The 460,176-nt window shown below is 71.5% G+C and carries 386 protein-coding genes, 5 pseudogenes and 2 riboswitches (2 of these 393 running past the window's edge); of the genes and pseudogenes, 160 read left to right on the plus strand and 231 right to left on the minus strand.

The window, feature by feature from the left end; all coding sequences use genetic code 11:
- The 5 genes from pucL to TU31_RS27110 all read right to left on the minus strand — a co-directional run.
- A protein-coding gene (gene pucL / locus TU31_RS27090; RefSeq protein WP_042159155.1) for a factor-independent urate hydroxylase crosses the window boundary here: on the minus strand, nt 1-39 show its start. 918 nt of this gene lie to the left of the window's left edge; 39 of the gene's 957 nt are visible here — the first part of the coding sequence; the start codon lies at nt 37-39; its stop codon lies off the left edge, out of view.
- Nucleotides 40-46: 7 nt separating this feature from the next.
- Nucleotides 47-460, minus strand: a complete 414-nt coding sequence (gene uraH / locus TU31_RS27095; RefSeq protein ID WP_042159156.1) for a hydroxyisourate hydrolase — start codon at nt 458-460, stop codon at nt 47-49.
- Nucleotides 457-969: a 2-oxo-4-hydroxy-4-carboxy-5-ureidoimidazoline decarboxylase gene (gene uraD / locus TU31_RS27100; RefSeq protein ID WP_042159158.1), complete on the minus strand. Its 513-nt coding sequence runs from the start codon at nt 967-969 to the stop codon at nt 457-459. The genes uraH and uraD overlap by 4 nt, the downstream gene beginning before the upstream one ends.
- Before the next feature lie 212 nt (nt 970-1,181).
- Nucleotides 1,182-1,562, minus strand: coding sequence for a helix-turn-helix domain-containing protein (locus tag TU31_RS27105; RefSeq protein WP_042159160.1), 381 nt, complete (start codon nt 1,560-1,562; stop codon nt 1,182-1,184).
- Nucleotides 1,559-1,828 carry a YkoF family thiamine-binding protein gene (locus tag TU31_RS27110; RefSeq protein ID WP_078886007.1) on the minus strand — a complete coding sequence of 90 codons (270 nt, stop codon included), beginning with the start codon at nt 1,826-1,828 and terminating at the stop codon, nt 1,559-1,561. The genes TU31_RS27105 and TU31_RS27110 overlap by 4 nt, the downstream gene beginning before the upstream one ends.
- Nucleotides 1,829-1,962: 134 nt before the next feature.
- Here TU31_RS27110 and TU31_RS27115 point away from each other — a divergent pair, with 134 nt between their 5' ends.
- From TU31_RS27115 to TU31_RS27135, 5 genes are all read left to right on the plus strand, one after another.
- Nucleotides 1,963-2,805 carry a TIM barrel protein gene (locus TU31_RS27115; protein WP_042159164.1) on the plus strand — a complete coding sequence of 281 codons (843 nt, stop codon included), beginning with the start codon at nt 1,963-1,965 and terminating at the stop codon, nt 2,803-2,805.
- 30 nt (nt 2,806-2,835) lie between these two features.
- A complete protein-coding gene (locus TU31_RS27120) occupies nt 2,836-3,732 on the plus strand; it encodes a 2-hydroxy-3-oxopropionate reductase (protein ID WP_042158237.1) in 897 nt (298 codons plus the stop codon).
- 310 nt (nt 3,733-4,042) lie between these two features.
- Nucleotides 4,043-5,500 (plus strand): catalase, encoded by a 1,458-nt coding sequence (locus TU31_RS27125; protein WP_042159978.1) that lies wholly within the window; start codon nt 4,043-4,045, stop codon nt 5,498-5,500.
- Between the two features lie 454 nt (nt 5,501-5,954).
- Nucleotides 5,955-6,710, plus strand: a complete 756-nt coding sequence (locus TU31_RS27130) for a hypothetical protein (RefSeq protein WP_042159166.1) — start codon at nt 5,955-5,957, stop codon at nt 6,708-6,710.
- Nucleotides 6,711-6,815: 105 nt separating this feature from the next.
- Nucleotides 6,816-7,343, plus strand: coding sequence for a GNAT family N-acetyltransferase (locus TU31_RS27135; protein ID WP_042159168.1), 528 nt, complete (start codon nt 6,816-6,818; stop codon nt 7,341-7,343).
- A gap of 9 nt (nt 7,344-7,352) precedes the next feature.
- Here the strand turns inward: TU31_RS27135 and TU31_RS27140 are convergent, their stop codons facing one another.
- Both TU31_RS27140 and nadC read right to left on the minus strand, forming a co-directional pair.
- Complete coding sequence (locus TU31_RS27140; RefSeq protein WP_042159170.1) at nt 7,353-7,688, minus strand: sulfurtransferase TusA family protein; 336 nt, start codon at nt 7,686-7,688, stop codon at nt 7,353-7,355.
- A complete protein-coding gene (gene nadC / locus TU31_RS27145; RefSeq protein ID WP_042159171.1) occupies nt 7,685-8,560 on the minus strand; it encodes a carboxylating nicotinate-nucleotide diphosphorylase in 876 nt (291 codons plus the stop codon). Before nadC ends, TU31_RS27140 begins: the two co-directional genes overlap by 4 nt.
- A 256-nt stretch (nt 8,561-8,816) precedes the next feature.
- On the opposite strand from nadC, the gene TU31_RS27150 reads away from it, so the two are divergent.
- Nucleotides 8,817-9,197, plus strand: coding sequence for an MmcQ/YjbR family DNA-binding protein (locus tag TU31_RS27150; RefSeq protein ID WP_042159172.1), 381 nt, complete (start codon nt 8,817-8,819; stop codon nt 9,195-9,197).
- A gap of 34 nt (nt 9,198-9,231) precedes the next feature.
- Here the strand turns inward: TU31_RS27150 and TU31_RS27155 are convergent, their stop codons facing one another.
- Both TU31_RS27155 and TU31_RS27160 read right to left on the minus strand, forming a co-directional pair.
- The gene (locus tag TU31_RS27155; RefSeq protein WP_042159175.1) at nt 9,232-10,869 is read right to left on the minus strand and encodes an AMP-binding protein; all 1,638 of its coding nucleotides are present in this window, start codon (nt 10,867-10,869) and stop codon (nt 9,232-9,234) included.
- On the minus strand, nt 10,866-12,569 hold the full coding sequence (locus TU31_RS27160) for an AMP-binding protein (protein ID WP_042159177.1): 1,704 nt from the start codon (nt 12,567-12,569) through the stop codon (nt 10,866-10,868). Before TU31_RS27160 ends, TU31_RS27155 begins: the two co-directional genes overlap by 4 nt.
- 92 nt (nt 12,570-12,661) lie before the next feature.
- On the opposite strand from TU31_RS27160, the gene TU31_RS27165 reads away from it, so the two are divergent.
- Nucleotides 12,662-13,537 (plus strand): helix-turn-helix domain-containing protein, encoded by an 876-nt coding sequence (locus TU31_RS27165; protein ID WP_042159178.1) that lies wholly within the window; start codon nt 12,662-12,664, stop codon nt 13,535-13,537.
- Nucleotides 13,538-13,604: 67 nt separating this feature from the next.
- Here TU31_RS27165 and dmpI read toward each other — a convergent pair whose 3' ends face one another.
- Together dmpI and TU31_RS27175 are read right to left on the minus strand one after the other, a co-directional pair.
- Complete coding sequence (gene dmpI / locus TU31_RS27170; RefSeq protein WP_042159180.1) at nt 13,605-13,787, minus strand: 4-oxalocrotonate tautomerase DmpI; 183 nt, start codon at nt 13,785-13,787, stop codon at nt 13,605-13,607.
- 174 nt (nt 13,788-13,961) lie between these two features.
- Complete coding sequence (locus TU31_RS27175) at nt 13,962-14,891, minus strand: LysR family transcriptional regulator (RefSeq protein WP_042159182.1); 930 nt, start codon at nt 14,889-14,891, stop codon at nt 13,962-13,964.
- A gap of 113 nt (nt 14,892-15,004) precedes the next feature.
- On the opposite strand from TU31_RS27175, the gene TU31_RS27180 reads away from it, so the two are divergent.
- Nucleotides 15,005-15,622 (plus strand): GNAT family N-acetyltransferase, encoded by a 618-nt coding sequence (locus TU31_RS27180; protein WP_042159184.1) that lies wholly within the window; start codon nt 15,005-15,007, stop codon nt 15,620-15,622.
- Nucleotides 15,623-15,729: 107 nt separating this feature from the next.
- On the opposite strand, the gene TU31_RS27185 is transcribed toward TU31_RS27180, so the two are convergent.
- The 7 genes from TU31_RS27185 to TU31_RS27215 all read right to left on the minus strand — a co-directional run bounded on the left by TU31_RS27185 (nt 15,730) and on the right by TU31_RS27215 (nt 24,645).
- The gene (locus TU31_RS27185; protein WP_042159186.1) at nt 15,730-16,299 is read right to left on the minus strand and encodes a DinB family protein; all 570 of its coding nucleotides are present in this window, start codon (nt 16,297-16,299) and stop codon (nt 15,730-15,732) included.
- A 98-nt stretch (nt 16,300-16,397) separates the two neighbouring features.
- A complete protein-coding gene (locus tag TU31_RS27190; protein WP_042159187.1) occupies nt 16,398-17,657 on the minus strand; it encodes a GNAT family N-acetyltransferase in 1,260 nt (419 codons plus the stop codon).
- Nucleotides 17,658-17,767: 110 nt separating this feature from the next.
- Nucleotides 17,768-19,009 carry an XdhC family protein gene (locus TU31_RS27195; RefSeq protein ID WP_042159189.1) on the minus strand — a complete coding sequence of 414 codons (1,242 nt, stop codon included), beginning with the start codon at nt 19,007-19,009 and terminating at the stop codon, nt 17,768-17,770.
- 38 nt (nt 19,010-19,047) lie between these two features.
- A complete protein-coding gene (locus TU31_RS27200; protein WP_042159190.1) occupies nt 19,048-20,505 on the minus strand; it encodes an NCS2 family permease in 1,458 nt (485 codons plus the stop codon).
- Nucleotides 20,506-20,753: 248 nt separating this feature from the next.
- Nucleotides 20,754-23,165, minus strand: coding sequence for a xanthine dehydrogenase family protein molybdopterin-binding subunit (locus tag TU31_RS27205; RefSeq protein ID WP_042159192.1), 2,412 nt, complete (start codon nt 23,163-23,165; stop codon nt 20,754-20,756).
- A gap of 5 nt (nt 23,166-23,170) precedes the next feature.
- On the minus strand, nt 23,171-23,767 hold the full coding sequence (locus TU31_RS27210; RefSeq protein ID WP_042159194.1) for a (2Fe-2S)-binding protein: 597 nt from the start codon (nt 23,765-23,767) through the stop codon (nt 23,171-23,173).
- Nucleotides 23,758-24,645 carry an FAD binding domain-containing protein gene (locus TU31_RS27215; RefSeq protein WP_042159196.1) on the minus strand — a complete coding sequence of 296 codons (888 nt, stop codon included), beginning with the start codon at nt 24,643-24,645 and terminating at the stop codon, nt 23,758-23,760. Before TU31_RS27215 ends, TU31_RS27210 begins: the two co-directional genes overlap by 10 nt.
- A gap of 260 nt (nt 24,646-24,905) precedes the next feature.
- Here TU31_RS27215 and TU31_RS27220 point away from each other — a divergent pair, with 260 nt between their 5' ends.
- The 3 genes from TU31_RS27220 to TU31_RS27230 all read left to right on the plus strand — a co-directional run bounded on the left by TU31_RS27220 (nt 24,906) and on the right by TU31_RS27230 (nt 29,027).
- Nucleotides 24,906-26,573, plus strand: coding sequence for a PucR family transcriptional regulator (locus TU31_RS27220; protein ID WP_042159198.1), 1,668 nt, complete (start codon nt 24,906-24,908; stop codon nt 26,571-26,573).
- A gap of 324 nt (nt 26,574-26,897) precedes the next feature.
- Complete coding sequence (locus tag TU31_RS27225) at nt 26,898-27,755, plus strand: hypothetical protein (protein WP_370682771.1); 858 nt, start codon at nt 26,898-26,900, stop codon at nt 27,753-27,755.
- 396 nt (nt 27,756-28,151) lie between these two features.
- On the plus strand, nt 28,152-29,027 hold the full coding sequence (locus TU31_RS27230) for a hypothetical protein (protein ID WP_245698774.1): 876 nt from the start codon (nt 28,152-28,154) through the stop codon (nt 29,025-29,027).
- Between the two features lie 18 nt (nt 29,028-29,045).
- On the opposite strand, the gene TU31_RS27235 is transcribed toward TU31_RS27230, so the two are convergent.
- Nucleotides 29,046-29,741 (minus strand): GntR family transcriptional regulator, encoded by a 696-nt coding sequence (locus TU31_RS27235; protein WP_042159201.1) that lies wholly within the window; start codon nt 29,739-29,741, stop codon nt 29,046-29,048.
- A 173-nt stretch (nt 29,742-29,914) separates the two neighbouring features.
- On the opposite strand from TU31_RS27235, the gene TU31_RS27240 reads away from it, so the two are divergent.
- On the plus strand, nt 29,915-30,754 hold the full coding sequence (locus TU31_RS27240) for a (2Fe-2S)-binding protein (RefSeq protein ID WP_042159203.1): 840 nt from the start codon (nt 29,915-29,917) through the stop codon (nt 30,752-30,754).
- 217 nt (nt 30,755-30,971) lie between these two features.
- On the opposite strand, the gene TU31_RS27245 is transcribed toward TU31_RS27240, so the two are convergent.
- The 13 genes from TU31_RS27245 to TU31_RS27305 all read right to left on the minus strand — a co-directional run bounded on the left by TU31_RS27245 (nt 30,972) and on the right by TU31_RS27305 (nt 52,429).
- The gene (locus TU31_RS27245) at nt 30,972-31,970 is read right to left on the minus strand and encodes a 3-oxoacyl-ACP synthase III family protein (protein WP_042159207.1); all 999 of its coding nucleotides are present in this window, start codon (nt 31,968-31,970) and stop codon (nt 30,972-30,974) included.
- A 26-nt stretch (nt 31,971-31,996) separates the two neighbouring features.
- Entirely contained in the window at nt 31,997-32,935 is a 939-nt protein-coding gene (locus TU31_RS27250; RefSeq protein WP_042159210.1) for a 3-hydroxybutyryl-CoA dehydrogenase, read from the minus strand.
- Between the two features lie 19 nt (nt 32,936-32,954).
- Nucleotides 32,955-34,280 carry a crotonyl-CoA carboxylase/reductase gene (gene ccrA, locus TU31_RS27255; protein ID WP_042159213.1) on the minus strand — a complete coding sequence of 442 codons (1,326 nt, stop codon included), beginning with the start codon at nt 34,278-34,280 and terminating at the stop codon, nt 32,955-32,957.
- 39 nt (nt 34,281-34,319) lie between these two features.
- Nucleotides 34,320-35,603 carry a homoserine dehydrogenase gene (locus TU31_RS27260; protein WP_042159216.1) on the minus strand — a complete coding sequence of 428 codons (1,284 nt, stop codon included), beginning with the start codon at nt 35,601-35,603 and terminating at the stop codon, nt 34,320-34,322.
- A 99-nt stretch (nt 35,604-35,702) separates the two neighbouring features.
- A complete protein-coding gene (locus tag TU31_RS27265; RefSeq protein WP_052719078.1) occupies nt 35,703-38,054 on the minus strand; it encodes an amino acid adenylation domain-containing protein in 2,352 nt (783 codons plus the stop codon).
- Nucleotides 38,051-38,848, minus strand: coding sequence for a hypothetical protein (locus TU31_RS27270; protein ID WP_042159217.1), 798 nt, complete (start codon nt 38,846-38,848; stop codon nt 38,051-38,053). Before TU31_RS27270 ends, TU31_RS27265 begins: the two co-directional genes overlap by 4 nt.
- A complete protein-coding gene (locus tag TU31_RS27275) occupies nt 38,845-39,858 on the minus strand; it encodes an NAD-dependent epimerase/dehydratase family protein (protein WP_042159220.1) in 1,014 nt (337 codons plus the stop codon). The genes TU31_RS27270 and TU31_RS27275 overlap by 4 nt, the downstream gene beginning before the upstream one ends.
- Nucleotides 39,859-39,861: 3 nt before the next feature.
- On the minus strand, nt 39,862-41,169 hold the full coding sequence (locus TU31_RS27280; RefSeq protein WP_042159223.1) for a cytochrome P450 family protein: 1,308 nt from the start codon (nt 41,167-41,169) through the stop codon (nt 39,862-39,864).
- Nucleotides 41,166-42,461 (minus strand): MFS transporter, encoded by a 1,296-nt coding sequence (locus tag TU31_RS27285; protein ID WP_052719079.1) that lies wholly within the window; start codon nt 42,459-42,461, stop codon nt 41,166-41,168. Before TU31_RS27285 ends, TU31_RS27280 begins: the two co-directional genes overlap by 4 nt.
- On the minus strand, nt 42,448-46,071 hold the full coding sequence (locus TU31_RS27290) for a type I polyketide synthase (RefSeq protein ID WP_042159226.1): 3,624 nt from the start codon (nt 46,069-46,071) through the stop codon (nt 42,448-42,450). The genes TU31_RS27285 and TU31_RS27290 overlap by 14 nt, the downstream gene beginning before the upstream one ends.
- A gap of 32 nt (nt 46,072-46,103) precedes the next feature.
- Nucleotides 46,104-49,523, minus strand: coding sequence for a non-ribosomal peptide synthetase (locus tag TU31_RS27295; protein WP_042159229.1), 3,420 nt, complete (start codon nt 49,521-49,523; stop codon nt 46,104-46,106).
- 56 nt (nt 49,524-49,579) lie between these two features.
- Nucleotides 49,580-51,229, minus strand: coding sequence for a condensation domain-containing protein (locus TU31_RS27300; RefSeq protein WP_045867337.1), 1,650 nt, complete (start codon nt 51,227-51,229; stop codon nt 49,580-49,582).
- A 30-nt stretch (nt 51,230-51,259) separates the two neighbouring features.
- Nucleotides 51,260-52,429, minus strand: a complete 1,170-nt coding sequence (locus tag TU31_RS27305; protein ID WP_245698777.1) for a cytochrome P450 — start codon at nt 52,427-52,429, stop codon at nt 51,260-51,262.
- A gap of 855 nt (nt 52,430-53,284) precedes the next feature.
- Between TU31_RS27305 and TU31_RS27310 the strand changes: the two genes are divergently transcribed.
- The 5 genes from TU31_RS27310 (at nt 53,285) to TU31_RS27325 (ending at nt 56,529) form a co-directional block, all read left to right on the plus strand.
- The gene (locus TU31_RS27310; protein ID WP_042159235.1) at nt 53,285-54,334 is read left to right on the plus strand and encodes an aldo/keto reductase; all 1,050 of its coding nucleotides are present in this window, start codon (nt 53,285-53,287) and stop codon (nt 54,332-54,334) included.
- A 283-nt stretch (nt 54,335-54,617) separates the two neighbouring features.
- Nucleotides 54,618-54,794 (plus strand): hypothetical protein, encoded by a 177-nt coding sequence (locus TU31_RS38820; protein ID WP_158894751.1) that lies wholly within the window; start codon nt 54,618-54,620, stop codon nt 54,792-54,794.
- A gap of 117 nt (nt 54,795-54,911) precedes the next feature.
- A complete protein-coding gene (locus TU31_RS27315; RefSeq protein WP_042159237.1) occupies nt 54,912-55,394 on the plus strand; it encodes a hypothetical protein in 483 nt (160 codons plus the stop codon).
- Between the two features lie 42 nt (nt 55,395-55,436).
- Nucleotides 55,437-55,760, plus strand: coding sequence for a ferredoxin (gene fdxA, locus TU31_RS27320; RefSeq protein WP_042159240.1), 324 nt, complete (start codon nt 55,437-55,439; stop codon nt 55,758-55,760).
- Nucleotides 55,761-55,776: 16 nt separating this feature from the next.
- Nucleotides 55,777-56,529: a thioesterase II family protein gene (locus tag TU31_RS27325; RefSeq protein WP_052719080.1), complete on the plus strand. Its 753-nt coding sequence runs from the start codon at nt 55,777-55,779 to the stop codon at nt 56,527-56,529.
- Nucleotides 56,530-56,785: 256 nt separating this feature from the next.
- On the opposite strand, the gene rsgA (TU31_RS27330) is transcribed toward TU31_RS27325, so the two are convergent.
- Nucleotides 56,786-57,946: a ribosome small subunit-dependent GTPase A gene (gene rsgA / locus TU31_RS27330; RefSeq protein WP_042159245.1), complete on the minus strand. Its 1,161-nt coding sequence runs from the start codon at nt 57,944-57,946 to the stop codon at nt 56,786-56,788.
- A 508-nt stretch (nt 57,947-58,454) separates the two neighbouring features.
- Here rsgA (TU31_RS27330) and TU31_RS27335 point away from each other — a divergent pair.
- On the plus strand, nt 58,455-59,528 hold the full coding sequence (locus TU31_RS27335; RefSeq protein ID WP_042159248.1) for a DUF2637 domain-containing protein: 1,074 nt from the start codon (nt 58,455-58,457) through the stop codon (nt 59,526-59,528).
- A gap of 40 nt (nt 59,529-59,568) precedes the next feature.
- On the opposite strand, the gene TU31_RS27340 is transcribed toward TU31_RS27335, so the two are convergent.
- A complete protein-coding gene (locus TU31_RS27340) occupies nt 59,569-59,934 on the minus strand; it encodes an ATP-binding protein (protein ID WP_370682767.1) in 366 nt (121 codons plus the stop codon).
- Between the two features lie 385 nt (nt 59,935-60,319).
- Between TU31_RS27340 and TU31_RS27345 the strand changes: the two genes are divergently transcribed.
- Nucleotides 60,320-63,454, plus strand: coding sequence for an alpha-mannosidase (locus TU31_RS27345; protein ID WP_042159250.1), 3,135 nt, complete (start codon nt 60,320-60,322; stop codon nt 63,452-63,454).
- A 401-nt stretch (nt 63,455-63,855) separates the two neighbouring features.
- On the opposite strand, the pseudogene TU31_RS40335 reads toward TU31_RS27345, so the two are convergent.
- Nucleotides 63,856-64,062 (minus strand): annotated as a pseudogene (locus tag TU31_RS40335) (chaplin); the annotation flags it as partial.
- Between the two features lie 294 nt (nt 64,063-64,356).
- Here TU31_RS40335 and TU31_RS27355 point away from each other — a divergent pair.
- Entirely contained in the window at nt 64,357-65,445 is a 1,089-nt protein-coding gene (locus TU31_RS27355; protein WP_042159992.1) for a M20 family metallopeptidase, read from the plus strand.
- A 40-nt stretch (nt 65,446-65,485) separates the two neighbouring features.
- Here the strand turns inward: TU31_RS27355 and TU31_RS27360 are convergent, their stop codons facing one another.
- Nucleotides 65,486-65,878, minus strand: a complete 393-nt coding sequence (locus tag TU31_RS27360; RefSeq protein ID WP_042159994.1) for a nuclear transport factor 2 family protein — start codon at nt 65,876-65,878, stop codon at nt 65,486-65,488.
- Nucleotides 65,879-65,974: 96 nt separating this feature from the next.
- Between TU31_RS27360 and TU31_RS27365 the strand changes: the two genes are divergently transcribed.
- Entirely contained in the window at nt 65,975-66,448 is a 474-nt protein-coding gene (locus tag TU31_RS27365) for a MarR family winged helix-turn-helix transcriptional regulator (RefSeq protein WP_042159996.1), read from the plus strand.
- Nucleotides 66,449-66,460: 12 nt separating this feature from the next.
- Here TU31_RS27365 and TU31_RS27370 read toward each other — a convergent pair whose 3' ends face one another.
- Nucleotides 66,461-68,203, minus strand: coding sequence for a pyruvate dehydrogenase (locus TU31_RS27370; protein ID WP_042159251.1), 1,743 nt, complete (start codon nt 68,201-68,203; stop codon nt 66,461-66,463).
- A gap of 164 nt (nt 68,204-68,367) precedes the next feature.
- Nucleotides 68,368-69,624 (minus strand): protein phosphatase 2C domain-containing protein, encoded by a 1,257-nt coding sequence (locus tag TU31_RS27375; RefSeq protein ID WP_042159253.1) that lies wholly within the window; start codon nt 69,622-69,624, stop codon nt 68,368-68,370.
- Nucleotides 69,625-70,049: 425 nt separating this feature from the next.
- Between TU31_RS27375 and TU31_RS27380 the strand changes: the two genes are divergently transcribed.
- The gene (locus tag TU31_RS27380) at nt 70,050-70,532 is read left to right on the plus strand and encodes a DUF456 domain-containing protein (RefSeq protein WP_042159256.1); all 483 of its coding nucleotides are present in this window, start codon (nt 70,050-70,052) and stop codon (nt 70,530-70,532) included.
- Between the two features lie 4 nt (nt 70,533-70,536).
- On the opposite strand, the gene TU31_RS27385 is transcribed toward TU31_RS27380, so the two are convergent.
- From TU31_RS27385 to TU31_RS27400, 4 genes are all read right to left on the minus strand, one after another.
- Nucleotides 70,537-72,375 carry a bifunctional transcriptional activator/DNA repair enzyme AdaA gene (locus TU31_RS27385; RefSeq protein WP_275451862.1) on the minus strand — a complete coding sequence of 613 codons (1,839 nt, stop codon included), beginning with the start codon at nt 72,373-72,375 and terminating at the stop codon, nt 70,537-70,539.
- 51 nt (nt 72,376-72,426) lie between these two features.
- A complete protein-coding gene (rsgA, locus tag TU31_RS27390; protein ID WP_181018672.1) occupies nt 72,427-73,602 on the minus strand; it encodes a ribosome small subunit-dependent GTPase A in 1,176 nt (391 codons plus the stop codon).
- 374 nt (nt 73,603-73,976) lie between these two features.
- Nucleotides 73,977-74,504 (minus strand): DinB family protein, encoded by a 528-nt coding sequence (locus TU31_RS27395; protein WP_107070764.1) that lies wholly within the window; start codon nt 74,502-74,504, stop codon nt 73,977-73,979.
- A 114-nt stretch (nt 74,505-74,618) separates the two neighbouring features.
- Nucleotides 74,619-76,142 (minus strand): long-chain-fatty-acid--CoA ligase, encoded by a 1,524-nt coding sequence (locus TU31_RS27400; RefSeq protein WP_042159258.1) that lies wholly within the window; start codon nt 76,140-76,142, stop codon nt 74,619-74,621.
- Nucleotides 76,143-76,461: 319 nt separating this feature from the next.
- Here TU31_RS27400 and TU31_RS27405 point away from each other — a divergent pair, with 319 nt between their 5' ends.
- Together TU31_RS27405 and TU31_RS27410 are read left to right on the plus strand one after the other, a co-directional pair.
- Nucleotides 76,462-78,981, plus strand: a complete 2,520-nt coding sequence (locus tag TU31_RS27405) for a SpoIIE family protein phosphatase/ATP-binding protein (RefSeq protein ID WP_370682768.1) — start codon at nt 76,462-76,464, stop codon at nt 78,979-78,981.
- 239 nt (nt 78,982-79,220) lie between these two features.
- Nucleotides 79,221-79,706 (plus strand): hypothetical protein, encoded by a 486-nt coding sequence (locus tag TU31_RS27410; protein WP_042159260.1) that lies wholly within the window; start codon nt 79,221-79,223, stop codon nt 79,704-79,706.
- A 102-nt stretch (nt 79,707-79,808) separates the two neighbouring features.
- Here the strand turns inward: TU31_RS27410 and TU31_RS27415 are convergent, their stop codons facing one another.
- Complete coding sequence (locus tag TU31_RS27415) at nt 79,809-81,080, minus strand: alpha/beta hydrolase family protein (protein ID WP_052719081.1); 1,272 nt, start codon at nt 81,078-81,080, stop codon at nt 79,809-79,811.
- A 36-nt stretch (nt 81,081-81,116) separates the two neighbouring features.
- On the opposite strand from TU31_RS27415, the gene TU31_RS27420 reads away from it, so the two are divergent.
- The gene (locus TU31_RS27420) at nt 81,117-81,701 is read left to right on the plus strand and encodes a helix-turn-helix domain-containing protein (protein ID WP_042159265.1); all 585 of its coding nucleotides are present in this window, start codon (nt 81,117-81,119) and stop codon (nt 81,699-81,701) included.
- 16 nt (nt 81,702-81,717) lie between these two features.
- On the opposite strand, the gene TU31_RS27425 is transcribed toward TU31_RS27420, so the two are convergent.
- The gene (locus tag TU31_RS27425; RefSeq protein ID WP_245698784.1) at nt 81,718-82,167 is read right to left on the minus strand and encodes a DUF4118 domain-containing protein; all 450 of its coding nucleotides are present in this window, start codon (nt 82,165-82,167) and stop codon (nt 81,718-81,720) included.
- Between the two features lie 296 nt (nt 82,168-82,463).
- Here TU31_RS27425 and TU31_RS27430 point away from each other — a divergent pair, with 296 nt between their 5' ends.
- Both TU31_RS27430 and TU31_RS27435 read left to right on the plus strand, forming a co-directional pair.
- A complete protein-coding gene (locus TU31_RS27430) occupies nt 82,464-84,434 on the plus strand; it encodes an APC family permease (protein WP_042159266.1) in 1,971 nt (656 codons plus the stop codon).
- 128 nt (nt 84,435-84,562) lie between these two features.
- Nucleotides 84,563-85,360, plus strand: a complete 798-nt coding sequence (locus tag TU31_RS27435) for a maleylpyruvate isomerase family mycothiol-dependent enzyme (RefSeq protein ID WP_042159268.1) — start codon at nt 84,563-84,565, stop codon at nt 85,358-85,360.
- An 8-nt stretch (nt 85,361-85,368) separates the two neighbouring features.
- Here the strand turns inward: TU31_RS27435 and TU31_RS27440 are convergent, their stop codons facing one another.
- On the minus strand, nt 85,369-85,590 hold the full coding sequence (locus tag TU31_RS27440) for a hypothetical protein (RefSeq protein ID WP_042159270.1): 222 nt from the start codon (nt 85,588-85,590) through the stop codon (nt 85,369-85,371).
- A gap of 181 nt (nt 85,591-85,771) precedes the next feature.
- On the opposite strand from TU31_RS27440, the gene TU31_RS27445 reads away from it, so the two are divergent.
- The gene (locus TU31_RS27445) at nt 85,772-86,500 is read left to right on the plus strand and encodes a TetR/AcrR family transcriptional regulator (RefSeq protein WP_078886015.1); all 729 of its coding nucleotides are present in this window, start codon (nt 85,772-85,774) and stop codon (nt 86,498-86,500) included.
- 34 nt (nt 86,501-86,534) lie between these two features.
- Here the strand turns inward: TU31_RS27445 and TU31_RS27450 are convergent, their stop codons facing one another.
- Nucleotides 86,535-87,725: an acyltransferase family protein gene (locus tag TU31_RS27450; RefSeq protein WP_245698786.1), complete on the minus strand. Its 1,191-nt coding sequence runs from the start codon at nt 87,723-87,725 to the stop codon at nt 86,535-86,537.
- Complete coding sequence (locus TU31_RS27455; protein ID WP_042159274.1) at nt 87,722-90,112, minus strand: glycosyltransferase; 2,391 nt, start codon at nt 90,110-90,112, stop codon at nt 87,722-87,724. Before TU31_RS27455 ends, TU31_RS27450 begins: the two co-directional genes overlap by 4 nt.
- 655 nt (nt 90,113-90,767) lie before the next feature.
- Here TU31_RS27455 and TU31_RS27460 point away from each other — a divergent pair.
- Entirely contained in the window at nt 90,768-91,493 is a 726-nt protein-coding gene (locus TU31_RS27460; protein WP_042159275.1) for a transcriptional regulator, read from the plus strand.
- 85 nt (nt 91,494-91,578) lie between these two features.
- Here TU31_RS27460 and TU31_RS27465 read toward each other — a convergent pair whose 3' ends face one another.
- The gene (locus tag TU31_RS27465) at nt 91,579-93,144 is read right to left on the minus strand and encodes a nucleobase:cation symporter-2 family protein (RefSeq protein ID WP_042159276.1); all 1,566 of its coding nucleotides are present in this window, start codon (nt 93,142-93,144) and stop codon (nt 91,579-91,581) included.
- Nucleotides 93,145-93,533: 389 nt separating this feature from the next.
- Between TU31_RS27465 and TU31_RS27470 the strand changes: the two genes are divergently transcribed.
- From TU31_RS27470 to TU31_RS27480, 3 genes are read left to right on the plus strand one after another with little or no spacing between them, the layout of a single operon-like run.
- Nucleotides 93,534-95,921 (plus strand): ABC transporter ATP-binding protein/permease, encoded by a 2,388-nt coding sequence (locus TU31_RS27470; protein ID WP_042159278.1) that lies wholly within the window; start codon nt 93,534-93,536, stop codon nt 95,919-95,921.
- 16 nt (nt 95,922-95,937) lie between these two features.
- Nucleotides 95,938-96,654 carry a hypothetical protein gene (locus TU31_RS27475; RefSeq protein WP_042159281.1) on the plus strand — a complete coding sequence of 239 codons (717 nt, stop codon included), beginning with the start codon at nt 95,938-95,940 and terminating at the stop codon, nt 96,652-96,654.
- Nucleotides 96,651-97,688, plus strand: coding sequence for a serine/threonine-protein kinase (locus TU31_RS27480; protein ID WP_042159283.1), 1,038 nt, complete (start codon nt 96,651-96,653; stop codon nt 97,686-97,688). The genes TU31_RS27475 and TU31_RS27480 overlap by 4 nt, the downstream gene beginning before the upstream one ends.
- Here the strand turns inward: TU31_RS27480 and TU31_RS27485 are convergent.
- Nucleotides 97,685-99,007, minus strand: a complete 1,323-nt coding sequence (locus TU31_RS27485) for a streptophobe family protein (protein ID WP_219819230.1) — start codon at nt 99,005-99,007, stop codon at nt 97,685-97,687. The two genes, TU31_RS27480 and TU31_RS27485, sit on opposite strands and share 4 nt — an antisense overlap.
- Before the next feature lie 375 nt (nt 99,008-99,382).
- Between TU31_RS27485 and TU31_RS27490 the strand changes: the two genes are divergently transcribed.
- A complete protein-coding gene (locus TU31_RS27490) occupies nt 99,383-100,699 on the plus strand; it encodes a DUF6777 domain-containing protein (RefSeq protein ID WP_063770833.1) in 1,317 nt (438 codons plus the stop codon).
- A gap of 231 nt (nt 100,700-100,930) precedes the next feature.
- Nucleotides 100,931-102,106: a L,D-transpeptidase family protein gene (locus TU31_RS27495; protein WP_245698789.1), complete on the plus strand. Its 1,176-nt coding sequence runs from the start codon at nt 100,931-100,933 to the stop codon at nt 102,104-102,106.
- Nucleotides 102,107-102,188: 82 nt separating this feature from the next.
- Here TU31_RS27495 and TU31_RS27500 read toward each other — a convergent pair whose 3' ends face one another.
- Nucleotides 102,189-103,247: an aldo/keto reductase gene (locus tag TU31_RS27500; protein WP_042159287.1), complete on the minus strand. Its 1,059-nt coding sequence runs from the start codon at nt 103,245-103,247 to the stop codon at nt 102,189-102,191.
- A 186-nt stretch (nt 103,248-103,433) separates the two neighbouring features.
- A riboswitch (cobalamin riboswitch) is annotated at nt 103,434-103,621 on the plus strand.
- A 172-nt stretch (nt 103,622-103,793) separates the two neighbouring features.
- On the opposite strand from TU31_RS27500, the gene metE reads away from it, so the two are divergent.
- Nucleotides 103,794-106,118, plus strand: a complete 2,325-nt coding sequence (gene metE, locus TU31_RS27505) for a 5-methyltetrahydropteroyltriglutamate--homocysteine S-methyltransferase (protein WP_042159289.1) — start codon at nt 103,794-103,796, stop codon at nt 106,116-106,118.
- A gap of 55 nt (nt 106,119-106,173) precedes the next feature.
- Here metE and TU31_RS27510 read toward each other — a convergent pair whose 3' ends face one another.
- Nucleotides 106,174-108,231 carry a phosphocholine-specific phospholipase C gene (locus TU31_RS27510; protein WP_042159293.1) on the minus strand — a complete coding sequence of 686 codons (2,058 nt, stop codon included), beginning with the start codon at nt 108,229-108,231 and terminating at the stop codon, nt 106,174-106,176.
- A 225-nt stretch (nt 108,232-108,456) separates the two neighbouring features.
- On the opposite strand from TU31_RS27510, the gene TU31_RS27515 reads away from it, so the two are divergent.
- Nucleotides 108,457-109,359 carry a class I SAM-dependent methyltransferase gene (locus TU31_RS27515; protein ID WP_181018674.1) on the plus strand — a complete coding sequence of 301 codons (903 nt, stop codon included), beginning with the start codon at nt 108,457-108,459 and terminating at the stop codon, nt 109,357-109,359.
- 82 nt (nt 109,360-109,441) lie between these two features.
- On the opposite strand, the gene TU31_RS27520 is transcribed toward TU31_RS27515, so the two are convergent.
- The 9 genes from TU31_RS27520 to TU31_RS27555 all read right to left on the minus strand — a co-directional run bounded on the left by TU31_RS27520 (nt 109,442) and on the right by TU31_RS27555 (nt 118,193).
- Nucleotides 109,442-110,722, minus strand: coding sequence for an MFS transporter (locus tag TU31_RS27520; protein ID WP_042160017.1), 1,281 nt, complete (start codon nt 110,720-110,722; stop codon nt 109,442-109,444).
- 5 nt (nt 110,723-110,727) lie between these two features.
- Nucleotides 110,728-111,879, minus strand: a complete 1,152-nt coding sequence (locus tag TU31_RS27525) for a PLP-dependent cysteine synthase family protein (RefSeq protein WP_042159296.1) — start codon at nt 111,877-111,879, stop codon at nt 110,728-110,730.
- Between the two features lie 80 nt (nt 111,880-111,959).
- Entirely contained in the window at nt 111,960-112,394 is a 435-nt protein-coding gene (locus TU31_RS38825; RefSeq protein ID WP_158894754.1) for a hypothetical protein, read from the minus strand.
- A gap of 240 nt (nt 112,395-112,634) precedes the next feature.
- Entirely contained in the window at nt 112,635-113,087 is a 453-nt protein-coding gene (locus TU31_RS27530) for a hypothetical protein (RefSeq protein WP_042159299.1), read from the minus strand.
- A 138-nt stretch (nt 113,088-113,225) separates the two neighbouring features.
- Nucleotides 113,226-113,780 carry an ATP-binding protein gene (locus TU31_RS27535; RefSeq protein ID WP_042159301.1) on the minus strand — a complete coding sequence of 185 codons (555 nt, stop codon included), beginning with the start codon at nt 113,778-113,780 and terminating at the stop codon, nt 113,226-113,228.
- Nucleotides 113,781-113,920: 140 nt separating this feature from the next.
- The gene (locus tag TU31_RS27540) at nt 113,921-116,074 is read right to left on the minus strand and encodes a xanthine dehydrogenase family protein molybdopterin-binding subunit (RefSeq protein WP_042159305.1); all 2,154 of its coding nucleotides are present in this window, start codon (nt 116,072-116,074) and stop codon (nt 113,921-113,923) included.
- A 65-nt stretch (nt 116,075-116,139) separates the two neighbouring features.
- On the minus strand, nt 116,140-117,135 hold the full coding sequence (locus TU31_RS27545) for an FAD binding domain-containing protein (RefSeq protein ID WP_042159308.1): 996 nt from the start codon (nt 117,133-117,135) through the stop codon (nt 116,140-116,142).
- Nucleotides 117,132-117,632, minus strand: coding sequence for a (2Fe-2S)-binding protein (locus tag TU31_RS27550; RefSeq protein WP_370682772.1), 501 nt, complete (start codon nt 117,630-117,632; stop codon nt 117,132-117,134). Before TU31_RS27550 ends, TU31_RS27545 begins: the two co-directional genes overlap by 4 nt.
- Before the next feature lie 174 nt (nt 117,633-117,806).
- Nucleotides 117,807-118,193 (minus strand): hypothetical protein, encoded by a 387-nt coding sequence (locus TU31_RS27555; RefSeq protein ID WP_042159316.1) that lies wholly within the window; start codon nt 118,191-118,193, stop codon nt 117,807-117,809.
- Between the two features lie 241 nt (nt 118,194-118,434).
- On the opposite strand from TU31_RS27555, the gene TU31_RS27560 reads away from it, so the two are divergent.
- A complete protein-coding gene (locus TU31_RS27560; protein WP_042159318.1) occupies nt 118,435-119,253 on the plus strand; it encodes a lipase family protein in 819 nt (272 codons plus the stop codon).
- Between the two features lie 127 nt (nt 119,254-119,380).
- Here the strand turns inward: TU31_RS27560 and TU31_RS27565 are convergent, their stop codons facing one another.
- Nucleotides 119,381-119,770 (minus strand): VOC family protein, encoded by a 390-nt coding sequence (locus TU31_RS27565; RefSeq protein ID WP_042159320.1) that lies wholly within the window; start codon nt 119,768-119,770, stop codon nt 119,381-119,383.
- Between the two features lie 847 nt (nt 119,771-120,617).
- Between TU31_RS27565 and TU31_RS27570 the strand changes: the two genes are divergently transcribed.
- Nucleotides 120,618-121,811, plus strand: a complete 1,194-nt coding sequence (locus TU31_RS27570; RefSeq protein ID WP_052719103.1) for a serine hydrolase domain-containing protein — start codon at nt 120,618-120,620, stop codon at nt 121,809-121,811.
- 83 nt (nt 121,812-121,894) lie between these two features.
- Here the strand turns inward: TU31_RS27570 and TU31_RS27575 are convergent, their stop codons facing one another.
- A complete protein-coding gene (locus tag TU31_RS27575; protein ID WP_042159324.1) occupies nt 121,895-122,695 on the minus strand; it encodes an alpha/beta fold hydrolase in 801 nt (266 codons plus the stop codon).
- A gap of 36 nt (nt 122,696-122,731) precedes the next feature.
- On the opposite strand from TU31_RS27575, the gene TU31_RS27580 reads away from it, so the two are divergent.
- Nucleotides 122,732-123,358, plus strand: coding sequence for a TetR/AcrR family transcriptional regulator (locus tag TU31_RS27580; RefSeq protein ID WP_245698792.1), 627 nt, complete (start codon nt 122,732-122,734; stop codon nt 123,356-123,358).
- 271 nt (nt 123,359-123,629) lie between these two features.
- Complete coding sequence (locus TU31_RS27585) at nt 123,630-123,881, plus strand: hypothetical protein (RefSeq protein WP_042160019.1); 252 nt, start codon at nt 123,630-123,632, stop codon at nt 123,879-123,881.
- A gap of 27 nt (nt 123,882-123,908) precedes the next feature.
- Here the strand turns inward: TU31_RS27585 and TU31_RS27590 are convergent, their stop codons facing one another.
- From TU31_RS27590 to TU31_RS27615, 6 genes are all read right to left on the minus strand, one after another.
- A complete protein-coding gene (locus tag TU31_RS27590) occupies nt 123,909-125,324 on the minus strand; it encodes a hypothetical protein (protein WP_042159328.1) in 1,416 nt (471 codons plus the stop codon).
- A gap of 111 nt (nt 125,325-125,435) precedes the next feature.
- Nucleotides 125,436-125,870, minus strand: a complete 435-nt coding sequence (locus TU31_RS27595) for a VOC family protein (protein WP_042160021.1) — start codon at nt 125,868-125,870, stop codon at nt 125,436-125,438.
- 45 nt (nt 125,871-125,915) lie between these two features.
- Nucleotides 125,916-126,665: a class I SAM-dependent methyltransferase gene (locus TU31_RS27600; RefSeq protein WP_042159330.1), complete on the minus strand. Its 750-nt coding sequence runs from the start codon at nt 126,663-126,665 to the stop codon at nt 125,916-125,918.
- Nucleotides 126,662-127,330 carry a TIGR04282 family arsenosugar biosynthesis glycosyltransferase gene (locus TU31_RS27605; RefSeq protein ID WP_042159334.1) on the minus strand — a complete coding sequence of 223 codons (669 nt, stop codon included), beginning with the start codon at nt 127,328-127,330 and terminating at the stop codon, nt 126,662-126,664. Before TU31_RS27605 ends, TU31_RS27600 begins: the two co-directional genes overlap by 4 nt.
- Complete coding sequence (locus tag TU31_RS27610) at nt 127,327-128,046, minus strand: glycosyltransferase family 2 protein (protein ID WP_042159337.1); 720 nt, start codon at nt 128,044-128,046, stop codon at nt 127,327-127,329. The genes TU31_RS27605 and TU31_RS27610 overlap by 4 nt, the downstream gene beginning before the upstream one ends.
- 80 nt (nt 128,047-128,126) lie before the next feature.
- Nucleotides 128,127-129,188: an NAD-dependent epimerase/dehydratase family protein gene (locus tag TU31_RS27615; RefSeq protein ID WP_042159339.1), complete on the minus strand. Its 1,062-nt coding sequence runs from the start codon at nt 129,186-129,188 to the stop codon at nt 128,127-128,129.
- 330 nt (nt 129,189-129,518) lie between these two features.
- Here TU31_RS27615 and TU31_RS27620 point away from each other — a divergent pair, with 330 nt between their 5' ends.
- Nucleotides 129,519-130,523, plus strand: coding sequence for a PP2C family protein-serine/threonine phosphatase (locus TU31_RS27620; protein WP_042160024.1), 1,005 nt, complete (start codon nt 129,519-129,521; stop codon nt 130,521-130,523).
- A gap of 7 nt (nt 130,524-130,530) precedes the next feature.
- Here TU31_RS27620 and TU31_RS27625 read toward each other — a convergent pair whose 3' ends face one another.
- The 7 genes and pseudogenes from TU31_RS27625 to TU31_RS27660 all read right to left on the minus strand — a co-directional run.
- Nucleotides 130,531-131,718, minus strand: coding sequence for a 4-hydroxybenzoate 3-monooxygenase (locus TU31_RS27625; RefSeq protein ID WP_042159343.1), 1,188 nt, complete (start codon nt 131,716-131,718; stop codon nt 130,531-130,533).
- Entirely contained in the window at nt 131,715-132,587 is an 873-nt protein-coding gene (gene pcaD, locus TU31_RS27630; protein WP_042159345.1) for a 3-oxoadipate enol-lactonase, read from the minus strand. The genes TU31_RS27625 and pcaD overlap by 4 nt, the downstream gene beginning before the upstream one ends.
- Entirely contained in the window at nt 132,584-134,125 is a 1,542-nt protein-coding gene (pcaB, locus tag TU31_RS27635; protein WP_370682769.1) for a 3-carboxy-cis,cis-muconate cycloisomerase, read from the minus strand. The genes pcaD and pcaB overlap by 4 nt, the downstream gene beginning before the upstream one ends.
- A complete protein-coding gene (pcaG, locus tag TU31_RS27640; RefSeq protein ID WP_042159348.1) occupies nt 134,112-134,771 on the minus strand; it encodes a protocatechuate 3,4-dioxygenase subunit alpha in 660 nt (219 codons plus the stop codon). The genes pcaB and pcaG overlap by 14 nt, the downstream gene beginning before the upstream one ends.
- The gene (gene pcaH / locus TU31_RS27645) at nt 134,771-135,649 is read right to left on the minus strand and encodes a protocatechuate 3,4-dioxygenase subunit beta (RefSeq protein ID WP_245698796.1); all 879 of its coding nucleotides are present in this window, start codon (nt 135,647-135,649) and stop codon (nt 134,771-134,773) included. Before pcaH ends, pcaG begins: the two co-directional genes overlap by 1 nt.
- Before the next feature lie 157 nt (nt 135,650-135,806).
- Entirely contained in the window at nt 135,807-136,568 is a 762-nt protein-coding gene (locus tag TU31_RS27655; RefSeq protein ID WP_078886044.1) for a CoA-transferase subunit beta, read from the minus strand.
- Between the two features lie 168 nt (nt 136,569-136,736).
- Nucleotides 136,737-137,537, minus strand: a pseudogene (locus TU31_RS27660) (CoA transferase subunit A); the annotation flags it as partial.
- A 174-nt stretch (nt 137,538-137,711) separates the two neighbouring features.
- Between TU31_RS27660 and TU31_RS27665 the strand changes: the two are divergent.
- Nucleotides 137,712-139,415 (plus strand): IclR family transcriptional regulator domain-containing protein, encoded by a 1,704-nt coding sequence (locus TU31_RS27665; protein ID WP_042159351.1) that lies wholly within the window; start codon nt 137,712-137,714, stop codon nt 139,413-139,415.
- Between the two features lie 16 nt (nt 139,416-139,431).
- Here the strand turns inward: TU31_RS27665 and TU31_RS27670 are convergent, their stop codons facing one another.
- The 3 genes from TU31_RS27670 to TU31_RS27680 all read right to left on the minus strand — a co-directional run bounded on the left by TU31_RS27670 (nt 139,432) and on the right by TU31_RS27680 (nt 143,974).
- On the minus strand, nt 139,432-141,108 hold the full coding sequence (locus TU31_RS27670; protein WP_042159353.1) for a CocE/NonD family hydrolase: 1,677 nt from the start codon (nt 141,106-141,108) through the stop codon (nt 139,432-139,434).
- Between the two features lie 167 nt (nt 141,109-141,275).
- Complete coding sequence (locus TU31_RS27675; protein ID WP_245698800.1) at nt 141,276-142,667, minus strand: MFS transporter; 1,392 nt, start codon at nt 142,665-142,667, stop codon at nt 141,276-141,278.
- Between the two features lie 164 nt (nt 142,668-142,831).
- Nucleotides 142,832-143,974, minus strand: coding sequence for a YihY/virulence factor BrkB family protein (locus TU31_RS27680; RefSeq protein ID WP_063770834.1), 1,143 nt, complete (start codon nt 143,972-143,974; stop codon nt 142,832-142,834).
- Nucleotides 143,975-143,992: 18 nt separating this feature from the next.
- On the opposite strand from TU31_RS27680, the gene TU31_RS27685 reads away from it, so the two are divergent.
- On the plus strand, nt 143,993-145,636 hold the full coding sequence (locus TU31_RS27685; protein WP_042159355.1) for an acyl-CoA dehydrogenase family protein: 1,644 nt from the start codon (nt 143,993-143,995) through the stop codon (nt 145,634-145,636).
- 151 nt (nt 145,637-145,787) lie between these two features.
- On the opposite strand, the gene TU31_RS27690 is transcribed toward TU31_RS27685, so the two are convergent.
- Entirely contained in the window at nt 145,788-146,210 is a 423-nt protein-coding gene (locus tag TU31_RS27690) for a hypothetical protein (protein WP_042159359.1), read from the minus strand.
- A gap of 270 nt (nt 146,211-146,480) precedes the next feature.
- Here TU31_RS27690 and TU31_RS27695 point away from each other — a divergent pair, with 270 nt between their 5' ends.
- The gene (locus TU31_RS27695) at nt 146,481-147,770 is read left to right on the plus strand and encodes a GAF domain-containing protein (RefSeq protein WP_042159361.1); all 1,290 of its coding nucleotides are present in this window, start codon (nt 146,481-146,483) and stop codon (nt 147,768-147,770) included.
- Nucleotides 147,771-148,031: 261 nt separating this feature from the next.
- Nucleotides 148,032-148,892 (plus strand): LLM class flavin-dependent oxidoreductase, encoded by an 861-nt coding sequence (locus tag TU31_RS27700; RefSeq protein ID WP_042159363.1) that lies wholly within the window; start codon nt 148,032-148,034, stop codon nt 148,890-148,892.
- Nucleotides 148,893-149,023: 131 nt separating this feature from the next.
- Here TU31_RS27700 and TU31_RS27705 read toward each other — a convergent pair whose 3' ends face one another.
- From TU31_RS27705 to TU31_RS27720, 4 genes are all read right to left on the minus strand, one after another.
- Entirely contained in the window at nt 149,024-149,230 is a 207-nt protein-coding gene (locus TU31_RS27705; protein WP_042159366.1) for a hypothetical protein, read from the minus strand.
- A 735-nt stretch (nt 149,231-149,965) separates the two neighbouring features.
- A complete protein-coding gene (locus TU31_RS27710) occupies nt 149,966-150,754 on the minus strand; it encodes a hypothetical protein (RefSeq protein WP_042159367.1) in 789 nt (262 codons plus the stop codon).
- On the minus strand, nt 150,751-151,662 hold the full coding sequence (locus TU31_RS27715) for a radical SAM/SPASM domain-containing protein (protein WP_219819227.1): 912 nt from the start codon (nt 151,660-151,662) through the stop codon (nt 150,751-150,753). The genes TU31_RS27710 and TU31_RS27715 overlap by 4 nt, the downstream gene beginning before the upstream one ends.
- 297 nt (nt 151,663-151,959) lie before the next feature.
- Nucleotides 151,960-152,154, minus strand: coding sequence for a hypothetical protein (locus TU31_RS27720; RefSeq protein WP_042159370.1), 195 nt, complete (start codon nt 152,152-152,154; stop codon nt 151,960-151,962).
- A 155-nt stretch (nt 152,155-152,309) separates the two neighbouring features.
- Here TU31_RS27720 and TU31_RS27725 point away from each other — a divergent pair, with 155 nt between their 5' ends.
- The 14 genes from TU31_RS27725 to TU31_RS27790 all read left to right on the plus strand — a co-directional run bounded on the left by TU31_RS27725 (nt 152,310) and on the right by TU31_RS27790 (nt 164,880).
- Nucleotides 152,310-153,416 (plus strand): helix-turn-helix domain-containing protein, encoded by a 1,107-nt coding sequence (locus TU31_RS27725; RefSeq protein WP_042159372.1) that lies wholly within the window; start codon nt 152,310-152,312, stop codon nt 153,414-153,416.
- Nucleotides 153,417-153,726: 310 nt separating this feature from the next.
- Nucleotides 153,727-154,416 (plus strand): class F sortase, encoded by a 690-nt coding sequence (locus tag TU31_RS27730; RefSeq protein ID WP_042159375.1) that lies wholly within the window; start codon nt 153,727-153,729, stop codon nt 154,414-154,416.
- Between the two features lie 159 nt (nt 154,417-154,575).
- Complete coding sequence (locus TU31_RS27735; protein WP_042159378.1) at nt 154,576-155,175, plus strand: GNAT family N-acetyltransferase; 600 nt, start codon at nt 154,576-154,578, stop codon at nt 155,173-155,175.
- Nucleotides 155,176-155,267: 92 nt separating this feature from the next.
- Nucleotides 155,268-155,351, plus strand: a complete 84-nt coding sequence (locus TU31_RS40675; protein ID WP_350257049.1) for a putative leader peptide — start codon at nt 155,268-155,270, stop codon at nt 155,349-155,351.
- Nucleotides 155,352-155,564: 213 nt separating this feature from the next.
- Nucleotides 155,565-157,262, plus strand: coding sequence for a nitrite/sulfite reductase (locus tag TU31_RS27740; RefSeq protein WP_042159380.1), 1,698 nt, complete (start codon nt 155,565-155,567; stop codon nt 157,260-157,262).
- Nucleotides 157,259-157,447 (plus strand): hypothetical protein, encoded by a 189-nt coding sequence (locus TU31_RS27745; protein WP_042159383.1) that lies wholly within the window; start codon nt 157,259-157,261, stop codon nt 157,445-157,447. Before TU31_RS27740 ends, TU31_RS27745 begins: the two co-directional genes overlap by 4 nt.
- On the plus strand, nt 157,444-158,145 hold the full coding sequence (locus tag TU31_RS27750; protein ID WP_042159384.1) for a phosphoadenylyl-sulfate reductase: 702 nt from the start codon (nt 157,444-157,446) through the stop codon (nt 158,143-158,145). The genes TU31_RS27745 and TU31_RS27750 overlap by 4 nt, the downstream gene beginning before the upstream one ends.
- Before the next feature lie 20 nt (nt 158,146-158,165).
- Nucleotides 158,166-158,699 (plus strand): adenylyl-sulfate kinase, encoded by a 534-nt coding sequence (cysC, locus tag TU31_RS27755; protein ID WP_042159386.1) that lies wholly within the window; start codon nt 158,166-158,168, stop codon nt 158,697-158,699.
- Nucleotides 158,696-159,631: a sulfate adenylyltransferase subunit CysD gene (cysD, locus tag TU31_RS27760; RefSeq protein WP_042159390.1), complete on the plus strand. Its 936-nt coding sequence runs from the start codon at nt 158,696-158,698 to the stop codon at nt 159,629-159,631. The genes cysC and cysD overlap by 4 nt, the downstream gene beginning before the upstream one ends.
- Nucleotides 159,632-159,633: 2 nt before the next feature.
- On the plus strand, nt 159,634-160,989 hold the full coding sequence (locus tag TU31_RS27765) for a sulfate adenylyltransferase subunit 1 (protein WP_042159392.1): 1,356 nt from the start codon (nt 159,634-159,636) through the stop codon (nt 160,987-160,989).
- A 212-nt stretch (nt 160,990-161,201) separates the two neighbouring features.
- Nucleotides 161,202-162,311 (plus strand): aliphatic sulfonate ABC transporter substrate-binding protein, encoded by a 1,110-nt coding sequence (locus tag TU31_RS27775; RefSeq protein ID WP_042159395.1) that lies wholly within the window; start codon nt 161,202-161,204, stop codon nt 162,309-162,311.
- Between the two features lie 39 nt (nt 162,312-162,350).
- Nucleotides 162,351-163,157 carry an ABC transporter ATP-binding protein gene (locus TU31_RS27780; RefSeq protein ID WP_181018675.1) on the plus strand — a complete coding sequence of 269 codons (807 nt, stop codon included), beginning with the start codon at nt 162,351-162,353 and terminating at the stop codon, nt 163,155-163,157.
- The gene (locus TU31_RS27785; protein WP_042159400.1) at nt 163,144-164,052 is read left to right on the plus strand and encodes an ABC transporter permease; all 909 of its coding nucleotides are present in this window, start codon (nt 163,144-163,146) and stop codon (nt 164,050-164,052) included. Before TU31_RS27780 ends, TU31_RS27785 begins: the two co-directional genes overlap by 14 nt.
- A gap of 3 nt (nt 164,053-164,055) precedes the next feature.
- Entirely contained in the window at nt 164,056-164,880 is an 825-nt protein-coding gene (locus tag TU31_RS27790; RefSeq protein WP_042159405.1) for a sirohydrochlorin chelatase, read from the plus strand.
- A gap of 86 nt (nt 164,881-164,966) precedes the next feature.
- Here TU31_RS27790 and TU31_RS27795 read toward each other — a convergent pair whose 3' ends face one another.
- From TU31_RS27795 to TU31_RS27810, 4 genes are all read right to left on the minus strand, one after another.
- Nucleotides 164,967-166,628, minus strand: coding sequence for a glycoside hydrolase family 13 protein (locus TU31_RS27795; protein WP_042159409.1), 1,662 nt, complete (start codon nt 166,626-166,628; stop codon nt 164,967-164,969).
- A gap of 96 nt (nt 166,629-166,724) precedes the next feature.
- A complete protein-coding gene (locus TU31_RS27800) occupies nt 166,725-167,573 on the minus strand; it encodes a carbohydrate ABC transporter permease (protein WP_078886019.1) in 849 nt (282 codons plus the stop codon).
- Nucleotides 167,570-168,460 carry a carbohydrate ABC transporter permease gene (locus TU31_RS27805; protein ID WP_042160042.1) on the minus strand — a complete coding sequence of 297 codons (891 nt, stop codon included), beginning with the start codon at nt 168,458-168,460 and terminating at the stop codon, nt 167,570-167,572. The genes TU31_RS27800 and TU31_RS27805 overlap by 4 nt, the downstream gene beginning before the upstream one ends.
- A 110-nt stretch (nt 168,461-168,570) precedes the next feature.
- Nucleotides 168,571-169,896 carry an extracellular solute-binding protein gene (locus TU31_RS27810; RefSeq protein ID WP_042159411.1) on the minus strand — a complete coding sequence of 442 codons (1,326 nt, stop codon included), beginning with the start codon at nt 169,894-169,896 and terminating at the stop codon, nt 168,571-168,573.
- 149 nt (nt 169,897-170,045) lie between these two features.
- Between TU31_RS27810 and TU31_RS27815 the strand changes: the two genes are divergently transcribed.
- Together TU31_RS27815 and TU31_RS27820 are read left to right on the plus strand one after the other, a co-directional pair.
- Nucleotides 170,046-171,077, plus strand: coding sequence for a LacI family DNA-binding transcriptional regulator (locus tag TU31_RS27815; protein WP_245698803.1), 1,032 nt, complete (start codon nt 170,046-170,048; stop codon nt 171,075-171,077).
- Between the two features lie 106 nt (nt 171,078-171,183).
- On the plus strand, nt 171,184-172,431 hold the full coding sequence (locus TU31_RS27820; RefSeq protein WP_042159418.1) for a DegT/DnrJ/EryC1/StrS family aminotransferase: 1,248 nt from the start codon (nt 171,184-171,186) through the stop codon (nt 172,429-172,431).
- A gap of 76 nt (nt 172,432-172,507) precedes the next feature.
- Here the strand turns inward: TU31_RS27820 and TU31_RS27825 are convergent, their stop codons facing one another.
- The 4 genes from TU31_RS27825 to TU31_RS27840 are packed head-to-tail and all read right to left on the minus strand — an operon-like array spanning nt 172,508 to nt 175,804.
- Complete coding sequence (locus TU31_RS27825) at nt 172,508-172,840, minus strand: putative quinol monooxygenase (RefSeq protein WP_042159422.1); 333 nt, start codon at nt 172,838-172,840, stop codon at nt 172,508-172,510.
- A gap of 45 nt (nt 172,841-172,885) precedes the next feature.
- On the minus strand, nt 172,886-174,184 hold the full coding sequence (locus TU31_RS27830; protein ID WP_078886020.1) for a 3-deoxy-7-phosphoheptulonate synthase: 1,299 nt from the start codon (nt 174,182-174,184) through the stop codon (nt 172,886-172,888).
- A 56-nt stretch (nt 174,185-174,240) separates the two neighbouring features.
- Entirely contained in the window at nt 174,241-174,939 is a 699-nt protein-coding gene (locus TU31_RS27835) for an O-methyltransferase (protein ID WP_245698806.1), read from the minus strand.
- Between the two features lie 55 nt (nt 174,940-174,994).
- Entirely contained in the window at nt 174,995-175,804 is an 810-nt protein-coding gene (locus tag TU31_RS27840) for a hypothetical protein (protein ID WP_042159425.1), read from the minus strand.
- Between the two features lie 573 nt (nt 175,805-176,377).
- Between TU31_RS27840 and TU31_RS27845 the strand changes: the two genes are divergently transcribed.
- The gene (locus TU31_RS27845; protein ID WP_052719084.1) at nt 176,378-178,117 is read left to right on the plus strand and encodes a class I adenylate-forming enzyme family protein; all 1,740 of its coding nucleotides are present in this window, start codon (nt 176,378-176,380) and stop codon (nt 178,115-178,117) included.
- Between the two features lie 23 nt (nt 178,118-178,140).
- On the opposite strand, the gene TU31_RS27850 is transcribed toward TU31_RS27845, so the two are convergent.
- The gene (locus TU31_RS27850) at nt 178,141-179,043 is read right to left on the minus strand and encodes a LysR family transcriptional regulator (protein ID WP_245698807.1); all 903 of its coding nucleotides are present in this window, start codon (nt 179,041-179,043) and stop codon (nt 178,141-178,143) included.
- 143 nt (nt 179,044-179,186) lie between these two features.
- Between TU31_RS27850 and TU31_RS27855 the strand changes: the two genes are divergently transcribed.
- Genes TU31_RS27855 through TU31_RS27870 form a run of 4 tightly spaced genes read left to right on the plus strand, consistent with a single transcriptional unit; the run spans nt 179,187 to nt 182,752 of the window.
- The gene (locus TU31_RS27855) at nt 179,187-180,608 is read left to right on the plus strand and encodes an MFS transporter (RefSeq protein ID WP_078886023.1); all 1,422 of its coding nucleotides are present in this window, start codon (nt 179,187-179,189) and stop codon (nt 180,606-180,608) included.
- Between the two features lie 52 nt (nt 180,609-180,660).
- On the plus strand, nt 180,661-181,269 hold the full coding sequence (locus TU31_RS27860) for a VOC family protein (RefSeq protein ID WP_219819228.1): 609 nt from the start codon (nt 180,661-180,663) through the stop codon (nt 181,267-181,269).
- Nucleotides 181,266-181,520, plus strand: coding sequence for a hypothetical protein (locus tag TU31_RS27865; RefSeq protein WP_042159427.1), 255 nt, complete (start codon nt 181,266-181,268; stop codon nt 181,518-181,520). Before TU31_RS27860 ends, TU31_RS27865 begins: the two co-directional genes overlap by 4 nt.
- Nucleotides 181,517-182,752: an FAD-dependent monooxygenase gene (locus TU31_RS27870; protein ID WP_042159429.1), complete on the plus strand. Its 1,236-nt coding sequence runs from the start codon at nt 181,517-181,519 to the stop codon at nt 182,750-182,752. The genes TU31_RS27865 and TU31_RS27870 overlap by 4 nt, the downstream gene beginning before the upstream one ends.
- Nucleotides 182,753-182,822: 70 nt before the next feature.
- Here TU31_RS27870 and TU31_RS27875 read toward each other — a convergent pair whose 3' ends face one another.
- Nucleotides 182,823-183,692: a LysR family transcriptional regulator gene (locus TU31_RS27875; protein ID WP_078886024.1), complete on the minus strand. Its 870-nt coding sequence runs from the start codon at nt 183,690-183,692 to the stop codon at nt 182,823-182,825.
- Between the two features lie 559 nt (nt 183,693-184,251).
- Here TU31_RS27875 and TU31_RS27880 point away from each other — a divergent pair.
- Nucleotides 184,252-185,088 carry an alpha/beta fold hydrolase gene (locus tag TU31_RS27880; protein WP_042159434.1) on the plus strand — a complete coding sequence of 279 codons (837 nt, stop codon included), beginning with the start codon at nt 184,252-184,254 and terminating at the stop codon, nt 185,086-185,088.
- A gap of 72 nt (nt 185,089-185,160) precedes the next feature.
- Here the strand turns inward: TU31_RS27880 and TU31_RS27885 are convergent, their stop codons facing one another.
- Nucleotides 185,161-186,033 (minus strand): dienelactone hydrolase family protein, encoded by an 873-nt coding sequence (locus TU31_RS27885; RefSeq protein WP_042159437.1) that lies wholly within the window; start codon nt 186,031-186,033, stop codon nt 185,161-185,163.
- 339 nt (nt 186,034-186,372) lie between these two features.
- Between TU31_RS27885 and TU31_RS27890 the strand changes: the two genes are divergently transcribed.
- The 5 genes from TU31_RS27890 to TU31_RS27910 all read left to right on the plus strand — a co-directional run bounded on the left by TU31_RS27890 (nt 186,373) and on the right by TU31_RS27910 (nt 191,359).
- On the plus strand, nt 186,373-187,599 hold the full coding sequence (locus TU31_RS27890) for a cytochrome P450 (protein ID WP_042159440.1): 1,227 nt from the start codon (nt 186,373-186,375) through the stop codon (nt 187,597-187,599).
- Nucleotides 187,600-187,673: 74 nt separating this feature from the next.
- Nucleotides 187,674-188,420: a MerR family transcriptional regulator gene (locus TU31_RS27895; RefSeq protein WP_042159442.1), complete on the plus strand. Its 747-nt coding sequence runs from the start codon at nt 187,674-187,676 to the stop codon at nt 188,418-188,420.
- A gap of 287 nt (nt 188,421-188,707) precedes the next feature.
- Nucleotides 188,708-190,201, plus strand: coding sequence for an AbeC-like domain-containing protein (locus TU31_RS27900; RefSeq protein WP_245698809.1), 1,494 nt, complete (start codon nt 188,708-188,710; stop codon nt 190,199-190,201).
- Between the two features lie 27 nt (nt 190,202-190,228).
- Nucleotides 190,229-190,600, plus strand: a complete 372-nt coding sequence (locus tag TU31_RS27905; RefSeq protein WP_042159444.1) for a hypothetical protein — start codon at nt 190,229-190,231, stop codon at nt 190,598-190,600.
- 51 nt (nt 190,601-190,651) lie between these two features.
- Complete coding sequence (locus tag TU31_RS27910) at nt 190,652-191,359, plus strand: zinc ribbon domain-containing protein (protein ID WP_107070766.1); 708 nt, start codon at nt 190,652-190,654, stop codon at nt 191,357-191,359.
- A gap of 88 nt (nt 191,360-191,447) precedes the next feature.
- On the opposite strand, the gene TU31_RS27915 is transcribed toward TU31_RS27910, so the two are convergent.
- Together TU31_RS27915 and TU31_RS27920 are read right to left on the minus strand one after the other, a co-directional pair.
- Entirely contained in the window at nt 191,448-193,391 is a 1,944-nt protein-coding gene (locus TU31_RS27915; RefSeq protein WP_042159448.1) for a YhgE/Pip family protein, read from the minus strand.
- Entirely contained in the window at nt 193,388-194,017 is a 630-nt protein-coding gene (locus TU31_RS27920) for an ATP-binding cassette domain-containing protein (RefSeq protein WP_052719085.1), read from the minus strand. The genes TU31_RS27915 and TU31_RS27920 overlap by 4 nt, the downstream gene beginning before the upstream one ends.
- 146 nt (nt 194,018-194,163) lie before the next feature.
- Here TU31_RS27920 and TU31_RS27925 point away from each other — a divergent pair, with 146 nt between their 5' ends.
- The 3 genes from TU31_RS27925 (at nt 194,164) to TU31_RS27930 (ending at nt 195,402) form a co-directional block, all read left to right on the plus strand.
- On the plus strand, nt 194,164-194,613 hold the full coding sequence (locus TU31_RS27925) for an OB-fold nucleic acid binding domain-containing protein (protein WP_042159451.1): 450 nt from the start codon (nt 194,164-194,166) through the stop codon (nt 194,611-194,613).
- A 123-nt stretch (nt 194,614-194,736) separates the two neighbouring features.
- Nucleotides 194,737-194,865 carry a hypothetical protein gene (locus TU31_RS40340; protein WP_275451865.1) on the plus strand — a complete coding sequence of 43 codons (129 nt, stop codon included), beginning with the start codon at nt 194,737-194,739 and terminating at the stop codon, nt 194,863-194,865.
- Nucleotides 194,866-195,096: 231 nt separating this feature from the next.
- Nucleotides 195,097-195,402, plus strand: coding sequence for a hypothetical protein (locus TU31_RS27930; protein ID WP_245698810.1), 306 nt, complete (start codon nt 195,097-195,099; stop codon nt 195,400-195,402).
- A 53-nt stretch (nt 195,403-195,455) separates the two neighbouring features.
- Here the strand turns inward: TU31_RS27930 and TU31_RS27935 are convergent, their stop codons facing one another.
- From TU31_RS27935 to TU31_RS40345, 5 genes are all read right to left on the minus strand, one after another.
- Nucleotides 195,456-196,511 (minus strand): NAD(P)-dependent alcohol dehydrogenase, encoded by a 1,056-nt coding sequence (locus TU31_RS27935; RefSeq protein WP_042159456.1) that lies wholly within the window; start codon nt 196,509-196,511, stop codon nt 195,456-195,458.
- Between the two features lie 151 nt (nt 196,512-196,662).
- Nucleotides 196,663-199,284, minus strand: coding sequence for an ABC transporter permease (locus tag TU31_RS27940; protein ID WP_042159459.1), 2,622 nt, complete (start codon nt 199,282-199,284; stop codon nt 196,663-196,665).
- A 62-nt stretch (nt 199,285-199,346) separates the two neighbouring features.
- Entirely contained in the window at nt 199,347-200,126 is a 780-nt protein-coding gene (locus TU31_RS27945) for an ABC transporter ATP-binding protein (protein ID WP_042159462.1), read from the minus strand.
- Nucleotides 200,127-200,328: 202 nt separating this feature from the next.
- On the minus strand, nt 200,329-201,015 hold the full coding sequence (locus TU31_RS27950; protein WP_042159465.1) for a response regulator: 687 nt from the start codon (nt 201,013-201,015) through the stop codon (nt 200,329-200,331).
- The gene (locus TU31_RS40345) at nt 201,008-202,711 is read right to left on the minus strand and encodes a sensor histidine kinase (protein WP_042159468.1); all 1,704 of its coding nucleotides are present in this window, start codon (nt 202,709-202,711) and stop codon (nt 201,008-201,010) included. Before TU31_RS40345 ends, TU31_RS27950 begins: the two co-directional genes overlap by 8 nt.
- A 212-nt stretch (nt 202,712-202,923) precedes the next feature.
- Here TU31_RS40345 and TU31_RS27960 point away from each other — a divergent pair, with 212 nt between their 5' ends.
- Complete coding sequence (locus tag TU31_RS27960; RefSeq protein WP_245698813.1) at nt 202,924-205,434, plus strand: SpoIIE family protein phosphatase; 2,511 nt, start codon at nt 202,924-202,926, stop codon at nt 205,432-205,434.
- On the opposite strand, the gene TU31_RS27965 is transcribed toward TU31_RS27960, so the two are convergent.
- The gene (locus tag TU31_RS27965) at nt 205,431-206,333 is read right to left on the minus strand and encodes a serine hydrolase (RefSeq protein ID WP_042159473.1); all 903 of its coding nucleotides are present in this window, start codon (nt 206,331-206,333) and stop codon (nt 205,431-205,433) included. The genes TU31_RS27960 and TU31_RS27965 overlap by 4 nt on opposite strands.
- Nucleotides 206,330-207,232 (minus strand): LysR family transcriptional regulator, encoded by a 903-nt coding sequence (locus TU31_RS27970; RefSeq protein ID WP_042159476.1) that lies wholly within the window; start codon nt 207,230-207,232, stop codon nt 206,330-206,332. Before TU31_RS27970 ends, TU31_RS27965 begins: the two co-directional genes overlap by 4 nt.
- A 166-nt stretch (nt 207,233-207,398) precedes the next feature.
- Between TU31_RS27970 and bla the strand changes: the two genes are divergently transcribed.
- Nucleotides 207,399-208,316 carry a class A beta-lactamase gene (gene bla / locus TU31_RS27975; RefSeq protein ID WP_042159478.1) on the plus strand — a complete coding sequence of 306 codons (918 nt, stop codon included), beginning with the start codon at nt 207,399-207,401 and terminating at the stop codon, nt 208,314-208,316.
- Between the two features lie 216 nt (nt 208,317-208,532).
- Here the strand turns inward: bla and TU31_RS27980 are convergent, their stop codons facing one another.
- Nucleotides 208,533-209,126 (minus strand): DinB family protein, encoded by a 594-nt coding sequence (locus TU31_RS27980; protein ID WP_042159480.1) that lies wholly within the window; start codon nt 209,124-209,126, stop codon nt 208,533-208,535.
- Nucleotides 209,127-209,438: 312 nt separating this feature from the next.
- On the opposite strand from TU31_RS27980, the gene TU31_RS27985 reads away from it, so the two are divergent.
- Nucleotides 209,439-210,560, plus strand: a complete 1,122-nt coding sequence (locus tag TU31_RS27985; protein ID WP_502693977.1) for a glycosyltransferase family 2 protein — start codon at nt 209,439-209,441, stop codon at nt 210,558-210,560.
- A gap of 319 nt (nt 210,561-210,879) precedes the next feature.
- Here the strand turns inward: TU31_RS27985 and TU31_RS37325 are convergent, their stop codons facing one another.
- The 6 genes from TU31_RS37325 to TU31_RS28015 form a co-directional block, all read right to left on the minus strand.
- Nucleotides 210,880-212,706, minus strand: coding sequence for an MFS transporter (locus TU31_RS37325; protein ID WP_042159487.1), 1,827 nt, complete (start codon nt 212,704-212,706; stop codon nt 210,880-210,882).
- Nucleotides 212,703-213,290, minus strand: coding sequence for a TetR/AcrR family transcriptional regulator (locus tag TU31_RS27995; protein WP_042159490.1), 588 nt, complete (start codon nt 213,288-213,290; stop codon nt 212,703-212,705). Before TU31_RS27995 ends, TU31_RS37325 begins: the two co-directional genes overlap by 4 nt.
- Nucleotides 213,291-213,468: 178 nt before the next feature.
- Nucleotides 213,469-214,668 (minus strand): S8 family peptidase, encoded by a 1,200-nt coding sequence (locus TU31_RS28000; protein ID WP_042159493.1) that lies wholly within the window; start codon nt 214,666-214,668, stop codon nt 213,469-213,471.
- 484 nt (nt 214,669-215,152) lie between these two features.
- A complete protein-coding gene (locus TU31_RS28005; RefSeq protein ID WP_107070767.1) occupies nt 215,153-216,472 on the minus strand; it encodes an ABC transporter substrate-binding protein in 1,320 nt (439 codons plus the stop codon).
- Nucleotides 216,472-217,242: a carbohydrate ABC transporter permease gene (locus TU31_RS28010; RefSeq protein WP_042160052.1), complete on the minus strand. Its 771-nt coding sequence runs from the start codon at nt 217,240-217,242 to the stop codon at nt 216,472-216,474. The genes TU31_RS28005 and TU31_RS28010 overlap by 1 nt, the downstream gene beginning before the upstream one ends.
- Nucleotides 217,243-217,406: 164 nt before the next feature.
- Nucleotides 217,407-218,348 carry a carbohydrate ABC transporter permease gene (locus TU31_RS28015; RefSeq protein ID WP_042159496.1) on the minus strand — a complete coding sequence of 314 codons (942 nt, stop codon included), beginning with the start codon at nt 218,346-218,348 and terminating at the stop codon, nt 217,407-217,409.
- Nucleotides 218,349-218,597: 249 nt separating this feature from the next.
- On the opposite strand from TU31_RS28015, the gene TU31_RS28020 reads away from it, so the two are divergent.
- The gene (locus TU31_RS28020) at nt 218,598-219,488 is read left to right on the plus strand and encodes an aminoglycoside phosphotransferase family protein (protein WP_042159498.1); all 891 of its coding nucleotides are present in this window, start codon (nt 218,598-218,600) and stop codon (nt 219,486-219,488) included.
- 51 nt (nt 219,489-219,539) lie between these two features.
- On the opposite strand, the gene TU31_RS28025 is transcribed toward TU31_RS28020, so the two are convergent.
- Nucleotides 219,540-220,259 carry an exonuclease domain-containing protein gene (locus tag TU31_RS28025; protein WP_042159502.1) on the minus strand — a complete coding sequence of 240 codons (720 nt, stop codon included), beginning with the start codon at nt 220,257-220,259 and terminating at the stop codon, nt 219,540-219,542.
- Between the two features lie 227 nt (nt 220,260-220,486).
- Between TU31_RS28025 and TU31_RS28030 the strand changes: the two genes are divergently transcribed.
- Nucleotides 220,487-221,290, plus strand: a complete 804-nt coding sequence (locus TU31_RS28030) for an SDR family NAD(P)-dependent oxidoreductase (RefSeq protein ID WP_042159504.1) — start codon at nt 220,487-220,489, stop codon at nt 221,288-221,290.
- Between the two features lie 63 nt (nt 221,291-221,353).
- On the opposite strand, the gene TU31_RS28035 is transcribed toward TU31_RS28030, so the two are convergent.
- The 4 genes from TU31_RS28035 to TU31_RS28050 form a co-directional block, all read right to left on the minus strand.
- Nucleotides 221,354-224,692, minus strand: a complete 3,339-nt coding sequence (locus TU31_RS28035; protein ID WP_042159506.1) for an AfsR/SARP family transcriptional regulator — start codon at nt 224,690-224,692, stop codon at nt 221,354-221,356.
- A gap of 92 nt (nt 224,693-224,784) precedes the next feature.
- A complete protein-coding gene (locus TU31_RS28040; protein ID WP_063770835.1) occupies nt 224,785-226,035 on the minus strand; it encodes a DUF5919 domain-containing protein in 1,251 nt (416 codons plus the stop codon).
- Between the two features lie 100 nt (nt 226,036-226,135).
- Nucleotides 226,136-227,464 carry a copper amine oxidase gene (locus TU31_RS28045; RefSeq protein WP_042159512.1) on the minus strand — a complete coding sequence of 443 codons (1,329 nt, stop codon included), beginning with the start codon at nt 227,462-227,464 and terminating at the stop codon, nt 226,136-226,138.
- 40 nt (nt 227,465-227,504) lie between these two features.
- Complete coding sequence (locus tag TU31_RS28050; RefSeq protein WP_042159514.1) at nt 227,505-228,308, minus strand: hypothetical protein; 804 nt, start codon at nt 228,306-228,308, stop codon at nt 227,505-227,507.
- 255 nt (nt 228,309-228,563) lie between these two features.
- On the opposite strand from TU31_RS28050, the gene glgX reads away from it, so the two are divergent.
- Nucleotides 228,564-230,768 carry a glycogen debranching protein GlgX gene (gene glgX / locus TU31_RS28055; RefSeq protein ID WP_042159518.1) on the plus strand — a complete coding sequence of 735 codons (2,205 nt, stop codon included), beginning with the start codon at nt 228,564-228,566 and terminating at the stop codon, nt 230,766-230,768.
- On the opposite strand, the gene TU31_RS28060 is transcribed toward glgX, so the two are convergent.
- Nucleotides 230,728-232,008, minus strand: a complete 1,281-nt coding sequence (locus TU31_RS28060) for an MFS transporter (protein WP_042159522.1) — start codon at nt 232,006-232,008, stop codon at nt 230,728-230,730. The genes glgX and TU31_RS28060 overlap by 41 nt on opposite strands.
- Nucleotides 232,009-232,159: 151 nt before the next feature.
- Here TU31_RS28060 and treY point away from each other — a divergent pair, with 151 nt between their 5' ends.
- Entirely contained in the window at nt 232,160-234,619 is a 2,460-nt protein-coding gene (gene treY, locus TU31_RS28065; protein ID WP_042159525.1) for a malto-oligosyltrehalose synthase, read from the plus strand.
- Nucleotides 234,620-234,671: 52 nt separating this feature from the next.
- Here treY and TU31_RS28070 read toward each other — a convergent pair whose 3' ends face one another.
- On the minus strand, nt 234,672-235,568 hold the full coding sequence (locus TU31_RS28070) for a LysR family transcriptional regulator (RefSeq protein ID WP_042159527.1): 897 nt from the start codon (nt 235,566-235,568) through the stop codon (nt 234,672-234,674).
- 130 nt (nt 235,569-235,698) lie between these two features.
- Between TU31_RS28070 and TU31_RS28075 the strand changes: the two genes are divergently transcribed.
- Nucleotides 235,699-237,174, plus strand: a complete 1,476-nt coding sequence (locus TU31_RS28075) for an FAD-dependent oxidoreductase (RefSeq protein ID WP_042159529.1) — start codon at nt 235,699-235,701, stop codon at nt 237,172-237,174.
- A gap of 52 nt (nt 237,175-237,226) precedes the next feature.
- On the opposite strand, the gene TU31_RS28080 is transcribed toward TU31_RS28075, so the two are convergent.
- Nucleotides 237,227-237,772 carry an FHA domain-containing protein gene (locus TU31_RS28080; RefSeq protein WP_042159532.1) on the minus strand — a complete coding sequence of 182 codons (546 nt, stop codon included), beginning with the start codon at nt 237,770-237,772 and terminating at the stop codon, nt 237,227-237,229.
- A gap of 193 nt (nt 237,773-237,965) precedes the next feature.
- On the opposite strand from TU31_RS28080, the gene treZ reads away from it, so the two are divergent.
- A complete protein-coding gene (treZ, locus tag TU31_RS28085; RefSeq protein WP_042159534.1) occupies nt 237,966-239,744 on the plus strand; it encodes a malto-oligosyltrehalose trehalohydrolase in 1,779 nt (592 codons plus the stop codon).
- Between the two features lie 9 nt (nt 239,745-239,753).
- Here the strand turns inward: treZ and TU31_RS28090 are convergent, their stop codons facing one another.
- A complete protein-coding gene (locus TU31_RS28090; protein ID WP_042159537.1) occupies nt 239,754-240,287 on the minus strand; it encodes a type 1 glutamine amidotransferase domain-containing protein in 534 nt (177 codons plus the stop codon).
- Nucleotides 240,288-240,540: 253 nt separating this feature from the next.
- Between TU31_RS28090 and TU31_RS28095 the strand changes: the two genes are divergently transcribed.
- From TU31_RS28095 to TU31_RS28110, 4 genes are all read left to right on the plus strand, one after another.
- Nucleotides 240,541-242,151 (plus strand): PucR family transcriptional regulator, encoded by a 1,611-nt coding sequence (locus TU31_RS28095; RefSeq protein ID WP_042159541.1) that lies wholly within the window; start codon nt 240,541-240,543, stop codon nt 242,149-242,151.
- 63 nt (nt 242,152-242,214) lie between these two features.
- Nucleotides 242,215-243,150: a metallophosphoesterase family protein gene (locus tag TU31_RS28100; protein WP_042160053.1), complete on the plus strand. Its 936-nt coding sequence runs from the start codon at nt 242,215-242,217 to the stop codon at nt 243,148-243,150.
- Nucleotides 243,147-243,806: a 4'-phosphopantetheinyl transferase family protein gene (locus TU31_RS28105; protein ID WP_042159544.1), complete on the plus strand. Its 660-nt coding sequence runs from the start codon at nt 243,147-243,149 to the stop codon at nt 243,804-243,806. Before TU31_RS28100 ends, TU31_RS28105 begins: the two co-directional genes overlap by 4 nt.
- Nucleotides 243,807-243,940: 134 nt before the next feature.
- Complete coding sequence (locus TU31_RS28110; protein WP_042159547.1) at nt 243,941-245,224, plus strand: NPCBM/NEW2 domain-containing protein; 1,284 nt, start codon at nt 243,941-243,943, stop codon at nt 245,222-245,224.
- A gap of 104 nt (nt 245,225-245,328) precedes the next feature.
- Here the strand turns inward: TU31_RS28110 and msrB are convergent, their stop codons facing one another.
- The 4 genes from msrB to TU31_RS28130 all read right to left on the minus strand — a co-directional run bounded on the left by msrB (nt 245,329) and on the right by TU31_RS28130 (nt 249,203).
- Nucleotides 245,329-245,736, minus strand: a complete 408-nt coding sequence (gene msrB / locus TU31_RS28115) for a peptide-methionine (R)-S-oxide reductase MsrB (protein WP_042159550.1) — start codon at nt 245,734-245,736, stop codon at nt 245,329-245,331.
- 16 nt (nt 245,737-245,752) lie between these two features.
- The gene (gene murC / locus TU31_RS28120; protein ID WP_042159553.1) at nt 245,753-247,150 is read right to left on the minus strand and encodes a UDP-N-acetylmuramate--L-alanine ligase; all 1,398 of its coding nucleotides are present in this window, start codon (nt 247,148-247,150) and stop codon (nt 245,753-245,755) included.
- Nucleotides 247,151-247,290: 140 nt separating this feature from the next.
- Nucleotides 247,291-247,965 carry a response regulator gene (locus TU31_RS28125; protein ID WP_275451866.1) on the minus strand — a complete coding sequence of 225 codons (675 nt, stop codon included), beginning with the start codon at nt 247,963-247,965 and terminating at the stop codon, nt 247,291-247,293.
- Nucleotides 247,962-249,203, minus strand: coding sequence for a sensor histidine kinase (locus tag TU31_RS28130; protein WP_042159556.1), 1,242 nt, complete (start codon nt 249,201-249,203; stop codon nt 247,962-247,964). The genes TU31_RS28125 and TU31_RS28130 overlap by 4 nt, the downstream gene beginning before the upstream one ends.
- Nucleotides 249,204-249,387: 184 nt before the next feature.
- On the opposite strand from TU31_RS28130, the gene TU31_RS28135 reads away from it, so the two are divergent.
- Together TU31_RS28135 and TU31_RS28140 are read left to right on the plus strand one after the other, a co-directional pair.
- Nucleotides 249,388-250,491: an ABC transporter permease gene (locus TU31_RS28135; protein WP_042159558.1), complete on the plus strand. Its 1,104-nt coding sequence runs from the start codon at nt 249,388-249,390 to the stop codon at nt 250,489-250,491.
- Nucleotides 250,488-251,174, plus strand: coding sequence for an ABC transporter ATP-binding protein (locus TU31_RS28140; protein WP_042159560.1), 687 nt, complete (start codon nt 250,488-250,490; stop codon nt 251,172-251,174). The genes TU31_RS28135 and TU31_RS28140 overlap by 4 nt, the downstream gene beginning before the upstream one ends.
- A 78-nt stretch (nt 251,175-251,252) precedes the next feature.
- Here the strand turns inward: TU31_RS28140 and TU31_RS28145 are convergent, their stop codons facing one another.
- Nucleotides 251,253-251,750 (minus strand): hypothetical protein, encoded by a 498-nt coding sequence (locus tag TU31_RS28145; protein ID WP_042159562.1) that lies wholly within the window; start codon nt 251,748-251,750, stop codon nt 251,253-251,255.
- A 139-nt stretch (nt 251,751-251,889) separates the two neighbouring features.
- Entirely contained in the window at nt 251,890-252,714 is an 825-nt protein-coding gene (locus tag TU31_RS28150; RefSeq protein ID WP_042159564.1) for a pyrimidine reductase family protein, read from the minus strand.
- A 67-nt stretch (nt 252,715-252,781) separates the two neighbouring features.
- On the opposite strand from TU31_RS28150, the gene zapE reads away from it, so the two are divergent.
- Together zapE and TU31_RS28160 are read left to right on the plus strand one after the other, a co-directional pair.
- Nucleotides 252,782-253,900: a cell division protein ZapE gene (gene zapE, locus TU31_RS28155; RefSeq protein WP_181018677.1), complete on the plus strand. Its 1,119-nt coding sequence runs from the start codon at nt 252,782-252,784 to the stop codon at nt 253,898-253,900.
- Nucleotides 253,901-254,010: 110 nt separating this feature from the next.
- Nucleotides 254,011-255,378, plus strand: a complete 1,368-nt coding sequence (locus TU31_RS28160) for an alkaline phosphatase PhoX (RefSeq protein WP_042159566.1) — start codon at nt 254,011-254,013, stop codon at nt 255,376-255,378.
- Between the two features lie 173 nt (nt 255,379-255,551).
- Here TU31_RS28160 and TU31_RS28165 read toward each other — a convergent pair whose 3' ends face one another.
- On the minus strand, nt 255,552-256,220 hold the full coding sequence (locus TU31_RS28165; protein ID WP_042159568.1) for a hypothetical protein: 669 nt from the start codon (nt 256,218-256,220) through the stop codon (nt 255,552-255,554).
- Nucleotides 256,217-257,137 carry an ATP-binding cassette domain-containing protein gene (locus TU31_RS28170; RefSeq protein WP_042159571.1) on the minus strand — a complete coding sequence of 307 codons (921 nt, stop codon included), beginning with the start codon at nt 257,135-257,137 and terminating at the stop codon, nt 256,217-256,219. Before TU31_RS28170 ends, TU31_RS28165 begins: the two co-directional genes overlap by 4 nt.
- A 226-nt stretch (nt 257,138-257,363) precedes the next feature.
- On the opposite strand from TU31_RS28170, the gene TU31_RS28175 reads away from it, so the two are divergent.
- The 5 genes and pseudogenes from TU31_RS28175 (at nt 257,364) to TU31_RS28200 (ending at nt 263,292) form a co-directional block, all read left to right on the plus strand.
- Complete coding sequence (locus TU31_RS28175) at nt 257,364-258,113, plus strand: aminoacyl-tRNA hydrolase (protein WP_042159572.1); 750 nt, start codon at nt 257,364-257,366, stop codon at nt 258,111-258,113.
- A gap of 216 nt (nt 258,114-258,329) precedes the next feature.
- Nucleotides 258,330-259,659 (plus strand): annotated as a pseudogene (locus TU31_RS37330) (MbnB/TglH/ChrH family RiPP precursor modification enzyme).
- Nucleotides 259,660-259,664: 5 nt separating this feature from the next.
- Nucleotides 259,665-260,645 carry a TIGR04222 domain-containing membrane protein gene (locus tag TU31_RS28190; protein WP_078886045.1) on the plus strand — a complete coding sequence of 327 codons (981 nt, stop codon included), beginning with the start codon at nt 259,665-259,667 and terminating at the stop codon, nt 260,643-260,645.
- Nucleotides 260,646-260,718: 73 nt separating this feature from the next.
- Nucleotides 260,719-261,519 carry a TIGR04222 domain-containing membrane protein gene (locus TU31_RS28195; RefSeq protein ID WP_042159576.1) on the plus strand — a complete coding sequence of 267 codons (801 nt, stop codon included), beginning with the start codon at nt 260,719-260,721 and terminating at the stop codon, nt 261,517-261,519.
- Between the two features lie 84 nt (nt 261,520-261,603).
- On the plus strand, nt 261,604-263,292 hold the full coding sequence (locus tag TU31_RS28200) for an alpha/beta hydrolase (protein WP_042159577.1): 1,689 nt from the start codon (nt 261,604-261,606) through the stop codon (nt 263,290-263,292).
- Nucleotides 263,293-263,376: 84 nt separating this feature from the next.
- Here the strand turns inward: TU31_RS28200 and hemQ are convergent, their stop codons facing one another.
- Both hemQ and hemG read right to left on the minus strand, forming a co-directional pair.
- The gene (gene hemQ / locus TU31_RS28205; protein ID WP_370682770.1) at nt 263,377-264,138 is read right to left on the minus strand and encodes a hydrogen peroxide-dependent heme synthase; all 762 of its coding nucleotides are present in this window, start codon (nt 264,136-264,138) and stop codon (nt 263,377-263,379) included.
- A gap of 2 nt (nt 264,139-264,140) precedes the next feature.
- On the minus strand, nt 264,141-265,601 hold the full coding sequence (gene hemG / locus TU31_RS28210; protein WP_042159578.1) for a protoporphyrinogen oxidase: 1,461 nt from the start codon (nt 265,599-265,601) through the stop codon (nt 264,141-264,143).
- Nucleotides 265,602-265,944: 343 nt separating this feature from the next.
- Here hemG and TU31_RS28215 point away from each other — a divergent pair, with 343 nt between their 5' ends.
- Together TU31_RS28215 and TU31_RS28220 are read left to right on the plus strand one after the other, a co-directional pair.
- Nucleotides 265,945-267,141: a thiolase family protein gene (locus tag TU31_RS28215; protein WP_042159579.1), complete on the plus strand. Its 1,197-nt coding sequence runs from the start codon at nt 265,945-265,947 to the stop codon at nt 267,139-267,141.
- A gap of 189 nt (nt 267,142-267,330) precedes the next feature.
- A complete protein-coding gene (locus TU31_RS28220; protein ID WP_042159581.1) occupies nt 267,331-268,713 on the plus strand; it encodes an FAD-dependent oxidoreductase in 1,383 nt (460 codons plus the stop codon).
- Nucleotides 268,714-268,761: 48 nt separating this feature from the next.
- On the opposite strand, the gene TU31_RS28225 is transcribed toward TU31_RS28220, so the two are convergent.
- Nucleotides 268,762-270,288, minus strand: a complete 1,527-nt coding sequence (locus tag TU31_RS28225) for a hypothetical protein (RefSeq protein ID WP_052719086.1) — start codon at nt 270,286-270,288, stop codon at nt 268,762-268,764.
- 37 nt (nt 270,289-270,325) lie between these two features.
- On the minus strand, nt 270,326-271,393 hold the full coding sequence (gene hemE / locus TU31_RS28230; protein ID WP_042159583.1) for a uroporphyrinogen decarboxylase: 1,068 nt from the start codon (nt 271,391-271,393) through the stop codon (nt 270,326-270,328).
- Nucleotides 271,394-271,540: 147 nt separating this feature from the next.
- Here hemE and TU31_RS28235 point away from each other — a divergent pair, with 147 nt between their 5' ends.
- From TU31_RS28235 to TU31_RS28245, 3 genes are all read left to right on the plus strand, one after another.
- The gene (locus TU31_RS28235; protein ID WP_042159585.1) at nt 271,541-272,197 is read left to right on the plus strand and encodes a DUF3000 domain-containing protein; all 657 of its coding nucleotides are present in this window, start codon (nt 271,541-271,543) and stop codon (nt 272,195-272,197) included.
- 329 nt (nt 272,198-272,526) lie between these two features.
- Nucleotides 272,527-273,189: a response regulator transcription factor gene (locus TU31_RS28240; RefSeq protein WP_018536954.1), complete on the plus strand. Its 663-nt coding sequence runs from the start codon at nt 272,527-272,529 to the stop codon at nt 273,187-273,189.
- 77 nt (nt 273,190-273,266) lie between these two features.
- Nucleotides 273,267-274,541 carry a ribonuclease D gene (locus TU31_RS28245; RefSeq protein WP_078886025.1) on the plus strand — a complete coding sequence of 425 codons (1,275 nt, stop codon included), beginning with the start codon at nt 273,267-273,269 and terminating at the stop codon, nt 274,539-274,541.
- Nucleotides 274,542-274,595: 54 nt separating this feature from the next.
- On the opposite strand, the gene TU31_RS28250 is transcribed toward TU31_RS28245, so the two are convergent.
- A complete protein-coding gene (locus TU31_RS28250) occupies nt 274,596-275,285 on the minus strand; it encodes a PepSY domain-containing protein (protein WP_245698815.1) in 690 nt (229 codons plus the stop codon).
- 250 nt (nt 275,286-275,535) lie between these two features.
- Here TU31_RS28250 and TU31_RS28255 point away from each other — a divergent pair, with 250 nt between their 5' ends.
- From TU31_RS28255 to TU31_RS28265, 3 genes are all read left to right on the plus strand, one after another.
- A complete protein-coding gene (locus TU31_RS28255) occupies nt 275,536-276,762 on the plus strand; it encodes a thiolase family protein (RefSeq protein WP_042159591.1) in 1,227 nt (408 codons plus the stop codon).
- Nucleotides 276,759-278,894: a 3-hydroxyacyl-CoA dehydrogenase NAD-binding domain-containing protein gene (locus tag TU31_RS28260; protein ID WP_042159593.1), complete on the plus strand. Its 2,136-nt coding sequence runs from the start codon at nt 276,759-276,761 to the stop codon at nt 278,892-278,894. Before TU31_RS28255 ends, TU31_RS28260 begins: the two co-directional genes overlap by 4 nt.
- A gap of 102 nt (nt 278,895-278,996) precedes the next feature.
- On the plus strand, nt 278,997-279,389 hold the full coding sequence (locus TU31_RS28265) for an NYN domain-containing protein (RefSeq protein ID WP_042159594.1): 393 nt from the start codon (nt 278,997-278,999) through the stop codon (nt 279,387-279,389).
- Between the two features lie 153 nt (nt 279,390-279,542).
- On the opposite strand, the gene TU31_RS28270 is transcribed toward TU31_RS28265, so the two are convergent.
- From TU31_RS28270 to ngcE, 9 genes are all read right to left on the minus strand, one after another.
- Complete coding sequence (locus tag TU31_RS28270) at nt 279,543-281,069, minus strand: amino acid permease (protein WP_042159597.1); 1,527 nt, start codon at nt 281,067-281,069, stop codon at nt 279,543-279,545.
- A gap of 195 nt (nt 281,070-281,264) precedes the next feature.
- Entirely contained in the window at nt 281,265-283,316 is a 2,052-nt protein-coding gene (dxs, locus tag TU31_RS28275) for a 1-deoxy-D-xylulose-5-phosphate synthase (protein WP_181018678.1), read from the minus strand.
- Between the two features lie 218 nt (nt 283,317-283,534).
- Nucleotides 283,535-284,899: a sugar ABC transporter permease gene (locus tag TU31_RS28280; protein WP_042159599.1), complete on the minus strand. Its 1,365-nt coding sequence runs from the start codon at nt 284,897-284,899 to the stop codon at nt 283,535-283,537.
- Nucleotides 284,896-285,696 carry an ATP-binding cassette domain-containing protein gene (locus tag TU31_RS28285; protein WP_078886026.1) on the minus strand — a complete coding sequence of 267 codons (801 nt, stop codon included), beginning with the start codon at nt 285,694-285,696 and terminating at the stop codon, nt 284,896-284,898. The genes TU31_RS28280 and TU31_RS28285 overlap by 4 nt, the downstream gene beginning before the upstream one ends.
- Nucleotides 285,697-286,046: 350 nt before the next feature.
- Nucleotides 286,047-287,141, minus strand: a complete 1,095-nt coding sequence (locus tag TU31_RS28290) for a substrate-binding domain-containing protein (RefSeq protein ID WP_042159603.1) — start codon at nt 287,139-287,141, stop codon at nt 286,047-286,049.
- Between the two features lie 139 nt (nt 287,142-287,280).
- Nucleotides 287,281-288,480: an ROK family transcriptional regulator gene (locus TU31_RS28295; RefSeq protein ID WP_042159605.1), complete on the minus strand. Its 1,200-nt coding sequence runs from the start codon at nt 288,478-288,480 to the stop codon at nt 287,281-287,283.
- A gap of 322 nt (nt 288,481-288,802) precedes the next feature.
- Nucleotides 288,803-289,768: a carbohydrate ABC transporter permease gene (locus TU31_RS28300; RefSeq protein ID WP_107070768.1), complete on the minus strand. Its 966-nt coding sequence runs from the start codon at nt 289,766-289,768 to the stop codon at nt 288,803-288,805.
- Nucleotides 289,768-290,691: a carbohydrate ABC transporter permease gene (locus tag TU31_RS28305; protein ID WP_042159607.1), complete on the minus strand. Its 924-nt coding sequence runs from the start codon at nt 290,689-290,691 to the stop codon at nt 289,768-289,770. Before TU31_RS28305 ends, TU31_RS28300 begins: the two co-directional genes overlap by 1 nt.
- 61 nt (nt 290,692-290,752) lie before the next feature.
- Nucleotides 290,753-292,192, minus strand: a complete 1,440-nt coding sequence (gene ngcE / locus TU31_RS28310; RefSeq protein WP_042159608.1) for an N-acetylglucosamine/diacetylchitobiose ABC transporter substrate-binding protein — start codon at nt 292,190-292,192, stop codon at nt 290,753-290,755.
- A gap of 432 nt (nt 292,193-292,624) precedes the next feature.
- On the opposite strand from ngcE, the gene TU31_RS28315 reads away from it, so the two are divergent.
- Entirely contained in the window at nt 292,625-296,032 is a 3,408-nt protein-coding gene (locus tag TU31_RS28315; protein ID WP_078886028.1) for a GH92 family glycosyl hydrolase, read from the plus strand.
- 151 nt (nt 296,033-296,183) lie between these two features.
- Here TU31_RS28315 and acnA read toward each other — a convergent pair whose 3' ends face one another.
- Nucleotides 296,184-298,898: an aconitate hydratase AcnA gene (gene acnA / locus TU31_RS28320; protein ID WP_042159610.1), complete on the minus strand. Its 2,715-nt coding sequence runs from the start codon at nt 298,896-298,898 to the stop codon at nt 296,184-296,186.
- Between the two features lie 437 nt (nt 298,899-299,335).
- On the opposite strand from acnA, the gene TU31_RS28325 reads away from it, so the two are divergent.
- Nucleotides 299,336-299,809 carry a carboxymuconolactone decarboxylase family protein gene (locus tag TU31_RS28325; protein ID WP_042159612.1) on the plus strand — a complete coding sequence of 158 codons (474 nt, stop codon included), beginning with the start codon at nt 299,336-299,338 and terminating at the stop codon, nt 299,807-299,809.
- Nucleotides 299,810-299,892: 83 nt separating this feature from the next.
- Here the strand turns inward: TU31_RS28325 and TU31_RS28330 are convergent, their stop codons facing one another.
- Complete coding sequence (locus TU31_RS28330; RefSeq protein WP_078886029.1) at nt 299,893-300,843, minus strand: SDR family NAD(P)-dependent oxidoreductase; 951 nt, start codon at nt 300,841-300,843, stop codon at nt 299,893-299,895.
- Between the two features lie 274 nt (nt 300,844-301,117).
- Here TU31_RS28330 and sigJ point away from each other — a divergent pair, with 274 nt between their 5' ends.
- Nucleotides 301,118-302,002 (plus strand): RNA polymerase sigma factor SigJ, encoded by an 885-nt coding sequence (gene sigJ, locus TU31_RS28335; protein ID WP_042159615.1) that lies wholly within the window; start codon nt 301,118-301,120, stop codon nt 302,000-302,002.
- Between the two features lie 32 nt (nt 302,003-302,034).
- Here sigJ and TU31_RS28340 read toward each other — a convergent pair whose 3' ends face one another.
- Together TU31_RS28340 and TU31_RS28345 are read right to left on the minus strand one after the other, a co-directional pair.
- Nucleotides 302,035-302,856, minus strand: coding sequence for a S16 family serine protease (locus tag TU31_RS28340; protein ID WP_042159617.1), 822 nt, complete (start codon nt 302,854-302,856; stop codon nt 302,035-302,037).
- Between the two features lie 201 nt (nt 302,857-303,057).
- Entirely contained in the window at nt 303,058-304,005 is a 948-nt protein-coding gene (locus TU31_RS28345; RefSeq protein WP_107070769.1) for a nucleotidyltransferase domain-containing protein, read from the minus strand.
- A gap of 119 nt (nt 304,006-304,124) precedes the next feature.
- On the opposite strand from TU31_RS28345, the gene TU31_RS28350 reads away from it, so the two are divergent.
- Nucleotides 304,125-305,462, plus strand: coding sequence for an MFS transporter (locus tag TU31_RS28350; protein WP_245698818.1), 1,338 nt, complete (start codon nt 304,125-304,127; stop codon nt 305,460-305,462).
- A 128-nt stretch (nt 305,463-305,590) separates the two neighbouring features.
- Here the strand turns inward: TU31_RS28350 and TU31_RS28355 are convergent, their stop codons facing one another.
- Both TU31_RS28355 and TU31_RS28360 read right to left on the minus strand, forming a co-directional pair.
- The gene (locus tag TU31_RS28355) at nt 305,591-305,950 is read right to left on the minus strand and encodes a GntR family transcriptional regulator (RefSeq protein ID WP_042159622.1); all 360 of its coding nucleotides are present in this window, start codon (nt 305,948-305,950) and stop codon (nt 305,591-305,593) included.
- A gap of 1 nt (nt 305,951) precedes the next feature.
- Nucleotides 305,952-306,893 (minus strand): DUF1648 domain-containing protein, encoded by a 942-nt coding sequence (locus TU31_RS28360; RefSeq protein WP_158894759.1) that lies wholly within the window; start codon nt 306,891-306,893, stop codon nt 305,952-305,954.
- A 165-nt stretch (nt 306,894-307,058) separates the two neighbouring features.
- Between TU31_RS28360 and TU31_RS28365 the strand changes: the two genes are divergently transcribed.
- Together TU31_RS28365 and TU31_RS28370 are read left to right on the plus strand one after the other, a co-directional pair.
- Nucleotides 307,059-308,588, plus strand: coding sequence for a helix-turn-helix domain-containing protein (locus TU31_RS28365; protein WP_042159627.1), 1,530 nt, complete (start codon nt 307,059-307,061; stop codon nt 308,586-308,588).
- Between the two features lie 193 nt (nt 308,589-308,781).
- Nucleotides 308,782-309,417: a hypothetical protein gene (locus tag TU31_RS28370; RefSeq protein WP_042159629.1), complete on the plus strand. Its 636-nt coding sequence runs from the start codon at nt 308,782-308,784 to the stop codon at nt 309,415-309,417.
- Here the strand turns inward: TU31_RS28370 and TU31_RS28375 are convergent.
- Complete coding sequence (locus TU31_RS28375) at nt 309,395-310,195, minus strand: VOC family protein (protein WP_042159631.1); 801 nt, start codon at nt 310,193-310,195, stop codon at nt 309,395-309,397. The two genes, TU31_RS28370 and TU31_RS28375, sit on opposite strands and share 23 nt — an antisense overlap.
- A 217-nt stretch (nt 310,196-310,412) precedes the next feature.
- Here TU31_RS28375 and TU31_RS28380 point away from each other — a divergent pair, with 217 nt between their 5' ends.
- On the plus strand, nt 310,413-310,940 hold the full coding sequence (locus tag TU31_RS28380) for a hypothetical protein (RefSeq protein WP_042159633.1): 528 nt from the start codon (nt 310,413-310,415) through the stop codon (nt 310,938-310,940).
- Between the two features lie 31 nt (nt 310,941-310,971).
- Here TU31_RS28380 and TU31_RS28385 read toward each other — a convergent pair whose 3' ends face one another.
- Complete coding sequence (locus tag TU31_RS28385) at nt 310,972-312,105, minus strand: acyl-CoA dehydrogenase family protein (protein WP_042159635.1); 1,134 nt, start codon at nt 312,103-312,105, stop codon at nt 310,972-310,974.
- A gap of 170 nt (nt 312,106-312,275) precedes the next feature.
- Here TU31_RS28385 and TU31_RS28390 point away from each other — a divergent pair, with 170 nt between their 5' ends.
- Both TU31_RS28390 and TU31_RS28395 read left to right on the plus strand, forming a co-directional pair.
- A complete protein-coding gene (locus TU31_RS28390) occupies nt 312,276-313,883 on the plus strand; it encodes an AMP-binding protein (protein WP_042159637.1) in 1,608 nt (535 codons plus the stop codon).
- Between the two features lie 4 nt (nt 313,884-313,887).
- On the plus strand, nt 313,888-314,739 hold the full coding sequence (locus tag TU31_RS28395; RefSeq protein WP_042159640.1) for a PaaX family transcriptional regulator: 852 nt from the start codon (nt 313,888-313,890) through the stop codon (nt 314,737-314,739).
- Nucleotides 314,740-314,758: 19 nt separating this feature from the next.
- Here the strand turns inward: TU31_RS28395 and TU31_RS28400 are convergent, their stop codons facing one another.
- Nucleotides 314,759-315,523 carry an HAD family hydrolase gene (locus TU31_RS28400; RefSeq protein WP_052719089.1) on the minus strand — a complete coding sequence of 255 codons (765 nt, stop codon included), beginning with the start codon at nt 315,521-315,523 and terminating at the stop codon, nt 314,759-314,761.
- Between the two features lie 451 nt (nt 315,524-315,974).
- On the opposite strand from TU31_RS28400, the gene TU31_RS28405 reads away from it, so the two are divergent.
- A complete protein-coding gene (locus tag TU31_RS28405) occupies nt 315,975-316,607 on the plus strand; it encodes a TetR family transcriptional regulator (protein WP_042159644.1) in 633 nt (210 codons plus the stop codon).
- Between the two features lie 32 nt (nt 316,608-316,639).
- Here TU31_RS28405 and TU31_RS28410 read toward each other — a convergent pair whose 3' ends face one another.
- Nucleotides 316,640-317,668 (minus strand): MDR family NADP-dependent oxidoreductase, encoded by a 1,029-nt coding sequence (locus TU31_RS28410; RefSeq protein WP_042159646.1) that lies wholly within the window; start codon nt 317,666-317,668, stop codon nt 316,640-316,642.
- Nucleotides 317,669-317,896: 228 nt separating this feature from the next.
- On the opposite strand from TU31_RS28410, the gene TU31_RS28415 reads away from it, so the two are divergent.
- Together TU31_RS28415 and TU31_RS28420 are read left to right on the plus strand one after the other, a co-directional pair.
- Nucleotides 317,897-318,493 (plus strand): ScbR family autoregulator-binding transcription factor, encoded by a 597-nt coding sequence (locus TU31_RS28415; RefSeq protein WP_245698820.1) that lies wholly within the window; start codon nt 317,897-317,899, stop codon nt 318,491-318,493.
- A 147-nt stretch (nt 318,494-318,640) separates the two neighbouring features.
- Nucleotides 318,641-319,621, plus strand: a complete 981-nt coding sequence (locus TU31_RS28420; RefSeq protein ID WP_052719090.1) for a ScbA/BarX family gamma-butyrolactone biosynthesis protein — start codon at nt 318,641-318,643, stop codon at nt 319,619-319,621.
- Between the two features lie 123 nt (nt 319,622-319,744).
- Here the strand turns inward: TU31_RS28420 and TU31_RS28425 are convergent, their stop codons facing one another.
- Nucleotides 319,745-322,036 carry a bifunctional salicylyl-CoA 5-hydroxylase/oxidoreductase gene (locus TU31_RS28425; RefSeq protein ID WP_042159650.1) on the minus strand — a complete coding sequence of 764 codons (2,292 nt, stop codon included), beginning with the start codon at nt 322,034-322,036 and terminating at the stop codon, nt 319,745-319,747.
- Nucleotides 322,037-322,038: 2 nt separating this feature from the next.
- Nucleotides 322,039-322,866, minus strand: a complete 828-nt coding sequence (locus tag TU31_RS28430) for an enoyl-CoA hydratase family protein (RefSeq protein WP_042159652.1) — start codon at nt 322,864-322,866, stop codon at nt 322,039-322,041.
- A 302-nt stretch (nt 322,867-323,168) separates the two neighbouring features.
- On the opposite strand from TU31_RS28430, the gene TU31_RS40680 reads away from it, so the two are divergent.
- Entirely contained in the window at nt 323,169-323,975 is an 807-nt protein-coding gene (locus TU31_RS40680; protein WP_052719091.1) for an ATP-binding protein, read from the plus strand.
- On the opposite strand, the gene TU31_RS28440 is transcribed toward TU31_RS40680, so the two are convergent.
- The 10 genes from TU31_RS28440 to TU31_RS28485 all read right to left on the minus strand — a co-directional run bounded on the left by TU31_RS28440 (nt 323,938) and on the right by TU31_RS28485 (nt 337,060).
- Entirely contained in the window at nt 323,938-325,434 is a 1,497-nt protein-coding gene (locus tag TU31_RS28440; protein ID WP_042159654.1) for an amino acid permease, read from the minus strand. The genes TU31_RS40680 and TU31_RS28440 overlap by 38 nt on opposite strands.
- Before the next feature lie 187 nt (nt 325,435-325,621).
- Nucleotides 325,622-326,626: an ornithine carbamoyltransferase gene (argF, locus tag TU31_RS28445; RefSeq protein ID WP_042159656.1), complete on the minus strand. Its 1,005-nt coding sequence runs from the start codon at nt 326,624-326,626 to the stop codon at nt 325,622-325,624.
- A 135-nt stretch (nt 326,627-326,761) separates the two neighbouring features.
- Nucleotides 326,762-327,997: an arginine deiminase gene (locus TU31_RS28450; RefSeq protein WP_042159658.1), complete on the minus strand. Its 1,236-nt coding sequence runs from the start codon at nt 327,995-327,997 to the stop codon at nt 326,762-326,764.
- 210 nt (nt 327,998-328,207) lie between these two features.
- Nucleotides 328,208-331,006 (minus strand): polynucleotide kinase-phosphatase, encoded by a 2,799-nt coding sequence (locus tag TU31_RS28455; RefSeq protein WP_245698822.1) that lies wholly within the window; start codon nt 331,004-331,006, stop codon nt 328,208-328,210.
- The gene (locus TU31_RS28460; protein WP_042159660.1) at nt 331,003-332,592 is read right to left on the minus strand and encodes a 3' terminal RNA ribose 2'-O-methyltransferase Hen1; all 1,590 of its coding nucleotides are present in this window, start codon (nt 332,590-332,592) and stop codon (nt 331,003-331,005) included. Before TU31_RS28460 ends, TU31_RS28455 begins: the two co-directional genes overlap by 4 nt.
- A gap of 70 nt (nt 332,593-332,662) precedes the next feature.
- Nucleotides 332,663-333,586 carry an LLM class F420-dependent oxidoreductase gene (locus tag TU31_RS28465; RefSeq protein ID WP_042159662.1) on the minus strand — a complete coding sequence of 308 codons (924 nt, stop codon included), beginning with the start codon at nt 333,584-333,586 and terminating at the stop codon, nt 332,663-332,665.
- Nucleotides 333,587-333,920: 334 nt separating this feature from the next.
- On the minus strand, nt 333,921-334,376 hold the full coding sequence (locus TU31_RS28470) for a DUF6099 family protein (protein ID WP_042159664.1): 456 nt from the start codon (nt 334,374-334,376) through the stop codon (nt 333,921-333,923).
- Between the two features lie 446 nt (nt 334,377-334,822).
- Complete coding sequence (locus TU31_RS28475; RefSeq protein ID WP_042159666.1) at nt 334,823-335,182, minus strand: nucleotide pyrophosphohydrolase; 360 nt, start codon at nt 335,180-335,182, stop codon at nt 334,823-334,825.
- On the minus strand, nt 335,179-336,615 hold the full coding sequence (locus tag TU31_RS28480) for an AAA family ATPase (protein ID WP_042159668.1): 1,437 nt from the start codon (nt 336,613-336,615) through the stop codon (nt 335,179-335,181). The genes TU31_RS28475 and TU31_RS28480 overlap by 4 nt, the downstream gene beginning before the upstream one ends.
- Nucleotides 336,616-336,670: 55 nt before the next feature.
- Entirely contained in the window at nt 336,671-337,060 is a 390-nt protein-coding gene (locus tag TU31_RS28485) for a cell division protein SepF (protein WP_042159670.1), read from the minus strand.
- Nucleotides 337,061-337,280: 220 nt separating this feature from the next.
- Between TU31_RS28485 and TU31_RS28490 the strand changes: the two genes are divergently transcribed.
- Nucleotides 337,281-338,438: a magnesium and cobalt transport protein CorA gene (locus TU31_RS28490; protein WP_042159672.1), complete on the plus strand. Its 1,158-nt coding sequence runs from the start codon at nt 337,281-337,283 to the stop codon at nt 338,436-338,438.
- A 143-nt stretch (nt 338,439-338,581) separates the two neighbouring features.
- On the opposite strand, the gene TU31_RS28495 is transcribed toward TU31_RS28490, so the two are convergent.
- From TU31_RS28495 to TU31_RS28505, 3 genes are all read right to left on the minus strand, one after another.
- Complete coding sequence (locus tag TU31_RS28495; RefSeq protein ID WP_245698825.1) at nt 338,582-340,000, minus strand: NAD(P)-binding protein; 1,419 nt, start codon at nt 339,998-340,000, stop codon at nt 338,582-338,584.
- 235 nt (nt 340,001-340,235) lie between these two features.
- Complete coding sequence (locus tag TU31_RS28500; RefSeq protein WP_245698828.1) at nt 340,236-341,579, minus strand: MFS transporter; 1,344 nt, start codon at nt 341,577-341,579, stop codon at nt 340,236-340,238.
- Between the two features lie 295 nt (nt 341,580-341,874).
- Nucleotides 341,875-343,023 (minus strand): ABC transporter substrate-binding protein, encoded by a 1,149-nt coding sequence (locus TU31_RS28505; RefSeq protein ID WP_042160067.1) that lies wholly within the window; start codon nt 343,021-343,023, stop codon nt 341,875-341,877.
- Between the two features lie 240 nt (nt 343,024-343,263).
- Between TU31_RS28505 and TU31_RS28510 the strand changes: the two genes are divergently transcribed.
- Nucleotides 343,264-343,629 (plus strand): winged helix-turn-helix transcriptional regulator, encoded by a 366-nt coding sequence (locus TU31_RS28510; protein ID WP_042159674.1) that lies wholly within the window; start codon nt 343,264-343,266, stop codon nt 343,627-343,629.
- Between the two features lie 111 nt (nt 343,630-343,740).
- On the opposite strand, the gene TU31_RS28515 is transcribed toward TU31_RS28510, so the two are convergent.
- The 5 genes from TU31_RS28515 to TU31_RS28535 form a co-directional block, all read right to left on the minus strand.
- Nucleotides 343,741-344,388 (minus strand): polyprenyl synthetase family protein, encoded by a 648-nt coding sequence (locus TU31_RS28515; RefSeq protein ID WP_078886030.1) that lies wholly within the window; start codon nt 344,386-344,388, stop codon nt 343,741-343,743.
- A 4-nt stretch (nt 344,389-344,392) separates the two neighbouring features.
- Nucleotides 344,393-345,256, minus strand: a complete 864-nt coding sequence (locus TU31_RS28520) for an ABC transporter permease (RefSeq protein ID WP_042159676.1) — start codon at nt 345,254-345,256, stop codon at nt 344,393-344,395.
- Nucleotides 345,216-346,373, minus strand: coding sequence for an ATP-binding cassette domain-containing protein (locus TU31_RS28525; protein ID WP_042159678.1), 1,158 nt, complete (start codon nt 346,371-346,373; stop codon nt 345,216-345,218). Before TU31_RS28525 ends, TU31_RS28520 begins: the two co-directional genes overlap by 41 nt.
- Before the next feature lie 233 nt (nt 346,374-346,606).
- On the minus strand, nt 346,607-348,169 hold the full coding sequence (ulaA, locus tag TU31_RS28530) for a PTS ascorbate transporter subunit IIC (protein ID WP_042159680.1): 1,563 nt from the start codon (nt 348,167-348,169) through the stop codon (nt 346,607-346,609).
- A gap of 59 nt (nt 348,170-348,228) precedes the next feature.
- The gene (locus TU31_RS28535) at nt 348,229-349,002 is read right to left on the minus strand and encodes a PTS sugar transporter subunit IIA (protein WP_042159681.1); all 774 of its coding nucleotides are present in this window, start codon (nt 349,000-349,002) and stop codon (nt 348,229-348,231) included.
- A 196-nt stretch (nt 349,003-349,198) separates the two neighbouring features.
- Between TU31_RS28535 and TU31_RS28540 the strand changes: the two genes are divergently transcribed.
- The 5 genes from TU31_RS28540 (at nt 349,199) to TU31_RS28560 (ending at nt 354,008) form a co-directional block, all read left to right on the plus strand.
- On the plus strand, nt 349,199-350,269 hold the full coding sequence (locus TU31_RS28540; protein ID WP_245698831.1) for a hypothetical protein: 1,071 nt from the start codon (nt 349,199-349,201) through the stop codon (nt 350,267-350,269).
- A gap of 42 nt (nt 350,270-350,311) precedes the next feature.
- Complete coding sequence (locus tag TU31_RS28545; RefSeq protein WP_042159683.1) at nt 350,312-350,845, plus strand: hypothetical protein; 534 nt, start codon at nt 350,312-350,314, stop codon at nt 350,843-350,845.
- A 204-nt stretch (nt 350,846-351,049) separates the two neighbouring features.
- On the plus strand, nt 351,050-351,640 hold the full coding sequence (locus TU31_RS28550) for a helix-turn-helix domain-containing protein (RefSeq protein WP_042159684.1): 591 nt from the start codon (nt 351,050-351,052) through the stop codon (nt 351,638-351,640).
- Nucleotides 351,641-351,835: 195 nt separating this feature from the next.
- Nucleotides 351,836-352,768 (plus strand): DMT family transporter, encoded by a 933-nt coding sequence (locus tag TU31_RS28555; protein WP_245698832.1) that lies wholly within the window; start codon nt 351,836-351,838, stop codon nt 352,766-352,768.
- A 16-nt stretch (nt 352,769-352,784) separates the two neighbouring features.
- A complete protein-coding gene (locus tag TU31_RS28560; RefSeq protein ID WP_042159686.1) occupies nt 352,785-354,008 on the plus strand; it encodes an MFS transporter in 1,224 nt (407 codons plus the stop codon).
- A gap of 96 nt (nt 354,009-354,104) precedes the next feature.
- Here TU31_RS28560 and TU31_RS28565 read toward each other — a convergent pair whose 3' ends face one another.
- The 3 genes from TU31_RS28565 to TU31_RS28575 all read right to left on the minus strand — a co-directional run bounded on the left by TU31_RS28565 (nt 354,105) and on the right by TU31_RS28575 (nt 356,837).
- A complete protein-coding gene (locus TU31_RS28565) occupies nt 354,105-355,304 on the minus strand; it encodes an MFS transporter (protein WP_042159687.1) in 1,200 nt (399 codons plus the stop codon).
- 320 nt (nt 355,305-355,624) lie between these two features.
- Nucleotides 355,625-355,858: a DUF5133 domain-containing protein gene (locus TU31_RS28570; protein ID WP_042159689.1), complete on the minus strand. Its 234-nt coding sequence runs from the start codon at nt 355,856-355,858 to the stop codon at nt 355,625-355,627.
- A gap of 118 nt (nt 355,859-355,976) precedes the next feature.
- A complete protein-coding gene (locus TU31_RS28575) occupies nt 355,977-356,837 on the minus strand; it encodes an RNA polymerase sigma factor SigF (protein WP_042159691.1) in 861 nt (286 codons plus the stop codon).
- A 318-nt stretch (nt 356,838-357,155) separates the two neighbouring features.
- On the opposite strand from TU31_RS28575, the gene TU31_RS28580 reads away from it, so the two are divergent.
- Entirely contained in the window at nt 357,156-357,326 is a 171-nt protein-coding gene (locus TU31_RS28580; protein ID WP_042159693.1) for a hypothetical protein, read from the plus strand.
- A 263-nt stretch (nt 357,327-357,589) separates the two neighbouring features.
- Nucleotides 357,590-357,763: a CsbD family protein gene (locus TU31_RS37345; RefSeq protein ID WP_078886031.1), complete on the plus strand. Its 174-nt coding sequence runs from the start codon at nt 357,590-357,592 to the stop codon at nt 357,761-357,763.
- 115 nt (nt 357,764-357,878) lie between these two features.
- Here TU31_RS37345 and TU31_RS28585 read toward each other — a convergent pair whose 3' ends face one another.
- Together TU31_RS28585 and TU31_RS28590 are read right to left on the minus strand one after the other, a co-directional pair.
- Complete coding sequence (locus tag TU31_RS28585; RefSeq protein ID WP_042159695.1) at nt 357,879-359,081, minus strand: FUSC family protein; 1,203 nt, start codon at nt 359,079-359,081, stop codon at nt 357,879-357,881.
- Between the two features lie 128 nt (nt 359,082-359,209).
- Nucleotides 359,210-360,106 carry a SigB/SigF/SigG family RNA polymerase sigma factor gene (locus TU31_RS28590; protein ID WP_078886032.1) on the minus strand — a complete coding sequence of 299 codons (897 nt, stop codon included), beginning with the start codon at nt 360,104-360,106 and terminating at the stop codon, nt 359,210-359,212.
- Nucleotides 360,107-360,442: 336 nt separating this feature from the next.
- Between TU31_RS28590 and TU31_RS28595 the strand changes: the two genes are divergently transcribed.
- On the plus strand, nt 360,443-360,769 hold the full coding sequence (locus TU31_RS28595) for an STAS domain-containing protein (RefSeq protein ID WP_245698836.1): 327 nt from the start codon (nt 360,443-360,445) through the stop codon (nt 360,767-360,769).
- Nucleotides 360,770-360,909: 140 nt separating this feature from the next.
- Here the strand turns inward: TU31_RS28595 and TU31_RS28600 are convergent, their stop codons facing one another.
- From TU31_RS28600 to TU31_RS28630, 7 genes are all read right to left on the minus strand, one after another.
- Entirely contained in the window at nt 360,910-361,458 is a 549-nt protein-coding gene (locus tag TU31_RS28600) for a ferritin-like domain-containing protein (RefSeq protein WP_042159697.1), read from the minus strand.
- 138 nt (nt 361,459-361,596) lie between these two features.
- A complete protein-coding gene (locus tag TU31_RS28605; protein WP_042159699.1) occupies nt 361,597-363,468 on the minus strand; it encodes a glycoside hydrolase family 15 protein in 1,872 nt (623 codons plus the stop codon).
- A 319-nt stretch (nt 363,469-363,787) separates the two neighbouring features.
- A complete protein-coding gene (locus TU31_RS28610) occupies nt 363,788-364,153 on the minus strand; it encodes an STAS domain-containing protein (protein WP_042159701.1) in 366 nt (121 codons plus the stop codon).
- Complete coding sequence (locus TU31_RS28615; RefSeq protein ID WP_045867340.1) at nt 364,150-365,289, minus strand: cobalamin B12-binding domain-containing protein; 1,140 nt, start codon at nt 365,287-365,289, stop codon at nt 364,150-364,152. The genes TU31_RS28610 and TU31_RS28615 overlap by 4 nt, the downstream gene beginning before the upstream one ends.
- A 126-nt stretch (nt 365,290-365,415) precedes the next feature.
- A complete protein-coding gene (locus TU31_RS28620; protein WP_078886033.1) occupies nt 365,416-367,074 on the minus strand; it encodes a PP2C family protein-serine/threonine phosphatase in 1,659 nt (552 codons plus the stop codon).
- 209 nt (nt 367,075-367,283) lie between these two features.
- On the minus strand, nt 367,284-367,655 hold the full coding sequence (locus TU31_RS28625; protein ID WP_042159703.1) for an ATP-binding protein: 372 nt from the start codon (nt 367,653-367,655) through the stop codon (nt 367,284-367,286).
- Nucleotides 367,656-367,988: 333 nt separating this feature from the next.
- Entirely contained in the window at nt 367,989-368,381 is a 393-nt protein-coding gene (locus TU31_RS28630; RefSeq protein WP_245698841.1) for an ATP-binding protein, read from the minus strand.
- A 729-nt stretch (nt 368,382-369,110) separates the two neighbouring features.
- Here TU31_RS28630 and TU31_RS28635 point away from each other — a divergent pair.
- A complete protein-coding gene (locus TU31_RS28635; protein ID WP_078886034.1) occupies nt 369,111-370,559 on the plus strand; it encodes a glyceraldehyde-3-phosphate dehydrogenase in 1,449 nt (482 codons plus the stop codon).
- Between the two features lie 274 nt (nt 370,560-370,833).
- Here the strand turns inward: TU31_RS28635 and TU31_RS28640 are convergent, their stop codons facing one another.
- On the minus strand, nt 370,834-371,130 hold the full coding sequence (locus TU31_RS28640) for a hypothetical protein (protein WP_042159705.1): 297 nt from the start codon (nt 371,128-371,130) through the stop codon (nt 370,834-370,836).
- Nucleotides 371,131-371,537: 407 nt separating this feature from the next.
- On the opposite strand from TU31_RS28640, the gene TU31_RS28645 reads away from it, so the two are divergent.
- The 4 genes from TU31_RS28645 (at nt 371,538) to TU31_RS28660 (ending at nt 375,017) form a co-directional block, all read left to right on the plus strand.
- Nucleotides 371,538-371,750: a hypothetical protein gene (locus tag TU31_RS28645; RefSeq protein ID WP_245698843.1), complete on the plus strand. Its 213-nt coding sequence runs from the start codon at nt 371,538-371,540 to the stop codon at nt 371,748-371,750.
- A 554-nt stretch (nt 371,751-372,304) separates the two neighbouring features.
- Complete coding sequence (gene folE, locus TU31_RS28650; protein WP_042159706.1) at nt 372,305-372,838, plus strand: GTP cyclohydrolase I; 534 nt, start codon at nt 372,305-372,307, stop codon at nt 372,836-372,838.
- A 119-nt stretch (nt 372,839-372,957) separates the two neighbouring features.
- A complete protein-coding gene (locus tag TU31_RS28655; RefSeq protein WP_042159708.1) occupies nt 372,958-374,262 on the plus strand; it encodes an MFS transporter in 1,305 nt (434 codons plus the stop codon).
- A 74-nt stretch (nt 374,263-374,336) separates the two neighbouring features.
- On the plus strand, nt 374,337-375,017 hold the full coding sequence (locus TU31_RS28660) for an NUDIX hydrolase (protein ID WP_052719094.1): 681 nt from the start codon (nt 374,337-374,339) through the stop codon (nt 375,015-375,017).
- 43 nt (nt 375,018-375,060) lie between these two features.
- Here the strand turns inward: TU31_RS28660 and TU31_RS28665 are convergent, their stop codons facing one another.
- Nucleotides 375,061-376,641: an alpha/beta hydrolase gene (locus TU31_RS28665; RefSeq protein WP_078886036.1), complete on the minus strand. Its 1,581-nt coding sequence runs from the start codon at nt 376,639-376,641 to the stop codon at nt 375,061-375,063.
- Between the two features lie 270 nt (nt 376,642-376,911).
- On the opposite strand from TU31_RS28665, the gene TU31_RS38830 reads away from it, so the two are divergent.
- From TU31_RS38830 to TU31_RS28680, 5 genes and pseudogenes are all read left to right on the plus strand, one after another.
- Nucleotides 376,912-377,067, plus strand: a complete 156-nt coding sequence (locus tag TU31_RS38830) for a hypothetical protein (protein ID WP_158894762.1) — start codon at nt 376,912-376,914, stop codon at nt 377,065-377,067.
- Nucleotides 377,068-377,487: 420 nt separating this feature from the next.
- Nucleotides 377,488-377,790: pseudogene (locus TU31_RS39970) on the plus strand (ATP-binding protein); the annotation flags it as partial.
- Nucleotides 377,787-378,137: a UBP-type zinc finger domain-containing protein gene (locus TU31_RS28670; protein WP_042159710.1), complete on the plus strand. Its 351-nt coding sequence runs from the start codon at nt 377,787-377,789 to the stop codon at nt 378,135-378,137. The pseudogene TU31_RS39970 and the gene TU31_RS28670, both read left to right, overlap by 4 nt.
- 173 nt (nt 378,138-378,310) lie before the next feature.
- A complete protein-coding gene (locus TU31_RS28675; protein ID WP_042159712.1) occupies nt 378,311-379,450 on the plus strand; it encodes an inorganic phosphate transporter in 1,140 nt (379 codons plus the stop codon).
- A gap of 45 nt (nt 379,451-379,495) precedes the next feature.
- Nucleotides 379,496-379,735, plus strand: coding sequence for a hypothetical protein (locus TU31_RS28680; RefSeq protein ID WP_042159714.1), 240 nt, complete (start codon nt 379,496-379,498; stop codon nt 379,733-379,735).
- A gap of 72 nt (nt 379,736-379,807) precedes the next feature.
- On the opposite strand, the gene TU31_RS28685 is transcribed toward TU31_RS28680, so the two are convergent.
- Nucleotides 379,808-380,173 (minus strand): hypothetical protein, encoded by a 366-nt coding sequence (locus TU31_RS28685; RefSeq protein ID WP_158894768.1) that lies wholly within the window; start codon nt 380,171-380,173, stop codon nt 379,808-379,810.
- Between the two features lie 176 nt (nt 380,174-380,349).
- Between TU31_RS28685 and TU31_RS28690 the strand changes: the two genes are divergently transcribed.
- The 6 genes from TU31_RS28690 (at nt 380,350) to TU31_RS28710 (ending at nt 386,424) form a co-directional block, all read left to right on the plus strand.
- Complete coding sequence (locus TU31_RS28690) at nt 380,350-381,165, plus strand: S1 family peptidase (RefSeq protein ID WP_042159718.1); 816 nt, start codon at nt 380,350-380,352, stop codon at nt 381,163-381,165.
- A gap of 577 nt (nt 381,166-381,742) precedes the next feature.
- A complete protein-coding gene (locus tag TU31_RS38195; RefSeq protein ID WP_107070770.1) occupies nt 381,743-381,853 on the plus strand; it encodes a keywimysin-related RiPP in 111 nt (36 codons plus the stop codon).
- Between the two features lie 27 nt (nt 381,854-381,880).
- Nucleotides 381,881-383,737, plus strand: a complete 1,857-nt coding sequence (locus TU31_RS28695; protein ID WP_042159720.1) for a lasso peptide isopeptide bond-forming cyclase — start codon at nt 381,881-381,883, stop codon at nt 383,735-383,737.
- 70 nt (nt 383,738-383,807) lie between these two features.
- A complete protein-coding gene (locus TU31_RS28700; RefSeq protein ID WP_042159722.1) occupies nt 383,808-384,062 on the plus strand; it encodes a lasso peptide biosynthesis PqqD family chaperone in 255 nt (84 codons plus the stop codon).
- Entirely contained in the window at nt 384,059-384,493 is a 435-nt protein-coding gene (locus TU31_RS28705) for a lasso peptide biosynthesis B2 protein (RefSeq protein ID WP_042159724.1), read from the plus strand. Before TU31_RS28700 ends, TU31_RS28705 begins: the two co-directional genes overlap by 4 nt.
- Complete coding sequence (locus TU31_RS28710; protein ID WP_042159726.1) at nt 384,490-386,424, plus strand: ABC transporter ATP-binding protein; 1,935 nt, start codon at nt 384,490-384,492, stop codon at nt 386,422-386,424. Before TU31_RS28705 ends, TU31_RS28710 begins: the two co-directional genes overlap by 4 nt.
- Nucleotides 386,425-387,213: 789 nt before the next feature.
- Here TU31_RS28710 and TU31_RS28715 read toward each other — a convergent pair.
- The 7 genes from TU31_RS28715 to TU31_RS28745 form a co-directional block, all read right to left on the minus strand.
- Nucleotides 387,214-388,839 (minus strand): ABC transporter permease, encoded by a 1,626-nt coding sequence (locus tag TU31_RS28715; RefSeq protein ID WP_042159728.1) that lies wholly within the window; start codon nt 388,837-388,839, stop codon nt 387,214-387,216.
- Between the two features lie 3 nt (nt 388,840-388,842).
- Entirely contained in the window at nt 388,843-389,754 is a 912-nt protein-coding gene (locus TU31_RS28720; protein WP_042159729.1) for an ABC transporter ATP-binding protein, read from the minus strand.
- Nucleotides 389,747-390,181, minus strand: coding sequence for a hypothetical protein (locus tag TU31_RS28725; RefSeq protein ID WP_063770838.1), 435 nt, complete (start codon nt 390,179-390,181; stop codon nt 389,747-389,749). The genes TU31_RS28720 and TU31_RS28725 overlap by 8 nt, the downstream gene beginning before the upstream one ends.
- Nucleotides 390,182-390,317: 136 nt before the next feature.
- Complete coding sequence (locus TU31_RS28730; RefSeq protein WP_042159730.1) at nt 390,318-390,512, minus strand: hypothetical protein; 195 nt, start codon at nt 390,510-390,512, stop codon at nt 390,318-390,320.
- A gap of 661 nt (nt 390,513-391,173) precedes the next feature.
- Nucleotides 391,174-392,502 (minus strand): class I SAM-dependent RNA methyltransferase, encoded by a 1,329-nt coding sequence (locus TU31_RS28735; RefSeq protein WP_042159731.1) that lies wholly within the window; start codon nt 392,500-392,502, stop codon nt 391,174-391,176.
- A 142-nt stretch (nt 392,503-392,644) separates the two neighbouring features.
- Complete coding sequence (locus TU31_RS28740) at nt 392,645-394,696, minus strand: APC family permease (RefSeq protein WP_042159732.1); 2,052 nt, start codon at nt 394,694-394,696, stop codon at nt 392,645-392,647.
- Nucleotides 394,697-395,083: 387 nt separating this feature from the next.
- Nucleotides 395,084-397,057: a potassium channel protein gene (locus TU31_RS28745; RefSeq protein WP_042160094.1), complete on the minus strand. Its 1,974-nt coding sequence runs from the start codon at nt 397,055-397,057 to the stop codon at nt 395,084-395,086.
- Nucleotides 397,058-397,384: 327 nt separating this feature from the next.
- Between TU31_RS28745 and TU31_RS28750 the strand changes: the two genes are divergently transcribed.
- Entirely contained in the window at nt 397,385-398,053 is a 669-nt protein-coding gene (locus TU31_RS28750) for a potassium channel family protein (RefSeq protein WP_018093582.1), read from the plus strand.
- A complete protein-coding gene (locus TU31_RS28755; RefSeq protein WP_042159733.1) occupies nt 398,050-398,721 on the plus strand; it encodes a potassium channel family protein in 672 nt (223 codons plus the stop codon). The genes TU31_RS28750 and TU31_RS28755 overlap by 4 nt, the downstream gene beginning before the upstream one ends.
- Before the next feature lie 73 nt (nt 398,722-398,794).
- Here TU31_RS28755 and TU31_RS28760 read toward each other — a convergent pair whose 3' ends face one another.
- The 4 genes from TU31_RS28760 to TU31_RS28775 form a co-directional block, all read right to left on the minus strand.
- The gene (locus tag TU31_RS28760) at nt 398,795-399,679 is read right to left on the minus strand and encodes a DUF3159 domain-containing protein (protein WP_078886038.1); all 885 of its coding nucleotides are present in this window, start codon (nt 399,677-399,679) and stop codon (nt 398,795-398,797) included.
- 3 nt (nt 399,680-399,682) lie between these two features.
- Complete coding sequence (locus tag TU31_RS28765; protein WP_042159737.1) at nt 399,683-400,081, minus strand: OB-fold nucleic acid binding domain-containing protein; 399 nt, start codon at nt 400,079-400,081, stop codon at nt 399,683-399,685.
- Between the two features lie 92 nt (nt 400,082-400,173).
- Entirely contained in the window at nt 400,174-400,857 is a 684-nt protein-coding gene (locus tag TU31_RS28770) for a response regulator (protein WP_042159739.1), read from the minus strand.
- A gap of 79 nt (nt 400,858-400,936) precedes the next feature.
- A complete protein-coding gene (locus TU31_RS28775) occupies nt 400,937-403,489 on the minus strand; it encodes a DUF4118 domain-containing protein (protein WP_042159741.1) in 2,553 nt (850 codons plus the stop codon).
- Nucleotides 403,490-404,238: 749 nt separating this feature from the next.
- Between TU31_RS28775 and TU31_RS28780 the strand changes: the two genes are divergently transcribed.
- On the plus strand, nt 404,239-404,802 hold the full coding sequence (locus tag TU31_RS28780) for a GNAT family N-acetyltransferase (RefSeq protein WP_042159742.1): 564 nt from the start codon (nt 404,239-404,241) through the stop codon (nt 404,800-404,802).
- A gap of 47 nt (nt 404,803-404,849) precedes the next feature.
- On the opposite strand, the gene TU31_RS28785 is transcribed toward TU31_RS28780, so the two are convergent.
- The 8 genes from TU31_RS28785 to TU31_RS28820 form a co-directional block, all read right to left on the minus strand.
- Nucleotides 404,850-405,563, minus strand: a complete 714-nt coding sequence (locus TU31_RS28785) for an ABC transporter ATP-binding protein (protein ID WP_245698868.1) — start codon at nt 405,561-405,563, stop codon at nt 404,850-404,852.
- 703 nt (nt 405,564-406,266) lie between these two features.
- Nucleotides 406,267-406,935, minus strand: a complete 669-nt coding sequence (kdpC, locus tag TU31_RS28790) for a potassium-transporting ATPase subunit KdpC (protein ID WP_042160099.1) — start codon at nt 406,933-406,935, stop codon at nt 406,267-406,269.
- Nucleotides 406,936-406,940: 5 nt separating this feature from the next.
- Nucleotides 406,941-409,052: a potassium-transporting ATPase subunit KdpB gene (kdpB, locus tag TU31_RS28795; RefSeq protein WP_107070774.1), complete on the minus strand. Its 2,112-nt coding sequence runs from the start codon at nt 409,050-409,052 to the stop codon at nt 406,941-406,943.
- A 32-nt stretch (nt 409,053-409,084) separates the two neighbouring features.
- Nucleotides 409,085-410,761, minus strand: a complete 1,677-nt coding sequence (gene kdpA, locus TU31_RS28800; RefSeq protein ID WP_042160101.1) for a potassium-transporting ATPase subunit KdpA — start codon at nt 410,759-410,761, stop codon at nt 409,085-409,087.
- Between the two features lie 31 nt (nt 410,762-410,792).
- Nucleotides 410,793-410,882 carry a K(+)-transporting ATPase subunit F gene (gene kdpF, locus TU31_RS36270; protein WP_042159745.1) on the minus strand — a complete coding sequence of 30 codons (90 nt, stop codon included), beginning with the start codon at nt 410,880-410,882 and terminating at the stop codon, nt 410,793-410,795.
- 325 nt (nt 410,883-411,207) lie between these two features.
- Complete coding sequence (locus TU31_RS28810; RefSeq protein ID WP_042160103.1) at nt 411,208-411,975, minus strand: DUF3710 domain-containing protein; 768 nt, start codon at nt 411,973-411,975, stop codon at nt 411,208-411,210.
- Between the two features lies 1 nt (nt 411,976).
- Nucleotides 411,977-412,498, minus strand: coding sequence for a dUTP diphosphatase (gene dut / locus TU31_RS28815; protein WP_042159747.1), 522 nt, complete (start codon nt 412,496-412,498; stop codon nt 411,977-411,979).
- The gene (locus tag TU31_RS28820) at nt 412,495-413,088 is read right to left on the minus strand and encodes a PaaI family thioesterase (protein WP_042159749.1); all 594 of its coding nucleotides are present in this window, start codon (nt 413,086-413,088) and stop codon (nt 412,495-412,497) included. Before TU31_RS28820 ends, dut begins: the two co-directional genes overlap by 4 nt.
- A 58-nt stretch (nt 413,089-413,146) precedes the next feature.
- Between TU31_RS28820 and TU31_RS28825 the strand changes: the two genes are divergently transcribed.
- On the plus strand, nt 413,147-413,590 hold the full coding sequence (locus tag TU31_RS28825) for a DUF3093 domain-containing protein (RefSeq protein ID WP_042159752.1): 444 nt from the start codon (nt 413,147-413,149) through the stop codon (nt 413,588-413,590).
- 19 nt (nt 413,591-413,609) lie between these two features.
- On the opposite strand, the gene TU31_RS28830 is transcribed toward TU31_RS28825, so the two are convergent.
- From TU31_RS28830 to TU31_RS28845, 4 genes are all read right to left on the minus strand, one after another.
- Entirely contained in the window at nt 413,610-414,377 is a 768-nt protein-coding gene (locus TU31_RS28830; RefSeq protein ID WP_042159753.1) for a hypothetical protein, read from the minus strand.
- A 101-nt stretch (nt 414,378-414,478) separates the two neighbouring features.
- Complete coding sequence (locus TU31_RS28835; protein WP_016575747.1) at nt 414,479-414,781, minus strand: DUF4193 domain-containing protein; 303 nt, start codon at nt 414,779-414,781, stop codon at nt 414,479-414,481.
- A 528-nt stretch (nt 414,782-415,309) separates the two neighbouring features.
- Entirely contained in the window at nt 415,310-416,572 is a 1,263-nt protein-coding gene (locus TU31_RS28840) for a sensor histidine kinase (protein ID WP_042159755.1), read from the minus strand.
- Nucleotides 416,573-416,578: 6 nt separating this feature from the next.
- Nucleotides 416,579-417,232 (minus strand): response regulator transcription factor, encoded by a 654-nt coding sequence (locus TU31_RS28845; protein WP_006602630.1) that lies wholly within the window; start codon nt 417,230-417,232, stop codon nt 416,579-416,581.
- A 322-nt stretch (nt 417,233-417,554) separates the two neighbouring features.
- Here TU31_RS28845 and TU31_RS39240 point away from each other — a divergent pair, with 322 nt between their 5' ends.
- Entirely contained in the window at nt 417,555-417,728 is a 174-nt protein-coding gene (locus TU31_RS39240; RefSeq protein ID WP_181018680.1) for a hypothetical protein, read from the plus strand.
- A gap of 81 nt (nt 417,729-417,809) precedes the next feature.
- Here TU31_RS39240 and TU31_RS28850 read toward each other — a convergent pair whose 3' ends face one another.
- Both TU31_RS28850 and TU31_RS28855 read right to left on the minus strand, forming a co-directional pair.
- Nucleotides 417,810-418,655 (minus strand): inositol monophosphatase family protein, encoded by an 846-nt coding sequence (locus tag TU31_RS28850; protein WP_042159758.1) that lies wholly within the window; start codon nt 418,653-418,655, stop codon nt 417,810-417,812.
- A 45-nt stretch (nt 418,656-418,700) separates the two neighbouring features.
- The gene (locus TU31_RS28855; RefSeq protein WP_042159760.1) at nt 418,701-419,855 is read right to left on the minus strand and encodes a ferrochelatase; all 1,155 of its coding nucleotides are present in this window, start codon (nt 419,853-419,855) and stop codon (nt 418,701-418,703) included.
- Nucleotides 419,856-420,033: 178 nt separating this feature from the next.
- Between TU31_RS28855 and TU31_RS28860 the strand changes: the two genes are divergently transcribed.
- Together TU31_RS28860 and TU31_RS28865 are read left to right on the plus strand one after the other, a co-directional pair.
- Nucleotides 420,034-421,308, plus strand: coding sequence for an MFS transporter (locus tag TU31_RS28860; protein ID WP_042159763.1), 1,275 nt, complete (start codon nt 420,034-420,036; stop codon nt 421,306-421,308).
- Nucleotides 421,309-421,602: 294 nt separating this feature from the next.
- Nucleotides 421,603-422,946 (plus strand): D-arabinono-1,4-lactone oxidase, encoded by a 1,344-nt coding sequence (locus TU31_RS28865; RefSeq protein WP_042159765.1) that lies wholly within the window; start codon nt 421,603-421,605, stop codon nt 422,944-422,946.
- Nucleotides 422,947-423,067: 121 nt separating this feature from the next.
- Here TU31_RS28865 and TU31_RS28870 read toward each other — a convergent pair whose 3' ends face one another.
- Nucleotides 423,068-424,273, minus strand: coding sequence for a hypothetical protein (locus TU31_RS28870; RefSeq protein ID WP_042159767.1), 1,206 nt, complete (start codon nt 424,271-424,273; stop codon nt 423,068-423,070).
- Nucleotides 424,274-424,768: 495 nt separating this feature from the next.
- Here TU31_RS28870 and sepH point away from each other — a divergent pair, with 495 nt between their 5' ends.
- Nucleotides 424,769-425,833, plus strand: a complete 1,065-nt coding sequence (gene sepH, locus TU31_RS28875) for a septation protein SepH (RefSeq protein WP_042159769.1) — start codon at nt 424,769-424,771, stop codon at nt 425,831-425,833.
- Nucleotides 425,834-425,912: 79 nt separating this feature from the next.
- On the opposite strand, the gene TU31_RS28880 is transcribed toward sepH, so the two are convergent.
- Nucleotides 425,913-426,752: a sulfurtransferase gene (locus TU31_RS28880; protein ID WP_042159771.1), complete on the minus strand. Its 840-nt coding sequence runs from the start codon at nt 426,750-426,752 to the stop codon at nt 425,913-425,915.
- 249 nt (nt 426,753-427,001) lie between these two features.
- On the opposite strand from TU31_RS28880, the gene TU31_RS28885 reads away from it, so the two are divergent.
- Nucleotides 427,002-427,787, plus strand: a complete 786-nt coding sequence (locus TU31_RS28885) for a VOC family protein (RefSeq protein WP_042159773.1) — start codon at nt 427,002-427,004, stop codon at nt 427,785-427,787.
- Between the two features lie 50 nt (nt 427,788-427,837).
- Here the strand turns inward: TU31_RS28885 and TU31_RS28890 are convergent, their stop codons facing one another.
- The 4 genes from TU31_RS28890 to TU31_RS28905 all read right to left on the minus strand — a co-directional run bounded on the left by TU31_RS28890 (nt 427,838) and on the right by TU31_RS28905 (nt 433,373).
- On the minus strand, nt 427,838-428,503 hold the full coding sequence (locus TU31_RS28890; RefSeq protein ID WP_042159776.1) for a thymidine kinase: 666 nt from the start codon (nt 428,501-428,503) through the stop codon (nt 427,838-427,840).
- Nucleotides 428,504-428,569: 66 nt separating this feature from the next.
- Entirely contained in the window at nt 428,570-429,760 is a 1,191-nt protein-coding gene (locus tag TU31_RS28895) for an alkaline phosphatase family protein (protein WP_042159778.1), read from the minus strand.
- Nucleotides 429,760-430,350, minus strand: a complete 591-nt coding sequence (locus TU31_RS28900; RefSeq protein WP_006602644.1) for a DUF5998 family protein — start codon at nt 430,348-430,350, stop codon at nt 429,760-429,762. Before TU31_RS28900 ends, TU31_RS28895 begins: the two co-directional genes overlap by 1 nt.
- Nucleotides 430,351-430,388: 38 nt before the next feature.
- Complete coding sequence (locus TU31_RS28905; protein WP_042159780.1) at nt 430,389-433,373, minus strand: bifunctional acetate--CoA ligase family protein/GNAT family N-acetyltransferase; 2,985 nt, start codon at nt 433,371-433,373, stop codon at nt 430,389-430,391.
- Between the two features lie 208 nt (nt 433,374-433,581).
- Between TU31_RS28905 and TU31_RS28910 the strand changes: the two genes are divergently transcribed.
- Nucleotides 433,582-433,863, plus strand: a complete 282-nt coding sequence (locus TU31_RS28910; RefSeq protein ID WP_026170334.1) for an HPr family phosphocarrier protein — start codon at nt 433,582-433,584, stop codon at nt 433,861-433,863.
- Nucleotides 433,864-434,181: 318 nt separating this feature from the next.
- Here TU31_RS28910 and TU31_RS28915 read toward each other — a convergent pair whose 3' ends face one another.
- The 4 genes from TU31_RS28915 to TU31_RS28930 form a co-directional block, all read right to left on the minus strand.
- Nucleotides 434,182-434,871 (minus strand): GntR family transcriptional regulator, encoded by a 690-nt coding sequence (locus tag TU31_RS28915; RefSeq protein ID WP_042159782.1) that lies wholly within the window; start codon nt 434,869-434,871, stop codon nt 434,182-434,184.
- A 264-nt stretch (nt 434,872-435,135) separates the two neighbouring features.
- Entirely contained in the window at nt 435,136-435,936 is an 801-nt protein-coding gene (locus TU31_RS28920) for a M23 family metallopeptidase (RefSeq protein ID WP_042159784.1), read from the minus strand.
- 12 nt (nt 435,937-435,948) lie between these two features.
- Nucleotides 435,949-436,104, minus strand: a riboswitch (cyclic di-AMP (ydaO/yuaA leader).
- 211 nt (nt 436,105-436,315) lie between these two features.
- Nucleotides 436,316-437,698, minus strand: coding sequence for a M16 family metallopeptidase (locus TU31_RS28925; protein ID WP_042160105.1), 1,383 nt, complete (start codon nt 437,696-437,698; stop codon nt 436,316-436,318).
- 38 nt (nt 437,699-437,736) lie between these two features.
- Complete coding sequence (locus TU31_RS28930; protein ID WP_042159786.1) at nt 437,737-439,077, minus strand: M16 family metallopeptidase; 1,341 nt, start codon at nt 439,075-439,077, stop codon at nt 437,737-437,739.
- Nucleotides 439,078-439,366: 289 nt separating this feature from the next.
- Between TU31_RS28930 and TU31_RS28935 the strand changes: the two genes are divergently transcribed.
- Complete coding sequence (locus TU31_RS28935) at nt 439,367-441,814, plus strand: DNA gyrase/topoisomerase IV subunit A (RefSeq protein WP_042159788.1); 2,448 nt, start codon at nt 439,367-439,369, stop codon at nt 441,812-441,814.
- A gap of 55 nt (nt 441,815-441,869) precedes the next feature.
- On the opposite strand, the gene TU31_RS28940 is transcribed toward TU31_RS28935, so the two are convergent.
- Nucleotides 441,870-442,994 carry a CobW family GTP-binding protein gene (locus tag TU31_RS28940; protein WP_042159790.1) on the minus strand — a complete coding sequence of 375 codons (1,125 nt, stop codon included), beginning with the start codon at nt 442,992-442,994 and terminating at the stop codon, nt 441,870-441,872.
- Nucleotides 442,995-443,109: 115 nt separating this feature from the next.
- A complete protein-coding gene (locus tag TU31_RS28945) occupies nt 443,110-444,279 on the minus strand; it encodes a citrate synthase/methylcitrate synthase (RefSeq protein ID WP_042159792.1) in 1,170 nt (389 codons plus the stop codon).
- Between the two features lie 112 nt (nt 444,280-444,391).
- On the opposite strand from TU31_RS28945, the gene TU31_RS28950 reads away from it, so the two are divergent.
- The 4 genes from TU31_RS28950 to TU31_RS28965 all read left to right on the plus strand — a co-directional run bounded on the left by TU31_RS28950 (nt 444,392) and on the right by TU31_RS28965 (nt 450,251).
- On the plus strand, nt 444,392-445,639 hold the full coding sequence (locus TU31_RS28950) for a citrate synthase (protein ID WP_042159794.1): 1,248 nt from the start codon (nt 444,392-444,394) through the stop codon (nt 445,637-445,639).
- A gap of 193 nt (nt 445,640-445,832) precedes the next feature.
- Entirely contained in the window at nt 445,833-446,831 is a 999-nt protein-coding gene (locus TU31_RS28955) for a ferredoxin family protein (RefSeq protein ID WP_042160107.1), read from the plus strand.
- A gap of 1,093 nt (nt 446,832-447,924) precedes the next feature.
- Nucleotides 447,925-449,580, plus strand: coding sequence for a sensor histidine kinase (locus TU31_RS28960; RefSeq protein WP_052719109.1), 1,656 nt, complete (start codon nt 447,925-447,927; stop codon nt 449,578-449,580).
- Nucleotides 449,577-450,251: a DUF7342 family protein gene (locus TU31_RS28965; protein ID WP_042159796.1), complete on the plus strand. Its 675-nt coding sequence runs from the start codon at nt 449,577-449,579 to the stop codon at nt 450,249-450,251. The genes TU31_RS28960 and TU31_RS28965 overlap by 4 nt, the downstream gene beginning before the upstream one ends.
- 115 nt (nt 450,252-450,366) lie before the next feature.
- Here TU31_RS28965 and TU31_RS28970 read toward each other — a convergent pair whose 3' ends face one another.
- The 6 genes and pseudogenes from TU31_RS28970 to TU31_RS28995 form a co-directional block, all read right to left on the minus strand.
- Nucleotides 450,367-451,971 (minus strand): monocarboxylic acid transporter, encoded by a 1,605-nt coding sequence (locus TU31_RS28970; RefSeq protein WP_042159798.1) that lies wholly within the window; start codon nt 451,969-451,971, stop codon nt 450,367-450,369.
- Nucleotides 451,968-452,462 (minus strand): DUF485 domain-containing protein, encoded by a 495-nt coding sequence (locus TU31_RS28975; protein WP_042159799.1) that lies wholly within the window; start codon nt 452,460-452,462, stop codon nt 451,968-451,970. Before TU31_RS28975 ends, TU31_RS28970 begins: the two co-directional genes overlap by 4 nt.
- 107 nt (nt 452,463-452,569) lie before the next feature.
- Nucleotides 452,570-453,244 (minus strand): response regulator transcription factor, encoded by a 675-nt coding sequence (locus TU31_RS28980; protein WP_042159801.1) that lies wholly within the window; start codon nt 453,242-453,244, stop codon nt 452,570-452,572.
- Nucleotides 453,241-454,388, minus strand: a pseudogene (locus TU31_RS28985) (sensor histidine kinase). Before TU31_RS28985 ends, TU31_RS28980 begins: the two are co-directional and overlap by 4 nt.
- Before the next feature lie 29 nt (nt 454,389-454,417).
- Nucleotides 454,418-454,906 (minus strand): hypothetical protein, encoded by a 489-nt coding sequence (locus tag TU31_RS28990; RefSeq protein ID WP_042159803.1) that lies wholly within the window; start codon nt 454,904-454,906, stop codon nt 454,418-454,420.
- 155 nt (nt 454,907-455,061) lie between these two features.
- Nucleotides 455,062-457,182, minus strand: coding sequence for a DNA gyrase/topoisomerase IV subunit B (locus tag TU31_RS28995; protein WP_042159805.1), 2,121 nt, complete (start codon nt 457,180-457,182; stop codon nt 455,062-455,064).
- A gap of 442 nt (nt 457,183-457,624) precedes the next feature.
- Here TU31_RS28995 and TU31_RS29000 point away from each other — a divergent pair, with 442 nt between their 5' ends.
- Nucleotides 457,625-457,855, plus strand: coding sequence for a DUF7455 domain-containing protein (locus TU31_RS29000; protein ID WP_003981845.1), 231 nt, complete (start codon nt 457,625-457,627; stop codon nt 457,853-457,855).
- A 111-nt stretch (nt 457,856-457,966) separates the two neighbouring features.
- Here TU31_RS29000 and TU31_RS29005 read toward each other — a convergent pair whose 3' ends face one another.
- On the minus strand, nt 457,967-458,776 hold the full coding sequence (locus TU31_RS29005) for a serine protease (protein WP_042159809.1): 810 nt from the start codon (nt 458,774-458,776) through the stop codon (nt 457,967-457,969).
- 134 nt (nt 458,777-458,910) lie between these two features.
- On the minus strand, nt 458,911-460,176 hold the 3' portion of the coding sequence (locus TU31_RS29010; RefSeq protein ID WP_275451867.1) for an RNA polymerase sigma factor. Its footprint extends 288 nt past the window's final position; only the last 1,266 of its 1,554 coding nucleotides appear in the window; the start codon falls outside the window, past its right edge; its stop codon occupies nt 458,911-458,913.

Consider the following 460,176-nt stretch of genomic DNA (forward strand, 5'->3'; position numbering starts at 1 on the left):
GAGCATCACCGGGCGGGCCGGGCGGGAATGGGCAGTCATGTCGGTGCTAGCTCCCTCGGTATACGGAGTAGCCGAACGGGTTGAGCAGCAGCGGTACGTGATAGTGCTCGCCCGGCTGGACGGCAAAGGTGATTGCCACCTCCGGGAAGAACGCTCCGCTGTCCCTTACGCGGGGGGCGTCCTGCTGTTCCTCGGCTTGCTGGTGTGCGCAGTGCTTGGGTGAAACGAAGTACTCCTCGACGGCGAAGTCGAGGCGCACATGGGTGGTGCCGGCCGGCAGCTCCGGCAGGTCCTTGCAGCGTCCGTCCGCGTCGGTGGTGGACGCGCCGTGGGCGGTCCAGGCGCCGTCGCTGCCGGAGCGCACCGAGAGCGTGAGGGCGACGCCCTCCGCGGGGCGGCCCACGCTGGTGTCCAGGATGTGGGTGGACACCGACGTCGGTGCGGCCGTCGCGCTGCTCATACTGCGTCTCCTTCTGCGTGCTCCGCGATACGGGTCAGACGAATGCGGTTGATCTTGCCGAGTTCCGTACGAACGATCTCTCGTTCCTGTTCCGGCGTGTTGTCGATCCGGTTACGGACCGCGTCCCGCATCTGCTCTCCGGTCCGGCCGGAGGCGCAGATCAGGAAGACATGCCCGAACTTCTCCTGGTAGGCCAGGTTGAGTTCGAGCAGCTCCGCCTTGAGCGCGTCGGAGGCGCCCGCCATGCCGCTCTGCTCGCGGTGCGAGGTCGGGTCGCCCGGCTTGGGCCGGCCTATGGGCGGGTGCCCGGCCATCGCCTCGGCCAGATCCGCCGCGGTCAGGTCGGCCATGGCGGCGTCGTTCGCGGCGAACAGGGCGTCGGTGGTGGCGTAGGGGCGCCGGGCGAGCATCCGCTCGCCCCATGCCCGGCTGGCGCACACCTCGTGCAGTGCGGCGCGTGCCGTGGCGTCGTCCGCGGTGTTGAACCGGGTGAGCCCCGCCGGGGGCACGGGGGTGTCCCCCGTCGAGCGCGGTGAACTCGAAGACACGGGAAGCCTCCGTGGCCTGGTGGTGCTGGACAGCTCTGCTTGGCTGGAAACAGCTAAGACCCCCGGCAACAACACGTCAACACTTTGTTGAAAACTCGGCGACACAAAAGCCGCCGTCCGGTGCTGCGGGACGGCGGCTGCGGCGGCCGGGGCGGGGCCGCGACCGACCACCCTCAGTCGGCGTCCTTCGCGGCATTCTCCCTGTTCAGGTAGTTGTACACGGTGAAGCGACTCACCCCGAGCGCACTGGCGACCGTCTCCACACCGTGCCGGACCGAGAAGGCGCCGCGGGACTCCAGAATCCGCACGACCGACTGCTTGGTCTTACGGTCCAGCTCCGCCAGCGGCACCCCGTGCCGGCGCTGAAGCTCGGCGAGGATGTGGTCGAGCGAGTCCGACAGATGCGGGAGCCGTACGGCCACCCGGTCCTGGCCCTCCCAGGTCAGGACGACGTCGTCGCCCTCGGCCAGGTCCGGCGCGACCATCTGGCCACCCATCGCGTCGACCAGCGGCTTGACCGCCTGGACGAAGGGGTGGTCGGCGGGATCCGTCATGTCGCGCCCCCCTCGCCCGGCCCGGCCTCACCGATGACATTGACCTGAAGGGAGACCCGGGTGGCACCCGCTTGCAGGGATTCCCGCAGCAGCGCGGCCACCGCGCCGAGCACCTGATCGGCGTCGCCCTCGGCCGTATTGCCGAACGGACCGACATCCACGGCGTCCAGCTCGGCGCCCGTGACGACGTCCCGCGCCACCACCGCATGCGGCGGCGCCTCGTCCAGGTCGAACGGCTCCGTTGTGAACTCCACTCTCAATCGCACGCCGCTCAACCTACGCGCGGTTCGGCCCGGCCACCAGAAATTGCCCCGGGGCCCCCTTGACAGCCTCCGAGCCCGCCAGGCACTGTTCCATTAAGCAGAAAAACAGTTCCACTATCCGGAAGGGCGCCGCCGTTATGGGTTTCCCGGACACGCGCTTCAACGTCAATCTGTCGATCCTGTTCACCGAGCTTCCGCTGCTGGAGCGGCCGGCCGCCGCGCGGGCGGCGGGCTTCACCGCCGTGGAGCTGTGGTGGCCGTGGGTGGACGCCCCGGTGCCGGAGCAGGCGGAGCTGGACGCACTGCGCGACGCGCTCAACGACGCGGGGACCCGGCTGGTGGGGCTGAACTTCTACGCCGGGCAGCTGCCGGGCCCGGACCGCGGCGCGCTGTCCGTTCCCGGTGAGGAGTCGGCGAGGTTCCGGGCGAATGTGCCGGTGGCGGTGGAGTTCGCCCGCTCGCTGGGCTGCACGGCGTTCAACGCCCTGTACGGCAACCGGGTCGAGGGGGTGGACGCGGCCGAGCAGGACCGGCTGGCGCTGGAGAACCTCACCTACGCCGCGCGGGCCGTGGCGGAGGTGAACGGGACGCTGCTGATCGAGGCGCTCAACGCACCCGAGTCGCCGAACTGCCCGATCGTCTCGGCACCCAAGGCGATCGAGGTCGTGGACGCGGTGAACGCGGCGACGGGCCTGGACAACGCCCGTTTCCTGATGGACCTCTATCACCTGTCGATGAACGGTGAGGACCTGGACGAGGTCATCGACCGCTACACCGCCCGGACCGCGCATGTGCAGATCGCCGACAACCCCGGCCGGGGAGCGCCCGGCACCGGTGACCTCGACCTCGCCGGCCTGCTCGACCGCCTCGTCAAGGCCGGTTACGACGGCTGGGTCGGCCTGGAGTACAAGCCCGGCGACGGCACCAGCGCCGAGGCCTTCGGCTGGCTCCCGGCCGACCGGCGCGCGGCGCACTCCTGACACCTCGTAAGCGCTTCGAAAGAGACACTCATGAGCAATCTTCCCAAGGTCGCGTGGATCGGTCTGGGCATCATGGGCTCGCCCATGGCCGAGAACCTGATCAAGGCCGGTTACCCGGTGACCGGCTACACCCTGGAGGCCGACAAGCTGGAGCGGCTGGCCAGGAACGGCGGAAGCGTGGCCGGCTCGATCGCCGAGGCGGTCGCCGACGCCGACGTCATCATCACCATGGTCCCCGCCTCCCCCCAGGTCGAGGCCATCGCCTACGGACCCGACGGCATCCTGGCCCACGCCCGCCGCGGGGCCCTGCTGATCGACATGTCCTCGATCACCCCGCAGACCTCCATCGACCTGGCCCACGCCGCCGCCGACAAGGGCATCCGGGTCCTGGACGCCCCCGTCTCCGGCGGCGAAGCCGGCGCCATCGAAGCGGTCCTGTCCATCATGGCCGGCGGCGACCAGGCCGACTTCGACGCCGCCCGCCCCCTGCTGGAAGCCCTCGGCAAGACCATCGTGCGCTGCGGCCCGCACGGCTCCGGCCAGACCGTCAAGGCCGCCAACCAGCTCATCGTCGCCGTCAACATCCAGGCCTGCGCCGAAGCCGTCGTCTTCCTGGAGAAGTCCGGCGTCGACCTCACCGCCGCCCTCGACGTCCTCGGCGGCGGACTGGCCGGCTCCACCGTCCTGGCCCGCAAGAAGGACAACTTCACCACCCGCGACTTCCGCCCGGGCTTCCGCATCGACCTCCACCACAAGGACATGGGCATCGTCACCGACGCCGCCCGCGCGGTCGGCGCCGCCCTCCCCGTCGGCAGCGTCGTCGCCCAACTCGTCGCCTCCCTGCGCGCCCAGGGCGACGGCGGCCTCGACCACTCCGCCCTCCTGCGCGGCGTCGAACGCCTCTCCGGACACACCACCGAAGGCTGAGTCCACGGCGGCGCAGCGGGCCCCGTCTCGGGGTCCCTGCCCGCCGGCCCATGAGGAAGCCGTCCCCACGCGGCGACCCGGCCCTTCGGAGGTCCGGGCCCCCCTGACGCTTCCCCTCCGCTTCCGGGCGGCGGCCGCGCCGACACTTGTCCTGTCGCGCCCAGGCGTGGCCGCCGTCCGGAACACCCCTGGACACCCCAGGTTTGTTTCAACAAACTGTTGACGTTTGGTCGGGGCGCTTCTTACGCTCCGACATGCGGAAGCCAACTTCCGCGCTCTCGTACGGAAGGTCACCATGTCGAAGCCCTCGCTGACGGCGCGCTTTCTCACTACGGAGGCTGGCGCCCCCGTCGCCGACAACCAGAACTCCGCCACCGCCGGCGTCGGCGGCCCGATCGTCCTCCAGGACCAGCACCTGCTGGAGAAGCTCGCGCGCTTCAACCGCGAGCGCATCCCGGAGCGTGTGGTGCACGCCCGTGGCTCCGGAGCGTACGGCTACTTCGAGGTGACCGACGACGTCACCGGCTTCACCCACGCCGCCTTCCTCGACACCGTCGGCAAGCGGACCGAGACGTTCATCCGCTTCTCGACCGTCGCCGACAGTCTCGGCGGCCCGGACGCGGCCCGTGACCCGCGCGGTTTCGCTCTGAAGTTCTACACCGAGGAGGGCAACTACGACCTCGTCGGCAACAACACCCCGGTGTTCTTCATCAAGGACCCGATCAAGTTCCCCGACTTCATCCACTCGCAGAAGCGCGACCCCTTCACGGGCAAGCAGGAGCCGGACAACGTCTGGGACTTCTGGGCCCACTCCCCCGAGGCCACCCACCAGATCACCTGGCTGATGGGCGACCGCGGCATCCCGGCCTCCTACCGCCACATGAACGGCTACGGCTCGCACACCTACCAGTGGACGAACGCCGAGGGCGAGGCCTTCTTCGTCAAGTACCACTTCAAGACCAACCAGGGCATCCGCTGCCTGGACGCCGAGCAGGGCGCCGCGCTGTCCGGCTCGGACCCGAACAGCCACCAGACCGACCTGCTCCAGTCCATCGAGCGGGGCGTGTACCCCTCCTGGACGCTGTATGTGCAGATCATGCCGGCGGCCGAGGCGGCCGACTACCGCTTCAACCCGTTCGACCTGACGAAGGTGTGGCCGCACAGCGACTACCCGCTTCAGCGCGTGGGCCGCCTGGTCCTGGACCGCAACCCCGACAATGTCTTCGCCGAGGTCGAGCAGTCCGCGTTCTCCCCGAACAACTTCGTGCCGGGCATCGGCCCGTCCCCGGACAAGATGCTCCAGGGCCGGCTGTTCGCCTACGCCGACGCGCACCGCTACCGCCTGGGCGTCAACCACACCCAGCTGCCGGTGAACGCCCCCAAGGCGACCGAGGCCGCCAACTACGGCCGGGACGGCCTCATGGCGACCAACGGCTACGACCGGTACGCCAAGAACTACGAGCCCAACTCCTACAGCGGCCCGGTGCAGACCGGCCGGCCGCTCTCCGCCCCGCTCGCCGTCTCCGGCCACGTCGGCACCCATGAGGCGCCCGCGCACACCAAGGACGACGACTTCTTCCAGGCCGGTGAGCTCTACCGGCTGATGTCGGAGGACGAGAAGAAGCGTCTGGTGAACAACATCGCCGGCGGCCTCTCCCAGGTCAGCCGCGACGATGTGATCGAGAAGAGCCTCGCCCACTTCCACGCCGCCGACCCGGACTACGGCAAGCGCGTCGAGGCCAGGGTCCGTGAGCTGCGCGAGGACTGACGGGAGGTCAGTTCCTCGTGCGTCCGTACCGGCGGCCCGTTGAGGGGTGGCTGTCGGTACGGAGAAGGAGTGCGAGCTCCGCGGCATACGGGAGCACGCAGTGCGGTGGCAGCGCTCGCCCGACAGGAAGGGCGAGCCCGCTCCCCCGCCGCGGAGCCCGCCTCCTCCACCCCCAGACTCCGTCCGGCGGTGCGATGTCCCGTCGCGCCCGATTGCCCGCGCTGCCGGACGGAAACCACCACAGGGCCCGGCCTCCGTACGGTCACGGACGCCGGGCCCTGTCGCACCACGGCGAGTCGTGCGCGCCGCGCTCCCTCCGTGCGCCGTGCCCCCCGGCGTTCTCCCCCACTCGGCACTCACCGCCGCAATTCGGCCCCCGGCACCCGACTTTGGAGAGACCATGGGGGCAGCAGCAGATCCGACTGTCTGCCGCCCGACCTGCCAGGAGCCGACCATGGCCGACAGCGTGCCGGTGCGGTGCCCCACGTGCCGCCGCGAGAACGCCTTCACCCCGCCCACCTTCCCGTGCGCCTGCGGGGCCCCGCTCACCATGCCCGTACTGCGCGGCGGGATTCCCGTCGAGATACTCCACCGCACCTGGCAGGCCTCCTGGGTGGAGGTGCGCTGTGAGGTCTGCGGCCGGCAGGACGAGTGGCCGGCCCCGGAGTCCGGCTGCGCCTGCGGCACCGTCGTCCGGGTCCCCGTCGCCCCGGCGCCCGCCCTGCCGCCCCCGAACTTCCCGTCCTCCGGCCCGCCCGCGCCGAAGCCCGCGCCGAAGCCGGCCCCACCACCGGCCGCCGACCCCGCGCGCGCCCTCCTGCGGCCCGCGTTCCGCCCGGTCACGATCCGTACGGCCCGCGACTGCGTCACGGCCGCCGAGCAGTATCTGAAGTGGCTGGGCTACGCCGATGTGGCCCGCACCCAGGAGCGCACCGCCTCCGGCGTGGACCTGCGCGGCACGGGCGTGGTCGCCCAGGTCGACCCGACCACCCGCGCCACCGAGCTGCGCGAGATCGAATGCGTCTGGCTCAACGGCCTCAACGACTCCGCCATAGCCGTCTTCTTCTCCCTCGCCGGCTACGCCCGGGACGCCCGCACCCGCGCCGACGACCTCCACCTCCCCCTCTTCGTCATGGACCTCACCGGCACCCCTCAACCGGTCAACGACCCGGCCGACGAACTGATCAGGTATGGGGCGGCGGGGCGGTGAGGGGGTGGCCGGGGCAACAGTCGCCGGCACCGGCCGGGCCGCCGTAGCCCCCACCGGTCACAAAACCCGCTCGCCCGCTTCCCCGGAACCGGCGACACTGGTCCCGTGATCATTCAGGTGCCCGCCCTCGACGAACTGCCCGCGCTGCGCGCCATCGAGCGAGCGGCCGGGGAGCCGTTCCGTGGACTCGGCATGGCGGCGGTCGCCGACGACGAGCCACCGTCGCCGGCGCTGCTGACGGAGTTCCAGCGGGCGGGGCGGGCGCTGGCCGCGTACGAGGAAGCGGGGCCGGGCGGCGGGCCCCGCCGCCCGGTCGGCTATCTGCTCTGGGAGCCGGTCGACGGCTGCACCCATATCGAGCAGGTCTCGGTCCACCCGGACCAGGCCCGCCGTGGCATCGGCCGGGCCCTCATCGACCGGGCGATGGGGGACGGCGGCCGGGTCGCGCTGACCCTGACCACCTTCACCGAGGTGCCGTGGAACGCGCCGTATTACGCCCGGATCGGATTCCGGGCGCTGCCCGAGGCCGAACTCACCCCGGGCCTACGGGCGATCCGCGCCCATGAGGCGGCGCTGGGGCTGGACCGCTGGCCGCGGGTGGCGATGCGCCGGGAGTCCGGCCGGGAGGGCTGAGACGGCTGGTCAGAGCTCCGTGTCTGCGCTCGGCCGGTCTGTGCGCCACGGTGCGTCGGGGCGGGTGCGGCGGGCGTCGGCGGAGAGGCGGAGGGCGTAGACCGTGCCGTCCGGGTCGTCGTCGACAGGTCCGAGATAGTCATGGCCGGTCATATGGCACCAGGCCGGCAGATCGAGCGGAGCCGCCGGATCGGTCGCGATGACATGCACGACCGTACCCGGCTCGGCTTCGGCGATCTCGGCCCGCAGCCGCAGGAGGAGGGCCACACAGAGCAGACCGGTGCCGTCGACGGTGATGTCCGCTGCCGGTACGAGGCCGGGGGACATCGGGTGCGTGGCTGTCATGCGCGGGGTGTCCCGGTCAGCAGCATGCTGAGGTCCAAGGCCGGGGCGCTGTGGGTCAGCGCGCCGATGGAGACCATGTCCACACCGGCCTCGGCGATCGGCCGCAGTCGTTCCGGAGTGACTCCGCCGGAGGCTTCGAGGACGACGCCGGCGCCGGGGGCGATCTCCGCCCGGGCCCGAACGACCTGCCTGATCTCGTCGAGCGTCATGTCGTCGAGCATGATCCAGGGAACCCGCGCACGCAGTGCTTCCTCCGCTTCCGCGACGGTCTCCACCTCGATGTCGATGAGCGTCTCCCGGCCCTCGGCCGCCATGCCGGCGCGGACCGCGTCGATCGCCGCGGTGACGCCGCCGGAAGCGGCGAGGTGGTTCTCCTTGAGCAGCACCATGGCCGAGAGGTCCAGCCGGTGGCTGGTGCCGCCCCCGGACGTCACGGCGTACTTGTCCAGGGCCCGCAGCCCGGGGGCCGTCTTACGGGTGTCGAGGACTCTGACGTCCAGGTCGGCGACCAGGTCCGCGTACTGCTTCGTCAGCGTGGCGATGCCGCACATGCGCTGGAGGAAATTCAGCGCGGTGCGTTCCCCGGTGATCAGGCTGCGTCCCTCGCCGGTGAGGCGGACCAGCGTCCGGCCCGGTGAAACGAGCGTCCCCTCCGCCACCAGCACCTCCACCGTCACGTCGGGGTCGAGCTGGCGGAACACCTCGGAAACGGCGGGCAGTCCGCTGATCACTCCCGGCTGCTTCGCGATGATCTCGGCCTGCGCACGCAGCCCCGCGGGCACACTCCAGCGGGTGGTGACATCGTCATGGCAGCCGTCCTCGGCAAGCGCGCGGGCGACGGCGTCGCGTGCCGCTAACGCAGGGAAATCCATGGCTCCTCATTTCTCCGTGGTGCGGAGTCGGCTGCCTGCTCCGGGAGTTGAGGCCGTAGCGCCTCTTGGGCCGTTCCGGTGCCGGCCACCGCCTCGTGCTTCGATTTCAGAAACAGTACTCCCCCTTCGGTGATTTGAGAATCGATACCCGGGAGGCGGGAGGAGGGCAGCGGAGAGCACCGGCCGACCCCGTGAATCCTGCGCCCGTGCGCGCCCGCCGCGGCCGCGGCCGGCCCCCGGCGGGGAGAATGTGCGGATGATCGACGCGAATGCCCTGCGGGCCGTCTGCCTGGATTTCCCGGGTGCGACCGAGGAATTCCCCTTCCCGCGGCACCCTGATGTGTCCACCTTCAAGGTCGGCGGCAAGATCTTCGCGCTGACGACGCTGACGGATACGCCGCTCACCGTGAGCCTCAAGTGCGAACCCGAGCTGGCGGAGCGGCTGCGGGCGGCGCACCCGGAAGTGGTGCCGGGGTATCACCTCAACAAGCGGCACTGGAACACCGTTTCCCTGGACGGGGACCTTCCCGACCGGCTCGTGCTGGACATGATCGAGGACTCGTACGACCTCGTGGTCGCCTCGCTGCCCAAGGCGCAGCGCCTGCTGCTGGACTGGCCGGGAGAGGGGCGGGCCTGAGTCACCGGCGGGGCGCCGCCCGGGCCCGCCGTCCTCACCGCACCCGCCCCACCGCCTTCGCCAGCCGCTCGCGCAGTTCGATCTTGCGGACCTTGCCGCTGACGGTCATCGGGAAGGCGTCGAGGATCTCCAGATGGCGCGGCACCTTGTAGTGGGCGAGGTGGGAGCGGCAGTAGGCGGCCAACTCGTCGTGGGTGAGCGGGTCTTCGGGGTCGCGGAGGATGACGCAGGCGGCGATCTCCTCGCCGTACTTCTCATCGGGGACACCGACGACCTGGACATCGGCGATCTTGGGGTGGGTGTAGAGGAACTCCTCGATCTCGCGCGGGTAGACGTTCTCACCACCCCTGATGATCATGTCCTTGATGCGGCCGACGATCCGGACGTAGCCGTCGTCGTTCATCACCGCGAGATCACCGGTGTGCATCCACCGGGCCGGGTCGATGGCCTCGGCGGTGCGCTCGGGCTCCGCCCAGTAGCCGAGCATCACGCTGTAGCCGCGGGTACGCAGTTCGCCGGGGGTGCCGCGGGGCACGGTCACCCCGCTCGCCGGATCGGCGACCTTCACCTCGATGTGCGGCAGCACCCGGCCGACGGTGGTGGTGCGGTGGGCGAGGTCGTCGTCACGGCGGGTCTGGGTGGAGACCGGGGAGGTCTCGGTCATGCCGTAGCAGATGGAGACCTCGGTCATATGCATCTCGGCGACCACCCGCTTCATCACCTCCTCGGGACACGGCGAGCCCGCCATGATGCCGGTGCGGAGCGAGGACAGGTCGTAGGAGGCGAAGTCGGGGTGGTTGAGCTCGGCGATGAACATGGTGGGGACGCCGTAGAGGGAGGTGCAGCGTTCGTCCTGGACGGCTCGCAGGGTGGCGGCGGCGTCGAAAGCCGGGGCCGGGATGACGATGCAGGCGCCGTGCGAGGTGGCGCCGAGGTTGCCCATGACCATGCCGAAGCAGTGGTAGAAGGGCACCGGCAGACACACCCGGTCCTGTTCGGTGTAGGCGAGCGTCTCGCCGACCCAGTAGCCGTTGTTGAGGATGTTGTGGTGGGAGAGGGTGGCGCCCTTGGGGAAGCCGGTGGTGCCCGAGGTGTACTGGATGTTGACCGGGTCGTCGGCGGTCAGCTCCTGTTCGCAGGCGGTGAGCCGCTGCGGCGGGACGGTGGCACCGGCGGCCAGCAGTGCGCCCCAGGTGTCGTCGCCGAGGTAGATCACCTCGCGCAGCGCCGGGCTCCCGTCGCGTACCTGCTCGATCATCCCGCGGTAGTCGCTGGTCCTGTGGTGGGTCGCGGACACCAGGACGCTGATGCCGGCCTGCCGCAGGACGTAGCCCAACTCGTGGACGCGGTAGGCGGGGTTGACGTTGACGAGGATCGCCCCGATCCGGGCGGTGGCGTACTGGACGAGCACCCACTCGGCGCAGTTGGGCGCCCAGATGCCGACCCGGTCGCCCTTGGCGACGCCCTTGGCGAGCAGGCCGAGCGCCACCTCGTCGACCGCGCGGCCCAGTTCGGCGTAGGTCCAGCGGCGGCCGCTCGCCACCTCGACCAGCGCCTCACGGTCGCCGAACCGGGCGATGGTGCGGGTCAGATCGGCGCCGATGGTGTGGCCGAGCAGCGGCCGGCCGGCGGTCCCGCAGGCGTACGACAGCTCCTGGTGCTGCTGGCTCATCGGTGGTTCTCCTCCCAGTACTCGGCGCCGCCGTCGCCCTGCGCGGTGCGCTCGCGCAGCTCGATACGGCGGATCTTGCCGGAGACGGTCTTCGGCAGCTCGGCGAACTCCAGCCGCCGGATGCGCTTGTAGGGGGCCAGCACCTCACGGGAGTGCGCGAAGATCACCTTCGCGGTCTCCGGGCCGGGCGACCACCCGGCCGCCAGCACCACATACGCCTTGGGGACCGCCAGCCGCAGCGGGTCGGGGGCCGGCACCACGGCGGCCTCGGCGACCGCCTCGTGCTCCAGCAGGGCGCTCTCCAGCTCGAACGGGGAGATCTTGTAGTCGGACGCCTTGAAGACGTCGTCGGCGCGTCCGATATAGGTGATCCAGCCGTCGCGGTCGCGGCTGCCGATGTCGCCGGTGCGGTAGTAGCCGTCGGCCATCGCCTCCGCGGTGCGTGCCGGGTCCCCGTGGTAGCCGGTCATCAGGCCGACCGGCCGGGTGGAGAGGTCGAGGGCGATCTCCCCCTCGTCGCCCGGTGCGCCGCTGACCGGGTCGAGGAGGACGACGTCGAAGCCGGGGGTGGGACGGCCCATGGAGCCCGGCTTGACGGTCTGACCAGGGGTGTTGGCCACCTGGACGGCGGTCTCGGTCTGTCCGAAGCCGTCCCGGATGGTGACGCCCCAGGACTGCCGCACCTGCTCGATGATCTCCGGGTTGAGCGGTTCACCGGCCGCGACGATCTCCCGCGGCGGTTGGCGGAGCGCGGACAGATCGGCCTGGATGAGCATCCGCCAGACGGTCGGCGGGGCGCAGAAGCTGGTGACGTGGGCCCGGTCCATCTCCGCCATCAGCCGGGCCGCGTCGAAGCGGGTGTAGTTGTGGATGAAGACGGTGGCCTCGGCGTTCCAGGGCGCGAAGAGATTGGACCAGGCGTGCTTGGCCCATCCGGGCGAGGAGATGTTGAGATGCACATCGCCGGGCCGCAGACCGATCCAGTACATCGTCGCGAGATGCCCGATGGGGTACGAGGCGTGGGTGTGCTCGACGAGCTTGGGGCGGGCGGTGGTGCCGGAGGTGAAGTAGAGCATCAGGGCGTCGTCCGCCCGGGTGGGCCCGCCCGGCTCGAAGGTCTCGGGGCTGTCGTACGCGTCCTCGTACGCCAGCCAGCCGTCCGGCGCGCCGCCGACCGCGATCCGGGTGTAGTCGCCCGCCACGTCGGCGAACTTGCCCGTGTCCGCGGCGCGCACGAGGACATGCCGGGCCCGGCCGCGGTCGATCCGGTCGGCGAGGTCGGCGCGGCCGAGCAGCGGGGTCGCGGGGATGACGACGGCACGCAGCTTCATGGCGGCCAGTGCGGTCTCCCACAGCTCGACCTGGTTGCCGAGCATCATCACGATGCGGTCGCCGGCCCGTACCCCGTGGGCGGACAGCCAGTTCGCGGCCTGGTCGGAGCGGCGGCGCATGGCGTCGAAGCTCAGCCGGGTCTCGCTGCCGTCCTCCTCGACGATGTGCAGCGCGGGGCGGTCATTGCCGTGGGCGATGGTGTCGAACCAGTCCAGTGCCCAGTTGAAGTGCTCCGGGCGGGGCCACTGGAACGCCGCGCGGGCCGCGGCATAGTCCTCCCGGTGCCGCAGCAGAAGATCCCGCGCCGCCCGGAACTCCTCGGTGGCGGCCGGTGCGCGACCCGTCGCACCGGATTCCGTGTCCGTCATATGTCCTCCTCATTGCCGCACCGCTGGCTGCCATCGTGTAATCAGTGGCCCAGGTCTCACCACCCCCGAATGGGGGGAAGCGGAGGTTCGGCGTGCGGCACGACCCGGATGCCCACGAGACGGCGGACGTACGGGCGGCGCTGTCGCGGCTGCGGCGGGACAGCGGGCTGCCGGTGGCGTTCGGCGGTCTGCGGGCCGGTGCGGGGTGCTGTCGCATCAATGAGCTGGCCGGTACGGAGACCGCGGTGCTGCGCGGCCTGGACATCATGCGGGGCAACGGGCTGGGCGGGAAGGCCGTGGCGCTGTCCCGCCCGCTCGCGGTGACCGACTACAGCGCCTCATCGGTGATCAGCCATGAGTACGACGCGGCGGTGGCCGCCGAGGGGCTGCGCTCGGTGCTCGCCGTACCGGTGATCGTCCGGCGCCGGGTGCGCGGCGTGCTGTACGGGGCGCTGCGCCGCCCGGTACGGCTCGGCGACCGCCCGCTCTCGGCGGCCATGGAGGTGGCACGGGAGCTGGAGCAGGCACTGCTGCTCCAGGACGAGGCGGCGCGGCTGCTGGCGGTGTCACTCCCCCAGGCTCTTGAGGAGCAGGGCGGACCCCCCTCCACCGCCGGCGACCCGGCCCGGTGGGAAGAGGTCCGCGAGGCACACGGCGAGCTGCGCGGCCTGGCCCAGCGGGTCGGCGACCCCCTGCTGCGACAGCAGCTCCTGGCGGCGTGCGGACGCCTCGCGGCGGCCTCATCCCGCCGCCCCGGCACGGACGGCGCGGCCCCCGCCCTCGCACCACGCGAACTGGACGTGCTGACCTGCGTCGCGTCCGGCGCCACCAACGCGGAGGTGGCGGAGCGCCTGGGCCTGCGCCCGGAAACCGTCAAGAGCTACCTCCGCTCCGCCATGCGGAAGCTGGGCGCCCACACCCGCCTCCAGGCAGTGCTCGCGGCCCGCCGGGCGGGGGCGCTGCCGTAGGGCGGGCGGGGGTACGTGGCGGGCGGCCCGGCCCTCCCCCGTGAAGGCCGGACCGCCCGTCCGACGGCTACTTGTCGGCGGTCAGGGTGCCCGCCGCGCCCCAGCTGTCGGTGGGGACTTCCTGGATCCAGACCGTCACGGTCTCCGCGGGGATGCGGTACGCGTCCACGAACGCGTCGGTGATCTGCTTGACCAGCTCCCGCTTCAGCTCGACGCTGCGCGGGCCCTGCTGAACGGTGACGGTGGGCATGGTGGAACTCCCTTTGAGGAGAGGGGCCGTTGGGCCACCGGGAACGCAGAGGTTCCCGGTGTCACCCGGCCTGGGGATCCCGGGTTTTCCCCGGGTTTCCGGTGGTTGACCGGCGTGCCCTCAGTCCATCGCGAACGGCCCGTGCGACCAAGAAGCGGATCGTGCACACAGCGATCACCGATCGAGATCGAGCGCCTCGCTCCCGTCCGGGGCCGCACAGGCCCGCAGCAGCGGATCCACCCCCGCGGGCGGGTCGGTCCGGCGCACCGCGAGCGAGGTGGTCAGCTCCATGCCCGGGTCGCGGAACGGGAGGAAGGCGACCCGGGGCGTGCTCAGCCGGCGGGCGTGCGAGGCGTAGACGACGGTCCACAGTCCGTCCGACGGCCCGCGGGCGCCGATCGCGGTCAGGGTGTCGTCCAACGAGCCGTAGGCGGGGCCCGGTACGGGGACGAAGCCGGCGTCGTGGCAGGCGTGGACGACCAGGTCGACCAGGGCCCGGTTGTTGCGGCGCGCGGTCAGCACCAGCGGGACGGGCCCGAGGTCGGCGAGCGCGACCGGGCCGGGTGCGGCGGCCAGGGGGTGCCGGGCCGGGACGACCGCCACCAGCGGGTCCTGCCACAGCGGGACGAAGCGCAGCCCGTCCCGGCCGGTGCCGTCCGGCTCACCACGGAGGAACGCGGCGTCCAGCTCACCGGACGCCACCCGGTCGAGCCGGTCCCGGGCCCGTACGGCCACCAGCTCCACCCGGGTCTCCGGGGCGAGACGGGCCAGTGTGTCCAGCACCCGGTCCAGGTGGGCACCCAGGCCCGTGCTCGTCCCCAGGCGCAGGGTGGCACCCGGCCCACCGGTCAGCTCGGCGACGGCGGCTCGGGCCCGCTCCTCGGCGGCGAGCAGCGCCCGCGCCTCCGGCAGGAACCGCTCGCCGACGGCCGTCAGCCGCACCTGGCGGGCCGAACGGTCGAACAGCTCGGTCTTCAACTCCCGCTCCAGCCGCCGGATCTGCTGGCTCACCGCCGACTGGACGATATGCAGCCGCTCCGCCGCCCGCCCGAAATGCAGCTCCTGCGCCACCGTGACGAAGTACCGCACCTGCCGCAGCTCCACGCCTCTCCCCTCCCGGCCGGCCCGCTCCCCCGTGCCGCACCCTCGCTCCGGGCGGCGCACCCCGACCGGGCAATTGCCTTGCCGCGATACCGCCGCCCGGACATCATCCCCCCATGATCGATGCCACCGCACTCGCCGAGAAGCCGGTGCTCACCGGCCCCCGGGTCCGTCTCGCCCCGCTGTCCATACGGCATGCGGCCGCCTTCCACACCGCCTGCCGGGACCCGGAGACGCGCCGGCTGACCGGCACCCACCATGACTTCACGCTGGAAGAGTTGCAGACGTGGTGCGCCGGCAGCGCCGACCGCGCGGACCGGCTGGACCTCGCCATCGAGGACCGCGAAACCGGTGGCTTCCTCGGCGAACTCGCCCTGAGCCAGATCGATCCGCCGAACGCCCACGGCAGCTTCCGGATCGCCCTGGTCCCGGACGCCACCGACCGCGGCATCGGCAGCGAGGCGACCCGCCTGCTGCTCGACTACGCCTTCGACCGGGTGGGCCTGCACCGGGTACAGCTGGAGGTCTACGACTACAACCCGCGCGCCCGGCGGGCGTACGAGAAGTGCGGCTTCGAGGTGGAGGGCCGGCTGCGCGAGGCCCTCTACTGGGACGGCGCATGGCACGACGTACTGGTGATGGCGGCGCTACGGTCCCGGCGGGCCGGGGGCGGGGACGCGGGCACGGGCACGGACGTGGACGTGGACGTGGACTCGGGCACGATGCGGCCCTGACGAGAGGGGGCCGCGGCCGGGTGTCAGACGTGGCCGCGGCCGGTGGCGCAGCTGAGTGTGCTGGTTGCGCCGGGGCAGCGAGGGCGGGGGCCGGCCGGTCGGGTGCGCTACTGCCCCACCCGGCCGTCGACGCATTCCCGCAGCAGGTCGGCGTGACCGCAGTGGCGGGCGTACTCCTCGATCCGGTGGACCAACAGCTCGCGGACGGCGTTGTTGTCGTGCCCCACCCGCGCGCTCAGATCCGGATACCCGGCGAACGCCGCATCGGTGGCCGCCTGTTCACGGGCGAGGTCGGCGAAGGCGCCCTCGACCAGCTCCTGTTCCGCCACGGCTCCCTCGAAGTCGCCGTCGTCCGCTCCGTACAGGCTCGGTGCCGGGTCTCCCGGCACGATCCAGTTGCGCCAGTCCCGCTCCGTCTCGGCAAGGTGGCGGACCAGCCCCAGCAGGGACATGGTCGACGGCGGCACCGAGCGGCGCGCCATTTGCTCCGGGTTCAATCCGTCGCACTTCATCAGCAGGGTCAGTCGATAGCCCGACAGAAAATCCTGCAAGGTCGCCGGCTCACCGTCCGGGCTGACGCCATCCTTCTCGCGAGGGTCCTCGTCGGGGTCTGCCCACATGTCGGGGTAGACGCTGGCTTTGCTCCACCGCTCAGGTATGTCGCTCACCATGCTCATGATTCTGAGCAGTGGTCCGGCCGGCAAGCAATTTGTTACGACGTGCCGGGCGGGACGCGGGCCGGCTTGCCGGCCCGCGCCACGGAACAACGACGGGCTCAGTAGTTCTCCCCGGTGAACGGCAGCCACTCGGTCGCCAGGGCGGCGTCCAGGTGGTGAGCCGCGCCCGGGGTGTGTTCGGTGACCAGGCCGGCGTGGACGAAGTGGCGCAGGGGGGTGCCGCCGAGGTAGCAGGATGCCAACTCCCGGACGTCCAGGGCGAGGTCGGGGGTCTCGGTGGTGGGGTGCCAGGTCGCGCCGTCGGGGCCGGCGGTCAGCCGGAAGCGGCCCGCGTTGGCCGGGAGGGCGGGGTCGCGCAGGTCGAGGACGAGGTCGACGGGGGCCGCCCAGGAGCGGGCGGTCAGCGCGGCGCGGACGTCCACGAGCCGGAGCCACAGGGAGGGTTCCTGGCCGGTGACGCGTACCTGGTCGCGGTCGGCGACGAGGTGCAGGAGCGGGTCGTCGGCGGGGCGGGCCTCGATCCGTACCGTCGAGGTGAGGTCGATCGAGGCGAGGTAGGACCACAGGGCGGCGGCGACCGGGGCGGACTCCGCTTCCAGTTCGTCGACGAGAACCGCTCCCGGGCGGTTCTCGCCCGGGCCGCGGGTGCGGTACACCGCATAGCCGGCCGGTATCCCGCCGGGGTCGCCCAGCGCCACCACACGCGCCGCACCGAAGCCGTCCCGGTCGTCGCCGCCGCGCGACCCGTCGAGGTCCAGCACATGCTCACGCCACCAGGCCGCGTCGCGCAGGAAGCGGCCGGCGCGCTGCGGCAGGGTCGCGTCGTAGCGCGGGGCGAGCACGGTGGGCGCGTCGGCCGGGTCGATCAGCCGCAGCGGGCGGCTGTCGGGGGCGATGCGCAGCGCGAGCGGGCGCGAGGAGTCGATCTCGATGCGGTACGACTCGGTGGCGGCACCGTAGCCGAAGCGGCCGTAGATGGCGCTCTCGGACGCCCAGAGGCAGGACACCGGCCGCTGCTCGGCGGCGCAGCGGCGCCAGAGTTCGTCCAGCATCGCGGTGAGGATTCCGCGGCGCCGGTGGGTGGGCGCGACGGAGACGAAGTCCAGTGCGGCGCAGGGCAGTTGACCGCCGGGCACGCTGAGGGTGACACGGTGCGCGCCGGCCACCCCGCTCAGCCGTCCGTCGTCGTAGGCACCGATACGGGTGCAGGCGCGCAGCGTCCTTCGGTGGTATGCGCGGGTCTTGTCGGCGGGCTTGAGGTGGAAGGCGAGGTGGACCAGGTCCAGGGCCTGGTCGAGGTCGGCCTCGGGGATGTCCCGGAGGTCCGTGGTCGCGCGCGCGTGGTCGTCACTGGTCACCGGGGGACGCTAACCCGGCGCCCGGGGAGCTTCACCCTGTTTTTCGGCGGGGCCGGGCCCCGCCCTCAGTCCCGCGCCGCTTGGGCCCACGCCCCCGGTCCCTACTCCCCTCAAGCCACCGAACCGATCCGCCCCAACGTCCGTCCGGTGTCGTGATGGATAGGTGTATGCGCACCGGTCAGCGGGCTGCCGGTGCCGCCACGGCGGTTGGCGACGATCTCGGCGGCGATGGAGAGGGCGGTTTCCTCCGGCGTGCGTGCACCGAGGTCCAGGCCGATGGGTGAGCGCAGCCGGTTCAGTTCGAGTTCGGTCAGGCCGACGTCCCGCAGCCGCTGCTGGCGGTCCAGGTGGGTGCGGCGCGAGCCCATCGCACCGACGTAGGCGACCGGGAGCCTGAGCGCCCGCTCCAGCAGCGGTACGTCGAACTTGGCGTCGTGGGTCAGCACGCACAGCACCGTGCGGGAGTCGAGCTGCTGGGAGTCCAGGTAGCGGTGCGGCCAGTCGACGACGATCTCGTCGGCGTCCGGGAAGCGGGCCTCGGTGGCGAAGACGGGGCGGGCGTCGCAGACCGTGACGTGGTAGTTGAGGAACTTGCCGACCCTGACCAGCGCGGCGGCGAAGTCGATGGCACCGAAGACGATCATGCGCGGCGCGGGGACGGCGGACTCGACGAGCAGGACCACGGGCTGGCCGCAGCGCGATCCGCTGCGCTGCGCGCCGTCGTCGCTCTCCGCTTCCTCACCGGGCGCGAAGCCCGTGCCGATCTCCAGGCTGGTGGTGCGCCCGGCGTCGAGCAGGGCGCGGGTCTCCTCGACCGCGGTGCGGTCGAGGGCGGGGTGGCCGCCGAGGGTGCCGGTGTGGCTGCCGTCGGCGCGCACCAGCAGGGCGCGGCCGAGGAGTCCGGCGGGGCCCTGGACGACCCGGGCGAGCGCCGCCGCCTCGCCGGACGCGGCGGCGGCCAGCCCGGCGGCGAGCGTGGTGGCGGTGCGGTCCGCCGGCTCCCCCGCGAAGCCGCCGTCGCCGGTGGCCGCGGGGGCGCTCGTCCGTATCGGCTGGACGAGGATGTCGATGATGCCGCCGCAGGTCAGGCCCACGGCGAAGGCGTCCTCGTCGCTGTAGCCGAAGCGCTCCAGGACCGGCTCACCGGTCTCCAGCGCCTGTTGGCACAGTTCGTACACCGCCCCCTCCACACATCCGCCGGAGACCGACCCGATCGCCGTGCCGTCACTGTCGACGGCCAGCGCGGCCCCGGGCTGGCGGGGCGCGCTGCCGTTGGTGGCCACCACGGTGGCCACCGCGAACTCACGGCCCTGCTCGACCCACCGGTGCAGCTCTTCGGCGATGTCCAGCATGTCGGTCTCCTAACGGACGGGGGGCAGTAGGCGGGCGGTTACTTGACGCCCAGCCACTGCTCGATCGGATGGAGCGAGAAGTAGACGACGAAGACGGCGGTCAGCACCCACATGAAGCCGCCGACCTCGCGCCACTTGCCCTGTGCCGCCTTGATGGCGGCGTAGGCGATGACACCGGCGCCGACGCCCGCGGTGATGCTGTAGGTGAACGGCATCAGGGCCACGGTCAGGAAGACCGGGATGGACACCGAGCGGTCGCGCCAGTCCACATGGCCGGCGGCGCTCATCATCATCGAGCCGATGACGACGAGGGCGGCCGAGGCCACCTGGGCCGGGACGAGCTGGGTGACCGGCGTGAAGAACAGGCAGGCCGCGAAGAACAGGCCGGTGATGACGGACGACAGACCGGTCCGCGCCCCCTCGCCGACACCGCTCGCCGACTCGATGAACACGGTCTGACCGGACGAGCCGGTGATGCCGCCGATGGCACCGCCCGCGCCGTCCACGAACAGCGCCTTGGACAGGCCCGGCATCCGGCCCTTGTCGTCGGCGAGCTTGGCCTCGGTGCCGACGCCGATGATGGTGGCCATGGCGTCGAAGAAGCCGGCCAGCACCAGGGTGAAGACGATCATGCCGACGCTGAGTGCGCCGATGGAGCCCCAGCCGCCGAACTCGACATGCCCGAAGAGGCCGAAGTCGGGCATCGCGACGGCACTGCCGGTCAGCTCCGGGGGCGTGCCGCCCCAGTCCTTGGCCGTCAGCCCGCCGATCCTGGTGGCGGCGATGGACAGCACGCTGCCGACGACGATGCCGATGAGGATGGCGCCGGGCACCTTGCGGGCCTGGAGCATGAAGATCAGCAGCAGCGTCACACAGAAGAACAGGACGGGCCAGCCGGACAGCTGCCCGGTGAGGCCGAGGGTGACCGGGCCGCCCTCACCCTTGCCCACGAAACCGGCCTTCACCAACCCCAGCAGCGCGACGAACATCCCGATGCCCATGGTGATCGCGTGCTTGAGCGCGAGCGGGATGGCGTTCATGATCATCTCGCGCAGACCGGTCACCACCAGCAGGCAGATGACCACGCCGTACACCACACACATCCCCATGGCCTGCGGCCAGGTCATGTTCGGGACGACCTGGGCGGTCAGCGCGGCGGAGACGTTCAGACCGGCCGCGAGCGCCAGCGGCACCTTGCCGATGAAGCCCATCAGCAGTGTGGAGACCGCCGCGGCGAGCGCGGTCGCGGTGACCACGCCGGCATGCGCGAGGGTGTGCTTCTCCACGTCCGGTGTCGAGAGGATCAGCGGGTTGAGCAGGAGGATGTAGCACATCGCCATGAAGGTGGTGATGCCGCCGCGCACCTCTTGCGCGACCGTCGATCCTCTGTCGGATATGTGGAAGTACCGGTCGAGCCAGGAGCGGCCGGCGGGCTGACGTGAGCCGGCGCCCGCGTCTTCCGCCGTCGTCCTCGGCTCGGTGGACTGCTGGGTCATGGTGCCTTACTCCCAAGGTTCACAGGGGCACTCGCACCAGGTGCGAGATTTGGGATGGATCTTCGGCTGCACGACCCGGGGGACGGCCCGAGACGAACGGGGGTACTGGCTCCGGCGGACCGGAGCAGCGACTGCGTACTGCGACTGCGGGGTCGGTCTCCGGGCGGTACGCGGAGGAGGACGGACAGGGACACCCCTGACACGCACCGCCCGGAGGCCGGTGTCCGGGGTCGCCCCCGGACGGCTCTCTATGTGCCGGTGAGGTGCTCCGGGCGCACCGGCGTCTTGTTGAGCTCCAGCCCGGTCGCGTTCCGGATCGCCGCGAGGACGGCCGGGGTGGACGACAGGGTGGGGGCCTCGCCGATACCGCGCAGCCCGTAGGGGGCGTGCTCGTCGGCGAGTTCGAGCACATCGACCGGGATGGTCGGCGTGTCGAGGATCGTGGGGATGAGGTAGTCCGTGAAGGAGGGGTTGCGCACCTTCGCGGTCTTGGGGTCGACGAGGATCTCCTCCATCACCGCCACGCCCAGGCCCTGGGTGGTACCGCCCTGGATCTGGCCGACGACGGACAGCGGGTTGAGCGCCTTGCCGACGTCCTGGGCGCAGGCCAGCTCGATGACCTTGACCAGGCCGAGTTCGGTGTCCACCTCGACGACCGCGCGGTGGGCGGCGAAGGAGTACTGGACATGGCCGTTGCCCTGGCCGGTCCGCAGGTCGAAGGGCTCGGTCGGGCGGTGCCGCCACTCCAGCTCCAGATCGACCGCCTCGTCCTCCAGGACGTCCGCCAGGGTGGCGAGTACCTCGCCGCCGTCGGTGACGACCTTGCCGCCCTCCAGCAGGAGTTCGGCGGTGGCCCACGCCGGGTGGTACGTGCCGAACTTCCGCCGCCCGATGTCGAGCACCTGCTCGCGGACGTGCTCACAGGTGTTCTTGACCGCGCCGCCGGTGACGTACGTCTGGCGGGAGGCGGAGGTCGAACCCGCCGAGCCGACCTGGGTGTCGGCCGGCTGGATGGTGACCTGCTGGACCCCCAGCTCCGTACGGGCGATCTGGGCGTGGACGGTGACGCCGCCCTGGCCGACCTCCGCCATGGCGGTGTGGACCGTGGCGACCGGCTCGCCGCCGACGACCTCCATCCGCACCCGGGCGGTGGAGTAGTCGTCGAAGCCTTCGGAGAAGCCGACGTTCTTGATGCCGACGGCGTAGCCGACACCGCGGACCACGCCCTCGCCGTGGGTGGTGTTGGACAGTCCGCCGGGCAGCGCCCGGACATCGGCGCCCGCACCGGCCGTCAGCCACTGCTGCTCCGGCGGGAGCGGCATCGCCTTGACGCGGCGGAGGAGTTCGGCGACCGGGGCCGGGGAGTCGACCGGCTGGCCGGTGGGCATGATGGTGCCCTGTTCCATGGCGTTGAGCTGCCGGAACTCGACCGGGTCCATGCCGAGCTTCTTGGCGACCTTGTCCATCTGCGCCTCGTAGGCGAAGCACGCCTGGACCGCGCCGAAGCCGCGCATCGCGCCGCAGGGCGGATTGTTGGAGTAGAGCGCGATGGCCTCGATGTCGACGTCATCGACGACGTACGGGCCGACGGCGAGCGAGGAGGCGTTGCCGACCACGGCCGGGGAGGCGGACGCGTAGGCGCCGCCGTCCAGCACGATCCGGCACTTGAGGTGGGTGAGCTTGCCGTCCTTGGTGGCGCCGTGCTCGTACCAGAGCTTCGCCGGGTGCCGGTGGACGTGTCCGAAGAAGGACTCGAACCGGTTGTAGACGATCTTGACGGGCTTGCCGGTGCGCAGCGCCAGGAGGCAGGCGTGGATCTGCATCGACAGGTCCTCGCGGCCGCCGAACGCGCCGCCGACGCCGGACAGCGTCATCCGCACCTTCTCCTCGGGCAGGCCGAGGACCGGGGCGATCTGGCGGAGGTCGGAGTGCAGCCACTGGGTGGCGACGTAGAGATCGACACCGCCGTCCTCGCCGGGCACCGCGAGCCCGGACTCCGGGCCGAGGAAGGCCTGGTCCTGCATGCCGAAGACATACTCGCCGGAGACGATGACATCGGCCTTCTTGGCGGCCTCGTCGGCGTTGCCGCGGATGATCGGCTGGCGGTGGACGATGTTCGGGTGCGGTACGTGCCCGATGTGGTGGTCGGTGCGGTTCTCGTGGACCAGCGGGGCGCCCTCGGCGGTGGCGGAGGCCTCGTCGGTGACGACCGGCAGCTCGGCGTACTCGATCTTGATCTTGGCGGCCGCGCGGCGCGCGGTCTCCGGGTGGTCGGCGGCGACCAGCGCCACCGGCTCCCCGTGGTGGCGCACCTTGCCGTGCGCGAGAACCGGCGTGTCCTGGATCTCCAGGCCGTAGTTCTTCACGTCGGTGGGCAGGTCGTCGTAGGTCAGGACGGAGTAGACACCCGGGGTCGCGAGGGCCTCGGCGGTGTCGATCGAGATGATCTCGGCATGCGCGACGGTGGAGCGCAGGGTGAAGCCCCACAGCATGTCCTCGTGCCACATGTCCGAGGAGTAGGCGAATTCGCCGGTCACCTTGAGGGTGCCGTCGGGCCGCAGGGTGGACTCGCCGATACCGGCCTTGGTCTTGCCGCCCTGGGTGAGGTTGGTGGGGGTACGGCCCGGAGCGGTAGCGGCTCGTGGCGGTGTGCCGGTCATGATGCTCAGGCCCCCTGTCCGGCGGTGCGGTTTTCGCCGCGGGCGGCCGCCAGCCGGACCGCGTCGAGGATCTTCTCGTAGCCCGTGCAGCGGCACAGGTTGCCCGACAGCGCCTCCCGGATGTCGGCGTCCGACGGGGAGTCGTTGCGCTCCAGCAGTTCGTCCGCGGCGACCAGCAGGCCCGGGGTGCAGAAGCCGCACTGGACCGCGCCGGCGTCGATGAACGCCTGCTGGATCGGGGCGAGTTCGGCCTGCTCGCCGGTCTGGGAGACCGTGGGGCGGGCCTGCCACTGCTGGGCCTCGTCGAGGCCGGTGCCGCATACCCCGGAGGCACAGCCGCCCTCGGCACGCTGCTTGGCGAAGTCCGCCAGGCCCTCGACCGTCACCACGTCACGGCCCTCGACCTGGCCCGCGGCGACCAGACAGGAGCACACCGGCACACCGTCGAGACGGACCGTGCAGGAACCGCACTCGCCCTGCTCACAGGCGTTCTTGGAGCCCGGCAGGCCCATCCGCTCCCGGAGGACGTACAGCAGGCTCTCGCCTTCCCAGACGTCGTCGGCCTCCTGGCGGCGGCCGTTGACGGTGAATGTCACGCGCACTGTGCGCTCCTCTCCTTGCCGCGGAAGGACTCCCAGGTCCAGCCGAGGGTGCGGCGGGCCATGATGCCGACCGCGTGCCGGCGGTACGTGGCGCTGCCGCGCACATCGTCGATCGGGTTGCAGGCGCCGGCGGCGAGCTGCGCGAACTGTTTGGCGACGGACGGCGGAATGGGGTTGCCGGACTCCCAGAGACCGCCCTCGTCCAGCGCCGCGGTGAGGAACTCCTCGGCCTCGCGGGCCCGTACGGGGGTGGGCGCGGCGGAACCGATGCCGGTGCGCACCGTACGGGTCTCCGGGTGCAGCGCGATACCGAAGGCGCAGACCGCGATCACCATGGCGTTGCGGGTGCCGACCTTGGAGAACTGCTGCGGTCCGTCGGCCTTCGGCAGATGCACCGACCGGATCAGCTCGTCGGGCTCCATGGCGTTGCGCTTGACGCCCACGTAGAAGTCGTCGACCGGGATCATCCGGCGGCCGCGTACGGACTCGACCTCGACCGCACCGCCCGAGGCGAGCAGCGCGGGGTGCGCGTCGCCGGCCGGGGAGGCGGTGCCGAGGTTGCCGCCGACGCCGCCGCGGTTGCGGATCTGCGGGGAGGCGACGGTGTGCGAGGCCAGTGCCAGGCCCGGGAGTTCGGCCCGCAGGTTCTCCATGATCTGGGTGTAGGGGACGGAGGCGCCCAGGCGCACGGTCTTCTCGCCGACCTCCCACTCGCTCAGGTCACCGATGCGGTTCAGGTCGAGCAGGTACTCGGGGCGGCGATGGTCGAAGTTGATCTCGACCATCACGTCCGTGCCGCCCGCGATGGGCACAGCGGTAGGGTGCTCGGCCTTGGCGGCGAGCGCCTCCTCCCAGCTGGCGGGGCGAAGGAAGTCCATGGTTGGCCTCTTCTACGAAATCGGTCGTTCGTTACTCATGGTGAGGACGTTGCGCTCACATCGCCATGGAGCCGTTCATGTCTCGTTAACGGTTGAGGCTTAGTGAACGCGCCCCTGCCCCGCCGGGTGCAGTCACCGAAACCATGAAGCGGTTGGCTGGCCACGGCACCTGTCTTGTAGATTCGAACGAAAGACGAGGCTCTGAAACCTCGCGGCATTCCACCGGCAACACCAGACAGCAAAGAACGGCGGGCGAGGTCATGCGGCTCCGCGCACTCCTGGACACCCCCTCCCTGGGCCTGCGGCTGCTCGGGGGCGAGGACGAGCTGGACCGCACCGTACGCGGCGTGATGACCACCGACCTGCGCGACCCCAGCCGCTACCTCTCCGGCGGCGAACTGGTGCTGACGGGCCTGGCCTGGCGCCGCGCCCCCGAGGACTCCGAGCGGTTCGTCCGCATCCTGGCCGCCGCCGGGGTGGCCGGACTCGCGGCGGGCGAGGCGGAGCTGGGCTCCGTCCCGGACGACCTGGTGGCGGCCTGCGCCCGGCACCGGCTGCCGCTGTTCTCGGTCGTCGAGGACGTCTCGTTCGCCTCCATCACCGAACATGTGGTCCGCCAGGTCTCCAGCGAACGGGCCGGTGACCTCGCGGCCGTGGTGGACCGTCACCGGCGGCTGATGACGTCGGGCCCCACCGGCGGCGGTCCGGAGGTGGTCCTGGACCTGCTCGGCTCCGACCTGGATCTGCGGGCCTGGGTGCTCTCCCCCACCGGACGGCAGATCGCCGGTTCGACGCTGGCCGGCGCCGGGCCCGAGCTGTCCACCGAACTGGCCGCCCGCCTCGCGGGTGAGCATCTGGCGGCCGCCCGCAGCGGCCGCCGCGGCCCGCACCGCGTCACCCTGGAGGGCGCGGGCGGCACCTTCTCGCTGTTCCCGATCCGCCACGACGGCCGTGACCTGCGCCAGACCCTGCTCAGCGACTGGCTGCTGGCCGTCGAGGCGGACGCCGGTGACTGGCCCGAGGAGCGCCTCGACCTGCTGCACGGCGTCACCCAGCTGATCGCCGTGGAACGCGACCGGCGCGATGCGGCCCGTACGGTCCGCCGCCGGCTCGCCCAGGAAGTGCTGGAGCTCGTCCAGACCGGCGCTCCGCCCGCCGAGATCGCGGCCCGGCTGCGGGTGGCGGCGCCGGTACTGCTGCCCGGACTGGGCACCGCGCCGCACTGGCAGATCGTGGTGGCCAGGGTCGAGTGGGAGGACGGCGACGTCCCCGGCGGCCCGGTGGCCCAGAGCCTGCTGGAGGAAGTGCTGGTCGATCCGGGCACCTTCGGTCCGGAGCCCTCCGACCGGATCGCCGTGGCGCACACCGGCGACGAGGCGGTGGCGCTGGTGCCGCTGCCGGTCCCGGACGAGCCCGGGGACTCCTCGGCGGCAGGTCTGCACGCCGCGGAGCTGCTCTCCGTCGTCCAGGCGCCGCTGGGCCGCGGTCTGGCGGACGACGGGCGGCTGACGGTCGGCGTGAGCGCCTCGGTGCACTCGGCGGAGGGGCTGCGCGGCGCGCTGGAGGAGGCCCGGCACGCCCGCCGGGTCGCCGCCGCCCGTCCGGGCCGGGTCTGCGCCGCCGGGCACGAGGAGCTGGCCTCGCATGTGCTGCTGCTGCCGTTCGTGCCGGACGACGTCCGGCGGGCCTTCACCGCCCGCCTCCTGGACCCGCTGCGCGACTACGACCGCCGGCACCGTGCCGAGCTGATCCCCACGCTGGAGGCGTTCCTGGACTGCGACGGCTCCTGGACCCGCTGCGCCGGCCGCCTCCACCTGCACGTCAACACGCTCCGCTACCGGGTGGGCCGGATCGAGCAGCTGACCGGCCGTGATCTGTCCCGCCTGGAGGACAAGCTCGACTTCTTCCTCGCACTGCGGATGAGCTGACGGCGGGACGGCGCCGAGCCCCGCCCCCGCCCGCGCGGCCGGGACCGGTCCGCGGGCCCGACCCCGTCGGCCCGGGCTGCGCCGTTCGGGGTAATCCGATCGGGCGGCATCCCGTGCACGGCGCGCGGGCGCGGGCCGGGCGCAGCGCCGCACGGCGCGCCCGATCAGCGCCGCGCCCCTTGGCGGAACCGCGCACCAGGTGATTGTGAAAACATTCACTCAGCCCCTTGGCCCCACGACGGAATCCGTGCTGAGATTCGCCCACGGTCTTGCAACTTCCAGCTCAATGGCGCGCTAGGGGAGGGCAATGTGGCGGATACCGCCATGTCAGGATCCGCGGATCCCGTGGATCCCGTTAGTTCTGCGGAGCCGGTATCGCTCGCGGTACCGGGACCCGCATCCGCACCGGAGGAACCGGCACACGGCACGGTCGAGGGGGACAGTCCCCTCGACCGTGCCGTTTGGCGACTGCGCTCCCGCGGCTGCTGGGACGACGCGGCCGCACTGCTGGAACCGCATTCCGTCCATCACGCCCCGTCGGCGCTCCGTCGCGCCGCGCTCCTGGTGGAGCGCTGCATGTTCACGGCCACCGGCTGGGCCGCCGCGGAGGACGCGCTGCGCAGCGCCGAGGCCCTGGCGAACGGCGACGACGAGCGCGGCGGCGCGGCCTGCGAGCGGGGCCATCTCGCGTACGCCGCCACGGTCCTGGGCGTCCGCGACCGGGCCGACGAGGCGCGGTCGGCGCTCGGCCGGGCCGCCGCGCTGCTGGCGCCCGCCGCGCCCGGCCGCCCGCTGCTGGACTTCCGCCGCGGGCTGATGGCCGAGCACGTCGCCGACAGCCCGGACGCGGCGCGCGCCGCCTACCGCCGCGCGCACGCCGGCGCCACCGCGCACGGCGACACCCTGCTGCTGTCCTTCACCTGGCGCCATCTGGCCGGGCTGGCACTGCGCGACGGCGACGTGGCGGAGGCCCGGCACGGTTTCGCCGAGTCGCTGCGGATCCGCGAGGAGCTGGGTTTCCTCATCGGCACGGCACCGGCCCTGGCGGCGCTGGCCGACGCCGTCCCGGACACCGACGCGCCGCGGCTGCGCGCCGAGGCCGCCCGGCTGTTCCGCCTCATGGGCGGCGTCCCCACCTGGCTCGCGGACCATCTGCCCACCGCCGCCGTCACGGCGACCTAGGGCGGTCACCGGGAAGCACGGACGACGGCCAACCACACGCCGAGGGCGTGTGGTTGGCCGTCGTCCGTTCGTCACCGCCCTAGCCTCTTCGGCGCCGCGCCGTCAACCCCCCGTCGTCGGCCATGCGCCCTCGCGCTGCGAATGGCCGGATCTGGACGGTCCCCGCGGTGGATCGGCCGGGGCGCGATGGTTGCCAGCCGCCGCCGCGGTCGACGAGCCGGGGGAACCATGAGGTGGGACCATGGGCGGAAGCCGGGGGCTGGGGTGTTCCATCACGCCCCACAGGCCCCGAGAATGGCCGCAAGTCGCACTGTGAGGCGGCGGCAGGGACTTGGATGCTGGTCCGGGACCAGCTGGGTCCTCACCCACTGGCACAGCCTTGACAGGAGGCCATAGATGACAGCAGGAGTGACGAATACGACCGCTGGAACGGACTGGGGCAAGGCAGATTTCGAGGCGATTTACAACTGCCCGGATCCCCGTCGGTACTTCACCACACTCAACCCCCTGGACTACCAGATTCCGCACCACGGCCAAGCGGTCTTCCGCGCCGTGGCCGAGACCCTCCAGCGGCACCGGAGCGACCGCCCGCCGCTGAATGTCGTCGACCTCTGCTGCTCGTACGGGGTCAACGCCGCGCTGCTCAACCACCGGCTGTCCCTCTCGGACCTCTACGACCACTACGCCGCGCCGGGTGCGGGCATGCCGACCACTCGCCAACTCCTCGAAGCGGACCGCACGTTCTTCGCCACCCGGCGGAACGCCGCGCCCTTCCGGATCACCGGCATCGACGCGGCGGACCGCGCGGTCGCCTATGCCCGGGCGGTCGGGCTGCTCGACCACGGATTCGCGGAGAACCTGGAGCTCGACGAGCCCAGCCCGGAGCTGCGGCGGGTCCTGGCCGGCACCGATCTGATCACCGTCACCGGTGGCGTCGGCTACATCACCGCGCGTACCTTCGGTCATCTCTTCGACCATGTCTCCACGCCGCCGTGGGTCGCCGCGTTCGTCCTGCGCACGGTGTCCTACCAGCCCGTCTCCGCACTGCTGGCCCGGGCCGGCCTGGTGACGGAGAAGCTCACCACCCGCACCTTCCGGCAGCGCCGGTTCGCCGACGGCGGCGAGCGCAAGGCGACGTTCGAGGCGCTGGCCGCCCGCGGCCTGTCCACCGCGGGCAAGGAGAGCGACGGCTTCTACCACGCGGAGCTCTATCTCTCCCGGCCCGCCGCCGATGTCGCGGCGCTGCCCCTGGAGGAGCTGCTCCCCGGCTGAGCCGCCGGACGGCACCAACTAGTGCGGGTGCCGGGCCACCGAGACATGTTCGCGGGCGATCCGCTCGACGACCGCGTACTCCTGGGCCACCAGGGCGTCGAGCAGCGCCGTGTGCTCGGAGGCGTCGGCCAGCAGCTCGGCCGTACGCGGCCGGCAGCCGCCGGCCGGCCACTGGGCGCGGCGCAGCAGATCGCCGGCGACCTCGGTGAGCCGGCGGTTGCCGGTGAGCGACATCAGGGCGACGTGGAAGGCGTGGTCGGCCTCGGCGTAGCCGGCCCGGTCCCCGCGGGCGGCGGCGGCCACGCCCGCCACGGCGAGCGGGCGCAGCTCCTCCCAGCGCTCCGGGGCCAGCGCCCGCGCCAGCCGGATGATCGCGGGCACCTCCAGCATCCTGCGGACCTCGGCCAGCTCGGCGAGGTCGCGGGAGCTGCACTCGGCGACCCGGAAACCGCGGTTGGGTACGACCTCGACGGCACCTTCGGACGCGAGCTGCTGCATGGCCTCCCGGACCGGGGTCGCGGAGACGCCGTAGCGCTCGGCCAGCGCGGGGGCGGAGTAGACCTCGCCCGGGGCCAGCTCCCCACCGGCCAGCGCGTGGCGCAGCGCGGCCAGCACCTGACCGCGGACGGAGTGCCGCCGGGGCGCGGCGGGACCGGGCTGCGCGGGCACCCACGCTCGCGCGAGCGGCTCCTGTTCCGCTGTGCCCTGTTCCATGACGGATCCTCCTGACGTATCCCAGCACCATAGGCGGCGCGGGCCACAGTACAAATCCGTGCGCCGGTCCCGGAACCTCGCCGGACTGCCGGGACTGACGCCGATCGGGCGCGGGTAAGTTTCGGGTAAGGTAAGCCTTACCTGCTTAACGATCGCGATTCGGTGGTCTCCCCATGACTTCTGCTCTCGCCGCCCCGGCCGCGACCCATCCCGTCGCCGCGGCCTACGCCCGGCTCTCCGAGGTATTTCCCGGGCTGCGGGTGACCACCTGGCACACGGCGCCGCCCAGCGGCGACGGTTGGGTCTGCGCGGCCGGGCTGGCGGCCGGCGGGGAGACCCTCGATGCCTTTCTCGCCTGGGACGACGCACAGATCATCCGGGACCACGGCCGCCCGGCCCGGCCGGACGTGGTCGCCAGCTTCGCGCTGCACCGCTACGCCTGGCCGGCCTGTCTGCTGATCACCGTCCCCTGGTTCCTGCACCGCCGGGTCCCGCGACTGCCCGTCCAGGACGTCTCGATGCAGCGCGAGCCGGTCCGGATGGCGGTGCGCATCAGCGCCTTCGCCTGCCTCCCGGACGATCCGGCGGCGGCGCTGCCCGGCGCCCGGGTGGTACCGGACGAGGAGGCGCTGGGCGCGGAGGTCCGGGCCGCGGTGGCCGGGCATCTCGGGCCCGTCCTGGAGGGTTTCCGCACCCGGATGCGGCGCGGGCCGCGGGCGCTGTGGGGGATGGCGTCCGACGAGATCGTCGAGGGCCTCTGGTATGTGGCACAGCTGCTGGGCGAGGAGCCGCGGGCGGTGGCCGCGTTGGAGCGAATGCTGCCCGGCGCCACCGCTCCCTACGTGGGGAGCGCGGGATTCCGTGCGCTGACCGGACCCCGGGGCGAGACCCTGACGACCCGGGACCGCGTCAGCTGCTGCATGTACTACACGCTGCGCCCCGACGACACCTGCGTCACCTGCCCGCGCACCCGCGACGAGGACCGCGTCCAGCGCCTCACCGCGACCATCTGACGGCCACTCAGGTGCCCTCGGTCCTGGGCAGCGTCGACAGGTCGTTGCCGAAGCTCGCGGTCTGAGCCGTGAAACGGTCGCCGGTCAGCTGCGTTCCGTCGCCCGAGTCGCCGGCGAACCGGATCACGGCAGGGACAGGGGAGACCGCCGGGTCTGTGACGCCTCCTCGACCAGTAGGGGGAAACGGGGAATCGAATCCAGGGGCGAGCGGCCGGTGTCAGGCGGTGCCGACCCAGCGCATCAGTCCGGCGCCGATCGACATCCCTCCACCGAAGCTCCCGATCAGCACCAGGTCACCGTCCTTGAGACAGCCGGCCTTGTTGGCCTCGTCGAGGGTGACCGCGGAGGAGGCGCTGCCGACATTGCCGTACCGCTCAAGGGTCCGGTGCGTGAACGCGTGGTCCAGACCCGCGCATTCGACCAGCTCGGTGAGCAGCACGCCGTTGGGCTGGTGCGGGACGAAGTGCTGGACGGCGTCCCGGCCGATGCCGGTCTTGGCGCAGAGCCGGTCCACGAAGGGCGGGAAGTTCTCCATGACGAAGTCCCGGACGCCCCTGCCTTCCATGCGGAAGTAGTGACGCCCCTCCGCGATGGTCTCGGGAGACGTCGGCATACGGCTGCCGCCGCCCTCCACCCGGATCAGGTCATGGGCGTCGCCCCGGCTGCCCAGCTCGAAGTCCACGAAGCCGCGTCCGTCCGGCACCTCGCCCACGACGGCCGCACCGGCGCCGTCGCCGAGCAGCACGGCCGTGCGGCGGTCGGAGAAGTCCAGGATCCGGGAGTAGACGTCGGCGGCGACCACCAGCGCGTGGCTGCCGGGGTGGGAGGCGACCAGACTGCGCGCCAGCTCCAGCCCGTAGACGAAGCCGCTGCACACCACATTGATGTCGAAGCAGGCCGCGGCATCGGCACCCAGCCCCCTCTGCACGTGATAGGCGGTGGGCGGCTGCGGGGAGTCCGGAGTCGAGGTGGCGAGGATGAGGTAGTCGATCTGCCCGGCGGCAAGGCCGGACCGCTTCAGAGCGGCGGTGCCGGCATGCAGGCCGAGATCCGATGTCGCTTCGTCGGCGGCGGCATAACGACGCCCGCCTATCTGCGTCTTGCGTGCGATCCATTCCTCGTCGACGCCGACGCGTGCGGCCACTTCGGCATTGCTGACATGCCGCTCAGGTACGTACGACCCGGTTCCGAGGATTCCGATGGACTGCTGGGACATTCCGCTTTCCTCTCGTCGGGCGTCCGTCATGCGTAGCTGTAGAAACCACGACCGGTCTTCCTGCCGAGGAGCCCGGAGTCGACCATGCGGGAGAGCACCGGCGGCACCGCGTGGACCGGCTCCTTGAACTCCTCGTACAGGGCCTGGCTGACGGCAGCGACGATGTCCAGGCCTATGAGGTCGGCCAGCGCCAGGGGTCCCATCGGGTGGGAGCAGCCGAGCGTCATGCCCCGGTCGATGTCCTCGGCCGGGGCGAACCCGGATTCGAACATTCTGATGGCGGAGATGAGATAGGGAATCAGAAGTGCATTCACCACGAATCCGCTGCGGTCCCCGGCACGCACCACCTCTTTGCCCAGGACATCGGTGACGAATGCCTCTGTGACCGCACCGGTCCGCTCGTCGGTCAGCAGCGAACTGATCACCTCGACGAGCGGCAGCACCGAGACCGGGTTGAAGAAGTGCACGCCAACCACCCGGCCGGGCCGTTCCGTTGCCCGGCCCAGTTTGGCGATCGGAATGGACGAGGTATTGGAAGCGAGAATGGCTTCCGGATCCTGGACCACCTGGTCCAGGGTCCGGAAGATCTCCAGCTTGGTGGCTTCGTCCTCGGGTGCGGCTTCCAGCACCAGCTGCCGGTCGGCGAGGTACCCGAGTTCGGTGACGAAGGAAACCCGGTCCATTACGGCCGCACGGCCGCTGTCGGTGATCTTCCCCTTGCGTACGCCGTTCTCCAGCGACCGCTCCAGCCGTCGCCTGCCCCGTGCCATGCCCTGGTCCCCGGAGGCCACGACGCGAACCTCACGTCCGGCCCGGGCACAGGCTTCGGCCAGTCCGGCTCCCATGACACCGCAGCCGACCACCCCCACCCTCAGGATGCGCTGCGCGGCGACGGCAGCGGACTCGGCCGGCGCAACCGCCGGCAGGTCCGCCACACTCGTTTGCTCTATCACTTGGTGCGACATGGTGATTGCTTCCGTTCGATCAGAGATTGCGCAGCGGGTTCAGCTGTGCGGCACCTATCCGTTCGCGCAAGCGCGGATCGGTCACCCCGAGTCCTTCTTCGGGAGCCAGGCAGAGCACTCCGACCTTCCCCGTGTGCCGGTTCTGCTGGACCAGGCGCGCCGCCTCGCCGACCTCTTCGAGCGAATAGACCGTGGAAAGGACCGGGGCGAGTCGACCCAATGCGAAGAGGCGGCCGCATTCGGCCTGTTCATGCAGATTCGCCGCGTGGCACCCGAGAATGCGCTTCGAGTTCATCCACAGATACCGGTTGTCGTACTGGTGCTGGTATCCGGTGCTTGAGCCGCAGGTGACCACCGTCCCGCCGCGTCGCACCACGAAGACGGAGATCCCGAAGGTGGCCTGGCCGACATAGTCGAAGGCCACGTGCGGGTCCTCGCCGGTCTCCCGGCGAATGATCTTCCCCAGCCGCTTCGCCCGCTCGATGGTCTCCTCCGGGGTCGCCGGACCCTCCAGGCCGATCTCGGCGCGATTGATCACCACCTCGCAGCCAAGAGCCCGGGCCGCCCCCGCCTTGGCCTCGGAGCCGACCACGCCGACGGGGATGCCACCCGCGTTGCGCACCATTTGTACGGCGAAGGCACCAAGCCCTCCGGTGGCCCCCCAGATGAGCACGATGTCACCGAGTTTGATCCGGGCGCCCTTGTCACCGATCAGCATGCGGTAGGAGGTGGACGCGGTCAGCATGCTGCTGCCGGACTCTTCCCACGTGAGGTGCGCCGGCTTGCGGATGAGCTGACTGGCCTTGGCCACCGCGTAGTGCGCCAGGCCGCCGAAGTTGGTCTCGTAGCCCCAGGCCCGCTGGCCCTCGCTGAGCATGCTGTCGGCGTGCGTGGCGGGTTCGTGGTCATCGGTCTGGATGCACGAGACGAGGACATGGTCGCCCGTCCGCCAGCGGTTGACGCCGGCACCGGTGCGGACCACGACCCCGGACGCGTCGGATCCGACGACCTGATAGGGCCGGTCGTGGCGAGCGGCGAACCCGCCGACCTTGCCGTAGCGCTTGAGGAACTGGAACGTGGGGAGCGGCTCGAACGTGGCCGACCACACCGTGTTGTAGTTGATGGAGCTGGCCATCACCGCGATGAGGACCTCGTCCGGCGCCAGCTCGGGCATGGCCACCCGGCCGACCTGGAGGGACTTGCGTACGTCCTTGTCCTCCACTCCCTGGAACATGCCGGTGTCGGTCGCGTTGAGGTGTGCGGCCACGTACGCGTCCGGCACGGGCTCGCGTTCGATTTCCTCCGCGGATGCATCGTTCAGTACGGCCTCGGCCAGAGAATCCATCGCAATCTCCTTCATTTTCGTCCGCTCGGGGAGCGGAAATCAGGTCCCCTCGACGCGGATGACGCTCGTGACACGACGGACGTGGTCCATGTCGCGAAGGGCGACCACCGCAGCGGACAACGCGGCGTCCGTAGTGGGGTAGGTGGACATGGCCAGTGCGCAGCCGTCGTCCCGCTGCCGCTGGGAGAAGGTTTCTATGGACACGCCGTGCCGGCCGAAGACGGTGGCCACCTCGGCGAGGGCACCGGGCTGCCCGGCCACCTCAAGGATGAGGTGGTGACGAGTGGTGACTTCCGCCATGGGAGACACAGTGAGCTGCTGGTACGCCGCGTCACCGGGACCTGTGATGCCGGCCAGCCTGTTGCGGCACACCGCGACCAGGTCGCCCAATACGGCGCTGGCCGTGGGCGCGCCACCCGCGCCGGGGCCGTAGAACATCAGCTGCCCGGCCGCCTCGGCCTCCACGAAGACGGCGTTGAACGCGCCGCGTACCGCTGCCAACGGGTGGCTCAGGGGAACCATCGCCGGGTGGACGCGAGCGGTCACGGACGAGCCGTCGGCGCTGCGTTCGCACACGGCGAGGAGCTTGATCACGCAGCCCACGGCCTTGGCGTTCTCGATGTCGGCCGCGGTGACAGCGGTGATGCCCTCCCGGTACACCTCGTCGAGGCGTACCCGGGTGTTGAAAGCGATCCCGGCGAGGATGGCGGCCTTGGCGGCGGCGTCGAACCCTTCGACGTCGGCGGTGGGGTCGGCCTCGGCGTAACCGAGGGTGGCCGCTTCCTTCAACGCCTGCGCGTAGTCGGCGCCGAGGGAGTCCATCCTGTCCAGGATGAAATTGGTGGTGCCGTTGACGATGCCGAGGACACGGGTGACCCGGTCTCCGGCCAGGGACTCGCGCAGCGGTCGCAGAAGCGGGACGGCGCCGGCGACGGCGGCCTCGTAGTACAGGTCCACTCCGTATGCCGCGGCGGTGGCATGCAGCGCCGCTCCTTCCGCGGCGATGAGCGCTTTGTTGGCGCTGACCACGGAGGCACCGTGCTCGAATGCGGTCGTGATCAGGTCACGGGCGCGGTCGGTCCCGCCGATGGCCTCGATCACGACGTCGACGTCGGCGCGCTTGACCAGTTCGTCCGCGTCGGTGGTGATGAGGTGTTCCGGCACACCGGGACGGGGCAGATCGGCCTGGCGGACGGCGATCCCAGCGAACTCCACCGGGGCACCGATGCGAGCCGTGAGGTCGGCCGCATGTCTCGCCATGTAGCGGGCGACATCGCTGCCGACGACACCACAGCCCAGCAGCGCTACTTTCAATGTGCGCATGTGCGACTACTCCGCTCCGAAGGCGTAGGTGGACGGGGAGATGCGGCGGATGCCGGCCGGACACGGCAGGCTCGTGCCGGGCCGGCAGTCCGGAAAGGACTACGCCGTGATGAGTGCGGCGATCGCCTGCACGGACGGGTCCTCAAGGATCTTCTTGATGCGCAGCCGCACGCCGCTGCGCTTGTGGATCTCGTTGATGAGCCGGCTGATCAGCAGGGAGTTGCCGCCCAGCTCGACGAAGTCCTGCTCGGCGCCGACCGACGAGACCCCCAGAAGCTCTGCGAACAGCCCGGCCACGAGGAGTTCCTCGGGCGTGGACGGCTCCCGGCCGACCGGCGTCACCTGCGCTTCCGGCTTGGGCAGCGCCTTTCGGTCCAGTTTCTCGTTCGAGGTGAGCGGAAGCTGGTCCAGGACGACGAACGCGGTGGGCACCATGTAGTCGGGCAGTGCCGCCACCGCCTGCGCACGGAGTTTGTCGATGTCCGGATCGGTGCCGGTCACCGGGACGAGGTACGCCACCAGTCGCTGGTCGCCGGGCACGTCCTCGCGGACGAGGCAGACCGCCTGGCTGAGCTGCCCGTCCCGCAGCAGCACCGACTCGATCTCCTCCAACTCGACCCGGAAGCCCCGGATCTTCACCTGGTGGTCGAGCCGGCCGAAGAACTCGATGACGCCGTCGGCACGCCAGCGAGCCGCGTCTCCCGAGCGGTACATGCGGGCACCGGGCTCCCCGAACGGATCGCTGATGAAGCGCTCGGCCGTCAGTTCGGGCCGGCCCAGGTACCCCTCGGCGAGCTGCACACCGGCGAGGTACAGCTCACCGGTCACCCCCGGTGGCAGCATCCGGCGCTGCTCGTCGAGGACGTACAGCCAGGTGTTCCAGACCGGACGTCCGATCAGCACCGGTCCCGGCTCGGGGTTCCTCGGGCACAGCATCGAGGTGACATCCACCGCAGCCTCGGTGGGGCCGTAGACGTTGTACAGGTCGGCCTCCAGCACGGAGGCGAACCACGCCTGTAGCTCGGCGGGCAGCGCCTCGCCACCGCACACGACACGGCGCAGGCTCACACACTTGGCCGCGTCGGGTTCCTGGAGGAACACCTTCAATCCGGAGGGCACGAAGTGGGTGATGGTGATGTTCTCGGCCACGATGGTCTCGGCCAGGTAGGCCGGGTCGCGGTGCCCGTCGGGATCGGCGACCACGATCGACGCCCCCGCCAGCAGCGGCCAGAAGACCTCACGCACCGTCACGTCGAACCCGGCCGGGGTCTTCTGCAACAGCCGGTCGTCGGGCCCCAGCGGGATCTGGTGTTGCATGTGGTGCAGCCGGTTGGTGATCGCACGGTGGGCGACCACGACGCCTTTGGGACGCCCCGTGGAGCCCGAGGTGTAGAGCACATAGGCCGGAGCGTCGGGAGTGAGCGGGGCCCGCCGGTCGGTGTCGGCCGGCGCACTCGGGTCGGCCGCCGCCAGGCGGGTCCGGGTGCTCTCCTGGTCGAGCACGATCTGCTCCGCGGCCACCAGGACGGAGTCCGACAGCGCGGCGATGGTCACCGTGTGCGAGACCCCTGCGTCGGAGAGCACCTGGTTGATGCGCTCCACCGGATAGCCGGTGTCCACGGGCAGGTAGGCAGCGCCCGTCTTGACGATGGCCAGTGCCGTGACGACGTAGTCGATCGAGCGGGGCAGCACCATCGCCACGATGTCCCCGGCGCCCGCGCCACGGCCGATCAGCAGCCGGGCGATCCGGTTCGCCCGCCTGTCCAGCTCGGCGTAGGTCAGCCGCTCGTCGTAGTGGCTGATGGCGAGCCGGTCGGGGTGGGCGGCGACGTTGGCCTCCACCAGCTCCGGAAGCGTGAGCTGCGGAACCTCGTGCGCGGTGGCGTTCCACTCGTGCATGATCCGGTGGTGTTCCGCCGGGGTGAGCAGGTCCACCTCGCCCACCTCGGCAGCCGGGCCCGCCCCGAACAGACGCTCGGCGAAGTGGCCGATACGACTGGTGTGTTCGGCCAGGTGCTCGTGCGTGAAGCGGCCGGGATCGCCCTTGGCCTCGGCCCACAACACTCCCTCGCGGTGCGCGAAGGCGAAGGCCAGGCCCTCCACGGGCGCCGCGTCGTCCGCGAGGAAGACCTGGGCACTGACCGGTGGCGCGTCGTCCCCGGGCTGCGCGGACTCGCCCGCCCGGCCCCGGAGGTCCCGTACCTGGGCCACCAGGCCGGCGACGGTCGTCGTGGGTTCGACGGTCAGCCGCACCGGCCCGGAGTCCACCGCGAGCACCAGGTCGTGGGCCGCGGTCATCCTGTGCTGATAGGCAGCCGTGACAGCGACCGCGAGATCGGTCCAGTCGGCCGGCACGGCCTGAAGGAGTGCGCTGACGAAGACCTCGCGGGGGGCGGATGCGTCCCGCAGCTCAGCGTCCGGGTGTTCCGCTCGATTCTCGGTAGCGGTCATGCTCCGCGCTCCTGGAGAAAGCGGTGCGTGGCCTCGGCCACGTCCGGGTTGCTCAGCATCTCCTCGGTGCCGACGGGGAAGCTCCGCTCCCAGAGGGCGTGCGGGGCACCGGGACTCGACTGCGCCGAGGTCAGCGCACCGGCCGTGGCCCAGCTCTCCTCGGGGCTCAGCTGCCGGGCGGCGAACAGATAGGAGACGTACGAGCGGAAGAGCCCCAGCAGGTCCTCACTCGTCTCCTCGTCGAACTCCAGCCGCTCGAATGCGACACCTGCGGTGGTCTCGTACAGCTTGATCACCTGGAGGGCGAGGGAGTCGAAGCCCTCCCCTTCCGTCTCACACAGGGCCCGCGCCTCCCCGATGTAGCCCTCCCGCTCCTCCTCGGACAGGATCGACATCGTGTCGACCGCCTTCTTGAAGTCGCGGTAGAGGGACATCTGGTCGACCGGTTCCGGATCGAACAACAGGAGGGCCGGCCTGGTGCCCTGCTCCTTGGCGATCGCGTCGGCCAGCGCCGCGGCGAACACGCCGCCCACGCAGTAGCCCATGACGGTGTCCACGTGGCCGCGCACGCCCTCGGGCAGCTCCCGCCACCCCTGGAGGTAGGTCTCGGCGGACAACAACTCCCTGTCGGCGGCGTCCGGTTGGGTGGTCTGCCAGATTTCCCGGTCCGGCTTCAGCAGCGCCGCGAACTGGCGGAAGCCCGCCTCCGGTCGCGCCGTCGAGTCGAAGTCGACCGCCAGGACGGCCTTCTGCTGATTGCCTTCGCTGATGCGCCGCCAAGAACCTGCGTTCAAGACTGTCCCCCCTTCACCAGTTCCAGCAGCTCGGCCTCCTCGGCCGGGGTGAGCCCTGCCTTGCGCTCGCGGTCCAGGCCCAGTTCGCGCTCGTACGCGAGGACCCCCGCGACGACCTCCGCGAACGGGCGATGCCTGAAGCCGGCCGCGGCCGACCGGGCGTGGTCGTGCGCCATGAATCCGTAGTCCACCGGTGGCACCCACAGCGGCAGCGACTTATCACCGCGCCATACCTGTACCCCGGCCGCCTCCAGCTGGTCCTCGGGCACCGGGACCAGCTCGGTGTCCGGTGGGCCCACTGCCTCGGCGATGCCGGCCAGGACCTGGCCCAACGGGCGGGTGGGGCCGACACCGTTGTAGGTGCCGCCGAGCCCGCGTTCGCCCGCGTCGACGATCCAGGCGGCCATGTCGCGTACGTCGACGTACTGCGTGGGCTGTTCGAGGCTGTCCGGTACGGCGACCCGGCCGCCCTTCGCGATCCTCGCGACCCAGTAGCCGAACCGGTCGGAGAGGTCCCCCGGGCCCACGATCAGCCCGGAGCGCACGATGAACGCACGGTCGCCCATCGCCTCGCGCACCGCGTTCTCGCTGGCCACCTTGATGGAACCGTACAGATGGGGGTGCTCGATCCGCACCTCCTGGTCGGCTCCGCTCTGTACGGGCTCGTGCAGCGCCGCGTCCTCGTTCTGGCCGGTGGACACCGCGTCGGCGTACACGTTGATCGAGGAGATGAACGTCCAGTGGCCGGCCTGCGAGCCGATCGCGCTCAGCGCGTCCCGCACCCACGGGTACGACATGGCGGCGACGTCCACGACGGCGTCGAACTTCTGCCCGGCCAACGGCTCCAGTCCGTCCGGCCGGTCACGGTCGATCTTGACGAGCGTGGCGCCTTCGGGGACCTGGCCCGACGTGCCGCGGGCCGCGCACACGACCTCGTGGCCGCGCCGCACGCCTTCCTCGGCGATGGCGCGCGATAGGAAGAGGGTCCCGCCCAGTACAAGCATCTTCATGGGTCACACGCTCCCGTGGGCTACAGGGCAGCCGGAGGCGCCGGCGTCACCGGCGTCCCGCGGCAGACGACGGTCGTACTTCACGGGCAGCGAGGTGAGGCCCCGTCCGACCGAGTTGTCGGCCACCCACTGGGGCTCCTTCTCCGGGTCCAGGGTGAGGCCGGGCAGCCGCCGCAGCAGGGTGGGGAAGACCACGTGCCCCTCCAGCCGGGAGAGCGGGGCCCCGGGACAGAAGTGCGGGCCGTGCCCGAAGGCGAGGTGACGGTTCTCCTGACGGGTGATGTCCAACCGGTCGGGGTCCTCGAAGACCTTGGGATCGCGATTGGCGGCGCCGATCATCAGGTGGACGAACGACTCCTTGCCGATCTCAACACCGTTGATCTCCATGTCCTGGGCCGCGACGCGCAGGGTGCCGCGGTAGGCCGGCGACTCGTAGCGCAGGAATTCCTCGACGGCCGAGATCACCAGCTCCGGCTGGGACTTCAGCAGCTCCAGCTGGTCGGGGTGGGTGAGCAGGGCGTGTGTGCCATTGCAGATGAGGCTGGTGGTGGTGCGCTGCCCGGCGATGATCAGCAGCGACATCGTCGAGGCGACCTCTTCGATGGTGAACCGGCCCTCTTCCTCGGCCGCCCGCAGCAACTGGCTCACGAGGTCCTCGCCCATGTCGGAGCGGCGGGACTCCAGCAGGTCGAGGATGTACTGCTCGAACTTGGAACTGACCTCTTTCAGACGCCGGTTGCTCTCCTCGTCCGCATAGGGGGCGCCGCCGAGGATGGACGACCAGCTGTAGAGCATCTCCCGGTCCTTGAGGTCCACCCGGAGGTACTCGAAGATCACCATGACCGGCAGGATCCGAGCGAACTCCACCAGGTCGATCGTGCCCGACTCGGGGAAGTTGTCGATGAGGTCGTCCGCGATCTCCTGGATGCGCGGCCGGATCTTCTCCATGCGACGGGGCACGAAGGACTTGCTGACGAGCCTGCGCAGCCGTGCGTGCTCGGCGCCGTCCGCGATGAGCATGTTGCGGGACTGCACGGGGCTGTTGTCGTACAGCTGGTCGCGGAACCACTTCGGCGTGTTGTCGAGCGACTTCGAGATGCGGGGGTCGCCGAACGCCTCAAGGGCCATCTGGTAGTCGGACACGATGTAGGCCTCGGCGCCCGGCGGGTGGTTGATGGCGCGGACCGGGCACTGCTCACGCAGCTCGGCGTACCGTCCGTAGCGGTCCTCAAGAGGCTCCGTGAAGAACTCCGGCGGGAGCGGCTCGTCGGCTGCGCTGCTCTCCGGTACCTCGGTGATGTCCTGTGTCATAACACGTCCTTTGCGGTCTGTCGTTGAGGTATTTCTTCGAGCGAGGTCAACGTCCGGATGCTCCGGCCCAGGGCCGGCAGTGATCCCATCGCCGCGATCGCGGCGATGGTGGCGAAAACCCAGACCGGGCCCCAGGCATCGAAGATCGATCCGATCGCGAGCACGCCCACCGGCGAGATGATCGTGGTGACGAAGAGCATCGCTCCGATGACGCGGCCCTGGAGTTCGTCCGGCACGCAGTTGGCGATGTACGTCTGGTACGCCCCCTGGATGAGCGGGCCCCGGATGTACACACAGGCGACGAGCATCCCGAGCGGCAGGACCCCGGGGACCGTCATCAGCAACACGGCCATGACCGGGCCGATCCAGTAGCCGGCGATGAAGATCACCGAAGGGCGCGCGTACTTGATGACCGTCCCGGCCAGCAGGGCGCCGATGAGCGCCCCGCTGCCGGCCACCGACATCGTCAGGCCGATGAACGACTCCGACGCTCCCCGGGCCTTGCCGGTGGCGGCGACGGCCAGTGAGATGCCGGTGGGGTTGAAGGCCATGTTCGAGAAGGTCGTGGCGATCGTCACGGGGCGCAGCACGGGGTCCCGGATGAGGTAACGGAGCCCTCCGAGCAGTTCCTTCTTGTCCAGGGCGGCGGACGCCGTCCGCGGGGTTCTCCTGACGAACAGCATCAGGAATGTGGAGGTCACGAAGGAGACGCACGCCCCGAGGAAGGGCAGGGCGCGGGCCGCACCGTACAGGGCGCCTCCGATGGACGGTCCGGCCATGATCGCGCCGTAGAGCCTGATCTGGTTCTGCGCGGTCGCCTGGGTGACCTGGTCCGGCCGCACCAACTGCTTGGCGATGGCCATGCCGGCAGGCATCGACAGGCCGAAGCAGGACGCCGACACCATGGCGATGCCGAACGTGACGAAGACGTTGACCGGCCCCATGAAGAGCAGCACGGCGAACAGCCCGAGCAGCAGCGCCCGGACCACGTTGCAGCACAGGATCAGCCGCTTGCGGTCCACCCGGTCCGCGAGGATGCCGCCCCAGAACGACATCAGGCCGTTCGCCAGCAGCTGGGCGGAGCCGACGGCACCGGCGAAGGCGGCCGAGCCCGAGCTGGCCAGGATCAGCAGCGGGTAGGCGATCGCTGCGGAGTGCTCACCGAGCCCGGCGAAGACCTCGCTGCTCCACAGGGCTTGGAAGGACCGGTTGCGCAGGAGCGAAGGCTTCGCCTCCGGCACCGTTTCCGCTCCGAGCGTTTTGGCACCGCCCCCGGTGTCATCGAGTGTCATGGGCTGTTCCTTCTTCCGAGGGCGCGTCCTGCCGGAGCGCTCCGAGCAGCGCCGCGGCGAGTTTTGGTACATGTGGGTTCCGGAGCATCGACCAGTGATCGCCACCCACCGGACGGACCGTCACCCCGCCTGCGTACAGGCCTCGAATACTCCGGCGCAGAAGCTCCGCCTCTCGTGGGTCCACCTCGACCTTGAGCACTACCGCTGGGCAGGTGACCGGCTGTGGCCGGTAACGGGAGAGCACCCGGAACTTGTCCAGCAGCAGCCCGCGCAGGGCGGGGTTACGCCGGGCCTGAGCCCCGACCTGGCCCAGGCCGAGTGCGGCGCTCGCCATGAGACGGAGATGCCCGAGGACGAACCCGGCGTCGGAACCGATGGGCCGGCCCGCCCGGCCCGGCACGTAGGCATCGAGGCAGACCAGCATGTCGACGTCCTCGCCTCGGGCGGCGAGTTGGCGCGCTATCTCGTGCGCCACCACAGCACCGAAGGACCAGCCGCCGATGGTGTAGGGCCCGGAGGGCTGCGCCCGCAGCAGCGCCTCGACATGGTGGGCCGCGACGTTCTCGACGGACATCCGCGAGGCATTCGCGCTCTGCGGTTCCAGACCGAGCACCGGACGACCCGTGTCCAGATGCTCGGCGAGTTCGCGGTAACTGAGCGCGGATCCGGCGGCATCGGCCACCAGGAACAGGGGCCTGCCCGTGCCCTCCCTCAGTACGGCGACGCCCACCGGCGGCGCCGGAGTGCCGGTGTCCCACTGCTGCTCGACCAGTTCCAGCAGATGCCCGAACGTGGGGTTCCGCATGAACTCGGCGGCCGGGACGTTGACTCCGCCCTTGTCCCGGAGCTGGGCCATCAGGTTCAGCACCATCAGCGATTCGCCGCCGAGGGCGAAGAAGTGGTCCGCCGCGGACGCGGAGGACACTCCGAGCGCCCTGCACCACAGCTTTTCCACCTGTGCGTGCATCGATAGCCCGCGGTCGGCAGCGGTCGTCCGGCGGTCGCTCCCGGACGCGGGGCGCGGCTGCTCGGTCCGCGGGTCCTGTGCGGTGAACGGGTGCCCCGGCAGGGAGCAGCGCAGCGGGCGCTCTCCCCTGCCCGCGAGTGTCCCCTCCACGGCGTCGAGGTCGTGCTCCCACAGCGTGCCCAACGCCCGGAGCAGTCCGCTCTCGCCGTCCTCGGGCCTGCCGAGCATCGGCACGCCCGTGTGGCGGGACGGGTCCCATTCCTCGCGGAACCGCAGCGCGCCGAGCATCGTGCTGCCCGGTCCGAGCTCGATGAACGTGTCGCAGTCCGTCCCCAGCAGCGTCTGCATGGCACCGTCCAGCTGGACCGTCCGGCGGACCTGTTCCGCCCAGTATTCGGGACCGCACACGGCCTCCGGATCGGCCCAGTCGCCGGTGAGGTCCGACACGAGCCGCAGGGTGGGAAGCTGCGTGTGCGTGGCCGTGATCAGCTCCGTCAGCCGGTCGGACACCGGTGCCAGGATGGGGCCGTGGCCGGCTCGGTCGACGTTCAGTAACCGCAGGTCCAGGCCCTTCAGGGCGTCGCCCTCCAGCAGTTCCGTGATCTCCGCCGCCGGTCCGGAGAGCACCACCCCGCCCCGGCTGATCATCGACACCGCCACCTGGCCGTCCAGGCGGACGCGGCGTTCCACCTCGTCCAGTGGCGCGTTGACGGCCACCATCCGGCCAGGCTCGGTGACGCGGATCGCCTGCGCCCGCTCGTAGACCAGGCCGGCCGCGTCCGTCGGGGACCAGACTCCGGCGAGGGCGGCGGCCGCGTACTCACCGACGCTGTTGCCGAACAGGGCGGCGGGCTTGATCCCCCACTCACCCAGCTGCCGCCCCAGCGCGTAGCCGATCGCGAAAAGCCCCACCTGCTGGTGCGCCAGGTCGTTGAACCATTCGGGCGGTACGTCGGTCTCGGTCACGATCGGCGAGAGGTCCAGCTCGTACGTGCTCCGCACGAACTCGCTGATCTCGTCGAACCGCGTGCGGAACTCCGGCAGCAGCCGATGGGCGGATACGCCCGCCGCGTGTCGCAGCACTCCGTGGCCGGGGAAGAGGAAAGCCACCTGCGAGAGGGACTTGGCCGTGGCGGGCTGCGACGCGTCGCGCAGCAGCTCGGCCGCCTGGGCCCGGTCCTGCGCGACGACCGCCTGCCGGTGCGCGAAGCGCCGTCGGTCCGCCAGCGTGCGTGCGACCTCGGCCAGTTCGAGGGTGCTTCCGGACTCCAGACGACCGGCCAGGTCCTGGCGCAGCCGACCGAGCGCCTCGGACGATGCCGCCGACAAGGTGAGGACATGCGGTCCGGACGGGGTGGCCGGCCGCTCCCGCACCGGGGCCGCCTGGAGGATGACGTGGGCGTTGGTACCGCCCACGCCGAAAGCGCTGACCGCTGCGGTGGGCGTCCCGTCCTCGGGCCACGGCCGGGTCTCGGTGCACACCCGGAACGGGGATGAATCGAGGTCCAGCAGCGGGTTGGGCGCGGTGAAGTGAAGGGTCGGCACCAGCTCCCGGTGCTCGATCATCAGCACCGTCTTGATGAAGCCCGCGACTCCGGCGGCCGCGCTGGTGTGGCCGATGTTGCTCTTGACCGCGCCGAGCCACGTCGTGGTGTGGTCCTCGGGCAGCATGCCGAAGGCGTCGGTCAGCGCGGCCACCTCCACGGGGTCGCCCATCGGGGTGGCCGTGCCGTGGCACTCGACGTAGTCGATCTCCCAGGGGTCGACGCCGGAGACCTTGTGCGCGTGCCGGATCGCTTCGCTCTGGCCGGGGATGGACGGCGCGGTGAAGCCGAGCTTGTCCGATCCGTCGTTGTTGAGTGCCGAACCCCGGATGACCGCCGCGATCCGGTCGCCGTCCCGCAGCGCGTCGGTCAGGCGCTTGAGGACGACGACCCCCACGCCCTCGCTGGGAATGGTCCCGGCCGCCTGCGCGTCGAACGGGCGGCAGTGGCCGTCGGGCGAGAGCACGCTGCCCTGCTCGTGGAGGTAGCCCCACTCCCCCAGGGGCGACACGGCGACACCTCCCGCGAGCGCCGCGTCGCATTCGCCGCCGAGCAGCGCCTGGGTCGCCATGTGGATGGCGGTGAGCGAGGTGGAACAGGCGGTTTGCACCGTGACCGCCGGTCCGCGGAGTCCCAGCTTGTACGCCACCCTGGTGGCCACGAAGTCCTTCTCGTGGCTGACGACACGGACCAGCGGGCTCACGTCGTCACCCGCGTCCAGCAGGGTCCGGTCGGATCCCGCGTACACACCGATCCGCCCGGAGAACCGGCCGGGATCGATCCCCGCGTCGTCGATGGCGGTCGAGGCGCATTCGAGGAAGACCCGCTGCTGCGGATCGATGTTCGCGGCGTCCGCCCGGTTGTACCGGAAGAACGGCCAGTCGAAGTTCTGAGCACCCTCCAGGACTCCCTTGGCGGGTACGAACTCCGGACGCCGTACGAGGTCGGGATCGGCGCCCTTCGCGACGAGGTCGTCGCTGTCGAAGTGGGTGATCCCCTCGACGCCGTCGCGCAGCATTCCCCAGAACTCGCGTACGTCGGCCGCGCCGGGATACCGGCAGGCCATTCCCACGACAGCTATCGCGTGTTCCGCGGTCATGTCCGCGCTCCCCCTGTTCGTCACCGTGCCACTCACTTGTTCCTTGCCTTCTCGACCAGCTGCAGTACGCCGGCCGGTGTGGGCGTCAGCAGGATGTCGCGCAGCTTCAGCGTCACGCCCAGCCGCTCCTTGACGAGTCGGATCAACTGCACGGCGCCGAGTGAGCTACCGCCACTCGCGAAGAAGTCGGTGTCGTCGCCGATCTCCTGAGGGACGTTGCCCGAGCGGCTGCCCGTGCGCTCGATGGCGTCGCTGAAGAGGGTGGAGATCTGCGCCAGGGCGTCGTCGGCCGCCGGATGTGCGGCCGCGGCGGGGGCGGACTGCCCGGCGGGGGCGGCCACTGCCGCGAGGGCCTTCCGGTCGACCTTCCCGTTCGGGGTCACCGGGATGCTGTCCACGAGCGCCCAGAGCGTCGGCACCATGTACGCCGGCAGGGTGCCCGCGAGCAGGTCACGCAGCTCGCCCGTGCCGAGTTCGGCGTCCGGGGCCGGTACGACGGCTGCGACGAGCCGCTTCTCGGCGCTGTTGTCCCCGGTGACGACGACCACCGAGTCCTTGACCTCGGCATGGGACTTCAACGCGTCGCTGATCGCGCTGAGTTCGATGCGATAGCCGCGCAGCTTGACCTGGTCGTCGGAACGACCGAGGTAGGCCAGCCGCCCCTGGGTGTCGAGCCGGACGACATCACCCGTGCGGTACAGCCTCTCCTGGACGTCGGGCGAGAAGTGCCCGAACCGCCGGGCGGTCTCCGCCTCGTCCCCCACATACCCGTCGGCCAGTCCCTCACCGCCGGTGTACAGCTCACCTACCGCACCGGGCGGGACCAGCCGCCCGCGGCCGTCGAGCACGTAGACACGCGTGCCCGGGACGGGCGTGCCGATCGGCAGCGCCCCGGAGATGTCCTCGGGCCGACGCACCGTGTGGGTGGTGGTGAACGTGGTGTTCTCGGTCGGTCCGTAGCCGTTGGTGATGACCAGTTCGGGGTGGCGGGCCAGGGCGCGAGCGGCGTGGTCGTGCGGTACGACGTCACCGCCGGTCAGCAGCTGTTTGAGGGAGCCGAGCGAGGCGGGGGCGAACTCCTCGACCAAGCGGAACAGGCCCGCGGTCAGCCAGGCGACGGTCACCTTGCGCGCCAGCAGGAAGGCGCCCAGCTCGGTCGGCGAGGGCAGCGCCTCGGCCGGGTAGATCTCCAGCGTGGCGCCGGTCAGCAGCGCGGCCCACAGTTCGAGGGTGGAGGCGTCGAAGGCCAGCGGCGACAGCCGGAGCATGGTCTCGCCAGGCCCGGTCCGTACGTAACCGGCCTCGTGCACCAGCCGGATGACGGCACGGTGCGGAACGCTGACACCCTTGGGCTCGCCGGTGGAGCCGGAAGTGAACGCTACGTACGCCTGTCGAGCCGGGTTGGCCTCGGGCAGCTCCGCCGGCTCGGCGGCCGTGGCGGACCAGGACGCCTCCCAGGTCGGCACCAGGCCGACGCCCCGGAGCCCCTCGTGACCGGCCGACGCGGGCGCGACCATGGCCGCTGCCGGCGCGGCCTTCGCCACGATGAGCCTGGTGTGCGCCGCGGGGAGGCTCAGGTCGACGCCGATATACGCAGCACCGGCCGTCAGGGTGCCGAGGACCGCCACCACCTCGGCGACGGAACGCTCGACCCCGACCAGCACCGTGTCCCCCGCCCGGACACCGGCCTCACCCAGCAGCCGGGCCTGCTCGGCCACGGCCGAGGCCAGCTCGGCGTACGTCAGCTCGACCGCCCCGTCGCGGACCGCGACGGCGTCGGGGAAACGCCGGGCCGTCTCCCGGAACAGTTCGTCCAGGGACGTGGCGGGAAACTCCTCGCGGACCGCGTTGACGGCGGCGAGCTGTGCCCGGCGCTCCTGCGACAGGCAGCGCACGTCCGCCAATGCCAGGTCAGCGCCGACCAGTTGCTCGACCGCGGCCCGGAAGTCGGCGATGAATCCGTCGACCTCCGCCTGGTTCCACACCGCGGTCGCGTACTCCACGTGCCCGGCCAGAGACGGCTCCGACCGGCCGACGAGAAGGGTCAGGTCGAACTGCGCTCCACCGCCGTGGCCCTCTTCGATCCGCACGTCCAGCGTCCGGGTCGTCAGGCGTTGCGGCACCAGCTGGTCGTGCATGCCGAAACACACCTGGACGAGGGGGTGGCATCCGACGCTCCGCTCCAGCCCCAGCCGGGCGACCAGCTCCTCGAAGGGCAGCTGTCCGGCGTCGATGCTGAGCGTCAGGGACCGCTGCACCGAGCGGAGGTAGTCCGCCGTCGTCGCTTCGTCGTCCACGTCGATCCGGACGGGTACGAGGTTGCCCGCGACCCCGACGAGACGCTCCAGCTCGCTGGTGCCGCGCCCTAACAGCGGCACACCGACGAGCAGGCTGCGGGCACCGGTGGTCCGGCTCAGCGTCAAGCCGAAGGCCCCGAGCAGCAGAGCGAACGGGGTGATGCCGAGTTCCCGGGCGCGCCCGGCGACCTTCGTGGTCGGGCCACCGCCGAGGTCGAGCGGGACGCGGGCTCCCGTCGCGTCCTGGACGGGGGGCCGCTGACGGTCGGCGGGCAGTTCGAGCACCGTGGGGACCCCGGTGAGGTGGTCCGACCAGAATGCGGCGTCGCGGTCCCACGTCCCGCCGGCCCGCTGCTCATCCTGGCTGCGGATGAGGGCGCTCAGGGAGACTCCGGGGCCGAAGGCTGCGGGCGCACCACCCTCCAGCTCGTCGTAGCGGGCGAAGATCTCCTTGAGGGTCAGGCCCACCGACCAGCCGTCCAGCACCATGTGATGGGCCGTGAGCACAACGGCCTGTCGCCCGGACGGGTCGGCGAAGTGCAGGAACCGTACGGCCGGCGCGGCCTTGAGATCGAAGGGACGGCGCGACTCCTCGTCCGTGGTCCGCTGTACGTACTCCTCGAAGTCGGCCGGGTCGCCGTCGTGCGTGAAGGTGCGGAAATCCGGGGTGTGCTCGTCGAGGACCTTCCGTACGACACCGTCGTCGCCCTCGTCGAAGACGGTGCGCAGCCCTTCGTTGCGTGCGATGGTCGCGGCGACCGCGGCACGGAAGGTGCCGAGGTCGAGCTTCCCCTCGTCGACGAAGGCGGTGAAGACCAGGTTGTACGGGGAGCCACCCGTGATGGTCTCGATGAGCCACATGCCGCGCTGTGTGTGCGAGAGCCCCTTCGGATCCTGCCCCACCGAGGCGTCGGCCGCCGCGGTCGCAACCGCCCCTTCGGCAACGGCTTCCGCCTGGCCGAGGGCGGTCGTCAGGGGCTCGCCGCCCAGCAGGGCCTTCAGCGGTATGTGCAAGCCGAGCTGTTCTCGGGCCATCGCGTCCAGGCGCATGGCCCGGAGCGAGTCCCCGCCGAGCTCGATGAAGCTCTGCGTCGAGAAACTCGCGCTGTCCGCATCCGTGCCCAGAACGGCGGAGGCGAGATCGTCAAGCGTCATTGGTCAGTCTCCAAAGAGGACGGGGCGGTGGCGATGACCCACGGGATGCGGCCTGGTCAGTCCTGGCCACCGGCCCGCGCGGCACCGAGCAGGCGGTCGCGGGCGCTGCCGGCGGAACCGGACGCCGCGTCTGCGGCCGGGGCGGCGAGCAGCTCGGCGTGTCCGCGTACCGTTCCCGCGCGGAAGAGATCCATCGTCTTGACGACCCGCCCCGTGGCCTGCGTCAGGCGCTCGACGAGAACGATGAGGAGAAGCGAGTCGCCGCCCACGTCGAAGAAGCTGACGTCGTCGGCGACATCGTCGTTGTTGAGGACCTCTTTCCACAGCGAGCGCACGAGCTCTGTGCGCGCCTCGGGGGTGGAGAGATCTACCTCGGCGGCGGACGGGTCGGTCACGGTTTCCTCCAGGGAGTGAGAAAGAGCAAGGGCGTACCGCCGCAGGTCCGCAAGGAAATCGGAAACGGCGTCGCGGTCGTACAGGGCCTTCGTGTAGTCCACGGAGAGCTCCAGCCGCTCGCGGCCGGACTCCTCGTTCAGCCGGACGAACAGACCGAGGTCGTACTTCATGTGCAGAGAGGGCAGCGGCTGGAGCCGGCCCACCACGCCCGGGGCGATCTCCATGTCCCCGGGGACCTCAGCCATGTTGACGAGCACCGTCGACAGCGGTGGCCAGATGACATCACGCTCCGGCCGGACCGCCGCGGTCACGGCGTCCAGGGGCACGTCGCCGTCGATGAAGGCTTCCATCGCCCCGATGCGGGCGTTCCGCAGCAGCTCGCGCCATGTCGTGGTGTCATCGAGCGTTACCCGGATCATGACGGTGTTCATGAACATTCCGATCGCATCGGCGATGGCCGGGTCACCGCGCCCGGGCCAGCCGAAGGCGAAGAGGAAGTCCCGCTGGTCACCGGTCCGTGCGAGGGTGCCGGCCAGCAGGGCGACGACCGTCATGAAGGGGGTGCAGCCCTCTTCTCCTGCTGCCGTCAGAAGGGCTTTGGTGAGGTCTTCGTCGAACTGAACGGCCATGGTGTCGCCGGCCAGGGACGTGTCGTCGGTGTCCCGCCGGAACGGCAGCTTGACCTCGATCGGTGCGCCGCGAAGACGCTCGGCGGCATCGGGCAGGCGCTCGTCGAGTTCGTCAGCCCTAATCATGGTGATCACTTCACTGGGGTGCGGCGGCGCGCTGAGCACGGGTTCGGATCCGTCCGCCAACGCCCGGTACACGGTGGCGATCTCCGCCATGAGGAGGCTCCGCGACCAGCCGTCGCAGACGATGTGGTGCACGGTGAGGACGAACAGTGTGGTCGCTGGGTCAACCCTGATCACCTCGGCCCTGACCGGCGGTTCGCTCCCGAGGTCGAACGGCGTCCAGCACAGCACGTCGACCAGCCGGTTCAGTTCCTCCGCCGCCCAGCCCTCCGCCTTGGCGTCGATGAATCCGACTTCGCCGGGCTCACCGTCGGTGCGGTACTCGACCCGCCGGTGCTGGATGTCCAGACGGAACCGGGAGCGCAGCGCCGGATGCCTTTCCAGGACCCGCTGAACCGCCGAGACCATCAGTCCGTGGTCGATCGGACCCTTGAATTCCACGACTGCCGGAATGAGGTTCGTGACGCGGAGTTGTTCAACCTGGTCGAGGACCCACAGCCCTTTCTGGGCCGGGTTCGCCTCGTACCACACCGTGCCGGGCAGGTTGTGTGCAGACAATGCAGAGCCTTTCGGGGGCACGCAGCGCCCTTATTTTCGGCGTCGCGCCGTGATGGGTACGTGCTTGTAACCGGACGCGAAGTTCGAGATCAGCCGTTCGGGCTTGCCGGCCGGCTGAAACTCCTCGTAGCGGCCGAGCAGTTCCTCGAAGAGGATGCTGATGGTGACCCGGGCGACGCTGTGCCCGACGCAGTAATGCGGCCCGATACCAAAAGCAAGGTGCTTGTTGGGCTTCCGGCGAATATCGAAGGCGTGACTGTTCTCGAACACCTCTTCATCGCGGTTCGCCGCACCGAGCCAGACCACCACAGCATCTCCGGCGGCAATCCTGGTGCCCCGTACCTCGATGTCTCGCGTGGCGTAACGGAGAATGTGGTTCACCGGCGAGGCCCAGCGCAACGCCTCTTCGTAGGCGGTGCCGTTGACCTCGGGATGCGCCGCCCATTCCGCCAGCACGTCGGAGTCGGCGAATTCGGCCATCACAAAGGTCGGCGCATGCGGTGTGGTGACATTGGCGCCGAGCAGCAGGCTGTAACAGTTCGCCACGATTTCACTGGCGGACATGAGCCGGCCCTCGAAACGCGTCGAGATCAGAACGCTGAGCAGATCGTCGCCCAGATTCTCCCGGCGATGACGCATGAGGTCCTGGAAATACCCGAAGAGCTCGCGATGGGCCGCCTGCAGCGTGGCCTCCTTGCCGCCCTCGTCCTGGAACTCGGGGTCGTCGGCGGCGATGCACACGGTGGTGAGCCGGCTGAGCCAGGCCCAGTCCACCTCCGGCAGCCCCATCATCGTCCCGGTGACCGACATGGGCAGCCCCAGCATGGCGGTGCCGAAGTCGAAGACCCCGCCGTCGCCGAGCGGTTCGAGCAGGTCGAGGACCTTGGGCCGGATCATGTCGCGCTGCCGGTCCACCGCCTTGACGGCCAGGGCCTTCTTCAGCCGCGCCTGCCGCTCGGTGTGCTGCGGCGGGTCCGTGACGGCGAGCTGCTGGCCGCCGGCCGGGTCGTCGGTGCCGAGGAGGTCCAGGAGTGTCCCCCGCTCCGACGTGAAGGCGGCGGCATCGCGCAGGACCAGATCCGCGTCGGCGTATTTCACGATCGACCAGAATCCGCGCTGCTCGTCCACCTGATGCCAGCTGAGGCCGTCCAGCGCGCGCATCTGACGCCAGATTTCACGCGCAGTGTCGTCGCTGTACAAATTCGGATCGATGAGATCGGTTAATCCCACATCAACGGGACATCCGGAAATCCGAGCGCCCTGAGTAGAGATGACGGAATCCTTTCATTGATGCGCGCAATGCACATACGGAAATGGATGACGCACCGGGCACCCGCAGGACTCGACCACCGGGTACCGCGTCAACAAACAGTCAGGTAACGCGTCAACAAACACCAAGTTAATAGAAAAAACTGCCCGAGGCTTACGCATCCTCCGTGACGCCCCGAAGCCCAACTTGACGATGATCGAAACATGACTTCTCAACGAGTGTCAACAGCGAATCGTGACGCCACTCTCCCACTGTTATGCCGCTTTAAATGTCCACTACAAGCACTTCTGTCCCGATTCGGCGAGTATGCAGCAGGCGCGGTTCCCCAGCCCTATTGAATTCAAACACCAACTATTGAATCGACGATCACCCCCCACCCCTGGGTCGAAATCTAGTCGACCCTTCACCAAAATTCGGCCAGCCCACAACACTCCCGGTACACCGGGTTCCCGGTGCGCATCGAGTCGCGTAAGGCGCAGTTCTCAGAGTTGAGCGCGCCGAACCCTGTCCGGTCACTCGCGCACCAACTTCCGTGGCACCTGGCGTGTTTCAGCCAAGAGCACAGCGCAGTATCGGCCGCGTGATGTTTCGCCGCCGCCGTCAACTGACCAAAAGGTGATCATGTGTATGCTCGTGCACTCGAACGCATCCCCACCCCCCTCCAGCGCTCCTGGCTTCCCTCCACGCCCGCTCCCGCTCTGCCGCACCCCTCCGGCGCGGGGTGCGTATTCAGCACCGGGCGATCCCCATTCATCTCAGTAGCGCGACAACCAGGGAGTCACAACATGCGTTATCGCACGCTCGGCGTCACCGGCATCGAGGTGAGCACCTACTGCCTCGGAACCATGAACTTCGGCGCCGTGGGCAACCCGGACCACGACGACTGCGCCCGCATCATCCACACCGCCCTCGATCAGGGGATCAACTTCATCGACACGGCGGATATGTACTCGGCAGGAGAGTCCGAGACCATCGTCGGCAAAGCCCTCAAGGATCGCCGCGACGACGTCGTACTCGCCACCAAGGTCCACTTCCAGATGGGCGAGGGCCGCAACCGCAGCGGCAACTCAAGGCGCTGGATCGTCAAGGAGGTCGAGGAGAGCCTCGCCCGCCTGCGAACCGACTGGATCGACCTCTACCAGGTGCACCGCCCGGACTACTCGACCGACATCGAAGAGACGCTCGGCGCCCTCACCGATCTGGTACAGCAGGGGAAGATACGGGCTTTCGGCTGTTCGACCTTCCCCGTCGAGGACATCATCGAGTCCCACCATGTGGCCGAGCGCCGGCATCTGCATCGCTTCCGAACCGAACAGCCGCCGTACTCACTGCTCGCGCGGGGCGTCGAGGCTGCGGTGCTGCCGACCTGTCAGCGCTACCGCATGGGCGTACTGACCTGGAGCCCGCTGGCCTTCGGCTTTCTCTCCGGCCAGTACCGCCTGGGACGCGACATCGACCTCTCGAAGGGTCGCGCGGGGATCGTACCGTCACGCTTCGACCCCTCAATTCCCGGCAACCAAGCCAAACTTGAGGCAGTGGAACAGTTCGCCGGCCTTGCTTCGGACATCGGCTGCACGCTGCCCGAGCTCGCCCTGGCCTTCGTCACCACGCACCCCGCCGTCACCTCGGCGATCATCGGCCCACGGACCACGGAACAGCTCGAGAACGCGTTGAAGGGCGCTTCGGTCACCCTCGACGACGCGACTCTCGACCGGATCGACGAGATCGTCCCGCCGGGGGTCAACCTGTACGACCCGAACGCCTCCTGGCCGCCGCCGGCACTGACCGATCCTGCGCTCCGGCGCCGTCCGCTCACCGATCGAGCCGCCGGATGAGTGGGGAAATCAACACATCCCCAACGACTGGACTCCATCTGTATGTCATCGGGACTCCCCAGTGGCCATTGACACTCGGGCCAGAATTGGGCAAGGATTTCTCCCAAGTCCTTCCTGAGCGTCTCGGGCTCAGTTCGAGCCCGTATCCGCAACCCCGACGGCCCGTTCATCTCCGCCGTCATCCTCCGGGGGTTATCGCTCGCCCTTTCCTGGCGACTTCTTCCTGTTCCTGATTGTCCCGTGCGTCGGGCCCAGGACACGAAGCTACTGTGAGGAGACTCCCGTGAGCCACGATCACGAGGAATCGGATCAGAACACCGCGCCCCGCGACCTGATGACCCGGATCGAGACGTACGAGCGCCCGGTCACCCGACGCCTTTCTCGTACGCACCACACGTGCCGGCACAGCCCCGACGACGAAACCTTCGGGGACAACGACCCCATTTTCTACGGACTCTGATCACCGCTCATCCGGGTTGGGTTTTTCCGTCGTCCGGCACCGGGTCCGAGGGGTGGCGATCCCATCCGTCGGACCGCATCACATTCCGCTTCGCAACACTCGCAAGGAGATATCGCAGTGGCTGTCCAGGATGATCTCTTGGAGACCGCCGGAATCGCCGTGGTGGACCCGTTCTCGCTCTACCGCATCGCCGTGAGTCACACACCGGACGGAAGGGCTCTCGGCGACGCGGCACGAGCGGGGACGATCCGCTTCATCACGCCGGCGATGGCGTTCGCCGTCGCCTGCGGCATGCGTACATGCTGGGACGAGGAGTGCGACCAGGACCATCGGCACGGCACGGGCACCGCGATCCGGAAGTTCCTGGAAGCAGGGGGAGTCGAGATCGTCCACCTCACTCCCGCGGAGACGGTTTCGGCCGGACAGCTGTACGCCGGCTACTTGGACCGCCGCATCACGGGTGCCGAGGTCATGGCGGCCTGTCACTCCGCGCTGCTCTCCAAGAATTCGGGGTCACCGCTCATTTCGGCGAGAAGGGCGTCGTATTGCTACTCGGCCCTCGATCAAGCGAATATCAGTCTCCGTATCAATTTGATCTGACACCACACCCCCATCGGTTACACCGAACAAGGAAGCAGTAGAGTGACCTACTTAATCGCTCAGCCCTGCACCGATGTCAAAGACAAGGCCTGCGTCGAAGAGTGCCCCGTCGACTGCATCTACGAGGGCGAGCGCTCTCTTTACATCCATCCGGACGAATGCGTCGACTGCGGCGCCTGCGAACCGGTGTGCCCCGTCGAGGCGATTTTCTACGAGGACGACGCACCGGCGGAGTGGCAGGAATATCGCCAGGCGAATGCCGAATTCTTTGCCGAGCTCGGCTCTCCCGGTGGTGCCTCGAAGACGGGCGTGATCGATCGGGACCACCCGCTCATCGCTGCTCTGCCCCAGCAGACGCACGCCTGAGAAGGAAACGGAGACCATGCCCGACCCTTCCCGTTGGTTCAAAACCCTCGCTCCTTCCGGCCAGGAGACGGCTCGTGCACCGCACGTCGTGTGCTTCCCTCACTCCGGAGGTGCCGCGAGCGTCTACCGGCCCCTGGGAGTCGAGCTCGCGGGCGATGTCCAAGCCGTCGGCGTGCAGTACCCGGGGCGCCAGGACCGGCACGATGAACCGGTTGTCACGGATCTCCACGAGCTGGCCGACAACATCGCCGAGGCGTTCCGGCAGACGGCCGCAGGCGTACCCGGTGTCTTCTTCGGGCACAGCATGGGCGCGATCCTTGCCTACGAGGTGGCCCAACGGCTCGGCGCCGAGGGGCCTTTCGCCTTGATCGCTTCGGGCCGTCCGGCCCCCTCACGGGTGCGCCTGACCACCTCTTACCTGCTCGACGACACTGCGCTGGCGGAGCAGGTGGCCTGGCTCGGCGGTACGGCGACCGCGCTGCTCGACCACCCTGAGATGCGCTCGCTGCTGCTGCCGCTGATCCGTGGTGACTACCAGGCCAGCGAGACATACCGCCCGCGCGGTGACGGGCCGCTCACCTGCCCCTTGCTGGCGCTGGGCGGTGACGCCGACCCGGTGGCCTCCCTTGAGGACATCCAGGCCTGGTCAGACCACACCACGGGCCCTTTCCGCCTCGAAACCCTCAGCGGCGGCCACTTCTACCTACAGGACCACTGGCCGGCGGTCGCGGACCTCATCCGCTCCGCAGCGCTGGTTCCGGAAGCCTGAGCGCGATCACGGCTTCAGGGAAGGTTCCGCCGAGCCGCGGAAGGCACGCTGGGACAGGTGGCTTCGGATCGTGCCCGGCGGGCCGTCCGCCGGCTCACCGTCTGACCACCGCGCCACTCGTTGAGCCGACCGCCGAAGCGGCGGACGCCGCCGGGCACCCTCCCGTCCCAGCGACGGAGAGGATGCCCGGCAGGCCCGGCCAGGGGCCGGATGCGTCAGTTCCTGGACCGGTGGTCCAGACGCGCCGGGGACGTGCTCACAGCCCGCGCCCCCTCTTCGCCTCCATGGCCGCCCTCCCCTCGGCCCTCTTCCGCTTGTTGTCCCGCCGCAGCTCCGAGCGCACCCGCACATCGGTCTTGGCGACGATCCACTGGTTCTCCCGCATGAGCTTGTGGTAGCTCTCGAGCCGCCGCTCAGCCAGTTCCCCCGACTCGATCGCGGCAAGCACCGCGCATCCCGGCTCCCTGTCATGCGCACAGTCGTGGAACCGGCACCGCTCGGCCACCTCCGCGATGTCCGAGAAGACCTGCCCGACCCCGCTCTCGGCATCGAACAGCCCGACGCCCCGGAGCCCGGGGGTATCGATCAGGACACCCCCGCCCGGCAGGACCAGCAGGTTGCGCGTGGTCGTGGTGTGGCGCCCCTTGCCGTCCACGTCGCGGATGGCCTGGACCTCCATGGTGTCCTCGCCGAGCAACGCGTTCGCGAGGGTCGACTTGCCCGCTCCGGACTGTCCGAGCAGCACCGACGTCCCGCCGGAGGCCACAGCGGCAAGGACATCGAGTCCGTCGCCGCTGCGCGCGCTGACCGGCAGCACCGGCACCCCGGGAGCCGTCGCCTCCACGTCCTGCACGAGATACGACAACGTCACCGCGTCCGGCACGACATCCGCCTTGGTCAGCACGACCAGGGGCTGCGCCGTGGACTTCACGGAGCCCGAGGTTCCGCGCAGCAGTGCCTCGCCGGTCGAGCAGGACAGGGCAAGGGCCAGGAACCGCTCGATGCGCGCGAGGTCGAGTTCATTCCCGAGGGACACACAGATGATGACGTGGTCGATGTTGGTGGCCAGCAGCTGACCCTTGGAGTGCTTGGACGACGACGACCGCACGAAGGCGGTGCGCCGCGGCAGCAGCGTCCGTACATACCGCGTATCGCCGTCCTCACGATCGACCGCGACCCAGTCCCCCGTGCACACGGCCGTCATCGGATTCCAGGACAGGGTGAACTCGGTATCGGCACGCACGGTGCCGACCGGCGTGACGACGTCGCACTGCCCGCGGTCGACGCGTACGACCCGGCCAGGGAGGAGGCCCTGCTCGCAGTAGGAGGCGAACTCGGCCTCCCAGCCCGGGTCCCAGCCATAGGGAGCGAGCGGGTGCGCGGCAGCTGAAGAGGTCGGCAGGGAAGAGAGATTCAAGGGAAACCCTTCACAAGGGCGGTCCCGGCGGCACGCTCACAGGCGCACGAAGGAGGAAAGAGTCAGCCGGAGACCGCAGAGGTGGAGTTGACGAACGTCTGATTACGGGCGAGGCCCCTCGCAAAGACAGTCATCGGTCGCACCTCCTCTTCTCCACACCACTACTCGTGGCAGTCATCAGCCACGGCAGGAAACACGTCTACGCTAACAACGCCGGACGACGGGTGCCACTCGATTCAAGCCGTTCGCCACACCTCTCAACGAGACGACCACCCCACGGCACGGCACACAGACACCAAGCGACACTCGGCCTCACGCCCCGATCCCTCACGCCACCCGCCAGGGTGATCTCGCTCGAACTCAACTCCCTTACAAAGAACGAAAGTTCGAAGCCGAAGTGGCTCCCTCACACCCCTTGGCGTCTTCTTGTTCCGAATGCCTCGGTTACGGGGGTGGGTTCCGTCAGGATGTCGCGCACATCGCGTACCCGAGGCAAAGGGATCCCAGAATGAGAATGACCGATATATCGCTGGATTGGCTGGTTCCCGGCGCCCTGCTGCTCGTCGGTGTGCTCGCGGCCGCGGCGCTGGTGGTGCGTGGGAAGCGGGCGGCGGCCCGGTCCGCCGGTGAGGACTCCTGGGAGCGCAGCGAGGAGCGCCGCCGCCGCAAGGAGACCGTCTTCGCGTCGGCCTCCTATCTCCTGCTGTTCTGCTGTGCGGCGGTCGCCGCCGCACTGTCCTTCCACGGGCTGGTCGGCTTCGGCGTGCAGAACCTCAACCTCTCCGGGGGCTGGGAGTATCTGGTGCCGTTCGGGCTCGACGGTGCGGCGATGTTCTGTTCCGTGCTCGCCGTGCGGGAGGCCAGCCACGGCGATGCGGCGCTCGGCTCGCGGATGCTGGTGTGGACGTTCGCGGGCGCGGCGGCGTGGTTCAACTGGGTGCATGCGCCGCGCGGCCTGGGGCACGCGGGCGCACCGCAGTTCTTCGCCGGGATGTCGCTGTCGGCCGCGGTGCTCTTCGACCGGGCGCTCAAGCAGACCCGCCGGGCGGCGCTGCGCGAGCAGGGCCTGGTGCCACGGCCGCTGCCGCAGATCCGGATCGTCCGCTGGCTGCGGGCTCCCCGCGAGACCTTCGCGGCCTGGTCGCTGATGCTGCTGGAGGGCGTACGGACGCTGGACGAGGCGGTCGAGGAGGTCCGCGAGGACCGGCGGGAGAAGGAGCAGAACCGGCACCGCCGGCGCGAGCAGGGCAAGCTCGACCGGGCCCGCATCAAGGCCATCAACCGGCAGCACCGCAGCTGGGGCCTCGGCCGGGCCGGCGGCCGGCAACTGGCGGTGCCCCAGGCGGCGGCCGCGGAGGTGGCCGGCCCCGACCCCGCCATAGCCGGTACCCCTCAGCCGCTGCTCACCGGAGAGTCGCCGGTGCGCTCCCGCCCGGCTCTCAAGGCCGTGGCGGGCGCTGAGACGGAGGGCGCCGGGCCCCCGCGGACCGTGGATCTCACCGCCGAGGACGACACCCAGACGATTCCCCGTCTGGACTCCCTGGAGGAGAAACTCGCCGAGATCGAACGGCAATTCGGCTGACCGGCGGCGGACCGCGCCGGCCGACGCCCCCGCCCATGGGTCAGGCCGGTCCGCCGCCCAGCTCGAACCACACACTCTTCCCGAGGCTCTCGGTGCGTATCCCCCATGCGTCGGCTAAGGAACGCACCAGCATCAGCCCCCTGCCGGAGGTCCCGTCGGTGGTCGGTGGGCGGGGCTCGGGGCGTCCGGGGACAAAGTCCCGGACCTCCACCCGCAGCCGGTCGCTGACCCGGGCGGTGACGACGGCGCCGCCCTCGGCATGCACCAGGGCATTGGTGACCAGCTCGCTGGTGAGCAGCGTCGCGACCTCCGCGAGCTCGCCGCCCCCCGGCACCGACCAGCGGCTCAGCAGCTGGCGCAGCTCCCGGCGCACCTCACCGACCGCCTTCAGATCCGCATGCCGCACCTTCCGCTCCAGCACTCGTGGCGCTCGCGCGGTGGTCCCCCCGTTGCGGCCCCCCTCGGCCGTTTCCTGCCTTCTGTCCCGTTCCTCGCGCCGCACAGGCTGACGCATTCTCTCCCCCGCCCCCAACGAACCTCGGCGCTCTGCCTCGAACAGCCTCACGGTCAGCATGCCCATCCGATCTGCCGCCATGCTTCCGCGCGCCACGTCGCCGGTGCGCCGCCCGCGCGCCGGGTGGGCCGGGCCGGGCTCCAGTGGGTATGCCTGACCCCGAGCCTGTCGCGAAACCCCGGCCGCGCCCGGACACGAGGAAGCACTCACCCGGTTGCCGCCGGGGGCAGCCCGCCCGCGCCCCGGGGCGTGGGGAGTACGAGCGTGAGGAGCCGCTGTGCACGACGACCGACTGCTGGTGGAGGGGCGCCTGGAGCGGGCGCTGAGGCAGTTCATCAGGCCCGCGCAGTACGCGGCCCGGGTGCCTCTGCGGCTGGCCGTCTGGCACGTACCCGGAGAGCCGTTGCCGGTGGACGAGGCGCTGCGGGCCACGTACGAGCCGTTCACGGTCGGCGAGCCCTGGGGGCCGCCGTGGTCCACCAGCTGGTTCCGGCTGGCGGGTGAGGTGCCGCAGGAGTGGGCGGGGCGGCGGGTGGAGGCCGTCATCGATCCCGGCTTCAGCGGCGACGGGCCCGGCTTCCAGGCCGAGGGGCTGCTCCACGACTCCGACGGCGTACCGCTCAAGGGCATCCATCCGCGCAACCGGCACCTCCCCGTCGGCGCGCCGGTCAGCGGCGGTGAGGAGGTGCGGCTGCTGCTGGAGGCCGCCGCGAACCCGGCGGTGCTGCGGGATTTCCGCCCCACCGACCTCGGCGACGTACGGACCGCGCCGCACCGGCCGCTTTACCGCTTCGCCTCGGCGGACCTCGCGGTGCTCGACGAGACCGTCTGGCAGCTGATCCTGGACATCGAGGTGCTGTCGGAGCTGATGTACGAACTGCCCGCCGACGGCCCGCGCCGGCACGAGATCCTGCGGGCCCTGGAGGACATGCTGGACGCGCTGGATCTGCACGACATCGGGGGCACGGCGGCCGCGGGGCGCGCCGCGCTGGCGGACGTCCTGAGCCGCCCGGCCACCGCGAGCGCCCATCGGGTCTCGGCCACCGGGCATGCCCATATCGACTCCGCCTGGCTGTGGCCGCTGCGCGAGACCGTGCGCAAGGCGTCCCGCACGTTCGCCAACGTCACACAACTGGCCGAGGAATACCCGGAGTTGGTGTTCGCCTGCTCGCAGGCGCAGCAGTACGCCTGGGTCAAGGAGCACCAGCCGCACATCTGGGAGCGCATCAAGGAGGCCGTACGGGCGGGCAACTGGGCGCCGGTCGGCTCGATGTGGGTGGAGTCCGACGCCAATATGCCCGGCGGTGAGGCGCTGGCCCGGCAGCTCGTGCACGGCAAACGCTTCTTCCTGGAGGAGCTGGGGGTGGAGACCGAGGAGATCTGGCTGCCGGACTCGTTCGGCTACACCGCCGCCTTTCCGCAGCTGGCCCGGCTGGCCGGCGCGAAGTGGTTCCTGACCCAGAAGCTGTCGTGGAACCAGACCGACAAGATGCCGCACCACACCTTCTGGTGGGAGGGCATCGACGGCACCCGCGTCTTCACCCACTTCCCGCCCGTCGACACCTACAACTCCCGCTTCCACGCCAGCGAACTCGCCCATGCCGCCCGCAACTTCGCCGAGAAGGGCCGCGCCACCCGCTCCCTGGTCCCCTTCGGCTGGGGGGACGGCGGCGGCGGCCCGACCCGCGAGATGCTGGAGCGGGCCCGCCGGCTGCGGTCCCTGGAGGGCTCACCCCGGGTCGAGATCGAGCCGCCGGCCCGGTTCTTCGAGGCCGCCCATGAGGAGTACGGGGCGGCGGCGCCGGTCTGGTCGGGCGAGCTGTACCTGGAGTTCCACCGCGGCACGTACACCTCGCAGGCGAAGACCAAACAGGGCAACCGGCGCAGTGAACATCTGCTGCGCGAGGCGGAGTTGTGGGCGGCGACGGCGGCCGTACGGGCGGGCGCCGACGCGTCGTACACCTACCCGTACGACGCCCTCGACCGTCTCTGGAAGACCGTACTGCTGCACCAGTTCCACGACATCCTGCCGGGCTCGTCCATCGCCTGGGTCCACCGCGAGGCCCGGGCCACGTATACGGCGGTCGAGGCGGAGCTGACCGGGATCATCGAGACGGCGCTCGGGGCGCTGGAGTGTTCCGGGCCCGTGGCGGCCGAGGTGCCGACGGTGTTCAACGCCTCGCCGTACGCCCGGGACGAGATCGTCGCCCTCCCGGCGTCGGCCCCGGGACCGGGCGGGCCGGCCGCCGTCGCGGTCCATGTACCCGCACTGGGCTCGGCGCCCGTCCGCGCGCCAGGCCCGGACTCCCCCACACCGCCGCCGCCGGCCGTACGGGCGGAGACCGGCGCCGAGGGCACGCTCACCCTCGACAACGGCCTGCTGCGGGTACGCATCGACACCGACGGCCTGCTGACCTCCGTACGCGATCTGCACGCCGGACGGGAGGTGCTGGCACCGGGCACCCGCGGCAATCTGCTCCAGCTGCATCCCGATCACCCGACCCAGTACGACGCCTGGGACCTCGACCGGCATTACCGCCGCCGGCACACCGATCTGACCGACGCCGAGTCCGTGGAGCTGGCCACGGCCGGGCCGCTGTCCGCGACGGTCCGGGTGACCAGGGCGTTCGGCGCGTCCCGGATCACCCAGGAGCTGACCCTGCGCGCCGGCTCACACCGTCTCGACATCACCACCGACATCGACTGGCACGAGTCCGAGAAGGTCCTCAAGGCCGCCTTCCCCCTGGATGTGCACGCCGAACGGTCCACCTCCGAGATCCAGTTCGGACACGTACACCGCCCCACGCACACCAACACCAGCTGGGACGCGGCCCGTTTCGAGATCTGTGCGCACCGCTGGCTGCGGGTCGCCGAGCCGGGCTACGGCGTCGCGCTGCTCAACGACTCGACCTACGGCCATGACGTGACCCGCACCCCGCACCCCGAGGGCCTGGGCACGACGGTACGGCTGACCCTGCTGCGTGCCCCGCACAGCCCCGACCCCGAGACCGACCAGGGCCCCCACCGCTTCACCTACGCACTGCTGCCCGGCGCCGGGGTCGGGGACGCGGTCGCCGAGGGCCTGGCCCTCAATTTGCCCCTCAGGACGGCCGACGCGCCGCCCGTACCCCCGCTGATCCGCGTCGACCACCCGGCCGTCACGGTCGAGTCGGTCAAGCTCGCCGAGGACCGCAGCGGCGATGTGGTGGTGCGGCTGTACGAGTCCCACGGCGGCCGTGCCTCCGGCACCGTCTCTCCCGGATTCCCCGTGCAACACGCCACCGTGACCGACCTGTTGGAGCGGCCGCTGCACGAGGAGGAGGAAGGCCCGACCTCCGATGTGGCGGTCGAGCTGCGCCCGTTCCAGATCCTGACCCTCCGGCTCCGGCCGCAGCGTCCGCCTGCCGGGTGAGCCCGGGCGTTCGGTCCCGACCGGCGGCGGACCGGCCGCGCGGAAAGGGGCCGGACAATGCGCCGGCCGGGGCCCCGTGGAACGGGACCCCGGCCGTGTGCCGGTGAGCATGCGTGATCGTGGAGTGCCTCCACACCGCGCGGTTCGGGCGCTTATCGGCGTCGGCCGGGCCCGCAGCGCGGTGCACGCACGCTTGCAACGATCAGATGATCCAAGCGAGCGGCCTAGCGCTCGACGTCGACCAGGCCGCCGCCGCCGGTGTGCACGCCACCGGACGGCTTGTGGTGGTGCTTCTTGTTGTGGTGCTTCTTGACGTGGTGCTTCTTCTTGGCGTGCTTGACGTGGTGGTGGTGCTTGACGTGGTGGTGACGGTGCACCTCCACCCGGCGCTCGATGTGACCGTTGATGCAGGTGTTGCCGAAGGCCGGGTTCAGCAGCCCCACGATGTTGATGGTGTTGCCGCACACATTGATCGGAATGTGGATCGGGACCTGAATCGCGTTGCCCGACACCACTCCCGGCGAATTGGCCGCGCCGCCGGCCGCGCCGGCGTCCGCGTACGCTGCCGACATGCCCCCCAGGGCGGTGCTTGCCGCAAGAGCGGCCATAGCAGTCACCCGCGTGATCCGTGACATAACAATCTCCCGATCGGTCCAAGCGGCTCACTGCCGCTTCTTGTACTTCTCCTTCGGCGCGTACGGCCCCACACTGAGATAGTTTGCTAACATTTCACTCTTTCCGGGGATAAGTGTGGTTTAGAGATCGCGTGGTGAGGTCAAGGGCATCGGCCGAACCCCGGGCCAGAAGCGAGGAAGCGGGCAGGTGAGCCCGTTCCGGCACGGCGTTCGACGTACGCTTGCGGCGTGACGCCGCACCACACCGCCGACGCGGACATCGACGCGATGATCGAGGACCTCAGGACGCTCGTCGAGGTCGAGTCCCCCTCCCGCGATCTCGACGCCCTGAGGGCGTCGGCCAAGACTGTTGCCGCCGTCATCGAGCGCCGGCTGGGCGGGCAGGCCGTCCTCGTCGAGAGCGACGCCGGGCCGCACGTCCACTGGTCCGGCGGCGGCGATCCGAAGGTCCTGATCCTCGGTCACCATGACACGGTGTTTCCGCTCGGCACGCTGGCGCGCCGCCCGTTCACGGTCGCGGACGGGCGGGCGACCGGCCCCGGGGTCTTCGACATGCTCGGCGGGCTGGTGCAGGCGATCCATGGCGTGGAGCTGGCCGAGGACGGCTCGGGCGTCGAGATCCTGGTGACCGCCGACGAAGAGGTCGGCTCCCACTCCTCCCGGGCTCTCATCGAAGAGCGCGCCCTCGCCTGCGGCGCCGTACTGGTGGGTGAGGGTGCCGCGGAGGGCGGGGCCCTCAAGACCGGCCGTAAGGGCTGCGGCACGTTCCATGTCGCCATCACGGGCCGGGCGTCGCACGCGGGCCTGGAACCGGCGGCCGGGGTCAATGCCCTGATCGAAGCGGCGCATCAGGTACTGGATATCGCCGCCCTCAGCCGGCCCGGTATCGGCACCACCGTGACCCCGACGGTCGCCGCCGCGGGAACCCTGGACAACGTCGTGCCCGCGGAGGCGACCGTCACCGTCGATGTCCGGGTCGAGTCGGCCGAGGAGAAGGAGCGGATCGAGGCCGCCTTCGCGGCACTTGCTCCGCATCTCGACGAGGCGGAGATCGCGGTGACGGGCGCCGTCGGCCGGCCGCCGATGCCGGAGTCGGCGGCGGCCGGGCTCTTCGCGGTGGCGCAGCAACTGCTGCCCGGTATCGAAGCCGTGGCTGTCGGCGGCGGAAGCGATGGCAACTTCACGGCCGCACTGGGGGTGCCGACCCTCGATGGCCTCGGAGCGGTCGGGGGCGGTGCCCACGCCGATCACGAGTATGTGGTGATCGACGCCATGGCCGAGCGGGCGCAGTTGATCGCCGGGCTGGTGAACGCCCTTCAGCATCCGGAGCGGAACGAGACCGTCCGCGCGCGGTGAGGGAGCGGGCGAGGTCGCGGCACCGATCGCGTGCCGGATCTCAGCGGGCGCTGCCCATGGTGCGGTCGGCGTCGGCGCCCTGGAGCATCAGGGTGGTCTCCTCGATACGGCGGAACCGGCCGTCGGGCGCGAAGTCGGCGAACACATAGACCTCCATGCGCACGGTCGAGCCGTCCTTCTTCGCGAGGTGGACGGTGTGCCGGTCGGCGTAGTTGCCGCCGTCGTACAGCTCCTCGTGGACCTCGACCTGGCCGTCGGCAACGAGGGTGCGCAGGTGGGTGATGTGCTCGACGAACCCGGCGCGGTCGATCCACTCACCGTCCGTGCGCTGGCGGTACTCCGGGGCGAAGTGGCGGTCGGCGGCGTCCTGCACGGTGAGGTCGCGGGCGAAGAGCAGGTCGTTCAGGGCGGTTTCGATACCGGTGCGCGTCATGGGAGTCCCCTCAAGGAAGAAGAAGTGCGTGCGCTGCGCACGCACCTCCTGCACTGTAACAGCAGACGCGTGCGCGGCGCACGCTATTCTGGTGAGGTGGAGAACGAAGTAGGTCACGAGATCGCAGAGGCGCTGGGCATCCTGCTCAGGCGCACCACCCGCACGCAGCTGCACAAGCAGCTCACCGAGGGCATGGGAGAGGCGGTGGACGAACTGACGTACCCGGTTCTCAGCGCACTGGCCCGGACCGGGCCCCGCAGCGCGGCCGACCTGGCGCCCGACGCCGGGGTCGACCGCTCCGGTGTCACCCGGCGTGCCTCACGGCTGGAGGCCGCCGGCCTCGTCCGCCGCGAGGCCGATCCCGCCGACCGGCGGGCGCAGTTGCTCGTCCTCACCGAGCAGGGCCGACGCGCGGTGGCCGAGCTGCGGGAGCGGCTGGCCGCCCACATCATGGCGAGCCTGTCCTCGTGGCCACCGGGTGAGGCCGAGGCGTTCGCCCGTCAGCTGCGCCGTTTCACCGTCGACGGTCCGTTCGGTCAGGAGGGCGGGCCCCCACCCCACGGCTCCTAGGGCGGGCACACCCTAAGGCCGGGGAATGTTCCGCAAGTTGGAGCGGGCCATTTGCAGCATGCGACCGACTCCGCCGTCCAGCACCATCTTTCCGGCCGACAGGGCGAAGCCGGAGACCATCTCGGCGCTGATCTTCGGCGGCATGGACAGGGCGTTGGGGTCGGTGACGATGTCGACCAGGGCCGGGCCCTTGTGGCGGAAGGCGTCACGCAGGGCGCCGCGCAGCTGCTTGGGCTTCTCCACCCGGACGCCGTGCGCCCCGGCCGCGCGGGCGATGGCCGCGAAGTCCGGGTTCTGGTTGGTGGTGCCGTACGACGGCAGACCGGAGACCAGCATCTCCAGCTCCACCATGCCCAGCGAGGAGTTGTTGAACAGCACCACCTTCACCGGCAGGTCGTATTGGACCAGGGTGAGGAAGTCGCCCATCAGCATCGAGAATCCGCCGTCACCCGACATGGAGACGACCTGCCGTCGCCGGTCGATGAACTGGGCGCCGATCGCCTGCGGGAGCGCATTGGCCATCGAGCCGTGGCTGAACGAACCGATCACCCGGCGGCGGCCGTTGGGGGTGAGATAGCGGGCGGCCCAGACGTTGCACATGCCGGTGTCGACGGTGAAGACGGCGTCGTCGGCGGCCTCTTCGTCCAGCACGGAGGCGACGTACTCGGGGTGGATCGGGGTGTGCTTCTCGACCTTGCGGGTGTAGGCGCTGACCACGCCTTCCAGCGCCTCGGCGTGCTTCTTCAGCATCCGGTCGAGGAACTTACGGTTCTCCTTCGGCCGGACCTTGGGGATCAGACCGCGCAGCGTCTCGCGGACATCGCCCCAGACGGCCAGGTCGAGCGTGGTGCGACGGCCCAGGTGTTCGGGCCGGACATCGACCTGGACGATCTTGACGTCATCGGGCAGGAACGCGTTGTACGGGAAGTCCGTGCCGAGCAGGATCAGCAGATCGCACTCATGGGTGGCCTCGTAGGCCGCGCCGTAGCCGAGCAGTCCGCTCATTCCCACGTCGTAGGGGTTGTCGTACTGGATCCACTCCTTGCCCCGCAGCGCGTGTCCGACCGGGGACTTCACCCGCTCGGCGAACTCCATCACCTCGGCGTGCGCGCCCGCCGTGCCGCTGCCGCAGAACAGCGTGACCTTGTCGGCCTCGTCGATCATCGTGGCCAGTGCGTCGAGTTCGGCGTCACCGGGGCGTACGGACGGGCGCGCGGTGACCAGGGCGTGTTCGATGGCGCGCTCGGGGGCCGGTTCGGCGGCGATATCGCCGGGGAGGGAGACGACCGCGACGCCGCTCTGACCGACGGCGTGCTGGATCGCGGTCTGGAGCACCCTCGGCATCTGCTTGGTGCTGGAGATCAGCTCGCTGTAGTGGCTGCACTCGATGAACAGCCGGTCGGGGTGGGTCTCCTGGAAGAAGGTGGTGCCGATCTCGCTGGAAGGGATGTGCGAGGCCAGGGCGAGGACCGGGGCCATCGAACGGTGGGCGTCGAACAGGCCGTTGATGAGGTGCAGATTGCCGGGGCCACAGGAGCCGGCGCAGGCCGCGAGGGAGCCGGTGAGCTGCGCTTCCGCCCCGGCGGCGAAGGCGGCGGTCTCCTCGTGCCGGACCTGGATCCAGTCGATCGCGGAGTTCCGGCGGATGGCGTCCACCACCGGGTTCAGGCTGTCGCCGACGACGCCGTAGAGCCGTCGCACCCCTGCCCGCACGAGGATGTCCACGAACTGCTCGGCCACGGTCTGCTTCGCCATGTCGCTGTCGCTCCTTCGACGGGTGTGCGGCGGGTGGGTGACGGCCCGCTGACGCGGTGGGCCCGTCCCTCTGGGGCCTTGTCCCATGTACCCATGGGGCGCCCCGGACCGCCTCCGCTGCGCCGCTCTTCCCGCCCGCGCTCCGCCTCCGCGTCTGCCCGCCGCTACGCCTCCCACACCCCGACGGCCGTACGGTCCTTCAGATGGCCCGCCACCTGAAGTTGCGCGGCGGCGAGGAAGGCCACCAGTCCAGGAGGCTCGGCGGCGGACCACTGTCCGGCCAGCCGGGCGGCGAACGCGGGCTCCTGGTGGAGCGGCTCGGCGAGCCCGGCGCTGCACAGCAGCAGGGTGTCGCCCGGACGGGCGAAGGCCGTCCGAAAGAGGAACGGATCGGACCGGTCGGGGCCGTCGGCAGCTGACCGGCCGGAGGCGGAACGCAGCCGTCCGCCGGTACCGTCCGCGCCGCGGTGCACGGTGTGGTCCGGCACCGCGGGCTCCAAGTCCTCCCAGGCGCCGTCGCGGAGCCGGAAGAGGCCGCCCGCACCGATGCCGAAGAAGACCCGGGTACGGCAGTCCGGGTCGGCGGGCAGCAGCAGACAGCGCAGCGCGGGCGGGTACCGCTCCGCCGCGGCGTCCGACTCCTGGGACCGGCCGCGCAGCCTGCCGTAGCTGCGGTCGGTGAGCCGCTGAAGCCCGGATTTGAGGGCGCTGCGGTGGTCCGTACGGATGTCCTCCGCCAGTCGGGTGTAACTGCGGCCGACCGCGCTGCCGATCCGGGCGCAGGCCTCGTGGGCGGCGCGATGGGCGCCCTCACCGGCCGGCCGTCCGGTGGCGACGGCGACCAGGATCAGGGCGTGCCGGCCGGCCCCGAAGCGGGCGGTGAGCAGCGCGTCGCGGCGTACGTCACCGCGGTTGCGGGCGAGGTCGCCGCGCCGGGAGGCGGCGAGCAGGGTCAGCGAGCCGTACCGGGCGCCGTCCAGCGCGGTGTCCGGCACCAGTTCGTCGAGGGCGGCCGGGTCGGCGGCGGGCAGGGTGCCCAGCTCGGCTTCGGGCGGCGGCGGGCGGTCGGCCGGGAGCCCGGTGGGGGCCGGTGCGGGGGTGTCGCGGGGTGCCTCGGGTGCGGACGGGGTGGCCGGCCGGGCAGGGGACGCCGGGCGGGGGCCGGTGGCCTGGAGCGGGATCGGTGCCGACGCGGTGGACGGGGGACGGGCCGGGGGCGGCTGGGGTGCCGGCGCCGGCCGCCGTGGTGTGGCCACCGCCCGGAGCGCCGAGGCGACCCGGTCATCGAGGGTGTCCGGGGCGTCGGACGGCCCGGCATCACGCACCGCGGCGCGTCCCGGTGCGTCGTCGCCCCCTCCCTCGCCGTACAACTGCCGCCACCAGTCGTCCTCCTGGCCGCACCCGGCCCCCTGCTGGTTCATGCGCCGTATTGTCCCTGCGTGGCCGCCCCCTCAACAGGGCGCGAAAGAGCGTCCACCGGGCGGTCGGCCCCCTGAGGGTGACCGTATGGCGGGGTCGGTGATCAGCACATGTCATCAGAGGGGCCGGGGGTGGGCCGTGGCTTCTTGGGCGGCGGCCGAATCGACCTCGGTGCGACGGGTAACGTCCTCGCGCTCCCCGCCCCCGTGCTCCGGCCCGTACTCCGCCCGTACTCCGCCCGTCCCCCGGCAAGCGCTTCCGGGCCGCTTCCGGCACGCTGGGCCCATGAGAGTGTGCAGCGTACGAGCCGTCACGGGGCGTGCGCCCGCCGGGAGTGAGGCCGGCGCGTGAGCGAGCGCAGCGAGCGGACGGTTCAGGGGTGCGCGCGGGGCGACGGCAGATGGGCCGGGCGAGATGCGGCCGGCGTATGAGTGCCTGGCAGCTGGTCGCGGCCGGTCTGGTGATGCTGCTCGGGCTGCTCGGGGTCTTGGTGCCCGGCATTCCCGGGCCGCTGATCGTCTGGGCGGGCGTCATGTGGTGGACGCTGTCCGAGAAGTCCGGGCTCGCCTGGGTGGTGCTGATGTCCGCCACCGCCGTGCTGCTGCTCAATCAGGTGGTCAAGTGGCTGCTGCCGGCCCGCGATCTGCGGGCCGTGGGCACGCCGTACCGGGCCCTGTTCCTGGCGGGCGTGGCCGGCATCGTGGGGTTCTTCGTGATCCCGGTCATCGGGGGCCTGCTGGGCTCGGTCGGCGGTCTCTATCTGCTGGAACGCATCCGGCTCGGCAGCCATGGCGACGCCTGGGCCTCGACCCGTACGGCCCTGCGCGCCATCGGGCTGAGCGTGCTGGTCGAGCTGTTCGCCTGTCTGCTGGTCGTCGGCGCCTGGACCGGGGCCGTGGTGGCGGGCTGACGCGTCATCCGGCGCGGGCGACCGGGGCGTACGGGGGTGGCTCCGGGGCCGCCGACGGCTCCCCCGGCCCGGACGTCTCCGCGCGCGTGGGCGTCTGGCTCGGACCGGGGGCCGGGCCAGACCCGGGGATCAGGCGCGGTCCAGGGACCTCGCCCGGCCCAGGTATCACGCCCGGCCCGGGAATCACGACCGGCCCAGGGATCACGGCCGGCCCGGGAATCTCACCCGACTCGGCGGTCTCGCCCGGCCCGGGAACCTCGCCCGGCCCCGGTATCTCACCCGTCGGCAGCAGCCCGGCCCGCCAGAGATGGTGCAGGGCATAGGCACCCCAGGGCCGCCACGCCGCCGGGCCCACCGTCCCGCCCCGCTCCGCATCCGCCTCGGCCACCGTCCCCACATCGGGGTCGCCCAGCGCCCGCATCCTGAGGTACGTGGCGGTGCGCGGGCCGACGCCGGGCAGGGCGGCCAGGGCGCGTTCGGCGGCGCCGCGGTCCGCGCCCGCGTCCAGCGTGATCGCGCCGTCGGCGAGTGCGGTGCACAGGGTGCGCACCGGCTCCGCGACCTCCGCGCCGGTCAGCTCCCCGGGCGCCGGGAAGAGGTGGGTGAGCCCGCCGTCCGGTGCGTCCAGCGGTTTGCCGTACGTCCGCACCAGTGCGGCGGCGCGTTCCGGCGGGCCGCCCAGCACGGTCCGGACCGCCAGTTCCTCGGGGTCGGCGGCGCCGGGTGACCGCAGGCCCGGCCGCTCGGCCACCAGCGGGCCGAGCAGCGGATCGGCGCCGAGCCGCTCGGCGACCGCGTACGGGTCGGCGTCCAGGTCGAACAGCCGGCGGAGCCGCTGGACGGCCGTCGACAGATCCCGCAGGTCGGTCAGCCGCAGCCGGCACTCCAGCCAGCCGCCGTCCGTCCCGCGCGCCGCCGGACACACCAGGCCCGCCGGTGGCCGACGCCGCCGGCGCGGCCCGGCGGGCTCGTCGACCTCGGCTATACCGCTGCCATGGGTGAGCCGCAGCGTACGGCGGTAGGTGCGCCCGCCGCGGGTGCCGCGGATCTCCTCGACCCCCGGCACCGCCCGTACCTGGAGGAAGTCAAAGATCTCGGCGGCCGCGTACGGTCCGCGGTAGGCGAGCCGGAGGGGAATGCCGGTGGATGCGGAGCGGCTTGCGAAGGCGGATTCCGGGCCGGTCGCGGTGCCCGGACCGGCCGGGGCGGTGTGGCGGGCGGCGGCACCCCTGTTCCCGGCCGCCGCCCGCAGTTCACTGGGCGTGCCCGCGTAGATCTCCCGGATCGTGTCGTTGAACTGCCGGATGCTGGCGAACCCGGCCGCGAACGCCAGCTCGGTGACCGGCAGCGCGGTGGTCTGGAGCAGCACCCGCGCGGTGTGCGCCCGGCGGGCCCGCGCCAGCGCCACCGGGCCCGCGCCGAGCTCGGCGGTCAGCTGCCGCTGTACCTGGCGCGGGCTGTAGCCCAGCCGGCGCGCCAGCCCGCCGACGCCCTCCCGGTCGACCACGCCGTCCCCGATCAGCCGCATGGCCCGGCCGACCAGGTCGGCGCGTACGTTCCACTCCGCGGACCCCGGTACGGCGTCCGGCCGGCAGCGGCGGCAGGCCCGGAACCCGGCCGCCTGCGCGGCGGCGGCCGACGGGAAGAACCGCACATTCACCCGCTTGGGAGTGACCGCGGGGCAGCTCGGCCGGCAGTAGATTCCGGTCGTCACCACAGCGAAGAAGAATTCCCCGTCGAACCGCGCATCCCGGCTGGTCACCGCTTCGTACCTGGCCTCGTCGTCCCTCACGCCCCCAGTGTGCGCCGGGCGCTGCGCACCGGGCTGGCGGGAATCGGACATGGCGTTCGGGGTGGGGAGGGCGGCCCCGGACGGCCCTCCCCACCTCTCATCTCACCGCTGCGGACCCCGCTTCCGCTCCATCAGATGCCGGCCCAGGGCCTGCTTCTGCTTCCAGTCGCGGCGGATCTCGGCGCGCAGCCGGGCGTCCGTCTTGGCCACGATGCGCTGGTTCTCGCGCTGTAGCTTCCGGTAGCTCTCCAGCCGCCGGTCGGACAACTCCCCGCGTTCGACGGCCTCTTGCACGGCGCAGCCCGGCTCCGACCGGTGTGCGCAGTCGTGGAAGCGGCACTCCTCGGCCAGCGCCTCGACCTCCGAGAACGTCCGGGCGAGCCCGGACCCGGCGTCCCACATCCCGACGCCGCGCAGCCCGGGGGTGTCGATCAGCACCCCGCCGCCGGGCAGCGGCCGCAGATCCCGGGTGGTCGTGGTGTGCCGGCCCTTGCCGTCCCGATCGCGGATGGCCTGCACCCGTTGCAGGCGCTCCCCGAGCAGGACGTTGGCCAGCGTGGACTTGCCCGCACCGGACTGCCCGAGCAGTACGGACGTACCGCCGGCGAGCACGGCGGCGAGCACATCGATCCCGTCGCCGGTCTCCGAGCTGACCGACAGCACCTGCACCCCGGGCGCCGCGGCCTCGGCGTCCTCGACGAGATGCGCCAGACCGGCCGGGTCCCCGGCCAGGTCCGCCTTGGTCAGCACGACCACCGGCTGGGGGCCGCCCTCGGTGGCCACCGCGGAGTCGTGCAACGGCGCCGCATCGCCCGCGCCGGACATCGCCAGCGCGAGGAACCGCTCGATCCGCCCGAGGTCCAGCTGGTCCGCGAGCGAGACACAGATGACGATGTGGTCGATGTTGGTGGCCAGCACCTGGCCCTCGGACCGCTTCGACGAGGTCGAGCGCACGAACGCCGTCCGGCGCGGCAGCAACGCCCTTACGACACCGTCGACATGATCGCCGCTGCGTCCGTTCTCCAGGTCGAGCACGGCCCAGTCGCCGGTGCACGGCACCCGCATCGGGTCCCGGGTCGCCACCAGCGCGGTGTCGGCCAGAACGGTCCGGATGCCGTCGCCGTCCGCCACGACGGCGTCCACCCGCCCGCGGTCCACGCGGACGATACGGCCGGGCACGAGCCCCTGCCCGGCAAAGGGAGTGAAGCTCCGCGCGAAACCGTCGTCCCAGCCATAGGCGGTCAGCGGGTGCACAGCGGAGAAATCGAGGTCGAACAACGGGATGGCCCTTCGAGAAGGAGCGGTCCCGGCTGGGCGCGCGATACGCGCGCGAAGAAGTGAGGTCGAGTCAGCCGGAGACCACCGGGAGGAAGTTGATGATCTTCTGGATGCGGGCAGCACCCTGCGCAGCGACAGTCATCAGTACTCACCTCCGCGTATCTCAACAGGCCAGGGGACAGCCTCGGGCCGTCCGCTCGAACGCTGCGACTGTAGACCGGCGCCGCGCGTCGGCACCAACCATTTTCCGGCCCGGTGTCCAGCGGTGCGCCGCGGGAGCGCAGCGGCCCACGGGCCACGGCCGCCCGGACGGCACGGCCGGGCAGCCGCGGCAGCCATCGCTCGGCGGGCCTTCCCCCTGAAGCCCTCCGGCCTCAGGCGCCCGTGACGCCGTCGATGCGCTCCCTGAGCAGATCCGCATGCCCGTTGTGGCGGGCGTACTCCTCGATCATGTGGACCAGGATCCAACGCAGCGAAACCCGCTGGTCCCCGACGAACCCGGCCTCCCGCTCCGAAAGCCTGCCGGAGTCGTCGAGGGAGGCGGTGGCGATCAGCTCACGGCTCCGGGCGACCTCCGCGCGCCAGTCGGCCAGCGCCTCGTCGATCCCGCGGTCCGGGGCGAGGGTGAACCCGTCGCCCTTCTCCGCCTCGTACACCGGCGGTATGTCCTGGCCGGCGAACACCCGCTGGAACCAGTTCCGTTCGACCTCCGCCAGATGCTGGACCAGGCCCAGCAGCGTCATGGTGGACGGGGCCACCGAGGCCAGGCGGACCTGCTGGTCGTCCAGTCCCGCGCACTTCAGCGGGAGCGTGGCACGGTGAAACTCCAACCAGCTCTCCAGCATGGCGCGTTCATCGGCGTGCGGGGGCGGAACGAGCCGCCCGTCCGGTGTCATTCCCATGCTCCTCAGCCTCGCACGGACCACTGACAATCGGCGTGGACGAGCGGCCCGGGCGAGCGGACCGGCGCGACGGCGGGGGCGCCTCCGAAGCACGGCCCCGGTCGACCGCCCGGGTCACCCGGCGCGCAGGGCTTTCTTCAGGATCTTGCCGGTGGGGCCCTTGGGCAGTTCGGCGACGATGCGGATCTCGCGGGGATATTTGTAGGCGGCCAGCCGCTCCTTGCAGTGGGCGGTGAGGTCCTCGACGGTGGCGGCCGTGCCCCGCTTGAGGCTGACCACGGCGATGACCTCCTCGCCGAGCCGGTCGTCGGGGCGGCCGATGACCGCGGCCTCGGCAACGGCGGGGTGGGTGTGCAGGACCTCCTCCACCTCGCGCGGATAGACGTTGTAGCCGCCCCGTATGACGAGGTCCTTCTTGCGGTCGACGACGAAGAAGTAGCCGTCCTCGTCGCGGTGCCCGAGGTCCCCGGTGTGCAGCCAGCCGTCGCGCAGCGTCTCGGCGGTCTCCTCGGGGTGGCGGTAGTAGCCCTTCATGACGTTGTGGCCGCGGACGAGGATCTCGCCCACATGCTCGGGGCCCGGCGGCAGTTCGGTGCCCGATGCGTCGACGATCCTGACCTCGACGCCCCAGATCGGCTTGCCGATCGAGAGCACCTTGCGCTGCTCCGCGCTGATGTTGAAGGTCGCGGTGCTGGCCGTCTCGGAGAGCCCGTAGCCCTCCAGGATCACCACACCGGGGAACTTCTCCTCGAAGGCGCGGATCACCTCGCCGGGCATCGCCGCACCGCCGGAGACTCCGACGCGCAGGGCGCCGAGGTCGCGGGTACCGGTGTCGGCCTGCAACAGGGCCGCGTACATGGTGGGGACACCCGCGAAGACCGTGCAGCGATGCCGTTCGAGGGCGTCGAGGACCGCGCCGGTCTCGAACCGCGGCACCAGGGCGAGGGTGCCGCCGTGGCGTACCGCCATGTTGAGGACGCTGGAGAGGCCGAAGACATGGAAGAGCGGCAGCACGGCGAGGGCGATGTCGTCCGGGCGGAAGCCGAACAGCTCACCGGAGACGGTGCAGTTCATATGGAGCTGGAAGTGGGTGAGCTCGGCGCCCTTGGGGCGACCGGTGGTACCGCTGGTGTAGAGGAGAACGGCGGTGTCGTCCGCGCTGGTGGGCGCGGTCTCGCCGGTGTCGTCGGCGGCGTACAGCTCGTCGTACGGACGGGTGCCCGCGATCCGCCGGTCGCTGCCCGGCGGGTGGACGACATAGGTCCCGACGCCACCGGCCAGCTCCGCGCCTTTGACCGCTTCGGCCGCGAAATCCTCGTGGGCGATGAGGAGTTCGGCCTCGGAGTCCTGGAGGTGGTAGGCGATCTCGGCGGCCTTCAGGAGGGGGTTGAGCGGGACCATGACCAGTCCCGCCTTGAGGATTCCGTAGTACGTGAAAAGGAACTGCGGCACGTTGGGCAGCTGGACGGCGACCTTGGCGCCCCGCCGGAGGCCGAGCCCGCGCAGGGTGGCCGCGATCCGGCCGGACGCCTCGTCGGCCCGGCCGTAGGTGACGGTCAGGTCGCCCAGGTGGCACAGGGGTTTGCCGGGGTGGGAAAGACGGGACTCACGAAGGGCGGTCGCGAGATTGAAGGTCATCCGGGCTCCTGGCGTGCGGCGGCTCGTACCACGGACTGCATCGGACGCGCCGAGCATAGAGAGCCGCTGAGCGTTGCTCAATAGCGCGTACCCAGGAAGCCTCGGCAGCGCCACGGGTCACCCGGCCGATCACCTGGCGCCACCCGGCCGACCACCTCACGGTGGAGCACAATGCTAAATATGGGTCATGACGGAAATTTTCGGGCGAGAAGGTGACGATGCACCAGCGTCACCACGCTCCCCGGGAACGCGCCCGCGCTCGCCGCTGAACAGTCATCGCGCCGCGGGCCGGGTATCCGTACGGCAGCTTGCCCGCGCGGTGCTGCTGGGGGTGGTGGCCGTCCTGGCGCTCGCCTTCCAGGCCCCCGACGCGAGCGCCCGGGAGGACCCTCAGCTCGCGGCCGTCGGGGCCCAGACCTCCGGCCGGGCGCCCGACACCGCCGTACGCGCCCCCCACCCCCACCAGCCGCGGGAAGCGGCGCCCCCGGAGCGGACCGACGCACAGGGGGAGGACCAGTTTCCGGTGCTGCTCGGCACCGCCGCCGGGGTGCTGCTGCTGGTGGCCGGCGGGGCGGCCCTGGTGGGCTGGCGGCTGCGGCGGCAGACGGGCGGGGTGCGTCCGGCCGAGATGCGGCGGAGGTACGACCACCACGACGCGGTGCTGCACGCCGTACGGGAGGGCGTCCTGATCATCGGCAGCGACGGGCGGCTGCTGCTGGCCAACGACGAGGCCCGGCGGCTGCTCGAACTGCCCGCGGACGCGGAACGGCGCCCGGTCGCGGACCTCGGGCTGGAACCGCAGCTGAGCACGCTGCTCGCGTCGGGGCGGGCGGCGACCGACGAGGTGCTGCTGGCGGGCGACCGGCTGCTCGCGGTGAACGTCCGGCCGACCGCCCCGCGCGGCCGGCCCGCCGGGACCGTGGTGACACTGCGGGACACCAGCGAGCTGCGGGTGCTGGCCGGCCGGGCGGGCGTGGCCCAGGAGCGGCTGAAGCTGATCTATGACGCGGGGCTGCGGATCGGTACCACGCTGGACGTGGGGCGGACCGCCGAGGAGCTGGCCGGGGTCGCGGTGCCCCGGTTCGCCGATGTGGTCACCGTCGAGCTGCTGGAGCCCGTGCTGCGCGGCGATGAACCGACGGCCGGGGCGAGCGCCGACCTCCAGCGGATGGCGGTCAAGGGGGTCGCCGAGGAATCGGCGATCTACCGGGTCGGCGAGGTGATCCGTTATGTGCCCGGTACGCCGATGGCGACGGGTCTGGCGAGCGGCCGGCCGGTCCTCGTCGGCGATCTGCGCACCTCGGACGCCTGGCGGCAGCAGGATCCGGACGGCACCCAGCGGGTTCTGGACGCCGGTATCCGCTCGCTGATCACCGCACCGCTTCAGGCGCGCGGCGTGGTGCTGGGGCTGGCGAATTACTGGCGGTCCGGCGCGTCCGAAGCCTTCGAGGCGGAGGATCTGGCCTTCGCCGAGGAGCTGACCGCTCGGGCCGCGGTCGCGGTCGACAACGCCCGCCGCTACACCCGCGAGCACACCACTGCCGTCACCCTCCAGCGCAGCCTGCTGCCGCAGACCCTGCCCGAGCAGTCCGCTCTCGCGGTCGCCCACCGTTATCTGCCCGCCCACGCCGGGGTCGGCGGTGACTGGTTCGATGTCATCCCGCTGCCCGGTGCCCGGGTCGCGCTGGTCGTCGGCGATGTCGTCGGACACGGTCTGCACGCCGCCGCCACCATGGGCCGCCTCCGGACCGCGGTCCACAACTTCTCCGCCCTCGACCTGCCGCCCGACGAGCTGCTGAACCACCTGGACGAACTGGTCACCCACATCGACACGGACGAGGCGCGGGCGGCCGGCCTCGGGACCGGAACAGGCACCGGGGCCGGGGCCGGGGCCGGGGCCGGCGGCAACGGTCGCCTCCACGGCGCGGGGACGTGGCCCGGCGGCACGGAAGGCGACCCCGAAGCGGTGCCGGCGCACCTGGGGCGCACCGGCATCACCGGCGCGACCTGTCTGTACGCCATCTACGATCCGGTCACCGGCCGGGTCACCCTGGCCACCGCGGGACACCCAGGACCGGCCGTGATCCGCCCCGCCGGCACCGTCTCGTTCCCCGAGGTGCCCGTCTCCCCGCCCCTGGGCCTGGGCAGCAGCGTGCCGGTGGAGACCACGGAGCTGACGCTGAGCGAGGGCTCCCGGCTGGTGCTCTACACCGACGGGCTGGTCGAGAACCGCGACCGCGATATCGCCACCGGTCTGGAACTGCTCCGTACGGCCCTGGCGACCGGGGCGGACCGCACCCCCGAGGAGACCTGTACGGCGGTCCTCGACGCGATGCTGCCCGCCCACCCCAGCGATGACATCGCCCTCCTGGTGGCCCGCACCCAGTTGCTGGACCCCACACGGGTCGCCGAATGGGAGGTGCCCTCCGACCCGGCGGCCGTCGCCCCCGTACGGGCGGCCTGTCTGCGCATGCTGGAGTCCTGGGGCCTGGCGGCGATCGACTTCACCACCGAGCTGATCCTCAGCGAACTGATCACCAACGCCATCCGCTACGGCGCCCAGCCGATCCGGGTCCGGCTGCTGTACGACCGCGCCCTGATCTGCGAGGTCTCCGACGGCACCAGCGCCTCCCCGCATCTGCGCCGCGCCGCGACCACGGACGAGGGCGGCCGCGGCCTCTTCCTCGTCGCCCAGTTCGCGCACCGCTGGGGCACCCGCTACACACCGGGCGGCAAGGTCATCTGGACCGAACAGTCCCTCGACGGCGGCCGCCCGGAGCCCGGCCCCGACTCGACCGAGGACGTCCTCGACCAGTGGGACGACGTGCCGGCGCTGTGAGGGGGCGGGGGCCTGAGGCGGGGGCGCTGAGGCGGTTCCCGGGGCGCCGGTCGAGGCGCAGGCCGCGGGCCGGGGCACGGATCGCAGGAGGTCGCGAATCGCGGAGGTCGCGGATCGCAGGATGCCACCGCGTAACGCCCCCTCGCCCCACCCCCTCTCCCCCACTGCTGCCGGATGCAGCCCCCCTCCCCCCTGGCTAAGCTCGTTGAGGGGGCCGACGACTGATCTTGGAGGCTCCCATGGTGCAGTTGCCCGAAGCGCGTGATCTGGCTCCGCGGCTGGCCGTCGGTGCGTTCATCCTGGATTCCGGGCTGACGTTGCTACGGGCGGACGCGGCGACCGCCGAGGGCGTGCACGGTATGGCACAGGTGGCCTATCCGTTCCTGGAAAAGATCCCCGCCGAGCAGTTCACCCGGCTGCTGGCATGCTCCGAACTCGCGGTCGGCGGTGCGCTGCTGGCACCGTTCGTCCCCACCCGGCTGGCCGGACTCGCGCTGACCGGCTTCTCCGGCGGACTGGTCGGGCTCTATCTGCGGACTCCCGGGATGCGGAAGCCGGGGAGCCTGCGGCCGACCCAGAACGGCATCCCCTTGGCCAAGGACGTCTGGATGCTGGGCATCGGCCTCGGGTTCCTTGGCGCGGCGAGCCGCCGACGCCGGGCCGCGGCCGCCCGGCACCGCCGCGCGACCCTCTCCCGGCGCCGCAGGTGCTGGTGCCGGGGCTGAACCTCCCCCGGCCCACGCCCCGTACGAGCCCGTCGACCGGCCGGGCCGTCAGCCAACCCCCTCCGCCGCACGCCCGTACGCCGGCCGGCGCCCGGCCTCCCCCTACTGGCGCCCCAGCCAGGTCGCGATCTCGTCGACCACCGCCGGGTCAACATGCCCTGGGCGCGCGTATTCGGCCGGGCTGGGTTGGCCGCTGCCGGAAAAGAAGAGGTGGTTGGCGTCCTGGTGAATCCGGATCGTCACGTCGGGTCGGTGCGAAAGGCCGTCCTGCCAGTGGATCAGGTCGTCGGCGACGGTCACTTGGTAGTCCCGCCCGCCCTGGAGGATCAGCATCGGGCAGACCAGTCCGGCTGCCGTGGCCACCGGCTGGTAGGCACGCAGGTCGAGCCAGTAGGCAGCGGAGAAACCCAGTGGCAGCAGCTTTGACGGGGTGTCAGGGGTGAGTTCCGGCCCGGCCACCAACGCGGCCTGCCGTATGAGCGCCGACACCATCTCGTCCGCGCTCGGCCCGGGGGCGAGCTCCGCGAGATAGCGGGCCACCCTGACGGCCGCCTCGTGCATCGGCTGCGTGTCCGCGGCGAGCAGGACCAGGCCCGCGATCGACGGGTCGGCGGCGGCGATCCGGGGCGCCACTTTGCCACCCATGCTGTGGCCGAGCAGATGGATCCGGTCCGGGGCCACCTCGGGTTGCTGCCGGAGCAGCTGGACGGCGGCGAGCGCGGGTGACAGGTACTCGTCGGCCATGGTGAAGTCCGAGGGCAGACGATCCGGGTGCGCGAAGGTCGCCTTGTCGAAGCGCAGCACGGCCACGTGCCGGGTGGCGAGTCCCCAGGCGAGGTCCTTGAGTGGCTTGTTCGGACCGCTGCTCTCGTCCCGGTCGAAAGCGCCGCCACCGCTGAGCAGCACCACGGCGGGCCACGGTCCGGGCCCTACGGGCAGGCTGAGTGTGCCGGGCACGGCGAGCGGCCCCGTCCCGAGCATGACGTCCCGTTCGGTGAACCGGTCCTCGTCCGCGTAGTGCGGCGGCTGCCATTCGGCGTCACCGTGCGGATCGATCCGCAGTCCGTGCAGCAGGCCGTCGTCACCGAGCGACGTGAGCACGGTGAAGCGGCCGTTGGTGCAGGCCACCGGGATGCGCACGCGCACCGGTCCGGCCTCGCCGGCCTCCATCGCCGGCTCCTCGACCTCCCTGACCCCGCCGTGTCCGGCAGCCTCGGCCGCCCACGCCAGCCGCAGCGCCTCGGCGGAGACCGCGGCCCGCAGTGGGGGCGCGAAGAGCTCCACGGTCTCGTCGAAACACTCGGCCCGCAGCAGCGCAGCGAAGCCACGCGCCACTTCCAGTGCCCTGCTATCAGCATCCGCATCCATTCTCATGATTGAGAAAGGTAGCAGCCGTGAGAAGGTTGAGACATGGACTCCTTGGAGCTGCTCGCCCACCCCATCCGGCTGCGGATCGTGCATGCGATGGGCGGTGGACGGCTTCAGACCCCCGCTCAACTCTGCGCACGCATCCCCGAAGCCTCCAAGGCCACCGTCTACCGGCACATCGATCTGCTGGTGGGCGGCGGAATCCTGGAGGTGGCCGAGGAGCGCAGGGTGCGCGGCGCGGTACAACGGCACTACCGGCTGCGACAGGACCGGGCCGTGATCGGCTCCGAGGCGGTCCGCGCGCTCACCCCCGAGGACCATCGGCAGGCCTTCGCCACCGCGATGACCGCCCTGTTGGCCGAGTTCAACGCCTACCTCGACCACGAGGGCACCGACCCGGTGGCCGACCAGGTGGGGTACCGGCAGCATGCGCTCTGGCTCAGCCCGGCGGAGCTGGAGGAGATGATCGGTGAGCTGCGCGCGGCCATCGCACCGCGGCTGGCACACCGGCCGAGCCCCGAGCGGGCGCAGTACCTGCTCAGCCCGATCCACTTCCCTGTGGAGGTCCCGCAGCGGGAAGCCGAGCAGTCATCGGACGCTGGAGCCGATCAGGAGACGGCCACCTGACCGGCCGGCCTCTCAGCTACCCCCTCCGCCGCACGCCCCGTACCTCGGCCGCGCAGCCCGCGCCCACGGCAGCGGTGAGGAGGAGGATCAGCAGGCTCGTCCGGTCCGGGGTGTGGAAGGCCAGTTCGGCGTGCTGGTGGAGGACGAAGCCGTCGTAGAACATCCAGGAGACCAGGGCCGCGACGGGGGCCAGAGCCGGGCGGGTGCGGAGTGCCACGGCGAGCGTCAGCAGGGCGAAGAGGGCCAGTACGGCGGAGGTGTGGGCGGTCTCGCCGGTCAGCAGCAGGGCGGTCACCAGCAGCGCCGCACCGACGGCGCCGAGCGGTAGCGCGAGGTCACGGGCGAGGGGGCGGTCCGGTGGCACCCGGTGGGCCGGCTGCGTGGCCTGCGGGCTGACCTGGGGGAACCGCGTGGTCCGGGGGCGGTACGGGCGGAGCGGGGGCGCCGGGCGGTGAAAGGTGGTCATGGGGAGCACCTCCTGCTGCGGCCCCGTGCGGCGGACCGGTGTGGTCCGGTCCCGTGGTTCCGCGGTGGGCCCTTGCGGGCCAGATTGCGCCCCGGGGGCGGGGCGGGAGCACCGTGGCGCAGTTCTTAACGTCCTGCGTACGGGCGGTGGACGCTTTCTGACACCGTCTTGACGCCAGGGGGTGAACCGGCCGATGTCGCCGGACGCGGGGTGGGGCGGGGCGCCGCTCGCGCGGTGATGCATACTCGCTCCTCGTTGCCCGAACCGACGACCGATGATCGGCAGGACGTACCCGCATGACCAGTGTCCAGGCGGACCCGACGCCTCCCGCCGCCCCCGCCCGCCGACGGTGGCGCGGCTGGCTTCTGGACGGACTGAGCAGCCAGGCCGCCCGCCACCCCGGGCCGCACGGCACTCCGCCGGCCGAGCACAAGGGGCACTCCTGGTGGCGGGTCATGTGCCTGACCGGTGTCGACTACTTCTCGACCCTGGGCTACCAGCCGGGTATCGCCGCGCTGGCGGCCGGGCTGCTGTCGCCGTTCGCCACGCTCGTGCTGATCGCGCTGACGCTGCTCGGCGCGCTGCCGGTGTACCGCCGGGTCGCCAAGGAGAGCCCGAACGGCGAGGGTTCGATCGCCATGCTGGAGCGGCTGCTGCCCTGGTGGGCGGGGAAGCTGCTGGTGCTGGTGCTGTTGGGATTCGCCGCCACGGACTTCGTCATCACCATGACGCTGTCCGCCGCGGACGCCTCGGCGCATGTCGTGGAGAACCCGTTCGCCCCGCCGCTGCTGCACGGCGCGAACCTGTGGATCACCTTGGTGCTGCTGGCCGCCCTGGGCGCGGTGTTCCTCAAGGGCTTCCGCGAGGCGATCGGGATAGCCGTCGGACTCGTCGGGACCTACCTGGTGCTGAACGTCGTCGTGCTGGCCGCCTCGGCCTGGCAGGTGCTGTCGCATCCGGTGGTGGTCGGTGACTGGTGGGGCGCGATGACCGCCGGGCACTCCTCGCCGCTGGCGATCGTCGGGGTGGCGCTGCTGGTCTTCCCCAAGCTGGCGCTGGGCATGTCCGGCTTCGAGACGGGCGTCGCGGTCATGCCGCAGGTCCAGGGGGACGCCGCGGACACCGCGGCGCACCCGGACGGCCGGATCCGCGGCACCCGCCGGCTGCTGACCACCGCGGCGCTGGTCATGAGCGGTTTCCTGCTGCTGTCGAGCCTGGCCACCACGCTGCTCATCCCGCAGCACGAGTTCGAGGCCGGCGGCTCGGCCAACGGGCGGGCGCTGGCCTATCTGGCGCACCAGTACCTCGGCGAGGCCTTCGGCACCGTCTACGACCTCTCCACCATCGCCATCCTCTGGTTCGCCGGTGCCTCGGCGATGGCGGGACTGCTCAACCTCGTCCCGCGCTATCTGCCGCGCTACGGCATGGCCCCGGAGTGGGCGCGGGCGGTGCGCCCACTGGTGCTGATCTTCCTGGCCATCGCCTTCGGTATCACCGTCCTGTTCAACGCCAGCGTCGATGAGCAGAGCGGTGCGTATGCGACCGGTGTGCTGGTGCTGATGCTCTCGGCGTCCTTCGCCTCCACCGTCTCCGCCCGCCACCGCCGCCACCGGGCGGCCACCGTCGGCTTCGGCGCCATCACCGTCGTCTTCGGCTACACCCTGATCACCAATGTCATCGAACGGCCGGACGGCCTGAAGATCGCCCTGCTGTTCATCCTGGGCATCCTGCTGACCTCGTTCGCCTCACGGGTGCACCGGGCCTTCGAACTGCGCGCCGTACAGGTCGACTTCGACGCGACCGCGCAGCGGCTGATCGACGCCGCGCTGGCGGCCGGGCCGCTGCGGGTCATCGCCAACGAGCCCGATGAGCGGGACGAGGCGGAGTACCGGGAGAAGGAGTACAGCCAGCGCGAGGAGACCCATATCCCCGACGGGCGGCCGGTGTTGTTCCTGGAGGTCACCGTACGGGACTCCTCGGACTTCACCACGGACCTGCACGTCCAGGGCGAGGAGCGGTACGGGGCACAGATATTGCGGGTGGAGGGCGCCGGGGTGGCGAACACCATCGCCGCCGTCCTGATGCAGCTGCGCGAGCACACCGGCCAGGTGCCGCACGTCTACTTCAACTGGACCGAGGGCCATCCGCTCAGCCATCTGCTGCGCTTCCTGGTCTTCGGCGACGGTGAGGTCGCGCCGGTCACCCGGGAGGTGCTGCGCCGCGCCGAGCCCGACCCGGCCCGGCGGCCCCGGGTCCACGTGGGCTGACGCACCCGGGCCGGCGCCCGGCGACGCGGGCCGGGGCCCCGGCTCCCCCGCCCGCCGGCTGTGGCAGGCTGCGCACAGATGCCCGGCCGTTCCGGTCGCCGGGCCGGAGAGATCGGGAACCACCGGCCATGCACTCCTCTCACCCCGCGGGCCGGGCCGTCGGTCCCGCCGGACACCGTGCCGCCGTCGCAACCGAGACCGCCGCCTTCGTGGCGGCGCTGAACGGCGCGGACCTGTCGGCCCCGGTGCCCGGCTGCCCGGATTGGACGCTCCGCGACCTGGTCAAGCACACCGGGAGCGTGCAGCGCATGTTCTCCGTCCTGCTGCGCCGGCTGGTCCAGGAACCGCCGCGCAGCCGGGAGGTGGAGCTGCATCTCCCGACGGCGGAGGACGGCTGGACCGACTGGCTGTCGGCGAGTGCCGCGGAGGCCGCGGACGCCTTCGCCGGCACCGACCCGGACGCCCCGATGTGGGCGTGGGGCGCCGATCAGCATGCCCGGTTCTGGATGCGGCGGATGCTGTTCGAGACGCTGGTGCACCGTACGGACGCGGAGCGCGCGCTCGGCCGCCGGCCGGTGATCGACCCCGCGCTCGCGACGGACGGCGTGGACGAGTTCCTGACGAACCTGCCGTACGCCACGTTCTTCGCGCCCCATGTGGCCCGGCTGCGCGGCGAGGGCGAGACCCTGCGCTTCCGGTGCACCGACACGGACGGCGACTGGCTGGTCCGGCTGCGGCCCGACGGTTTCGCGGCCGAGCCGCGGACCGGGGACGCGGCAGCCGCCTCCGCCGACGCCGGCGTCCAGGGCACCGCGGCGGATCTGCTGCTGCTCCTGTACGGGCGCCTGGACCGCGCCGCGGACACGGTCGAGACCACGGGCGACGAGGAGCTGCTGACGCGCTGGTTCGCCAACTCCGCGTTCTGAAAAGGGTGTCAGCCCCGTCGGCCGAGCGCCTTGGCCCGGGTGTGGGACCAGCCCGTCAGCAGCACGCCCACGGCGACCAGCGCCAGGTGCACGGCCAGCGTGAGGGCGAAGCCACCGTCGAGCCGGCCGAGGAATCCGGTGTCGCTGTGGTCGAAGAGCAGCCGGATCGCGCCCTGCGCGAAAAGCACCATCATGACGGCGCCGGCGATCTGCAGGATGTCGTACTTCATCGGTCCCCCACGTTCTGTCGACAATTCCGCTGTCCCCCGAGGACGTTACGAACGTATCATTCAGAAAATGGCTATCGGCGGCCTAATTGCTGGGGAATTCGATTTACGTCACACAATTTAGGGTTCCGGAAGGGGAATTGTGCGTGCGGAAATAGCGCGGGCGAAAGGGCCGGTGTGCCGGATGTGCCGCACGGCTCTCCCTCCGGCGGGACGGGGCCGGCCGGCGCTCTACTGCTCGCGCAGCTGCCAGGCCAAGGCGTACCGGCGGCGGAAGCAGCCGCCGGTCCCGGCGCCCGAGCGGCCGGCGGCGGGTGACCCGTCGGGCAAGCGGCTGCGGATCGCCGAGGCGCTCTGGCGGATCGCCGCCGAGCGGGGGCTGCACGCGGCGAGCCTGCGGGAGGTCGCGGCCGAGGCCGGGGTCTCACTGCGCTCGGTCCAGTACCACTTCGGGAGCAAGCACCGGCTCCTGGTCGACGCGCTGCGGCTGCTGCACGCGGAGAACGAGCGCATCGCCCGCTCCCGTATCCCGTTCGATGCCACGGAACCCCGGGGTCTGCTGCGGGCGGTGCTGGAGGAATTCCTGCCGGTGGACGCCCAACGCGCCACCGCACTGCGGGTGTTCGCCGCCTACTACGCCCGCAGCCTGACGGACCCCGACCTCGCCAAGGTCTTTCTGCCCGCCGAGCAGCCTCTGGAGCGGCTGGTGGCGGACCTGATCACCACGGCGCAGGCCGACGGGCGAACCGCGCCCGGTCTCGACCCGTGGCGCGAGGCCGATCTGCTGGTCGCCGGTGCGGTGGGGCTGGGCAGCGATGTGCTCCACGACCGCCGCACGCTGGACGAGGTGCGCCGCACCCTGGACTACCACCTCGACAAGATCTTCGCCGGAGACCGGCGCACCCGGCGCTGATCTCCGGCGAAGACGAAGGGTCCGCCGGCCGCCGTCAGCGGGTGGCCGGCTCCGGATAGAACTCCCGTGGCCGGCCGCGGTGGTCCTTGAGCCGGCCGAGCAGGCTCGCCGGATATTCGATGAGCCAGTAACTCGCCGCCGCCACGGGCACCGCCACCAGGAACACGATGAGCAGGGCCGGCAGGAAGCCCGACTGCCCGGTGGGCAGCAGGCCGGCGTTGTGGAGCTGGAGCATGACCGGCTCGTGCCAGATGAAGAGGCTGTAGCTGACGAGTCCGGCGGCGGTCAGCCAGCGGGCCGTCAACAGGCCGTGCCAGAAGGTCTGTTGACGTACGTGGAGGGTGCTGAAGATCAGCAGCACCCACAGGAGCGAGGCGATCGGGTGGTAGAAGGTGAAGGTGAAGTTCTCCGGGCCGGAGTCCAGGGAGAGCGCGAACAGTCCGGCCAGCGCGAGCGCGGCCAACGGCAGCGCGGTGCGCGGCCCGAGGCGGCCCCGGTCACCGAGGGCGGCCGTCAGTACGGCCAGCCCCATCCCGGCCGCGAAGCCGCCGAAGCGGGCCTGCGGGCCGAAGTACACCACCCAGTCGGTGTGCGGCACCCCGAACCGGTAGTGGGCGACGGCGATCCAGGCGAGCGGCGCGGCGTACAGGAACAGGCACCCGGCCGCGCACACCGCCACCCTGGTACGGCGCCGGCGCAGCGGACGGCAGGCACGGACCGCCAGCGGCCCGAGCGCCACCAGGACGAGGTAGAAGAGCACCTCCAGCGACAGCGACCAGGTGGGGCCCAGGGTGTAGAAGATCCGCTGCTGGTCGAAGACATGGGTGAAGGTGAGGTGCTCGACCAGGTCCCGCCAGTTGCCCGGCAGGGTCGGATTGCGGGTCGCCCAGACGACCAGCACCGCCAGGAAGTACAGCGGCAGGATCCGGATCGCCCGGCGGAAGAGGAACAGCCGGGCCGGCCGGGTCGAGCCCCCGTCGAGGGCGGCCCGTGCGTACGACAGCGTCAGCAGATACGCCGACAGCACGAAGAACAGGTCGATGACTTCGAGGGAGAAGACGGCGCCGAGGACCGGGTCGTCGACCGGCGGGTGGCTGCCCTGTGCGTCATAGCGGAAGTACTGCTGCCAGACGTGGAAGGCGACCGTGCTGAGCGCGGCGAGCCCGCGGAAGCCGTCGATGGCACTGGCCCGGCGGCGGGCCGGAGCGGCATCCGTACGCCTCATCGGCGGGCCACCGCCTTCGCACCGACGGCCCGTGGGGTGACCCGCCACTGCCGGTCCCCCAGCGCCTCCTTCAGATGCGCCTGCCGGGCCACCATGTTCTTGAAGTGGCTGTAGAAGAAGGTCGAGACGAGGAGATAGGACCAGAACCACCGGCCGCGGGAGCGGAGTTCCGGAACTGCCAGCCGCCAGGCGAAGAGCGCCTGCACCGGTCCGGCCGCCATGGTGAACAGCACCGCCAGTACGCACACCGGCACCGCCCAGTCGAGCCGGTGCAGCCCGCCGGCCTTCCAGGCCGAGTACAGCAGGATGGGCAGGATCTGCAGCGTCAGCCACGGCTGCACCTCGCGCCAGCCCAACAGGACGCACAGGCCCAGTTTCTGACGTGCCGTGAAGGCCGGGGAGCGCAGGCTGCGCCACAGATGCCGGAGCGAGACCTGGAGCCAGCCCTGTGCCCAGCGGGAGCGCTGGTTCCACAGCGCCTTCAGGGTGGTGGGCGCCAGTTCGCGGGAGATGAGGGTGCGGTCGACGGCGAACCGTGCGCCCTCGCCCAGGGCGCGCAGTGTCGAGTCGATGTCCTCGGTGAGCATCGAGCCGTGCATCCGGATCCGGGCGAGCAGATCCGTCCGCCAGAATCCGTTCGAGCCGCCGAACACGCCGAAGCCGTACAGCCGGGTGCGGCCCGGGTGGCTGACCGCGTAGATCGCCTCGAACTCCACCGCCACCAGCTCGGCGATCCGGGAGCTCTCGCCGTTGCGGATCACGCAGTGCCCCTGGACGACGTCATGGCCGTTGGAGAGCCAGTGCCAGGCGTCCCGGAACGCGGTCCGGGCCGGGTGGTGGTCGGCGTCGAAGATGCCGACGAACTCACCGCGGACCCGGGTGACCGCGGCATTGATGTTCTGCGCCTTGGAGGTGCTGCCCGCGACCGGCAGCAGCACCAGCCGCGGGTCGCGGGCCGCGATCTCGCGGAGGGTGTCCTCGACGGGCAGCGGATGCGGCGTGTTGTACGCCAGCAGGATCTCCAGCTCGCCGGGGTAGTCGAGGCGGAGGAACGACTCGACGGTCTCGACAATGGTCGCGGCCTCATTGGGCAGATACGCGGCGATGACGGCGCTGGCCGGCGGGTACGGCGCGCCGGGTGATTCGGGCCGGGCAGCCGCGTCGAGGGAGAACAGGCACTCCAGGACGATCAGCAGCGCGGACAGCACCAGCCCGGCCACCACCACCCAGTACATGGCGGAGCCGAGGTCCCAGCCCAGTGCGTACGTCTGGAGGTAGAGCACGAACGGCACCGCGACGCCGAGCAGCAGGGCCAGGACCGGGGAGAGCGCCGAGAGGGCGGGCCGGACCAGTGCGCTCAACGAGGGGCGGCGGTGGCGGTGCGGGGTGCCGCGCATCCAGGGCGCGTACCGCACCGGGCGCAGATCCCGGTGGCGGAGCGCCTCTTGTACCGCGTCCCGGGCCTGGCCGGCGGCCCGGCCGCCGTCCGCGCAGCCGGCCAGCGGCAGCCAGCCGATCGCCGGGGTGAGCCGGACGTTCTCGTCGGCGACGATGAACCGGGTGCCGGCCACGGTCGCGGCGAACTTCTCCAGCCCGCGGCGGGCCGTCTCCTCGTCGACTCCGGGCAGCAGCATCAGCAATTGGCCGTCGTCGTCCCAGCCGAGCCGGTCGCAGAAGCTGCCGAGCCGCTCCGCGACGCCCGCCAGGCGTTCGGCGACCTCGCGGCGTATTCGAGGTCCGAGCCGGGCCTCCAGGGCGGCCATCTCGGCCACGCCGACCACGGCGAGCACCCCGCCGTTGCGCGCGGCCTCGGGGCGCCGCAGTTCACGGTCCAGCTCGTCCAGGAAGTGCGCGTGGGAGTACAGGCCGGTGCGCGGGTCCCTCGGCAGGTTCTCGACCGGTACGGGGACGCGGCGGAGCTTGGCCTCGATACGGGCGGACAGTTCGTCCGGGTCGGAGGCTTCCGGAACGCAGTCGTCGGCGCCGTGGCGCAGCAGGTCCGCCACCCCGGCGGGCTCCGGTCTGGCAGTGACCATGAGCAGCGGCAGCGCCCGGCCGGCGGGGACGGTACGGACCTCGCGAATCACGTCGAGACCGCTGTCGTCGTGGGCGCCGGGTGCGCCCCGGTCGTCGAGGGCCACGATGGCGTCCGGGTGCGCCTGCCCCATCCGCCGGTCGACCTCACCGGGCGGGGCGTGGCTGACCTCGTGGCCGGTGGCGCGCAGGGTCCGGGTGAGGCGCTCCAGGCGGGGTCCTGGGGCGCCGACCACCAGCACATGCCCGCCCCCGCGGGAGACGTCGGCAGGGGTGGTGGGGGCGGCGGGGGCCGCGGCGTCGAGCAGGGCCATGGGGGAGCCCTGGGGGGTGGTGCGGTGCGAAGTGAGCACCTGGGGATGTCCTTTCGTGCAAGGAGGCATGCGAAAGCGGGCCCGGGCCGCGCCGCGTCGGCGGCAGCGGTCCGGACCTCTTAGCCGGCTGTCAGATGCATGACAGATACATGGATCGCGGTCGCCCTTCGGGTCCGTCTCTCGGCGGTACGGACACGGGCGCGCGGGCGCACGGCTGCTAAGGCAGGCTCCAAGCCTCGGAACGCATGGGCGCGTTCCAGCACTGATCGCATATGTGGGGTCCCATCCTGATCGGATTGTGGGGGAGGACCGGATGTCGGGTGTGCCGTCGGCGGGCCCCGCGCGGCGGTGCCCGTCGACAACTTCAGCCTCGACGCAAACTGTGACACCACTCCTGCTTCTGCGTAACGCTCTGATTACGTCCCGCCGTCCGCGCGGTCTCAACGCATCGCTACCGCCCGGTAAGCACCAGGGCTTCGGCTATACCCAGTAAGCGAGTTGCGTCGCGAAATCGGACAGATAGCGCACATCTCCCGCGGACTCGTCCGCACGTCTCCCCCAGCCTTCGAGTCGAAGGGGAACTGTGGATTCGTACCTATCGACCATCTGTTAATCTGCCCGCTCCTGGATGTTCCTCCATGCCCTCTCCCCCCAAGCACCCCTCGTTCGCCGGGTGCAGCGAGGTGTCCCGTACGTGTACAGCACTCCCTTCTCCCCCGCCGAGGCCAGATCCGCGCGGGCCCGGGTGGGCCTGAGTACGGCTCAGGTCGCCCAGTCCATGACGGCATGCGGTACGCCGGTCCACCCCGAGCTGGTCGAGGCCTGGGAATACGGATCCCAGATGCCGACCGAGGCGCAGCTGTTCGTCCTGGCCGATGTGCTGTGGTGCCCGCCGACGACGCTGATGGGTGTCGAGCCGCGGACCCTGGCCGAGCACCGGATGGCCCGCCAGCTGAGCGTGGAGCGGCTGTCGCAGCTGATCGGCATGGACCCGGCGCTGTACTGGGCGGCCGAGTCGGCGCGGCAGTGGAGCGGCGACTACCGGCAGACCAAGGCGCTGGTGGAGGCGCTGGGGCTGTCGCTGCGGAAGCTGATCGGGGTGATGGGCCGCGACGAGGAGCTGTCCGGGCATCTGCGGGCGGCCATCGACGGGCGCTGGAAGTCGCATGTCGGCCCGGTCACCAAGATCACCACATTGAACAAGACGCGGGTGAGCGACGCACTGCGCACGATGCACGGGGAGTTCGCGGAGTTCTCCGAGCGCTACATGGGGCATGTGGTGGCGCGCAACGATGACTCCCGGCTCAAGGAGGTCGCGGCCGAGCGCTCGGCGTATCTGCGCCGGCTGGTGGACCACTTCTGGGATCTGATCGGGGATGCGGGCGAGGCACCGCCGTTCAACACGGTGCCGACGCACTGAGGTAGGCCGGCTCGGGCACCGGCGAAAAGCGGGCGGGGAGGGAACCGGACATCGATTCCCTCCCCGCCCGTGGTCGTTGGCGGACTCAGCGGCCGGGTATCCCCCAGTCCGGTCCGCCCTGCGGGGGCTGCGGCGCCGGGGGGTGCGGCGGTCCCGGACGGTGGTGCGCCTGCGGGGCGTACGGGTCCGCCGCCTGCGGGGCGTACGGCTCCGCCGGACCGTGCGCACCGAACGGCTCGTGCGCGTCCGCCGGTTCGTCGTCGCCCTCGATCTCGTCCCAGTCGATCTCCATCGTCTTGCGGCGGGTGAAGACGTTGAAGAAGAGGTTCAGCAGGACGGCGGTCAGGCTTCCCAGCGTGATCCCGCTGTTGAGGACCGCGCGGACGTCCTCCGGCATCCGCGTGAAGAACGGCTCGACCGCGTTCGGCAGGAGCGCGGCGGCGAGGCTGACCGCGAGGATCAGGGCGTTGCGCTCGTCGCGCAGATCCACCTTGCCGAGGATCTGGATACCGACCGCGGCGACCATGCCGAACATCGCGATCGCGGCACCGCCGAGCACCGGATGCGGAATGGCGGCCACCACACTGCCCGCCTTCGGCAGCAAGCCCATGACAATCATGAAGCCGCCGGCCGCGACCACCACGAACCGGCTCATGACCTTCGACATCCGCACCAGGCCGATGTTCTCGGCAAACGCCACGTAGGGGAAGGAGTTGAGAATACCGCCGAGGACGGTGGCGACACCGTCGGCGCGCAGCGCATTGGCGACGGTGGCGTTGTCGATCTTTTTACCGGTGATCTCCCCGATGGCGTAGACGTCTCCGGTGGTCTCCACCATGGTGATCAGCATGACGACGACCATGGCGATGATGGGGAACAGCTCGAACTTCGGCATTCCGTAGTGAAAGGGCGTGCTGACGCCGAACCAGGCGGCATCCTTCACGCCGCCGAAATCCACATCGCCGAGGAGCCAGGCGACGCCGGTGCCGGCGACCAGGCCGAGCAGTACGGCGAGGCTGCTCAGGTACGACTTCCCGAACCGGACCACGAGCAGGACGAAGAGTAGGGTGCCCAGCGCGTAGGCGAGGTTCTTGGGAGCGCCGTATCCGGGGTGGCCGATCAACTGCGCACCGCCGGCCGCGTCCTTCAGCCCCTGCGGGATCAGGGTGAGGCCGATGACGGTGAGGATCGTGCCGATGACGATCGGCGGGAAGTACTTCACCAGCTTGCTGAAGAAGGGCGCGAAGAGGAAGGTCGCCATTCCCGCGGTGATCACCGCGCCGTAGACGACGAGCAGACCGGCGGTGCCGCCGCCCGCGCCCAGCCCGATGGCGATCATCGGCGAGACCGCGGTGAAGGTGACGCCCTGGACCAGCGGCAGCCTGGCACCGATCTTCCAGACGCCGAGGGCCTGGATGATCGAGGCGACACCGCAGGTCAGCAGGTCCGCGTTGATCAGATAGACGAGCTCCTCGCGGGACAGACCCAGGGCGTTCCCGAGAATGATCGGAACGACCACCGCTCCCGCGTAGAACGCGAGGACGTGCTGGAAACCGAAGAGGGTGAGTTTGCCGACGGGGAGTACCTCGTCGACGGGGTGAGCCCGCTGTTGGGAGAACTGCTCGGGGTCTTGTCGGGAGACTCGTGCCATCTCTGCCTTGCCTTCGGGAGGTAGGTGAATAAGAAGGGACCGGCCCGTCGTGTCCCGGAGGACGGACGGGCCGGCTGGGTCTTACAAAGCCGACGTTCAGCGGTGTTACCGACACCACGTAGCCCTGCACCGCGCTGTGCGTCCCGGGTTCCGCAGGACTTCTTTCGACCAACGCGGCAAATTCCGGCATTTCCATGGAATTTGCAGGTGGGACCAATCGGAGCGTTCACCCTAGTTGACCTGTGCCGTTTCTCGCGAGTAACCGGCCGTATTCGCTCGCATAAAGGGTGATCATGACCCGAAATACCGTTTTGGGAAGGGGACTTTGTCTGCCGCGGGCGCTCCCGTGCCGACAGGCGGAGCCCGGCTCTCGGCCGTAGCATTTTGGTATGGCTGAGCGGCAGCATGCGCCCACCGCGCCGGAACTCGTCATCGAGTCCGACGGCAGCACCCAGGTGATGAGCCCCAGCCGCGTCTACCACGTCGGGCGGGATCCCGCCTGCGAACTCGTACTGCACGATGCCCGGGTTTCCTGGCACCACGCGGTGCTGCGGACCAAGTCGGGCCACTGGACGGTGGAGGACGAGGACAGCACCAACGGCACGTTCGCCGACGGACGCCGGGTGCACGAGACCGGGGTCGGGCCGGGCAGTGTGATCCGGTTCGGCAACCCCGCGGACGGTCCGTGTGCGGTGCTCTCCATGGCGTCACCACCGCCGGCGCCGCCCACCCCGCCGGCGCCCCCGGCACCGTCGCCACCGCCGACCCGCGCCGAACGGCCCTCCGCCGTCTCGCACCCCGCCGGCACCCATACCTTCCGCCGGCCCAGCTCCGTACGCCCGCTGCCCGCCGCCCGCACCACCCGGATCGGCCGCGCCCCCGAAAACGACCTGGTCGTCGACGACCTCTCGGTCTCCCGACGGCACGCGGAGCTGCGGGCCGGTGCCGAGGGCTTCGAGATCGTCGACCTGGGCAGCCACAACGGCACCTACCTCAACGGCCAGCCGGTGGACCGGGCACCGATGATCCCCGGCGATATCGTCGGCATCGGCCACTCCGCGTTCGCCCTGGTCGGCGACGAACTCCAGGAGTTCATCGACACCGGTGAGGTGTCGCTGGACGTGCAGGATCTGGCCGTCCGCGTCGACAACGGCCGAAAGACGCTGATGGAGCAGGTGTCCTTCCCGGTGGGCGAGAAGACGCTGCTCGCCGTGGTCGGACCCAGCGGCGCCGGCAAGTCGACCCTGCTCAACGCGCTGACCGGGCTGCGCCCCGCCGACGACGGCACGGTGCTCTACGACGGCCGTGACCTCTACCGCGACTACGCCGAGCTGCGCCAGCGCATCGGGCTCGTACCGCAGGACGACATCCTGCATCTCCAGCTGACCGTGCGCCGGGCCCTGAGCTACGCCGCGGAGCTGCGCTTCCCCGAGGACACCGCGAAGGCCGAACGGCAGGCGCGGGTCGACGAGGTGATCCGTGAACTGGGCCTCGACCAGCGGACGAATCAGCCGATCCACAGCCTCTCGGGCGGCCAGCGCAAGCGCGTCAGCGTGGCCCTGGAGCTGCTGACCAAACCGTCGCTGCTCTTCCTCGACGAGCCGACCTCCGGTCTCGACCCCGGGATGGACCGCTCCGTGATGCATATGCTGCGCGGACTGGCGGACGACGGCCGTACGGTCATCGTCGTCACCCACAGCGTGCTGAGCCTGGACGTCTGTGACCGGCTGCTGGTCCTGGCGCCGGGCGGCACCATCGCCTACTACGGGCCGCCGGAGGAGGCGCTGGCCTACTTCGGGTACCAGCAGTGGCCAGAGGCGTTCGAGGCCTTCGAGAACGACAAGGAGCGTGACTGGGCAGGGCAGTTCCGCGCCTCGCCCGAGCACCGGCGTTATGTCGCCGCGGACTCCCATCAGCCCCCGCGCGCCCCCGAGGCCCCGGCGGGCCCGGTGACCGCGCCGAAGGCGCAGAGCTGGGGCAAACAGCTGCACACGCTGGTCCGGCGCTATGCGGCGGCGCTGACCGCCGACCGGACCTTCCTGATCATCATGGTCGCGCTGCCGTTCGTGATGGGAGCGATGGCGCACGCCCTGGCCGGGTCCGCGCTCACCCAGGACTCGGCGGTCAACGCGCTGCTGATCCTGTGCGTCGGAGCGGTGCTGACCGGCGCCGCCAACGCGGTGCGGGAGCTGGTCAAGGAGCGGACCATCTATCAGCGAGAGAGAGCCGTCGGCCTGTCCCGCTCGGCGTACCTGATGTCCAAGGTGCTGGTGCTGGGTGCGATCACCATCGTCCAGGCCGTGGTGCTGACCCTGGTGGCGCTGATCGGCGTCAAGCTGAACGCACCGGGCGGCAAAGGGGTGTTGATGCCGCCGCTGATCGAAATCACCCTCGCGGTGGCGCTGTTGGCGTTCACCGCCATGATGCTCGGCCTGTTCGTTTCCGCGCTGGTGCGGAAGGAAGAGGTCACCATGCCGCTGCTGGTGCTGCTCGCGATCATCCAGGTCGTGTTCTGCGGTGCGCTGCTCAAACTGAACGGTGTGCTGGTGCTGGAGCAGCTGGCATGGCTGGTGCCGTCGCGGTGGGCGCTCGGGGCCATGGCGGGCACCATCGATCTGCACCACATCATGCCGCAGGGGACCGCGGACCCGCTGTTCCAGCACAAGCCGGGGACCTGGCTGCTGAACATGGGCATGATGATCGTGCTCTCCCTGCTCCTGGGATTCGTGGTCACCAAGCTGCTGCGGCGGCACGAGCCCGAGATCATGCGCAAGTAGTGCCGAGGAGCCGCCTGTGACCTCGCCGGAATTCCTCCCCAGCCATGTCGTCCCTCCGGAAGGCATGGCGAGCTGGTCGGCCCCGGACACCACCCGGCCGTCCGCACCGCTCGATCCGCTGCTTCCGGTCCAGATCATCGACCGCCGCGGCGACTGGGCGCTGGCGCTGTGCTCCAACGGCTGGTCGACCTGGGTCGACGGCCGGCTGCTCCTGGCCGTCCCGCGCGAACCGCCGGCCGCCGCGCAGGCCCCCGCCCGGACCGCGGACCCCCGCCCGCTGCTGGGCGCCGCGGAGGGCGAACTGATCCGGTACCGGAAGCTGATCGAGGAGCTGGCCGCCGGGCAGCTGGACGGCGAGTCGTTCGCCCGGCGCACCCGCGGCACCCGGCTGGGGATCGTCGTGGACGGCGATGCGGTCTGGCTCTACGACGCCCGGCACGAGCGGTGGTGCTACTGCGACGGGGTGTCGCTGGAGACGTACGCGGTGACGGCGGGGCCGTCGTCCCGGTCCGGGGAGCGGCCGGGGTCCGGGACGGGCCCGGAGGCGCGGGACGAGCCGGGTCCGGTGGCGGATCCCTCGGTCCCCTCGGCCACCGGCGGCCCCGGGCCGGCGCCGGGCCCCGGGGCGTCGGGCCCGCCGGACGGGCCGCCTCAGGACCCCGCCGCGACCCGGGCCCTGCACCCCGGCGAGCGGCCACCCCCGCCACCGAACCCCGTGGGTGAGATCCGGTGAACGGTGCGGCACCCGACCGGCCGCAGGGCCGCTCCACCGCTCCCGATTCCTCCGGGCTGCGCGGGCGGCAGATCGCCGAATATCTGCTCCAGGACGAGATCGGCCGGGGCGGGATGGCGGTGGTCTACCGCGCGGAGGACCTGCGGCTCGGCCGCACGGTGGCGTTGAAGCTGCTGGCGCCCGAGCTCGCCCGGAACGACACCTTCCGGCAGCGCTTCGCCCATGAGTCGCGGGTCGCCGCGGCGATCGACCACCCGCACATCGTGCCGGTCTTCGAGGCCGGGGAGACCGAGGGCGTGCTCTACATCGCGATGCGCTACGTCCAGGGCCGGGATCTGCGGGCGCTGCTCGACCGCGACGGGCCGCTGCCGCTGGAGACCGCCTGCCGGATCGCCCTCCAGGTGGCCTCCGCGCTGGACGCCGCCCATGCGCACGACCTCGTGCACCGGGACGTCAAACCGGGCAACATCCTGATCGCCGAGGGCACCGACAGCGACCGCCCCGAGCACGCCTATCTCACCGACTTCGGGCTGACGAAGAAGTCCCTGTCACTGACCGGGTTCACCAGTGTCGGCCAGTTCGTCGGCACGCTGGACTATGTGGCGCCCGAGCAGATCTCCGGCCGCCCGGTGGACGGCCGCTGCGATGTCTACAGCCTGGCCTGCGTGCTGTTCGAGATGCTGACGGGGGCACCGCCGTTCCGCCGCGACGACGACATGGCGCTGCTGTGGGCGCATCAGTACGATCCGCCGCCGGCCATGACGGAGCTGCGGCCGGATCTGCCGGAGGCCGTCGACGCGGTGTTCGCGCAGTCGCTGGCCAAGGCGCCGGACAACCGCTACGAGACCTGCCGGGGCTTCGTGGCGGCGCTGCGCGCGGCCGGACGGGCCACGGTCCCCGCGACCCCGGCCGGTACCCCGCAGGCGCACCCCATGACCCAGGTCGATGCCCAGGTGGACCAGGGCGGCCGGCGCAGCGCGGCACCTCCGCCACCGCCGCGCTGGGCGACGCCGATGTTCCCGGGGCGGACCTAGCGGCCGTCCGGCTCCCGCCCCCCGCGTGGCTCCCGTACCTCACCCGGATGCCGTACGCCCCGTGCCAGCAGGCTGCCGAGGAAACCGGTGACCAGCCCCCAGACGAGGCCCACGCCGACCAGCCGGAGCAGCTGCGGTTCCAGGGTGACCTCGCCGCCCAGGTCGCCGCCGAGGTCGCCGACGCCGATCACGGAGAGCCCGTAGTGGGCGGAGATCCGGGTGAGCAGTCCGACGACGAACAGGGTGACCGCCAGCGCCACGGCCATCTCGACGGCGTGCCGCCAGGCCGGCAGCCGGGCCGGGGAGCGGACCGCCGCGGTGAAGGCGGCGGCGAGCAGCACCACGGCCGCCACCGCCACCAGCAGCCAGGCCCGGCGGTCCTGTTCGGCGAGCGAGCCGAGGTCGAGGGTCCGCTGTCCGTGGGTGCGGAGCACCTGGTCGAGGGCGTGCGGCAGGGGCAGTCCCAGGGCCTTGTCGACATGCCCCACCCAGGCGCCGCCGGTGCCGATGCCCAGCGCCATCCAGGCCACGTTCGGCAGCCCGAGGAAGATGACGGCGAGGGTCTCGGCCGGGCGGTCCTTGGTGATGAGCTCGACGATGCCGACGACCAGCCCGATCACGGCGTAGGCGAGCAGCGTCAGCACCATCGCGTGGGCGGGTGGCCGTACGGAGCCCTGGTAGTGCAGCAGCCGGGGCGAGAGCGGGGCGCGCCGGGAGACGAGGAAGGTCAGCACGAGCAGCGCCAGCACCCACAGCAGTCCGACGCCGAGCGTCGCGGGCACATCGGCGCGGAAGCCGACGGTGGGGGTGGCGCCCAGCTCGGATCCGATCTCCTCGGCGAGGTCGTTGCCCACCGAGATCCGGAAGCTGTGCCGGGCGGCGAGCGCGAGCAGCAGCAGAAGTACCAGCCAGCACACCGCCGTTCGGGCGATCCGGGCGAGCAGCTCGCGGGTGCCGGCCACCGCCCGGTGGCGCAGCGGCAGCAGGAAGGCGAAGGCCAGCACCAGCGCTCCGGCGAGGGTGACCGACAGCGGGACGACGTCCAGGGCGGCATTGGCCTCGGCGATGACCCCGGCGTCGCCGGACAGCCCCACCGAGCCGCCGGCCGCGACGAGCACGGTGGCCGCGACCACGGACGGGAACGCCCCGCCGGGGAGGTCGGTGGCGCCCGCCGCCCACAGGCCGATGGCGGCGACCACCAGCATCGTGACGAGGGCCGCCACGGCCGCGCCGAGCGCTTGCCCCCAGGCCCGGACGGCGTGCGGTGCGCCATGGGCACGCACCGGACCCGGGGAACCGGCTGACGCGGGGCCTCGCATCTGGCTCAACCTCTCTTCTGCCGGGCACGGGACCGCGGTACCCACGGTCCGTCTGGGGTGGCGCATGCGCCGACGGGCGACGGAAGGTGCTTCCCGGTGCCGCGGAACACACAATTCCGTGCATTTACCGCAGGGACGGCATGCACGCACCACCGTAAGCACCGGCGTGCCGCCCCGCTTGCGGACGGCGCGGCTCCCGGACACACAATGTCCTTGACCTAGACAAACCGGGCAAAATTCGCATAGCCGGATGGCCCACACGCGTCGGAAGAGGCACCCGTGACATCTCCACCGCCGCCTGACAGCCACCCGACAGGACCGCCGTCGGGCCCGCTCTCCGGTACGCCGTCCAGCCCCGGGCACGAGCCGACACAGGTGGGCTCATGGCCCGGGCAGGCACCGCCGGAGGAGCCCACCCAGCCCGGCTACCGCCCGCCGCCGGGCGGCCCCGGCAAGGGCGGCGGAGGCGGCGGGGGTGGCGGCGGTGGCGGCCGCGGCGGCGGGGGTGCCGGAGCCGGCGGGCCCTGGTGGCGGTCCGCGCCACGGGTCGCGATCATCGCGACCGCCCTGGTCGTGGCGGTGGTCCTGATCGTCCTCTTCACCCGTCCGGGGGGCGGCACCAGTGAGGTGTTCGCCGAACCGGCCGCCTCGACCGGACAGGACCCGGTCACCAAGTCGTCGGCGAAGGAGTCCTCCCCGACCCCGTCCGCCACACCGAACAAGCCGTCCGGTGGCGGCAACAGTCAGTTCTCGGGCGCGACGCCCGGCCTCTACGGCGGGACCGAGAACAGCGCGAGCTGCGATGTCGAGAAGCAGATCAGCTATCTGACGAGCGCCCCCGCGAAGAACCAGGCGTTCGCCGGCGTCCTGGGCAAGCAGCCGGGGGACGTCCCGTCCTATCTGCGGTCGCTGACGCCCGTTCAGCTGCTGTACGACACCCGGGTCACCAACCACGGCTTCAAGAACGGCAAGGCCACCAGCTTCCAGTCGGTGCTCCAGTCCGGCACCGCGGTGATGGTCGACTCGTACGGGGTGCCACGGGTGCGCTGCAAGTGCGGCAACCCGCTGACGCCGCCGACCGCGCTCAAGGGTGACGTGAAGACGGTCGGCACCAAGTGGCCCGGATACCAGTCCTCGAACTCGGTCGTCGTCAAGCCCGCGAAGTCCAAGATCAAGGAATTCACCCTGCGCGACCCGAAGACGGGCAAGTGGTTCAAGCGCCCCGAGGGCACCACCGGCGCCGAGGACCGCCCGACGTCCCCGCCGACCGAGACCCCCAGCGGCCCCACCTCGTCCCAGCCCCCGCCGGGCCAGTCACCGCCGCCCACGCCCGGGTCCACCGAACAGCCCACCGGGGGCACCGGCACCTCTCCGCCGGAGACCGGCGGCGGGACGGGGACCACCGGCGGCCCGACCGACACGTCGACCGGAGGGAGCACGACCGGCTCGCCGAACGGTGGCGGCACCACCACCGGGAGCACCAACGGGGAAACCACCACCGGGACCACCACCGGCGAAACCACCACCACCGGGAGCACCACCGGCGAGAACACCACCGGGAACACGACCGGGAACACGACCGGCGAGAACACCACCGGGAACACCACCGGCGACACCACCACCGGCGGGAACACCGGCGGTCAGTCGGCCCAGGCCGGAGTCACGGGCGGTGGCTCACCGCCCTCCGGCTGACACCCGGGCGGGACCGGAAAGCAGAGGAAGCGGCGGGCGACCGGAAGGCCGTCCGCCGCTTTTTCACGTTTCCGATATCGAACTGTGTCCTGGTAATCCGGTGCACCGGACAACCACCCGAGCAGACAGACCCTCTGCATAGTCGGCGGGTCCACAGGCAGCCCTTGACGGCCACCCCGTGACGGGGCCGGGATCCGCCGCTGCCAGCTGTTCTGCTTCGGAAGGACCCCCGTGCTCGCCGGACCACGTCGCCACTCCGCCCGGTTGATACCCGCCCTGACCGCGGCTGCCGCGCTGCTGACCGCGTGCGGCGGCGGCGCCGATGCGTCGAAGGCCGACCAGCCGGCCACCAAGGTGACCGTCACCCCGGCCGCCGGAAAGACCCCGGCCAAGCTCGGCTCCCAGATATCCGTACAGGCCGACGGGGGCAAGCTGACCTCGGTCGAGGTCGAGAACGACAAGGGCGGCAAGGTCGCCGGACAGCTCTCCGGTAACGGCGCGTCATGGAAGTCGGACGGCAAGGTCATGCCGGATACCACGTACACCGTGCGCACGAAGGCCAAGTCCGACGGGGGCAAGGAGTCCTCGGCCACCTCGAAGTTCACCACGGAGCAGGCCGGCAAGGTCAACAAGCTCACCAACACCCCGTCCGGCGGGACGACCGTGGGCACCGGAATGCCGGTCTCGATCCTCTTCGACAACCCGATAGCCAAGGACCGGCAGGCCGAGATAGAGCGGGCGCTGAAGGTGACCACCCAGCCGAAGGTCGAGGGCTCCTGGGGCTGGGTCAAGGACTACTCCGGCAAGGACCGGATCGACTGGCGGCCCAAGGACTACTGGCCGTCCGGCACCAAGGTCTCCGTGCAGGGCGCGCTGTCCGGCATCAACTCCGGTGACGGCGGCTGGTTCGCCCGGGACTACAACTTCAGCTTCCGCATCGGCGCCGACCACAAGGCCGTCATCGACGTCCCCTCGCACACCATGACGATGTACGAGAACGGCAAGAACGTCGGCAGCATCCGCGGCTCCGCCGGCTCCCCGCAGGACCCGACCCGCGGCGGCGTGCACACCGTACGCAGCAAGAACGCGGCCGAGACGATGGACTCCTCCACCATCGGCCACGGCGACGAGTGGAGCCTGGACTCCAAGTGGGTCACCCACCTCACCGCGTCCGGGACCTTCCTGCACTCCGCCCCGTGGAACAAGTCGATCGGCGTGGAGAACAACAGCCACGGCTGCTTCGGCATGACCACCTCGGACGCCAAGAGGGCCTATGACTTCCTGACGATCGGCTCCACGGTCGAGGTGAAGGGCACCACCAACACCAACAAGACCGATGTCGGCAACGGCCTGGAGGTCTGGCAGGAGAGCTGGCAGCAGTGGCAGCAGCGCAGCGCGCTGCGCTGACCCGGCCCGCGCTCCCGCGGTAGCGAAACGGACGCCGTCGCCTGACTGTTCAGGCGGCGGCGTCCGGCGTCGGGGCGTCCGGTCAGCGGATCTCGCTCGCCGTACGGCGGTAGGTGGAGCGCCGGTCCTCGATCTCGGCCCAGCGGTCGCCGTAGACGTTCTCGATGACGCCCGGCTGCCGCAGGAAGTCGTGCGGGAAGCCCAGCGGCACCTCGCTGGTCCGGTCGAGCCGGTCCAGCGCGTCGGCGTCCAGGGTGACGTCGACGGCGCCGAGGTTGTCGGCCAGCTGGCTCTCCTTGGTGGCGGCGACGATCGGAACGATGTTGCCGGGCCGGCTGCGCAGCCATGCCAGGGCCACCTGCGCGGGGCTCCAGCCGCCCTGCTCGGCGACCTCCAGCACCGCGGTGAGGGTCTCCTCCTCGTGGTGGTTCGGGGTAGCGCCGTCGTCCATGGTGGCCAGCCGGCCGGTCTCCCCTCGGCGGTACTTGCCGGTGAGCTTGCCGGCCGCGAGCGGTGCCCAGGCCAGCACGGCCAGATCGAAGGCGCGGGCCTGCGGGAGCAGTTCCCGCTCCGGCGTCCGCTCCAGCAGGTTGTAGCGCAGCTGCGAGCCCGCGAACGCGGTCCAGCCGCGCAGCTCGGCAAGGGTGTTGGCCTGGGCGATCTCCCAGGCGGGCCAGTCGGACACGCCGATGTAGAGCACCTTGCCCGAGCGCACCACGTCATCGAGCGCCCGCATGACCTCCTCCACGGGCGTGAAGTTGTCCCGGGCGTGCACCCACAGCACATCGAGGTAGTCGGTGCGCAGCCGGTCCAGGCTCGCCTCCACCGACCGCACCAGGTTCTTGCGGTGGTTGCCCGCCGCGTTCATATCGCCCTGGTGGGTCATGCAGGTGTACTTGCTCGCCAGGACGAAGCGGTCCCGGCGCCCTTCCAGCAGCGCACCGAGGGTCCGCTCGGAGGCGCCGCCGGTGTAGATGTTCGCGGTGTCGATGAAATTGCCGCCCGCGTCCGCGTAGGCGTCCAGGATCCGGCCGCTGGTGTCCTCGGCGGCGTCCCGGCCCCGGTCGTCGCCCATGGTCATGGCGCCCAGGCTCAGCTCGCTCACCCGCAGACCGGTCCTGCCGAACAGTGTGTAGCGCACGAGGTTCCCTTCGTTCAACGACAGCGGTAAGTCGTGCGCCCACGCTAGGAGCTGGAGCGCACTCCAGGGCAAGCCACGGCACCGCGGGCGGGGGCGCGTTGCCTTCCCCACGGTGGCCGATGTCACCTACGGGAGATCCGGTCGCGGTGTCCGATCCGGGCGGCAGCGCCTAGGGTGGCCGGTGCGACTGGTTCGCCCTGCCCGCCAGGCAGGCGCGTCGTAAGAGGGAACCCGGTGGAATTCCGAGACTGCCCCGCAGCGGTGAGTGGGAACGACCGCCGTCATACGCACTGGGCCCGGCCGGGTCTGGGAAGCGACGGCCAGTAGATGTCCGCCTTCGGCGGATGCGCCCGCGAGTCCGAAGACCTGCCAGTGCCCCCGCGCGACCGGTGCGCGGGGTGATCTCGGTGACCTCGAGGGCGGGTCGGCGGACACTCAGGCGGGCACGGCCGGCGGAAGAGCGCCGGGTCCCGCCGGGTTTGCCGTCCCTTCGCGCCCTCGACCCGTCCCGTGGTCCATGGAGACAGACTCGCGAAGGAGAGTTCCGTGACCAGCAGGTCCGCAGCCGCGGCAGCACGAGCGACCGTGCACGGCTACCCCCGTCAGGGGCCGAACCGTGAACTGAAGAAGGCCATCGAGGGCTACTGGAAGGGCCGTGTGAGCGCCGAGGCGCTCCGTACCACCGCCGCCGGGCTGCGCCGCGCCAATTGGGAGCAGCTCGCCCGGGCCGGTGTCCATGAGGTGCCGACCGGCGACTTCTCGTACTACGACCACGTCCTGGACACCAGCGTGATGGTCGGCGCGATCCCGGCGCGGCACCGCGCCGCGGTGGCCGCCGATCCCCTGGACGGCTACTTCGCGATGGCCCGCGGCACCCAGGACCTGGCGCCGCTGGAAATGACCAAGTGGTTCGACACCAACTACCACTATCTCGTACCGGAGTTGGGGCCGGACACGGTCTTCGCCGCGGACTCCGCCGAGCAGGTCGCCCAGCTGACGGAGGCACTCGGCCTCGGGCTCGCCGCGCGGCCGGTCCTCGTCGGGCCCGTCACCTACCTCCTGCTGGCCAAGCCCGCGCCCGGCGTCGCGGCCGGCTTCGACCTGCTGACGCTGCTCGACCGGCTGCTGCCCGTCTACGCCGAGGTGCTCGCCGATCTGCGGGCGGCCGGTGCCCACTGGGTGCAGCTGGACGAGCCGGCGCTGGTCCAGGACCGCTCCCCCGCCGTGCTGAACGCCGCGGCCCGCGCCTACCGGGACCTCGGCACGCTCACCGACCGCCCGCAGCTGCTGGTCGCCTCGTACTTCGACCGGCTGGGCGAGGCACTGCCGGTGCTGGCCAAGGCACCCGTCGAGGGTCTGGCGCTGGACTTCACCGGGCCCGCGGCCGGCAACCTCCAGGATCTCGCGGCGGTCGGCGGACTGCCCGGCAAGCGGCTGGTCGCCGGTGTCGTCAACGGCCGCAATATCTGGATCAACCACTACGAGCAGTCGCTGGCGACCCTGGGCACGCTGCTCGGGCTGGCCGAGCGGGTCGATGTGTCGTCCTCCTGCTCGCTGCTGCACGTCCCGCTGGACACCGGGGCCGAGCGGGACATCGACCCGCAGATCCTCCGCTGGCTGGCCTTCGCCCGGCAGAAGACCACGGAGATCGTGACGCTGGCGCGCGGTCTGGCCCGGGGCACCGACACCATCGCGGCCGAACTCGCCGCCAACCGCGCGGACCTGGCCTCCCGGGCGGGCTCGGCACTCACCCATGACCCGGCGGTGCGCGCCCGCGCGGCGGCCGTGACCGAGGCCGACGGCCGCCGTTCCCAGCCGTACGCCGAGCGGTCCGCCGCCCAGCGCGCGCACCTCCGGCTGCCGCTGCTGCCGACCACCACCATCGGCTCGTTCCCGCAGACCGCCGCACTGCGCACGGCGCGGGCGGATCTGCGGGCCGGGCGGCTGGACGCCGAGGGGTACGAGGAGCGGATCTCGGCGGAGATCCGCGAGGTGCTCGCCTTCCAGGAGAAGGCCGGGATCGACGTCCTGGTGCACGGGGAACCGGAACGCAACGACATGGTCCAGTACTTCGCCGAGCAGCTGACCGGCTACCTCGCCACCCAGCACGGCTGGGTGCAGTCCTACGGCACCCGTTACGTCCGGCCGCCGGTGCTGGCCGGGGACATCTCCCGTCCCGAGCCGATGACGGTGCGCTGGACCCGCTATGCCCAGTCGCTCACCGAGCGGCCGGTCAAGGGCATGCTCACCGGCCCGGTCACCATGCTCGCCTGGTCCTTCGTCCGCGACGACCAGCCGCTGGGCGACACCGCCCGCCAGGTGGCGCTCGCGCTGCGCGACGAGGTCAACGACCTGGAGGCGGCGGGCACTTCGGTCATCCAGGTCGATGAGCCCGCGCTGCGCGAGACGCTGCCGCTGCGGGCGGCCGGCCACGCCGCGTACCTGGCCTGGGCCACCGAGGCGTTCCGCCTCACCACCGGCGGGGTCCGTCCGGCCACCCAGATCCACACCCATATGTGCTACGCGGAGTTCGGTGACATCCTCCGGGCCATCGAGGACCTCGACGCCGATGTCATCAGCCTGGAGGCGGCCCGCTCCCATATGCAGGTCGCCTCGGAGCTCGCCACGGCCGGCTATCCGCGCGAGGTGGGCCCCGGGGTCTATGACATCCACTCGCCGCGCGTCCCGGACGCGGCCGAGGCAACGGCCCTGTTGCGCAAGGGGCTTGCCGCGATCCCCGCCGAGCGGCTGTGGGTCAACCCGGACTGCGGTCTGAAGACCCGTGGCTGGCCGGAGGTGCGGGCCGCCCTGGAGAACCTGGTCACCGCGGCCCGGGAGATCCGCGGCGGTCTGCCCGGCGGGGCTTCCTGACCGTACGGGCCGGGGCCGGCACCCGTGGGGGCGCCGGTCCCGACCCGTCGGCGGCTCAGCCCGTGATGATCGCCGGGTCGCTCACACCCGGCTCCCCGGTCTCCACATGGCCGGCGAACCGGCGCAGGTAGGCGGGGTCGGTGTCGGAGGTGACCGACAGGTCGTACCAGCGCTTGCTGGCCCGCAGGTCGACCGACTTCTTGACGGTGGCGCCCGCCCGGACCGGGTAGGTCTCGGCGGGGCCGCCGTAGGCCTGGGTGACGGTCAGATGGCAGTCGGTGCGGCCGGGGTTGGTCAGGGTGAGTTCGACGCAGCCGGCCGTCTTGTCATGGCGGGCGGTCACCTCGGGCCCGGTCTTCTTGCCGTTGCCCTTGAAGGTGCGCAGGAAGCCGTTCGGGCCGTGGACGGACAGGTCATAGACGTCCTTGGAGTAGGACGTGTTCCAGGTGTCGGAGATCTTCTTGCCGGCCTCCGTGGTGTACGTCCAGGGACCGTCGGTGCGGTTGCCCGCGGTGACGGTGAAGCAGGCGCCGGCCTTGTCGCCGCTCTTGAAGGTGAGGGTGAAGCGGCCGGTGGAGGGGGTCGCGGACCCGTCGACGAGCGGCTCGTACGGCAGCGGGCGGGTGGGGCGGGAGCCCGGCTCCTGCTTGGGCAGCACGGGGTTGGCGGGCGGCTTCGGCACATAGCTGTCGTGCCGCTCCTTGTCCGGCGGCTGGAAGCCGTCGGTGGCGGGGAGCTCGGCCGGCTTGGTGTTCTCCAGCCCGAAGTTGAAGGCGGAGGTCAGATCGCCGCAGATGGCGCGCCGCCAGGGCGAGATGTTGGGCTCGTGGACGCCGAAGCGGCGCTCCATGAAGCGGATGATGGAGGTGTGGTCGAAGACCTCGGAGCAGACGTAGCCGCCGGTGCTCCAGGGGGAGACGACGAGCATCGGGACGCGCTGGCCGAGGCCGTAGGGGCCCGCGGAGTACTTGGCGTTGCCGCCGAAGCTGTCGAGCGAGGTGTCCACGGTCGACAGGCCCTGGTCGGCGGAGGCCGGCGGGAAGGGCGGCAGGACGTGGTCGAAGTAGCCGTCGTTCTCGTCGTAGGTGATGAACAGCGCGGTCTTGCTCCACACCTCGGGGTTGGAGGTGAGCGCGTCCAGCACCTGGGAGACGTACCAGGCACCGTAGTTCGCGGGCCAGTTGGGGTGCTCGGAGAAGGCCTCGGGGGCGGCGATCCAGGAGATCTGGGGCAGCTTGTCGGCCTTCACATCGGCCTTGAGCCGGTCGAAGTAGCCGTCGCCCTCCTTGGCGTTGGTGCCGGTGCGGGCCTTGTCGAAGAGCGGGTCGCCGGGCTTGGCGTTGCGGTACTGGTTGAAGAAGAGCAGTGAGTTGTCGCCGTAGTTGCCGCGGTAGGCGTCCTCGATCCAGCCCCACTTGCCGTCCGCGTCCAGGCCGTCACCGATGTCCTGGTAGAACTTCCAGGAGATCCCGGCCTTCTCCAGCCGCTCCGGGTACGTCGTCCAGCTGTACCCCTCCTCCTCGTTGCCGAGGACCGGGCCGCCGCCCTTGCCGTCGTTGCCGACATACCCCGTGTACATGTAATAGCGGTTGGGGTCGGTGGCCCCGATGAACGAGCAGTGGTACGAGTCGCAGACGGTGAACGCATCGGCGAGCGCGTAGTGGAACGGGATGTCCTTACGCGTCAGATGGGCCATCGTCCCGGCGGTCTTGGCGGCTATCCAGTTGTCGTACTTGCCGTTGTTCCAGGCCTTGTGGCCGCCCGCCCATTCGTGGTCGAGGCCCGCGATGAACTGCATGCCGAGGTCCTCGGCGTCCGGGTGGTAGGGCAGCACCTCTTTGTCGCCGTCCGGCTGGTGCCAGACGGACTTCCCGCTCTCCAGGACGAGCGGACGCGGGTCACCGAAGCCGCGTACGCCCTTCAGGGAGCCGAAGTAGTGGTCAAAGGAACGGTTCTCCTGCATCAGGACGACGATGTGCTCGATGTCGTTGATGGATCCGGAGCTTCGCTTGGCGGGGATGGCCGCGGCACGGGCGATGCTGCTCGACAGGGCCGAGGCGCCGGCGGTGGCGCCGGCGATCTGGAGAAAGCGCCGACGATTCAATTCTGGCATGGGCTGGGAACCTCTTCGCATGTGGGGGAGTTGGCGAAATGACGGGTGTTGATGTGCGGTTGTGTGAGGAGTGGTGCGGAACCACGGTCAGCAGAGTGTTCCAAGAGGAACGAGCGCCAGGGAAGGGGGGGTGTCGCAGATATGGCACATCGGCGTACGCGCGACGAACTCCCTGGTCGGGGATGCCGTACAGCCACCCGGGGGCATTTCGAACAAGGGGGAACAATGGGACAGGGCACGGATCAGGGCGTGGCCGGGGACGGCGGGACACCGCCGCCCGACAAGATCGCGGCGGGCAACGCCGGACAGGCCGAGACCTGGAACGGGGACGACGGACGGTACTGGGTCCAGCAGCGGGAAAGGCAGGAGGCGAGGTATCGCCGGCTCACCCCGCACTTGATGGCGGCGGCCGGGATCCGGGCGGACAGCCGGGTGTTGGACATCGGATGCGGCAGCGGCGGTACGAGCCTGGAGGCGGCGCGGGCCGCAGCCGAGGGGTCGGTGCTCGGCGTCGATGTGTCGGCGCCGATGCTGGCCGAGGCCCGGAAGCGGGCCGCGGACTCCGGACTGCCGCAGGTCGCCTTCGAGCGAGGGGACGCACAGGTCCATCGCTTCGCGGACGGTGCCTTCGACATCGCGATCAGCCGGTTCGGGGTGATGTTCTTCGCCGACCCGGAGGCGGCGTTCGCGAATATCGCCCGAGCGCTGCGTCCGGGCGGACAGTTGGCGTTCCTGTGCTGGCGGAGCCTGCGGGACAATGCCTATATGACGGTGCCGATGGACGCCATCGCCCCGTATGTACAGCTGCCGGAGCTCGATGCGCCCGGCGCCCCGGGCCCGTTCTCGCTCGCCGACGCCGACCGGATCAGGAAGCTGCTGGACAGCACGGGATTCGACGAGATCACGATCAGCGCCGTCGACGAGCCGATGTGGATGGGACCCGATCCGCACGACGTGGTGGCCTACCAACTCGACATGCCGGGGTCGCGCGCGATGCTCGCCGAGGCGAGTGCGGAAGCGCGGGCCAAGACGGTGACCGCGTTGCGGGACGCGCTGGCCGAACACCAGGGCTCCGACGGCGTCACGCTCGGCAGCGCGGCGTGGCTGGTGACGGCCCGGAGGCGATGACCGGCTCGACGGCCGGGATCCGGTGAGGGGCCGGGAGGTGGTCACCCCCGCTCCTCGCGGACGGGGGTGACCACCGCTGTGTTCAGCCCATCGCCGGCGCGGTGGCCGGGGCCAGCCGGCCCGTGCGGTGCAGTCCGTAGAGGGCGGCACTACAGGCCAGGCCCAGGACCGGGAGGGCGATCCAGGGCAGGGCCGGCAGTCCGGCGGACCGGGAGGCGTCCAGTGCGGCGCCGGTGAGCAGATTCCCGAGGGTGATGCCGATACCGCAGATGGTGTTGTAGAGCCCGTAGTGGGTCGCCACCAGGCGGTTACCGGACAGCCGGACGATGGTGTCCATCTCGAACGGGTAGGTGATCATCGTGCCGAGGGCGAGCAGCAGCGCACAGAGCGCCGGCGGGACGGCCGCGAGGGCCCAGCGGCCGGGGCCGTCTGCCGGCACCGGCAGCGCCGTGGCGGCCAGCAGCGGGACGAACGCCAGCCCCATGGTCAGCAGCCCCCGGGCGAGGGCGCGGCCCGCCGTCATCCGGGCCTTGCACCAGCGGGTCACCCTGGTCTGGCCCAGGATGGTGCTGAGCCCGGACACCGCGAACAGCCCGGCCACCGCCGCGGTGCCGAACTCCCCCTCGCCGCCGAGTCGTCGTACCTCCAGCGGCAGCGCCAGATAGACCTGGAAGGACAGCACATAGGAGCCGATCATGGCTCCGGAGAACAGCAGGAACGGGCGGTTGGCCAGCACGCCCCGCCACGGGGACGGCAGGCCGGTCCGGCGGTGGCCGCCGCCGTCGGGTGCGGCCTCGTCCCCGCGGGCCGGCAGCGCACGGATCTGCACCAGGCTCAGCAGCGCGAAGATCCCGGCCGCAACCAGGCAGGTGACCCGGAAGTTGACGCCGGTGAGCACCATCCCCACCAGCGGGCCGAGCAGGATGCCCGCCTGGTAGAAGACGTTGAACAGCGCGAACGCCTCCAGCCGCCGGTCGCCCGCCGCGGCGGCCAGATAGGCCCGGACCGCCGGGTTGAACAGCGCGCCGGCCAGTCCGGTGGCCGCGGACGCCGCCAGCAGCGCGGACAGCGAGTCCACCAGCCCCAGCGTCGCGAAGCCGAGCGTCCGCAGCACACAGCCGGCCACGATCAGCGGCTTGTAGCCGAACCGGTCGGCCAGTGCGCCGCCGACCAGGAACATCCCCTGCTGGCTGAAGTTACGGACCCCCAGGACCAGCCCGACCAGCCAGCCCGCCAGGCCGAGCGTCCCGGACAGATGCGCGGCCAGATAGGGCATCAGCATGTAGAAGCCGAGGTTGATGGTGAACTGATTGACCATCAGCAGCCGGGCGCTGCGCTCATAGGAACGGAACTGGGTGAGCATGCCGGTCACCGGGCCTCCTCCTGGGCGGGCGCCTCTCCGGGGCGACCCGCCGCGCCGGACGGGCCGAGCGGATCGACGACCTGTGCACACCGGCTCCAGACGGTGACCTCCCGCTCCCCCAGCCGACTCAGGGTCTGCGGGCCGTCCGCCGGCGGGGCGTCGAGCAAGTGGTGGGCGGCGCAGTACTGGTCGTCGTACACGGTGCTCAGATAGCGCTGCGGTCCGTCGGGGAAGACGGCCGCGATCCTGGTGCCGGCCGGCTCGGTCCGGCTCAGCCAGCCGGCGACCAGCGCGACCGCTCCGACGCTCCAGCCGCCGGTGGCGTAGTGCGAGGACGCCAGCGTGCGGCAGGCCCAGACCGCTTCGGCGGGGGCGACCCAGTGCACCTCGCTGAACTGGTCGTAGGCGACATTGCGCGGATAGATGCTCGATCCGAGCCCGCGCATCAGCCGGGGCCGGGCGGGCTGTCCGAAGATGGTCGAGCCGATGGTGTCGACGCCGACGAGCCGCAGCTGCGGATAGAGCTGGCGCAGCACCCGGGACACCCCGGCGGAGTGCCCGCCGGTGCCCACACTGCACACCAGGACGTCGATATGCCCCAGCTGGGAGGCGAGTTCGAGGGCCAGCGGCAGATAGGCGGTGGTGTTGTCGGGGTTGTTGTACTGGTCCGGGCACCACGCACCGGGGTGCGCCGCGAGCAGTCCACGCACCCGGTCGCGGCGGGCCTGCTGCCAGCCGCCGCTGGGGTGCGGTTCGGCGACGATCTCGACCTGTGCGCCGTACGCGGTCAGCAGCCGGGTCATCGAGGACTCCAGACCGGGGTCGGTGACCAGGCTGACGGGGTGGCCGTAGACCATGCCGGCGAGCGCCAGGCCCAGGCCGAGGGTGCCGCTGGTGGATTCGATGATCCGGGCGCCGGGCCGCAACTCACCGCGGGCGCGGGCGCGTTCGACCATGTGGAGTCCGGGCCGGTCCTTGATGCCGCCGGGGTTGCGGCCTTCGAGCTTGGCCCAGAAGCCGCGGCCGGGCGGGGTGAGCGGCTCGGAGATGTGCAGGACGGGGGTGTTGCCGACCAGGCCGGGGATGCCGGAGGCGGGCGTCGGGGAGGCGGGGGCAACGGTGGAGACGGAGCGGGCCGCCGTGGGGAGAGGGTGCATGATTCGCTCTCGTTCGGTGGTGGGGAGACACGGGCGCTCATCTCGCGCCGGCCGGGGTGGCCGGACGCGACGGCGGGCTCCTATATCCGGCACCGGCACAGGGCGGCGAGGGTGGTCCGGCCACTGCGGGCCCGTCTGGGCCGCCCGGCCCCGCGCCCCGCGGCCGGGCGCCGTCCCGCCGCGATGCGCACGGGCCCCGCGAGGACGGCGGGCACCGCGGCGCGCTCCGCCCCGGCGGCCGGGCGGCCCTGCGGGAGATGGCCGGACGGGCCGGGCGCACACGCGGAGTCGTGGTGCCCGGCGTCCGCCCCGGCGGTCACTTGGGCGGGCGCGGCGGCCACGGGCGCGGGCCGGCCCGGCGAAACCGCCGCCGCGGCGGGCGCGGAGTGATGGCCGTCGGCGCCGTCGGCACACGGGAGCAGCACGGCCAGCAGTCCGGCTACCAGGAGCAGCAGGACGGCCGGCCGGCGCCGGCGTAAACGGCCGCCCCTCAGGAAGCGGGCACCACTGAGCAAGCCGCAACCGCTGCGGAAGCGGGCGCCACTACGGGAGCGGGCACCGCTATGGGGGCGGGCACCACTACGGGAGCGGGCACCGCCATGGGGGCGGGCACCACTACGGAAGAGAAGGCGGAACAGAAGGCACAACGGAACGCGGAACGGCACAGGGTCTCCGGGAGACTGCCGCCCCGCCGGAGCGGAATACGCAGGCGGGCAGGCGGCATCGGCAGGGGATCGATCCGGAACCGGCCGAATCTAGACCTGCTGCACCACGGAAGCCGTTGCGCTGCGCAATGGTGGAAGGGCGGTACGGGCGCCCGCGGACGCCCCGGACCGGACCGGTGCCGACGGCTGCCAGGCGCAGTCCGCCGAGGGCGTGGGAGACGGCAGCGTCGGGGCGGCGCTCTGCTGGGGCAGGCCCGACACACACAACTCGTCGGAGTGGTGCTCGGGATGCCCGGGGTACTCCGGCTGCTCACAGTGACCGCTGTGTTCGGAGGCGAGCCAGGCTCCGGAGTCCGCGGTGGCGGATGCCGCCACCGGCACGGCGTTCACCAGATGGCCCTCGGCGCTCTCCGCCCGTGCCCCGTGGGCGACCAGCACACTGATCAGCACGGCGGCCAGCCACAGCAGACGAAACGGAACCGCTGAACCGCGGTTCCGCATCCCGCTGTTGGCCGGCCCGCGGGCCGCCCTGACCGTTGCCATACCGCGATCGTAACCGCGACGGCCGATCGTTGCCGGTAACCCCGCGCCCGCAGGCGCATATCAGTCACCGGGCGAGGCGCGACAGCGGTGGGCGTCAGCACCTCGCCACTTCGTTGACGGTGCTTCGTTGGCGGCGTGTCAGACGAGCGACACCTCGGACGAGGCCGCCGGAGTCTCGGCGGCGGTCTCGGCGACGGCTTCGCGCACGGGCTCGACGAGCGGCTCGACCGGTACGGGCGGCGGCACCGCCGGCTGGCCCTTCGCGTCGGGCACGCTGCGCAGCGGGGTGCGGCTGGTCAGCGGCGTCTTACGGGCCGCCTCGACCCGGCGGGTGAACCAGATGACCTTGCCGTCCGGGGTGCCGCAGGTGCCCCAACTGTCGCTCAGCGCCGCCACTCTGGAGAGCCCGCCGCCGCCCGCGCTGAGCAGTTTCGGCAGGCGCGGCCCCTGGTCGGCGACGGAGGCCGTGAGGTGCCGGCCGGTCCAGCGGAGTTCGACGACGCACGGCGCGTCCGGGCCGATATGGCGATGGACGTTGGTCAGGAGTTCCGCCACTCCCCGGCATACGGGCGGGATATGCAGCTCAAGATCCCAGTACCGCAGGTGCGCGGCCAGAATCCGCCGGATCTGCGGCACACGCTCCGCCGAAGCATGCAGCTCGACCGTGTAGTGCCGGTCGCTGGGAAGTGTCATGTCGTGGCTCCTCACCGCGAGGCTCACGCCCTTCACCTCGTTGGACCAACGAACCCCGAATCACGAAGAGTGAGCATTAATCACGTATGGGTCATTTGTCATGGTGACCCCGCATGGCGGGTTCCGCAACTGATCTTGGTTTAGCGGAGTCCGTCGGCCCGTTCCTCACCCGGCCGGTCCAACAGCCGCGGCAGCACCTTGTCCGGCGTGAGCGGGAGGTCGCGGAACCGGACTCCGGTGGCGTGCCGGACGGCGTTGGCGAGGGCCGCCGCGGTGCCGACGATGCCGATCTCCCCGATGCCTTTGCTGCCCATGGGGTTGAGGTGGGGATCCTCCTCCTCCAGCCAGTGCGCCTCGATCAGCGGCACGTCGGCACAGGCCGGAACGTGGTACGAGGCCAGATCACATTCGGCGAAGTCTCCGAACGCGGGGTCCAGCACGCTGCCCTCCATGAGCGCCATCCCCAGCCCCATGGTCATGCCGCCGATGAACTGGGAGCGCGCAGTACGGGAGTTGAGGATGCGGCCGGCCGCGTAGACGCCCAGCAGCCGCCGTGTCCGGACCTCTCCGGTGACGGTGTCGACCTGGACCTCGGCAAAGGTGGCGCCGAAGGCGTGCCGGGCGTACGGGGAGCCCTCGGCCGTCTCCCGGCGGGTGTCGGCGGCGGCCGTCAGCCCGTCGGCCGGGAGCGGCCCGACGTGGTCCCGCAGCCGGTGCCGCAACGCCGTACAGGCCTTGTGGACGGCCCAGCCCCAGGACGCGGTGCCCGCGGAACCGCCGGCCAGCATCGCGGGCGGCAGATCGCTGCTGCCGATCTCGATCCGGATCCGCTCCTCGGGCACCGCCAGGACACCGGCGGCGAGCTGCGCGAGCACGGTGCGGGCGCCGGTGCCGATGTCGGTGGCGTTCACCCGGATGCGGTAACTGCCGTCGGTGGCGGCGTGCGCCTCGGCGGAGGAGGCGGCGATGTAGACCGGGTAGGTGGCGGACGCGACACCGGTGCCCAGCAGCAGATCTCCCTCGCGGCGGACTCCGGGCCGGGGGTCCCGGGGCAGCCAGCCGAAGCGCTCCGCGCCCTCCCGCAGACAGCCGACCAGCTGGCGGCTGCTGAAGGCGCGGTCGCTGTCCGGCTCGGTGTCCGGCTCGTTGCGCATCCGCAGGTCGACGGGGTCGATGTCCAGGAGGACCGCGAGTTCGTCGACGGCCGACTCCAGGGCGTACATCCCGGGGGCCTCGCCCGGTGCGCGCATCCAGGAGGGCGTCGGTACGTCGAGCGGGACGACACGGTGCACGGTGCGGCTGTTCGGCGAGGTGTACATGACGCGCCCCGGGACCGCGGCCTGCTCGACGAACTCCGTGACGGTGGAGGTGTGGGTGGCGGCCTCATGGGCGAGGGCGGTGAGGACGCCGTCGTCGCCCGCGCCGAGGCGCACCCGCTGGATGGTGGGTGCGCGATGGCCGACGACCGCCGGCAGCTGCCGGCGCGGCAGGGACAGTTTGACCGGGTGCCCGGTGTGGCGGGCGGCCATCGCGGCCAGGACGACCTGGGGGCGGGGCGTCCCCTTGGAGCCGAAGCCGCCGCCGACGTGCTCGGAGACCACGGTGACCTCGCTCCGGTCCAGCCGGAACAGCGCGGCGAGGTCCTCACAGACCTTGGTGGCGCCCTGGCTGGAGTCGTGGACGGTCAGATGACCGTCGCTCCACCGGGCGGTGGAGGCGTGCGGCTCCATGGGGTGGTTGTGCAGCGGCGGCACGGTGTACGTGGCGTCGAGGGTGACGGGGGCGGCGGCGAACGCCCCCTCGAAGTCGCCGCGTTCGCGGGTTCCCGGATAGCCGCCGTTGGCGGTCTCCGCGTCGTACATCCGGGGGTGAGCGGCGGTCAGCCGGACGTCGTGCGCGGCGGTTTCGTAGCGGACGCGGACGGCCCCGGCGGCGGCGCGGGCGGTTTCGAGGCGGTCGGCGACGGCGAGGGCGACATACCAGCCGCGGTGCGGGACCCGGTCGTCCTGGAGCACCGACAGGGTCGGATCGCCGGTGGCCGCGAGGCGGGGCGCGTTCTCGTGGGTCAGCACCGCGTACACCCCCGGCAGGGCGAGGGCCGCCGCGGTGTCCACGGAGGTCACCCGGCCGCGGGCGACGGTCGCGGGCACCGGCCAGGCGTAGGCGCAGCCCGGCGGGGTGTGTTCGGCCGCGTACCGGGCGGTGCCGGTGACCTTCTCCCGGCCTTCCCGGCGGACGAGCGGGGCGCCCAGGGGGTACGGGAGGGGACCGAGCGGGAACGAGTCGGGGCTCATGGCGCGCGTCCTTGGGTCGGGGGCTGGGGCGGAGGGGCAGCGGCGTCCTGGCGGTCGTGGTGCGGTCAGTGGTCGTCGGCGGGGGCGGCCAGCCCGGCCAGTACGCCGACGGCCAGATTGCGGGCGAGCGTGACCTTGAAGCCGTTGTCGCGCAGTGGCCGGGCGGCGGCGAGTTCGGCGTCGGCGGCGCGGGCGAAGGTGTCCTCGGTGGCGGGGGCGCCGTGCAGTACCTCCTCGGCGGCGCGGGCCCGCCACGGCCGGTGCGCCAGCCCGCCGAACGCGAGGGCCGCGTGCCGTACGGTGCCGTCCCGCACCTCCAGTACGGCGGCGACGGAGGCCAGGGCGAAGGCGTACGAGGCGCGGTCGCGGGCCTTGCGGTAGCGCGAGCGGGTGCCGGGGGCGGCCGGCGGGAGCCGCACGGCGGTGATCAGTTCGCCGGGCCGGATCACGGTGTCCCGCTCCGGGCTGTCACCGGGCAGCCGGTGGAACTCGGTCACCGGCACGGTGCGCTCCCCGTCGGGGCCGTGCAGCAGGACCTCGGCGTCGAGGGCGGCCAGCGCCACCGCCATGTCCGACGGCTGGGTGGCGACGCAGTGTTCGGAGTGGCCCAGTACGGCGAGATCGCGGTGCACCCCCTCACGGGCCGGGCAGCCGGTGCCGGGGGCGCGCTTGTTGCAGGGCTTGGTGATGTCCTGGAAGTACAGGCAGCGGGTGCGCTGAAGCAGGTTGCCGCCGGTGGTCGCGATGTTCCGCAACTGCCCCGAGGCGCCGGCCAGCAGCGCCTGCGACAGGGCCGGGTAGCGGGCACGGACGGCGGCCGCCGCGGCCAGATCGCTGTTGCGGACCATCGCACCGATCCGCAGTCCGCCGTCCGGCAGCTCCTCGATGCGGTCGAGCGGCAGCCGGGTGACGTCGATGAGCAGCTCCGGCGTCTCCACGCCCAGCTTCATCAGGTCGACGAGGTTGGTGCCGCCGCCGAGGAAGCGGGCGCCGGGCTGCCCGGCCGCGGCCCGTACGGCCTCCTCGACGCTGGTCGCCCGCAGATATCCGAACGGTTTCACGGCGCCGCCTCCCGGACCGCTTCGACGATCCGCGGATAGGCGCCGCAGCGGCACAGGTTGCCGCTCATCCGCTCGCGGATCTCGTCGTCGGTGAGCTCGACGGGGGTGCCGGGGTCCGCGGTGGGCGGGGTGACGTGGGACGGAAAACCGGCCGCCACTTCGGCCAGCACCCCGACGGCCGAACAGATCTGGCCGGGGGTGCAGTAGCCGCACTGGAGGGCGTCCCGCTCCAGGAAGGCCTGCTGAAGGGGGTGCAGCCGCTCCCCCTCGGCGAGGCCCTCGACCGTGGTGATCTGCCGGCCGTCCTGTGCCACGGCCGGCAGCAGACAGCTGTTGGCGCGCCGCCCGTCGACGAGCACGGTGCACGCGCCGCACTGGCCGTGGTCGCAGCCCTTCTTGGCGCCGGTCAGACCGAGGCGTTCGCGGAGCAGGTCCAGAAGCGTGGTCCGGTGGTCGACGGTCAGCGTCTGCGTCACTCCGTTGATGTGCAGCACCAGCGAGGACTGTGAGCCGTCCGCCGACGGCGCACCGCCGGGCTCCGGCGGATGATGGGTGGACTCCACTCGCTCATGCCTTTCCGATCCGGGCCGCGGGGGCGGCTGCCGTGCGCCTGGGCCATGTCCTGCGCCGTGACCGTGCGGGCCCCGTCGCCTCAGAAGTACCGGTGATCGCTAACGGGTCTCCAGCCGCAACTCGACTTCCTTTTCCTGGTCACCGGCGGCCGTCCCGAGGACGTGCACGGCGAACGCGGACTCCAGGCCCTTGCACAGCTGGTCGACCGCCCAGTAGCCGCCCTGGAGGCTGACCATGACGGGCGCGGTCAGCCGGCGGGGCTCGGCCGCGGCCTTGCGCTCACTCACGTCGAAGGTCGAGGTCCATACGGTCGACCCCGCCCCGGCCACCTCCTCGGGCACATCGTCCGCCGCCCGGTCGGAGCTGAAGGTGGTACGCAGCGCGCTGAAGACGGCGTGCGCGTCCTGCGTCGCGCAGCTCTCCAGCTCCACCATCACCTCGGCCGATACATGTTCCGCGTGTGACGCCTGATCCGCGCTGTTCACTGTGGGGCCTTCCGTTGTGGACCTTCCTCCGGGGGCTGCACGCTTCCAGGCTCGCCCGGCGGCCCGGTGTGTGCGACCGGAGGCACGAACGAGTGGTTTGAACGGGCGGCACCCGCACGTCAACCGATCGGGAGATTACGCTGTGTAGTCAGCGCGAGCGTTCTGTGATCAGAGCGGTCTCAGGCGCGCAGCGCTCGGCCCTCGCAGCAGCCCTCGTCGAACCAAGCCAGAGGAGCCCTCGTTGACCAGTGCCACGATCGACCAGAAAGCCACCGGCTACACCGTCCGCCATGCGCTCTGTATGGCGCGCGCCTCCGAGCTCGCCTATCAGGACGAGCAGACCATCGAAGCCACGGCCCGGGAGTGGGGCTTCGACCGGGTACGCCATCACCACACCACGTTCCGCCCGCCGTTCCCGCTGGAGGACACCCAGGCGTACACCCTCGGCGGGCACAGCATGATCATCACCAGCTTCCGGGGCACGGAGCCGGTGAAACTGCGCGACTGGCTGTCCGACGCCACCACACCGCCGTGGCCCGGCCCCGGCGGCAAGGGCTATGTCCACTACGGCTTCGGGGAGGCGCTGGAGTCCGTCTGGCCGCAGGTCCGCGCCGCCATCGACGCATTCCGCGACAACCGCCAGACGGTGTGGTTCACCGGCCACAGCCTCGGCGGGGCGCTGGCGATGCTGGCCGGCGCGCGGCTGCATTTCGAGGAGCCGCATGTGACGGCCAACGGTGTCTACACCTTCGGCCAGCCGCGCACCTGCGACCGGCAGCTGTCCAAGGAGTTCAACACGGCCTTCTCCGACCGCATGTACCGCTTCGTCAACAACAACGACATCGTGCCGCAGCTCCCCCCGGAGCCCGCCTTCCACCACGTCTCCGCACTGCGCTACATCGACGCGCAGGGCGCCCTCCACCACACCATGCCGTTGCTGAGCGGCCTGGTGGACCGCGCCCAGGGCCTCACCGCCGATCTGCTCGCGCCCGCCTCCGACGGCGTCCGGGACCACTTCATGGCGGCATACGTCAACGCCTTGGAGAAGAACCAGAACTGACCGGTCGGGGCGGCCGGCAGGACGGGGCCCGGCCGGCGGGCACGGGGCCGGGCCGGCGGGCACCGGTCGGTGGACACCGGGGCGGGCCGGGCCGGCCGCCTCCCGTCCTGGGCGGCCGCTTCCCCGGTCAGACCGGCTGGGTGAGGTTGACCGCGTTGCCGTCCGGGTCCTGGATATGGGCGACCCGCTGCCCCCAGGGCATGTCGGTGGCCGGGCCCCGCACCGTTCCGCCGAGCGGCCCGACCCGGTCCAGAAGCGCATCGACGTCCTGGACGGCGATGCTGAGCAGGATCCGGGTCGGGGTGCCGGTCTCTACGTTCTGGTCCGTCACGATGCCCAGCTCCGAGCCGCCGACCCGCAGCCCGACGAAGAAGACCGGGCCCTCCTCGGGCACCCGGGTGAACTCCTCGGCGCCGACCAGCTCACGGTAGAAGGCCTGGAGCCGGTCGAGGTCAGGGGTGACGATGATCGGCTGGACGGCGGCGGGGGTGGGGGCGGCGGGTGAGGTGGCAGACATGGCGTCCTCCGGGGGTGTGGCCTGTGTGGTCGCTGAGATAGACCGTTCCCGGCCTGCCGATTCATCGGTCGGGGCGGGAGGAATGCATCGGCGGCCGGGGGGGGGAGGGAAGGCACGCCGGTCGGATGGGAGGGAAGCGACCGGCCGGGATGACAGACGGTACGCCGGTCAGGAGGAAGAAGGGGCGTCGGCCGGGGTGACGGGCGGTACGCCGGTCGGGAGGGGAGGAAGGTCATCCGCCGGGTCGAGGGGCCACGAAAGCGGTCGCCGGTGTCGCCGTAGCCGTCGCGGTCGTCGTGACCTCCGCCGTCCCCGCCTCCACCGTCCCCGCGGTCGTCGTCACAACCGCCTCCGCCGTCCCCGCGGCCGTCGTCACCGCCGTCACCGCCGTCCCCCACCGCCCCCGCCATCGCCGCACCCGCCGCCATCGGCACGCTCTCCGTACCCCACGCCCCCACGCTCGCCCTCGCCGTCATGATGACCGCGGTGCGGCCGGGCGGCCGACAGCTCCTCGGCCGCGGCGGAATCCGGCCATGCGCCCGCCCTCCCCGGACCGCTCGCCCCGCCCCTCCCCCTGCCGCTGCCGTGCCCGGCCCCACCGGTCGCCGGTCACGCCCGGACTGCCGCTGAGCTGCCGAAACGGTCCCGACCCGGCATCCACCTCACTGCGCGGGTCCCCGGGCGACGGCGCCCCAGGAGGCGCGACGCCCCCGGACACGCGCCGCTGAGCCGTCCGGCCGCACATCGTTGCCACGGGCATCGACCTGGACGGATCATCCGTACGGAACGCCGTACGCACGTACGGAGGCACGGGATGACCGCACCGGGACGACGCGAGGAGACCACCGTGGAGCCAGCCACCGTCAACGGCCACTGCGCACCGGAATTCGCCGGCGTACGGGACGCGTTCGAGCGGAACTTCAGCGAGCACGGTGACGTCGGCGCGGCGGTCACGGTGACGGTGGACGGCGAGGCGGTGGTGGACCTGTGGGGCGGCCACGCGGACGCGGCCGGGACCCGTCCCTGGGAGCGCGACACACTGGTCAACGTCTACTCGACATCCAAGGGGATGACCGCACTGTGCGCCCATCTCCTCGTGGACCGGGGTGAGTTGAACCTCGATGCGCCGGTGAGCCGGTACTGGCCCGAGTTCGGGCAGGCCGGCAAGGAGGACATACCTGTGCGCTGGCTGCTCAGCCACCGGGCCGGTCTGATCGCACCCCGTGAGCCGCTGCCCGCAGGGCACGCCTATGACTGGGACCGGGTGTGCGCCGTCCTGGCGGCCACCCCCCCGTGGTGGGAGCCGGGCACCGCGCAGGGCTATCACGCGGTGACCTTCGGCTACCTCGTGGGCGAGGTCGTACGGCGGATCACCGGGCAGTCCCTCGGCGCGTTCCTGCACAGCGAGATCACCGGGCCGCTGGGCGCACGGGTGTTCATCGGCACCCCCGCCGAGGAGCACGCCCGCTGCGCCGACATGGTCGGGCAGCTGGACGAGGCGCGTCTCGCCGAGCAGTTCCCCGGTGCGCCGAAGCCGCCGTTCCGGTCGCTCGCCGACCATCCGCTGGCCATCGTGATGCTGGCCCTGACGTACATCCCGACCGGCGATGTCAACAGTGCCGCCTACCGTTCGGCCGAGATCCCGGCGGGCAATGCCCATGCCGGTGCGCACGGGCTGGCCACGGTCTACGGCGCGCTGGCGGCCGGCACGCTCGTCCGGCGCGGCACCCTGGAGGCGATGCGCCGGTCGCAGAGCCGGCCGGGTGAGCGTGATCTGACGATCGACGCGCTCGCCCCGGCGGGGTACGAACACCGCTGGGGCCTGGGCTACATGCTCAACCACCAGGGCCAGGCGGGACCCAATCCCCGGGCGTTCGGACACGGTGGCGCGGGCGGCTCCTTCGCCTTCGCCGATCCGGAGAACCGGCTGTCGTACGCGTACACCATGAACAAGTACGGCGGTGGCACGACGGGACAGGACCCGCGCAACGCCGGGCTGGTCAGGGCGGTGTACCAGGCGTTGGGGCAGAACCGGAGCTGAGACCGGGCGCGGGTGCTGTCCCTCCGGTCAGGACCGGAGGGACAGCACCCGGTCGTACGAGGCCACGACGACGGCACGGTCGCTCATCGGGCCGTCGCGAGGCCGTTGAGCAGATGGCCGAGCTCGGTCGGCGCCTGGAGGTGGGCCAGGTGACCCTGACCGTGAAGTACGTGGACCTCGGCACGGGTGACGTGCTGCCGGACGTCGTCGAACGACGTGCCGTAGGGGGCCGTTCCGTGATTGCACTGGCCGATGATCAGGTCGACACGGTCCGCCCGACGTGCCATCTCGTCGGGTGGCGGCGCCGCGTTGAGCGCGGCGAGCTCGGCGTACGCCGGCCTGCTCAAGCGCTGCAAGTCCGCCCATCCTTGACGGTCGGCCCGCAGGGTCTCGATATGCGCCGCGTCGAGGCCGGCTATCTCCCGGTTCACGATCTCGACGGTGGCCTCCCAGTCCGCCTTCTCTTCGGCGGCCTTCAGCTCCGGCAGCACGTGCCTGCCGAACGGTCGCATCACCGGCTCGTAGGCAATCACCTGGCGCAGTGAGCGATCGTTGGCGGCCAGCAACGCGATCAAGCCGCCGTAGCTCCAGCCGAAGAGCGCCTGTGTGCCGGCGAACTCGTCGAGGATCAGGCCGAGGTCCTCGACCTCCGTTCGCAGCGAGTAGCCGCCGGTCAGCGGCCCCGAGGGGGTACGGCCCCGGCGGTTGACGACCGCCACCGACGGCCAGGCGTCAATGGCGGTCGCCACGTGACGCCACGCGCGGGCGTCGCTCATCGCGCCCGGGACGACGACGAGGCCCGGAGCATCCGGCTCCCCGTACACCTCGACCGTGACCCAACTGCCGCCACCGACCGGCCACTTCTTCTGAATCGTTTGCTCCATAAAAGGATTATGAAGCAAGCGCTCTACAATGCAAGGGTGTCCCAACAACAACGCACCCGTGGACGACCACGAGCCTTCGACCGCGACCGCGCGGTCCTCGACGCCGCCCGCCTCTTCTGGCGGCGCGGCTACTCCGGGACGTCGACCCGCGACCTCACCGCGGCCCTCGGACTCTCGACCTCCAGCCTCTACGCCGCCTTCGGCAGCAAGGCCGGGCTGTTCGAGGAAGCGGTGCGGACCTACGCCGAGCGCTACCGGGAGATCTACCGGCAGGCGGTCGCCGAGAAGGATCTCCGGACCGTCATCGACCGCCTCCTCATCGACTCGGTGCACGAGTTCACCCGGCCAAGTGACGTCCATCCAGGCTGCCTTCTCAGCAGTGCCGCGATGACCGACAGCACGAGCACGCTCGACACCAGCGCCTACTACGCCGAACTGCACGGCTGGAACGAGCGGGCCCTCCTCGCACGCATCGAGCGAGCGGTCCAGGACGGGGAACTCGCCGCCGGGACCGACGCGGCGGCCCTGACCGGACTCGTCCAGTCCGTCGTGCACGGACTGTCCGTGCGCGCCAACCTCGGCGCGACCCACGAGGACCTGATGGCGACGGCACGGCTCGCCCACGAGCTGCTCTGCCGGCACCTCACCGCATCAACGCCCTGAGCGCCAACAACTGGGTCTGTCCCTCCTGATCATGATCGGAGAGACGGGACCCGGGGCGCGGACGGGTCCAGGTGGCGGTGCCGGGCGGCGGCCACCCGGGGCCGCCGGGTTCCGGTGCCGGCATCGTGCCTGGTCACGAGCCCTGCGGCGGCTCGTGCGCGGCCCGGAAATCTGGCCCCGCCATCCCCGTGACCGAGCGCAATAATGGGAGGTGCGGCATGCATCCGGTCCTGGCGGGAGCGCCGTGGCCCGGGGAAAGGGTGTGGTGATCATGGAACGGGACACCGAGACGGTTCACGAGGCGTATGCGTTCGTCTGTCTGCACTGCGGACACGGCTGGGAAGAGGAGTACGAGATCCGGCACACCACGGATCTGGCCGGCCACCGGCGCGCCGACTACTTCACCCGGGGCGTCCGCGTCGCCTCCCCGCTGACCCGTGCCGACTGCCCCTCCTGCAATCGCGGCCCGATCCGGATCCTGCGCCCCGGCCGGGTGAACTCGACCCGCCCCTATCTCGCCTGATTTCCTTCCTGGTGAGCTGACACAACATCACCATCCGGTGTACAGCAGGTGGTTGAGCAGGAGGGCGAGTACCGCCTGGGCAGTCAGCCATGCCCGCCGGCGGGCCGCGGGCAGCAGCGCGCAGGCGGCCGGTAGCCAGGCGGCGAACGGCAGCCAGATCCGTTCGGTCTCCGCCTTGCTCATCCCGGAGAGGTCGGCAACGAGCAGGGCGAACAGCGCGGCCAGTACGAGGACGACCAGCCGGTCGGCGGGATCCCGCAGCGGCCCGGCGGACGGGCGGAGGCCGCGCCCGGCGGCGGGGGCGGCCGCGAGCACGCGGCGCAGCGCGGCCACCGTCGCGGGCCCGATGATCAGGACGGTGCAGGCGAGATTGCCCCACACCCAGTACGCGTACGGGCGGACCGCGGCGGCGCCCTGGTAGTAGCGCTCGACCAGGAGGAGGTACCCCTCCCACCACGAGAAGCCGGCCAGGGTGAAGGCGACGGCGACGGCCGCCGCCCCGGCCGCCACGAGGGGCAGCGGGCGCACGGTCCGGGCGAGCACCAACACCGCAGCGGCGATCAGCGCGATCAGGGTGAGCCCGTAGGAGAGATAGCAGGTCAGGCCGAAGAGGAGCCCGGAGGCCAGGGCGGCGACGGCCGGAATGGGGGCACCTCGCCGCGGTAGCTGGGAGGTGCCGTGGGTGGCGGCGACGGCGAGCAGCGCCAGCGACCAGGCGGCGACGGCCGCGAAATAGCCGTCCGCCGAGGTGCCCACCCAGACCGCCGACGGGACCAGGACGAGGAACGGGGCGGCCCGGCGGGCGATCGGCTCACCGGCGAGCGCCCGCACCGCGATCAGCACCGCGGCCACGGCGGACGTGCCGACGGTCAGACACCAGAGGCCGGCCCAGCCGCCCCCGCCCAGCCCGATGCGGTCGAGACCGACGAAGGTGAGCACGGCGGCCGGCGGATGCCCGGCGACATGGGCGGGCCAGTGGTCCGGGGCATTGTTGAGGATGTGGTGGGCGAAGTCGCGCAGCGCCGGCCCGAGGTCGTCGAAGCGGTCGATGACGGTCAGGTACTCGTAGGCGGTGGTGAGCCGGCCGGCTATCCCCGTCCGCCAGCCGTCGATCATCGCCAGCGCCCCGGTCCAGGCCAGGGCACCCGCCCAGCCCAGAACGACGAGACGCCGCCAGGGCAACCGGGCGGCGAGCGGCGGCCCGTGGACGATCACGAGGACGGCGATCACGACCGCGGCGGGGGTGCCCGGCCCCAGATGCGGGGACCACGAGGCGTACAGCGGGGGCCAGTTGACATGCAGGCTGCCGTTGACGCGCTCGATGACGGTACCGACGACGGCAGCGGCCACCACGAGCAGCGCACCGGCCGCGGCCGCCACCGTGTCGAGGCGGCGCGCGGCGCGTTCTTCCGAGGTCACACGGGGGGTCTCACAGGAGGTCACGCCCGCACGCTAGGCGCCTGAGGGCGGCAGCGGGCGGGCGGCGGCGGGGGCGTCATCGATCCGTCAGATTCGGCGGACGGGGTGTCCCGTCGTGCGGGATCCGGCTCCGCCTCAGTCGAGACAGAACTCGTTGCCCTCGATGTCCTGCATCACGATGCACGACTCGTTGACGCCATCGGCACGCAGTACCTGCACGCATACCGCGCCGAGCGCGACCAGTCGTGCGCACTCGGCCTCCAGTGCGGCGAGGCGCTCTTCCCCCACGAGACCGGTGCCGGCCCGCACGTCGAGATGAACCCGGTTCTTGACGACCTTGCCTTCGGGAACGCGCTGGAAGAACAGTCGCGGGCCCACACCTGAGGGATCGACGCAGGCAAACGCCGAACCCTGGCGCTCAGACGGGAGCGAGCGGTCAAAATCGTCCCACGTGGCGAACCCCTCCGGCGGCGGCGGTACGACGTACCCCAACACCTCGCACCAGAAGCGAGCGACGCGCTCGGGTTCTGCGCAGTCGAAGGTGACTTGGAACTGCTTGATCGACGCCATCGGCACACCATAGCGGCGCGTGCTGTTCACCGGTGCCCTGGGGCGTCATCGCCGCGCGGGCCGAGGTCTCGCGACCCCGCCGCCGCGCCGCAGCGCCACGAAGCAACGCCCGGTGCCCGGGGCCCCGTTGGCCGGGTGTGGGGCGGTCCACTGTTCGGTGGGGGTCCAGGCGGTGGCGGAGGCATGGCGGAGGAGGGCGGGGGTGCCGACGCGGGCCCAGGGGAAGGGGGCGTCCAGGGGGTGGTGGGTGGGGGAGCCGCTCTCGACCCGGACCTGGACCCGTTCGTCGATGTCTGCCGGGGTGGTCTCCACGATGAGCAGTCCGTGCGGGGCGAGCAGTTGGGCGGTGCGGGTGAGAAGGGCGGGTGGGTCGCCGCCGATGCCGATGTTGCCGTCCAGGAGCAGGGCGGTGTCCCATGTCCCCTCTCCCGGGAGGGAGTCGAAGACCGAGCGGTGCAGTGCGCTGCCGCCGATGGAGGTGGTGCGGGCCACCGCGGCGGCGCTGACGTCGATGCCCAGGGCCCGCCGGCCCTGCGCGGCGAGCGCGGCGACCAGCCGGCCGGGTCCGCAGCCGATGTCGAGGACGCTGCCGGCGCAGCGGCGCAGCGCCGACAGATCGGCGGCGTCCGCTCCCGCGCACCAGCGTTCGACCTCCAGGGGCAGCAGCCAGCCGTCACTGCGGCGCAGGAAGAGCGGGCCGCGGCCGCTGCGCAGCGCGTCGGCGTACGGGTCCGCGCCCCAGGAGAGGGTGTCGCGCCGGTCGGGGTGTGCCGTGGGCGGCACGGTGGTGCTCATCGTGCGGTGACCGGGGTCAGCCGGGCCAGGGTGGCGGCGAAGCGGCCGGCGGGCGCGGCGGCCGCGACATGGTGCGCATCGTCCGCGGTGTCGACATCGCGCAGCGGCGGCAGGGACCGCACCCGGAGTCCGGCCGCGGTCAGCCGGGCGCGCTGGGCGGCGCCGGTGCGGTCGGTGGACATGGGTATGCCGCGCAGCAGCCGGGGGTCGGGGGTGGCCAGGCCGAGCGCCCAGAAGCCGCCGTCCTCGGCCGGCCCGAACCAGGCGTCGCAGCCGTCCCAGGCTCCGGCCTCCAGTGCCGGGGCGAGGAGTTGCGGGGTGATCTGGGGGGTGTCCATGCCGATGAGCAGGGTCGGGCCCCTGCTGTCGGCGAAGGCCGCGGCGAGCCGCTCATCGAGGCCGCCGGGGCACTGCGGCCGGACCTCGAAGCCGGCCGGCAGCCGGCTTCCGGGGCGGCCGTCGAGGACGAGCACCCGCCGCCGGGCGGGCATGGCGCGTACGGCCTGGAGGGTGTCGTACAGCGCGGCCTCGGCCAACTGAGCGGCCTCGTCCGGGGTGTAGGGCGGGGTGAGCCGGGTCTTGACCCGGCCGGGGACCGGTTCCTTGGCGATGACCAGGAGCGTGGTGGGACCGGTCGGCGCCGGAGGGGCTGTGCGAAGGGTCATCGGGCCGTCTCCTCCGTAGCGGGTGCGAGCGGCGGCTGCTGGAGGACAGCGCGCATATCGCGCACCGCGTGCCAGGTGCCGCGCCAGGTGCCGGTGACCTTCGAACGGCCGGTGCGCGGCCGGTAGGGCACCTCGCGCTCCTCGACGCGCCAGCCGGCGTCGGCGGCCCGGACGACCATCTGGAGGGGGTAGCCGCTGCGGCGGTCGGTGAGGCCGAGTCCGAGCAGCGCGGTGCGCCGGGCGGCGCGCAGCGGGCCGAGGTCGTGCAGGCGCAGTCCGGTGCGGCGGCGCAGCATCCGGGCCAGCACGGCGTTGCCGGCCCGCGCGTGGGGCGGCCAGGCGCCACGGCCCTGGGGCCGGCGGCGGCCCAGCACCAGATCGCTGGTGCCGTCCCGGACCGCGTCGGCGAAGGGGGTGAGGAGGGCGGGGTCGAGGGAGGCGTCGCAGTCGCAGAAGCAGACGATGTCCGCGTCGGCGGCGAGCAGTCCGGTGTGGCAGGCGGCGCCGAAACCGCGGCGCGGCTCGTGCACCACGGTGGCGCCCAGACCGCGGGCCGTCTCGGCGGAGCCGTCGGTGGAGCCGTTGTCGACGACGATCGCCCGCCAGCCGGCCGGGATGCGGGCCAGCACCCAGGGCAGCGCGGCGGCTTCGTCGAGACAGGGCAGTACGACGTCCACCGGGGCGGGCCGGGGGACGGGGGGTGGGAAGTGGGTCACGCGTTCACCTGCGTCTCAGAGGCGGGCAAGGGGTGTTGAGGGGTTTGCCGGCACGGGCGGCGGCCGGGAGGGCGTGCGGGTCATCCCGCCGGGGCCGCCCGCATGCCCTGGCGGGCGAACTCCGTCATCCCCGCCGCGAATCCGGTGGCCGCGCGCCAGCCGAGGTCCTCGGCGATCCGCTGCGAGGACGCGGTGATGTGCCGTACGTCGCCGAGGCGGTACTCCCCCGTCACCACGGGCGCCGGACCGCCGCACGCCTCGGCCAGGGTCCGCGCCATCTCGCCGACGGTATGCGGCACTCCGCTGCCCGTGTTGTAGACGGTCAGGGCGCCCGCCGGCCGGTCCGGCAGGGCTTCCAGCGCCACGACGTTGGCCGCCGCGACATCCCGCACATGGACGAAGTCCCGCCGCTGGCCGCCGTCCTCGTAGACCGTCGGCGACTGACCGCGGGCCAGCGCCGAGCGGAAGAACGAGGCGACCCCGGCGTACGGGGTGTCGCGCGGCATCCCGGGCCCGTAGACGTTGTGGTAGCGCAGCGCGACGGCCCGGCCGCCGGTGGCGCGTGCCCAGGAAGCGGCCAGATGTTCCTGGGTGAGCTTGGTGGCCGCGTAGACGTTGCGCGGGTCGGTGGGGGCGTCCTCGCCGACCGTGCCGGGCCGCAACTCCGCGCCGCAGTGCGGACAGCGGGGTTCGAACCGCCCGGCGTCCAGCTCGGCCACCGCCCGCGGACCGGGCCGCACCACCCCGTGGCGGGCACAGGTGTAGCGCCCCTCTCCGTAGACCACCATCGACCCGGCGAGGACCAACTGCCGCACCCCGGCCGCGGCCATCGCGGCCAGCAGCACCGCCGTGCCCAGGTCGTTGCAGCCCACGTAGTCGGGCGCATCGGCGAAGTCCTTGCCGAGGCCCACCATCGCCGCCTGGTGACAGACCGTGTGGACGCCCCGCAGGGCGGCGTCGACGGCCGTCCGGTCCCGTATGTCGGCGACGATGCGTCGCTCCCCCGGGCGCGGGGGCGGGGGTTCGGGGTGTGCCGAGGGCAGCAGCGCATCGAGGACGACGGGTTCGTGCCCGCGCGCCAGGAGCGCCTCGACGACCTGCGATCCGATGAATCCGGCGCCGCCGGTGACCAGTACACGCATGCCGGTGACGCTAGGGGCGAGAGCGCTTTCCGGCCCGTGTCCGGGACGTCGCGTCATGGGTCCGTAAGATCCGCGGCCCGTCCGGCGGGGGTGCTTTCCGACCGTTGCGGGCCACTGCGATTCGGTAACAGCACGCATTCAAGGTATTTCGGTACGGCATATGTTGCCTATGCTCAGGTCGGGGGCCGGGGGCCGCTTTCGGACATTCCGACGGCCGACGGCCCTCTTGCCCGATCACTTCATCTGAGACCGCCGGAGAACACCTTGGCCGTGGAGAAGGGGGAGCAGCGGACCGGCTCCCGTGCGCTGGCCGTGCTCCCGTACGCGGTCATGACCGTGGTCACCACGGTCGATCTCACCGCGGGCCCGGGGGTCGGCTTTCTGCCACTGGTGTCACTGGGCCCGGCGTTCGCGGGGCTGGTCGGCGGCTGGCGGCGGACGGCGGTGGCCGGTCTGACGGCGTTCGTGCTCTGCCTCGGTCTGGGCGTCCACAGCGGGCTGTTCGAGAGCCGGCGCGGCCTGACCGCCCTGCTGTCGGTGGCCGGGGTGACCGCGGCCGGGGTGGCCGCCGCGGTGATGCGGCAGCGGCGGGAGGCCGAACTGGCCAGCGTCCGCTCGATCGCCGAGGTCGCCCAGCGGGTGCTGCTGCGCCCGGTGCCGCGGGGCGCGGGCCCGCTGCGGATCGCGGTCTCGTACACCTCGGCGGTGGCCGAGGCCCGGATAGGCGGTGATCTGTACGAGGTGGTGACCTCGCCCGCCGGGGTGCGGATCATCGTCGGCGATGTGCAGGGCAAGGGCCTGGAGGCGGTGGAGAGCGCGGCGGTGGTGCTGGGGGCGTTCCGGGAGGCGGCGCATGACGAACCGGATCTGCCGGCCGTCGGCGAGCGGGTCGAACGGGCGCTGAACCGCCATCTGTCCGGCGAACGGTTCGTCACGGCGGTGCTCGCCGAGATCGGTGACGGTCCGCGGGCCACCCTGCTGAACTTCGGCCATCCGGCGCCGCTGGTCGTCCGCCCCGACGGCACGGTCGGCTTCGCGTCCCCGCCCGACCGCGCCCTGCCGCTCGGTCTCACCCTGCACGGCGGCGCCGCCCCGGCCCCCTACGAGGTGCCGTTCACCCCCGGCGACCAGCTGCTCTTCTACACCGACGGCGTCACCGAGGCCCGCGACGCGGCGGACCGCTTCTACCCCCTCGACGAACGCGCCGCGCTGCTCAAGGACCCCGACCCGGAGGCCGCGCTGCGCTCGGTGCGCGAGGACCTGGTCGAGCATGTCGAGGGGCCGCTGCACGATGACGCGGCGATGCTGCTGGTCCGCTACCGGCAGAGCCGGTGAACGGCCTTCATGTCAGCGGCAGCCCCGTGTAGTTCTCCGCCAGCTCCGCGGCGGCGTGCGGCGAACCCGCGATCCGGTCGAGCTGGGACAGCTGAAGCCGGGCGTCGAACGGGCTCTGGTCCGGGGCGGTGTGCAGGGTCGTCGTCATGAAGGCCGAGAAGTGTTCGGCGCGCCAGACCCGGCGCAGACAGGTGTCGGAGTAGGCGTCGAGCAGTTCCGTGGAGCCGGTGCGGTGCAGCCGGTCGAGGGCGCGGGCCAGGACGGTGACATCGGCGACGGCCAGGTTGAGCCCCTTGGCCCCGGTGGGCGGCACGATGTGCGCCGCGTCGCCGGCCAGCAGGACCCGCCCGTACCGCATCGGTTCGGTGACCGAACTCCGCATCGGCAGGACGGCCTTGGCGGTGAGCGGCCCGCGCGCCGGCTTCCAGGGGCCGTCGATCGCGCCGCGGGCCTCCAGTTCGTCCCAGATGCGGTCGTCGGGCCAGTCGGCGGGATCGGTGCCGTTGGGGACCTGGAGGTAGAGCCGGCTGACGGTCGGCGTACGCATGCTGAACAGGGCGAAGCCGCGTGCGGAGTGAGCGTAGATCAACTCGTCGTGGGAGGGCGGGACCTCGGCGAGCACCCCGAGCCAGGAGTAGGGGTAGCTGCGGGTGTACGTACGGCGGACGCCCTCCGGTACGGCCTCCCGGGCGACACCGTGGAAACCGTCGCAGCCCACGACGTAGTCGCAGGTCAGGGTCTGCTCGCGGTCCTGGTGGCGGTAGCGGACGGCGGGCCGGCCGGTGTCCGCGCCCGTCACGGCGAGTGCCCGCGCCCCGAACAGCAGCGGTGGCCCGTCCGCGAGCTGGAGGGCGATCAGGTCCTTCACCACTTCCGTCTGGGCGTAGACCATGACCCGGCGGCCGCCGGTCAGTGCGGGGAAGTCGAGGCGGTGGGCGCGCTGGTTCCAGCGCAGTTCGATGCCGTCGTGGACCAGGCCCTCCCGGTCCATCCGTTCTCCCGCCCCGCAGGCGCGCAGCACGTCGACGGTGCCCTGTTCCAGGATGCCCGCGCGCTGGCGCCGTTCGACATAGGAGCGGTCGCGGCTCTCCAGGACGACGCAGTCGATTCCGGAGCGGTGCAGCAGCCGGGCGAGCAGCAGCCCGGCCGGGCCGCCGCCGATGATGCCGACCGTGGTGTGGCGGGGGTGGGTCACTGCGCCGTTCCTTCCGCGGGGTGGGGTGCGGGTGCGCCGGGGCCGGGGGCCGCGGCCGGGGAGCCGTGGTGCGGGTGTGTCGCGAGGTGGCCGAGGAGGGCGTCCCGCACCGGGTCGGGGCGTTCCACGTTGGCGAGATGGGCGGCGCCGCACAGTTCCAGCAGGCGGGCGTCCGTGATGCCGTCGGCGAGTTCGCGGCCGTGGGCGGGCGGGGTGGCGGGGTCGTCGCGGCCCGCGACGACGAGCGTGGGGGCGGTGATCCGGGCCAGACCGGCGCGCAGATCGTAAGCGGCGAGGGCGTCGCAGCAGGCCGCGTAGCCGGCGGGTGTCACCGACCGGCGCACCGCCGCGACCAGCGTCCGGGCCTGCGGGGAGCCGGCGAAGGCCGGGGTGAACCAGCGGCTCGCGGCGGCGTCGGCGACCGGGCCGAGGCCCGCTTCCCGTACCAGCGCGGCCCGTTCGTGCCAGCCCGCCGGCTCGCCGAACCGTGCGGAGGAGCAGAGCAGGGCGAGCGAGGCGATCCGCTCGGGGTGGTCGGCGGCGAGCCAGGCCCCGACGGCGCCGCCGAGCGAGATCCCGGCGTAGGCGAACCGGTCGATACCGAGGGCGTCGGCGAGGCCGAGCACCAGCCGGGCCAGGCCGGGAACGGTGGTGGTGGGGGCGGACCCGGGCCCCAGGACCCCGGCGGGCGTGCCGCCGTGGCCGGGCAGGTCCCAGCGGATGACGCGGTGGTGCCGTGCCAGGGACGGGAGTTGGGGGTCCCAGACGGCGAGCGAGGTGCCGAGCGAGGGGCCCAGGAGGAGCGGCGGGGCGTCTTCGGGACCGTCCGCGGTGTGGTGCGGGAGCGGGGTGGCGGGCGGGTGGGTCATGCGTACTCCTGAGGGTGGTGCTCGGTGCGTTCCAGTGCACGGTCCACGAGGGCGCCGGCGGAGCCCAGGTAGCCGGTGGGGTCGAGGAGTTGACGCAGCCGCGACGGGGGCAGGGCCGGGGCCTCACGCGGGGTGGCCGGGCCGCCGGGTGGCGCGGGCCGGTCCTCGTCACGGGCCGTGGGCGGAACCTTGTCGCGGGCCGTGGGCGGAGCCTCGTGCAGCACCTCGTCCAGCGCCGCCGGCAGCGCGATGCCCCGCTCCGCGGTGCGCCGGGCCACCGTGTCCAGGAGGCGACGGGCCTCGGCGCGGCCGGTCAGCGCGGTGAGGGCGGCGACCAGGCGTTCGGTGACGATCAGACCGCCGGTCGCGTCGAGGTTCTGCCGCATACGGTGCGGGTGGACGCGCAGCTCCGCGGTCAGTACGGCGGCGTCCCGGGCCGCGCCGCCGGTCAGCCGCAGGGCGTCGCGCAGCGGCTGCCATTCGGCGTGCCAGGCGCCGGCCGGGCGTTCGTCCTCGGCGGCCAGCGAGCCGTACAGCACCGCGGCGAGCCCCGGGACCTGCCGGGCGGCGGCCGCGATGAGCGTGGCACGGACCGGGTTGGTCTTGTGCGGCATGGCGGAGGAGCCGCCGCCGCTGCCCTCGGTGAGCTCGCCGAGCTCCGTGCGGGAGAGGGTGAGGACATCGGCGGCCACCTTGCCGAGGGCGCCCGCGGTGAAGGCCAGCGCTCCGGCGAGATCCGCGACCGGGGTGCGCAGGGTGTGCCAGGGCAGGGCCGGTGCGGCGAGTCCGGTCTCGGCGGCGTAGCGGGCCAGGAGCCGGCTTCCCAGGTCGGGAGTGGGTGACGCGCCGTCGGCCACCGCGTAGGCGTGGAAGGCCGCGAGGGTGCCGGCCGCGCCGCCCAGTTGCACCGGCAGCGCGGCCCGTACGGACGCCAGCCGGTCATGGGCGTCGAGCACCAGGCCGCGCCAGCCCGCGACCTTGAGGCCGAAGGTGGTCGGCACCGCGTGCTGGGTGAGGGTGCGACCCGCCATGGGGGTGTCGCGGTGCTCGGCGGCGGTACGGCGCAGCGCGGCGGCGGTGCGGGTGAGGTCCGGCAGCACGGTGTCCAGGGCGCGGGCGCAGACCAGCATCGTGGCGGTGTCCAGGATGTCCTGGCTGGTGGCGCCCCGGTGGACGTAGGCGGCGGCCTCGGGGTCGCGGGCGGCGACGGCGGCCGTCAGGTCGGCGACGAGCGGGACCACGGGGTTGCCCGCGGCACGGGCGCGCAGGGCGAGGTCCCGGGGGTCGTAGCGGTGGGTCTCGGCGGCCGCGGCGGTGACGGCGGCGGCCGCCGGCTCCGGTGCGAGTCCCAGGGCCGCCTGGGCACGCGTCAGCGCGGCCTCGGCGTCGAGCAGGGCCCGCAGATATCCGGCGTCACCGGTGGCGGCGGCCACGGCGGAGCCGGCCCAGGACGGCGCGAGCAGGCCCAAGTCGGCCGTATCGTCTGGCGGTTGGGCCGCCGGGTCCGGTGCGCTCCACGGCAGGTCATCGGTAGGCAAGGAAGACCGTCTCCTCGTGTGTGCCGTCCGCCGACCGCTGGAGCCGGATGTCGAAGCGGTACCGGCCGGGCCCGTCGGGGCGGGCGAGCAGGGTGTCCGCGCGCTCCGCTGGCAGCCGCGCGAGCAGCGGGTCGGTGGGCCGGTCCGCCGGGTGCCCGGGGAAGTAGACGCGGGTGAACAGGTGGTGGAGCAGGCCGCGGGCGAAGAGGCACACGGCGAGGTAGGGCGCGGCGTCCGGGCGCCCGGCGGGGGCGGTGGCCGGCCGGGTGTGGACGGCATAGCGCCCGTCGGCGTCGGTGGGGACCCGGCCGAAGCCGGTGAAGTCCACCCCGTTGCGGCCGAGGGCCGCGCCGGTGGCCGGGTCCCGGCGCAGCGAACCGGGCGCGCCCGTACGGCCGCCGTCCGGGCCCGCCTGCCAGAACTCCAGCAGCGCGTCCGGCACCGGGGCGCCCTCCCCGTCCCGTACGCAGCCGTGCACGGTGACCGTGCCGGGGTGGCCGGCCGGGGCGATCTGGCCGCCACCGGGGAACGGGAGGGCGTAGCCGTAGAAGGGGCCGATGGTCTGGGCGGGGGTCGGGGCGAGCGGCCCGGCCGGGGCACCGGCCGCGGCGCAGGACCGGTCGTGGCGGGGGGTGGCGCGGGGCATCAGCGGCCCTCCTCGATCCAGGTGGCGGACGGGCCGTCCAGGACCACGTCCCAGCGGTAGCCCAAGGACCTTTCGGGGACGGTCAGTTCGTGATCGTAGGTGGCCACCAGGCGGGCGCGGGCCGTGGGGTCGGTGACCGAGGCGAGGATCGGGTCGTAGGGGAAGAGCGGGTCGCCGGGGAAGTACATCTGGGTGATCAGCCGCTGGGTGAAGGCCGATCCGAAGAGCGAGAAGTGGATATGGGCCGGGCGCCAGGCGTTGTGGTGGTTGCGCCAGGGGTAGGCGCCGGGCTTGACGGTGGTGAACGCGTACCGGCCCGCGGCATCGGTCAGACAGCGGCCGACTCCGGTGAAGTGCGGGTCGAGCGGGGCCGGATGCCGGTCCCGCCGGTGGGCGTACCGGCCGGCGGCGTTGGCCTGCCAGATCTCGACGAGCTGGCCGCGTACGGGGCGGCCGGTGCGGTCCAGGACGCGGCCGGTGACGGTGATGCGTTCGCCGAGCGGTTCGCCGGTGTGCTGCCGGGTGAGGTCGGCGTCCAGGTCGGTGACGTCCGTGACACCGAAGACGGGGCCGCCGAGCTCCACGGCCTCCGGGTCGGCGAGGTGGTCGATCTCCACCGGCGGGTGGCGGGGGTGGCGGGCGGTGCTGCTGCGGTAGGGGGTGAAGTCCCGGGCGGGGTGGTCCGGGGCCGGTGTGCCCGCCGCCCGGTCGCGTTCGGCGGCGGTGTGCCGGGCGGCGATCTCCCGGCTGATCTCGGCTTGGGTGGGGAGCGGCGGGGCGGCGGGCGCCGGCCGGGGCGGGGGTGCGGCGACGGACACGGACGCCGGGGCGGGAGCGCCGTCGGACGGGGTGGGCGGGGTGGACGGCGTCAGGGCCATGGGGGTATCTCCCGGCGGTGGGGGGCTCGGTGGGGGTCCGGCGGGGCGGGCGGACGGGGACGGCGGCGTGGCGGGGCGTACGGGGCGGTCCCCGTGGCCCCGGGGCGGCGGGGACGCGGCGGCGGGCCCGGAGACGTCCCCGGGCGGCCGGTGCGCATCAGGCGTCCGTCCCGGAGCGGTGCGGTGGTTCGTCCGCGGCTGCCGCCTTCAGGGCCCGCAGGGCGGCGAGTTCGGCGGTGGTGGGCGGGGCGGTGACACCGATCCGGTCGGCCTCCCTGAGGTCCCAGCCGGTGGCCGCCCGGACTTGATCGACCGTCACTCCCGGATGCAGCTCGGTGAGGACGAGTTCCGCGGTGTCCGGGTCGGGACGCAGGACGCCGAGGTCGGTGATGACCGCCGTCGGACCGGCGCCGGGCAGTCCGAGCGCCGCCCGGTCGCCGGGGCCGGCGCCGTGACCGAGGGTGGTCACGAAGTCCAGCGTCCCGACGAAGTTGCGGCGGCGGTGCCGCAGGACCATCAGCACCTGCCCGCAGTTGGCGGCGATCTCGGGGGCGCCACCCGCACCGGGCAGCCGTCCTTCGGGCCGGCCGGGGCCCCGGTCGACGACGGTGGTGTTGATATTGGCGAACCGGTCGACCTGTGCGGCACCGAGGAAGCCGACATCGATCCGGCCGCCCTGTAGCCAGTAGTTGAACATCTCCGGCACCGACACCACCGAGTCCGCGGTGTCGGCCAGCTCGCCGTCCCCGATGGACAGCGGCAGCCGGGTCGGCTTGGAGCCGAGGGTGCCGGACTCGTAGACCAGCACCAGATCCGGATTGACCGTACGGCGGGCGAGGTTGGCGGCCGTACTGGGCAGCCCGATACCGACGAAGCAGGACCGCGCCCCCGCGAGCGCACGGGCGGCGTTGACCTCCATCAGCTCGTCGGGGGTGCAGTCGGGGGCGGCCTCGGGGACGGTCTCGGGGGTGGTCTCGGGGCCGCGCTCCGGAGTGTCGGCCGGAACGGCGCCGGCACCCCCGTCCCCGGCCCCGGCCCCGCCCGCGCCCCCGTCCCCCGCGGCCGCTCCCCGCACCCCGTTCCCCTCCCCGCGCACACACTCCGCCAGCCACCGCCCGAACGCCGCCCGGTCGCGTGCGATGCCGTCCCACTCCCGGTAGTAGGCGTTGTCCCGGACCGAATAGCCGGCCGCGTACGAGGGATGGGCGCCGCCGGGGACGAGCGCGACCGCGTCGACGACCCAGGTGGGCAGGACGACGGAGCCGGGGCGCGGTTCCAGGGCGTCGACGATCTCCTCGACGGTCACCAGGACGCGCCGGGCGGCGAGGGCCGCCTCCTTCTGCACCCCGGTCAGGCCCCACAGCTGGACGTTGCCGGCCCGGTCGGCCTGCTGCGCGTGGATGACCGTGACATCCGGGTTGAGGGCGGCGACGGCGGCCAGTTCCTCACCGGTGAACGGGCAGACGACGGTGGAGACCGTGGGCGTACGGGCCGGGATGTCGCTGCCCCGGTAGCCGCGGAGCACCGCGAATGGGAGCCGGGCCGCGCCCGCGGCGTAGCGGTTGGCCATCCCGGCGTGACTGTGCTCGTCGATCTCCAGCGGGGCGGGCCAGCCGTGCTCGACCGCGTCCCGGAAGCGGTGCAGCGAACCGACGCCCGGGTTGCCGCCCCAGGAGAAGACCAGCTTCCGGGCCGCGCCCGCGCCGATCAGCTGGTCGTAGACGACATCAGGGGTCATCCGGGCGAGCGTGAGGTCCTTGATGCCCTGCCGGATGATCTCGTGCGCGGCGGCGAACGGGATGAGGTGGGTGAACCCCTCCAGCGCCACGGTGTCGCCGTCATGGATCAGCTCCGCGACGGCCTCGTGCAGGGAACGGATGTCGGCCATGTCCTCACCCTCGGGTCATCCCGGGCCGGGCCTCAAGGACCGCCCCGCAGCAGGTTGTTCGCACAGTGAACTTAAGTTCATAATGCCGTCGTCCCGAGTTTGGCCCCGGCCCCCGGCCCTGTCAACGGTGCGCCGGGTACGGTTCCGACGAGATCGACGCACCAGGGAGAGGCCATGACCCACCCCGCCGCCACCGCCCCGTCAGCGCCGCCGCCACCGGAGGCGGTGGGGCCGCTGATGCGCAGCCTGTCCGTGCTGCGGGAGCTGGCGGCCGGTGGCGGCCGGCGGTCCGTCGGCGATCTGGTGCGCGACACCGGCCTCGCCCGCTCGACCGTGGACCGGGTGCTGAGCACCCTCACCCGGCTCGGCTACGTACGGACCGAGGGCCGGGACGCGGTGCTCGCACCGCGTCTGCTGGAGCTGGGCAACGCCTACCTCGCCGCCTCCGAACTCCCCGACCGGCTCGGCCCGCTCGCCGACCGGCTGGCCGATGAGCTGGACGAGTCGGTGTCGCTGGCGGTGCCGGACGGCGACGGGGTGCGCTTCGTCCACCAGGCGACCCGCCGCCGCGCCATGTCGCTGGCTTTCCGCATCGGCGATCTGCTGCCCGCCGAACGGGGCGCGCCGGGCGCGCTGTTCGCGGACCGGTGGGACGAGGAGGACTGGCAGCGGTGGCGGGCGCGCCGGGCGGCCGACCCGGCGGACGCGGGCTTCCCGGCCGTCCCGCCGCGGCGCGCCGGGGACGGGGCGGACGGCGCCGCCACGGCCGCGGACTTCGTGGCGCGGGTGGCCGCCGCACGGACCGCCGGCTGGTCCCTGGACGACCAGCTCATCGAGCCGGGGCTGGTCGCCGTGGCCGTGCCCGTCCGGGACGCCGACGGCCGCCCGGTCTGTGCGCTCAGCGTCGTCAGCCACACCAGCAGGCTGAGCGCGGACGCGCTGCCCGACGCGGTACTCCCCCGTCTGCGCGAGACGGTCTCCGCCATGGAGGACGCGCTACGGGCCCCCCGGAACGGCCCGGCCGCCGACGCCGCCCCCGAGACACGCCCCGGCCCGTCCCACGCCACCTGGATGCGTGCGTCCAAGCATGAACTGGGCCCCGAATTCGTCGAATCGATGGCCCGCGGGCTGATCACCCTCACCGCCTTCGGCACCGGCCGCGCGGCGCTCCCGCTCACCGCCGTCGCTGAGGCCACCGGCCTGGCCCGCGCCACCGCCCGCCGGGCCCTGATCACCCTGGAGCACCTCGGCTACCTCACCACCGACGGAAAACTCTTCCGCCCCACGCCGAAGGTGCTGGAACTGGGCTTCGCCCACCTCTCGGGCCTCACCCTGCCCGACATCGCCCTCCCCCATCTCGCCTCGCTGGTCGAGCGGGTACACGACTCCGCCTCGATGGCGGTCCTCTCCGGCGATGACATCCAGTACGTCGCCCGGGTCCCCACCGTGCGCATCATGAGCGTCAACATCATGCTGGGCACCCGTTTTCCGGCGTATGCGACCTCGATGGGCCGTGTGCTGCTCGCCGGCCTGCCCCCGGCCGAGCGCTCCGCACGGCTGGCCCGCCTGCGCCCGGAGCCGCTCACCCCGCACACCGTGACCGACCCCGAACGCCTCGGCACGCTCCTGGAAGAGGCCCACTCAGCGGGCTACGCCCTGGTCGACGAGGAGCTCGAAGAGGGCCTGCGCTCCCTCGCCGTCCCCGTCCACGACCGCACCGGCCGGGTCGTCGCCGCCGTCAACGTCTCCACCCACGCGGCCCGTCGCACCCCCGACGAGGCCCGCGAGGCCCTGCTGCCCGCCCTGCGCACCGCCGCCGCCGGCATCGAGGCCGATCTGTGGGTGGCGGGGCGGTACGCACGGATTCCGGTGCAGTGACCGCCCCGGCCCTCCCCTACGGGGTCCCCTGAGGCAGCGTCAGCGCCGTTCCCGAGTGCACCGTGAGGTGGACCGGCTGGAGGTGGGTGGCCTCGACGGAGGACTCCCCCGTGCCGGGGCTGCGGGCGTAGCGCGGATGGGCGCCGCCGCTGATCTGGAGGCGTATCCGGTGACCGGCGGCGAAGCGGTGGGCGGTGGAGCTCATCGGCACGGTGACCTCCGAGGGCGTCTGCCCGGCGGTCCGCAGCCGCATCAGCCCGTCGCAGATGTTGAGGGACCGGCCCTGCGGGTCCACGTCGCAGAGGCGGACGAAGACATCGGCATGGCCGGTGTCCGTGGCGATCCGCAGCCGCGCGGAGACCGGGCCGACGACGTCGGCGGACTCGGCCAGCGGCGCACTCGTGAACGTCAGGACGTCCTCCCGCGCCTCCAGCTTGCGGTTGTCGCGAGGACCGGCGGCACGGGAGAGCAGCCGCCCGCCCACGGACGGGGTGGGGTCGTCCGGGTCGTAGCGGAAGGTCGCCAACGGCCCGGATTCCACCGGGGTTTGCGCGCTGAGCGTCCCCTCCGTCGCCGGGAACCAGTCGGTGGTGGCGGTGGCCGGCGGCCAGTCATCCAGGTCCCGCCAGGCGTCCTCGCCGCCGACGTGGACGCGTACGGGGGTGGGGCGCAGCCCGGCACGGTCGCCACACAGATGCGCACGCAGCCAGGCGAGGGTCTCGGCGAAGACCTCGGGCCAGCCCTGCTGCATCGCGGAGGTGTGCGTCCAGGGGCCGACGAGCAGCGAGGACTCACAGCCGGCCCGGCGCAGCCGGTCGAACTGCTGGAAGCTCTGGTCGGCCAGTGCGTCGTGCCACCCGGTGACCAGGCAGGTGGGCACGGCCAACTGCTCCGCGGCCGCGGCCACCGACGCGCCGTCCCAGTGCGGGTCGTCGGCGTCCGGGTGGGTCATCGCAGCGTCCAGCCAGGGCACTTCGCCGAGGGCGGACTCATACGCCCGGCGCAGCGGCCGCGCGCTCGTGATCTCCCGCAGCCGGCGCTGGAGGCGCAGCGTCGCCCGCACCATCGGCTTCATCCCCTGGTGCTGGTACTTCACGCCGAGGCCGACGGCGAGGGCGTTCTCGTGAAGGAGCGCACCGCCCGAGTGGAAGAGGGCATGCGGGTCGTGCAGCCCGACGTGCACCACCATCGCCTTCAGCTCCGGCGGCGGGTCCAGGGCCAGCGCCCACTGCACATAGCCCAGGTAGCTGGGGCCGAGGGTGCCCAGCGTCCCGGTGAACCAGGGCTGCTGCCGCAACCAGGCCACGGTGGCCTGCCCGTCGCCGGCCTCGTTGCGCCACAGGTCGAACCGGCCGCCCGAGCCACCGGTGCCGCGGCAGCTCTGGAGGACCACGTGGAAGCCCTGTTCGGCGAAGAGCACACCGAACAGGGGTGACCAGGGCACGCCTCTGCCGTAGGGCGAGCGGACGAGCAGGGTGGGGAAGTCGCCCTTCGTACGGGGGAAGTAGTGGTCCGTACGCAGGAGGCTGCCGTCCGCGGCCGGCACCTCAAGGCCCGGTTCCCAGCCGACATCGTGCTGTTTGGCCGGCAGTCCGCGCCAGGTGGCCCGCATCAGCCGCGAGGACAGCGGCGGCTTCCCGGACGGCGCGGCCCAGTGGGACCTCGGTACGACGTCATGCGTGTGTGGCGTCATGTCTTCCCCTCACCTATTCCCGTACGTTGCACGAGAATAGTCGACGCACCGCCGCTCTGCACAACTCCGGGTGACGGGAAGGGAGATGAGAAGGCGGTTACGCCGCGCCGGAAGCGTCGGGCGCCGGTGCCGCGGAGGCGGTGCGGAGGCGGCGCCTCCCCCTCCGTTCACCGCTCCATACCGGCCGCCTCCGGCACCGGTGCGGTCGCCGACGGGCGGCCGAGGCGCCGGGCCAGCGGCACCGAGCCGATCGCGAGCGCGCCCAGCAGACCGGCCAACGCGAAGACGGTGAAGCCGAGTTGACTGTTGGCGGTCGCGGCGAGGACGCCACCGAGCCAGGGGCCGACGACCGCGCCGGTGCGGCCGATGCCGGTGACCCAGCCGAGTCCGGTGGCGCGTTCGGCGGGCGGATAGACGCGGTGGGTCGCCGCGTACACCATCACCTGGGCGCTGAAGAGCCAGACACCGGTGACGGCGACGACCACGTACGTGGCGCCGAGCGGCAGCCGCGCCCCGAGGAGCAGCGCGCCGGCGGCGGTCAGCAGGAACCAGAGGGCGGAGACCCTGACCGGGCCGTAGCGGTCACCGAGGCGGCCCGCGATCAGCAGGCCGGCGATGCCGCCCGCGTTGATGATGAGCAGGAAGCTGACCGAGGACGTGAGGCCGTACCCGGAGGCGCGCATCATCTGCGGCAGCCAGGTGCTGACGCCGTAGACCAGGAGAAGGCCGCAGAACGAGGCGAGCCACAACAGCGGGGTGGCCAGACGGACGCCGGGGCGGAAGAGGGCGAGGACCGAGGCGAGGCGGCCCTTGGCGCCCTGGGCCGGTGCGTCGGCGAGGACCGGAGGGGCCATGCCGTAGCGGTCGGCGACCGCCGCCGCCTCGGCGGTACGGCCCTTGGCGAGCAGCACACCGGGCGACTCCGGCAGCAGGCGCAGCAGCAGCGGGGCGGCGACGAACGCGGGCAGGGCGCCGACCCAGAACACCCAGCGCCAGCCTTGCGCGGGGGCGAGCGTCAGCCCCAGGACCGTCGCGCACATGGCGCCCGCGTGGTACGAGGTCATCAGCAGCCCGGTGGCGAGGGCGGCCCGGCCGCGCGGCGCGAACTCCATCACCATCGACAGGCAGATGGGCATCAGGCCGCCGAGCCCCAGACCGGCGAGGAAGCGTCCGGCGCCGAACAGACCGGGCGAGCCGGCGACCGCGCACACCGCCGAACCGGCGGAGAACACCAGCACCCCGGCGACGAGGACGGGGCGGCGGCCGACCCAGTCGGTGAGGGTGCCGGTGCCGAGCGCGCCGATCAGCATGCCGAGGGTGACCCAGCTGCCGATCGTGCCGGCCACCGCGGGGGTGAGGCCGAATCCGGGGTCGTCGAGCATATGCGGCATGACGGCGCCGTAGATGCTGACGTCCACCCCGTCGAAGAAGACGGCGAGCCAGCACAGCGCCAGGACGGGCGCGACGGAGCGGAAGGTGTGTCCGGGGGCGGCGGAGGGCGGAAGACCGGTGGGGGGCATGCCGATGGGAGACATGGGGACCTCGGATTCACGGATCACGGTGCGATACCAGCGGGATGTTCGCCTGGTGAACTTTCGTTCGCCGAACGGTCGGCAAGGATCATCTGCCCGGGTTCCATGAGTGTCAATGGCTCGCGCACGGCTTCCCGCGCCGTCGCGCGCGCCGCACCGCGGCCGGATGCGGCCGGACGAGTGGCGCCGGGTCAGCCGTCGCGGCCGTCGCCCCTGCCCTGGTCGCCCCTGTCCTGATCGCCGTCCCCGCGGCCGCCCTCGCCGTGGCCCTCCCGGTGGCGATCGCCCTGCCCCTCGCGGCCACCGCGGTCATCGCGGCCCTCGCCGCCCGCCCCTGCACCGTCCGCATCACCGGTGACCGCCGTCGCCCCGGTCTTCGCGGCCATCCGCCGGGCGATCTCCTCGCGCGCCGCGGCCGTGGCGACCGACGGCCACACCCGGTCGAGCGAGGCATTCATCGCGGCCCCCACCAGCACCGCGAAAGCGGACACCCCGATCCACAGCAGCACGGCGACCGGCGCGGCCAAGGAGCCGTAGATCGTGGGCCCCTCGACCGTCGAGGTGAGATAGAGCCGCAGCAGAAAGCTGCCGAGCAGCCAGATGCCGAGCGCGACCACCGCACCGGGAATGTCCTCCGGCCAGGGCGAACGGACCGGTACGGAGGCGTGGTAGAGGGTGGTGAGGAAGGCGACCGACAGCAGCAGGACGACCGGCCAGTACAGCGCCCGGATGACATGCTCGCTGGCCGGCAGCCAGCTCACGACGGTGTCGGGGCCGGCCACCATCAGCGGCAGCGCGACGGCGCCGACCAGCAGCGCGGCGAGGTAGAGCGCGAACGCCAGCAGCCGGGTCTTCACGATGCCGCGCCGCCCGTCGAGCCCGTACATGATGGTGATGGTGTCGACGAAGACGTTCATCGCCCGGGAGCCGGACCACAGGGCGATGGCGAAGCCGAAGGAGATGACGTCCGGGCGGCGGCCGGTGAAGACATCGTCGAGCAGCGGCCGGGCGATCTCGTTCACGCCCTTGTCGGACAGCACGGTGCCGGCGCCGTCGAGGATGCGCTGCCGGACATGGTCGATGGTGTCGTGGCCGATCCAGGCGTCCGTATAGCCGAGCACCCCCAGGAGCCCGAGGATCAGCGGCGGCAACGACAGCAGACTCCAGAACGCGGCCTCCGCGGCCAGACCGGTGACCCGGTACTTCATGCAGGAGTTGACGGTGTCCTTGAGCAGGAGCCAGGCCAGCCGGCGCTTGGAAACGTTGCGGTACAGCGCGCGGGCCTTGGTCAGACGGCCCGCGGGCCGCTCGGTTGGTTCGTTTGCGGGCTGCACCTCCTTACCGTATCCGGCATGGCAGCCACCACTCACACGGTCACGAACCAGCCCCCGCCGCTGGTCGGCTATGACGTCTTCGCGAACGACCCGGCCCTCACCGAGGGCATCACCCGCTACATCGCCGCCGAGCGGCTCGACGAGGTACGCGAAGAACTGGGCACGCTGGGCAAGGCGGCCGGCTCCGCGCACGCCCAGCACTGGGCCGAACAGGCCGACCGGCATCCACCGGTGTTGCGCACCCATGACCGCTTCGGCCACCGCATCGACGAGGTGGAGTTCCACCCGGCCTGGCACCGGCTGCTCGGCCACGCCGTCACCTCCGGTCTGACCGGCGCCTGGTCCCGGCCGGACGGCCACGTCCGCCGCACCGCCGGCTTCATCGTGTGGACGCAGGCCGAGGCGGGGCACGGCTGCCCGGTGTCGATGACCCATGCGGCGGTACCCGCGCTGCGCGCCGAGCCGGAGCTGGCGGCCGAATGGGAGCCGCTGCTGACCTCCCCGGTGTACGAGCAGGAGCTGCGGCCGGTCGCCGAGAAGGGCGGCGCGCTGGCCGGGATGGCCATGACGGAGAAGCAGGGCGGCAGCGACGTACGGGCCAACACCACCCGCGCCGAGCCGCTGGCCGCACCCGGCGAGTACGTGCTGACCGGACACAAGTGGTTCTGCTCGGCGCCGATGTCGGACGCCTTCCTGGTGCTGGCCCAGGCCCCCGGCGGGCTCACCTGCTTTCTGCTGCCGCGGGTGCTGCCGGACGGCACCCGTAACGCCTTCCGCATCCAGCGGCTCAAGGACAAGCTCGGCAACCGTTCGAACGCCTCGGCGGAGGTCGAGTTCGACGGGCGGAGCTGGGCGCGCCGGGTCGGCGAGGAGGGGCGCGGGGTGGCGACGATCATCGAGATGGTCGCGGCGACCCGGCTGGACTGTGTCAGCGCCTCCGCGGCGGTGATGCGGCAGGCGGTGACGCAGGCCGTGCACCACAGTGCCCACCGGGAGGCGTTCGGCGGCCGGCTGATCGACAAGCCGCTGATGCGCAATGTGCTGGCCGATCTGTCGCTGGAGTCGGAGGCGGCGACCACGCTCGCGCTGCGGCTGGCGGCCGCGTACGACGGCGGCACCGAGCGGGACCGGCACTTTCTGCGGCTGGCGGTCCCGGCGGCGAAGTACTGGGTGACCAAGCGGTGCACGCCGATGGTGGCGGAGGCGCTGGAGTGCCTGGGCGGCAACGGCTATGTCGAGGAGTCGGGGCTGCCACGGCTGCTGCGGGAGGCGCCGCTCAACTCGATCTGGGAGGGCGCCGGCAATGTCCAGGCACTGGACGTGCTGCGGGCCCTGCGGCGCGAACCCGAGGCGCTGAACGCGTTCCTGACCGAGGTCGGGGCGGCGCGCGGTGCGGACCACCGGCTGGACCGGGCGATCAAGGGGATGCTCACCGAACTCGCCGACCTGGAGGGCATCGAGGCACGCGCCCGGCGGCTGGTGGAGCGGATGGCACTGGTGCTCCAGGGTTCCCTGCTGGTGCGCCACGCACCGTCCGAGGTCGCCGACGCGTTCTGCGCCTCCCGGCTCGGCGGCGACGCGGGCGCGGCGTTCGGCACGCTGCCGCACACCCTGGATCTCGCGGCGGTGGTGGAGCGGGCCCGGCCGGTGATCGACTGCTGAGCCCCCGCCCGGCCCGGCCGGTTCAACGACGCGGCGGCGGCTCCCCGTCGTCTCCGGGCCGTCGGCCGCACGGAGCGACGGGGACAGGGGGTTACCGCCGCCGCGCCGGTCAGGGAGCGGTGCCGCGCCGACCCGGCACCGCTCCCCGGTCTCAGGGGCTGCCGGGGCGCTCCGGCGGGTCCGTGCTGCGCCCGCGCACCGCCGCATCGATGGCCACGACGAGGTCGCCGTCCGGTGCCTCCGGAGGGAAGGCCACCAGCACCCCGCGTGCCTCGTAGTAGCGCAGCACACGGCAGGCCTCGTCGGCGCCGCTCCACTCCGCACCGTGCAGCAGGACCACGAGATCGGCGAAGGCCAGCGCGGGCAGCAGACCGCCGGTGCCGGCCGCCCGGTCGAGGAGCTGCGGGGCGCCGTCGACGACATAGCCGTCGGCGGGCAGCCGCTGACGCCGGATCAGCAGGTCGACCGCGGGCAGCCGGGGAATCCCGTAGTGCTCCGCCAGCCGGGCCGCACGCACGGTGCGGGTTCCCTCGTCGGCTCCGATCACCACGACACGCGGGGCAGCGGCCCTCATGGTCGCCCCCTCCCCCGCACTGCCGACATCGCACCGGCGGCCGATGGCATCCCCGGCCCTCACCGGTGGTTCCCCGACGGGTGTCCGGCGAACCCGCGGTGGCGGGGCACCATCGGCCGCTCCGCCAAGATTCCCGGGAACGCGTCATAGGCCACAACGGTTGCAGTCCGTTGCAGTGCGCCGGTCCGGACCTGAACAATGGCCCTTCCAGGACGGTCTGGTGACGGCACGACGGGCACCACCCGGGGACAGTGCACAACGGAGAGCAGTGTGAGCGACAGACCGATCGACAGTGCCATCTGGTCGGCCCAGGACATCCGTGTGACCGCCCACCGCCTCGCCACGGTCCGGGAGGCCGTACTCGCGGGCGAGACGCCGGCCGACGCGCCGTCCGACGCGCCCCGCGCGGTCATCGGTGAGTCCTGGCGGCGGGCGCGGGTCTCGGGCGTGGACCCCGACCGGGACCAGCCGCAAACCCCGCTGTCCGTCGCAGAGTTGGAGCACCGTCGGCAGCTGTCCCGGCTGACCCCGGTGCTGCCGGTGCTGAACGAGGGGCTGCTGGCGGCCGCCGATGCCGCGCAGCAGATCATGGTGGTCACCGATGCCGAGGGCCGGGTGCTGTGGCGGGAGGGCAGCGCGCCGGTCCGCCGGATGGCCGACCGGCTGGGCTTCGACAAGGGCGCCGACTGGCGGGAGGGCGTCGTCGGCACCAACGCCATCGGCACCGCCCTGGTCGCCCGCCGGCCGGTGCTGGTGCACTCCGCGGAGCACTTCGTCCGCAGCCACCACAGTTGGACCTGTGCCGCGGCGCCGCTCCACGACCCGCGCGACGGGCGGCTGTTGGGCACGGTGGACGTCAGCGGCCCGGCGCCCGGCTTCCACCCCACGACGCTCTCGCTGGTGTCCGCGGTCGCCCGGCTCGCCGAGGGCGAGCTGCGCACCCGCCATCACCTCTCCCTGGAGCGGCTGCGGTCGAGCGCGGCGCCGGTGCTGGCGCGGATCGGCGGACGGGCGCTGGCCGTCGACCCGCACGGCTGGGTCGTGGGGGTGACGGGCCTGACCCCGCCGGACCGGGTGGCGCTGCCCAAATCACCCGAGGCCGGGCCGTTGTGGCTGCCGCGCTACGGCATGTGCGCCCTGGAGCCGCTGCCGGGCGGCTGGCTGATCCGTCTCGGGGAGCGGGAGCGGGACACCGGGCCGAGCCGGGTGGTGCTGGACGTCAGCGGCCGGGACGGCTCGACGGTCACCGTCAGCGGACCGGCCGGCAGCTGGTCACACGAGCTGACGCCGCGCCATGCCGAGCTGCTGTTCGTGCTCGCCGCGCATCCGGAGGGGCGCAGCGCCGCCGAACTCGCCCGGGACCTGTTCGGTGACGACAGCCGTACGGTCACGGTGCGCGCCGAGCTGTCCCGGCTGCGCCGCCATCTCGCGAGTGTGCTGGCGCACCGGCCCTACCGCTTCGCGGACGGGGTGGAGGTGGAGCTCCGGCTGCCGTCGCAGCCCGTGCATCTGCTGCCGCAGTCGCTGGCGCCCGCGGTGGCGGCGGCGCGCCGGGGCTGAGGGAGCGGGGCGGCTGGGCGGCCGACGCGGTCCGGAGTGCAGCCGGGCCGGGCCGAGGGACCGCCGGGTGGGCCGGGCGGAAAACCGGATGCGGTGCCGCGCGGCCCTCTCGTAAGGTGACGGTGCTCTGAATCAGCTCTCCAGAAGGCCGTCGCAGAACGGGAGCAGCCCGCGCGTATCGCACGCGCGGAGCCGAACGAGCGGGCGACACGACAATCCGTGATCACGCATGCCCGCATGCCCTTCTGGAGGACACCCACCATGTCCGTAGGCCTTGGCCTTCCCATCGGCGACCCCGCACAGCTGCTCAGCTGGGCCCGGCGCGCCGAAGCCACCCCGTTCAGCACCGTCGCCCTCCTCGACCGGCTGGTGTTCGGCAACCCCGAGCCCCTGATCACGCTGGCCACCCTGGCCGGCGCCACCTCCCGGATCCGGCTGCAGACCGAGGTGCTGCTCGCCCCGCTGCACCGCACGGCGCTGCTCGCCAAGCAGGCCGCCACCCTCGATCTGCTGTCCGGCTCCCGCTTCACCCTCGGCATCGGCATCGGCGGCCGCGAGGACGACTATCTGGCCACCGGCGTCGACCTGCGCACCCGCGGCCGTCGGCTCGACACGCAGATGGCGACGATGCGGCGTCTCTGGTCCGGTGAGCCGCTCTCCGCGGACGTCGGCCCGATCGGCCCCGCCCCGGCGCGGCCCGGCGGGCCCGAGGTGCTGTTCGGTGGTTTCGTGCCCGCCGTGATGGAGCGCGTGGCCCGCTGGGGCGACGGCTTTCTCGGCGCCGCGCTGCCGCCCCGGCAGATCGGCGGCCTCTTCCGTCAGGTGGAGGACGCCTGGGACCGGGCCGGCCGTACGGGCCGGCCGCGGCTGCTGGCCCAGGTCAATGTCGCGCTCGGCCCGAAGCCGACCCTCGACCGCGCCCGCGCGGAAGTGCGCGCCTACTACGCCCCGCACAGCTTCACCGACCACGTGGTGAACGGCCTCCTCACCACAGGGGACCAGATCCGTGAGGCGGTGGCCCTCTGCCGGGAGGTCGGCGCGGACGAGGTGATGCTCTATTGCTGGGCCCCGGACCCGGACCAGGTCGAGCGGCTGGCCGGTGCGGTGTTCCACGACGAGTAGCCGGCCGTAGGGAGCCGTTCGGCGGGCGGCGTCCTCCGGGGGGCGCCGCCCGCCGCAGGGCCGCACTCGGCAGTCACCTGGCGCGGATCCCGGGGAGCCAGTGCCTTGAGCCTGGGAGAGCACGTCGGCCGTCAGCGGGCGGGAGCTCGTGCAGAGGGCGCCGGGATCGAAGTCCAGGTGCGGAGCGCCGTGCCGTCGGGCCCGATGATGAAGTGAATCGGCTGTACATCGCCGTGTGCCCATCCGGCGTAGGTGGGGTAGCCGATTTTGACCGCGAGCCGCTGCCCGCTGGTGGTCTGAACGTCCCAGACGGTGGAGCCCCGCCGGTCGACGACCATGCTCTGGTTTGCCGCCCCAGACAGGACCGACAGCGTCCCAGACAGGGTCGGCCCCGTGCGCCCATCCCTGGAATCCGCCCCCTGTGCGGTAGGGGCGCTTTGGCGTATCCGGGCCGCCAGAAATGCGCGAAGAACCCCCGAAGTCGCGGTTCGGCCACTATGGTTCTGCCTCAAAAGGGCGTCGAGATCCGGGGGGATCGTGTCTGACGTTTCCAGCCTCAAACGCTGTGCCGTGTGCGGTCAGCGGGTAAGCAACAAGAAGCTCGTCATCATTGAGGGCGTGGGGCCAACGCACCGCTCCTGTAGCTTGCCTGCTGCTGCTATTAGCAGGCGGCCCGTTTCTGTTGCGCCATCTGTCCCGGTCAACCGGCCACAGACGAAGCCGATGAGCCGTAGTGAACTCCTGCGACGAATTGCTGTGTTGCGGGAGCACGATGCGCAGAACGCGGACAAAGCTGTGAAGGGGCGGTCCGGACCCCGCCGCAAGCGCAAATCCAACGGTTCCAACCCAGCTGTCGGTCCCCAGCCTTACTACGGGGTTGAGATGAAGCGCATCGGCGGCCAGTGGGTCCAGATGCACCCAGAGTCCGAGTAGCGGCTCACCGTGTGACCGAGAGGGGACTCGCATGCTTGCGGCTCCTCCACCGCAGAGGGTGGAGGAGCCGCTTTTGGCGTTTCGGGGGGTCGTTGCGCATTCCCTGGCTTAGCGGCTCCCGCAGCCGCACAGGGACGACCCTAGCGGGCGCGGTGGTCGGCCCATGCCTGTGCGGCGTCGGCCATCGCACCGAGCCAGGAAGCGTCCGGGTTGCGATCGGCGAAGGCACGGTTCATGCGTGCGGTGGCTGCGGCGAACGCGTCGATTGCCCGCGTGTCCGCCTCGGTCCACCCCTTGCAGCTACCCGCCCAGTGCTCGGCGGACTCGGGCGTGTGCCCGGCAGCGATGAGCTGCACGATCAGGCACGACGGGTCGATAAATGCGGCCCCGTGAGTTGGCCATGACCAGTCGACCGCCCACGCCCGCCCGTACCCAATCATCAGGTTGTCCGGGTTGATGTCGGTGAACAACAGCGTCTTGCCCCGGAACAGTTGGGCGTCAGCCTCGTCTGCGAAACGGTCCCAACGCGTCTCCTGCCATTCGTCGGCCTCACCGGGGAGTGGCAGTTCCCCGATTTGTTCGACGATGCCGACAACTTCCGGAAGATCGCGAGATTCGGGCGTGAAGTCCGACGATCTCCCCTCAATGACCTCGAAGCCGAGAGCGATCCACTCGTCATCCGCGGCGTGCCACTGCAAGGCCGGTGAGACGGGTCGAACGTACGGATTCACCAGCCGTTCCCGAATGATGGAAGCGCGCCGGCCTCCTGGACTGTTCCGGCAGGCTTTGACGAAGACAGGACCTCCGTCGCAGTGGACCAGAGCCGTGACGTCGGAACCGTTCCCTCGCGTGGTCGGCTGAACCTCATGCTGTTCACCGGTGTATGGCCGCACCAGCGTCCACAGGGCCTCATTGTCGATGGAGCTCAACTCCTCGGGCTACACGAACTACTGGGATACCCCGGAGAGCACTCACCGTCGCCCACGGGGCCACAGCTGCCGCTGCTGTCGCCGCTGTTGTCGTCGTCTTCGTCGCCGCCCCGACCGACCGCGCGCCGGATGGACTTCGTGGCCTCGCTCATGGCGGTGCCGTTGAGAATAGAGGCCAGGGGGGCGTCCTGAACCTTGCCGACACCCATCCAGGTGGAGAAGACGCACGGCGCCACCTCGCCCGAGGGGCTGATGACGGCCCGGCCGGCCCCGCAGCGACCACAGAGGCTGGTGGCATCCGGGGCCTGGCCCTCGGCTCCGCGCCCGAACGGGCGCACGTGGTCGACGGAGATGCGGCTGACGCCCATCCCCTTAAGGTCCTCGCGGGCCTCGTCGACCCGCTGCCCGTTGCCGCCGTCGATGATGCCGACCCGCAACGGGATACCCAGCCCCACGGCCCGCTCGATGTTGCCGCGGGTGCGGGCGTGAGAGGGCCTGCCGGTCACCGCGTTGTGCTGCTCGGCCAGGTCCGAGTAGTACGAGGTGGCCAGACTCAGGCCGTCGCGCTGGAAGACCTCCCAGCACTCGGCGGAGACGTGCACGAGGTTGCTGTAGACCTCGACATGGAGACCGACATTCAGCGCGTGGTCCACCAGCTCCGCGAAGTGCAGGTGCATGGTGGGCTCGCCACCGATGAACTGAATCCGCTCGACGCCGCACGCGGCGGCCTGGTCCAGGACGTTGAGCCAGTCCTCACGCCTCATGCTCCCGTGCGTCCCGTCGGGCCCCGACGCGTTATAGCACTGCTTGCACGCCAACTGACAGTTCCGCGTCAGGTCCAGCCACAGCAGCTTCGTCGCGGTCTGCTGCTCGGTCGGTAATGCTGACTCACTGGAGATCGTTGGCACTGTCGTGACTCCTTCTCATGTGATCGAGCACGTGCTTCCCATCACCCGCCTCAGGATGTGTCACCACTGAGCGGGAGCCTGTACGGACCTCTGGTAACTCTCCACTCGGTCTCGCACTTCGTTTTTCGGGTGGCGACGAGCGGTGGACGCTCACGTTCTCCGTGCGTTTGGGCATCGACGTGGTGCCGACGCAACGGGTCCGTGCCGCCGCGGCCAGCTCGTTATCGCCTGCGCCCCATGCGCGACTCCGGCCCCGGTTCAGGGTGGCGCACAGGTCGCAGCGGACGAGAAGCCGAGTCATGTGGATTTGGCGTAGACGCCGGCCGCGGCCTTCTCGTCCCTGGTCGCCAGCCGGAGCGCCCGTCTCTGGGCCGACCACTCCGTGCCGCCGCCGACCGGACGAAGCTGCACCTCGCCCCAGCGTTCGTCCATCACCACGCCGACCTTGGCGCGGGCCTCGTCCCACACGTAGGCACCCACTCGGTACGTCACGTCAACATCTCCCCTACGGGGCTTCGTTGCCTCATCGGTGGAGTCACCATCCCGCGACGCTGCGTGTCCGAACCAGTGGCATTTCTAGGGGCAAGCACCCAGAGGCGGCACACAAGTTGCTCCAGTAGGGGCAGCTGTAGGGGCAAGATGGATTTATGGCCATCGGGGACTTGATCAGAGGACTGCGCGAGGCGCGAGGATGGAGTCAGGGCAGGCTGGCAAGCGCACTCAACGATCGGCATGGCACTTCGCTAACCCGGGAGTACATCAGTCGCTGGGAGCGTTCCAAGGTGGTGCCAGGTGACTTCTATCTGGCTTGCCTGTCCTCCGTGCTGGACGTACCTCTAGCCGTCCTTGAGGGTGAAGTGAACCGACGCAACTTCCTGTTCAATGCAGCGGCCACAGCCATAGCCCCAGTGGTGGCATCCGACCTACTCACCAGCGGCTTCGCCGCTCGCCTCCAAGCCGGTCCGAGCGCGGACGACTGGGAAGGAAAGCTCTCCACCTACGGCACCGAGTACATGTCCTTGGGTGCCAGCGACATCCAACGCCGCGTTTCGGGTGAACTCGTCGTAGTGCAACAGCAACTGGACGATCCCCGTTTGTGGTCGGTAGCCAGCCGGTTGATGACCTTGTACGCCAAGACGTTCCCGGGCAGCGACGGCAGCAAGGCCGTGTCGTGGTACCGGATGGCGGCCAAGGCGGCAGACGAATCCCGCGACGAGCAGACGCGGGTGTGGGTACGCGGCCGGGCCGCCATCGCACTCGGCTACGAGGGCGCCTCACTGGGCGTTGCTGACATGCTCGCCGACCAAGCGATTGCCATCAGCGGCAAGCGTCCGTCCCTCGGACTTCTCAACGCCATCATGGGCAAGGCGCACGCTGCCGCGATCCGGGGAGATCACGCCCAGGCGCGGAATCTGCTGACCGATGGGCGGCGGATCTTCGACTCGGCCGCTTCCTACGAGCAGACCTCTGACTACGCCGTGCCGTACTGGCGCATGAACGTTTTCACGTCCCTCTTGGCCGCCCGACTCGGTGACGAGAAGACTGCCGTTGACGCCCAGGACGCTGCGCGGCGGGAGTTACCAGCAGAGCTGCCTCGGTTTGTCACTCACCTTGAGATGCACCGCGGGCTCATGCTCGCCCGCTCCGGCGACAAGGCTGGCGGCGTCGCCTACGCTCGTGCCGCGATGGAGGCTCTGCCCCCCGAGAAGCACAGCCTGACGCTTCGAATGCTCATGGAAGAGATTGAGGCGTAGGGGTTACCGGCGCCGGGCGAGCCGTACGACGGCCCAGGTTCCGACGATCTGATGTCGACGGCTGCCCAGAAAACGATGATCAGGACGACGCCGATGGCGGTGCCGGGCAAGGGCGCGTGGGCGAACCCAGGCAGGGCAGCGGGCAAACCCGGCCAAGGTGAGCGGGCAGGGGGATGAGCCGGCGGGCTCCACGGCCTCCGGCCCCCGCCACCCGTTCGGCCGACTACTGTCGCTGCCGGGCCGGGGCCCGCCTAGCGTGCCGACTGCGGACCGTGCACCTCCCGGGCGCGCGGCCCACGGGAGGTGAGTGATGAGCCCGCCAGGCCCGCCGGAAGCGGCGCCCGGGAATCCGGCGGCCCCGCGTCGGCCCCGGTGGGGCGTGCTGGCGCTGGTCGGTCTCGTCGGCCTCGGCATGGTGCGGCAGGGCCTGACCGGGGAGACGACGGGGCCGCCGCAGCCCGGAGCCGGTTCGGCGCTCTTCCCCGGTGACCTCCCGCCCGACGGGCCCGCACCGCCGCCGCTGCCCCGTTCCGTCCCCTCCCGGGTGGCGATTCCGTCGCTCGATGTGTCGGCTCCGCTGATGCCGCTGGGGCTGGACGGCAACGGCCGCATCGTGGCGCCGCCGGCCGAGGACCCCGGGCTGGCGGGCTGGTACGCGAACGCCCCGACCCCGGGGGAGAACGGCACCGCGGTCCTCGTCGGCCACGTCGACAGCCGCAGCGGGCCCGCGGTCTTCTACGGGCTGGGCGCCCTGGAGAAGGGCCGGACGATCCGGGTGACGCGCGAGGACGGACGGACCGCGGTCTTCGAGGTCTACGGCATCCAGGTCTTCGACAAGCGGAAGTTCCCCTCCCGGAAGGTCTACGGCACCACCGGACGCCCCGAGCTGCGGGTCCTGACCTGCGGCGGCCCCTATGCGGCGGGTTCCGGTTACGCGGGCAATGTGGTGGTCTTCGCCCGGATGACGGGATCCGGCCAGGGAGACCCGCCGGGCCGGTGACCCCGGGGAGCGGAGGAGGCCCGGCGCGCCGCCGTCGCCCCACGGAGTGAACCGGTGTCTCACGATCCGGGACGCGTTGCCGCCGCCCGTTCGGCACCCCTTCTTTCCCGTGCCGGCCGGCCCGGCGCGGGTCCGGGTCCGGTGTGATGTCCTGGCCCCATGAGCCTCTCGGTCACCACCTGGTACCTCGAACAGACCTCGCCCGCCGACCTGTCCCCCGCCCAGGAGCCGCCGGCCGAACAGGGCGTCCGTATCGCCCGCTCCGAGATACCGTCGCCCGAATTCAGCCGCTTCCTCTATACGGCGGTCGGCGGGGACATCACCTGGACCGACCGGCTGACCTGGCCGTACGCCCAGTGGGCGGAGTTCCTCGGGCGGCCGGGGGTGGAGACCTGGGTGGCGTACGAGCGCGGTACGCCCGCCGGGTTCATCGAGCTCACCGGCGCGGCGGACGGCTCCGTGGAGATCACCTACTTCGGGCTCCTCCCGGCGTTCCGGGGGCGCCGTATCGGCGGGCATCTGCTCGCGTACGGGATCGAGCGGGCCTGGGACCTGGCCGAACGGTGGCCGGGGCGGGCACCGACCAAGCGGGTGTGGGTGCACACATGCAGCCTGGACGGCCCGCATGCGATGGCCAACTACCAGCGGCGCGGCTTCCGGCTGTACGAGACCACGGTCGGCGAAGAGCCCGAGACGGCCACCCCCGGACCCTGGCCCGGTGCGGGACCGCTCACGACCGGCGAGCCCACCGGGGAGTGACCGACAACACACTGTCTCGCGATGCGGGACAGTGGTGTCCAAATTCTGGATGACGGTGGACTGGCCGGAGAGCGACGTGCCAGGCTTCCGTCATGTCTCGAGCTGGAATTGCCTTGGTGAGTCGGCGGCACGTCGACCTCGGCCGCATGTCCAGCGCCATTTGTCGGGCGGGCTGAGGCTGCACTCACCAGGGGCCTTCGGCCCCGGGCAGCACCCAGCAGCACCGCATTCTCGCCGTCCCCATCGTCGCGGACGCGCTGACACCCCCTTGACCCGCAGACCTCCCCGACGCGTTGCCACGCGCCGCCTTTCGGTGTGTCCGCGCAGGTCATCGTGGTGCCCAGCGACCGGTCCGGATCCCTTGAGCCCGCCCAGAAGGACGTACACCCATGGCCGCCTCCTCCGAAGTCCCCGCAGCTGCCACGACCCGCCGCAAGGCCGGACGCCACCGCGGTGAGGGCCAGTGGGCCGTTGGCCACTTCACGCCGCTCAACGGCAATGAGCAGTTCAAGAAGGACGACGACGGTCTCAATGTGCGGACACGCATTGAGACGATCTACTCCAAGGCCGGTTTCGACTCGATCGACCCCAACGACCTGCGCGGGCGGATGCGTTGGTGGGGGCTGTACACCCAGCGCAAGCCCGGGATCGACGGCGGCAAGACCGCGATCCTGGAGCCGGAGGAGCTGGACGACCGGTACTTCATGCTGCGGGTCCGCGTCGACGGCGGGCGGCTGTCCGTGGCCCAGCTGCGCGCCATCGGCGAGGTCTCCGAGGAGTACGCCCGCGGCACCGCGGACATCACCGACCGGCAGAACATCCAGCTGCACTGGATCCGCATCGAGGACGTCCCCGCCATCTGGGAGAAGCTGGAGGCCGTCGGGCTCTCCACGACCGAGGCGTGCGGTGACTGCCCGCGCGTGATCATCGGTTCCCCGGTGGCCGGTATCGCCGCGGACGAGATCATCGACGGCACCCCGGCCGTCGACGAGATCCACGACCGCTACATCGGCAGCAAGGAATTCTCCAACCTGCCGCGGAAGTTCAAGACGGCCATCTCCGGCTCGCCCGTCCAGGACGTGGTCCACGAGATCAATGACGTGGCCTTCGTCGGCGTCGTCCACCCCGAGCACGGCCCCGGCTTCGACCTCTGGGTCGGCGGCGGGCTGTCCACCAACCCCAAGCTCGCCCAGCGCCTGGGCACCTGGGTGCCGCTGGACGAGGTCGCGGACGTCTGGGCCGGTGTCGTCGGCATCTTCCGTGACTACGGCTACCGCCGGCTGCGCACCCGCGCCCGGCTGAAGTTCCTGATGGCCGACTGGGGCCCGGAGAAGTTCCGCCAGGTGCTGGAGGACGAGTACCTCCAGCGCAAGCTGGCCGACGGTCCCGCGCCCGAGGAGCCGGCGTCCAAGTGGCGCGACCACATCGGGGTGCACCAGCAGCAGGACGGCCGCTTCTACGTGGGCTTCGCCCCGCGCGTCGGCCGGGTCGACGGCACCACCCTCACCAAGATCGCCGAACTGGCCGCCGCGCACGGCTCCGACCGGCTGCGTACCACCGTCGAGCAGAAGATGATCATCCTCGATGTGACGCAGGACCAGGTCGACTCGCTCGTCGCCGGGCTGGAGGCGCTGGACTTCCAGGTCACCCCCTCGCCGTTCCGGCGCGGCACGATGGCCTGCACCGGCATCGAGTTCTGCAAGCTCGCCATCGTCGAGACCAAGGGCCGCGGCGCCTCGCTCATCGACGAGCTGGAGCGGCGGATGCCGGACTTCCAGGAGCCGGTCACCATCAACCTCAACGGCTGCCCGAACGCCTGCGCCCGTATCCAGGTCGCGGACATCGGTCTCAAGGGCCAGCTGGTCCTGGACGACGAGGGCAACCAGGTCGAGGGCTACCAGGTGCACCTGGGCGGCGCGCTGGGCCTGGAGGCCGGCTTCGGCCGCAAGGTCCGCGGTCTGAAGGTCACCGCCGACGAACTCCCCGACTACGTCGAGCGGGTGCTGCGCAACTTCGAGGCACAGCGCGAGGAGGGCGAGCGGTTCGCCACCTGGGCGGCCCGGGCGGAAGAGGGTGCCCTCAAATGAGCGAGCGTGCCGCGCCGTTCTACTGCCCGTACTGCGGGGACGAGGACCTCCAGCCTTCCGAAGAAGGCCATGGAGCCTGGGAATGCCGGTCCTGCAGCCGTGCGTTCCGGCTGAAGTTCCTGGGCCTGCTGGCCCAGGGGCTGACCGGCAAGTCCCCTTCCGCACCCGACGGAGGTGAGTCGTGACCACCGCTACCACCGCAGCCGACCTGAAGCAGCTCGCCGAGCAGGCGGGCCGTGACCTGGAGGACGCGCCCGCACTGACGATCCTCACATGGGCCGCCGAGACCTTCGGTCCGCGCTTCTGCGTCACCTCCTCGATGGAGGACGCGGTCGTCGCGCACCTGGCCTCGCGGGCCTTCCCCGGCGTGGACGTGGTCTTCCTGGACACCGGCTACCACTTCCCCGAGACCCTCGGGACCCGCGACGCGGTGGCCGAGGTGATGGACGTCAACGTGCTCACCCTGACGCCGCGTCAGACGGTGGCCGAGCAGGACGCCGAGCACGGCCCGAAGCTGCACGACCGCGACCCCGACCTGTGCTGCGCGCTGCGGAAGGTCAAGCCCCTCGAAGAGGGTCTGGCCCGGTACGACGCCTGGGCGACGGGGCTGCGCCGGGACGAGTCGCCGACCCGGGCGAACACCCCGGTCGTCGGCTGGGACCCGAAGCGGCAGAAGGTGAAGGTGTCGCCGATCGCCCGCTGGACGCAGGCCGACGTGGACGCGTACGTGGCCGAGCACGGGGTGCTCACCAACCCGCTGCTGACGGACGGCTACGCCTCCGTCGGCTGCGCGCCCTGCACCCGCCGGGTGCTGGAGGGCGAGGACGCCAGGGCCGGCCGCTGGGCCGGCAGCAACAAGACCGAGTGCGGGCTGCACGGATGACCGAGCATCAGGAGATATCCATGACGGGCGCCACGATCTGGCTGACCGGTCTGCCGAGCGCGGGCAAGACGACCCTCGCGCACGAGCTGGCCGGCCGGCTGCGCGGCGAGGGCCACCGGGTCGAGGTGCTCGACGGTGACGAGATCCGCGAGTTCCTGTCCGCGGGCCTGGGCTTCAGCCGCGCGGACCGGCACACCAACGTCCAGCGCATCGGTTTCGTGGCCGAACTGCTGGCGAGCAACGGCGTCAAGGCGCTGGTGCCGGTGATCGCGCCGTACGCGGACAGCCGCGAGGCGGTGCGCAAGCGCCACCAGAGCGAGGGCACCGCCTACCTGGAGGTGCATGTGGCCACGCCCGTCGAGGTGTGCTCCGAGCGGGATGTGAAGGGCCTGTACGCCAAGCAGGCGGCGGGCGAGATCTCCGGGCTCACCGGTGTGGACGACCCGTACGAGGCTCCCGAGTCGCCCGATCTGCGCCTGGAGTCGCACACCCAGACCGTGCAGGAGTCCGCGGCGGCGCTGCACACGCTGCTCACCGAAAGGGGACTGGCATGACCGCCATCGCTGCCGTGACCGAAGACCTCGACAACCCCTACGCGCTGTCGCACCTGGACGCGCTGGAGTCCGAGGCGGTGCACATCTTCCGTGAGGTGGCGGGGGAGTTCGAGCGGCCGGTGATCCTGTTCTCCGGTGGCAAGGACTCCATCGTCATGCTGCACCTGGCGCTGAAGGCGTTCGCGCCGGCCGCGGTGCCGTTCTCGCTGCTGCATGTCGACACCGGGCACAACTTCCCCGAGGTCCTCGACTACCGCGACCGCACGGTGGAGCGGCACGGGCTGCGGCTGCACGTCGCCTCCGTCCAGGACTTCATCGACCGCGGTGAGCTGCGCGAGCGCCCCGACGGCACCCGTAACCCGCTCCAGACCGTGCCGCTGCTGGACGCCATCGACAAGGGCCGCTTCGACGCGGTCTTCGGCGGCGGGCGCCGGGACGAAGAGAAGGCGCGCGCCAAGGAGCGGGTGTTCTCGCTGCGCGACGAGTTCGGCGGCTGGGACCCGCGCCGGCAGCGCCCCGAGCTGTGGCAGCTCTACAACGGCAAGCACTCCCCCGGTGAGCATGTCCGGGTCTTCCCGCTGTCCAACTGGACCGAGCTGGACGTGTGGCAGTACATAGCCCGCGAGAAGATCGAGCTGCCCGCCATCTACTACGCCCACGAGCGGGAGGTCTTCGCCCGCAACGGTATGTGGCTGGCGCCCGGTGAGTGGGGCGGCCCCAAGGACGGCGAGAGCCTGGAGACCCGGCAGGTGCGCTACCGCACGGTCGGCGACATGTCCTGCACCGGCGCCGTCGACTCCGACGCGGACACCATCGAGGCCGTGATCGCGGAGATCGCCGCTTCCCGGCTGACCGAACGGGGCGCAACGAGGGCCGACGACAAGATGTCCGAGGCCGCCATGGAGGACCGCAAGCGCGAGGGGTACTTCTAACCATGAGTACGAACACGGACGCGATCGACGTCGTGGACGCGGGTGCCACCTCGCTGCTGCGTTTCGCCACCGCCGGATCCGTCGACGACGGCAAGTCCACCCTGGTGGGCCGGCTGCTGCACGACTCCAAGTCGGTGCTCGCCGACCAGCTGGAGGCCGTCGAGCACGCCTCCCGCAACCGCGGGCAGGAGGCGCCCGACCTGGCGCTGCTGACCGACGGGCTGCGCGCCGAGCGCGAGCAGGGCATCACCATCGATGTCGCCTACCGCTACTTCGCCACCCCGCGCCGCCGTTTCATTCTGGCGGACACCCCCGGGCATGTGCAGTACACCCGCAACATGGTCACCGGCGCCTCCACCGCCGAGCTGGCCGTGGTGCTGGTCGACGCCCGCAACGGCGTCGTCGAGCAGACCCGCCGGCACGCCGCGGTCGCCGCCCTGCTGCGCGTCCCGCATGTGGTCCTGGCCGTCAACAAGATGGACCTGGTCGACTACGCCGAGCCCGTCTTCGCCGCCATCGCCGAGGAGTTCACGACCTACGCGGCCTCGCTGGGCGTCCCGGAGATCACCGCGATCCCGATCTCGGCGCTGGCCGGCGACAACGTCGTGACGCCGTCGGCCCACATGGACTGGTACGGCGGTCCGACCGTGCTGGAGCACCTGGAGACCGTGGCCGTCGTCGCCGACCCCTCGGACGACCCCGGCCGCTTCCCGGTCCAGTACGTGATCCGTCCGCAGACCGCCGAACACCCCGACTACCGCGGCTACGCGGGCCAGATCGCCTCCGGTGTGCTGCGCGTCGGCGACGCCGTCACCGTGCTGCCCTCGGGCCGTACGAGCACCATCGAGGCGATCGACGCGCTCGGCCAGGCCGTGGACGTCGCCTGGGCACCGCAGTCGGTCACCGTCCGGCTCAGCGATGACCTGGACATCTCGCGCGGCGACCTGATCGCCCCGACGGCCACCGCGCCGGGTGTCTCGCAGGACATCGAGGCGACCGTCTGCCATGTGGCGGACCGTCCACTGACCGTCGGGCAGCGGGTGCTGCTCAAGCACACCACCCGCACCGTCAAGGCGATCGTCAAGGACATCCCCTCCCGGCTGACCCTGGACGACCTCTCGCAGCACCCGGCGCCCGGTGAGCTGGCCGCCAACGACATCGGGCGGATCGTGCTGCGCACGGCGGAGCCGCTGGCGCTGGACGCCTACGCCGACTCCCGCCGCACCGGCTCCTTCCTGCTGATCGACCCGGCGGACGGGACGACGCTGACCGCGGGCATGGCGGGCACCGCCTTCGCGGAGGCGGCGGAAGAGGCCGCCTCGGCCGAGACGGCGGACGACGAGGGATGGGACTTCTGAGCATGCTCAAGGACGTTTTCTCGACCTTCGCGAAGGAGGGCGGCCGCATCGGCAGCGGCGCCCTGGGCAGCGGGCAGGGCGGAGTCGGCCGATGTGTGCGCTGACGATGCCCGGCTCCGTATCCCCCACGCCCCCCTTCCGAAGATCCATAGCTCCGCCGGGCGCGCCCTAGAGGGCGCGCACCGCCCGGCCCTCCGAGAGGAACACCTCCCGTGTCTGCCGTTCGTCACCGCCTGCTGGCGGCCGCCGTCACCGTCCCGCTCCTGATAGGCGCGCTGGGCGCCTGCGGCTACGGCTCCGAGGCCAAGAAGGACACCGCGGCCGGGGCCGCGCCCAAGGGCCCCAAGACCGATGGGCTCGATCACCTGACGATCGGGTACTTCGGCAACACCACGCACGCCACCCCCCTGGTGGGCCTCCAGAACGGCACGTTCCAGAAGGAACTGGGCGGCACCGAGGTGAAGTCCTCCGTCTTCAACGCGGGCCCCGAGGAGATCGAGGCGCTCAACTCGGGCGCCATCGACATCGGCTGGATCGGCCCCTCCCCCGCGATCAACGGCTACGCCAAGTCGCACGGCAAGAGCCTGAAGATCATTGGCGGTTCGGCCTCCGGCGGTGTCTCGCTGGTGGTCAACCCCAAGAAGATCAAGGGCCTGAGCGATCTCAAGGGCAAGACGATCGCGACCCCGCAGCTGGGCAACACCCAGGATGTCGCGCTGCTGAACTACCTGTCGGAGAAGGGCCTCAAGGTCGACCCCACCACCGGCAAGGGCGATGTCACCGTCCAGCGCACCGACAACAAGGTGACGCCGACCGTCTTCCAGCAGGGCGGTATCGACGGCGCGTGGGTGCCCGAGCCCACCGCTTCCAAGCTCGTCGCCGAGGGCGGCAAGACGCTCCTGGACGAGAAGAAGCTGTGGAAGGACGGGAAGTTCGTCATCACGAACATGATCGTCTCGCAGAAGTTCCTCAAGGAGCACCCGAAGGCCGTCGAGGCGGTGCTGCGGGCCTCGGTGAAGACCAACGCCTGGATCCGTTCGCACCCGGCCGAGGCGAAGAAGACCCTCAACGACAAGCTCGCCTCCTCGGACGTGGCCGGCAAGGCACTGCCGCAGAACGTCATCGACCCGGCGTTCAAGAACGTCGACATCACCGATGACCCGCTGGCCGCGACTCTCCAGCAGGAGGCCGACCACGGCGTCAAGGCGGGCCTGCTGAAGAAGCCCGACCTCAAGGGCATCTACGACCTCACGCTGCTGAACAAGGTGCTGAAGTCGCAAGGCAAGCCGCCGGTCGACGACGCCGGACTCGGCAGCAAGTAGCCCCGCCCGCAGCACGCACTCCCCCAGGAGGTGACACCGATGACGACCACCACGCTCACCAAGCAGCAGCCCGCCACGGCGGACACGGGCACCACCGTGCCGTACGCGGCTCGTATCGACCATGTCTCGAAGTCGTTCGGCCGCACCGGCGCACAGCAGCATGTCCTGGACGACATCAGCATCGATGTGGCGCCCGGCGAATTCGTCTGCATCCTGGGGGCCTCGGGCTGCGGCAAGTCCACCCTCCTCAACCTCGTCGCCGGGCTCGACGCACCGTCCGCCGGCGCCATCGAGACGCCGGGCGGCCGGCCGGCCCTGATGTTCCAGGAACATGCGCTGTTCCCGTGGCTGACCGCGGGCCGGAACATCGAACTGGCGCTGCGGCTGCGCGGGGTGCCGCGCGCGGAGCGCCGCGAGGAGGCCGAGCGGCTGCTCGAACTCGTCCGTCTCAAGGGCGCCCACGGCAAGCGGGTGCACGAGCTGTCGGGCGGGATGCGCCAGCGGGTCGCGATGGCCCGTGCGCTCGCCCAGGACAGCCAACTGCTGCTGATGGACGAGCCGTTCGCGGCGCTCGACGCGATCACCCGCGATGTGCTGCACGACGAGCTGACCCGGATCTGGCGCGAGACGAACCTCTCGGTCCTCTTCGTCACCCACAACGTCCGGGAGGCCGTGCGGCTCGCCGAACGGGTGGTCCTGCTGTCCTCCCGTCCGGGCCGGATCGCGCGTGAGTGGCGGGTGGACATCCCGCAGCCGCGCCGCATCGAGGACGCCGCGGTCGCCGACCTTTCCATCGAGATCACCGAACAGCTCCGTGGGGAGATCCGCCGCCATGGCCAGCACTGAGACCAAGGCCCCGTCAACCGACGCAGAGGGTGACGGCTCCGGCGACATCGCCGGTCTGGAGGCCGGGCTCGACGCCCTGGAATCCAGGGTCGTCGACCGGCAGCCGTGGCTGCGTACCGCCGCCTCGAAGGCGTTCCCTCCGCTGATCGCCATCGCGATCGTGCTCGCCCTGTGGCAGCTCGCCTACCACTTCGCGCTCAAGCCTCACTACCTGCTGCCGAGCCCCGTCGACGTCGGCCGCTCGCTCCAGCAGAAGTGGCTGGAGGGCACCCTGCTGAGCTTCGTGTGGACCAGCGTCTCCCGCGGCGCCCTCGGCTTTGTGGCCTCGGTGGTCCTCGGCACGGTGCTCGGGCTGATCGTCGCCCGGGTCAAGGCCGTCCGGGCCGCGATCGGGCCGATCCTGAGCGGGCTCCAGTCGCTGCCCTCGGTCGCCTGGGTCCCGGCCGCCATCATCTGGTTCGGGCTGAGCGACGCCACGATCTACACGGTGGTGCTGCTCGGCGCGGTCCCGTCCATCGCCAACGGACTGGTGGCGGGCGTCGACCAGATCTCCCCGCTCTACCTGCGGGCGGGCCGCACCATCGGCGCCACCGGCCTCGCCGGGGTCCGGCATGTGCTGCTGCCGGCCGCACTGCCGGGCTATATCGCCGGGCTCAAGCAGGGCTGGGCGTTCTCCTGGCGTTCCCTGATGGCCGCCGAACTCATCGTGAACGCGCCCGATCTGGGCACCGGTCTGGGCCAGCTGCTGGAGCAGGGCCGTGAGCTCCAGGACATGTCCTGGGTGCTGTCCGCGATCCTGCTCATCCTCATCGTCGGTATCGGCATCGAGCTGCTGATCTTCGCCCCGGTCGAGCGCCGGGTGCTGCGCAGCCGTGGTCTCCTGGTGAAGAGCTGACCCATGGACGCCCGCCCCACTCTTCTCGTCATCGCCCACGGCAGCCGCGACCCGCGGCACGCGGCGACCGTCTCCGCGCTCTGCGCGCGGGTCCGGGCGCTGCGGCCGGGGCTGCGCGTCGAGGTCGGCTATCTCGACTTCAACGCCCCCCGGGTGCCGCGGGTGCTGGAGCGCCTGTCGGCAGAAGCAGAGGGGCGGCGCGAAGCGCCTTCGTGCCGGGGCGGTGGCGGGCGACGGGAGGGCGTCAGAGATGTGGTGGCGCTGCCGCTCCTGCTCACCCGGGCCTTCCACGCCAAGTCCGATATCCCGGCGGTACTGCGGGAGGCGGCCGCGCGGCTGCCCCTGCTGACCATCCGTCAGGCCGCGGTGCTGGGCCCGTCGTCCCTGCTGACCGCCGCGCTGGAGCGCCGGCTGGCGGAGGCCGGGCTGCGGCCCGGTGACCGTCGCTCGACCGGGGTCGTGCTGGCCTCGGCGGGCTCCTCCGACCCGGAGGCGGGCGCAGTGCTCGCTGAAATCGCGCGGGAGTGGTGGCACACCGCTGGCTGGTGTGCCGTGCGACCTGCGTTCGCCTCCGCATCTCTTCCCCGCACCGCGGACGCCGTACGGGCGCTGCGGGCGGAGGGCGTCCGGCGGGTGGCCGTGGCCCCGTACGTCATCGCGCCCGGATTCCTCCCGGACCGGATCGCGGCCGGCGCCCGCGAGGCCCGCGCCGACCTCCTCGCCCCCGTCCTCGGCCCGGCGCCCGAACTGGCCCGGCTGCTGGTGCGGCGCTACGACGGGGCGGTCCTGGCGCACGCCCGAGGGGACCTGACGGCGCTGAGCGCCTGACAGGTTCCCCTAGGGGCTGTCGTCCCACTCCCGCCTGCCCATCGGGAAGTCGACGGGAGTGGGACGACGGGCCCGGGCGCGGCGGTTCAGCGCGTGGTGCGCAGCCAGACCGTGGTCCACGGCGGCATCTGGTCGCCGGTGACCGGCGCGGAGCTCAGCAGCAGCTCACCGGCCGGCAGCGGCCGGGGCTCGTCCGACAGGTTGGCCACACACTCCCAGCCGCCCGAGCGGCGGAAGTGCAGGGTGCCCGGGTCCGTCGTTTCGCCGGACCATTCCAGCGCCTCGTCGCCCACCAGCCGGCGGCGGGTGGCCAGCGCCCTGCGGTAGAGCTCCAGGGGTGCGGACGGCACGCCCTCCTGCGCCTCGACGGACAGCGCGCCCCAGCCCTGGGGCTGCGGCAGCCAGGAGCCGCTGCTGCCGAATCCGTACGAGCTGCCCTCGCGCCGCCACGGCAGCGGCACCCGGCAGCCGTCCCGCCCCTTGAGCGCACCGCCGCTGCGGGTCCACACCGGGTCCTGGAGGCTGTCGCGGGAGAGCTCGGCGACCTCGGGCAGGCCCAGTTCCTCGCCCTGGTAGACGTAGGCCGAGCCGGGCAGCGCCAGCATCAGCAGGGTCGCGGCCAGGGCCCGGCGCAGGCCGAACTCCCGGTCGAGGACGGGCTCCTGGCCGTCGGAGAGCAGCCAGGCCTCTTCGTCGCGGCCGTCCGGGAGGCCGTACCGGGAGGCGTGCCGGATCACATCGTGGTTGGAGAGCACCCAGGTCGCGGTCGCCCCGGCCGCCCGCGCGTCGGCGAGCGCGGTGTCGATGGAGGCACGCAGCTCCGCCGCGTCCAGCGAGGCCTTGAGGAAGTCGAAGTTGAAGGCCTGGCCGAGCTCCTGCGGGGTGGCATAGGCGGTACGGCGGGAGTTGCGCACCCAGGCCTCGGCGACGGCGACCCGGGGCGGGTCGTACTCGTTGAAGACCTTGCGCCAGTCCCGGAAGATGTCATGGACCTCGTCCCGGTCCCAGAAGGGGTGGCTGCCGTCCTCGGGCAGATCCTCCGGCCGGTAATTGCCGATCGTGCCGATGTCACGGAGCGGCGCGGCCAGGTCCTTCGCCAGACCGTGGGCCACATCGACGCGGAAGCCGTCGACACCGCGGTCGGACCAGAAGCGCAGGGTCTGCCGGAAGTCCGCGCGGACCTCGGGGTTGTCCCAGTTGAAGTCGGGCTGCTCGGGGGCGAAGAGGTGGAGGTACCACCAGCCGTCCGGCAGCCGGGTCCAGGCCGGGCCGCCGAAGCAGGAGATCCAGTCGGTGGGCGGCAGTTCACCGTGCTCGCCCTTGCCCTCGCGGAAGACGTAGCGCTCCCGCGCGGCGGATCCGGGCTCGGCGCGCACTGCCTCCTGGAACCACTGGTGCTGGTGGGAGGAGTGGTTGGGCACGATGTCCACCATCACCTTGAGGCCCAGGCGGTGTGCCTCGGCCACCATGGCGTCGAAGTCGTCGAGGGTGCCCAGCCGCGGGTCGACATCGCGGTAGTCGGCGACGTCATAGCCGCCGTCGGCCAGCTCCGAGGGGTAGAAGGGGCTCAGCCAGACGGCGTCCACACCCAGGCCGGCGAGGTAGGGCAGCCGGGAGGTGATGCCGGGGAGGTCACCGATGCCGTCGCCGTCGGAGTCGGCGAAGCTGCGCGGGTACACCTGGTAGACGACGGCCTGCCGCCACCAGTCGGTGGTGTCGCGGGCGGAGTCGAGGTGCTGAGGGGTCACGTGGAGGCCTTTCGGGGCGGTAGCGGACGCGTGACAGGTGCGGCGCTGCGCGGCGCCGGGTCGGGTGCGGCGGGGTGGCCGGCGCGGGGGCCGGGGTCATCCCTTCACCGCCCCTGAGGTCATGCCCGAGACGATCGAGCGGCGGAAGATCATGACCAGGACGCCGATCGGGACGGTGGCCGCCACAGCCCCCGCGAACAGCGTCCCGTAGGGGACCGTGTACTGGCTGGTGAACAGGGCGATGCCGACCGGAACGGTGCGGTGGCCGTCCTCGCTGTTGAAGGTCAGCGCCAGCAGGAACTCCGCCCAGGTCGCGGTGAAGGTGAAGATGCCCGCGGTGAACAGCCCCGGCCGGGCCAGCGGCGCGATCACGGTCAGGACGGTGCGCAACGGCCCCGCGCCGTCGACGGTGGCCGCTTCCTCCAGCTCACGGGGGATACCGACCAGGTAGTTGCGCATGATCCAGATGGCGAACGGCAGATTGAGCGCGACATAGGGCACGATCAGGCCCGCGTAGCTGTTGAGCAGCCCGAGTTGCCGCTCCAGCAGGAACAGCGGAACGACCAGCGCGATCGGCGGGAAGACGGACAGCATCAGCAGCGTCGTCATGATGGCGCCGCGGCCGCGCAGCGGGGTGCGGGCCAGGGCGTACCCCGCGAAGAAGGACAGCCCCAGCACGGCGGCCGTGGAAACGGAGGCCACCAGCACGCTGTTGAGCAGATAGCGGCCGATGCCGTTGCGGACGAACGCCTCCGCGTAGTTGCCGAGCGTCGCCGATTCCGGCACCAGGCTGGGCGGGGCGGCGCTGATCTCGCCCGGTCCCTTGAAGGACGACGCGATCATCCAGTAGAGCGGCAGGGTCGACAGCACGACGATCGCCAGACCGCCGAGGTTGACGGCGTTGAGGTACCGGCGGATACCGGTTGCCGGTGTACGGCGGTTCATGCCCGCCCTCCTTCGTCGGCCTGCGTACGGAAGACCCGCAGGAAGAGCAGACAGCAGCCGATCACGATGACCGCGGAGGTGGTGGCCACCGCCGCGCCCCGGCCGATGTCGAGGTTCTGGAAGAGCGTTTTGTAGCCGAGGATCACCAGGGATTCGGTGGCGGTGCCCGGTCCCCCCTGGGTCAGCACGAACGGCAGGTCGAATATGCCGAATGCCTGGAGAATGCGGAAGAGGACGGCGATGGCCATGATCGGCCGCAGCTGCGGCAGGGTCACCTTCCAGAACGTCGTCCAGGCGCCGGCGCCGTCGATCTCCGCCGCCTCGTAGACGTCGCCAGGTATCAGCATCAGTCCGGCGAGAACAACAATCGCGACAAAGGGCGTGGTCTTCCATACATCGACCACCACCATGGCGCCCATGGCGGAGGCGGGCTGCCCGAGAATGTCCGGCTGGTGGCCGAGGACCTGCTCGAAGAGCCAGGTCAGCCCGCCGTAGGTGCCGTTGAAGAGATATCCCCACAACTGGGCGGCGACGACATTGATCAGGGCCCAGGGCAGCAGCAGCACCGCCAGCACCCAGCCGCGGGCGGCTCCCAGCCGTTCCAGTACGAGCGCCGCCGCGGTGCCGAGCACCAGCTCCAGCAGGACGGTCACGGCGGTGAAGCCGAAGGTGAAGAGGAGCGCGTGGCGCCATTCCGGGCTGCTCAGCAAGGCGGCGTAATGGTCGCCCGTCAGGGACCGGATGCTGAACCCGCCGTACTCCAGGCGGACATCGGCAAAGCTGAGCACCACCGAGAAGAGCACCGGGAAGACCGTCACGGCAGCGATGGTGAGCAGCGCCGGCGAGGCGAAGAACCAGCCGGTGCGCGCCCGTCTGCGCCGGCTCACCCGGGCCGGGCCACCGCCGCGCGGTACGGGTCCGGTGTGCCCTCCGGCCGGTTTCGGGGCCGGGCTCGGCGGGACGGTCGCGGAGGAGGCCGCGGAGGAGGTAACGGCATTCACAGCGCCCTGCCTTCCAGCGCGGTACGGATGTCGGCGCGGGCCGCGCGCACGGCCTGGGCGGGCGTGGCCCGGCCGCCGATCACGGCGTTGGCCTGGGTGTAGAGCGCCTTGCTGACCTGGGGGTAGTACGGGGTCTGTACCGGCCGGGCGACCAGCCGCAGTTCCTTGGCCCGGCCGAGCGTGGGATCACCGACCCGACGGGCCTCCGGCCGGGTCAGTACGCCTTCGAGTGCCGGAATCACCCCGGCGTGCTTCAGCAGGATCATCTGCGCCTCTTCTCCGGCGCAGAAGCGGGCGAAGGCGACCGCGGCCCCGAGGTGGTGGGAGTTGGGATTGACGAAATTGCTCCAGCCGCCGGCGCAGCTCACCCCGCGCGGCCCGTCGCCGTCGAAGCCGGGGCGGGGTACGACGCCGACCCGGCCGGCCACCTTGGAGACCGAGCGGTCGGCCGCGTTGCCCCAGGCGTAGGACCAGTTGCGCAGGAAGACGCCGCGGCCGCCGGTGAAGGCGTCCTGGGAGTCCGCTTCCACGTAGGTGGTGACCGTACGGGGCGTGACCCCGGTCTCGGTGAACTCCCGCATCAGCGCGAAGGCCCGCTCGGCGCCCGGCCCGCTCAGCGCCACCCGCCCCGCCTCGTCCAGTACGGGGGCCTGGGCGTCGGCCAGGAACTCGGTGACGTTGCAGGTCAGCGACTCCGATACGGAGGCCTGCCAGAGGAAGCCGTAGGCGGCGTCGCCGGCCCGCTGGATCCTGCGCGCCGTGCGCAGCAGTTCCTCCCAGGTGCGGGGCACCGGCAGACCGTGCTTGGCCAGCAGGTCCTTCCGGTAGAAGAGGAAGGAGTTGTCGGTGAAGAAGGGCAGCGCGTACACGGCTCCGCGGTACTCGCTGACCCGACGCAGGGCCGCCGGATAGTCCGACCAGAAGTCCTTGGGCAGCAGTTTCTGCACGGGCAGCGCAAGGGAGTTGGCGCCGAACTGGGCCGGCCAGGTGGTGTCCCCGAGGTAGACGTCGGGGGTGGGTGAGGCTCCGGCGAGCTGGGTGGTGACCGCGGCGCGATTGCCGTCGGTGGTGCTGAGGGCGTTCGATTTCCGGACACGGAGGTGCGGATGGCGGCGTTCGAAGGCCCGGATGATCAGGTCGGCCACCACCGGGCCGTTCCGGGAGGGGATTTCGGACACCCACCAGACGAGGGTGGCCGGGGTACGCGGGACGTGGGCAGCCTGGGTCAGCAGGGTGTCCAAGGGCTTGCCCGCGCAACCGCTGGTGAGCCCGGCTCCGGCGGCGAGACCGCCCGCGAGCAGGGTTCTGCGGCTCAAGGCCATGAGTGCTCCTCACGTCTTGGCTGCCTTCGATGACAGCGCTTGCAGGCTAGAAGTGGCCTTGTCGCCAGGTCAACGGCTCGTGAACAACAGATTTCCCTTCGGGATCTTCTGGCAACGCTGTCATCGCCTTTTTGTGCTAGCGTCCCGGCATGTCCTCAGCTCAGAGCGAGGCCACGATGGCCGATGTGGCCCAGCGGGCGGGGGTTTCGGTATCCACCGTTTCGCGCACGCTGCGCGGCCTGTCGACGGTCTCGGACACGACACGCGCCCGCGTGGAGGCGGCGGCCCGCGAACTCTCCTTCGCGATCACCCGCAGCGCCTCCAGTCTCGTGACCGGCCGCACCGGACGGGTCGCCGTACTCCTCCCGCATCTGGAGTCGTGGTTCCTGAGCGCGACGCTGTCCGGTATGGCGCCGGCGCTGCGCGAGGCGGGTCTCGACCTGCTGGTCTACAGCGTGGCCGATGTGCGCGAACGCGCCGATTTCTTCGACCGGTTGCCCGCCCGCCGCAATGCCGATGCGCTGCTCGTGGTGAGCTTCGCGCTCACCCCCGCCGAGCGGGCCCGCCTGGACGACCTGGGCATGCCGCTCGTGTTCGTCAGTCAGCACGCCGAGGGGCGCCCCAGTGTCTACGTGGACGACGCGGACGCCGCGCTGCGCGGCACCCGCCATCTGATCAACCTCGGCCACCGGCGGATCGCGTTCCTCCAGACGTCCGACGAGACGGGCTTCGCCTGGAGCAGCAAGAACCGGCTCGCCGGGCATCTGCGGGCCCTGGCCGACGCGGGCCTGGAGCGGGACGACGCGCTCATCATGAGCGTGCCGGGCTGGAAGGGCAGCGGTATGGGCGCGGCGGTGGGCCGGCTGCTGAGTCTCCAGGAACCGCCGACCGCACTGTTCGCCGAGACCGACGATTTCGCCTTCCGTCTGCTGGCGGCGCTGCGGGAGGCCAACGTCCCGGTCCCCGGGCGGGTTTCGGTCATGGGGTTCGACGACCACGTCATGGCCGGGGTCCTGGGCCTGACGACGCTCGCCCAGCCCGCCGCCGACATCGGGCGCACCGCCGTGCACCTGGCCCGGTCGGTGATCGATGACGTCGACGGCGCGCACGAGCGTCATATCGTGCTGCCGACCGAACTCGTCCCGCGGGGCAGCACGGCACCGCCGCCCGCGGGAAGCTGACCTAACTGACCTTGCTGACCGCCGCTGACTCTTCACCGGCGTCCGCCCCTCGACTGTCATAGGACTGCACCTCTTCGGTGCACCAGAGACGATCCGGGGGGAACTGATGCTGGACAAGAGTTACCTCGTGCCCTGGGGGAAGCGGGGCAGTCTGTCGACCGACACCGAGGCCGCCGTGCTGGCCGAGCTCGTCCACGAGAGCACACCCTTACCCGCCGGCGCCCGGCGTGAACGGTTCGAGCGCTCCTTCGCCGCCTCGGTCGGCAGCCGGCACGCGATCTCGGTGAACAACGGAGCGGTCGCCCTCCAGATGGCGATCCGGATGCTCGATCTGGCCCCCGGCGACGAGGTGATCGCCACCCCGCAGACCCACCGCTCCACCGTCCAGCCGCTGCTGGACTACGACGTACGGGTCCGGTTCTGCGATATCGACCCCACCACCCTCAACCTCGACCCGGCCGCGCTGGAGGCGCTGATCACCCCGCGCACCCGGGCCCTGCTGCTGGTGCACTACGGCGGCTGCCCCGCCGAGATGGACACGGTGATGGCCCTGGCCCGGCGGCACGGCTTCCTGGTGCTGGAGGACTGTGTGCATGCGCTGGGCGCCCGCTACCGCGGCCGCAGCCCCGGGTCCCTGGCGGACCTCGCCACCTTCAGCCTCCGGAACGCCAAGTCCAGCACCGCGCTGGGCGAGGGCGGGCTGATCACCTGCGACCGGGACGACTGGGCGGAGCGGCTGCACCGGCTGCGCGCCCCCGACGGGGACGCCCGGGCCGCGCACCCTCAGCCGGAGCCGGCCGGGCTGCCGGGGACCGCGTACGCCACGCCGCTCCAGCGCGACTGCGTACGGCGGCCCGGCAGTGACGCGACGATGCCGGAGGTGGTCGCGGCCCTGGGACAGGCCCAGCTCACGGGGGTCGAGACGGCCGTGGCGCAGCGGCGCGCGCTCGCCGGGCGGCTGGACGAGGTGCTCACCCGCTACCCCTTCCTCACCCCGCAGTCGGCGCCCGCGCACAGCGCCCACGCCTACCATCTCTACACCTGCCTCGCCGACCACCAGGAGCTGCGCGACCGGCTCGTCCTGGCCCTGGACCGCAGGGGCGTGGAGATCCAGCTGCGCTACTTCCCCCAGCATCTGCTGCCGCAGTGGCGCCACCGCGGACATCTGCGCGGCGAGTGCCCGGTCGCCGAACGCAGCTGGTTCGAGCAGCATCTCAATCTGCCCTGCCATCCGATGCTGACGCCCCATCAACAGGACTACCTCATCGAGGCGTTGGACGGTGCACTGGCCGAGCTGAACGGCGGGGCGCCGGCCCCGGCCGGGGTGCCCGCGACGGTCTGCGGGCCCCGGTAGAGAGGGCCGGGACCGCCCCGCCGGGAAACGCGCGAGGCCGCCGCCCCTGGCGTGGGCGGCGGCCGGTGTCAGGCCGTCAGCCCTCCGGGTGGTGGACGGCGAAGACCGTGTACGCGTGCGGGTCCGGCTTGGCCAGTTCGGCGGCCTTGTCGCGGTAGACCTGGACATTGGGGTCGGCCATGGTCGCCTTGATGTCGGCCTTGGTGCGCCACTGGGCGTAGTAGACGAGCCGCTTGCCGTCGGTGCTGGGGAGGATGTTCACCGAGACGCACCCCGGCCGGTGCCGGATGAACTTCTCGGCGCCCTCGCTCAATACGTCGGCCAGCTCCTGCTGGTTCTCGGGCGCGACCTCGAAGACGTTGATCATGGCGATGGTGCCGTCGTCGGTGCGGATGACGGTTTCACTCATGGTGTCGTTCCTTTCCGGGAGGGATGGGTACGCACGCGCCGCGGCTCAGCCGAGCGCCGAGCCCGCCGCGTGTGCCGGGGTTCGCGCGGGCGGGTTCGCCCACGCGCGGGCCACCTCGACGGCCTGCGCCGGGTTGAGGCGGGGGTCGCAGTGGGACGCGTGCCGGGCCGGGCCGGCGGCCCGTTCGGCGTCGATGTCCGCGGGGTCGTCTCCCCAGACGCACTCGGTGACGTCGTGAGGAGTGGTTTCCAGGTGCAGTCCGGCGGGGGTTCCACCGGCTTCGGTGACCGCGTCCAGGAAGGCCCGGACCTCGGCGACGACCGTCGGCACCGCCCGGACCTTCACACCGCCCGGTGAGGTGACGGTGTTGCCGTGCATCGGGTCGCACAGCCACCCGACGCGGTGGCCGGCGCGGCGCACGGCGGAGACCAGGGGCGGCAGTGCGGTGCCGGCCGCCGCTGCTCCCATACGGGCGATGAGCGTGAGCCGGCCGGGCTCGCGCCCCGGGTCGAGGCGTGCGCACAGGGCGAGCAGGTCCTTCGGCCGGGTCGTCGGCCCGACCTTGCACGCGACGGGGTTGGCCACCTGCGCCAGCATCATGGTGTGCGGACCGTCCGGCTGCCGGGTCCGCTCGCCGATCCAGGGCAGATGGGTGGAGGCCAGCAGGGTGTGGCCGGTGGCGGTCCGCCGCAGCAGCGGCAGCTCGTAGTCAAAGACCAGCGCCTCATGGCTGGTCCACACCGGTGCGCCGGTGGGCGGCGCCCAGGCGCTGGTGCGCTGCCGCAGACAGCTCACCGCGCGGAAGGCGGCGTGGTAGCAGTCCAGCATCCGTCGTGGGTCGGCCCGCCGCGCGGTCCCGGTGGGCTCGGGGCTGTTGACCAAGTGCCCCCGGTAGACCGGGAGTTCCCGGCCGCCGACGGTTTCGGTGGTGGCGCTGCGCGGCTTGGCGAACTGCCCGGCGATCCGGCCGATGCGCACCACCGGCTTGCCCGTCCCTGCCGTCATCACCCCGGCCAGCGCGTCGAGCAGCCCGGCCTTCCGCAGCACCGCCGACGGTTCGCACTCCGCCGGGTCCTCCGCGCAGTCGCCCGCCTGGATCACCAGGTAGTGACCGGTCGCGGCCTCGGCGAGCAGGGTCCGCAGCAGGCGGACCTCCTCCCAGGTGACCAGGCCGGGCAGCTGGGCGAGTTCGGCGCGCATGGCCGCGGCCTGGACGGGGTCGTCCCAGTCCGGCTGCTGCCGGGCCGCGGCGAGGTCCCAGGGGCAGTCCTCGTCGAGTTCCACGAACGGTCCCTCGGCGGTGAGCGAGGGCAGCGGGTAGCCGGACCGGGTCGCCCCCGTCATCTGCGTCCTCCTGCCGGCCGGTGGCGTACCGGCCGTCGCATGGCTGGTGGGTTCCATCAGACCGGCGACTCACCGGGCGGCAGCCGGCGGGCCATCGTCAGCCCGTCCGCGACCGGCAGCATGACGAGCTGAACGCGGTCGTCCTTGCGGGCGTGCTCGTTGAACGCGCGGATGGCGGCGGGCTTCTCGCCCGGATCGGCGTCGATCACCTGGCCGCTGAAGAGCGTGTTGTCGGCCAGCAGCAGCGCGCCCGGCCGCAGCCGTGGCACCAGTTCCTCCCAGTAGCCGATGTAGCCGGGCTTGTCGGCGTCGATGAACGCCAGGTCCAGATGCGGTTCGGCAGGCAGGGCACGGAGGGTGTCCAGGGCCGGGCCGAGCCGCAGCTCGATCCGGTCGGCCACCCCGTCGCGGGCCCAGAAGTCGTGGGCCAGGGCGGTCCATTCGGCCGAGACATCACAGGTGATCAGCGAGCCGTCGGCGGGCAGCCCGCGCGCCAGGCAGAGCGAGGAGTAGCCGGTGAAGGTCCCCACCTCGACGATGTGGCGGGCGCCCAGCAGCCGCACCAGGAAGGTCAGCAGGGCGCCTTCCTCGGGCGCGACCGTCATATGTGCCTGGTCGGGAACGGCGGCTCTGGTGTGCTCGATCAGCTCGGCGAGGACCGGGTCGGGGGTCATCCTGCCCTGCGCGAGGAGATAGGTGTGCAGTTCGGGGGTGAGCGTCAGATTCCTGGGGCCCAGGGTGTCGTTCCGTAACACGGTGTCTCCTGAAGGGTGTGCGGACGGTGCGTCGGTCTCGGGCGGGGCGCGGTGGTCAGCGGGGCCCGTCGTGGGCGGTGCGGCGCCAGTCGGCATAGGCGCGGTCGACGGCCTCGGTCTCCTCGGCGATCCGGGCGGTGAAGTCCCTGAGGTCGCCGGCGCAGTGCAGTTCGAAGCGACGGCGCGGTGACGGCCACGCGTGCTCCCGGACGAAGTACATGACGGTGGATCCCTGGGGCCCGCCCTCGTGGGGGTTGTGGCCGCCGCCTTCCCACAACAGGCCGGCCTCGGTGCGCCAGGCGGTGACGAGTCGTTCCAGCAGCGGCGGGCTCGGACGGGGCACCACGAACGCGGTGTGCTGCTCGAAGCCGTGCGCGGCCTCCGACTCCTCGATCCGGCGGTCGAACCCGCCGCTGTCGCGGGGGAAGAGGAACACCTCGACCGCGGCATGCCGCCGGCCGTCCGGTAACTCCAGGCGGAGCCGTGTGATGTGGACCTGGCACGCGGCCGGGTCGAGTCCGTGGCGGGTGCTCAGTCTGCGGCGCACCACGGTGCTCGGCACGGTCGGCAGCGGCGCCAGGCCGCGCCTCTCCAGGTGGCGCAGTCCCGCGGTGAGGGTGCGGGGGAACAGCAGCACCGCGCAGTGGTCGAACACGCAGTGCGCTTCGGTCAGCGCCACGGCCTCGCCGTCCGCCGCCACCTGTGCGAGAAGCGTCGACGCGGACGCCGTCGACGCGAGCCGGGCATCACGGATCGCGTCGTCCAGCCGCCGCAGATCGGCGCCGGAGAACGCACCGTCCCCGGAGAACCCCGCGCCGGGGCGGAGCCGTTCCTTTGCTGTGCCGGAAGGGTGGGCAACGGACATCGATACCTCCTGTATCGGGGCCGTCGGCATTCTGTGGGGAATTCCGTTCGCCCGGCAAGCGAAAAGTGACCGCGAAAGGGAAAAGCATGGATTCCGCATTCCCCGAACCCCGGAAACGTACCGGACGGCCAGCGAAAACAGGGCGCTTCGGCCTTTTCGATGGCAGGCATCGACGCCGCCGATCGGTGGTGCTCGAACCCCGCGATACCCCCGCCGCGAAGCGGAGTACCGCCCCTCTCTATTGGGATTTCTTTGCGCCGGCCGCCCTGGCGGCCACCCTTGGCACCTCATCTGCCGTGCACCAACGCTCAGTTGTGCACCGGAGGCGCGCCACTTCGGTCCGCCCGATGGACCGCATCGGCCGGCCCGAACAAGGCTGTGCCGGCGCTATGGAAAAAGAGCGGCCACCGCCGTCAGTTGCACCTTGGATAGATATTCCTTATGGCGCCTTACCGGCCGCCCGGCATCAGGAATTCTTATCGGGCATTGTCTGGACGATCCGCTCACCGGCCGCCCAGAATCCCTGTCGGCAAGGCAGCGACTGTTTCGTTCTGCCGTAGACGGAGGATCTTCGTGAACGATCGGCATCCGGAATCGACAACCACGTTTCTGACGTTCACCGAAGCTCTGGAGCGGGCCGCCGCCCGCCGTACGGGTCCCGCCGTATGGGAGGGGCTCCGCCACCGGACCTGGCGCGAGTGCCTGCTGGCGGCCGAACGGACCGCCGGCGCCCTGCACCGGCAGGGGCTCCGGGCCGGTGAGGTGCTCGCGGCCCAACTGCCCAACTGCTGGGAGCTGGTGGTGCTGCACGCGGCCACCGCCCGGCTCGGCATGGTGCTGCTGCCCCTGCACTCCGCCTACGGTGCCCACGAGGTGCGGTCGCTGGTCGAACAGGCCGGGGCCGCCGCGCTGGTGGCCCGGGACACCTATCGCGGCCGGGACCGCGTCGACGAGATCCGCGCCCTGCGCGAGCGTTGCCCCTCGCTGCGCCGGGTCTGGGTCTCCTACGGCGGGTCCGCCGGCGGCGGATCCGCCGGCCCCGGCCCGTCCCGCCCCGAGCGCGCCGGGCTGCCGGACTCGGCGGAGTTGCTCACCGGCCCGCCGGTCCCGGTCGCGGAGCTTCCGGACCGTCCGCGGGACCCGCGCACACCCCTGGTGCTGCTCGCCTCCTCCGGGACCACCTCCCGGCGTCCGAAGCTGTGTGTGCACAGCCACGGCGGGCTGCTCGGCAACGCCGCCGCCGTCGCGGCGGACGGCGGACTCGGCCCCGCCGACACCCTCGTCTCCGCCAGCCCGCTCAGCCATGCGTTCGGGCTGCTGTCGGTGCATCTGGCCCTGGTCGTCGGCGGGGGTGTCGGCCTGTTCGACGGGTGGGAGCCGCGCCGGTTCCTCGAAGCGCTGCACACCGCCTCGGCCACCGCGGCCTTCGCGGTGCCGACCCAACTACGGGATCTGACCGCCCTGTTGGAGGACAGCCCGGCCGACCGGGCGCCCGCCGGGCTGCGGGAGGTGCGCACCGGCGGCGCACCGGTGCCGCGCGAGCTGGCCGCGGGCGTACGGCGGACGCTGGGCGCGCGGATCGTCGTGCAGTGGGGGATGACCGAGATCGGTGCGGGCACCTTCACCCGTCCCGGGGACCCGCCCGAGGCGGCGGGCACCATAGGACGGCCGGTGTCCGGCGGCGAGGTCCGGGTGCGGGGCCGGGACGGCGCGCCCGCCGGGCCGGGCGAGACCGGGGAACTCCAATACCGCAGCCCCTACATGTTCCGCGGCTACCTCCACGCGCCGGAGCTGACCCGGGCCGCGCTCACCGCGGACGGCTGGCTGCGCTCCGGCGATCTGGCCGTCCTCCACCCGGACGGTTCGGTGAGCTACCGGGGGCGCGCCGATGAGCTGATCAACCGTGGCGGTCTGAAGTTCAGCGCGCTGGAGGTGGAGGAGCTGCTCAACGATCTGCCGCAGCTGGCACAGCACGCGGTGGTGGCACGGCCCGATCCGCGGCTGGGCCAGCGCTCCTGTCTGCTGGCCGCGCTCCGCGAGGGGGCGGCCCTGACGCTCGACGAGGTGACCGGGCATCTGTCCGGCAAGGGACTGGCCACCTACAAACTGCCCGAACAGCTGGTGATCGTCGACCGGCTGCCGACCACGGTCACCGGCAAGATCGCCCGCGCCCGGCTGATGACGATCCCGCTGCCGCCGGCGGTGCGGTCGCCGGAGGCGCGGTCACCCGCTGCGCAGCGCCCCGTCGCGCAACCGCGGCAGGCAGCCCCCGCTCCACCGCCCGCACCCGGACCGCAGGCGGTGGAGCGGTGACCGGGAGACGGAACGGCCCGCTGTCAGCTGCCCAGCTGCTTGCGCAGCACCGACTGGAAACCGGTGAGGTTCGGATTCGTGGAGTTGCGGTCCAGCCAGGTCATCGTCACCGTCGTCCGCAGATCGGTGTCGCCGACCTCGACTACGGCCACCTCGCCACGGGCGGCCTGGCCGCGTACCGAGATCAGCGGCAGCAGCGCACAGCCCATCCCGGCCGCCACACATGCGCCGAGGGTGCCGATGCCCGAGACCTCCGCGATCGGCTCCTGCGACGGCGCGGCCCCGAACGAGCTGTCGTACATCTCCCGGAAGCCGCAGCCCCGCTCGGTGGCCAGAAAGGCTTCCCTGGAGAGCTCTTCCAGGCCGGCCCGGCCGCGGGCGGCCAGATGGTGCGCCGGCGGCACGATGACCACGAGCGGTTCCTCGGCCAGCGTCTCGAAGCACAGGCCGGCGTCGGCGGGCGGGTCGCCGAAGGTCAGACACAGATCCAGGTCGCCCCGGCGCACGGCCTTGTACAGCTCGCCGCGGTTGTCCTGCCCCACCCGCACCCGCGCCTGCGGGTACAGCGAGCGGTAGTGCGAGAGCACCTCCGGCAGCAGATGCAGGCCCACGGTCTCCAGCGCGCCGACCGCCAGCTCCGAGCCGGGCCGCGAGACCGCCCAGCGCGCCTCCTCCAGCAGTTTGAGGATGCGGTTCGTGTACTCCGAGAGCACCGACCCCTGCGGAGTCAGCCGAATCCGGCGCTGCGACCGGTCGAGCAGCTCGACTCCCAATTCTCGTTCCAGCGCCTGAATTTGGTCACTGACACTGGACTGCGCATAGTGCAGCTCGCGGGCCGCCTGTGTGACGCTCAGTGTCCGGGCAACCGTTTCGAACGTCCGAAGATGTCGTAACTCCACGCGTACGCCCCCCAGTTGAGGACCCATCGGCTGGGCCGATGTTAACCATAGGGCATTCCCTTCGTCACCACCGTCAATTCCCCTTCCGCGTCCGCTTGAATGATTTGACCCGCCCCGGTGATGCGGCTCAGGCGGCGGAAATGGCGATTTTTGAAACCGAGGAGAATCACATGGCAACGCAGGCGGAACCACAGGGGGCTTCCGTCGCCGATGCGGCACGGAGCGGTAAGCCCTCGCGCACCTTACTGATCGGACTCTCGCTCGGTTACTTCATGGTCCTGCTGGACATGACGATCGTCTCGGTCGCGCTCCCCGCGATCGCCCGGGACCTGCACGTCGGGCTGAGCGGCCTCCAGTGGGTCACCAACGGCTACACCATCACCTTCGCCGCCCTGCTGCTCACCGCGGGGTGGCTGTCGGACCGCTACGGCGGTCGGCGGATCTTCCTCTGGGGCCTGGTGGCGTTCGGTGTGCTGTCCGGCGTCTCGGCGGCCGCGACGACCCTGGACGCGCTGGTGGTACTGCGGCTGGCCCTGGGCGTGGCCGGTGCACTGCTGCTGCCGGCCTCCCTCGCGGTGATCACCAATGCCTACACCGACCCGGCCGAGCGGGCCCGTGCGGTGGGGTCCTGGGCGGCCATCACGGGTGCGGCACTCGCCGCCGGACCGCTGGTGGGCGGCGTGCTCACCGACACCGTCGGCTGGCGCACCATCTTCCTGATCAATGTGCCGCTGGCCCTGGTCAGCCTGGTCATCACGGTGCGACTGGCCCCGGAGACCGCACGCAAGCAGCGCAGCGGCCTCGATCTGACCGGGCAGCTCAGCGGCGTGCTGGCGCTGGCCGCGCTGGTGTACGCACTGATCGAGGGCCCGGAGAAGGGCTGGTCGGGCGCCGGGGTGCCGGCCGCCTTCGCGATGGCGGTGGTCGCGGCGGTGGTCTTCGTCGTCGCGGAGCGGCGGGCCGGTGACGCGGCGATGCTCCCGCTGCGGATGTTCCGCAGCCGTGGTTTCTCGGCCGCGCTGGCCTCCGGTCTGCTCGCCAACTTCGGTCTGTCCGGGCTGCTGTTCGTGCTCTCGCTGTTCTTCCAGGACAGCCGCGGCTACTCCTCGTTCAGCGCCGGTCTCGCCTTCCTTCCGCTGACCCTGCCCACGGCCTTCAACCCGATCTTCACCGGGCGACTGGTCGGCCGGATCGGGCCGCGCCGTCCGGCCACCATCGGCTTCGTCCTCATGGGCGCCGGCGCGCTGCTCCAGGCGCCGTTCACCGGCAACTCGACCGGTGCGCTGGTGGCCACCGTGGTGGGTCTGCTGGCGTTCGGGTTCGGCGTCTCCTTCGCCCTGCCCGCCCTGGTCGCCGGGATGGCCGGCTCCGTCCCGGCCGAATTCGCCGGTATCGGCGCCGGAGCGCTCAACTCCGCCCGGCAGGTCGGCGCCTCACTGGGCGTCGCCGTCCTCGGCGTGGTCCTCAATCTGACCTCGTCCAACGCCGGCGGCACCCGCTGGGCGCTGGTCGTCGGCGGGCTGGCCCTGCTGCTCGGGGCGGTCATCGCCGGCACCGGGCTGCGGGGGCGCACCCCCTCCCCGGCCCGCTGACGCCGCCCCGGCAGCGCCGGTCCGGGCCGTTCCGCCCCTACTAGGAGGAGCATTGGCAACCCCATCACCGTCCGCGGGTCCCCGGACCGGCCGGCCGGGCCTGCGCCTGGACGGCGTCGACCACCTGGCCTTCGTCACCTGGCGCCCGCGGGCGACCCACGAGTTCTACACCCAGGCACTGGGGATGCCCCTGGTGCACGCGATCACCGCGACGGGCTGGGTCACCGAGGACTACCCGGACTTCGTGCACTTCTTCTTCGACATGGGCAGGGGGAACCGGATCGCGTTCTTCTACTACTTCGGCCTGCCGGAGGAGGAGGCGCCGAGCGACCTCATGCACCGCTCCCGCCACGTCGCCTTCCACGTCGACACCGAGGAGGAGCTGCTGGCCTGGCGGGACCGGCTGAAGGCCCACGGGGTGCGGGTCACCCGGCCACTGGGGCACGAGCTGATCGAGTCGATCTACTTCGACGACCCCAACGGCATCCAGCTGGAGATCACCAGACCGCTCCGCGAGATGTCCGCGATCGATGCCCGGGACGCGGAGCTGACGCTTGCCGCGCTCACCGACATCGCCGGGTCCCCGCACCCCTCGGCGCAGGCGCTGTGGCAGCGGAAGGCGGAGCTGATACGGAAGAACGCGGAGGTGGCGGGCCCGTGACGCTCGCGGTGTACGTACTCGACGTGCCGGAGTTCGAACCCGTGGTCCACACCGCCGAGGCCGCCGGGATGGCGGTCCGGCGGACCGGCGACTACCTGGAGTTGTCCACTACGGAGCAGGAGATCGTGCTGCGCCGCGAGGAGACCGGAATGCGCACCGCGCTGTGGCACGCCCTGCTCACCGGCGGTCTCGACGGCCGCATCGTCTCCTTCACCCCCGACACCCTCCATCTCGTCCAGGAGGCGGCATGAGCACCCCCGACGCCGCGGCGGCCCGCCATCCGGTGCTGGTGGTGGGCGCCGGTCCGGCCGGACTGAGCGCCGCGCTGGCGCTGCGCGCCGCCGGCCTGCCCGCGGTGGTCCTGGAGAAGCGCACCCGGGACACCGTCCGGCCGGGCAGCCGCGCCGCCTACCTGCACGGAGCGTCACTGCGCGCCCTGGAGCGGGTCAGCCCGGGGCTCGGCCACGAGATCGCCGGCCGTGGCCTGATGTGGGCCACCAAGCGGTCGTCCTGGGCCGGGCAGGAGATCTACACCCGGACCTACCCCCCGCTGCGCCGCGACGGGCTGCCGCCGTTCACCAGCCTTCCGCAGGTGCACACCGAGGACCTGATGGCCGCCGCGTGCCGGGAACACGGGGTGGAGTTCCACTGGGGTGTGGAGGTGACCTCGGCCGAGAGCTCCCCGGACGGGGTGCGGCTGGTGGACTCCACGGGCGTCAAGTGGGAGGCGGACTATGTGATCGCGGCGGACGGGTCACGGTCCGCGCTGCGGTCCGCCATCGGCAGCCCTCTGGAGGGGCCGCGCTCCCGGAACACCTTCGTGGTCGTCGACCTCGATGACGACCCCGCCCACCCGGTGCCGCTCGAACGGGTCTTCCACTACCACCACCCGGGGGTCGGCGGCCGGAACGTCCTGATCGTGCCGTTCGCCGGCGGCTGGCGGGTCGACCTCAACCTCCTGGTGAACGACGCCCCGGAGCGGTTCATCTCCCCGGAGGGGCTGCGCCGCTGGATCCCCAGGGTGCTGCCCGCGTCGTACGGCGAGCGGGTGCGCTGGGTGTCGACCTACCGGTTCGCCCAGCAGGTGGCCGCCACGTTCACCGACGCCCACCGCCGGGTGCTGCTGACGGGTGAGGCGGCCCATCTGTTCGCCCCGTTCGGCGCCCGGGGCATGAACTCCAGCATCCCGGACGCGGTCCGGGCGGTGCGCGCCACCCGGGAGGCGCTGTCGGCCGGTCATCCCGGCGCGGCCGAGGCGGAGATCCTCCGGTTCGGCGAGGAGCGCAAGGAGGCGGCCGGCTACAACCGTGCGTGCGCGAGCGCGGCCCTGGAGCACATGCTGGCGCAGCGCCCCTCGGTCTGGCTGCGGCGGCGTGCCGCGGCGGCCGTGGCCACGGCCGGGCTCAAGGCGGGAGCGTGGCTGGACTCCGCTCCCTACGGCCCGAAGCTGGCGGCCCGCGGCGCCGCACGGACCGCCTACTGACCGGACCGCCCTCCGGCGCATGGCCGGCCGGTCCGGCCGGCCATGCGGACCCTCGCACCAGGGACGACGGTCACGGAGGGGACAGCGGCAGGCCCTTGAGCGTCGCGCGGGCCACCGCCCGCGCCGCGTCGACGACGGGTTCGGGCGCCGAGGACGAGAAGGCCAGATAGACGGGCAGCGGTTCCGGTGCGGGACCCAGGGCCCCGAGCGGCGCGGGGCGCAGGGCGGGGTGGTTGTGGTGGGTGTCAGCGGGCAGGGCCGTGTAGGCCAGCCCCGCCTGCACGGAGGCGCGGACCGACAGCGGGTCGGAGCACCACGGCACGGAACGCCAGGGGACGTTGCGTTCGGCCAGGGTGTCGACGATCCGGATGCTCAGTGCGGAGCGCTCGCTGACCAGCGCCACCGGGAACCGGTCCCCGGCGACCAGGGGAACCTCTCCGAACCACGCCAGCCGCAGTCTGCCGAGCGTCTCGCAGCGCGGGGTTTCCGTCCCCAGCAGCAGCGCCGCCTCCAACTCCCCCTGGGCGAGCTGATCGGCGAGCACGGCGCTGAGGCCGGTGGCCATCGCACAGCGCAGGTGCGGCCGCTCCACCGCCAGTTGGCTGAGCATGCTCCGCAGTCCGTCGGCGAAGTGGACCGAGCAGCCCATGCTGAACGATTTCTGGCTGTGCAGGGTTGACAGCTTGCTGAGGACTTCATTGTTCAGCAGGATGACGCGGCGGGCGTGGGCCACCACCTCCCGCCCGGCCGGGGTGAGCCGTAACGGCCGTTTGGCGCGCTGGAACAAAGGCGCCTGAATAATGGATTCCAGACGCTGGATTTGCTGGCTCACGGTCGGCTGTGTCACGTGCAGAGTCTGTGCGGCGGCAGCAAATCCATTCTCATCGACGACCGCCATGAGGGTGCGCAGGAGTTTCACTTCGATGTCACGCTGCAACACGGTCTACCACCTGATCCCGGAGGTATGGCCAAAGCCAGGGCACGCGTACCGTCCAAACACCTTGCGGCATGCGTCATTCACCGCGGAGGCGGCGCCGAATCCGGCAACGTCCCGCCTTTTCCCGCCCTTTCGGCGGTGCGGTGATTAAATGTGGGGCGGCGCAAAAATGTGGGGGATACGCCCTCCGGAAAGCGGGCTGCCCGTTACCGACGCGCTCCCGGGAGGCTCCCCGGACGGACTTGCGTAACGACAGAACACAGCCCAGCCCCCGTGTGTCTCCATCTGCGATGCGACGAACAAGCCAATCTTTACATGATCGATCAGATGTACGACGGAAAAATGCTCCATCGCGCGAGCCCAATGCCCCTTTTGTCCGGCGAACTTGACCATTCCGCTACTCAAGGGGCACGCACCTGACGCCACGGATGCCGGCGGCGGATGAGCGCTACCGGGCCGGTGTCATCATGAACACTCACGGCATCCCGGCGCCGAGCTGCCCCGCTGACCGCTGTCCGCCGGCGTGGGCATCGCCGACGACGTCGCCCACCCGAGGAACGGCATGACCGACGGCACTCAGCAGCTGCACGCCTCGACCCGCGCCCAGGACGGCACCGTGCTGGCCTATCAACGGCACGGCTCCGGACGCCCCTTGGTGCTCCTCGCGGGACAGGCCAACAACCACCACTGGTGGGACGGTGTGCGCGAGGACTTCCACGCCACCCACAGCACGGTCACCATGGACTACCGCGGCACCGGCGCCAGCGGAAAACCCGGCGGGCACTACTCCACCCAGCTGTTCGCCGACGACATGATCGCGGTCCTGGACGACCTGGGCGTCGGGCAGGCCGATGTGTACGGGACCTCCATGGGCGGCCGCGTCGCCCAGTGGCTCGCCGCCCGCCACCCGGACCGGGTCCGCCGCCTCGTCCTCGGCTGCACCTCGCCCGGCGGCCCCCAGGCGCAGGAGCGCGACCTCGCGGTACGGCGCGCCCTGGCCCAGGCCGATCCGACGGCGGCACGGCAGGCCCTCCTCGACCTGATGTACTCCCCCGCCTGGCTGGCGGACCATCCCGGCCCGTACACGACGCTCGGCGACCCCGGGATGCCCCCGCACGCCCGCCGGGGGCACCTGGTGGCGAGCAACGAGCACGACGCCTGGGAGGCCCTCCCCCGGATCGCGGCCCCCACTCTCGTGCTGCACGGCGATCAGGACCGGCTCACGCCCGCGGCCAACGCACCCCTGCTCGCCGCCCGTATCCCCCGGGCCCGGATGCACCTCTTCACCGGCGCCCGCCACGCCTACTTCCAGGAGTGCCGCGCCCAGGCCGGCCCGCTGGTCGCGGCCTTCCTCACCGACCCGCGGAGCCTTCCGCTCCGGGAGGCCGGAACCGGCTGAGGCCCCGAGCCTCGCGGGTCCAGCCGCGGCCCCGCGAGGCTCCTCAGCGGAGCGACGGCCCGACGGGACCGCTCAGAGCTCACCCTCCGCCTCAACGGCCGGCGTTTCCACCGCCGGACCGTGCTGCTGCCCCAGCAACCGCGTACGGAAGAGGTCGAGCACCTCGTCCAGCGCCGCGCGGGTCGGCTGGCCGGGTTCGTCGAGGAGGTGCTCGGTCAGTACGGAGTGCGGCGGACGCACGGCGCGGGGATTCGCGGCGGAGTCGTCCAGTTCGACGGCGGTGAACGCCTCGCCGAGTTCGCGGCGCAGGAAGGCGAACCGGTCGCCCGGCACCAGCCGGTCCCCGCGGAACCGGAGCCCCACGACCCGCAGGCCCTCGCGCTCACAGCGCCCCCGGACGGTGGCGAGGTCCTCGGCGGAGATATCGATAGCACCGGCCCGGCTCTTGGTGACGGGCAGCGGCAGCGACGGCTGGGACAGGACAGGGGCGAGAAGGCGCTCATCGGCGGCCATGGCCAGCGCGAAGCCACCGGTGAGACACATCCCGACGGCCCCGACACCGGGGCCGCCGCACCGCTCGTGCTCCTGCGCGGCCAGGGCCCGCAGCCAGGTCACCACGCGGGAAGACTTTCCGGTGGCCAGCACGGTGAACTCCCGGCTGACGCACACCTTCCCTATGGACGAGGCCATATGGAGTCCGGCCTTCACCCGGCCGATGTGAGCGGGATCGGCATCGCGGCCGGGTCTGCCGAAGAGCACCGGGAGCACGGCGGTACAGCCGATCGCTGCCACGCGTTCCGCGAACTCCAGAACCTTGGGCGTGATTCCCGGTATCTCCGCCAGCACGATCACGGCGGGCCCCGTGCCCCGCCGCAGAATCCGGTGCGTGGTGCCGTCATGGGTGAAGGTGCCGCGCTCGAAACCGGTCAGGTCATGATCTGCCATGGTTACCACCGCTTCGGTCAGTCGCTGCTCGGAGGCTGTTCGATGCCGCTTCCCGGCCGGGGCCCCTCGCCCACGCCCGGCGCCGCACCAGCGCGAGACTACCCGCGCACGCCGTAGCGCAGCGCCCCCTCGGCTGCGCCCCCGCGGGTCAACTGGCCTGCGGGCAGGGCCGAGTGACCTCCGGCGTCCACCAGCGCGACTGCCGGGCTCGCCATCGGTACGGAACGCGACGGCAAAACCGGGCCGCTGCGGCGGAGGGTTGACCTTGACCGTGCGTCAGGGTTGGAGCCTGTGGCGCATGACGGCGTGGCCACAACGGCCGCCGCGAAAGGACATCCGATGAGTGAAACGGTCGCCATCCCGCACGGCCTCCCCATGGAGCGCGATGCGGGCCCCTTCGACCCGCCCAGCCAGATCACCCGGCTGCGCGAGGCGCGCCCGGTCAGCCCCCTGGTCTTCCCCGACGGTCACGAGGGCTGGCTCGTCACCGGCTACGAAGCGGTCCGCCAACTCCTGGCCGACACCCGGTTCAGCTCCCGCCAGGACCTCGGCATCCTCCACCTGCCGTACGAGACCCCCGGCATGCCCGCCGCCACCGAGCCGTCCCCGCAGGTGCCGGGCCTGTTCGTCGCCATGGACCCGCCGGACCACACCCGGCTGCGGCGCAAGCTGACCGGCGCCTTCACCGTCAGACGCATGAAACAGCTCGAAGAGCACATCGTCGAGATCGCCGAACGGCAACTGGACGAGATGGCGCGCCTCACCCCGCCGGTCGACCTGGTCAAGGAGTTCGCGCTGCCGGTGCCCTCGCTGGTCATCTGCGAACTGCTCGGTGTCCCTTACGAGGACCGGGAGAACTTCCAGGTCAACTCGGCCAAGTTCCTGGTCAAGGACCAGCAGCTGGACGAGAAGATGGCCGCGTACGGCGCGATGACCACGTACCTCGCCGAACTGGTCACGCGCAAACGCGCCGAACCCGGCGACGACATCCTGTCCGACCTGGCCCGCCATGACGACCTCACCATCGAGGAACTGACCGGCATCGCCTTCCTGCTGCTGCTCGCGGGCCACGAGACCACCGCCAACATGCTGGCCCTGGGCACCTTCGCGCTCCTGGAGCACCCCGAGCAGCTGGCCGAACTGCGCGCCGCCCCGGATCTGCTCCCCGACGCCGTCGAGGAACTCATGCGCTACCTGTCCGTCGCCGACATCTTCTATCGCTACGCCACGGAGGACATCGAACTCGGCGGCGAAACCATCGGCAAGGGATCGACCGTCGTCGTCTCGCTGCTGGCCGCCAACCACGATCCCCAGCGCTTCGACCACCCCGGCACCCTGGACATCCACCGCAGGGCCCGCGGTCACCTCTCCTTCGGCCACGGCATCCACCAGTGCCTCGGCCAGCAACTGGCCCGCATCGAGATGCGCGCCGGTTTCGACGGACTGCTGCGCCGCTTCCCGACCCTCCAGCTCGCGATCCCCGCCGGCGAGGTGAAACTCAGGACCGACATGAACATCTACGGCGTCCACGAACTGCCGGTCACCTGGACGGAAACGGCCCGGTAGCGGCGTCGGCCCCACACAGCCCCACAGGACAGGTCTTAGACTCGCCCACACTGCCCGAAGACCGGAGGTGAACGATGCTCACGATCAGCCAGCTCGCGCGGACCGCCGGCGTGACCGTGCGCGCCGTTCGCCACTACCACCACGTCGGCCTGCTGCCGGAACCCGAACGCGATCGCTCCGGCTACCGCCGCTACAGCGCGCAGGCGGCGGTGGATCTCATCCGGATCAGGACCCTCGCCGATGCCGGAGTGCCACTGGCCCGTATCGACGCGCTGCTGCACGCGCAGCCGGCCGAATTCGCCGCGGCCGTCGACGACATCGACGCAGAATTGCAGCGCAAGATCGACCAACTCACCGAGCACCGCCGCCGGATCGCCGGATTGGCCGGCGGCGAAGAGCTGGTCCTGCCTGCCGGGGTGGTCGCCAACCTGAACCGGATGCGCGGTCTCGGGGTCAGCGAACGGACCGTACGGCTCGAACGGGATGTGTGGATCCTGCTCCAGGCACTGGACCCGGAGTCCATGCCGCAGGCGATCAAGGACAAGGCCGCCAGCTTCGACGACCCCGAGACGACGCGCCTGTATCTCGCCTGCGATCAGTCGATCGACTGGGATCCGCACGATCCCCGCGTGGACCAGCTCATCGATGAACTGGACAACTGGGAGATCGACCACGCACGGGACAGCAGCGAGCAAGGGAACATGGCGCTGGCATTCTCCCGGGTCGTCGAGGCATCACCGGCGTGGCAACGGATCCTCGATGTGCTCGCCCACCGCGCCAAGCAGCGCCGAACCGCCGGACAAGTCAGGGCCGAACCCTAGGCACCGGCCCGACTCCCCCTCCGGCACCGTCCCCACCGACCGGGGCGGGCGCACCTCTTCAGCAGCCGCGCCCGTTCCGGATCTGTAACGGTCCTGCCTCAAAGAGTGACTCTGACATTTTCTCAGATTCCTCTTGTGGTGCACTCGTTGAACGTGAGCCGGGCTCATGTGTGTGGGGGGAAGCAATGACGCATACGACGACATGCCCCGGATGTGGCCGGGGCACCGCTCCGGGAGCCGCGTTCTGTAGCACCTGCGGTGCGGCCCTGGAGGCCGGCGAGGCGACCGTGACGCTGCCACAGCAGCCTGCCGGTGCTCCGCCGCCCGCCGCGACCACGGTGCCGCTCGCGGAGCGGCCCGCCGACCGCCGCGCCACCGTCCCGCGGTGGGGCAACGGCCGGGACCTGACCAGATATCTGTGTGCGGCCGCTTACCTGGACCGCGCCTACGCCGGATCGCTCATCAAACAGGTCGCCGCCGAACCCCATCTCGGGGTGGCGGCGGCCCCGGCGTGCGACATTCCCGTGGTGCTGCGGCATGCCTACCTGGCCAACGCACGCCGGCACAGCCGGGATCTCGTGCTCGCCGTCCTGTTCCTGCTGGCCTTCTTCTTCTCGTTCGTGGCCGCCGAGGCCGGAATCACCCTGCTGGTGCTCTTCCTGTCCTGGGTGACGGTGTTCTCCTTCGAGCTCTCCACGAAGTACGGACGCCATCTCCAGAGCCTTCGCCCGGACCGTTTCGACCCGGCGGCCGCGCCGCCGCCGCTCAACAACGCCATCGCATTGCGCCTGCGCCAGATCGGCGATTACGCCGACGGGAACGTCACCACATACAGCGGCTATTCACCGTTCATCGGCTACGGGACCGAACTCGATTCATGGTCCCTGACATTCGACGTCACCACATCGAGCCGGCCGGAGGGCGAGCCGGAGGAATTCGATGTGACGGAGCTCTATGCGCATATCGCCGAGCGGGTCGGCACACTGGCGCTGCCCTGCCTGGAGATCGAGGAGCGGCTCTTCGCCGAGGGTTCGACCCTCCTGGGAGACACCCGCTTTCTGCCGGATCCCCTCGGCCGGCCGGTGTCCCGGATTCCGTTCGACCAGATGGACACGCTGAAGCGGAAACCCGAGGAAGGTGCCCGCCCGTATCTGGCCGTGCACTCCACCGGCTGGGGCGGCGAGTTGGTCACCTCGCTCTTTCTGCGCTTTGTGCGGTCGGACTCCAATCTCTTCGTGGAAGCCGTCCCGACGGTGCTGTTCCCGCTGCTGGACCGCTACCGGATCATCGACACCCTCATGCCCCGGCCGTCCGTGGGCGAGCTCGCCAAGCTGGTCTCGGAGACCGCGGTCAGCACCTTCTTCATTCTGCTGGCCTCTCCCGCACGCGCGATCGCGGGATTCGCCCCCGACTCCTGGATGTCCCGGCGGCTGCGCCGTCAGCACAAGCTGATCACCAGGCTGCGCCGATTCGACTACGGGGCACGGCAGAGCGTCCGCCGGGAAGCCGCGGCCACCCATCACCAGCGGCATTTCCAGAAGGCCGACAGCGGCATGGTCCTGAAGACGGTGGAAAAGCGGGTCCTGGACGCACTCGTCGAATTCGCCGAAGCGCGCGGTATCGACGCGGGTGAGCTGATCCAGCGTCAGCAGACGATCATCAACAACGGCATCATCGCGTCCCACGGATCGCGGGTGGATTCCAGCGCGGTCGCCTCCGGCGACCGGTCCCGGACCGCGATGAACATCATCCACAAGATCCCGCTGCTCAAGCTGGACTGAAAAGCCAAGAAGGAATGAGGAGTACACATGCGCAGGAACGACGGGATCATCGCCACCGGCGGCTCGAATGTCGTCGGCAATGCCGTGGCCAGCGGCAGGAACGCCAAGGCGGAGGTCCGGGACAGCGGGCTGACTCAGTACGGCGACGGGCCGCAGGCGCAGCCCCAGGACCTCGACGCGCTGCTCACCCGGCTGATCGACGAGCTCGGCCGGTCCGAGCACCCGGAACGGGACGACCTGATCGAGGCCGCCGAGGACGCCCGCGAGGAGGCCACGTCGGAGGCGCCGCGCAAGGGCAAGCTGAAGGTCTTCGCCAGGGCGCTCGTGGGCGCCGTGCCGGGTTTCACCGCCCTGGTCACTCTGGCGGTGGCGATCGAAGAGGCGATCCACGGGCTGTAGCCGCTCCGGCCCGAAGGCCGGATCCGGGAACACCAGGGAGAACGGGGGGAGATGACCATGCCGTCCTGTACGCACTGCGGCGCGCTCCATGAGGATGCCGCCGCGACGTTCTGTCCGAGCTGCGGTACGCCACGCGAGTCCGGGGCGTCCGCCGGCACCCATCAGCCCGTCGGAGGCACCGGGCACGGCTACGTCCGCGTGGGGCCCACCATCCTCCCGCAGTGGCTGCTGTGGGTGGTGGCGGCCCTGATCGTGGCGGGCGGGGCGACCGCCGTCGTGCTCTCCTCGTCCGACGGCTCCTCGGACGAGGAAACGGTCGGCGCCCTCTCCTCGACCAGCCCCACCCCGGACCCGGCCATCGGTACCCCGCCCCCGACCGACACCTACTCCACGCCGCCCACCTACACCGAGACCCTGCCGCCGACCGACTACCCCTCCCCCACCCCGTCGGACCTCTCACCGTCCCCCGACAACGCGAGCGCGGTCGTGGAGGAGTACTACCGGGACATCAACGCCGGCGACTTCTCCGCGGCCTGGGACCTCGGCGGCAAGAACATCGGCGGCACCTCGTACTCGGAGTGGAAGTCGGGCTTCGGCACCACGGTGAACATCGCACTCAGCGCGGTGAACGACGGCAGCTCCGGCCAGGTCGGCGCCGTCCTCCGCGCGACCCAGACCGACGGCTCGGTACGGGTGTACCAAGGCACCTACACGGTGTCCGACGGCGTGATCGTCAGCGCCGACATCTCCCAGAGGTGACCGCCCCCGGCTCGCCCCTATCCCTGTCTTCCGGAGGTACGGAGAGACGGGGAAGGGGCGGGCCGGAGCGCTGGGCGGGCAAGGGTCCTCACAGGGCGACATCGGGATGAAGACGCCCGACGGTCCATACCCGTTGGCGCCGTACGGCGAGGGCGGTCAGGGCGAGAAAGCCGGCGGTGAAGCCGAAGAGGACGACGAAGTCCCGTACGAGATGCGCGGTGAGCCCGCCCGACACGGTGACCCGTAGTCCGTCGACCAGGTAGGTCATCGGGAGCAGCGGGTTCAGCAGCTGGAAGAACGCCGGCGCGGTGGGCAGTGGATAGAGCCCGCCGGAGGCGGTGAGCTGAAGGATGAGCAGAACCAGTGACAGGACGTCGCCCGGCACCCCGAACAGGGTGCGCAGACAGTGATCGACGGCGACGAACGCCGCTGCCGCGGTGACCAGCAGCGCGACCGTCCAGAAGCGGTGGACAGGACTGAGCCCGAGGGCGAGATCGACGACGCCGTAGAGCACCAGGGCGCCCACCGCGCCGAGCACCGCGGCCGGGAGCCAGCCCGCGACGGCGGCGGTGAACGCGCCGACCCGGCCGACGAGCGCCCGGGTGTTGAGCGGCCGCAGCAGCAGATAGGCGAAGAGGCCGAACACCCACAGAGCGATCCCGAAGAAGAACGGGGCGAGACCGCGTCCGTAGACACCGGCCGGATGCAGATTTCCCCGGTCGATGTGGACCGGCGTGCCCAGCACCTCGGCGGCGTGGGCGACCTGGTCGGGGCTGGTCCGGGGGATCTTGTGCAGCCCGTCGTCGACGGTGCGGGAGACATCCGAGGCACCGTCGTGGGCTTGGTCGGCGGCCGCCCGCAGCGCTCCTGAGCCCTTCTCCAGGGTGCCCAGCCCCGCCACGAGACCGTGCGCCCCGTCGGCGGCGCGATGGGAGCCGGTGTCGACGAGGCGGACCGGGGTGTGCAGGGCCAGCACCTCGCGCTGGAGCGAACCGATGCCGCTCCGGAGGCGTTCGGCGGCACGCAGCGAGCGCCGGGCGTTGTTCTCCGCGGCGGCGGCCCGGCCGTCGAGGGAGGTGGCGGTCGCGTTCAGGTCACGTGCGTGACGCAGGGCCGTTCGGTATACGGGGTCGCTGCGCAACGCGGGGTGGGAGTCGGCGAGCTCGTCGAGGTCCGCCACGCCACGTGCGGTGCCCTTACGGGTGGCGCTGGTTGCGGTGTGCACCGCGTCCAGGCCGTCGGTGGTCAGCCGGGCGGTGGTCACCAGGGCGGCGGCCGCTCCGGGCAGGCGGTCGGCGGCGGCCCGGTCGAGGCGGCCGGTGAGACCGTCGATCTGCCCCGCGGCTCGGGCGATCTGACGGGCCCCGGCGGAAACGCCGTCGGCACCGTCGCGCAGCGTTGAGGTCGCCGACGCGACCGTGGAAGTGCCCTGCTGGGCCACGCGGGTGGCGCCCACCAGCCGGTGCGCGCCATCGGCAGCGGTGGACAGCTTGTCGCGTACGTCCGACAACTCGCCGTAGACGCTGCGTACATAGGCGGCATGGGTGGCGGAGTTGACCTGCTCCTGAAGCTTGTTCTGCACCACCTCGGTCATGATGCCGGCGATGTAGTTGTTGGCGTCGTTGAGTTCGATCCGGATGCCGGCCTGCTGCGGGCGGGCGTCGGCACCGGTGGCGAGCTTGCGGCTGAAGTCGGACGGGACGGTGATGGTGAAGAAGTAGCGGCCGTGCTCCAGCCCGTCCCGCGCCTCGTCCGCACCGACGAACCGCCAGTCGAAGGTGCCGGATGCCTTGAGCTGCCGCACAAGCTGGTCACCTGCGTTCACCCGGCGGCCCTGCGGGGCATGCGCCAGCTGGTCCTGGTTGACGACGGCGACCGGCATCCGGTCGGTCTTGCCGTACGGGTCCCAGTTCGCCCAGAGGTACATGGCGCCGTACAGCAGCGGCACCAGACAGAGCAGCACGGGCACCAGCCTGCGCATCGGCCCGCGGAAGCGCCGGAGTTCCAGTATCGCCAGCTTGACGGCCCTCATATGCCGCCGTCCTCTCGGCCCACGGCCGACCCGGCCGGCAGACGGTCCCGGCTGCGCTGCGGCAATAACAACGTGACCAGGCCGGGGCCGGACGGGGGCGGACGGAGACAGCCGGCGAGCACCGTAGGACCCTCGTCCCGAACCCGGTCCAGCGCCTGCCATACCCGCCCCTGCACCTCGGGCGGCAGCCCGTCATCCACATCGTCCACCACCAGCGCGCCCGGCCGCTCGGCGAGCGCCAGCGCGGTCGCCAGCAACACCCCCTCCACCGCCCCCAGTTCCTCGACCAGCGCAGCCTCCCTCGGCGCGATCTCCAGCCGCTCAAAGGCCGCACGGATACCCCGCTCACTCACCCCCGGGCTGGTCAGACACCGTTCGGCCATCACCTCACGCACCCGCAGCCGCCCTTCGAGAGCCACCGCCGGCGCCGCCCGCGCGACGGCGACCACCCCGCGCACCCGCCGTCCCTCGGCCGGCAACTCATACCCACCGACCCGCACGGCCCCACCGGACAGCCGCATCCGCCCGGCGAGCGCCAGCAGAAGCGACGTACGCCCGGACCCGGCCGCCCCGTGAGCGGCCAGCAGCCCACCCGCCGGCACCTCCACATCCACCCCCTCACACACCGGCCCTCGCGCCCCTCGCACGCTCACCCCACGCGCGACCACCTCAACCCCATTCACAGCCATGCCCCCACGCCTAGCCGGGGCAGCCCAACTCACCCATGTGTGTGGGTAGTTGTGACGCTCTTCACTTGGGAGTCGAACGCAAGATGACCAAACAAGGCAACCCCTGGGCCATCGTCACCCTCGCCGACCGCGACGCCGCCCTGGAGGTCCTGTTCTTCCCCGCCGTCTACCAGCTCGTCCAGCACGCACTGGCCGAGGACAACGTCATCTCCGTCAAAGGCAAGGTCGAAGACCGGGACGGAACAGTGAACATCTTCGGCAGAGAACTCACTGTCCTCGACATCTCCTCCGCCGAGCGCGGCGGCAAGCCCCCCGTACGGCTCGCGTTCCCCGCGCACCGCATCACCGAACAGTCCGTCAAAGAACTCAAGCGCATCCTCGCGGACCACCCAGGCGACAGCCCCGTGCACCTCAGCGTCCGTGGCGCACGCAAGACCACCGTCTACGCCCTGCAAGCCACGGTGGACCCCACGACCATCGCCTCCGATGTCAAAGGCACCTTCGGAGCGGATGCCTGGGAAGCCCCATGGTGAAGGCCGACGCGCCTACGCACCGGAGCGCTGCCCCTCGTGCGAGCGTTGCCCGGCACGTCATGGCCTCGTACAGCAAGCACCCCCGCCGCCCGCGCCGAATGAGGTGAGGGAGATGATGGAGCCATGGCAAATACCGCTGGGGCGAAGGCCGTTGTCATCGGAATCGGTGTTCTCGGCACGGTCGCCGCGCTCGCCGTGCTGTGGATTTTCAGTCTCTTCGCGAGTTTGGTGTTCGGCTGGCCATCGCTCTGAGTGCGATACCGGCCCCCACGGCGGGGGATCATCGCTGTCATCAAAATCGACGACGACTGCATGGGGGTGCGAACAGACATGTCCGTCCCGGGGCAGCCGGTGAGCTGCTCGTCCTCGTGTCTTTCCCGGGCGCAGCGGTCCGTTGCCACCGCGCTCTGGCACTACACCGACGCGCCGTTGGCCAAGCCGTATCGCGTGCGGGGGTGTATTCCGGACCGGGAGGAGGCGGCGGTGACCGTCGCGCTGTGGGCCGGCCCTGCCGCGCGGCAAAAGCTGAACCTGTTCGTTCTCGTCCGTCTCGTGGCCGGTGGCCTGCCCGTGCCGGCGGCGCAGGTCACCGCGGGGTTGATGCGGCTGGGCCGGGGGACGCACATCTTCGGCTTCGCCGGTCGCCGCTTTGACGGCAAGCCTGTGGTCAACGGCAGCAAGCTGGTCGAAGGACGGCCCGCGCCGTGCCTCTGCGGCGGCACCGGTGAACCGGAGGGGCCGCGGGGCTTCTACTTCGAACGGCCGGGACAGCTGAGGCAGTACGACTGAGGCGGTTCGACTGGGCGGTTGGATGGGTGAGTGGGAACGACCCACCCATCCCCCTAGAAGTGAATCAGCGGCTTGATCATGCCCCCTTCCTTCGAGGCCATCATCCGGAAGGCTTCTTCGATTTCGTCGAAGCTGAATTCGTGGGTGGTCATCGGCGTGGGGTCGACCTTGCCCGTCTCCATCAGGCGGAAGATGCGTCGCAGCCAGCCGCGGCCTCCGCGGTTGAAGCCGCCGTAGACCTGCTTGTCGGACATGCCGTAGCCGAAGGGCTCCAGGGGGATGTGCAGTGGCTCTCGCACCTCGCCGTGGTAGCCGACGTTGGAGATGCGCCCTCCTGGCTTGGTGACCCGGAAGGCTGCCTCCCAGGTGTGGGGGGCGCCGAGCGCCTCGATGGCGGCGTCGACTCCCTGGCCGTCCGTCAGCTCCAGGATGCGCTCGACCGGGTCGCACTGTGAGTAGTCGACGATGATGTCGGCGCCGAAGTGGCGGGCGAGTTCCTGACGGGCGGGGACCGACTCGACGGCGATGATCAGGCCGGCGCCGAGCAGGCGGCAGCCGATCGTCGCCGACAGTCCCACCGCACCCTGCGCGAAGATCGCGACGGTCTCGCCGAGTTGGAGTTCCGCGTGTTCGGCGGCGACGAATCCGGTGGAGAGCATGTCGGTGGCGTACAGCGCCTGGTGGTCGGAGAGCTCATCGGGGATCGGTGCGAGGTTGGCCTCGGCATTGTTGACGAGGAAGTACTGAGCCAGCGTGCCATCGCGCTGGTTGGTGAATCTTGCGCCGCCCAGCATCCGTCCCCGGCATTGCGAGGAGAAGCCGCGCTGGCAGGAATCGCACTGGAAGCAGGGCGTGATCCCGGCGGCCGCGACGCGCTGCCCTTCGGTCAGTCCCTCGACGGCCGAGCCGAGCGCATGGACGACACCGACTGCCTCGTGCCCCAGTGTCACGTCCGGAGCAACCGGAATCACCCCCCTCATGACGTGTACATCGGTGGTGCACACCAGGGCCGCGGTGGTGCGCACGACCACGTCATTGGGACCGGGGTCGGGGATCGGCTTTTCGATGACGCCGACCTCGCCGACTTTCCGGAGAACGAAAGCTCTCACGTCGGAGTACCTGTCGTTCGTCGCGGGTGACTCATGCCATCGCCCTTCCCGTGGACCGGACCCGGCGATGGCCGGTCGTGGCATCTTCGCCCGTTCGGCCGACACGGCACGCCCGTGGTGCGGTGCGCGGGCCGGGGTCCCGCCCCGTGGCTCAGTGCGGCTGGATCGCGCGCAGCATGTTCAGGCCGGCCGCGCGGCGGGCCGGCCAGATCGCGGCGAGGACGCCGATGGCCAGTGCCAGTGCGAGGAAGAGTGCCAGCCTTCCCCACGGGAGGACCAGTTCGTACTCCTGCATGGACGAGGTGGTGAGGCCGCCTCCGGCCCAGGCCAGGAAGGTGCCGGTGGCGATGCCGAGTGCGGCTCCGAACAGCGAGATCACGACCGACTCCAGACGGACCATCCGCCGAACGCCGGAGCGGTCGAGGCCGACGGCGCGCAGCATCCCGAGCTCGCGGGTGCGCTCGAAGACCGACATGGCCAAGGTGTTGACGACGCCGAGCACCGCGATGACGACGGCCATGCCGAGGAGCCCGTACATCATGTTGAGGACCGTGGTGACGGGGCCGTTGTTCTCCTGGACGAGCTGCTCCTGGCTGCGGACCTTCAGCAGGGGGTTGTCGCCGAGTGCGGCGCGGATCGTGCGTTCGAGGCCGGCGGCCCTGCCGGGTTCGGCCTTGACCAGCACGCTTTCCAGCTCCTTGGAGTCCGCGTACGGGAGCACGTCGGCCAGGGTGCCCAGTGCGTCGTCGGCGGCGCGGGTCTTGGCGTAGACGGCGACGACCGCCAGCGTCTTCCGATGCGTCGTGCCGCTCGCCGCGCCGGAGCCCAGCTCGGCGTCGAGGGTGTCGCCCACGCCGAGGCCGGTCCGCCGGGCGAACGCGTCGGAGACGGCGATCTTTCCGTTGCCGAGGTCACGCAGCGAGCCGGCCCGGACGTCGAGCCGCGCGGTCTTGCCGAACGCCTTCGGGTCGGTGCCGGTCAGCACGGCGTACTCGCCCTGGGTGTCGAGCCCCGCCGAGGTGACGGGGGCGGCCGCGGCGACTCCGGGTACCCGGGCGACCTTGGCGGCGGTGTCCGTGGCAAGACCGCGTGCGGTGCTGTTGGTGACCTTGTAGTCGGCGGTCAGACCTTGGGTGGCCTCCTTGGCCATGGCACGCTGGGCGGAGTGGCCGCCGACGGTCAGTCCGGTGATCAGGGCGAGCCCGATCATCAGGGCCGAGGCGGTGGCGGCCGTACGGCGCGGGTTGCGCAGCGCGTTCTCCTTGGCGAGCTTGCCGCTGACGCCGCAGAGGCGGGTGGTGACCTTGCCGGCCAGGGTGATCAGCGGCCGGGAGAGCAGCGGGGCCAGCACGATCACACCGCCGAGGGTGAGGGCGGAGCCGAGCATCGCGAGCATCAGATGGGACTCCTTGCTCGTCCTGAGCGTGGAGACATACAGCATCACCAGCGCCCCGGCCCCGGTGAGCAGGGTGCCGAGCACATTGCGGACCCTCAGGGCGCGGCCGGGCGGCGCCTGGTCGACGCTGCTGAGCACCGCCACGGGGGCGATCTTCGCGGCCTTGCGGGACGGCAGCCAGGCGGCCAGCACGGTGACGGCGACACCGACCGCGAGCGAGGCCAGCGGGGCCACGGGCGTGATGACCAGCGGTCCGTCGGGCAGTCCGGCGCCCGTGGTGTTGAGCAGCGGCCGCAGGGCGGTGGCGATGCCGAGGCCCAGCGCGAATCCGGCGGCGGAGGCCACCAGGCCGAGGAGCGCGGCCTCGATGAGGACGGCGCGTACGACCTGGCGGCGCGAGGCGCCCACGGCCCGCATCAGCGCGATGTCGCGGCTGCGCTGGGCGATGAGCATGGTGAAGGTGTTGGCGATGAGGAAAACGCCCACGAACAGCGCGATTCCGGCGAAGACCAGCAGCGTCTTGGTGAGGGACCGGGTGTCCCGGGCGATCTGGGCGGACTGTTCGACGGCCAGGTCGGCGCCGCTGAGGGCCTGGACGCCCGTTGCGGGGAGCAGCGCCCGCACCCGGTCGGTCAGTGCGCGCTCGTCGGTGCCGTCCTGGGCCGCGACCGCGAGCTCGTCGAACTCGCCCGGGTGGCGGAACAGTTGCTGTGCCGTCCGGGTGTCGAAGAGTGTGAGGCTGCCGCCGGCGGTGATCCGCGGATCGTCGGTGGAGACGACACCGACCAGCTTCTTGGTCAGGACGGGCCCGTCGAGGGCGAAACGGATGGTGTCACCGATGCGGTAGCCGGCCTTCTCGGCGGTCCCGGCATCGAGGGCGAGCTCGTTGGCGGCGGCGGGGCCGCGGCCCGCCTTCAGCGGATAGTGGCTGTCCTTGCCGTCCTTGCCCGGCACGTAGTTGGTGGCGAGGTGCTGCCGGCTGCTGTCGGCGCTGACCGGGCGGCCGTCCTTTCCGGCCACGGTGGCCTCCCCGTGGACGGTGGGGCGTACCGAGGCGACGCCGGGCAGTTGGCCGATCTTCCGGGCCAGCGCGGTGTCGAGGGCGGTGGTTCTCTTGGGGTCCCCGTTGCCTGACGGGTCGGGGGCAGGGGCTTCCTCGCCGCCGGCCGTATCGGGGGTGGTGGTGGGCTCCGCCGCCCGTACGGAGACTGCCACGCCCTGGAGGCTTGCGGCGGAGGCGCTGCGGTAGGCCTGGGCGACGGTGTCGCCGAAAACGAGGGTGCCGGAGACGAACGCGACACCGAGCAGGACCGCGAGCGCGGTCATGAGCAAGCGGGCTTTGTGCGCAAGGACGTTGCGCAGGGCGGTACGCAGCATGGTCGGTCCCAGAGGAGTGCGAGGGGGCGGAGGCGGAATACGGGCGCTGAGGGGCGGCCGCGTCAGGTCTGCCGGCCCTGGGTATCGAAGTGCCGCATCCGGTCGAGGACGGCCTCGGGGGTGGGGGCGGGCAGATCGTCGGTGAGCCGCCCGTCGGCGAGGAAGACCACCCGGTCCGCATAGGAGGCGGCCACCGGGTCATGCGTGACCATCACGACCGTCTGTCCCAGCTCGCGCACCGAATCCCGCAGGAAGCCCAGGAGCTCCGCGCCGGAACGGGAGTCGAGGTTGCCGGTCGGCTCGTCCGCGAAGACGATCTCGGGTCGCCCGGCCAGCGCGCGGGCCACGGCGACGCGTTGCTGCTGGCCGCCGGAGAGCTGTGAGGGGCGGTGCCGCAGCCGCCCGGACAGGCCGAGGGTCCCCACGATCAGCTCCAGCCACTCCTGGTCGGGTCTGCGGCCGGCGATATCCATCGGGAGCGTGATGTTTTCGAGGGCGTTCAGCGTGGGCAGCAGGTTGAACGCCTGGAAGACGAAGCCGATCTTCTCCCTGCGGAGCCTGGTGAGCTGTCGGTCGCCCAGGCTGGACAGTTCGGTGTCGGCGATCCGGGCCGAGCCCCCGGAGAAGGAGTCGAGGCCGGCCATGCAGTGCATCAGGGTCGACTTTCCCGAGCCGGACGGCCCCATGATCGCGGTGAACCGGCCGCGCCCGAACTCCACGGACACCGAGTCGAGGGCCACGACACGGGTTTCGCCCGCGCCGTAGACCTTGGTCAGCTCCGTCGCGCGGGCGGCGACGGCGGTCGTCTGAAGGCTAGTGGCCGGGGGTGCGGGCTGTGACATGGGGACTCCTGGGAGGGGTGCGGGACTCCCGGCCATCGTGGCCGCGGCACACCCCCGGATCCGTCGCCCTCAGGTCGGGAATGCGCCGCCTGTCCAAGGGCGGAGCCACGGCGGCTCCCTCGGCCGCACGGACCACGGCCCCTCTCCCCTAAGGGAGAGCCGGAGGGGCCCAGAGGGCCGTACGGGAGCCCGAGCCCGGGCCTCAGCCCATGAGTCCGGCCTGGTGCGCCAGCAGCGCCGCCTGCACCCGGCTGCCGCACCCCGTCTTCCCCAGGATCGAGCCGACATGGGTCTTGACCGTCCCCACCCCGATGCCGAGCCGGGTGCCGATCTCCAGGTTGGACAGCCCCTCGCCCAGCATCACCAGCACCTCCCGCTCCCGGTCCGTCAGCCCGGCCACTCTGCGGTCCGGGACGCGGGGCGCGCCGCCGCTGAGCATCCGCCGGACGACGGTCCCGGTGACACCGGGCGAGAGCACCGCGTCCCCCGCGGCCGCCGCCCGTACCGCGCGGATCAGCTCCTGCGGTCCCTCGTCCTTGAGCAGGAAGCCGGTGGCGCCCGCCCGCAGGGCCCGGAGGACGTTCTCCTCGTCGCCGAAGGTGGTGAGCATGACCACCTGCGGCGCGGGGTCCAGGGCGACCAGCGGTTCGACGGCGGCGAGCCCGTCGAGTACGGGCATACGGACGTCGAGGAGCACCACATCGGGCCGGTCTTCGGCGGCGCGCCGGACGGCCTCGGCGCCGTTGGCCGCCTCCCCCACCACCTCGATGCCCTCGGCGTGCCGGAGGATCAGCCGGACGCCGTGCCGGACCATCTCCTCGTCGTCGGCGAGCAGCACCCGGCTCGCGGAACCCGGCCCGGAGACCGCGGAGTTGGCCTGGTCAGTCATGCGTCGTGCTCCCACTATGAGGTTCGGTCACCATCGGAACGGTAAAGCGGTCGATCGCGATCAAGGTGTCGGACCGGAAGCAGTAGCGGACGATCGGCAGCCGGCCGCCCTCGGGACGCTCGCTCGCGTACGGATACAGGCAGTCGGTGGCGGCAGGCGGACGCGGCGGTTCACGCCCCGCGGCGGCCGCGCGCGAGGCCTCGTCGTCCGCCGGCACGGCCTGCTTCACCTGCTCCTTCGTCATCCCCACCCGGGGCCGTTCGGGGCGCTCGTACGCGAGGTCATACCGTGAACGGTCCACCAGCAGGACCCCGAACAGCACCATCACGCCCACCCCGGTCAGGCCGAGCAGCCCGATGACGGCGCCGGCGGCGCGCCGCTGGAGGGCGGAGAGCCGGCCGGCGGGCTCGTCGGCCACGACCGGGCCACCGGCCTCCGGTCGCGCGTCCGTCGTCTCGGCGCCGGGCCCGGGGTCGGCGGGGAGGTCGGCCGCGACCGCGAAGCCGCCACCGGGCGTGCGCGCGGCCTCCAGTTCTCCGCCGAGCAGCGCCACCCGTTCCCGCAGCCCGGCCAGCCCGCGCCCGGAGCCGAGCCCCGTCGTGGCGGCGGGCCGGGTGGGCGGAACGCCGTTGCGCACCCGCACGACCACTCGCTCTCCGGTGTGGCGGACGGCAACGGTCACATGCGCCCCGGCCGCGTACCGGTGCACATTGGTGAGCGACTCGCGCACCACGCGGTGCACCGCCCGCCGCACCCGGGCCGGCCGGGCGTCCAGATCCGCCCCCTCCCAGCACAGCTCGACGGGAATGCCGCCCCCGCGTGACTCCTCGACCAGCGCCTCGATGTCCGCGCGGGTGCCCGTCGCGTCGGTCAGCGCGCCGGTGCCGGTGTCGCTCTCCAGCGGGCCGAGGACCCCCAGCGCCTCCCGCAGCTCCTGCATCGCGTCCCGGGTGGCGCGGCGCACCACCGCGGCCTCGTCCCGCAGTTCGGGCGCCGCCTTCTCCAGCGCCATCTCCAGCCCGCCCGCGTGCAGGGAGACCAGGCTCAGCCGGTGCCCCACCAGATCGTGCATCTCCGCGGCGATCCGCGACCGCTCGCGCATCCGGGACTCGCTCTCGGCCAGCCGCCGCGCCTCCTCGGCGGCGGCCGCCCGCTCCCGCAGCGCCCGCAGCAGCCGGCCCTGCTGCCCGGCAGCGGTACCGACCAGCCCCGGCACCACAACCGTGGTGACGGCGAGCACCGCCCCCAGCGCCAGGCCGAACAGGCTGCTGCCCACCTCCAGCGCGGGGGCGCACACCGCGCCGATCAGCATCGTCAGAGCGGCCGCCCCGAGCAGCACCCCGATCCGCTGCCGGGGCGTCCTCAGCTGCCGGGTGGCGGTGTAGGCGGCCACCGCGGTCAGCAGCGCCACCGACGGCACCGCCCCCATCAGCGCCGCCAGCCCGAGCACACAGGCCGCCGGAAACCGGCGCCGCATCAGCACCAGCACGATGCCGAGGACCGCCAGGCCCGCCGCCTCGCCCACCAGCCTGGCCTCGACCGCCGACTCCGCGTCGTGCACGAGCAGCACCAGCACCGCGGCCGTGACCGCCTCGCCCACCGCCCGCCACACCAGCCACCGCCCCTGCTCCCCCGGCCCCGCGAAGAGGCTTCGGGAAGCGGGGGGCTCGGTCTCGGCCGGGGCGCTGGAGGACATGACGACGATTATCGAGGGCTCCGCACCGGGCTTCCCTGCTTCTTGAGGGTGAGCCGCCTCTGCCCAAAGACAGAGGCCCCGGGGAATGCGGCCCCGGGTGCGTGCCCGAGCCTGAGGCGTCCCGGCGCGGCAGGGGGTGCAGGCTGTGACCCGTACCTCTCGCTGAGTGGCCGCTCTGGGCCGCCGGGCCCATACATGCGCACACTGGAGGTATGCGCGGGATGACCGTCGGCGAGACGGCGGAGTGCGCGGATCTGCTCGCCGCGGCCGCCGTCGAGGCCGTCGAAGGAACCGGCGCGTACGCGGGCAGCGTCTTCCTCCGCTCCCGCGACCGCCGGTCGATCGTGCTCGCCGCGGCATACGGGGTGCCGCCCTCCCTGCTGGGTGGCTGGCGCCTGATCCCGGTGAGCAGCCCCATCCCGCTCGCCACGGCGTACCGCTCGGGGCGCACCGTGCACCTGGCCAACGCCGAGGAGACCATGCGCCGCTATCCGCAGCTCGCGATGGCGCTGCCGTACGCCTTCGGCTCCTGCTCCGTGCCGGTGGGCGCGGGCGGCGAAACCTTCGGGGCGCTGGCGGTCGTCTGGGCGGCGTCACCCGGCAGCGAAGGGCTGTCCCGGGCCTGTCGCCGGCACGTACGGACCGTCGCCGGCCGGCTCGGGAGTTCCCTCGCCGCGCTCCGCGCCCGTACCGGCGATCCGGTGGACTGCGCCCCGGAGACGGTTCCGGTCGAGATCCCGGCGCCCTCCGCCACGGCCGTACGGGTCGGCCTGTTCGGCTGGGACCTCGGCTCCGGTGCCTTCCGCGGAGACGACGAGCTCTGCGCGATCTTCGGTCTCGACCCCCGTGCCTTCGACGGTCAGGCCACCTCGCTGGCCGCCTGCCTGCACCCCGGCGATCTCGCCGCGTTCCTGTCCGCGGCCCGGGAGGCGGCCGCCAGGGGTCGCCGGATCACCGCGCGGCGCCTGCGCGTACGGGATCGCGGGGGCGGCGGCGAGGGCTACCGCACGGTCGAGCTGTGGGCGCGTGTCCTGGAGACGGACGATGTGCCGGCCCGCCGCCGGCTGGTGGGCGCGGTCGTCGACAGCCGGGCCGGCAGCGCGGCCGTCGCCGCGGTCGAACGGCTGCGGGACGGGCTGTTCTCCCTCGCTCCCGACGGGCGGGTCACCTACGCCAACCACGCCGCCCTGCGGCAGCTGGACGTGTCCGGCGACGAGCTGCTGGGGCGGGTGCTCTGGGACGCGCTGCCCTGGCTGTCCGATCCCGATGTCGAGTCCCGGCACCGGTCCGCGATGATCTCGCAGGCGCCGGCCTCGTTCCTCGCCTGCCAGGCGCCCGACCGCTGGCTCGCCTTCTCCCTCCATCCGGAAGCGGACGGTGTGACCGGCCGGGTGGTGCCCCTCGGGCATCCCCCGTCGGCCTCGGCACCGCCCGCCTCCACGGACGAGCCGGCCGCCGCCGCGACCCCGACGCGGCTGGGAGTCATGCACCACGTCCTCCAGCTCGGCAGCGCGCTGACCGAGGCGGTCACCACCCGCCAGGTCTGCGAAGTCGTCTCCGACCAGCTCCTGCCCGCCTTCGGAGGCCAGCAGCTGGCCATCTATGTGGTCCGCCAGGGAACGATGCACCGCCTCTTCCGCACCGGGCGCCACGAAGACTTCCTCGACGGACTGGAGGGCGCACCGCTGCACGCCCGGCTGCCCGGCACGGAGGCCCTGACCGCCGGCGCTCCGCTTTTCATCGAATCGCGGCAGGACCTCACCCGGACCTATCCGGGCGCCGCCACCGGCGAGGTGAACTCCTGGGCATATCTGCCGCTGATCGCCTCCAGCCACCCGGTCGGCACCTGCGTCCTCGGGTTCGACAAGAACCATCGGTTCACCGAAAAGGACCGCGGCGTGCTCACCGCCCTCGCCGGGCTGATCGCCCAGGCACTGGAACGCGCGAAGCTCTACGACTCGGAGTTCGCCATCGCACGCGGCCTCCAGCAGGCACTGCTGCCGCACCGGCTGCCCGTGATCCCCGGCATCCGCACCGTCGCGCGCTATCTGCCCGGCACCAGCGGGATGGACATCGGCGGCGACTGGTACGACGCCATCCCCACCAGTGAGGGGGTCTCGCTCATCATCGGCGACGTGCAGGGGCACAGCATCGCCGCCGCGGCCACCATGGCCCAACTCCGCAGCGCGGTACGGGCGTTCACAGCTGTGAGCCATGCTCCGGGCGAGGTGATGGCGGGCGTCAACCGCACCCTCATCGACCTCGATCCCGGGCTGCTGGCCAGCTGTTGCTACCTCCACGTGGCCGCCGACACCCACCATGCCCAGGCCGTCACCGCCGGCCACCCCCCGCCGCTGCTCCGCCGCCCCGACGGGACGACCGAGGTCCTCGACCTCGACATCGGCCCGCTCCTCGGGGTGGAACGCACGAGCGCCTACCCCACCACCCCGGTCGACCTCCCGCCGGGATCCGTCCTCGCCCTCTACACGGACGGTCTGGTCGAGGAGCCAGGCGCCGACATCGACGTGGGCATCGACCGCCTTCGCTCCTCCCTGGCGCACGCCCGCGCGGACTCCCTGGACGAACTCGCCGACCGGCTGCTGCACAACGCCCGGCGCTCCTCGTACCGGGCCGACGACATCGCCCTGATGCTCACCGAGTACGGTCCCGGGTCGCCGCAGCGGGACGGCGCCCCAGGGACGGCCCCTGGGGACGCGCCCTAAAGCTGCCGGAGGTGGTCGCGGAGGGTGCGGGCGACGTGCGCCATGACGGCATCGGCATCGGGTTGGGTGCCGGCCGGGACGAGTGACTCGGTGAGGACGGCGACGGCGAAGGTCTGGCCGTCGGAGTGCTCGACGACACCGACTTCGTGCCGGAGATTGAGGAGGGTGCCGGTCTTGGAGGACCAGATGGAGGCGTCCGAGCTGAAGTCCGGGGAGATGCGCTGCCGCAGCAGATTGTCGGCCATGAGGCCGCGGACGCGCCCGGCCACCTCCGGGGGGATCGCCGAGGGTGTCCACAGCGCCTGGAGGAGTTCGACGTACGAGCGCGCGCTGCCGGAGTTCGCGCGGGTCACATCGAGCTGCGGCACCCGGTGGCCGCGGCCGCTGGTGCCGGCCTCGATGGCGAGCGCGTAGGCGAGATGGGCCTCCGCGGCTTCGAAGCGTTCCACGGGGGTCTCGGTCAGCTCGCGCGTGGTGTGCCGGACGGAGATGCCCTGAAGTCCGAACTCCCGCATGATTCCGGCAACTTGAGCAGGCGGGGTGAGGGCGAACAACGCGTCCGCGGCCGTCCCGTCGCTCACGCAGGTGCTGAGGTAGAGCAGATCGTCGATGGCGATCCGGACCGGATGGCGGAAACGGCTCAGCCCGGTCGGTCCGGGCGAGGTGATCCGCCCGGGTTCCACGGTCAGCATCGTCGCTCCGTCGAGCTCGCCCCGTCGGATGCGTTCCAGTGTCGCCAGCGCCAGCGGGATCTTCACCAGGGAAGCGGCGGGCAGCTGGGTGTCCGGCTCGATGCCCAGCTCCTGTCCCGTATGCAGGTCCCGGACGAGGAAACAGCCGTGCAGGCCACCGTCGCGCAGCCGCTGACGCATCTCGCGCAGCAGTGCCTCGGTGCTCATGTCACCACCGCGCCCGGCGTCTCGACGCCCTCGTCGGCGCCGAGGCAGCGGGCGATGTCGTCGCCCAGACGGGCACGGATATGGTCCGGGTGGCCGGCGACGGCAGTGGCCAGGGCGAACCCCCGGGTGAGAGTGATCTCGCCGAGCGGGCGCCAGTGCAGGGCGAGTTCCCGGGCCTGTGCGGGGGAGCAGAGCAGCACATCGCGCGAGCACAGCACCTCCGCCGCGGCGGCCGTGTGGTCCGCCGCGACGACGAGCTGGGCGGGCCGCAGCCCGACGGCGTCGCGCAGTCGCGTCAACGGGTCACGGATATGCGGCACATCGTCCTCCGGCTGGATCCAGATACGGCGGGGCTCGCCGAGCGCGGCGCGCCCCATGCGCAGCGTCTCGGCATAGAGGCGCTTCCCTCCCGGATCCTGCGCACCGGCGAGCCCGAGCGGCACGGACCAGGTCGCCTCGTCCCGCGGAACGGCGAGCAAGGCGGCGCGCACCTGCTGGGAGTGCAGCAGCTCGGCCCGCTCCGCCGGTGCCGCGGCCCGGAGATCGAGGGTGACACCGTGGCCTCGCGCGTCGGCGATGAGGCGGGCGAGACCCGCGGTGGAGCAGATGTCGGGCACCGCGAGCCGCCACGGCTTGAGCTTGGCGGTCTCCGCCTCGTGTTGCAGCACATCGGCCGCGAGCACCAGCTGTCTGGCGGCCGGCAGCATGTCCCGGCCGAACGGCGTGAGCACGGCCCGCCGCGCCGTTCGCTCGAAAAGCCGCTCACCGAAGCGTTCCTCCAGGGCGGCGACACGACGGCTGGCCACCGACTGCGACATCCGCGCGGCGGCCGCTCCGACGGTGAAACTGCCGCGCTCGCTCACGCTGACAAACGCACGACACGCTCCCACCAGATCCACGACGCCACCCTATGCGATTTCGGCATGGAAACCCTCATGAGCGCATTGGACTGCATAGATGCCGGAACGCGAGGGTGGTCGCGGCAACGGCGGCCACCCAAAGCAGGGCCGGCCGCCACCCGTTCCCCGTACGCTTCGCGTGCCCGGGAGTCCCGGAGGTTTTGACATGCACCACACCCGAGCCCGGCGCCTGGTGATCGGCGCGCTCGCCACCCTCAGTCTCGTCCCGCTCACCGCCTGCGGCTCCCCGGCCGCCTCCTCCCCCACCACGAAAGCAGCACACGCGGGCGCGACACCGAAGTCATCCGCCCAGGCATTCAAGGAACTTGAGCGAAAATTCGACGCCCGGCTCGGCGTCTACGCGATCAATACCAGCACGGGCCGCGAGATCACCTACCACCAGGACGAACGCTTCGCCCACGCCTCCACCTTCAAGGCGCTGGCCGCCGGCGCCGTACTGCGAAAGTACTCACTGCCCGGCATGGACAAGGTGATCACCTACTCCCGCGACGATCTGGTCTCCAACTCCCCCATCACCGAAAAGCACGTCGACACCGGGATGACCCTGCGCGCCCTGTGTGACGCCGCCGTCCGCTACAGCGACAACACCGCCGCCAACCTGCTGCTCGACTCGATCGGCGGCCCCAAGGGACTCGACGCCGCACTGGAGAAGCTGGGTGACCACACCACCCGGATGGTCCGCCACGAGCCGGAACTCAACGACTGGGCCCCGAACGACACCCGGGACACGACCACACCCCGGGCCTTCGCCAAGGACCTGCGCACCTTCGTCCTCGGCGACACCCTGCCCCGGCGCGAACGCGCCCAGCTCGCCAAGTGGCTCCAGACCAACACCACCGGAGCGAAACTCATCAAGGCCGGCATGCCCAAAACCTGGCTCGTGGGCGACAAGACCGGCGCCGGCAGCACCTACGGCACCCGCAACGACATCGCCGTGGTCTGGCCACCCCACGCCGCCCCCATCGTCGTAGCGATCATGTCGAACCGCACCCAGAAGGACGCGAAGTATGACGACGCGCTGGTCGCGGGGGCGGCGTCGGTGGTGGCGGAGAAGATGTCGTAGGGGGCGTAGCCGAGACCGACGAGAGGAGCCCGGCAAGGCCGGCCGGCTCCGCTGCCTGCTGCCCCTGCCGCTGCCTGCCTCGGTGCAGGCCGGCCGCCGTCACGGGCGGCCGGCCTGCCGAGCAATCCGGCACCGTCTCAGCCTCTTTGCGCACAACGATTTGCCACGTCGCTTGGGAATTAGAGGCCTTGAAACCTGGCGTGACCAATCCTGAAGTTACGCGTCCCGGCCGGCTTCCTGAGCCGCCCGCTCCAGTCGGCCCCGATAGTTCTCCCACCAGGCCGAGTCACCTGGCGCCATGCTGTCGTTGCTCTCGTTCATCCCTACGGCGCCATCCATGAGTTCCCGGAGGATGTCGGCATGGCCGGCGTGCCGGTGAGTATCGGCGATCACCCGCACCACGGCATGATGCAACGTCACCTCGTCCTTCCCGCTGGGCCACCACGGCACCGTGCCGACCGTGTCCAGCGCCAGCGCCTCGATCGTCGCGTCCGCGTGCGCCCACGCCCGGCGGTAGAGCCCGACGATGTACTCACGCGACTCGTCGGCGGTGACCCACATATCAGCGTTGGTCTCAGCAGCGTCTTCGAGCCAGGGCAGCGGCTCGCCGGACGGCCGTCCGAAGGTGTCGCCGAGGTAGCCCAGCTCCACACTGGCCACGTGCTTCACCATGCCCAGGAGATTGGTGCCGGTCGGCGTCAGCGGGCGACGAATGTCGTACTCCGAAAGCCCGTCGAGCTTCCACAGCAGGGCATCGCGGGCGGACTGAAGGTAGAAGCGAAGGTCAGCCTTGGGATCTGATGGGGTCATGGGGCCAGTCTGCCGCTCGGGTGAGCTCTCTCCCTCTCTCGCGGCGGAATCGGATCGCCTGGCGCGACCGACGAACCGGAGATGTGCCGCCGTTCCTCCCCGAGATTCACGAGTCGGTTGATCCCCGACTGACGGCTCCGCCGGCCACTTCCCGCGGTGCGCCCTCTCGTTGGGCGAGTTATCCACAGGAGGGGCCCTCCGGAACCACGTCGGGCGCAACCTCCCCTACCGTCGGTGACATGCACGGAGGACTGCCGTTCATCGGCATCAGCACCATCGTCTACGGCGTGATCGGACTGCTCACGGTCGTAGTTGGCGCGATCCGCAAGACAGGGGGAGAACGACATGCACACCATCACCGTCATCGTGCCCGCACACAACGAGGAGGAGGGCCTGCCGGCCACGCTGGAGTCCCTCGCATCTCAAACGGTCCCGCCTGACCGGGTCCTGGTAGTGGACGACGCTTCCACGGACCGCACGGGCGAGGTGGCGGCCTCACACGGAGTGACCGTATTGCGGCCGCCACGCAATCTCGGCAGCAAGGCCAAGGCGCAGAACTACGCACTGCCGCAGTGCACCACCGACCTCGTACTGGCCGTCGACGCGGACACCGTCCTCGCGCCGGACTACATCGAGACCGTCCTGCCCGTCTTCGACGACCCCGGCGTCTCGGTCGCCGCGGGCACGGTCCGCACCCGACACACCCGCACACTGTGGGAACGCGGGCGCTCCACCGAATATCTCTTCGGCTTCCATTGGCACCGTCCCATCCAGGCCCGCGCCAACAGCCCCATGGTGTGCTCTGGTTGCTGCTCCGTCTTCCGACGCGACGACCTGATGACCTTCGGCGGCTTCCCCGAACGAACCATCGTCGAGGACATGGATTACACGTGGTCCCAGCAGATCGCGGGCAGACGCGCGGTCTACGTCTCCGACGCCGTCGCCCTGGCCGCCGACCCGGAAGACCTCACCTACCTCCGCAAGCAGGTCTGGCGCTGGATGGCCGGCTTCTGTCAGAACGTCCGGCTCCACCTCGGACGGCTGATCCTGCACAAACCCCTGCTGGCGGTCTGGGTGCTGCTCGCCCTCCTGGAGATCCTCACCGCACCCCTGTGGTGGGCAACACCCTTCCTCCTCACCGCAACAACCGACCAGCCCCCCGCCCTGGCCTTCGCCTGGTGGGCCGGCGCCGAACTCCTCCTGACAACACCCCCACTCCTCTACGCCGCACACCGCCGCAAACTCGCCCTCTCGACCGTCCTGTTGAACATCCCCTGCGTCTACGCAACCAAGGCCGTCAACCTCGTCTACGCCTGGAAGGCCCTCATCGTGGAACTGCTGCTGGTACCTCTCCATCTGGCCCGGGGCCTCACGGTGTACGAGAAGGGCCGGGCCGACACAGCGCCCGTACGGACGGCGCTCGCAGGCAGCTGACACACGCCGCGACGTTGACGGGCGGCACGGAGCGGCCTCACCCGGCATCCCGTGGTGGCGGGAAGGGTCGGCTCTCGACAGACCCGCGCGCGGCCGGATCGAGGAACGGAACCTGAGTGGGGAGGCATCACGCCCCAGGGCGGGCTCCGTGCTCAGCAGAGGTGGTCGGAGGGGAGGTGACACGCCCTGGTCCGAGGTCCGGGCCCGCTCTAAATCCCGGACTGTCCCGCGGTGTTGGCTGCCTGCACCCGGGGTCGCACGCCGCCCAGGGGAGAGCGGGCGTGCGGCCCCGAGGGACAGGGGGTTGGTTGTCGACGGGTCAGTCACCGGAGGTCGTGGCAGATGCTTCGGATGCTTTGGATGCTTTGGACGGGTCACGATCACGCCTGGCGACCACTGCGGGCGGCTGCCGGGAATCGCCGTTGACCGTGGTGCCGCGCGGGAGCTTGGCCGCGGCCAGGGCGCCGGTTGCGGCGACGGCTGCCAGGGTCAGGAGGGTGGGGCCCATTGCGGAGAGGAAGGCTTCGGCGGTCCAGTGTGGTCCGCCGGGTGAGTGGTCGCCCGTGGTGGTGGGGGTCGTGAGGGTCACCAGCATGGTGGCGGTGGCGACGCCCAGTGTCGGGCCGATGTTCATCGCGGTTTGCTGGAGGCCGCCCGCTACTCCGGCGTGGGCCGTGGGCACATGGCGCACGATGACGGCCGTCGCCGTGACCATGACCGTGCCGAAGCCGGCGCCCAGCAGGAGGAATCCCGCGCCGATGGCCGGTGCCGTCGAGGTCCGGTCGAGTTGGGACAGCACGAGGATGCCGAGCGTGAGGAGAATCATCGCTGCCAGGGTCGTTCGGCGGGGGCCGTACCGGCGCTGTAGTACGGCCGAGGCCGGGGCGCTCAGCACCATGAGCACAGCCAGGGGCAGCACCCGCAGGCCGCACTCCATCGGGTCCAGCGCGAGGACGTCCTGAAGGAAGTAGGTGCTGACGAACAGCGTGCCGAACAGGGCCGCTGCTGCGGAGAGGAGGACGGCGAGGGCCGAGGCAATGGCGGTCGAACCGACCACGGAGAGGGGGACCAGCGGGCTCGCGGTGCGGCGCTCGTGCCGGATGAAGGCACCGCAGGCGAACACGGCCACTGCCCCGCCCAGTGCGGTGACCACCGTCCAACCGGTTTCCGGAAGGGCGACAAGGGTGTGCACGAGACTCACCAGCGCCAGCGCGAGGAGACAGGCACCCGGCAGGTCAAGGCCGGCTGCGGCGCGGGCGCCTGGGGTGGCGGTGGCTCCGTGGTCGGCGGTGGCTCCGTGGGCGGCGACAGCCCCGGCGGTGGTGCGGGCCCCGGCCGTGGTGCCGGCCCCGGCCGTGGTCGAGGCCACGGCGGTAGTGGCGGCAGGGGTGGCTCCGCCGGAGGGTGCCGTCCGCGGCTCGGAGCCGGAGCCAGTGGCGGCGGCCCCAGCAGGAGCAGCACCCCCGGCGGGTCCGCCGGCGGATGCCTCCCGGGGCTCGAAGGCCGAGGCGGAGGCAGGGACATGGCCGGAGGCGGAGGGAGGGGTGAGGGTGGGGGTGGGGGGAGGGGGAGGGGCGGGGGCAAGGGAAGGCACGCGAACAACCCACGCCAGCCCCCCAATCAAACAAGCCGGCACCACATTGAGGAAAAAGACCCCCCGCCATCCCCAGTGCGCGACCAGCGCGCCGCCGAGGACCGGTCCGGCGGCGGCTGCCAGGCCGATGGCGCTGGTGCGTAGGGCGAGGGGTATGCCGAGTTGGTCGGGTGGATAGGTGGCGCGGAGCATTCCCAGGGTGGCGGGTTGCAGCAGTGCGCCGAAGATGCCCTGGGCCACCCGTAGTCCGATCACCCAGCCGACGCCGGGTGCCAGGCCGATTGCCGCCGAGGTGGCGCCGAAGCCCAGGATCCCGAGGGCGAAGAGCTGTTGGTGGCCGTAGCGGTCGCCGAGTCGGCCGGCGAAGACCAGCAGGCTCGCCACGGCGATGAGATAGCCGGTGCTGGTCCACTGGACCTGCGCGAACGAGGCGTGCAGATCCCGTTGGAGGGCGGGCTGCGCCACGGTCAGTACGGTGCCGTCCAGGGCGACGATCACGGCCCCGGTGATACTGCCGGTGAGGACGAGGCGTTGCAGGCGTCGGGCGGTCATCGGCCCGCCGGCCCGAGGTGCGCGTCCAGGGCGGCCCGGAGCAGCGGCTCCACATCGTCGGTCCCCGTGGCGAGTTGCAGGCTGCCCCACCTCCACAGCTGGGCGATGCCGTGCAGATTGCTCCACAGGGCGCCCGCGACGACCGGTGGTGGCACGTCGGACCGTGGCTGCACCCGGGAGACGAGGTCGACGAGGATCTGGAAGAGCGGCAGGCTGGTTTCCCGGAGGCCTAGTTGGTTGCTCTCCAGCAGGTCATGACGGAACATCAGCTCGAACATGCCGCGGTGGGCCAGCGCGAAGTCGAGGTAACCGCGGCCCAGGGCCATGAGCTGGGCGCGGGGGTCCGTCCGGTGGCCGTCGATGTCCGCCGCGACCTTGTCGGCCAGATCGGCGAACCCCTGGCGGGCGATGGCGGACAGCAGGGACAGGTGGGTCGGGAAGTGGCGCCGTGGAGCCCCGTGGGAGACCCCGGCCCGGCGGGCGATCTCCCGCAACGACAGGGCCTGCACGCCCTCTTCGGTCAGCAGGTCGACGCCGGCCTGCACCAAACGGGCACGCAGACCCGCCGTGTCTTGATCACTCATAGACACTGTCTACCGCAGAGAGGTAGACAGTGTCTACGCGAAGCGCTTCGCTCCCGGCGGCCACGGAGGGGCATGGGGGCCGTCCGGGCGTCGTCGCGGAGGGCACAACGGCGCCGGCCGCCGCGCCCCGTGGGGGCGAGCGCGACGGCCGGCGTGTGGAGCTGAGGACGTCAGATGATTACTCGACGACCTTCAGCAGCTTGTTGGGCGTACCCTCGCTCGGGTTCGTGATCTTGTCGGGCGTGGCACCGTCGGTCAGGGCCTTCGCCACGTCGGCCGGCTTGGCGTCCTTGTGACCGGCCAGGTAGACCGCGGCGGCACCGACGACGTGCGGGGTCGCCATGGACGTACCCGAGATGGTCTTGGTGGCGCCGTCGTTCCAGTCCGAGGTGATGTCGGAGCCGGGGGCGTAAAGGTCGACCACCTTGCCGAAGTTGGAGAAGTCGGACTGCTGGTCCTCCTTGGTGCTGGAGGCCACGGTGATGGCTTCCTTCACGCGCGACGGGGAACCCTGGCCCGCGTCGGAGGACTCGTTGCCCGCCGCGACGGCGAAGGTGACACCGGCGTCGATGGCCTTCTTCACGGCCGCGTCGAGCGCCTCGTCCGCGCCGCCGCCGAGCGACATGTTGGCGACCGAGGGGCCCTTGTGGTTCTTGGTCACCCAGTCGATGCCCGCGACGACCTGCTCGGTGGTGCCGGAGCCCTCACCGTCCAGGACCTTGACGCCGACGATCTTGGCCTTCTTGGCGACGCCGTGCTCGGTACCGCCGATGGTGCCCGCGACGTGGGTGCCGTGGCCGTTGTCGTCCTCGGCCTTGTCGCTGCCGTCGATGGCGTTGAAGCCGTACGACGCCCGGCCGTCGAAGTCCTTGTGCTTGATGTGGACACCGGTGTCGATGACGTAGGCGGTGACGCCCTCACCCGCGCTGTCGGGGTAGTTGAACTTCTTGTCGCCCTTGGTGTCCGCCTGGTCGATACGGTCCAGGCCCCACGACGGCGGGTTGGCCTGGGCGCCGTCGATGTGGAACTTCTTGTTCTGGACGACCTTGTCGACGGCCGGGTCGGCGGCGAGCTGCTTGGCCTCCTCGGTGCTCAGACCGGTGGCCGAGAAGCCGTCGATGGCGGAGGAGTAGTTCCGCTTGACCTTGCCGCCGTACTTGTCGGCCAGGTCGCCGCTCTGCGTGGCACGGATCGACTTCTTCATCATGACGATGTAACTGCCGTCCACGGCGCCCTTGGCCTCGGCTCCGTAGATCTTGCCTTCGGCGGCCGGGGACGCGCCCGCGGTGACCGCGGTGACGGCGGCGATACCAGTGGCGGCAACTGCGGCGGATATCGCCGTGACAAGCCGCTTCTTGCTGGAACGCTTGTGAGCCATTGCGAGGATTCTCCTCGTTCGTGGTGTGGGGGGAAAGCGTTGCGCAATAGCCCGAACAGACCGGAAGATCTGCGTCGGACTGGCTCGAAACCCTGTCTGATTGATGAGTTCAATTCAAGGCCAGCCGGGGCGTGTGAGATAGGCAACAAGGGCGCTGAAATGGGAAATGTTTCAGAAGTGGTCAAAGTGGCCCAGGAGTTGAACCGGAGGGACTCAACTCCGTTTACGTTCACGCAATAGAGGGTGGCGGGGCCGTGAACGGTGCGCCGGGCGGCGGGCGGTACCCGTTGACACGCGCTCGGTGGGTGTGAGGTGTGCGTCACGCCCAATACGGAGTGGAGCAGCTCCAGTTGGGGTGCGCCTGGGGACTACCGCAGGCCGCCGCAACGGACTCAGGACCGTGCGCCGATAAAGAGCCCGCGCACACTTCGGCACCAAGAGGACTTCGCGCGCACGTCGCCGCCGATAGGGCTTCGCGCAAGCGTCAGCGCTGATAGCGGGCGAGCACCAGATTGCCGTCCTCGACCAGGCGCTTCCGCAGGATGTCCAGGCCGATGGCGCCGCTGTAGTACTCCTGGAGGCCCGGGGTGGCGATCTTGTCCTTCCACTCCGGATAGCCGCGGACGGACTGGGCCGGGGCGGAACGCAGCGAGTCCGCCAGGGCGGTGCCGGTCGCCCAGTCGTATCGGGCGACCCGTAGGGCGGGGTCCTTCAGGGCCTCCTGACCCGTCGGCAGCAGCCAGTCGCCCAGGGCGAGCCGGACCATGTTCGGCGGGCTGAGGAAGAAGTCGATGAAGGCCATCGCCTCCTCCTTGTACGGGCAGTCCTCGGCGATCGACAGGGTCTGCGGGCTCACACCCTGGTCCAGGGCGGTGCCCTTCGGGGCGGGCAGTACCGTCCAGTCGAAGCCCTTGGGAGCCTGCTGGGCGATCTGCTGCCGGTAGGAGAAGCCGAGCGGCACCATGGCGTAGCGCCCGGCGAAGAAGCCCGGGAGGGTGTCGGAGCCGCCCATGCCCAGCGTCGTACGGGAGGCGCTGCGGTCGGCGTTGACCTGGTCGTGGATCGTGCGCGGCACCCTTTGGTCGACGGCGTCGAAGCGCACCTCCGCCTTGCCGTCGCGGTGGCGGTGGAAGATCCGGCCGCCCGTGGACAGGGCGAGGTTGAGGGTGGCGGAGACGGGTTCCTTCAGCGGCCAGGCGACGCCGTAGGTGGTGCCGCGGGTCAGCCGCTGGGCCGCCTCCTCGAACTCCTCCCACGTCCAGGGGTGTTCGGGGGTGGGGATGCGGACGCCGGACCGGTGCAGCTTGGCGCGGTTGGCGATCAGCACCCGTGGTTCCTGGAGGAACGGGACCCCGTGGATGCGGCCGTCGAAGGTGCCGGTCTCCCAGCTCCGCTGCGGGATGTCGCGCTTGAGGCGCGGCGGGAGGAGGGTGGTGAGGTCGGCGAGGTCGCCGCCGTAGGCGAAGTCCGCGAGGTCGTCGGAGGCGTCGTGGATGATGTCCGGGGCCTCGCCGCCCTCGAAGGAGGTCAGCAGTTGGTCGTGGACGGTGGGCCAGGCGCCCTGGACGTACTGCACCCGGATGTCGGGGTGTTGCCGGTTCCATTCGGCGACCAGCTGTTTGTTGGCCTTGAGTGAGTCCTGCTGCCAGGCCAGCGACTGGAAGCGCAGGGTGATCCGGCCACCGGTCGGCCGCCGGCGGCCGTCGGAACAGCCCGGGAGCAGGGCCGCGGCCGGGAGCGCGGCGGCCGCGGCGAGCAGGCCCCGCCGGGTGACTCGGCGTCCGGGGGCAGGGTCGGGACGCATCAGCTCTTCACCGCCCCGGCGAGCATCCCGCCGGTGATCCGCCGCTGGATGACGGCGAAAAGCAGCAGGCTCGGGAGGGTGGCGAGGAGCGCGGCGGCGGCGAGCGGGCCGAGGTCGGCGACGCCCTCGGCCCCGAGGAAGTGGGTCAGCACGACCGGCAGCGTCTGTTTCTCCGGGGACTTGAGCAGGACCAGGGCGAAGAAGAACTCGTTCCAGGCGGTGATGAAGGCGAACAGCGCGGTGGCGACGATGCCGGGCGCGAGCAGCGGAGCGGTGACCGAGACGAGCGTACGGAGCCGGCCCGCGCCGTCCATCGCCGCCGCCTCCTCCAACTCCCGTGGCACGGCGCGGACGTAGCCCGTCAGCATCCAGAGGGCGAACGGCAGCGACCACACCACATAGACCATGATCAAACCGATCCGGGAGTCCACCAGATGGAGCCCCTTCAGGATCAGGAACAGCGGGATGATCACCAGCACCAGCGGGAAGGCCTGGCTGATCACGACCCAGCCGGTGGCCGCCCGCGAGAGGCGATTGCGTACGCGGGCCAGGACATACGCCATCGGGGTCGCCAGCAGGATGGCCAGCAGCGCGGAGAGCGCCGCGGCCAGCAGGCTGTTGCCCGCCGCCGCCGACAGCGGCTGCTGTGCGAAGGCCTGCCGGAAGTTGTCCAGGGTCGGCGCCTCGGGGATCCAGGTGGGGTGCAGACTGCCCAGTTCCCGCGGTGGCTTGAAGGCGGTGGAGAGCAGCCAGAGGAAGGGGAAGGCCAGGAAGGCGAGATAGCCGAGGAGGGCGGCGTACTGGCCGGTGCGGGTGGCGGCGCGGCGTGGAGTGCGGCGCGGCCGCGGGCGACCGTCGCGTCGTGGGGTACGGACGTTTTCCGCGTCGTGCGGGACGCTCCTGCCGCGGCTGCCGCCGGCCCGTTCGGTGGCGCTCACCGGTCGTCGTCCCCCTTCAGCCGGCCGGCCAGATAGAGGGCCAGCAGCACCGAGATCACCGCGACCATCGCCAGGCCCATCGTGGCGGCGTAACCGAACTGCCCGTAACGGAAGGCCTCTTCGTAGGCGAACAGCATCGGGAGTCGGGTCCGGCCGCCGGGGCCGCCGTCGGTCAGGACGAAGACCAGGGCGAAGGAATTGAAGTTCCAAATAAAGTTGAGCGCGGTGACGGCGAGGGCGATGGGCCGGAGGGCGGGCCAGGTGACGGTGCGGAAGCGGCGCCAGGCGCCCGCGCCGTCCATGGACGCGGCCTCGTGCAGTTCGCGGGGGACGTTCTGGAGACCGGCCAGCAACGTGACGGTGGTCTGTGGCATTCCGGCCCAGACGCCGACGACGATGACCGCGGGCAGCGCGGTGGCCAGCCCGCTCAGCCAGTCCCGGCCGTCGCCGGCGCCGGACAGGCCCAGGCCGCGCAGCGTCTCGTTCAGGACGCCGGCGTCCGGGTGGTAGACCAGCCGCCACATGATGCCGACGACGACCTCGGGCATCGCCCACGGGATGATCGCGAGCGCCCGGGCCAGCCAGCGCAGCCGCAGATCGAGATGGAGCAGCAGGGCCAGGCCGAGGGCGAGAAGAAACTGCGGGACGGTGACGCCGAAGGCCCATATCAGGCCGATCCGGAACGAGTCCCAGAACAGCGAGTCCTGGAACAGATCGGAGAAGTTCAGCAGCCCCACGAAGCGGGTGGCCTGGGTCCGGCCCGACTGGGCGTCGGTGAACGCCAGTCCGATGCCGTACAGCAGCGGCCCCACGCTCAGCACCAGGATCGGGAGCAGCGCGGGCAGCACGAGGAACCACGCCCCCAGGTCGCGCCGGGGCCGGGCCGCGCGGTCCGCGGCCGGGGCGGAGGGCCGCCGGGGTGCGGTCGCCAGGGTCATGGGAGCCGCTCCGCGCGGCGCGGCCCGGACGGTCCGGTGCCGGATGCCCCCGCCGTTGGCACTGCTGCCATCGCTCCCCCTCTTCCCCGTCGGCCGTTCCCGGCCGCCGTCATCGTCGTGACGGCCGGCACCCCCGTCAAGGGTCCCCGGCCGATTCCGGTGCGGAACCCCCGCGCCGGACACCTTCCGGCCAGGGCCGCGGCTCCTACCTGCGACACTGGTCGCGTCCATGCACCAGGAGGCACCCCGATGACCGAACCGAGCCCCGCCGCCTTCACGGAGGCGCGCGCCCGGGACGTGCTGGCCGCGGCCGGGCACCCCGAGGCTGCCGCCGACGCCGCACTGCTCTCGCTCGGCGAGAACGCCGTCTTCGCCCTCGGCGACCACGGACCGGTCGTACGGGTGGGCCGCAGCGCCGAACTCCTGGAGCGCGCCGAGCGGGAACTGGGCGTGGCGCGGTGGCTGGCCGCCGAGGGCGTGCCGGCCGTACGGGCCGTGGAGCCCGTGGCGACGTTGGCGGACGGCCATCCCGTGACCTACTGGCAGCGGCTGCCGGAGTCCGTCCGCCCCGCCGGTCCGGACGATCTCGCCGCGCTGCTGAAGCTGGTGCACGCGCTGCCGGAGCCGCCGTTCGCACTCCCCCGCCGCGAACTGCTCGGCGGTGTCGAGCGCTGGCTGCGGCTGGCCGGCGACGCCGTGTCGGCGTCGGACGCGGAGTATCTGCGCGGGCGGCGGGATGCCTTCGCGGCCGCCGCCACGGCCCTGGAACCGCATCTGCCCCGCGGCCCCATCCACGGCGACGCGCTGGCCCGCAACATCCATGTCGGGCCCGATGGCCCCGTGCTGGTCGACCTGGAAACCTTCTCCTCCGATCTGCGGGAACACGACTTGGTCGTGATGGCGCTCAGCCGGGACCGCTACGGCCTGTCCGCCGACGCCTACGACACCTTTGTGTCCGTCTACGGCTGGGATGTACGGGACTGGGAGGGCTGCGCCGTGCTGCGCGGTTCGCGGGAGACGGCGAGCTGCGCCTGGGTGTCCCAGCACGCGCCCGGAAACCCGGCGGCGCGCAAGGAGTTCCGGCGCCGGATCGCCTCACTGCGCGACAAGGACGCGACGGTGCGGTGGTATCCCTTCTGAGCGGTGCGGTCCGACGGACCCGGCCTCTGCGGCCCGGCCGGCCGCTATCGCTCAGACCTCGGCCTGGTACGGGATCAGCGGCCAGGCCGGCTCGACTATCGCCCGGGGGTCACCGGAGCGCCGCAAATACGCCTGGAACGAGGCGGCTTGTTCGGCGGCCGCCTGCTCCTGGAGGGTGTGCAGCGCACGGGGTGACGGGATGGCGACGGCCGGGTACTTCTCCCCGATGCGCCGGGCGACGCCGGCCGCGGCCGCCGCGTCGGCGCCCGCTTCGTGTGCGCCGTCCAGCCGGACGCCGTAATGACCGCAGAGTGCCTGGAGGGCGCGCTTCCCCTTGCGGTAGCGGTCCACATGCTTGTCCAGAACGAGGGGGTCGATGACCGGTGCGGGCGTGTGGCCGAGGCGTTCGGTCAGGGTGCGCAGGCCGTGGCGGCGGCACTCGCGGTCCAGCAGCGAGAGGTCATAGCGCGCATTCATCACCACCAGTGGGATCTCCGCGCGCAGGGCCTCGGCCAGCGCCTCGGTGATTTCCTCTATGGCGGTGGCCGGCGGACGCCCGTGCTCCTGGACATATGCGGTGGTAATGCCGTGAATGGCCGCTGCCTCGTCGGGAATCGGCACACCTGGATCCAGCAGCCACGTCAGCTTGGCGGCCGGCCGGCCGTCCCCCTCCAGCCGGAGCAGGGCCGCGGTGACGATGCGGTCCTGCTCGACGTCGGTGCCTGTGGTCTCCAGATCGAAGCTGACCAGCAGCCCCTGATGCCAACTCATGCCGAAACCTCGCTTCGCCCGGCCTCACGCTCGCGCGGCGCGCACCCCTCCACGACGAACCCCCGGCCCTCGGCCGGGGGAATCCCCGTGCTGCACTCGCTCATGCGGCCTCCTTCGGTGGTACTTCCCCCGTTGCTCGCCCACTCTCGCACGCACCACTGACAATCGGCCGCCGGCCTGTCGCGACCTGGGCCCCACCCGTCCCCCGCGCCCCTAGGCTGACCGCCATGGACCTACGGCTGACAGGACAGGGCGCGCTGGTGACGGGCAGCAGTTCGGGTATCGGGGCCACGATCGCCGAGACGCTGGCGGACGAGGGGTGTGATGTCCTCGTCCACGGGCGGAACGCGGGGGCCGCGGCGGCCGTCGCCGAGCAGGTCGCGGCCCGTGGGGTGCGGGCCGAAGTGGTGCTCGGCGATCTGACGGAACCGGGCATCGCCGAGCAGGTCGCCCTCACCGCACGGGACTTCGGGGCCCATGTCCTCGTCAACAACGCCGGTCCGTTCACCGAGCACGACTGGGAGAGCTCCCGGCCGTCCGACTGGCGGGCCGCCTTCGAGGGGAATGTGCTGCCGACGGTGCGGGTCAGCCAGACACTGCTGCCGTCGCTGCGCGCCCACGGCTGGGGCCGGGTGATCACCATCGGCAGTCGGGCGGTACGGACACCGCTGCCCCACATGGTGACGTACTCCGCCGCCAAGGCCGCCGTGGTGAACATGACCACCAGCCTGGCCCGGCACCTCGCCGGGACCGGGGTCACCGCGAACTGTGTGAGCCCGGGGGTGATCGTCACCCCGTCCATGTACCGGATGTTCGAGGAGCGGTCGGCCGGGGACGACGGCAGCCAGGGTGAGCAGGAGGGCGGACCGGACGAGGCGGACCTCGTCGCGGAGTATGCGCCGAATCCGAGCGGGCGGCTGGGTCGCCCTTCGGACATCGCGGCCGCGGTCGCCTATCTGGCGAGCCCGCTCGCGGACTATGTCAACGGGATCGAGCTGCGGGTCGACGGGGGGATCACGGGGACGCCGTAGGGCTCGCCCGGCCGGTTTGCCACACTCCGCCCTCCGTTGCCCCGTTTTCCCCTCCCCTTTCTCTCACTCCGCCGGCTTCTCGCTCTCCCGCCCGTTCCCCTCCTCCGTACATCCCCTCGCTTCCTTCACCAGCACCTCCGGTGTCACCCCCGCGCCGCTCGCGTACGCCGCCTCGAACGCCGCGGCGCCCAGGCTCCGGCGTGCCGTGGCCGTGCTCCGTGCCACATCACCGCGCTCGGCGGCGGGCTGGGGCGCTCCCGCGGCGGCGCGGGCCGCGGCCGCGCACCCCAACAGCCGGGCCGCGACGACGCACCGCCCGGTCAGGGCCGCGGCGCCGGCCAGCCCTTCCAGGGCCAGCGCGACGGCGCGCCGGTCGGCGGTGGCGCGGGCCGCCGCGAAGCCGTCCAGATGGTGCCGGTGGGCGGTCTCCGCGTCGCCCCGCAGTTCGGCGAGGAAGCCCAGCTCGCCCAGGACGAACGCGGTACCGGGGTCGCCGTCGCGGCCGAGGCACCACGTCAGCCAGGGCAGCAGATGCGCCTCGGCGTCGTCGAGGCGGCCCTCCCTGCGGGCGCCGAGGGCGAGCCCGCATTCGGCGAACATCTCGCCCCGCAGATGGGACTGTTCCGCGGCCAGCCGTCTGCCCCGCTCGTGGAAGTCGCGGGCGGCCGGCAGATCACCGGTCAGCAGCGCGATCCGGCCCAGTCCGGAGAGCTTGTACGAGGCCTGGATCCAGAGGCCGAGCTCCTCGGCGATCCGTAGTCCGTCCTGGTGGAGCCGGGCCGCGCGCTCGTAGTCACCGGTGATCTCCGCGAGGGCGCCGAGCGCATCGGCGGCCTGCAACTGGCCCCAGCGGTCGCCAAGTTCGCGGAAGAGCGCGGCGCTCTCCTCGGCGTCGCGGAGCCGGGACCGGAGGTCGCCGCCGCCGGTCCCCTGGGCGCGGCTGCTCAGCGCCGCGGCGATGCCCCAGCGGTCGCCCAGGGCCCGGAAGGCGGCCAGCGAGTGCGCCACCCGCTCCCCCGCCTCCGCCGGGTCGCCCAGGCCGACCTGGGCGAACCCCAGGAACCATTGGGCCCAGGCCCGGCCGGCCGGGTCGTCATGGGCCCCGTACTGCCGGAGCACGACGGTGGCCCGCTCGACGGGGTCGGCGTCATCGCCCGCCAGTGAGGCCATCCCGACCTGCCAGGCGGCGGCCCGCAGCCGGCGCCGCTCGGCAGCCGGGTCCCGGGCGTCCGCCGCCGTCTCCTGGCGTGCCGCGTACGCCGCGAGAGCCGCGGTGAGCGAGCGGCCCGCCTCCGCGAGCCGGCCGCGCAGAAACCAGTACCAGGCCAGCGCGTTGACCAGCCGCAGCGCGCGGTCCGCGGCGCCTTCCCGGACCGAGCCGTCCAGGGCGTCCCGCAGGTTCGCCGTCTCCTGGTCGAGCCGCTCCAGCCACGCGCGTTGGTCCGGCCCGTACAGCAACGGGGCGGCGCGCTCGGCCAGTTCGGTGTAGTGGCGGTGATGGTTGTGGCGTACGACGGTCAGCTCACCGGCCTCCCGGAGGCGTTCGAGGCAGTAGGCGGCGACCGTCTCCAGGAGCCGGTAACGGGGCCCGTACGGTGTCGGGGCCACCGCCACCAGGGAGCGGTCCACGAGACGGGCCAGCAGATCCAGCACCTCGTCCCGGTGCACGCCGTCGCCCGCGCAGACCGTTTCGGCGGCCTCCAGGGTGCAGCCGTCCGCGTGGACGGCCAGCCGGCGCAGCACGGCGCGTTCGGCGGCGGGCAGCAGCTCCCAGCTCCAGTCGATCATGGCGCGCAGGGTCTGCTGGCGGGCCGGGACCCCGCGACGGCCGGACACCAGCAGCCGGAACCGATCGTCCAGCCGGGCGCTCAGCTCCCGTACGCCCAGCGCCCGTACCCGAGTGGCGGCCAGCTCCAGGGCGAGCGGGATGCCGTCCAGGCGGCGGCAGATCTCCGCCACGGCGGCCGTGGCGTCGGCGTCGAGGACGAAGCCGGGGTCGGCGGCGCTCGCGCGGGCCGTGAACAGCTCGACGGCGCCGGCGGCTTCCAGCGGCGGTACGGGCCACAGCGTCTCGCCCGTCAGGCCCAGCGATTCCTGGCTGGTCACCAGGGCGCGGAGGTCCGGGGCGGCGGCGAGGAGTTCGGCGGTGACCGCTGCGACCGCGTCGACGAGGTGCTCACAGTTGTCCAGGACGAGCAGCAGGCGCTTGCCGCGTACCGCGCCGACGAGGCGCTCGGCCACCGGCCCGGTCGAGGCGCCCTCCCGGATGCCCAGTACGGCCAGCACCGCCTCGGCCACCTCGGCCGCCGTGCACGTGCTCCCGGCACTCCGCGCGGGGTCGTCCGGGCGGCTCAGCGCGGCCAGTTCGACGAGCCAGACACCGTCCGGGAAGGAGTCGGCCAGCCGGCCGGCGGTCTCCAGGGCGAGGCGGGTCTTGCCCACGCCGCCCGGGCCGGTGAGCGTCACCAGGCGGGTGTCCGAGAGGAGCGCCTCGATCCGGTGGACCGCGTCCTGGCGGCCAAGGAGCGCGGTGAGGGGCGTGGGGAGGTTGGTGCGGGGGCGGGGGCCGGGCGGCGGGGCGGAATTGAGGGACGCCGATGCCCGGTCGTCGGGGCGGGATGCGCCGCCGTCGTGCCGGGCGCTTTCGCCGGGTGGCTGCCATGGCTCCTGGCGGAGGATCGCCCGGTGCGCCGTGGTGAGTTCGGGGCCGGGGTCCACGCCCAGTTCGTCGGCCAGCAGCGCCCGGATCTCCCCGTAGGCGGCGAGTGCCTCGCTCTGCCGGCCGGAACGGTACAGGGCGGTCAGCTGGAGGGCGCGCAGCCGTTCGCGGAGGGGGTGCCGGGCCACCAGACCGGCCAGCTCGGCGGTCAGCGGGGCGTGCTCGCCCAGCTCCAGACGGGCCGCGGCCCGTTCCTCCAGGGCGGTCAGCCGCTGCTCCTCCAGGCTCTCGGCCACCGGACGCACCAGATCGCTGTCCGCGAAGCCGGCGAAGGCGGGGCCGCGCCACAGCTCCAGGGCCTCGCCGAGCAGTTCGGCCCGCTCCCGGGCCGTGGCGGCGGCGTGGGCGCGGGCGGTCAGTGCCGTGAAGCGGCCGGCGTCCAGGGCGTCGGCGGCGATGTCCAGCCGGTAGCCCGGCGGGGTCGCCGTCACCAGTTTCCGGGCGCCGGGCTCCGCGGTGTCCAGGGCGCGGCGGAGCTGCGAGACCTTGCTCTGGAGGGAGGCCGTGGGACGGGCGGGCGGCCGCGGGCCCCAGAGGTGTGCGACGAGCCGGGCCGTGGAGACGGGGCGGCCGTGGTGTGCCAGCAGCGCGGCGAGCAGGGCGCGTACCTTCGTCTCCGGGACGGGGGCGGGGCGGCCGTCGGCGGACCGCACGTCCAGGGGGGCGAGTACACGGAAGTGCATTGCCCCACGGTAGTCGGGGGCCGGCCCGCGGTGGCGGGACCCCCGTAGTACGGCGGTTGCCGCCCCCGCGGGTGACGGGGGCGGCGTCCGGTTCAGGAAACCGGCCGCGAATCCGCCCACATGCTCTCGAATTCCTCCCGGTAGGTCTCGAAGAGACCGTGGTCGCCGTCGCGGGTGTGCGGGGCGTCCTGGCGGACGACCTCCCGGCCGCCGCCGCGCAGGACGAGAACGGGGGATTCCATTCCGCGGCTCTTGCGGAGGTAGGGCTGGACGACGGCCACACCGTCGGGACCGTCGCCGTCGACGAGGTAGGCGGTGAAGCGCGGGGTCTCGTCGAAGACCTGGATCTCGAAGGCGCCGGGGTCGCGCAGCCGGGCCCGGACCCGCCGCATATGGAGGATGTTCATCTCGATGGAGCGGCTCATCTCGCCCTTCTTCAGGCCGATTTCGCGCTCCCGGCGGCGGACCGCGCTGCTGGCCGGGTTGAGGAAGAGCAGCCGGACGCGGCAGCCGGATTCGGCGAGCCGGACCAGGCGGCGGCCCGAGTAGTTCTGGACCAGGAGGTTGAGTCCTATGCCCACGGCGTCGAGGCGGCGGGCGTCGCCGAAGAGGTCCTCGGCGGGGAGCTGGCGCTGGAGGCGCACCCGGTCGGAGTGCACCCCGATGACATCGGCGTAGCGGTCGCCGACCAGGTCCTCCACCGCGTCGATCGGCAGCCGTCCGGAGATGCGGGTGCCGACGCCGGAGCCGAGTATGTCCAGGAGGCGGGCGGAGGCGCGCTCGGCCTGGGCGAGCACCGTCTCGGACAGGGCGCGGTTGCGGGAGACGATGTTGCGGGCGACCTCCAGTTCGTCGAGGGCCAGCTCGACCTCGCGGCGGTCGTCGAAGTAGGGCTCGAAGCAGGGCCAGTGCTGGACCATCAGTTCGCGGAGTTGCGGCAGCGTCAGAAAGCTGACGATGTTGTCGTCGGCGGGGTCGAGGAGATAGCCCTTGCGGCGGCTGACCTCGCGGACGGCGACCGCGCGCTGCACCCACTCCTGACCGGCGGGGCCGGCCGCGGCGATGACCCATTCGTCGCCGTGCACCGGTTCGTAGATGGGCCGCAGGACGGCGGCGACGACGGCCCGCAGCCGTTGCTCGACGAGATTCAGCCAGATGTAGGCGCGGCCGGCCCGGCGGGCGCGGGTGCGCACCTCGCTCCAGGCGTCGGCGCCCCAGTCCAGCTCCGCCCCGATCTCCAGCGGTCGTGCCAGGGACACCGCGCCGGGCGGTGCGTCGACGGAGCCGCCTTCATGGCCCTCATGACTCTCGTCACCAGGGGGCAACTCCAGCCCGCCGCTCACCTGCCACCGCCTTCCGAACCCCCGTGCCAACGATCAAGGCAGACTACTGCGGTGCGGGAGGCGGTGCAGCAGGATGGATCGAGTCGGTCGGCAACTCCCCTTATCCATAGTGCCCGTTGTGGCCGGACAGCGGGGGCGGAGTGAGCGGATTCATAGCGGTGACATCGCGTGGGACCAGTTGGAAGCCCTGCCAGTGCACGGGCATCGGCTCCTGGTCCTCGTCCCTGGCGATGTGGTGGAACCCGATGTTGACCCACGCGATGGGGTGTTTCAGCGGCTGGCCGTTGACCCAGGTGTCGACGCTCTTTCCGGCCCGGGCTCCGCAGTTGGCCAGGTTGTTGCTGGCGAACTGCTCACATTTGTTGTACTCGGTGAAATAGACGTCATGTGTGGTGTAACTGCGCCCGCTGTATTTGGTGGTCGGTCCGGGGACGATCTCGTACGAGCGGGGGTGGCCGTCCTTGTTGCGGCCCGCGCCCACCACCCGCCACCAGCGCAGCGGGCCGGCGTCCCCGGCCAGCTCCTTGGTGACCGGCCTGCGGGTGGTGCGGATGGTGGGGGTGCGGCCGTCGGGCCGGACGGTGGTGGCGGAGTCGAACTGCTCGACCTTGTTGGCGGCGGAGCCGCCCAGGCCGAAGTTGAGCCGCCAGAAGACATTGTGGCTGTGGCTGGTGGCGTAGTCCTTGGCGCCCTTGCCGAGCGGCGCGCCCCGGCCGTCCCCGGCGTCGTAGTCGCCGGGCGAGACGGTGCCGGTGGCGCCGACCTGCACGGTCATGGCGCCGTCGCCGGAGAACCGCCATTCGCTGATGTACTCGTACCAGCCGACCTTGTTCACGGTGTAGAGCAGCAGGTCCTTGCCCTGGAGCTGGTAGATCTTGGCGCGCTCGCCGGGGTAGGGGCCCATGCGGTAGGCGTGGCCGCGGGCGCGGGTGGTGGCGCACAGGCCGCTGACGTCGGGGTGGGCGGGGTCATAGGCGCCGGGGACCCGGACGGTCTTGATGGTGCCGCCGGGGCATTCGGCGGGGTCGAGCTTCTGCAGGCCCTGGGCGAAGCCCTGGCCGGTGAGGTCGTCGTATTCGTTGCGGCCGTCGTCGTAGGGGACGTGGATCTGCGCGAGCTTGGCGGTGGTGAGCACCTTGACCGGGGTGCGTTCGCCCTTGGGCTGGTAGGAGACCTCGTCCAGGACGAGTCCGGCGTTGCCCTCGTAGTGCCAGCACATGCGCCAGACGGTGCCGCCGTCCAGCGTCTGGGTGATGCGGTGGGCGGCGCCGCAGTTGGGGGTGGGCGCGGGTGCGGCGGGGGCCTCGGGGGCGGCCTGGGCGGCCGGGCCGGTCGTCAGGGCGACCGCGCCGAGCAGCAGGGGGACGGCGGCGAGGGCCACGGCGCGTCGGTGCGGGCGGCGGAGGGCGGGGGTGGGTCTTCCGGGCAAGGCGGGCTCCGGTGGGGTGGGGTGCGGTCGGTGGCGGCGGTCAGCCCAGGCGGGCGACGGTGCGGGCGCTGAGGTCGATCACGAAGCGGCGGGTGTCGATCCACTGGCCGTTCTTCACCTTGGTGAAGAGGCGGATGCAGCGGTGTTCCCCGCAGTCGCCGAGGGCGCCCGGCGCGTCACCCTCGGCGCGGCCGCGGTAGACGAAGCCGGTGACGGAGAGCGGCTCGGGCCCGGTGAGGTCGCGGCCGGTGGCCTGGTGGTAGTCCTCGCGCAGCCCGGAGCCCAGCGGGGCGGCGATCAGCAGCCGGGCCGCCTCGACGGCCTCGGCACGGCTGGGCGGCGGCTGGACGCCGTGCTGGGTGTCCGTCGACTCGACCTTCGAGGTGGTGAGGTTGACGGTCTTGGTGAGATAGCTGTCGCTCGTGTAGTCGTAGAAGGAGACCAGCGCCCGGCGCGGCGGGTCGGCGAGCCCGGTCTCCGCGGGGGTGAGTTCGGCCAGGTCGGTGGTGAGGCGTTCGGGCCCGGACCGTCCGGTGACGTCGGCGGTGGCGCCGCGCCGGGTGGGCGGCAGCGCCAGCTCCTGGGCCCGCCGCAGTTCGTCGTCGGTGAGCGGGTCCCGTCCCCGGCCGCGCTCGCCCTCCGCGGGGGCTTTCTCCACGACGCCGGGTGGCGGCGGCCCCTGGTCGCGTCCCTGGGCGGCCGCGGCGGGCCGGCTCCGTTCCGTACCGCCGGTGGCGCCGGCGTCGGACGGCAAGGTGATCGCGACCATGGCGGCGGTGCCGGTCAGGGCGACGGCGGCGCCCGCGACGGCTTTGCCCAGGTGGCGGTGCATCAGATGGCGCACATTTCCCCCCTGCTGTCACATCCTCGTGACACGCATGTCGGCTCCCCCGGCCGGTCCTCCGGTAGGACGACCTGTAGGGCGACCTGTAGGACGATGCGACATCGCGACGGGTTGCCACCATTCAGCGGAGATCTCGCGAAAAAGCCTTTGTGTACGAAAAGTTGCGACAGCTGCGGGGAAGGATTTCGCACCGTTCCGCGGATGTGTGTCGTGGAGTCGCCGCAGCGCCCGGGAAGAAAGTGGAAGAGTCTACCCATGCAGGTCTGGCCGGGACAGATGTATCCGCTGGGTGCCACCTATGACGGGGCGGGCACCAACTTCGCGGTGTTCTCCGAAGCCGCGAAGCGCATCGAACTGTGTCTGCTGCACGACGACGGTTCGGAGACCGCCGTCGAGCTGCGCGAGAGCGACGCCTTTGTGCGGCACGCGTATCTTCCGGGGGTGATGCCGGGGCAGCGTTACGGCTTCCGGGCGCACGGTCCGTACGAGCCGGAGCGGGGGCAGCGCTGCAATTCGGCGAAGCTGCTGCTCGACCCGTACGCCCGCGCCATGAGCGGCCGGATCGACTGGAACGAGGCCGTCTACGGCTATCACTTCGGGCGGCCCGAAGTGCGCAACGACCTGGACTCGGCGCCGCACACCATGGCGTCGGTGGTGGTCAATCCGTACTTCGACTGGGGTGACGACCGTCCGCCGCGCACCGCGTACCACGAGACGGTGCTCTACGAGGCCCATGTGAAGGGCCTGACGATGCGCCATCCGGAGCTCCCCGAGGAGCTGCGCGGCACCTATGCCGCGCTGGCGCATCCGGCGATCATCGACCATCTGACGAAGCTCGGGGTGACCGCGCTGGAGCTGATGCCGGTGCATCAGTTCGTCCAGGACCACCGGCTGGTGGACGCGGGGCTGACGAACTACTGGGGCTACAACACCATCGGCTTCTTCGCCCCGCACAACGCCTATGCGTCCTGGGGCGACCGCGGGCAGCAGGTGCTGGAGTTCAAGACGGCGGTGCGGGCGCTGCACCAGGCCGGTATCGAGGTGATCCTCGATGTGGTCTACAACCACACCGCCGAGGGCAGCCATCTGGGCCCGACGCTGTCCTTCCGGGGGCTGGACAACGCCTCCTACTACCGGCTGTCGGACGACAGGCAGTACTACATGGACACCACGGGCACCGGGAATTCGCTGCTGATGCGCAGCCCGCATGTGCTCCAGCTGGTGATGGACTCGCTGCGCTACTGGGTGCAGGAGATGCGGGTGGACGGCTTCCGCTTCGATCTGGCGGCGACACTGGCCCGCCAGTTCCACGAGGTGGACCGGCTGTCGTCGTTCTTCGATCTGGTCCACCAGGACCCGGTGGTCAGCCAGGTGAAGCTGATCGCCGAGCCGTGGGACGTCGGTGAGGGCGGCTATCAGGTGGGGAACTTCCCGCCGCTGTGGACCGAGTGGAACGGGAAGTACCGGGACACCGTGCGGGACCTGTGGCGGGGCGAACCGCGCACCCTGGCGGAGTTCGGATCCCGGCTGACCGGTTCGTCGGACCTCTACCAGGAGGACGGGCGGCGGCCGCTGGCCTCGGTGAACTTCGTGACCTGCCACGACGGCTTCACGCTGCACGATCTGGTCGCGTACAACGAGAAACACAACGAGGCCAACGGCGAGGACAACCGGGACGGTGAGCGCTTCAACCGGTCCTGGAACTGCGGTGCCGAGGGGCCGACCGACGATCCCGGGGTGCGGCGGCTGCGGGCGCGGCAGATGCGCAACTTCCTGGCCACGCTGATGCTGTCGCAGGGCGTGCCGATGCTCAGCCACGGGGACGAGTTCGGGCGCAGCCAGGGCGGCAACAACAACGCGTACTGCCAGGACAACGAGCTGTCGTGGGTGCGCTGGCCGGAGCGGGGGCGGGGCGCGGGCGCCGGGGAGCCCGACGACCGGGACGCGGACGGGCCGGACGGAGCGGACGGGCCGGACGAGGCGGTGGACGCGGACGCGGAGCAGCTGGCGCTGCTGGCGTTCGTGCGGCAGATGGTGTGGCTGCGGCGGGACCATCCGGTGTTCCGGCGCCGGCGGTTCTTCCAGGGCCACCCGGCGGAGGGCACCCATGACGAGCTGTCCGACATCGCCTGGTTCACGGCGGGCGGCGAGGAGATGGGGCCGCGCGACTGGCAGTCGGTGCATGCCAAGGCGCTGACGGTGTTCCTCAACGGCAGCTCGATCTCCGAGCCGGGCCCCCGGGGCGAGCCGGTCACCGACGACTCGTTCCTGCTGATGTTCAACGCCCACGACCAGGAGAAGGAGTTCAGGGTTCCCGAGCACCTCGGCCGGCAGTGGCAGGTCGTGGTGGACACCGACCGGCCGCAGGCGGTGGCGGACGGCGGCGGTGCCAAGGTGAAGGCCGGCGACCGGCTGACGCTCATCGGACGGAGCCTGCTGGTGCTCCAGCGGCCGGCCTGACCGCGGCGGCCGGCCGGTCCGTGGCCCGGGTGGTCAGGGCCAGGGCGAGGATCAGTACGGCGGCGCCCACGGCCACCGCGAAGGCGGCGGACGGGCCGTGGGCCTCGGCGAGCCGGCCGGCGGCGGCCAGGGAGAGTGCCTGGCCGCCGACCACCGCGCTGGTCAGGAAGGCCATCGATTCGGCGAGCCGGCCGGCCGGCACCAGCCGTTCGGTGAGGCCGAACAGCGTGATCAGATGCGGGGCGAAGGCCGCGCCGAGGAGCACGACGGCCAGATAGAGCGCCCCCAGGGACCGGACGAACAGCAGCGGCACGGACAGCGCGATCAGCGCCACGGCGGCCACCCGCCAGCGGACCGGCAGCCCGATCCGGGCGGGCACCAGCGCCAGCGACAGCCCGGCGACCGCGCTCATCACCCCCATCGCGGCGTAGACCAGCCCGGCCTGGGCGGGCCGGTGCAGGTCCGCGGTGAGCGCGGTGATGCCGGCCTGGCAGGCACCGAAGAGGGCGCCCTGCAACGCCATCGAGGCGCGCATGGCGTGCACCGCGCGGGGCATCCGGGCGCGGGCCGGCCGGTCGGCGGGGCGCCGGCCGCGGGGGCGGTCCGGAGCCGGTCCGGCGCCCGTGGGCCGCAGCGCCGCGGCCGTGGGATGCAGCGCGAACGCCGAGCCGCAGACCGCGAGCAGCAGTGCGGCCAGGGCGAGCGCCACGGCCGGGTGGGCCACCGTGGCGGACAGCCCCACCAGCGCCGGACCGAGCACGAACGACACCTCGTCCAGGGTGCCTTCGAAGGACAGCGCGGTGTGGACCAGGCGGTCGTCGGCCCGGGCGCGGCGGGCGAGCGCGACGATCCGGGTGCGGGCCAGCGGCCCGATCTGCGGCACTCCGGCCCCGGCGAGCAGCGCGATCAGGGCGAGCGGCAGCGCCCCGGTCCGGGCGAGCGCGGCCGACACCAGCGCGGTCACGGCCAAGGCGTCGAACCAGCAGGCGGCGAGCACCACCGGCCGCTGCCCGTGCCGGTCGGCGAGCCGCCCGAGCAGCGGGCCGCCCGCCGTCTGGCCGGCCGCCAGCGCACCGCCCACCAGGCCCGCGGTGGCCAGCGAACCGCTGGTCTCCGCCACCAGCAGCAGACTGCCGAACTGGCACATGGCGGTCGGGAGCCTGCCGAGGAAGGAGACGACGGGCAGCAGCGGCCCGCCCAGCGCGAGCACCCGGCGAAAGGCGGCGGTGGCAGCGGTCATCGCCCGACGCTAACCGGCGGGCCGCCGCGGGCCCCACGGACCGGACCTACGAAGGTCCCCGCCCCCGGAGCCCACTCCGTCGGAGGAAACAACGACACCCATGCGGGAGGGAGATGACACAACGGGCCGTCAGCGGGGTACGGGTGTTCCCATGACGCAGCCCTCGAGTCCGTCGCCGACCGCCACCTACCGGCTGCAACTCCAGCCGGACTTCCCGTTCGCCGCCGCCGAGCGGGCCGTCCCGCATCTGGCCGCGCTGGGCATCTCCCATCTGCACCTCTCTCCGGTGCTGGAGGCGGTGCCGGGCTCCACGCACGGCTACGACGTGGTCGACCACACGGCCGTACGGGCGGAGCTGGGCGGCGAGACGGGGCTGCGGGCGCTGGCGGCGACGGCCCGCGCACACGGCCTCGGGCTCGTCGTCGACCTGGTGCCGAACCACATGGCGGTGCCGGAGCCCATGTCGCTGAACGGGCCGCTGTGGCAGGTGCTGCGGGACGGCCCGGCGTCCCCGTACGCGCGCTGGTTCGACATCGACTGGGGTGCCGGGCACGGCGGGCGGCTGCTGCTGCCGGTGCTCGGCGGCCGGATCGGCGAGGAGCGGCGGCACTTCCGCGTCGAGGGCGAGGTGCTGCGCTATCACGGGCATGCCTTCCCGTTGCGCCCCGGGACCGAGAAGCTGCCGCCGGACCGCCTCCTGGAGGCCCAGTGGTACCGCCTCGCCTGGTGGCGGCTGGCCCGCAGCGAGCTGAACTACCGCCGCTTCTTCACCATTTCGGAGCTGATCGGGGTGCGCGTCGAGGACCCCGAGGTGTTCGAGGCGACGCACGGCACGGTGCTGCGGCTGATGCATGAGGGCGTCATCGACGGGCTGCGCATCGACCACCCGGACGGTCTGGCGGACCCCGGCGGCTATCTGGCCCGGCTCCACGAGCGGACCGGCGGCCGCTGGACGGTGGTGGAGAAGATCCTCACCGGAGACGAGCGGCTCCCGGACAGCTGGGCCTGTGCGGGCACCACCGGCTATGACGCCCTGCGGCACATCGACGGGCTGTTCGTCTGCCCCCAGGGGGCCGGACGGCTGTTCTCCCACTACCGGGACTTCGTCACGCCGCTGGCCGACGAGGGCGGCGACTGGGAGGAGACGGTGCGCCGGGCCGCGTACGAGGTCGTCACCCACGATCTGGCCACCGAGATCGAGCGGCTGGTGCGGACCGCGGCGCGGATCAGCGCCCGCGCCCCCGGGCCGGGCGACCATGCGACCTGGGCGCTGCGGCACGCCCTCCGTGAGCTGCTGGTGCGGCTGCCGGTCTACCGTCCCTATGCCGCGGATCCGACCCGGGCCGGGCAGGACGCGGCCATGCTGGACGCGGCGGCGGCGCAGGCGCGTACCGCCTTCCGGGTACCCGAGGAGGCGCGGGCGGTCGATCTGCTCCGTGATCTGGCGCTCGGCCGGCTGACCGACCCCCCGGAACAGGACTCCACGGACTGCGCCGACTTCACCGCGCGGTTCGCGCAGACCGCGTCGGCGCTGCACGCCAAATCCGTGGAGGACACCGCCTTCTACCGCTATCCGGTGCTGCTGTCGGCCTGCGAGGTCGGCGGCGATCCGGGGGAGCCGGCGCTCGCCCCGGAGGTGTTCCATACGTACTGCGCCCGGCTTCAGCGGGACCGGCCGGCGGCCGGCACGGTGCTCTCCACCCACGACACCAAGCGCAGCGCCGATGTACGGGCGCGGATCGCGGTGCTGTCGGAGTGCCCGGACCGGTGGCGGGATGTGCTCGGTGCGATGGGCGACGACGCGGTGTGCGGTCGCACGGCGAGTGCGCTGGACGGGATCGGCCCGGCGGACCCGATGGTGTCGTGGCTGGCCTGGCAGACCGCGTTCGGCCTGGGGGCGGCCGGTGACGGCGGGGCGGCGGAGCGGGTGGCGCCCGCGGTGCTCAAGGCGGCTCGGGAGGCCGGGCTGCGGACCTCGTGGACGGAGCGGAACGCGGGCTACGAGGACGCCGTCGAGGAGTTCGTCCGCAACGGGCCCTGCGGTCCCACGGCCGCCCCGCTCGCCGCGCTGGACGGGGAGCTCGCCCCGTTCGTCCGCGCGAATGTGCTGGGCGCGACGCTGCTCCAGCTCACCATGCCGGGCGTGCCCGACCTCTATCAGGGCACCGAGCTCGGCTATGCCGCGCTGGTCGACCCGGACAACCGGCGGCCGGCCCGTTTCCGTCCCGAGCTGCTCACCGCGCTGGACGGCGGGAGCCCGCCGGGCGATCTGTCCGGCGAGAAGCTCCGGCTGACCGCCGCGGCGCTACGGCTGCGGCGTGACCATCCGCAGTGGTTCGGCGCCGCGGCCTCGTACGAGCCGGTGTACGGGGAGGGCCCGGCGGCCGAGCACTGTGTGGCGTTCTGCCGCAGTGGGCGGGTGCTGACGGTGGTGACCCGGCTGTCGTTGCGGCTGGTGGAGACCGGCGGCTGGTGGGACACCCTGCTGCGGCTGCCTTCCGAGGGCCCCTGGCGCGAGCTGCTGACCGGGCGCGAGCTGCCGGGCGGCGCGGTGGTGGGGCTGAGCGACCTGCTGGCGGAGTCGCCGGTGGCGCTGTTCGTCCGTGAGTGAGGTGAGCGTCAGTTCCTGCCGTCCCGCTGTTCGTCCGCGAGCGAGGTGAGCGTCAGTTTTCCGGTGTCCCGCTGTCCTCCGCGTCGCCGACCGTGCGCAGCAGCTCCGTGAACTCCGCGGCCGCGCCGGTCGGTTCGACCCGGGAGAAGACGGTGATGTCGCGGTGCCAGGGCGGGTCGGTGGGCACGGCCGCACAGTCGAGGCCGCGGAGTTCATGGGCCGCGGTCAGCAGGACACCGACGCCCGCCGACGCCATCCGGACGGCCGTGGAGCTGTGCTGGGTGCGGACCGCGGTCCGCGGGGTGAAGCCGGCCCGTTCGCACTCCCGGTCCAGCCAGCGCCGCCCGTCAATGACCGGCTCCAGGCTGCACCGCACCCATGGGCGGTCCGCCAGCTCGGCGAGGCGGACCGACTCCCGGGCGGCGAGCGGGTCACCGTGCGGGACGACCAGCACCATCCGTTCCCGTCCCACGACGGTGACCGGGCCCGGCCAGTCCTTGGGGCGCGGCCCGAGCGCCAGATCGGCGACACCGCGGGCCATCTGCTCGTCCAACTCCTCGGTGGTGGCGTACTCATGGAGCACCAGACGGACGCCCGGACGCGCGCGGGCCCAGCGGGCGCAGACCTCCGGGAGCACCCCGACCGCCTGGGCGTGCACCGTCGCGATATGCAGTTCGCCGCTCTCCGCGCCGCCCGCCGCGAGGGCGGCGCGGCGAGCCTGGCGGGCGCTGCGGACGGCGAGCTGGGCGTGCGGGAAGTAGGCCCGGCCCATCGCGGTCAGCCGTACCCCACGCGTCATCCGCTCCAGCAGCGGGCCGCCGACCGTCCGCTCCAGCGCCTTGATCTGGTGGGAGAGCGCGGACTGGGTGACATGCAGCGCCTCGGCGGCGCGGGTGAAGGACTCCTGCTCCACGACCGCGACGAGGTACTCCATCTGCCGCAGACTCATGCCGCCCCTCCCGGTGCCCTCGGCCCTCATGACGCACCACGCGGGAAGCCCCGGCACATGAAGGTTCTTCATCACCTCCATGGAAACATTGCCTTGGACTCATCACCGCAGGTGGGCGGAGTCTGAGTGCATGAGTGAGACAGAGCCGAACACGGCGGACGTGATCGTCATCGGCGGCGGCACCGGCGGCTACAGCACCGCCCTGCGCGCCGCGTCCCTGGGGCTGCGGGTGGTGCTGGCCGAACGCGATCTGATCGGCGGCACCTGTCTGCACCGCGGCTGCATTCCCAGCAAGGCCATGCTGCACGCGGCAGAGTTGGTGGACGGCATCGCGGAGGCCCGCGAGCGGTGGGGCGTCAAGGCCACCGTCGACTCCCTGGACTGGCCGGCCCTGGTGGCCACCCGCGACACCATCGTCGCCCGCAACCACCAGGGCGTGGCCGGGCACTTGCGGACGGCGGGGGTGCGGGTCCTCCAGGGCACCGCGCGGCTGACCGGGACCCGTACGGTCCACGTCGAGGGCGCCGGGGAGTTCACCGCGCGGCGCGGCATCGTGCTGGCCACCGGCTCCCGGCCGAGGATGCTGCCGGGTCTGGCCGCGGACGGCCGACGGGTGGTGACCAGCGACGACGCACTGTTCGCGGCCGAGCTTCCGGCGTCCGTCCTCGTCCTGGGCGGCGGGGCGATCGGCGTCGAGTACGCGTCCTTCCACCGCTCCATGGGGGCCGAGGTCACCCTCGTCGAGGCGGCCGGGCGGCTGCTTCCGATGGAGGACGAGGATGTCGGCCGCCATCTGGCGCGCGGGCTGAAGAAGCGCGGTATCGCGGTCCGTACGGGCTCGACGCTCACCCACACCGAGCTGCTGCCGGACGGGGTGCGGGCCACCGTGCGCACCCCGAAGGGCGAGGAGCTGGTGATCGAGGCCGAGCGGCTGCTGGTCGCGGTGGGACGGGCCCCGGTGACGGACGGGCTGGATCTGGCGGCAGCCGGGCTGGCGGCGGACGAGCGGGGATTTGTCGCACCGGCGGACTGGTCACGGCTGGAGACCGCCGTCCCGGGCATCCATGTGGTCGGCGATCTGCTGCCGCCGCCGTCCCCGGGGCTGGCCCATGCGTCCTTCGCGGAGGGCCTGTTGGTGGCCGAGACGCTGGCGGGCCTGCCGTCGCGGGCGGTGGACTACGCGGCCGTGCCGCGGGTGACGTACTCCGCACCGCAGACCGCGTCGGTCGGCCGGACCGAGGCCGAGGCGCGCGCCGGCGGCCTGGACATCAAGGTGAACACCCTGCCGCTGGCCGCCACCGCCAAGGGCATGGTGCACGGCCAGGGCGGGATGGTGAAGGTGATCGCGACGGCGGACGGTGCGGGGGGCGAGGGGGGTCTCCCCTGCTCGAACGCAGTGGAGAGCTCGGGGAGGACCGGCACGGTGCTCGGGGTCCATCTCGTCGGCCCGCATGTCTCGGAGATGATCGCGGAGAGCCAGCTGATCGTGGGCTGGGACGCCGAACCGGCCGATGTCGCCCAGCACATCCACGCCCATCCGACGCTGTCGGAGGCGGTCGGCGAGGCGTTTCTGACGCTGGCGGGGCGGGGGCTGCACCAGCACTGAGCGGGCCGGGGGCACCCCGCGCGGCCCCGTCCTCCGGCGCGCGCCGCCCCGCTCAGCGCTCCGTCAGGACGTAATCCACCTGGCCGAACCTGATGTGGTCCCCGGGGCCGACCGGCACCTCGCCCACCACCCGGCGGCCGTTGACGCAGGTGCCGTTGGTGGAACCGAGGTCGCGCAGCAGCCAGCCCTGGCCGGCGCTGCGGAGTTCGGCGTGGGCACGGGAAACCGTCTCGTGGTTGAGACGCAGACCGGAACCTGGGGCTCGCCCTATGAGCAGCGGGAGCGGGCCCGGCTCGGGCAGCAGCAGCTTCGGCAGTCGCTCCGTACGCCAGGCGCGGCGCACCCGGAGGTGGAAGGCGGACGCCCGGCCCACCATCCGCAGCACCACGCCCTGGACCTTGCCGCGGCTCGCCAAGTCGGCGGTGACCAGGTCGAGTTCGGACTGCTGTTGAGCGGTCAGGACGAGTTCCAGGCGCCGCAGGAAGGTGTCCTGGGACAGTCGTCCCTGCGCCGCGCCGTCACGCAGCAGGTCGAGGGCGCGTTCCCGGTCGGCGTCCGACGGCCGCGCCGGACGCGCAGGGAACTCGAGCGAAGTCATACCGGGATTCTCCGGCGACCGCGAGCCGCTGTCCAGGCGATGTGGCTGCGCAGAGCGCTGCGGACGGGGCCGCGGCCTCGCCGGAACGGCCCAGCGGATGGCGCGATGTGGCTCCGCATCGCCACGTCGGACTGTCGGGCGGCGCGGCGGCGTGCTTTCGTCGGGGGCCGGGACCGAACGAAGGAGGACGGCCGTGCTGTTCGAGGTGTGGGCGCCACAGGCCGGGCGGGTCGCTCTCCAGTGGGCGGGGAACCGGGCGGGCGAGCCGCCGGTCCCGATGGAGCGCGACGCCGCCCGCGCGGGCTGGTGGCGGGCCGAGGCACCGGCCCGGGACGGGGACCGGTACGCCTTCCGGCTGGACGGCGGGCCACCGCTGCCCGATCCGCGGGCCGCCCGGCTCCCGGAGGGCCCCGGCGGGCCCGCCGCGGTCGTCGTACACGACCGGTTCGGCTGGCGGCATCCGTGGCCGGGCCGCCCGCTGCCCGGTGCGGTCCTCTACGAACTGCACATCGGGACCTACACCCCCGAGGGCACCTTCGACGCCGCGGCCGCGCGGCTGCGGCACCTCGCCGACCTGGGCATCACCCATGTCTCCCTGATGCCGGTCTGCCCGTTCCCCGGCACCCATGGGTGGGGGTACGACGGGGTCGCGCCCTGGGCGGTGCACGAACCGTACGGCGGGCCCGACGGGCTCAAGCGGTTCGTGGACGCGGCGCACGGGCTGGGACTGGGAGTCGTGCTCGACGTGGTGCACAACCACCTCGGCCCGTCCGGCAACCCTCTCCCGGCGTTCGGGCCGTACTTCACCGACACCCATCAGACCCCGTGGGGCGCGGCGGTCAATCTCGACGCTCCCGGTTCCGATGAGGTGCGCGCCTACTTCCTCGGCAGCGCGCTCTCCTGGCTGCGCGACTACCGGCTCGACGGACTGCGGCTGGACGCCGTGCACGCACTGCACGACGACCGCTCCCCGCACTTCCTGGCCGCACTGTCCGCCGCCGTCGACGCGCTGGCCGGGCGGCTGGGGCGCCCGCTGTTCCTGGTCGCCGAGTCCGATCTCAACGATCCGCGCACCACCGCACCGCGGGCGGACGGCGGGCAGGGGCTGCACGCCCAGTGGAACGACGACTTCCACCACGCCCTGCACACCGCGCTCACCGGCGAATCCCAGGGCTATTACGCCGACTTCGCGCGGGCCCCGCTCGCCGCCCTCGCCAAGACGCTGACCGGCGGCTTCTTCCACGACGGTACGCACTCCGCCTTCCGCGGCCGGCGGCACGGCGCACCGCTCGATCTGCGGGTCACCCCCGCCTACCGGCTGCTGGCCTACGCCCAGACGCACGACCAGATCGGCAACCGCGCGCTCGGCGACCGGCTCGCCGCCGGACTCTCCCCCGGCCTGCTCGCCTGCGCCGCCACGCTGGTGCTGTGCGCGCCGTTCACCCCGATGCTGTTCATGGGCGAGGAGTGGGGCGCGACCACTCCGTGGCAGTACTTCACCGATCACCAGGATCCGGAGCTGGCGGAGGCCGTACGGGAAGGGCGGCGGCGCGAGTTCACCGCGCACGAGTGGGCCGGTGACGCCGCGGACTGGCCCGACCCGCAGGACCCGGCGACCCGCGACCGCTGCGTCCTGGACTGGACCGAACCGGCCCGGGAGCCGCACACCGCGCTGCTGGCCTGGCACCGCACGCTGCTGGCGCTCCGTCATGAGCTGCCCCCGCTGACCGACCCGGACCCGCGGCACACCGCCGTCCACTACGACGAGGCGGCCCGTTGGTTCCTGCTGCGGCGCGGTCCCCTACGGGTGGCGGTCAATCTCGCGCCGGACACCACGGCCGCCGTCCCGCTCGGCGACGACGGCGGGGCTGCCGGGCTCCAGGCCCTGGCCGGCTGGCCCGGCGCCCGGCTCCCCGACGCGGACGGGGTGCTGCGGCTCCCTCCGGAATCGGCGGTGGTGCTGGGTCCGTAGGGGCCCTCCTCAGTGCGAGAACTCCGAGACGAACGCCGCGCAGAAGGCCTCCAGATCGGCCGGCTTCCGGCTGGTGATCAGGGTGTTCGGTCCGGCGGTGCAGATCTTGACCTGCTCGTCGACCCAGGTGCCGCCCGCGTTACGGATGTCGGTCCGCAGGCTCGGCCAGGAGGTCAGGGTGCGGCCACGCACCACATCGGCCTCGATCAGCGTCCACGGCGCATGGCAGATCGCGGCCACCGGCCGTCCGGCGTCGAAGAAGGACTTGATGAACGCCACGGCCCGCCGGTCCAGCCGCAGGGCGTCCGGGTTGGCGACCCCGCCGGGCAGCACCAGTCCGTCGAAGTCCGCCGCGGTCGCCTCGTCCACCGTCAGATCGACGGGGAAGGTGTCCGCCTTGTCCAGGTGGTGGAACGCCTGCACCTTGCCCGCGCGGGTGGAGACCAGCGTCGGACCGCCGCCCGCGTCGGTCACCGCCTGCCACGGCCGGGTCAGCTCGACCTCTTCGGTGCCCTCGGGAGCCACCAGAAACGCCGCCTGCATACCGAGCTCACGTCCCTTCGTCGGGTCGCGAAGCGGGGAGGGTTCCCCGCTCCCACACCTCTCGACCATAACGGCCCGCCGGGCCCGCGCTCATCCGCGGGACGGGGCGGTGTTCCCGGCCCCGGGCGGGGCCCGCACAGCTGCCGCCCGCCGTACGGCCGCGCCGTCCACCGGCCGCCCGAACCCGCAGGTCACACCGCCCGGCCGGCCGCCCGAGTGTCCACCGCGGGGCCTTCTGCTGGACACTGTGTCCATGCCCCTGCACATCTCCGACCTGCTGGCCCGGCCCGATCTCCGGCTGTCGGTCACCTACGACGTGCCGCCGCGGCTGCTGGCCCGCACGATCGAAGCGGCGACGGTCTCGGATCTGCCGGCGCCGGGAAAGTGGCTCCAGGGCGGCGAACTGCTCATGACCATCGGCCTGTTGCTGCCGAAGGAACCGGCCGCGTGCCGGGCGTACGTGCGGGACGTGGCGGAGGGCGGGGCGGCCTGTCTGGCGCTCGGCCTGGGGCAGGGACTGCCGTACCAGGAGGCGCCGGAGCCGCTGGTGACCGCGGCCGGGGAGGCCGGGTTGCCGCTGCTGACGGTGCCGGACGGGGTGCCGTTCATCGCCGTCACCAAGGCGGTCTTCGAGGCACGGGCCGAGGAGCAGCGCGAGCGGCTCCAGCGGGCGTTCGCCACCCAGCGGCGGCTGACGGCCGCGGCGACCGGTGGCGGGCTGCGGCCGATGCTGGCGGAGTGGACGGCCGCCACCGGGGTCGGCGCGGCGGTGTTCGACCCGCTGGGACGGCTGCTCGCGGCGGGTGAGCGGGCGCAGCGGACAGCGCCGGCACCGGCCCGGGAGCTGATCGAGCGGGTCGCCGCGCGCGGACTGCGCGGCAGCGCGTCCAGCACGGCCGCCGGGGAGCAGCTGGAGGTGCAGCCGCTGGGGGCGCGCCGGCTGCGGGGGCTGCTGCTGCTCACCGGCCGCCCGGACGACGCCGCCCGTTCGGTCGTCCCCGGCCTGGTCTCGCTGCTCTCCCTGGAGCTGGAGCGGCGTCACCTGCGCGATGAGCCGGAGCGCCGCCGCAGGTCGGCGCTGCTTTCGGAGCTGCTGGCGGAGGAGGATCCGGCCGCCGGGCGGGCCCGGGACATGCTGCGGTCGGTGGGGCTGACGGCCGAGCGGGTGCGGGGAGTCGTGGTGGCGGCCGGGGGTGGTGCGGGCGAGGGTGGGGACCTGGCCGCGCCGGGGTCCGGGGCCGGGGCTCCGGACGGCGCCGCGCAGGAGATGGCCGCCGATCTGGCGCTGGCGATGCCCGGTGGCCTGGTCAGGGTGGTGGACGAGGCGCCGGGCGCGGTCATCGAGGCGGTGGTCGGCGAGGATCTGGACATCCGCGATGTGCTCGCCCGTTTCGCCCCGGGCTGCCCGGCCGGTATCGGCCCGGCCACCGCCCCCGAAGCGGTACGGGTGTCCGTGCGCCAGGCGACGGGGCTGCTCGCCGTCAGCCGGTCGAGCGGCGCACCCGCGGAGGCCCGGCAGAGCCAGGCCAGCCGGCTGCTGCTCGACCTGGGCGACCGCCGGACGCTGCACGGCTACGCCGACACCGTGCTCGGCCCGCTCGATCTCGCGGACCACGGCGAGGAGTTGACCGCCACCCTCGCCACCTGGCTGGAGACCGGCGGCGCCTGGGACGCCACCAGCCGGCGCCTCGGCGTCCACCGCCACACCGTCCGCAACCGCCTCGACAAGGCCATGGACCTCACCGGCCGCCGCCTCGACGACCCCGACGACCGCTTCGACCTCTGGCTGGCCACCCGCATCCGCCGCGGCGACGCCGCCACCGACACCGGCGGCCGGCCGGCAGCACCGCCGCCAGGGCGGTGACGCCGGGCACCTCCACCCAGGTCCGCGCTTCACTCTCGCGCCCGCACCGTCTTTACTTCGATGATGACCTACGAGATCCGCACCCCCACACCCGGCGCCGCCGGGCCCGCCGCCGGCTCCTCGCACGGCGGCGGCCGCGGCAGACTGGTGGCCGTCAGCGATCTGCACGTCCGCTACAAGGAGAACCGCGACATCGTCGAGGGGTTAAGACCCGAGTCCGACGACGACTGGCTGCTGGTCGCCGGCGACGTCGGGGAGTTCGTCTCCGACATCCGCTGGGCGCTGTCGCTGCTCAGCAGCCGGTTCGCCCAGGTGGTGTGGGTGCCCGGCAATCACGAGCTGTGGACCCCGGCCCAGGACCCGGTGCAGCTGCGCGGCGTGGAACGCTACGAGCATCTGGTGGACATCTGCCGGGAGTTGGGCGTGCTCACCCCCGAGGACCCGTATCCGGTGTGGGAAGGCGCCGGCGGACCCGTCGTCATCGCACCGCTGTTCCTCCTCTACGACTACACCTTCCGGCAGCCGGGGACGACGTCCAAGAAGGAGGCGCTCGCCCGGGCCGAGAAGGCCGGGGTGGTCTGCACCGACGAGCACTTTCTGCATCCGGACCCGTATCCGAGCCGGGAGGCGTGGTGCCGGGCGCGGGTGGCCGAAACCGAGGCCCGGCTCGCCGCCGTGCCGGAGGAGTTGCCCACCGTGCTCGTCAATCACTGGCCGGTGGTACGTGAGCCCACCCGGCCCCTGTGGTACCCGGATTTCGCGCTGTGGTGCGGTACGGAGGCGACCGCGGACTGGCCGCGCCGGTTCCGTGCCGCCGCGGTCGTGTACGGCCATCTCCACATCCCGCGGCTGCTGACGCTGGACGGCGTACCGCACCAGGAGGTCTCGCTCGGCTATCCGCGGGAGTGGCAGCGCCGGGCCGCCGCGCCGGGCCGCCCGGTCCAGATCCTGCCCACGCCGGCCACGGTCGCCTCCGGCACCCCCGGGAGCCCCGCGTGATCGAGAAGCTGCTGCCGGCCCCGGTCAGGACCGCCGAGGCCTTCGATGACGCGCCGCTGTCCGAGATGTTCCCCGAGGAGTGGGCGCAGGTGGCCAACGCCGTGCCCAAGCGGCAGCGGGAGTTCGGCACCGTACGCGGCTGCGCCCGCCGGGCCCTGGCCGAGCTGGGCTTCGCCCCCGCGCCCCTGCTCCCCGGCCCCAACCGGGAGCCGCAGTGGCCGGACGGCGTCGTCGGCGCCATGACGCACTGCGCCGGATACCGCGCCGTGGCGGTGGCCCGCGCGGGAGAGGTACGGACGATCGGCCTGGACGCGGAGCCCAATCTGCCGCTGAACGACCCCGGGGTGGTCGACCTCGTCACCCTCCCCGAGGAGCGCGCCCAGATCCGCCGGCTGGCCGCGCTCCAGCCCGAAGTCTGCTGGGAGCGCCTGGTGTTCAGCGCGAAGGAGAGCGTCTACAAGGCGTGGTTCCCCCTCACCCGCCGCTGGCTCGACTTCGAGGAGGCGCTGCTCACCCTCGACCCGACGAACGCCACCTTCACCGCGCGACTGCTGGTCCCCGGGCCCGTGGTCGACGGCAGGGAACTCACCGAATTCAGCGGCCGGTGGCTCGTCGGTTCGGGGCTGGTGGTGACGGCGATCGTGGAACCGGTGTGACGGGCGGCCGCGGGGGTGGCGGGAGGCCCCCGCGGCCCATCCGGTGTCAAATGACGCACCGGCAGCGGGGTATCCGTACTCCTTGGGGTATTTTTCATGGCCCGTCAGGACGTTGAAGGGTCATCAGCCCACTCATGCAAGAGCACTGCGACACCACCGGTGGGACCGCGCCCTCCGACACCGAGCTGGTCCGGCGTATCCGTGCGGCGGCCGGGCCCGGCGGCCGACTGTCGGCCGGCCCGTATGGCGCCCCGGTTCCGGACGGCGAGGCCGGGGCGGGCGAGGAGGCCCTCAACGAGTTCCACCGCCGGCACTACGCCGCCGTACTGGCCTACGCCCGCAGTTGCTGCCGGTCCTCCCAGGCGGCGGCCGATCTGACGAAGGAAGCCATCAACGGCGTCCTGCACTCCCCCGGCCCGGAAGCGGCTTCCGATGCGGCCTGGCGGGACAGCCTGCTGGCGGCGGTACGGCACACCGCCGCCGCCTGGCACCAGCATTCCCGGAACACCGAACTCCGCGACGACTTCGCGTCCTGGCTGGCGGCCCAGCCGGGGGAAGGCACCGGCCCCGCGGACGGGGACGGCCGGCCGTCCGGCGCCGGCGGCGTGCCCACGGCCGGTATGAGCTTCTCGGGGACGGTCCCGTCCGCCGCGCCGGACAAGCCCCGGCGGGCGTGGTTCTCACCGGCACGGATCACGGTGCTCGCGGTCGCCGTGGTCGTGCTGGCCGGCGTCGCGATATCCGCCGGCTCGCTGTTCGGCCCGTCGCGGCACGATGCCGAGGCCGACGGGCCCGCACCGTCCGGACACACGTCGGCGCCCGCCCCGGACCGGTCGCCGACCACCTCCCCCAAGGGCTCGGCGAGCGCCTCCCGCTCGGCGTCCGGCTCCCCGGACCCCACCCGCAGCGCGGCATCGAAGCATCCGAAGCCGCGGCACCCGTCGCCCAAGAAGCCGTCATCCTCCGCGCGCCCGGGCCACAAGAACAAGCCGCCGGGCCACACCACGTCACTGACCGCCCGGCAGTGGATCGCCAGCAGCGACAGCTTCGCGCCCGCACGGCTGAACAGCAGCATCGACGGACATCCCCTCACCATCCAGGGAGCTGTCTACGCGCAGGGTCTGGGCGCGCACGCCGACAGCCAGCTCCTCTACGATCTCGGCGGCTCCTGCTCCGCCCTCACCGTGGATGTGGGCCTCGATGACGAGGTGGGCGCGAACGGCTCCGTGGTCTTCCAGATCTACCGGGACACCACCAAGGTCGCCGACAGCGGGCTGATGACCGTCGACCAGCCCGCCAAGCGCCTCACCGCGGATCTCTCCGGCGGCAGCCAGCTGCGGCTCGTGGTCACCGACGGCGGCAACGGGAACAACTCCGACCACGCCGACTGGGGTAACCCCCAGCTCACCTGCCGCTGATCCGGCCGCCGGACGCGGACGGCGGCCGGATCAGGACGGCCCGCCCGTGGAGCGCCGGATCGGCGTCCGGGGGCGGGTCCGCGCCATGCCGTCCGGCGCACCGCTCACCGCTCGTCCGGAACCAGCCGCAGCGAGATCGAGTTGATGCAGTACCGCTGGTCGGTGGGGGTGGGGTACCCCTCGCCCTCGAAGACGTGCCCGAGGTGGGAGCCGCAGCGGGCGCACCGTACTTCGGTCCGCACCATGCCGTGGGAATTGTCGGGGATGAGCTCCACGGCGTCCGAGTCGCGGGCGTCGTAGAAGGACGGCCAGCCGCAGTGGCTCTCGAACTTGGTGTCGGAGCGGAAGAGCTCGGCACCACAGGCCCGGCAGGAGTAGACGCCCTCGGTCTTGGTGTCGGTGTATTCGCCGACGAAGGCGGGCTCGGTGCCGGCCTGGCGGAGCACCTGATACTCCGCTGGGCTCAGCTCGGCGCGCCACTGCTCGTCGGGCTTGTCGATCTCGTACGGCATCCGGGGCCTCCTCAGCTCAGCTGCCCAGGCGGGACAGGATGGCGGGGCCGAGGTCGGTCACATCGCCCGCGCCCATGGTGAGAACAAGGTCACCGGGCTTCGCCATTCCGGCGATGACCTCCGGAACGGCGGCCTGGTCGTGCTCGGGGGTGACATCGGCGCCCGCGGCGCGCGCGGCGTCGATGATCAGGGCGCTGGTGATGCCCGGGATCGGGTCCTCACGCGCCGGGTAGATGTCCAGCACGACGGAGGCGTCGGCGAGGGCGAGCGCCTGGCCCATCTCCGTGCCCAGCTCCTGGGTGCGGGAGAAGAGATGCGGCTGGAAGACGACCAGTACCCGGGCGTCCTCGGCGGCGCCGCGGATCGCTTCCAGGTCGGCGGTCATCTCCGTGGGGTGGTGCGCGTAGGAGTCGATGACCTGGACGCCGGCCGCCTCGCCCTTGAGCTGGAGGCGGCGCTTGACGCCGGTGTACTTGCCGAGCGCGGAGGCGAGGTTGTGCGGCGGGAGGCCCAGGGCGACGCCGGCGGCCAGCGCGGCGACGGCGTTGTGGGCGTAGTGCCGACCGGGGACGGAGACCGTGAAGGTGAGGATCTTGCCGCTGGTCAGGGTGACGGTGACATCGCTGGTCAGGCCGCGGGGGTTGACCTTGAGGATGCGGACATCGGCGTCCTGCGACTCGCCGTAGGTGACGACCTCGATGTCGTAGCGGCCGGAGATCCGCTCGGTCAGCTCGCGGGCACCGGGCTGGTCGGCGGCGATGACCAGGGTGCCGCCGGGGCGGATGCGGCCGACGAAGGTCTCGAAGGACTCGTAGATCTCGTCCATCGAGGCGTAGTTGGCGTGGTGGTCCAGCTCCACGTTGAGGATGATGGCGACCTCGGGGGCGTACTTGTGGAAGCTGCGGTCGCTCTCGTCGGCCTCGGCGACGAAGATCTCGCCGCTGCCGTGCTCGGCGTTGGACCCGGGGGCGTCCAGGTCGCCGCCGATGGCGTAGGACGGCTTGAGGCCGAGGGCGCCGAGGGAGACGGCGAGCATGGAGGTCGTCGTCGTCTTGCCGTGGGTGCCCGCCACGGCGATGGGGCGCAGGCCGTCCATGAGGGAGGCGAGGGCGTCGGAGCGGTGCACGACGGGGATGCCGCGCTCATGGGCGGCGGCCAGCTCGGGGTTGTCGGGGCGGATCGCGGAGGAGACGACGACGCTGGTGGCGTCCTCGGCGAGATGCCCGGCGGCGTGGCCGATGTGGACCGTGGCGCCGAGGGCGCGCAGGGCCTGGGCGGTCGCGGAATCCTTGGCGTCGCTGCCCGCCACCCGGGCGCCGCGCTGCGCAAGGATCTTGGCGATGCCCGACATACCGGCTCCGCCGATGCCGATGAAGTGCGGCCGGTCCATCGAGGCTGGGATGGCGGGTGCCATGGGTGGGTCTCCCTGATGTCGATCGTCGCGAGCGGTGGTGCGGTCGTTCTGTCGTGCTGTCGATGATTCTCGCACCCGGCACCGACAGAGCCGGTCCACGGATCCGGGCCGGGTGCGAGCTCCGGCACCGGGACCGGAGGTCAGCGGCGGATCAGGCCCTGTGCGGTGGCGGCGGCCACCGCGGACGTACGGGAGTCCACGCCCAGCTTGGAGTAAATGTGGACGAGGTGGGACTTGACGGTCGCCTGGCTGAGGAAGAGCTGTTTGCTGATCGCCGCGTTCGACAGGCCGTCGGCGACGAGCTGGAGGACCTCGGTCTCGCGGCGGGAGAGCGCGGAGGCGGGGGTGCGCATCCGGTCCATGAGGCGCAGCGCGACGGTCGGGGCGAGCGCGGACTTCCCGGCGGCGGCGGTGCGTACCGCGGCGGCCAGCTCCTCCGGCGGGGCGTCCTTGAGGAGGTAGCCGGTGGCGCCGGCCTCGATGGCGGCGAGGATGTCGGCGTCGGTGTCGTAGGTGGTCAGGACGAGGACGCGCGGGGCGCCGGGGGCGGCGGCGATCGCGGCGGTGGCCTGGGAGCCGAGCATCCGGCCGCCGAACTGGAGGTCCATGAGGACCACGTCGACGTCGAGCCGTGCGGCGAGGCCGACGGCCTGCTCGGCGGTGGGCACGTCGGCGACGATCTCGAAGTCCTCCTCGGTCTCCAGGACGGCGCGCAGTCCGGCGCGGACCACGGGGTGGTCGTCGGCGAGCAGCAGCCGGATGCGCCGGGGACGTGCGGGAGGGGCCGGGGGCTCCGGAAAGTCCGTCGCGGTCACGAGGCGGCCTCCGGTGCGGCGTCGGGCGCGGGGGCGGGGCAGGGCAGGGTGACGGCGACAGCGGTGCCCTCCCCCGGGGCGGACTCGACGACGAGGGTGCCCTGGAGGGCGCGGGCCCGGGCGCGCATCGCGGCGAGACCGAAGCCGGTGCCGGGGACCGCGGCGGAGCCGGGTGCGGGCACCTCGGCGGGGACGAATCCGGTGCCGTCGTCGACGATGTCCAGCGCGACCTCGGTGTCCATGTAGCTGAGGGTCAGCTCGACGCGCCCCGCGGCGGCGTGCCGGACGGTGTTGGCGAGCGCGGACTGGGCGATGCGCAGCAGCGCGACCTCGTGCGGGGTGGGCAGCGCGGTGGGCGCGCCGGAGACCTGGCAGTGCACGGCGAGACCGGAGGCCCTGGCAGTGGTGGCGCAGACCCGTTCCAGGGCGGCGGGCAGCGACCCGGCCTCCAGGTCGGGCGGGCTGAGCGCGCGCACGAAGCGGCGTGCCTCGGCGAGGTTGTCGACGGCGGCGGTACGGGCCTGCCGGACGTGGCCGAGGGCGGTGCCGGGCCGCTCCGGCAGGGCGCGCTCGGCGGCCCGCAGCAGCAGCTGGATGCTCGACAGGCCCTGCGCGAGGGTGTCGTGGATCTCGCGGGCCAGCCGCTCGCGTTCGGCGAGCACACCGGCGGCGTGTTCGGCGTCGGCCAGTTCGCCGCGGGTCGCGGTGAGCTCCTCGATGAGGCGGCGGCGCTGTTCGCTCTCCCGGTAGAGGGCCTCGTAGCCGAGGACGACGGCGACCGCGACGGCGGCACCCAGGGCCGGGCCGAGCACCGTACCGACGCTCAGGGTGTGGGTGTGCCGGCCGAACCCGGCGATGGCGGCGAGGGTGGTGGCCGCGACCGCGGGCAGGGACCAGCGCGGCGGCAGCAGATGCAGCTGGACGAAGAAGAGCGGGAAGGCCACCCAGACGCCGTCCGGGGTGAAGGCCAGCAGGACCAGCCACACCAGGCCCAGGGCGGCGAGCCAGAGGGCGGCGGCGCCGGTGGAGGTGCGCAGCCGGGGCAGCCTGTGGCCGGTGACGTAGAGCGCGCACAGCGCCACCGCGGCGGCGAGCACGGCGGGGGCGTCGGGGGTGTGGTCGGCCACCGCCCGTACGGCGGCGAGCGCGAGCAGCGCGGCCACCATCAGATGCAGGCAGCTGCGCAGCGCCCGCTGGACGGGGGTGAGGGAGTGCGAGGTCACGGCTTCTTCGGTCACGGCGCCTCCAGGCTAAGTGCCCTGTTCACCGGCCGCATCAACCAAAGGATTGACCCCGGGGCGCACCTTTCGACGCCGGCGGACCCCTCCCCGGCGCGATGCCGCGGAGGGGTCCGGGAGGCGACGGTGGGCAGCAGCCGCCGGGCAGTGGGGTCCGGCGCCCGATCCGAAGAGGGCAGAGCCTGTGTTCGTCGCCTGGAGAGACCTGAGATACGCCAAGGGGCGGTTCGCCCTGATGGGCACCGTGATCGTGCTGATCACGGTGCTGGTGGGCCTGCTGTCGGGCCTGACGGCGGGCCTGGGCCGGGAGAACACCTCGGCGATCACCGGGCTGCCCGCCGACCACCTGGTGTTCTCGGCGCCCGCCGACGGCAGCAAGATCGCGTTCACCGATTCGCGGCTGCCGGAGCGGACCGTGCGGGCCTGGGCGCGGGTGCCGGGCGTACGGCATGCCGAGCCGCTGGGCATCACGACGACCAGGGCCGAGGCGGGCGGCCGGACCGCCGCGGTGTCGGCGTTCGGGGTGCGGCCCGGGTCCCGCCCGGCGCCGGAGCGGGTCGCTGACGGTGCGGTGGTGCTGTCCGAGAAGGCCGCCGCGTCGCTCGGGCTGCGGGCCGGCGGGCGGCTGACGCTGGGCGGGCGGACCTTCGAGGTCGCGGCGGTGTCGGGCGCGGCGATGTACAGCCACACCCCGGTGGTGTGGACGTCGCTGGGCGACTGGCAACGGCTGGCGGGCGGCGCCGGGCCGGCCGCGCGCGACAAGGGCCCCGGCGGCGGCTCCGCCGGGGCGACGGTGCTCGCCCTGGCCACCGCCGGGCCGGCCGGTCTGGCGGCCGCCGACCAGGAGCTCGGCACGAAGACCGTCACCACCGACGACGCCGTGCGGGCCATCGGCTCGTACACCGCCGAGAACGGTTCGCTCCAGCTGATGCGCGGCTTTCTGTTCGCCCTCTCCGCGCTGGTCATCGGCGCGTTCTTCACGGTGTGGACGATCCAGCGCAGCGGTGATGTCGCGGTGCTGAAGGCGCTGGGCGCCTCGACCGGCGCACTGCTGCGGGACGCGCTCGGCCAGGCCGTCGTACTGCTGGTGTCCGGGACCGCGCTGGGGACCGCCCTGGCGGCGGCGGTGGGCGCGGCGGTCGGCGGCACCGTGCCGTTCGTGCTCGATCCGCCGACGGTGCTGGTCCCGGCCCTGATCATGATCGCGCTGGGCGCTGCCGGCGCCGCGCTCGCCATCCGCCGCCTCACCTCCGTCGACCCGCTGACCGCCCTGGGAAGTGCCCGATGAGCCTCGAACTGACCGATGTCACCCTCACCTACCCCGACGGCGAGGCCCGGCTGACCGCGCTGGACCGGGTCTCGCTGACCGTGCCCGCCGGCGGTCTGACGGCGGTGATCGGGCCGTCCGGATCCGGGAAGTCCAGCCTGCTCGCGGTCGCCGCGACGCTGATCCGCCCGGACCACGGACGGGTGGTGATCGACGGCACCGACACCGCCGGACGCGGACGCGCCGAACTGACGGCGCTGCGCCGCACCACCATCGGCACGGTCTTCCAGCAGCCGAACCTGCTGCCGTCGCTGACCGCCGCCGAACAGCTCCAGGTGATGGCCCATCTGGGCGGCCGACCGCCCCGTGGGACGCGCTCCCGGGCGCGGGAACTGCTGGCGGCGGTCGGCCTGGCGGAGCTGGCGGACCGGCGGCCGCATCAGCTGTCGGGCGGTCAGCGGCAGCGGGTCAATATCGCCCGGGCGCTGATGAACGAGCCCGCGGTGCTGCTGGTGGACGAGCCGACCAGCGCCCTGGACCACGAGCGGGGCGCCGAGGTGCTCGCGCTGCTGCGCACCCTCACCAAGGAGCGCGCCACCGCGACGGTGCTGGTCACCCATGACCCCGCGCATCTGGACGCGGCGGACGAGGTCGCCGAGGTACGGGACGGCCGGCTACGCCCGCACCGCGGCGCCCGCCGCTGATCTCCCGCCGCGCGGGCCGGTCCCCGGCGCGCCGGAGCCGGACCTCCGGAAGGTCCGGCTCCGCGCCGACCGCTCTCCTCAGCCGCCCGCGGTGTCCTGAGGCTGGTCGTCCGCCGCGTGCGAGAAGAGCTTGAGCACCGGGACGCCGACCTTGTGGCGGGCGCGGGAGGCCCAGTCGCGGTGGAAGAACTCCTCGACGAAGTGCGGGGTGGTCAGCACGATCACCTCGTCCGCGCCGGTCTCGTCGACGATGGACCGCAGCAGGTCCAGCGGTTTGTCCTCGACCACCTGCCCGACGGCCTCCGAACCGGCGTCGCGCAGCGCCTGGAGCGTGTGCGCCAGGGCCAGCTCGGCGGGGGCCTCGGCCTGGGAGCCGCCCGGTTCCTCGGCCTCCCGTACGGCGTCGTCGAACTCGCCGAGGGCGACGTCGTCGATGGCCCGCAGCAGCACGTCCTGCTTACCCCGCGGCTGCATGAGCACGACGAACGAGATCCGGTCATCGCCGTGCAGGGTGGTCACAAACTCCACGTCGGCGGGCGTCAGAGGCTTCTCGATCATCAATACGCTCGTGAACACGACGGACGCCCTTCTTCTCTTCGGGGCGCCGCATGGCACGGAGCCCGACAGACACCATCCTGCCCCGTCGCCACACGGGACCTGTTGGCTTTTAGTGTGCCCAACGGAAGCTAAGCGGAACAGATTGTTCCGCTGATTGTCAGGACCGACGGTAGCGAGTGAACAGGAACCCGGCCTCTTCCAACACCGATGCCAGGGTGAACCGCTCCGGCACCGCGACGGCCGGACCGTTCATGATCCTCGCCGCGTCACCCAGGGCGACCACCGGCGCCAGCGACAGACACATCTCGTCCAGCGCGTCGGCCGCCGCCAGCTGCCCCAGCAGCCGCGGCCCGCCCTCCGTCAGCAGCCGGTGATGGCCCCGGCCGGCCAGCACCCCGGCCACCCGGGCCGGGTCGACCCCCAGCCCCTCCCCGGCGAACAGCACCTCGGCGCCCGCCGCACGGGCCTCGGCCACCCGGTCCGCCGGCGCCGCCGCACCGGTCAGCACCACGGTGGGCACCAGCGGCTCGGTGAACAGGGGCAGGGTGAAGTCCAGCCCGAGACCGGCGGTCACCACGGCGATGGCGGGGGCCGGGCCCTGGCCGGCGGCGGCCCGGCGGGCGGCGAACGCCTCCCGGGCGCGGCCCGGCCGGTAGCCCTCCTGCCGCACCGTCTCCGCCCCCACCACCACGGCGTCCGCGAGCCCCCGCAGCACCCCGAAGATCCGCATGTCGGCCGCGCCGGACAGCGGCTGCGAGCGGCCGTCGTGATGGGCGGCGCCGTCCAGGGAGGACACCATGTTCGCCCGCAGCCAGCCGGGGCGCCCGGAGCGCGCCGGGTCGTCCGCCGCCGGGTACGCATAGGCCTCGGCCAGCTCGTCCAGCGTCCACTCACGGTCCGTGGGGTCGGGCGCCGCCGCCCCACTGCCGTCGAGGTCAGGGGCCGGTACGGGTGGGGCGGGGAGCGGGAACAGGCGTCGCATGGCGGCAGTGTGACATGCCTCGCTCACCGGACCGGCGGGTACCGCACACGCGATAGGCTGGAGCGCTGTGTCGCCTTCCCAGCCCTCCGCCCCGCAGACCGACCCGACAGCCGGACCGCCGGCCGACGGTGACGACGCGGTGCCCGCCGCCCTCACCGCCCGCGCCCCGCACGTCCCGGCCGACCGCCTGGTCGCCGAGATGGTGCCGCCGCCGCGCTTCCAGGGCGCCCGCTTCGACACCTACATCCCGGACGCCAAGCAGCCCAGCCAGGCCGAGGCCGTACAGGTCCTGAGCGACTTCGCGGACGGTATCGACGCCGGGCGGGCCGGCGCGGGCAAGCGGCGCTGGTTCGCCAGGAAGCCGGCGGCCCCGCAGGGCCCCCGCGGGGTCTACCTGGACGGCGGCTACGGCGTCGGCAAGACCCATCTGCTCGCCTCCCTGTGGCACGCCACCCCCGCCCCGGCCGAGCGCAAGGCCTTCGGCACCTTCGTCGAGCTGACCAACCTCGTCGGCGCGCTCGGCTTCCAGCAGACCGTCCGGACGCTCGGCGACCACAAGCTGCTGTGCATCGACGAGTTCGAGCTCGACGACCCCGGTGACACGGTCCTGGTCTCCACCCTGCTCGGCAAGCTGGTGGACGCCGGGGTGGCGCTGGCCGCCACCTCCAACACCCTCCCCGGCAAGCTCGGCGAGGGCCGGTTCGCGGCCGCCGACTTCCTGCGCGAGATCCAGGGGCTGAGCGCCCACTTCCGCCCGCTGCGCATCGACGGCGAGGACTACCGCCACCGCGGTCTGCCCGAGGCCCCCGCCCCGTACGACGACGAGACCGTCACCCGCACCGCGTACCGCACCCCCGGCGCCTCGCTCGACGACTTCCCCTCCCTGCTGGACCATCTGTCCAAGGTGCACCCCAGCCGCTACGGCGCCATGTGCGACGGCATCGAGGCGGTCTGCCTCACCGATGTCCAGGCGGTGCCCGACCAGTCCACGGCGCTGCGGCTGGTCGTCCTCGCGGACCGGCTCTACGACCGTGAGGTGCCGGTGGTGACCTCCGGCAAGGCCTTCGACGAGCTCTTCAGCGACGAGATGCTGCGGGGCGGCTACCGCAAGAAGTACTACCGGGCGATCTCCCGGCTGACGGCGCTGGCCCGCGACGCGGGCGCCCTGGTGGCCGACGCGCGGTAGGCGGAACAGCGGCAACACCCGGTTGGTGCCCGTCGGCTGGTTCCCGGCGGCCCGGCCGCGTGGTACACACGAGCGGGTCACACCACCTGTCCGCCAACAGGGAGTTGCCCATGTCCGCGACACGACGTCAGATCCTGGCACGCACCGGTGCGCTGGGAGCGGGGATCGCCTTCTCCGGAAGCCTCACGGAGCTCTTCACGGGAACCGCGACCGCTCAGAGCATGGGACAGCGCGGCTACGGCCCGCTGGTGCCGGACCCGGACGGTCTGCTCGATCTCCCCCGGGGCTTCCGCTACCGGGTCCTGTCCCGGGAGGGCGACCCGCTGCGCTCGGGAGAGGGCAAGGTGCCCAGCAACTGTGACGGGATGGCCGCCTTCCCCGGCCACCGTGGCGGCACCCACCTGGTCCGCAACCACGAGAACCGTACGAACTCCCGCCAGGCCGTCCCCCGGGTCCGCGATCTGACCTACGACCCCGGTGGCGAGGGCGGCTGTACGGCCCTCGCACTCGACGGCGACAACAAGGTGCTCTCGGAGCGGGTCGCCATCGCCGGCACCTCCACCAACTGCGCGGGTGGTCCCACCCCCTGGAACACCTGGCTGACCTGCGAGGAGACCGAGTTCCGGGCCGGTGAGGAGAACTACACCAAGGACCACGGCTTCATCTTCGAGGTCGATCCCTACGACCCGCGGCGCACCGGAGCCGTCCCGCTGACCGCGATGGGCCGTTTCCAGCACGAGGCGATCGCCGTGGACCCCGGCACCGGCATCGTCTACGAGACCGAGGACGCCTTCGAGAAGCCGTTCGGCCTCTTCTACCGCTTTCTGCCCGAGAAGCCGATGGGCGGCCGCGGTTCGCTCCGGGCCGGCGGCCGCCTCCAGGCGCTGCGCGTCCCCGGTGTGCCCGACCTCTCCACCATCCAGCGGCCCGGCACCACCTTCGACCACGTCACCTGGGTCGATGTGCCCGACCCGCTGGCCCGTGAGACCCCGATCCGCTTCCAGGACTTCGGCCCCCAGGGCATCACCCACGCCCAGAAACTGGAGGGCTGCTACTGGGGCGGCTCCTGCGTCTACTTCATCTCCAGCTTCGCCCACCGGGAGGCCGGTTCGGCGGCGGACCACTACGGCCAGGTGTGGAAGTACGACCCGAAGAAGCGGCGGCTGACCCAGGTCGTCGTCTTCGGCCCGGACAGCGACCTCCAACTGCCCGGCGAATCCCCCGACAACATCTGCCTCGCGCCCAGCGGCGGCCTGATGGTCTGCGAGGACGGCGAGGGCGCCCAGCACGTCTTCGGCCTCACCCGGCGCGGCGAGGTCTATGCGATGGCCCGCGGCCGGCAGAACATCGGCACCCCGCAGAAACCGGAGTGGGGCGAGTTCGCCGGCGTGACGTTCTCGCCCGACCACCGCACGATGTACGTCAACTGCTATACGCCGGGAACGACGTTCGCGGTGACGGGGCCTTGGCATCACTGAGGCGGGGGCGGGTCCCTGGCGCCACTGATGCTGCGCCGGGGGCCCGGTGCCACTGACGCTGCGGCGGGGACCACTCCCCCCCACCCCCGAACCCACCCCCGCCCCCTCCCCCGAAGGGGGAGGAGGGGGAGGGGGCGGGGGAGAGCCGGCGCCCCTTCCCGGAGGCTTCCCCTTCAGCCCCGCCGTGAGCTGAGGGCGCACGCGGCCGCCGTGGCGGCGGCCGCGAGGAGCCCGGTGGCGGCGAGCGGCAGCCAAGGGGTGCTGATCGTCCCGTGGACGGAGCCGGTGACCAGGCCCGATACGGCGGCGTTGGCGGGCGAAGCGCCCAGGACCAACAGCAGCAGGGCGGCGAGCAGACCCGTCGGGATGCTCCAGCCGGTGCTGCGCAGCACCGGCCAGTTGCTCAGCGCGCCGATGGCGATGCCCATGAGCAGACACACCAGCGCGGCGAGCAGCCCGGCGAACGCCGCGGGCGGGACCGGAACGGCCACCTGAAGGTCGGTGGAGCGCGGGTCCGACAGCAGCACGACCACGGCCGTGCCGAGCAGCGCCAGCAGCAGCCCGGTGCCGGCCGCGGTCAGTACAGCGGCGAGGTGTACCCGGCCGGGCCCGGCGGCGGCCGCGGCGCAATTGCGGGCGGCCGGCGGCTCGTTGGTGACACAGACCCGGGTCAGCCATACGGCGGCCGGCAGCAGCCCGCCGGCGGCGTAGCCGAACGCGTCGAGGATCGGCCCGCCGCTCTGGACGCCGATGGCCAGCCAGGCCGCGTAGAGGATGACCGGCGGCAGCCAGCGGTGCGAGCCGATGAGCAGTGCCGTCTGATAACGGAGGAGAGCGATCACGGGAGGGGGGCCTCATCGGGTGCGGGGGAATCGTCGGCGGCGGCGGGGGCGGCCTCGTGCGGCAGCGGGACGGCGGTGACCGAGCGGATGTGCCACGGCGGACGGGCGGTGAGCAGGGCGCGCAGCAGGGCGTCGGAGTGGGCGGCCGGCACCGTCAGCCGGATCGTCCCGTCCGGTCCGGGCGCGATCTCCGGCCCGCCGGGCAGCGGCGGCGCTCCGGTGGGCGGCAGACTCCGCGCTGCGCCCTCGGCCTCGATGCGCACACGGGGACCGGCCGCGGCCTTCGCACCCGCCGTCGGACCGCTCTCCTCGTGGGTCAGCAGCCGTCCGTCGGCGACCCGGTAGCGGGCGTCGGCGGCGCCCGCCAGCCGTTGCGGGTCGTGGTCGACGAACACGACGGTGCCGCCGTCCGCGACCCGTTCGGCGACCGCCCGGTCGAGCACCTCGCGCGCGCCGCCGTCCAGACCGGTCCAGGCCTCGTCGAGGACCAGGAGGTCGGGCTCGGCGAGCAGCGCCTGGGCGACCGCGACCTTCTGGCTCGTCCCCTTGGACAGCTCTGCCAGCGGGGTCCGGGCATGCCCGGCCGCCCCGAAGCGTTCCAGCCACTCGGTGGCGCGGCGGGTCGCTTCGGGTCCGGGCAGCCCGTGGATGCGGCCGAGGTGGGTGAGGTAGCCGACGGCGGTGAAGGGGAGGGCGACCGGGAAGCGTTCGGGCACATAGGCGGTGCGCGGGCGGCCGGTGATCCGGCCGGTGCTGGGCCGGTCGATCCCGGCGAGCAGCCGCAGCAGGGTGGATTTCCCGCTGCCGTTGGTCCCCTCGACGCGCAGCAGCGCACGGGCGGGCACTTCGAGGTCCACCTCCCGCAGCACCCAGGGGCCGCGCACCCCGTACCGCCGCCCCACCCCGTCCAGCCTCATACGTCCCGGCACCTCCGTTGTCTCCTGGCGGCCCCGCCGCACCAAGTCCCCGACGGTAGCCAAGGCGGCCGCCCGGTGCCTGCCCGGGGGCGCGTTCAGCGCCGGACGGTACGTGCCTCAACCTCGCGCCGGGCGGACGGAGTTGGCCCCGGCCGTGGCCCGGCGTGGGCCGGGGAGCCGGATACGGGCCGGGGGCGCTGTCGGCGGCGGCTGGCAGACTGGGCAGGTGACCAGCACCGAGACCGCCGGGCCGTCCGGCAACAGCGCCGACAGCCCCTTCGAGCACGCAGAGACCGACCGGGACGCGGCGCCGCAGTTCGTGCTGCCGCTCGTCGTCCGGATCGAGCGGGAGGCCCCGCCGGCGCGTACGGACGCGCTGGAGACGGCCGCGCGGGCGGTGCTGGTGCTGCTGGCGGACGAGCGGTCGGCCGGGGACGGCGAGTGGGCCGCGGCGGTGCGGGACTGGCAGGACGCCCGGATCCGGAAGGTGGTGCGGCGGGCGCGCCGCGCCGAGTGGCGGCGGGCGGCGGCGCTGCCGGGCATCACGGTCACCGGCCACGGGGCCGAGGTGCGGGTCTTCCCGCCGGTGCCGCTGGACGGCTGGCCGAAGGACCTGGCGCGCCTCCAGGTCTCGGGCACGGAGCTGGACGATCCGCAGCCGCCCGGGGCGCCCGCCGACGGCCCGGTGCTGTGGTTCAACCCCGAGCTGGAGATGTCGGCGGGCAAGGAGATGGCGCAGGCCGGGCACGGCGCGCAGTTGGCGTGGTGGGAGCTGTCCGAGGAGGAGCGGGCGGCCTGGCGGGCGGCCGGGTTCCCGCTGTCGGTGCGGTCCGCCAGGCGCGTGGAGTGGGACGCGCTCACCCGCAGCGGTCTGCCCGTGGTGCGGGACGCCGGATTCACCGAGATCGCGCCGGGTTCCTGCACGGTCGTGGCCGACCACCCCGCGCTGCGGAGGGCCCTGTCGGCCGAGGGCTGAGCCGGCAGGACGGGGCTCGCGCCCGGCCCGATCAGGCCACCGTCGGCGCCGCCCGCGCCGGTCACCGTCGTAGGGCAGAGGTGGGCCCGCAGCGGCGCCGCGCAGCACCGCCACGGCGCCGGTGAAGCTCAAATCAACCTCTGAACTCGGCCGGTGCAGGGTTCGGCCGGGCCTCACGCGGCATGAGTACGACACCACGGAGCGAGAGGGGGAGCCATGGAGCGCCTGGGTACGGGAATCGGCTGGCGGCCGGAAATCGCCGCGGAGATCGCGGAGCTGCCCGGGGTGGACTGGGTCGAGGTGGTCGCGGAGAACATCTGCCCGGGCCATCTGCCGTACGCCCTGGAGGAGTTGCGCGAGCGCGGCACGACCGTGATCCCGCACGGGGTCTCGCTCGGCCTCGGGGGTGCCGACCGTCCGGACCCCGGCCGGCTGACCGCCCTGGCCGAGCGCGCCGAGGCGCTCGGCGCACCGCTGGTCACCGAGCACATCGCCTTCGTGCGGGCGGGCGGCCCGCTCACCGCGTCGCCCCGTATGGAGGCCGGGCATCTGCTGCCGGTACCGAGGACCCGGGACGCGCTGGACGTGCTGTGCGAGAACGTACGGATCGCCCAGGACGCCCTGCCGGTGCCGCTGGCGCTGGAGAACATCGCCGCGCTCATCAACTGGCCGGGCGAGGAGCTGACCGAGGGGCAGTTCCTGGCCGAGCTCGTGGAACGGACCGGGGTGCGGCTGCTGATCGATGTCGCCAACCTCCACACGAACCACATCAACCGGGGCGAGGACCCCCAGGCAGCCCTCGACGAACTGCCGCTGGACGCCCTCGCCTACGTCCATGTCGCGGGCGGGGTGGAGCGCGACGGGGTGTGGCACGACAGCCACGCCCACCCGGTGACCAGGCCCGTGCTGGACGTGCTCGCCGCGCTGTGCGACCGGACCACCCCGCCCGGGGTGCTGCTGGAGCGGGACGACGTCTTCCCCGAAGGCGGGGAACTGGCCGGCGAACTCGATGCGATACGCACCGTGCTGAAGGAGGCCCGCCATGACCGGGCGGCTTGAGGCGGTGCCGGACATCGCGTCGGTAACGGACGCCACTGACGAGGCGGCCACCGCCCCCGACCCCGGCACCCACGCCGCCCGCCAGCGGCTGGCGCTGGCGCAGACCGCGCTGCTGTCCGCGCTGGTCGCCGGGATGCCCGCCCCCGAGGGCTTCGACCGCACCCGGCTGCGGGTGCAGAGCCGGGCGCTGGCCGCCAAGCGGGCCGATGTGGTCGCCAAGGTCGCGCCCGAGCTGCCGGAGATCCTCGGCGCCGGCTACCGGGCCGCCTTCGCGGACCATGCCCGGAACCGTCCGATGAGCGGCGGCTACCGCCAGGACGCCCTGGACTTCGCGGCGCATCTGCTGGCCCAGGGGCGGCCCGAAGATGCCGCCGCGCGGCGGGAGTTGACGCGCTGGTGGCGGGAGCGTGCGGGTCCGAAGCCGCCGTCCGCACGGCCCGCGGCCCGGCTGGCGCGCGCTCTGCGGCTCTTCCGGCGACGGGGGTGACCGCGATGTCCTACCCCCAGGCGGTGTACGCGGGGATCGCCGCCTCGTCGCTGCTGCTGATCCTCGGCACCGTATCCGTGCGGCTGCGCACCCCGTCCGTCCGGCGGACCGACGCCCTGGCCCACGACGTGTGGGAGATGGCGTTCCTGGCCGGTGGCCCCGGGCGGGTGGTGGACGCCGCACTCGCCGGGATGCACGAGGACGGCCGGCTGGCCGTGGGCGGCCCCGGAGTGGTGACCGTGCGCCAGGCGCTCGCGCGGGACGCCGTCGAGGCGGCCGTGCTGGACGCGATCGCCCGGACGCCCGGCGGGGCGCTCGCCGCGCTGCGGGGCACGGCGATGCGCAGCCCGGCGGTGCAGGCCGTCGGCGACGGGCTGGCGGCCCGCGGGCTGCTGCGCCGGCCGCAGCTCGGCCGGGGCTGGCGCCGGTGGGCGGGTGCCCAGACGGCGGTGTGCGGGGTGCTCTTCTTCGTGGGTCTGCTGCTCTCGGTCGCCGGGTCCGGCGGGGACGACGGGTTCGGGGTGCCGCCGGTCGTCACGACCGCGCCCGCGGTGATCGGTGGGCTGGTCGTGGCGTCGCTGTGCCGGAGGGCGTTCACCCGTCGGATCACCAAGGCGGGGTCGTTCGCCCTGCACACCGCGAAGGTGGCGCACGCACCCGCGGGAGTCGGCGGGGTCGGGCAGCCCGCCGGGCTGGTGGTGGCGCTCGGCGGTACGGCGCTGATCGCGGACGAGCTGCTGCGGCAGCAGTTCGAGGAGGCACAGCGGGCCGCGGCGGGCAGTGGCTCCGCCTCGTCCGGCAGCTCCGCGTCCGACACCTCCGGGGGCGGCTCGGGGAGCGACGGTGGCTCCTGGTGCGGGTCCTCCGACGGCGGGTCCGGGTGCGGCAGCGGCGGCTCGTCGTGCGGCGGCGGTGCGAGCTGTGGGGGCGGCTCGTCATGCGGGGGCGGGTCGAGCTGTGGCGGCGGAGGCTGCGGGGGCGGCTGAACCCGGCGGGCAACTGCCCGCATGCTGAGAAACTTGTGGCGGCCGTTGCGTCACATCGCATAAAAACTCCGGCATGTGGCTGCTCTTCTTCCTCGTCGCCTGTTCGGCGGCGGTGCTGTCCTGTGCGCTGCTCTGCCGTGCGGCGGTCGCCGCGGCCCGCGCCACCCCCGGGCCGGCCCCGCGGCCGGCTCCCGAGACCGTCCCGGATGCGGCCGCCGCGCGCCGCGGCCCCGGCCTGACCCTGTACGAAATGGCGTACCTGTCGGGCGGCCCGCACCGGCTCGCCGACGTGGTGCTGGTGCTGATGGCCCAGCAGCGGCGGCTGCTGCTCGCCGACACCGGCTGGGCCACCGTCGTCGACCCGGTCGGCAAGGACGCCGTCGAGCGCGCCGCCCTCACCGCCATCGGCCCCGAAGGGCAGTGCCGCATACCGGCGATACGGGATGCCCTGGTCGGCGACGACGCGGTGCGGCAGGTGGCCGACCGGCTGGTGACCGACGGGCTGGCGGTGCCCGCCGCGGTCCGTCCGGGCGTCGGCAGCGCCGTCCGCCTGGTGCAGGGCGCCGCTCTGCTGGTGCTGCTGTCCGCCGCGGCGTCCTACTGGATGGCACCGGCCGGCGCGGACACCGGGCTGCTGCCGGCCTGGTTCTCGCTGCCGCTGATCCTCACCCTCGGGACCTGGGCCGTGGCCCGCTTCGAGCTCCACCCGTACAGCGACTGGGCCACCACCGCCGGCGAGCGGCAACTGCCCGGCGTGAGCCACTCCCCCGCCGCCCCTGCCACGCCTGCCTCCCTGGTCACTTTGGCCCTTCGCGGCCCCGCCGCCCTCACCGATCCCGCCTTGCGCGCCGCGCTCCACTCTTCCGGGGCATAGCCTCCGACACCGGTGCCAGGTGCTTTACAACGACAATCGCCGCCCCAACTATCCCTTTTGTATGCACACACGAAGGGACGGCCAGTGAGAGCACTTGCGTTGTACGGCACCATCGGGTCGCTGCTGGTGACCGCCCTCGCCACTGCCCCGGCAGGCGGCGCCACGGGGGCCGCCGCCGCGCCACCCGCACCCGTTCCGCACCGCATCGAATTCGGCCGCTGCGCCGCGGTGGAGCATCTGCCGTCGACCGTCGAGTGCGGCAGACTCACCGTTCCTCTCGACTACGCGCGCCCCGACGGCAAGAAGATCCACCTCACCGTCAGCCGGATCCGCGCCACGGCGCGCGGCGAGCGGCAGGGCGCCCTGGTCTTCAACCCCGGCGGCCCCGGCGCCTCCAGCATGGAGTTCCCGCTCTACGGGGGGCTCCCCAAGTGGCGCAAGGTGGCCCGTGCCTATGACTTCGTGGGCTACGCGCCACGGGGTGTGGGCCGCTCGGCGCCGCTGTCGTGCCAGAACCCCAAGGAGTTCGCCAAGGCGCCCACCGACAGCCGGATGCACCCCGATGCCGCCTTCAAGCGGCAGAAGCGGGCGGAGGCCAGGGAGTACGCCCGCGGCTGTGTCCGCCGGGCCGGCGCGGACCTGCCGTACTACAACTCCGTCAACAACGCCCGCGACCTGGACATGCTGCGGGCCGCGCTCGGCGAGAAGAAGCTGACGTTCATGGGCGCCTCGTACGGGACGTACTTCGGTGCGGTCTACGCGACGCTCTTCCCCGGCCACGTACGACGGATGATCTTCGACAGTGTGGTCAATCCCGCGCCCCGGAAGATCTGGTACCAGAACAACCTCGACCAGGACGTCGCCTTCGAGCGCCGCTGGGGCGACTGGCTGGGCTGGGTCGCCCGGCACCATGCGCACTACCACCTCGGTACGACCAAGAAGGCGGTGCAGCAGGCCTACAACAAGGCCGCGGGCAAGCTGCGCCGCACACCGCTCAACGGGAAGATCGGCGCCGGCCAGCTCCAGTCGGCGTTCCTGAAGACCGGCTACAACGACGCCTTCTGGCCGATGCGCGCCGAGGCGCTCGCGGGGTACCTGCACGGCAACCCCAAGCCGCTGATCGCCCAGGCCCTGCCCCGGGACACCGGCGCCGCCGCCGACGAGAACAGCAACGCCGTCTACACGGCCGTGGAGTGCAATGACGCGCCCTGGCCGCACGACTGGCGGACCTGGAACCGGGACAACACGGAGATCGCCCGGATCGCCCCGTTCGAGACCTGGGACAACGCCTGGATGAATCTGCCGTGCGCCTACTGGCCCGACCGGCCGGCGTCGGCCGCCGCCGAGCTCGACGACGCGGTGCGCCGCGCGGACCATCCCGCCGCCGGGCGTGACCTGGCCGATGTCGCCGGGCATGTGGCCCGGATCCGGATCGATGACGTACTCCATGGGCGGCGGGGTCCGCTCGATGTCCATACGGAGCCCGGTGCGCTGCCGCCGGTGCTGCTGCTGGCGGCCGAGCGGGACGCGGCGACGCCGTACCGGGGGGCGCTGGAGCTCCAGCGCCGGCTGCCCGGCTCCTCGCTGGTCACCGAGAACGGCGCGGGCACGCACGGCGTCGCGTTCAACGACAACGCCTGTGTGACCAAGTACGCCGAGGCGTATCTGCTGCACGGGAAGATCCCGGCGCACAAGGTCTACTGCGCACCGCGCGCGGAACCGCTGCCGGGCCAGCAGGCGACCCGGGCCCAGCACGCCCTGCCCGGGAAGTAGCCGACCCCCCTTGCGCCGCGGGCCGTCCCTGAGGGGGCGGCCCGCGGTGTGGTGTCCGGGGCCCGCCCGGACGCGCGCGTCCGGTTACGCCAGACCCGCGACCAGCTCGGCGACCGGCTTGCGCCGCCCCGTGTAGAACGGGATCTCCTCGCGGACGTGCATCCGCGCCTCGGAGCCGCGCAGATGGCGCATGAGGTCGACGATGCGGTAGAGCTCATCGGCCTCGAAGGCCAGCACCCACTCGTAGTCGCCGAGCGAGAAGGACGGCACGGTGTTGGCGCGCACGTCCGGGAAGCCTCGGGCCATCTTGCCGTGGTCGGCCAGCATCCGGCGGCGGTCCTCGTCGGGGAGGAGGTACCACTCGTAGGAGCGCACGAAGGGGTAGACGCTCACATAGGCGCGCGGCTGCTCGTCGGCCAGGAAGGCCGGGATGTGCGACTTGTTGAACTCGGCGGGGCGGTGCAGCGCCATGTTCGACCACACCGGCTCCAGCGCACGGCCCAGACGGGTCCGGCGGAAGAGGTTGTACGCCTCCTGGAGGGCGTCCGAGCTCTCCGAGTGCCACCAGATCATCAGGTCCGCGTCGGCCCGCAGACCGGACACGTCGTAGGTGCCGCGGACCACCACGTCCTTGGCCGCGAGCTGGGCGAACAGCTCCTCGACCTCGTCGGCGTAGCCGCTGCGGTCCTCCGGGAGGACATCGCGCAGCTTGAACACGGACCAGAGGGTGTAGCGGATGACCTCGTTGAGGTCCTTGGCCTTCTTGCCGGCGTGCGGCACCTTCTCGGGCGCCGCGGGGGTCTGCGGCGCGGAAGCGGGAGTGGAAGCGTCTGTCATGTGGTCCATTCTCACTCGGCGGGGACTGTGTCCGGCGTCAGGGTGCCGAGGAGCTCGTCCGCGGCGCGGCGCGCCGAGCCGATGCAGGCCGGGATGCCGACGCCGTCGTAGACCGCGCCGCACACCCGCAGCGCACCCGGCATCCGGGCGACCGCCGCGCGGATCCCGGCGACCCGCTCCAGATGGCCGACGGCGTACTGCGGCAGTCCGCCTTCCCAGCGGGTGACCGTGCTCGCCACCGGCCGGGCGGTCAGGCCGACCGCCGCGCCGAGGTCGGCGAGCGAGAGGTCGACCAGTTCGGAGTCGTCGCGCTGGAGGTCGGCGGTGTCCTGGTACCGGCCGAGGGAGGTGCGCAGCACGAAGAGGTCGGGGTCGGCGGCGTCGATCCAGCCCCATTTGTGGCTGGCGAAGGTCGAGGCCTTGATGCGGTGGCCGTCGACGGGCGGTACGAGGAAGCCGCTGCCGCCGGGCACCCGGTCCAGGTCGGCGCGGCGGAAGGCCATGGTGACCAGCGCCATCGAGGCGTAGTCGACGGTGTCCAGCGCGGCGGCCGCATCGGGGCACTCGGTGCGCAGCAGGCCCGCCGCGGCACCCGCGGGCGTGGCCAGCACGACCGCGTCGGCCTCGATGATCCGGTCGCCGGCGCGGATCCGCCAGCCCTCCCCCGCGGACCGGTGGAGGGCCTGGACGGGGGCCTGGAGGTGGATCTCGCCGCCGGCCCGGCGAACGGCCCCGGCGACGGCGGACGGCAGCGTCCCGATCCCGCCGTCGATGCCCATGAAGACCGGAGGGGTCCGGTCCGGCCCGCCCGGAGGTGCGCCGGCGGCGGCGCGCGCCTGGAGGGCTCGTACGCCTTCGAGCAGGGAGCGCTGCGAACGGGCAGCCTCGAAGAGCTGCGGGACGGCCGCGCGCATCGAGATGCGGTAGGCGTCGCCCGCGTAGACGCCGCCGAGCAGCGGCTCGACGAGCCGGTCCACGACCTCCCGGCCGAGCCGGGCGGCGACATACGCGCCGACCGCGACGTCCTCCCCGGGCTCGGTCCGCGCCAGCGTCTCGTCCTCGGCGATCCGCGCCATCCCCTCCGGCGAGATCACCCCGGAGGCGGCGAGCAGCCCCAGATCCCCGGGAACCCCCATGACATGCCCCTTGGGCATCGGGCGCAGCGCACCGCGGGTCCACAGCGACGCGCTGGCCGTGGCGGGCGGCTGAAGACGGTCGCCGAGCCCCACCTCGCGCGCGAGGTCCACCGCCTCCGGGCGCCTGGCCAGCATCGATTCGGCACCGAGATCAACCGGGACGTCCGCGATCGCACCGGCGCGCAGCTTCCCGCCGAGCCGGCCGGACGCCTCCAGGACGGTCACCCGGGCGCCGCCTTCGAGGAGGCGGTGCGCGGCCGCCAGCCCGGAGATGCCTCCACCGATGACGACGGCATGACCGGGCTCGCGGCCCGTACGGGTGTGCGCTGCGCTCATGCCTCCACTCTCTCAGAGCCCACCGACACGACCGTGACCGGATCGCGATCCAGGGACGGCAGCCCCGGTGGGCCACCGTCCGCCGAAGGGCCCACCACGGCACGCCACTTCGCGGGGGTTCGTCATGCGGGAAGCGGTGCGGGCGGGCACACCCCGCGGCCGGCGGACGGGGCGGCGGCCGCGCCGGGGCCGCCGAGCCGCCCGAAGCGTCCGGGACGGCGGCGGAAGGTGACCGGGAGCCCCGTTGACAGCGGGCGGCGACGGGCAAAGACTCGTGGTCGGCGGGCGTCGATCTTCGTACCGCCGCACCGATGCCGAGCCGGGACAGCGAGGACAGTGCCTGATGACCGACCCACGCGTACGGGATGTCTACATCGTCGATGCCGTACGGACCCCCGTCGGCAAGTACGGCGGCGCGCTGGCCGGGGTACGTCCCGACGACCTCGCCGCCCATGTGCTCAAGGCCCTGGTGGACCGCACTCCGGACCTCGATCCGGCGCGGATCGACGACGTCTGCTTCGGCGATGCGAACGGCGCGGGCGAGGACAACCGCAATGTGGCGCGGATGGCGGTGCTGCTGGCCGGGCTGCCGGTGACCGTCCCCGGCGTGACCGTGAACCGGCTGTGCGGGTCGGGCCTGGAGGCGGTCATCCAGGCGGCCCGCGCCATCGCCCACGGCGACGCGCATATCGCGGTGGCGGGCGGGGTGGAGTCGATGAGCCGGGCGCCCTATGTGCTGCGCAAGCCCGAACGCGCCTACCCGGCGGGCCATCAGGAGATGTTCTCCTCCACGCTGGGCTGGCGGATGGTCAATCCGCGGATGCAGCCGGAGTGGACGGTCGCGCTGGGCGAGGGCGCCGAGCTGATCGCCGACCAGCACGGCATCACCCGCGAGCAGCAGGACGTGTTCGCGCTGGCCAGCCACCAGAAGGCGGTGCGTGCCTGGCAGGAGGGCGCCTACGACGCCGAGGTCGTACCGCTGCCGGACGTGGACCTGGTGCGCGACGAGGCGATCCGGGAGGCGTCCTCCCTGACCTCGCTGTCCAAGCTGAAGCCGGTGTTCCGCCCGGCCGGCGGCACGGTCACCGCCGGGAACTCGTCGCCGCTCAACGACGGTGCGGCCGCGCTGCTGCTGGTCGACGAGGAGGGGCTGCGGGCCACCGGGCGGGAGCCGCTGGCCCGTATCCGCGCGAGCGCGGTGACCGGCGTCGAGCCGCAGTTGTTCGGCCTGGGCCCGGTGGAGGCGGTACGGCGCGCGCTGGAGCGGTCCGGGCGCGGCTTCGACGAGGTGACCACCTTCGAGCTCAACGAGGCGTTCGCGGCCCAGGCGTTGGGCTGTATCGGGCAGTGGCCGGAGCTGGACCCCGCGGTGGTGAACCCGCGCGGCGGCGCCATCGCCATCGGCCATCCGCTGGGCGCGTCCGGCGCCCGTCTCGCGGGCTCGGTGGCCCACCAACTCGCCGCCCTGGGCTCGGGTACCGGGCTCGCCGCACTGTGCATCGGCGTGGGCCAGGGGCTCGCACTGGTCCTGGAGCGCTGAGCCCCCGCCACGGCGGGCCGGACGGCCGGTCCGCCGCGCGGCAGGGTCCCGGCCGGCCCGCGCGGACACCGTGCGGGCCGTAACGTAGCGAACCGGGCGGCCGCACCTCCAGGACACGGAGTCGTCGGCGCCCCCACACGGCAAAGCACCCACACGACGCGGCACCCACTCGGCGAAGGGGCACACGGCATGGCGACGGAGCGGCTGGTGGTCGTCGGGGGCGATGCGGCGGGGATGGCCGCGGCATCGCAGGCACGCCGGCTGCGGAAGCCCGACGAGCTGGCGATCACCGCCTTCGAGCGCGGCCACTTCACCTCGTACTCCGCCTGCGGCATCCCGTACTGGGTGGGCGGCGACGTCGACGGCCCGGACGCGCTGATCGCCCGTACGGCCGGGGAGCACCGCGCCCGGGACATCGATCTGCGGATGCGTACGGAGGTCACCGAACTCGACCTGGACCGCGGCCGGGTGCGTACCCGGGAGCTGGACAACGGCGGCCGGGAGACATGGACCGGCTTCGACAAGCTGGTGCTGGCGACCGGCGCGCGGCCGCGCCGCCCCGGTCTGCCGGGGATCGACGCGCCGGGGGTGCACGGCGTGCAGACGCTCGACGACGGCCAGGCCCTGCTGGACACCCTGGACGCGTCGTCCGGCCGGCGGGCGGTCGTCGTGGGCGCGGGCTACATCGGCGTGGAGATGGCCGAGGCGCTGATCCGTCGCGGCTATGCGGTCACCGTCCTGGAGCAGAGCGCCCAGCCGATGTCCACCCTGGACCCGGACATGGGCGCGCTCGTCCATGAGGCGATGTGCGGGATGGGCATCGAGACGGTGTGCGGGACGACCGTCACCGGTGTGCTGACGGATGAGGGAGGGCGGGCCCGCGCGGTCACCACCGAGGACGGCGAGTACCCGGCGGATGTGGTGGTGCTGGGCCTGGGGGTCCGCCCCGAGACCACGCTCGCCGCCGCGGCCGGGCTGCCGCTGGGCGAGTCCGGCGGGCTGCTCACCGATCTCGCGATGCGGGTCCGCGGCCAGGACCACGTCTGGGCCGGTGGCGACTGTGTGGAGGTCCTGGACCTGATCTCCGGGCGCACCCGCCATATCGCGCTGGGCACCCACGCCAACAAGCACGGCCAGGTCATCGGCGCCAATGTGGGCGGCGGCTATGCCACCTTCCCCGGTGTCGTCGGCACGGCCGTCAGCAAGGTCTGCGATCTGGAGATCGCCCGGACGGGGCTGCTGGAGCGTGAGGCGCTGGCCGCCGGACTGCGCTTCGTCACGGCGACCGTCGAGGCCACCAACCGCGCGGGCTACTACCCCGGCGCCCGCCCGATGCACGTCAAGATGCTCGCCGAGCGCCGTACGGGCCGGTTGCTGGGGGTGCAGATCGTCGGCCGCGAGGGCGCCGGCAAGCGGGTGGACATCGCGGCGGTCGCGCTCACGGCCGGTATGACGGTGGAGCGGATGACCGCCCTGGACCTCGGCTATGCCCCGCCGTTCTCCCCGGTCTGGGACCCCGTCCTGGTGGCGGCCCGCAAGGCGGCCGGGGCCGTACGGGCCGCCGGGGCCTGACGCCGCGGTACGACGTTGGACCGCCCCGGTTCACCGGACCGCCCCGGTTCAGTCGTCGTCCTCGCCGTACCCGTCCTCCGCGGCCTCGTCCCAGGTGTCGCACCACTCCAGCCACTCCTCGGCGAGCGGCGCGAGGTTCCGGGGGCAGGCCCAGGCGTCCGGCTCCCGCGCGCCCTCCGGGGCGGGGAAGCTCTCCGGGGCACAGAGGTGGGCGAGGTGCTCACCGGCCTCGCCGGGCAGACCGGCCCCCGCTCCCGGGTGTGCGTCCCCGTGCGGGCACTTCTCCGGTACCGCTGTGACGGCGCTCTCCAGAACGGGGCGCAGTTCGCGGTAGACGGACGGCGGCGGGTCCGGGTGGGCGAGGTCGAGGCTGTGACACACGGTCAGGAACAGCATGAGCCGTTCGTGGGCGGTGCCGGGACCGCCCGCGAAGCGGCGTGCGGCCCACAGCCCGAGGTCCTCGGTCCGTTCCCCGCCCCCGGCGGCGCCGCGCAGCACTCCCGCCAGCCGCGCCGCGTCCCAGGTCCCGTCGGGGCGCAGGCACTCCGCGTCCAGGTACTCCGTCCGGCGCTCGCCGAAGAACCGGTCGCGGGCCGCGGTGAGATGGCCGTGGGTGTCGCGGGCGAGCGCCTGCAGATGGGCGCGGCAGGTCCAGGCGGCGGGTGGCGCGTCCTCGATGCCGTCCTCGTGGCTCCGCTGGAGCCGGGCGCGGCCGCCCGGGGTGAGGAGGTGGTAGCCGGTGCCGGCGTCGGTGTCCGGGTCGCCCGAGAGCTCGGGGTGGGCGCCGTCGCCGTGGGAACAGGTCGCGCCCTCCAGCGCCCGCAGGGCGTCTTCCAACGTCCCGATCATGTCGTCGAGCACCCAGCGCGGCCGGATCGTCCCGGAAGCGGCTTCCCAGCATCCGGCGCGGAGCAGGACGAGGTGCCCGGCGAGGGCTCCCGTGGTGGGGTGCGTGGGGAGACCGGTCCCGGCGGTGATCTCGTACGCGGGCTCGACGCCGCCGCGCGGATAGCCGTGCAGGACCGACGCGAGGTCCTCGATGCTGTCCTCGTAGTGGTGCGGAACGCGCTCGGGAATGCCCTGCGGGGTGCCGGGGGCGATGATCTCGGCGGCGATCCGCGCGAACACCGCGACGGCGTGCGGGCAGCGGTACTCCTCCTTGGTGCCCGTCTCCTGCCACGCCGGGTCCGCCCCGGTCGGCGTGCCGTTGCCGAGGAGCACCACGTCCGGCGCGCTGCCGGTCAGCCGGAGTTCATCGAACTCGATCTGCTCCAGGGCGCTTTCGCAGGGGTGCGTGCGGTGGTCGCAGGGCGGGCCTTCCAGGGCGCGGGCCGCCGTGCGCAGCACCTCCGCGACCTGCCCGGCCGTCGCGGCATCCGCCCTCGTGGCGAGGTAGCGGGTCATCGAGAGCAGCCCGTAGACCCACTCGGCGGCGCGCTCGCCGCCCGGGTCGGCGGCGAGCCGGCGGGCACAGTCGAGGACGACCGGATCGGCCGTCCCGGCCGGGGAGCGGTGGTCGACCAGCTGCCAGGCGGCGGCGAGGTCGGCTATCGGGGCGTCGGCGGAGGCATGCATGATCTCGACGACGCCCCGGGGGCGGGAGTGGTTCCGCTCAGCGTGCCGTCTGCGTGTGGACGTACTCGACCAGGCGGGTCAGCGCGTCCGGGTCGGTGGTCGGCAGGACGCCGTGGCCGAGGTTGAAGATGTGGCCCTCCAGGCCGGCGGCCGCGTCGAGGACCTCACGGGCCTTGGTCTCGACGGCCTCACGGGGCGCGAAGAGCACGGCGGGGTCGATGTTGCCCTGGAGCGCCTTGCCGGGGCCGACGCGGCGGGCCGCCTCGTCCAGCGGGACCCGCCAGTCGACGCCGACGACGTCCGCGCCCGCCTCGCCCAGCAGGCCGAGGAGTTCACCGGTGCCGACACCGAAGTGGATCCGCGGCACGCCCAGGCCCTCGACGGCCCGGAAGACCTTGGCGGAGGCCGGCATCACGGAGCGGCGGTAGTCGGCCGGCGAGAGCGCGCCGACCCAGGAGTCGAAGAGCTGCACCGCGCTCGCCCCGGCCGCGATCTGGACCTTGAGGAAGGTGGCGGTGATGTCGGCGAGCCGGTCCAGGAGGTCGGCCCACAGCTGCGGGTCGCCGTACATGAGGGCCTTGGTGCGCTCGTGGTTGCGCGACGGGCCGCCCTCGACGAGGTAGCTGGCGAGCGTGAAGGGCGCACCGGCGAAGCCGATCAGCGGGGTGCCGCCCAGCTCGCGGACGAGCATGCCGATGGCCTCGGTGACGTACGGGACGTCGCCGGACTCCAGGGGGCGCAGCTGCTCCAGATCGGCGCGGGTGCGGATCGGGTTCTCGACGACCGGGCCGACGCCGGGCTTGATGTCGAGGTCGATGCCGATGGCCTTGAGGGGGACGACGATGTCGCTGAAGTAGATGGCGGCGTCGACGTTGTGGCGACGCACCGGCTGAAGTGTGATCTCGGTGACCAGCTCGGGCCGCATGCACGAGTCGAGCATCGCGATGCCCTCGCGGACCTTGCGGTATTCCGGGAGCGAGCGCCCCGCCTGGCGCATGAACCACACCGGGGTGTGCGGCACCGGCTCCCGCCGGCATGCCTTGAGGAAGGCCGAGTCTTGGGTACCGGTCTGCTGCTGGCCCGCGGGGCTGAGGTTGGCGCTCACGCCCCAAATCTTCGCATGACGGCCCACCCGCCGATCGGGGCAGGTGGCCGATATCTCCGCATGCGCCCGAGGGCGCCTCCGAATGGGCGACGCGCGCACCGGGTGTCCTCCCCGTATGCGGGCCCGGTTCCGCCTAATCTTCCGGGCATGGCTGCGGCTCACGAACACCTCGCGGACAGCGCGGACGAGGCCCCGATCCCCTTCCGTCAGGCGGTCGAGGCGCTCCGCGCGGCACGGCTGCGGCCGGAGATCGAGATCGATCCGACACCCGCGCCGAAACGGCTCGCCCCGTTCGCGTACGCGCTGGAGGCGGCGGTCGTCGAGCGCGGCGCGGGTCCGGACGGCGAGGACCGGGACCTGGCGGACGGCCGGCTGGTGGTGCTGCACAACCCGGCCGGGGACGAGGCCTGGCACGGCACGTTCCGGGTGGTGACGCTGGCGCGGGCGGAGCTGGAGCCGGAGATGGGTGCCGATCCGCTGCTGCCGGAGGTGTCCTGGTCGTGGCTCACGGGGGCGCTGGACGCGCGCGGGGTGCACTACGGCGCACCGAGCGGGACGGTCACCCGGGCCGGCTCGTACTACTTCGGCGGGCTCGCGGCGCGTGAGCCGGCGACCCAGATCGAGATCCGGGCGTCCTGGACGCCGGCCGAGGGCCCCGGCGGGGTGCCGGATCTGGCGGCGCATCTGTCGGCGTGGTGCGATCTGCTGTGCCAGGTCGCGGGTCTGCCGCCGGCCCCGCTCGACATGACGACACGCGGTGGGATCGTCCCGCTGCCGCAGCGCCGCGGCGCCCAGCCCCGCTGAATTCCGCGCTCCCCGGGACCGGGCCACGGTGTTCGCACACCGTGGCCCGGTGCTCGTTTCGTGGCCCGCCCGTCCCGCTGCCTCCCCCCGACGTCCGGTGATGCGGTCCGGGCGGCATCGCGTACGGCTTTGATCATCTCGGTGCGCACCGGGTACTCACCCTGATCGATCACGCATCCGATTTGCCCGAATTGCCCCTAACTAAATCGTGATCAAAGTCTAAAGTCCCGCCGGATTGCTGCCGAAGAGGTCAGTGACCCTTCAAACACGGATCATTCCGGCTCCCCCAAGTCGGCGTCCGTCCCCCGCCACTCCCCCCAGGAGGCCCGGTGTCTGTTCTTCTCGAGCAACCTTCGAGCCTGGTCGCCTACCGCCCGAACAAGCCGACGGCCATGGTCGTCGTGGCCGACCCTCGCGTGCGCTCCACCGTCACCCGCCACCTGTGGGCCCTCGGAGTGCGCGACGTGATCGAGGCGTCGTCGATCGCGGAGGCCCGTCCCCGCGTCGGCAATCCGCGCGACATCTGCGTTGCCGACGTCCACCTTCCCGACGGCTCCGGCCTGACGCTGCTGTCCGAGACCCGGGCGGCGGGGTGGCCCAACGGCCTCGCGCTGTCCGCGGCCGACGACATCGGTGCCGTACGCAACGCCCTGGCCGGCGGCGTCAAGGGCTATGTCGTCACCGGCACCCGCACCAACCTGGGCCTTCCCGGCCGCCCCGGCACCTCGCCCATCGGCGCCAACGCGGCCCGTATGCAGCGCCGTCCCCCGGGCGCCCCCGGTCACCCGGGCGGCTACCGGGAGCTGTCGGGGCGCGAGGTCGAGGTGTTGCGGCTGGTGGCGGAGGGCCAGTCCAACAAGGCCATCGGCGTCTCGATGGGACTGTCGGCGCTGACCGTCAAGAGCCATCTCGCCCGTATTGCCCGCAAGCTCGGCACCGGCGACCGGGCCGGAATGGTGGCCGTCGCCTTGCGCACCGGCATCATTCACTGACCGTCCACACGACCGGCTCGCCCGTCGAGGGAACGTTCCCTCGACGGGCGACGTGCATACACAGATACCCTTGACTGGTGACCGACGCCCAAAAGACCGCAGCAGACACGACACTGCGAGCAACCGGAGACTCGCCTCCGGACCCCCGACCGGCGCCGGTCCCTCTCCTGGAGCCCCGCGAGGGCATCCCCCCGGTGACCGCCACGGACGAGGCACTCGCCGAGGTCGTGGCCGCCTTCGCGGCCGGCACGGGCCCGGTGGCCGTCGACGCCGAGCGGGCCTCGGGCTACCGCTACGGCCAGCGCGCCTACCTCGTACAGCTGCGCCGCGAGGGCGCCGGCAGTGTGCTGGTCGACCCGGTCGGCTGCCCCGACCTGTCGGCGCTGGGGGAGGCGATCGGCGACGCCGAGTGGGTGCTGCACGCCGCCACCCAGGACCTGCCGTGTCTGCGTGACATAGGGATGGTCCCCACCCGGCTGTTCGACACCGAGCTGGCCGGACGGCTGGCCGGCTTCGCCCGGGTCGGCCTGGGCGCCATGGTCGAGAACGTCCTCGGCTTCGCCCTGGAGAAGGGCCACTCCGCCGTCGACTGGTCCACCCGCCCGCTGCCCGAGCCCTGGCTGCGCTATGCCGCGCTCGATGTCGAGCTGCTGGTGGATCTGCGGGACGCGCTGGAGGAGGAGCTGACGCAGCAGGGGAAGCTGGAGTGGGCCCGGCAGGAGTTCGCGGCGATCGCCGCCGCTCCCCCGCCGCCGCCCCGCAAGGACCCCTGGCGCCGTACGTCCGGCATGCACAAGGTCCGCCGGCGCCGCCAGATGGCGGTCGTACGGGAGCTGTGGACGGCCCGGGACCAGGTCGCCCAGCGACGCGATGTCTCGCCCGGGAAGGTGCTCGGGGACGCCGCGATCGTGGAGGCGGCGCTGAGCCTGCCGCCGAACAGTCACGCGCTGGCGGGGCTGCCCGGCTTCGGGCACCGGATGGGGCGCCGGCAGCTGGAGCAGTGGCAGGCCGCCGTGGACCGCGCCCGTGCGCTGCCCGAGAGCGAGCTGCCGCAGCCCGGCCAGCCGCTCAACGGCCCGCCGCCGCCCCGCGCCTGGGCCGACAAGGACCCGGCCGCCGCGGCCCGGCTGTCGGCCGCCCGTGCGGCGGTCACCGCGCTCGCCGAGAACCTGAATCTCCCGCAGGAGAATTTGATCACTCCGGACACGGTGCGCCGGCTGTGCTGGGAGCCGCCGGCCGAGCCGACCCGGGAAACGGTCGCCGAGGTGCTGTCCGGCCACGGCGCCCGTCCCTGGCAGATCGAACAGGTCGCGCCGATCCTGACCGAGGCGCTGCTGACGGACGCCGGCTGACGCGGCTGCCCCGGGCGGAAAAGACTCCGGCCCGGGGCATCGGCAATCGGTCGCTCAGTCCTGATCGATGTTCATCCACAGGACCTTGCGGTTGGTCGCGTCGATCTCGTACGTGGTCTCGTTCCAGTCGTCGGTGGTCACCACGCCCACCGTCCAGGCCACGGTGTCGTTGTTGTTGCCGTGGTCGGCATTGCCGAGCTCGATGGTGGTGACGGTGCCCTTCGTCTTCTCGGTGGCCGTCTGCGCGGCCTGCTGGGCCGTGACGGTGGCCTTGTCCAGCCGGGCGGCCAGCTCCTGCTTGTCCTCGGGGTCGTCCGACTGGGGGCGCGGCTGCTCCGCCTTGCCGGAGACGGCGTCGACCCGCACGGCGTAGGCCGCCCCGTCGGTCGTCGCCACCACGGTGTCCCAATAGGGGCTGGCGGGCGTCCCCTTGAGCTCCGCGGCGATCGCCTCCGAGGCCGGGACGGCCGCGATCGCGGCCTTCAGCGCCTGCCCGTAGTCCACCTTGGCCTTGGGAACCAGGGCCTTGCGCTGGGCCTGGTCCGCGTTGAGCGAACCGCTCGGCGAGGCGGCGGTGGCGGGCACCGCCCGCGAGGGGGCCGCGCTCTTCTGGGGGCTTGCCGTGTCGCTGCCGCAGCCCGACAGCAGCGCGCCCGCGGCGGCGACGGCACAGACCAGTCCGATCGTGCGCGGCCCCGCCGGGCGCCCGCGCCGGACCACGACACCACTCCTATTCGTATCCATATGGGCACTTTAGGCGTGTGATGGGATGAATTGGTCCAAGACCCGACGGTATTCAGCCCTTTTCGATCACTGGTTTCCGCCGGTTGCGGCGCGGCCGCGCGGCAGCCGGGGCGTCCGCCGGGTGTGACCTTCAACGCTCCGGGCGGTGGGGGTGTGCAGCTTGGTTACCCGTAAGTAGCATGTCGGTGGGAAGCGCCCCGCGGGGCGCCCCGCAGCAGCAGTGCCATCCCGCACCTGGAGGAGAGCCAACGTGCCTCGTACCGCTAGGGACGTCGTCTTCGTCGACGGCGTCCGCACCCCGTTCGGCAAGGCGGGCCCGAAGGGCATCTACCACGAGACCCGCGCCGACGATCTCGTCGTGAAGGCCATCCGGGAGCTGCTGCGCCGCAACCCGGCACTGGACCCCGCGAAGATCGACGAGGTCGCCATCGCCGCGACCACCCAGATCGGTGACCAGGGTCTGACCATCGGCCGCACGGCCGGCATCCTGGCGGGCCTCCCGCAGTCCGTGCCCGGCTACTCCATCGACCGCATGTGCGCCGGTGCGCTGACCGCCGTCACGGCGACCGCCGGCTCCATCGCCTTCGGTGCGTACGACGCCGTCATCGCCGGCGGTGTCGAGCACATGGGCCGCCACCCCATGGGTGAGGGCGTCGACCCGAACCCGCGGTTCGTGAGCGAGAAGCTCGTCGACCAGTCCGCCCTGTTCATGGGCATGACGGCGGAGAACCTCCACGACCGCTACCCGCACATCACCAAGCAGCGCGCCGACGAGTACGCCGTGCGCTCGCAGGAGAAGGCGGCGAAGGCGTACGCGAACGGGAAGATCCAGCAGGATCTGGTGCCGATCTCGGTGCGCAACACCAACGCGGAGGTCGGCGAGACGGGCTGGGGCCTGGTCACCGCCGACGAGCCGATGCGTCCGGGGACGACCCTGGAGAACCTCGCCGGCCTGAAGACGCCGTTCCGTACGCACGGCCGCGTCACCGCCGGTAACGCCGCCGGTCTCAACGACGGCGCCACCGCCTCGGTCATCGCCTCCGAGGACTTCGCCCGGGAGCACAACCTCCCGGTCAAGATGCGCCTGGTCTCCTACGCCTTCGCCGGTGTCGAGCCCGAGGTCATGGGCTACGGCCCGATCCCGGCCACCGAGAAGGCGCTCGCCAAGGCGGGCCTGGGCATCGAGGACATCAACCTCTTCGAGATCAACGAGGCGTTCGCCGTGCAGGTGCTCGCCTTCCTCGACCACTACGGCATCGCCGACGACGACGCGCGCGTCAACCAGTACGGCGGCGCCATCGCCTTCGGCCACCCGCTGGCCTCCTCCGGTGTGCGGCTGATGACGCAGCTGGCCCGGCAGTTCGAGGAGCAGCCGGAGGTCCGCTACGGCCTGACGACCATGTGCGTCGGCTTCGGCATGGGCGCGACGGTCATCTGGGAGAACCCGAACCACAAGGACGCCGGAGGCGACAAGTGAGCACCACCACCACCGCCGAACTCCTGAAGGGCGCGGCCGAGCTGTTCCCCGACGAGGTCGTCACATCGGCGCACGTCCGCCACCTCGACCTGCCGTACGGCGCGGGCAAGTTCGCGCTGATCACGCTCGACAACGGCTTCGACCACACCAAGCCGACCACCTTCGGTCCGGGCTCGCTGGCGAACCTCAACGCCGCGCTCGACCAGGTCGAGAAGGAGGCCGCGGACGGCGACATCGTCGGCGTCGGCCTCACCGGCAAGCCGTTCATCTTCGCCGTCGGCGCCGACCTCAAGGGCGTCGAGCTGCTGAAGAAGCACGAGGACGCGCTGGCCATCGGCAAGGGCGGCCACGAGGTCTTCAAGCGGCTCGCCAACCTCGCCGTACCGACCTTCGCCTACTACAACGGTGCCGCGATGGGCGGTGGCGTCGAGGTCGGTCTGCACTGCTCCTACCGCACCGTCTCCAAGGCCCTCCCGGCCTTCTCGCTGCCCGAGGTCTTCCTCGGTCTCGTCCCGGGCTGGGGCGGCTGTGCGCTGCTGCCGAACCTCATCGGCGCGGACAAGGCCGTCTCGGTCATCATCGAGAACTCGCTCAACCAGAACAAGCAGCTCAAGGGCCAGCAGGTCTTCGACCTCGGCATCGCGGACGCGATCTTCGAGGGCGCGGACTTCCTGGAGCAGTCGCTGATCTGGACCGCGAACGTCCTCAAGGGCGACGTGACCGTCGAGCGCCCCGAGATCGACCGCGGTGAGGCCTGGGACCAGGCCGTCGCCAAGGGCAAGTTCATCGCCGACGGCAAGGTGCACGGCGCCGCCCCGGCCGCCTACCGCGCGCTGGACATCATCGCGGCCGCCAAGGACGGCGACCTCCAGGCCGGTTTCGACGCCGAGGACCAGGCCCTGGCGGACCTGATCATGGGCGGTGAACTCCGCGCCGGGATCTACTCGTTCAACCTGGTGCAGAAGCGCGCCAAGCGTCCCGCCGGTGCGCCGGACAAGAACCTGGCGCGCCCGGTCAGCAAGGTCGGTGTCGTCGGCGCCGGTCTGATGGCCTCGCAGCTGGCCCTGCTGTTCCTGCGCCGCCTGGAGGTGCCGGTCGTGCTGACCGACATCGACCAGGAGCGCGTCGACAAGGGTGTGGGCTATGTCCACGCCGAGATCGACAAGCTGCTCGGCAAGGGCCGGATCAACCAGGACAAGGCCAACCGCCTCAAGGCCCTGGTCTCCGGTGTCCTCGACAAGGCCGAGGGCTTCTCCGACGCCGACTTCATCATCGAGGCGGTCTTCGAGGAGATCGGCGTCAAGCAGACGGTGTTCGCGGAGGTGGAGGCCGTCGCCCCGGCGCACGCGATCCTCGCCACCAACACCTCCTCGCTGTCGGTCACCGAGATGGCGTCGAAGCTGAAGCACCCCGAGCGGGTCGTCGGCTTCCACTTCTTCAACCCGGTCGCGATCCTGCCGCTGCTGGAGATCGTCCGCGGTGAGAAGACCGATGACGCCTCGCTGGCCACGGCCTTCGGTGTCGCCAAGAAGCTGAAGAAGACCGCGGTCCTGGTGAAGGACGCCCCGGCGTTCGTCGTCAACCGCATCCTGACCCGCTTCATGGGCGAGATCCAGAACGTCATCGACGAGGGCACCCCGGTCGAGGCCGCCGAGAAGGCCATCGAGCCGCTCGGTCTGCCGATGTCGCCGCTGGTGCTGCTGGAGCTGGTCGGTCCGGCGATCGGTCTGCACGTCTCCGAGACGCTCAACCGCGCCTTCCCGGACCGCTTCACGGTCTCCCCGAACCTCAAGGCCGTCGTCGAGGCCGGTAAGCGCGGCTTCTACGTCTACGACTCCGGCAAGCCGGAGCTGGACCCCGAGGTCGCCGCGCTGCTCAAGCAGGGCGACTCGGTGCTGACGGAGGACCAGGTCCGCGACCGCGTCCTGGACGCCGTCGCGCAGGAGATCGGCCTGATGCTGGACGAGGGCGTGGTCGCCGAGGCGCAGGACATCGACCTGTGCCTGATCACCGGCGCCGGCTGGCCCTTCCACCTGGGCGGCATCACGCCGTACCTGGACCGTGCGGGCGTCTCCGAGCGGGTGCGGGGCAAGAAGTTCCTGGCCCCGGGCATCGCGAGCGTGCCCGCCTAAGGGTGCACAGCTGACAGCGAAGGCGCGGGCCGGCTCGGCGGAGCCGGCCCGCGCTTTTGTGTGCCCGGGTCCGGTGGCGGCCCGGCATGGGAGGGTGGCGCCATGGATTCCTTGGTCATTGTCGATGCCGCGAATGTCGTCGGATCGGTGCCCGACGGCTGGTGGCGGGACCGGCACGGCGCAGCGGAGCGGCTGCGCGACGCGCTGCCCGCCTACGCGGCCGAGGGGCTGCCGGGGCTGGTGCCGCCGCCCCTGGAGATGGTCCTGGTGGTCGAGGGCGCGGCGCGCGCCGTCGAGTCCGTCGAGGGCGTCCGGGTGGTACCGGCGGCCGGCAGCGGCGACGACCGGATCGTGCAACTGGTGGCGGACGAGGGCGCCGGCCGGGACTGCCTGGTGGTCACCGCGGACCGCGAACTACGGGACCGGGTCCAGGCTCTGGGCGCCCGGGTGACGGGCCCGCGAGCGGTGTGGGGGCGAGGGCGCGGCGGGGGCTAGGAAGCGCCTACCGCCGTCCGGCGCCGATCATCTCCGCAACTCGCTGCGACACCTGGCCGGGATCGTCTCCCGTAGGTGAAGTCGCCATGCCCCGTATGCCACGGCGGGCGCGGCATACGGGACCGAGCGGAGGGACGCAGGAGGGTTCGGCCGTCAGTCCTCGGCGGGCTGCCGGTTGCGGAGGCCGAGGCGGCTGTGGGAGCGCCCGTACAGGAAGTAGATGACGAAGCCGACCACCATCCAGATGGCGAACCGGACCCAGGTCTCGGCGGGCAGATTGAGCATCAGCCACACCGAGGCGGCCACCGAGAGCACCGGCACCAGCGGCACCAGCGGGGTGCGGAAGGAGCGGGGCAGGTCGGGCCGGGAGCGGCGGAGCAGGATGACGCCGACGGCGACGACGACGAAGGCGAACAGGGTGCCGATATTGACCAGTTCGGCGAGTTCATCGATCGAGGTGAAGCCGGCGACGACGGCGACGACGGCGCCCAGCGCGATGGTCGAGCGGTAGGGCGTGCCGAATCGCGGGTGGGACCGGGAGAAGGCCCGCGGCAGCAGCCCGTCCCGGCTCATCGCGAAGAACACCCGGCTCTGGCCGAGCAGCAGAATCATGCTGACGGAGGTCAGGCCGACGGCGGCGCCGAAGCTGATCACGCCCGCGAAGAAGGGCTGTCCGAGGTCCTTGAAGGCATCGGCGAGCGGGGCGTCGGTGGAGAGCTTGCTGTACTTCTGCATCCCGGTCACGACGATCGACACGGCCACGTAGAGGAGGGTGCAGATGGCCAGTGAGCCGAGGATGCCGCGCGGCACGTCGCGCTGCGGATTGCGGGTCTCCTCGGCGGCGGTGGCCACGATGTCGAAGCCGATGAAGGCGAAGAAGACCACGGCCGCCGCGGCGAAGATGCCCATGGTCCCGAAGTTGGCCGGGGTGAAGCCGAACATCAGCTGGGACAGCGGGGCACCCAGTCCGCCGCCGGCTTCGGTGGGCTCGCTGGGCGGGACGAACGGGGTGTAGTTGGCGCCGTTGATGAAGAAGGCACCGGCGATGATGACCAGCAGGACGACGGTGACCTTGATCCCGACGACCACGGCCGTCACCCGCGAGGACAGCTTCATCCCGAACACCAGGATGGCGGTCAGCAGCAGAACGAGGAGGAAGGCCAGCAGATCGAAGCCGAACTGCCCCTCATGGGTGCCGGACAGACCGGCGGGCAGATGCAGCCCGGCGGAGTCCAGCAGGGAGCGCACATAGCCGGACCAGCCGACCGCGACCACCGCACAGCCCAGGGCGAGTTCCAGGATCAGGTCCCAGCCGATGATCCAGGCGGGCAGTTCCCCCAGTGAGGCGTACGAGAAGGTGTAGGCCGATCCGGCGACCGGCACGGTGGAGGCGAACTCCGCGTAACACAGCGCCGCCAGGGCGCAGACCACGCCCGCGACGACGAAGGACAGTGCGACGGCCGGCCCGGCCTGTTCCTTGGCGATCTTTCCGGTGAGGACGAAAATGCCGGTGCCGATGACGACACCGACACCGAAGACGGTCAGGTCGAGCGCCGACAATGATTTCTTGAGCGTGTGCTCCGGCTCCTCGGTGTCCCGGATCGACTGTTCTACAGTCTTCGTCCGGAACAGACCGCGATTGCGGCGTGAATCGTGTGGTGTGCCGTGCTGTGTGCTCATGGGCGAACCTCCGCCTGGACGACCCTCGCAACTCTCCTGAACTGACCGAGTCTCCGCAATGACTGGAAACAGTCAGCTTCGGCGGGCCTCCGGATGGAGGGGATTCACCCGATGGGGTGCGGCCGTACGTATGCCGATGGGCCGGGCGGAACATCCATACGGATGACCGGCCCGGCCCATCTGCCGTCGGCGGAATCAGTCGCGGGTGGCCTCGGCCGGCTCGGCCGCACCCTTGGCGCAGGCGCCCTCGGAGGCGTCCGCGGTGCTTTCGGCGGAGGTGTCGCCGGTCGACCGGAGAGCGGGCTGCGGCAGCCCGTCGATCTTCGAGACCAGGCCGGTGACCTGGCGGGCGATGTCCGGTGCGGTGAGCCCGATCTCCGCCATGACCTCCTTGCGGGAGGCGTGGTCGAGGAACTGCTCGGGGATGCCGAAGTCGCGCAGCGGCACGTCCACCCCCGCGTCGCGCAGCGCCTGGGCGACGGCCGAACCGACGCCGCCGGAACGGACGTTGTCCTCGACGGTGACCACGACCCGGTGCTTGGCGGCCAGCCCCGGCAGCGCCGCGTCGACCGGCTTGACCCAGCGGGGGTCGACGACAGTGGTGGAGATGCCCTGCTTGTCCAGCAGGTCGGCGATCTCCAGGCACATCGGGGCGAGCGCGCCGACGGACACCAGGAGGACGTCGGGCCGGGTGACGCCCTCGGCCGGCTCGCGCAGCACGTCCATGCCGCCGATCCGTCCGACGGCCTCCACGGCGGGGCCGACGGCGCCCTTGGAGTAGCGCACCACGGTGGGCGCGTCATCGACCTCGACGGCCTCGCGCAGCTGGGCGCGGACCTGGTCGGCGTCGCGCGGCGCGGCGATCCGCAGACCGGGGACGACCTGAAGGATCGACATGTCCCACATGCCGTTGTGCGAGGCGCCGTCGGTGCCGGTGATACCGGCCCGGTCCAGCACGAAGGTGACGCCGCACTTGTGCAGCGCGACATCCATCAGCACCTGGTCGAAGGCGCGGTTGAGGAAGGTGGCGTAGACGGCGAAGACCGGGTGCAGACCGCCGGTGGCCATACCGGCCGCGGAGACCGCCCCGTGCTGCTCGGCGATGCCCACGTCGAAGACGCGGTCGGGGAAGGCCTTGGCGAACTTGTCCAGGCCGACGGGCTGGAGCATGGCCGCCGTGATGGCGACGATGTCCTTGCGCTCCTTGCCGAGTTCGACCATCTCGTCACCGAAGACGGACGTCCAGTCCTTGCCGCCCGAGGAGATGGGCAGGCCGGTGTCCGGGTGGATCTTGCCGACGGCGTGGAAGCGGTCCGCCTCGTCCTGGAGGGCGGGCTGGTAGCCGCGGCCCTTCTCGGTGAGGCAGTGGACGATGACCGGGCCGCCGAAGCGCTTGGCGCGCGTCAGGGCGGATTCCAGCGCCTCGATGTCATGGCCGTCGATCGGGCCGACGTACTTGAGGCCCAGGTCCTCGAACATGCCCTGCGGGGCGATGAAGTCCTTCAGGCCCTTCTTGGCGCCGTGCAGGGTCTCGTAGAGCGGCTTGCCGACGACGGGCGTGCGCTCCAGCAGGTCCTTGCCGCGGGCCAGGAAACGCTCGTAGCCGTCCGTGGTGCGCAGCGTCGCCAGGTGGTTGGCGAGGCCGCCGATGGTCGGGGCGTAGGAGCGCTCGTTGTCGTTGACGACGATGACGAGCGGGCGGTCCTTGGCGGCGGCGATGTTGTTCAGCGCCTCCCAGGCCATGCCGCCGGTCAGCGCGCCGTCACCGATGACCGCGGCGACCCGGTCGTCGCAGCCGCGTACCTCGTTGGCCTTCGCGATGCCCTCGGCCCAGCCCAGCACCGTGGAGGCGTGGCTGTTCTCGATGACGTCGTGCTCGGACTCGGCACGGGAGGGGTAGCCGGAAAGGCCGCCCTTCGCCTTGAGCTTGGAGAAGTCCTGACGGCCGGTGAGCAGCTTGTGGACGTAGGACTGATGCCCGGTGTCGAAGAGGACCTTGTCCTTCGGGGAGTCGAAGACACGGTGCAGGGCGATGGTCAGCTCGACCACGCCGAGGTTCGGGCCGAGGTGTCCGCCGGTCTTGGACACCTCATCGACGAGGAAGGTACGGATCTCCCCCGCCAGCTGCTCCAGCTGCTCCGAGCTCAGTCGGTCCAGATCGCGCGGCCCCTTGATACGGGAAAGCAACGCCCTCCCGTCGCCCGCCACCGCCCCGGCCGGACACGCTTTGCGCGGCACCTCCTGCACCCCTGCCTCCTTGCTGCTTGCTGCCTGCTGCCGTGGATCGAGCTTGCCGATCAGATGAGTCTAATGTCGCGCCCGCCGCGCCGACGCCCGGGCCTTGCGATGTATGTCACTCGGGTGAACCGGGTCCCGGCACACCGCAGGCGTACGTCACCGCACACGGACCGGCCCCCACCGGATGATGCCCGGTGGGGGCCGGCGCCGTCGTGCGAGGGGCGCGGTCAGGTACGTCCGGCCGTCTTCTGCGTCCGGCGGGAGACCGAGTCGATCACCACGGCGGCGAGCAGCACCGCGCCGGTGATCATGTACTGGATCTCACTCGCCATGCCGAGCAGGTTCAGGCCCTGCTGGATCGACTGGATGACCAGCATGCCCAGCAGCGCGGACCAGATCTTGCCCCGGCCGCCGAAGAGGCTGGTGCCACCGATGACGGCCGCCGCGATGACGTTCATCAGGGTGTTGCCGGAGCCCAGGTTCTTGGTGGCGCCACCGGAGAGGCTGGCGATGAACAGTCCGCCGAAGGCCGCGAGCATGCCGGAGACCGCGAAGACGCTGATCCGGATCTTGTTGACATTGATGCCGGCGCGGCGGGCCGCCTCGGCGTTGCCGCCGACCGCGAAGATCTGCCGTCCGTAGGTGGTACGGCGCACCACGAAGTCGGCGATGACCAGGACCGCGAGGAACAGCACCAGGGCCAGCGGCAGACCGCGGGCGCCGGCCGGTTCGTTCAGGACATAGGCGACGACGAAGGCGAGCACCGCGACCACACCGGTGCGCAGCAGGATCTCGCTGAGCGGCCGGGACGGCAGCGCGGCGGCCTTGCGGCGCTTGCTGTCCAGCAGCAGCGATCCGGCGTAGGCGAGCACCGCGACCAGCGCGAGACCGTAGGCGGCGGCCTTGTCCTCGAAGTAGTAGCCGGTGAGGTTCTCCACGACACTGCCGCTCGGCGTGTTGATGGAGCCTTCCTTGCCCATCATCCAGATCTGGAGACCGCTCCAGCCGAGGAAACCGGCCAGGGTGACGACAAAGGCCGGCACCCCGATCTTGGCGAAAAAGAACCCGTGCAGGGCGCCGATCGCCACACCGGTCGCGATGGCGATCAGTACCGCGAGCCAGTCATTGACGCCGTTGGTGACGCTGAGCACGGCCCACACGGCCGCGCCGACACCCGCCACCGAGCCGACCGACAGATCGATCTCGCCGAGCAGCAGCACGAAGACGATGCCGACGGCCATGATGCCGAGGCCGGAGGTGTAGACGCCGATGTTGGCGAGGCTGTCAGCGGACAGGAAGCTGCTGTTCTTCAGCTGGAAGACGACCGCGATGACGAACAGGCCGATGATGACCGGCAGCGAACCCAGCTCACCGCCGCGCACCCGGCGCTTGAAGTCGTTGAGATAGCCGGCGAAGCCCTGTTCGCGGACGAGCAGACGGGGGTCGACGGCGGCCGCCTGGACCGCGTCCGCGGCCGGGGCCTCCGTGGCCGGGGCCTCCGTGGCCGGGGCCTCCGTGGCCGGGGCCTCCGTGGCCGGGGCCTCCGTGGTCTCCGCGTCCTCGGCCGCGGGCTCCTTGGTGAGGTCGCTCATGCGCCGACCTCCTTCTTCACCTGGTCCGTGCGCGCCTTGCGGCGGGTCACGGCGTTGTCCGAGGCGCCGGTGATGGCGGCGATGATCTCTTCGTGGGAGGTGCCCTCGACGTCGAAGACCCCGTTGTTGCGGCCCAGCCGCAGCACCGCGACCCGGTCCGCGACGGCCTGCACATCGGCCATGTTGTGGCTGATGAGGATGACGCCCAGACCGCGCTCCCGCAGCCGCTCGACGAGGTCGAGGACCTGCGCGGTCTGCTCGACACCGAGCGCGGCGGTGGGCTCGTCCAGGATGACGACCTTCGGGTCGCCGATCAGTGCCCGGGCGATGGCGACGACCTGCCGCTGACCACCGGAGAGCGCCGCGACCGGGATCCGGACGCTGGGGATCCGGATGGACAGGGTGTCCAGCAGCTCCTTGGCCCGCTTCTCCATGGCGATCTCGTCGAGGACACCGACGGTGCGGGTCTCGTTGCCGAGGAAGAGGTTGGCGACGACATCGAGGTTGTCGCAGAGCGCGAGGTCCTGGTAGACGGTGGCGACGCCGAGTTCCTGGGCGTCGTGCGGCTTGTTGATGCGGACCGTCGCGCCCTGCCATTCGATGGCGCCGTCGTCGACCGGGTGAACGCCCGAGATGGTCTTGACGAGGGTGGACTTGCCGGCGCCGTTGTCGCCGACGAGGGCGACCACCTCACCGGGGTGGATCTCCAGGGTGACGTCCGTGAGTGCCTGGACGGCGCCGAACCGCTTGGAGATTCCGCGCAACGCCAGCACAGGCGTAGCGGACACGTGAATCATCTCCTTCGCCGCCGTCACAACGGCGGGGATGGTGGTGCGTGGAGCGGGGGGGCTTGCGGGGACGGTCCGGCGTCCGCGCCCGGGACGGGCGGCGCGGGTACGGGCCGGTAGGGGTAGGGCCGGTCTCGCCGACCGGTCGGGGTGCGGGCCGGTCGAGGTGCGGACCGGTGGGGATGCGAGCCGGTCGAAGTACGGACCGGGGTACGGACCGGCCGGGGTGCGGACCGGTGGGGATACGGCCGGGCCGGGGCCGCGGGGCGGTGCCGCGCGGCCCCGTCCGATGGGGCCTGGGGTCGGGCCTGGGGCCGTGGGACCGGGACCGGGGAGCCGGCGCCGGAGGGCCCGGGGCCTTACTTGATGCCGGCCTTCTCGCAGGCCTTCTTGGCGTCGCCGGTGCAGATCTGGCTCGCCTTGTAGACCTTGTCCTTGAGGATCGTGGACGCGATGTTGTCCTTGGTCACGATCTGCGCGTCGTACAGCTTGGCCGGGATGCCCTTGACCTCACCGCTGAGGCTGTCGACCTTGGCGTCCGTCAGGGAGTCGATCTTCTCGCCCTTGAGCAGCTTGACGGCGATCTCGGCCGTGGAGTCGGCCTGCGGCTTGATCTGCTTGTAGATGGTGAACGCCTGGTCGCCCTTGAGGATCCGCTGGAGACCCGCGAGCTCGGCGTCCTGGCCGCCGACCGGGACCTCCACGCCCTTCTGCTTGAGGGCTGTGATGATGCCGCCGGCCATGCCGTCGTTGCCGGAGTAGACGCCCTGGAAGCCGTCCTTGCCGAGCGAGTCGAGGGCGGCGCTCATCTTCTTGTTGGCCTCGTCCGGCGACCAGTCCGGGATGTCCTGCTCGTATGCGATCTTCTTGACCTGCTTGTCGAGGACGCTGTGGGCGCCCTTCTTGAAGAACGGCATGTTCGGGTCGGTCGGCGAACCGTTGATCATGACGACATTGCTGTCCTTGGCCTTGTCGCCGAGCGCCTTGACCAGCGCCTGGCCCTGGAGGCGGCCGATCTTCTCGTTGTCGTAGGACACGTAGGCGGAGATGTTGCCCTCGGCCAGCCGGTCGTAGGCGACGACCTTCACGCCCTTCTTGGCGGCCTGGTTCACCCAGGACTTGGTCGCCTTGTAGTCGACGGCGTCCAGAATGATCACCTTCACGCCCTGGGTGATCAGCGCGTCGAACTGCTTCTTCTGGGTCTCGGTCTCCTGCGCCGCGTTGTTGTACTTCACCGTGCAGTCGCTGCACAGCGCCTTGATCTTCGCCTCCATGAGCGGGCGGTCGAAGGTCTCGTAACGGGTGGTCTTGTTCTCCGGCAGCAGCAGGCCGATCGTCTTGTTGTCGCCGCCGCCACCCTTGGCGCCGTCGCCGGCCTTGCCGCAGGCGGCCACGGAGAGCGCCATCGAGACGGCGGCAGTGCCTATGACGACGCGACGCGTCCAAACGTTCATTGGGGTGCCTCCCTGACGAGGCCGCGTCGTTGCGGCCGAGGTGGCTGGAAGTCAACTCGGCCGCCAGCCGACCGTCAAGAAGTAAATCCTTAACGAGATGGCAACGGTGCCATGCGTTAGCTGTGTGAACTCAGCGCGCTCACGCCAGGGCGGGAGCGTCCGCTGACTGCGCCCCGTCGAGCAGGGTCGAATCGCCCATCTCGCTCAGCACCAGCGCCAGCGCGCCGAGCACCTCCGCACGGCCGCCGAGCGTGCCGGGGACGATGCCCAACTGCCGTGCCGCGCTGGGGATCGCGTACCGCGACACCGACTCACGGATCGGCGCGAGCACCAGCTCACCGGCCTCGGCGAGATCCCCGCCGAGCACCACTCGGCTGGGATTGAGCAGATTGCACAGATTTGCCACACCACTGCCGATATGACGTCCCACGTCCGCAATGACCCGGCGGCAGCCCGGGTCCCCCTCGCGGGCCAGCTGGACCACCCGCGCCATGGTCAGATCGGGCCCGTGGCTCGGCTGGAGCAGCGGGAGGACGTACCGGGCCGCGGTGAAGGTCTCCAGGCAGCCGCGGTTGCCGCAGCGGCACACCGGGCCGGCCTCGTCCAGCGTGATGTGCCCGATCTCGCCCGCCGTGCCGCCCGGCCCGCGGTAGATCTGCCCGCTGATCACCAGCCCGGCGCCGACACCACTGGCGACCTTGATGTACGCCAGGTCGGTGGCCCCGCGGCCACCGCCCCACACCAGCTCGCCCAGCGCGCCGAGGTTGGCGTCGTTGTCGACGTGGACGGGCACCCCGAGGCGCCCCGAGAGCTCCTGGCCGGGGTTCGTGCCCGTCCAGCCCGGCAGGATCGCCGTGGAGCCGAGCGTCCCGGATTCCACGTCGATCGGCCCCGGCACGCCCAGGCCGACGCCGACGACCTTGCCGGCATCGATCCCGGTGGCCGCGATCAGCCGGTTGACCAGCTGTTCCGCCCGGTCGAAGCCCTCAGCGGCGGAGGCGTCCACATCGATCGGCTCGGCCTCCTCGGCGAGCACCTGGTGGGCGAGGTTGCCGACCGCCACCCGCAGATGGGAATGCCCGAAATCGACCCCCACGACGATGCCCGCGTCGCCGGAGAGCGAGACACTGCGCGCCCGCCGCCCGCCCGCCGAGGTCGGCGTCACCTCAACGGTCCCGCCGTCCTTCAACTCGCGAACGATGTTGGAAACGGTGGCCGCGGACAGCCCCGTGCTCCGGGCGATCTCCGCCTGCGTGAGTGAGCCCGCCATACGCACCGCGCGTACGACCCGCTCCAGATTGGCCCGGTGCAGCGAGGACTGCGACCCTGGAGTCTCCATCGACTCATCCACTCCCGTCTGGGGCCGGGGGTGCCTCCCAGCGGCAGCTGGAGAGGCACGACGACCGCCCGCCGACCGCACCCACGCCTTCGGGGGGCGGCCATCGATTCAACATGTGAACTCTAAGCAGAACGCCAGCCGGGAAGTCTCGTCAAGGCGTTGAGCCCGGCATGATCGGGAAGCAGCTGATCCGGGCACCCGTGAAGACGGCCCCGCCGCCGCGGAGCCGCCTGGGGAGGCATGCCGGAGGGCACGCCAAGGTGGCGCAAATCTTTCGCCGGAAGCCGGCGGTCCGGCGGACCGCCGGCTTCCGGTCCGCCCCCTACTTCAGTGCGCCGGCCGTCAGACCGGCCACCACCTGCCGCTGGAAGATGATGTACGCGGCGAGCACCGGCAGCATCGCGATCGTCAGCCCGGCGAACAGACCGGACCAGTCCCCCTTGTAACCCTGACTCACCGCCAGGGCCACCAGACCCTGCGTCAGCATCTTCTTGTCCGGCTCACCGACGTTGAGCACCGTCGGCAGCAGATACTGATTCCACTGGCCGAGGAAGTTGAAGATGCCGACGCTGATCAGGCCGGGCTTGGCCATCGGCAGCATCACCTGGAAGAAGGTGCGGGTGTGCGAGGCGCCGTCGATGAGCGCCGCCTCGGCCACCGAGGTGGGCAGCGTCCTGAAGAACCCGCTGAGGAAGAAGACCGTGAACGGCAGCGAGTAGGCGATATAGACCAGGATCAGACCGTGGTACGTGTCCAGCAGCGCCATGTTCTTCATGACGAAGAACAGCGGGACCAGCGCCAGGATGACCGGGAAGCCCATTCCGCCCACGAACAGGAAGTACAGAAAGCGGTTGCCGGGGAAGTCGAAGCGGGCCAGGACATACGCCGCCATCGAACCCAGCAGCATCGTGCCGATCAGCGAACCGCCCACGACGATCAGCGAGTTGAGGAAGTACTGGCCCATGTTCGCCTTGTCCCAGGCGCGCGACCAGTTCTCGAAGTGCAGGACCGACGGCAGCCCCCAGGGCGAGCCGAAGATCTCGCTGTCGTCCTTGAAGGAGCTCACCACCGCCCACAGCAGCGGCATGGTGACCAACAGGCCCCAGATCACCAGGACTCCGTGCGAGAAGACATTGAGGACCCTGCCCTCACCGCTTCCGCCGCCGGGGCCGGCGCCGTCCTTCTGCGCCCGGCCGCCGCGCGGGCCGGGCAGCCGCGCCGCGTCCGGAGCCGGTGTGTGCTCCTTCGTCACCCCCGGGAGGTCCGCGGGGTCGGTCTGCGCACTCATCAGAACTCCAGTCGCTCGCGCCGGCCCAGCCGCATGACGACGGCCGAGAAGACGAGGGTCACGATCAGCAGCGAAACGCCGATGGCGGTCGCATATCCGGCCTGACCGTCCCGGAAGGTCTTCTGGTACACGTACAGCGGAAGGACCTCGGTCGAATAGTCGGGGCCGCCCGGACCGACGCTCATGATCTGCACGAAGGCGAAGGCCGACACGTCCAGGGCGAGAATGCCCATATAGATCCAGCCGGTCTGCACGGTGTCCCACAGCAGCGGAAGCGTGATCCGGAAGAAGGTGTTGAAGCGGTTCGCGCCGTCCAGCAGCGCGGCCTCGTAGAAATCCTTCGGAATGGAGCTCATACCGGCGGAGAAGAGCACGACATAGAAGCCGACATTGGCCCACACCATCGCGGCCATCACACACCACAGCGCGATCTGCGGATCCCCCAGCCAGTCCGGCTGCACACCGTCGAGCCCGATCGCACCGAAGAAGGCGTTGAGCGCGCCGCTCTCCGGGTTGTAGGCGAACTGGAACAGCAGGGCGACGATCGGGACCGACAGCACCTGCGGGAAGAAATAGAGGATCTTATAGGTGCCCGAGCCGCGCACCCCGCCGATGACCGCCTTCTTCCGGCGGCGGCCACCGACGTTGAGCATGAAAGCGAAGAAGAGCCCGAGCGACAGCGTCACCACCGGCAGAAGCAGCAACAACGTCACGCTGTTGCCCACGGCGGCCCAGAAGACGTCGTCCTGGAAGAGCCGCACATAGTTGTCGAAGCCGACCATCTTCATGTCCGGACTCAGTCCGGTCCAGTCCGTGAAGGAGTAGTAGATGGCCTGCACGAAGGGCGAGATCACGAAGATCGCGTAAATCGCCAGCGGGAGCACCAAGAATCCCGCGATGAAACGGTACTTACCGTGTTTCATGACTACCGATCCCGTTCTCTGCCTGCGTGTGCCGCCGCCGGTACCGCATCGAACGTCGCGGTCAGCGCTTGTACTTCTTCACGCTGGAGTCGTCGCGGGTGTCGTCCGCATACTTCTGGATCTTCTTGATGGCCTCGTCGGGAGTCAGCCGGCCGGCCATCATCTCGCCCAGCGCACCGACCCCGATCCGCTCCTTCTGGAGCGCCACATACCAGTCCTGCAACCGCGGATTGACGATGTTCTGCCCGGCCTTCTCCAGCGCCACCTGCGCCGATGCCAGGCCCGGCGGGAGCTTCAGCCCCTCGGTGCCGCCGTTGAGCGAGGTGAGCGAGGAGACCTGCCGGATGAAATTCTGCGCGGACTTCTTGCTGAGCATGATGCGCAGCAGTTCCATACCGCCCTCGGCGTTACGGGCCTTCCTGGGCACGATGTACGGCTCGCCGCCCGAGGCCCAGATGGTGCCGTAGGGCATCTTGTCGGAGTCCGACAGGCTGGACGGGGCGCCGACCGCGAGATCGAACTGCGGGTTCCGCGCGATCTGCTTGGCCGACTCGTTCTCCACCCAGGAACCGTTCGGGATGAACAGCGCCTTCCCCTCGGCCCATGCCTTCTGCGACTGGAGGTGGTCCAGGCCGGGCGATCCCTTGAGGACATAGCCCTTCTTGTAGAGCTCGTAGTAGGCGTCGAATGCCGCCTTGACCGCCGGGTCCTTCCAGGCGTTCGGCTCCAGATTGTCGATCTTCCGCAGAACCTCCGCACCACCGATCTTGGCGATGAACGGATAGAGACTGAAGGGAAGGTAGTACGGGTACTTGCCCGGGTACGTCCAGCCCGCGACGCCCTTCTTCTTGGCCTTGGCGCACAGGGCCAGCATCTCGTCCCAGGTCTCCGGATACTCCGCGTCCAGCTTCTTCAGATTGCCCTTGGAGTACCAGACGCCATAGACCGTGTACGCGTAGTAAAGGATCCAGGTTTCCTTGCCGCCGAACTGTCCCATTTCGACGACACCGGGGCGCAGGGTGTCCCGCACCTTCTTGTTCGGGTCGTCGATGGACGGGGCGTCGAGGAGCGTCGAGAGGTCGGTCAGCTGGTCCTTGGCCACCAGCGTGCCGAAGTCCATCTGTTCCGCACCGGAGTTGTCGACGAGGTCCGGGGGATTTCCGCCGTTGAAGCGCGGCTGAAGCGTCGACTGGATCTTCTGGGTCGACGAGAGCTTCACCTTGCCGTCGGCCTTCGGGAAGGCCTTGAGGTACTCGCTCTGGGCGTCCTTGGCGTACTTGTCACCGAATCCGCCGTCGAAGATGACGACATCGAGGCCGGCCGACTCATTGACCGCGAGCGGATTCTTGGCCGACTTCTTGCCCTTTTCGACCTTGTTATCGCTGTCACTGCCGCCGCCGGCACACGCCGACAGCACTCCCATGGCCGGTACGGCGACGATCCCCAGGGCCGCGGCTCGCTTGACCAGATCACGACGGTTGAATGCTGAGGTGGATCCCATGCTCAAGTCCTCGCCTTCTTCAGGACTCAGGCGGTGTACCGGAGCCACCCCGGCACCGCGGGTCAGATGAAGCTGAGTTGTACGGGATGTGCACCGGGCGTGCTGGGCAAATGCGGGGCGGTCATGCGTTCCCGCCTTCCCCCCGGATCCACGGCCTTCGTCGTACGGCCGGTCGGACGCGACAGGTATAGTCCACTTCCGGCCGCAGGGGCAAGATCGAATGCAGGGTTGGACGGCAGTCTTTCCCTAGTTGAGACCTCCCCGGTATGCGGGGATTCGCCCGGCCGTCTCCCGCCGCCCGATCGGCGGCACGACCGGCGCACCGATCGCAGCGCCACCCTTGACACCAAAGTCCCCACGCACCTTACTTATCTCTGTTTATCCCTGCGCCATGTAACTGACAACGATGTCAATCTCGTTGAGAGGGCTCGCGTGCGGCTCAGACACCGGCACAGTCCACTGCGGGGGATCGCCCGCCCCGCCGCCCTCGCGGCGGCCGCTCTGCTCGTCATCACCGTGCCCGGCCCGGCCCAGGCCGCGCCACCCCAACGGCCCCGAGGAACCGCGGAGTTCCACTCCTCCTTCGAATCCGGCGAACCGCGGCCGGACTGGACCGACACCGTCGAGACCGGGCCCGACGGAAAGCCCCGGACCTCCGGCGTCACCCCGGAGACCACCCCGGCGGCACCCGGGATGAGCACCGGGACCGACACCGGCCCCCGCGACTCCCCCACCGCCAAGGCCCACGCCGGATTCACCGGAGGGCACGCACTGCGCTACGCCGGCACCCACACCGCCGCCGGCCACGGCTATGCGTACAACAAGATCTTCGACGTCAATGTGCCGGTCACCGCGGCCACTTCGCTCTCCTACAAGATCTTTCCCGAGATGGCGAAGAGCGATCCGGCCTACCCGGCGACCCACACCGCCGTCGATCTGGCCTTCACCGACGGTACGTACCTCAGCGAGCTGTCCGCCGTCGACCAGCACGGCGCGCCGCTGACGCCCCGGGGCCAGGCCGCCGCCAAGACGCTCTACGTCAATCAGTGGAACAACCGGGAAGCGCGGATCGGCGCGGTCGCCGCGGGCAAGACCGTCGACCGGATCCTGGTCGGCTATGACGCGCCGGCGGCACCACGGACCGCGCCGGCCTTCCGCGGCTGGATCGATGACCTCACCCTCGCGGCCGAGGCCCCGGACAAACCGCTCGCCCACTACTCCGACTACGCCGTCACCACCCGCGGCACGCTCTCCAGCGGCAGTTTCTCGCGCGGCAACACCTTCCCCGCCACCGCCGTCCCCAACGGCTTCAACTTCTGGACCCCGGTCACCAACGCGGGCTCCGCGGACTGGCTCTACGAGTACGCGCGGAAGAACAACGCCGACAATCTCCCCACCCTCCAGGCGTTCAGCGCCAGCCATGAGCCCAGCCCGTGGATGGGTGACCGGCAGACCTTCCAGGTCATGCCGTCCGTCGCGGCCGGCACCCCGGACGCCTCACGCACCGGCCGGGCGCTGCCGTTCCACCACGACAACGAGACCGCCAGGCCGCACTACTACGGCGTGACCTTCGACAACGGCCTCAAGACGGAGATCACCCCGACCGACCATGCCGCGCTGATGCGCTTCACCTTCCCCGGCGACCGGGCGAGCCTGATCTTCGACAACGTCAACAACAAGGGCGGGCTGAGCCTGGACACCGAACGCGGGATCGTCACCGGCTTCTCGGACGTCAAGAGCGGACTGTCCGTCGGCGCCACCCGGCTGTTCGTCCACGCCGTCTTCGACGCCCCGGTCACCGGCGGCGGCCGGCTCGCCAACGGGGGTGGCAAGGACGTCACCGGCTATCTCCGCTTCCGGCCCGGGGCGGACCGCACCGTGACGATGCGGATCGCGACCTCGCTCATCAGCGTGGAGCAGGCGAAGGCGAATCTGGCCCGGGAGATCCCCGACGACGCCACCTTCGCCGGCATCAAGGACCGGGCGCAGTCGGAGTGGGACGACCTGCTGGGCCGTATCGAGGTCGAGGGCGCGAGCCGCGATCAGCTCACCACGCTCTACTCCAACCTCTACCGGCTCTACCTCTACCCCAACTCCGGCTTTGAGCGAGTCGGTTCGCGCAGTCGCTATGCCAGCCCGTTCTCGCCGCAGGTCGGCCAGGACACCCCGACCCACACCGGTTCGAAGATCGTCGACGGTGAGGTGTACGTCAACAACGGCTTCTGGGACACCTACCGGACCACCTGGCCCGCCTATTCGCTCCTCACCCCGCGACGCGCGGGGAGAATGGTCGACGGCTTCGTCCAGCAGTACAAGGACGGCGGCTGGATCTCCCGCTGGTCCTCGCCCGGTTATGCGGACCTGATGACCGGGACGAGTTCCGATGTGGCGTTCGCCGACGCCTATGCCAAAGGGGTGGAATTCGATGCCGAGGCGGCCTATGCCGCGGCCGTCAAGAACGCCACCGTCGCCCCGCCGCACCCCGGAGTGGGCCGTAAGGGCATGACCACCGCGCCCTTCCTCGGCTATACGAGCACCGATACCCGCGAGGGTATGTCCTGGGCGCTGGAGGGCTACCTCAACGACTTCGGTATCGCCCGTATGGGCAAGGCGCTGTACGAGAAGACCAAAAAGCCGCGCTACAAGGAAGAGTCGGCCTATTTCCTGAGCCGCGCCCAGAACTACGTCAAGCTCTTCGACCGCCGGGTCGGCTTCTTCCAGGGCAAGGACGCCCGGGGCGAATGGCGGCTGCCGCCGGGCACCTTCGACCCCCGGGTCTGGGGCCACGACTACACCGAGACCAACGCCTGGACCTTCGCCTTCACCGCACCGCAGGACACCCGGGGCCTGGCCAACCTCTACGGCGGCCGCACCGCCCTGGCCGGGAAACTGGATGCGTACTTCTCCACCCCGGAGACCGCGTCCAAGGAATTCGCCGGCTCCTACGGTGATGTCATCCATGAAATGACCGAGGCCCGCGACACCCGGATGGGCATGTACGGGCACAGCAATCAGCCCTCGCATCACATCGCCTATGTCTATGACGCGGCCGGGCAGCCCTGGAAGACGCAGGAGAAGGTCCGCGAGGCGATGTCCCGGCTCTACCTCGGCAGCGAGATCGGCCAGGGGTACCCGGGCGACGAGGACAACGGCGAGATGTCCGCGTGGTACGTCTTCAGCTCGCTCGGTTTCTATCCGCTGGTGATGGGCCAGGGCGAATACGCGGTGGGCTCCCCGCTCTTCACCAAGGCCACGGTCCATCTGGAGAACGGCCGCGATCTCACCGTGAACGCCCCGCGCAACAACGCGCGCACGGTCTATGTCCAAGGCCTCCGGGTGAACGGCAAACCCTGGAATTCCACCGCCCTGCCGCACCGGCTCCTGGCCCGCGGCGGCACCCTGGACTTCACCATGGGCGACCGCCCGTCCGCCTGGGGCACCGGAGCGCACGCCGCCCCCACCTCGATCACCAAGGACGACCGCGTCCCCGCACCGCCCCAGGACGTCACCGCCCCCGGGGGCGGCCCGCTCGTCGACAACACCTCCGACACCTCGGCCGAACTGACCGACGCCCCGGTGGACCTCACCCGGCCCACCCGGGTCACGTCCTACACCCTCACTTCAGCGGACCACGCCACGGCCCCGGCCGGCTGGACACTGGAGGGTTCCCCGGACGGAAAGCGGTGGACGCGGCTGGACCACCGCGACGCCGAGTCCTTCACCTGGGACCGGCAGACGCGGGTCTTCGGCATCAGCCGGCCGGGCGGCTACCGGCACTACCGGCTGGTGCCCGACGGCGCCGGCACCCTCGCCGAGATCGAGCTGCTCGGGGCGCCATGAACCCCGTTGCCCCGTCAGCAGGTACGGCGAGCTCGGGCAGCCACCGCCTGATCCGCTGAGACCGGGCACGGACAAGCGGACGGGCCGCACCCCCTCGACCGAGGGAGTGCGGCCCGTCCTGCTGCCGCGGAAGGCTTACTTGCGGCTGCGTTTACTTCCGGATGAGCGAGCGCAGCACGTACTGCATGATGCCGCCGTTGCGGTAGTAGTCCGCCTCGCCGGGGGTGTCGATGCGGACGACCGCGTCGAACTCGACACCGCTGTCCGTGGTGACCTTGACGGTGCGCGGCGTGGTGCCGTCGTTCAGCTCGGTCACGCCGGTGACCGCGAAGGTCTCCTCGCCGGTCAGGCCGAGGGACTCGGCGGTCTGGCCCTCGGGGAACTGGAGCGGCAGGACGCCCATGCCGATGAGGTTCGAGCGGTGGATGCGCTCGTAGGACTCGGCGACGACGGCCTTGACGCCGAGCAGCGCGGTGCCCTTGGCCGCCCAGTCGCGGGACGAGCCGGAGCCGTACTCCTTGCCGGCCAGGATGACCAGCGGGGTGCCGGCGGCCTGGTAGTTCTGCGAGGCGTCGTAGATGAACGACACCGGGCCGCCGTCCTGCGTGAAGTCGCGGGTGTAGCCGCCCTCGGTGCCCGGCGCGATCTGGTTGCGCAGGCGGATGTTGGCGAACGTGCCGCGGATCATGACCTCGTGGTTACCACGGCGCGAGCCGTAGGAGTTGAAGTCACGACGCTCGACGCCGTGCTCGGTGAGGTACTGGCCGGCCGGGGTGTCGGCCTTGATCGCACCGGCCGGGGAGATGTGGTCGGTGGTGACCGAGTCGCCCAGCTTCGCCAGCACCCGGGCGCCGGAGATGTCGGAGACCGGGGTGGTCTCCATCGTCATGCCCTCGAAATACGGGGGCTTGCGCACGTAGGTGGACTGCGGGTCCCACTCGAAGGTGTTGCCGGTCGGGATCGACAGCGCCTGCCACTGGGCGTCACCCGCGAAGACGTCCTGGTAGGACTTGTTGAACATATCCTCGCCGATGGCGTTGGCCACCACATCGTTGACCTCGGCCTCGGTCGGCCAGATGTCCTTGAGGTGGACCGGGTTGCCCTCGGTGTCGGTGCCGAGCGCGTCCTTGGTGATGTCCACCTTCATCGAACCGGCGAGGGCGTACGCGACGACCAGCGGCGGGGATGCCAGGTAGTTCATCTTGACGTCGGGGTTGATCCGGCCCTCGAAGTTGCGGTTGCCGGAGAGCACCGAGGTCACGGCCAGGTCGTGCTCGTTGACGGCCTTGGAGACCTCCTCCGGCAGCGGGCCGGAGTTGCCGATGCAGGTGGTGCAGCCGTAGCCGACGAGGTTGAAGCCGACCTTGTCGAGGTACGGGGTGAGCCCGGCCTTGTCGAAGTAGTCGGTGACGACCTTCGAGCCCGGCGCCAGGGTGGTCTTGACCCACGGCTTGCGGGTCAGGCCCTTCTCCACGGCCTTCTTCGCGACGAGCGCGGCGGCGACCATGACGTACGGGTTCGAGGTGTTGGTGCAGGAGGTGATGGCCGCGACCGTCACCGCACCGTGGTCGATCTCGTAGGTCGAGCCGTCGGGGGCGGTGACCGTGGTCGGGCGGGTCGGCACACCGTTGGCGGCAGCCGGGGAGTCGGAGGCCGGGAAGGACTCCTCGCCGGCCTCGTCGGCGTCGGAGACGTAGTTGAGGACATCGCGCTCGAACTGCGTGGCGGCCTCGGCGAGGACGATGCGGTCCTGCGGACGCTTCGGACCGGCGATCGACGGGACGACCGTCGACAGGTCCAGCTCCAGCTTCTCGGAGAAGTCGGGCTCGGCGGCCGGGTCGAGCCAGAGTCCCTGCTCCTTGGCGTACGCCTCGACGAGCGCGAGCTGCTGGGCGTCGCGGCCGGTCAGCTTCAGGTACTTGAGGGTCTCGTCGTCGATCGGGAAGATCGCGGCGGTGGAGCCGAACTCCGGCGACATGTTGCCGATGGTGGCGCGGTTGGCCAGCGAGGTGGCGGCGACACCCTCACCGTAGAACTCGACGAACTTGCCGACGACGCCGTGCTTGCGCAGCATCTCGGTGATGGTCAGCACCAGGTCGGTGGCGGTGGTGCCGGGCTTCAGCTCGCCGGTCAGCTTGAAGCCGACGACGCGCGGGATGAGCATGGAGACCGGCTGGCCGAGCATCGCGGCCTCGGCCTCGATGCCGCCGACGCCCCAGCCCAGCACACCGAGGCCGTTGACCATGGTGGTGTGCGAGTCGGTGCCGACGAGGGTGTCGGGGTAGGCCTGGCCGTTGCGGACCATGACCGTACGGGCCAGGTGCTCGATGTTCACCTGGTGGACGATGCCGGTGCCCGGCGGGACGACCTTGAACTCGTCGAAGGCGGTCTGGCCCCAGCGCAGGAACTGGTAGCGCTCCTTGTTGCGGCCGTACTCCAGCTCCACGTTCTGGCCGAAGGCGTCCTTCGTGCCGAACTTGTCGGCGATGACGGAGTGGTCGATGACCAGCTCGGCCGGCGCCAGCGGGTTGATCTTCGCCGGGTCACCGCCGAGCTCCTTGACGGCCTCACGCATCGTGGCGAGGTCGACCACACAGGGCACGCCGGTGAAGTCCTGCATGATCACGCGGGCCGGCGTGAACTGGATCTCCTGGCTGGGCTGAGCCTGGGAGTCCCAGCCGCCGAGCGCCCGGATGTGGTCGGCGGTGATGTTCGCGCCGTCCTCGGTGCGGAGCAGGTTCTCCAGCAGCACCTTCAGGCTGTAGGGAAGACGCGCGGCGCCTTCGACCTTGTCCAGCCGGAAGATCTCGTACGACTCGTCGCCCACGCGCAGCGTGCTGCGGGCGTCGAAGCTGTTCGCCGACACGACAGTCTCCTTCATGCATGAATTCGCGCGTACCACCGCAATGCTGCCGTCACCGTCCTTGCCCCATCCGATAAGGTGAGCCTAAGTTAGGTATGCCTTACTGGCGCGGCAGCGGTACGCCTCTCGGCAGATATCTCGATGTCGAGATAACTCTAATACATCGCCGCGTCCTGGTCATGCCCCGACCGGGGTGCGCTGTGCCCTCAGCGTGCGATCGTGGTCACTGATGGCCGGTGACCACCGGGTTCGTGCCACCGCGGGTGGAGTGACCGGAAATGGCTGGGCCAGGGGATGCCCACCGGCAGTGGACGGGACCGCCGTCGTCGCGCTCCGTGCCGCGGCGCGAGCGGAAAGCCGCAGGTCAGGCCCCCATGTCACATCCTGCCGGGCCGGTCCGTCGTATGTGTGCAAGCACCGACCGGCAAAAGGAGAGCATCATGAATGCCCGTTTGGACGCCTTCAGCAGCCCGACCATCGGCAAGGTCTTCAAGCACATCGTCGCGGCAGGCAAGGTCCTTGAGGACTCGACGCTGCCGCTCGCGACGCAGGAGCTGGTGCGGCTCCGCGCCAGCCAGATCAACGGCTGCGGTTTCTGCACCGATATGCACACCAAGGACGCCGCGGCCGCCGGTGAGACCTCGGTGCGGCTCAACCTGGTCGCGGCCTGGCGGGAGGCCACGGTCTTCACCGAGGCCGAGCGGGCCGCCCTGGAGCTGGCCGAGCAGGGCACCCGCCTCGCGGACGCGGCCGGCGGGGTCACGGACGAGGCCTGGGAGAACGCCGCCAAGCACTACGACGAGGAGCAGCTCGCCGCCCTGGTGTGCGCGATCGCCCTCATCAACGCCTTCAACCGGGCGAACGTCATGATCCAGCAGCCGGCCGGCGACTACCAGCCCGGGCAGTTCGGGTAACGGCGATGACCGGCCCGGCCGGCTCGGTCAAAGGGGCGACGGTCGGCTGGGCCCGCGGGTCCCCCAAGGCAGGCTTCGCTGCTTCACAGGGGCCCGAGGACCGGATCGACGCCGGTCAGGGCACGGCTGGCGGTCCACAGACGCGCCGCGGTACCGGCATCGGCCAGGTGGTCCCAGAGAGGTTCGGTCACGGGCCTGCCGCGCAGTCCGAACATCCGGGGGCCCCACAGCTGCCCGCCGCGCACGTCCGGGTCGAGCACGGCCCGCACGGCGGGCCACGCGCCGGATTCCTTGCCCTGGACGACCAGGCCGAGCGGCAGCCCGCGCAGCCGCTCGGCCGTCGTCCGGACCCGGACCGGCGGGCGGGAAGGGGTGAGCGAGTCGAGCGCGCCGCCGGGATGGACGACCACGCTCAGCGTCGTGCGGCCCGCGGCGCGCAGCCGGCGGTCGAGTTCGACGCCGAAGAGCATCTGTGCCAGCTTCGAGCGCCCATAGGTGCGCTTGGGCCGGTAGTCGTGGGCGCTCTGGAGGTCGTCGAGATCCAGGCGTTCGGACTTGGCCGCGAAGCTGCCGGTGATGACGATCCGGCTCTCCGGTGTGGCCGCGAGCAGGGGCGCCAGCCACCCGGTCAGGGCGAAGTGCCCCAGGTGGTTGGTCGCGAACATCAGCTCGTGACCGTCCCTGGTTTCCCGGCGCGGCGGATGGTCGAGCGCCACACCGGCGTTGTGAACGACCGCGTCGAGACGGTCCAGGCGGAGCGCGGCCACCGACGCCTTGAGCAAGGCCGGGTCGGCCAGGTCCAGCCGCAGGTGCCGCACCTCGGCACCGGGCACACGGGCACGGATCGACGCGGTCGCGGCTTCGGCCTTCGCCGGATCGCGGCTGCCGAGCACGACCGTGGCCCCGGTGCCGGCGAGCTGCTCGGCGACGAAGTACCCGATGCCCGCGTTGCCGCCGGTGACCAGGAAGCTCTTGCCCTCGGCGGACGGGAGCGTGTGCACGTCCCACCCCTGGGCCTTGTCTGCGAAGGGCATCGCGGGTTCCTCACTCTCGGACCGATCTGGTGGCGGTGACAGGAACCGCACCTTCCTCACCGGTGCCGTCCATCCCTGCCCCAGGGTCCCCATGGCCACCGACACCCCACCGACACCCCGCTGTCCGCTGCCGACAGCCGGCCGACACGACACGCGGCGCGCCGAGGCCGCGCCCGGGGCGGAGCCGCACACCTCCGCGGGCCTCCTCGTGTCACATTCGGCCGGTGACCTCCGTCAGTACGGTGACGGAGCTCGACGGGGAGGAATGAGACCCATGAACGACCACGAGTGGCTGGCCGAACGCTTCGAGGAGGAGCGCAGCCGGCTGCGGGCCGTGGCCTACCGCATGCTCGGCTCACTGAGCGAGGCGGACGACGCCGTCCAGGAGGCCTGGCTGCGGCTGAGCCGGACCGGCGGGGACGACGTGCAGAACCTCGGCGGCTGGCTGACCACGGTCGTCGGGCGGGTGTGCCTGGACCAGCTGCGGATGCGCAAGGCGCGGCGGGAGGACTCCCTGGAGGTGCATGTCCCCGAGCCCGTCGTGAGCCGTCCGGACACCGTCGACCCGGAGCAGGAGGCGCTGCTGGCCGACTCGGTCGGACTGGCGCTGCTCGTCGTCCTGGAAACCCTCAGCCCCGCCGAGCGGCTGGCGTTCGTGCTGCACGACATGTTCGCGGTGCCCTTCGACGAGGTCGCCCCGCTCGTCGACCGCACCCCCGCCGCCGCGCGGCAGCTCGCCAGCCGCGCCCGCCGCCGGGTCCAGGGCGCCACCCCGGCGCCCGACACCGATCTCGCACGCCAGCGGGAGGTGGTCGATGCCTTCCTCGCCGCCTCGCGCGGCGGTGACTTCGACGGGCTGCTCGCGGTCCTCGACCCGGATGTGGTACTGCGCGCCGACGCCGGCGGTGCGCCCGACGGACTGTCGAAGCTGGTCCGCGGAGCGCGCGCGGTCGTCGAGCAGGCGCTCACCTTCTCCCGGTTCGCCCCGTTCGCGCGCCCGGCGCTGGTCAACGGCGCCCCGGGCCTCGTCACGGCGCAAGGCGGGCAGCCGCTGGCCGTCATGGGCTTCACCCTCGCCCACGGGAAGATCGTCGAGATCAATATCCTCGCCGACCTCGCACGGCTGAGCCGGCTGGACCTGTCGATCCTCGACGACTGACGGAACGGGCCGGGGCGGAGGGCGCGACCGGGTCAGCAGCCGGGGACCGGACCGCCCTTCGCCAGCGCGCGCAGGGCCTGCACCGCGCCCTTGAGGGTGCTGACGGGCACCAGCCGCAGCCCCTTCGGAGCGGGCTGCACCTGTGCGCACTCCGCCTTCGGCACGAGGAAGACGCTCGCCCCGTCGCGGCGGGCCGCCTGCGTCTTGAGCGGCGCTCCACCGACCGCGCCCACCGTTCCGTCGGCATCGATCGTGCCCGTACCGGCGATGGTGCGGCCACCGGTGAGCTCACCGCCGCTGCCGTCGCCGGCCAGCTTGTCGACGATGCCGAGCGAGAACATCAGCCCGGCGCTGGGCCCGCCCACATCGTCGAGCCGCAGCCGCACCTTCACCCGCTCCGGGTCCCGGTGCAGAAAACGGAGCGCGGCCGTGGTCGCGGCCCGCTGCGAGGACTTCATGTCCGCGACGTTGTGCTGCGCGACCTCCTCCTCGGACCCGCCGGAGGGAAAGACCGCAGCCAGCGGCAGCACCGCCCGGTCCGTACGGAACCACCCCTCGATCACCTCCCCCACGCGGATCTCGGCCGTGGGCGCGGTCGCCTGGATCGCCACCATGCGCAACTGCCCGGAGGTCTTGCGCACGGTGGCACCGCTCGTCGAGATGACCTCCCCGCCACCGTGGGTACCCAGCACATCCGTGGTCTGGCCCGGCCGCGCCACGGAGTACGGCAGCGGCGCGAACCCCGCGACGGCCAGCAGCGCGACGACCGGCGCGGCGGCGAGCGCGAGGGCACGGGGGCGCGAGAGCGTGCGGCGGCGGGCCGGGGTTCCGGTGCGGGAGGGTGTGGGGGTCACAGCGCAAATTTAGGGCAGGGGGATGGTCCGGGTTCAGGGGGGTGGTGGGGTGGGTTGGGGGCGTACTCGGCTGCCGTACTTCCTCCGTACGAGGGCGAGTTCACGCAGAGGTTGCGCAACGGACCGCCTTGCGCGGGATATTGGCGCGGCGAACGCGTACGCGTGCCCCGTTGGGTTGGAGGAACGGGCCTCCAGCGCCGATCAGCCCCCTGAGGCCGGGGAGTTGAGGCCGTACGTCGCCAGCGTGCGGTCAAGGGCCGGGCCGAGGAACGCCCGGGTCAGGTCGGCGCGGCGGGTGAGCCAGTCGGACGGGTAAGCGGAGCCGGGCGGCGGGGGCGGTGCCGCGGGCCCGTAGCGGCGGTTCCTGATGTCAGCGATGACCTCGTCCGGGGCACCGAGTTCACCGAGGACGTCCAGCGCCTCGCCCTTGCTGATGAGCGTGCCGTCGCGGAGGGTCACCGTGGCGCGGGCCAGGACCAGCAGGCCGAGGTCGACCCAGATGTCCTGGAGCCACAGTTCCGGGTTCTCCAGGGTGGGCCGCCAGTAGTCCCGCAGATCGGTGCGGATGTAGGCGGCGAGCTGTGCGTCGGTCACCGGCGGGAGGAGGGCGGCGGGGGTGTCACCGTGAAGGACGCGTCCGAACGTATGGAGTTCGCGGCGGGTGACCGGGGTGACCGTGCGGCGCTTGAGTTCCCGGTGGGCCCAGGTCAGGTGGAGACGGTCGGGGTCGGCCGTCTCGTCGGCGGCCAGGTAGCTGCAGTGCAGCTTCGCGGCGAGGGGGTCGGTCCGGTCCAGGGTCTCGTGGAGCTCGGCCAGTTGCCGTTCCTCGGCCGGCGTACACGGACGGTCGACGATCGCGATCAGATCGAGGTCACTGCGGCCCTGCTGGTAGTCGCCACCGGCGAGGGAGCCGTGGGCCCAGAGCGCCCGGAGAAGCGGGAGCCGCGGACGGAGGCCGGCCAGAAAGCGGTCCAGGAGGTCGGCCGTTGCCCGGTCCGTGGAGGGCGGGGCGGGGGTGCCGCGGTCGGGCGTGACGGTAACGCGGTCAGGGGTGGTGCGTTCGCCGGCGGCCCGTTCACCGCTGGTTTCGGCCACCGCCCCGGGCGGACCGGACTCGGGAGGCGGAGCGGGCGCAGCTCTGGACGTCATCACAGCAGTCTGGCCCCCATGGGGAGGCGGCGACAGAGGGCGCCCCACCCACCGCACGTTCTCGGCCGCTGCGCGGGATTGCCGCACGCGGACGGACCTCCGGCTCCTACGCTGACGCCGTGACGGCCACTCCGGAACCCGCGCTCCCGTGCTCGTCCCCGCCCGCCGCCACCGACCCGCCACCTGCCGATCCGCCGCCTGCCGGCCCACCCCTCTGGCGGGACCGGCGGTTCATGCTGCTGGCCGCCGCCCGCACCATCTCGGTCCTCGGGAACGGCTTCGCCCGGGTGGCGCTCTCCTTCGCGGTGCTGGCACTACCGGGGGCGGGACCCGGTCAACTCTCGCTGGTGCTGGCCTGTCAGGCGTTGCCACAGCTGGTGTTCATCCTGGCCGGCGGGGTGATCGCGGACCGGATGTCGCGCTCCCGGCTGATGATCGTCACCGATCTCGTCGGCGCCGCCGCGTACGCCGGACTCGCCACCATGGTGCTGACCGGGCACGCTCCCCCGTTGGCGCTCTGCGCCCTGGCGGCGCTGGCGGGTACGGCCACCGCGCTGTTCTCCCCCGCGATGGACGGCGTCATTCCGCTACTCGTCCCCGCCACGCGGCTACAGCGGGCGAACGGGCTGCTGCGGGTCGGTATGAACAGCTCGATGCTGCTGGGGCTCGCGCTGTCCGGTGTGGCCGTCGCCGTCGTCGGCGCCGGCTGGGCCCTGGCGCTCAATGCCGCGTCGTTCGTGGTGAGCGCGCTGCTGATCCGAGGCCTCCGGCTGCCGGCACGGGCTCGTACGGGGTCATCGGGGTGGGCCGATCTGCGGGACGGGTGGCGGGAGTTCGCCGGGCGGCAGTGGCTGTGGGTGGTCGTCGCGCAGTACTCGGTCGTGGTCGCCGCGCTCAACGCCCATGCCGGAGTGCTGGGGCCGCTGATGGCCGAGAACGGGCTGGGCGGGGCACGGTCCTGGTCGCTGATCGTCGCCGCGCAGGCACTGGGCACCATCACCGGCGCCGGGCTGGCCGCCCGCCTCCGGGTGCGCCGGCCGGTGCTGACCGCCGTATTGGCCACCTTCCCGCTGGCCCTCCCGATCGCCCTGCTCGCGCTGCGGGCGCCGGTGCCGTGGATCGCGCTCGCCATGTTCGCCTCGGGTATCGCCGCCGACATCTTCGGTGTGCTGTGGGCGACCACCATCCAGCGGGAAGTCCCGGAGGCGGCGCTGTCCCGCGTCAGCTCGTACGACTGGTTCGGCTCCCTGGCCTTCGCACCGCTCGGCCTGCTGATCGCCGGACCGGTCGCGGCACGGATCGGCGTCGGCCCGGCCCTGGCCGGCTGCGCCGCACTGATCGTCCTCGCCTCGGCCGCGGCCCTGCTCTCCCCCCAGGTACGCGGCATCCGCGCACCGGAGCCTTCGCCGACGGATGAGGATCGGAGCGAGCACGAGGCGAGCGGGCAGCCTCACTGAGGTCGCGGGCGCCCGAAGGGGGCGCGGGGAACTGCGCGACCGGCCACGACGCGGCCGCAGACGCGACAACGGCCCCTCGCCGAGGACTTGGCGCAGCAGCCCTCAGCCGTTACACCGGCCCCACCCCCTCACCGCCCCGCGAGCCCCGTCCGCACCACCGTCACGATCTCCTCGTCGGAGAGCCCCAGCCGGCGGGCCTCCGCGATCAGCCGCTCGGCGGTTTCCCCGAGGCGGGCGCGGGCGGGCGCGGCGGCGCCGATGACCACCGCACCGCGCCCGCGGCGGAGTTCGATCAGCCCCTCCTCCTTGAGGCGTTGATAGCCGCGCAGCACGGTGTGGACGTTCACGCCGAGGGACGCGGCGAGTTCGCGGGCAGCCGGCAGCCGCTCCCCGGTGGGTACCGTCCCGTCGGCGATGGCACCGCGGACCGAGGCCGCGATCTGGTCGCCGAGCGGGACGGACGACCCGGGGTCGACCTGGAAGAGCACCTCAGCCTCCTTGCCGCGAATGGGCGCGGTCGGTGTACGTATTGAGCAGTGCGGCGGCGGTCGCGGCATCGTCGACCGTCACCACGAACTCCCTGCCGTTGGCCAGCCGTACCACAATGCCCTCCCCCGAGCGCAGCACGAAGCCGCTGCGGTTGGCCCGGATGCGGTAGCCCCAGCCGCCGAACTCGGCGAAGCAGGCGACGTGTCGGCTGCCGGCCTCCTCGATGCGGTCCAGGGGTATGCGCCGGAAACGGCAACGCGAGGACAGCAGCGCCGGCGCGAGGGTCAGCCCGCGCCGGTCCACGGTCACCCGTACCGAGGCCAGCGGCAGGGACACGGCAGCGCCGAACAGCAGGCCCGCGCTCGCGATCCAGTCGGCGAAGAGGCCGATGAGGAGCCCGCCGGCGAGCAGCAGACCGCCCAGTACGGCCAGCGGCGGCGAGGCGATGGTGCGCGACCAGCCGGCCGTCGCGGTGGCGGGAAGGCCGAGCCGGGACACCGCACCGCGCGGCTGCCCGGGCGCCACGGGCGCCGCGCCGGCGAGCAGCCGCCCCAGCGCCCCGGCGCACAGCGCCACCGCGAGGCCGAGGAACAGCTCCCACGGCGGCACCCGGACGGCAGATGCATCGGCCGCGTCGACGTTGCTGAGCAGCGTCACGCAGTCGGTGTAACCGGTTAAGGCAACGGTGGCGTAGCCGCCGGCAATCACCCACGGCACCTCGGGGGCAGCCGGCCGCACCTGGACGAGGAAGCCGACCACGGCGCCGAGAAGGAGGAACAGGGCGAGGCATCCGGTCAGAAAGCCCTGGACGGAGCTGAAGCCGTCGGCCTGGCCGCCGAACCGGAAATGGGTGGCGAGCGGATCGGGCAGCCGGCCGGACACCGCCGTATAGATGCCGGCGAACGCCACGATCACGGCAACGAAGGGACCGGCGGCAATCACGGTCCGCGGCCGCCTGGTCGGAGACGGGACAGAACGCAGCACACTCTTCATGACTCCCCTTGCGACTCCGTGACTCGGACTCACCGTCAATTGTTCGCATAGTAGTAGAACTATGCGACACGCCACAATGAAGCATCCATCTCATATCTGAGATACGGTCCCCCCATGGCAGACGACTACCTCGTACGCATCGGCAGGCTCATCCGTGACGCCCGACAGCACCGTGGCTGGACACAGACGCAGCTTGCGGAGGCTCTGGGCACCAGCCAGAGTGCCGTCAACCGCATCGAACGCGGGAATCAGAACATCAGCCTTGAGATGATCGCCCGTATCGGCGAGGCTCTCGACAGTGAAATCGTCTCGCTCGGCTACGCCGGGCCGATGCATCTGCGGGTGGTCGGCGGACGCCGACTCTCCGGCAGCATCGATGTGAAGACGAGCAAGAACGCCTGTGTGGCGCTGCTCTGCGCCACGCTGCTCAACGCGGGCCGCACAACTCTGCGCCGGGTGGCCCGTATTGAAGAGGTCTATCGCATCCTCGAAGTACTGGGCAGCATCGGCGTACGGACCCGGTGGATCAACGACGGCAACGATCTGGAGGTCATCCCGCCCGCGGAACTCGACCTCGACTCGATGGACACCGAGGCCGCCCGCCGCACCCGCAGCGTCATCATGTTCCTCGGCCCGCTGCTGCACCGGATGGACCACTTCAAGCTGCCGTACGCGGGCGGTTGCGATCTCGGCACCCGGACCGTGACCCCGCACATGACCGCGCTGCGCCACTTCGGCCTGGAAATCACCGCGACCGACGGCACCTACATCGCCGAGGTGGACCGCACCGTCGCCCCCAAGCGCGCGATCGTGCTGACCGAACGCGGCGACACCGTCACCGAGAACGCGCTGCTGGCCGCCGCCCGCCACGACGGCGTCACGGTCATCCGCAATGCCTCCTCCAACTACATGGTCCAGGACCTGTGTTTCTTCCTGGAGGAGCTGGGCGTCCGGGTCGACGGCATCGGCACCACCACCCTCACCGTCCACGGGGCCGCGCACATCGAACGCGATGTGGACTTCGCCCCGTCCGAGGACCCGGTCGAGGCAATGAGCCTGCTGGCGGCGGCAGTTGTCACCGAGTCCGAGCTGACCATCCGCCGGGTCCCGGTCGAGTTCCTGGAGATCGAACTGGCCGTCCTGGAAGAGATGGGACTGGACCACGAACGCAGCCCGGAGTACGCCGCCGACAACGGCCGCACCCGGCTCATCGACCTGACGGTCCGCCCCTCCAAGCTCCAGGCGCCCATCGACAAGATCCACCCGATGCCCTTCCCCGGGCTCAACATCGACAACGTCCCCTTCTTCGCGGCCATCGCGGCCAGCGCCCAGGGCCAGACCCTCATCCACGACTGGGTCTACGACAACCGCGCCATCTACCTGACCGACCTCAACCGCCTCGGCGCCCAGGTCAAACTCCTCGACCCGCACCGCGTCCTGGTGGACGGCCCCACCCGCTGGCGCTCCGCAGAAATGATGTGCCCCCCGGCCCTGCGCCCCGCCGTCGTCGTCCTCCTGGCCATGATGGCCGCCGAGGGCACCTCCGTACTCCGCAACGTCTATGTCATCAACCGCGGTTACGAGGACCTGGCGGAACGCCTCAACTCGATCGGGGCGCAGATCGAGATCTTCCGGGACATCTGACCGGCTGCCCCGCCGCCCCCTTCCTGACCTGCAACGGCCTGGGCCGGGAAGGGGTGTGGCGGCACCCGTGGGACTCCGCCGGCGAGGTGCCCGCACACACTGCGGCACGACGTCCAGGGGCGGGCGGCCAACTCCGTTGTCAGTGCCTGCTGTCAGGCTGAGTATCGCCTCACACCGTCGTCTGGAGGACAGCATGAGTGTCGATCTCGGTCCGCTGGTCATCGCTCGCCGCAGCGGCGGTGAGCCGATTCGGGCCCAGGGTGAAACGGTGGGCAGGCTGGGTGACTTCTGGAGCTGGGCGTGCTCAGACCTGGCCAACAACACCATGCGGGGTGTTCTGGCGGAGTACCTCGTGGCCACGGCGTTGGGCGCCGCCACGGGTACTCGCACCGAATGGGACACCGTTGACATCCGTACGCCCGAGAAGTGGCGCGTCGAGGTCAAGTCGGCGGCTTATCTGCAGTCGTGGGCGCAGTCCCAGCCGTCGGACATCTCGTTCTCCATCGCGCCGGCCTCCGGCTGGGACGCACAGACCGGCACCGCCTCGGCCGAAGTACTGCGCCGCTCCGACGTGTACGTCTTCTGCCTGCTGGCCCACCAGGACAAGCAGACGCTCGATCCCCTCGACCTCGACCAGTGGACCTTCTACGTGCTGCCCACCCGGGTCCTGGACGAACGGTGCGCGGTCCAGAAGACCATCAGGCTGTCCAGCCTCAAGCGCCTCGGCCCGCTGGAGACCGACTTCACGGGCCTGCCGAAAGTAGTGGCCACCTGCGCCGAAGGCACGCGACAGCCCGACCCCCACCTCAAACCCTCCCCTCCGGCGTGAGTACCACGAACTCCGCGCCCGCGGGGTCCGTGCAGACCGCGAGGCGGCCGACGCCCTCGGCGGTTTCGGGGCCCATGGAGAGGGTGCCGCCGTTGCCGGTTGCCAGGCCGACGGTGGCGTCGCAGTCCTGGCAGCCGAAGACCGGGTGCCAGTACGGCTTTCCGCCGGGGCCGAGCAGGTCCGCGGGGACGCCCATGAGGCCGCCGTGCATCCGTTCCTCGCTGCAACCGGCGGGGGTGAGCAGGGTGTAGGTGCCACCGCCGCCGGGGAGCGGCATGTCCTGGGTGCTCCAGCCGAAGACGGACTTGTAGAAGGTCTGCGCGGCGGCGGGATCGGTGGTGTAGAGCTCGGTCCAGACCAGCGTGCCCGGTCCGTCCGCGGCCTCGACTCCCGGGTACCTGGCCGGTTCCCAGACGGCGAACTCCGCTCCCTGCGGGTCCGTGAGCTGGGCGAACCGCCCGTCGTCCGTACCGACGCCGGCCGGCGCCACACGGACCGAGCCGCCCGCCCGCTCCACCGCTTTGACCGAGGCGTCCGCGTCGGAGGTGTGGAAGTAGAGCGTCCAGGCGGAACGGGCGCCGTCCTCGGTGAGCGGGCCGACCGCGCCGACGGCCTTGCCGGCCAGCCGGAAGAGGGTGTATCCGCCCGCGCCCTGGCCGCCGTGCGGTTCGGCCTGCCAGCCGAACACGGCCCGGTAGAAGGCCGTTGCGGCCTCGACATCCGGGGCACCGAGGTCGAGCCAGCACGGGGAGCCGGGAACGAAGTCAGTAGTGATCATGGCGATTCCCTTCGCGGATCCTCTCTGCTGTCAGCCTGACATCCGGCCCCGGCCCTCGCCCGTCGGCCGGAATTCGGCGTCCGCGCCCGCTCTTGCTAGCCTGACGCGCGCTCGTCAAGAACGCTCGGCGAGCGCATCACCAATCGAACGCGCGTATAGGTACGCGCTCAGAGCGGCCGCCCAAGGGGGCGGCCGTTTGCACGGGGGAGAAATAGCTATGCAGTTTCGCCATGTCCGCGCTGTTGCCGCATGTGCACTGGTGGTCGTCGCGCTGACCGGTGCCCGGCATTCGCACGGCGGGGGCTGCGGCAGCAGCCACAGCTCCAGTTCCAGCTCCGGTTCCAGCGGCGGCTACAGCAGCAGCGACGGCGGTTACAGCAGCTCCGGGAGCACCACCAGCAGCGGCACCACCACGGGCGGTTCGCCGACCGCCGGCTCCACCACGCCGCCCGAGTCGGACATCCGGATCAGCGACTGCCAGGTCGACAGCGCGGCCGGGACGCTGAGCGCCAAGCTGAGCGTGACCAACGGCAACTCGCAGGGCACGGCGTCCTACAACGGCACCGTGCAGTTCACCGACGAGACCGGCGCCACCTTCGGCTCGGCGCAGATCTCCGTCAGCGGGGTGGCCGCCGGCCAGACCCGGCCCGCCTCGGTCTCCGGCACCTTCCTGAAGGGCCCCGACGGCCAGGGGCCGGGCTCGGGCAAGTGCAAGCTGGGCCAGGTCTGGAAGGTGAACAGCTGAGGCGCCCAACGGGCTGAGGCGGTCGCGGACTTCAGGGCCGCGACCGGTACAGCTCCTTGGCGATGATCGAGCGCTGCACCTCCGTGGCGCCCTCGTAGATGCGCGGCGCCCGGACCTCGCGGTAGAGGTGCTCCAGCAGATGACCGCGGCGCAGCGCGCGGGCGCCGTGGATCTGCACGGCGGCATCGACGACGTACTGCGCGGTCTCGGTCGCCAGCAGCTTGGCCATGGCCGAGCGGCGGGCGAGGTCCGGGGCCCCGGTGTCGTACGCGGAGGCCGCCGCGTAGACCAGGAGGCGGGCGGACTCGACCCGGGTGGCCATCTCGGCGAGCTGGTGGCCGACGGACTGGAGGTCCTTGAGGGGACCGCCGAACGCGGTGCGCGCGCCCGCATGCGTCAGCGCCGCCTCCAGCGCGGCCTGCGCCATGCCGACCGCGAAGGCGCCGACGCTCGGCCGGAAGAGATTCAGCGTGGCCATCGCGACGGCGAATCCGCCGTCCACCTCGCCCAGCACGTCCTCCCTGGTCACCGGCGTGCCGTCGAAGACCAGCGTGCCGATCGGATGCGGGCTGAGCATGTCCAGGTGCTCGCCGGTCAGGCCGGGGCGGTCGGCGGGGACGAGGAAGGCGGTGATCCCGCGCGCCCCCGCCGCGCCGCCCGTCCGGGCGAAGACGGTGGCGAAGTCGGCCTCGGGGGCGTTGGAGATCCAGCACTTCTCGCCGGTGAGCCGCCAGCCGTCCGGGCCGTCCGGCTCGGCGGCCAGGGACAGCGCGGCGGCGTCCGACCCCGCACCCGGCTCGCTCAGCGCGAAGGACGCGACCGCCCGGCCGGCGGCCACCTCCGGCAGCCAGCGGGCCCGCTGGGCGGCGGTCCCGGACTGCACCACCGGGTAGGCCCCCAGGCCCTGGAGCGCCAGCGCGGTCTCCGCCTCCGAGCACTCCTGGGCGAGGGATTCCCGCAGCAGACAGAGGTCCAGGGCGCGCAACGCGCCGTCGGCGGGGAACAGACGGCGCAGCAGGCCCAGTTCACCGAGGGCGGCGACCAGCGGGCGGTTGACCCGGCCCTCCTCGCCCTTCTCGGCCAGCGGACTCAGCCGTTCGGCGGTCAGCACGCGCAGTTCGGCGCACCATTCCTGCTCGTCCGGTCCCAGCGCGAATACGGTCACGAGGCGGCTCCCTGGTAGCGGTCCTCTATCGCGGTCTGTTGACTGCCGTCACGAACACGTTACGCTGACGACGGATCCGAACGGCAGTCCTCGACCGCAGAACGCGCAGCAAACCGAGCAGTCCCCGATCCCGGCCGCCCGTCGGCCACCCGCCCAAGGGGGCACCCGTCATGGAGCTACGGTCCTCGGCCCATACCGACACCTTCGCGCGCGACCGGCTGCCGCCCCACGACCAGTGGCCGCTCCTCACCGATCTGGGCTATCCCGACCGGCTGAACTGCGGTGCCGAGCTGCTGGACGGCACCATCGCCCGGCTCGGTGCCGACCGGCCCGCGGTCCGCGACGCGAGCGGCCCCGTCTGGACGTACGGTCAGCTGCGCGCCCAGGTGGACGCGATCGCCCATGCGCTCACCGACCGGCTGGGGGTGCTGCCGGGCAACCGCGTCCTGCTGCGCGGCCCCACCACGCCCTGGCTGGCGGCCTGCTGGCTCGCCGTGATGAAGGCGGGGGCGGTCGCGGTGACGGTGCTGGCCGCCCAGCGCCCCGAGGAGCTCGCCACGATCTGTGCGATCGCGCAGGTGCGGTTCGCGCTGTGTGAGGTGCGGGCCGTCGACGATCTCGCCAAGGCCGGGGTCCCGGGGCTGCGGATCACGACGTTCGGCGGGGACGGTCCGGACGATCTGCGGCAGCTCGCCCGGCCGGGCGGCGCGCCCTACCCTGCCGTGGCGACCTCCGCCGACGATGTCGCGCTGATCGCCTTCACCTCGGGCACCACCGGGCGCCCCAAGGGCTGTATGCACTTCCACCGCGATGTGCTCGCCATCGCGGACACCTTCTCGGCGCAGGTGCTGCGCCCGGAGCCGGACGACGTGTTCGCCGGCAGTCCGCCGCTGGGCTTCACCTTCGGCCTCGGCGGACTGGTCATCTTCCCGCTGCGGGCGGGCGCGTCGGCCTTTCTCGCCGACTGGGGCGGGCCGGAGCAGTTGCTCGGCGATATCGCGGCGCACCGGATCTCGGTGCTGTTCACCGCGCCGACCGCCTATCGCGCGATGCTGCCGAAGCTCCCCGGGCACGACGTGTCCTCGCTGCGCCGGTGTGTGTCGGCCGGGGAGAATTTGCCGGCCGCGACCTGGCAGGCCTGGCACACGGCGACCGGGCTGCGGATCATCAACGGCATCGGCGCCACCGAGCTGCTGCACATCTTCATCGCGGCCGCCGACGACGCGATCCGCCCCGGGATGACCGGACTGCCGGTCCCCGGCTTCCAGGCGCGGGTGGTGGGACCGGACGGCGCACCGCTGCCGGACGGCGCGCCGGGGCTGCTGGCGGTCCGCGGGCCGACCGGCTGCCGCTATCTCGCGGACGCCCGGCAGACGGAGTACGTACGGGACGGCTGGAACATCACCGGCGACACCTACGTCCGCGAGCCCGACGGCTACTTCCGCTATGTGGCCCGCGCCGACGACATGATCATCTCGGCGGGGTACAACATCGCGGGGCCCGAGGTGGAAGACGCGCTGCTGCGGCACCCCGATGTGACCGAGGCGGCGGTGGTCGGCCGGCCCGACGAGGACCGCGGGCAGGTGGTCGTGGCCCATGTCGTGCTGCGGGACGGCGTCCCCCGGGGTGACGACACCGTCGTCGCGCTGCGCGCCTTCACCAAGACCCGTATCGCGCCCTACAAATGCCCGCGCGAGATCGTCTTCCACAGCTCGCTGCCGCGCACCCCGACCGGCAAGCTCCAGCGTTTCCGGCTGCGGGAACCCGATCTAGAGTGACCCGGTGAACGACCCGCACACACAGCGCACCCCACGGTCCCTGATCGTCACGTTCTACGGCGCCTACGGACGTGGCGAGCCCGGCGGCCCGGCCGGCCCGGCCGCTCCGGTACCGGTCGCCGCCCTGATCCGGCTGCTCGGTGCGCTCGGGGTCGATCCGCCGTCGGTGCGCTCGGCGGTCTCCCGGCTCAAGCGGCGCGAGCTGCTGACTCCCGCCCGGACGGCCACCGGCGCGGCCGCGTACGGGCTGTCCGACGCGGCCCGCCAGCTGCTGGACGACGGCGACCGCCGGATCTTCGGCCGGCCGGCCGCGCGGCTGTCCGACGGCTGGGTACTGGCCGTCTTCTCCGTCCCCGAGGAGGAGCGGCACAAGCGCCATCTGCTGCGCTCCCGGCTGGCCCGGCTCGGCTTCGGCACCGCCGCGCCGGGTGTGTGGATCGCCCCCGCGCAGCTCTACGAGGAGACCCGGCACACCCTGGAGCGGCTGCAACTGGACCCGTACGTCGACCTGTTCACCGGTGCGCACGCCGGCTTCGCCCCCACGGCGGACGCGGTCGCCCGCTGGTGGGACCTGGACGCCATCGCCGCACAGCACCGCGCCTTCCTGGAAGAGCAGGAGCCGGTCCTCCAGCGGTGGTCACGGCGCCGCTCGGTGCCCCCCGAAGCGGCCTACCGCGACTATCTGCTGGCGCTGGACGCCTGGCGCCGGCTGCCCTACGCGGATCCCGGACTGCCCTCTCCCCTCCTGCCTGAGGACTGGCCGGGCGGCCGCGCGGCGGACGTGTTCGGCCGGCTGCACGCCAAACTCCGGGACGCCGGGGCCCCCTACGCGCACGAGGCGATGGCCGGGGCGTAGCGGCCCCAGCGCACCGGCCTCAGCGGCGGCGCTGCTGGGCCCCCACCTTGACGCCCGAGCGCGGCCGGGCGGCGGCGATCACGGAGACCACGTCCTTGAAGGAGCCGCACATCCGGGTGCCGGCGACCCCGGCGAGCTCACCGAAGGTGCCGACCCCGTAGGTTACCGCGACCGGCTCCATGCGCGCGGTGACCGCCATCCTCATGTCCCCCACGGTGTCCCCCACATACGCGCTCTGCCAGGCCGCGACACCGAGCCGGCCGGCCGCCCGCAGCACCATCTCCGGGTGCGGTTTGCCGCGCCGGACCATGTCCTGGCCGATGACCGGGCCGACCAGGTCGCGGATGCCCATGACGTCGAGCAGCGCCTCCGCGCTGCGGGTCGTCTTGGACGTGGCGACGGCCAGCTCGACCCCGTGGGCGCGCAGCGCGGACAGCCCCGCGGTCACGCCCGGGAAGAGCAGCTGCGGCCCCAGGCACAGCACTTCGTAGGCGAACAGTTCGCGGTAGCGGGAGATCGCGGCCTGCACCCGGCCGTCGTCCTCGGGCCTGCCCAGCAGCCGGCCGAAGGCGGGGCCGGGAGGCTTGCCGATCGCGGCGGCCGCCTGCCGTGCGGTCACCGAACACCCCTGCTCCGAGGCCACCTTGATCAGCAGTTTGCTGATCGCGGGGAGGGTGTTGGCGAGGGTGCCGTCCAGGTCGAAGACGGCGGCCCGGATCGTCTCACCTCCGGCGCCCCGTACACCTCTCACGGGACGTTCGCCGACTTCCGTTGCTACGCGCATGGCTGGAGACCTTTCCGGATTCCGATGGGGGGTGCAGGGGCTCGGGTGACGTTGCTGGCTCGGCTGATGGGGCGGCCTGCGGTCGATGACGGGTAACGGCAGCGGCGGTCTCGCCATGGCGCACCGCCGTCCAGGGCGGCACGCAACCGTCGAGGCGGCGCATCGGAAGGGAACGTCCCGTTTACCGCCTTCGGAGATTTAAAAACCGCCTGCGCTGTTTGTCAATGCATCCCCGTCTCCCCTGACGGGTCGACAACACCCCTTTGCGGCGCCAGACTGGGGGCACATGCCCCGCGGGAGCCGTCGAGCGCCGGAACGAGCGAAAGATCGTCACCTTCGCGTCAGGGCCCGCCAGTTCCGGCCAATCCCGTGGAGCATATCGAACCGCATGGTTGGTTTTCTATGTAGACTGCAATGAGCTCGCAGCCGTACTAGAGACGGGACGGACACCGTGCCCACCCAGCATCGCGCCATCCAGAGCCGCCAGGCACTCATCCGCTCGGCCGCAGAGACCTTCCTGGAGAAGGGGGTTCCCGCAGCGGGCATGGTCGAGATCAGCCGGCGGGCCCGGCTGAGCAAGGGAGCCCTCTACTTCCACTTCACGTCGAAGGACGACCTCACGCTCGCGGTGCGGGACGCGGCGCTGGAGGCCCTACAGGAGCTCGAAGACGCCTTCACCCGCTCCACGCAGCCGCTGACCACCGCCGTACGGGACTTCACCACCGCGCTGTTCGGCCGGGTGGAGTCGGACGCGGTGCTCCGCGCCGGCTTGCGGCTGCGGCCGGAGACCGCGCCGGGGCTCGGTATCTACGCCCTGGAGCAGCGCTGGTACGCGCTGTTTCTCGACAAAGCGGTGACCTGCGGGACCGGCGGGCCGGCCGGGCCGCATGCGACGGACACCGAACCGCGGCGGACGGCCCAGCTGTTGACCTCGATCGTGGTCGGTCTGCTGCATCTGGGCGGTGAGGACGGGACGTGGTGGGACCGCGAGGCCATCGTCGACCTGTGGGCGCTGCTGCCGGCCGCACCGGGCCGGATCCCGGCCGCCGTCCCGGCTCCGGCGCAGCTTCCGGCGGCCGGCTGAACCGGGCCCGCCCCGGTCCTCAGGCCCCGGCCTCACAACGCGACCAGCACGGCCCCGATATGACGACCCTGCGTCAGTTCGCGCAGCGCCTGCGGCGCCTGTTCGATCCCCTTCAGAAGGGCGTGCGGGAAGACCAGCGTGCCCTCCCGCAGGCCCTGGCCGAACTCCTTCGTCCACTCCTGCGGCAGGTCCGGGTGGGCGTGCAGCCCGAACCCGCGCAGGGCCACCCGCCGCGTGATGATCAGCCCCGGGTCCAGCTCCACCGGGGCGATGTCGCCGCGGTCCCCGCCCAGCTGACCGGAGAGCGCGCCGACCAGCGCGAACCGCGCATCGGGGCGGGCCACCGCGAGCGCCGCCGTCAGCTGTTCGCCGCCGACGGTGTCCAGCAGCACATCGATACCGCCCGGCGCGGCCCGCCGCAGCTGCCGCTCGATCGGCCCGGCGCCGCGCACGATCGTGTCGTCGTAGCCCAACTCGGCGCGCAGCCGCGCGGCTTTGCGCTCCGAGCCGGTGCTGCCGACGACCCGCCCGGCACCCAGCCGCCGCGCGAGCTGCCCGGCCATGCTGCCCACGCCGCCCGCCGCGCCACTGATGAACACGGTGTCCCCCGGCCTGACCTCGGCGGCCCGGCGCAAGGCACCCCAGGCGGTCGCCCCCTGCGACAGATGCGCGGCAGCGGTCGGCAGCGCGTCCGGGTCGAGGCGCCGTACGCGCGACGCGTCGACCGCTGCGAACTCCCGCCAGCCGCAGGGGTGCTGGACCAGATCGCCGGGGGTGAAGCCGCCTCCGGGCGCCGCCACCACCTCGCCGACCGCCGCGCCCCACAGCGCCTCACCCGGTACGAATGAGGGCATCGGCAGCCGGATTCCGGTCATCTGCGACCGCATCACCGCGGTCACCGCCATCAGGCGGTTGCGCACCAGCACCTCTCCGTCCCGCGGCTCGGGCACCGGGACCTCGGCGATCGTGAAGTGGCGTGCCGTCAGCTCGCCTTCGACCCGGTCCGCGAGCCGGACCTCGCGGTGTACGGCGGGTATGGCGGGGACGACGGTGGGGGACATCGGACAGCTCCTCGCGCTCGTAGCACTCGATGATGCCGCCCCGGAGGACGTCACCGGTTCACGCCCGAGGGGCCCCGCCTCCGGACCGGGCGCAAATTCAATACCGCATGGTTGGCTTCTTTATGATGCGGAAATAGACTGCGCGGCCACGGGCAGCGGGTCGCACTCAGGCACAACAACTCCAAGAGAGCATACGGAGGATGATCGGTGGTCAAGCAGGAACGCGCAGTGCGCACCCGACGCGCCGTCCTCGAAGCGGCGGCTCATGTCATCGGCACCCGCGGGTACCAGGCCGCCACGATGGCCGAGATCATCCAGCGCGCCGGGGTCACCAAAGGAGCGGTGTACTTCCACTTCACGTCCAAGGACGCACTGGCCCGCGCGGTCATAACGGAGCAGACCGATCCCTTTCTGCCGCAGGTCAGCGAGTCCCGGCTCCAGGACGCCATCGACTTCACCCACCAAGTGGCACTGGCCCTGCGCAGCGATCCGTTGCTCCAGGCCGGCACGCGGATCGCGGTGGAGACGACCTTCAGCGAGGATCCGCTGGTGCCGTACCAGGCGTGGACCGACATCATCACCACGATGTTCACCGAGGCCCGGGACAACGGTGAATTACTGCCCGGGGTGGCACCGGACCGGGCGGCCGAGTTCTTCGTCGCCGCCTACATGGGCGTGCAGTTGTTCTCGCGCGCCGCGACCAACCGCGCCGATCTCCCGGAGCGGGTCACGGCCCTGTGGAAGCACACACTTCCGGGCCTCGCCTCGCCCGGTGCGCTGAGCCATCTGGATCCGCACGGCCGCTGCGTCAAGGTCTCGGTCTGACGTTCCGGGCCACCGCCCTGGCGGAGCCGACGGCTCCTTCCCGGCTCTGGAAAACAAACCACATGGTCCGTATCTTAGTGTTTTGGGCCGTGACCAAGCCTCAGCCCGTCAGGGCGCTGAGAGCCGCACCACAGAAAGGAACCACCTATGGCCAGCGCCACGCTCACGCCGTACTTGCGCGATCAGCGCCACGACATCGGAGGCGGGTCCGCCGACGGAATCCGACCGTCGTCGCTCACCACGACCGTGCCGCGCGAGTACGTCCACCGCAACGCGTTGTCCGAGGTGTTCCTGACGAACTGGCGGCGTGGTGGCGCGGATACCTGGGTGGTCAGCGCCCAGTGGCCGCGCGCCCACACCTTCTACGGGCCGCTCCACGGGATGCACGACCCGATCCTGCTGATAGAGACGGTGCGGCAGGCCGGCATATTACTGAGCCATGTCGCGCACCGGGTGCCGCTCGACCACCCGATCATCTGGCAGCGGGTCCGCTACGACCTCGCGCCGCAGGCACTGCGCACCGCGCAGCACCCCGCCGAGGTCGAACTGCACATCACCGACCGCGACATGGTCCACCGCGGCAAGCGGCTGGTCAGCGCCCTCCAGGAGTTCCGGATCCGGTGCGACGGCGCCGAGCTGGCCTCCGCGACGCTCGACTACTCCTGTCACAGCCCGGCCGTCTACCGCCGGCTGCGCGGCGAGTACGGCGATCTGGCGTTCGCCAACTCCCGTACGCTGCCGCTGCCCGGGGCCATGAGCCCGCAGCTGGTCGCCCGGGAACACGACCGCGATGTGGTGCTCTCCCCCACCGACCGCCCCGACCGCTGGCAGCTGCGGGTGGACACCTCGCACCCGGTTCTCTTCGACCACCCCGTGGACCACGCCCCCGGCATGCTGATGGTCGAGGCCGCCCGGCAGGCCGCGCAGGCCGCCACGCCCGGCGTCACCCTGCCGGTCTCGATGGAGTGCTCCTTCTCGCGCTACGCCGAACTCGACGCGCCGATCTGGGTACAGGCGCGGACCACCGGCCGGGGCGACGACGACCGCCGGCAGGTCGAGGTCACCGTCGAACAGCACGGCCGGCCGGTCGTCTCGGCGCAGGTCAGCTGCGTACCGACACCGCCCTGACCGACCCCCCGGCCGACCACCGCACCGGCCCGCCGGACCCCTGACCGGCCTCTCCGCCGGCCCGTCGGCGTCCTTGCGGACCGGCCCCGCGAACGGCCCCGCCCCGCTGCCCGTGCCTCCCCGTCACCGCAGCGTGAGGCGGGGCTTCGGCGCGTCCAGGCGTCCGGTGGGCGGAGTGCGGCTGCCCGCCTGGTAGGGGAGCGGCCAGGGCGCGCCCGGTCCGGCGTACCCCTGCTCGGCGGCGGCGTGCAGCGTCCAGTGCGGGTCGTACAGATGCGGTCTGGCCAGCGCGCACAGGTCCGTACGTCCGGCCAGTACCAGGGAGTTGACGTCGTCCCAGGAGGAGATGGCGCCGACCGCGATGACCGGCACGCCGAGGGTGTTGCGGATACGGTCGGCGAACGGGGTCTGGTAGGAGCGGCCGAAGTCGGGGCGCTCGTCGGGCACCACCTGGCCGGTGGACACATCGATGGCGTCGGCGCCGTGCTCGGCGAAGGCCCGCGCCATCGCCACCGCGTCCTCCGCGGTGGTGCCGCCGTCCGCCCAGTCGGTCGCGGAGATCCGGACCGTCATCGGACGCCCGGCCGGCCAGACGGCCCGGACCGCGTCGAAGACCTCCAGCGGGAAGCGCAGCCGGCCGGTGAGGTCGCCGCCGTAGGCGTCGGTGCGGTGGTTGGTGAGCGGTGAGAGGAAGCCGGAGAGCAGATAGCCGTGGGCGCAGTGGAGTTCGAGCAGGTCGAAGCCGGCTCGGGCGGCGGACTCGGCGGCGCGGACGAACTGTGCGCGGAGGGTGCCGAGTTCGGGTTCGGTCAGGGCGTGCGGGGTCTGGTTGACGCCCGGGCGGTAGGGCAGCGCGGAGGGCGCCACGAGGGGCCAGTTGCCGTCCGGGAGCGGCTGGTCGATGCCGTCCCACATCAGCCGGGTGGAGCCCTTGCGGCCGGAGTGGCCCAGCTGGACGCCGATGGCGGTGCCGGGGGCGGAGGTGTGCACGAAGTCGGTGACCCGGCGCCAGGCCGTCTCGTGCTCCGGCGCGTACAGCCCCGTACAGCCGGGCGTGATCCGCCCCTCGGGGCTGACGCACACCATCTCCGTCATCACCAGTCCGGCCCCGCCCAGCGCGCGGGCGCCGAGGTGGACGAGGTGGAAGTCGCCGGGGGTGCCGTTGTTGTCCGCGGCGGAGTACATGTCCATCGGGGAGACCACGACCCGGTTGCGCAGGGTCAGCTCACCCAGCCGGAAGGGCAGGAACATCGGGGGTGTGCCGGGCGGGGTGCCCGCCTCGTCCTCGACGGCCGCGACGAATCCGGGGTCGCGCAGCCGCAGGTTGTCGTGGGTGACGCGGCGGCTGCGGGTGAGGAGGTTGAAGGCGAACTGGTGCGGCGGCTGGTCGAGATAGGTGGCCAGCTCCTCGAACCAGGCGAGGCTGGCGCGGGCCGCGCGCTGGGTGGACGCGACGACGGGGCGGCGCTCCTCCTCGTACGCGGCCAGCGCGGAGGCCGTGTCGGGCTGCTCCTCAAGACAGGCCGCCAGCGCCAGGGCGTCCTCGACGGCGAGCTTGGTGCCGGAGCCGATGGAGAAGTGCGCGGTGTGCGCGGCATCGCCGAGCAGCACGGTGTTGCCGTGCGACCAGCGGTCGTTGACGACCGTGCGGAAGGCGATCCAGCTGGAGTTGTTGCCGCGCAGCGACCGGCCGCGCAGGGCGTCGGTGAAGACCTTGGCGCACCACTCGGCCGACTCGCGCTCATCGCAGCGGTCGAGCCCGGCCGACCGCCAGACCTCCTCGCGCATCTCGACGATGACCGTGCTGGCGCCGTCCGCCGGGCCCTCCGGCCGGGCGAAGGGGTAGGCGTGCAGCTGGACCACGCCGTGCTCGGTCTCGGCGATCTCGAAGCGGAAGGCGTCGAAGGCGAAGTCGGCGGCGAGCCAGATGTAGCGGCAGCGGTGGGTGGTCAGCTGCGGGTGGAAGGCGTCGGCGTGCGCGGTGCGGGTGGCGCTGTGCACCCCGTCGGCGGCGATCACCAGGTCGTACGCACGGGCCAGTTCGGCGGCGGGCGGGGCCTCGGTGCGGAAGCGCAGCTCGATGCCGAGATCGCGGCAGCGCCGGTGGAGTACGGCCAGCAGCCGGCGCCGGCCGAGCGCCGCGAAGCCGTGTCCGCCGGAGGTCAGGGTGCGGCCCCGGTGGACGATGTCGATGTCGTCCCAGCGGACGAACTCCGCCTGGAGGGCGCGGTAGACCTCCGGGTCGGCGTGCTCGATGCCACCGAGGGTCTCGTCGGAGAGCACGACGCCGAACCCGAAGGTGTCCTCGGGTGCGTTGCGCTCCCATACGGTGATCTCGCGGGTGGGGTCGAGGCGCTTGAGCAGCACCGCGGCGTACAGCCCGCCCGGCCCGCCGCCGATGACGGCGACCCGCATGGCTATTTCCCCTGCCACTTGGGGGCCCGCTTCTCCGTGAAGGCGGCGTGGAATTCCGCGTAGTCGTCGCTGTTCATCAGCAGCGCCTGGGTGGCGGCGTCCATCTCCACGGCGGCGGCCAGCGGCATATCGAGCTCGGCGGTGAGCAGCGCCTTGGTCTGGGCGTGCGCCATCGCGGGCCCTTCGGCGAGCCGCCGGGCGAGCGCAGCGGCCGCCTCGTCGACCCGGCCCTCCTCGGCCAACTCGCTGATCAGGCCGAGGCGTTCGGCCTCCGGTGCCCGGACGGTGTCGCCGAGCATCAGCAGCCGGGTGGCGTGGCCGAGGCCGATGACGCGGGGCAGGAGATAGGCCGCGCCCATGTCGCCGCCGGAGAGTCCGACCCGGGTGAAGAGGAAGGCGAACCGGGCGGACGGGTCGGCGACCCGGAAGTCCGCGGCCAGCGCGAGCACCGCGCCCGCCCCCGCCGCGACCCCGTGCACCGCCGCGATCACCGGGAACGGGCACTCCCGCACCGCCCGGACGACCTGCCCGGTCATCCGGTTGAAGTCCAGCAGTTGGGCGGTGTCCATGCCCAGGGTGGCGCCGATGATCTCCTCGACGTCGCCGCCGGAGCAGAATCCGCGCCCCTCCCCCGCGAGCACCAGGGCGCGTACGGAACGCTCCCTGGACAGCTCGGCGAGCAGGTCGCGGAGGTCGGCGTAGGCCTCGAAGGTGAGCGCGTTGAGCTTGTCCGGGCGCGCCAGGGTGACGGTGGCGACCCCGTCCTGCCGCGTCACGCGAAGGTGCTGCCAGGTCTCGGTACTGCGGGCGGATCCTGCGAACGGGCTCATCGGGCTGCCTGCCCCCTTTGGCCGGGTCGGCCGGTGGATGCTGTTCCGGATGCCTCTCGAAGTTATCACTCCTTCATGACTGTCGTCATGAGAACGCGATACGACACGGCCGACGACGACGGCCCGCCACCCGCCGGGGCCGCCAGGGTGGACCCGCCGAAGGTCCCGGCCGCCGCATGACGTAGGTCATCCGATCCCCGGCCGCTCGCCCCTGCTCCCCCGCCTCCGCGCTTTCTACGGTGGAGGGGCCCGATCCGGTCTCAGGCCGCCGACCCGGCCTTTCGCGAACGGACGCACCGCGCATGCTGGAACCACCCACCCCTGCGACCTGGCGCATCGCGCTGCCGCGCGGCGCGACCGCCGTCCCCATCGCCCGTGCGATGGTCCGGACCGCCATGCAGGATCTCCGGGTGACGGCCGACCGGACCACCGCTCAACTACTGACCGCGGAGCTGGTCACCAACGTGCTCAAGCACACCTGCGGTGCCGACCCCATCGAGCTGGTGGTGGAACAGCGGCCGACGGGCTGCCGGATCGAGGTACACGACGACAGCCCGCTGCTCGTGAAGGGCCTGGGCGATCCGGTCCCCCTTGGAGAACCGGGGGCGGGGGTGGTGGGAGCGCCGGGCGGTGGCGCGCCGGATGGCCCGGGGGTGGACCCGCCCGGCGGCATATCGGCCGGCCCGTCGGCCGGGCCGTCACCCGGCCGGTCGTCGGACGGCGAGGTGCCGACTCAGCGGGCGGAGGAGGAGGCCGGGCGGTCCGCAGACGGCGCCGAGACGGGCGATGGCGGGGAGGGGCAGGAGCTGGACGGGGAGGGGCAGGGGCCCGACGAGGACAACGGGCATGCCGGAGTCGATGGCGACACCTACGCCGACGGCTCCCCGGACTCCCGTTCCGCGGACGACGACGATGCCGACGCCACGGCCGCCCACGGGACCGACACCGGCCCCGACGCCCTCTCCCCCGGCCCGGCCCGCGGTGACCACGACGGTCGTGGTCTGCTGCTGATCCGGTCCCTCAGCGCGGCCTCCGGCTGTCGCCCGACGCCGCGCGGCAAGGCCGTCTGGTTCACCCTTCCCGGGGTGCGGCGCCCGCGCCGACGCTGACGGCGGTCGCGCCCTCGCCGGCACCGGCCGCCGGGTCCTGCGCCGCCGCCGCGAGCCGCGAGCGACGGCGCCCGTAGCACGCGTAGACCAGCGCACCGGCCACCAGGAACCCGGCGAACTGGAGCCAGGTCGCCGGACCGGTGCCGTACATCAGATAGAGGCAGAAGGCGATGCCGAGCGCCGGGCTGACCGGGAAGAGCGGGACACGGAAGCGGCGCGGCAGATCGGGGCGGGTACGGCGGAGCACCATCACGCTGAGGTTGACCACCGCCATGACCGCCAGCGTCCCGATGGTCGACAGGTTCATCACCGCGTCCAACGGGACGACCGCGGCCGGCACGGCGAAAACGACCGCGACGATCCAGGTGTTGGCGACGGGGGTGGACGTCCGGGGCGAGACCCGCTCGAAGATCCGCGGGACCAGGCCGTCCCGCGCCATCGACATCAGGATGCGGGTCTGGCCGTACATGACCGCGAGGACGACCGAGGCGATGGCGACGACGGCGCCGAACGCGATCACCCCGCCGCCGAGCGTCGAGTGGGTGACGTGGTTGACGATCAGCGAGAGCGCGGCGGGCCGCCCGCCGACCTCGCCGGCGGAGAGCGCGCCGATGGCGGAGACCGCGACCAGGCAGTACAGGACGGTGACCACACCGATGCAGACCATGATCGCGAGCGGGATGTTCCGCCGCGGGTCCCTGGCCTCCTCACCGGCCGTGGTGATCGCGTCGAAGCCGATGTACGAGAAGAACGCGAGCGAGGCGCCGGAGGTGATGCCGGCGACGCCCTCCGGGGCGAACGGCGACAGGTTGCCGGCCTGGAAGGCGCTGAAGCCGATCGCGCAGAACAGGACCAGGATCGCGAGCTTCAGCACGGCCATCGCGGCGGTCGCGCGGGCGCTCTCCCGGATGCCGCGGACGAGCAGCAGCGCGGCGAGCAGCATCACGACGACGGCCGGGATGTTGACGATGCCGCCGTCGCCGGGCGGCTGGGAGAGGGCGGCGGGCAGCTGCCAGCCGGTGAGGCTGCCGAGCAGCTCATTGAGGTACTGGCCCCAGCCGACGGCGACCGCCGAGACCGAGATGCCGTATTCGAGCAGCAGGCACCAGCCGACGAGGAAGGCGAGGCGCTCGCCGAGGGTGGCGTAGGCGTAGGAGTAGGCGCTGCCGGACACCGGTATCGCGCCGCCCAGCTCCGCGAAGGAGAAGGCGGTGAAGACGCAGGTGACGGCCGCCAGGACGAAGGACACGATGACGGCGGGACCGGCCTCGGCGACGGTGTCGGACAGGCCGACGAAGATGCCGGTGCCGACGATGGCGCCGATGCCGAAGCAGATGAGCTGGAAGAGCCCCATGCTGCGCCGGAGGCCGTTGCCTTCGAGGTCCGCGCCCGATTCGGCGATGAGGAGGTCGGGCGATTTGATGCGCAGTCCGGACGGACCAAGGAAGGGCGGGCGCACGGTGGGGTTCTCTCTCTGGTGGTGCGACGCGCGCGGCGGGGGTGAGGCCACACACGGAGCGGGGTCCGGACCGGTGGGTCCGAACCCCGCGAGCGGATCGATGGTAACCGCCGAAACCGTATGATCGCCCGTTTGCGTGTATGGCTATGCGGTGCCCTGTTTTGTACGGGGCGCGCTGGACCGGGCCCTAACGGGCGAGCGTCGCGACCAGCACCGCCTTGATGGTGTGCATCCGGTTCTCCGCCTCGTCGAAGACGACGGAGTGCGCGGATTCGAAGACCTCGTCGGTGACCTCCAGCGACGAGAGTCCGTGCCGCGCGTGGATCTCCCGGCCGACCACCGTGCCCAGGTCGTGGTACGCGGGCAGACAGTGCAGGAACTTCACATCCGGCTTGCCGGTGGCGCGCAGCACGTCCATGGTGACCGCGTACGGGGCGAGCAGCGCGATCCGCTCGTCCCAGACCTCCTTGGGTTCGCCCATGGAGACCCAGACGTCGGTCGTCACGAAGTCCGCGCCGCGCACGCCCTCGGCCACGTCCTCGGTGAGCGTGATGCGCGCGCCGGAGCCGTCGGCCAGCCGCCGCGCCTCGGCGATGACCGTCTCCTCGGGCCACAACTGCTTGGGCGCCACGATCCGTACGTCCATGCCGAGCAGGGCGCCGGTGACGAGGTAGGAGTTGCCCATGTTGTTCCGGGCGTCGCCGAGGTAGGCGAAGGCGGTCTCCGTCAGGGGGCGGCCCCGGCCGTGCTCGACCATGGTCAGCGCGTCGGCGAGCATCTGGGTCGGGTGCCAGTCGTCGGTCAGCCCGTTGAAGACGGGCACCCCGGCGTACGCGGCCAGCTCCTCGACGTCGGACTGCCGGCTGCCGCGGAACTCGATACCGTCGAACATCCGGCCCAGGACCCGGGCGGTGTCCTTCACCGACTCCTTGTGCCCGATCTGCGAGCCGGACGGGTCGAGGTAGGTGGTGGAGGCACCCTGGTCCGCGGCGGCGACCTCGAAGGAGCAGCGGGTCCGGGTCGAGGTCTTCTCGAAGATCAGGGCGATGTTCCTGCCCTGGAGGCGAGGGACCTCGGTGCCGGCGCGCTTGGCCGCTTTCAGCTCGGCCGCCAGGTCGATCAGTCGGCGGAATTCCTCGGCGCTGAAGTCCAGCTCCTTGAGGAAGTGGCGGCCCGTGAGGTCTATCGCCATGGGTGGGCTCCTGGGTTCGCGGCGGTCGGGACGGACTCGGACCCTGGAATTATATACGAACAGACGTATCCCTATACGGACTGCCGGCTGCCGTACGGGTCCGGTCCCTCCTCCCGGGCGGAGTACCCGGCACGCTCAGGCTGCCCCCGGCACCGCGTCCCTCGCCACCGGACAGCTCATACAGCGCGGCCCGCCGCGGCCGCGCCCCAGCTCGCTCCCCGGGATCGTGATCACCTCGATGCCGCGCTTGCGGAGGAAGGTGTTCGTGGTGACGTTCCGCTCGTACGCCACCACCACACCCGGCTCCACCGCCAGCACATTGCAGCCGTCGTCCCACTGCTCACGCTCGGCGGAGTGCACATCCTGGGTCGCGGTCAGCACCCGGATGTCCGCCAGCCCCAGCGAGGCCGCTATGGCGCGGTGCATATGCTCCGGCGGATGGTCGGTGACCTTGAGGTCCTGATCCCCCGAGCCCGGCTCGATGGTGTACGAGCGGAGCATCCCCAGGCCCTCGTACTGGGTGAAGGTATCTCCGTCGATCATCGTCATGACGGTGTCCAGATGCATGAACGCCCGGCGCTTGGGCATATCGAGCGCCACGATCGTGCGCGCCGAACCCGCCGCGAACAGCCCCCGCGCAAGCAGCTCGACGGCCTGCGGAGTGGTCCGCTCGCTCATCCCGATCAGCACCGCGCCACTGCCCATCACCAGGACGTCGCCGCCCTCGATCGTCGAGGGGTAGTCCGCCTGCCCCTCCGACCAGACGTGGAAGTCCCCGCCACGGAAGAGCGGATGGTGCCGGTAGATCGCCTCGTAGTGCACGGTCTCGCGCTGCCGGGCGGGCCAGCGCATCGAGTTGATCGACACCCCGTCGTAGATCCAGGCGGAGGTGTCGCGGGTGAAGAGGTGGTTGGGCAGCGGGCCCAGCAGGAAGTCGTCCAGATCCATCACATGGAAGCGGACCGAGGTCGGCTCGGCGTGCCGCTCCAGGAACTCCCGCTTGGTCATGCCGCCGACCAGCGCCTCGACGAGCTCCGGCACCGGCAGCTCGTCGAAGGCCGCCCGCAGATGGTCGGTGGCCAGCGGCCCGTATTCCTTCTCGTCGAAGACGCGGTCGAGGACGAGCCGCCGCGCCTCGGGGATCTGGAGGCTCTCGGCCAGCAGATCCCCGAAGAGGTGCACCTCCACCCCCCGGTCCCGGAGCACATCCGCGAAACCGTCGTGCTCGGCCCGCGCCCGGCGCACCCACAGGACGTCATCGAAGAGCAAGGCGTCCTTGTTCGAAGGCGTGAGCCGCTTCAGCTCCAGATCGGGGCGGTGCAGGATGACCCGGCGCAGCCGCCCGGCCTCGGAGTCGACTTGGAATCCCATCCACCCATCTTGGCCGCTCGGACGGCTCGGCGGAGGGAGTCGGGCGATGTCGGTCCGGTCAGGCCCGGGAGTTGCGCGAAAGCACCGACAGTCCCGTGGGCCCCAGGGGTGCGCCTGAGGACGGGGTTCGCGATCGGCGCCACGGCACCCAGGTGGTCTGCGACGGGCCGGGAGGGGGAGGAACCATCCGTCCCCTCCCCTCCGGCCCCCCTACAGCCGCGGGTCCACCGGCTCCGACTCCAGGGCGAGCACCGCGAAGACCGCCTCGTGGACCCGCCACAGCGGTTCGCCGTCCGCCATCCGGTCGAGCGCCTCCAGGCCGAGCGCGTACTCCCGCAGGGCCAGCGAGCGCTTGTGGCCCAGGTGACGGACGCGCAGCCGCCGGAGGTTCTCCGGACGGGTGTACTCCGGCCCGTAGATGATCCGCAGGTACTCGCGGCCACGGCACTTGACGCCCGGCTGGACGAGCCGGCCGTCGGCCTGCCGGATCAGCGCCTGCACCGGCTTGACCACCATGCCCTCACCGCCGTCGGCGGTCAGCTCCTGCCACCAGGCGACACCGGCGGCGACCGAGGTCTCGTCCCCGGTGTCGACGAGGATCCGCCGGGTCGTGGCGAGCAGCCCCGGCCGGTCCGTGGCGCCGCCGGCCGTCCCGCCGTCCCGGGCCGCCACCGCGCCCTCGGCCGCGATCAGCCGGTCGAGCAGGGCGAGCTGCTCGGTGTGCGCCAGCCCGGCGAGGCTGCGGCCCCGCACCGCGAGGATCTGGAACGGTGCGAGCCGCACACCGTCCAGCTCCCCGAGCCCGGCGCCGCCGCCCGGCTCCTGCGGTGCGCCCGCGTCCGCCGCCGTCGCCCCGACACGCCAGCAGTAGCGCCGGTACGCCTCGGTGAACGCGGCCGCGTCCGCCGCCCGGTCCCGCTGCCGGCCGAGCAGCGGCGCCACCTCGACCCCGCGGGCGGCCGCCGCGTCCAGCGCACCGAGCACGCCCGGGAACGCCGCCCCGGACGCCGCGCCCACCGCCGCGTACTGCTTGCGCAGCAGACCGGTCGCCTTCAGGGACCAGGGCATCAGCTCGGCGTCCAGCAGCAGCCAGTCGGTCTCCAGCTCGTCCCACAGACCGGCCTCTTCGGCGCAGTCCCGGACCCGCCGCAGAAGGCTTTCGGTCGCCTCCGGGTCGTCGAAGAACGGCCGGCCGGTACGGGTGTACAGGGCACCTGAGACCCCCTTCGGCACGCCGAAGCGTTCACCGGCCACGGTCTCGTCGCGGCACACCAGCGCCACCGCACGGGACCCCATGTGCTTCTCCTCGCACACCACTTCCCGTACGCCGTCGGCCCGGTAGCCGGCGAACGCCTCCGCCGGGTGCTCCAAGTACCCCTCCTCCGACGAGGTCGCGCAGGGCGCCATCGTCGGCGGGAGGTACGGCAGCAGCCGCGGGTCGATCGCGAAACGGCTCATGACCTCCAGCGCGGCCGCGGCGTTCTCCTCCTTGACCGCGAGACGGCCCATGTACCGGGTCTCCACGATCCGCCGCCCGGTCACATCCTTCAGATCGAGCGGACGGCCGTCCGCTCCGCCGGGCGCCTCGGTCAGCAGCGGCTTCGTGGGCTCGTACCAGACACGCTCGGCCGGTACGTCCACCAGCTCGCGCTCCGGCCACCGCAGCGCGGTCATCGCACCGCCGAAGACACAGCCGGTGTCCAGGCAGAGGGTGTTGTTGAGCCAGTTGGCGCGCGGGGTGGGGGTGTGCCCGTAGACGACGGCGGCACGGCCGCGGTAGTCCTCGGCCCAGGGGTAGCGCACCGGCAGGCCGAACTCGTCGGTCTCGCCGGTCGTGTCCCCGTACAGCGCGAAGGAGCGCACCCGTCCCGAGGTCCGGCCGTGGTACTTCTCCGGCAGTCCGGCGTGGCACACCACGAGGTCGCCGCCGTCGAGGACGTAGTGGCTGACCAGGCCGCGGATGAACTCCCCGACCTCGGTGCGGAAGGCGGCGTCCTCCTTGTCCAGTTGCTCGATGGTCTCGGCCAGCCCATGGGTGTGCTGGACCTTGCGGCCCTTGAGGTAGCGGCCGAGCTTGTTCTCGTGGTTGCCCGGCACACACAGCGCATGCCCGGCCCCGACCATGCCCATCACCAGGCGCAGTACGCCGGGACTGTCCGGCCCGCGGTCGACGAGGTCACCGACGAAGACCGCGGTACGGCCCTCGGGGTGTGCCGCGTCCACCGGCCGGCCGAGCGCGTCGCGCACCAGCGAGTAGCCCAGCATGCCGAGCAGGGTCTCCAGCTCGGAACGGCAGCCGTGGATATCGCCGATGATGTCGAACGGGCCGGTGAGATGGCGCAGATCGTTGAACCGCCGCTCCGTGACGACCTCGGCGGCCGCCACCTCCTCCGGGCCCCGCAGGACATGCACCTTGCGGAAGCCCTCCCGCTCCAAGTGGCGCAGCGAACGGCGGAGTTCGCGCTGGTGGCGCTGGATGACCCGGCGCGGCAGCCCGGCCCGGTCGGCGCGCGCCGCGTTGCGTGCGGCGCAGACCTGCTCGGGCATGTCCAGCACGATCGCCACCGGGAGGACGTCATGCTCCCGGGCCAGCCGCACCAGCTGGGTACGCGCCTCGGACTGCACATTGGTGGCGTCCACGACCGTCAGCCGCCCGGCGGCCAGCCGCTTGCCCGCGATGAAGTGCAGGACGTCGAAGGCATCGCCGCTGGCACTCTGGTCGTTCTCGTCGTCGCTGACCAGCCCCCGGCAGAAGTCGGAGGAGAGGACCTCGGTCGGCCGGAAGTGCCGGGCGGCGAAGGTGGACTTGCCGGAGCCGGTGGCTCCGATCAGCACCACGAGGGAGAGGTCGGGCACGGCGAGCGTACGCGGCGCCCGCTCGGGCCGGGGCTGCGGCCGCTCCCCGCACTCCTGGCCGGGGCCGCTGTCCTGTGCGCTCCTGCTCTCCTGCTGGTCCTCGTGCGGGTGCTCGTTCTTCTCGCCGTACTCGGTACGGTCGTCGTCCGTCATGCCGCGGCCTCCTTCCCTCTCATCGAAGCGCTGCTGCCCGCAGCACTTTTGCCACCTTCAGGCCCCCGGTCTCCCCGGCTGCTCCCGCTGCCTTCGGGCCCCCGGCCTTCCCGGTTGCTCCCGCTGCCTTCGGGGCCGCTGCTGTCGTCGCCGGCCCTGCGGAAGTGCGCGAGCTGGGTGGGCGGGCCGACCTCGGGGTCGTCCGGTCCCACCGGGCCGAAGCTCACCTCGTAGCCGTGCCGGGCGGCGACCCCGCGCGCCCACTGCCGGAACTCCTCCCGGGTCCACTCGAAGCGGTGGTCCGCATGCCGCACCCGGCCGGCCGGCAGCGATTCCCAGCGCACGTTGTACTCGACGTTCGGCGTCGTCACCACGACCGTGCCCGGCCTGGCCGACCCGAACACCGCGTACTCCAGCGCCGGCAACCGCGCCGGATCGACATGCTCGACGACCTCGCTGAGCACGGCCGCGTCATACCCCTTCAACCGGCCATCGGTGTACGCCAGCGACCCCTGTACGAGCCGTACGCGCTCCGACTGCCGCTCGGGCATCCGCTCCAGCCGCAGCCGGCGCCGCGCCTCGTGCAGCGCCCGCATCGACACATCCACGCCGACGATCTCGGTGAACTGCCCCTCCTTGAGCAGCGCACCGACCAGCTGGCCCTGCCCGCAGCCCAGGTCGAGCACCCGCGAAGCCCGGACCGAGCGCAGCACCGCAAGGATCGCCTCCCGCCGCCGGACGGCGAGCGGCACCGGCTTCTCCTCGGTGTCCGCCTCCTCGTCCACGGCGTTGTCGAGCTCCTCGGCGGCCACGTCGTCCGACTCGGCCAGCCGCTCCAGTTCCAGCCGCTCCATGGCCTGGCGCGTCAGCGACCAGCGCCGCGCGAGATAGCGGCCGACGATCACCCGCTGCTCCGGATGATCCTCCAGCCAGCCCGCACCGGCCCGCAGCAGCTTGTCGACCTCATCGGGCGCGACCCAGTAGTGCTTGGCGTCGTCCAGCACCGGCAGCAGCACATACAGATGCCGCAGCGCCTCGGCCAGCCGGCACTCCCCTTCCAGCACGAGCCGTACATAGCGCGAGTCGCCCCACTCCGGGAACGTCTCGTCCAGCGGTACCGGCTCGGCCCGCACCGTCCAGCCCAGCGGCCGGAACAGCTTGTCCACCAGCTCCGGGCCACCCCGGGCGGGCAGCACCGGCACCTCGATACGCAACGGCAGCGCCTGCGCCACCAGCTCGGGCCGTGCCGTGCACTGCCCCTTCATCGCGCTCGCGAAGACGCTCCCCAGCGCCACCGCCAACAGCGAGGAGGCCGCGTACGGGCGGTCGTTCACATACTGGCCCAGCGCCGAATCCGGCGCGCCGCCACGGCCCTTGCCGCGGCTCTTGCGCACCAGGGCGATGGGGTCGACCTCCAACAGCAGTGCGGCGGTGCACCGTTGTGCGTCAGCTTCGGGATAGAAGACATGCGCGGTGCCCTGCGACGTCGAGAACTGCTGCGCCTTGTCGGGATGCTTGTGCAGCAGAAAGCCGAGGTCGGTCGCGGGACGGCCGGCGCTGCCGGTGGTGGTTATCGTCAGGAACACACGTCCGAGTATTGCCGCAAGACAGCCCGAGCCCCACCGGTTTTCCGCGACAGCGCCAACCCGCCCGGCGTCAGCTCAGCTGCGACTGCACCTGCGCCGAGATCAGCTCCAGGTGGTCCAGATCGTCCAGGTCCAGCATCTGCAGGTAGACCCGCGACGCGCCGATCGCGGCATAACGGCCGATCTTGTCGACGACCTCGGCGGGTGAGCCCGCCAGGCCGTTGGCCTTCAGTTCGTCCACCTCGCGCCCGATGGCCGCGGCCCGTCGCGCCACCTCGGCGTCGTCCCTGCCGACGCAGGCCACGAGGGCGTTGGAGTACACCAGCTCATCGCCCTTCCGCCCGGCGGCTTCGGCGGCCGCCCGCACCCGTCCGAACTGGCGCTCACTGTCTTCGAGCGAGGCGAAGGGGATATTGAACTCATCGGCGTACTGCGCCGCCAGCCGCGGTGTACGCGTCGCACCGTGACCGCCGACCAGCACCGGCACCTTGCCCTGGGCGGGCTTGGGCAGCGCGGGCGAATTCTCCAGCTGGTAGTAGGTTCCGTCGTAGCTGAACTCCTCTCCTGTCCTGGTGCCCCACAGGCCGGTGACGATCGCCAGCTGCTCTTCCAGCCGTGCGAACTTCTCCTTGGGGAACGGAATGCCGTACGCCTTGTGCTCCTCCTCGAACCAGCCCGCCCCCAGGCCGAGTTCGACCCGGCCACCGGACATCTGGTCGACCTGGGCCACCTGGATGGCCAGCACACCCGGCAGCCGGAAAGTGCCGGCCGTCATGAGCGTGCCGAGGCGGATGCGCCGGGTCTCACGAGCGAGACCGGCCAGCGTGATCCAGGCATCGGTCGGGCCGGGCAACCCGTCGGCAGCGCCCATCCGGAGATAGTGGTCCGAGCGGAAGAACGCATCAAAACCAAGATCCTCAGTAGCTTTGGCGACCTTCAGCAGGGTTTCGTAGGACGCGCCCTGCTGGGGCTCGGTGAAGATTCGTAGGTCCATCCCTCCATCCTGCACTCCGCACGACACCCCCATCGCCGGAGAGCGTTTCGGTGCAGCGGGTGGGACCGGGTACGAGTGGCGTGTGGGGGCGTGGGCACGGCCGGCGGTGGGCGGGGCCGGTCCGTGGAGGGTGCGGGACATGCGGTGGGCGAGCGCAGGGATGGCATGGTCGTGCGGTGCCGTCAGGCAGCAGGCAGTGACAGCCGGGGCGTACGCGACGGCTCGGGCGGCGTCGCGTCAGGTGTGGGGCGTGAGCTCTCCCGGCCCGCGGTCGGTGGATTACCGCCCGGGGCTTGCCTACCGCGGGAGCGCGGTCGGTGCGGTGTCGTGGTGCTCAGGCGGGGTTCCGGTCGCGCACCTCCAGTTTCTCCAGTATTCCGCCCACGCGGTCTCTCGATTCATCGACCGTGTCCATCGCCTCGACGCAGGTCCAGTACATCCCCTCCTCGTCCGCCAGCAGCACCACCGCCACCAGCGCTTCGCACACCTCTCGCAGCAGGAGGCACAGGCCGGTTAAAGCCGCCTTGGCATCGCGCACTTCGGACAGCTGAGCCGCCCGGAGCCCACCGCCGACCGACGCCGGGCACAGCAGTCCCCCGCTGAACCGCCCGCCCGCGTCGCCCAATCCCCGCGCCCTGGACCGCACTTCGTACGGCCCGAATATCGCGAGATGGCTGCCTACCGCCTCCGCCAAGGCCTGCGCCTGCCATGCCTCGACGATCACTCCCTGAACCGTGTTCGCCTCTGCCAGCCCGCGTCGGCTCGCCGCGATGATCCGCACCGCGTCCATCCGCTCCCCTCCTTCCCTCTTCATTCGCATGCACCCTGCACTCTTTCCACTACCCAGAGTGAATGCGAACACCCAAAAAAGCCAGGGGAATTCGCAAATCTGTGGACAAGCAAGGCGATGTGGAAAGATCCATGACTCCGGAGAGTGACAAACGGCTGCCGTGGCCCCGCTCCCTCCCCTTTCGCCCCAGCACCCCCACCCCTCACACCACCGGCACAAGCCACGCGAAACCGTCGAAGCGAGCACGGACCGGACCACCGGCGCACAGCACACCGCACCGTGGGAAACGCCGTACCGGACCGCCGAGGAGAGCCGGACCGAGCCACCGGCGAACCCCAGAACCCACCGGGCGCGGGGCCGGCGTTCACACCCCGCCGGCCCCGCGCCCGCACCCCCGCGCCCTCGCGCCTTCGCTCCCCCGCGCCCTTCGCTCCGTCCCCCCGTCCCTACTCCTCGCCCTCCCGCGGCCGGTCCGGGCGCGCCGAGCGGACCGCCGGGAAGCGCGACTCATTGCGCTCGATCTTCGCGGCGAGCGCCGCCAGGGCGTCGATCCCCAGTGCCTCGCAGAACTGGAGCAGATACGCCAGCACGTCCGCGACCTCGTCCTCGACCCGGCCGGCCTTCGCCGGGTTCGCCATCACCTTCGCCGACTCCTCCGGCGTCAACCACTGGAAGATCTCGACGAGTTCCGCGGCCTCGACGCTGAGCGCCGCGGCCAGGTTCTTGGGCGTGTGGTACTGCTGCCAGTCCCGCGCGGCCGCGAATTCGGCCAGCCGTCGCTGCAACGCATGAAGATCCTCGCTCATACCCCTAGGTGTAGCACCTGTACGCCGGGCAGCCCCTCGGCGACCGAGGCGTCCCGCACCGTCCCCAGCAGCCGCACATGCCCGCGATCGGTCATCCGCAGGGCCAGCGACACCAGCTCGCGCGCCTGCCTGGGGTCCATACAGCGGTCCATCCCGTCCGCCATCACCGTCATCTGCTGATGAGCGGACGGGACCTCCCCCACCGGATCCATGGCCAGCACCTCCGGCCCGGTGAGCAGCACCAGCGCCAGCGCGAGAAACCGCAGCTCGCCATCGCCGAGCTGCTCGACGGGCAGCTCGCCCAGCTCCCCCCGGTCGAGTACGGCCCGCACACCCGCTGCCCCCGCCCTCGGCCCGGCTGCCCCACCCGGCCCGGCCGGCACGGCGGCGTCGGCGGTCGATTCCCCCGTACCGCCCGCCTGCCGCGGCACCGCACGCAGCCCCTCGACGGGACCGGCGCAGGCCTCCCGTACCGCCGCGACCAGCACCGCATGCCGTCGCGCACACTCCTGGCTCGTCCGCTCCAGCACCGCGGGCAGGTTGTCGCAGGCCGACCGCAGCCGCCCCTCGGCCCGCGCCCCCTCCGTATCGCGGGCCCAGCCGCCCGCCTCACCGCTGGCCCCCATACGCTTCCACGCCCCCCAGGACCCAGCAGCCCCGCCGGCCCCACCCGGCTTCCCCGGCCCGCCGGACAAGCCCGCTTCCCGGCCACTCCGCCGCACCCCGGCGCCACGCCCCGCCCCACCGGCACCGTTCGCACCACATGCACCGTCCTGCCCGGCTCCCCACGGCCCGCCCGTCCCCGCTCCCCGCATGGCCTCCGGCCGCGGGTCGCACACGAACGCCGAGCGCAGCGCGACCACGACCTGTTCGGCCGCCGCGAGGACCAGACGCTGCCCCGCCGTCTTGCCCGCGACGCGCAACGGCAGGAGTGACGTGCCGAGCCGGTCGTCGGGCAACGGGGCACGGGTCACCGGAGTCGCTCCCGCGGTGTGCCAGGCCGCCTGGACGGTGGGGCGGTCCGGGTCGGTGAGCGCGGTGGTCAGCAAGGTCTCGCCGCCGCCGGTCAACCGCTCCCCGACGATACGGAGTTCGGGCTCGGCCTGGACGGCGAGATCGAGGCTGACGGGGCCGGCCGGACCGTCGACCGTGCAGCCGATCCGGAACCCCCGCCGCCCCTGTGCGTCGGGGCGCGCCCCCGCCGGCACACACGCCGCCGGGCTGCCCGCCACCTCCCCCACGGCACGTGCCAGCGACTCACCACTGCCGAGGCGGGCGAGGATCTCGTACGCCTGAAGCGCACTGGACTTGCCGCTTCCGCTCTCGCCGCTCAGCAGCGTCAGCCGGGTGAGCGGCAGGGTGACGCCGCGGTGGGTTTTGAAGGCGGACAGCCGTAATTCGGTCACCGCCGGCCGCACGGTCTCGGTATTCATGCGGGGACGCTATGCAGCACCCCGACCGGAGAACCGTTACGCCCAACAGCTCTTCCTACGAACGGGGGACGCCCCCGAGTGCCGTTTCCGCGACCTCGGTGCCAACAGGGGCCAGCAGGAAGACATTGGTGTCGACGCGGTGCATCCCGCTGCCGAGCCCGAAGACGACTCCGCTGGAGAAGTCCAGAATGCGCTTGGCGACGTCGGTGTCGGCGCTGCTGAGGTCCAGCAGGACGGGGATCTGCGCCATCAAATACTCGGCGACCTCACGGGCGTCCGCGAAGGTCTGGACGCGGATGACGATGAACCGCCGCAGCTGCTCGGCCGGCTCCTCCTCGGGGAGGGCACGGTGGTCGGGCCAGGAAGGCCATTCGCTGCTGCTGCGGAGCGGGACGACCTCGGCGAGCCCTTCCCACTGCTCGTCGGTGGCGTCGGGGCCGTTCACCGAATCACCTCACCCAGGGGAGCGCTGGCTGTCTGCGGTATCTGCATCGCACAATTCTAGAGAGAGACGTACAAAGCCCGGCGGACGCGACACACGCCGCGTCGCGTCCGGTTCCATCCTGCACCATGGCCGCTGACCTGTGCTGACATCCTCGGCAGATATCCTGCGTCGAGATTCTGTGTGCCCGTTCATCCCCCTTGTGACGGAGGTCCGTTCTGTCGTGAGCTCTGAGCCTCCCGGCCGTCGGCCACGTGGGCTGCGCGGCCTGCGCAAACCCGCGAGGAAGCGGCCTGCCGGACCGCCGCCCGCCAAGACCACGGACGGCTCCGCCACACCGGAACCGCCGGCCGAAACCCCCAGCAGCGTCATCACCGCCGCCCTCTATCGCGACGGGCACCGGGTCAGTACCCATGACACGCTCGCTGACGCCTTCCGTCAGCAGCGCACCACCTCCGGCACCCTCGCCTGGATCGGCCTGCACCGCCCCACCCCCGCCGAACTGGTCACCCTGGCCTCGGAGTTCGACCTCCATCCGCTCGCCATCGAAGACGCCCTGGAGGCGCATCAGCGGCCCAAGCTGGAGCGCTACGGCGGCACCCTCTTCGTCGTTCTGCGCGCCGCGCGCTACCTGGACGACCCCGAGGAGGTCGACTTCGGTGAGCTGCATGTCTTCGTCGGCCGGGACTTCGTGATCACCGTGCGGCACGGCGGCGCACCCGACCTCTCGGCCGTACGCCAGCGCATGGAGGACACCCCCGAACTCCTCAAGCGCGGCCCCGAAGCCGTCCTCTACGCGATCCTCGACGCGGTCGTCGACGGCTACGCACCGGTCGTCGACGGTGTCCAGACCGATATCGACGAAATCGAGACCGAGGTCTTCGGCGGCGACCCCCGGGTTTCCCGCCGTATCTATGAACTCTCCCGCGAGGTGGTCGAGTTCCAGCGCGCCACCCGCCCGCTGAACGGCATCCTGGAGAGCCTGACCGCGGGCTTCGAGAAGTACGCCATCGACGAGGAACTGCGCCGCTATCTGCGCGATGTGGCCGACCACGTCCTGCACACCACGGAGCGGGTGGACGGCTTCCGGCAGGCCCTTCAGGACATCCTCACCGTCAACGCGACCCTGGTGAACCAGCAGCAGAACGCCGAGATGCGCGCCCTGGCCGAGGCCGGCTTCGAGCAGAACGAGGAGGTCAAAAAGATCTCGGCATGGGCGGCCATTCTGTTCGCGCCCACCCTGGTGGGGACCATCTACGGCATGAACTTCGACAGCATGCCGGAGTTGCACTGGGTGTTCGGTTACCCCTTCGCCCTCGTCCTGATGGCGGTCGTCTGCACCAGCTTGTACATCATTTTCAAGCGGCGCCGCTGGCTCTGAGCAACCACTGCCGGGGGCGGCGGACGAGCCGGGGGCGCCCGGCCCCGACCGGAGACCACGCCCGGTCGAGGTCGGGGCCGTACGGGACACACCCGCCTGCTTCGGATCGTCCATGACCGTGCGCAGGACGCCCGGTGCAGTCGTCAGGTGGCGGCCACCGTCCTCTCCTCGTGCGCCAGCAGCTCCTGTAGCCGGGTCTTCTCGGCGCGCAGGCGCTCCCACAGCACGTCCCGCTGTTCATCGGAGAGTGAGCCGGTCGAGCGGGTCGTGAGGCGCGAGGTGTCGCTCCACTCGCGGAGCCCGCGGTCCGCGGACCACCGCAGCAGCAGGTCGTCGACGTGCGCAGCGGTACGGAGCCAGTCCAGGGCGGTGCTGGGGTGGGGCGCGGCGGCGCACATCCGGTTCTTCTCGGCGTCGTCCTCGTACGCCGCCTCGACATGGGCGGCAAAGGCGGCGCTGAACACCTGCTGACACGGGACGAGCGCCTGCAACGTGATGCGGGAGCCGCTGAACACCGGCACCGTCGGCCGCGGTTCGAGGCCGTCCGCGGTGCAGTCGATGTAGAGGGTTCCGGGGCGGGCGGGGAGGGTCGTCCCGTCGAGTTCCACCGTGTCGGCGCCGATGCGCCGGACCCTGCCGTGGCGGACGACATCGGGAATCCGCCGGAGCTGTTCCAGTTCGGACCGGGTGACGGTCGCGCAGCGGAACGCCGTCGGTGTGACGTCCGACGACAGCCTCAGCAGGGAGCCGTTGGCCTCCAGCCGCTCAAAGAGCTCATCGGCCGTGTCGGATTCGAGCACCGCCCGTACCCGGGCGCTGAGCGACTCGGCCCGGGTCGCGGCGAACTCCGGGCCGGGCTGGATCTGAGCACGGTCGAGCAGCCAGGCGTCGCGCGGCATGATCCAGGTGAGGTCCGCCGGATCGACGCCGTGCCGCAGCAGCCAGAGGCACGCGTCGATGCCCGTCTTTCCCGCTCCCACCACGGTGTAGTGCGACGACGGGGCAACCAGGGACGGCAGCTCGTTGGGAGTGATCAGCCGGATCCCGGGATCCACCTCGTACTTCGGCGGGCACATCGCCGGAACCGTGACGTTCATGTAGGTGGCGTCCACGGTCCGCCGGCGCACCCGTATGCCGAACTCGTCACCGCTGACGACGGAGTGGCACCGCTGGACATCCGGTCGCGCCGGATCCGGGCCGTCGTGGACGGACATCGGGAAGTACGAGACGCGGCCGGTCGGCAGGAGGGTTTTGTGCATCACCTGGTCGAAGTAGGTGAGGATCTCATCGGCCGAGGCCAGCTCGTGAAGGCCCGCGTTCCAGCCCTGCCGGTCCACTTCGCCGCTGCCCAGTTCGCGGGAGTTGACGCCGTAGTACGCGGACGGCTGATGCAGGCGCACATAGGGGTAGGCCACGGTCCAGTGGCCGCCGGGCCGGCCGTAGCGGTCGACGAGGGCCACCGTCGCGTCCGTCTCGGCAACCAGGGTGTCGGCGAAGGCCATGCCCATGGCGCCGGCCCCGACGATCAGGTAGTCGACCTCTGGTGTTTCCGGCTCTGCCACCGTATTCCTTCTCTCGTGTGGGGGTGGAACTCGCACATGCGCCGGCGCGCGGAGGCGGCCTTCGGCGCCCTTCACACCCTCCCGTCCCGCCCCGGCGCTGTCATCGTGCGCCCGCAGACTCTTGACCTGCCACGAACGCAGTACGAGGGCGACCGCACGTACCACGGACGCAGACGCCGCCCCCGCCGCTTCGACGGGTATCCGGCCATGGCGTGCCCGCGCGCGGGCAGTTCGCTCACTCGCTGCGGGCGCGGCCGGCGAGCACGGCGGCCAGGAGGCACGGGGCGAGCAGCAGGCCGAAGGCGGCGGTGTAGGCGACGGCGTCGGTGGTGCCGGCGTCCCGGCAGGTGTTGAGCACGACGGCGGAGAGGCCCAGCACCGTGATCTGGCCCAGATTCTGGGTGGTCTGCATCGCGCTGCCGGCGTAGCCCTGCCGGGCGGGCGGGCTGTGGGTGAGCGACAGCACGGTGAGGGAGGGGACGTACATGCCCATGCCGACGGCCGCGACGACCATGGCCGAGGCGGCGGTGTACGCGGGGGTCAGGGGCAGCGTCCCGGCGACCGCGAGGGCGACCGCCAGCGCCTGCACCAGCGCCCCGGCCACGACCAGACGGTGGCGGGGACAGCGCTCCAGCAGGCGGCCCTGCACCCAGGAGGAGCCGGCCCAGGCCACCGCGGCACCTGTGAAGGCCAGGCCGATCACCACGGGAGGCGCGTTCCGGTCGGTGACCAGCAGGAGCGGCACGTAGGCCTCCAGCGTGAAGAACACGCCGGAGCCCAGGCCGCGCAGCAGGACCGTGACCGGCAGGCCGCGCGCGGCACACCAGGTACCCCGCGGCAGCAGCCGTGACGCGAAGGCCACCAGCAGGGCGAACCCGCCCATCGCGCACAGCAGATGGCGCAGGTCGCGGCCCGAGACGCCGTACTGCCCCAGCGCCGCACCCAGGCTCACCGCTGTGGCGACGATCAGGGCGGGGCGCGGCGCCGGCGCGTCTTCCGACAGCGCGGGCGCGGCCGCCCCGAATCGGCGGCGCAGCAGGGCCACCACGATCAGGGCGGGCAGCACGGTGAGCGCGGCCAGCCCCAGGAACACCGCACGCCAGGACCACCACTCGGTCACCAGCCCCGCCAGTGGGGGACCGACCAGCGACGGGACGATCCAACAGGCGCTCATCAACGCCAGAACGCGCGGCCGCAAGTGGTCGGGGTAGACCTGGCCGATGGCGGTGTTGACCGACACCGCGACCATCCCGCCCGCCAGCCCGTCCAGGAAACGCCCGGCCGCCAGCTGCCAGACCGAGGCGGCGGCGCCCGAGACCAGCAAGGTGGCCACCGCCAGCACCAGGCCCGCCGCCATCGGCCGCCGCGCCCCGGCGCGGTCCGCCCAATGACCGCCCAGTACCCCGCCGAGCAGACTCGCGGCCACGAAGCAGCCGGCCACCAGCGGGTAGAGCGCCACCCCGTGCACGTCCCGGGCAGCCGTGGGCAGTACGGGGACCACGGCCAGCGCGGCGAACCCGGTCAGGAACATCACCGCGGCGAAACAGGAGGTGGCGGCAGCGTAGGTCCCGGAGAACAAGCCCCCTGCGGTCCCGGAGGGCAGCGTTGGACGATCAGCCGCGGTCGTTCCCTCCGGGGAGGGCGCCACGGCCGGTTCCCCGGACGCCTCCGCCGCGGTCGGTTTCCCGGACGCCGCCGCGCCCCTCGATGAGCGCTCCGAGCCGTCAGTCACAAGCGCGCAAGCTACTCGGCGTGCGCGCGAGCGTGCCACCCGTTTTCCCGGCGTCGGCGGTCCTGGAGGGCACTCAACCGCGCCCTGCCGCAGTGCGGTTGAGCCTTAGGGGCTTTCCCCGCATGCGGCGGTTCGAGTGCGCTCAGCGTTCGGCTCCCGGGTGGAGGCCGAGCCAGGTGGGGCTCGGGGCGCCGTGCACCTCGCCGACGTACAGGGTGAGTGTCTGGCGCCAGCGTTCGACCTCGGCGCGGTCGGCCATGAAGGTGGCGAAGCCGTCGAGGTGGGCGTTGCCGTACTCCCAGATCGGCTTCTGGCCAGGGGCCGGGGGCACGTCGGTGCGTACGGGCCAGCCGAAGGCGTTGTTGGCGGCCTGCATGTCGGTGGACAGCAACCAGTTCAGATAGAGCTTCGCGGCCGCGGGGCGCCGGGCCCTGGCGAGGATCGCGGCGCGCTGTCCCCACGCCATGAACGGGTCATCGGTGGGGAGCACCCACTTGACGTCGGTGCGGGGAGCGGCGAGGGCGGAGACCGACGCCGTGCCGATGGCGATCGTCTTCTGCTGGGTGCGGACCGCGTCGCCGGGATTGTTGGTGCCGCGCTGGAACTGGATGTCCTGGGACATCAAACGCGACAGCCAGTGCCAGCCGTACTTCTCGACATACAACTTGTACAGATACAGCGTCGCATCGTCGTCGTTGGGATAGGAAGAAGCAATCTTCCCGCTCCACTTGGGGTCGACGAGATCCCGCACACTCCGAGGCGGCGCACCGCCCACCGCGGCGGTGTCGTAGAGGTAACTGAATGCGTAGGCCGCGACTGCCGTCCATGCACCGTCGGGATCCTTGAATGTGTCATGGACCTTGCCAAACCCCGCCGCTTTGTACGGCAGAAGCTTGCCCTCCTGCTTCCAGCGGGGGAAATCGTGCAGCGTCTGGAAGTGCACCACGTCCGGAACGAGAGTGTCCGTCGCAAGCTGGTTGTCGACCCGTACGTCGTGGAATTTGCTGTAGTCCACGATCATGGTCATCGGCACTTCGGGGAAGCGCCGCGCCCACGCCTGCTCGACCGGCGCCAGCATCTCCTTGAAGTCCCCGCCGCCGTAAATGGTCAGCCCACCGCCCTCGGCCCGGGCCTCGGCGTACAACTCCTCCAGCGACTTGGTCTCTTCACCTCCTGACCTGGTCCGCTGTGCCGCGAAGCTCGCGCCCGAAGGAGCGCTCGCCAGGCCCAGGGTCGCCAGCGCGGCCCCCGCGGCCTGTAGTGCCCGCCTTCGCGGGAAGCCGCCCGACATCGGCGTCGCGCCGTCCGGGCGGGGGTCCGGTGCGGCCGTCGCATTTCGCGTGGTGTTCGGTGTCTTGCTGTCCATGGGCAGGCTTTCCCCTGTTCGCTCATTGCCGCGCTCGGCCCGGCGTCCGGGCAACAGAAATGACCACGCGGCGGTCAGGAATTCGGTGCAGCACTTTCCCCGAAGCTACTATCGCGGAGTTCGTAGTAACCAAATGGATAGCAATTCGGTTGTGAGGGGAGCCACATGACTGGCATAGCCGGGGACGCGTGCCCGATCGGCCCGGTGATGGAGCTGCTGTTCGGCCGGTGGACGGCAGATGTGCTGTGGGTGCTCGATCAGGACGGCGGCCGGGTGCGGTTCGGTGAATTGCAGCGGCGGCTGCCCGATATCTCGCCGAAAGTGCTCTCCCACACGCTGCGCCAGCTCGAACGGAACGGCCTGGTCGGCCGTACCCATCACCCCGGGGTTCCCCCTCGGGTCGAGTACGCCGCGACTCCCCTGGCCGGCACGCTCATCCCGGTCTACGACGCCCTTGCGGACTGGTCCCGAGCGCATGGGGGTGAGGTGCTCTCCGCCCAGGCGCGCTACGACGCCGAGGAGTCCGCGTAGATGCCAACACGCCACACGGCGACCTGGTCTGATCGGTCGTCATGCAGGCGCTGGGCGGTCTCGGCCGGGTGCCCAAGGCCCCGGCCGATACTCCGCCCCCCCCGCGAGTGATCAGACGTCCCGGCGGGTGCTCAGGTCTGCGAGCGCGGTGAGCGCGCGGGTGCCCTCCGGAATGACGCCGGCGGTGGCCAGCCGGGTGACCGCCGCGGTCCGCTGTCGCTCGGCCTCCTCCTGGGCCCAGCGTCTGCCGCCGGCCTCCTCGATCAGCCGGGCGGCCGTACGGATCTCGCCGTCGCCCAGGGGCTCCGTACGGTGGTAGAGCGCGGCGAGCCGGTCGCCGGCGGAGGTGCCGCCGGCCAGGGCCGCGACGACGGGCAGGCTCTTCTTCCGCGAGCGGAGGTCCGAGCCGACGGGCTTGCCGGTGACGGCGGTGTCGCCCCAGATGCCCAGCAGGTCGTCGACGAGCTGGAAGGCGAGCCCGAGGTGCCGTCCGAACTGCCGCAGGGCGTCGACCCGTTCGGCCTCGGCACGCGCCGCGAGTGCGCCCAGCGCGCAGGCCGCGGCGAGCAGGGACGCCGTCTTGCCGGCCGCCTCGCCGAACCGATCCGTACCCGTCGACCAGCCACGGTACGCACAACGCAGCCGTCTGCTGGCGGCGAAGCTCGCCCAGGAGGACGGCGGCGGACGCACCGTCGAGGCGGTGGACCGACTGCTCAACTCCGGGCGGGGGAGGCCGTAGGGGCGCCCGTCGGCCACCACGGTGTCACCGGGCCAGCCGCCCCAGGAGCGATGAGGCGGCGGCGATGCCGAGTGTGGCGGCGGCCACCAGGACGGTGTAGTCGAGGGCCAGGTGGGCGTGGGTGCCCAGGAGGAGGCCGCGGAGGGCGTCGACCTGGTAGCTCAGGGGGTTGATCATGCTTACCGTCTGGAGCCAGCCGGGCATGATCGCCACCGGGTAGAGGGCGTTGGAGGCGAAGAAGAGCGGCATGGTGATGGCCTGGCCGATGCCCATCAGCCGGTCCCGGGTGAGCACGATCCCGGCGATCGTCATGGACAGACAGGAGAAGAAGGCCGAGCCGAGGACCACGGCGACGGCAACGGCGAGCAGCCGGAGGGGGTTCCAGGTCATGGCCACACCGAGCAGTGCGGCGATGAGGATCACCACCACGGCCTGGATGAGTGCCTTCACTCCGGCGGCGAAGGCCTTGCCGGCGATCAGCGCGGACCGCGGGGTCGGGGTGACCAGCAGTTTGGTGAGGATGCCGGCGTCCCGCTCCCAGATGATCATGATGCCGTAGAAGATCGCGATGAACATGGCGGACTGGGCGATGATGCCGGGCGCCAGATAGTCGATGTACGGGGTGCCGCCGGTCGGGATGGCCTGGAGGCGGGTGAAGGTCTCGCCGAATACCAGGAGCCACAGGGCGGGCTGGACGGCGCGGGTGTACAGCTCGGTGCGGTCGTGGCGCAGTTTTTGCAGTTCGACCACGCACATCGCGACGACGCGGGCGGTCAGCACCCGCCAGCCGGTGCGTGCGCGCGGCGGGACCAGCAGCAGGTCCAGCCGGCCGGCGCCGGTGGCGGTGTCAGCCGACCCGGTTGGCGGTGCGGCGGGTGCTTCGGACATCGCGGAAGTCTCCTGACTGCTCGTCGAGGCCGCTGCCGGCGACGTCCCGGAAGACGTCCTCCAGGGTCGGCGCGGTGTCGGACGGGCGCGACGGGACCGACGACGGAGAGGAGGGGGTGGCCGGGGTGGCGGGGGCGGAGGGAGAGGCTGCGGGGGCGGTCGGGGCGGAGGCGTCCTGGGTGCCGGCCGGGGCGGAGGCGTCCGGGGCACCGGCCGGGGTGGAGGAGTCCGGCGCGCCGGCCGGGGTGGAGGCGTCCGGCGCGCCGGCCGGGGGCGCCGGATGACGGGCGGCCGAGGTCCGGGCGGCGCGGCGGCGGGCGCGCAGGGCGGACCGCAGCTCCTCAGGGGTGCCGAGGGCGCGGATCCGGCCCTGGTGCATCAGGGCGAGGCGGTCGCAGTACTGGTCGGCCTCGTCCATGTAGTGCGTGGTCACCAGCACGGTCATACCGGTGGCGGCCCGTACGGCGTTGATGTGTTCCCAGACGCTGGTGCGGGCGATCGGGTCGAGGCCGATCGTCGGCTCGTCGAGCATCAGCAGCCGGGGCGCGCTGACCAGGGCCTGGGCGAGTTCGAGGCGGCGGATCATGCCGCCGGAGTACGTCTTGGCGAGCCGCCCTGCCGCGTCCGTGAGGCCGACCGCCGCCAGCGCCTGGGCGACGCGGGCGGCGCGCTCGCGGCGGGAGACGTCGAAGACCCGGGCGAACAGCGCAACGTTCTCCCGGCCGGTCAGCCCGGCGTCCGCGGACAGCTGCTGCGGGACGTACCCCAGCAGCCGGCGCACCGCCATCCGCTCCTTCGCCGCGTCATGCCCGAAGACCCGCACCATGCCGGCCGGGACGGGCAGCAGGGTGGTGATACAGCGGATCGCGGTGGTCTTGCCCGCGCCGTTCGGGCCGAGCAGCCCGAAGACCTCGCCGGTGCGGACGGAGAGGTCGACGCCGTCCACGGCCTTGGTCTCGCCGAAGGCGTAGCGCAGCGCGTGACAGGTCACGGCGTCGGGGAGGGGCGGGTGCGGGCCGGGGGCGTCGGGAGCGGGCGCGGCCGGGGTGTGCGGTGGCTCGTCCGGCGCCGACGGTCCGGTGAGCCGTCCCCGCCCTCGCTCGTCGTCGGTGGTCATGGACCCTCCGGATCAGCCGCGGGACACCGGCCCGTCCCTCGTCGGGCGGGTCGGGAACCCCCTGCGGGCATGTTCCGATTTTAGGTCCGAGGGGGTGCCGGAGACCGGAACGCGCGCGGGGCGGGGTATCGAACGGCCCACCCGGGAGGCCGGGCGGTCACCGCCGCCAAGACGGCTCGCCGGTCACCACCGCCCCACCGGTCCCGCCGCGAAGCAGCCCGGCACGTGAGGGCTCAGCTCCCCTCCGGAGGAGGCGGCGTCGGCGCCCCCGCCGGCGGCGCGATCTTCGCGTGGGTCCGGACCACCGCCGTGGGCGGGGCAGCCGGCTCAGGCGGCGCCGCGCGCCGCAGGAAGGCGTCCCGGCGGGCGCCCGGGTCCCAGCCGGTGTCCACGACGCGCTTCTGGAAGAGGATCGCGGCGCCGAGGAGTACGGCACCGATCGCCACCATCGCGATGCTGCCGCCGGTGGCGCCCGCCTTGGCGGCATTGCCGAGCAGAGTGCCGAACCACCCGAAGTCGGCGTCGCCGAAGGTCGTGTTCTCCTTGCCGAACGCGCCGAGCACCTTGAGCAGCAGCGCGGGCAGGAACGTGATCAGCACGCCGTTGAGGAAGGCGCCGACGACCGCGCCCCGTCGCCCGCCGGTGGCATTGCCGTAGACACCGGCGGCACCGCCCGTGAAGAAGTGCGGTACGAGCCCCGGCAGGACCAGCGCGAGGCCGAACGCCGGATGGCCCACCCAGGTCAGCAGCGCGAGGCTGACCAGTCCGCCGAGGAAGCTGGCGAGGAAGCCGATGAGCACCGCGTTCTGCGCGTACGGGAAGACGATCGGGGCGTCGAGGGACGGCACCGCGCCCGGTACGAGCCGGCCGGCGATGCCCTGGAACGCCGGCACCAGTTCACCCAGGATCGTGCGGACACCGAAGAGGATCACCGCGACCGCGATCCCGAACTGCAGGCCCTGCATGACGGACTGCATGACGTAATTGCCGACGTCCGTGGCGGCGCTGCCGCCCTCGGCCGCGAACGCCTTGAACGCCGTCGCCCGGCCGGCCTTGGCCAGGTAGGCCAGCGACATGATGACGTGGATCAGCACCATCGACAGTGCCGTGGCGACCATCGAGTCCCGCAGAAAGCGCAGGCCCTCGGGCAGTTTCATGTCCTCGGTGCTGCGGCTGCGCTTGCCGACGAGTTGTCCGGCGGCGCCGGAGAGGAGGTAGCCGGCGGTGCCGAAGTGGCCGATGGCGATGCTGTTGTTGCCGGTGACGCGCTTGGTCCAGGGGTGTGCGAAGGCGGGCATCGCCACCAGCAGGATGCCCAGCAGCAGTCCGCCGATGACCACCACGCTCACCGAGGAGCGGCCGGAGCTCGCCAGGACCATGGTCAGCAGGGTGGCCATGAACAGCATGTGATGGCCCGTAAGGAACACATAGCGCAGCGGGGTGAAACGGGCCAGCACCAGGGCGACCGCGAAGCCGAGGATCATCAGCCAGGCGACCCGGGCGCCGAACTGCGCCTGGGCGATGCCGACGATCGCCTCGTTGGTGGGAATCACACCATGGGCGCCGGTCGCGCCCTGGATCATGCCGCCCAGCGGGGCGAGGGAGCTGACCACCAGTCCCGCGCCGGCTCCGATCAGCAGAAAGCCCAGGGTCGCCTTGAGGGCCCCGCCGACGACCTGGCCCGCGGTCTTCTTCAGCGCGATCAGCCCGGCCGCCGTGATCAGGCCGATCAGATACGCGGGTTGGCTGAGGATCTCGTTCACGAGGAATGTGGCGAGGGATATGAGCCAGTCCATGCCGTCCGTCCTCCCGTCTCGGTCGATGGGGCGTCGTGTGTCGGGGCCGGGGGCGCCGCTCAGACGTCGTAGAGGGCACGGAGTGCGCGGTCGACCTCGGGGCCGCTGGTGAAGTCCTCGACGACCGTGACCGGTACGCCGACCTCGCCGAGCGTCCCGGCGATCTCCCGGGAGGTGAGGATCGCGACCGCCTCGGCGGCCTTGCCCCTGGCCGAGATGGTGTCGGTCGCCTCCACCGTCACATGGCGGGACCAGCCCCAGCGGTCGAGCACCTGCTCCAGCGTGTTCTTGAGGAACAGGCTGGTGCCCACGCCGTTGCCGCACACCGTGAGGATCTTGTGCACGGCCGGCCCGGACCGCGCGCGCTCACCCTGCCGCTCCCCCGCAGCCCCCGCGAGCACCGTATGGAGCGCCTCCGGATCGGCCGCCTCCTGGAGGGTACGAGCCGTCCCCGGGTCGGCCAGCAGCTGCGCGAGGGCCGCCATCGCCGTCGTGTGCGCCCCGGAGGTCTCGGCGGCCAGTGCCACCACCAGATGCACCGGGTCATTCGCCGCATGGCCGAATTCCACCGGCCGTTCCAGGCGGACCCACGACAGCCCGGTCCGGAGCACGGCGGGCGAGGGGCGGGCGTGGGCGAAGGCGAGGCCGGGGGCGATGACGAAGTACGGCCCGTTCTCCTCGGCGTTGCGGATCATCTCCGCGGTGTAGGTGCCGGTGGTGGCACCCGTCTCCGTCAGCAGTGCGCCCGCGATGCGTATCGCCTCCCGCCAGTCCGCCGCCGGGACGTCGAGGCGTACGGCCGCCACGGGGAGAAGATCACTCAGCGCTGCCATGGCAGGGGACTCTACATATGCCCAGGTGATCGGCGCACCGGTGCGGAAGCGGGAATTCCGAGAGATCTCCGAGCCACCGTCGATCCGCCCAACTGCCGTGCCAGGCAATGCTCTTGACAGCTCCTTGTGGTGGGAGAAGCCTGGTTCTTTCGGCAGTTGCCGGATGTCGGGGGATACCGGGGGAATCGGGGGACTCATGGTGAGGTACACGTCTGCGCACACGACGGGCGGGGCGGCGGCGGGAGCGGGCCGGACAGCGGCGTCCGGCGAGCCCCGCACCACGACCGTCACACGCCTGTCGCCGCGATTCCGGGGGCCGCGCGGCACAGGCCGGGCCACCGCGCTCGGTGCGGCGGCCCTCGCCCTGGCGCTGCCGCTGGCGGCCTGTTCGGCGGGCGGGGGAAGCAAGGCTCCGACGGGCGGATCGAGCAGCTCGGCGGCCGGTTCGGCGCCGTCCCCCAGCCAGTCGCCGACCGTCGACCCCGACGCCTACCGTCGTGCGCTGACCGGCGCCCTCCGGCCGCTCGACAGCGCGCTGCGCACGGTCGACGGTGCGCGCGAGGGCGGGGCGCTGGACACGGCGCTGGACAGCGCCGCGCGCAAGGCCGAGACCGCCGCCGACGCCCTGGAGACGGTCGCCGCACCGGACAACGCCCTCTCGGGCACCAGCCAACTCGCCACCGCCCTGCGGGCCTTGGGGCAGGATCTGCGCAGCGCCCGCGGCAGCGGCGGCCGCTGCGCCACCTCACCCCGCGTCGAACTCGACACGGCCCACGGCCCGCAGAGCGTCAAGGAGGCCGCCCGCGCGCTCAAGGCCCTCGGCTATGACACCTCGCTGCGGCTGCCGCGTACGGAGCGGGCCCAGCACCGGCGGCTGGCGAACGGCGCCTTCGTGCGCGACGGCAGCCGGGGCGGTCTGGGCCGGCTGACCGTCAACAACGGCACCAGCTCCGATGCGGTGGTGACGCTGACCCGCGGCACCCGCACGGCGTTCTCCCTGTACGTCCGCAAGGGCTCGAAGGCGACCGTCCGCAGCGTCAACAGCGGTGCGTACACGGTGTACTTCACCACCGGCGAGGACTGGAACGGCGGGAAGCGTTCCTTCACCCGCGGATGCAGCTTCGAGAAGTTCGACGACAAGGCGAACTTCCGGACGGTGCGGGTGGCCGGCGGGACGCAGTACACGGTGCTGACCTTCACCCTGAACAAGGTGTTCGGCGGCAATGCTTCCACGAGCACGGTGCCGCCGGGCGAATTCCCCTCGTAGCGGCGGCCGGTGCGCCGGAGCGGCTCGGTAGGGTGACGTCACGTGGGCGACAGCACGGTATGGACTCTGGCGATCGCGGCGGTGACCGGCGGCACGGCGGTGCTCGCCAGTTGGGTCACCAGCCGCGGCAGCGCGCGGGCCGCCAGGATCCAGGCCGAGACCGCCGCGCGCTCGCAGCGTGCCGAGCGGCTGCGGGAGAGCCGCCGCACCGCCTATCTGGATCTGATCGAACAGACCCACCGGATGGGCGAGTTGTTCTGGGAGATCTCCACCGTGCTGCGGCTCCCCCGCTCCGAGGCCCGTACCTCCACACTCGGCGAACTCCAGGACCGGGAGGTCGCCGAGTACGCGAAGATCCGCCGCTGCGCCCGGGTCGTCGAACTGGAGGGCCCGCACCCGGCCGCCGCCGCGGCCCTCGCCCTCCAGAAGGCCACCCGCCCCTTCTACGCCGCCCTCAGCGCCGACCTGGCCGGCGACCCCGACGGCCAGGACTCCTTCGACGCCGCCTACCGCCCCTTCTGGAAAGCCCTGGAGGAGTTCGTGGACGCGGCACGGGACGCCCACCAGACGGACTGACACGGGTCGCCACGACACCACCGGCGGCTGACCTACGCCGCGCCGCCACCGTCGTCAGGTGCCAAGGCGAGCAGGGCGACATCGTCATGGCGACGGGCTCCTCGTCGGCAAGGGCGCCCAGGCCGGGCCTGACGCGCCCCAACAGACCGGCAGGCCCCTCAGGCCGTCAGCGGCATGCCCCCGCTTCGGCATTAGGATGCGGGCATGGCAGACCCGGCCCCCTCCACCCCTCCCGCGCGGGACCCGGAGCTCGGCTTCCCGCCGCCCGGCGAGGTGCTGCACCGGCTCCGTACGCAGCGGGGGATGTCGCTTCGCCAAGTGGCGGCGGAGTGCGGGCTGTCGGTGTCCTTCCTGGCCGGTCTGGAGCGGGGCGAGACGGATATCGCGCTGGAGCGGCTCGGCCGTCTGGCCAAGGTGTTCGACCACGATGTCGGCTCATTCCTGGGGTTCTCCCGGGGGCGGGCCACCCCCTCACTCTTCCCCCGGGAGAAGCAGGAGACCCTGAACCGGGCACCGGGTGTCGTCTACCGGGTGCTGCGGTCCCCGGAGCTCGGATACCAGGTGGTCACGGGGGACTTCGCCCCGCACAGCGGCCTCACCGAGGACCTTCAGCACGAGGGCTCCGACCTCATCATGGCGACGCGGGGCACTCTGGTGGCCCGGTACAACGGCCGGGACCACGAGCTGCGCGCCGGGGACTGCATCCAGTGGTCGGCCGGTCATCCGCACACCTTCCGCAATGACACCGATGAGCCGGCCCAGATGGTCGCCGTACTCTTCTCCAGCCTCTACTGAGCCTTCCGCTCTCCTCCAACTGCCCTGCGGACCACGGTCCGTGGGGCTTTTTGCTGCCCGGGCACCGACCTCCCGTTCCAGCCGTGGCTGCGACCACCACGGTGTACCCCGGAGAGCGGAAAACCGTCGCGGTGAACGATATTTTGCTCTAGCGTGCAGTTTACCGAACAGAGTCAACCGGAGGGAGCGTCAGCAGTGACCAGTCCCAGCCCGCCCCTGGGGAGTGAGGAGCGGTCCGCACCCCGTGGTGTACCGGCTCCCGCGGGGCGCCTCGCCGAACTGCCCGCCCGGGTGGCCCTCGTGGTCGTCTGGAGTTCGGGATTCCTCTCCGGCACGCTCGGCCTGCGGTACGCGGCGCCCTACACCTTCGCGGCGTTACGCTTCGCCCTCGCCGGACTGGTGCTGCTGACCGTCGCCGGAATCCGCCGCCGGCGGCTGCCCCGCGGGCGCCGGCTGCTGCATCTGGCGGTCGCCGGAGTGCTCGTCCAGGCGGTGCAGTTCTCCAGCATCTACGCGGGCATGGACCTCGGAGTGCCGTCCGGGCTCGCGGCCCTGATCATCGCCCTCTACCCGCTGACCGCCTCGCTGCTGGCGGTACCGCTGCTCCACGAGCGGGTCTCGGCAGGCCAGTTGCTGGGTCTCGTCCTCGGGCTCGGCGGGGTGGCGCTGGCGGTCGCCGAGGGGATCAAGCTGTCCCTCAACTGCCTTCCGGGAGTGGGCTTTCTCGCGCTCGGGCTGCTGGGCATCTCCGCCGGCACCGTCTACCAGAAGCGGTTCTGCGGGGAGATGGAGCCGGTGAGCGGCAATGCCGTACAGCTGCTGGCCGCCTCGCTGGTGGTGCTGGTGCCCGCGCTGCTCGTCGAGGGCTGGGACGTGCACTTCACCGCCGCGTACTGGCCGGTGCTGCTGTGGAGCGCGCTGGTCAACTCCGTCATCGGCGTCGGCCTGCTCTACCGCCTCCTCCAGCGCCATGGCACGAGCCAGGTCAGCAGCCTGTTCCAGCTGGTCCCGATGAGCACGGCGGGGCTCGGTGCGCTGCTGCTCGGACAGCGGCTCGGCCCGCTCACCCTCGCCGGGCTCGTGCTCGCCACGGCCGGCACCCTCCTCACCCACCGCGCCCGCCACTGAACGACCGGAGACCCCTATGAACCAGCTCATGGACAGCGGCCGGCGCGCCCCGGCCGCCACTCCCCCGGCCGTGGCCCGGCTGCGGCGGGCGATCACCCTGTTCTTCGCCCTCGACGGTTTTGTGTTCGCGGGGTGGGTGGTGCGCATCCCCGCCATCAAGGAGCAGATCCACGCCTCGGCCGGCGCACTCGGACTGGCCCTGCTGGGGGTGTCGGTGGGATCGGTCGGCACGATGCTGCTCACCGGCAAGCTGTGCCGCCGCTACGGCAACCATCCGGTGACCGTGGCGGCGGCGGCCCTGCTGTCGCTGTCGGTCGCCCTGCCGGCGCTGACCCGTTCCGCCCTTCAGCTCGGCCTCGTCCTGCTGCTGTTCGGAGCCGCGTACGGGGGCCTCAATGTCGCCTTCAACGCGGCCGCGGTGGACCTGGCCGAGGCGGTCCGGCGTCCGATCCTCCCGTCGTTCCACGCGGCGTTCAGCGCGGGCGGACTGGCGGGCGCGGGACTCGGCGGGCTCCTCGCCCCGCATCTGAGCCCGCTGGGGCATCTGTTGCTCCTGACGGCGACCGGGCTCGTCATCACCGCGTACGCGGGTCACGTTCTGCTGCGGACGCCCCGGCCGGCCGTCGGCCATGGCCCGCTCCGCGACGGAACCGAGGCGATACCGGGGCGCGGCCGTGTGCCGTTGCGCCGTACCCGGCTGCTCGTGACGGTCTACGGGCTGATCACCCTGTGCACGGCGTACGGCGAGGGCGCGCTGGCCGACTGGGGTTCGCTGCATCTCTCCACGGACCTGCACACCGGGCCAGGTGCGGCAGCGGCCGGATACGCGGTGTTCGCGCTGATGATGACGGTCTCCCGGATGTCGGGCAGCCGGCTCCTGGAACGGCTGGGCGACACCCCCGTCCTGGTGGCCGGGGGTCTCCTCGCGGCGGTGGGGATGCTGGTGGCCGCGCTGAGTCCGCAGCTGTGGCCGGTGTACCTGGGCTACGCGCTGACCGGGCTGGGCCTGGCCAATGTCTTCCCGGTCGCGGTCGGCGGCGCCGGCGCCCTCGCCGGCGCCCACGGCGTCGCGGTCGCATCGACCCTGGGCTACTCCGGCATCCTGCTCGGCCCGCCGTCGATCGGGTTCCTCACCGAGGCGTACGGGCTGCCGAGGGCGCTGACCACCATCGCCGCGCTGGCCGCCGTCGCGGCGCTGCTCGGCCGGCTGGTCCGGCGCGGGCGGCGGGCGGCGTACTGACCACGCGACGCCCGCCCCTGGTGTGCCCCGCGGTGGCGGCCGTACCGCCACCGCGGGTGCCTCAACAGCAGGCAACCGGCCGGTGGACCCGTAGGCTCATCCGGTCTCGGTCACCGGTTCGGCCGCCGTCCGGTCCCGCGCCGGCGACGGCCGGACGAAGGCCAGGAGGGCGGCCACGGCCACGGCGACGGCCATCACCCCGGCGGTTGCCCGGGAGGTGCCCGTGAACAGACTGCCGGCGACACCGGTGAACAGTGTCACCAGCAGCGCCCGCCCGCTCATGTTCAGCGAGGCCGCGGCGCCCTGGAGCTCCGGGTGGAGGCCCATGGAGCGGCCGAAGATCACCGGGTAGACCGTGGCGAAACCGGCGCAGAAGAGGGCGAGCGGGCCGGTGGTCGCCCACGGTCCCCGGCCGAAGGCCAGGAAGAGGGCGGTACCGACGACGGTGAGGGCGATCCCGCAGACCACCGTGCGCTCCGGTCCGCCCAGTACGCCGATGAGCTTCGAGGCCAGCAGACTGGTCACCGAGAACGACGCCACGATGATCAGCAGATGGCCGGCGAAGCCGACCGTGGAGAGGCCGAAGGTGCCGGTGTAGAGGAACGAACTGGCCGCGATGAACACCATGTAGGCGGCGAACAGCAGACTGGGCACGAGCGACGCCGCGAGGAATGCCTTGCTGGTCAGCAGCTTCCGGAAGTCGGCCGCCACCTGCCGCACACCGGCCTTCACCGGTGCGCCGCCGGTCTCCGGCAGGAAGAACGCCATCAACAGCAGCGACACCAGCGTGATGCCGAAGACCGTCGCGTAGTTGCCGCGCCAGCCGAGCGTCCGGTTGACGATGCCGCCCAGGGCGGGTGCGGCAGTCATGAACGCGGACATCGCGGCGTTGGTGAGCCCCAGCATCTGGAACAGCCGGGTGCCCTGGTAGACGTCACCGATGATGACGAAGACCAGGACCACGGACGTACTCGCCCCGATGCCCTGGACGAGCCGGGAAGCCAGCAGGAATTCCATGTGCGGCGCGATCGTGCAGCCCAGCGCACCGGCCAGCATGAGGGTGTTTCCGGCCAGCATCACCGTGCGGCGGCCGAAGCGGTCCGACAAGGGGCCGTGGACGAGAGCGCCCAGGCAGTAGCCGAAGAAGTTGCAGGTGATGGTCAGCTGCACCGCGGAGGCGGAGGCTCCGAAGTCACGGGCGATGTCCGGGAAGCTGGGCACGGACATATCGAGCTCCATGATGGTGCCGATGAGCGTCACCACGAGCAGGGCAGGCAGATATCTCTTTGTGGTCATGGCCTCATGAGGAAAGGTTCGAAAGGAAAAGGGCAGGCATGCGGAGCCGAGCCGTGCCGGGAGGGCATGGCTCAGCTCCGGGGCGTGACCTGTCTTCGGACCAGGGGCCACCACGTGGCGTGGGCGTTACGGGGCCTGCGGCTCGCCCGCTCACCACCCACGGCGGATAACGCCGGCTGCACCCCGTCTCCCCTTCTGCGCCTCAAGGCTGTCGTCGCGCCATGCTAAAGCGGGGCCCTTCGACTGCCCAGGCATTTTTGACCTGCGGGGGAGCTGCCGGCCGTCGGGGCCGTCGGGGTGCCTACGCCCGCATCGGCCGGTCAGCCCGTGCCCGTGAGGAGGGAGTCGTCCCTCACCCCGGCGCCGGGCAGCCGGTGGCGGGCGGCGATCAGTGCCGCGTCCACATCGCGGGTGCCGGTGGAGACACACAGGGTGTAGGCGATGTCGTCCATCCTCCGGCGCACCTCGGCCTTCCCCTGGCGAGCGTGCAGCAGCTCCAATACCTCATACTCCGCCACGAGTTCCCGCAGCACCGCAGGGTGGGCCATCAGCATCGTCGGTTTCCTTCCCTCACGAAAAGTGTTCGCCGTCGCGGATGCCCGGACCTCGTCGCGCCACACCTCGCAGGAGGCTGCCGTGCCGGATCAACGGGCCCCGCCGCACGGGGCGGTCTCAGCGTTCGGTGAGCATTCCGGCGCGGAGCTTCGACAGGGTGCGGGTGAGCAGCCGGGAGACATGCATCTGGGAGACGCCGAGCTCTTCGCCGATCTGCGACTGGGTCATCTCCTGGCCGAAGCGCAGCTCGATGAGGCGCCTTTCCCGTGCGTCGAGGGTGTCGAGCAGCGGCCCCAGCACCTGGTAGTCCTCGACGGCCTCCAGCGCCGGGTCGTTCTCCCCCAGGACGTCGACGAGGGTGCGGCGCTGCTCCGACGGGTCGGGGTCGGCGGGGGTGTCGAGCGAACCGGCGGTGTAACCGTTGGCGGCGACGATGCCCTCGATGACCTCGTCCTCCGACAGGTCGAGGTGGGCGGCCAGTTCGCGGACGGTGGGGTCGCGGTCGAGCTTGGCGGCGAGGTGCTCCTTGGCCTTGGCCAGGTCGCTGCGCAGCTCCTGGAGGCGGCGGGGCACATGGACGGCCCAGCCGGTGTCACGGAAGAACCGCTTGATCTCGCCCAGGATGTAGGGGACGGCAAAGGTGGAGAACTCCACCTCACGCGTGAGGTCGAACCGGTCGATGGCCTTGATCAGACCGATGGTGCCCACCTGGATGACGTCTTCCATGTCGTCGCCGCGATTGCGGTAGCGGCGGGCGACATAGCGCACCATCGACATGTTCATCTCGATGAGGGTGTTCCGCGCGTACTGGTACTCGTGCGTGCCCTCTTCGAGGACCTGAAGCCGTTCGAAGAACTGCTTGGACAGGTCCTTGGCGTCCCGAGGTGCCACCTTCTGCGGTTGCGGCACCTCCGGCAGTGCAGAAACCGGGGTGATCTGTCGCAGCTCGGTGGTGGTCTCGCTCACGATGGTGGTCATCTCGCCCTCCCGCGCGCCCGGCACCTGCGGACGCTTCAGCGGCGCGCCTACCCCGATCTCTCCAGGGCATGCCTGCGAAGCGGAGACGGCGGCAACCGCGCTCCGTTCGACGGCAGTTGTGAGATTCGTGTGAGACGTGTTGGGACCCGTGAGACCACTTTCCACAGCAGAGACCTCGTCTGCCCCGGAGCCCGCGCACGATAACTGATTTCCGGGGCAATACGCGTCAGGGACACAGCGGTTGCCCGGTTTTTATCCGAAGAAACGTTGTGTGTGACTCGAATGCGCGGGCACACGATGTCTCGGAGGTTGATAACTATGGTTCCCCTGCTTCTCGTGCTTCTGCTCGCACTGCTGCTTTTCGGTGCCGGATTCGCTTTGAAGGCGCTCTGGTACGTCGCAGTGGCCGTACTCATCATCTGGGCGCTGGGATTTGTACTGCGTTCCGCGGGTGCCGGTGGCAAGCGCGGCCGGTGGTACCGCTGGTAGCCGCCGCAGCCCGGAAATCCGGGGTGGGCCGGACAACAAGGCGTTGTCCGGCCCACCCCGATTTTTCTGTGTCCACTGACGCATCAACACCAGGCCGGGGGAAACACGAGAAGTACGGCCCGGGACGTGCGCTGTTCCCGCAGGGGACTCACCTCCATCGCAGTGCGCGCCCCGGGTCGGTATGCGTTCCCGCAGCTACCGCTCAGCCGTTTGGCAGCGCAATGCGGGGGCACGAGAGAAACGCCGCCAACGGAAGGACCACCATGAGTGCCAGCGAAAAGGCCAAGGCCCTCGCCGAGCAGGCCCTCGGCAAGGTCAAGAAGGAAGCGGGCCGGGCCGTCGGAAAGGAAAGTGCCACCGCTGAGGGTTCCACGAAGGAATCCCGGGGGCATCTCCGCGGAGCGAAGGAGAAGGCCAAGGACGCCTTCAAGAAATGACCGAGCACCGCCCGGCACACGGGAGGGGCCACCGCTTTCCTGCGGTGGCCCCTCCCCTTTGTCACGACGCGTGCCCCGCTGGTCTCCTGGGGCACCACCTCACGAGGCCGCCCATTCACCGGTCGACATGGTGCTGGAGCACGTCACAGGTGTACTGGAACTCCTCCATCAGCCGCGCGGCCTCGATGACCAGCACCCCGTAGGGGCGGCTGGGGTCCGCGAGCGGCAGCTCACCCCGCTCCGCCTCCTCGGCCAGCCGTCGGCGGTAATCCTGTGCCTCGTCGGCCAGTTGGCACAGCTCGGGTGCCTGGTCGCCGAGCCGGTCCTCGTCGAGGTTCGCGAAGACACGGGTGATCCGGGAGAGGGATTCCAGGAAATCGGCGTAGCTCGCCAGGAAGGCGCCGTAGCGGTGGCGGTCTTCGTCCGCGCTCCATTGGTCCAGGCTCCGGGTGAGGGCGGCGATTTGGCCCACGGTGCGCTCCAGCGCTTCCAGCACCGCGGCATAGCCCTCGAAGCCGGTGTGCGGGCGGCCGCGGCGGACGAGCCGGCGAGGGTTGTAATGGAGGCTCTCCCGCGCCATCCGCAGTCCCGTGCGGGCCTGTGTGACCAGTTCGCCGGTCTGTTCGGCGCGCGACCGCCACCGCCCGGTGCTCTCCTCGTCGAGTCCGCCTTCCCGCATCACCGGGTGGATGTCGCTCACCAGGTCGCACAGGGCGTGGGCCAGCGTGCGGATGCCGTATTCGGCGCTGCGGTAGCGCAGTGGCGGCAGCACGGTGACGTTCACGAGGACGCCGACCCCGCAGCCGATGAGGACCAGCAGGATGATCTGCCCCAGCTGGGTGCTCTTGTCGAGGGTCGAGGTGGCGGACACATAGGTGGAGAAGGCGAAGAACGCGGCGGTGGCCACCTGGGAGCCCTGTGAGCCGAGGGCCGGCCACCGGCCGATGGTGAGCGCGACCAACGCCACCAGGGCGAACGTCAGCACCTCGGGCCCGACGAGAAAGCCCAACGCCGCCTGTACAGCCACACCCGCCACCACCGCGCCCACGTAGCGCGAGGACTGAAGCAGTGACTGGTAGACGGTCACCTGCATGATGAGCACCGCGGAGAACGGGGCGAACGCGGGCGACTGCGCATGCAGCAGGTGGTAGGAGATCACCCAGGCGATCGTCGCCGCCAGGGTGCCCTTGGCGACGAGGAGCACCGTGGTGCGCTCATGGCCCTCCGAGCCCAGCGCCCGGCCCCACCACTGCCGGACGCGCGCCATCCGGCCCGGCCGTGCCGGTCGCATCCGCCGCTCGCTGACTTCTCCGGCCATGCTGTCCCTTCGCCTGGTGCCCCATCCGCGCCTCAGCGGATCTTGCGGTGCCCGGTACCCGGTACCCGGTCACGGGGGAACCATCCATGGGCCGTGCCGCTCGGCCGCCGGCAGCGGGTCCGGCGGGGTCACTTGTGGCCGAGCATGCCCCTGCGCAGCTGCTGGATGATGCGGGCGAGCAGTCGGGAGACATGCATCTGGGAGATACCGAGCACCGTGCCGATCTGGGCCTGGGTCATCTCCCGGTCGAAGCGCAGATGAACGATGAGCCGGTCGCGTTCGTTGAGCTGTTGCAGGAGCGAGGCCAGGGCGTACCGGTCCTCGACGTGCTCCGTGGCGGAGTCGGTGGTGCCGAGGATGTCGGCGAAGACGGGCCCGCCGCCCGGTGTCGTCAACTCGCCGTCGCCGGAGAGGTGCAGCGAGACGGCCGTGTAGCCGTTGCCGGCCACAATGCCCTCGATGATCTCCTCTTCCGTGAGCTCCAGATGCTCGGCCAGCTCTTTGACGGTGGGTTCGCGGTCCAGAGAGCTGGACAGCTGCTCCATGGCCTGGGCCAGGTCGATGCGGAGTTCCTGGAGACGGCGCGGGACATGGACGGCCCAGCTGGTGTCGCGGAAGAACCGCTTGATCTCCCCGAGAATATGGGGAATGGCGAAGGCCGCGAACTCCGTTCGGCGGGACGGGTCGAACCGGTCGATGGCCTTGATGAGGCCGATCGTCCCGACCTGGACGATGTCCTCCATTTGGTCACGGTGACTTCTGTACCGCGAGGCCACATAGCGCACCAGCGACAAGTTCATCTCGACGAGCGTATTGCGGGCGTACTGATACTCGGGGGTGCCCTCTTCGAGTTCCGCGAGCCGCTCGAAGAACAGCGGCGACAGCGCCTTGGCGTCCTGGGGAGCCACACTCCCGGCATCCTCGACGCGCGGAAGCGTGGTGGAACATCTTCCGGCCCGCGGTGACGGCCCGTCATGAGGCCCCGGCAGTTGTGTGTCACATACGTCCTCGAAAACCGTGTTCATGCTCCACCTCCGGGATTCAGGTCGTTTGAGCTGGCCTGTTGCCCGGCGTCAGGTCCCTTATGCGTATCGGCGGAACAATCACCCCGCTGAGTGGCGCAGCCGGTGGACCGGAGAGGTCCGTCCGCGAAATCCTGAATGATTCATGAGAAAAGCAACCGCCGTCGCGCCGCACTCCGGACGAGAACCAGGGCGCCGGCGCCCGGACGCACTTCGCCGACCTGCGACGGGGACCATACGAGGGACAGCCTTCGGGCCGGCCGAACAAGAGACTGTCTAGAACCTGTGCGCGAAAAGCATGACATGCTGTCGGCCATGTACGTTCATACACCGGCTGAGGTGACCCATGCTGTCGAGGACGAGGTCTTTGTCGTCCGCGTCAGCGGGTCCCTCGATCACGACAGCGCCCCTCTCCTGGAAGAGGCCTGCGCGCTGGCGGAGGATTCCGGCGCTCCACGTACCGTCGTCGATCTGTCGCTCACCGACTTCGCCGACTCCACGGTGCTGCATGTCCTGCTCGCCGCCCAGCGGGCCCACCACCGGCAGCAGCGCACGCTGATCGTCGCCGGCCCGTTCCACGAGGTCGTCCGCCGGCTCTTCGATGTCACCGGCACCGCCGGATACTTCACGCTGGCCGACGACATGCTCGGCGCGCTGGGCTCCTGAGGGCCCGCGCCCGGCTCGCCCGCTCCGGGCGAGCGACCCCCGGTGGGGACGCACCCCGCCGTCGCGGGCCGGCGGGACGCACCACCGCCGACCGCCGCCGACCGCCGTGATCAGGCCAATCACGCCGGGAACGGCGCGCGTCAGTCGGTCTTCCTGTCCTGCGGCATGCGTTCCAGCAGCCCCCGCAGATCGTCGGCGTGCTCTTCCTCCTGCGCCAGCAGATCCTCGAATACGCGGCGGGTGGTCGGGTCGCCGTCACCGAGCCACTTCGCGATTTCCGTGTAGGAGGCGATGGCCACGCGTTCGGCGACCAGGTCTTCCTTGATCATTTCCACCAGGTCGTCGCTGGCGTCGTAACCGGCGTGCGCCCGCTGCGTCAGGGTTTCCGGGTTGAAGTCGGGCCGGCCGCCGAGCTGCACGATGCGCTGCGCCACCTTGTCCGCGTGTTGCTGCTCCTGCGCGGCATGTTCCAGGAACTCCGCGGCGACCGGCTCCGAATAGAGACCGGAAGCGGTGTAGTAATGCCGCTTGTACCGCAGGGTGCACACGATTTCCGTGGCCAGCGCCTCGTTCAGCACCTGAAGAACGCGCTCCAGATCGGCTCCGTACGCTTCGGTGACCGGTCCCTTTTCCATCTCGCGGCGGGCGCGCTCGCGGAGGGTGGTGATGTCGGTGAGAAAGTCAGCCACGGTCTTCCTGCCCTTCAGTTCTCCTGGGGTGGACAGCGCTTCGCTCCGAAATGTGTGCCCAGTCGGCACCGCCGGTCAGTATGCCCCGCAATCGGGCCGGCAACGGAGACCCTTCCGTCGGCAGTGTGGCGTTTCGGCTCAGCCCATGAAGTCGTCCAGGCTCGTGGCCGCGCTGATCAGCGCGAGATGGGTGAAGGCCTGCGGGAAATTCCCCAGATGTTCGCCCGTCAGCCCTATCTGCTCCGCATACAGACCGAGGTGATTGGCGTAGGTGAACATCTTCTCCAGCGCCACCCGGGCCTCTTCGATCTGCCCGGTACGGGCGAGCGCCTCGACCCACCAGAACGAGCAGATCGAGAAGGTCCCCTCCGTTCCGTCGAGGCCGTCAGGGGACACTTTCGGGTCGTAGCGGAAGACCAGGCTGTCCGTGACGAGGTTCTCGCCGATGGCCCGCACGGTAGAGCGGAATCGCGGATCGTCCGGCGAGAGGAATTTGACCATCGGCATCACCAGGAGCGAGGCGTCCAGAATGCATTCCGGTGGCTGCCCCGCCTCGCCGCTGAGGCGTTGGACAAAGGTCTGTTCCTGCGCGTTCCAGCCCTGTTCCATGATCTGGTGGTAGATCTTGTCGCGCTCCGACATCCAGCGGACCGGATCACCCGGCAAACCGCGCTGCCGGGCCATGCGGATCATGCGCTCCACCGCTACCCAACACATCAACCGTGAATAGGTGTGCCGCTGTTGACCGGCCCGGGTCTCCCATATCCCCGCATCGGGGCTGTCCCAGTGCTCCAGGAGCCAGTCGAGAACGGCACACAGATCCATCCAGCTGTCGTGTGAAATACCGGCGCCGTGCTTGTTGAACAGATAGACGGAGTCGAAGAGTTCACCGTAGATGTCGAGCTGGAGCTGGCCGGCGGCACCGTTTCCCACCCGGACCGGGGCGGATCCCCGGTAGCCCGCCCAGTGGTCGAGGACGTGCTCGGGGAGTTCGGCGTCACCGTCGATGGAATAGAGCACTTGTAGCGGGCCGTGTTCACCGTTCCGCGCACCGCGCAGACACGAGGTCAGCCAGCTGATGAAGGCCTGCGCCTCGCGGGTGAAGCCCAGCCGCAGCAGGGCGTGGAGGGAGAAGGCCGCATCGCGGATCCAGACATAGCGATAGTCCCAGTTCCGTTCACCGCCGAGCTGTTCGGGAAGCCCGAGGGTCGGTGCGGCGACGATGGCTCCGGTGGGTTCGTGGGTGAGGAGTTTGAGTGTCAGCGCGGAACGGTGCACCATTTCCCGCCAGCGGCCGGTGTAGGTGGACTGGCTCAGCCATCGGCGCCAGAACCGTACGGTGGACCGGAACAGTTCCTCGGCGGCTCGGGTATCGACCAGGTCGACGGCGGGTTCGGCGCGGGAGGGCCGGGTGGTCTCCAGCACGAACAGCGCGGACCGGCCCTCCGCCAGGTCGAATTCTCCGATGGCGTCCTGGCCCTCGGCCCGGAGGCTCACATTGGCCTGGAGCGAGATTTCCAGCGCGTCACTGGTGAAACGCACACCGTGCGGCCGGCTCTCCACCTTGTGCGGATCCCGGCCGTAATTCATCCGCGGTGCGATGACGGTACGGATACGCGAACTGCCCCGTACGCTGACCACCCGCCGCACCAGCCGTTGCCGGTGATCGGGGTCGCCCTCCGCCCGTATCGGCATGAAATCCTGGATCTCGACGATGCCGTTCCCGGTCAGCATCCGCGTCATGAGGATGTTGGTGTCGGGAAAGTAGTACTGCTGGTGTTTGGCGATGTCCTCGACGGGTCCGATCTGCCAGTGTCCGCCGTCCCCGGCATCGAGCAGGGACCCGAAAATGCTGGGCGAATCGAACCGCGGGGCACAGAACCAGGTGATCCGGCCATCGGTCCCGACCAGCGCCGCGGTCCGCAGATCACCGATCAGGCCGTGTTCGGCGATGGGCAGATATCCCCCGCCACCCGCCTCACCGCCCGAGGTCCTTTGACGGTCATTCATAGGCCACGCCCCCTGTCGCCTCTTCTGCCGTGTGCTCGTTTCTCATCGACTGCCCCTCACGGGCAGGGCCGGCACGGGCGCGCCGAGCGGAGTGCCGAAGCGCCGCCCCTTCGTGCGCACCGGCCGAGCCGTCCGTACGCTTCGGGCCGCCGTACCCACCGGCCCGCGCTCCACCAGCAGTTACGCATCGTCCGACGGCAGCCCGTGCGCGCCCGCCCCGCCCCCGGTCGGGAACCCGCTGAACTCGCGTATGCCCCGGCGAGGCAGGTTCATGAGCCGGTCGCCCCTCGGCGCGGGTGACCGTCCGGGGTGGCGTGCGTCAGCAGCCCGTGGTGGAGCCGCTCCGTCCGGGCGGGGAAGTGAGCGGACCGAGGGTGCCGGTGACCGTCAGGAGGCGGTCCAGGGCGGGGGAACGATCGTCCAGGTGGAGGTGGATTCCGGCAGCGTCGGTGCGGCGGTGGAGGGCCAGCAGGACGGAGAGCCCCATCGGGTCGCAGGCCCGCACCCGGGCGCAGTTGAGGTGGAGGGCACGGAGGTCGGGCTGCGCGGCCATCTGCCGGAGGGCGAGGGCGAGCAGCTCGTCCGCGGTGGTGTGGTCCAGGTCCCCGGTGAGGTGGAGGTGGGCGGTGTACCTGTCCGGGGTGGTGACGGTGGGGCAGCGCTCGTCGGGCGGGTACGACGTCATGCGGAGGATCCGGGGCCAGGGCCGGCGTCGGTGCCGGGATCAGGGCCGGCGTCGGTGTCGGCGCCGGAGCCGGAGCCGGTGTCGAGGGCGCGGCGGGCGTGGCCGATGATCCGCCGTGCCCGCGGAAAGTCCGTCAGCTGGGCGGCGAGTGCGTCCAGGGCCGGGCCCAGGGAGTGCGCGGGGACTCCGCGCGTGGTGAGGATCGCACCGGTCCAGGTGAGGAAACCCGTGAACAGTTCGTCGTCATCCGTGTAGAGCGCGGTGGCGAGGAAGTCGGTGATGTGCGCGAGGTCTTCCGCGGTGTGCTGCCGCTGCCGGTCGGAGTAGTGGCGCAGGGCCGGGAAGCGTTCCTCCAGCTGCGCGAGGGTCTCCTTGACCAGTTGCGGGGCCGTGCGTGCCACCAGGGAGTACTCCTGGTCGGACAGGTGCGGCAGATCGTCGACGGGCTGGTGCCCGAGCGCGGGGGCCCTGGTGTCCGGCATGCCCCGGGAGAGGAAGTCGGCGGCGGTACGGGCGTCCGGCGCCCAGGCGTCGGCACCGAGGAGCCGGGCGTAGCGGCCGTCGGGACCGAACGCGGCGCCGCCCACCAGGAAGGGGACGCCCGCGGCCTGGCAGGCGGTGATCGCCGCATGCGCGGTGGGCAGCCGGGTGGCGATCGAGCTCGACAGCGCGACGGCCTGCGGTCCGGTCTGGTGCAGATGGGCGATCAGATGAGGTGCGGGCACCTGCGCGCCGAGGAAATCCACCTGCCAGCCGCGCAGCCGCAGCACCTCGGCGAGGAGGCGGGCGGGCAGCGCATGCCACTCACCGTCGACACAGGCCACCGTGATGCGGCCCCGTTCCGCTGTGGCCGCGGGCGGCCGGTGATGTGCGAGGGCCGCGATGACCCGGTCGTTGATGGCGGTGGCGGCGTGCTCCTGCGCCACCGTCATCTTGTTCGCCGCCCAGTGTTCACCGACCCGGTGCTGGACGGGCGCGATGATGTCGAGCAGCACGTCCTCCGGCGGGACACCGGCGTCCACCGCGTCGAACACCCGACGGACGGCGGCGTGCTCATCCACCGTCACCACGGCGTCCCACAGTTGGTCGACGTAGGCGGCCAGGCTCTCCGCCATCGCCACAGGCGAAGTGGTCATGACGCACGCCTGCCCGGCAGCCGTCCGCCCATGGCCCCCGAACGAGCACGGAGGGACGGACCGGCCCCCGCCCCTGCTTCCCGCCGGTCAGCGGTCATCGGCGCACCCCCGTAGAAGTAACAGTTCTCATGCCGGGTACCTGCCCCGGGTGTGGCCGTCCACCGCGCTGATGTGCGCACGGTGGGGCGCGGTGATGGCGACCACGGCCATGTCGTCATGCCGGCCGGCCCCCACCCACTGGGCGGCGAGCATCCGGATCCGCTCCACGACCGCTTCGGCGGGCAGGCCCGCACACTCACTCAGCGCGGACCGCAGACGTGCCTCGCCGAAGAGCTCCTCGCCCAGTGGCCCGCCCATCGCCTCGGTGATCCCGTCGGTGTACAGCAGACAGGACTCCCCGGGCGCAAGATCGAGCGCGGCCGTCGTGGAGGTCACCTCCGGCAGCGCACCTACGAGGGACCCGCGGGTGGCGGCTTCCTCCACCCGGCCGTCGGCGCGGACGATCAGCGGCGCGGGGTGTCCGGCACTGGTCACCCGCAGCCGGACGGTGCCGCCCCGCCGCGCGACCGAGGCCAGGACCAGGGTGGCGAACCGGGTGTGGTCGGAATCGAGCAGCGCACCATTGAGCAACCGCAGCACCCGCTGATGATCGGTGGCCAGCGGCAGCAGGGCGTGCAGGGTGTTGCGGATCTTGCCGGTCTGGACCGCGGCCTCCAGCCCCTTGCCGCACACATCCCCCAGGACGACGAGCGACTCCTCATCGGGCCCGGCCGCCGCGTGCACATCGTAGAAGTCGCCGCCCACACGGTCGGTGTCGTTCGAGGCCCGGTAGCCGCCGGCCAACTCCACTCCGCTGAGCTGCTGGAGCCGGGGCGGCAACAGCTCCCGCATCAGCGTCCGGGTGATGGCCGCCTGTTCCGCGTAGAGCCGCGCGGCGGACATGGCCGCTCCGGCACGGGCGGCGAACAGCCGGGCGACGGTCTCTTCGCTCTCGTCGAACGCGGCGTGACCGGAACGTCTCAGGAGAATCAGCGCGCCGGCCGCCACACCGTGCCCCGGGAGCGGGGTGACCGCCACCGAGCCGAGGTCCCCCAGCGCGGACGGCCGCACCCAGTCCGGCACGGCCGCCGGGTCTATCCAGCGCGCGGGCACGGGAGGAAACCCCTTCAGCGCTTCGGCCAGTCCCGGCACGGAGGTGGGATCGGCGACAACCTTGTCACGCACCACCCGCCCGTCCGGGCCGCAGCAGCTCATCGCCAGCCACCGGCCGGAGGGCGGGGCGATCACGACGGCGGTGTCCGCCAGATACTGCGTGGCGAGCCGGGCCGTGACGTCCATGCACCGGTCGGCATTCAGGGAGGCGAGAAGTTCCGTCGACGCCTGCACGAGAAACGCGGTGCGCTCACGCTCGGCACGCAGGGCCTCCTCCGCCGACCGGCGGGCGGTGTCATCGACCAGCCACCACACCACGTCGCCGTTCTCCGCACGACTCGGACGGGCCTCGAAGCTCCGGCCCCCGACGGGCCCGCACTCCGCCTCGTCGTCGGGCCGCGGGGTGTCAGTGAAGCGCTGATGAGCGTCGGCGAGCCAGGAGACCAGGGCGTCGTCGCACGGTGCGCCCGCCCTGGCGGCCGGGAAGAGCAGCATGGCGGCGTCATTGACCGCACGCACGAGCCCGGACGGGCTGATGACGAGTACGGGGTGGGGCGCGGACCGCCAGGCTGCACCGGCATCGACACCGGCCGCGGGCGCGGTGACCACGGGTACGTCGGAACTCTTCACCACACAAGGCTCACTGAGTGCACCCCATCACCCACAAAAACGGCAGGGACCATTCCCCATCGGTCACCATCCCCCACGGAGACCGGGGAGGGCAATCATCGCCGGGGCGTTGGGGTGGAGTGGGCAGGCCGGATGAGGAGTGGCGGCCGGTTCGCGGTGGGTGGGGTTGACGTGGCCCACGGCTCACGCCCTCGGGAACAGTACCGACGGCATCAAAGGGGCAAGGTCACGCGAATCGTCTTGCCGGTCACGGTCGCGGTGATCTCGACGCTGCGCGCCAGCCGTTGTATCAGGGGCCAGCCGTAGCCACCCGTGACACCAGGGTCGCGACCGGGGGTTTGAGGGGAGGCGGCGGTGGGGCAGTGCGCGCTGCCGTCCTCGACCGCCACTTCCAAACACCCCTCGACGACCCGCGCGGTGAACCCGGTGAGCCCGCCCCCATGCCGTTGGGCATTGGTGACCAGCTCCGTGGTCACCAGGAGGGCATCGACCAGGGCCAGGTCATCGACCGGGCTGCCTATCTTGTGCAGCAGGTCGTGCACAAAGTTGCGCGCCTCGGCTGCTCTTACAGGTACTCCCTGCATCACACCATTCCACCCCAATGCTCCCGAGCCGTCGCAGCGACGCCGCCACCCTCACCCATCCTCCGGGCAGGCATTACCGGCCGGGGCACTTCTTTCTCGCACGGCAGGACGGCAATACTCTCAGGCCCCCGCGCGGGCGCCACAGCGGGTGAACACTGAGCCGACGGGGCTACGGAAAGCGCGACTTACGACGAGGTCGCCACCCCGCCGCCTCCCCCTCAACGGCCACCACCTCAACGTGTGGACCGACATCGGGGCCGACGGGAACGCCTGCCGAAAGCCTTCCGGCAACGGCGCATGCCCCACGAAACGCCTGCCGCACCTGCGGCACCCTCAGTCGGCCACGCCGTCAAACCGGAGCGGGACGGTCACCGTAATGGCCTTGCCGTCGCCCGTGGGGACAATCACCACACAGGACGTGAGTTTCTGGATCATCGGCCACCCATATCCACCGACCCCATACTTTTCCCGTCCGATGGCCGTGGCGGGATGACGAGTACTGCGATCGGTGACGGTCACTTCCAGCAGACCGCCCGCGATCCGGGCAGAGAATCCGGCGACTCCACCACCATGACGCTGGGCATTGGTGACCAATTCCGAGGTGACCAGCAGGGCGTCGATCGAGGAGAGTTCATCGACCGGCGGGCGGTGCGCGTGCAGCAGCTCATGAACGCGGTCCCGCGCGTCCGCCGCTTTGTTCACCGGGGTCTGCTGCGTGCCCGTCACACCTCTCACCTCACGCCCGATCGACCACAACGCCTGGAGCTCACCCACCGCCCCCTGCGAGGGCCACGCAAAAGGCTACTTCGACGAGAAGATTCTTTGACTGCTTCCCCCGGACCCCGGAGTTCACGCAACACCCTCCACAACCCGGCGCCAAACCTCCGGCACGGCCCCTGACCTCACCACCAACCGTCCGCAGCAGAGCCGGGCCCAAGAGCTCCGGTGAACGACGTCACAATGCACCGACCCCGACGGGCAGGAATTCCTCCCGGCCACCACATCAATGGCGGACCCGACGCACCACCGAGCTCACCGACTCGGACCTCAGGCCGTAGCGGCTACTCCCCTACTACTCGCCGACGCCTGTCAGCCCTGCGGGACCAGCGAGCCTGCCGACGCGCAGGCGCATCCGCTCCGCACCCCGCACCCCCTCACCGAGCGGCACCGCTACACAGCCGGGGGCGCTCCTCCGACGGGTAGCCGATGTCACACCCTCGTCGGCCCACGACGCATCCCCGCCCCTTCGACCCCGGAGAGGCAGGCAACGAAGACGACCCCTTGGGAGCATTTGCCCCGATTTGCCCCAGCTCTTCACTCCGCACCGTCACCCCTCCCTTACGTCGGCATGACCGTGGCGCCCGCCGCGGCATCCCACGCACAGCAGGACCGTCTGAACGATCAAAATATGGGGGCGCTAGCATATGAGCACCGCCTAGCTCGAAAGATAAGCCTGTGACTGCTGTCAATGACGACTCGTTCACCAACTGGAAGAACCGCGAGGAGATCGCGGAGTCGATGATCCCGATCATCGGGAAGCTGCACCGGGAGCGGGACGTCACGGTCCTGCTTCACAGCCGCTCCCTGGTGAACAAGTCGGTGGTCAGCATCCTCAAGACCCACCGTTTCGCCCGGCAGATCGCCGGTACGGAGCTCTCGGTCACCGAGACGATGCCCTTCCTCCAGGCTCTCACCTCGCTCGATCTCGGCCCGTCCCAGATCGACATCGCCTTGCTCGCCGAGACGTACCGGACCGACGACCGCGGCCTGTCGGTGGAGGAGTTCACCGCCGAGGCCGTCGCCGGCGCCACGGGTGACAACAAGATCGAGCGCCGCGAGCCGCGCGACGTCGTGCTCTACGGCTTCGGCCGCATCGGCCGCCTCGTCGCCCGTCTGCTCATCGAGAAGGCCGGCTCCGGCAACGGCCTGCGGCTGCGCGCCATCGTCGTCCGCGGCGGCGGCGACCAGGACATCGTCAAGCGCGCCTCGCTGCTGCGCCGTGACTCCATCCACGGGCAGTTCCAGGGCACGATCACCGTTGACGAGGCGAACAGCAAGATCATCGCCAACGGCAACGAGATCAAGATGATCTACTCCGACGACCCCACGTCGGTGGACTACACGGCGTACGGCATCAACAACGCCATCCTCATCGACAACACCGGCAAGTGGCGGGACCGCGCGGGCCTGTCGAAGCACCTCCGCCCCGGCATCGCCAAGGTCGTCCTGACCGCCCCGGGCAAGGGCGACGTCCCCAACGTCGTCCACGGCGTCAACCACGACATGATCAAGCCCGACGAGCAGATCCTGTCCTGCGCGTCCTGCACCACCAACGCGATCGTCCCGCCGCTGAAGGCGATGGCGGACGAGTACGGCGTCCTGCGCGGCCACGTGGAGACCATCCACTCGTTCACCAACGACCAGAACCTGCTGGACAATTACCACAACTCCGACCGCCGCGGCCGCTCGGCGCCGCTCAACATGGTGATCACCGAGACCGGTGCCGCCTCCGCCGTCGCCAAGGCACTGCCCGACCTCGATGCGACGATCACCGGCAGCTCGATCCGCGTCCCGGTGCCGGACGTCTCGATCGCGATCCTCAGCCTTCAGCTGGGCCGCGAGACCACCCGCTCGGAGGTCCTCGACTACCTCCGCGATGTCTCGCTCACCTCCCCGCTCAAGCGCCAGATCGACTTCACCACGGCCCCCGACGCGGTCTCCAGCGACTTCATCGGCTCCCGCCACGCCTCGATCGTCGACGCCGGCCCCACCAAGGTCGAGGGCGACAACGCCATCCTCTACCTCTGGTACGACAACGAGTTCGGCTACTCCTGCCAGGTCATCCGCGTCGTCCAGCACGTCTCCGGTGTGGAGTACCCGACCTACCCGGCGCCTGCGGTCTGATCGCGGCGAACTTCCCGTATGGGTCCTACCGTCGCCCCGGGTGCGGGGCGACGGTAGGACGCGGGCCTTCCGGCCGGTACCACCCGCCTCACTGAGCCGTCATCCGGCAGGCCTGCACGCAGCCGGGTGGCTATCGGCTCGGCAGCTCCCCCCTCTCACCCGGGTCCGCACATCCCCTCTCGACGCGGGATGTGCGGACCCCGGCTGGAATGCCGGCCCGGGCGAGAGGCGCCCCGAACTCGGCTCGCTCGGCCCCGGGTTCGCCGTGGAGCCTTCACATGCCCGGATGGTCAGGCATCCGCGACGCGGCGACGGCGTCGTCGAGGATCTGCTCCCGTGCCGAGATGACCAGCCTGTTGAGTGTGCCGGCCAGGGGGAGGATCTCACCAAGCCTGCCGGAGTCGGCGATCCGGCCGGTCGACGCGTCGAGGAAGACCATCACCTCCCTCATGAGCCTGTGCGCCTCGGGCGTGGTGGGAAGCGCGTCAGCTTTGATCAGGTTGAGCATCGTCTCTAATGCCGCGGCCAGCTCCCGGACCGCTTCACGCATCTCGGATTCGTCGGAATTCATGCTGCATACGATCGCGGAACGGATGCGGAGATGCCACGCGGCAGACGCCTGCCGGAGGAGCCGGGCAGCATCAGTTCGAACGCCTGGTAGCTGCCGTCGTACGCCCGCCAGGGATGACGGGACAGCCCCTCAGCCCGGTGGTCTCGTACCCGGAGAAGCAGCACGAGGCCCGGTGCAGACGACACCCGTTGGTGAACTGCCGTAAGGCGAGCGGGATTTCGCCGGCTGACAGGCTGTCGGCTCCAGCAGGGAACGTGTGGCGCGGTGAACCTTCCGCGCCGGGCCCACGTCTTCCCCCCGCGTCCTGCCACGACATGTGCAGGAGAACAGACCATGGCCGACAAGGACGTTGAGCAGACCGACGAGCGGGGTTACCTCCCGGGGCCCTGGCGGGCGGACCTCGGGACGTGGGGGCTGTCGCACTGATCGCCTTCGGGGGCCTCGCGGTGGCATGGGTCTTCTTCCGGCTGCCCGGCACCCCGGATGAGCCGGCGTCCGCCTACTACGGGGTCTCCAAGGTCATAGCCATCGGCCTGGTGACTATGGGATGCACCTTGCTCGGCCGCCGTCGCACCCGGGCCGCCGCCACCGAGGAGACGAAGGAACGGGAACACGCCTGACGCCGCAGGCCGGTGAGCACCGTCAGACGGCGGCGACTTCCTAAATCCAGCAAAACACCGGGTCGGCTGCCGGACCGCTGAACGTCCTCCAGCAGTGGGGAGCCACGCTCGGGGTCGCCATCCCGGGCAGCGCTTACCTCAACAGCCACATTCCAGTACGCCCCGGGCAGCTTCAGCGCCTCGCCAAGGCCGGACGAAAGCCCCCCTCGCCCTCGTCCTCTTCCTCGAAGCGGTAAAGGAGTTGTGCGGTGGGGCGCAATCACCTCCACACCCCACAAGGCGAAAAGTGAGCGGGTGTGCACCGGCGCCCGGAAGGGTATTTTTGCCTTTCCATTTCGGGCGCCGCATTCCCGCCGTCCGTTCGGTTCAAGCCTAAGAGAAACGTTTATTCTCCGTGCGGATTTAACTACTTGGCTATTGGCACATCACCTGCATATTGGTCTCATCGGGTGTGGGCCAATGGAGGTATGTTCTCAACGAACACGCATGGGTGGATAGTGAAAGACCTCCACCGGGTTCGGAGCCCTTGGTGTGAGCAGGAATGGAGGTCGCAGATGACCATAGAGGAATGGCTCAAAACGAATGTAACCACCGACACGAGGGCACTCGGGTGGTACAGCGGACCGGAGTGCGAGGACCGTATCGTCCGAGCCTATCGCGAGCTGCTGAGTGGCTATGAGATCGACACCTCGAAGATCCTCAAAACCACCTGCCTGGTGAACGGCGAGCACACCGGCGTGGTGCGTATCCAGGAGAACAACTTCTTCTCGATCTGCGCCCACCACTTCCTGCCGTTTTTCGGGAAGGTCAACATCTCCTACGTGCCCGGTGACCGCATCCTCGGACTCGGCAAATTCCCGCGTCTGGTACAGGCGTTCAGCCGCCGCTTCCAGATTCAGGAGTATCTCGTCAAGGACATCGCTGACGAGATCATGTCCTCCGGCGGCGCACAAGCCGTGCGCGTCACCTCCAGCAGTCGCCACCTCTGCATGTGCAGTCGTGGTCCGTCCGACCAGACCGTCACCACCGACACCTCTTATGTGGCAGGCGATCAGGAGTTGATGGCCAGATTCGGCCTGGACGACTGATGCGGACTCGCGTGGCGGGAGGTGTACTCAGTGATCCCTCCCGCCACGCGGCCTTGGTCAGCCCGTCCCTCGACGGCCGACCGCGCGGGACCACGCGCCGGCCGGCACAAGGAGAATCCGTGCGCGACAGGAAGAGGCGCGGTCAGCGCCGCGCGTCGACGTCGCCCTGGAAGTACGCGCTGGCGACCTGGTTCGCCGGCGTGCTGGCGGCAGTCGGTCTGGGTGCCGTCGCACCGGTGGGGTCCGCCCTGCGTACGTCGCTCGGCCTGTCGGACGGTGCGGTCGCATGGGCCACCTCAAGTATCACGGCGGTGAGCGCCGCCCTCGGCATCCCGGCGGGATGGTGGGTCCGCCGCTTCGGTGCCCAACGGGCCCTTTCCTGGGGCCTTTTTGTCATGTCGGTGGCCACCGTCGGCAGCGCGGCCGCCGGCTCCTGGGGGCTGCTGCTGGGGGCACGTATCGCTGAAGGGGTCGGCTATCTGCTGGTGTTCGTGGCGGGTCCGGTCGTGCTCACCCGCCTCACTCAGGGCGGCGTCCGGTCGGCAGCACTCGCGTTGTGGGGCACGTGCGTTCCGACGGGGCTCGCCCTCGCCGCGGTCACGGGCGGCGCCCTGGAATCCGTGTGGACATGGAACCAATGGCTGGCCCTCACCGCACTCGGTCCGCTGATCATGGCCGGAGTGCTCACGGCCGTCCTGCCTCGGCTCCCGAGGGCGGCGGTCCGGTGTGCGCACCGCGAAGCCGGTTACTGGAACGGGGCGTTGCGGCTCGGTGTGGCGTACGGCAGCCTGTCGCTGGTCGGTGTCGCCGTGGTGATGGTGCTGCCAGCGTTTCTCCTTGAGGAGCGGCAGGCTACGGCGGCGGTTACCGGTGCCGTGGTGGCGGTCGTCTGTCTGGGGAGCGCGGTCGGTGGGCTCGCCGCCAGTTGGCTGCTGCGGCGCGGCGCGGCCCTCTCCTCACTGGTGCCCCTGGGCGCGGTGATGCCGGTCGCCTGCCTCCCCGCCTTCTCGGCCGAATTCCCCCTCGCGGTCAGCGGCGGAGCGGCCACGCTTGTCCTTGTCGTCGACGGACTGCTGATCTCCGCGGTCTTCGCTGCCGTTCCCGCCTCGGTGAGCCGTGCGGAGGATGTCGATGTCGCCAATGGCATCCTCAACCAGCTCGGCAGTGTGGGGATTCTGCTGGGACCACCGGTCTTCGGGCTGGTCATCGCTGCCGCGGGGTGGGGCACCGTTGCTGCCCTGACCCTGGCCTTCGGCGGGTTGGGCGCGGTCCTGCTGCTGACGGCTGCGCGCACGTCCGCGACCGGTTCGGCGGCCGACGTGTCCCGGTCGCCCGACGCGCCGGGTGGCGGAGAGAGGCGGAACGGTGCGGAACCCTTGGCGAAGGCGGCGGACGTCAGCAAGCCGCACCGCACGCGCCCCTGACCGAGCACGGAAGTGTGGCCTGCCCGACTGCCGTACCAGCTGATGGCAGTCCTTCGCCCAGGAAGGGGCACAGGGTGAAATTCGACTTCCCGCTGTCGCGGGACAACACCTATCGCGAATACTGCCTGCACTGCCACGCCGAGGCGGTCACTTGGATCGTCGTGGACGGAAGAAAACGCTGCACCTGTGCTTCGTGCGGGCGCGAGGCGGAGAGAGCCGTCGTCATCGATCCCCGTATCTCCTGGTGGACCGATGCGGACGGCGAGTACTGGCACGAGAGCGCCGGGGTGTTCGTACGCGACCGTCGAGCGAAGTTCCTCTTCTTCCAGCGGACCGCCTTTCCTTACCGTCTGACCGTGCCGGCGGGCCATGTCGAGCGCGGGGAGGAACCACAGCGCGCGGCCGCGCGGGAGCTGTGGGAGGAAGTAGGAATCCGGGGCGCGCACGGGGATCTCCGGCTCGTTGCGGACGAGTATTTGAGGGGAGATGTGTGCAGAAGGGGTTCCGACGCGCATCGTTGGCATGCTTTTCTGCTGGAGGTCGATGAGGACCGGGAAGCGGGAGCCCAGGGGGAGCTGACCGTGAATGAGGAGGGTGAGGCGCCCGTCTGGCTCACTCTCGACCAAGCCCGCTCCTGCCGGCCGACGTTCGCGGTGGAACGCATCATCGAGCAGTATTCCGACAGGCTGCTGGACGCTGTCCCGCCTGTTTCTGACGAGCGGGAACAGGGCCCTTCGGACGGTGCCCGGGCCTGACGTTTTCGTCCCACGCCACCGCCGGGGGCGACCGGCGCCCGTCTCAGCCGGCGCAGTGGGCGATCTCGCCCGGCAGCTCTCCCCCGACCAGATATCTGTCGACGGCACGGTCGGTGCACGTGGAGGGGGGCTCCGAGGCGTACGCCGCATGCCCCTCGCCCTTGCGCACGAGGAGCGAGCTCTGGTCCAACTGCCGGTGCACCGCCCGTGCGTTCGCGAGTGGAGTGAGCTGATCATCGGTGTACGACACCAGCAGTACCGGTGCCGCGCCGGTTGCCCTGACCGGCTCGGCCGCACCGGTGGGGGCGACCGGCCACGTCGCACAGTCGATCATCTGCCAGGCGTAGGAACGGCCGAAGAGCGGCGACTGCTTGGCGAACGCGTCGGCGGTGGCGAGCATCTTCTCCGGGGTCTTCGGCGCGGACGGGGAGTCCAGGCACAGCACCGCCGACATACTCATGGACTCGTTTTCCTCGGTCTGCTCCTCCTGCGGCGTCGACTCCTCGTCACCGCCCTCGCCGGATGCCTCGGCGTCCAGACGATCGAAGGCGGTCACGTCCCCGCGCAGGGCGGCCACCAGCGCCGTGGTCAACCGCTTCCAGCTCACTTCGCCTGACACGGCCATTCCCAGGTACATGGACAAGTCGGCGTCGGTGAATTCCTCGCCGCCGGCCCCGTGCAGCGGCTTCCGGTCCAGTTCCCTGGCGAACGTGGTGAGCCTCCGCAGGATCTCCCCGGTGGTGGCTCCCAGCCGGTCGTCCCCGCGCGCGACGAGGTCGTGGGCGTACCGGCGCACCGCGTCATCGGAGGTCTTGACGTCGAGCCGGGCGACCTGCCGCAGGTCGGCGGCCGGATTGACGACGCCGTCGAGCACCATCCGGCCCACCTTGCCGGGGAACAGCTTCATGTACTGCTGGCCGATGAAGGTGCCATAGGAGACACCCGTGTAATTCAGCTTGGCGTCGCCCAGGACCGTACGCAGCACATCCAGGTCGCGCGCGACGCTGACGCTGTCCATGTGCGCGAGAACGGCGCCGCTCGCCTTTTGGCAGGCACGGGCACGCCGGGTCGCGTCGGCGAACACCTTCTCGGCCTGCGATGCGGTACGCGGCGGGTCCTCGGGTTCCTCGGCCACACCGTCGGGGCACTTGATCTGCCCGGACCCGGCTATGCCTCGTGGGTCGAAGCCGACCAGGTCGTAACGGGCCCGGGCCCGTTCCCCCGCCTGCCAGTTTCCGTTCGCCACGTCGGCCGCACCGCCGGCTCCGGGTCCCCCGGGGTTGAAGAACAGCGACCCCAGCCGACGACTGTGATCCTTGGCCTGCACCCGCGACACCCGCAGTGTGACGGTCTTCCCGTCCGGGGCGGCGTAGTCGACCGGCACCTTCACCCAGCCGCACTGCGCGCCGGGCACGGCCTTGGGGGTGACATCCGTGCCACAGGCCGTCCACTGGACCTTCTGCTGGGTGAAGCGCGCGGGCAGCACCGGAACGGACGTGTTCCCGCCCTTGGCGTCGCCGGGCCGGGATGCTGCGGCGCCACCGGCACCGCAGACCGTCACCACCATCGTGGTGACGGCCAGCAGACCGGCGGACAAGGCCATGGATCGGCGGGGGATGGGCATCGGCGCTCTCGCTCTCTCGCTCGTCGCCCGCACAGCATGCGCACAGGCGCCGCCGGGCCGCTGTAGGGCCCATCACAGTTGGGGCGGAATTACGCATTGTCGGCGGACGAACGCATTTCACCCTCAGGTAGGACGGGGTCACGGATGGCGAAGTCACGGATGAACACGTTCAGCAAGGAGACGCAATCAGTGAGTCATCGCCGCACGGGATCGCCTACAAGCGGGCGATGAATGCGCTGATGCAGGAGGCGATGTGGTCGGGCACCTCCAGTGGTCGGGCACCTCCAGTGGTCGGGCACCTCCAGCGGCCAGGTGGCCGGTGCCGCCGAACTCGGCGAGGGTGGCGGTGGGGATCAGGGGAAGCAGGTCTTCGCGCAGGATCTGCGGCGGGTCCGCCGTGTCGTCGCTCCCGGCCGGCACCAGTAGTACGGGAACGTTGATCGCACCGACCCGGTCCGCGAAGTCCTCGACCAGCGCCTGCCGCGGCCACGCCCGCCGGTGAGGCGGGCGCCACGAGCACCACGCACTCCCTGGATGGCGAATTGTTCGACCCGCCACGGGGGCAGCACCGCGCCCGTCCCCACGCCCCCCTGCCTGGAACGCACTGGCAAGAAAGTTACGGTCGTAACATGGGAGCCGTGGCTCCTCATCGCGCCGCGGCCCTGGTGCTGCCCCGCGTGCTCCCCGTCGACCTGGGCATCCCGACGCAAATCGACCCGGGCGTGACGCGGGCTGTCACCCGCGATCTGCGGCGTCGTGACGGCGAGTTGTACCGCCTCGTCCGCGCGGAGTCCGGCGAGTCCGCGCTTGCCGCACTGCGTGAACTGAAGCTGCGTGGCGCCCCGTTCGGTACTTGTCACGGCCGCCAAGCAGTACGCGCCACTCCATCGGGCGCCCCACCAGGTCACCGACGTCCATGAACTGCTGGACAGCACGCTGCTGATGGTTCTCCGCGAAGATCGGCCCCCACATCACCGTCGTCAAGCCGGTGGGCGAGGGCACGCGTCCCGGCCTGGACATCTCGTGGCGCATCACCGCCAACAAACACCAGGGGGACCGCGGTTCGATTCCGCCCCCGGGGACACCCGCTTCCGGGTACGCCTGCCGCCGGCCCCACCAACCCCCCTTTCCCCACAGGAGGCGTCATGATTTCCCCGCACGGAATCGACCCCTCGGTCCCACCCAGCGGAACCGGATGCGCCGAGTGTGATGCCGGTGGCGGCTGGTGGTTCCATCTCCGGCGCTGCGCACAGTGCGGCCACGTCGGTTGCTGCGACGACTCACCCGCCAAGCATGCGACGGCCCATGCCCGGGACACCGGGCACCCGGTGATCCGCAGCTTCGAACCGGGCGAGACCTGGTTCTACGACTACGACACCTCGGACGTGTATGCCTCGGGCCCGCCCCTGGCTCCCCCGGAGAGCCACCCGGCCGACCAGCCGACCCCCGGCCCCGCGGGTCGCGTCCCGGCGGACTGGGCCGACCGTCTGGGATAGGCGGCTCTCCCCCACCTACGCCATGGCGCTGACCTGGCCGAGCGCCGCCACCGACCGGCCCCGCCGTCGCGTTGGCGGCGGTCCGGAGCGGCACTTAGCGTGGGAGAGGACGGCGGTTGGTACATGATCCGGGGGCCCGTGCGGCCGGACCGCCCTCGACTCGGAGGTCCGGGATGGACGCTGTCTCGTTCCTGCTCGTGGCCGTGATCCTCACGGCCCTTGCCTTCGACTTCACCAACGGATTCCACGACACCGCCAACTCGATGGCCACCTCCATCGCCACCGGGGCGCTGAGCCCCCGGGTCGCCGTTGCCGTCGCCGGGGTGCTCAATCTGGCCGGAGCCTTCCTCTCCACGGAAGTGGCCAAGACGATCTCGGGTGGCATCGTCGAGAACAGCGAGGTCTCCCTGGTGATGATCTTCGCCGGGCTGATCGGGGCGATCCTGTGGAACCTGGTCACCTGGCTCCTCGGGTTGCCGTCCAGCTCGTCCCACGCCCTGTTCGGCGGGCTGATCGGCGCGGTGTGGGTGGGGGCCGGGGGCTCCGCGGTGCGCTTCGGCGCGATCATCGAGAAGATCGTGATCCCGGCGGTGGCCTCGCCGGTGGTGGCCTGTGTGGTGGCGCTGCTCGCCACCTACCTCGCCTACGTGATCACCCGGAGGACCTCGCGCCGCGCCGTCGGAAAGGGCTTTCGCGCGGGTCAGGTCGGGTCGGCGTCCCTGGTGGCACTGGCCCACGGCACCAACGACGCCCAGAAGACGATGGGCGTCATCACCCTCGCGCTCATCTCGACCGGGGTACTCAGCCATGGCGCGGGGCCGCCCTGGTGGGTGGTGCTGAGCGCGGGCCTGGCGATCTCGCTGGGCACCTACGCGGGCGGCTGGCGGATCATCCGGACCATGGGCAAACAGCTCACCGACATCCAGGCCCCCCAGGGCTTCGCTGCCGAGACCAGCGCCACCGCGGTGATCCTCGCCTCGTCGCACATGGGGTTCGCGCTGTCGACCACTCAGGTGTGCACCGGCAGCATCCTCGGCGCGGGGCTGGGCCGCAAGCTGGCACATGTGCGCTGGGGAGTCGCCGGGCGGATCGCGGTGTCCTGGCTGCTGACACTGCCGGCCGCGGCCGCCGTGGGAGGCGTGGCGGCATGGGTGGCCGATCAAGGCGACCTGGGGGTGGCCCTGGTGGCGGTCGTCGCCATCGCCGCCGCGGCGGCCTTCTACGTGCTCTCGCGCCGCCACCCGGTGAGCCCGGAGAACGTCAACGAGGTGCCGGCACCCGAACCGGCCCCCACCGTCAAGCCGGCCGCCTGAGCCGCCCCGACCGGCCGGGCCGCCGTCCAGGAAGGGGAGCACGGGATGGACATCAACTGGGGCACACTCGCCGGGGTCTTCGCCGTCAGCCTCGGAATCACCGCCGTGGTGGTCGTGATGTTCTCCCTCGGCCTGGCCGCATGGGCCCGCGCCGGCCACGGGGAGCCCGCCTCCCACACCTCCAGAGCCCGGCACCAGAAGGCGGCCAAGGCCACAGCCGTTCTCTGCTTCGCCTCCTGCCTCGCGGTCGCGGCGTACGGGATCGCGTTGATCGTGACCGGTTGAGGCCGTTCGGGGCGCCGGACTCGTCCGGGGTGGGCGAGTCCGCGGCGGATGAGTTCCACCGACCACCACGATTCAGCAGATCGCCAGGGCGCCGTACGTCGGCAAGCCGTCTGAGGGGCTGGCTGGTGCCGTGTCGCGCTCAGTCGTCAGTCGCTCAGTTCGTGGTGGTTCCCGGATGCCGGTCGGCCGGCGTGCGAGCAGCGCGGCGCGGTGGGAATCGTCGATGGGGGCGAGAGCGAGGACGAGAGCGGTCCAGGCCGTGGCGAGGGCGAGTGCGAAGGCGGCCCGGGCCGTGGCGAGGCCGCCGTCCAGCACTGCTCGGTCCGCGCCCGCGAAGCAGGCGCCGATCGCGCGCTGGAGCTCGCGCAGGCCATCGAGGGCCTCAGCCCCGGCAGTTGTAGGCGGGGTGGGCCCGGGCCCGCCTGTTGTGGTCCTCACCAGCAGCGTGCGGCGGCCGTGAGAGCTCGGCAGGAAGCCAAGTCCCCATTAGGGGGCTATCCCTACCGTGCATGGGCCGCTGCCTGGACCGTGTTCGGGCCTGCTGCCCGGATGGTCCGGTGGATCTTGGACACGCAGACTGAACACATCCGGTTCTCCAACAGAAGGAACTCTCCGTGTCCAGTGTGAAGTCGGTGCGTCGCCGCGCGGCGCGCACCACTGCCGTCGGCGCTCTCGCCATCGCGGCGTGCGCCACCCTGCTGACCGGCAGCGCCGCAGCGATCGTCAACGGGACCGATTCCACCGAGCGCTACCCGTTCATGGCGACGATCCCGGAGTCGGCCCCGGATCAGGGGCTTTACGACGGTACTTGCGGGGCGTCGCTGATCGATCCGCAGTGGGTGCTGACGGCGGCCCACTGTGTGCAGGGCGATGGGCTTGAGCTGGACGGCATCGTCCGGATCGGCAGCAGGCACCGGAAGTCCGGAGGCACCGTCCGGGCCATCGAGCGGACCGTCGTCCACCCCGGCTATGTGAACGGCGACGGAAAGGCCGCGAACAAGGCTGACATCGCACTGGTCCGCCTCGACCGCCCGGTCGCCCAGAAGCCCGTCCGTATCGCGGAGCGGGCCGGGCAGCCGGGCACCCCGACCCTGATCCTGGGTTTCGGCACCACCGTCGACACCGAGCTGAGGTTCGCGGAGCGGTTGCAGCAGCTCAACACGCGCAGGAGCGCCGACGCCGAGTGCGCCCCCGACTACGCGGACCGGACCCGTTTGTGCACGACCAGCCGCGTGCCCAAGGCCATGGCGTGCTTCGGGGACTCCGGCGGACCGCAGCTCCAGAAGGGCCGGCACGGGCGTTGGGAACTGATCGGAGCCACCTCGGGCCCCGGAACCCCGGGCGTCGCGTGCTCCGCCGGCCCAGGCCTCTACAGCAACGTGCCCGCCTACGCGGCCTGGATCCGCAAGACCATCAAGCGCAACACCTGATCAGCAACAGCCGCCGACCGCATGGGGGCCGCCCCTCTCCCGGCCTTCCAAGACGCACAACATCCCGCGTTCGTACGTCGAATGCGCCGACGTGGAGCCGGACGCCCCTGAGGGAGCAGGTCCCTCGTCATCGCCTTGCGTCTCACCGATGAAGCCGATCCGTCGTCGCCCGGCGTGAAAGGCAGCGGACTGGTTGTGCAGGGAGCGAGGCCGGGCGCTACCCGGCTGCGACCACTCCGGGTTCCTGCGCCCCCGTGCGCCGGGTAAGACGACGGCCAACTCTGCACAGGCCCAAAGGTTTTTTCTGAACGGCGCCGGAACGCAGGCCCTGCGGTTGCCGATTCAGTGGTGCGCATCTATCGAGCCATTTCGAGCACGAGTCGCACGCCAATTCATACAACCCTATTTGTGGTTCTTCTGTTGCGAGGGGCTGCGGGGCTGCAACTAGCTTCGGTGGCGCGCCGCAGCTCCTGTTCCGGGTTGCCGATGAATCCGGGCGCAGCTGTTCATGAGCCGGACGGCCGGCTCGTGGCCGGGCTGGGGAGTGGCGGCGTAATCCGCATCGAAGGAGACGGCAATGAAGAAGGCTTACGAAGCGCCGACGCTCGTCCGACTGGGTTCGTTCCGGAAGAAGACCGGGCTCCTGAACAGCTCCGGGAACGACCGGCTGGTCCTGAGCAAGAACTGACGGTCGACGGCTCGCTGATCCGAAGCCATGACTGAAACGCACCCAGGTGCGGGCAGGGGCCCCGGCGACGCGCACTTCGCGGTCTTTCCCGACCGTGCGGACGCGGCCGCCGTGGCCCGCTGCTTCGCCCGCCCGCAAACCCGCACCCTGACGTACGCCTCCGGCCGTCCCTGGCTGGTGGGCCACTGGCACGACGAGGACATCGTGACCGCTCGCGTCGGCACGGACGCCCTCGCCCTCGTCGGCTGCTGTCCGGTCGACTCCGCCGAACTGGAGCGCCGGATCGGCCGGTTGAGGGATCTCTCCGAACTCGACGCCTGGGCACGCAGCCTGCCCGGCAGCTTCCATCTTGTGGCCGCACGTGACGGGCAGCTCCGGGCGCAGGGCACCGCGTCCGGTCTGCGGCTGGTGTTCCACGCGCTCGTCGACGGTGTGCGGGTGGCGGCCACCAGCGCCGATGTGCTGGCCGACGCGCTGGGCGCCGAACCGGACGAGGAACAAGTCGCGGTCAGGCTGCTGTGGCCGGTTCCCCACCCGTTGCTCGAAGCACCGCTGTGGCGGGAGGTCACCGCCGTGCCCCCGCAGGACGCGCTGATCGTCGCGGCGGACGGGCGGTCCGTACGGCACTCGCGCTGGTGGACACCCCCGGAGCCGACCCGGTCGCTCGCCGACGGCGCCCCCCTCGTCCGGGACGCACTCACCGGAGCCGTCGATGCCCGTACGCGGCAGGGCGGCGTGGTCAGTTGCGATCTGTCCGGCGGGCTGGACTCCACCTCCATCACCTTCCTGGCCGCTCGGTCGCCCGCCAAGGTGGTGGCCAGTACCTGGCCGGGGCGCGATCCCGCGGACACCGACCTGTACTGGGCCTCGCAGGCCGCCGGGTGCCTGCCGCAGGTCGAGCATGTGGTGTGGAACGCCGACGATTCACCACTGGTCTACGACGACCTCCTCGGCATCGACGACCTGCTGGACGAGCCGACCATCGGCGTCATGGACCGCTCACGGGTGCTGCACCACCTGCCGGGCCTGGCCCGGCGAGGCAGCCGGCTGCATCTGACCGGTATCGGTGGTGACCATGTGGCGTGGTGCTCCGAGGCGTATTACCACCGCCTGCTGCGCAGGCGCCCGTTGTTCGCCGTGCGGCAGCTTCGTGGGTTCCGGGCGCTGTGGCAGTGGCCGCTCGGCGGTATGGCCCGGGCGCTGGCCGACTCCCGGCCGTACGGGACATGGCTGGCGGACGCCGCCCGCGACCTGCGCGGTCCGCTGCCCGCGTCCGTCAGCAGCGGTCTGGGCTGGGGCATGGCACCGCGGCTGTTCGACTGGGTCACCCCCGAGGCCGAACGGCTGGCCGGGCGGGCGCTTCGTGTTGCGGCCGCGAACGCCGTACCGCTGCATCCGGACCGGGGCCTGCACACCGACCTGGAGCAGATCCGCTCCTGTACGCGCATCATCCGGCAGTGGGACCGGATGGCGGCCAGGGCCGGGGTGCCGATGGCGTCGCCGTTCTTCGACGACCGGGTGATCGAGGCATGCCTGGCGGTCCGCCCGAGCGAGCGCGTGACGCCCTGGCGGTACAAGCCTCTTCTCACCACGGCCATGCGCGGCATCGTGCCGGAGTCTTGTCTGGGGCGTACCAACAAGGCCGCGGCGTCCATGGACGCGTCCAACGGGCTGCGCGAGCACCGCGGTGACCTGCTGGCGCTCTGGGAGGACTCACGGCTGGAACGGCTCGGCCTGGTGGACGGCGAGGCCCTGCGCCGGCTGGCCCAGCGGCCCGCCACCCCCGGGCTGCGCGACGCGATCCTCTACTCGACCATCGCCGGCGAAGTGTGGCTGCGCAGCCTCTCCCGCCCAGCGCGGGACAGGGCCCGCACCGCCCCCTAGGCGCTTCCCCCAGGCACTTCGCTGCACGCCCCCATACGCCCCTATACGTCCCCATACGAAAGGCACGCATATGGCATTGCGGTTCGGTGACAAGATCTCCACGGCCGCGACCGACTACGGCACGGTCCTGCTGGACGAACGCAGCGGACAGTACTGGGAGTTGAACCCCACCGCGGGCCTGATCGTCACCACCCTGCTGGCGGGCGGCGACGAAACAGCGGCGGCCGACGCGCTCCTCGCCGAGTTCGCCATCGACCGCACGCGCGCCGAGCAGGACGTAGCGACCCTGGTCGAGGAGCTGCGCGCGTCGGGGCTGGCCGCATGACGACACCGAGTGCACTGGAACGGCCCACCGGAGTCCCCCTCGCCCGGCGGCTGGCCGCCCGACTCGTCCTCCTCCCCGCCGTCGTACTGTCCTTCCTGCCCCCGCACCGCATCCGTGCCGTACTCGGCCTCGTACGACGAGGAGCCGCACCCGCCTCTGCCGGCCAGGCCAAGGCTGCCCGGGACGCGATGTGCGCGGTCAGCCTGCGCTGCGCCGGGCCGCGCGGCTGCCTGCCCCGCTCCCTGGGGGCCGCGCTGCTGTGCCGGCTGCGCGGCAGCTGGCCGACCTGGTGCACCGGGGTGCGGGTCGTACCTCCCTTCACGGCGCACGCCTGGATCGAGGTCGATGCCCGCCCGGTGGACGAAGGGGTGCCGGACGACTACTTCACCCGGCTCATCGCCGTGGCACCGGTCAGCCGGCCCACCCGATGACCGCGGCCACCACGAAGACACCGGACCGTTCGACATGGGGTGCGGTCGCCACCATGTACCGGCTCACCGCCGGGCACCGGGCCTCCGTCGTCGTCGCCACCGTGCTCACCCTGGCCGGCTCCGCCCTCGGACTGGCCCAGCCACTCCTTGCCAGGAACATCGTCGACGCCAGCGGACACGGGCGGACCTTCTGGCCGCTGCTCGCGCTCCTGGCCACGCTGTTCGTCACCGAGGCGGCGACCGGCGCGGTGGGGCGCTTCGTCCTGGAACGCATGGGTGAAGGCGTCGTACGGGGACTGCGCCACGGCCTCATCGCGCGCCTGCTGCGGCTGGAGATGAACCAGTACCACCGGCACCGTACCGGCGACCTGATCTCCCGTGTGTCCACGGACACCACCCTGCTCAGGGACGTCGTGTCCCAGGCGCTGGTCGACCTGGTGACCGGCGCCCTGGCCGCCGCCGGGGCGGTCGTCCTGATGGCGTGGATCGACCCGCTGCTGCTGCTTCTGGTCGCCCTGACCGTGGCCACCGCCGCCGTGGTCGTGGCCTCCCTCCTCAAAGGCATCCGGGCCGCCTCCGCACACATGCAGGGCTCCGTCGGCGCCCTCGCCGCCGAACTGGAACGCGCGCTCGGCGCTTTGCCGATGGTCCGGGTGCACCGCGCCGAGGAGCGCGAGGCGACGCGCATCGGCGAGCGGGTCGACGCGGCGTACGACGCCGGCGTACGGACCGCGAAACTCGCCTCGGTGATGAGCCCCGCCGTCGAACTCGCCGTCCAGGGCTCCTTCCTGCTCGTTCTGGTCATCGGCGGGCTGCGGGTCAACGGACACGCCAACTCCCTCGGCGATCTGGTCGCCTTTCTGCTGTACGCCTCCTACCTGGTGCTGCCGTTGTCGTCGGTTTTCCGGGCGGTCGGGCTGATGCAGCGCGGCATGGGCGCGTACCAGCGGATCGCGCAGGCACTGGCGCTGCCGGCGGAGCCGGAGGAGGTCGTGGAGCCCGCGAAGCATGCGGAGGCCGTTGAGGCCGTGGAGGCCGTTGAGCCCGCGGAGTCCGTGGAGGCCGTGGAGCGGACCGGGCCGGGCGGGTGCGTCGTCCATGTGGCGCCCCGGCGGGTTGAGCGGGCAGGGAGGGGCGAGGCGCCGGCCCTGGCCCTGCACGACGTCCGATTCGGGTACGTCCCGGACCGGCCGGTGCTCAACGGTGTCTCGTTCACCGTCCCGCACCACGGGCAGGTCGCCCTCGTCGGACGGTCGGGCGCGGGCAAGAGCACGATCTTCGCGCTGGTGGCGAGGTTCTACGAACCGGACTCCGGAACGCTGCTGTTCGACGGTCGTCCCGCAGCCGAGCTGAGCCGCGGAGCATGCCGGGCACGCATCGCCGTCGTCGACCAGAACACCCATGTCGTCCACGGCTCGCTCCGGGACAACATCACCTACGCGGCACCCGACGCCGGTGATGCCGAGGTCCTGCGGGTCGTCGAACTCGCCCGGCTCGACGGGGTGGTCCGACGACTGCCCGGCGGCCTGTCCGGCGTACTCGGCGAACGCGGCAACACCCTGTCGGCCGGCGAAAGGCAACGGGTCGCCCTGGCCCGCGCCCTCCTCGCCCGGCCCGCACTCCTCCTCCTCGACGAACCGACCTCCCACCTCGACGCCATCAACGAGACCGCGCTCACCACGCTCATGAAGGAAGCCGCCCAGGAATGCGCCCTCCTGGTGATCGCGCACCGTCTCTCCACCGTCCGGCATGCCGACCGCATCATCGTGCTGGAGGAAGGCCGCACCGTCGCCTCCGGCTCCCACGAGGAACTGCTGACCACCAGTCCCTCGTACCGCGCACTCGCGGCCGGCCAAATGCTCCGGCCGGCCCACGGCACGTCCGGAGCGGATGCGGCGACGGCCGCGCACGGACGGCGCCGAACGCCGTAACCGACGGCCGCGTAGCGCTGGGTGGTCTGGAAGCTCTCGTGGCCGAGGAAGTGCTGGACCTCGTAGAGCGAGACTCCCTGTGGTGAACACCACGGCGTCCCGGTCAAGCCGGTGGATGTGGCGTTCGAGAGCCTCCAGGACGTGAGGTGGGAGCGGGACCTCCCAGCGGCTCTTGGAACTCTTGGGGTATTCCTTGATCCCGCTCTTGGTGTTGCCCTCCACCACGAACAGCCGCGAGCGGCGCTGGTCGATGCGATGGCGGTGCAGGCCGGGAGAGTTCGCCCCAGCGCAGTCCGGTGCAGAAACCGAGCAGGCACATCGTCCGCCAGGCGGCGGGGGACTCGTCGAGGATGCTCTGCGCCTGGTCGAGCGTCCGTCGCCTCGGTCACGATCGATGGCCACTCGGGCATCGGCGTCACCCGCGGACCGTCCCCCCGAGGCGCTCCCGCATGAGAGCACACTTCCGCGCAGGGCGTCGCGCGATCGGGTTGTGGAGCGCCGTCATCCGGCGACGGCCTTGGTGTGGGTCCTCAGGACCCGCGACACATCGAACGACTCGGTTCCGCGGGGGCCGGCTGCGGGGCCGGCTCAGAGGTTCCGGCTGAGCCGGCCGTAAGCCCGGACAGTGGCCTCGTCGGCTCGGTCGGACTGCTGGAAGCGGGACATGTAATGGCTCACGAGGGAGTGCAGGAATTCATTGGCCGTACGTAACTACTCTACCTCGCAACGGAGTTCGGCGACCTGGCTCTCAGTGGCATCAATGACCCGTTCGTCACCCACAGCGCCCCCTCAACCCGCCACGCGGCGGGCCGCGGTCGTGGCGAAGGCCGTGGCGAGCATCACCACGGTGGCACCTATCAGCAGAGCCGGGGACATGCCCGCCGGCAGGCCGTCGGGGCCGCGCAGGGCGCCCATGAAGTCGAGGGGCGTGATGCCGTTGACCGTCCCGTACCACAGCGGCAGATACGCCGCCTGGAAGAGCCTGTGGGTTCGGCTGAGCATGCCCAACGCCAGGGCGAACGAGGGGATGAACAAGGCGCCGAGGAACCAGTGCAGCAGCCCGGGCCCGTCCGATCCCGTGAGCATCCGCAGGGCCGGCCCGATTCCGGCCACGGCGGTGAGCAGAAGGCCTGCTCCCCATTCCGCCAGCACCCGCCGGTGGGCGGCCGGATAGGCGCCGAGGATGGCCTCGACCCCGTGCTCGTGCCGCTGCGTACCGAGTCGTGACCAGATGAGCACGGGCCAGATCCAGGCCAGCGGAAGCAGGATCCTGGTGACACCGGTCGCGGGTGTCACCATCTGGGACACGGCGGTGAGCGTCAGTACGCCGGCCCACCACCACAGCGGGATGCCCTGGAGCAGGACGCGCACCTCGCCGACGAGCAGCCGTACTGCCGAGTTGCCCAGCTTGACCTGGGCTCGCGGTACGTTTCCGAACGTGTCGGACCGCGCGGCACCCGGCTCCTCCTGGATGGCCACGACCGGCATGGCCGGGAACGTGCTCTTGTCCTCGGTCCGGTCGTCGGCGGACTGTGCCGACGGATCCTGGAGCTCCCGCCCGCGTGCCGGGTCGAACCGGGGGAACCAGAAGGCCGGCACCAGGGCCAGCGCGACGGCGATCAGGATGAGCACGCAGCGGGTGAGAAGGTATGCGGAGCTCGGGTCGAACCCCGTCCACTCGAAGGTCTTCAGAGGCTTGCTGACCAGGGTGAGGCCGAGGCTGAATTCACCGGCCTCGGAGGGATCGATGCCCTGCGCCTTCATGCTGTCGCCCAGGGACTGCACCACCTGGTGGACACCGATCCCGCCGAGCGGCGCGTTCGGCGACTGGCCACCGATCGCGATGAAAGCCCAGATGAAGAACCAGAGCACGTTTCCCAGGCCCGCCCGCAGGAACGGAATGGCCTCAAAGAGCAGGGCGGCCGCCGCGGTGAACGCCATTATCGGCAGCGCGATCAGGACGAAGGGGCTCAGCAGATCGACGGGGTCGACCGTGGTCGCCTCACCGCGGGCCAGCTGCATCACCACTGCCGTGACGGCGAGGACGCCCAGCATGGACCCAAGTACCAGGACGCTGCTCAGGAACTTCGAGGTCAGGTAGGCCAAGTTGCTCAACGGTGTGGCGGCCAGAAGACGTCCGACACCGGTGCTCTCGTCACGCGAGATGGCGTTGCGTACGACGTAGAAACCACCGAGCGACAGCCACACCGCGCCGGCCAGGGCCACGACCATGCCGACGTAGGCACTGTTGTACGCACCGCGGTAGTCACCGACCTGCATCACGACCCAGCCGGCCTCCTTGGCCGGGGTGGCGAGGTAGCCGAGGCCCACTGCGGCGAAGAGGATCACCGCGTAGGCGGGGCGCCGCACCCGGTCCCAGAAGTCCGCGACGGCGAGCCTGAAGAGCATCCGCATGGTCTACCTCCCCTCCGGGTGCTGCAGACCGGCGAACTCCTGAGTCCTGCCGACCACTTGGCCGACGATGGCCAGGTAGGCGTCCTCCAGATCGGGCGTCACCTGCTGCGCCGTCGCATACGGCGGTACATGGGTCAGCAGCCGTACGCGTACGCCGCTGCTGGTGCGTACCATGCGGCTGACCAGGTGCCGCTGCTGGAGCGCGGGCACATCGCCCGGGTCGGCCAGGACCTCCCACACCCAGCCCTCCACGGCCGCGAGCAGGTCCTCCGGGGAACCGCGGCGCAGCAGGCGGCCCTGCGCCACCACCGCGATGTCGGAGGCGACCGACTCGACGTCCGAGACAATGTGTGTGGAGAGCATGACCACGCGGTCGGCGGCCAGGTCACTGAGCAGGTTGCGGAAGCGGACGCGCTCCTCGGGGTCGAGACCGGCGGTGGGCTCGTCCACAATGATCACTTGCGGATCGGCGAGCAGAGCCTGGGCGATCCCGACCCGGCGCATCATCCCGCCGGAGTACTTCCCGAGGGGGCGTTTGACCGCCTCTGTGAGGTTGACCAGTTGGAGGAGTTCGTCGATGCGGGTGCGTGCGGAGCGGGCCGAGAGTCCCTTGGCCGCCGCAAGGTAGGAGAGGAACTCCCGCGAGGTGAGATTGGGGTAGACCCCGAAGTCCTGCGGGAGGTAGCCGAGCGCGCGGCGCAGCACGTCCGGCTTGGCGACCACGTCGGTGCCGTGGAAGAGGACCCTGCCGCTGGTGGGGCGGGTGACCGTCGAGGCGATCCGCATGAGTGAGGACTTGCCCGCGCCGTTGGGGCCGAGCAGACCGAGCATTCCGTTGTCCAGACGCATCGTCATGCTGTCCACGGCGCGCTTGCCGCCGCGGTAGACCTTGGTGATGTCGACGAGTTCAAGCATGGTGTCTCGCCTCCTGGCCCCAGGACCGGACAACCGGGACGGTGGCGGCCGGCATGGCTCCCGCCGCCTTGTTCTTCGCACCCTTGAGGTCCGTCGCACGGCCGTTGCGCAGCACCTTCAGGGACTTGGGCACCTCCACCCGGAAGCGCACATCACAGTTGGCGATCTTGCTGCATTTGGCCTGGAGGTCGAGGATGCCCTTCTTCAGACTCCAGCTGCTCTCTTCGTCGGCGCCCATGCCCACGTCGAACCAGCGGGTCACCTTGACGTCCGTGCGTTCCGCGGCGACCAGGTCGGTGGGAAGGCCGTGCGACCTGACGTTCAGGGTCCTGCCGCCGAAGGAAAAGTTCTTCGTCTCGGGTTTCGCGTCTTCGGCGCTGGCGCATCCCGTGAGACCGATACCGGCGGCAAGGACGACGCCTGCCATGACGTTCCGCGACCATGTACGGGGAACCACGATTACCTCCGGTTATGTCATCAAGTGGTGTCACCTAGATTCGCTGTCCGGGCCGCTCGGCACATCTGCCGTTCGGCAGAGATCCGTGATCCGTCTTCCACGGCGGTCAGAGGCCTTCGGCGCCGTACTGCGGCGCCGAAGGCGTCCGTACGACGCGGGCGATGGGCAGCGTGCCCGCGACCCGCCAGCCGTTCCCGGCTGCCCCCGCCTCCAGCGCTCCACCCAGCACGGCGAACCGCTCGCGCAGGCTGACCAGTCCGGTGCCGCCGCCCTGCGTCAGTTCGACGCGACCTGGACACACGCCACACCGGCTCTCCCAACCCTTCTCCCCTGACAAGCCTGGATAGCGAAAGCCCACCGCGGACTCCCGGGGCCGGCGGGCGTGGGAACGGGGTGGCGCCCCTCTCCTCATGGCAGGGTTGTTGAGCGTCGGGGAACCGCGAGCCATGGCACCGTCCGAGAATGCGACAAGTGGCTGGCCGGCCCGTCGAACGCGAGATGCATCGCACCCGGATCGGGCTCACCTTCAGCCGCCAGGACGAGAAAGACGTACAGCCTGAGGAGATGTCACTCAGTGCGACGTCTGGGGAGGGCCACACCGTCCGAGCGCCTCGTCGTAGGCACATGGCGCCTCGCGCCGCGCGAATAGAGGCTGACCGAATCACTTCGACCTCAATGCCGCCAATCCGCCTGACGGGCGCCGGATACCCCGGCAACCACGGAGCCGCGTCCGCAGAGCCACACGGCCACGTCGAACGCCACCCGCGTAATGTGATGGACCTTCAGGACGAGCGTCACACGAGCGTCAACAACCCGAGGTGCTCGCTGACACGCCTTGTGACGCCATCGCCGTGCCCGCCTGAATCCGCACGTCAGGCGGGTATCGCAGACGCGCCCGGCGCTTCACCTGTTGGGCGAAGGGAAACAGGTCGAGCGAGCGATGAGCATCACAAAACCGCAGGTCAGGCGCCCTTCCCCGCCTTCTCCAGCACCACTACACACTCCACATGATGCGTCATCGGAAACAGATCAAACGCCCGCATCCGACGCGGCGCATAGCCCGCCTCCGCGAAGTACTTGAGGTCGCGGGCCAGGGCCGCCGGGTCGCAGGCTACGTAGGCGATGCGGCGGGGGGTGAGGGAGGCGAGGTGGGTGACGGTGTTTTTGCCGGCGCCGGCGCGGGGTGGGTCGAGGACGATGAGGTCGACGTCGGTGATGCCGGTGCGGGGCAGGATCTGGTCGACCTTGCCGTGTTCGATGCGGACGCGGTCGAGGTCCTGGAGGTTGTGGCGGGCGTCCTCGACGGCGCGCTTGCCGGATTCGATGCCGAGGACCGCGCCCTTGTCACCGACGCGTTCGGCGAGGGCACCGGCGAAGAGGCCGACGCCGCAGTACAGGTCGAGGGCCATATCGCCCTTCTTGGGCATCAGGCCCCGCATGACGGCCTCGACCAGGAGGTCGGCGGCCTTCGGGTGGACCTGCCAGAAGCCGCCGTTGCCGACCCGCCAGGTGCGGTCGGCGGCCCGTTCGCGGACGAAGGGGCGGCCGTGGACGCGGTGCACACCACCGTCCTTCTCTCCCACCCGCATGACCGAGACCGGCTTGTCGAGTTCGACGATGGGGAGGCGGCCGCCGGGGCGGGGGGTGAGGATGACCTGTCGGTCGTGGGAGCCGGTGGCGGCGATCGCCTCGACGGTGGCGATCTGGGGCCACTCCCGCTTCTCGATGCCGAGTTCGGAGACCCCCGGGGCGGCGATCATGCAGTGGGTGACCGGCTCGATGTCGTGGGAGCGGTGCTTGCGCAGGCCGGCGTGACCGTCGGCGTCCACCGCGTACTGGACGCGGGTGCGCCAGGCCGGTACCTCGCCCTTGGCGACCTTGTCACCGGGGGCGGGCTCCACGGTGCCGTCCCAGCCGGCGTCCTCGGGGGAGAGCCCGGCCAGGCGCTGGAGCTGTTCGGCGATCACCGCGGACTTCAGGCGGCGCTGGGCGCCGGGGGCGGCGTGCTGCCAGTCACAGCCGCCGCAGCGGCCGGGGCCGGAGAAGGGGCAGGGGGCCTCGACCCGGTCCTTGGAGGGCTCCAGGATCGAGACGGCGTCGGTGCGCAGGAAGCGGGCGCCCTCCTCGCCGTCGGTGACGCGGGCGATGACGCGCTCGCCGGGCAGCGCATGCCGTACGAAGAGGACCTGGCCCTCGTCGGTGCGGGCGATGCAGTGACCGCCGTGGGCGACCGGGCCGACCTCGACCTCGTACTCCTCGCCGACCAGCGACTTCTTGGGTTCTGCCTGCATGGCGGGAGGGCTCCTGAGGTGGGTGTGAGCGGGGACGGGGGCCGGCCTCCGGAGGGAGGCCAGCCGTCAAGTCTACGTCCCGTGGGCCGTGCCCCGGCCCGTGCGCGGAGGACCGCCACCGGGGCACGGAGGAAAGCCCGCGCTACTTCTTGGTGGCGGCCTTCTCCTTCTTCGGCTGGGCGACCGGGCCGCGGCGGACCGCACCCGGAGCGTTCCACTCCGCGCGCTTACGGGCGCGCAGCTTGGCGGCCTCGGAGGAGTCCAGCTGCCAGGGCACCGAGGTGACCATGACGCCGGGAGTGAAGAGCAGGCGTCCCTTGAGGCGCAGGGCGGACTGGTTGTGGAGCAGGTGCTCGTACCAGTGGCCGACGACGTATTCGGGGATGTAGACGGAGACGGCGTCGCGCGGGCTCTGGCGGCGCAGCGACTTGACGTAGTCGATGATCGGCCGGGTGATCTCGCGGTACGGGGAGGCCAGGACCTTCAGCGGCACCTCGATGCCGCGGCGTTCCCACTCCTCCCGCAGGGCCCTGGTGTCGGCCTGGTCCACGTCCACGCTGACCGCTTCGAGGCTGTCGGAGCGCATCAGCTTGGCGTAGTTCAGGGCGCGCAGGGTGGGCTTGTGCACCTTGGAGACGAGGACGAGGGAGTGCACCCGGGAGGGGCGGACCACATCGTCGTCGGGGGTGTCCTCGGCGGCGATCTCGTCGGCGACCCGGTCGTAGTGGCGGCGGATCGCGGACATCGTCACGAAGAAGATGACCATGCCGAGCAGCGCGACCCAGGCGCCGTGGGTGAACTTGGTCAGGAGGACGACCACGAGCACCAGGCCGGTGAAGAAGCCGCCGAAGGCGTTGATGGCGCGCGAGCGGTGCATACGGCGGCGCTTGGCCGGGTCCTTCTCGGTGACCAGATGGCGGTTCCAGTGCCGGACCATGCCGATCTGGCTGAGCGTGAAAGAGACGAAGACGCCGACGATGTAGAGCTGGATGAGCCGGGTGGAGTCCGCGCCGTAGAGGTAGACGAGGATCGCGGCGGCGCCGGCCAGCAGGACGATGCCGTTGGAGAACGCCAGACGGTCACCGCGGGTGTGCAGCTGGCGCGGCAGATAGCGGTCCTGGGCGAGGATCGAGCCGAGCAGCGGGAAGCCGTTGTAGGCGGTGTTGGCGGCCAGGAACAGGACCAGGGCGGTGGCGGCGGCCAGGATGACGAAGAGGAGGCTGCCCTTGCCGAAGACCGCCTCGGCGACCTGCGAGATGACCGGGTTCTGGGTGTAGCCGGAACCGATCGGCTTGCCGTTGAGGAGCAGGTCGGTGGCCGGGTTCTCGGCCATCCTGACGTCGGTGGCCATGGCCAGGCCGATGATGCCGCAGAACATGGTGACGGCCAGGCCGCCCATCAGGGCCAGGGTGGTCGCGGCGTTCTTGGACTTCGGCTTGCGGAAGGCCGGCACACCGTTGGAGATCGCCTCGACGCCGGTGAGCGCGGCACAGCCGGAGGAGAAGGCGCGCAGCATCAGGAAGATCAGGGCGAAGCCGGCCAGGCCGCCCTGTTCGGCGTGGATGCTGTAGTCGGCGGTGGGGGCCTTCATGGTGTCGCCCATGACGACGCCGCGGATCACACCCCAGGCGATCATGATGAAGACGCCGGCCACGAAGACATAGGTCGGGATCGCGAAGAGCTTGCCCGACTCCTTGACGCCGCGCAGGTTCATCAGCGTCAGCAGCACGATGATGGCGATCGCGCACAGGGTCTTGTGCTCGACCACGAATGGAATCGCGGAGCCCAGGTTCTCCACTCCGGAGGAGATGGAGACCGCGACGGTCAGCACATAGTCGACGAGCAGCGCGCTGGCGACGGTGAGACCGGCCTTGGGGCCGAGGTTGGTGTTGGCGACCTCGTAGTCGCCGCCACCGCTCGGGTAGGCGTGCACGTTCTGCCGGTACGACGCGACGACGGTGAACATCAGCACCACGACCGCGACCGCGATCCAGGGGCTGAAGCTGTACGCAGACACACCCGCGACGGACAGGACGAGCAGCACCTCGCCCGGCGCGTAGGCCACGGAGGACAGCGGGTCGGAGGCGAAGACGGGGAGTGCGATGCGCTTGGGAAGCAGGGTTTCCCCGAGCTTGTCGCTGCGCAGTGCGCGCCCGATCAAGATCCGTTTGGGCACGTCGGTCAGTTTGGACACGCAGAGGATGCTAAGCCTTCGTCAAGGTCCTCGCCCACCCGCTCCCCGCACGGTCTGCGCCCCGGAGGAGCACGGCGGGGCGGCCGAGGCGCATCCGTCCTGCTGAGGGGGCGCATCATGGGCCCCGCCTCCACAAGATCCACACGTCCTGTGCACGTCACGGCCCCGTTCAGGACACCTTCGTGGCATTCGTCACGGGGTGGCATCGCCGTCACGGGGCGCGATGGCGGGGTCACGGTGGGGAGGCGGGCCGGAGGCGGGGCGGGCCGGACAGGCGGGCAGCGGGGCGGGCGGGCGGTGCCATGGCCTCGGTCGGCGCCACGGTCCCGTACGGCGGGCCCGGCACCGCAGCCGTACTACGGTGCGCGCTCGCCCGCCCCCTCGCGGTCACCCTGCCCCGGACCCTGCGCTGCGGGCCGCCGCCGTCTGCCGGTTGCGGGCGTGCAGCTCGCCCAGTCCCTGCCGGGTGGCGACCAGCAGCACCCGGTCCTGCGGCCGCAGGACATAGTCGTCGCCGAGCTCGTGCACCAGCTGCGCCGGTGTGCGCTCCTCGACCGGCGGGGGCGTGGCGGTGGCGCCCGCGGCGTCCGGCTCCGGGTCGTCGGGGGCGGAGGTGTCGACCGCCAGCACCCGCAGCCGCCCCGGCCGCAGCACCTCGGCGACCGTACGGCCCTCCAGCGCGGCATGACCCCGTACCTCGAACCGGGCGATCAGCAGCACCCGGCGCTCGACCGGAATGGCCCCGAGGATCTGGCGCCCCATCATCGCGCCGGCGAAGGCGGGCGCGGCCAGGTAGGTGACGCTCCGGCTGCGGGTCAGCGCCCCTGGATGCGCGGCGCGCAGGGTGCGGTAGACGGCGGTGGCGAACCGGTCGTCGAACAGCCGCAGCGTCACCCGCAGCCGGGGGCTGACCGAGCGGGCATAGAGGCAGGCCTCCAGATTCGTGGTGTCCTCACTGGTCAGGGCGAGCAGGGTGGCCGCCCGCTCGATCATCGCGGCTTCCAGGACGCCTTCCTGCGTGACGTCCCCCAGGACGGTCGGCACCCGCAGCCGGCGGGCCAGGGCGATGCCCCGGGCCTCCGGGTCGCCCTCGATGCACACCACGGGGATGCCCATCTCGTGCAGCCGCGCCAGTACCCGGGTGCCGACCTTGCCGAGTCCCAGCAGCACCACATGGCCCGACAGCCCGCGCGGCGGACGGCGCAGCGCCGAGGCGCTGCGGAAGGTGCCGAGCCCCTCGAACGCCGCCGCGACCAGCACCGGCAGCAGCAACAGCCCGGTCAGCCCGGACAGCAGCTGGATCACCTTGCGTTGTGCCGGCTCGTTGACGGCCGGGTCGTTGATCGCGAACAGGTCCAGCAGCGAGAGGTAGACCGCGTGCACCGGGTCCTCGCCCATGGTCAGGGAGGACGCGACGGCCAGCGCCAGCACCGCGCCGACGACCCCCGCCAGGGACCAGCGCAGCCGCCGGGAGAAAAGGGACGCGAGCGGCGCGCCCCGGCCACGCAGCCATCGGCGCCGTATGGGCCGGCCCGTATAGGAGACGGTCTCCAGGACGACGGTGCCGCAGCCGGCGGCGGCCGCGGTCGCGGCATCGTCCGGCAGGAGTACGGGCCCCTCGTCACCGGCCACCGAACCGCTCGCGTCCGCCGGGTCGTTGGCGGAAGCGGACAGCAGCGCCAGGGTGCACAGTCCGGGCTCGCCGGGCCGCCCGGGTGGCACCGGCGTACGCTCCACGGCCCGCAGCAGCAGCCCGTCCGCCTCGATGACCCTGCTGGTACCGGCGACCGCGGCGCCCGCCAGCGCGGGGGCCACGGTGTCGGCGTCGGACAGCACGGTCGTGGTCCCGCCCTCGCCCTCCGCGTCCCCGGTGTCCTCGGCGCCCAGCGCGGCGACCGCTGCCGCCTGGTCGAGCAACTCCTCCAGGTGCTGGCCGAGTTTGCGGTTGTAGAGCCGGATGACCAGCCGCAGCCGGGGGTTGAGCCGGCGGGCGCGCAGCGCGGCATGGATGTTGAGCTCATCGTCGTCGTAGACCAGGGCCAGCGCGCCCGCCCCGGCGATACCGGCCTCGGTCAGCGCCGCGTCGTCCGGCTGCGCCGCCTCCAGGATCCGTAACGTCTCCTCCGGTGGCTCCGCCCCGTCCCCGGCCGCCTCGGACGACATCGGCGAGGGGCGCACCATCGCCGCCGACACCCGGCCCAGCAGGGCGCCGGCCCGGCCCAGCGCGCGGGCCGGTGGCGGAATACGGGGGCGGTGCGGTTCCCGGGCGGAGGGGACGACGAGCGTCACCCGTTCGCCGTAGACGTCCCGGAGCTCGGCAGCGAGTCGATGGGCCAGCGCATCGTCGCCGCAGACCACCATGTGCGAGGTGTAGGAGCCCTGTTGGGGCTGGAGAGGCAGGTTGGGCACACCTCGTAGCGTGCCTTACGGGCCCGGCGCGGCGCAGCCCGGCACGGAGGCCGCGGCAGCGGCGGTGCGGATCCGCTGGAGACCGCGGCCCACCGCGGCCCCTACCGGAAGCGCCATTACGGCTACGGTTGTACCGGACCACGGTGCGCCCGGCGCTCCCGCTGCCGCACCCGGTCTGTCGCGAGCCGTGGCTTCGTGTCGCCGGTACTGGGAGAAGAAAGTAGTGAGCAGGGTGTTTGTGCAGGTCAGCGCGCTAGTACAGGGCACGGGGTAATCAGCATGCACATCGTCATCATGGGGTGCGGGCGGGTGGGCTCCGCGCTCGCGCAGACCCTGGAGAGCCAGGGGCACACCATCGCGGTGGTCGACCAGGACCCGACCGCGTTCCGCCGCCTGGGCTCGTCCTTCGGCGGCCGCCGGGTGACCGGCGTCGGCTTCGACCAGGACACCCTGCGGGAGGCCGGCATCGAGGAGGCGGGCGCCTTCGCGGCCGTCTCCAGCGGTGACAACTCGAACATCATCGCCGCCCGGGTGGCCCGCGAGATGTTCGGTGTCGAGAATGTCGCGGCCCGTATTTACGACCCGCGCCGCGCCGAGGTCTACCAGCGGCTCGGCATCCCCACGGTTGCGACCGTCCGCTGGACGGCCGACCAGATGCTGCGCCGGCTGCTGCCGTCGGGCGCCGAGCCGCTGTGGCGCGACCCGAGCGGCGGCGTCCAGCTCGCCGAGGTGCACACCGCCGCCTCCTGGGTGGGGCACAAGATCAGCACCCTCCAGGAGGAGACCGGCGTCCGCGTCGCCTTCCTCACCCGACTGGGCGAGGCGATGCTGCCGACCTCGCAGACGGTGTTGCAGGAAGGCGATCTGGTGCACGTGATGATGCGCACCGACGAGGTCGAGAAGGTCGAAGCGGCATTCGCCACGGGTCCTGAGGGGGCGCACGCATGAGGGTCGCAATCGCGGGCGCCGGCGCGGTGGGCCGTTCCATCGCGGGCGAGCTCCTGGAAAACGGGCACGAGATCCTGCTCATCGACAAGGCGCCGACCGCCATCTCGGTCGAGCGGGTGCCGCTGGCGGAGTGGCTGCTGGCCGACGCCTGCGAGATCACCTCGCTCGACGAGGCGGCGCTCCAGCGCTGCAATGTCGTGATCGCGGCGACCGGCGACGACAAGGTCAATCTGGTCGTCTCGCTGCTCGCCAAGACCGAGTACGGCGTGCCGCGGGTGGTCGCGCGGGTCAACAACCCGAAGAACGAGTGGCTGTTCAACGAGTCCTGGGGCGTCGATGTCGCGGTCTCCACACCGCGTCTGATGTCGGCCCTGGTCGAGGAGGCGGTGAGCGTCGGCGATCTCGTACGGCTGCTGCGCTTCAGCCACGGTGACGCCAACCTCGTCGAGCTGACGCTGCCCCCGGAGGCCGCGCTGGCCGGTACCCGGGTCGGCGATGTCGCATGGCCCGAGGACACCTCCCTGGTCACGATCATCCGCGGGACGCGGGTGCTCACGCCCAACAAGGAGGACGCGCTGGAGGCCGGCGACGAGCTGCTGTTCGTGGCGGCGCAGTCGCGCGAGGAGCAGCTGGAGGACCTGCTGTCGGTGCGGCGCGAGGACGCGTAGCGCCCGGCGGAGGCCGGAAAACCCGGGGCCCGGGAACCAAGCGGTTCCCGGGCCCCGGCGTTGTCGTGTCGCGTCAGCGGCGGTGGCGGCCGCCCTGCGGCCGGTCGGACTGCGGCTCGGCCACGACCTCCTGCACGAGGTCCCGGCCGAGGTCGTCGGCGACCCGGTCCAGCGTCTCGCGCTCGACGCGACGCCGCTCCTCGGCCTCCTCCTCGGCCTTCTCCTTCGCCTCCATCTCCGCGAAGACATCGATCGGCGCGGGCGCCTTCGCCAGGAAGACCCAGGTGAGATAGACCGCCAGCAGGAACGGCGGGATCTTCAGCGCGATCAGCACCCAGCCGAGCTGGGTGGTGTCCGCCCACCAATACAGCGGGAAGAGGATCGCGCACTTGGCGAGCAGGATCAGCCCCCAGGCCCAGCTGGCCTTCGCGTACGCCTTCTTCCGGCCTGGGTTGCGGGTGCGCCAGGAGAGGTTCTCCTTGAACACCGGTCCCAGGATCAGCCCGATCAGCGGGACGCCCGCGAGCGTGGTGATCATGTAGGCGAGGGCCAGCCCGAGGGTGTAGAGCATGCCCGGCAGGTAGAAGTCCTTGGCGTTGCCGGTCATCATCGCGAAGACCACGCCGAAGGCCACCCCGAAGACGCCGCTGAAGGCGTGCTTGAGGGTGTCCCTGCGGATCAGGCGGGCGGCCGCCAGCACCAGCGAGACGGCCAGCGCGGCGATCGCCGAGAGGTGCAGGTCCTTGTTGATCGTGAAGATCGTGACGAACAGCAGGCCGGGGGCCACGGTCTCCACCATGCCGCGGACCCCGCCGAACGCCTCGAACAGCGCCGCCTCGGTCACCTGCCTGCCGTCGGCGGCTCCTTCGGTGCCCGGGGCGGGCGAGGCGGGTGAGGGGCCTGCGGAGGGGTCCGTATCGGCATGCGCGTCAGTGGTCGGTCGGTCGTGAGACGTCACCGGCTACTCCTGTCCGAGCGGTCGGAGTTCGTACTTCGGATTGAAGAGCACCCGGCGTCCGTGGCTCAGGGAGACCCGGCCCGAGGCGATGAGCTTGCGGCCCGGCTCTATCCCGGCGATGGAGCGGCGGCCGAGCCACACCACGTCGAGTGCCGCGGAGCCGTCGAACAGCTCCGCCTCGAGCGCGGGCACACCGGCGCGCGGGCGCAGCGTGACATGCCGCAGAGTGCCGGTGACCTTCACTATCTGCCGGTCGTCGCAGTCGCAGATACGGGTACATCCCGCGTCCTGCGCGTCCTGTTGCAGCTCGGCGGACTGCAACTCCTCCTCGGAGGAGGACAGCCTGTCGAGCAGCCGGCGGAAACGGCCTGCCGGCTTCTCGGATCGGGTCCCAGCACTCATGGCCCCAGCGTACCGGTGGCCGGGTACCGGGATCACGGCCCGCACGCGCAGTTCGTACCCACCGCACAAAGCCGTGTCCGGCCGCCGGGGCGCTACTGCTCGAACCGGTAGCCCATCCCCGGCTCCGTGATGAAGTGCTTCGGATGCGAGGGGTCGCTCTCCAGCTTGCGGCGGAGCTGGGCCATGTACACCCGCAGATAGTTGGTCTCGGTGCCGTACGAGGGCCCCCAGACCTCCTGGAGCAGCTGTTTCTGGCTGACCAGCCGGCCCGCGTTGCGGACCAGGACCTCCAGCAGATGCCACTCGGTGGGGGTCAGCCGGATGTCCCGGCCGCCGCGGTTGACCTTCTTCGCGGCGAGGTCGACGGAGAAACCTTCCGTCTCCACGATCACCTCGTCGTCGGCCGGGCCGGTCGGCTCGGCCCGGCGCACCGCCGCCCGCAGCCGGGCCAGCAGCTCGTCCATGCCGAACGGCTTGGTGACGTAGTCGTCCGCGCCAGCGTCCAGCGCCTCCACCTTCTCGTCGGAGGTCTGCCGGGCGGAGAGCACCAGGATCGGCACCCGCGTCCAGCCCCGCAGCCCCTTGATCACCTCGACGCCGTCCATATCGGGCAGACCGAGGTCGAGGACGATGACATCGGGGTGGCGGGCGGCGGCGAGTTTGAGGGCGGTGGCCCCGTCGGGGGCGGCGTCGACCTCGTACTTGCGCGCCTTCAGGTTGATCACGAGGGCGCGCACGATCTGCGGCTCGTCATCGACCACAAGCACCCGGTTCACTGGCGTTCTCCTCGTGGTGTCGTCTCCCGGCGGGGCGGGCCCGCCGGGCGTGGGATGCGGGGGATCCGCGCGGTCCGGCTCATGTCGTGGCCTGGGCCGGAAGATCGGGCCTGGCGGGCGGGCGGCCGGGCGCGGCCCGGAGGGTCAGGACCATGGTCATCCCGCCTCCGGGGGTGTCCTCGGCGGCGAGCGTGCCGCCCATCGCCTCCGCGAAACCGCGCGCCACGGCCAGCCCCAGGCCCACCCCGGCGCCGCGCGGCGCGTCACCGTAGCGCTGGAAGGGCTCGAAGATGCGGTCCTTGGCGCTGTCCGGCACCCCCGGCCCACGGTCTGCGATACGCAGCTCCACCCGCTCACCGAGCGCACTCGCCGAGACCAGCACCGCCACCCCGTCCGGGCTGTACTTCACGGCGTTCTCGACGAGATTGGCGACCGAACGTTCCAGCAGCCCCGGATCGACGGCGACGATCGGCAGTTCCTCGGGGATGTCGAGGGTGACGCTGCCCTCCGGCACACCGCCGAGCGCCATGGGCACCACCTCGTCGAGGTCGATCTCCCGGATCAGCGGGGTGACCGTACCGGTCTGGAGCCGGGACATGTCCAGAAGATTGCCGACGAGATGGTCCAGCCGGTCGGCGCCCGCCTCGATGCCGGCCAGCAGCTCCGCCTCGTCCTCCGGGGACCAGGCGACATCGTCGGAGCGCAGGGAGGTGACGGATGCCTTGATGCTCGCCAGCGGGGTCCGCAGGTCATGGCTGACGGCGGCCAGCAGCGCCGTCCTGATGCGGTTGCCCTCGGCCAGCTCCCGGGCCCGCTCCGCCTCGCCCACCAGCCGCTGCCGGTCCAGGACGACGGCGGCCTGGGCGGCGAACGCGGCCAGCACCCGGCGGTCCTCGGCGGGCAGCACCCGGCCGGCCAGCGCCAGCGCCATGTGGTCGCCCACAGGCATGTCGACATCGGCGTCCTCGGGGCGCAGCAGCGGCGTGCCGTGGTCGCTGCCGGCCCGGCCCGCACAGGTCCACGGCTCGACATCGCCGGCCCGCTCCAGCAGCGCCACCGTCTCCATCCCGAAGGTCTCGCGCACCCGCTCCAGCAGCGCGTCCAGCGTCGTCTCACCGCGCAGCACACTGCCCGCGAGGAAGGACAGGATCTCCGACTCGGCGCGCAGCCTGGCGGCCTGGTGAGTGCGGCGGGCGGCGAGATCCACCACGGAGGCGACCGAGACGGCCACCGCGAAGAAGATCACGATGGCGACGAGGTTCTTGGGGTCGCTGACGGTGAGGGTGTGGGTGGGCGGTGTGAAGTAGAAGTTCAGCAGCAGCGAGCCGACCGCGGCCGACGCCAGCGCCGGCAGCTGCCCGCCGAGCAGCGCGGCGACGACCGTCAGGAAGAGGAAGAGCAGGACGTCGTTGGCCAGACCGGGACCGTTCGCGATGCTGGTCAGCAGCAGCGAGAGCAGCACCGGGCCGACGACGCCGACGAGCCAGCCGGCGATGATCCGGGCCCGCCCCAGCCGCGCACCGCGTGCCACCGGCAGCCCCCGGCCCTTGGCGACCTCGTCGTGGGTGACGATGTGCACATCGAGATCGGGCCCGGAGTCCCGGGCGACCGTCGCGCCCACCCCCGGCCCGAAGATGTACTGCCAGGCCTTGCGGCGACTGGAGCCCAGCACGATCTGGGTGGCGTTGACGCCCCGCGCGAACTCCAGCAGCGCGCTCGGTATGTCGTCGCCGATGACGTGGTGAAACGTCCCGCCGAGGTCCTCCACCAGGGTGCGCTGGACGGCGAGTTCCTTGGGCGAGGCCGACGTCAGCCCGTCGCTGCGCGCTATGTAGACGGCGAGCACCTCGCTGCCCGAGCCCTTGGCCGCCATCCGGGCCGCGCGGCGGATCAGCGTGCGCCCCTCCGGCCCGCCGGTCAGCCCGACCACGATCCGCTCACGCGCCTGCCAGGTGGAACGGATCGAATGCTCCGCGCGGTACTCCTGGAGATACTCGTCCACCCGGTCGGCGACCCACAGCAGCGCCAGCTCGCGCAGCGCCGTGAGGTTACCCGGCCGGAAGTAGTTCGACAGGGCCGCGTCCACCTTGTCGGGCTGGTAGATGTTGCCGTGCGCCATCCGCCGGCGGATCGCGTGGGGCGACATGTCGACAAGCTCGATCTGGTCGGCCCTGCGGACGATCTCGTCCGGCACTGTCTCACGCTGCCGCACACCCGTTATGGACTCGACGACATCGCCGAGCGACTCCAGATGCTGGATGTTCACCGTCGAGATCACATGGATACCCGCTTCCAGCAGCTCCTCGACGTCCTGCCAGCGCTTGCTGTTGCGCGAACCGGGGACATTGGTGTGCGCCAGTTCGTCGACCAGCGCCACGGCCGGTCGCCGTGCCAGAACCGCGTCCACGTCCATTTCGGTGAACACCGTGTCGCGGTACTCCAGCTCCCGGCGCTGAATCTGCTCCAGCCCGTGCAGCATGACCTCCGTACGGCGCCTGCCGTGGTGCTCCACGAACGCCACGACGGCATCCGTCCCCCGCTCCACACGCCGGTGTGCCTCGGACAGCATCGCGTACGTCTTGCCGACGCCCGGTGCCGCGCCGAGATAGATCCGTAGCTTGCCGCGTGCCATGGCCTCATTGTCTTACGTGAAGGCCGCCCCCACCGGGCTGAACCTCCTGCGACCCTACCGACCGAACAAGGGGACAAAGGGTGCAGTTGGGGCTGGGGAGTGGGTTTTGACGGGACTCTGATGGGGGGCGGGGGTGGGGGTGGCGCGTCCGGTGGGCCGGTGGCGTGGTGTGCGATGTCGACGATCCGGTGGATGGGGTGGCGCAGCGTGCGGTGACGAACCGGTGGACGGGGTGAAGTGGCGCGCAGGGGCGTTCGAGTGGACGGGGTAGCTCGTTAGCTCGTCGGGTAGCGGTGTCCGGGGTACGAGGGGGTGCGTCGGAGGGCAGCGATCGGGAGGGCGGGCCGGCGATCAGGCAGGGCCCGCCAGGGGCCGGTGGTGCGGACGGCCCGGCGGCCAGGTGCGGACGGCCCCGGCGGCCGGTTGGCCCGATAGGCCGAGTCGACCGGGGCGCGGCCGCATACCGCCGCATACGGGCGGGCGCCGCGCGAAGAGGTACGCGACGCCCGCCGTGACATCCGGCTGAGGGGCCGGACCCGGGCGGCGCCCGCCACGCACCGCCGTGCGGCGGCTGCCCGGCGGCGCAGAGCGCCCGGTCATGCCCCCATGACACCGGCCGGGGCGGAGGCACACCAGCCCAACGCGCCTTCCCTGACGCATCACTGACACCGAACGGCCGGTGGTAGGGCATGAACCATGGCCGGAAAAATGCCCTCGCCCGGCCACCGGCCGACTGCGACGATGCCCCCATGACCGAGGCACATCTGACGACGCCCCGCATGACCGACGTACGCATCGCCCACACCGCCGATCTGGACGTCACCACCCTCAAGGCGGCCCGCGCCCTCCTCTACGACGTCTTCGACGACATGACCGCGGAGGACTGGGAACACTCACTCGGCGGGCTGCACGCCCTGATCCACGAGGACGGCGAACTGATCGGGCACGCGAGCGTCGTGCAACGACGACTGCTGCACGGGGGCCGGGCGCTGCGCTGCGGCTATGTGGAGGGCGTCGGCGTACGCGCCGACCGGCGCGGCCGCGGCCATGGCGCGGCCCTGATGGACGCCCTGGAGCGAGTGGTGCACAGCGGCTACGACCTGGGCGCGCTCGGCGCCGCCGACGAGGCCGCGACCTTCTACGCGGCCCGTGGCTGGCAGCGGTGGCGCGGCCGCTCCTGGGCACTCACCCCGGACGGCGTCCAGCGCACCGCCGACGAGGACGGCTGCATCTACGTCCTGCCGGCCGCAGCCACCCTGCTCGACCTCGACTCCGACCTCACCTGCGACTGGCGCGACGGCGACGTCTGGTGAGGCAGGGGAGGCACGGGAGGGGCCCCTCCCCCTCCCCTCCCCCCTCCTCACCCCACCCCCGCCTCGCGCTCCACCCCCGCCTCCCGCTCCGCTCCCGCCTCCGTGATCACTCCATCGCTCAGCTCCAAGACGCGGTCAGCCAAGCCCAGGAGGTTTGCGTCGTGGGTGGCCACCAGCGCCGTGACGCCCTCACTGCGGACGACGGCGCGCAGCAGGTCCATCACCTCCATACCGGTCTCGGCGTCCAGTTGACCGGTCGGCTCGTCGGCTATGAGCAGCGCGGGGCGATTGGCGAGTGCACGGGCGATGGCCACGCGCTGCTGCTGACCGCCTGAGAGCTCGCCGGGCCGCTGCTCGGCGTGGTCAGCCAGGCCCACCAGCGACAGCAGAAGCGCGACGCGGTCCTCACGCTCACGCGGCGAGACCTTCCGCAGCCGCAGCGGTACCCCGACATTCTCCGCGGCGCTGAGTATCGGTATGAGCCCGAACGACTGGAAGACGAAACCTATGCGGTCGCGGCGCATCGCCAGCAACTCGCTCTCGCCGAGGTCGGCCAACGGTGTGCCGTCGACGGTGATCCGCCCCGAGTCGGGGGTATCCAGACCGCCGATGAGGTTGAGGAGAGTTGTCTTGCCCGATCCGGAACGACCACGCAGGGCGACCAGTTCGCCCCGCGGGATGCTGCAAGACACCCCGCGCAGGGCGTGTACGGCGCCGGCCCCGGTGCCGTAGCTACGGTGCAGATCCTCGACGACGACCATGGCCCCTACCACCGCCGGATCGGCGACGGCCGCTCCTGTCCTCGTCCCCTCCTGCGGCGTCGCGTGCGCCTTCTTCCGAGCCCAGCCCCTGCGCCGGCCCTCACCCGACGCGCTTCCCCCGCCACTCATGAGCTGCTCCCCCACTCCCATCTCGTACCGCTCCCCGCACCGGCCCTCACTCGCCACGTCGGGACCGACCCAGCACACCAACTACCCCCGTATGACAGCGACTTGACGGCCACCCCGCAGGTCTCGGAATGCCTGCCGGTGACGTCAGTATGCGTACCGCGCGCTTCGGCAGGCAACGCCTGTGGATAACTCTCGGACCGGCTCCGCCCCACGCCCCCGACCGGCCCGGATCAACGCTGCATCAGCTCGATTCAGACCGGGTCAGTCCCCGGTTCCGCTTCCACCCCCGCCGCGGAGACCGACCACGACCAGTCGCCCCGCCCTCGGTCAGCGGCCGTTCAGCGTGACGTGACCTCCCACGGAAACGACCGGACGGCCTTGGGGACATCCCCCCAAGGCCGCCCCTTCCTGTCCCGCCGCGGCAACACACCCCCAATACACCAACCGCCACACCCCACCGGCCGACTCAGCCTCACCGGCCAGTTCAGCCACACCGACCGACTCAGCCACCCGGTCAGCTCAGTCAAACGGCCAACTCAGCCAATCCCCCAATCCCCGCCAAGTCACCCGTTCCTCAGCCCTCCCCCGCCCTCAGCACCAACTCCCTCAGCCCGACGTTCAGCTCCAGGACATTCACCCGCGGCTCCCCCAGGAACCCGAGGTCGCGCCCGTCGGTGTGCTCCCGGACCAGCTTCTCCACCGCGCCGGCGGGGAGGTGGTTCCGCCGGGCAACCGTGGCGGTCTGTAGTTGGGCGTAGGCCGGGGAGATGTGCGGGTCGAGGCCGGAGCCGGAGGAGGTGACGGCGTCCGCCGGGACCTTCGATTCGGGGACTCCGTAGGTGGTGGAGACCCAGTGCTTGCGCTCCTTGACCGCCTGGATGAGGTCGGTGTTGGTGGCGCCCAGGTTGGAGGCACCGGAGACCTGGAGGTCGTAGCGGGTGTTGGCGCCGTTGGCCCGGTTGCTGCCCAGTCCCGCCGAGGGGCGCGGCTGGAAGTACCTCAGGTCGGGGACCGGCTCGCCGTCCTTGTCCTGGCCCTTGTCGTAGCGCTGGCCGATCAGTGATGAGCCGACGACCTTGCCGTGGGAGCGCACCTCGGACCCGTTGGCCTGATCAGGGAACGCCGCCTGCGCCACCCCGGTGACCACCAGCGGGTAGAGGACGCCGCAGACCACGGTCAGTACGAGCACGGCGCGCAGGCCCGCCCCGATCAACCGGGCGGTGTTGCGTACGGAGTTGTTCACAGCGGTCACCCGATTCCGGGGAGGAGAGAGAGGAGCAGGTCGATGAGTTTGATGCCGATGAAGGGGGCGATGAGGCCGCCGAGTCCGTAGACCGCCAGGTTGCGTCGCAGCATCCTGTCGGCGCTTACGGGGCGGTACTGGACGCCCTTGAGGGCGAGCGGTACCAGCGCGACGATGATCAGTGCGTTGAAGATGATCGCCGAGAGGATCGCGGAGTTGGGGCTCGACAGCCGCATGATGTTGAGGGTGTCCAGGCCCGGATAGGCCACCGCGAACATCGCCGGGATGATCGCGAAGTACTTCGCGACGTCGTTGGCGATGGAGAAGGTCGTCAGTGCGCCCCGGGTGATCAGCAGTTGCTTGCCGATCTCGACGATCTCGATGAGCTTGGTCGGGTTGGAGTCCAGGTCCACCATGTTCCCGGCCTCCTTGGCGGCCGAGGTGCCGGTGTTCATGGCCACCCCGACGTCCGCCTGCGCCAGCGCGGGTGCGTCGTTGGTGCCGTCGCCCGTCATCGCGACCAGCTTGCCGCCGGCCTGTTCACGCTTGATGAGCGCCATCTTGTCCTCGGGCGTGGCCTCGGCGAGGAAGTCGTCCACGCCCGCCTCGTCGGCGATGGCCTTGGCCGTCAGCGGGTTGTCACCCGTGATCATGACGGTCTTGATGCCCATCTTGCGCAGCTCGACGAAGCGTTCGCGCATCCCGTCCTTGACGACGTCCTTGAGGTGAATGACTCCCAGGACGCGGGGGCCGCTCTCGTCCTCCAGGGCGACCAGCAACGGGGTGCCGCCGGCCTGCGAGATGGCGTCGGTGAGCTGCTGGGCGTCGGCGGCGACCGTGCCGCCGCGCTCCTTGACCCAGGCGATGACCGAACCAGACGCGCCCTTGCGGACCTTGCGGTGCCGGCCGTCCTCGGTGACGTCCACACCCGACATCCGGGTCTGGGCGGTGAACGGTACCCATTCGGCGCCGGTCAGCTCACCCTGGTGGCGCTCGCGCAGTCCGTACTTCTCCTTGGCGAGGACGACGATGGAGCGGCCCTCGGGGGTCTCGTCGGCCAGTGAGGACAGCTGGGCCGCATCGGCGACCTCGGCCTCGGTGGTGCCGCGCACGGGGACGAACTCGGCTGCCTGGCGGTTGCCGAGGGTGATGGTGCCGGTCTTGTCGAGCAACAATGTCGATACATCGCCTGCCGCTTCGACGGCGCGTCCGGACATGGCCAGCACGTTGCGCTGCACCAGTCGGTCCATGCCGGCGATGCCGATGGCCGAGAGCAGCGCGCCGATCGTCGTCGGGATCAGACAGACCAGCAGGGCGAGCAGCACGATCATGGGCTGTTCGGCGCCCGCGTAGATCGCGAACGGCTGGAGGGTGACCACCGCCAGCAGGAAGACGATGGTGAGCGACGCGAGCAGGATGTTCAGCGCGATCTCGTTGGGCGTCTTCTGCCGTGCGGCGCCCTCGACGAGGTTGATCATCCGGTCGATGAAGGTCTCGCCGGGCTTCGTCGTGATCTTGATGACGATGCGGTCGGAGAGCACCTTCGTACCGCCGGTGACGGCGGAGCGGTCACCGCCGGACTCGCGGATCACCGGCGCCGACTCACCAGTGATGGCCGACTCGTCGACCGACGCGACACCTTCGACGACATCGCCGTCACCGGGAATGATGTCGCCGGCCTCGCACACGACCAGATCGCCGATGCGCAGCTCGGTGCCGGGCACCTGTTCCTCCACCGCGCCGTTCAGCCGGCGGGCCACGGTGTCGGTCTTGGCCTTGCGCAGGGTGTCGGCCTGCGCCTTGCCGCGGCCCTCGGCGACCGCCTCCGCCAGGTTGGCGAAGATGACGGTCAGCCACAGCCAGACGGCGATCGCCCAGCCGAACCAGTCCGACGGGGACATGCAGGCGAAGAGGGTGGTCAGCACGGAGCCGGCCTCGACCACGAACATCACGGGGGACTTGGCCATCACCCGGGGGTCGAGCTTGCGGAGGGCGTCCGGGAAGGACTTGAGCAGCTGCTTGGGGTCGAAGAGGCCGCCGCCCACCCGGCCGTCGCCGGGCTTGTGCCCGCTGGGGACGTCCTGGTGCGGAGCGCGCGTCGGTGTGGCGGTGGACATGGAGCCGGGCTCCTCCGGTTTCACGGGGGCGGTCATGACAGACCCTCCGCCAGCGGCCCGAGGGCCAGCGCCGGGAAGTAGGTCAGACCGGTGATGATCAGGATCGTGCCGACGAGCAGCCCGGCGAAGAGCGGCTTCTCGGTACGGAGGGTGCCCGCGGTCTCCGGGACGGGCTGCTGCTCGGCGAGCGAGCCGGCCAGGGCGAGCACGAACACCATCGGCAGGAAGCGGCCGAGCAGCATCGCCAGACCGATCGTGGTGTTGTACCAGGGGGTGTTGGCGTTGAGGCCGCCGAACGCGGAGCCGTTGTTGTTGGCGCCGGAGGTGAAGGCGTACAACACCTCGGAGAAGCCGTGCGAACCGGCGCCCAGCGCCTTGGTGTTGAGCATCGATCCCAGTGCGTCCGGCAGCACCATCGAGGCGGCGGTGAAGCCGAGCACCAGCGTCGGGGTGATGAGGATGTAGCAGGCGGCCAGCTTGATCTGGCGGGTGCCGATCTTCTTGCCGAGGTACTCGGGTGTCCGGCCCACCATCAGCCCGGCGATGAACACCGCGATGATCGCCATCACCAGCATGCCGTAGAGGCCGGAGCCGACGCCGCCGGGGGCGATCTCGCCCAGCATCATGCCGAGCAGCTGGATGCCGCCGCCGAAGGCCGTGAACGAGGAGTGGAAGGAGTCGACCGCACCGGTGGAGGTGAGCGTGGTGGCCACCGAGAAGATCGCGGAGGAGCCGACGCCGAAGCGGGTCTCCTTGCCCTCCATGGCGGCGCCCGCGGCCTCCAGGGCCGGGCCGCCGTGGGCGAACTCGGTCCACATCATCAGCGCCGTGAAGCCGAGCCAGATGACGCCCATCGTGGCGAGGACGGCGTAGCCCTGCTTCACATTCCCGACGAGCTTGCCGAAGGTGCGGGTCAGCGCGAAGGGGATGACGAGGATCAGGAAGATCTCGAAGAGGTTGGTGAAGGCGGTGGGGTTCTCGAAGGGGTGGGCGGAGTTGGCGTTGAAGTAGCCGCCCCCGTTGGTGCCCAGTTCCTTGATGACCTCCTGGGAGGCGACCGCGCCACCGTTGGTCTGCTGGGAGCCGCCGATGAACTGGCCGACCTCGTGGATGCCGGAGAAGTTCTGGAGGGCGCCGCAGGCGACGAGGACGAGCGCGCCGATCACGGCGATCGGGACGAGGACCCGTACGGTGCCGCGGACCAGGTCGGTCCAGAAGTTGCCGAGTTCGCCCGTCCGCGCGCGTGCGAAGCCGCGGACGAGGGCGATGGCGACGGCCATGCCGGTGGCGGCGGAGACGAAGTTCTGCACCGCGAGGCCGGCGGTCTGTACGACGTGGCCCATGGCCTGCTCGCCGCTGTAGGACTGCCAGTTGGTGTTGGCGACGAAGGAGGCCGCGGTGTTGAACGCCTGGTCGGGGCTGATCGACGCGAAGCCGAGGGACAGCGGCAGCCCGCCCTGGAGGCGCTGGAGCAGGTAGAGGAAGAGCACGCCCACCGCGGAGAACGCCAGGACGCTGCGCAGGTAGGCGGGCCAGCGCATCTGGACGTCCGCATTGGCACCGATGCAGCGGTAGATGACCTTCTCGGCGCGGAGGTGCCGGGGAGAGCTGTAGACGGCGGCCATGTAGTCGCCGAGGGGACGGTAGGCCAGGGCCAGCGCCGCGATGAGCGCGGTCAGCTGGAGCACGCCGGCGAGAACGGGGCTCAGCTGGCCCGCCGCGGCAGCAGCAGTCGACACCTCAGAACCTCTCCGGGAAGACGAGGGCCAGGACCAGATAGCCGAGCAGGGCGACGGCCACGAGCAGGCCGACGATGTTTTCGGCGGTCACAGCTTCGCCACCCCCTTGGCGACGAGGGCCACCAGCGCGAAGACCGCGATCGTGACGACGACGAAGGCCACGTCGGCCATCGTGTGCTCCTAGAGGGACGGGGCGGACAGGACCCCTAGAGCAAAGCGCCGTTCCCGCCCCGTGTGACCGCTGTTGACGCCTCCCTTACGGCCATTAGCGCTCCGTTGACGGCTTTCTTACGCATCACGACCTGACCTGCACAAACGGAAGGGCCCGCACCCCCCATCGGGGAGTACGGGCCCTTGTGACCGTCATGTTCCGGCCGTCACCGGGCGCCTGCGCGCCGCCCGGCCGCCGGGTGGTGTCAGCGGATCTCGGTGATCTCCGGTCCGCGCTCCAGACGCTCCACACCGCCGCCGAAGCGCGACTGCTCGACCGTCTCCTGCTGCACACCGTCCGGCACCATCTGGGCGTCGTCCGGCAGCTTCAGGACGATCGGGTCGCGGGGCGCCATCGGGGCATCGCCGCGGATGATCACGGTGTCCCGGAAGATGTGCTCCAGCACGCCCGCGGCCTGCGGCTGCACCGCGCCCTGGCCGGAGATCACACCCCGCAGGAACCACCGGGGGCCGTCGACGCCGATGAAGCGCACGACCTGCACCCCGTTTGTGCCGTCCGGCAGCTGCACGGGTACCTGGGCACGCAGCTCCCAGCCCAGCGGGCCCTCGACCTCGTCGATGACCCCGCCCTGCTGGGTGATGCCGGCGGCGATCTCCTCACGGACCTCGCCCCAGATCCCCTCGTTCTTGGGGGCGGCGAAGGCCTGTAGCTGTACGGCGCTGTCCTGAAGCACCACGGTCGCGGCGACGATGGCGTCACCGGCGACCTCCACCCGGAGTTCCATGCCCTCGACACCGGGCACGAACAGCCCGCCGAGGTCCACCCGGCCCTCGCCGGGCTCGGAGACCTCCGACGCGTCCCAGGGACCGTCGGGACGCGGCGCGGGCGGAAGGCTGAGCCGCTGCTGCTCCGCCTCGTCCTCGTCGGCGTCGCTCACCGCACGCTCGTCGGCGAGCGTGGTGTCCTTGGCCGACTCTTCAGGAGCCTCGTTCTTCTTGCGACGTCCGAACACGTCACTGTCCTTCCCGGTCGGCACCGACCGATGCGTATTCATTCCCGCCCGTGGAGCCGCCCACCGCCGCATGACCGCCGGTGGAACCGAATCCCCCCTCGGCCCGCGCCGAGCCGGGAAGTTCCGCCACCTCGTGGAAGCGCACCTTCTCGACCTGCTGGACGACCAGTTGGGCGATCCGGTCGAATCGTTCGAACCGCACGCGCTCGCGCGGGTCCAGATTGACCACGATCACCTTGATCTCTCCACGGTACCCGGCATCGACCGTCCCGGGGGCATTCACCAGCGCCAGTCCGCACCGCGCGGCCAGCCCCGACCGCGGGTGCACAAAGGCCGCGTAGCCGTCGGGCAGCGCGATCGACACCCCGGTGGGCAGCACGGTGCGCTCCCCCGGCGCCAGCTCGGCGGCCTCGGTGGTCACCAGATCCACGCCCGCGTCGCCGGGATGCCCGTACGACGGAACGGGCACGTCCGGGTCCAGCCGGCGCAGCAGCACATCTACCGGATTCCGTACCTGACTCACGGGTTCACCTCGAAGGCACGCGCTCGTTTGACCTGGTCCGGGTCGGCCATCGCCGCCTGGATCTCCTCGGTCCTGCCGTTGTCGATGAAGTGGTCGACCTTCACCTCGATGAAGACGGCTTCGGCGCGCACCGCGACCGGGCCGTCCGGGCCGCCTATGCGCCCCACGGCCGTCGAGTAGATCTTTCTGCGGTGTACAGCGGTGACCCGCGCGTCGAGGTGCAGCACGGTGCCCAGGGGGACCGGCCGTACGAAGTCGGTCTCCAGGCGGCCCGTCACCGCGATCACCCGCAGCAGCCAGTTCAGCGAGCCGAGCGTCTCGTCCAGCGCGGTGGCCAGCACTCCGCCGTGCGCCAGACCGGGCGCACCCTGGTGGGCCTCCTTGACGGTGAACTCGGCGGTCACGCTCACACCGTCACCGGCCCGCGCCTCCAGGTGCAGACCGTGGGGCTGGCCGGTGCCGCAGCCGAAGCACCGGTCGTAGTGCGCGCCGAGGAGTCCTCCGGGTGCCGGCGCCTCGGCATGCCGGACCGGAGCGACGGCGTCCGCCGGTGGCGTCAGCCGCGCCCTGGGTTCGTCAGTTCCACTCACGAGTGCAGACCCTACCCGCGCGCGTAGCGGGCCCGCGCCGCCGTGCCAAGCTGGAGCCATGCAGTCGTACGAAGAACGTCTCACCGCGCCCCGGTCCTGGTGGGTGATCGCCGCGCTGACCGGCGTCGCCTGTGCCCTGATGCTGCTGCCCCTGGGGACGCTGCCGATGCTCGGCGGGCTGATCGGCGGCGCGGCGCTGGCCGCGGTGGGCGTGAGCGGGTACGGCTCGGCGCGGATCCGGGTGGTGGGCGGCGCGCTGATCGCCGGCGACGCGAAGATCCCGGCGACGGCGCTGGGCGAGGCCCGGGCGCTGGACGCGGACGAGGCGCTGGCGTGGCGTACGCACAAGGCCGACGCCCGGGCGTTCATGCTGCTGCGCGGCTATATCCGTACCGCGGTGCGGGTGGAGATCACCGACCCCGAGGACCCGACGCCGTACGCCTATCTCTCGACGCGGGAGCCGGAGCGTCTGGTGGCGGCGCTGACGGCCGTACGCGGCTGACCTGCGGTTCCGGCCCGGGTCAGTCGCCCGGCGGGAGTGGGGGCCGGCCGGGGCCCTCGCCGTCCGTGCGGGCGGCCGGGGCGGAGTCGGGGAGCGCGTCCCAGGGGACCTGCTTCGTGCGCAGGTCCTTGCGGACCTTGTCCGCGAGCTTCCGGGTGTCCCTGCGGTTCATGAACGCGCCGACGGAGGCGCCGATCATGAACGGGATGAGGTTGGGGAGATTGCGCAGCGTGCGCTTCATGATCTGCTGGCGCAGTTCGCGCCGCATCTGCATGCCGAGGGCGATGTTCAGCGAGGTCGGTTTGGCGATGTCGATGCCCCGCTCCTCGGTCCAGGACATCAGATAGGCCATCCCCCGCTGCCGGAAGTTGCCCGCCGGCCGCAGGCCGTAGACCTCGTGCAGCTCGGCGATCAGCTTGATCTCGACCGAGGCGACGCCGGTGACCTCGGCGGCCAGCTCGGCCGGCATGGCGGGCGGTACGGGCAGCATCGCTGCCGCGCCGACGCCCGCTCCGACGGTGGCGGTGCCCTTGCAGGCGCCCGCGACGAGCTTGTCGGCCAGGTCCTCGGGGGTCAGTCCGGGGAACTGGGCGCGCAGGGTGGCGAGGTCGCGGACCGGGATCCGTGGGGCGAGGTCGATGATCCGGTCGGCGATCACGGCGAGCCCTGCCCGCACCCTGCCGCCGGCACCGCGACCGAGCAAGGCCGCGAGCGAGGCCGTGCGGCCTCGCTCCTTCAGTGCACCGGTCGTCCGCTCCGCGGGGAGGGCGGTCGGGTCGGCGGGCACGGGCGCGGTTTCCTCGCGTGATCGTGCGCCGGCCGCCGGTCCTTCGGCGCCCTTGGGTCCCTTACGGAACGGGTTCACGCCTGCCACGGCGCAGACCGTTCTCAGGCCGCGCAGTCGCGGCAGATCGGGTTGCCGTTCTTGTCCTCCGCGGCCAGCTGGCTGCGGTGGTGGACCAGGAAGCAGCTCATGCACGTGAACTCGTCCTGCTGCTTGGGCAGCACGCGCACCGCGAGCTCTTCGTTGGAAAGGTCCGCGCCCGGCAGCTCCAGGCCCTCGGCCTGCTCGAACTCGTCGACGTCGACGGCCGAGGCGGACTTGTCGTTCCGCCGCGACTTCAGCTCTTCAATGCTGTCCTCGTTGAGGTCGTCGTCGGTCTTGCGTGGGGTGTCGTAATCCGTAGCCATTTTCGCTCTCCCCCTCTGGGTGTCTGCGGTGTCTCAGCGCTCGTAACGCGTGAGAGGCCGGACTTGTGCCCGACCTGAGGCGGAGATTTTGCCTCACATCAAGGTCTGTTACTCAATCGACACCCAACCGCACCCCTGAAGAGGTGATCGGTTTGGATGGCGATCAGGACCGTACACGGTCCGAAAGTCGCACCTCGCGCAGCCCACCACCTGTACTTCCCGTGATCTGACCCCCCGGAAACCCGGACTTCCCCGGCATTCCGACGGGCATTTTGATCACGGAGCGTAGATGGCTGGAATTTCGCGCCTGTGAGGGATCACACACGCAAAGACCGGCAGGCGGACCGGTTCAATTCCGCGCAAAGCGAACTCGGGGCGAAGGATCCACGCCGACCCCCCTTCTCGTCAAACCGGGAGGCGAGGCGGCATACGGCCGCGAGACGAGCGATCGTACGCACAGATGTCCGATGCCTGCCCACGGGGGCGTACAGGGGCTCCAGCAGGCGTACAACCGCGCTCTGGCCTGCGTCAGAGCGGCAGGACGACCCGCATGATCAGACCGCCGCCCTCACGGGGCTGCGCCGTGATGCTCCCGTCATGGGCCCGCACCACCGACCGCACGATCGACAACCCCAGACCCACACCCTTGTCACTGCCCGTCCGCTCCGTCCGCAGCCGCCGGAACGGCTCGAAAAGATTCTCCACCTCATACGCCGGCACCACCGGCCCCGTATTGGCCACCACCAACACCGCACACCCCGGCTGCGGCTCGGTGACCACCTCCACCCAACCCCCCTCCGGCACGTTGTAGCGCACCGCGTTCTGCACCAAATTCAACGCAATCCGCTCCAACAACACCCCATTCCCCTGCACAAACACCCGCTCACGCGCCCCACGCAACGCCACCCCCTTGGCATGCGCCTCCTCCCGCGTCTGATCCACCGCCTGCGCCGCCACCTCCGACAAATCCACCGGCTTCTTGTCCACCACCCGGTTCTCACTACGCGCCAGCAGCAACAACCCCTCCACCAACTGCTCACTGCGCTCATTCGTCGCCAACAACGTCTTGCCCAACTGCGCCAGCTCCGGCGACGCCGCCGGATCCGCCAGCTGCACCTCCAACAACGTCCGATTGATCGCCAACGGCGTCCGCAACTCATGCGACGCATTCGCCACAAACCGCCGCTGCGACTCAAACGCCCGGTCCAACCGGTCCAGCATCTGATCGAACGTGTCCGCCAGCTCCTTCAACTCATCATCCGGACCACCCAACTCGATCCGACGATGCAGATCCGAACCCGCCACCCGCTGCGCCGTCCGCGTGATCCGCCCCAACGGCGACAACACCCGCCCCGCCATCGCATAACCAAAAGCGAACGCCACCACCGTCAGGCCGAGCAGGGCCAGCAGGGAGCGGTTGAGGAGGCTGTTGAGCGCCACCGCCCGCTGATGCTGAAGACAGCTGTTGACGGCCTCCTGGAGCAGTTGCCCGGACGTCTGGGTGGGCAGGTCGCAGATGTCGCTGGTCGACTCGAACTTTCCGCCGAGGATCTTCAGCGGCAGCGCACTGCCGTCGTGCAGCGCGTCCGCTGCCAGCATGTAGATGATCGTCAGCAGCACGATGCCGGCCATCAGGAACATGCCGCCGTACAGCAGCGTCAGCCGTATCCGGATGGTCGGGCGCAGCCACGGGAAGGGCCGGACGTTGACCGGCCGGGGGTCCCAGGTGGGCTTGGGCGGAGTGGCCGGCGGCGGACCGGCCGTCTTGGAGAACGAGGGCAGGGAAGGCATCGCCGGTCAGATCCGGTATCCCGAGCCGGGGACGGTGACGATCACCGCGGGCTCGCCGAGCTTGCGCCGCAGGGTCATGACCGTGACCCGGACGACGTTGGTGAACGGGTCGGTGTTCTCGTCCCAGGCCTTCTCCAGGAGCTGCTCGGCCGAGACGACCGTGCCCTCGCTGCGCATCAGGACCTCCAGCACCGCGAACTCCTTCGGTGCGAGCTGGACCTCCTTGCCGTCACGGAAGACCTCGCGCCGGTTGGGGTCGAGCTTGATCCCGGCCCGTTCCAGGACGGGCGGCAGCGCGACGGTCGTACGCCGCCCCAGGGCGCGCACCCGCGCGGTCAGCTCGGTGAAGGCGAACGGCTTCGGAAGGTAGTCGTCCGCACCGATCTCCAGGCCCTCGACGCGGTCGCTGACGTCGCCGGAGGCGGTGAGCATCAGGACACGGGTGGGCATCCCCAGCTCGACGATCTTGCGGCAGACATCATCGCCGTGGACGACCGGCAGGTCACGGTCGAGGACAACGACGTCGTAGTCGTTCACCGCGATCCGTTCCAGAGCGGCAGCGCCGTCGTAGACCACGTCGACCGCCATGGCCTCCCGGCGTAGTCCGGTGGCCACCGCATCGGCGAGCAGCTGCTCGTCCTCGACGACGAGAACACGCACGTCGCTAGTCCTTCCTCAGGGCCCTTACGGGCGGGTACAACTCTGTCTGAAAGCTCTTCCATCCTGCCCCGAACAGCCGTAAACCGGCGGTAAGAGGGGTGTGGGGTGGCCGGCGGGCGGGGCCGGGGGCGCGACGGGCAGGATTCCTGGGCGGGTTGAGGTTTTGCTGAGGTGGCGGGTGGGGAGGACGACTGCACACCCGCGATCACGCCCTGTTTCTTCGGCAACTTGCCATGGACTGCTCCATCGCAGGGACCACGCCGTGATCGACCCACCCGTCGGCACACCCCCGTGCCCACCGACCCACGACGAGGGGGCGCACATGGACGCTTTCACCGCAGGCATTTTGCAGCGCATACAGAACACCGAAGCCGATCTGGACCGGGCCCGCGCTGCGGGCGATGACTTCCTCGCCGAGGTCGAGCAGGCAGAGCTGGAGGATCTTCAGCGGCTGGCGAACGAGCACGGTGTGCGCCTTGGAGCGGTCAGCGCCTGACCGCTCCTCCGCGTATGACGACAGCGCCCCGGCATCCAGGGGATGGTGCCGGGGCGCTGTCGTGCCCGGACGGGCGTCCGCTCAGTCGTGCCAGGCGCCGAGCTCGTCCAGCAGCGGCTGGAGCTGCGCGAAGAGCTCCGGCGAGGCGGCGAGGGTCAGCTCCAGGGCGGCCTCCCTGCCGGGGCGGCCACCGGTGAGCGCACCGGCCTCGCGGGCGATCAGGGCGCCGGCGGCCAGGTCCCAGGGGTTCAGGCCGCGCTCGTAGTAGGCATCGAGCCGGCCGCAGGCCACATCGCACAGGTCGATCGCGGCCGAGCCGCCGCGCCGGATGTCACGGACCTGTGGCACCAGCGTGCGCAGCACCTCGGCCTGGGCCGCCCGGCGCTCGGCGAGGTAGGAGAAGCCGGTGCCGAGCAGTGCCTGGGAGAGCGGCGGGGCGGGCCGGTGCCGGATGCGCTCGCCGTTGTTGAACGCGCCACGACCCAGGACGGCCTGGTAGGTCTCCCCGCGCATCGGGGCGGCGACGACCCCGACGACCACCTCACCGTCCTTCTCCGCCGCGATGGACACGGACCAGGACGGCAGGCCGTAGAGGTAGTTGACGGTGCCGTCGACGGGGTCGATGACCCAGCGGACGCCGCTGGTGCCGTCGGTGCTGGCGCCCTCCTCCCCCAGGAAGCCGTCGTCGGGGCGGCGCTCCCCGATGAAGCCGGTGATCAGCTTCTCGGAGGCGATGTCCATCTCGGTGACGACGTCGATGGGGCTGGACTTGGTGGCGGCCACGCCCAGGTCGGCGGGCCGGCCGTCGCGCAGCAGTGTCCCCGCGCGGCGGGCGGCCTCCAGGGCGATGTCGAGCAGTTCGTCGTACAGCGCTGCGGTCTGCGCCGGGTCGGTCTGCGGGGCGTCGGAGTGCTGCTGATCGGGCACGATGCTCCTTGCTCGGACGAGCGGTGGTCGGGCGGGCGTACGGGCTTACGCGGGAGCCTCGGCGACCGGGCCCCGCCAGTCGGCGCCGGCCGCCGCAGGGCGCGCTGCGCGTGCGGGGCAGCAGCCGACCGGGCACAGGTCGTGGCTCGCGCCGAGGGCGCCCAGGGCGCAGCGCTCCGGGGTGTCGCCCCGTTCGGTGGCCGCGCGCTCCAGGAGGAGGTCACGGACGGCCGCGGCGAAGCGGGGGTCGGCGCCCACGGTGGCCGACCGGGCGACCGGCAGTCCCAGTTCGGCGGCCTTGGCGGTGGCCTCGGTGTCGAGGTCGTACTTGACCTCCATGTGGTCGGAGACGAACCCGATGGGGGCCATGACGACGGCCGGGACGCCCGCGGCGTGCTGCTCCTCCAGGTGGTCGCAGATGTCCGGCTCCAGCCACGGGATGTGCGGGGCGCCGCTGCGGGACTGGTAGACGAGCCGCCAGGGGTGCTCCACCCCGGTCTCCGCGCGCACGGCGTCCGCGATCATCCGCGCCACGTCCAGGTGCTGGGCGACGTAGGCGCCGCCCTCGCCGTCCCGGGTGTGGTCGCCGGGGGTGCCGGAGGTGTCGGCGGCGGCGGTGGGGATGGAGTGCGTGGTGAAGGCGAGGTGGGCGCCGTCCCGTACGTCCTGGGGCAGTCCGGCGAGCGACGCCAGTACCCCGTCGATCATGGGGCGGAGGAAGCCGGGGTGGTTGAAGTAGTGCCGCAGTTTGTCGACCTGCGGCACCGGCAGGCCCTCGGCGCGCAGGTCGGCGAGCGCGTCGGCGAGGTTCTCGCGGTACTGGCGGCAGCCCGAGTACGAGGCGTAGGCACTGGTCGCCAGGACGGCGATCCGGCGGTGGCCGTCCTGCACCATGGTGCGCAGGGTGTCGGTCAGGTAGGGCGCCCAATTGCGGTTGCCCCAGTAGACGGGCAGGTCCAGGCCGTGTGCGGCGAAGTCGCTGCGCAGCGCCTCCAGCAGCTCCCGGTTCTGGGCGTTGATCGGGCTGACGCCACCGAACAGGAAGTAGTGCTGACCCACCTCCTTGAGACGCTCACGGGGGATGCCACGGCCGCGGGTGACGTTCTCCAGGAACGGGACCACGTCGTCGGGGCCTTCGGGGCCGCCGAACGACAGCAGCAGCAGGGCGTCATAGGGGCTGGGATCACGCTGTTCGGGCATGCCATCGATCCTGCCACCCTTCCCACGGGGGCGAGGGGCAGGCCCCGGCACCCGGGCTCGGCCGACGGCTTGGGAGCGCCCCGAAAACCGGAGGCGGGTGGTGGTACACCGCCCGTAAGCTGTATCGGCTAAAGACATCCCTTACCGATCTTCGGTCCTCACCGGCGGAGCATCCTCGTTGCCCAGTCCCTACCGCGCCATCTTCGGCCGCCCCGGCACCAAGTCGTTCTCCGCCGCCGGACTACTGGGCCGGATGCCCCTGTCCATGATGGGCATCGGCATCGTCACGATGGTCTCCCAGCTCACCGGCCGCTACGGCCTGGCGGGCGCGCTCTCCGCGACCCTCGCACTGTCCGCCGCGGTCCTCGGCCCGCAGATCTCCCGGCTGGTGGACCGGCACGGGCAGAGCCGGGTACTGCGCCCGGCCACCTTGGTCTCGATCGCCGCGGTCTCCGGTCTGCTGCTGAGCGCCCAGCAGCGCTGGGCGGACTGGCTGCTGTTCGTCTTCGCGGGCTGTGCGGGGTGTGTGCCGAGCGTCGGCTCGATGATCCGGGCGCGCTGGGCGGAGATCTACCGGGGCTCCCCGCGCGAGCTGCACACCGCGTACTCCTGGGAGTCGATCGTCGACGAGGCGTGCTTCATCTTCGGGCCGATCCTGTCCATCGGCCTGTCCACCGCGTGGTTCCCGGAGGCCGGGCCGCTGCTGGCCGCCGTCTTCCTGGCCGCCGGGGTGTTCTGGCTGACGGCCCAGCGGGCCACGGAGCCGGTGCCGCATCCGCGGGAGCAGCACACCAAGGGGTCGGCGCTGCGGTCACGGGGGCTTCAGGTGCTCGTGGTGACGTTCGTGGCGACCGGCGCGATCTTCGGGGCGATCGATGTGGTGACCGTGGCGTTCGCCGAGGAGGTCGGACACAAGGCCGCGGCCAGTCTGGTGCTGGCGGTCTACGCGCTGGGCTCCTGTCTGGCCGGTGCCGTCTTCGGGCTGCTGCACCTCAAGGGGCATGCGTCCCGGCGGTGGGTGGTGGGGGTCTGCGCGATGGCGGTGAGCATGGTGCCGCTGCAACTGGTGGGTTCGCTGCCGCTGCTGGCCGTCGCGCTGTTCGTCGCGGGGCTGTCCATCGCCCCGACGATGGTGACCACGATGGCGCTGATCCAGGAGCATGTCCCGCGGTCGAAGCTGACCGAGGGCATGACCTGGACCAGCACCGGCCTGGCGGTGGGCGTCGCGCTGGGTTCGTCGGCGGCCGGCTGGGTGGTGGACGCCGCCGGTGCCGCCCGGGGCTATCTGGTGCCGGGGGCCGCCGGTCTGCTCGCCGCACTGGTGGCGTTCGCCGGCTACCGCAGGCTCCGTCCGCAGCCCACCCCACCGGTGGCGGGCCCGCCCGTGGCCGGCGGGCTGCCCGGCCGGGACGGACCGGTCGCGGAGCGGCAGGACGAGGAGCACGTCGCGTAGCGGCGGTCCCGCGGAGCCCGCCGGCCCGGCCGCTACGGCGGAGCTCGGGCCGGGCCCGGCTGTTACAGCGACGCCCGGACCGGATCGGGCCGTTCCGGAGCACGGCGTGAACGGGCCCCGCCCGCTTGCCTGTTACCGGCGGTACGACATGTCCGGGAGCCGGTCGATTCCAGCCGGTTTCCCGCCCCTGTGATTCCCGTCACCCCGCCCGGATGCCGTGTCGGTGACTGACATCATGCGCTCACACCAACGGCGGCCGTACGCGGCCGACCCGCGCAGGGAGGGGACGTCACCATGGCAGTCAGCAACGCCGTCGGCGGCTCGGGAGGGCGGGGGCCGACCACCGGGCCCTGGCGCAACTGGGCGGGCAATGTCACCGCCCGCCCCACCCGGAGCGTGGCCCCGGCGAGCACCGAGGAGCTGGCGGCCGCGATCCGCGCCGCCGCCGCGGACGGGCTGACGGTCAAGGCGGCCGGCACCGGCCACTCCTTCACGCCGGTGGCCGCCACCGACGGGCTGCGGATCCGCCCCGAGCGGCTGACCGGGGTCCGTACGGTCGACCGCGAGGCCGGGACGGTGACGGTCGCGGCCGGCACACCGCTCAAGCACCTCAACGCGACGCTGGCCGCGTACGGACTGTCGCTGACCAACATGGGCGACATCATGGAGCAGACCGTCTCCGGGGCGGCCGCCACCGGCACCCATGGGACAGGCCGCGATTCGGCGTCGATCGCCGCCCAGATCACCGCCCTCGAACTGGTCACCGCCGACGGCTCGGTCCTGACCTGTTCCGCCGGCGAGAACCCGGAGATCTTCACCGCGGCGCGGCTGGGTCTGGGCGCGCTCGGCGTGATCAGCGAGCTCACCTTCGCCGTGGAACCGGAGTTCCTGTTGACCGCCCGCGAGGAGCCGATGCCCTTCGACGAGGTGACCGACCGGTTCGACGAGCTGGTCGCCGAGAACGAGCACTTCGAGTTCTACTGGTTCCCACACACCGGCAGCTGCAACACCAAGCGCAACAACCGCAGCCAGGGCCCGGCGGCGCCCCCCGGGAAGGTCAGCGGCTGGATCGAGGACGAGCTGCTGTCCAACGGGGTCTTCCAGCTCGCCTGCACCGTCGGGCGGGCCGTGCCGGCCGCCATACCGGGCATCGCCAAGATCTCCAGCCGCGCGCTGTCGGCCCGTACGTACACCGACATCCCCTACAAGGTGTTCACCTCGCCGCGGCGGGTGCGGTTCGTGGAGATGGAGTACGCGCTGCCCCGCGCGGCCGCGGTCGCCGCGCTGGGTGAGCTGAAGGCCCTGGTGGAGCGCTCCGACTTCAAGGTCAGCTTCCCGGTGGAGGTGCGCACGGCGCCCGCCGACGACCTCCCGCTGTCCACCGCTTCGGGCCGGGACACCGTGTACCTCGCCGTGCACATGTACCGGGGAACGCCGCACCAGGCGTACTTCGCGGCCGCCGAGCGGATCATGACGGCGCACGAGGGGCGCCCGCACTGGGGCAAGCTGCACACCCGCGACGCCGCGTATCTCGCCGACGTCTATCCGCGGTTCGGTGAGTTCACCGCGATCCGCGACCGGCTGGACCCGGAGCGCCGGTTCGCCAATCCGTATCTGCGGCGGGTCCTGGGGGACTGACCGGCGACGAAGGCCGCGCCCCGGCCACCCGTAAGGGCACCGGGGCACGGCCTTCGTGGGTCCGCCCGACCGGTGGGTCCGTCCGCCGGGACGGACCCACCGGGGTCGGCAGACATCAGGGTCAGGAGGCGCCGGGCTCCGGGGCCTGGGGGGCGGACTCCTGCTGGTCGTACCGGCCTCCCTGGTCCTCACCGCCGTTCGAACCGTCGCCGCTGCCTGCGCCACCGTCGTCGGTGGACTCGCTCGGGGACGGGTTCGGGGACGAGGGCTCGCCGGGGTCCGGCGACGCCTTGTCGCCGTCGGACGGGCTCGGGGCCGGCGACGGGGAGTCGCCGCCCGTTCCCTTGCGGGTGCCGTCGTCCTCCGACGTGCCCCGGTCCGGGCCGGGCTCGCCGCTGTTGCCGTGGTGCTTGCCCTTCTCCGGCGAACCGGGGTCGGGCGACTGCGGCGTACCGGGCTGCTGCCGGCTTCCTCCCCCGGTGTGGGTGAGGTAGCTCAGCGTGGTGCCCTTCTCGCCGCTCGGCGTCTGCCCGGTGATCAGCTCGGTGCCGGTGACCACCCCCATGGCGAGCACGAAGACCGCGAGCGCACCGAGTGCCGGCCGCTTCCAGCCGCGCAGCCGGGTGCCGTACGTCGTGGTGCTGAGCTCCTCGGGCGGTCCGGCCGGGTGCCGCGCGGGCCGGCCGGCCGGGTGGGCGGGTGCCCGGCCCGGGGCCACGGTCCGCTCGTCGAGGCGCGGCACCAGCTGCGTGCGGTCGGCGGGCCGCTCCGGGCCCGCGCCGTCCGCCGTGCGCGGGGCGCCGATCCCGCCGTGGCCGGCGGGCCACAGCATCCGCGTCGCGTCGTCGGACGGCGGATCCGGGTGGGCGCTCGCCGGATCACGGCGGCGGGCCTGCTCGGCCCGCGGGATCAGCTGGGTACGGGCCGCAGTGTCGCGCCCGGGTGTTCTGGCGGCGACGGAGGTGACCTGGTCCTCCGTGCCCTGCTTGTCGAAGGTCGGCAGCACCATCGTGGAACCGGCCTGCCGAGCGTGCGGTGCGGTGGATCGATTTCGGGTGGCGGAGGAGCGGCGTGGCTTCGGCCGGGTCGTGACCGTCGCCTCCTTGATCTGTTCGCCGGTGCGCCGGAACAGGTGGTGGAATATCGAGCCGCCGGTCGTGGCCACGACACTGACCAGACCCGCGCCGATGATGGTTCCGTAGACGCCGAGCCGGCCCGCGAGGTACGCGGCGACGGCCGCAGCGAGCGCGCTGCCGGCAACCTGAGCGACGCTCAGGTCTATCCGCTTCTCCTTCTTCTTCGTGTCGGTTTCGGTTTCTTCGTCCATCTCCAACCTTTGATAGCCCCTTCGATCCATCTTGCATGGAGAAGTGACCATTCGGCGGAGCCATTGGTTCCGATTTTGGGGAATCTGTGAAACTCGCCACCTGAGCCCCAGGTCGAGAGGTCGACAAGACGACCGAACACCCTTGCCCGCCCAGAAGTTCGGCGGCGCGGCGGTCCACCTAAGTGGTCCAAATGGAGTACTGTGGCGAGCCCTGGCCCCGGTTCCCGTCCGGCTGCCCGGAACCCGCGGGAGGGGCCCTGAAGGCGGCACTCACCCGGGGCGCCGCCGCTCGGCACGGGTGCACGGCGACAGGCAAGGGACACGGTCACTGAGCGTGGCGAACAGGTAACCGTGTCATAACGGCGTTTCAGGGCCAAGCCCCGACACGCCGGGCAACTCGGCAATGTTGTGGCAGGCTGCACCCGGGCAGGCCACACTCGACTAGCGGAAGCAGCGACGCACGTGACGTCGGCAGGCACCACCCGGGAGGTCCCCATGCCCGAACTGCGTGTCGTGGCCGTCTCCAACGACGGCACACGGCTGGTGCTCAAAGCTGCGGACAGCACCGAGTACACGCTTCCGATCGACGAACGGCTGCGCGCCGCCGTCCGCAACGACCGTGCGCGGCTGGGCCAGATCGAGATCGAGGTCGAGAGCCATCTGCGCCCACGGGACATCCAGGCGCGTATAAGAGCAGGTGCCTCCGCGGAAGAGGTCGCCCAGCTCGCCGGCATCCCCGTCGACCGGGTGCGCCGCTTCGAGGGCCCGGTGCTCGCCGAGCGTGCGTTCATGGCCGAGCGGGCCCGTAAGACCCCGGTGCGGCGCCCCGGCGAGAACACCGGTCCGCAGCTCGGTGAGGCGGTCGCGGAGCGGCTGCTGCTGCGCGGCGCCGACAAGGAGAGCGTCCAGTGGGACTCCTGGCGCCGGGACGACGGCACCTGGGAGGTGCTGCTGGTCTACCGCGTCGCGACCGAACCGCACTCGGCGAGCTGGACCTACGACCCGCCGCGGCGGCTCGTCCAGGCTGTGGACGACGAGGCGCGGGCCCTGATCGGCGAGAGCGACGACACGCCGGAGCCGAGCTTCCCGTTCGTACCGCGGATCGCGCGGCTGCCGCGCGACCGGCCGCTGGACCGCGCCCTGGACCGGCAGACGTCCGAGCGCGGCGAGCGCGCGGCGCAGTCCGGCGGTGAGGACGACGAGCCGCGGGTCGTGGAGGAAGCCACCGGTGAGCGGGAGCGGGATTCGCTGACCAGCCTGCTGGAGGCGGTGCCGAGCTTCCGTGGCGACATGGTCGTACCGGAGAGCACGAAGTCGCCGCAGAGCGATGAGGAGGCCGAGGCCGAGGTCGAGGAGCCGCCCGCTCCGGCGGCGAGCGCGGGCGCGGGGTCCGCGTACGCCGATGTGCTGATGCCGCGCGCGGTGGCCGGCCATCGTGACCGGCTGACCGGCACGACGGACCGGCAGGCCGAGGCGGACGGCGTTCGCCCCGGGCGCCGTGCCGCGGTGCCCAGTTGGGACGAGATCGTCTTCGGCACCCGGCGCAAGAAGCCGGAGTAACGGGGCCGCCGCCCCCAGCGCGTCATCCCGTCCGCCCGTCCCGGTTTCCCGGGGCGGGCGGACGGGCGTGCTACGGGGGTCAGCCGGGCTGCGGGCCGGTGGCGACCGGACGGGACGGGTCGGCCGACCACTCGCTCCAGGAGCCGACGTACAGCGCGGCGGGGATGCCCGCGACCGCGAGGGCCAGCACCTGGTGGGCCGCGGAGACCCCGGAACCGCAGTAGACGCCGACCTCGACGTCGGCGGTGGCACCCAGCGCCGCGAACCGCTTGGCCAGGTCCGCGGCGTCACGGAAGACGGTGTCACCCTCGACGACGTTCTCGGTGGTCGGCGCGGACACGGCGCCCGGGATGTGGCCGGCGACCCGGTCGATGGGCTCGACCTCACCGCGGTAGCGCTCGGCGGCCCGGGCGTCCAGCAGGAGGCCGCGGCGGGCCACGGCGGCCGCGTCGTCCGCTGTGAGCAGCGGCAGCGCGCCGGGCAGCGGTGTGAAGTCACCGGCCGGCGGGGCCGGTTGCTCGGTGCTCAGCGCGCCGCCGGCCGCCTGCCAGGCCGCGAGACCGCCGTCCAACACCCGCACCTCGGGGTGACCGGTCCAGCGCAGCAGCCACCAGGCGCGGGCGGCCGCCCAGCCCTGGCCGCCGTCGTAGACGACCACGGGACGGTCCGCGCGGACACCGGCGGCCCGCATGGCCCCGGCGAACACGTCGAGGTCGGGCAGCGGGTGACGACCCGCCGGGCCGGGGGGTGAGGCCAGTTCACTGTCGAGGTCGACGTAGACCGCGCCGGGTACATGGCCGGCCGCGTACTCGGGGCGGCCGGGCGGCCCGCCGAGCTGATAGCGGACGTCCAGAAGCACCGGCGGGGTGGGCCGCGCCAACTCGCTCGCGAGTTCGGTAGCGGTGATGATGGCATTCATAGGACTCATCCTTGCGTAGCGACGACTACGTACAGAAGGTGGGTGCCCACCCTCCGTATGGCGCAGTTACACCCTGCCGTAACTCCGCTGAAACGGCTGGGGAACCCTAAAACGGGCATTCTCCCTCGCGAACGTGTCATGGACGGCGCGGCCGGGGCGCACACAAGGTCACCGGGTGCGAGCATCTGCACGGGACCCGCGCCCGTACCGCACATGGTCAGCACCCGACGCTCCGAGGAGAGAGTGACAATGACGACCGAGGCAGCGACCCGGCGGATGCCCGGCGCGCCCTGCTGGGTGAGCCTCCTGGCCCACAGCCTGCCCGTGACGCAGGAGTTCTACGGGGCGCTGTTCGGCTGGGAGTTCCGTCCGGGGCCGCAGCATTTCGGTCCGTACTCCCGGGCCTTCCTCGACGGCCGGGAAGTCGCCGGGGTCGGCGAACTGGCGCCCGACCGCCATCTCCCGGTCTCCTGGACCACGTATCTGGCCAGCGACGACGCGGATGTGACCGCCGAACAGATCCGTTCCTGCGGTGGGACGGTGGGTGTCGGGCCGCTGGACGCCGAGGACGACACGGGGCGGATGGCGATCGCTTCCGACCCGCAGGGGGCGATCTTCGGTGTCTGGCAGGGCAGATCGATGATGGGCACCGCGTTCACCGGCGAGCCGGGCACCGCGGTGTGGAACGAGCTGGTCACCCGGGACACCGCCGCCGTCGGGCCGTTCTACGAGCATGTCTTCGGTTTCGAGGCGGAGCCCCTGTCCCCGGAGGACTCCGCCGACTTCGACTATCTGACGCTGCATCTGAAGGATCATCCGGTGGCCGGCATCCACGGGGTGGGCAGCGCCCTGCCACGTGACCGGGGCTCCCACTGGATGACGTACTTCGCCGTCTCCGACACGGACGCGGCGGTCCGCCGGGTGATCGAACTGGGCGGGCATGTGCTGGACGGCCCCCACGACTCCGCGCACGGCAGGCCGGCGACCGTCTCCGACAGCGAGGGCGCCGTCTTCACGCTCATCCAGCGGCGCTGAGGGCCGGTCACCCCATCCGCCAGAGGCCGGCTCCCGTCCGCCGGCTACTGCTACCTCACGTGGTCGACCGGCAGGACGTCCGGGGAGAGCGCGACCGCGCGGGCGGACGCCGAGGTCTGGCGGCGGCGGTGGTGACGCCGGCACAGCACCTCGTAGCCGACCTCGGCCGGTGGGCCGTCGGCGTCACCGACGACATCACCGACCACGACCTGGGCGCCCTCGACGACCATCCGGTTGCCGACCGTGCGGGCGTTGTGCGTGGCGCGGGCGCCGCACCAGCACAGCGCCTCGACCTGAAGCACCTCTACCCGGTCGGCGAGTTCGACCAGGCGCTGGGACCCGGGGAAGAGCTTGCTGCGGAAGTCGGTGCTGATGCCGAAGGCGAAGACGTCCAGTTCGAGGTCGTCGACGACCCGGGCGAGCTGGTCGATCTGTTCGGGGGCGAGGAACTGGGCCTCGTCGGCGATGACGTAGTCGACCCGGCCGCCGGAGGAGAGATGGCCGACGACATGCGCGTAGAAGTCCATGTCGTCCGCCGCCTCCACGGCCTCGGTGACCAGACCGAGGCGGGAGGAGAGCTTGCCGTGGCCGGCCCGGTCGTTGCGGCTGTAGATCATTCCCTGGAGTCCGCGGGACGAGCGGTTGTGCTCGATCTGTAGGGCCAGTGTCGACTTGCCGCAGTCCATCGTTCCGGAGAAGAACACCAGCTCGGGCATGGGGAGTTGCGGGCCTTTCGGGCTCGTGAGGGGGTGGGGCGGCGGGCGGGCGAGCGGCCGTACGGGTCAGGTGCGGACTTCCAGGAGCGGCACCAGCTGCTCCACCGGGGTCATGGAGCCGTGCATCCCGACCATCTCCGACTCCCGGGGCTCGCGTTCCGTCGCGATGATCACCATGTCGGCGTGGGCGGCGGCGACGACATCGCCGATCCGGGCACGCACCCGGTCGTCGACCTGCGGCCCGAACCACCCTGCGGCGATGGCCTCTTCGCGGCTGGCGACCCACATCTGCTCACCGACCACCTCGCGCCATACGGCGAGCACATCGGCGGCCGCGCCCGGGTGGGCGTACACATGCCGGGCCCGGCCCTCGCCGCCCAAGAGGCGTACGCCGGCGCGCAGTTCCCAGTCCTCGTCGAAGTCGATCCGGGAATCGGGGTCGAAGGGGATGTCGATCATGCCGTGGTCGGCGGTGATGTAGAGGGCGCTGCGCGGTGGCAGCTGCTCGGCCAGCCGTTGGGCGAGCCGGTCGACGTACATCAACTGGCCGCGCCAGGCATCGGAGTTGACGCCGTAGCGGTGTCCCTTGCCGTCGACCTCGGAGTAGTACGTGTAGACCAGCGAACGGTCACCGGCGGCGAGCTGTTCGGCGGCCAGGTCCATCCGCTCCTCGCCGGAGAGCCGGCCGTGGAAGGTGCCGCCGCTGAGTGCGACCTTGGTGAGCGGGGTGTGCTGGAAGTTCGGCGCGGAGACCTGGCAGGTGTGGATGCCGGCGGCGTCCGCGAGCTGGAAGACCGTCGGATACGGCTGCCAGACATAGGGGTCGGTCCACGGGTACCAGCGCAGCTGGTTCATCAGGGCGCCGGTCGCCGGGTCCTCGCAGGTGTAGCCGGGCAGGCCGTGGGCGCCCGGCGGCAGTCCGGTGCCGACCGAGGCGAGGGAGGTGGCCGTGGTGGAGGGGAAGCCCGCGGTGAGCGGTCGGCCGCTGCCGTTGAACGACGTGCCCAGGAGCGAGGTGAGGAACGGTGCCTCCTCCGGGTGCGCACGCAGCAGCTCCCAGCCGAGGCCGTCGATCAGGAAGACACAGGCGCGGTCGGCGGGCGCCAGCTCCATCGCGCCCGCGAGGCCGGGTATGCCCAGCCCGGTGGCGATGGTGGGCAGCAGATCGGCGAGGGAGGCGGTGCCGTACCGGGGTACCGGGGCGCTGAGCGGGTCGAGCGGTTCGGGTTCCGGCCAGGCGGGGGCGGTGTGGACCATCAGCGGGTGGTGGTGGCCGCGGTGGCCTCGGAGAGCGCCTGGGCGAAGGTGAGCGTCTCGCGCACCGAGTCCGGGCCGTCCCCGGCCTCGCTGACCCGCAGTGAGAGGTCGTCGGCGGTGGAGGAGCCCGTGTAGCCGTGGTCCGCCTCGCAGTTGGGGTCGCCGCAGGCGGCCGGCTCCAGGTCCAGGCGGGCGACCGCGCCCCAGCCGATGGTCAGCACGACCTCACGGGGCAGCTGGCCCGGGGTGTACGACTCCGGGTTGGCGACCACCCGGCTGAGCACCACGGAGGAGATCCGGCCCAGCTTGACGGACTCGGTGGAGGTGGTGGCGTACGGCGACGGTGAGGTGGCGTCGGCGGCCTGCTCGTCGGTGTGACTGACGATGAAGCGGGTGCCGGTGAGGACCAGGACCGTGACATGGCGGCGGACCTCGTTGGCGTCGAAGGTCGTCTCTTGATGGACGAGGTACGACACCACCGGCTCACCGCCGACCGCGGCCTGCACCGCCTCGGCCACGAGCGTCGGGTAATAGCCACTGCGCTCGATCGCCGCGCGCAGCCCCTGGGTCGTCGTACCGGTCTTAGCCATGGAGTCCATCTTACGGGGCGTACCGGGCCGCGAGAGCCTCAGTAGACGGGCAGCCGGCGGGGGCCGAGGTCGGTGGTGGCAGGGGGCCTGGCCAGCCGGACGGTCGCACCGAGGACGGACAGCCCGTGGGCTGCGACGACGACCGGTTCGAGGTCCACGCCGACCACCTCCGGGTGGTCGTCGACGAGCCGGGAGACGCGCAGCAGCAGCTCCGCCAGGGCGGCGGTGTCCACGGGCTGGGAGCCGCGCCAGCCGAACAGCAGCGGGGCGGCGCGGATCGAGCGGATCTGCTCGGCGACCTCGCGGTCGGTGGCGGGGATGAGGCGGTGGGCGATGTCGCCGAGCAGCTGGGAGGGCGCCCCGGCGAGGCCGAAGGAGAGGACGGCGCCGGCGGCCGGGTCGATGGCGGCACGGACGACCGTGTCCACGCCGCGCGGCACCATGGACTGGACGACCGGGCGCAGCTCCTCCGGGGAGCCGAGGTAGTCGGTCAATTCGGCGTAGGTACGGCGGAGTTCGGCCTCACCGGCGATGTCCAGGCGTACGCCGCCGAGATCGGGGCGGTGGCGCAGATGGGGTGCGGTGGTCTTGAGGGCCACCGGATAGCCGAGGCGGGCGGCGGCGCGGACGGCGGTGTCCGGGTCGGGGGCCGGGAGGACGGGGAGGGTGTGGATGCCGTAACGGGCGAGCAGGACTTCGGCGTCCTGGGGCGGCACCGGGACGGAGCGGCCACTGGGGACGTCGGGGGCGAGCCGGTCCAGGAGACGCTCGATGTCGGCGCCGGCCTGGGCCTCCTGGATGTCGTCGTACTCCGGCACCCGGCCCGGGTCGGCGGCCTCCCGGCGCCAGGCGGCGTAGCGGACGGCCTCGGCGAGCGAGCGGACGGCGCGCTCGGCGGCGGGGTAGGCGGGGATCCGGAGGGGCTCCCGACGGGGGCGGCGCGGGGGGTCGGCCTCGGCGTCGCGGGCCGGGGCTGCCTGGCGTGCGGCGAGGGTGGGCGGCGGGCCCGTGGGGACCGGGGGGCGTGGGGCACGAGCCGGGGCGGGCGGGACGGACGGGGGCGCCGGGGCCGGGTGCGCGGGGCGGGCCGCCGGCTCGGGGCTGCCCCCGACGGGAGCCGGGGACTCGGCCGGTTGGGCCGGTGCCGCGAGCGTCTCCGCCAGGTCGTCCATCGCGAGGTGGACGACCGTGACCGGCTTCTGTGGGTGGGCGGTCGCGGCGGTGCGCAGGGCGTCGGCGAGCGCGGCGCCCTCGCTGCTCCCCGGGGAGACAGCGGCTCCCTCCCCCACCCACGGGATGGCCGTGACGACCACGGCATCGCAGCCGTCGGCGACGAGCGCCTCGGCGAGCGCGGCCCGGAAGTCGTCCGGTGTCGCGGCGGAGGCCAGGACGCGGGGGCGCTGCGGGCGCAGCCCCTCGGTCAGGCAGGCGTCGTACGCCAGCAGGGCCAGCGACTCGGAGTTGCCGAGGATGGCGATCCGCGGGCCGGCCGGCAGCGGCTGGGAGGCCAGCAGCAGCCCGGCGTCGATCAGCTCGGTGACCGTGTCGACGCGGATCACACCGGCCTGGCGCATCAGAGCGGCGACGGTGCTGTCGGGGACCCGGACGGTGGGCACCGCGTGGCCGGGCGGGGCGGTGCCGTTGTGCCGGGCGCCCTTGGCGACCACCACCGGTTTGACGGCGGCGGTGCGGCGGGCGAGGCGGGCGAATTTGCGGGGGTTGCCGATGGACTCCAGATAGAGGATCACGACATCGGTGTCCGGGTCCTCGTACCAGTACTGGAGCAGGTCGTTGCCGGAGACGTCGGCGCGGTTGCCGGCCGAGACGAAGGCGGAGACACCGGCGATCCCGCCGTCACCGGGGCCGCGCGCATGCAGTCCGCTGAGCAGGGCGATGCCGATGGCGCCGGACTGGGTGAACAGGCCGATGTGGCCGGCACCGGGCATCCGCGGGGCGAGCGAGGCGTTCAGCCGGACGTCGGGGGCGGTGTTGATCAGGCCGAAGGCGTTGGGTCCGATCAGCCGCATGCCGTACGACCGGGCCTGCCGGAGCAGGGCGCGCTGCCGCTCCCGGCCCTCCGGGCCCGCCTCGGCGTACCCGGAGGACAGGACCAGCACGCCCTGGACCCCGTGCTCACCGCAGTCACGGATCACCTCGGGGACGCTGTCCGCGGGGACGGCGATGACGGCGAGGTCGACCGGGTCGGTGATCTCCCGCAGGGCGCGGACGGCCGGCACGTCTTCCGGGTCGAGCCGTTGCAGGTCCTCGGGGAAGGCGTGGTTGACGGCGTGCACCCGGCCCGTGAAGCCGGAGTCCAGGAGGCTGCGCAGGGCGGTACGGCCGACGCCGCCGGGGGCCCGGCCGGTGCCGATGACGGCGACCGAGCCCGGCGCGAGCAGCCGCTGCACGGAGCGGGCCTCGGCGCGCTGCTCGCGGCCGCGCATCACGGCCATGGACTGCTCGGTCGGCTCCAGGTCGAACTCGAGACGGACCACGCCGTCCTCGAAGGTGCGCTTGTGGGTGTAGCCGGCGTCCGTGAACACCTTGATCATCTTGGAGTTCGCGGGGAGCACCTCGGCGGCGAACCGGCGGATGCCGCGTTCGCGGGCGACCGCCGCGATGTGCTCCAGGAGGGCGGAGGCGACTCCGCGGCCCTGGTGGGCGTCCTGGACGAGGAAGGCCACCTCGGCCTGGTCGTCCTCGGGGTCCTTGGCGGGCAGTCCCTGGTCGTTGATCCGGTCGTAGCGGACGGTGGCGATGAACTCGCCGCCGACCGTGGCGGCGAGCCCGACCCGGTCGATGTAGTCGTGGTGGGTGAAACGGTGCACATCGCGGTCGGACAGGCGTGGGTAGGGCGCGAAGAAGCGGTAGTACTTCGATTCGTCCGAGACCTGCTCGTAGAAGGAGACCAACCGCTCGGCGTCGTCGGGGGTGATGGGGCGGATCCGCGCCGTGCCGCCGTCACGCAGCACCACGTCGGCTTCCCAGTGGGTCGGGTATGCGTGCTCCGGCGGCGTCTGCATGCGGACAGCGTACGACCGGCCACCGACAACCGACCCGGCGCGCGTACGCTCGGGGTGCGGGGCAGGCTGCGACCCCGTAGGACGTACGGCCCGCCGGGCCTCCCAAGGGCCTCACGGCCGCGCGGGCCGGAACGCAGGGCTGGCGGACCACACCCGGCAGCGTGAGAGACTGGTCTAGACAACTGTCACGACTTTGAAGGGCAACACCATGGCAGAGCGCCGCGTCAATGTCGGTTGGGCCGAGGGCCTGCACGCCCGTCCCGCGTCGATCTTCGTCCGTGCGGCCACCGCCTCCGGCGTCCCGATGACGATCGCCAAGGCCGATGGCAACCCCGTCAACGCGGCCTCCATGCTGGCGGTCCTCGGTCTCGGCGCCCAGGGTGGCGAGGAGATCGTGCTGGCCTCCGACGCCGAGGGCGCCGAGGCGGCGCTCGACCGTCTCGCCAAGCTCGTCGCCGAGGGTCTCGAGGAGCTCCCCGAGACCGTCTGAGTCCGCCAGGACCTCTGCTGCATGCGGCGGCCCCGCAGTGGTGACCATCGGTTGCCACTGCGGGGCCGTTTCGCTGCGCGCCTTCCGTTGCGGGAGGGATGCACGGGAATTCCGGGGCGACCCCCATCCGGGGGCGATGGCAACCGATAACCGGGATCAGCGGCGAACGCCATCCGGGGTACTCCGAAAAAGCGCACACCATTAAGCGCACGCGACGCCGATGAAAATCGGCATGCCAAATGCAGGCTCGGATTCGAATAACGCACCGCCACGCGCCACGGCTGCCGATTTCGCGCCTCTTTGTATACGGGGCGATTGTTAAGGGCGGACGCGTGCCGTGTTGACGGGCCGTTTCGGATCCCTCACCTCGGGGGCGGCGGGGCGCCGCAGCCGGTAGACCGGAAGCGAGCGCTCGACATGAGCCGCCATCAGGGCGCGCGCCCGTTCCGCGTCTCCCCGCGCCACCGCGTCCAGCACCGCGCCGTGTTCGTCCCAGGACTCGCCGGGCCGGGACGGCAGTTCCACCGTGTACATCCACTCGATCTTGCGCCGCAGCTGGGTCAGCAGCGCCGTCAGGCTGGGGCTGCCGACCGCCTGGGCGAGCGTTTCGTGGAACCAGCCGTCCAGTTGGCGCAGATCCGCGGGGTTGCCGTGACGGGCCCGCTCGCGGCCGAGGCGTACCAGGCCGCGGAGCACCTTGAGGTGGGCCGGGCTGCGGCGGGCGGCCGCGCGGGCGGCGCCCAGCGGCTCCAACAGGGCCCGGATGTCCAGGAGATCGGCGGCTTCCTGCTCGGTGGGTTCGGCGACGCAGGCGCCCGCGTGGTGGCGTGTGGTGACGAAGCCCTCGGACTGAAGGGTGCGCAGCGCTTCGCGCACCGGCACTCTGGAGACACCGTAACGGGCCGCCAGGATCTCCTCGATCAGCCGGCTCCCCGGCGCCAGCGCACCGGAGACAATGTCGTCGCGAATCGCCGTGCACACCGCATGCGCGGAAATATGGCCTCGCATCTTCCGTGCCTCCGCCGTAATCCCCTGGAAACGCCGCCGGTCGGCGGCTTTTCCGTGACTCTATTCGACCGGCACGGCTTTTCCGACGGCGCCTGGTTATTCATGGATAATTTTTGGCCGGAAGTAGCGGGCCGTCAGCGCAACCCGTGCGCGCTCGCCGCCCTCCGGATACGCCGGAGCCCCGGCCGTGGGACCGGGGCTCCGAAGGACGCTCGGCGTGTGGTGCTGGCCAGTGGGGGGGCGCGGCACCGACAGGGCGCGGGATCAGACGTTGACGCCGTGCCCGCGCAGGTAGGCGACCGGGTCGATGTCCGAGCCGTAGTCGGCGCCGGTGCGGGCCTCGAAGTGCAGGTGCGGGCCGGTGACGTTGCCAGTGGCGCCGGAGAGGCCGATCTGCTGGCCCGGGGTGACCTGCTGGCCGACCGAGACACCGAGCGACGACAGATGGCCGTACTGGGTGTACGTGCCGTCGTTCATCTTGATCACGATGTTGTTGCCGTACGAGCCGCCCCAGCCGGCCTCGACGACGGTGCCCGAGCCGACCGCGTGGACGCTGGTGCCGGAGGCGGCGTGGAAGTCGATGCCGGTGTGGCTGCCGGAGGACCACAGGCCGCTGGAGGCCTTGTAGGAGGTGGAGACGTAGGAGTCGGCAATCGGGGCGACAAAGGCGTTGAGGCGCTTGCGCTCCGCGTCGCGGGCGGCGCGCACCTTGGCCTCGTGGGCGGCCTTGGCCTTCTTCTTCGCCGCCTCGGCACGCCGCTTGGCCTCGTCGGCCTGCTTCTTGGCGACGGCCTCGGCCTTCGCCCTCGCCGCGGCGATCTCCGCGTCGGCCTGCTGCGCGTCGGCCTGGGCCTCGACCCGGCTGGCGAGCTCGTCCCCCAGCACGACGGCCTGCTGGAGCCCGGTGTCGTGCGGGCGTGCCTCGTCCGTCGCGGCCAGCGCCGGCGAGGCCACGGAAGCGACCACACCACCGGCCGCGAGGGTGGCTATGCCGGCGATGTTGCGGCCCGTCTTGACGGGACGGCTCGTGCGACGGTGCTTCCCGGTGGCACGGATGAACGCCATGTGCTGGCTTGTCCTTTCCCTCCTTCTCGCCTACCGGGTTAGCTGACGGGTTCGGAGCAGGAAGGTCTCCTACGGACTCCTCGGAGAGGAGTCCGATTCACCCCAAGGGACATATGGGTCCCCGGCTCCCCTGGCTCGCGCCGTACGGGGACTCGGCGATGGCTGCCCGGTGCCACTGTTGTGGCGGACTTGTGACGAACAGCCGGACTGACGCTAAACGGGGCAACTTTCAATCGGCAAACAGATCAGCTTTTTTGTGCGGGATGCCACAAGAACCGGGGCACCAGCCGCGATAAACCGGACATACGGCGGCTCCCGTGGCCGAAAAGCACCACGGGAGCCGCATGTCGATATATGACCTTCCGTCACCCCGGCCGGACTAGCCGCTGACGACGGTCACCTCTCCGATGCCCAGCGCCTTGACCGGTTCGGCGATCTGTGCCGCATCGCCCACCAGGACCGTCACCAGCCGGTCCACGGGGAAGGCGTTGACCGCCGCCGCGGTCGCCTCGACCGTGCCGGTCTCCGCGAGGCGGGCGTACAGCTGCGCCTGGAAGTCGTCCGGCAGCTGCTGCTCCACCTGGTCGGCGAGGGTGCCCGCGACAGCCGCCGCGGTCTCGTACTTCAGCGGCGCGACCCCGACGAGGTTCTGCACGGCGACATCCCGCTCCTCGTCCGTCAGCCCCTCTGCCGCGAGGGTGCGCAGCACCTTCCACAGGTCCTCGAGCGCCGGGCCGGTGGAGCCGGTGTCCACCGAGCCGCTGATGGCGAGCAGCGCGGCGCCCGTGGAGCCCTCCGGGGAGCTGGGGGCGGTGGAGCGCAAGACCTGGCCGAAGGCCCGCACCCCGTAGGTGTAGCCCTTCTCCTCCCGCAGCACGCGGTCCAGACGGGAGGTGAGGGTGCCGCCCAGGCAGTACGTGCCGAGGACCTGCGCGGGCCACACCCGGTCGTGCCGGTCGGCACCGATACGGCCGATGAGCAGCTGTGTCTGGACGGCCCCGGGGCGGTCCACGATCACCACCCGGCCGGTGTCGTCGGCGACGATCGGCGCGGCCGTCAGCGGCTCAGCCGTGGAGCCGGTCCAGGCGCCGAGGGTGCCGGCGAGCGCCGCGTCGAGGTCGACGCCGGTGAGGTCACCGACCACTACGGCGGTGGCCGTGGCGGGCCGTACATGGGCGTCGTAGAAGGCACGGACGGCCGCGGCGTCGATACGCGCGACGGTCTCCTCGGTGCCCTGCCGGGGCCGCGACATGCGGGCGGTGGCCGGGAACAGCTCCTTGGACAGCGACATCGCGGCGCGGCGGGCCGGGTTGGCGAGCTCGTGCGGAATCTCGTCGAGGCGGTTGCGGACCAGCCGCTCGACCTCGCTCTCCGGGAAGGCGGGCGCCCGCAGCGCGTCGGCGAGCAGGCCGAGCGCACGGTTCAGCCGGGACACCGGCACCTCGAGGGAGACCCGTACACCGGGGTGGTCGGCGTGCGCGTCCAGGGTGGCGCCGCAGCGTTCCAGCTCGGCGGCGAACTCCTCCGCGTCGAGCGTGTCGGTCCCTTCGGACAGCGCACGCGCCATGATCGTGGCGACGCCGTCCAGGCCCTCGGGTTCGGCGTCCAGCGGCGCGACGAGGTTGATCTCGACGGCGACGACCTGCTGGCCGGGACGGTGGCTCGTCAGGAGGGTGAGCCCGTTGGGCAGTTGGCTGCGCTCGGGGGCAGGGAAGGCCCACGGCTTGGGTGCGCCCCCCTGGGGCTGCGGGTGGAAGTCCATGGTGCTCACGGGGGAATCGGCGTGGGTGGTGGCGTCGCTCACTGGTCCGCCTCCCCTTCCTCGGTGTCGGCGGCGTCGGTCGGCTCGGTGGGCTCGTAGACGAGCACCGCGCGGTTGTCGGGGCGCAGCCGGGCCTTGGCGACGGCCTGCACCTCCTCCGGGGTGATGTCCAGCACGCGCTGGACGGCGGTCAGCGCGAGCTGCGGGTCACCGAACAGGACGGCGAAGCGGCACAGTTCGTCGGCGCGGCCGCTGACCGTGGCCAGCCGGTCGAGCCACTCGCGCTCCAGCTGGGCCTGCGCCCGCTCCATCTCTTCCGGCGTCGGCCCCTCGGCGGCGAACCGGGCCAGCTCCTCGTCGACCGCGCGCTCGATGTCGGGAACCTCGACCCCGCCGGACGTCTTCACGTCCAGCCAGCCCAGCGAGGGGGCGCCGGCCAGCCGCAGCAGGCCGAAGCCGGCGGCGACGGCGCTGCGGTCGCGGCGCACCAGCCGGTTGTACAGGCGGGAGGACTCGCCGCCGCCCAGGACGGTCAGCGCCAGGTCACCGGCGTCCGCCTCACGGGTGCCGTCGTGCGGCAGGCGGTAGGCCGCCATCAGGGCGCGGGAGGGTACGTCCTCCTCGACGACCTCGCGCAGCTCGCCGCCGAGGATGTCGGGCAGGGTGCCGTCCCGGGGCGGCTGCTTGCCGTCGTGCGAGGGGATCGAACCGAAGTACTTCTCGATCCAGGCCAGCGTCCGCTCGGGGTCGATGTCGCCGACGACCGACAGGACGGCGTTGTTGGGCGCGTAGTACGTACGGAAGAAGGCCCGCGCGTCCTCCAGGGACGCCGCGTCCAGATCGGCCATCGACCCGATGGGCGTGTGGTGGTACGGGTGGCCCTCGGGGTACGCCATGGCCGTGAGCTTCTCGAAGGCCGTGCCGTAGGGGACGTTGTCGTAGCGCTGGCGGCGTTCGTTCTTGACGACGTCGCGCTGGTTCTCCAGTGACTCTTCGTCGAGCGCGGTCAGCAGCGAGCCCATCCGGTCCGCCTCCAGCCAGAGCGCGAGCTCCAGCTCATGGGCGGGCATGGTCTCGAAGTAGTTGGTGCGCTCGAAGCTCGTGGTGCCGTTGAGCGAACCGCCGGCGCCCTGCACCAGCTCGAAGTGGCCGTTGCCCTTCACCTGCGCGGAACCCTGGAACATCAGATGCTCGAAGAGGTGAGCCAGGCCCGTACGGCCCTTGACCTCGTGGCGGGAGCCGACGTCGTACCAGAGGCACACCGCCGCGACCGGGGTCAGGTGGTCTTCGGAGAGCACCACGCGCAGGCCATTGGCCAGCCGGTGCTCGGTCGCTGTCAGGCCGCCGGAGCCGGCTTGTTCTGTGGCCGTGTGACCCATGGGCATGTACGTCCCTTCGATCCGCTTGCGAGGAAGTTCTGTCACTGTATGCAAGCGCGTCGGCATCTGGCGAAGTTCCCGTCCGACCGGCCCCGAACGTACGCCGCGCTCGGCTCCCGCGGGGCCGAAGGGGGAGTCGCGGTCGGCGTTGTCAGTGGCGCGGTCCACAATGGTCCGCGTCAGACTCAGACATACTCGCGGGTCGATCCCCCAGCTGGTTGACCCGACTGGTTGACCCGACGCTTTCCCGACATCGGCAGTAGACGCAGCAGAAGGAGCCGCAGCCGCGATGGCCCGCCGCAGCACGAAGACCCCGCCGCCGGACGACTTCGAGGAGAGGATCCTCGACATCGACGTCGTCGACGAGATGCAGGGTTCCTTCCTTGAGTACGCGTATTCGGTCATCTACTCGCGCGCCCTGCCGGACGCCCGCGACGGCCTCAAGCCCGTGCACCGCCGCATTCTGTACCAGATGAACGAAATGGGGCTGCGCCCCGACCGCGGCTACGTCAAGTGCGCCCGCGTCGTCGGCGAGGTGATGGGTAAGCTCCACCCGCACGGCGACGCATCGATCTACGACGCGCTGGTGCGCATGGCGCAGCCGTTCTCCATGCGGCTGCCGCTCGTGGACGGCCACGGCAACTTCGGTTCCCTGGGCAATGACGACCCGCCCGCCGCGATGCGGTACACCGAGTGCCGGATGGCGTCCGCCACGTCCCTGATGACGGAGTCCATCGACGAGGACACTGTCGACTTCTCGCCGAACTACGACGGCCAGGAGCAGGAACCGGCCGCCCTCCCCGCCGCGTATCCGAACCTCCTCGTCAACGGCGCCTCCGGCATCGCCGTCGGTATGGCGACGAACATGCCGCCGCACAACCTGGGCGAGGTCATCGCCGCGGCCCGCCATTTGATCAAGCACCCCAACGCCGATCTCGACACCCTGATGCGCTTCGTGCCGGGCCCCGATCTGCCGACGGGCGGCCGGATCGTGGGTCTGGGCGGCGTACGGGACGCGTACGAGAAGGGCCGCGGCACGTTCAAGATCCGTGCGACGGTCACCGTGGAGAACGTCACCGCCCGCCGCAAGGGCCTGGTCGTCACCGAACTCCCCTTCACCGTCGGCCCCGAGAAGGTCATCTCCAAGATCAAGGACTTGGTCGGGTCGAAGAAGCTCCAGGGCATCGCCGATGTCAAGGACCTCACCGACCGCGAGCACGGCCTGCGGCTGGTGATCGAGGTCAAGAACGGCTTCAACCCCGAGGCCGTATTGGAGCAGCTCTACAAGCTCACGCCGATGGAGGAATCCTTCGGCATCAACAACGTCGCGCTGGTCGACGGCCAGCCGCTGACGCTGGGCCTCAAGGAACTGCTGGAGGTCTATGTCGACCACCGCTTCAATGTGGTGCGCCGGCGCAGCGAGTTCCGGCGGACCAAGCGGCTCGACCGTCTGCACCTGGTCGAGGGCCTGCTCACGGCCCTGGTGGACATCGACGAGGTCATCCGCCTCATCCGCTCCAGCGAGAACAGCGCTCAGGCCAAGGAGCGGCTGATCGAGCGCTTCTCGCTGAGCGACATCCAGACGCAGTACATCCTCGACACCCCGCTGCGCCGGCTGACCAAGTTCGACCGTATCGAGCTGGAGTCGGAGCGTGACCGGCTTCAGGACGAGATCGAGAAGCTGACGGCGATCCTGGAGTCGGACACCGAGCTGCGCAAGCTGGTCTCCGGCGAGCTGGCCGCGGTCGCGAAGAAGTACGGCACGGACCGGCGCACGGTGCTGCTGGAGTCGGCGGGCCCCGCGGTCGGGGCGGTGCCGCTGGAAGTCTCCGACGACCCGTGCCGGGTGCTGCTGTCCTCGACGGGGCTGCTGGCGCGCACGGTCACCGGGGACATGACCTTCGACGTCGACGCCAAGCGCGTCAAGCACGATGTGATCGTTTCGGCGGTGCCGGCGACGACCCGTGGCGAGGTGGGGGCGGTGACGTCCCTGGGCCGGCTGCTGCGGATCTCGGTGATCGACCTGCCCCAGCTCCCGGAGACCGCGGCGGCGCCGAGCCTCTCCGGTGGCGCGCAGCTCTCGGAGTTCCTCACCTTGGATGACGGCGAGGAGCTGGTCTGTCTGACCACGCTGGACGAGTCCTCGCCGGGCCTGGCGCTCGGCACGGAACAGGGCGTCGTCAAGCGGGTGGTGCCCGACTATCCCGCCAACAAGGAGGAGTTGGAGGTCATCACCCTCAGGGAGGGTGACCGCATCGTGGGCGCGGTCGAGCTGCGCACCGGTGAGGAGGACCTGGTCTTCATCACCAACGAGGCACAGCTGCTGCGCTATCCGGCGTCGCAGGTGCGGCCGCAGGGCCGGCCGGCGGGCGGTATGACGGGCATCAAGCTGGGCGAGGGCGCGAAGGTGATCTCGTTCGCCGCGGTCGATCCGGCCACCGACGCCATGGTGTTCACGGTCGCCGGCTCGCACGGCACGCTGGACGACTCGGTGGCGACGGCCAAGCTCACCCCGTTCGACCAGTACCCGCGCAAGGGCCGGGCGACCGGCGGGGTGCGCTGTCAGCGGTTCCTGAAGGGCGAGGACTGTCTGACCCAGGCGTGGGCGGTGCCCGCTCCGGTACGGGCCGCGGACGCCAAGGGCAGTCCGGTCGAGCTGCCGGAGGTGGATCCGCGCCGGGACGGCTCGGGGGTGCCGCTGACGAAGCCGGTGGCGGCGCTGGCGGGGCCGGTGTAGCCAGTAGCCGACGTGGTCGACGCCGTCGGGCCGGTGGAGAACCGGCCCGGCGGCGTCACTCGTCTTCGGTCTCCTCGTGTGCTGCCACGTACCGCAGCACACCCCACATGCTGTTCGGACCGGCTTCCGAGGGTGCGCTGTCCCGGCAGTTCTCCAGCTCCTTGCGCAGGGCCGGGGCGTCGATACCGCTGCCGATCATGACGAGCTGGGTGCACCGCGCCTCGCCCTTCGGCCACGGCGCGGGGTAGAAGCGCAGGAAGTCACCGACGGCGTGCACCGTGAACTTCTGGCGGTTCTCCGGTACGTCGAAGTGGACGAAGCCCTTGATGCGGTAGAGGCCGGCCGGGCGGCTGTCGAGGAAGTCCATGAGACGGCGCGGGTGCATCGGTTCGGCGGAGGTGAACTCCACGCTCTCGTAGGCGGCGTGGAGGTGGCCTGCGTGGTGGGCGTGGCCGGGGTGGCCGCACTCACCGGGGTGGCCGCAGTGGTCGTCGGAGTCGTGGGCGGGGGCCCCGTTCGCCGCGGACTCGCGCAGCAGGTCCTCGAAGGACAGTTGGCGGACGGCCGCGTCGTGGTCCTCGCCCGGTCCGCGGTCGAAGAACAGCTCGGGATCGACCCTCCCGTAGGCGGTGCAGATCACCGGGCGGCCGGGAGCCAGGTCGGCGAGCGTGTCCATGAGTGACTTCCGCGGCGCATCGCCGATGCGATCGGCCTTGTTGAGCACCACGATGTCGGCGATGGCCACATGCCGGTCCAGTTCGGGATGCCGCGCGCGGGTGTCGTCGAACTCCGCGGCATCGACGACCTCGATCAGCCCGCCGTAGACGATCCGGTCGTTGTCGCTGGCCAGGATCATCCGGATGAGTTCCTGCGGCTCGGCCAGCCCGCTGGCCTCGATGACGATCACGTCGATACGGGCGGCGGGGCGGGCCAGCCGCTCCAGGTAGGTGTCCAGCTCGCTGGTGTCGACCGCACAGCACAGACAGCCGTTGCCGAGCGAGACCATCGAGTCGACCTGCCCGGCGACGGTCATGGCATCGATCTCGATGCTGCCGAAGTCATTGACGATCGCGCCGATCCGGGTGCCGTCACCGTTGCCCAGCAGGTGGTTGAGGAGCGTGGTCTTGCCCGACCCGAGGAAGCCCGCGAGCACGACGACCGGGATCTGTTGCGTGGCCAAGGGGGCGCCTCCATGGTGCGGGTGGCGGGCCGCGCGGACCGGCGGCGGACGAGCTGTCGATCGTAACGGACCGCCGACGCCGCGGGCTCGGCTCGGCCCCCTGCGGCCTCCCCCACTAGCGGGGTGCGACGACGGGCACCGGCTGCGCCGGGGGCGGTCCGACATACCGGGCCGCGGGGCGGATGATCTTCGAATCCTGAGCCTGCTCCAGGATGTTGGCACTCCAGCCGACCACCCTGGCAGCGCAGAAGGTGGGCGTGAACATCTCGCGCGGCAGTCCGCACAGCTCCATGACGACGCCCGCGTAGAGCTCCACATTGATGTGCAGCTCACGGCCGGGCTTGAGCTCGGCCAGCAGCCTTTCGACCCTCGCCTCCACCTGGACGGCGAAGTCCACCAGCGGGCCACCAAAGCACTCGGCGATACCTCGCAGCATCCGGGAGCGCGGGTCCTCGGTGCGGTAGACGGAGTGCCCGAACCCCATGATCCGGTCGCCACGCTGCACACGGTCACGGATCCACGAATCGATGCGGTCGGGGGTGCCGATGGCATCGAGCATGTCCAGTGCCCGGCTGGGCGCACCGCCGTGCAACGGCCCGGAGAGCGCACCGACGGCGCCGACAAGACAGGCCGCGAGGTCGGCGCCGGTGGAGGTGATGACGCGTGCGGTGAAGGTCGAGGCGTTGAAGCCGTGGTCGATGGTGGAGATCAGGTACGCCTCGATGGCCCGGACCTGCTCCGGCTCCGGCTCGTCGCCGGTGAGCATGTAGAGGTAGTTGGCCGCGTGGCCGAGGTCCGCGCGCGGCTCGACGGGGGTCAGGCCCTGACCGAGGCGGTGCAGCGCGGTGATCAGGGTCGGTACGGCTGCGCAGGCGGCGAGCGCGTCGGCGCGGCGGCGGCCGGCGTCGATGTCGTACAGCGGCCGGAAGCCCACCGTCGCGCCGAGCAGCGACAGTGCGGTGCGCAGCCCGGCGAGCGGACCGGAGAGCGCACCGGCATGAGCGAGAGCGGGCAGCGCGTCCCGCACGGCCGGGGGCAGCGTGCGCAGGGCGGCGGTCTCGGCCCTGAACGCCGCCAGCTGCGCGGCGTCGGGCAGCTCGCCGTGGAACATCAGGTACCAAACGTCCTCGAAGCTGCGGGCGGTGGCCAGCTCGACGGCCGAGTACTGGCGGTAGTGATAGAAGCCCTCGGTGCCCCGTACATCGCCCAGTTGGGTCTCGGTGACGATGACGCCCGCAAGCCCACGGGGAGCGTCGATCAGTGCGTTCACCTTGGCGGTCGGCATGGCTGATCTCCTTGCTCTTCTCACCCAAATATTGATCCGACTGTCTATGCTTGACGCAATAGTTGTCAATGTTGATTGAATCAATATGGATGGGTCTGGATACGGTGACCTCATGGCGGATCAAGAAGCAGCGCAGGACGCAGGCGGGAAGCGACTAAGCACCCGGGAGGCGGCCGACCGCCTCGGCGTGAAGCCGGAGACGGTGTATGCCTATGTCAGCCGCGGCCAGCTGACCAGCCGCCGCGAGCCGGGCAGCCGCGGCAGCACCTTCGACATGAAGGAGGTCGACGCCCTCGCCCGCCGTACCGGACGCCGCGAATCTTCTGCCTCCGGTGACGAATTGGCCGTCCGTACGGGCATCACACTGATCGACCGCGACCACTGCTACTTCCGCGGCGTCGACACCTCGGAACTCGCCGCCCACTACAGCTACGAGGAAGTCGCCGAGTGGCTGTGGACCGGCGAACTGCGGCCCGGCATCCACTTCACAGCGCCGCAGGACGCCCTGTCCGCCGCCCGACGAGCCGCCCAGGCACTGCCGGCCCACAGCGGACCGATGGACCGGCTACGAGTCGCCGTGATCGCCGCCGCGGCCGCCGACCCGTTGCGCTTCGACCTGTCCGAGGCCACCGTCTTCGAGACCGCCCGCAGCCTCATCCCGACCCTTGTCGACGCCTTGCCGTCACAGGCCCCGAAGCAATGCGCGGCCAACGCACTCGCCCCACGCCTCTGGTCACGACTGACCGCTGAACCGGCCGACGCCGCGGCACTCCGCGTCCTGGACGCCGCGCTGGTCCTGCTCATCGACCACGACCTCGCTGCCTCGACCTGCGCCGTCCGGGTAGCCGCCTCCGCCCGTGCCCATCCGTACGCGATCGTGTCGGCCGGCTTCGGGGCGCTGGACGGCGTGCTGCACGGCGCGGCGAGCGGGCTCGCTCACCGGATGCTGCTGGAGGTACTGGACTGCGGCAGCGCGGCCACCGTCATCGCCGACCACCTACGGGCCGGCCGCCGCGTACCAGGCCTTGGCCACCGTCTCTATGGCGGCGAGGACCCCCGAGCCCGTGCCCTCTTCAAGCTCCTGGAAGACGTACCCCAGGCCCGCCCCGCCTTGGAGGCTGCCCGCCAAGTGATCACCACAACGGCCCGGCACACGGACTTGCACGCCAACGTAGACCTGGCCTTGGCCGTCCTGACCGTCTCGACGGGCATGCCGACCGAGGCGGGCGAGACCATCTTCGCCATCTCCCGAACGGCCGGCTGGATCGCCCACGCCCTGGAGGAATACGCCGAACGCCCCCTCCGCATGCGCCCCAGCGGCCAGTACCACGGCCCCCGCCCGCCACAACCGTTGCCATGAAAGGCAGCCGCGAGGAGGGAGGGGGCGGAGCCGACCCAGACACCACCAGCAAAACGCGGTCGGCATCGACATTGGCATCGCCGGGACTCACGCGGCGTGACATCCGCTAACGATCGGTTCCTTTCGTTCGCCCTCGTCCCCTGGATGCCCACCCGAAAGCCGACTCCCGATGGATGAGGTTAGGCTCACCTATGTGAGTACCTGCGCCACCGCTTCCCGTGAATCGGCCGAATCGCTCGCCGGAACCGCTGCGCCTGCCCGGACCTGGCTGCTCATCGAGCAAACAGGACCCTGGGGCGCCCATGCGCTGACGGACAGTCACCTGGATCCTGACGTCGGCCGGGCCCTCGAAGCCGCGGCAGAGGGGACGGGCGTACGCGTCGCCCTCATTCGGCGGCCGGGACGCCACGCCGACTGCCACGGCACCTCCAGGCGACGTATGTTCCTCGCGCACACCGCCCCCGGGTGCTCCTGGATCCGAACGACCACTGTCACCGACCCGCGGGCCGCCCTCGACCTGGACTTCACGGCCCTGGGCGCGGGAGAGCATCGCGGCCTCTGGGAGCCGTACATCGGTGAACCGCTGGTTCTCGTCTGCACCAACGGCAAGCGGGACCGCTGCTGTGCCCTGCTCGGCCGCCCGCTCGCTGCCGAGCTCGCCGCCGGCGGGTCCGAGGTCTGGGAGGTCACCCACATCGGTGGCCACCGCTTCTCTCCTACCCTTTTCGTCCTCCCCTACGGCTACGCCTACGGACGCGCCTCGGCCCCCTTGGTCAAGGAGGCAGTGGAGGCGGCGCGCGACGGACGGATCACGAGCGACCATTGCCGCGGGCGCTCGGCCTGGGACCGGCCGGGCCAGGCCGCTGACCTTGCGGTCCGCGGGCTGATCGGGGAGGACCGGGCGGACGCACTCGACGTCGTACGGACCGACCCGATGTGGCCCGAACCCAAGCCGGCCAACAGCCGGACGCCCAGCGCGACGGTTGTGGGAGCCTCCCCTGCCTGGGTCGTCACCGTCGCGCACTCCGACGGGCGTACCTGGCAGGTCACCGTCGAACAACGAGCCGATGGTGCTGCGGCGCCCGCTAGCTGTGGTGCGCCGCTCGGTCCACCGGCGCGTATGGCGGTTGTCTCCGTCGCTGCGGCGAACGGCATGCTTCACGGGACGCCCCAGGCCGCCGCCAGCAGGTGATCTCGCGGGCTTGCCCTGACAGTCCGCGGGCGCTCCAGCAGCCTTCGCTTCCCCCACCTGCGCGAGGTGCGGGGCTTCCCGCTTGCCGGGCCGATGGCCGTGTGGGAGCCGGCTACCCCGGCCACCTGAAGCGGGGCCCGGCCCACCGTTCCCGTCCTCCGGTACCGCAGGGCCGCCGCAGGACCAGGTGAGGCGGCAGACGAAACGCACGGACCAACCGCGTCGAGCCCGTACAGCCCCACCTCGGCGGCCGAACCGCACGCCACCCACCCACTTCCACCGCTGCCGCCACGCACCGCAGCCATCCCCCGCCGACCTCATTGCCCACTCCCTTCCTGCGTACGCACGACGCGCCTCGCCCTGGCGGCCTTGACCGCCCCAAGCAAGGCCACCGCCGGCCTCACCACGCGAGGCTAAGCGCGCACACTCCGCACCCGAAAGGCCTGTGGATAACTCCTCTTGGCGCTCCCCCGGCCTTGTCTACGCACACCTGACCTGCACCTTCCGTACGACGGGCAATCGCCGCGCAAGCAGCGGGTCGCTGACGACGCCGACACCTCGGTGACCTGCTGTTGGGGATCATATGGACGCGCCGACTCTGGCAGCCGTGAGTCGCGCCATCCTCCTCGTGGTGGCCGCCGCTGTCACGGCATGGGCGATCGTGATGGCATAGGGGATCTTGGTGTTCGCCCTGGGCTAGGCGATAGCGCAGCGAGGCAGGCATCCGACCCTGGTCCCAGGTTCGGCAGCGGGCGGTGTCACATCCCAGTCGCCGCCCGGACACCCTCCGAATTCCCTCCAGCAGGTATTACCCACCCTGCCACCGCCGCGCTTACTGTTCGTTCGTATGGGCGAAAAGGAAGAGTCGGTTCCACGCCCGAGCGGTGGAGAGCCCTCGGGTTTCGCACCGATTCCCACCGCCACGCCGGTCCCCGACGCCACTACCGACAGGCCAGGCAGCGCCTCGGGTACGGCCGACAGCCGACCGGCCGCCGAGACTACGGCCTCGGTCAACCAGGAGCCGGCCACCCCGAGGCCGCGCCGTACCCGGCCACGGCTGGGCTGGCCGCGGCGGGTGTTCTCCCAGGTCCTGATGGTGCAGCTAGCCATCGCTGCCGGCGTCACCGCACTGGCAACCGGCCTGTTCCTCGCCCCGCTCAGTGCGCAGCTCGACGACCAGGCGATGCGCCGCGCTCTCGCGATCGCGCAGACCACCGCGGCTGAAACACACCTCGACGACGCCCTGGAGTCCTCCCGTCCGACTCGTCATGGCCCCGTGCAGAACGAGGCGGAGCGGATTCGCGCCGCCACTGGCGCCGAGTACGTGGTGATCATGGACAGGCGGGGTGTGCGCTGGTCCCACACCGACCCTGACGAGATCGGGCGCCATGTCTCGACTGATCCGAGCGCCGCGCTCTCCGGCCAGGACGTCATGCAGATCGACGAGGGCACCCTCGGCCGGTCCGCGCGCGGCAAGGTCCCGCTCCGTGACGAGGACGGCAAGGTCGTGGGCGCCGTCTCTGTCGGCATCGCGTACGAAAGCGTGCAGGAACGGCTGCTCTCCACCGTCCCCCAGCTGCTCGCCTACGCGGGCGGAGCACTCGCCGTAGGTGCTCTCGCCGCCTATCTCGTTTCCCGCCGTCTCCAGCGCCGCACCCATGACCTGGCCTTCTCCGACATCTCCGCGCTGCTCGCCGAGCGGGAGGCGATGCTGCACGGCATCCGCGAGGGGTTTCTCGCGCTCGACAAACACGGGCGTATCCGTCTCATGAATGACGAGGCGCAGCGCCTCCTGGATCTCCGCGCCGAGGACACCGGACGCTCCCTGGAAGCCGCTCTGCCACCGGGCCGCACCACTGATGTGCTGGCCGGTCGGGTGTCGGGGGCGGACCTGCTGGCCGTCAGTGGCCAGCGGGTCCTGGTGGCGAACCGCATGCCGACCGATGACGGCGGTGCCGTGGTCACCCTGCGCGACCGCACCGAACTGGAGCGACTGGGCCGCGAACTGGATGGCACCCGCGGCCTCATCGACGCCCTTCGCGCCCAGGACCACGAGCACGCCAACCGGCTGCACACCCTGCTCGGCCTGCTCGAACTCGGGCTGCACGAGGAAGCCGTGGAGTTCGTGACACAGGCTGTGGGGGTACACCGCGCGACCGCCGAGCAGGTCACCGAGCGCATCCACGATCCGCTGCTTGCCGCACTCCTGGTGGGCAAAGCCACCGTAGCCACCGAGCGCGGCGTCTCCTTGAGCGTCTCCCCCGAGACCCACCTGCCCGACCGTCTGGTCGACCCGCCCAGCCTGGTCACCATCCTCGGGAACCTCGTCGACAATGCCCTGGATGCCACATCGGGTGAGCGCGACGCCCAACTGGAGGCGGAGATTCGCGCTGACGGCCGGACCGCTGTGGTGCGTGTCAGTGACAACGGGCCGGGTGTGCCCGAGGAACGTCGCGCGGAAATCTTCACCGAGGGATGGACGACCAAGGAGCCGCCCGCCCACGGGCAGCGCGGCATCGGCCTGGCACTCGTACGCCGACTCGCCGAGCGCTACGGAGGCAGCGCCGAGGTCGGCGAGCGCCCCGGAGGCGGTGCGGTATTCACCGTGACGGTCCCCGACGCACTGTCCGATGAACTTCCCGAGCCCCGTAAAGCAGCCCCGCAGAAGGCAATCCGGGGCGCCCACACCCCCAGACGGGCCGTAACGCGCACTCGCCGCCCCGAAGACGCCACGGAGGCCGGCCGATGATCGACGTACTGGTCGTGGACGACGATGTGCACGTCGCGAAGATCAATGCGGCGTACGTCGCCAAAATCGAGGGGTTCCGTGTCAGTTGCCTCGCGCACACCGCTGCGGAAGCCCTCACCGCCCTTGAGACGCACCCCGTCGACCTGATCCTCCTGGACCACTACCTCCCCGACAAAACAGGTCTTCAACTGGTGAGCGAGCTGCGGCGTCGCGGTCTGCTCACCGACGTGATCATGGTGACTGCGGCTCGCGACATCGCCACCGTGCAGGCAGCGATGCGCCACGGGGCGTTGCAGTACCTGGTCAAGCCGTTCACCTTCGCGGGCCTGCGCTCCAAGTTGGAGGGCTACGCGGCGCTGCACCGCACGTTTGCGGGCGGCGGGCAGGCGGAGCAGTCCGAAGTGGACCGGATCTTCGGGGCGTTGGGAGCGGCCAACGCCGGCTCCGCCGAGTTGCCGAAGGGGCACTCCACCGCCACCGCAGACCGCGTCCGCTCGGTGCTGCGCTCCGCGGACGCCCCGCTGTCCGCGCAGGACGTCGCCCTCCAGGCGGGGCTGAGTCGGCAGACCGCCCAGCGCTACCTCAAACTCTTGGAACGCGCCGGGCGGGTGCGCCTCACGCTCAGGTACGGCGAGACCGGCCGCCCTGAGCACCGCTACGAGTGGGTTTAGGCCTTCAGCAGGGGCACTGGAAGGCGGGCCACGGGGCTCAGCGGGGAGGCAGCAGCCGCGCCCCGTCTGGTCCTCCCTCGTCAGGGCATGCCCGCCGCTGCCCAGCGGACACGACCTAAGCCGCCCCCGCCCCCGTGAGCGCACGTACCTCCGTCTCCGCATGTCGTGCCTCGTCGGCGGGCTCCGGGGAGAGCACCGTTCCCAGCCAGCCCATCAGGAAGCCCAGCGGGATCGACACGACACCGGGGTTGTCGAGTGGGAAGACGGCGAAGTCCAGTCCGGGGAAGAGGGCCTCCGGGCTTCCTGAGACCACTGGCGAAAGGATGACCAGAGTGATCGCCGGGATCAGACCGCCGTATACGGACCACACCGCGCCCCGTGTCGTGAAGCGTCGCCAGAAGAGGGTGAACAACAGGACCGGCAGGTTGGCCGACGCGGCGACGGCGAACGCCAGCCCCACCAGGAAGGCCACGTTCAAGTCCTGGGCGAGCAGGGCGAGGCCGATGGCGACCGCGCCGACGGCCACCGCCGCGATGCGCGCCACGGTCACCTCGGCGCGCTGGGCCTCCTGCGCGGTGTCGCGCGGGCGTCGTAGGGAGGCATAAAGATCGTGTGCCACAGAGGCCGACGACGCGAGCGTGATGCCGGCGACCACGGCCAGGATGGTGGCGAACGCGACCGCGGCCACCACGGCGAAGAGCACAGTCCCTCCGGTCGAACCGGCGCCGCCTCCCAGATCGAGGGCGAGCAGCGGGACAGCGGTGTTGCCTGCCGTATTGGACGCCCGGACAGCATCGCTGCCCAGTACTGCGGCGGCACCGAACCCGAGCACGATAGTCATCAGGTAGAAGCCACCGATCAGACCGATGGACCATACGACGGAGCGACGGGCGGAGCGCGCCGTGGGCACGGTGTAGAAGCGGGAGAGGATGTGCGGCAGTCCGGCCGTGCCCAGGACGAGTGCGATACCGAGGCTGATGAAGTCGAGCCGCGAAGTCCAGTCGCCGCCGTATTTGAGACCGGGTGCGAGGAAGTCGCGACCGTGGCCACTGCGTTCGGCGGCGGTGTTCAGCAGTGCGTTGATGTCGCCGTGGAAGCGGATCAGTACCAGGACGGTCAGTGCGACCGCACCACCCATGAGGAGTACGGCTTTGACGACCTGGATCCAGGTCGTGGCCCGCATGCCGCCGAAGGCAACGTAGACCACCATCAGGGCGCCGACCCCGATCACCATCCACGTACGGGCCTGTTGGCCAGCGCTCCCCACGAGCAGGGCGACCAGACTGCCGGCACCGACCATTTGTGCCACCAGGTAGAGCACCGACACAGTGACGGAAGCGGCACCGGCCGCGACACGGACGGGGCGTTCCCGCATCCGGGCGGCGACGACATCGGCGAGAGTGAACCTGCCGCAGTTGCGGACCAGTTCGGCGACGAGAAACAGGACGATGAGCCAAGCGACGAGGAAGCCGACCGAGTACAGCAGGCCGTCGTATCCGAAGAGGGCGATGAGTCCGGAGATGCCGAGGAAGGAGGCGGCGGACATGTAGTCCCCCGCGATGGCGAAGCCGTTCTCCATGGGTGAGAAGAGTCTTCCGCCCGCGTAGAACTCCTCGGTGGTACCGCGCCTGCGGCGGCTCACCCAGGTGGTGATCGCCAGGGTGACGGCGATGAACACGCTGAACAGGAGCAGCGCGAGAGTCTGGTGGTCACCGGTCACCGGGTGTTCCCTCCGGTCAGTTCCTGGGTTTCCCAGCGGATGTCGAGCGCCGCGCTGTCTCTGCGCAGCCGGGCATGGCGCGCGTACGCCCAGGTGAGCAGGAAGGTGGTGGCGAACTGGCCGAGGCCGGCGAGCATTGCGATGTTCAGGGCCCCTGCGACGCGGTGGGCCATGAGGCCCGGCGCGGCGGTCGCCGCGATCACGTAGGCGAGGTACCAGACCAGGAAGACCACCGTGCCCGGCAGGACGAAGCGCCGGTAGCGGCGACGCACCTCTTGGAAGGCCGCGCTTCGCTGCACCGCCAGGTAGACCTCGTCGTGCGGCGCGGACCGCGGTACCGGTACCGGTGGTGGCTGCGCCTCACCCCACCTGTCCGTTGTCTCCGCCGCGTCGTCCAGTTCGCCCCACCCGGAGGCGAGAGTGTCGTACCAGGGGTCGTCGAGCCGTAGGGCCCCTGGCTCACCGACCGAGCGGCCGTCCTGCTTGTCCACCGAACTCTCCTTGATGCACGGGGCTGTTGTCCGTGCGGCCCAAGGGTGGACAGAAAGGAAGATCCGGGATGCTTCATTGCGAATCCTTCACCCCATCAGGTGAGGGGTTACCCGGGCGGCTGTGCGAGACCTCGGCGGTACGCGTAGTGGATGACCTGGGCCCGGTTCCGCAACCCCGCTTTGGCGATGAGATTGTTGATGTGGGTCTCCACGGTCGCCGTGGAAACGTGCAGCGTGCGCGCGATTTCGGGGTTGGACTGTCCCTCGGCGATCGGCCGCAGCACCTCCGCCTCGCGGGCGGTCAGCCCGTCCGACGGCTCGTCCGAGGGACGCCGCCGGGGACTCACGGGCTCTGTGAAGCGCTCCAGGAGCCTGCGCTGGATCTTGGGCGACAGGCCGGCCTCACCCGAGAGCACATCGTCGATGGCACGGACGATCTCGTCGCTGTCGGCGTCCTTGGTCAGGTAGCCGCGTGCGCCGGTCTGGAGAGCGGGAAAGAGCGAGTCGTCGTCCGCATAGGTGGTGAGCACCACGACCTGGGTACCAGGGTGCTCGAGACGAATGCGGCGGGTGGCCTCGACGCCGTCGCAGCGTGGCATCCGCAGGTCCATCAGGATGAGGTCGGGGGCGAGTTCCGCGACGAGGCGGACCGCCTCCTCCCCGTCGGCGGCCGATCCCACGACCTCGATGCCGGGCAGCAGCACCAGCAGCATCACGATTCCCTCGCGCACCACCATCTGGTCGTCGGCGACCACGACTCGTGCGACCGTGCGCTCCGTCATGCGGGCACCCGCAACCTCACCACGAAACCGTCTCCATCGAGGCCGGACTCCAGCGTTCCGCCGAGGAGTTCCGCGCGCTCCCGCACTCCGGGCAGACCGTACCCGGAGCCGCTCTTGGCAAGCTCGCCGGGTTTGCCACGGCCACCGGAGTCGCGCACCTCGAGCCCCACGTCATCCGTCCCGTACTCCAGCCGCACGCGGATCCGGGCTCCCGGAGCGTGCTTGCGCACGTTCGTCAGCGCTGCCTGGGCGACCCTGCGGACCGCGAGCACCGCTTCGACCGGCACGGCGCGGGCCTCACCCGTCACCTTCAGCTGAGCGCCCTCAGCGGCGGTCAGGCGGCTCAGGAAGTCCTCGACCGGGTCATCTCCCCACGCAGCGCGGAAAGCGCCTCACGGGTGCCTTCCAGCCCTTCTCGGGCCATCCCCCGGCACGACGTGACCCGCTCCAGGAGCTGGTCACGGTCGGCTTCGAGGTCGGCGCTGTGCTGGATGAGCAGCCGTACCGCCTCCAGGTGCACCAGTTGGGCGCTGAGGCTGTGGGCGAGCACGGCATGGATCTCCCGTGCGATCCGCCCGCGTTCGGTGAGCGCCGCCGATTCGGCCTCCGCCTTGTGGGCCGCCCGTTCCTGGGCCAGCAGCCGCTGGGCGTTGCCGCGTGCCTCGGCGTCCAGCCGTATGAGGTAGCCCGCCAGCGCCAGGTCCACGGTGGTGGCGGGGTCGCTATCCAGTTGTGGTTGTTCATCGCCGCGTACGCACCCAGGGCGGCGGCGGAGCACAGGGCGACACTCAGCGGCAGCCGCTCCATGGCGGTGATGGCGGAGGCGCACCACAGGACGATCGCGGGCACCCGCGCACCGGCGAGGTCGAAGCCGAAGGCCGCGGCCTCCAAGAGGGCGAACAAGCCGATGGACGGCCACAGACGGCGGGCCAGTGTCCTGCGGTAGAGGGCGCGGAACGCCAAGACGGTGCCGACCACGCCGGCACCCGCCACGGCCAGGCCCCAGCCGGTGAACGCCCGCCCCGCCAGGGTGGCCACATCAGGGCCGCGACCACCACCGGCGGATCCACCTCCGGGCGCCGGTCATCCCCTCACGGGACAGCGACTCCCGCAGCGGCCAGCTCGTCCAGGAGCTCAGCAGCACGTACGGTCCTTCGCGGCGTGCTCACGGCCTCAGCCGGCGACCGGGACACGGTACTTCTGCTGCACCGCCTGGGCCGGCCACAGGGTGGCCCCACCACGGGTCAGCAGCATTGCGGCCACGGAGAGCATGGTGGCCGCGCTGCCCTGGTGGACGCCCATGGCTGCGGCGACGCCCAGGAGGGCGAGGCGCAGCACCAGACCGCAGAGCCACACGCCGGCCGCCGCCCAGCCACCCTTGGTCCACACGACACCCTCCGCGTCGGACCAGATGCGCGTCGTCCGGGCCCAACCCACGCCGCAGGCCAGCCCGATCAGGACCTCCACACCGAGCAGGGCGGCGGACGCCGTGTGGTGTGCGGGGTCCCGAAGGCCGGGCTCCCGTACCGCCATGACCGTCAGGACGAGCGGGATCAGCCAGCACGTCTTGCTCTCCGAAGTGACGCGTTGCGCCCTGAACTGACGGACGAACACCAGCGCAACAGCCGCGGTTATCACAACGATGTTGAGCAAGCCGCTCATGACCTGGCCCTCCTGGGGACGGCGAATTCGACCGTCCCGACGCTACGGAGCGGCGCTGCCGCCCGGATCGGAGCCAGAGTGGGGCCCGGGTGGAAACGGCGACGGGCGCCTTTCCACCCAGGGGTGGAGAGGCGCCCGTCGGGAGCTGCGGCCCCTTAGGTGTCGATGCGCGAACGGTCCAGAGTGGACGCGGAGTTGGTGATGAACTCCTTACGGGGGGCGACTTCATTGCCCATGAGGAGATCGAAAGCCTTCTCCGCCGCTTCGAGGTCGCTGATGTTGATGCGACGCAGGGTGCGGTGGCGGGGGTCCATGGTCGTCTCGGCGAGCTGGTCGGCGTCCATCTCGCCCAGGCCCTTGTAGCGCTGGATGCTGTCCTTGTAGCGCACCTTCTTGCGCTGGAGTTCGAGCAGGGTCTGGCGCAGTTCGTTGTCCGAGTACGTGTAGATGTACTTTTCCTGGCCCTTTTTGGGGTTGATCAGTTCGACGCGGTGCAGCGGCGGGACGGCGGAGAACACCCGGCCCTGTTCGACCATCGGGCGCATGTAGCGCTGGAAGAGGGTCAGCAGCAGACAGCGGATGTGGGCGCCGTCGACGTCCGCGTCGGCCAGGAAGATGACCTTGCCGTAGCGGGCGGTGTCGATGTCGAACGTACGGCCCGAGCCGGCCCCTATGACCTGGATGATGGCGCCGCACTCGGCGTTCTTGAGCATGTCCGAAACCGACGACTTCTGGACATTCAGAATCTTGCCGCGGATCGGCAGCAGGGCCTGGAACTCCGAGTTGCGTGCCAGTTTGGCAGTGCCCAGCGCCGAGTCTCCCTCGACGATGAACAGCTCGCTGCGGTCGACGTCGTCGCTGCGGCAGTCCGCGAGCTTGGCCGGCAGCGAGGAGGATTCCAGCGCCGTCTTCCGCCGCTGGGCCTCCTTGTGCTGACGGGCGGCGATGCGCGTCCGGGCCGCGGCGACGATCTTCTCCAGGACGGCGCGCGCCTGCTGCTTGTCGTCCCGCTTGGTGGAGGTCAGGAACGCCTTGAGTTCCCGGCTGACCACCTGGGCGACGATCCGCGAGGCGGCGGAGGTGCCGAGCACCTCCTTGGTCTGCCCCTCGAACTGCGGCTCCGCGAGCCGTACGGTCACGACGGCGGTGAGGCCCTCCATGGCGTCGTCCTTGACGACATCGTCCTCGGCGACCCTGAGCAGCTTGCTCGACCGCAGCACCTCGTTGACGGTCTTGGTGACCGACCGCTCGAATCCGGAGACGTGGGTGCCGCCCTTGGGCGTCGCGATGATGTTGACGAACGACTTGACCGTCGCGTCGTAGCCGGTGCCCCAGCGCAGCGCGACATCGACGCCCAGTTCCCGGGTGACCTCGGTCGGCGTCATGTGACCGCGGTCGTCGAGAACCGGCACGGTCTCCTTGAAGGTCCCCTGGCCGGCCAGCCGGAGCACGTCGCAGACGGCCTTGTCCTGCGCGAGGTACTCGCAGAATTCGCTGATACCGCCGTCGTAGCGGAACGTCTCTTCGGTCTTTCCGGCGCCGTCGATGCCACGCTCGTCACGGACCACTAGGGTCAGGCCCGGCACGAGGAAGGCCGTCTGGCGAGCGCGGGCGTGCAGCGTCTCCAGGGAGAGCTTGGCATCCTTGAGGAAGATCTGCCGGTCGGCCCAGTAGCGCACCCGGGTGCCGGTCTTCGTCTTGGCGATCCGCTTGCCCTTGAGCAGGCCGTTGCCCGGATCGAAGGGGGCGTCGGGACCGGATTCGGTGAAGATCCCGGGGACGCCGCGGCGGAAGCTGATCGAATGCGTCTTGCTGCTGCGGTCCACCTCGACGTCCAGCCGGGCGGACAGCGCGTTGACGACCGAGGCGCCGACGCCGTGCAGACCGCCGGAGGCCGCGTACGAGCCGCCGCCGAACTTTCCGCCGGCGTGCAGCTTGGTCATCACGACCTCGACGCCGCTGAGACCGGTCTTGGGCTCGACATCCACGGGGATGCCCCGGCCGTTGTCCCTGACCTCCACCGACCCGTCGTCGTGGAGGATCACCTCGATGTGATCGCAGTAGCCGCCCAGTGCCTCGTCGACGGAATTGTCGATGATCTCCCAGAGGCAGTGCATCAACCCCCTGCTGTCCGTCGAGCCGATATACATGCCGGGGCGCTTGCGGACGGCTTCGAGCCCCTCGAGGACGAGCAGATGCCGCGCGGTGTAGTTGGAACCGTCCCGGTCTGCCCCGGTCAGCACTGCGGTGGACGGCACGGACATCTCGGCGGTCACGCGGTTCGCTCCTCGCTGAATTTCTGGCAGTCCGCATTCCGCGGACTCGGTTGTGGCGGTGTCGCCGGTCAGAGGGTACCGAGGCCTGGTAGAGCCGATGTGACGCCACCCGTAAGCACGACCATGGTAGTAGAATTTCGCTCGTACGTTCGATCCCTCGTTGGGGTGACGTCCGAGTGACGTGCACATCACGTTCCCTTCGAGGCATGAACCATTTAGGCTCCGGGCACGTCCTCATCAACAACCGGCAAGCCAGCCGGGGGGACAGACCAACAACCAACGTGAATCAGACCACCAAGCAATACGGCTCATTCGCCGCCACCCGGCAGCACCCGGCCCCCTCGAAGAATTTTTTCGAGGAAAAGGCACGAGCGGGAACGTTTTCGGCCTGGTTGGATGTTGACCCTGGTACGACAGCTCGTCGAGCTAGAGAAGAGGCGACGTGACTACTGTTCTGACACCCGCGAGCCCGCTGACGGCCGCTGACCGCTGCGACCGCTGCGGCGCCCAGGCATACCTGCGCGTCGTCCTGATGTCCGGCGGAGAACTGCTCTTCTGCGCCCACCACGGTCGCAAGTTCGAGCCAGAACTCAAGAAGATCGCCGCGGAAATACAGGACGAGACGGAGCGGCTGACCGCTTCTCCGGCGTCCGCGTCCGATGAGGAACGCTGACACTTCGCATCCACGACGAGCGAGCAGCGGCCCAGGGCCGTACGCGGGCGGCCTCCCCGACACCACCGGGGAGGCCGCCCGCACTCGTGCGCTGACAGCTCCCGCGCCACCTCAGTCGGCCCCGTGTGCGGCGACGGCCGGGAGCAGCGCCGAGGCGCGCGTATAGACCCCGGGACTGCCTGGCTGACCGCAGCCGGTCCCCCACGACACCAGGCCCACCAGCCGGCCGCGCACGACCAGCGGCCCGCCGCTGTCCCCCTGACAGGCGTCCCGGCCACCGGTCGGCTCCCCCGCGCACAGCATCGACTGCGCTCTGTACTTGCCGTCGGCACTGCCTGGATAGGCCCGCGCACAGATCGCATCCCGCAGCACATTGACGTGCGCCGCCCGCAGGTGTGACGCATAGCTGCCGCCGCCAGTGGTGTCACCCCAGCCATAGACCGTGGCCGCGTTGCCCGGCCGGTAGGCGCTGTCGTTCCGTTCCGCTATCGGGAGGGGCCGGTCCGGGAGCGGCTTGTCGAGCGTGAGGACGGCCATGTCGCCGTCGTTGGTCCAGTTGTTGTACCGCGGGTTCACCCAGATCTTCGCGGGCTTGAGCTCCTGTCCGCCGCCGCCGGAGAGGTTGTCGCGTCCGACGACGATCCTCAGGTCCCGCACCTGCCGCCAGGGGACGCCCAGCACCTCCTTGCTCAGGCAGTGCGCCGCCGTTACCACCGTCGAGTGCCCGACGAGCACCCCGCCGCAGAACTGTCCGGAGCGCTGGGCCCCGAATCGCTCATGGGAGGCCAGGGCTACCGCCCAGGGGCTGTGCGCCAGCGGTGCGGGCTTCCCGCCGATCACCGACTCGTCCGCGGCCGCCGGCGCCGGCAGGGCGAGGACCAGCGCGAGGGCTCCGAGGGCGGCGTGGACGGTCGGACGCATTCGGACTCCTGACTCCTGGGCAGTGCGCGCATACCCAGAGTGAGTCAATCGGCCGCCCGGCGCACCCGGACGAGCGCGAGCCCGGCCCTCCGGCTAGGAGGACCGGGCTCGTGATGCCGTCCGGACGGGTGGGACTAGTCGAGGTAGTCGCGCAGCACCTGGGAGCGCGACGGGTGACGCAGCTTCGACATCGTCTTCGACTCGATCTGGCGGATCCGCTCACGCGTGACGCCGTAGACCTTGCCGATCTCGTCCAGCGTCTTGGGCTGGCCGTCGGTGAGACCGAAGCGCATGGACACGACGCCGGCCTCACGCTCGGAGAGGGTGTCCAGTACCGAGTGCAGCTGCTCCTGGAGAAGCGTGAAGCTGACCGCATCGGCCGGGACGACCGCCTCGGAGTCCTCGATGAGGTCACCGAACTCGCTGTCGCCGTCCTCGCCCAGCGGGGTGTGCAGCGAGATCGGCTCACGGCCGTACTTCTGGACCTCGATGACCTTCTCAGGGGTCATGTCGAGCTCCTTGGCCAGCTCCTCCGGGGTGGGCTCACGGCCCAGGTCCTGGAGCATCTGGCGCTGGACGCGCGCGAGCTTGTTGATGACCTCGACCATGTGGACGGGGATACGGATCGTACGGGCCTGGTCGGCCATGGCGCGGGTGATGGCCTGGCGGATCCACCACGTCGCGTAGGTCGAGAACTTGTAGCCCTTGGTGTAGTCGAACTTCTCGACCGCACGGATCAGACCGAGGTTGCCCTCCTGGATCAGGTCCAGGAAGAGCATGCCGCGGCCGGTATACCGCTTGGCCAGGGAGACGACCAGACGGAGGTTGGCCTCCAGGAGGTGGTTCTTCGCCCGGCGGCCGTCCTCAGCGATGATCTCCAGCTCGCGCTTGAGCTTGGGAGCGAGCTTGTCGGAGTTCGCCAGCTTGTCCTCGGCGAACAGGCCGGCCTCGATGCGCTTGGCGAGCTCGACCTCCTGCTCGGCGTTGAGGAGCGGGACCTTGCCGATCTGCTTGAGGTAGTCCTTGACCGGGTCGGCGGTGGCGCCGGCCGCGGCGACCTGCTGAGCCGGGGCGTCGTCCTCGTCGTCGTCGGACAGAACGAAGCCGGCGTTCTCCGCGCCCTCGGCGGCCTCGGGGGCGTCGCCCTTACCGGGCGCCGGGGTCTCCTCGGTCACGTCCTCGTCGAGCAGCTCGTCGACGTCCTTCTTGGACGCGGTCTTCTTTGCGGTGGCCTTCTTGGCCGTGGTCTTCTTCGCGACCGCCTTCTTGGCGGTCGCCTTCTTCGCCGCGGCCTTCTTCGCAGGCGCGGACTCGGACTCACCGGCCGACGGGTCCGCCACGGGGGCGGGGGCCGCGGCCGCGGTGGTCTTCTTGACCGTGGCGGCCTTCGCCGCGACGGT

The sequence above is a fragment of the Streptomyces lydicamycinicus genome (assembly GCF_000829715.2).
Taxonomy (GTDB): Bacteria; Actinomycetota; Actinomycetes; order Streptomycetales; family Streptomycetaceae; genus Streptomyces; species Streptomyces lydicamycinicus.

Excerpts from the sequence above, each read along its gene's own strand:
- TU31_RS27430 (WP_042159266.1), top strand. The coding sequence starts at position 82,464 with ATGACCAGTGTCCAGGCGGACCCGACGCCTCCCGCCGCCCCCGCCCGC.
- TU31_RS28570 (WP_042159689.1), bottom strand. The coding sequence starts at position 355,858 with ATGCTGATGGCCCACCCTGCGGTGCTGCGGGAACTCGTGGCGGAGTAT.
- TU31_RS28025 (WP_042159502.1), bottom strand. The coding sequence starts at position 220,259 with ATGAGTTGGCATCAGGGGCTGCTGGTCAGCTTCGATCTGGAGACCACA.
- TU31_RS27360 (WP_042159994.1), bottom strand. The coding sequence starts at position 65,878 with ATGACGCGCACCGGTATCGAAACCGCCCTGAACGACCTGCTCTTCGCC.
- TU31_RS28410 (WP_042159646.1), bottom strand. The coding sequence starts at position 317,668 with ATGTCCCCCACCGTCGTCCCCGCCATACCCGCCGTACACCGCGAGGTC.
- TU31_RS28725 (WP_063770838.1), bottom strand. The coding sequence starts at position 390,181 with ATGGCAGGCGTCGTCCTTGCCGCCGGTATCGGTCTCACGGGATGCGCC.
- TU31_RS28525 (WP_042159678.1), bottom strand. The coding sequence starts at position 346,373 with ATGACCACCGACGACGAGCGAGGGCGGGGACGGCTCACCGGACCGTCG.
- TU31_RS27765 (WP_042159392.1), top strand. The coding sequence starts at position 159,634 with ATGAGTACGAACACGGACGCGATCGACGTCGTGGACGCGGGTGCCACC.
- TU31_RS27450 (WP_245698786.1), bottom strand. The coding sequence starts at position 87,725 with ATGAGGCGTACGGATGCCGCTCCGGCCCGCCGCCGGGCCAGTGCCATC.
- TU31_RS37325 (WP_042159487.1), bottom strand. The coding sequence starts at position 212,706 with ATGACCGCCCGACGCCTGCAACGCCTCGTCCTCACCGGCAGTATCACC.
- TU31_RS27925 (WP_042159451.1), top strand. The coding sequence starts at position 194,164 with ATGACCAAACAAGGCAACCCCTGGGCCATCGTCACCCTCGCCGACCGC.
- nadC (WP_042159171.1), bottom strand. The coding sequence starts at position 8,560 with ATGGATTTCCCTGCGTTAGCGGCACGCGACGCCGTCGCCCGCGCGCTT.
- TU31_RS28390 (WP_042159637.1), top strand. The coding sequence starts at position 312,276 with ATGGAGCTACGGTCCTCGGCCCATACCGACACCTTCGCGCGCGACCGG.
- TU31_RS27225 (WP_370682771.1), top strand. The coding sequence starts at position 26,898 with ATGTCAGGATCCGCGGATCCCGTGGATCCCGTTAGTTCTGCGGAGCCG.
- TU31_RS28070 (WP_042159527.1), bottom strand. The coding sequence starts at position 235,568 with ATGAGTCTGCGGCAGATGGAGTACCTCGTCGCGGTCGTGGAGCAGGAG.
- TU31_RS28585 (WP_042159695.1), bottom strand. The coding sequence starts at position 359,081 with ATGGCCGGAGAAGTCAGCGAGCGGCGGATGCGACCGGCACGGCCGGGC.
- sigJ (WP_042159615.1), top strand. The coding sequence starts at position 301,118 with ATGAACGACCACGAGTGGCTGGCCGAACGCTTCGAGGAGGAGCGCAGC.
- TU31_RS28870 (WP_042159767.1), bottom strand. The coding sequence starts at position 424,273 with ATGGACGAAGAAACCGAAACCGACACGAAGAAGAAGGAGAAGCGGATA.
- TU31_RS27105 (WP_042159160.1), bottom strand. The coding sequence starts at position 1,562 with ATGACGGATCCCGCCGACCACCCCTTCGTCCAGGCGGTCAAGCCGCTG.
- TU31_RS27890 (WP_042159440.1), top strand. The coding sequence starts at position 186,373 with ATGAGTGAAACGGTCGCCATCCCGCACGGCCTCCCCATGGAGCGCGAT.
- TU31_RS28785 (WP_245698868.1), bottom strand. The coding sequence starts at position 405,563 with ATGGTCGTCGTCGAGGATCTGCACCGTAGCTACGGCACCGGGGCCGGC.
- TU31_RS27965 (WP_042159473.1), bottom strand. The coding sequence starts at position 206,333 with ATGAGCACCGAGGCACTGCTGCGCGAGATGCGTCAGCGGCTGCGCGAC.
- TU31_RS28590 (WP_078886032.1), bottom strand. The coding sequence starts at position 360,106 with ATGAACACGGTTTTCGAGGACGTATGTGACACACAACTGCCGGGGCCT.
- TU31_RS27205 (WP_042159192.1), bottom strand. The coding sequence starts at position 23,165 with ATGACCGGCACACCGCCACGAGCCGCTACCGCTCCGGGCCGTACCCCC.
- TU31_RS27155 (WP_042159175.1), bottom strand. The coding sequence starts at position 10,869 with ATGAGCCAGCAGCACCAGGAGCTGTCGTACGCCTGCGGGACCGCCGGC.
- TU31_RS28420 (WP_052719090.1), top strand. The coding sequence starts at position 318,641 with ATGGCCAGCGCCACGCTCACGCCGTACTTGCGCGATCAGCGCCACGAC.
- TU31_RS27840 (WP_042159425.1), bottom strand. The coding sequence starts at position 175,804 with ATGTCCGTTGCCCACCCTTCCGGCACAGCAAAGGAACGGCTCCGCCCC.
- TU31_RS28480 (WP_042159668.1), bottom strand. The coding sequence starts at position 336,615 with ATGAATACCGAGACCGTGCGGCCGGCGGTGACCGAATTACGGCTGTCC.
- TU31_RS28670 (WP_042159710.1), top strand. The coding sequence starts at position 377,787 with ATGATTTCCCCGCACGGAATCGACCCCTCGGTCCCACCCAGCGGAACC.
- TU31_RS27945 (WP_042159462.1), bottom strand. The coding sequence starts at position 200,126 with ATGTCACAGCCCGCACCCCCGGCCACTAGCCTTCAGACGACCGCCGTC.
- TU31_RS28250 (WP_245698815.1), bottom strand. The coding sequence starts at position 275,285 with ATGGATACGAATAGGAGTGGTGTCGTGGTCCGGCGCGGGCGCCCGGCG.
- TU31_RS28735 (WP_042159731.1), bottom strand. The coding sequence starts at position 392,502 with ATGCAGGCAGAACCCAAGAAGTCGCTGGTCGGCGAGGAGTACGAGGTC.
- TU31_RS28330 (WP_078886029.1), bottom strand. The coding sequence starts at position 300,843 with ATGCCCTTCGCAGACAAGGCCCAGGGGTGGGACGTGCACACGCTCCCG.
- TU31_RS29005 (WP_042159809.1), bottom strand. The coding sequence starts at position 458,776 with ATGCGTCCGACCGTCCACGCCGCCCTCGGAGCCCTCGCGCTGGTCCTC.
- TU31_RS27440 (WP_042159270.1), bottom strand. The coding sequence starts at position 85,590 with ATGAAGTACGACATCCTGCAGATCGCCGGCGCCGTCATGATGGTGCTT.
- TU31_RS28030 (WP_042159504.1), top strand. The coding sequence starts at position 220,487 with ATGGACCTACGGCTGACAGGACAGGGCGCGCTGGTGACGGGCAGCAGT.
- TU31_RS27120 (WP_042158237.1), top strand. The coding sequence starts at position 2,836 with ATGAGCAATCTTCCCAAGGTCGCGTGGATCGGTCTGGGCATCATGGGC.
- TU31_RS28100 (WP_042160053.1), top strand. The coding sequence starts at position 242,215 with ATGACCTACGAGATCCGCACCCCCACACCCGGCGCCGCCGGGCCCGCC.
- TU31_RS27470 (WP_042159278.1), top strand. The coding sequence starts at position 93,534 with ATGGCTGAGCGGCAGCATGCGCCCACCGCGCCGGAACTCGTCATCGAG.
- TU31_RS28930 (WP_042159786.1), bottom strand. The coding sequence starts at position 439,077 with ATGGGTCACACGGCCACAGAACAAGCCGGCTCCGGCGGCCTGACAGCG.
- TU31_RS27425 (WP_245698784.1), bottom strand. The coding sequence starts at position 82,167 with ATGACCACCTTTCACCGCCCGGCGCCCCCGCTCCGCCCGTACCGCCCC.
- TU31_RS28060 (WP_042159522.1), bottom strand. The coding sequence starts at position 232,008 with ATGACCGCTGCCACCGCCGCCTTTCGCCGGGTGCTCGCGCTGGGCGGG.
- TU31_RS28190 (WP_078886045.1), top strand. The coding sequence starts at position 259,665 with ATGTCCTACCCCCAGGCGGTGTACGCGGGGATCGCCGCCTCGTCGCTG.
- TU31_RS27735 (WP_042159378.1), top strand. The coding sequence starts at position 154,576 with ATGAGCCTCTCGGTCACCACCTGGTACCTCGAACAGACCTCGCCCGCC.
- TU31_RS27150 (WP_042159172.1), top strand. The coding sequence starts at position 8,817 with ATGATCGACGCGAATGCCCTGCGGGCCGTCTGCCTGGATTTCCCGGGT.
- TU31_RS28370 (WP_042159629.1), top strand. The coding sequence starts at position 308,782 with ATGAGTGTCGATCTCGGTCCGCTGGTCATCGCTCGCCGCAGCGGCGGT.
- kdpB (WP_107070774.1), bottom strand. The coding sequence starts at position 409,052 with ATGTCCACCGCCACACCGACGCGCGCTCCGCACCAGGACGTCCCCAGC.
- TU31_RS27995 (WP_042159490.1), bottom strand. The coding sequence starts at position 213,290 with ATGAGTGATCAAGACACGGCGGGTCTGCGTGCCCGTTTGGTGCAGGCC.
- ccrA (WP_042159213.1), bottom strand. The coding sequence starts at position 34,280 with ATGGATTCTCTGGCCGAGGCCGTACTGAACGATGCATCCGCGGAGGAA.
- TU31_RS27385 (WP_275451862.1), bottom strand. The coding sequence starts at position 72,375 with ATGTCCGATTCCCGCCAGCCCGGTGCGCAGCGCCCGGCGCACACTGGG.
- TU31_RS28900 (WP_006602644.1), bottom strand. The coding sequence starts at position 430,350 with ATGGCTAAGACCGGTACGACGACCCAGGGGCTGCGCGCGGCGATCGAG.
- TU31_RS27980 (WP_042159480.1), bottom strand. The coding sequence starts at position 209,126 with ATGACCCCATCAGATCCCAAGGCTGACCTTCGCTTCTACCTTCAGTCC.
- TU31_RS27245 (WP_042159207.1), bottom strand. The coding sequence starts at position 31,970 with ATGTCCCAGCAGTCCATCGGAATCCTCGGAACCGGGTCGTACGTACCT.
- TU31_RS27915 (WP_042159448.1), bottom strand. The coding sequence starts at position 193,391 with ATGAGGGCCGTCAAGCTGGCGATACTGGAACTCCGGCGCTTCCGCGGG.
- TU31_RS28950 (WP_042159794.1), top strand. The coding sequence starts at position 444,392 with ATGGCGGATCAAGAAGCAGCGCAGGACGCAGGCGGGAAGCGACTAAGC.
- TU31_RS27335 (WP_042159248.1), top strand. The coding sequence starts at position 58,455 with ATGAGAATGACCGATATATCGCTGGATTGGCTGGTTCCCGGCGCCCTG.
- TU31_RS27620 (WP_042160024.1), top strand. The coding sequence starts at position 129,519 with ATGACCGTGGTCACCACGGTCGATCTCACCGCGGGCCCGGGGGTCGGC.
- TU31_RS28520 (WP_042159676.1), bottom strand. The coding sequence starts at position 345,256 with ATGTCCGAAGCACCCGCCGCACCGCCAACCGGGTCGGCTGACACCGCC.
- TU31_RS27325 (WP_052719080.1), top strand. The coding sequence starts at position 55,777 with ATGCCCGACCCTTCCCGTTGGTTCAAAACCCTCGCTCCTTCCGGCCAG.
- TU31_RS28680 (WP_042159714.1), top strand. The coding sequence starts at position 379,496 with ATGGACATCAACTGGGGCACACTCGCCGGGGTCTTCGCCGTCAGCCTC.
- TU31_RS28170 (WP_042159571.1), bottom strand. The coding sequence starts at position 257,137 with ATGAGGCTGGACGGGGTGGGGCGGCGGTACGGGGTGCGCGGCCCCTGG.
- TU31_RS28075 (WP_042159529.1), top strand. The coding sequence starts at position 235,699 with ATGAGTGAGACAGAGCCGAACACGGCGGACGTGATCGTCATCGGCGGC.
- TU31_RS27600 (WP_042159330.1), bottom strand. The coding sequence starts at position 126,665 with ATGAGCACCACCGTGCCGCCCACGGCACACCCCGACCGGCGCGACACC.
- TU31_RS28465 (WP_042159662.1), bottom strand. The coding sequence starts at position 333,586 with ATGGACCTACGAATCTTCACCGAGCCCCAGCAGGGCGCGTCCTACGAA.
- TU31_RS40680 (WP_052719091.1), top strand. The coding sequence starts at position 323,169 with ATGCTGGAACCACCCACCCCTGCGACCTGGCGCATCGCGCTGCCGCGC.
- TU31_RS28470 (WP_042159664.1), bottom strand. The coding sequence starts at position 334,376 with ATGGACGCGGTGCGGATCATCGCGGCGAGCCGACGCGGGCTGGCAGAG.
- TU31_RS27375 (WP_042159253.1), bottom strand. The coding sequence starts at position 69,624 with ATGAACCAGCAGGGGGCCGGGTGCGGCCAGGAGGACGACTGGTGGCGG.
- TU31_RS27445 (WP_078886015.1), top strand. The coding sequence starts at position 85,772 with ATGTGCCGCACGGCTCTCCCTCCGGCGGGACGGGGCCGGCCGGCGCTC.
- TU31_RS27515 (WP_181018674.1), top strand. The coding sequence starts at position 108,457 with ATGGGACAGGGCACGGATCAGGGCGTGGCCGGGGACGGCGGGACACCG.
- TU31_RS28015 (WP_042159496.1), bottom strand. The coding sequence starts at position 218,348 with ATGACCCTGGCGACCGCACCCCGGCGGCCCTCCGCCCCGGCCGCGGAC.
- TU31_RS27220 (WP_042159198.1), top strand. The coding sequence starts at position 24,906 with ATGCGGCTCCGCGCACTCCTGGACACCCCCTCCCTGGGCCTGCGGCTG.
- TU31_RS28020 (WP_042159498.1), top strand. The coding sequence starts at position 218,598 with ATGACCGAACCGAGCCCCGCCGCCTTCACGGAGGCGCGCGCCCGGGAC.
- TU31_RS28270 (WP_042159597.1), bottom strand. The coding sequence starts at position 281,069 with ATGAGCACACAGCACGGCACACCACACGATTCACGCCGCAATCGCGGT.
- TU31_RS28080 (WP_042159532.1), bottom strand. The coding sequence starts at position 237,772 with ATGACTTCGCTCGAGTTCCCTGCGCGTCCGGCGCGGCCGTCGGACGCC.
- TU31_RS27510 (WP_042159293.1), bottom strand. The coding sequence starts at position 108,231 with ATGCCAGAATTGAATCGTCGGCGCTTTCTCCAGATCGCCGGCGCCACC.
- TU31_RS27585 (WP_042160019.1), top strand. The coding sequence starts at position 123,630 with ATGGAACGGGACACCGAGACGGTTCACGAGGCGTATGCGTTCGTCTGT.
- TU31_RS27465 (WP_042159276.1), bottom strand. The coding sequence starts at position 93,144 with ATGGCACGAGTCTCCCGACAAGACCCCGAGCAGTTCTCCCAACAGCGG.
- TU31_RS28225 (WP_052719086.1), bottom strand. The coding sequence starts at position 270,288 with ATGCATGCCTCCGCCGACGCCCCGATAGCCGACCTCGCCGCCGCCTGG.
- TU31_RS28855 (WP_042159760.1), bottom strand. The coding sequence starts at position 419,855 with ATGCCCGAACAGCGTGATCCCAGCCCCTATGACGCCCTGCTGCTGCTG.
- TU31_RS28910 (WP_026170334.1), top strand. The coding sequence starts at position 433,582 with ATGGCAGAGCGCCGCGTCAATGTCGGTTGGGCCGAGGGCCTGCACGCC.
- TU31_RS28345 (WP_107070769.1), bottom strand. The coding sequence starts at position 304,005 with ATGACGTCCAGAGCTGCGCCCGCTCCGCCTCCCGAGTCCGGTCCGCCC.
- TU31_RS39240 (WP_181018680.1), top strand. The coding sequence starts at position 417,555 with ATGGACGCTTTCACCGCAGGCATTTTGCAGCGCATACAGAACACCGAA.
- TU31_RS28380 (WP_042159633.1), top strand. The coding sequence starts at position 310,413 with ATGCAGTTTCGCCATGTCCGCGCTGTTGCCGCATGTGCACTGGTGGTC.
- TU31_RS28425 (WP_042159650.1), bottom strand. The coding sequence starts at position 322,036 with ATGCGGGTCGCCGTCATCGGCGGCGGGCCGGGCGGGCTGTACGCCGCG.
- TU31_RS28290 (WP_042159603.1), bottom strand. The coding sequence starts at position 287,141 with ATGAACGTTTGGACGCGTCGCGTCGTCATAGGCACTGCCGCCGTCTCG.
- TU31_RS27655 (WP_078886044.1), bottom strand. The coding sequence starts at position 136,568 with ATGGAGGTCAACGCCGCCCGTGCGCTCGCGGGGGCGCGGTCCTGCTTC.
- TU31_RS27525 (WP_042159296.1), bottom strand. The coding sequence starts at position 111,879 with ATGCACCCTCTCCCCACGGCGGCCCGCTCCGTCTCCACCGTTGCCCCC.
- TU31_RS28610 (WP_042159701.1), bottom strand. The coding sequence starts at position 364,153 with ATGACGTCGTACCCGCCCGACGAGCGCTGCCCCACCGTCACCACCCCG.
- TU31_RS27790 (WP_042159405.1), top strand. The coding sequence starts at position 164,056 with ATGGACGCCCGCCCCACTCTTCTCGTCATCGCCCACGGCAGCCGCGAC.
- TU31_RS28840 (WP_042159755.1), bottom strand. The coding sequence starts at position 416,572 with ATGCCTTCCCTGCCCTCGTTCTCCAAGACGGCCGGTCCGCCGCCGGCC.
- TU31_RS28905 (WP_042159780.1), bottom strand. The coding sequence starts at position 433,373 with ATGCAGACGCCGCCGGAGCACGCATACCCGACCCACTGGGAAGCCGAC.
- TU31_RS27815 (WP_245698803.1), top strand. The coding sequence starts at position 170,046 with ATGTCCTCAGCTCAGAGCGAGGCCACGATGGCCGATGTGGCCCAGCGG.
- glgX (WP_042159518.1), top strand. The coding sequence starts at position 228,564 with ATGCAGGTCTGGCCGGGACAGATGTATCCGCTGGGTGCCACCTATGAC.
- TU31_RS27485 (WP_219819230.1), bottom strand. The coding sequence starts at position 99,007 with ATGCGAGGCCCCGCGTCAGCCGGTTCCCCGGGTCCGGTGCGTGCCCAT.
- TU31_RS27730 (WP_042159375.1), top strand. The coding sequence starts at position 153,727 with ATGAGCCCGCCAGGCCCGCCGGAAGCGGCGCCCGGGAATCCGGCGGCC.
- TU31_RS27435 (WP_042159268.1), top strand. The coding sequence starts at position 84,563 with ATGCACTCCTCTCACCCCGCGGGCCGGGCCGTCGGTCCCGCCGGACAC.
- TU31_RS28835 (WP_016575747.1), bottom strand. The coding sequence starts at position 414,781 with ATGGCTACGGATTACGACACCCCACGCAAGACCGACGACGACCTCAAC.
- TU31_RS28090 (WP_042159537.1), bottom strand. The coding sequence starts at position 240,287 with ATGCAGGCGGCGTTTCTGGTGGCTCCCGAGGGCACCGAAGAGGTCGAG.
- TU31_RS28710 (WP_042159726.1), top strand. The coding sequence starts at position 384,490 with ATGACCGCGGCCACCACGAAGACACCGGACCGTTCGACATGGGGTGCG.
- TU31_RS40675 (WP_350257049.1), top strand. The coding sequence starts at position 155,268 with ATGTCTCGAGCTGGAATTGCCTTGGTGAGTCGGCGGCACGTCGACCTC.
- TU31_RS27380 (WP_042159256.1), top strand. The coding sequence starts at position 70,050 with ATGAGTGCCTGGCAGCTGGTCGCGGCCGGTCTGGTGATGCTGCTCGGG.
- TU31_RS40340 (WP_275451865.1), top strand. The coding sequence starts at position 194,737 with ATGGCAAATACCGCTGGGGCGAAGGCCGTTGTCATCGGAATCGGTGTT.
- TU31_RS28505 (WP_042160067.1), bottom strand. The coding sequence starts at position 343,023 with ATGTCGGGCGGCTTCCCGCGAAGGCGGGCACTACAGGCCGCGGGGGCC.
- TU31_RS27725 (WP_042159372.1), top strand. The coding sequence starts at position 152,310 with ATGGCCATCGGGGACTTGATCAGAGGACTGCGCGAGGCGCGAGGATGG.
- TU31_RS27285 (WP_052719079.1), bottom strand. The coding sequence starts at position 42,461 with ATGACACTCGATGACACCGGGGGCGGTGCCAAAACGCTCGGAGCGGAA.
- TU31_RS27235 (WP_042159201.1), bottom strand. The coding sequence starts at position 29,741 with ATGGAACAGGGCACAGCGGAACAGGAGCCGCTCGCGCGAGCGTGGGTG.
- TU31_RS37345 (WP_078886031.1), top strand. The coding sequence starts at position 357,590 with ATGAGTGCCAGCGAAAAGGCCAAGGCCCTCGCCGAGCAGGCCCTCGGC.
- TU31_RS27130 (WP_042159166.1), top strand. The coding sequence starts at position 5,955 with ATGGCCGACAGCGTGCCGGTGCGGTGCCCCACGTGCCGCCGCGAGAAC.
- TU31_RS28705 (WP_042159724.1), top strand. The coding sequence starts at position 384,059 with ATGACGACACCGAGTGCACTGGAACGGCCCACCGGAGTCCCCCTCGCC.
- msrB (WP_042159550.1), bottom strand. The coding sequence starts at position 245,736 with ATGCCGTACGAGATCGACAAGCCCGACGAGCAGTGGCGCGCCGAGCTG.
- argF (WP_042159656.1), bottom strand. The coding sequence starts at position 326,626 with ATGGCGATAGACCTCACGGGCCGCCACTTCCTCAAGGAGCTGGACTTC.
- TU31_RS28375 (WP_042159631.1), bottom strand. The coding sequence starts at position 310,195 with ATGATCACTACTGACTTCGTTCCCGGCTCCCCGTGCTGGCTCGACCTC.
- TU31_RS27905 (WP_042159444.1), top strand. The coding sequence starts at position 190,229 with ATGCGCAGGAACGACGGGATCATCGCCACCGGCGGCTCGAATGTCGTC.
- TU31_RS28095 (WP_042159541.1), top strand. The coding sequence starts at position 240,541 with ATGCCCCTGCACATCTCCGACCTGCTGGCCCGGCCCGATCTCCGGCTG.
- TU31_RS27885 (WP_042159437.1), bottom strand. The coding sequence starts at position 186,033 with ATGGCAGATCATGACCTGACCGGTTTCGAGCGCGGCACCTTCACCCAT.
- pcaH (WP_245698796.1), bottom strand. The coding sequence starts at position 135,649 with ATGGCCCTGACGCCGTCCACCCCGCCCACCCCGTCCGACGGCGCTCCC.
- TU31_RS28300 (WP_107070768.1), bottom strand. The coding sequence starts at position 289,768 with ATGAGTGCGCAGACCGACCCCGCGGACCTCCCGGGGGTGACGAAGGAG.
- sepH (WP_042159769.1), top strand. The coding sequence starts at position 424,769 with ATGCCCGAACTGCGTGTCGTGGCCGTCTCCAACGACGGCACACGGCTG.
- TU31_RS28400 (WP_052719089.1), bottom strand. The coding sequence starts at position 315,523 with ATGCGCGTAGCAACGGAAGTCGGCGAACGTCCCGTGAGAGGTGTACGG.
- TU31_RS28365 (WP_042159627.1), top strand. The coding sequence starts at position 307,059 with ATGGCAGACGACTACCTCGTACGCATCGGCAGGCTCATCCGTGACGCC.
- TU31_RS27230 (WP_245698774.1), top strand. The coding sequence starts at position 28,152 with ATGACAGCAGGAGTGACGAATACGACCGCTGGAACGGACTGGGGCAAG.
- TU31_RS27370 (WP_042159251.1), bottom strand. The coding sequence starts at position 68,203 with ATGGCGAAGCAGACCGTGGCCGAGCAGTTCGTGGACATCCTCGTGCGG.
- TU31_RS28140 (WP_042159560.1), top strand. The coding sequence starts at position 250,488 with ATGAGCCTCGAACTGACCGATGTCACCCTCACCTACCCCGACGGCGAG.
- TU31_RS28540 (WP_245698831.1), top strand. The coding sequence starts at position 349,199 with ATGGTGAGGTACACGTCTGCGCACACGACGGGCGGGGCGGCGGCGGGA.
- TU31_RS27410 (WP_042159260.1), top strand. The coding sequence starts at position 79,221 with ATGGTGCAGTTGCCCGAAGCGCGTGATCTGGCTCCGCGGCTGGCCGTC.
- ulaA (WP_042159680.1), bottom strand. The coding sequence starts at position 348,169 with ATGGACTGGCTCATATCCCTCGCCACATTCCTCGTGAACGAGATCCTC.
- TU31_RS27960 (WP_245698813.1), top strand. The coding sequence starts at position 202,924 with ATGCGCGGGATGACCGTCGGCGAGACGGCGGAGTGCGCGGATCTGCTC.
- TU31_RS27295 (WP_042159229.1), bottom strand. The coding sequence starts at position 49,523 with ATGACGCTTGACGATCTCGCCTCCGCCGTTCTGGGCACGGATGCGGAC.
- hemG (WP_042159578.1), bottom strand. The coding sequence starts at position 265,601 with ATGAGCGCAGCGCACACCCGTACGGGCCGCGAGCCCGGTCATGCCGTC.
- TU31_RS27160 (WP_042159177.1), bottom strand. The coding sequence starts at position 12,569 with ATGACGGACACGGAATCCGGTGCGACGGGTCGCGCACCGGCCGCCACC.
- TU31_RS28000 (WP_042159493.1), bottom strand. The coding sequence starts at position 214,668 with ATGGCTCACAAGCGTTCCAGCAAGAAGCGGCTTGTCACGGCGATATCC.
- TU31_RS28285 (WP_078886026.1), bottom strand. The coding sequence starts at position 285,696 with ATGATTCACGTGTCCGCTACGCCTGTGCTGGCGTTGCGCGGAATCTCC.
- TU31_RS27520 (WP_042160017.1), bottom strand. The coding sequence starts at position 110,722 with ATGCTCACCCAGTTCCGTTCCTATGAGCGCAGCGCCCGGCTGCTGATG.
- TU31_RS27705 (WP_042159366.1), bottom strand. The coding sequence starts at position 149,230 with ATGGTCGTCGACCGGCGGGGCTCCACCGTCTGGGACGTTCAGACCACC.
- TU31_RS28195 (WP_042159576.1), top strand. The coding sequence starts at position 260,719 with ATGTGGCTGCTCTTCTTCCTCGTCGCCTGTTCGGCGGCGGTGCTGTCC.
- TU31_RS28265 (WP_042159594.1), top strand. The coding sequence starts at position 278,997 with ATGGATTCCTTGGTCATTGTCGATGCCGCGAATGTCGTCGGATCGGTG.
- TU31_RS28550 (WP_042159684.1), top strand. The coding sequence starts at position 351,050 with ATGGCAGACCCGGCCCCCTCCACCCCTCCCGCGCGGGACCCGGAGCTC.
- TU31_RS27595 (WP_042160021.1), bottom strand. The coding sequence starts at position 125,870 with ATGGCGTCGATCAAGCAGTTCCAAGTCACCTTCGACTGCGCAGAACCC.
- TU31_RS27665 (WP_042159351.1), top strand. The coding sequence starts at position 137,712 with ATGACCCACCCCGCCGCCACCGCCCCGTCAGCGCCGCCGCCACCGGAG.
- TU31_RS27260 (WP_042159216.1), bottom strand. The coding sequence starts at position 35,603 with ATGCGCACATTGAAAGTAGCGCTGCTGGGCTGTGGTGTCGTCGGCAGC.
- TU31_RS27910 (WP_107070766.1), top strand. The coding sequence starts at position 190,652 with ATGACCATGCCGTCCTGTACGCACTGCGGCGCGCTCCATGAGGATGCC.
- TU31_RS27115 (WP_042159164.1), top strand. The coding sequence starts at position 1,963 with ATGGGTTTCCCGGACACGCGCTTCAACGTCAATCTGTCGATCCTGTTC.
- TU31_RS27605 (WP_042159334.1), bottom strand. The coding sequence starts at position 127,330 with ATGACCCTTCGCACAGCCCCTCCGGCGCCGACCGGTCCCACCACGCTC.
- murC (WP_042159553.1), bottom strand. The coding sequence starts at position 247,150 with ATGGCACCCGCCATCCCAGCCTCGATGGACCGGCCGCACTTCATCGGC.
- ngcE (WP_042159608.1), bottom strand. The coding sequence starts at position 292,192 with ATGGGATCCACCTCAGCATTCAACCGTCGTGATCTGGTCAAGCGAGCC.
- TU31_RS28755 (WP_042159733.1), top strand. The coding sequence starts at position 398,050 with ATGAGGGTCGCAATCGCGGGCGCCGGCGCGGTGGGCCGTTCCATCGCG.
- TU31_RS28005 (WP_107070767.1), bottom strand. The coding sequence starts at position 216,472 with ATGCGTCCCGACCCTGCCCCCGGACGCCGAGTCACCCGGCGGGGCCTG.
- TU31_RS27140 (WP_042159170.1), bottom strand. The coding sequence starts at position 7,688 with ATGACAGCCACGCACCCGATGTCCCCCGGCCTCGTACCGGCAGCGGAC.
- TU31_RS28895 (WP_042159778.1), bottom strand. The coding sequence starts at position 429,760 with ATGGTCCACACCGCCCCCGCCTGGCCGGAACCCGAACCGCTCGACCCG.
- TU31_RS28745 (WP_042160094.1), bottom strand. The coding sequence starts at position 397,057 with ATGGTGGTCTGCGGCGACGATGCGCTGGCCCATCGACTCGCTGCCGAG.
- TU31_RS28865 (WP_042159765.1), top strand. The coding sequence starts at position 421,603 with ATGGCAGTCAGCAACGCCGTCGGCGGCTCGGGAGGGCGGGGGCCGACC.
- TU31_RS28980 (WP_042159801.1), bottom strand. The coding sequence starts at position 453,244 with ATGACGGAGCGCACGGTCGCACGAGTCGTGGTCGCCGACGACCAGATG.
- TU31_RS28325 (WP_042159612.1), top strand. The coding sequence starts at position 299,336 with ATGAATGCCCGTTTGGACGCCTTCAGCAGCCCGACCATCGGCAAGGTC.
- TU31_RS27870 (WP_042159429.1), top strand. The coding sequence starts at position 181,517 with ATGAGCACCCCCGACGCCGCGGCGGCCCGCCATCCGGTGCTGGTGGTG.
- TU31_RS27615 (WP_042159339.1), bottom strand. The coding sequence starts at position 129,188 with ATGCGTGTACTGGTCACCGGCGGCGCCGGATTCATCGGATCGCAGGTC.
- TU31_RS28455 (WP_245698822.1), bottom strand. The coding sequence starts at position 331,006 with ATGACGGACGACGACCGTACCGAGTACGGCGAGAAGAACGAGCACCCG.
- TU31_RS27280 (WP_042159223.1), bottom strand. The coding sequence starts at position 41,169 with ATGACACAGGACATCACCGAGGTACCGGAGAGCAGCGCAGCCGACGAG.
- pcaG (WP_042159348.1), bottom strand. The coding sequence starts at position 134,771 with ATGCCCCGCGCCACCCCCCGCCACGACCGGTCCTGCGCCGCGGCCGGT.
- TU31_RS27895 (WP_042159442.1), top strand. The coding sequence starts at position 187,674 with ATGCTCACGATCAGCCAGCTCGCGCGGACCGCCGGCGTGACCGTGCGC.
- TU31_RS27670 (WP_042159353.1), bottom strand. The coding sequence starts at position 141,108 with ATGACGCCACACACGCATGACGTCGTACCGAGGTCCCACTGGGCCGCG.
- TU31_RS27855 (WP_078886023.1), top strand. The coding sequence starts at position 179,187 with ATGGCAACGCAGGCGGAACCACAGGGGGCTTCCGTCGCCGATGCGGCA.
- dmpI (WP_042159180.1), bottom strand. The coding sequence starts at position 13,787 with ATGCCCACCGTCACCGTTCAGCAGGGCCCGCGCAGCGTCGAGCTGAAG.
- TU31_RS28035 (WP_042159506.1), bottom strand. The coding sequence starts at position 224,692 with ATGCACTTCCGTGTACTCGCCCCCCTGGACGTGCGGTCCGCCGACGGC.
- TU31_RS28925 (WP_042160105.1), bottom strand. The coding sequence starts at position 437,698 with ATGGACTTCCACCCGCAGCCCCAGGGGGGCGCACCCAAGCCGTGGGCC.
- TU31_RS27535 (WP_042159301.1), bottom strand. The coding sequence starts at position 113,780 with ATGACACTTCCCAGCGACCGGCACTACACGGTCGAGCTGCATGCTTCG.
- TU31_RS27400 (WP_042159258.1), bottom strand. The coding sequence starts at position 76,142 with ATGACCTTCAATCTCGCGACCGCCCTTCGTGAGTCCCGTCTTTCCCAC.
- TU31_RS28535 (WP_042159681.1), bottom strand. The coding sequence starts at position 349,002 with ATGGCAGCGCTGAGTGATCTTCTCCCCGTGGCGGCCGTACGCCTCGAC.
- cysD (WP_042159390.1), top strand. The coding sequence starts at position 158,696 with ATGACCGCCATCGCTGCCGTGACCGAAGACCTCGACAACCCCTACGCG.
- TU31_RS27395 (WP_107070764.1), bottom strand. The coding sequence starts at position 74,504 with ATGGGAATGACACCGGACGGGCGGCTCGTTCCGCCCCCGCACGCCGAT.
- TU31_RS27185 (WP_042159186.1), bottom strand. The coding sequence starts at position 16,299 with ATGAGCATGGTGAGCGACATACCTGAGCGGTGGAGCAAAGCCAGCGTC.
- TU31_RS28580 (WP_042159693.1), top strand. The coding sequence starts at position 357,156 with ATGGTTCCCCTGCTTCTCGTGCTTCTGCTCGCACTGCTGCTTTTCGGT.
- TU31_RS28825 (WP_042159752.1), top strand. The coding sequence starts at position 413,147 with ATGCAGTCGTACGAAGAACGTCTCACCGCGCCCCGGTCCTGGTGGGTG.
- TU31_RS28430 (WP_042159652.1), bottom strand. The coding sequence starts at position 322,866 with ATGAGCCCGTTCGCAGGATCCGCCCGCAGTACCGAGACCTGGCAGCAC.
- TU31_RS28160 (WP_042159566.1), top strand. The coding sequence starts at position 254,011 with ATGTCCGCGACACGACGTCAGATCCTGGCACGCACCGGTGCGCTGGGA.
- TU31_RS28220 (WP_042159581.1), top strand. The coding sequence starts at position 267,331 with ATGGCGACGGAGCGGCTGGTGGTCGTCGGGGGCGATGCGGCGGGGATG.
- TU31_RS28615 (WP_045867340.1), bottom strand. The coding sequence starts at position 365,289 with ATGACCACTTCGCCTGTGGCGATGGCGGAGAGCCTGGCCGCCTACGTC.
- TU31_RS28215 (WP_042159579.1), top strand. The coding sequence starts at position 265,945 with ATGACCGACCCACGCGTACGGGATGTCTACATCGTCGATGCCGTACGG.
- uraH (WP_042159156.1), bottom strand. The coding sequence starts at position 460 with ATGAGCAGCGCGACGGCCGCACCGACGTCGGTGTCCACCCACATCCTG.
- TU31_RS28450 (WP_042159658.1), bottom strand. The coding sequence starts at position 327,997 with ATGGGATTCCAAGTCGACTCCGAGGCCGGGCGGCTGCGCCGGGTCATC.
- TU31_RS27420 (WP_042159265.1), top strand. The coding sequence starts at position 81,117 with ATGGACTCCTTGGAGCTGCTCGCCCACCCCATCCGGCTGCGGATCGTG.
- TU31_RS28675 (WP_042159712.1), top strand. The coding sequence starts at position 378,311 with ATGGACGCTGTCTCGTTCCTGCTCGTGGCCGTGATCCTCACGGCCCTT.
- TU31_RS28715 (WP_042159728.1), bottom strand. The coding sequence starts at position 388,839 with ATGCGGATGCTCTTCAGGCTCGCCGTCGCGGACTTCTGGGACCGGGTG.
- TU31_RS27685 (WP_042159355.1), top strand. The coding sequence starts at position 143,993 with ATGGCAGCCACCACTCACACGGTCACGAACCAGCCCCCGCCGCTGGTC.
- cysC (WP_042159386.1), top strand. The coding sequence starts at position 158,166 with ATGACGGGCGCCACGATCTGGCTGACCGGTCTGCCGAGCGCGGGCAAG.
- TU31_RS27940 (WP_042159459.1), bottom strand. The coding sequence starts at position 199,284 with ATGCTGCGTACCGCCCTGCGCAACGTCCTTGCGCACAAAGCCCGCTTG.
- TU31_RS28780 (WP_042159742.1), top strand. The coding sequence starts at position 404,239 with ATGACCGAGGCACATCTGACGACGCCCCGCATGACCGACGTACGCATC.
- TU31_RS27415 (WP_052719081.1), bottom strand. The coding sequence starts at position 81,080 with ATGAGAATGGATGCGGATGCTGATAGCAGGGCACTGGAAGTGGCGCGT.
- TU31_RS27275 (WP_042159220.1), bottom strand. The coding sequence starts at position 39,858 with ATGAAGATGCTTGTACTGGGCGGGACCCTCTTCCTATCGCGCGCCATC.
- TU31_RS27250 (WP_042159210.1), bottom strand. The coding sequence starts at position 32,935 with ATGTCGCACCAAGTGATAGAGCAAACGAGTGTGGCGGACCTGCCGGCG.
- TU31_RS27950 (WP_042159465.1), bottom strand. The coding sequence starts at position 201,015 with ATGACTGACCAGGCCAACTCCGCGGTCTCCGGGCCGGGTTCCGCGAGC.
- TU31_RS28280 (WP_042159599.1), bottom strand. The coding sequence starts at position 284,899 with ATGAGCGACCTCACCAAGGAGCCCGCGGCCGAGGACGCGGAGACCACG.
- TU31_RS27355 (WP_042159992.1), top strand. The coding sequence starts at position 64,357 with ATGATCGAGGACCTCAGGACGCTCGTCGAGGTCGAGTCCCCCTCCCGC.
- TU31_RS28665 (WP_078886036.1), bottom strand. The coding sequence starts at position 376,641 with ATGCCCATCCCCCGCCGATCCATGGCCTTGTCCGCCGGTCTGCTGGCC.
- TU31_RS27690 (WP_042159359.1), bottom strand. The coding sequence starts at position 146,210 with ATGAGGGCCGCTGCCCCGCGTGTCGTGGTGATCGGAGCCGACGAGGGA.
- TU31_RS27565 (WP_042159320.1), bottom strand. The coding sequence starts at position 119,770 with ATGTCTGCCACCTCACCCGCCGCCCCCACCCCCGCCGCCGTCCAGCCG.
- bla (WP_042159478.1), top strand. The coding sequence starts at position 207,399 with ATGCACCACACCCGAGCCCGGCGCCTGGTGATCGGCGCGCTCGCCACC.
- TU31_RS28890 (WP_042159776.1), bottom strand. The coding sequence starts at position 428,503 with ATGCCCGAGCTGGTGTTCTTCTCCGGAACGATGGACTGCGGCAAGTCG.
- TU31_RS28625 (WP_042159703.1), bottom strand. The coding sequence starts at position 367,655 with ATGCAGGGAGTACCTGTAAGAGCAGCCGAGGCGCGCAACTTTGTGCAC.
- TU31_RS28945 (WP_042159792.1), bottom strand. The coding sequence starts at position 444,279 with ATGCCGACCGCCAAGGTGAACGCACTGATCGACGCTCCCCGTGGGCTT.
- TU31_RS28990 (WP_042159803.1), bottom strand. The coding sequence starts at position 454,906 with ATGAGCGGCTTGCTCAACATCGTTGTGATAACCGCGGCTGTTGCGCTG.
- TU31_RS27215 (WP_042159196.1), bottom strand. The coding sequence starts at position 24,645 with ATGGACTTCCTTCGCCCCGCCAGCTGGGAGGAGGCGCTCGCCGCCAAG.
- TU31_RS28565 (WP_042159687.1), bottom strand. The coding sequence starts at position 355,304 with ATGACCACAAAGAGATATCTGCCTGCCCTGCTCGTGGTGACGCTCATC.
- TU31_RS27785 (WP_042159400.1), top strand. The coding sequence starts at position 163,144 with ATGGCCAGCACTGAGACCAAGGCCCCGTCAACCGACGCAGAGGGTGAC.
- TU31_RS27800 (WP_078886019.1), bottom strand. The coding sequence starts at position 167,573 with ATGAACCGCCGTACACCGGCAACCGGTATCCGCCGGTACCTCAACGCC.
- TU31_RS27195 (WP_042159189.1), bottom strand. The coding sequence starts at position 19,009 with ATGCTGGACATCGCCGAAGAGCTGCACCGGTGGGTCGAGCAGGGCCGT.
- TU31_RS28510 (WP_042159674.1), top strand. The coding sequence starts at position 343,264 with ATGACTGGCATAGCCGGGGACGCGTGCCCGATCGGCCCGGTGATGGAG.
- TU31_RS27530 (WP_042159299.1), bottom strand. The coding sequence starts at position 113,087 with ATGGCAACGGTCAGGGCGGCCCGCGGGCCGGCCAACAGCGGGATGCGG.
- TU31_RS28880 (WP_042159771.1), bottom strand. The coding sequence starts at position 426,752 with ATGAATGCCATCATCACCGCTACCGAACTCGCGAGCGAGTTGGCGCGG.
- TU31_RS28305 (WP_042159607.1), bottom strand. The coding sequence starts at position 290,691 with ATGAAACACGGTAAGTACCGTTTCATCGCGGGATTCTTGGTGCTCCCG.
- TU31_RS27540 (WP_042159305.1), bottom strand. The coding sequence starts at position 116,074 with ATGAGCCCCGACTCGTTCCCGCTCGGTCCCCTCCCGTACCCCCTGGGC.
- TU31_RS28920 (WP_042159784.1), bottom strand. The coding sequence starts at position 435,936 with ATGGCGTTCATCCGTGCCACCGGGAAGCACCGTCGCACGAGCCGTCCC.
- TU31_RS27820 (WP_042159418.1), top strand. The coding sequence starts at position 171,184 with ATGCTGGACAAGAGTTACCTCGTGCCCTGGGGGAAGCGGGGCAGTCTG.
- TU31_RS40345 (WP_042159468.1), bottom strand. The coding sequence starts at position 202,711 with ATGTCCTCCAGCGCCCCGGCCGAGACCGAGCCCCCCGCTTCCCGAAGC.
- TU31_RS27740 (WP_042159380.1), top strand. The coding sequence starts at position 155,565 with ATGGCCGCCTCCTCCGAAGTCCCCGCAGCTGCCACGACCCGCCGCAAG.
- TU31_RS28695 (WP_042159720.1), top strand. The coding sequence starts at position 381,881 with ATGACTGAAACGCACCCAGGTGCGGGCAGGGGCCCCGGCGACGCGCAC.
- TU31_RS28475 (WP_042159666.1), bottom strand. The coding sequence starts at position 335,182 with ATGAGCGAGGATCTTCATGCGTTGCAGCGACGGCTGGCCGAATTCGCG.
- TU31_RS28150 (WP_042159564.1), bottom strand. The coding sequence starts at position 252,714 with ATGCGACGCCTGTTCCCGCTCCCCGCCCCACCCGTACCGGCCCCTGAC.
- TU31_RS27310 (WP_042159235.1), top strand. The coding sequence starts at position 53,285 with ATGCGTTATCGCACGCTCGGCGTCACCGGCATCGAGGTGAGCACCTAC.
- hemQ (WP_370682770.1), bottom strand. The coding sequence starts at position 264,138 with ATGGACCACATGACAGACGCTTCCACTCCCGCTTCCGCGCCGCAGACC.
- TU31_RS27880 (WP_042159434.1), top strand. The coding sequence starts at position 184,252 with ATGACCGACGGCACTCAGCAGCTGCACGCCTCGACCCGCGCCCAGGAC.
- TU31_RS28765 (WP_042159737.1), bottom strand. The coding sequence starts at position 400,081 with ATGAGTGCTGGGACCCGATCCGAGAAGCCGGCAGGCCGTTTCCGCCGG.
- folE (WP_042159706.1), top strand. The coding sequence starts at position 372,305 with ATGACCATAGAGGAATGGCTCAAAACGAATGTAACCACCGACACGAGG.
- TU31_RS28560 (WP_042159686.1), top strand. The coding sequence starts at position 352,785 with ATGAACCAGCTCATGGACAGCGGCCGGCGCGCCCCGGCCGCCACTCCC.
- TU31_RS27780 (WP_181018675.1), top strand. The coding sequence starts at position 162,351 with ATGACGACCACCACGCTCACCAAGCAGCAGCCCGCCACGGCGGACACG.
- TU31_RS28640 (WP_042159705.1), bottom strand. The coding sequence starts at position 371,130 with ATGAATTCCGACGAATCCGAGATGCGTGAAGCGGTCCGGGAGCTGGCC.
- TU31_RS27830 (WP_078886020.1), bottom strand. The coding sequence starts at position 174,184 with ATGACGGGGGCGACCCGGTCCGGCTACCCGCTGCCCTCGCTCACCGCC.
- TU31_RS28295 (WP_042159605.1), bottom strand. The coding sequence starts at position 288,480 with ATGGAGACTCCAGGGTCGCAGTCCTCGCTGCACCGGGCCAATCTGGAG.
- TU31_RS27180 (WP_042159184.1), top strand. The coding sequence starts at position 15,005 with ATGATCGATGCCACCGCACTCGCCGAGAAGCCGGTGCTCACCGGCCCC.
- TU31_RS27745 (WP_042159383.1), top strand. The coding sequence starts at position 157,259 with ATGAGCGAGCGTGCCGCGCCGTTCTACTGCCCGTACTGCGGGGACGAG.
- TU31_RS28935 (WP_042159788.1), top strand. The coding sequence starts at position 439,367 with ATGGCCCGCCGCAGCACGAAGACCCCGCCGCCGGACGACTTCGAGGAG.
- TU31_RS28575 (WP_042159691.1), bottom strand. The coding sequence starts at position 356,837 with ATGACCACCATCGTGAGCGAGACCACCACCGAGCTGCGACAGATCACC.
- TU31_RS27265 (WP_052719078.1), bottom strand. The coding sequence starts at position 38,054 with ATGACCGCTACCGAGAATCGAGCGGAACACCCGGACGCTGAGCTGCGG.
- TU31_RS28885 (WP_042159773.1), top strand. The coding sequence starts at position 427,002 with ATGACGACCGAGGCAGCGACCCGGCGGATGCCCGGCGCGCCCTGCTGG.
- TU31_RS28965 (WP_042159796.1), top strand. The coding sequence starts at position 449,577 with ATGATCGACGTACTGGTCGTGGACGACGATGTGCACGTCGCGAAGATC.
- TU31_RS28750 (WP_018093582.1), top strand. The coding sequence starts at position 397,385 with ATGCACATCGTCATCATGGGGTGCGGGCGGGTGGGCTCCGCGCTCGCG.
- TU31_RS27700 (WP_042159363.1), top strand. The coding sequence starts at position 148,032 with ATGTCCGTAGGCCTTGGCCTTCCCATCGGCGACCCCGCACAGCTGCTC.
- TU31_RS28235 (WP_042159585.1), top strand. The coding sequence starts at position 271,541 with ATGGCTGCGGCTCACGAACACCTCGCGGACAGCGCGGACGAGGCCCCG.
- TU31_RS27200 (WP_042159190.1), bottom strand. The coding sequence starts at position 20,505 with ATGACCCAGCAGTCCACCGAGCCGAGGACGACGGCGGAAGACGCGGGC.
- treY (WP_042159525.1), top strand. The coding sequence starts at position 232,160 with ATGACGCAGCCCTCGAGTCCGTCGCCGACCGCCACCTACCGGCTGCAA.
- TU31_RS27810 (WP_042159411.1), bottom strand. The coding sequence starts at position 169,896 with ATGGCCTTGAGCCGCAGAACCCTGCTCGCGGGCGGTCTCGCCGCCGGA.
- TU31_RS28605 (WP_042159699.1), bottom strand. The coding sequence starts at position 363,468 with ATGAATGACCGTCAAAGGACCTCGGGCGGTGAGGCGGGTGGCGGGGGA.
- TU31_RS28915 (WP_042159782.1), bottom strand. The coding sequence starts at position 434,871 with ATGCGAGGCCATATTTCCGCGCATGCGGTGTGCACGGCGATTCGCGAC.
- TU31_RS27290 (WP_042159226.1), bottom strand. The coding sequence starts at position 46,071 with ATGACCGCGGAACACGCGATAGCTGTCGTGGGAATGGCCTGCCGGTAT.
- TU31_RS27240 (WP_042159203.1), top strand. The coding sequence starts at position 29,915 with ATGACTTCTGCTCTCGCCGCCCCGGCCGCGACCCATCCCGTCGCCGCG.
- TU31_RS38195 (WP_107070770.1), top strand. The coding sequence starts at position 381,743 with ATGAAGAAGGCTTACGAAGCGCCGACGCTCGTCCGACTGGGTTCGTTC.
- TU31_RS28700 (WP_042159722.1), top strand. The coding sequence starts at position 383,808 with ATGGCATTGCGGTTCGGTGACAAGATCTCCACGGCCGCGACCGACTAC.
- TU31_RS28720 (WP_042159729.1), bottom strand. The coding sequence starts at position 389,754 with ATGCTTGAACTCGTCGACATCACCAAGGTCTACCGCGGCGGCAAGCGC.
- TU31_RS27825 (WP_042159422.1), bottom strand. The coding sequence starts at position 172,840 with ATGAGTGAAACCGTCATCCGCACCGACGACGGCACCATCGCCATGATC.
- TU31_RS28110 (WP_042159547.1), top strand. The coding sequence starts at position 243,941 with ATGCAAGAGCACTGCGACACCACCGGTGGGACCGCGCCCTCCGACACC.
- pcaD (WP_042159345.1), bottom strand. The coding sequence starts at position 132,587 with ATGACCCACCCGCCCGCCACCCCGCTCCCGCACCACACCGCGGACGGT.
- TU31_RS28960 (WP_052719109.1), top strand. The coding sequence starts at position 447,925 with ATGGTGCAGCTAGCCATCGCTGCCGGCGTCACCGCACTGGCAACCGGC.
- TU31_RS27850 (WP_245698807.1), bottom strand. The coding sequence starts at position 179,043 with ATGGGTCCTCAACTGGGGGGCGTACGCGTGGAGTTACGACATCTTCGG.
- TU31_RS27575 (WP_042159324.1), bottom strand. The coding sequence starts at position 122,695 with ATGGAGCAAACGATTCAGAAGAAGTGGCCGGTCGGTGGCGGCAGTTGG.
- TU31_RS28775 (WP_042159741.1), bottom strand. The coding sequence starts at position 403,489 with ATGGCACGCGGCAAGCTACGGATCTATCTCGGCGCGGCACCGGGCGTC.